Source organism: Cognaticolwellia beringensis, from assembly GCF_002076895.1.
Classification (GTDB): Bacteria; Pseudomonadota; Gammaproteobacteria; order Enterobacterales; family Alteromonadaceae; genus Cognaticolwellia; species Cognaticolwellia beringensis.
Map to the genome: position 1 here is coordinate 865,071 of NZ_CP020465.1, position 461,373 is coordinate 1,326,443.

Below are 461,373 nucleotides of genomic sequence, written 5' to 3' on the forward strand. Positions count from 1 at the left end.
CCAAACCGGTAATGATTTTCGTTTCGAGTGCTTCCATTTCATCTGCTTCATCATCTTCAATATGATCAAAACCGAGTAAATGCAGGCAACCATGTACCGTCATATGTGCCCAGTGCGCGTTTGCGCTTTTGTGTTGAGCAATGGCTTCTTGCTCGACAACATCAACGCAAATGACAAGATCACCCAACAAATCAAGCTCAATACCTTCAGGTACTTCAAAAGGGAATGATAAAACATTGGTCGCCTTGTCTTTACCGCGATACTGATAGTTAAGCTGACGGCTTTCATCACTGCTCACTAACCTAATGGTTAGCTCAAAGGGCTTTTTATAGGGGGTGAGTGCGGCCTCGACCCAACCTTGAAAATCATGTATTTCAGGGACAGGTTTATCACCACAAGCTACTTGTAAATCAACAATAATATTAGCAGTGTTATTCGCCATTTTTGCTTTCGCTTGCTCGTGCTAACGCTTCTGTTTTTTGTTGCTGTTCACGAACTTGCTGTTTCTCTGCTTTTAAGCGATTCTCTTTTTGTTCGTAAGCTTCATAAGCTTCGACTATATGCGCAACAACAGGGTGACGCACGACATCTTTTGATTGAAAAAAGTTAAAACTAACGCCTGGAATATCTACTAATACTTCAATGGCATGACGCAAGCCTGATTTTTGTCCACGTGGTAAATCGACCTGAGTTATGTCACCTGTGATCACCGCGCGCGAATTAAAGCCTATTCGCGTTAAGAACATTTTCATTTGTTCTACAGTCGTATTTTGGCTTTCATCTAGGATAATAAAGGCATCGTTTAACGTTCTACCGCGCATATACGCTAATGGTGCTACCTCGATAACATTGCGTTCGATAAGTTTTTCAACTTTTTCAAAACCCAGCATTTCAAATAGAGCATCGTAAAGCGGACGTAGGTAAGGGTCGACTTTCTGTGATAAATCGCCCGGTAAAAAGCCCAGTTTTTCACCGGCTTCTACCGCGGGGCGAGTCAGTAAAATTCGTCTAATTTCTTGACGCTCTAGCGCATCGACAGCACAAGCTACAGCGAGATAAGTTTTACCGGTACCCGCAACACCCACACCAAAGCTAATGTCATTAGTAATAACGTTTTGCACATAACTTTGCTGATTTTCGTTGCGTGGCTTGATAATCCCGCGTTTGGTTTTAATAGTTACCATGTCGTCGTATTTAGCATCAACTTTACTGGGTTCTGCTTCTAGTGGACCTGCGTCTACGATGGCTAAGTGGAGCATTTTAGCGGTAATAGTGGTGGATTTACCTTTAACTATTTCTGTTTCAAGGTATAGGTCGATTAAAAGCTTTTTAACAGCGGCAGTATTTAAACTTTTACCCGTAACTTTAAACTCATGGCTTCTATAGCTTACTTCAACACCCATACGACGTTCAATTGTCTTAAGATTGTCATCCATTGGGCCACATAAATTTGCCAGGCGATTATTGTCGGCGGGAGATAATTCAAAGTTAATACTGGTATTTTTACTCAATTGATATTCCTGAATACTTGAAAAATTAAGCTAAAATGGCAAATACACGGTATTTGCCATTAATACGGGTTAATGTGCAATGACTTTTAGACGTAAACTATAATAATGAAAGTCTAAGGTGTAAAAGTAGCCACGCCGAGTTCATCAACCGAATTTTTCTCTGCTTGGTGATGACTGTTCGCTAAAATATCAGCAGGTGAATGCGCTATACGTAAGCCCATTTCACTTTCTTGGCGTACTAATTCACCACGAAGTGAATTGGCATAAACATCAGTAATTTTGACATCAACAAATTGGCCTATTACCGTATGAGGTGCAACAAAGTTCACTATGCGGTTGTTTTCAGTGCGACCACGTAACTCCATTGGATTCTTCTTTGAAGGACCTTCAACTAGGATACGTTGTTCGGTATTTAACATCTGACGTGCTATATGAAGCGCTTGTTGACTGATACGGTCTTGCAATATCTGTAAGCGTTGCTTTTTAATGTCATCACTAATGTCATCAACCATATCGGCCGCCGGTGTTCCTGGGCGGGCACTGTAGATAAAGCTGAAACTTAAATCAAAGTCTACGGCTTTAATTAGGTTCATTGTCGCTTCAAAATCGGCATCGGTTTCACCTGGAAAGCCAATAATAAAGTCAGATGACATGCAAATGTCAGGTCGCACTTTTTTCAATTTACGAATTTGAGACTTGTATTCTATAGCAGTATGGCCGCGTTTCATTTGCGTTAAAATACGATCTGAACCACTTTGAACAGGTAAGTGCAAGTGGCTAACAAGCTCAGGCACATCAGCGTATACATCTATTATGTCATCAGTAAATTCGATAGGATGCGATGTGGTATAACGAATACGATCAATACCGTCAATGGTGGCTACTAAGCGTAATAGTTCAGAAAAACGACAAATACTGCCGTCATGTGAATCGCCACGATAACCATTAACGTTTTGGCCTAGTAAATTTACTTCGCGCACACCTTGCTCGGAAAGTTGCGCTATTTCATATAAAACATCGTCTAGAGGACGGCTAACTTCTTCACCACGAGTATAAGGTACAACACAGAAGGTACAATATTTACTACAGCCTTCCATGATAGAGACAAAAGCTGTTGCACCATCGGCTTTTGGTTCAGGTAAACGGTCAAATTTCTCAATTTCAGGAAAGCTCACATCAACAACATGACCTTTATTTCCGGTAACTTGTTGGATCATTTCAGGTAAACGGTGCAAGGTTTGTGGACCAAAAACCATATCTACATAAGGAGCACGTTGACGAATGGCATCGCCTTCTTGTGAAGCAACACAACCACCAACACCAATCACAAGGTCAGGATTTTTTACTTTCAGATTTTTCCAACGACCTAACTGATGAAAGACTTTTTCTTGTGCTTTTTCGCGAATAGAGCAGGTGTTAAGTAAAATAACATCAGCATCTTCAGCTTCTTCGGCTAGAACAAAGCCATGGGTAGAGTCTAAAAGTTCTGCCATTTTCTGCGAGTCATACTCGTTCATTTGACAGCCCCAAGTTTTGATGTATAGCTTTTTACTCATTATTCGCGCCTAATCTTTTCTATGAAATTGATTCTAGTTTTTGCTAGAGAATTTATGGAGGCACATTTTACTCTTTCTTGGCCTATGATGCTAGCTTAGAAATATACTAGCGTTAAATTGTATCGTGCTTTTTCGCATTATGAAATTTTCCTTAAAGGAATTGACAGAATTATTTCACTACCGTGCTTTTGATTATCATAAGTATGGAATGTCGCGTTAAATTTATTGGCAACTTGACGAATATAGTACATAGCCATTTCAAAGTTAATTTTACTGTTAAATTGGGTAAAGCTTTGTTCATTAGAGGTGATTTTCAACCAAATCTTCCCATTACTTACGTTAACGCGAACTTCAAAGACACCACCATTATCACAGTTAATAGCGGCTAATATAGCTTCATAAACAATCCGATAAATAGCACTTTGCAGCGCATACCTTACATCTTGGTCTTCTACATCAAGGTGTAATGTTACTAATACATGAAATTGCCGATGAAAATAATCAGCAAGGTAGGGCAAAGCGACAGTTAATGAGCTCCCAGATAAGCTACTTGGTGCTGCATGACTATTTTGTGTTGAAAGTTCATCTAAACACTCTCGTATCAGAGACTGTACATAAGGAATCTCTTTTTCATTAGAAATTGATTCAGCAGTTGATAGACTTTCGGAGTCTGGAGCAATGAGTGTTTGTATTTTAATTAATTTACGACGAATTACTGATGCTGCTTGGCTTTGGCTGCTGAGTTCATCATTTAATGTTTTGTGTATATTTCTAATGGAGCGAGAACGTAAATACAAAAGCCATAACGTTAATATTATTAAGCTGATACTGATGATGGCATAAAAAATTTGGCTATTCGGATGCCAGTACCATGGGTAGGAAACATTAATATCAGCATAGGCTTTATAATCATTCCATTGACCTAAGCTATTAGTGCCCATAATCTCAATGTGATATGCACCAGATGATAACCCCGTCAATGTTAATTGTGAGCCGTTAATATCATTCCAGTAACCACCATTTATTTGGTATTTAAACTGTTTACCTTGGCCGGGCCTAAAGTCTAAACTGGCAAGTTCAAAGGTCACAATATCATTAGGTGAATCTATATCAATAACATCGCATAATAATTTAGCTTTACCAGAAACAATCGTCTTACTGATAAAGGTTTTAGTGTGCATTTTATCTTCAATACTCAATGGAACTTCTATAACACCGCCATAATGGCTTGCATAAATTTTGTTATCCATTAACACTGGTTTTTTAGCGAAAGTAAATTGCTCAGTATTAGCGACTAAGTTCAGTTGGTAGGTGTCTGGATTAAGTCGATATAGACCTGGCCGGCCTGAAATCCATATTTCATCATTAATCAAACTCATATAACCAAAGGTAATGTTTTTGGCGAAATGTGAGAGTAATTCACCTTGTAAGTTGAATATAAAAAAACCATCGCCTTTAGTTGAGACAAAAACTTTGCCTTTGTATTCAAGCAATGCAATGACCTTATTTTCCCCAAAGCTATTGATTTTAGTTACTGACTTGTCGTTGGTATCAACAATGTTAATGCCTGTTGAGGTAGCAACCCAAAGTTTATTATCTGCCAACGCCAAAGAGTCTATTACTTCTGGCGAACTTAAGGTTTCACCTTGAATGTGATATTCAACACGCTGACTTGCAATATCAAACTTGATCACGCCATTAGCATTCGTTGCTAAATATAACGCACCATCTTTATGTTTCATGGAAAGTAACAACAGATTGTTGCTTGGAAAGTTCACCCGTTCAAGTGTTTGACTAGCACTATTAAACTGCCATAAGCCGTCAAATGTTGCGATGTAAAGGCTGTCGCCGTCAGAATATAGGTCGGTAATGATTTTGGCACTATTACTGAATTTATTATTTATGCCTTTAGGTAAAAATTTATTGAGTTCAGAAAGTGAGTTTAGCCCAGCGCCATAACTGCCTAATACTAAGTTATTTTGATACACAGCTAATGCTATAGCATTAAATCGCACATCAAATATCTTAGGCGTGTTTTTAGCGATTGATTGAGTTATTTTTTTTACGCCGCGGTTAGATAAAATCCATAAAACCCCAGTGTTATCATGAAAAAGCTTTTTGACGAAAGTTGAGACTATATTAGGGTAGTTATGTGCTATTTCAGCTAGGTTATTTAGTTTATATTGGCTTATCTGACCTTTAACGTCAGTGGTAAAAAGGCTAACCCTATCATGTGAAGGAGTAAGTGATGTAATAGCGTTATTAACCAGAATACGTTTTTTTTCTTGGTTGTCTGATAACGATATTAACTCATTACCTTTGGCTATCAATAATATCGTTCCTGTAGCTGACATTGCTGTTATATTACCAGCTTCAACAAGCTCTAACGTATCATCTACAACTTTGAATACCCCGTCAGATTTTGATATATAAAGATGCTTTTGGGTATGCTGCAGATTATCAATTTCGCCGTTATTTGCTATTAATTGTGTTTCCTGTAGAAGAGGATTGAGCTTATAAAGTTTATTCGACACATTGAAATAATACATACCTTGATGTTCAAGTGCTTGATAAATACTACTTGAGTCAACATCAGTAGCTAATGCTGTTGCTGTACCTGTGTTGGTATCAAATAACCATAATTGGTGGGTTTCGGTTGCTATCAGTAGTTTATCATTGTCAATTAAATCAATGTCGTTAATCCAATTAAAAGGTAAAGGCCAATCTTTGTTGTTGCTGTTAAACGTTATGCTACTTTCACTGTCATGGCGAATGAGACCGTTAGCGGTTGCCAACCAAATAAAACCTTTTTTATCTTGAATGATGTCAATGCTATGAAGCGATTGGTTATTTAAATTTTTTGCAGATGAAATAGCGCTAAAAAAACTTGCCATTAGTAGTAAAAATGGTGCTAAAAAGCACCACTGAGTAAAGTTTTTTACCGTACAAATACTAATAGTATTATGTAATGCTATCTGGCGCTTCTTTTGGAGGGTGGCGCTCATCGCCGCAGACGGCAAAGACATTTGGCACTTTGCCTTCAAGTTCAGGCTTTTGCACCAAAAGATAAGTTGGCTTTCTTGGGGAGTTTTCACTGCGTTTAATTGCCCATGCTTTACGCACCTTATCGGCATGCTCTTTTCCATACTTTACTTCAAATGCGGTGGCGATCATTTCAACGCCAAAATCATCCATCACCATGATGGCATTATCATGGTAGCCACTTGTGGTATCAAAATCTATATCAACGGTTAAAATTTTATTATTGGGAAGGACTAAATCTGCTTTAAGTTTTGATATCACGGCACGGTCTTCGTGCGCTTTTAATTGGCTTAAGTTTGGTTTTTCGCTTAAGTCGTAAACGAGATTAATATCTTTGGCTATCCTGTTTTCTTTTCTTATTGCTGACATAACTTATCCCTTTAGTGAGTTTTATTTTTGATTGATCTTTCATCGAGTATTTGAATACTATGCTTAAATACTAATTTGTATTAATGGAATCATCCATCATTATTTTTTTGGGTTAATTTTATGCAGTGGATTCAGGCATTGGACGAAAAAGGGTATTGCCAAATTGATAATTTTTTACCAATACAGCATGCTGAACGATTAAGAAAAAATATCATTGTTAATAATCATTTTAAAAAGTGGAATCTACTCACTACGCCATACCGGCCACTTATGCATGTGAAAGATAAAATCTCAACCAGCGTAATTGATAAACAGCGGCATATTCAAGCAACTAAAGCTTTTAAACGTCGAAAATTTTCCTTTTCTTTTTATCGTTCAAGTAATAAACATGCAAAGCAACATGGTCAAGCATCATTACATCAATATGTTGGTCAGAAAGTTTTGACGTTATTGAAAAATCACTCATTAATTAAAGGAAAATTACAAGATTCGTTTTTTGCAGCTTATAAAAAGGGCCAATTCATCAGTTACCATACTGACGGCAGCGCAGGAAAATATGCCTTTATTTATCAGCTATCGACTGGCTGGCAGCAAAAGTATGGTGGTCAATTAGAGCTTTACCCTCAAAGAATTAAATTCTTTAAACGCACTATAGCCCCTAAATTTAACAGCCTCACTATTTTAAAGTTATCGCATCCTATGCCTCATAGCGTTAAGTTACTAAATAATCCTGCACATAAACATCGAATTACCATATCAGGTTGGGTAGAATAACCTAACGTCGATAAAGTTGTAAAAAAGCATTATGAATCAATTTGATTGTGTAGTTGTAGGTGGTGGCATGGTGGGAGCAGCAAGTGCGTTATCACTGGCTGAATTAGGGTTAAAGGTTGCCATTATTGAAAAAAGTGCGCCTGCTATATTTTCTCCCGAACAAGATTTTGACTTAAGGGTATCTGCAATATCACTAGCTTCAGAACAGCTATTAAAGCAATTAGGTGCTTGGCAACAACTAAAACAATGGCGAATGTGTGCATATAAACGTCTTGGCGTTTGGGAGTTCGAGCAAAGCTATACTGAATTTAATGCTCAAGATATTAACCAAACGCATTTAGGCCATATTGTCGAGAATAGGTTAATACAACTTGCCCTGTGGCAAAAATTGCAACAACACAGCAATATTACATTATTGTGCCCTGAAACCTTAATTAACATTGAACAAAGCCCAACAGACGTTAAATTGACGTTATCGTCTGAAACTATAAACGCTAAAGTTGTAATTGGTGCCGATGGTGCCAATTCTTTTGTGCGAAAACTTGCTAATATTGGTACTACGGGGTGGGATTACGCCCAATCAGCAATGCTGATCAATGTTCAAACAGAAAAACCACAACAAGATATTACCTGGCAACAATTTTATCCAACAGGACCACTTGCCATGTTACCTATGCCAGGGAACTTTGCTTCATTGGTTTGGTATCATGATAAAGATGAAATTAAGCGCTTATCGGCGTTATCTAATGGCAACCTAGCACAAGAAATTTTGCAAAACTTTCCAGCACGCTTAGGAAACGTTGAAGTCATCAATAAAGCGGCATTCCCTTTAACACGACGCCATGCAAATCAATATCAAAAAGGCCGTATCCTGTTAATTGGCGACGCGGCGCACACCATTAACCCAATGGCAGGGCAAGGGGTTAATTTAGGCTTTAAAGATGTTAAAGCGCTGCAGCATGTTATCGCAAAAGCAATAGGCAACGGCGAGTCATGGCATGAGCCCAAGGTTTTAGCGAGTTATCAACAAAAAAGAAGGACAGATAACTTGTTAATGATGACCACAATGGATGCATTGTATTTGTCATTTGGGCACGTGTCGCCTTTGGTGAAACTGGCACGAAATGCAGGTCTAATGATGGTAAATACTGTACCAAGCTTGAAAAACAAAGCCTTAGCTTATGCCTGTGGTATATAAACAATAACGGATAGGTGGAAGGCAACAGGTTGTGAAAATCAGATTAAATTAAGATCAAGCAGTTTGAGTTCTGTGAAGGAGATAACAAGAAAATAGCAATAGATTGAAAATGGTGCGGAAGGAGAGACTTGAACTCTCACATCTTGCGATACTGGAACCTAAATCCAGCGCGTCTACCAATTCCGCCACTCCCGCATTTTCAGGTAGTAATCTCGATGAACCAAGATTATTGAAACAGTACTACATTAACTATAGAACATAAATAAAAGAAAGTGGCTGGGGTATGAGGATTTGAACCTCAGAATGACGGGATCAAAACCCGCTGCCTTACCGCTTGGCTATACCCCAACAGAATACTTCTATTTAATTAAGTTTATAACATTGATGGACTTTCGAATAATACAGAGAGTAAAAGAAAGTGGCTGGGGTATGAGGATTTGAACCTCAGAATGACGGGATCAAAACCCGCTGCCTTACCGCTTGGCTATACCCCAACAATGTTACTTACTTTCTAACAAATATCATGATGATGAATGTTAGTAGAATGGTACGGGTCAAGAGACTTGAACTCTCACATCTTTCGATACTGGAACCTAAATCCAGCGCGTCTACCAATTCCGCCAAACCCGCATTTCTTCTATTACTACTATTACTACTAAGAGTAAAAATGGTGGCTACACCGGGATTTGAACCTGGGACCCCATCATTATGAGTGATGTGCTCTAACCAGCTGAGCTATGTAGCCGTTCCATCTTGCCTCTCAGCAAGTGGCGCGTATTATGCAAATCTGATTGCGATACGTCAACCGTTTTTTATCAATTAAATAAGACTTTTTGCTTGTTTGGCTATTCAATGTGCAATTTGTCGGATATATGTGCAAAACTCACTGTCAAAGACAAACATATTTGCAAATATCACTCATAAGTTTGTTTATTTAAATTAGCGAACTTTATTTTATACGCTCGTTTGCTATTTTTGTCAGGTGTGCTGAATTTTTCTTTATCACAGCCAAATTATTACTCACTGTTTTTACGGGTAACTTACCTATTAAGTATTCACCAATATCTAACGCATTTGAGGTGGCAGCAAACTCGAGTAAGTTTTGACCATTACATTGAACGTTATCAAAAATGGATCTAATGTTAACGTTGTTAGTTTTTAAATATTTACGTAAGCGTTTTTTGTCGTTTATCGATACATATTCACAGATACGCAATGAGATGCTGTCATCAAAAGCTACACTTTGTGGGGTGTAAGAAAATGCGCTAGCAAGTACTAAAGACGCTAAAAGGGTAGTTTTCATATTATTCCTAAATAATTATTCTGTTGCCTAGAAAGTTTATCTGTAAAGTTAAACTTTGCCAGTTTTGTGGGTAAATGATTGAAAGCGTTAAATCATGAGCTTATTCTAATATATTAAAGATTTTCGCAGTGACTTTATCTAATACCATTAATTTGATTAATTAGGTGATCTACTTGGTATCATTTCTAAACAAGTCATCAGACTGAGGTTTAATTAAGTTTAATGCTTAGCAGAGCTCTTCCTTCTTAAAGGGAGGAATGAATGATAAAGGATGGAATAGGGGCTTAAAAATTGAGAAGAAGGGGGAACCTTTGATTTGTTATTCTTTTATCGTCGTACTTCTTCTCTCCCGGTAAACTATGGTATTACTTTTTACAGGAAGAAAAGAAAGAGAAAAGCAGGTGTAGAGGCTTTTCTCTTATTAAGGCAAGTTGTGAATAAAGCGAGTTGCCGAATTATTAAAGGTTAGACATTAAATCTGAAATGAACAACGTCACCATCTTTAACACGATACTCTTTACCTTCTAAACGCCACTTTCCGGCTTCTTTAGCACCAGATTCACCGTTGAACTCGATAAAGTCATCATAGGCTACAACCTCTGCACGGATAAAGCCTTTTTCAAAGTCAGTATGGATAACACCGGCTGCTTGTGGCGCGGTAGCATTTTGTTTTACGGTCCAAGCTCTAACTTCTTTTACACCTGCGGTAAAATAGGTTTGCAAGTGCAATAAAGAGTAACCAGCATTGATAACACGATTTAGGCCAGGTTCTTCTAATCCCATCTCAGCCATAAATTCAACACGGTCTTCATCATCCATTTCAGATAATTCACTTTCGATTTCAGCACAAACAGCAACAACGATTGCACCTTCTTTGTCCGCGATTTCTTGAACTTGGTCAAGGTAAGGGTTATTTTCAAAACCATCATCATTAACATTGGCAATGTACATGGTTGGCTTAATCGTTAAAAAGTTTAAGTAGGCAACGGCAGCTTTCTCTTCTTTAGTCAGCTCTAAAGAACGCACCATTTCACCGTCTTCGACATGTTTTAATATTTTTTGTAGCACCGGCATTTCAAACTTAGCTTCTTGATCTCCGCCTTTAGCTTTCTTGGCTAAACGAAAAATAGCACGTTCTGCTGTATCCATGTCAGATAAAGCTAATTCAGTATTGATGACTTCGATATCATCAATAGGACTAACTTTGTTGGCAACATGAATAATATTGTCGTTTTCAAAACAGCGTACTACGTGGCCAATAGCATCAGTTTCACGAATATTAGCTAAAAATTTATTACCTAAACCTTCACCTTTTGAAGCACCTGCCACTAAACCGGCAATATCAACAAACTCCATAGTTGTTGCCAGAACTCGCTCTGGCTTTACTATGTTTGCTAAAGCATCTAAGCGTGGATCGGGTACAGGAACAACGCCCGTATTAGGCTCAATTGTACAAAAGGGAAAGTTCGCAGCTTCAATACCCGCTTTAGTTAACGCATTGAAAAGTGTTGATTTACCTACGTTGGGCAAGCCAACAATACCACATTTAAAACCCATGATGTTTACCTATTATGTTGACGCAATAATGTTTATTGCGCTTTAAAAGAATGTAGACGATTTTGTGCTTTTTTCACATCGTCTTTTTGCCAAATTTCAAAACAGCGTGCAGCTTCGTCTATCGCTTGGTCTATTAAGTTTTGTTCGATGGCAGGTGCTTTACCAAGTACATGCCCAGTAACGCGGTCGCGATGACCTGGATGATCAATGCCAATGCGTAACCGATAAAATTCTCTGTTATTAGCCATACTTGAAATTATGTCGCGTAAGCCATTGTGGCCACCGTGACCGCCACCCAGTTTGATTTTACAAACGCCTGGTAACATATCTAACTCATCGTGAGCAACGAGTATATTTTCAACGGGAATACGAAAAAAGTTGGCTAATGGTGCTACGGCCTGTCCACTACGATTCATAAAAGTGGTAGGTATTAGAAGATGAACTAATTGCCCAGCAATTAATCCTTTACCGTATAGACCTGAATATTTTTTTTCTGGCTTTAGTGAAATGTTATAACGTGAAGCAAGTTCTTGAACGAACCAATCACCAGCATTATGACGGGTTTTACTGTATTCGGAACCTGGATTTCCTAAGCCGACTACTAACTGAATCGCCATCTAATAGTTTACTCTTGTTGTTGAAACTTATGTTTATAAGCTCAAATACATTTAAAACAAGTACATTTAAAACTAAAAAGCTTAAAGGGCATGTCGTAAAAACACTTCCCTTTAAGCCTATTCATTTTGAATAATGTTAACTATTACTCAGCTGGAGCTTCTGTAGGTGCTTCAGGTGCGCTGTCGTCTTCATCTTCAACTACAACTTTAGCAGCATTTAAAGTAACAACTGCTTGGTCATGGCTTTCGCCTTTAGCTAATTCGTCAGAAGTAACGCCTTTAGGTAAGGTGATATCTGATAAATGTAACGTTTGACCAACTTCTAAGTTAGCAACATCAATTTCGATGTACTCAGGAATGTCAGCAGGTAAACATGTAATTGCGATTTCATTCATATGGTGAGCCATAGTGCCACCAAGTTTCTCTGCTTCTTCTTCATTAAGGAAATGAATTGGAGCATTAACTTGTACAGCATTTTTAGCGTTAATACGTAAAAAATCTAAGTGCATTACAACTTGCTTGAACGGGTGACGTTGCATATCTTTTAAAAGACATTCAACAGGCTTGCCGTCAACGTTAATTGTTAAAACGTGAGAGTAGAATGCTTCTTCTTGTTGTGCACGGAAAACATTTTTGTGCTCTAACGTTAAAGAAACAGGCTCTTTGCCTTCACCGTATATAATTGCTGGAACTTTGTTCGCGTGACGTAGGCGGCGGCTCGCACCTTTCCCTAAATCTGTACGTACTTCAGCATCCAATGTAAATAAATCTGTCATGGTAATATCCATTATTTAATAATTAAAGGTTGTTACTTTTTGCGACCAAAAGCAACCTGTTCCTGTATTAACTTTTTACTTACTAAGCAGTCAACTAAGTAACTTACTCAGCGTAATTAGCTAAAAAAGGCGCAGCATGATAACACCCAAGCGACACGAGATCCATTACTTATCTTTAAATCTTATACCAACTTGGTATTACCTCAAGCGCGGGGCTTATAGCAATTCGAGAGCTGATTGCCATAATAGTAATTTGTAAGTATAAAAAAAGCACCCATAGGTGCTTTTTTAACAATACAATTTTTGCTTAACGCTTACGCATCAAACATTGCAGAGATAGACTCTTCGTTACATACACGACGAATGGCTTCTGACAACATACCACTTAAGGTCAGTTGACGAACATTACCTAGCGCTTTAATTTCATCTGATAATGGAATTGAATCAGTCACAACAACTTCATCAATAACTGAATTTTTTAAATTTTCAGCCGCATTACCAGAAAGTACTGGGTGAGTTGCATAAGCAAATACGCGTTTAGCACCGTGTTCTTTTAATGCTTCTGCTGCTTTTGCAAGTGTTCCGCCAGTGTCGATCATGTCATCTACGATGAAGCAATCACGGCCCTTAACATCACCAATGATATGCATAACTTGTGCAACGTTAGCTTTAGGGCGACGTTTATCAATAATGGCAAGATCTGCATCATCCAATAGTTTAGCCACCGCACGAGCACGAACAACACCACCAATATCAGGAGAAACGACTACTGGGTTTTCAATGTTACGTGCCAGCATATCTTCTAATAAAATCGGTGTACCAAAAACGTTATCCACTGGTACATCAAAAAAGCCTTGGATTTGTTCTGCGTGTAAATCAACCGTTAATACACGGTCAACGCCTACACTTGATAAGAAGTCAGCCACAACTTTTGCCGTGATAGGTACACGAGCACTACGAACGCGACGGTCTTGACGAGCATAGCCAAAATAAGGCATAACGGCAGTAATACGTCCAGCTGATGCACGACGAAGCGCATCAATCATCACGATTAATTCCATTAAGTTATCGTTGGTTGGGGCACATGTTGATTGAATAATAAAAACATCCGCACCACGCACGTTTTCAGTGATTTCAACACTAATTTCACCATCACTAAAACTACCAATCTTGGCTTCGCCTAAGGTGATATATAGACGATTAGCGATTTGTTTGGCCAGTTCAGGGGTGGCGTTACCCGCAAAGATCTTCATGTCAGGCACTGTCAGTTCCTCAGAAACTTTTGACATTTAAATTACGATACTGAATAAAACGGTAAGTTAAATATCAGCAAATTATTTTATTTTTGCCAGTTTTAATGGCATTTATATTAATTTTATCCGAACTTAATTGTCGTTTACTGCCGCAATTGCAGCATGTAAGGGCGATTGATTTAGTCCTTCGGCTACGAATGATTCTATACCAGTAGGTAGTAAAGATTGCACGTAGCACGCGTCATGTTTAGAGCTAAAACGTGAAAATATACACGCGCCAGTTCCTGTCATCTGGGACGGCGCGTATTCTATCAACCAAGCCAGTAGTTTGGCAACCTCGGGGTAGTGTTTTATTACCCAAAATTGGCAATCATTGTGATAATTATCGATATTTTCATCGCTGTAGCGTATAGATGGCGTATCGCGAGTTAAATCTGTTGCGGTAAAAACGCTTTGTGTAGAAATACTGCAATTAGGTTTTGAAATTAAGTACCAATAAGTTTTTGGCGAGGCCGGAGTTAGTTGTTCGCCAATTCCTTGGGCAAACGCGGCAAAGCCATGGATAAATATTGGCACGTCAGCACCCAATTTTAAACCAAGGTCAGCTAGTTGTGCAGTCGTGAGCTTAGTTCGCCAGAGCGCATTAAGCGCGAGCAGCACGGTCGCGGCATTTGATGAACCACCACCTAAGCCACCACCCATAGGTAATCGCTTGTCTAATTTAATGTCGACACCTTGCTGACAGTTGGTATAGCTTTGTAATAACTCGGCTGCTTTTACGATTAAGTTATCGTGATTATCGACGCCTGGGATGGGTGTCAGTAGTGTTATTGTTTTATCAACAGTGACATTAAATGCAATAGTATCGTGATAATCTAGAAACTGAAAAACGGTTTCTAGTTGGTGATAACCGTTGTCCATTCGGCCGACAATATGCAAAAACAAGTTAAGTTTCGCTGGTGAAGGAAATGTAATGAAGGTTTTTTTATTCAAGGTCATCTCGTTAAATTTTCCATGAATGTATGACGATTTTTATGCTTAAATCGCCTTGACGGATGGTTAGCTGTTTAGCCAATTGATAAGGCCCAATATGATGATATTTGCTGTATTTTATCAGCCAGTTTTCGTTATTATAATGACTCGTTAAAGACTCAGGTAGCAATGTTTTTACATGATAAACGACTTGGTCATCTGGCAAGAAGGCTAAGCCTTTTAGCCAATGGTTCATAGCTCTAGTCGGTAGGTTTAAGCCCGTAAGTTCAAAGATTAAACTGTCTAAGTCTTGTGTGTTGTAGTCATTGCCGTCAACTTCCAATGTGAAATTATCTTGCTGTTGATTAAGCTCCAATACTTTAATGCCAAATAACGTCGATAAATTTAACGACTCGGTTTTATCTGCAGCATTTTTTTGCCAATGAAGCGTGGCACTTTGGCGCTTTTGACTATTTATGAAGGCGATCTTTCCGGCTATAGTCCAGCTATTAAGTTGTGATACTTGTTTATTACGGCTATTTATATCTTGGTTTGCTTGATTATTTTCGACTGGAATGTCATTAATGCTACTACAAGCACTTAATATACCAACAAAAAAGAGTGTAATGAGTCGTTTACTATACATAGCATTCCTGTCGTGGTTGAAATGAAAAAGCTTAGCTCCATCAAGTGAAGCAACAACTAATAACAAAAACATATCGCTTACATGCTTTCAATTGAAAGAGATTTTACGTAAAATTATCGCGATTTTTTGTCGCAGATCATAGGTTTTTTTCAAAATCTAGCTGATAATAAGATCAATTAGTCATTTCAAGCTGTTAATTAAACCGCAAAATAGTCATTAAATGCGTATAATATAAGCCGCACGATGGTTAATCATTCGCCGCAGACTTTGCCGGCCATTACTTTTTTGGACTCAATAATTCATATGTCGATAGTTGCAGTAGGTATCAATCATAAAACCGCACCGGTTGCTGTTAGGGAAAAAATATCTTTTAACCCTGATAACCTGAGCTCGGCTTTGCAAGAACTGATCGATTCAGTAGATTGTAAAGAAGCTGCGATTTTATCTACCTGTAATCGAACTGAGTTATACATAGTGCAAGATGGTGATGTAACGCTAACGCAAGAACGTTTAGTGCGTTGGTTAGAACAACATCATAATGTACCTGCATCTACCATCACCCCAAGTTTATATTGGCATCAAGACCAACAGGCTGTTAACCACATGATGCGTGTTGCTTGTGGCTTAGATTCTTTAGTACTCGGTGAGCCGCAAATATTGGGGCAAATGAAACAAGCCTATAAACAAGCCAAAGCTGCAGGCTCGATGGCGTTAGTTATGGACCGCCTTTTTCAACGTACTTTTGGTGTTGCTAAACAAGTTAGAACGGACACCGAAATTGGCGCAAGTGCCGTGTCTGTTGCTTTTGCCGCCGTTAATTTAGCAAAACATATATTTGCTAGTTTAGACAAAACCCGCGTTTTGCTTGTGGGTGCTGGAGAAACAATTGAGTTAGTGGCTAAGCATTTATACGAAAATAATGTTGGTCATATTACGGTAGCTAACCGCACGTTGAGTCGCGCTGAAAATATGGCTAAACAATTTGGTGCCGATGTTATTACACTGGCGCAAATCCCAGAAATGATGGCCAGTGCCGATATCGTGATCAGTTCCACAGCCAGCACTTTACCCATCATTGGTAAAGGCATGGTAGAAAAAGCCTTAACGAAAAGAAAGCACCGTCCAATGTTTATGGTTGATTTAGCGGTGCCTCGTGATATTGAAGAACAAGTATCAGATCTCGAGGACGTATTTCTTTACACCGTTGATGACTTGCAAAATATTATTACAAAAAATTTAGATAATCGTCGTAAAGAAGCGGTAATGGCTGAAGGTATTGTTACGGAGCAGTCATCTAGTTTTATGTCATGGTTGCGGGGCTTAAATACTCAAGATACGGTGATTTCATATCGTAAACAGTGTTTAGATAATCGTGATCAATTGCTTGAAAAAGCCATGCAACAATTAGCGGCGGATAAAAACCCTGAAGCGGTAATTGCCGAACTTGCCACTAAGTTAACCAATAAGTTTATGCATGCACCGACAAGTGCAATACAGTCGGCCGCACAAGGTGGGGAGCTTGATAGACTTATGTACTTGCGTGATATTTTCAACATAGAAGATAAAAAGTAGCCCTTAATTTATTCAATTGCTGAAAATAAGTTATCAATAAATTACCTTTCGCTAACTCCACACCCGTTGTATCTCATAGCTAAGCTCTTTATACTGCTCGATTGCACCCTATTTAGTATAAATTACCCGCTTAGTGGAATATAATGCGCGGGTAATTAATCAATTATTGACTATATAAGATCATTTAATGAATAAATCTGTTTACCAAAAACTTGAGATACTTGTCGAACGCTTTGAAGAAGTTCAAGCGTTATTGTCTGATCCTGAAACTATTTCCAATCAAGAGAAATTCCAAGCTTTATCAAAAGAATTCTCACAATTAGAAGTGGTCACATCTGCTTTTCATGCCTATCAAGAAGCGGAAAATGATTTTGCTACGGCAGAAGAAATGCTTAAAGATGAAGACCCTGATATGCGTGAAATGGCGCAAGAAGAGTTTAAAGCGGCTAAGAAAGCGGTAGAAGAAATGACTGGCGAGCTGCAAGTGTTGTTATTACCTCGTGATCCTAAAGACGATAACAATTGCTTTGTTGAAATTCGCGCCGGTGCAGGTGGCGATGAAGCCGCTATTTTTGTAGGTGACTTATTCCGTATGTACAGCCGTTACGCAGAAAAGCAAGGCTGGAAAATCGAACTAATGAACTCCAATATAAGCGAGCAAGGCGGCTTTAAAGAAATTGTCGTTAAGGTTAATGGTGTTGGCGTTTACGGCCAAATGAAGTATGAATCTGGTGGTCACCGTGTACAACGTGTACCGGAAACAGAATCACAAGGTCGTGTGCATACTTCTGCTTGTACTGTGGTTGTAATGCCTGAAATTCCAGAGTCACAAGCGATTGAAATCAATAAAGCAGATTTGAAAGTAGATACCTTCCGCGCGTCAGGGGCAGGTGGACAACACGTTAACAAAACCGATTCAGCTATTCGTATTACTCACATTCCAAGTGGCGTGGTAGTTGAATGTCAAGACCAACGCTCACAGCATAAAAACCGTGCGCAAGCGATGTCAGTTTTACAAGCGCGCTTGCAGCAAGCCGAAGACGAAAAACGTCGTAGTGCCGAAGAGTCTTCTCGTCGTAACTTAGTGGCGAGTGGCGATCGCTCTGAGCGAATTCGTACTTATAACTTCCCACAAGGCCGTATGAGTGATCACCGTATCAACCTAACGCTTTATCGTTTAAACGAAATTATGGAAGGTAATTTACACTTGATACTTGAGCCAATTATGCAAGAAAGTCAGGCCGACTTATTGGCAGAGCTTTCAGAGCAGCATTAGTGATTGAATCAGCATGTGAGCAAGGGTTATCGGTTGAACATTTGTCCACGATGACCATTGCTAAATTAATTACTTTTGGTGAGCAACTTTTGTTGCCTCATTCAGACAGCGCTAAATTAGATACTGAGCTATTGATTTGCTTTGTAATTGACAAATCACCGAGCTTTTTATTAACGTGGCCTGAGCATAAGTTGTCTATAGAGCAGACTCAACATTTTGCTGATTTACTGTCGCGCAGGTTTCAGGGCGAACCCATCGCCTATATTGTTAAACTGCGCGAGTTTTGGTCATTACCATTGCAAGTGTCTCCCGCTACCTTAATACCTCGTCCAGATACCGAAGTGCTGGTTGAACTTGTTTTGTCTCATCACGATTTCGCAAGCTTAAATTGTTTAGATTTAGGCACAGGTACCGGTGCCATCGCTTTAGCTTTAGCATCGGAGCGACCTCAGTGGATAATAGAGGCTGTTGATTATAGTCATGATGCCGTAGCGCTTGCCATTAGCAACGCCAATAATTTAAATTTATCACAGGTGAATATTTATCAAAGTGATTGGTTTAATGAGGTTTCTAGTGATAAGCGTTTTGATATTATTGTCAGTAATCCACCGTATATCGATGAGCATGACCATCACCTTAATGAAGGCGATGTTAGATATGAGCCTAAAAGCGCTCTAGTTGCAGCGGATAACGGCTTAGCTGATATTAAAATTATTGCTAGCCAAGCATTAAATTTCTTAAAGCCTGGTGGCTTTTTGTATATTGAACACGGCTTTGAGCAAAGTATTGCTGTACAAAAAGTTTTAGCGGATTTAGCTTACAGCGAAATTGAAACAATAAAAGATTACAGTAACAACGACCGAATTACTCGGGCTTGTTACTCAATATAAATAATAAAATATAAACTTAATGGAGTTCATCATGCTTAAACATTTACATATGACCGTTGCCGTGATCAGTATTTTACTGTTTACCTTTCGTTTCGCTTTAACGTTAGCTAATTCAAATAAATTGTCATTGAAATGGCTGAAAATTGCCCCACATATTATCGATACCTTACTGCTGGGTCTTGGTATTGCTTTAGCGATTAAACTGTCGATAAACCCAGGTGAACAATTATGGTTAGCCGAAAAAATATTCGCTGTATTTGCTTATATTTTTACTGGTTACTACACCCTTAAATTAGCGCGCAATCGTACCATGCAAGTTATTGGGTTTTTGGGTGCTATAGGTTGGATAATGCTGATTGTGCGTATCGCCATAAGCAAGGAAACCGTATTTTTAGCTGGCTTATAAGCCGCTAAAATTAAGTATTAAAAATTAATAGAGTATGCATGAACGAATTGTTGTTATCAGAGATTAAATCTGAAAAAAATGAATTATTACAAACTTTTTTATTAGTCGAAGAGTTTATTTTTGGCAAGAAAACTGCTGTTCAAAGTGAATTGGATGAACTGGTGGGTTATTGCCAAGCTGAAACTGATGAAATAAAAGACCCTATTGAACGTGCTGAGGTATTGATTAATGCCTTATTTGTTGATCAACTTTTTATTGATAACCAGCAACAAAATTGGCCAGTAATTTCATATCAGACATCAACAGCGTTAGCGCATAAACTGATCTCACCCATCTTGAAAGCGGTACTTATTGCGTATGTAGCTAATGCCTGTGATTGTAAAACTGACATTGTTTTTGTACCTGAAAAAGCCATGTTGAGAATAATATGCGATGACAATTATGCCATTATATTTGATCCCGTAACCGGTGAGTCGCTAAATTGGCATGAGCTAGATGTGCGCATGAATGAGATTTCAGGCGACCCATTTGAAGTAACACTAGATATAATGAAACAAGAAAGTTTAGTGCTGGAACATATCACGAGTCTTAAAGCTGCGTTTATACGTGAACAGGCTTACGATGATGCGTTAAAGTGTGTTGATATGCTATTAGCACTGAACCCGAATGACCCATTTGAACGCCGTGATCGTGGTTTTTTATTGCACCAGCTAGACTGTTTCAAAGTCGCTTATGATGATTATCAATACTTTGTTGAGCAATGCCCAAAAGATCCAGCTGCACAGCTATTGAAGCTGGAACTAGATAAAATTTCAATTTCAGATACGATATTACACTAATAAAAATTTACCTGTTTAAAAAGTATAACAATTAACAACAGCGTAAATTGTAAAAATTAAAAGGATAAGTAATGCAAGATACAGTCTTGGCTAATGCGCCATTGATCACGAACGATGCCACCGTGCTCGGAATTTTAGCGCTAATTTTAGGTTTTGTTTTTTATACATCAAACAGTCAAAACGCGGCTTGTCGTTCATTCTATAAATATGTTCCAGCACTGTTAATGTGTTATTTACTCCCATCACTATTAAATACCTTTGGCATTGTTAGTGCTGATGTTAGCCAAGTTGATGAAGTAGCAAAATATTTTCTCTTACCTGCATGTTTAGTATTGTTAACACTTAGCATAGATATTAAAGCGATTGCTGGCTTAGGCAGTAAAGCCATTATTATGTTTTTAACCGGTACGGTTGGTGTGATCATCGGTGGACCAATAGCCTTGTTAATTGTTTCAGTGGTATGGCCTGAGTTAATTGGTGTTTCTGGTCCTGATGCTGTTTGGCGCGGTATGGCAGCTCTTGCGGGCAGCTGGATCGGTGGTGGCGCAAATATGCTAGCCATGAAAGAAATATACGGTGCAGACGGTAAAATATTTACCATTATGGTAACGGTTGATATTGTTGTCGCCAATATTTGGATGGCATTTTTACTTTATATGGCAGCGAACCATAAGCGTATTGATGCAAAAAATGGTGCAGATACATCGAGTATCGACCGTTTGATTGAAAAAGTTGAGGCAGAGACTCGAGAGAATTCAAAACAGCCTGAGCTGAAAGATTATATGCTTATTCTAGCCGTTGGTTTTGGCGCAGCTGGTTTAGCACATTTAGCGGCTGATTATTTAGTACCATTTTTTCAAAACAATTATCCTGAACTAAAGAAGTTTAGTTTACACAGCAAATTATTCTGGATTATTGTATTAGTAACCAGCATCGGACTTGCGCTTTCTTTTACGAAAGTGAGAAAGCTAGAATCAGTGGGAGCTTCAAAAGTTGGAAGTAGTTTTCTTTATGTTTTAGTGGCGACTATCGGCTTGCATATGGATATTACACAAATTGTTGAAGCACCTAAATATATGGTCATTGGTTTAATCTGGATGGCAGTACACGTAATATTATTGTTTGCTGTGCGCAAATTTATAAAAGCACCGGTATTTTATTTAGCGGTCGGCAGTAAAGCTAATATTGGTGGTGCAGCATCTGCTCCGGTCATTGCATCGGCATTCCACCCGTCACTTGCACCTGTCGGGGTTTTGTTAGCCGTTTTTGGCTATGCTTTAGGTACTTATATGGCATGGTTATGTGGCCAATTGTTAAGAATTGTTGGCAGCTAAAGCAGCCGCTAATCTATAGATAAATTTGGAAATATTATGACAAAGCAATTAATTTCACTGGGCGATATTGATATCGCAAACGATAAACCTTTTGTATTATTTGGTGGCATGAATGTGCTTGAGTCGCGCGATTTAGCGATGACCATTGCCGAGCATTATGTTGAAGTAACTCAAAAGCTCAATATTCCATATGTGTTTAAAGCTTCGTTTGATAAAGCTAACCGTTCCTCGGTTAGCTCGTATCGTGGTCCAGGCTTGGACGAAGGGTTAAAGATTTTTGAAGAAATTAAATCTACGTTTAATGTGCCAATTATTACCGACGTACATGAAATATATCAGGCTGCACCGGTTGCCGAAGTTGCTGATATTATTCAGCTACCAGCGTTCTTAGCTCGTCAAACTGATTTAGTCGTAGCTATGGCAAAGACTGGTGCGATTATTAACGTGAAAAAACCACAGTTTCTTGCCGCTCATGAAATGCGCCATATCATCAACAAATTTGCTGAGTCGGGTAACGAAGATATTATTCTTTGTGAACGCGGTAGTTGTTTTGGCTACAATAATTTAATTGTTGATATGTTAGCCATGGATGAGATGAAAGACTATGCACCGGTAATTTTTGACGCTACACATGCATTACAACAACCTGGTGGTCGAGCTGATTCTGCTGATGGACGTCGCGCTAAAGCCGCACAGTTAGCCCGTAGTGGTATGGCATTGGGTATTGCAGGCTTATTTATCGAAGCACATCCAGATCCGTTACAAGCCAAATGTGACGGACCTTGTGCATTACCGCTTGATAAACTAGAGCCATATTTAGCACAAATGAAAGGCATAGATGATTTAGTTAAAAGTTTTGAGCCGCTTATTACGGGTTAAATAAAAATCGGTTGAGAGTTTACGTAAAAGAAATGGCGCTAATTAGCGCCATTTTTGATAGAAAAATTAATGAATAATATTAGCTTTTATCTAAATGATGAAAGTCGATATCTTCGATGATTTTGCCGGCATCTGGATCGTTAAATACGGCTTCGTCGAATTGATCCTCAGACTTACCAACAATAACGGTCACCATACTATCTCCAGTAACATTAACCGCAGTTCGCGTCATATCCAATAAGCGGTCGACACCAATAATTAGTGCAATACCTTCAACAGGTAAACCCACTTGCTCCAGCACCATAGCTAACATAATTAAGCCAACGCCTGGCACGCCTGCTGTACCGATTGACGCTAAAGTCGCTGTTAGTATAACCATTAAATAGTCAGTTAAGGTTAAGTCTTGGCTAAATACTTGTGCAATAAATACCGTGGCAACACCTTGCATAATCGCAGTGCCGTCCATGTTAATGGTTGCACCTAATGGTACGGTAAAAGAAGCAATAGAGTTTTTAACACCCATTTTTTTAGTCGTTGTTTCTAACGTAATAGGTAATGTGGCATTACTACTTGAAGTGGAAAAAGCAAAAATGGCGGTATCGCGCATTTTCTTTAAAAAGGTTAATGGGTTTAAGCCAGTAAGTAGTTTGAGCAAAACAGGATAGGTGATAAAGGCATGCAGTAATAATGCAGCAACCACTACCATGAAGTATTCTATTAAATTGCCGAAGGTGCTTAACGATACATCGGTGAATAAACCTGCTAATAAACAAAATACGCCATAAGGTGCAATGTTCATTAATATAGTCACCAGACGCATAACCACAACACTCATATCTTCGAACATTGCCGCAATGCGATCGCCGGCTTTACCGGATAGCGCAATAGCGATACCAAATAATAAGGCAAAAATAATGACTTGCAACATATTGCCTTGAGCAAAAGCAGCAAACGGATTACTTGGGAACATTTGAATCAAAACTTGCGCAAGCGAAGGGGCTTCTCGGCTAGTAAAGGTTGTGCCTGCTACCATGTTAACGCCTTCACCAGGGCTAACCAGTAAAGCTAAGCTCATCGCAAAACTAATGGCAATGGCAGTTGTTAACAAGTATAGGCCAATAGCTTTACCACCAATTCTACCTAGCTTAGTGGTGTCTTTTAGCGAACAGGTGCCACAAATTAAGGATACGAAGACTAAAGGCACCACTAGCATTTGCAGGCTAGAAATAAATATTTGCCCAATAACTTCAAAAACACCATCAACAAAAAAGCCGCGCAGTGAAAAATCAAATAGATATAAAGGAATGACAAGATCTGAGCCGTCAGGCATTAGCCATTGTAAAATTGTGCCAACGAGAATACCTGCAACCATGCCGGTAACAATTCTAGTCGTTAAACTTGCTTGCTTTTTTTCAGCCATATTTTTCTAGTTTTAATGTACGATGCCTTATTATGTTATTGCGACGAACAGAAATCAAATGATAAAACTTTAGGGGGCTTTGATTTTATGAGATTAATTTTATCATTGCTTTGATTGTTACAAAATTTGAGCGCTATAAACTGACGCTCATGGCTGATTGTGTTTATCAGAGCATTAAAACCAAGATGATCTACCAAAAATAAATGTAGGGTCACTCTAATTATTCAATCAATATTCCCCTAAATCGTTATAACATTTTAGCTAAAGCTATTTGGTTGCTGATAAATTGTCTAAATAAATAATGAATTACATTGTTATTCTTAGGGAAACGAACCGATTACTAGTCTTAAAAGCCAATTATTTTCAATAAATTATGTTTTTTTTGTTAATCACTGACCTTTTTATAAAAATTCGGTTAAGATGGGATAAGTTGATAAAAATACCAGGGAGATGCTTTTTATGGCGCTACTTCAACGCTTTAGTTTAATTTTACTGTTTGCAACCTTAGTGGGTTGTGGCGGTAGTAGTGGTGGGTTCACTGAAACCCCAGATGGCAGCGGTGATGGTAGTTCATCAGACGCTATAACGATTTCTTTAGCTATTTCAGATACAACAGTAACAGGCGCAGCGCCAGTAACTGTTTCTGCGACGGTTATGCAAGGCGCGGATCCGGTTGTAGGAAGAGCGGTTACTTTTACCACTGGATTAGGTTCGTTTTCACCGACATCCGGTACTGCATTAACTAGTGATAGTGGTATTGCTACAATAACGCTGACAGCGGGTAGTGTGCGCGGAGCAAGCGAAATATCGGCTTCTGTATCTTCTGGTGAAAGTTCAACAACACCTCTAGGTTTTACCACTCAAGGTGATGATATAAATGTAGTGGGCGATATCAATATTAGTGTTGCTTTAGTTGATTCAAATGGTAATCCGACCGACACAGTGACTTCGTCAAAACCAGGTAAAGCTATCGCGTCTATAAATGGCATAAGTGCTCCAGTTATAGTTAGTTTCACTTCATCTGTTGGTGAAATTCCTATTGCCTCAGCTTTAACAAATAGTAATGGAGAAGCAACTGTTGATGTATTTGCTGGAGAAAGTTTAGGCGCAGGAACTATTATAGCTTCCATTGTTAGCGGAGAAACGGGTCAAGTTTTATTCGTGGTCGGTTCTTCAACAGTTTCCATGGGGAGTGGTACCCCGTTTGTCGAAGGTGTTGCTAATATAAGTTTGCCTGAAATATCAGCGGGCGGAACTAGCGTCCTCTCGGTATCTATAGTTGATGACCAAGGCAATTTATTCACCGAACCTGTTGAAGTTAATTTCTCTTCTGGTTGTGCTGTTCAGTCTACAGCAACGTTAAGTAGCCCAATCACTACTTCAAACGGTGTAGCTACGAGTACTTATTTAGCGCAAGGCTGTGTTGGTAATGACCCAATCAATGTAACAGCAAATGCTGGCGGTATTAATTTATCAGCCAATGCAACAATAAGTGTTCTAGCTGCAGATATTGGCAGTATTGAGTTCGTTTCGGCGACTCCAGAAAACATTGGTATTGTTGGTGCAGGTATTGTTGGGGGTTCAGAGAGCTCAACGGTAGTGTTTAAAGTAAAAGACACTGATGGCAATCCTTATAATAATCGCGAAGTTAACTTTGCGTTAAATACTAATCGCGGTGGTATTAATTTAAGCCAAAATAATGCGACATCTAACGCGCAAGGTATTGTCCAAACGGTGGTTAATTCCGGTACTGTTGGGGCGACTGTTCGTGTAACTGCTTCAACTGAAGCGCTAGATGGTTCAATTGTATTTACGCAGTCGAACCAGTTAGTGGTATCAACGGGTATACCTGATCAAGATAGTTTCAGTTTATCAAGAGGTGTTGCTAACCCTGAAGCATGGAGTGTTGATAATGTAGAAGTACCTGTGACCGTATTGATGGCCGATGCTTTTAACAACCCTGTACCTGATGATACCGCGATATATTTTACTACAGAAGGTGGTGCTATTGAACCATCATGTTTAACGCTTAACGGTAGATGTAGTGTTAATTGGCGTAGTCAAAACCCTAGACCTGCAGGCCAAACGTTAACAAATAGTTTTTGTTCAGTTGCCAATGACGCAGACCCTACAATATTCTGTGCTAGACTTCCGCTCCCTAATGGTAAAAATTACTTAGGGCAAGAATATGGTGGCCGTGCAACGATTTTAGCAACAGCTATAGGAGAGGAGTCTTTTCCTGATAAAAATGGCAATGGTCGTTTTGATGAAAGTGAATATACTTTGTTCCAAGGTTTGGATGTTGGTGATAGGCTTTATGACTTAAAAGAAGCCTTTGTCGATCATAATGAAGATGGTGTCTACAACCCTGCAGAATCTAGCGGTGAAACCGGCGGTGAATTAGAAGAGTTCACTGACTTTAATTCCAATGGTACCTTCGATATTGAAGATGGTGCATATAATGGTATTTTGTGTGGTTTAAATGATGTAACAAACCCTGGTACTGAAATAGCAAATCAATATTGTGCAGATCCTGATGATGAGCCAGACCCAACTAAGAAGTCTGAAAAAGTATCAACTAATGTTCGGGGTTCAGCTATTATCGTAATGTCAGGCAGCTCTCCATTTATTACAGTAACAGCGACAAATGATGCAATTGTTAATACGGATCCAAACTTTAATGCAGCTGATAACACTTTATATATTGCCGGGGAAAGTACAGGAACCGTAAGTATTGTCATTGCTGACTTGCATAATCAACCTATGCCAGCAGAAACAACTGTTACCTTTGTAGCCGGTGTTGGTAGCATACTTGGAAATCCTATCTATAAATGGCCAAGTCATGCCGTTAATGGTGGTAGTGCTTTTAGTGTGGCAGTTAAAGGTGTGGCAGAGCCAACGAGAGGGCCTTTGCAAATACAAGTTGAAACACTAGGCGGAGTAACGACAGTCTTTAGTGGCATTAATATCGTGATTCAATAACGATATGTAGTTTTCATTGATAAAAAAAAACCGCTTTTAAGCGGTTTTTTTATAGTTTAATTAAAAATGGCAGAAGAGTAGCTCTTTTGATAATCGTAAAACTACTTATTCATTTCTTCAATCAAGAATGCTGAAATTTCAGCACCTGCTGCAAGTGTTCTGTCGCGGCTAACTTCGCCTAAACCTGTGCTATCAGTAAATGGGGCTATTTCCATCATGTCAGCGCCAGTAATCGGACATTGTGCCGCTACCGCACGTAATATTTGCATTGACTCGTTGGGTGATAAACCATCAGGCTCTGGTGTGCCTGTTGCTGAGGCAAAGGTTTCGTCTAGTGCATCAATATCAAAACTTACGTAAACCTCATCGACGTTATCATCTTTTAATTGCTTGATGATTTTTGCAATAATGGCTTCAACGCCTTGTTCTTTTACTTCATGCGCCCAATGCTGCTTAACGCCAAAAGTGCTTTCCCAATGTGATTTTGGTTTACCACTTGAGCGAATGCCGATTTGAATTAAATCACGGTGATCAGTTAAGTCATCTAAAATATGGGTACACCATGAGCCAAAACATAAGTCGATACCTAAGCGTTCGACCAACAAATCAGTATGGGCGTCAAAGTGAATAATCGCAGCACGAATACCTTGCTTCTTCTTCGCTTGTAAATACGCTTTTGTTAGTGGGTAACTTACCGAATGATCACCACCAATGCCAAATATGCCTTTCTTTGGGAACTCAGCATAAAAGTCATGCAATACATCTTCAGTGATTGTTAATGGACTAACAGGGAAGGGGCTATTCTCATCTTGATAAAGTGCTTTTCGACAATTGGCAATGGTTGCTTCGTTAAGGTATTTATCATGTAACAAATGTGGAATAACGCGCACATCGCCTAAATCAAAGGCATTTAAATTTGGGTATTGCTCTAATAACGTTGAGCGAACAAATAAAGGTCCCCAGTTTGCGCCACGTAAAATTCCGCCACCACAATCTGAAGCAATGCCGAGAATCACCGCGTTAGTCGACTCAGGCAGTTTTTCAACGCTTTGTTGCCATAGAGACTCTATGTCGTGTGATTGGCCAAATAAGGCGTTGTGCAAACGTTCCTTGCGCTCTTTTGCAGTGTTAACGGTAAAAACGCCGTTACCTGGTGGGCATAAGCAGTGGTTAATTTTATTTTTAAAGGTTGACCATGAAGCTGTCATGTATATTCTCTTCCTATTAATAGGCATTGAAATTCACTAAAATGAACGCAATCTACCTGGAGTGATTGTAAAAATTTGTTATTACTGGTGAAAAACTGAAGTTATTTCTCTCTCAGCCCTTAAGTTTTGCTAAAAAGTCGATTATGATGGCGCCGAAAAATTCGCATCATTATAGCTAAAAGTTGTAAAAAGGCATATATATAAAAATTTTTTGCTTGTCAGCTCGCTAATTTACAGATATATCTAATAGTAATTTCAATCTCAAATTTAATTTTACGTTACAGTTTTATTCATTATTGCAAATTGTCTTAATATTTTGCTCGCGCAATATTAAGACACTCGGTGCAAACAACTGTGACGCAACTGACCTAGTCAGCTTAGTAGGAATATAAAATAATATGGCAAAATCTCTGGTAATTGTGGAATCGCCAGCCAAAGCGAAAACAATTAACAAGTACCTTGGTAAAGATTTTATTGTTAAATCTAGTGTTGGTCATGTTCGTGACCTTCCACATAGCAGTACCGGTAAAAAGGTAGCGGCTAAGTCTCCCGCTGAAGTGCGTAAAATGGCACCTGCAGCGAAGGAAAAATATAAAGCTAAGCGTGATAAACAAGCACTTGTTAATCGTATGGGCATTGATCCTGAAAATGATTGGGAGGCAAATTATCAAATACTGGCAGGTAAAGAAAAAGTTGTTGATGAATTAATTAAGCTGGCCAGTAATGCTGATACCATCTATCTCGCAACCGATTTGGATCGCGAGGGAGAGGCGATTGCTTGGCATTTAAAAGAAATTATTGGTGGCGACGACGATAAATATAAACGTGTTGTTTTTAATGAAATAACTGAAAACGCTATTCAACAAGCCTTTTCTACGCCAGGTGAGTTAAGTATGCCAGGTGTAAACGCGCAACAAGCAAGACGTTTCCTTGATCGCGTGGTTGGCTTTATGGTTAGCCCGCTATTATGGAAAAAAGTGGCTCGTGGTTTATCCGCCGGTCGTGTTCAGTCTGTTGCTGTAAAGTTAGTAGTTGAAAAAGAACGTGAAATTAAAGCCTTTGACCCGAAAGAATTTTGGGAAATTAGCGCTGATACGAAAACAGCTTCAGGGTTAGATTTTCCATTAGACGTGACTCATGAAAATGGCAAAGCATTTAAGCCAACTAATGAAGCGGACACTAATAAAGCGTTAGCGACATTAAAAAGTTCAGCATATACCGTTAATAAACGCGATGACAAACCGTCTAAAAGTACGCCATCAGCGCCTTTTATTACCTCAACCTTGCAACAAGCGGCCAGTACTAAATTAGGTTTTGGTGTTAAACGTACTATGGGCTTAGCTCAACGTTTATATGAAGCGGGTCATATTACTTATATGCGTACCGACTCGACCAATCTAAGTAAAGACGCGGTTGAAATGTGTCGTGGCTATATTAGCGATAACTTTGGTGAGAACTACTTGCCAGAAAAAGCTAAAGTATATAGTAGTAAATCCGGTGCTCAAGAGGCTCATGAAGCGATTCGTCCATCGAACGTAAAAGTTGAGTCTGCCTTTATGGAAGGTATTGAAGCCGATGCTAAGAAGCTGTACGACCTTATTTGGCGTCAGTTCGTTGCTTGTCAAATGACAGCTGCTCGCTATACAGTTAGCACCATTACTGTTGGTGCTTCTGGTTTTGATTTAAAAGCCAAAGGCCGAGTGATGCAATTTGATGGTTGGACTCGTGTTCATCCACAATTATCAAAAGGTGATGATAAGCATTTACCAGACTTATCTGTTGGTGAAGTATTATCACTTGAACAACTAAACCCTACACAGCACTTCACCAAGCCACCAGCACGTTTTGGTGAAGCATCATTGGTAAAAGAGTTAGAAAAACGCTCAATTGGACGTCCTTCGACTTATGCGTCAATTATTTCAACCATTCAAGATCGTGGTTACGTTCGTTTAGAATCAAAACGTTTTTACGCAGAAAAAATGGGTGAAATTGTTACCGATAGCTTGTCTGAAAGCTTTAAAAACTTAATGAGCTACGACTTTACCGCCAACATGGAGCAAGAGCTTGATGAAGTGGCTGAAGGTAAAGCGAATTGGAAAGACGTGCTGAATGGTTTTTATAAAAACTTTACTAAGCAACTTTCTCAAGCCGATATGCCTACCGAAGAAGGTGGCATGCGTAATAACGAACCGGTATTAACCGATATTGACTGCCCAACCTGTGGTCGTAAAATGGGTATTCGTACTGCGCAAACTGGTGTTTTCTTAGGTTGTTCTGGCTATGCTTTACCACCCAAGGAACGTTGTACTAAGACGATGAACCTAACGCCGGGTGAAGAAGCCGTTAGCGTTTTAGCTGAAGATCAAGAAACCGAAGCATTACGTGCTATGCACCGTTGTAAAAAATGTGGCACGGCCATGGACAGTTACCTTATTGACGAAACACGCAAATTGCATGTTTGTGGTAATAATCCTGTTTGTGATGGTATTGAAGTTGAGAAGGGCGAGTTTAAACTTAAAGGCTACGACGGACCTATTTTAGAATGTGATCGTTGTGAAGCTGAAATGGAACTTAAGTCTGGCCGCTTCGGTAAGTATTTTGATTGTACTAACAGCGAATGTAAAAATACCCGTAAGCTATTAGCCAGTGGCGAAGCTGCGCCGCCAAAAGAAGATCCTGTGCAATTACCTGAACTAGAATGTGAAAAGTCTGAAGCACATTTTGTTTTACGTGATGGCGCTGCTGGTATCTTTTTAGCCGCGAATACTTTCCCAAGATCACGTGAAACTCGTGCGCCTAAAGTGGTTGAATTAGCGCGTTTTCGCGATAGAATTTCTGAAAAGTTCTATTACCTTGCTGATGCACCAACGCAAGATCCAGAAGGCAACTTAGCTGTTGTACGTTATAGTCGTAAAACGAAGTCACAATATGTAATGACAGAAGTTGAAGGTAAAGCGACAGGCTGGAATGCCAAGTATGTTGACGGCAAATGGGTTGAAGAACTTGCGAAGAAAAAAGTGGTTAAAGCCAAAGCAAAAGCTAAGCCAAAGCCTAAGGCGAAAAAAACCGCTTAACGTGATTAATGCATTATATAAAAGCGCTCTTGAGCGCTTTTTTTATTTCCAGAATACACAAACGAACTCTACGCATTTTATGTCATAACGTCGACGATAAAATAGTGCCCTAAAATTGTGCTATGTTTATTGATACTCATTCGTTAAGTATTAGCTTATCGCTCGGGCTATTAATTTAGTGATCAGTAGTAAGCTAAAAGTAACAGGCTATTTTAATTCGGCGCATTGTCTTTAGCTCCCTATAGAGTAGCAATGGAAGCAGGTATGGATAGAAAATTTATTTTAACCAGCTTTGGCTATGCCATTATTGGATTAGCGCTTGGTATCGTTATGGCAGCAACTAAAAACCATGGTCACTCGGTAACACATGCGCACATCATGCTCATTGGTTTTGTAATGTCATTTATTTATGGGTTATGTCACAAGTTGTGGCTGAATAATATAATATCAACCTTGTCAAAACTGCAGTTTTATATTCATCAAGCGGGTACTTTTGGCGTTACCATTGGCTTATTTCTTCTTTACGGCAACTTTGTCTCAATAGAGGCTGTTGACCCTGTTCTAGCAATATCTTCAATTGCAGTGCTTGTTGGTATGGTACTAATGAAAGTACTGTTTATTCAGTCGTCTAAAAATTAATAATAAAGCACATGTTCAGTTAAGGGGCTTGGTTGATGAGGCTAGTTTGCCAGTGAGTAGTCGAAAAATGCTGGTCTTAATGATAATTTTTAAATCTCAATAACTTGCTGGCCGAAATACCATACTTTACTAAATTGACCTTTATTTTTATTGGCAATGGCTCTGATATTCTCAATTAAAACATCATCAGAGAGAATCGTTCTGCCGACATTGTAGATAAGTAAATTGATGGGGGCGTTAACGGCGTAACGTTTATTGATTTTTCTCGTGTAGGTTTCAGACGTATAGTCCCTTATCCGCGAAGTCGTGTTGTTACCTAAGTTTTCTTCATTTGCTAGTGCTTTAGCAAGATCTTCTGAGCACGCTTCAGTTAATTCAAAGAAAGTTATTTTACCATCGATTAAGCACTTTAAATCGGGCTTGCCATCTTTGGGGGATTGCTTTTCAACAGCTTGACAATTTAATCCCGCCGCGACCACAAAGCGGTTGAATATGGAAATTTCGACCTTTCCTTTTTCTGCTTCAGACGTCATTATTATCGCTTAACCGTTTATTTTAACATGACTTTAATTATAGCAGTCGGCAAAATTTAGTCTTAATTAGTTCATGAATTTTGCTATGGCGAAATGATTTTTATCACAATTTCCCTGTTTAGCTTGGCGTAGAGTACATTTTCCTTGAGCTTTCGCCAAATAGAGCCCTGTGCTGAACAAAGGTAGAAAATGTTAATGCTCGCTAGGCGCGTAATAATTACAGACGATTGCTAATATTACTTTTTATCTTGGTTTCGGCAGCTTTTCATTTTCATCAGTGATAAAATCTGATTTATTTTCTAAAAGATTTATTATGGCGATTAATTGGTTCCCGGGGCATATGCATAAAGCCCAAAGAGAGATTAAAGAGATTTTACCGCAAATTGATGTGGTGATTGAAGTTTGTGATGCGCGTTTACCTTTTAGTAGCGAAAATCCGATGATCACTGAAATTCGTGGTGATAAACCGTTAATTAAAATTTTAAACAAATCAGATTTAGCGGATCCTGCAATAACACAACTATGGCTAGATTATTTAGAGTCTCAGCACAACGTTAAAGCGATTGCATTAACCACAGAATCGCCTTCTGTTGCGAAAACACTTCCGGCCTTAATTCGAAAATTAGCCGCCAGTAAAGATGAAGCTGGTAAGCAAATAAATGCCGTAATCATGGGTATTCCCAATGTAGGTAAGTCTACCTTATTAAATACACTTGTCGGTAAAGCGAAAGCAAAAGTAGGTAACGAACCAGCAGTAACTAAAGGCCAGCAACGTATTCGTTTAGATGATGGTTTATATTTATATGACACTCCAGGTATGCTTTGGCCTAAGATAGTCAATGAAAATAGTGGTTATCGTTTAGCGATTACAAGTGCCGTTAAAGATACTGCATTCGACCATGAAGAAATTGCTTGTTTTGCTGCCGAGTATTTATTATCTGCTTACCCTGAACGGCTAAAAGAACGCTATAAAATTGAACAGTTACCAGAGCAAGAAGTCGAGTTGATTGAAGCTATTGGTAAACGTCGTGGTTGTGTTAAAAGCGGCGGCCATATTGACTTTCACAAAGCGTCTGAAATATTAATTAATGAAATTCGTGATAAAACGCTAGGCGCTATTTCATTTGAAACACCTGAAATGGTGTTGGCGGAAGTTATTCACTTTGATAAAGTTGAAGAAGATAAAGTAGCTGCCAGAGAAGCGAAAAAAATAGCGCGTGGCAGAGGTCGCCGTAATAAGCGTTAGTATTCTTTAAAGTCAAAAGTCAAAAGTCAAAAGTTAAATATAATAATAAGCTTAAGGATTAAGGTAGCATTATGAGTGAACAATTCCAATTACACCCTCAATTAGCAAATGACTGTTTTGTTATTACAGATTTTCCACTTTCTCGCTTATTGCTATGCAATGACAGTGCGTTTCCATGGTTTATTTTGGTGCCAAAAGTTGCTGATATTCAAGAGATATATCAACTTGATTGGCAACAGCAACAACAGTTATTAAATGAATCAAGCATGCTGAGTGAAGTGCTGATGCAGGAATTTAACGGTGATAAAATGAATGTGGCAGCATTAGGTAATGTCGTATCACAATTACATTTACATCATATAGTACGTTTTGAAAGTGATGTCTGTTGGCCTAAACCTATTTGGGGACAACAAGCATTAACCCCATATAGCGATGAGCAACTTACGAGTATCAAAGATCGTATTTTACCTAAGCTTGAAGCTATCCTATCAAACGACAGCTAAAATAAACCCAAAGCATAATTTTAATCATTTATAAAGGCGACTTCAGTCGCCTTTTTTTGTTTATTTTTACAGGGAGACGAGAATGAGAAGGGCAGGAGTCTTTAAGTAAAAATGCATTTTTGATTTTTTTCTTATACTCCTCAATATTTTCTCCTTGTTAACATTTTTTATTTAATAGGACTATTTGGTGTTAAAACACGGCGATTAAATTCGCTCTACAAGTACTAATCACTTCTCGGTGTAGCGCAAAGCGCGCCTCTGCCGTTCTCGGTGGTAAAAAAATAGCTATAAGCTGTCAGTTTTAAGCTGTCAGTTAACTTCAAAGCCATGCGTGTGGTGTTTGTTTTAACTGAATGCTGACAGCTTTGAACTTAAAACTTTTCTTGCGGCTAAAGCCACACCTACAATGTTAAATCACTGCTCGGTGTAGCGCAAAGCGCGCCTCTGCACTTCTCTGTGGTAAAAAATAGCTATAAGCTGTCAGTTTTTAGCTGTCAGTTAACTTCAAAGCCATGCGTGTGGCGTTTGTTTTAACTGTAAGCTGACAGCTTTGAACTTAAAACTTTTTTGCGGCTAAAGCCACACCTACAATGTTAAATCACTGCTCGGTGTAGCGCAAAGCGCGCCTCTGCACTTCTCGGTGGTAAAAAAATAGCTATAAGCTGTCAGTTTTAAGCTGTCAGTTAACTTCAAAACCATGCGTGTGGTGCTTGTTTTAACTGAAAGCTGACAGCTTTGAACTTAAAACTTTTCTTGCGGCTAAAGCCACACCTACAATTTAAATCACTGCTCGGTGTAGCGCAAAGCGCGCCTCTGTACTTCTCGGTGGTAAAAAAATAGCTATAAGCTGTCAGTTTTAAGCTGTCAGTTAACTTCAAAACCATGCGTGTGGTGCTTGTTTTAACTGAAAGCTGACAGCTTTGAACTTAAAACTTTTTTGCGGCTAAAGCCACACCTACAATTTAAATCACTGCTCGATGGTGAGTAATATTTTAATTTGGGGGGTGTTTAGGCGAGTTAATTCGCCTAAACATGGAGTTTAATTATTTAATCAAAGCTAGCGACTGGCTTAAGTCAGCGATTAAATCATCAACATTTTCAAGCCCAACGGATATTCTAATTAAACTATCGCTGATGCCTGCAGCTAAACGCTCTTCTTGAGTATAAGGCGAATGTGTCATTGAAGCTGGGTGTTGAATAAGAGATTCTGCGTCGCCCAAACTTACCGCAATTGAAAATAATTGCATACGGTTAATAAAGTCACCGCCACCTGCTAAATCACTATTTATTTCAAACGCTATAACACCACCAGCCGCTTTCATTTGAGTACCAATAAATTTATGCCCTGGGTGGCTTTTTAAACCTGGATAATAAACATGACTAACGTTTTCATGGCTTTCTAAAAATTCTGCTATTTTTTCAGCATTGCTGCAGTGGCGCTCCATACGGATCGGCAAAGTTTTAAGGCCGCGCATGATCAACCAAGCGTCATGTGGACTCATCGTTGCGCCAATATCTTTTAAAACGGTCATTTTTATATTCATGATCATTTCATTTGAACCACAAATGATACCGGCAACCACGTCACCATGTCCGTTTAAGTATTTTGTCGCGCTATGTACAACAATATCAATGCCATACTTTTTAGGCTGTTGTAATACAGGTGTTAAAAAGGTGTTGTCGACGACTGAAATAATATTGTGCTTTTGCGCGATTTGACCAATAACTGACAAGTCATATACGGCTAAATTAGGGTTGACCGGTGTTTCTAAAAAGATAACTTTGGTGTTTGGCTTTATAGCCGCTTCAATTTCAGCTGGATTCGCCATATCAACGAAACTGACTTCGATGCCCCATCGTGTAAGTTGATGATTCATCAAGGCGAATGAACAGCCATAGACGGCTTTCGATGAAATTAAATGATCGCCACAAGATAAATTTGCCAGTAAAGCGCCTGATACTGCGCCCATACCAGTAGCAGTAGCCGCAGCGTCATCCATACCTTCCATTGCAGCTACGCGCATTTCGAGTTGACGAGTAGTTGGATTACCTAAGCGACTATAAATGTAGCCTTCAGCTTCTCCTGCGAATCTATCAGCACCTTGTTGTGCGTTATCGAAAATAAATGTAGATGTTTGATAAAGTGGTGTGGCTAGAGAGCCAAACTGCTCGTCATTAATGCGGCCTGAATGAATAGCTTGAGTTTCAATATGTTTACTGTCCGACATGGTATACCTTAATCTATGGGAAAATTATTATTGTTTGCGTTAAGTCACCGACTTATTCTTATTTACATATAGCAATTATACTGCCATGTAACTTATGTTGTTAAATATCAATAACTTACTTTAATATTTCATGTTTACAAATTGAAGTTGTAATATATTTATTACAACTTTATCTGGCATACAGAATAACTTTGTAAAAATTAATAGAGATTCTTTGTTTTATATGGCTTTGGATAACGATATTGCTCTTGTAATATATTTATTACATTGTAATCTGTGTATTACAGGTTAGGATCTGTTGTTGTTGTTGTTGTTGTTGTTGTTGTAATAAGAGGCTTTTGTGCGAATAGAAATAAAATCTGAAGACCGAATGGGCATTAGCCAAGAGATATTGTCAACTTTTACTCGCTTGGCGCTAGATATTCAAGCGATGGAAGTGAGTTCGCAATTTATATTTGTTCATTTGGCAAAGAGCACCATAAGTTTTAATAAAGTAAAACAAGCGCTAATGAATGTTTCAGGTATTATTCATTGCTGTAAAGTTGATTTACTGCCATCAGAAAGCCGTGAGCGGCATCTACGGGCACTAGTTAATCGTTTACCTGACGCTATCATAGATATTGATGAAAATGCCCGTGTGATGGCTTTAAACCAAGCAAGTGAAACACTTTTAGTTAATCACCAGCGCCACAAAGGAGTTTCGCCGTTACAGGGCGAGCAACTAAAGGGAGTACAAGTTAATACGCTGTTAGATATAGAAATAGCACTACCATTATTGGATAACGTTAGCTCACAAAATATCGATATTGCCGGGCAAAGCTACCTAGCCGAAATTAGCCCTATTAGTGAACAAGAAAACAGCTCGGGTGCGGTAATATCGTTAAAGTCGATAACCAGTTTAGGTCGGCAAATTTCAATCATGCAAACACGAGATGAACAAGGTATTGATAATATCATTGGTCGTTCAGCCAGTATTTTATTATTAAAGGAGCAAACCGCTCGATTTGCCGAATTAGAATTACCAGTATTAATTAATGGTGAAACAGGTACCGGTAAGGAGCTTATTGCAAGGGCTTTACACAACGCTAGTAATCGAAAACAAGCACCATTTTTAGCAATAAACTGCGCCGCTTTACCTGAACACTTACTTGAAAGTGAGCTTTTTGGTTATGCAAATGGTGCTTTTACTGGTGCGCAGAAGGGTGGTAAACCCGGTTTACTTGAGTTAGCAGAAGGGGGAACATTATTCTTAGACGAAGTCGCTGAAATGTCACCGTATTTGCAGGCAAAATTATTACGATTTTTACAGGATTTTACTTTTCGGCGCTTAGGTGGCAGTAAAGAATTGCAAGCAAATATTAGAGTGGTGAGTGCTACTCATCAAGATTTATTAGCCATGATAAGTAAGCAAAAGTTTAGGGAAGATTTGTTCTATCGTTTAAATGTTCTCAATTTACATTCGCCACCATTACGTGAACGCGCAGAAGATATTGCCTTAATAGCGCGACATTTCGTAGTTTTAGCGTCAACCCAAATGAACGTGAAACAGACTACAATAGATGAAAATGCCATGAAACTGCTTTGTTCCCACCGTTGGCCAGGCAATATTCGAGAATTACAAAATGTGCTGTTTAGGGCCGTTGCGCTCAATGAACAAAATAATATTTCAGTACAAGATATTAGTGTTGCTCTAGCTCAATTTAAGCAAAAGGAAGTGATTAATACGGTTGATTTTAAAGTGGAAGATGAGTTGGAAGACTGGGCTAGTGCTCAAGCGAAGTTTGAAGAGCAGCTTATCAGCTCTTTATATCCTCATTATCCAACGACACGAAAATTAGCCGAGCGATTAAAGGTCTCTCACAACAAAATCGCCATGAAGTTACGACAATTTCACATTAATCAATAGAGGCTGATAACTTGTCGTTAATGCCGTGTTTTGCTTTCTGGCTCTGAGCTAATCTTCCAATATTTTGTATAAGATTTTTTTCACGTGCTCTGGCTCAAAGGGTTTATCGCACATTGCCGTTACGCCTTCAGTCAGTATATTCGCTAAGTGTGTATCGTTACTTTCACTGGTGACCATAAGTATCGGTATATGTGACTGCTTGCTCTTATTGCGAATATAGCGTGTTAGCGCTTTACCATTAACTTCAGGCATATTGTAGTCAGTAACCACGAGATCAAACATATTATCTTCTAATAACGCTATAGCTTCACTACCGTCAACTGCTTCGGTAATTTTTAATAATCCTAAGTTGTTAAGGACACGTTTAATGTGATTTCTTGCGAGGCGGCTATCATCAACGAGTAAAACGCGCACTTGATGAACATCAAAATATTCAAGTTCTAGTTCGTCGGTTGATAATAAATCGATAGTGGTATTTATCGCTGTTGTTAGGTGGTCTTTAGTAAAGGGTTTGGGTAATAAGGCGATAACACCAGATTGTTTCAATTCTTCTAAATTTTCGCGGCGATGTTCACTGCTTACTAACATAAAAGGAGTGTCGGCAATAGTGGGGGTATTTCTTATTTTATTGAGTAATTCTATTGCGTCGCCATCATCAAAATACATGGCGCTAGTGATTAAATCGCGTGGGTGCATTTTGGCACTTGCATAAGCTTCAACTATGTTTCTAGCTTCTGCTACTTGGGTGATGCCTTGATCTTTTAATCCTTGAATTATGATTTTTCTTTGTAAGTCGGAAGGTTCAACAACCAGTAAAGATAATTCGCTTGGGTTCATAACATCACTTATATTGTAAATTGCTTGCTTAACCACCAATGAACTTGACTTTAAAACCACGTTTTTCAAGTACAGCTTTTATTTCTTCGCGCTTGTCTCCTTGGACTTCAATGACCTCGCCAACCACGCTTCCGCCAGTGCCACAAGTTTGCTTAAGTTTTTTTGCCAGTTCTTTTAAGGCTTTATTGTCTAGACCTAAGCCGGTAATAGTGACAACACCTTTGCCTTTTCTACCTTTAGTTTCTCGGCGTACTTTTGCATAGCCATCGGAAGGCGTAACGCTAACACTTTTAGGCTGAGTTATTCTGCCATCAGCTGTTGAATATACCAAAGATTGATCATTATTCTGCTGTTTATTGGTTGTTTCGTCGGTTTCTTTGCCAAAAGCACTTGCTAAGTCACTTAGGCTGGTAAATTTTTTTGTCATAGTTACTTCTAAAATTTAGATAAAATAAAACCACTACTAGAGTGGTTTTATTATATACCCGTTCAGGTTCAAGATACAGATTTGTGCAAATCAAGCATTAGCGCAGGTTAATTAACTTATACGCTAAAAGTTTAGCTTAAAGTTTGCTTTCTAATTCTGGTAAAGCGTCAAATAAATCAGCCACTAAACCGTAATCGGCTACTTGGAAGATTGGTGCTTCTGCATCTTTGTTAATCGCAACAATAACTTTAGAGTCTTTCATCCCGGCTAAATGTTGAATAGCACCTGAAATACCTACCGCAATGTATAAGTCAGGAGCAACAATTTTACCTGTTTGACCCACTTGCATATCGTTGGGTACAAAGCCAGCATCAACAGCTGCACGAGAAGCGCCAATGGCTGCGCCTAACTTATCAGCAATACCTTCAAGTAATTTGAAGTTTTCACCGTTTTGCATACCACGACCGCCAGAAATAACTACACTTGCTGCACCTAGATCAGGTCGCTCAGAAACAGAAAGTTCATCGCTTACGTGGCTAGAAATACCTGCATCAGTGACTTTGTCTAGAGCAACAATCTCAGCATTGCCATCGGTTGCTACCGCGTCAAAACCTGTAGAACGAACGGTAATAACTTTCTTGCTATCAAGACTTTGTACGGTTGCAATCGCGTTACCAGCGTAGATAGGACGAACAAACGTGTCACTACTTTCTACGGCAATAATGTCAGAAATTTGCGCAACATCTAATAACGCAGCAACGCGAGGCATAAAGTTTTTGCCCGTTGTTAAAGCTGTAGCGATGATATGACTATAATCTGCTGCAAGTTCAGTCACTAATAAAGATACATTTTCAGCTAGTTGATGTTCATAAGCGGCGTTATCAGCCACTAATACTTTCGAAACGCCATTAACTTTACTGGCGGCTTCAGCTACTGCTTGGCAGTTATGGCCCGCTACTAAAAGGTGAATGTCACCACCAATTGCTTGTGCTGCGGCAACTGTTTTTAGTGTGTCGGATTTTAATTCGCTGTTATCGTGCTCTGCAAATACTAAAATGCTCATGATATCACCTTCGCTTCATTCTTTAATTTTTCTACTAATTCATCAATGCTTTCAACAATAATACCGGCCTTACGTTCTGCAGGAGGTGTTACTTTAATTAACTTAGTACGAGCTGTTAAGTCAATACCAAAGTCAGCGGCAGATTTCACATCTAATGGCTTACGCTTTGCTTTCATAATGTTAGGTAATGACGCATAGCGAGGTTCATTCAAGCGTAAGTCAGTGGTGACAATCGCAGGCAAATTTAACGAAATAGTTTGCAAGCCACTATCAACTTCACGCGTAACGTTAACTTTATCGCCATCAATAGTTACAGCAGAGGCAAATGTACCTTGAGCCATACCCGTAAGGGCGGCTAACATTTGACCTGTTTGGTTGTTATCACTATCGATTGATTGTTTACCAAGAATAACCAATTGAGGTTGCTCTTCTTCAACAATTTTTTGTAATAATTTAGCAACGTTAATTGAATCTAAGTTTTCATCAGTATCGATTTGAATAGCACGATCAGCGCCTAATGCTAGTGCTGTGCGTAATTGTTCTTGGCAAGATTTATTACCAATTGATACGGCGATAACTTCAGTTGCTGTTCCCGCTTCTTTTAAACGAACCGCTTCTTCAACTGCTATTTCACAGAACGGATTAATTGCCATTTTTACATTAGCAAGATCGACATTGGAGTTGTCTGCTTTAACACGTACTTTTACGTTATAGTCAATAACGCGTTTGATGGGTACTAATACTTTCATCGTTGCCTCTGATTATGCTTGTTGTATGTTATGTTAAGTTGGTTAAACTAAATTTAATTTAGTTTAACGCTAAAATATTTGTTTGAAAGACTACTTGTAGACTTTGTTTACGTCAACGTCTTTGTAGACTATGTTTTCGTCAACATATTTTGTCAATATGTTCAGTCAAATTGCGTTTAAATAAATAATATCGGTAAATAATGCAATACAAGATAGTATTTAACACGAAAATATCTATAATGTTTGATGTTATCAAACAGGTGTTTGAAAATCAAACGAGTGTTTGATTTATTCAGAATAAACATAAAAATTGAATGATGGGAGATGTTATGGAACGCGAATCAATGGAATTTGACGTTGTAATTGTTGGTGCCGGTCCTGCAGGCCTGTCAACAGCTTGTCAACTCATGAAGTTAGCACAAGAAAAAGAACAAGAACTCATGGTATGCGTAGTTGAGAAGGGCTCTGAGGTTGGCGCACATATTCTTTCTGGCGCCGTTTTTGAACCACGGGCATTAACTGAGCTGTTTCCAGATTGGAAAGAAAAGGGCGCTCCTTTAAATACCGCTGTTACCGGCGATGATATTTATTTATTTAAAGGCGAAGATAGCGCGATTAAATTACCTAATTTTAGTGTTCCTAAAACCATGCATAACGAAGGTAATTATATTGTTAGTATGGGTAATGTTTGCCGTTGGTTAGCTGAACAGGCCGAGCAATTAGGCGTTGAAATATTTCCTGGCTTCCCAGCACAAGACATTATTTATAATGAAGACGGCAGTGTTGGCGGTGTTATTACTGGTGATATGGGGCTCGACAAAGAAGGTAAGCCGAAAGATTCATTTATGCCAGGTATGGAGCTAAAAGCAAAATACACCGTGTTTGCTGAAGGCTGTCGTGGTCATTTAGGCAAAGAACTTATTGCTAAATTTGCGCTAGATGCTGATAAATCTCCACAACATTACGGTTTAGGCTTTAAAGAAATTTGGGATATTGCCCCAGAAAAGCATCAAGAAGGTTTAGTGGTTCATTCTGCTGGTTGGCCGCTGGAAAAAGACACCAATGGTGGTGGTTATTTATATCATGCAGAAAATAACCAAGTATTTGTCGGCTTAATTGTCGATCTTAGTTATAGCAATCCACATTTAAGTCCGTTTGATGAATTCCAACGTTACAAACATCACCCTAAGATTGCTCAATACCTTGAAGGTGGCAAACGTGTGTCTTATGGCGCAAGAGCTATGGCGAAAGGCGGCTTTAACTCATTACCTAAAATGACTATGCCTGGTGCTGTTTTGGTTGGTTGTGACGCAGGTACCATCAACTTTGCTAAAATTAAAGGTAATCATACCGCGATGAAGTCTGGCATGTTGGCGGCTGAAACTATTTTTGAAGCCTTAGCGTCGGGTGATGAAGGCGGTAAAGACCTCATCAGCTTTACAGATAAATATCAAAACTCCTGGTTATATGAAGAACTTTATAATACGCGTAACTTTGGCCCCGCTATGCATAAATTTGGCACCTTTTGGGGCGGCGCTTATAACACCGTAGACCAAAACATTTTTGGTGGTAAGTTACCGTTCAACTTTAAAGATGACAGCTTAGATCATGAGCAATTAAAGCTAGCGGCAGATGCTCCGGTGATTAATTATCCAAAACCTGATAATAAATTGAGTTTTGATAAACTGACATCAGTATTTTTATCGAACACCAACCATGAAGAAGAGCAGCCATGTCACTTAAAACTGGCTGATAGTAGTATTCCTATCGGTGTTAACTTAGTTAAATATGCTGAGCCTGCCCGACTTTATTGTCCTGCTGGTGTCTATGAAGTTGAAAGTACACCTGAGGGTGATAAGTTTGTTATTAACTCGCAAAATTGTGTGCACTGTAAAACTTGTGACATAAAAGATCCGAGCCAAAATATTACTTGGGTTACACCAGAAGGTACCGGTGGCCCGAATTACCCTAACATGTAATATTGTTGGTAATAAACGTAAAAAACCTGCAAAAAGCAGGTTTTTTTATGTTTACTCCGCTGTTAGCCATCCATGGCTTCACTATATTTAGTCGATCTGCACCTCCTTGAATGGTTAAATTTTTTATCGTAAAAATTAAGTGTCTACCCACTATGCAATTTCTCGATGACATGGTCATCTTAGCCATCGCAGATCTTACGAAATTAATGTTTTCTACAGTCTACGTTAAGCCACGAAGTTGATTTGACCTCGTCTGTGACCTTTCGGTAATTTCTTCCTCATTATTTTAATTTTTTTAATACTCCCTAGGTAAACGGTACTTAGTGGCTAGAAATTAGCTTAGACGAATCGAATACCAGGCTTAGTTTTTTATAATATATCAGTCTAATGAAATCGTATAATTGTACTAGGGTTAGTCTGTAGTCATACGAATGAAAGGTATTTTTATTTATCAACGTGTACTAAAAAATTAAGGATTATTTACTATGAACCTGTCTAAAGTTATACCTAAAATAATCGCAGTTCTACTCATTCCAATTTCAGTGTTTTGTGCTGCTGAAGAAAAGCCAGAAATGTTTGTTTATTCGACATATTTTAATTGCGAACCCGAGCAGGAGCCTGCTGTAGATGAACAAATTTTAAATAACTATGCTCCTATTTATAACGCAAGTGTTAAAAGTGGCACTATCGCTAACTGGGGTTGGCTAAAACACCATACAGGAGGACAATGGCGCCGAATTTTGTATCATTCAGCACCGAGCATCGACGCACTATTTGCTGCTCAAGATTCCATGAACGAAAAGTTCTCAGATGTTTTCGGGGATAGTATTGATGCCGTTGGCCGAGGCTGTAAATCCCATGAAGATTATATTTGGCAATATGTTACAGGTAGTCGGCCTGCTTTAGACGGTGCCACTCGCGGTAAAGCTAGTTTATCTGTTTACATGGAATGTAGCTTTTCAGGTGAAGAAGAAGCCGATGAAATTTTTAAAAAACATTTCGCGCCCGTATTTAATGCCGAAGTAGGTAAAGGTAAACTAACATCATGGGGTTGGATGTCTCATGTGCTAGGCGGAAAGTACCGTCGATTACAAACGGCCACAGCAGATAATTATTCTGATTTATTAAAAGCGCAAGAACGTATTCTTGATACGCTTTATGGCAAAAAGAATAAACATAGTGAAGAATTTAGTGAAATCTGTACCAGTCATCAAGATTATCTTTGGGATATAAGTAAAGAGTTGTAATGCTAGAGAGTTAATTACTGGTTTATTTTAATATTATTAGCCAATAATTAACTCTAATTTTTTCTATAACACAGTTTTAAATGTCTATTTTGAAGATTTATTGGGGGTAAATATCTTAGTAAGTTTATCTAACGCGCCTAGGTAAGCCCTAGATAGGTTAATTAGTTTCTATTAAGTTAAAATCGACTAAGGCTGGAATGCCCAGCTGTAGCTCGTTCTCAATCTGATTAAGTTTTATGAGGCTTGCACAAATGATTTCCGCTTTATTTTCCAGAGCGTTAGCTTGGTTACTAATATCAAGCTTTATATCATTTCCCATCATTTCAATGCGCTGGTCAAATGTTTCTACGCGTTGTTCAGTACTTTTTTCTTCTCGGTGAGTCATGGCTTCACCTACAGCAACTAAAATAGTACCGACAGAATCTGTAACAATAGTTTCAATTTCTTTTTCAAATTCCCCTGCAAAAATTTCATCAAAGTCATCAAAGTCTTGTGGCGCAATATAGTAGCTTTCATCACTATGATTAAAACGGGAACGCAATCGCCATTTCATCTCATCAAATTTATCTTGAAACTGTTGATGTGAGGCGCTGTTTTCACCCGTGAGACTGCTAATCACTTTATTGACTGCTTTCAGTCCAAGCTCTACTCCCTCAATGGCAATCGAGACAATAGCGGGTACTTGCGCTCTGATACCTATAGTGTATTCGCTTAACTGTTTTTTTTGTTCGTTACTAAGGGAGATCTCTCTGCCATTGACAAAAAGTTGATGCTGACCGTTTATTTGCACATAGGTTTGGCCCTTATTGATCATACGTATGTGTGCAGGATCAATAATTACGCCATAATTGAAATTAATATCGCATTGTTGAGCATTTACAGTACTCATAAATAAACAGCAAGCTAATAAGCTGCGGGCAAAAAATGCCATAGAAAACTCCGTATTTTCTGAAGGTTGTAGTGGAGGCTTTTATAATCAAACTATTGGATTGATATGAACTTGGCGTTTATTGTATTTGAAGCGACTTGGGCCATATTCACGACGAGTTCTCTCTTGGAAATCACCAACGATTATTTGCACGCCATGATACACTCTTTCGTTTGCTTCAACATAGACACTGTTCATGTATTCTTGAAGTACTTCTTCAAGTGATTCTTTTTCAAAAAGTAAATCAGCTGTTTTTCTCGCATGATGCTTATAGGTAGTGACTACTTTGGCTAACATTTCTGGTTTAGCTTTTTCTTTAGGAAGTTTTTTTAGTTTCAGTGCGGCGACTCTTAATTCTAAAGATTGGTCAGATTCGCTTTTGATAGATAAGTCAATTTCTGCAATTTTATCTAAGTAAGCGTTCATTTTATCTGTAAAGGTAATAACAGTGAACCCGCCGGCTGTTGCACCTATTGTGCCTGCACGCACTGACTCGCCTGCACTGACATAACCCGCAATAAGTTTACCATTCGCTTTATCTTTGTTGCCAACCCAGAGGGTTTTATCAACGATAATGATGTTGTGCATTATTTGATTTTCAATGCGTAAAGAATCACAGCTGATATCGGCATATTGACTGTACTTGGCATAAACCTTCCCTCCAGCTTTTATATTAACGCTCAGGTTTACTTGAGAAGATTCGAGTGCGTCTACTTCTTGTTTCTTACCAATAATGCCAGTGCCAATTGTGATGTCTCTACCAGCATCTAGTGTGGCTGACTCAACAAAACCACCGATTGAAATGTCGCCTGTTGCGGTTACTTTCATACCTTCGCCAACGTCACCGTCAATAATAACACTACCTTTAAACTTAACATGGCCGGTGCTGACATCAACCTTCTTAAGGTGATAAACACTATCAACCTCCATGCCATTTTCAATAATTCGAGGCAGGCCCACTAAGGTAGAAACTAAAATACTAGTGTTTTTTTCGCTTAAAACTGTGCCATCACCAATACGCATTTCAATATCATTGCCTGGTGAGGGCTCTAATACTTCTCCCGTTACGGTATAGCCTGGAATACCATCGGTATGGGGGATTTTTTTCGCGAGAGGATCGCCTATTTTTACGCAGATAATATCGCCAAGATCACGCATATCAACACTGCCATCTTCACGCTCTTTAGGGCGTAATATTCTATCTTGTGCACTTTGAACTAAATGTTTAATGTAAGCGTCTTTACCATCGATAGGCAATTTTCCGCGAGCTATTTCACCTTTAACTATCGAACCTGCGGGTTCTTTAGTTGCTCGCTCAGCAATTTTGACTAATTGATCTTTACTAAAACCTTTACACACATTTGCAGCTTGAGCTGCATCAAGTATTTCTTTTGCGCTAAAGTGTTTGCCTCCAAGTGCGGTAGTAATTTCCGCAGAAGCTGACATGTTGTCACTATCAATCTCAAACGCTACCGTTGCATCCCGTCGCTCAAGTATTTGGTATTTTATTTCACGACCTGTATGGTTTTCTTGTAAAGGCTTTAATACACTTTTAAGTTCAGCAATAGCATTTTTAATATTACCATTGACAACAAATAGGTCACTGTAGACAGAATTTTCAACTAGCTCATGGATATCAGCTTCCGTTAGCGGGGTCTGAGTTTTTACAGGAGACAGCACTAGGTCAATGTTTTTCTTATCGTTACTTTTTAAACTTGCCTTAGTCACACGCGTATAACTCCGTTATATACAAAATTTATCGCTGGTTAAATATAATTTTGTTGATGAACTTTAATAAAATTTATAGTGCCTACTTTCGAATAGTCTAATTTATATTCTTTATTGTCTAATGCTTGAACAAATACTAAGGTTTTTTCTTCGCCAAATACTTCAGCTGTACTCACATCGACAAGCTCTTGGTAGGCTTTTTTCGCCTCAGAGCGTTTAGTTGGCATAACACCATCATATAAATCAATGCCAGCATGGCTCACCATCACTACAGGATGATTACCATTAACCATAAGTAGATCAATTTTTCTATTTTTATGAATAATGGTGTTTCGACCACTGGTTATAAAATTTTTTTCGTTCAAAGTATTCTCCTTTTTGGAAATAAGTTATTAGGTACTTGTTATTTTTAACATTTAAGTACAGTTAACTTTTATCAAATCTACTATTGAAATTTATGGCTTTAAGTATATGTGCTATCAGCAATAATTAAAGACTCCAAATATATAAACATTTAAATTACTAAGCAATATAAAACCTAGCACTTACCTGAATATAGCCTTATAAATCCATACATATCTCACTAATTAGTGGATCATTTCTACTGGTTAAAATAATACACTACTTCGGTTTTAATTATTATCTCTGTATGGATGCAGCTTATTAGGCAGTGCAGGAGATGTATTGTCCGTAACAACTATTTAATGAATTTGTTATAACTCACTTGGTCATAGTGCGGACTTTCTTGGCTATTTATTAATTTTCGACGGACTAAATCTAAACTTCGAGCCGCGACAATTTGCTGGAAATATTGCCTCGCGACAGGGATACAATAATACTTAGCATGCAAAGCTTGTTGGTTGCCCCAAGCGATCCAAACTGAGCCAACAGGTTTATCTTTCGTACCGCCATCGGGCCCTGCTATACCGGAAACAGCGATGACATAATCGGCATTCGACTTTGCCAAAGCACCTTTGGCCATCGCTAACACAGTTTCTTTGCTAACAGCGCCATGGTTAATTAGCGTTGCTGCTGGTACATCAATCATTTTACTTTTCATGTCATTTGAATAGGTGACGAAACCTGCTTCAAACACTGCTGAAGCACCAGGAATTGCGGTAATTTGGCTCGCAATTAAGCCACCAGTACAAGATTCTGCAAGGGTGATTCTTTGCTGTGACTTCATCAGTAAGGGCACAAGGTAATCAGCGATAGTTATATGGTTAGTCTTGCCCGTTGATAGAATATGGTCACCTAATAAGTCACGCAATTTATTCTGCCATTGCGGTAATATTGCCTTCCCTTTCTGGCATTGAGCGCTCAACTTTATTTCAAGCACAGGCATCGCCGCGCGGAATCCAATTTCTATTTCATTTGGCCAGTCAGGGAGGTTGTCATTCACTAAAGCCTGTAAGGTTGATTCACCAAGACCAAAGGTTTGGAAACGAACAAGGCTATGCTTGGTAGGTATCGGAAATAGTTGCTGTAAGTTAGGAATTATTTCATCTTTTAGCATGTGAGTTAATTCACTTGGCACCCCTGGAGTACAAATAATCAGGCATTGGCCTAACTTAATACTAAAGCCAACCGCACTGCCTGTTTCATTAGCAACAATTTCACAACCTAAAGGTAAATAGGCTTGCTTTAAATTAGGTTTATTGAGTTTGGCGTTTCTTCGCTTGGCCCATTTTTGTAAATGCAAATGAGCATCAGGGTTGAGGTGCAGATCTACGCCGCATGCTTGGGCTAATGCTTGTGATGTTAGATCGTCAATAGTTGGGCCTAAGCCACCGTTAATAATCAGTACTTCTGCTGTTTGACTAAGTTGAACTATTTCTGCCTGTAAAAGTAGTAAATCATCAGCAATGGTGACTTTTTTTCTGATAGTTAAGCCAATGTCATTGAGCTGTTGTGCAAACATTACTGAATTTGTATCAATAACATCGCCATTCATCAATTCATTACCGGTTAATAAGATGTTTACTTGAGTAGTCATACGGCTCCAAAGCTCAATTACACTGTGGTTTATGTTAACGAAAAAACTTAATAATTGCGCAGTAAATTTATTTATAATATTTCGCCTATTTTTTACACGGCTAATGATTTGAACTATTCTATTTATAGTAGGTGGAGTGTTGAGTAAATGAGGAGGGGATCAATTGAAGAAAAAAAATAATTTATGGCTATTAAATACGTTACTGATTTCCTTTGTTGTTTTGCCATTATTTGGCCTTAACAACTTACAAGCTAAAGAATATGTGATTGGTGTCGAGGATGTGAGTTATTATCCTTTGTATGATTTTTCTATCGAGGGAGTTGACCGCGATAGCTTTACTAAAGAATTGTTAAGCACATTTTTTCGCCATCAAGGTTATAAATACAAATTTGTCGCACTACCGGTGAAGCGATTCGATAAATGGTATGTTGAAGAAACAATAGATTTTAAATTTCCCGATAATGAACGTTGGCGATCTGGTGAAAGTAAAAAATTAAAGCTGACTTTTAGCCAACCAGTTTTGTATTTAATTGCGGGTACCTTCGTGTTGAAAAAAAATAAAAATAAGCCTCGTGAGGCCATTAAACGTTTGGGAACGATTTTCGGTTTTTTCCCAACACTTTGGTACGACAGAGTAGATAATAATACCATTGAATTAGTTGAAAATTCTTCCTCATATAGTTTAGTTAAGCATTTATTGTATGATAATATTGATGCGGTCAATATTGAAAGAAATGTGATTGATTACAATCTTAAGTTATTAAACAAAGCTCAAGACGCGGTTGTACTGAATAAACATATTCAACATCAGCGTTATGCTTTTCATTTTTCTACTATTTTACACCCCAAAATTATTCAAGAGTTTGATCAGTTTTTGAATGACCATAGCCAGCAAATAGCTGACTTGAAAAATAAATATGGCATTGTTGAAACATCAGCAACCTTTTAGCTTTTATACCCGTGAAATTAATAAGACGTTTTATAAAATGACCCAGAAGATACAGTCGTACAATCGAGCACTTTTGTTTGGTAAGTGGTATCGCAGCGAACGAGACAACGAAGGCTATTTGTTTACCGAGTTTGCCGAAATATCGGCTGATGGCCGCTATGAGTTTACTTTTATTCAACATGACGACCATGGCACAGTTTCAGAGCAATCGGTTGAGTCAGGTGATTGGGGTTTGGTTGGAGATATCCATTTTACAATTAGTAAGAGTGAATTCATCAACGACGAACATTATGCGGCTGATTTAGAACATGATGATAACTACCACGCCTATCGGGTATTGACATTAAATAGCCTAATTTTTGAATATCAACACATCTTGAGCAATGAAGTGTTTATCCTACGTCGAGTTATTGATAATATTGCGCTAAGTTAAACTTATTTAACCAAGGCGCAGAAGAAAACCGCCTCCTTGTCACCAGTTTCCATTAATCACTTTTTTGAGAGTTCGGATGAAGCAATTTAAAGCAGCCAGTTTAATGACGGCAATTAAAACACCATATAATGCCAAAGGCGAGATAGATTTTAATACTTATGATCAACTAGTTGCTGAGCAAATTAAAGCAGGTGTTGATGGTATTGTGGTTGGTGGTACAACTGGTGAAGGACACTTACTTACTTGGGAAGAACATTTAATTCTTATCGCTCATAGTGTTCACAAACATGGTAAAGATTTACTGATTATTGGCAATACCGGAAGCAACAACACTCGAGAAGCTATTAAAGCAACGCAATATGGATTTGCCGCGGGTATGGATGCGACACTGCAAATTAATCCTTATTACGGTCGTAGCTCAACTGCGGGTGTAAGTGCACATTTTCATAAATTGTTTGATATTGGACCGGCCTTTATTTACAACGTGCCAAGTCGCACAGGCCAGGATTTAACACCCGATTTAATTGAGCCGCTATCAAAGCATAAAAACTTTATTGGTGTGAAAGAGTGTACCGGTAATGACCGTATAGCTTATTATGAAGAGCGAGGCATTGCTTGTTGGTCAGGTAACGACGACGAAAGTGCAGCGGGGCGTCATCAGCACGGTTCTCACGGTGTTATTTCTGTAACGTCGAACCTTGTCCCAAGTTTGATGAGACAGTTGATGGATGCACCTAATGATAGCTTACAGCAACGTATGCAACCGTTAATGGAATGGCTTTTTTGCGAACCTAACCCTATTGCTATTAATACCGCACTTATGATGACAGGTGCAGTTGCTCCTATATTCAGAATGCCTTACCAAGCATTAACTAAAATACAGCGTGAACAAGGTTTAGCGCTGCTTGCTGAATTGGCTAAGGATGAGGTAGTTGGCGATAAACTTATGTTAATGGCTGATGATGACTTCAAATATTGTTGCTAATTTAGTTAGCTAGCTTTCGTTGCTTTATGACCGTAAAATTAAAAAACAGTGAGCTTATGCTCACTGTTTTTTTTAGGACTTTTATATTATAAATTAATCAGAGATTGAACTAGTCACGTAATTTTTCTAATTGCGGTCGTAACGCTTCGGGAATAGAAAATGTTTGCTCCACATGTTTTATTGGGCAGGTAAACTTCAGCTGTACAGCGCATAATTGCAGATTTACTTGTTGATTTGTAGCGTTGATTTTACTTAGCGCCGATGCGCTGCCATGCAGTCGATCACCCACTACGGGCAAGCCGATGCTAGCTGCGTGTATGCGTATTTGATGTTTGCGACCGGTTTCAATGTTTACTTGCACTAAAGATAAATGCTTTTCTTGATTATATTCAAGGTTTAGGAAATGGCTACGAGCAGCCTTTTCATCAATCGCCGAGTCAATTGTTTCTGGTTGTGGTCGCTGTTGGTGATCGCCGTGGACAATAATGTGATAGGTTTTTTCTATTTGATGTTGCTCAAACATTAAACTTAACGCCCGTGTTGCGCTTTTACTATGGGCCACTAAAATTAAACCTGTGGCGGCGCGATCAAGGCGATGAACCGGAAAAACCGCACGTTCAGGCAGTAAGTTTTTTTGTGCCCAGCGCGTTATGGTGCAGTGATCACTCCATTTAGATCCTTGAGATAACATACCATAAGGCTTATACCAAACACTGTAATCAGTTAAGTCTGCTATTAAAGTTGCGGGTGTCGGCATTTGCGATAGAACAGTTGCGTCATAATAAAAATGCAGTTTATCGTCTAAATGTAACTTTTTTTTCAGCCGACGACAGCGTTGCGTTGTTTTACCTCTGCTATGCCATAAGGCACCTTTGTCTATCGCTTTTTTTATTTCACCGACCGTTAGGTCACATTGAATTTGCAGCGCTTCCACTATACTTATCGTGCGATCAATATTGATATGGCATTCAAATTTTTTCAAAACAAATCTACTTAATAAACTTATATCAGGTAGTTTAACAAATTTATTGCCTAAATTGGCATATCTGAAGGCAACGGGTAATTTAGCAAAATAAAATAACTGACAAAACTTTAGTATTGGTTTAATTAAATTAAATTAAATTCAGCGTGGTCTTTAACTTCAGACAACGATAAAATACGCGTTAATACAACTTAGGAATATATAAAAATGCAACGTAATGAAGAATTATTTCCACTCGACAATGTCGGTAACGCTTTATGGCAAATGTTAGAAGGTGGTGATGATTTAACACTTGAAAGAGAATTCGAATTTTCGGTTATTTTTTCTGATCAAGAGCAGGCACTAAAGTTTGGTCAATTGTTATTAGAAAATAATCAAAAACTATCATTTTGTCCCTATCAAGGCGATGACGCTTTTCCGTGGGAAATCACAGCCTATCCATTTATGTCAGCAAGCTATGAAAATATTGCGGCTTATCAAGAGTTATTAACCACCAGTGCAACACCGTTTGCAGGTAAGTATGACGGTTGGTACTGTGTTGATAACAGTAATACAAAGTAATACCAAAATAGAGGAATACTATGGATGTTCAACAGTTTGACCGTCTGAAAAATGTTAGCGCTAAGTCATTTAATGATCAAAAAGCTTTAATCAAAAAAGTGCTGGCGGGACGAGACATTGCCTGTAAGCAGTGCGGAACATTTATAAGAGTTACTTTGCCTGAAGATAAAAAAATCACCGGCTTATTTTGTGCAAAAGGCTGCACAAATATCGCTTTAGATTTTGTATTATAAAAAGCTAAAAAGCTACGACTGACAAGTGGTGATATTACTTAGCTTAAAGCTCATCATCTGTTTTACAAAAATGTCGCAATGTCTTCAAGTTTTTTCTTGCTCATGGCGTGATGTGGCACGGTAGCGTTTTCGCTCGGATAACCAGCAATGATTAGCATGTAAGGGCGACTATTTTCATCACGGTCACATACTTTTGTCAAAAATGACATAGGCTTTGGTGTATGGGTTAACGTTACTAAGCCGCTTGAATGCAAAGCATTAATTAAAAAGCCGGTAGCGATCCCCACTGACTCATGTACATAGTAATTGGTGTTTTTATCTTCGACAGCAATGCCGCCTTTTTTCTCACTGAAAACGGCAATTAACCAGGGCGCATGCTCTAAGTACGGTTTATTAGCATCTGTACCTAACGGTTTTAACGCATCTAACCATTCCTCACCACCTCGGCCTTGATAAAAGTTACTTTCGTGAATTTCTGCTTGTTGGCGGATTTGTTTTTTAACGTCGTGACTACTGATGGCGACAAAATGCCATGGTTGATGGTTAGCTCCGCTTGGCGCGGTTCCTGCGGCTTTAATACAGTTTTCAATAATGCGTTTTGCAACAGGGCGGTTACTAAAACTGCGGACACTATGGCGGCGTTTAATATTTTCATAAAAATCAGCAGAACGCTGTAACATTTCGTCACTTGTGTATTCAATATAATCGCTTAAAGGCGATGAGTCATGGGCTTTCATAAGACTTGCTGCTCTTAATATTATTTCTTTCTAGCTTATCGATAAAGTTAGTCATAAAGCAAGTTTATGTAGAAATAATACCATCAAACAATAGTACAAATATCAGTATTAAATACAGTGGGAATACTGACTTAATAATCTTGATGTTTTTGATTAGATAACTGAATGAAGTAGTTATTCAGCCCAGTAAACCGGCGTGTGACCTCTGCTTTATAAACGCCTAGACAAAGAAAAATTGTCATAATTAGGCTAATAACGGGCAAGTTAGTCGCTTGGAGATAGGCAGATATTAGGGTTGTGATAACAGCACCAACCACAAAATAGCTCAACGTGATCCGTAACCATACATAGGCTGCAATCATCATGCTCTGTAAATCGAGAGGTTTTAACGGCGTCGCAGTTTTCATTGCTAATGTTCTTTTAGAGTACGTAAATTATGTGTCACTGAGTATAGTTAACTAAACTGGAATATATAAGTTAATTTTTATTCCTAAATGGTATATGAAAGAGGTTTAGTTTATAAACTTACGAGTGCGATGCAAAGTGAGGAGTTAAAAACATTTTATTTCAATAATTTAAAATTATTTGTGTTGGATTATTTTTGTTCGATTATTGACAAGGTACAAAAAGTTTTAAATTATTTTTAGCTCGCTTACAGCATAATTTCCTACGAAGCGATTTAAATAGACTAAAATTATTGGGCGAACTACTTAGGGATAAATAAGGTTTTAAGATGAAAAACTTTAAAAATATTTTAGTGATTGCTGAAGATATCGGCCTAAACCAAACCTTATTGCTTAAAGCGTTGAGGATTGCACACAGTGCAAAAGCAAATTTAACGATCATAACCAATAAGCATGATAAAGAAATAGAGCAGCATCTCGAGCTGATTTATCAGCAAAAGACTACAAGCTCAGCCATGTTAAACGGATATAATCCAGGAAAATTGGAAATTGATATCAATATAAAATATTGCTCAGCACCATTTTCGCACCAAGATGTCTTGGCTGAAGTGACTAATCATAGTTATGATCTATTGATTAAAGACATACATGCCGCACATTTTCGTTGGGGTTTATCTTGGTCTGATAACCATTATTTATTGCGTGAAGGTAAGACTAATCTTTTGCTCGTTGGTGAAACACAGTGGCCAGAAAGTGGCAATATTTTAGCGGCATTAGAAACAGAAGAGTCGACAGATAAACACCAAAAACTGAACCAGTTTATGATTGATGAAAGTCGTTATTTGGCGGGGCTTTTAAACAGTGAAGTTCATTTAATTAACTGTTATCAAGAACAACCCAGTATTTCATTAGAAGATCGCTTATTTGAGGAAGGTGTTGAAGAGCCTTCACAACAGCACTGGCGTCATTTAAAAAGCTCTGCATCTAACTTTGATGTAGAACAAGATCATATGCACGTTGAACCAGGCTTGCCGGAGTTTGTGATTCCGCATGAAGCGAAAAAATATAATGCTGACATTGTTACTTTAGGTGCTGGTGAACATCATGGTTTAATTGATTTACTTAAAGGGCATTCTACAGATTATGTACTCGAAGGGCTTTCTTGTGATGCACTTATTTTAAAAGCAAATGTATGTAATTAATTATTACGCCATAAGAAAAAAGCGCCAAATGGCGCTTTTTCGTATTATACACAGTAACTTATTTATTATAGCGGTAAGTCTGTGAGCTTAACCTATAAACTTACGTGCGTTTCTAAACATGCGTACCCAAGGCGAATCTTCTTGCCATTCATCAGGGTGCCATGAGTTAGCCACTGTGCGGAATACACGTTCAGGGTGCGGCATCATAATGGTTACTCGACCATCTGTTGTTGTTAGTGCCGTAATACCATCAGGTGAGCCGTTCGGGTTAGCCGGGTAAGTCTCAGTGATATGACCATAGTTATCAACAAAGCGCATAGCTACAGTGCCTGATTCGTTTGCCGTATCAATATCATCATCTGATTTAAACTCTGCACGACCTTCACCGTGTGAAACGGCGATAGGCATACGTGAACCTTCCATACCATCAAAGAAGATAGACGGGGTAGGTTGGATTTCAACTAAGCTAAATCGAGCTTCAAAACGCTCTGACTTGTTTTGTACAAAACGTGGCCAAGCGTCAGAACCAGGGATGATTTCTTTTAGGTTAGACAACATTTGACAGCCGTTACACACACCTAGCGAGAACGTATCTTCACGTTCGAAGAAGGTTTTGAACATGGTTTTGGCATCTTTGTTGAACAATATTGATTTTGCCCAACCTTCACCAGCGCCAAGCACATCACCGTATGAGAAACCGCCACAAGCCACTAAGCCATTAAAGTCAGCTAAATCAGTACGGCCAGATAAAATGTCTGACATATGTACGTCAACGGCAACAAAACCTGCACGATCAAATGCCGCAGCCATTTCTACATGTGAGTTGACGCCTTGTTCACGTAAAATAGCAATGCGAGGGTTAGTTGCATGCTGAGCATCTTTTGCTATTAAACCAGCAACAATATCTTCATTGATATCAAAACTTAAATCAGCACTTAGGCCTGGATCTTCAGTATCAAACTTAACATCATGTTCTTGTTGAGCACATTCTGGATTGTCACGTAACGACTGCATTTTATGGGTGGTTTGTGCCCAGGTAGTGCGGTAATAAGTACGAGAGTTTTCTAGCACAACTTCGTTGTTACGGGTAAAGCGGATAGTATCTTCGTTATTAATTCGGCCAATGTCCGTGCAACAATCTTCAATACCAAATTCAGCAAAAACGGCGTGGATAGCATCAACGTCACTTTCGCGAATTTGAATTACTGCGCCAAGTTCTTCATTAAATAATACATCAACATCGTTGCCTGATGCTGAAGTCAGTTTACTTAAGTCAATATCAACACCGGTATGGCCAGCAAAAGCCATTTCAACCACAGTAGTGAATAAACCGCCATCCGAAATATCATGGTATGCAATCAGTTTTTCATCACGCACGAGTGTTTGCATGGCGTTGAAGAAGCCTTTTAAGGTTTCAGAACAATCTACATCTGGGGTTTCATTGCCAAGGTGTTTATAAACCTGAGCTAAACATGAACCGCCTAAACGCTGTTTACCTTTTGATAAGTCAATGGCAACGATGCGAGTCTCACCTTGATCTATTCTTAATTCAGGTGTTACGGTTTTACGAATGTCTTCAACAACACCAAAAGCGGTGATAATTAACGACATTGGAGACGTTACAGATTTCTCAGCACCATTTTCTTCCCATTTGGTTTTCATCGACATAGAGTCTTTACCAACAGGAATCGTTAAACCAAGTGCTGGGCAAAGTTCTTCACCAATAGCTTTAACCGCTTCGTATAAACCTGCATCTTCACCTGGATGACCCGCAGGAGACATCCAGTTAGCTGAAAGCTTAATACGGTTCAAATCACCAATATCAGTACCGGCAATGTTAGTTAGCGACTCAGCTACTGCCAAACGTGCTGAAGCGCCAAAGTTTAATAAGGCAACGGGTGTGCGCTCACCCAACGACATAGCTTCGCCGTGGTAAGAATCAAGCGCTGAAGCGGTAACACCACAATCGGCTACAGGTACTTGCCAAGGGCCAACCATTTGGTCGCGATTAACCATACCGGTTACCGAGCGATCGCCAATAGTAATTAAGAAAGTTTTTTCTGCAACAGTAGGCAAAGATAAAATACGCTCAGCTGCATCAGCTAACGTGATGTCAGTAACGCTAAAGTTATCGCCAGTGGCTACTTTTGTTTCAACGTCTTTGAAGATTTTAGGCGTTTTACCTAATAAAACTTCAAGTGGTAAATCAATCGGTGTGTCTAACTTATCGTTACCAGCAAAATGTGAGTCAGTAACGATTAAGTGTTCTTCTTCGGTAGCACGACCAACCACAGAAAATGGTGCGCGTTCACGAAGACATATTTGTTCAAATGTGGCTAAGTTTTTATCTGATACAGCGATAACATAACGTTCTTGAGATTCGTTACACCAAATTTCATGAGGTGCCATGCTACGTTCATCATTCGGTACGTTACGCAGTTCAAAAACACCACCACGGCCGCCATCAGAAACTAGCTCAGGAAAGGCATTAGATAAACCACCCGCGCCAACATCATGAATGAAAGCAATAGGGTTTTCTTCGCCTAACTGCCAACACTTATCAATAACTTCTTGGCAACGACGTTCCATTTCAGGGTTTTCACGTTGCACGGAAGCAAAATCTAAACTCTCAGCAGATTGACCTGATGCCATTGAAGAAGCGGCACCGCCACCTAAACCAATGTTCATTGCAGGGCCACCAAGGGCAATTAAATGAGCGCCAACAACTATTTCGCGCTTTTGTACGTGTTCGTCACGAATATTACCTAAGCCACCGGCCAACATAATGGGCTTATGGTAACCACGGACTTCGCTACCGTTAAACGAGTTAACTTGTTCTTCGTAGGTACGGAAATAACCTAAAATAGCTGGGCGACCAAACTCATTATTAAAAGCTGCGCCACCTAATGGGCCTTCCGTCATAATATCTAAGGCTGAAACGATACGATTGGGTTTACCAAAATCAGTTTCCCATGGTTGTTCAAAACCCGGAATACGTAAGTTTGAAACTGAAAACCCCACTAAACCCGCTTTGGGTTTTGAACCAATACCGGTTGCGCCTTCATCACGAATCTCACCACCTGAACCAGTTGCAGCGCCCGGGTAAGGAGAGATAGCAGTAGGGTGGTTGTGAGTTTCAACTTTCATTAAAATTTGGATGTCTTCATGGTGATAGTCATAAACATTCGTTTCAGGATTTGGGAAGAAACGACCGCCTTTGTTACCCACCATAACCGCCGCGTTGTCTTTATAAGCACTTAAAACAAAGTCAGGGTTGACTTCATGGGTATTGCGGATCATTTTGAACAACGATTTCGGCTGTTTTACACCGTCGATAGTCCAGTCGGCGTTAAATATTTTATGACGACAATGCTCTGAGTTTGCTTGGGCAAACATGTAAAGTTCAATGTCGTGCGGATTACGACCAAGTTTGCTGAAGTTTTCAAATAAGTAGTTAACTTCATCTTCGGCTAGGGCTAGACCCAGCTCAATGTTGGCTTGAACTAAAGCGTTTTTGCCGCCGTGTTCGATGTCAATGCTGGTAAGTTCACCTGGCTCTGCACTAGCAAAAAGCGCGCTGGCTTCATTGATGTCAGTGAAAATTGATTCCATCATGCGATCATGAATCAAATTATTTAATGTCGATTGTTGCGCTGGCGTTAATGGCTCGTCGTTTTCGGTGCTGACGTAGTAAGCTAAGCCGCGCTCTAGGCGAATAACCTTACTTAAACCACAGTTGTTTGCAATGTCGGTAGATTTTGATGACCAAGGAGAGATCGTGCCAGGTCGTGGTGTTACTAATAAAAACTGCCCAACGGGGTCATGTTCTTCAATTGTAGGGCCATACTTAAGAAGTTGCTGTAAAACCGAGGCTTCTTCAACGTCTAAATCTGCTGAAACATGAGCGAAATGGGTAAATTCAGCATAGATATCCGTGACCGGCAGTTGCAGCTCAGAACACTGATTTAATAGCTTGTTTACTCTAAAATCAGATAGTGCTGGCGCACCGCGAAAGGTTTTCATCAACATCGACATAGTCTATTTCACCGGGTTATATTAATTAATAAAATTAAGGATAAAAAACGCGCGTATTATAGATGAAACAGGACAATTAGAGAAATGATTTGTCTCCTTTTAGCCGAATTTTCTGAGGGCAAAATGTGTCACTGCGCAAAAATAGCTTTTTAAATAACTCAATAAACGTGACAATAGACATTATGATAAATACACAAATAAAATCATTTGCTATTAAAGTTAGCTTGAATAAGCTGTTGGCCTTGTTTCTAGTGCCATGTATATTCATGTTGTCTGCTTGTGAATCGCACAAAGCGTCTGCAAATTTGCAGCGTATTATTGATCGTGGTTATTTAACCGTAGGCACACTTTATGGTAACACTAGCTATTACCTTGACGCCGAAGGGCCCGCAGGTTTTGAATATGAACTTGCGCAAAAATATGCCGAATATTTAGGTGTCGAATTAAAAATGATGCCTAGTTATAATTTAAATGATTTATTTCAACAGCTTGATAATGGTAGCGTTGATATACTCGCTGCTGGGCTAGCGGTAACTGATGAGCGTCTTAAAAATTATCATTTTTCACCAAGTTATGATGATGTTAGTCAAAAGCTAGTTTTTAAGCAGGGTAATATTAGACCACGCACATTGGCTGATTTAACGGGTACGTTAGAAGTATTAGAACACTCTAGTCACGTAGAAAGTTTATCACAATTAAAATTATCTAATCCGGAACTGACATGGTCGACAACCAGTGAATTAGATAGCGAAGAACTTTTATTGCGTGTACTTTCTGACGAAATTGATTACACCATTGCAGACACGAATACTTTGGCCGTTAGTCGCCGATATTATCCTGAAATCAGTATAGGCTTTACTATTCGTAAAGAAGAATCATTAGCTTGGATGATCAATAAACATAGTGACGATTCTATTTTTGCCAGCGTAATTGAGTTTTTTGGGCAAGTTCATCATAACGGTGTATTGTTGGCTTTGAATGATAAACATTATGGCCATATTGAAGAATTTAATTATGTCGATACACGTATGTTTATTAAGGCTATTGCAAATAAATTACCCGAGTATCAACCACTTTTTGAAAAATATGGACAAGAGGTAGACTGGCGTTTGTTAGCGGCTATAAGCTATCAAGAGTCGCATTGGGAACCTCATGCCCGCTCTTATACCGGTGTGCGAGGTATGATGATGCTAACCTTGCCGACCGCAAAACAAATGGGCATAAAAAGTCGTTTAGATGCTGAACAGAGTATTCGTGGTGGTGCAAAATATTTTAAGCAAATGATTGCACGTATGCCAGCACGAGTTCCCTCTCCAGATCGACTTTGGTTTGCGCTCGCTTCATATAATATCGGCTTAGGGCATTTAAATGATGCTCGTAAAATTACCAAGCAACAAGGCGGAGATCCTGACCGTTGGGTGGAAGTGAAGGAGCGCTTGCCGTTACTAAAACAGAAAAAATATTATAAAAAAACTCGCTATGGTTACGCTCGTGGCGACGAACCGGTTAATTATGTTGAAAATATTCGTCGTTACTATGATACATTAACTTGGATGGATGATCAGGCCAAGCATAGCGCAGTGAAAAGTGAGTTGGCGGTGAATGAAATACATTAGACAATGTTAGGACGCTCCAGAAACATTATCTGCTATTTCATCAAAGTGTCATAAATGCGAGTGATAATAGTAAATATTGTTAGAGTGACATAGTGTTTAGGGAATATTTAAGTAATATATAATACAGGTATATTTAGATATATATATTATGCGCCTACACTTATCTAATGAGTTAAACGTACGCCAAGGAGGTGGATATGAAAATTAAAAAGTGTTTAGTAAGTAACCAAAGAAAAAGAACATTACATCGTAACAAAGTCAGATTAGCTAACCGTCGACATACTCAGTTTGCATCTGAGCAGTTTCATAACGAAACACCATCAGTAAACGAAAATAACGAGTTAGAGAACTCCTAACTCGTAAAATTGAAATGAAATACTGCATTGTTATAAACGTGCTTGCCAAGAACTCAATCCATTTGGCTAAGTGCCTTTTCCCTGCCTAAAATAGACCAGATCATCAGTGGAATTTTTCGTGGTTAAAATTTTTATTAGTTCATTCTACGATATAGAGTTAGCTTATAACTGTGATTTTCTTGCTTGTTTTTCGGCTTTTTTTTCCGCTCTTCTCCGTTTAAAAAAAGCTGAAAGCATAACGCTACATTCGTCGGCTAAAAGGCCTGATTCTGTATTCACTTGATGATTATGCTTTTCATGGTTTACTAATGAAAATGCGCTGCCAGCTGCTCCTGTCTTTAAGTCTTCACTAGCAAAAACTAAACGATTTATACGGCTATGTACCAACAAACCTGCACACATAGGGCAAGGTTCAAGGGTGACATATAGCGTGCAATCGAGCAGACGATAATTGTGTAAGTTTTTGCCTGCATCACGAATTGCCATCATTTCGGCATGTGCTGAGGGGTCATTATTCATGATCGACTGATTAAAGCCTTCGCCCACAATTTCCCCTGCATAAACTACCACTGCACCTACCGGTATTTCATTATGGCTGTCTGCAATGCTAGCCAGTTCAATAGCTCGGCGCATAAACTTAATGTCGAGTTCAGAAAAGCCGTCATCACTTGGTTGACTGATGATTTTAGTGATAAGTTTATCTGTTGAGGTACTTTTCATAAATTATAAAAACATTTCTAATAAATCGTTAAGGTATCTATGCCCAAGCTTGCTAACTGACCATTGTGTGCCATTAAATTCCATTAAGTTTTTATCTTGAGCTTTTAATAATGTAGGTAAAACACTATCGATGCTTAAACCCGTAAAAGCTTGATATTCTTCAAGTGAGAAACCAGAAAACAGGCGCAAACGGTTCATCATGTATTCAAAAGGCAACTCTTCAGCACTCACCGTATGCAGTTTATCAAGTGCTTTTCTGCTGGTATCTAAATACCCTTTTGGATGTTTTACTTTCACCGTCCGGTGAATAGTTTTGTTTGTAACATCAGTAATTTTACCGTGAGCACCGCAGCCAATACCGAGATAATCGCCAAACTTCCAATAGTTAAGATTATGCTGACATTGAAATTCAGGCTTGCTGTAGGCTGAAATTTCATATTGTTGATATCCGGCTTGATTCAATAACGCAATGCCTTGGTCTTGAATATTCCAAAGTACTTCATCTTGCGGGAGTTTTGGTGGCCTAGAATGAAACGCAGTATTGGGCTCAATGGTGAGTTGATACCAAGAAATATGGCTTGGATTTAAACTAATCGCTGTTTTTAAATCATCAAGTGCATGGGCTACCGTTTGTTCAGGTAAGCCATGCATTAAGTCAAGATTGAAGCTTTTTACGCCACATTCGCTGGCTAAGTTTGCTGCTATTTTGGCTTGCTCGCTATCATGAATCCGACCTAGCTTAATTAATTTATCAGAGGCAAAGCTTTGCACCCCGATAGATAATCTTGAAACACCGCCATTAAAAAAGCCAATAAATTTTTCTGCTTCAACGGTGCCAGGGTTCGCTTCTAAGGTAATTTCGATATCGGCTTTATGTTCAAAACGCTGTAATACTTCAGTTAATAGCTGATCGATAGCGGGGGCTGAAAATAAACTTGGCGTACCGCCACCAATAAAAATTGAATGCAAAGGTCTGTTATTCAGACTAAAACGTTCAATGTCACTGTCTAAATCAAGCAGCAATTGTGCAATATAGTCTTGCTCTGGAATCGCGTGTTTTAATGCGTGAGAGTTAAAGTCACAATAAGGGCATTTTTCAACACACCAAGGTATGTGAATATATAACGAGAGTGGCGGCGCAATTAACATCTTACGCTAATACTGCTAAAAGCTGCGGCACAAGTTTCTGCAGTGCTTGGCCACGATGGCTAAGTTGATTTTTTAAATCTCGTGGTAACTGTGCTGATGTCATTTGGTGATCTGCTTGCCAAAATACAGGATCGTAGCCAAAACCTTGCTCACCTACTTTATCTCTAGCGATAGTGCCGTGCCAAACACCATGACAAATGAGTGGGGTTGGATCATTTTCATGACGCATATAAACCAGAACACAGTGAAAACGCGCGGTGCGCTTATCATCAGCAACATTTTCTAGCGCATTTAAAAGCTTGTTAGTATTATCATCATCACTAGCGTTTTCACCAGCATAACGCGCGGAATAAACCCCAGGTGCGCCGTTTAAAGCGTCAACTTCTAAACCAGAATCATCAGCAATAGCGGGTAGACCCGTAATTTTTGCTGCATGACGCGCTTTTATAATCGCGTTTTCAACAAAGGTAGTGCCAGTTTCAGCAACATCAGCAACATTGAATTCGCTTTGTGGCTTAATTTCAATATTTTGTGCTGCCAACAAACTTGCCAGCTCGTTCACTTTACCTTTGTTACCTGTTGCTAATACGATAGTGGTCATGAAAACACCTTATACTTTTACATTACGCGCTTAAATATTTAATCTAAATAAGCCATTTACCAAGTATCGATACCAATTAGTTAGTATGCGATGAGATAAATTAATTAAAACAATGGCGCGCATAATACCTTAATCTGCAGTAAAGGGGGAGCGTCAAACACTGAATTTTGCAGTACACATGAGGAATTATGTTGTTCAGCTAGATATAAAAGCTTAGCGCAAGTAGTGTGGTAATATTGGCTGACGAATAGCCGCTATGTAATCCATTAATGGTCAATAAAAAAGCGGCAAATCAATTGCCGCTTTACTATAATAAATTAGCCTAAAGGCTTTATTTAATTAATCTAAACTTAATCAATCTAAACTTAATCCACATAAAATTTTTGTGTGAACTTTAAGTTATGCTGTTTACCTTTGTCGGTGATATTAATATCAAAGTATATGGTTTCTTTGTTGGTATAACTGACCTGCGCTAGATAATAAATCGCGTCGCCTTCTTTTACTTCCATAAAATCTAGTGATTTAATTTGTCCAACATCATTACGCGCTCTACCGCTTATATTGACCATTTTAGATGGATGACTGGCTTGTGTATTATCAAGCACTGAAATATTAATCAAACCTTTATAACGGCTTCGTTCAATACCATAAGCTTTAGCAATTTCTGGCGTTAAAAAAGTGGAGCCTAAAGCAATATAATGAACATTTATGTCATCCATTTTTTTCATATTTTCAGCATTAACAGACCCCATAAACGCTACGGCTAAAAAAGCTATTATCCCGAGTTTACTGATGAATTTTTTCATGTTTTTGACCTTATAATTTAAGTCGTTCTTGTTAAGTATATACGACGATATTCATTAGGATAAAATAACGTTTATAGCATCGACCAATATGGCACCCAACCGCCAAGTAAAATATTAATTACATTTAATAATAAAAAGGCGATAAGCACTGATAAATCAAGGCCACCAATGCTAGGAATAATACGTCTTATTGGAGATAATATCGGCGCTGTCAATTGACTGAAAATCATTTGAGTTGGGTTGTAACCTTGCACTACCCAGCTCATTAACGCCATTACAAGCATAATAATAAACAGCAATACACCGGTTTGCTTAATGAGATAAATTAATCCTAAATATAAAGCAGAAAGAATATCAATTGGGCCGCCATTGAGTAATGGAATAATGATAAAAGTTAAGGTAGCGAAAATATAAGCTAACACAATAGTCGCTAAATCAACGCCACCTACACCTGGAATAATGCGGCGCAATGGGATAACTAACGGGTTACTCACTTTAACAATAAACTGACTAAGTGGATTGTAAAAATCAGCGCGAACAAGTTGTAGCCAAACTCGCAACACTAAAACCATCAGAAATGTGTCAAAAGCAAATTTAAGCAAGTAATTAATTGCTTCCATCGAAAACTCCAAAATTTTAATTTATAATATAAAAAAACTAAAATAATCAGTATTTTACTGACTATTTAAATATTTAATACTTCAAGTGTGCTGATAGTAATACTATTAAGCCGTTTTCGCCATTTCTTTAGCGCGATCTACGGCACAATTCATGGCATTGGATACCAGCTTTTCTAAACCACCATCAATAAAAGAGGTTAATGCTGCTTGGGTTGTACCGCCTTTAGAGGTAACGTTTTCGCGCAGTTTGCCAATAGGGAGTTTATTTTCAATCACCATTTTAGCGGCACCTAACGCGGTCTGTTGTACTAGCTCTCGACTATCTTGCTCACTAAAACCGTAAGCTATAGCCTGCTTTTGCATCGCTTCCATAAACAAGAAAAAGTAGGCTGGGGCTGAGCCTGACACAGCAATAATATGATCAATTTGTTCTTCAGAAGTTAACCATTTAACGATGCCAACAGACTCCATAAGTGTGGTTGTGAAAGCTTTTTCTTCTTCAGTCGTGTGAGCGTTAGCATATATTCCAGATACCCCACAACCGAGTTGTGCCGGGGTGTTTGGCATAGTTCTGATCACAGTGCAGGGCTTAACTAACGCAAGCTCTATTTGCTTAATGGTGCATCCTGCTGCAACAGAGATAAAACATTTATCGGTAATATCGATATTTTTACCTAAATGTTGGCAAACTTCTTCAATAAGGTAAGGCTTAACGCCAAGCACAATAACGTCAGCAAAAGTTGTGGCTTCAATATTACACTGTGTTTGCTTAATACCATGCGCTGCTTGCAGTGCTAAACGCTTTTCTGCTGAAGGATTTGATACGATAATATGTTCAGGATTAAAACCGCCATTTATCAGTCCCGAAATAATTGCACCGTTCATGTTGCCTGCGCCAATAAAAGCTATTTTTTTCATAATTTTCCTATCAAGTATTGCTGATTCAATGAGTATAATTCTTTGTTCAAATATCAAAATTCTATCTATGTTAAATCCACCACTATTACTAGTAGGAACTTAATTTGTCCTATTGTACTATTTTTTTGGCTGACTTATTTAGCTTCTAGCGCCAAATATTGCTGAACCTATGCGAACCATGGTAGATCCTGCATTAATTGCAAGTTGCAAATCCGCTGACATACCCATTGATAAGGTGTCCATGCTTAGGTATTGCTTTTTAAGTTTCAAAAATAAGTTTTGCATCTCGATAAAGCTTGCTTGAGAAGCATTTTTTTCTGGAATTGCCATTAATCCCCGTAAGCATAAATTGTCACAATTTTCGATAGCAGCAAGTAGTGCAGGAAGCTCTTGAGGTAAAACGCCCGATTTACTTAATTCGCCACTAATATTCACTTGTAAACAAATGTTTAGCACGGTATCTTGACCAGACCTATGCTCGTTAAGGCGTTTTGCAACTTTGATTCTATCTACACTATGTACCCAAGAAAAGTGGCTGGCAATTAACTTGGTTTTATTCGTTTGAATTGGGCCAATAAAATGCCACGTTATATCCGTCTTATTTTGCAATGCGGTAATTTTTTCAACCGCTTCTTGTACATAGCTTTCGCCAAAATTTCGTTGCCCAGCGCTGTAAGCTTGTTCGAGCAATTCAATAGGCTTAGTTTTACTAACGGCAAGCAAAGTAACTTCATTAGCGTTGCGTTTAGCGTGCTGACAAGCAGAAGAAATTTGCAGTTCTACAGCAGCAATATTATCTTTAATAGCAATCATATTGTTTATTTCAGTTCTCAATGACTTATTCAGTTGTTAGTTAATTATTAATTAGACTCAGAGGTTTGTATGGATATTACCGAATTACTCGCATTTAGTGTGGAAAATAATGCTTCAGATTTACATTTATCAACCGGAACACCCCCATCTATACGCGTCGATGGCGACGTGCGTAAGCTAAATATACCAGCATTTGACGAAAAAGATGTCAACGCTTTGGTCTATGATATTATGAATGATCGCCAACGCAAAGAATATGAAGAAAATTTAGAGGTCGATTTCTCTTTTGAAGTGCCAAATTTAGCACGCTTCAGGGTCAATGCCTTCAACCAAAACCGTGGTCCGGCAGCTGTATTTCGTACCATTCCTAGCAAAATATTGTCATTAGACGATTTAGGTTGTCCTGATATATTTCGCGATATTTCAGAATTACCTCGTGGCTTAGTTTTGGTTACTGGCCCTACGGGTTCAGGTAAATCAACCACGCTCGCGGCGATGGTTGATCATATAAATAAAACTAAACACGATCATATTTTAACCATTGAAGACCCAATCGAATTTGTTCATCAAAACCATTCATGTTTAATTAACCAACGTGAAGTACATCGCGATACCTTAAGTTTTAGCGCGGCATTACGTTCAGCGCTACGTGAAGACCCCGATGTTATTTTGGTTGGTGAGATGCGTGATTTAGAAACTATACGTTTAGCGATGACCGCTGCTGAAACCGGCCATTTAGTTTTTGGTACTTTGCATACAACCTCAGCGCCAAAAACTATTGACCGTATTATTGATGTATTTCCAGGTGAAGAAAAAGCCATGGTACGTTCAATGCTTTCAGAATCATTACGTGCGGTAATTTCTCAAACACTGGTTAAAAAAGTAGGCGGTGGTCGTGTAGCTGCGCACGAAATTATGATGGGTGTGCCAGCAATTCGTAACCTTATCCGTGAAGATAAAATTGCGCAAATGTATTCTGTTATTCAAACCGGTATGTCTCATGGCATGCAAACTATGGATCAATGCTTACAAAACCTAGTCAGTCGAGGCATGATCACCAGACAAGATGCTATGGACAAAGCACAAGATAAAAACCAATTTAGCGGTTACTAGTATCGAAAACAGCAAAAGGTAATTAAATGAATTTTCATGACTTATTACAAAAAATGGTGCATCACGAAGCATCAGATATGTTTGTTACGGCTAAATTGCCGGTAAGTGCAAAAGTTAATGGTGAACTTGTTCCTATTGATGATCAGGTTTTATCAGCAGCCGATTCTTTAGGTTTGGTTCACGACGCGATGTCACAGAAGCAAAAGCTTGAATTTGACGAAGAGAAAGAATGTAACTTCGCAATTTCAATTGAGGGTATTGGCCGATTTCGTGTTTCAGCATTTTGGCAACGTGATATGGCTGGCATGGTTATTCGTCGTATTGTGACCGAAATACCAGAAGCGGATGATCTTGGTTTACCTTCGGTACTCAAAGATGTGGTGATGTCAAAGCGTGGCTTAGTCTTGTTTGTTGGTGGCACAGGCACGGGTAAATCAACCTCCATGGCCGCGTTAATTGGCTATCGTAATAAAAATTCTCGTGGCCATATTTTGACCATAGAAGATCCGGTTGAATTTGTACATGAACATGCTAAATGTATGGTCACGCAACGTGAAGTAGGGCTAGATACAGAAAGTTTTGGTGCTGCGCTAAAAAGCTCTTTACGCCAAGCCCCTGACGTTATATTGATTGGTGAAATTCGAAACCAAGAAACCATGGAGCATGCATTGAGTTTCGCAGAAACGGGTCACTTGTGTATCGCTACCCTGCATGCCAACAACGCAAACCAAGCTATCGATCGTATTATGCATTTAGTCCCAGCAGACCAGCATGGTAAGTTACTGTTTGATCTTGCGTTAAACCTACGAGGCATAGTCGCTCAACAATTAATTCCAACACGTGATGGTAATGGTCGTTTAGCCGCGATAGAAATCTTACTAAACTCGCCTTATATTGCTGAGTTAATCAAAAAAGGTGATATCGGTAGTATTAAAGAAGTGATGGAAAAGTCTACTGATCAAGGTATGCAAACATTTGACCAAGCACTTTTTAATTTATATCAACAAGGTCTGATTAATTACGCTGATGCCCTACATCATGCAGATTCACCAAATGATTTACGCTTAATGATCAAACTGCGTAGTAATGATCAAGGTGGAACAGGATCACTGTCTGGTGTAACTATTGATGGTATAGCGCCGAAAGAAGACTAAGGTTTATTGAAGTCAGTAACTACTAAAAAGCATGCTTATTATCGGCATGCTTTTTAGTTTGTAGCTTCTGTGTTCATTGCCTAAGCCAGAGTATTTTACATGGTAATATTGCGCGTATATGACCATTACATGCCATCTTAGTAACTGATAAATATATTACTCTATTGGTTAAAATTAAAGCAATTTCTTTATTGCTAGCAAGTTTCAGTTTATAGAATTATTTACTCACAATAAAAGGACCATCCAATGTTATCAAGAATACGTTTTATCATGATTATTTTTGCTTTAATTACCACTAATATCGCAATGGCGAGTGCGGATAAGTTTTCGGCTGGCCCGGTAATAAAAAACTACGGTAAACATGCGAAAGTTCAGCAAGACCTTAAGCTTGAGAATAATGCCACTTTTAATGTTGCTTTTGATATTGGCGAGCAAGGCGGGGTTGGTAAAGTTAATGGCAAAATTGAAACGCTAGCGCGTTTTATAAATATGCATGTAGCAAATGGCGTACCGTTAGAAAATATCAATTTAGCACTAGTGGTACATGGCAAAGCCGGCTTTGACTTATTAAAAGAGCAGTTGTATCAAGAAAAATTTCAGCAAAAAAATGCTAATAATGCATTGTTGCAAAATTTAATGAAAAACCAGGTAACAATTTACTTATGTGGTCAATCGGCAGCGTACCACAATATTACCAATGAAATGATTATGCCTGGCGTTAAAATGGCATTATCAGCAATGACAGCGCACGCAGTATTACAAAACCAAGGTTATACACTTAATCCATTCTAGTGGACTATCTTACGCTGCTTTATAGGCTGAAAACACTCGACAAGCCCCATATCCATAACGGAATAGAAACGGTAGATATTAACGTGGTAACAACCACTATTCCGGCTATGGTTTCTTGATGTTTTGCATGCTGTTTAGCAATTAAATAGGCATTTACCCCAGCAGGGCTTGCACTTAAAATAACTAAGGTCATGGTGGTTAGCGTTGGAAAATGAAATATATAATGACTAGTTATCAGGATTAAACTTGGTAACAGTAAAAGTTTTAATACACTGGCAGTTATAATAAATCTAACTTCACTACGGATTCTATAAAAAGCTAATGAGGCACCGAGTAAAAAAAGTGCCAATGTAATTGCAGGCTTACCTAATAATAACAAGCTGTTATTAATTATGACTGGTAACTCTATCGCCATTAAATTAATAACAAAACCACCTGTTATGGCAATTAATAATGGGTTGAAAAAGGTTTGTTTTAAAAATATTGGCCAATTAAACTGTGCAATGTTAACCGCCAACACACTTGTTATGCCAATTAACAGCGCACTGTGTAAACTCACCACCAGAAATATTGTCGGTAAAACTTGCTCACCTAATACCATTAAAGCGATAGGCATTCCCACAATAACGTTATTTGAATAACCGGCGCCAAAAGCGTAAACGGCTGAGGCGGGAAGATCATGATTTAAATGTTTATGAAAATAATAGTTTATCGCCAAAGCCAAGCCATAAACCAGTAACAAAGGTAAATAAAAAGCACTATAGATATTTAAATCTATGGTGCTCATATCGGCATTGGCCAGCTGTTGAAATAAAAAGGCCGGAATAGCAACATTAAAGGTAAATCTAGTCAGCGTATTAACTTGGTCTTTATTAAACCAGCCACTTTTAGCCAATAAAAAACCAATAAAGCCAACAATAATTAATGGGCTAATAAGCGTAAAAGTATTCATTAAACGCCTATATTAGAAGGTGATGTTGTAAGCCAAAACCAACAAGGCCAAGGTAATGTTAATGATTGAGTCGTTTTATTTTGCTTGCTAGGATTAATATTGATTTTCAAAGTAACTTTCTATAATTAATTTTGCCGATGCTGCGTCGATGTTATCTTTTTTAAGATTGCGATAACCACCTTCAGCGAATAAGGCTTCTTTAGCGGTAGCTGTGGTTAGCCGTTCATCTTGAAACTCAACTTTAAGTCCAAAACGGCCAGACACCCGGTTACCAAACTTTTTAGCGTCATGGGTCAATTGCTGCTCGCTGCCATCCATATTTAGCGGTAAACCTACCACAATAAAGTCTGGCTGCCACTCCTTGATAAACTTAGTCATGCCATCCCAATCAGGAATGCCATCACGCGCTTTAACTGAGCCCAAAGGCGAAGCTGAGCCAGTTAACTCTTGTCCAACGGCAACACCAATATACTTTTTACCAAAATCAAAACCGAGTATTGTACGTTCACCAACCACTGCTTTACTCGCCATTATGCATGCCCAATCTCACTGGATAAATGTGCCATATCAATACCCATTTTTTCGGTGGCTTTTTTCCAGCGCTGTTCAATGGGCGTATCAAATATAATATCGCCATCGGCAGGCGTTAGCAGCCAAGAGTTAGCTTTTATTTCTTCTTCTAACTGCCCAGGACCCCAACCAGCATAGCCAAGAGTTACCATAAATTTTGCCGGTGCCCCTTCTGTACCAAGCGCCATTAAAATATCTTTTGAGGTAGTGATCATTACATCATCGGTTAAGGCTAAAGAACTATTCCATCCCGTTTGAGTACTGTGTAATACAAAACCTCGATCTTGTGATACTGGACCACCGGTTAATACTTGCTGGTCTAACTCCGGTGCATCAATTTTGTCTTCATCAATTTGAGTCAATAATTCATTCAGGGTGACATTGATTGGAAGGTTTATGATCAAACCCATGGCACCTTCAGCATTATGCTCACAGATATAAGTTACCGTTTTATTGAAATAGGAGTCGTCTAAATTGGGCATAGCAATCAAAAGTTGATTTTCAAAACTATTCATAAATATACCTTAATAATCAAGAAGAAATACGCTAAAAGCCACATGCCTTTAGCATCTAATACTAAACGGATTAAATTAGCGTTTTTTAATGTTCTGCTCGATAGCATCCATTAATTTACCGCTAATATTTATTGGGTATGCTGCTTCAATTTCGCGAATACACGTTGGGCTAGTGACATTGATTTCAGTGACTTTGTCGCCAATAACATCTAAACCAACAAAAAATAAACCGCGTTTTTTCAACTCTGGAGCAATAGTTTCTGCAATAAGTTTATCGCTAGCACTAAGAGGACGTGCTACACCGCGCCCACCAGCGGCCAAATTACCGCGAGTTTCTCCTTGTGCAGGAATACGCGCTAAACAATAAGGCATTGGTTCACCGTTAACGATTAATATACGTTTATCACCGTCAACAATTTCTGGAAGGTACTCTTGAACCATAGCATATTGTGTCGAATGTGCCGTTAAAGTTTCGAGAATTACGCCAACATTAGGATCATTCTCACCTATTCGGAAAATGGATGAGCCGCCCATACCATCCAAAGGTTTGATGATAATATCTTTGTTTTCTTTATGAAATTCTCTGATCTTTTGATTATTTCGCGTTACCAATGTTTTTGGTGTTAACTCTGGGAACCAAGCGGTAAATAGCTTCTCGTTACAATCACGTAAGCTTTGTGGCTTATTAACAATTAACGTACCTGCAACTTCAGCACGCTCTAACATGTAAGTAGCATAAATAAACTCTGTATCAAACGGCGGATCTTTACGCATCAATACGGCGTCTAAGTCAGCAACATTAATGTCTTCGCGTTCGTCTAATTCATACCAATGTTCAGTATCGTCAAATACTTTTACTTTTGCGGCTGTTGCGCGACAAACGCCTTGCTCTAAGTAGAGATCTTGCATCTCCATGTAATAAATTTCATATCCGCGCGCTTGCGCTTCAAGCATCATGGCCATTGAAGAGTCTTTTTTTACTTTGACTTCGGAAATAGGGTCCATAACAACGCCAATTTTTATGCTCATATTTTTTCCTAAATGTTATTCATTATAAATGCTTTACACACTCTAAGTGCAGCAAGCGGTTAAATTCTGTTAATCATTATGCGCGGTCTGTAACTTAACGCTACGTTAATTTAAATCACCGTAACGACATTGTAGTGCCGTAATTGCCGTCAGGGCTGCTGTTTCAGTTCTCAGTACTCTAGGCCCAAGCAAAACATCATGAAACCCTGCCGTGTTGGCACTGGCAATTTCATCATCACTTAAGCCGCCTTCAGGGCCAATTAATAAGCGAACCCTTTGATTTTCTATCGGTAAACTCATAATAGAATGTTCGGCTTTAGGGTGTAAATTTAGTTTTAACGCTGTACTTTCTTGCTGTAACCATTGGTCTAAATAAATCGGTGCTGCCACTATAGGGACCGCACAACGACCACTTTGTTCACAAGCACTGTTGACAATTTTTTGCCATTGCTGGTGTTTTTTCTCTAAACGCTCGCCACTAAGTTTTACACCACAACGTTCAGTGAAAATTGGTGTAATAGTATTAACCCCTAACTCTACAGACTTTTGCAAGGTAAAATCCATGCGATCACCACGTGAAATACCTTGGGCTAAATGTATATTAAGTGGCGATTCATTTGCGACCAATTCTTTAGCTATTATCTCTACATCAGCACTTTTTTTACCCACGTTAACAAGTTTGGCTTGATACTCAAAGTATCCTGCTTGTTCTGCTACGCCATTAAACAACGTAATGTCGTCACCGTTCTTAAGACGTAATACTCGCACAATATGGCCAAAAGCATCGTCATTTAACGCTTGGCTCTGACCTACTTCAAATGCTTGTGCTTGGTAAATACGAGGGTTACGCATAAAGGTTATCCATATCGGCTAATTTATTCTTAGTTTGTTGAGTTTACATTAACTATTGACGCTAAGGCTATTATTGATGAAAGGCTAATGTTTTTTGCAAGGGTTTGTTATTGGCTAAAATTTTAACATAGCCTGTAGATAAGGGCATAGAATACTAAATTCAATTGATAGATAGGAAAATAATAGACTTTATTTATTTTAGTGGTGCCTAAAAGCAAAAACCGCTCAATGAGCGGTTTTTGTTAAACAAACATTGTGATTAAATACCAGCAGATAAACGTAACGCTTCAGCTTTATCTGTTTTTTCCCAGCTAAATGCTGTGAAGGTATCATCGCCAACAGTCATTTCAAATGGTTCGCGACCAAAGTGACCATAAGCAGCTGTTTGCTTATACATCGGGTGTAGCAGGTCTAACATTTTAGTTATACCGTATGGGCGTAAGTCAAAGTGTTCACGTACAATTTCAACTAAACGCTCTTCAGATACTTTACCGGTGCCAAAACTATCAATTGAAATTGAAGTCGGTTCAGCAACACCAATCGCGTATGATATTTGAATCTCACAACGATCAGCCAAGCCCGCGGCAACAATGTTTTTAGCCACATAACGGCCGGCATAAGCCGCACTACGATCGACTTTTGATGGATCTTTACCAGAGAAAGCACCACCACCATGACGTGCCATGCCGCCATAAGTATCAACAATAATTTTACGACCTGTTAAGCCACAATCACCAACTGGGCCACCAATAACAAAACGACCAGTAGGGTTGATATGGTATTTAGTGTCTTTAGTTAATAATTCTGCCGGTAACACATGCTTGATAATGTTTTCCATTACCGCATCGTGTAAATCTTCTTGTTTAATATCAGGGTTGTGTTGTGTAGACAAAACAACCGTATCAATCGCTACCGGTTTGTTATCTTCATATATAAAGGTAACTTGGCTTTTTGCATCTGGACGTAACCAAGGCAATATACCTGACTTACGCGCTTCAGCTTGGCGTTCAACTAAACGGTGAGAATAGTATAACGGCGCAGGCATTAAAGTTTCGGTTTCATTGGTGGCATAACCAAACATTAAACCTTGGTCACCAGCACCTTGGTCTTCAGGCTTTACACGGTCAACACCTTGGGCAATTTCTGGTGATTGTTGACCAATTAAGTTCATAATGCCGCACGTTTCGCCATCAAAGCCAACATCAGAAGATGTGTAACCAATATCTGAAATAACATCACGGGTAATTCTTTCTAAATCTACCCAAGCTGTTGTTGAAACTTCACCAGAAATAATCGCAACACCAGTTTTTACCATAGTTTCACAAGCAACACGTGCATGTTTGTCTTTGGCAATAATAGCATCTAAAACCGCATCAGAAATTTGATCGGCTATTTTATCTGGATGTCCTTCTGACACTGACTCAGAAGTAAAAAGGTGTGTTGACATAAACCCTCTGTAAAATTTAACTGAAAAACAATCTTATACCAATCGAACTCGTTTATTAGTCACTGTGCGATAGCCGCAGAATTAGTATTAGTCTTTAATGGCGATATTCTAACTGTTTAGTTAACTTATTCCTAGAGTTATTTACGCCTAGATGGCTAAACGTCTTTAAATGGTATGTATGTTTGAATAATTTATGTGACAGTTATTTGCCAGCTAATGTTTGTTGAAATGCGAAGATTTCTAGCAAAGGCTTACGTGAGATAACTTTTAAGGCTTAAGGATAACTATTCAATTGCAATGGGCGTTGCCAAATGTGATTAAAGAGTGCTTGCTGAGTTGCGCAGCACTTTGAACTATAAAAGCTAGTTGTACCTAGGTTGTTACTGGTATTAATAAGTTGATGTAACGCTAATTGTCGCTGTAATTGTTCGGTTACTGGTAATGCAGTTTCCATGATCACGACACTGTTGCCACATATTTCGTTAATCAAGTTTTTTACTAACGGATAATGTGTACAACCTAAAACGATAGTATCAACGCCTTTTTCCAGCAAGGGTTGTAGATAACCGGTTAACATTAATTTGCACTCAGACGCGTTTTTCTTATCTTGTTCTATAAGCTCGACTAAGCCAGGACAGGGCTGAACAATTACATCGCTGTTTTGACTATATTGTGCAACTAAGGCTAAAAAACGCGGGTTTTGAGCTGTAGCTTTTGTCACTAATATCGCCACTTTTTTATTTTTGCTTAAGTTTACCGCTGGCTTTATGGCGGGTTCTACACCAATAACAGGAATTAAAATATTTTTACGGAGTTGATCAATCGCATTTACGGTCGCGGTATTACAGGCAACAACAATTGCTTTGGCCTTGCGTTCGATAAACCACTGAGCTATTTCATTAACGCGTTGCTGAATAAACTCAGACGACTTTTCACCATAAGGTGCATATAAAGTATCGGCAACATAGAGTAAGTTTTCATTGGGCAAGTGCTGATTTATGCATTGCGCGATAGATAAACCACCCACGCCGGAGTCGAATATTCCAATAGGCTCCGCATTTATCGTTTGAAGCTCACTTTTTAAGGTTGAAACAGGAGCTTTTATATCAGCTATTTTTTGCGTGGGCATTCAGTAAGTACAGCTTAGATCGAGGTGTAGTTAGTTGTGCTAAGTATATTATCAACAACCAAATGAGATCTATACATATTTAGATAAAGCAACGTGACTTGCTAAATATCGTAATCAAGATTATTTCTGCCTTCTATCAGCGTTTCTAATAATGAACAAATTTGACGGGCTGAAGCCCGACCTACAATTGTAGTGCTGTTGGCAGTGTTAGTGTGCGCAATGATTTACTTTGTAGGTCGGTGTTTACGCCGACAATGGTAAAATGGTAATTAACAGAACATTTTAGTTGTTGATTTTATCAAGGTGTTAGTACCGTTAGTTTTACGGGCTGAAGCCCGACCTACAATTTTAGCGTTGGTGGCAGTGTAAGTGCGCAATGATTTCTCTTGTAGGTCGGTGTTTACGCCGACAATGGTAAAATGGTATTTAACAGAATATTTTAGTTGTTGAATTTATCAAGGTATCGGTACCGATAGTTTGACGGGCTGAAGCCCGACCTACAAATATAGCGTAGGTGGCAGTGTTAGTGTGCGCAATGATTTACTTTGTAGGTCGGTGTTTACGCCGACAATGGTAAATTGGTATTTAACAGAACATTTTAGTTGTTGAATTTATCAAGGTATCGGTACCGTTAGTTTTACGGGCTGAAGCCCGACCTACATTTTAGCGCTGTTGGCAGTGTTAGTGTGCGCAATGATTTACTTTGTAGGTCGGTGTTTACGCCGTCAATGGTAAAATGGTATTTAACAGAACATTTTAGTTGTTGATTTTATCAAGGTGTTAGTACCGTTAGTTTGACGGGCTGAAGCCCGACCTACAATTTTAGTGCTGTTGGCAGTGTTAGTGTGCGCAATGATTTACTTTGTAGGTCGGTGTTTACGCCGTCAATGGTAACTTGGTATTTAACAGAATATTTTAGTTGTTGAATTTATCAAGGTATCGGTACCGTTAGTTTGACGGGCTGAAGCCCGACCTACAATTTTAGCGCGACTGTCTGAGTAATGTGCGCAATGATTTACTTTGTAGGTCGGTGTTTACGCCGTCAATGGTAACTTGGTATTTAACAGAATATTTTAGTTGTCGATTTTATCAAGGTATCAGTACCGATAGTTTGACGGGCTGAAGCCCGACCTACAATTTTAGAGCTGGTGGCAGTGTTAATGTGCGCAATGATTTACTTTGTAGGTCGGTGTTTACGCCGTCAATGGTAAAATGGTAATTAACAGAACATTTTAGTTGTTGAATTTATCAAGGTATCGGTACCGTTAGTTTGACGGGCTGAAGCCCGACCTACAATTTTAGCGCGACTGTCTGAGTAATGTGCGCAATGATTTACTTTGTAGGTCGGTGTTTACGCCGTCAATGGTAACTTGGTATTTAACAGAATATTTTAGTTGTCGATTTTATCAAGGTATCAGTACCGATAGTTTGACGGGCTGAAGCCCGACCTACAATTTTAGAGCTGGTGGCAGTGTTAATGTGCGCAATGATTTACTTTGTAGGTCGGTGTTTACGCCGTCAATGGTAAAATGGTAATTAACAGAACATTTTAGTTGTTGATTTTATCAAGGTATCAGTACCGTTAGTTTGACGGGCTGAAGCCCGACCTACAATTTTAGTGCTGTTGGCAGTGTTAGTGTGCGCAATGATTTCTCTTGTAGGTCGGTGTTTACGCCGACAATGGTAAAATGGTAATTAACAGAAGATTTTAGTTGTTGAATTTATCAAGGTATCAGTACCGTTAGTTTGACGGGCTGAAGCCCGACCTACATTTTAGCGCTGTTGGCAGTGTTAGTGTGTGCAATGATTTACTTTGTAGGTCGGTGTTTACGCCGTCAATGGTAAAATGGTATTTAACAGAACATTTTAGTTGTTGAATTTATCAAGGTATCAGTACCGTTAGTTTGACGGGCTGAAGCCTGACCTACAATTTTAGCGTTGCTGGTTATATTTATTTTTATGGGAATATCGGGGAGAATTTGGAAAGGTGACTTCCAAGGTGCCGCAGTTCACATTTGTCCTGAACACCGGGTGCTTGTTTAGTTCTGCGCGGACATATCATGATATTTACGGTGTTGAAAAATAAACGGAATGAAGGTGGTGATAAATAATGGGAAATATTAAATAAGAGAAAGGTGACTTCCAAGGTGCCGCAGTTCACATTTGTCCTGAACACCGGGTGCTTGTTTAGTGCTGCGCGGACATATCATTGATATTTATGGTGTTGAAAAATAAACGGAATGAGGGTGGTGATAAATAATGGGAAATATTAAATAAGAGAAAGGTGACTTCCAAGGTGCCGCAGTTCACATTTGTCCTGAACACCGGGTGCTTGTTTAGTGCTGCGCGGACATATCATGATATTTACGGTGTTGAAAAATAAACGGAATGAAGGTGGTGATAAATAATGGGAAATATTAAATAAGAGAAAGTGACTTCCAAGGTGCCGCAGTTCACATTTGTCCTGAACACCGGGTGCTTGTTTAGTGCTGCGCGGACATATCATTGATATTTAAGGTGTTGAAAAACAAACGGAATGAGGGTGGTGATAAATAATGGGAAATATTAAATAAGAGAAAGGTGACTTCCAAGGTGCCGCAGTTCACATTTGTCCTGAACACCGGGTGTTCAGGGCGGACGTATCATTCTAACCGTAGGCTTCCCGATACGAGCCGGGCTTGCACAATAGCTAATAATCAACATCCTTAGGTAAAACTTATCGGCTCAGGGACATAGTTCACATACAAACACCCCAGAAGTCGAAACCATTATAGCGAAAATTAGCGGCCGAATTAAGTCTTTTATCACTTGTAAGACCTGATTGCTTAATGCTTGAACAAATTGAAGTTTCTTTGAACGGAAAGAACTTTATTTAAAATCTATAAAACAGTAAATGGGTTAGTTAGGCAGTTTTTGGGCGGTTTACCGCTTGTTCAATAGTCGCTTGTAGCAATTCGATTTTGCTTTGCATTTTTTCACGTTCTTGCTCTAAATCATTACGAGTTTGAAGTAAATCATGGGCAAGGTTTAATGACATCATAACTAAGGCTTGTTCGGGGGATTTTACTGATTGAGATTTCTTGGCGTCTTGCTCTAAACGTTGGTTTATTTCATTCGCCGCTTGCAACAACGCAGACTCATGGCCAGCAGGACAAGCGACTTTTAGTCGTTTGTTGGCAACATTTATAGTAACTGTGTGTTGGCTCATTGCGTTGTTATTCTCAATGCATCATATTAGTTTATTGAGCCGTTAGCTCAAAATATTACGCTACTAGCTTGTAATACCAAGAAAAAAAGTGATAACAAAACTTAGTGCGCCATAAAGGGGAACTATAACGATGAGTGTTACACTATGCAAGTGATCTCTATGGTTTTTTCTGGAATCAAGGCTATGCCAATGTTAAGATAGCTAGCAATATACCCCGATTGAATTTATATTTTATGGCTGATAGCACCTCTTTAGATTTTTCCTCCGTACAAGCGATTTTAACTAGTGAAGGTATCGAAGCACATGCCGCTGAAATTCATGGTGTGCTCACAGGTTTGATTTCTGCTGGCTTTGAGTTTGAAAGTAGTGACTATATCGCTATGGTTAACGACATGCTCAATAATGCTGAAGGATTACCAACAGCAATTAAAAGCTTAGTAAAAGACATTTACAGTGATATTTGGCAGAAAATTCTTGATGACTCGTATGGTTTCCAATTAATGCTACCAGATGACGACGACTCAATTATTGAACGCGGACATGCACTGGGTAAATGGGTACAAGGCTTTAACTTAGGCTTTGGCTTACAACAAACAAAAAATGCGGCTTTGTCTGAAGATGTTAAAGAAGTGCTGGTAGATTTTGGTGAAATTGCTAACTTGTCTGACGAAATGGAAGAAAATGAAGCTACCGAGCAAGCTTATTTTGAAATTGCTGAATATGTCAGAATTTCCGCTTTACTCTGTTTTACCGAATTAGGCGCACCACCAGCGCAACAGGATAAAACAGAAACTTTGCACTAGAACTTTCGACTAAAGTGCTTTTCAATTAAAGCACTTTAGTGATAAAAATTTAGCTATAAAAAGTAAGCTGATAACCATGATCAAAAATACCTTGTTGCCCGTTGCTGAGTTTCTTCAGCGAAGAAACGATTTTATTGCCCAAATGCCAGCCAATAGCCTTGCACTAATTTCTGCCGGCAAAGAAGTCACGCGCAGTAATGATACCGAATATCCGTTTTGCCAAAGTAAGCACTTTTATTATCTCACTGGTTTTAACGAACCAGATGCAATTTTGGTATTAATTAAAGGTGATGAGTCAGCGAAAAGCATTTTATTTTCCCGTGAAAAAGACCCTCTACAAGAAATTTGGCATGGGCGGCGCGTTGGTCAAGTACAAGCTATTGAAATGTACAAGTTTGACAACTGCTTTAGTTTAGACGAAGTTGACGAGCAATTATTGCCGCTATTTATGGGCAAAGCGGCGGTATTAATTTGTCAGCAAGAGCAAAATCAATTTCAGCAACAAGTACTCACATGGTTAGCTGAAATTAGAAAAGCGGCTCGAACTGGTGTTAAAGCGCCAACCACCTTGATTGATTGCAGTGGTTTACTCGATGAGATGCGTTTACATAAATCCAATGCCGAGCTCGACATTATGCGTCAAGTTAATGTCATTAGTGGCGCTGCACATCAACGAGCCATGCAACAAACTCAAGCGGGTAAATTTGAATATCAAATAGAAGCAGAATTACTGCACGAATTTGCCACTAATGGCGCGCGTCATCCTGCATACAATTCAATTGTTGCTGGTGGCGACAATGCCAATATTTTACATTACACCGACAATGACGAAGTGCTCAATGACGGTGACTTATTATTGATTGATGCCGGTGGAGAGTTAGCCGGTTATGCCGCTGATATCACCCGTACATTTCCGGTGAATGGCAAATTTAATACTGAACAAAGCACTCTCTATCAATTAGTGCTTGATAGCCAAGTATTAGCTATTAACGCCATTAAACCTGGCCAAACGCTTGCCGAATTAAACCGCATAGTTTGTGAGTTTCTCACCCAAGGTTTATATGATTTAGGCATTTTAAAGGGTAACGTAAACGTATTATTAGCCCAACGTGCCTGTAAAAAGTATTTTATTCATGGTTTAGGGCACTGGTTAGGTCTTGATGTACATGATGTTGGTGATTACCATGCTAGCCCACAGCGCGAGCAATTACGTCCGTTTGTCGCCGGTATGGTCATGACTATTGAACCGGGTATTTACATCCCAAGCAGTGATAAAACAGTTGATGAAAAATGGCGTGGTATTGGCGTGCGTATCGAAGACAATATATTGGTAACCGCAACCGGTTTTGAAAACATAACGGTTAATGCGCCAAAAACCATCGCTGATATTGAAGCGTTAATGTCGCAGTAAACTCACACTATAGGTTAACAATGGAAAAGAGTGCAGCTAGCTCAAATAATATCCCTGATACCGCCAAGCACTTTGATGTGATCATTTCGGGTGGCGGTTTATCGGGTAGCCTTATGGCGCTGAGCCTATCTGCGCTGCGTGATCATAATCAAAAACCTCTGAAAATAGCTATTATCGAAGCTAACTCTATATTAACAGAATCGACGCCGAGCTTTGATGATCGCGTATTAGCTTTATCACATGGTAGTGCTGACTATTTAGCTTCTGTTGGCGCGTGGCAGTATTTACAAAATCATGCTGAGCCGATCAAAAACATTCATATTTCAGATCGCGGTTATTATGGTAAAGCACGGCTTTATGCCCAGCATCACAGTGTTGATGCGCTTGGCTATGTTGCTGATATGCCGAGCATTGGCGCGGCTTTTTTAAAAGCATTAGCCACCAAAAGTAATGTGACTTGGTTTACCCCTGACAGTATTAACGATATTAAATGGCAAGCTGAGCAAGTTAATGTCGAGTTAAGTTCTGGGATAAAATTATCCGCAGCTTTATTACTGGCATGTGATGGCGCAAAATCGCCATGTCGACAATTTGCTAACATTGCCACTACCTGTCGTGACTATCAGCAGTCGGCGTTAATCGCCAATGTTGCCACCACAGTACATCACAATAATATTGCCTATGAACGCTTTACCGAAACGGGCCCAATTGCCATGCTGCCTTTGTCGAATTCGACAAAGGCTAGTGCTAAATATAGCCCAGCAAAGAAAAATAGTGCAGGGCGCTGCTCTTTGGTGTGGACATTAACCCCTGAGCTTGCGGAAAAAATGCTGAACCTGTCAGATAACGAATTTTCTCAGCAGTTAGAGCAAGCATTTGGGCATTGGCTCGGCAATATAACCCAAGTCGGTAAACGGGTTATTTATCCACTTAAATTAGTACAAGCGAGCGAGCAGGTTTATCATCGTATGGCGCTAATTGGAAATGCTTCACACACTATTCATCCTATTGCCGGACAAGGTTTTAATTTAGGACTACGGGATGTTAGCGAGATGACAGAGGTAGTAAAAAAAGCTTTAGCACAGCAACAAGATATCGGTACTTTTGCGAGTTTAATGCAATATGGCAAGGCGCGTCAGCAAGATCAAAAACAAGTGATCAGCTTAACCGACTCTTTAGTGACGTTGTTTTCGAATCAGTTACCACCGTTAGTAGCAGGGCGCAATATTGGTTTAAAAGTATTAAACTATTTTCCAACGCTTAAAAACGCGCTAGTTAAGAAAACGATGGGTTATTAGTTTTAAGCTATCAGCTATCAGCAATAAGTTATGATTTTTAAGTGAACAATAATAAAAATACCTGTGAGTTATGCAAATTAAAAATGAATGTGAAATATAATGCAAAAATTTGATCTGTTAATTGTTGGCGGCGGCATGGTTGGCTTAACGCTGGCACTGGCTATTCGCCAACAAAGTGAGCTTAGTGTCGCTATTGTTGATAACGCGCCGGTTGGCGAGATTAGTGATGAGCCTGAAGTTCGTGTTAGCGCCATTAATGCTGCCAGTCAGCAAATGTTCAACAACCTTAACGTTTGGCAAGATATTATTGCTCAACGCGCGCAGCCATATCACGATATGCATATTTGGGATAAAGCCGGTTACGGACAACTTGATTTTGCTTTAAAAGATGTTAGCCATTCAGCCGTAGGCAAAGGCCCTGAGCAATTAGGTTTTATTATTGAAAATAAAGTTATACGTAATGCATTGTGGCATAAAACCGCGCAAGACAGTGGTATCGAGTTTTTTACCGAGCATAAACTCCAACAACTAAACCCGAGTGAAAACGAAGTATTTGCCACCTTCGAGTCTAACAGCAGCAGCCAACCTATGCCGATAGTAGCAAAATTAGTGGTTGGCGCAGACGGTGCAAATTCTTGGGTGCGCAAGCAAATGAATGTGCCGTTAACGTTTCGAGATTATGATCATCATGGCATTGTTGCCACGGTTAAATGTCAGCAAGGCCATCAAAATACTGCTTGGCAAGTATTTTTAGACACAGGGCCGTTGGCGCTATTACCCTTATATCAAAATAATTTATGTTCTATTGTATGGTCAACTAGCCCTGAAGAAGCTACTCGATTAACGACTTTGTCAGCAGAAGAGTTTGGAAAGGAAATTACCGCTGCTAGTGACGGGAAACTTGGACAGGTAACATTAGTCAGCGAACGATTTACGTATCCGTTAACTATGCGTTTTGCCCAAGCGTTTGCTAAAGGTCGCATGGTTTTGGTTGGCGATGCCGCACATACTATTCATCCGTTAGCTGGGCAGGGCGTTAACTTAGGTTTACTTGACGCCGCGGCTTTATCACAAACCATCACTGAGCAACTTAATAAAGCACAAGCGAGTGGTTTTGTTGATGATAACGCATGGTGCAGCGATAAATCATTACAACAATTTGCCCGCTGGCGTAAAAGTGAAGCGGCAGAAATGATCGCCGCGATGGAAGCCATTAAACAAGCCTTTACGCCACAGCAAAGCGCGATTAAATTACTGCGTGGATTAGGTATGTCGTTGCTCAACAACTTTAAACCAGCGAAAGCGATAATGATAAATCAAGCGTTAGGTCTTAAAGGCAATTTACCAAAATTAGCCAAAGCACGAACACAACAAGTGCCACAAAATATATCTCAGCATAATAATCAGTCTTAATTTTATCTTAAACACCTCATTTTTATTGACCATTAATAAGTCAAGAAAAACGCTATTTTCTCATCTTACCAATGACAAATTTATTAGTTGGGAAAATAGTTACTTTTATTCTTTTCGCGGATATAAAATTTAAGTTTGCCACAGGCTTGTATTTTATAGGTACAAGGAATTATATTTTTTAATTGTGCCTTTTTGAAAATATAATTTTAAATACTCTCTATAGTCGGTTTAAAATTTCAAATGTGCGTTTTTATCTGTTGAATCAACAGTTACTCAGGGCTATAATCATCGGCACTTTTTGTAAATCTTCCGTCTTTATCCTAGGTTTAGTTATTGTGGTTAATTTAAGCCGCTAAAAAAACTTAGATAAAACAACTAACGTGAGTGAAACGTACGATGACAAATAAAACAGTATTACATGCTAAGCACATAGAAGCTGGCGCCAAAATGGTTGATTTCTTCGGCTGGGAAATGCCTATCAACTATGGTTCTCAAATTGAAGAACATCATGCGGTACGTACAGACGCTGGTATGTTCGACGTTTCACATATGACTATCGTTGATATTAAAGGCGCAGATGCACAAGCATTTTTACGTCGTTTAGTGATTAACGACGTTGCTAAGCTAGATGTTGTTGGTAAGGCACTTTATACCGGTATGTGTAACGTAGAAGGCGGTGTTATTGATGACTTGATCATTTATTTCTTCAGCAATACAGATTATCGCTTAGTTGTTAACTCAGCGACACGCGAAAAAGATTTAACGTGGATCAACGAACAATCTGTAGGTTTTGACGTAGTCGTTACTGAACGTCCAGAATTTGCCATGATCGCCATACAAGGTCCAGAAGCAAAAGCTAAAGTCGCCACGTTACTTAGCGCAGAGCAAATAGCCGCTGTTGATGGTTTGAAGCCATTTTTCTCAGCACAAGCGGGCGACTTATTTATTGCCACAACAGGTTATACAGGCGAAGACGGTTATGAAATTGCCTTACCTGCTGACCAAGCTGCTGACCTTTGGCAACAATTGCTAGATGCTGGTGTTAAACCTTGTGGTTTGGGTGCTCGCGATACCTTACGTTTAGAAGCCGGTATGAACCTTTATGGTTTAGACATGGACGAAAGTGTTTCACCATTAGCCGCTAACATGGCTTGGACCATTAGCTGGGAACCAGAAGATCGTATCTTTATCGGTAGAGCAGCACTAGCGGAGCAACGTGCTGCTGGCGACCAACTTAAATTAGTGGGCTTAGTACTTGAAGAAAAAGGCGTATTACGTCCGGGTCTTAAAGTACTTACAGAAGCTGGCGAAGGTATTATTACCTCTGGTACTTTTTCTCCAACTTTAGGTCACAGTATCGCGATGGCACGTGTGCCACGTGGTGTTGCGCTCGGTAGTACAGTAGAAGTTGAAATGCGTAAAAAGCTAGTGAAAGTGCAAGTTATTAAGCCTAGCTTTGTGCGTAACGGCAAAAAAGTTTTTTAAAGCAATAGGGTCTACGCTAACTTTCATTAGATAGTGATAAAACCTTATTAAAAATGCAAAAAATTTAAGCTATAGTATGATTGTTCGGCGCAAGCAGCTTCATACTATCGACATTTAAACAAAAATCTAAAATACAGATTAGGAACCAAACAATGAGCAACATTCCTTCAGAATTAAAATATGCAACATCACACGAATGGGTACGTAACGAAGGCAACGGTGTAGTTACTGTAGGTATTACAGAACACGCACAAGGCCTTTTAGGTGATATGGTATTTGTTGAATTGCCTGAAGTTGGCGATACAGTAAGTACAGGTGACGACGTTGCCGTAGCTGAATCTGTAAAAGCTGCATCAGACATTTACGCACCGGTAACAGGTGAAGTAATTGAAGTGAATGAAGACCTTGAAGATTCACCAGAGCTAGTAAACTCAGACGCGTTTGGTGACGGTTGGTTATTCAAGTTAAAAATTGAAGACGAAGGTGAGTTAGAGAACTTACTTGATGCTGAAGGGTACGCAAACTCGATCGACGAAGACTAGTTTTCGGGCACACTCTACTTTTATACTGCGTTGCTTTCGTTATTCGTCGTAATCACTTAGTACACTAAGCTCATACGACTCACAACTTCAGCGCCTTGCCTAAAAGCAGATTGTTTACGAAAACGATATTTAAGCCTCCGACTGACTAGTAGTTTGAGGCTTTATTTTTTAAATACTATCAACTTTATAGTGAAGCTGTTTTATGTCTACTCAAAATAATGACTCGTTATCTTTAGCTGAATTAGAGCAAACGCAAAATTTCATTCGTCGTCACATTGGTCCTAATGCCGAGCAAACGCAAGCGATGCTTAGCGATATTGGTGCTGAATCAATTGACGCGCTTATCGATCAAATCGTACCAAGTGATATTCGTTTAGCTGATTTACCCGCTATCGAAGAAAGCAAAACAGAAGTACAAGCTTTAGCTGACTTAAAAAAAGTAGCAAGCTTGAACAAAGTAAACGAGACATATATTGGTTTAGGTTACTACGGCACACTGACACCGAACGTTATTTTACGTAACGTGTTAGAAAATCCAGGCTGGTACACGGCATACACGCCTTACCAACCAGAAATTGCACAAGGGCGTTTAGAATCTTTATTAAACTTCCAACAAATGTGTATCGACCTAACAGGTTTAGACCTAGCGTCAGCGTCATTGCTTGATGAAGGTACAGCCGCTGCTGAAGCCATGGCATTAGCGAAGCGTGTGTCAAAAAACAAGAAATCAAACTTGTTCTTTATTTCAAGCGACGTTTACCCGCAAACTATCGACTTAGTTAAGCAACGTGCTGAAATGTTTGATTTCGACATCGTTGTAGCACCAGCCAACGAAGTGGTTGATCACGACGTATTTGGCGCGTTATTACAATACCCAAGTGCCACAGGTGAAATCACCGACATTAGCGATTTAATTGCTAAAGTGCATGAGAAAAAAGGTATTGTTGCTGTTGCTGCTGACATTATGAGTTTAGTGCTATTAAAAGCGCCAGGCGAATTAGGTGCAGATGCCGTTATCGGCTCAACTCAGCGTTTTGGTGTACCAATGGGCTACGGCGGACCACACGCTGCATTCTTTACAACATCTGAAAAATTCAAACGTTCATTACCAGGTCGTATTATTGGCGTATCAAAAGACACGCGCAATAACCCAGCATTACGTATGGCCATGCAAACGCGCGAGCAACACATTCGCCGTGAAAAAGCCAACTCAAACATTTGTACTGCACAAGTGTTATTAGCGAACATGGCGGCGTTTTACGCGGTTTATCATGGTCCTAAAGGCTTAAAAATTATTGCACAACGTATTCACCGTTTTGCTGATATTTTATGTTTAGGTACAGCGTCTAAAGGCTTAACGGCTTTGCACGCTAACTACTTTGATACCTTAACGTTTAACTTAAGTAATAAAGATGAAATCGTTACACGCGCACTAGCTGCTGGCGTTAACTTCCGCACTGACGTTGAAGGTCAAATCAGCATTTCGTTAGATGAAACTACCACACGTGAAAACGTAAACACTTTGTTTGATATTTTATTAGGCGAAGGGCACGGCTTAGACTTAGCAGCACTTGATCAGCAAATTACTGATAATGGTCATTCGTCAATTCCTGCCACGTTACAACGTGAATCAGCCATTCTAACGCACCCAGTATTTAACTCGTATCACAGTGAAACTGAGATGCTACGTTACATCAAAAAGTTAGAAAACAAAGATTTAGCGCTTAACCATTCAATGATTTCATTGGGCTCTTGTACCATGAAACTTAATGCGACAGCACAAATGATCCCAGTATCATGGCCTGAATTTGCCAACATGCATCCTTTTGCCCCTGTTGACCAAGCGCAAGGCTACAAGCAAATGATTGATGAATTGGGCGATTGGTTAGTAGAGCTTACTGGCTACGACAACATTTCAATGCAGCCAAACTCAGGTGCACAAGGCGAGTACGCTGGCCTTATCGCGATTCACAAATACCATGAAAGCCGTGGCGATGCGCATCGTAATATTTGTTTAATTCCATCATCTGCGCACGGTACTAACCCAGCATCTGCCATGATGGTTGGTATGAAAGTAGTTGTAGTTGCTTGTGATAAATCAGGTAACGTTGACATGGCCGACTTAAAAGCGAAAGCAGAAGAGTTAGCCGACAACTTATCTTGTATCATGATCACATACCCGTCTACGCACGGTGTATATGAAACTACCATTGCTGAAATTTGTAACATAGTGCACGAGCATGGTGGTCAAGTTTATCTTGATGGCGCAAACATGAACGCCCAAGTAGGTGTTACATCACCAGGCTTAATTGGCGCTGATGTTTCACACTTAAACTTACACAAAACTTTCGCTATTCCACACGGTGGTGGCGGTCCGGGTATGGGTCCTATCGGCGTTAAAGCGCATTTAGCCCCATTTTTACCTGACCATGCGTTGATTAACGTTAACGAAAACACCAAAGGTAATGGCGCAGTTTCAGCAGCACCATACGGCAGTGCCGGTATATTATGTATCTCATACCTATACGTTGCCTTACTAGGTAAAAAAGGTGTTACTGACGCGACTAAATACGCGATTACTAACGCCAACTACTTAGCAACAAAACTAAGCAAACATTTCCCAATTTTATACTCTGATAAAAATGGCCGTGTTGCGCACGAATGTATTGTTGATTTACGTCCACTTAAAGCGTCATCTGGAATTACAGAAGTCGATATCGCAAAGCGTTTAAATGACTACGGTTTCCATGCACCAACCATGTCGTTCCCAGTAGCGGGCACGTTCATGATTGAGCCAACAGAATCAGAGTCAAAAGTAGAACTTGACCGTTTCATTGAAGCTATGGTGTCGATTCGTGATGAAGTACGTAAAGTTGAGTCAGGTGAGTGGACAAGCGAAGACAACCCACTACACAACGCGCCACATACACTAGCGGATATTACAGCACCTTGGGATCGTGGTTACACGATTCAAGAAGCCGTATTCCCAGTACCTGCGGCAGCAGCGAACAAATTCTGGCCAACGGTTAACCGTATAGATGATGTATACGGGGATCGTAATTTAATTTGTAGCTGCCCTCCGGTTTCTAGTTATGAAGACTAGTTATTTTTTTGTCATCCATTAATTAAGTTTGTGAAAGTTTAATTAAGTTTGAAAAATTAACTAAGTTTGTGAAATGTTAAAGGCGAACCAGAAATGGTTCGCCTTTTTTATTTGTTAGATATAAACCAATGGATTTTGTATTGCCTTGTTGCTGCAAGGTCTGTTCTCAGGGACAAATTTGGTGTGTTTGTGAACGATTTGTTCGCATTTATGTAGTTGCCATTTTCCCTCTGAAGGCAGAAGTTTGGATGGGTTTAAGGTTCAGACACCCAGTATTATTCCAATCACAACAAGAGTTAAACTGTTGATACAATAATGCTGGGGTTATAAAAGTTAATTTCACCATCTAGCACGTTATAAACGTCGGAACTCACGAAGATAGCGCTTTGCGAATTTATTACATTTTGTATAGTGCTACCGTATTTCTTCCAAGCCTGCCAGTCTTGTTTGAAAGATACGTAAATACTGATAGGGTGACTCTCAAAGCAATTCAATGCTTCTCCTGAAACATGAATTTCATACTCATGGTAACTTTGCGGAAAAGTACTCACATTTCCTTCACGTACACTGTTGGTTTTTCTTAGATATTGATAACAATTTAATGCGGTGGGGCAGCATACTAATTTCATCCGATGATATGCTTGATGCTCAATAAAAACATCATTTAGCGATTTAATATTAATTTTTTTATCATTTATTAACATTATTTTTCTCAGTCTCATGGATTGAAGTAATAGCGTTCTCGGCAATTTTTTTACTCACCCATTCAATAGCAATATCATGTTGTGTTATTTGAATGATGGCGTGGCAGTGTTTAAGTAATATGTGCTGGCTTTTATATTCAACAAAAATACTTAATAAATGCTGCATAAGTTCGAAAAAACCAGACTCTTTGTACTTTTTAAAATCATCATCAGGCGTTGACCATGTAGAGTACTCAGCGTCTTTCGTTATAGTGCCAAAGACAATAGTAAACTCTGCGCATCCATAAAGGCTAAATTGCTCCAATAATTGCAATACTCTGCTGTATTCAAAACTCACATCACTTTTGTTAGTCATAATTCTTAGCTGATTTTTTATCATGAAAGCAGCTTAACTATCTACGCGACAAGTAGTGTCGTAATAAATTATTTTCTTGAGCGACACTGGTTGTCGCGACTGCCATTATTATGTGTTACGGTAAAAATTCTTGTTATCTAAGATATTAAATTTAAATTGATTTCACTTAAATTTTAAAAGGAAGTAACTATTAACGTTGGTATATTTTGGTTTTATAAAAGTAACTTAATCGCTAAAAAAATAGCGATAGAAAAACTGACGCCTGATGAAATAGGTATGGTTGATAGTCCTTTTCAGCATATTACGGAGTGGGAAGATAGGCAGATATATTCACCAAACTTTAAAGAACTGATTGGTAGTGAGTATCAAGAACTTCCAAGAGGAAGGGTAGTTTATTCACCACTTATCAACCGAATGACCATTTATATGGATAGTTCATTATTTGATAACGCATATAAAGCACAATTAAAAAGTTATTTTAATCTGGTAAATTGCAAAATCACTTGGAAAAAAGACAGTCACTACAAAATGTATAGTCACTAAAAAATAAATATTCTAGGTAATCGCTGTTATGTCTAAAAGTACTACATTACGCCATTTAGAAATGTTGAGAAAAATCCCATTATCACCAGGGAACCCCATAACGACGACTGCCTTACATCAACACCTGATGGATGAAGGATTTGATGTTAGCAAACGCACTGTCGAAAGAGATTTAATTAAGCTTACAGATATAGGTGGACTTTATTCAGAAGATACAGCTGAAGGCTACGGTTGGGGTTGTATTCAAAATCACACGAGCAAGTTTAAAGGAATTCAACCGACCGAAGCGCTGATGTTGATTTTATCAGAAAAACTTTTGCTCAAGGTAATGCCGAGTGAGTATGCTACTCGAGCAGAGGTGCGAATAGCTGACGCTAAATGTACACTCAATTCAGATAATGCATATAGCAAATGGCAGGAAAAATTACAGGTTATTTCAGATGGCTATCCATTAATTAACAATAGTAAGTTTATATCTGAAAGTGAGCGTAAAGTTATTTACGATTGCGTACTAAATGAAAACCAAATAAAGATTACTTATCAAGCAAAAGATAAAAATGATGCGCTTCATTATTGCTTAAACCCATTAGGAATAATCATCCGAGGGCAGAGCCATTATCTGGTGGCGACTACAAAGAATAGCCCTGAAAAACCTAGGTTATTCTTATTTCATCGAATTAACACAGCAGTAAATAACTATACCGATGTGGAAGTTCCACGTTCTTTTACTCTGCAAGAGTACTTCGCCAAAAATCCATCTGGCTGGTTATTGAAAACGAATAGCGAAATAGAATTAGTGGAATTAAAAGTAAAGGGATTTGCACTAGATACCCTCATAAACAATCAATTGGCAGATGACCAACAACTTGTGCAGACTTCAGCTGAATGGACGAATGTGAAATTTAGCTGTATCCCAACCTATGACTTGGTTGCATGGATATTGCGATATGGTGCTGACGTCATATGTGTAGCGCCTGTTTATCTTAAACATAAGGTTATAAAAGTTTTACAACAATCACTAGAGCAATATAAATATATAAAATAACAATTAAATGTACTCCAGCTGTAAAAAGGGACCGAAATGACAATATTTACAAAAGAATTATCTTCAATAGCACATTACCAAAAATACCCGAACCTTATTCCCTGGATAGGGGATGGTTATGACGAGGCAAAACACAAGTTGCTCATTTTAGGAGAGAGTCACTATTTAGATAAAGATAGTCAGTACCATCATAATCCAGAAGAATGGTATGCAGGCGTTGATGTCAGTGCTTTTAAAGATTTAGGTTGGATGAAAACAGCAAACATTATACGAAATGGACTAAAAGATGGTTGGAAAAAAAAGTCTAAGCTTATTTATAAAAATCTTTCTAAAGCTTTAATCGAATCTAAAGTTGAGGAGTTTGCTATTGAACAACCTTTTCAGAAGGTATGTTATCTAAATTACTTTCAACGCCCGGCGGAAAAAACAGGTAAATCTATAGAAGTTTCTCCCATGGATTCGAAGGTAAGTGCAGATGTCGTAAGTGAAGTCACGGCTATAGTAAAGCCTGACATCGTTATTTTTTCAAGTACATTGGCTTGGAACCACGCTAAAAAATCTAACTTAATTTCTGAGTTAAAAGAAAGAGGTATAAAGTGTGCTCGTGTTCCTCATGCCGGTATGCCTTGGTGGAATAGAGTATCGAAAAAATACGATAATAAAACAGGAAAGTATTATTTTATAGATTTTATAACGAGTGCTGTTAGCTAATCTCGTTATACGTTTTGAGATACGTAGTGTGAAATCCCCACTTAATTTATAAATGGACATTGATGGAAAAAAAACACGTGGCTGTGTTATACCAGATGTAATTGAGAGACACTTAAGTGCTATTTTCCACTCACAGGTTTCGTTAATACATTTTACGAAATGATATCAGGTCAGATGCTTAACTAGTCACAATCTTTATTAAGATAAATTGATATAGAAAATAGAATTTTATCCAAAAGTCACAAACTTTATTAAATTTAGTAGCTGTAAAATAAAAGCCTTTGAGGGCGATTAGTCACAAACTTTATTACAGCTACACATTTTTGTCATCCATTAATTAAGTTTGTGAAAGTTTAATTAAGTTTGAAAAATTAACTAAGTTTGTGAAATGTTAAAGGCGAACCAGAAATGGTTCGCCTTTTTTATTGAATTTTTGTTATCACTTTTTATCTTCTTAATATTCCGGCACTATACTATGTCCAGTTTACGTACATTTCTACTTTCTAAGAACCCTCAAAAACCAGATGTAAATCACACCATCTAATGTCTTCTTGGTGCGAAAAGCAGACCTTTACTTCCGTCATGCTTATGACAGGAGATCCGGCATTGCGGACATTTCAAAGAACCTGACCCCGCAGTTCTATTACGCTGGTACTATTCAAGCATGATGACTCAGTGCCTTTGGGCACAGTTCAGTTAGTTTAAGACTCAGTTAAGGTGTAAACGCGCTTGTTCATTGCAACTTTTAACGTTAATGCGCACCAATGGCGAGTCTAATCAAGCGAAGTGGCTTGGACTACTCGGCATAATAATCATCAACTTTCAGTTAAACGGACGCGATGATTAATCAGATGCTCTTACTCATCCAGTTAGGTGTTCAGCTCTCGCCATTGTGCGGCTTAACGGTTTAAAAACTTATCTTCATCAAAAACCTGCCTATCTCGAAGCATAAAGTAAACACAGCGACCAATTTTATGTGCTAGTGCAGATAACGCTTTACCTTTACTCATGCGTTTTTGTAATTTAGCTAAATAGCGTTTGGCGTTGTCATTACCGCGAAGGTAAAGCACCGCGGCTTCACTAAAAGCCCATTTCAGATAACCATTACCGATTTTATTACCGCTAGTACCATAGGTTTTCCCTGCAGACTCTGCTTTGCATTTCACTAATCGTGAATAAGAGGCAAACTGTTGAACGCTGGGAAAACGGTTGATGTCGCCAATTTCATATAAAATGGTTAATGCTAGAATTTGACCAATACCCGGGAATGTTCGAACGATATTGAGTAGTGCACCATAATGTTCTTTGGCTTTTCCTTCGATAAATGACTCAACATGCTTTAGCTCTCTGATGTAGCAATCTAGGATGTTCATGTCGAGTGCTATCATCCGTTGTACAACAGGATCATCATAATAATCTCGCAGTCCGTCACGGGCACTGACATTTTTTAAATTAAGTGATTGAGCGGGCAAGTTATATTGGCTGTCGGTGTTTACGACGTGAGCTTTTAATTCACTTCCATGTCGCATAACGTAGGTGCGTCTTCTGAGTAAATCTCTGGTTGCGCGTGTTTCTGCTGGGTAATTGTAGGCAAGTGGGAAATTCCCTCCGCGCATTAGGCTAGCAATTTTATAGGAGTCTATCTTATCGTTTTTAGCTTTTCCGCCATGAATAGCTTTCATATAAAGCGCATGGCCTAAAATAAACTCAACATTTATCTCACGACAAAAGTCACTGACCCAATACCAGCAATGCATGCACTCAACCCCAACCACCACCTGTTCAATATAGGGTTTGAGTAGCTTGTGTAACTGATGAGGATCGGCTTTTATTTTCTGATGAACGAGTTTATTACCATGTTCATCAAGTATGCAAACATATAAAAGTCGTGCATGTAGATCGATTCCGCAATAATATTTATGTAAAGTAGTATAGAATTTCATTGAGCTTTCTCCTTTTGGTTTGGTCGCCTTGAAGTTTAGCTCAGTGCTAGACTTCGGGGAGAAGGCTCAATTAGTATCAAGCAAATCAACAAGGACTAAAAACAGCGGGCTGTTCGCTCCGCTCCATTTTATCCCACTATTTTTAGCCTGTTATTTGGGTGTTATATGTCAAGGAAAGGTTAGGTGTTTAGTTTCAACTCGAAAGACAAAACTGATATAAAGTCCTTTCCACTATTTTGGAGATGGGATCAAAATAGTGATTCTGATTTATCAGATGAAGAGCTAACTTTAATTGAGCCACTTCCTAAATCAAAAGCTTTCGAACTACATGAAAGGCTAATGCTTGAATTTAAAAAACTTCCTGAACGTTCGCCTAACTTAATCAGTTCGGAAAGCCCTGAAGTAAATAAGTGGCTCAGTGAATCATTATTAGATGATAATTTTGTATTCTTGTCATGGGATGACTCAACAGCAATTAGACTACCGACTTCTTTGTTTGTTATCAGATATGATGATTTTTGTTATCCTTCATCAGATGATGTTTTTATTTACCCTGAATCTGAAGCATACTTATTACAATTTCATCACTCTGAAATATTCACATGTGATCAGCTAATTGACATATAACAACACGCCCTGAGGTGGACCGTAAGTCTTAAAACTTACTTTCCACTGCATATTTCAATAAGGGGGAACCCTTACGTTTCAATGCTTCTAGATAGGTTGATTCATCATACGCGGTTTTTGTTTTCCAACACCGAAACAGTATTCGGATCCACTTAAATGCCAACGCTCTGATGATGGTGTTATGTGGTTTTCCTTTCGCCGCCTGCTGCAGGTAATAGGCTTTTGCCCAAAACGAATATCGCACCGATTGACCTGCCCATTCAACAAATGTCTGCCGTAAAAATGAGGTGCATGAGTATCGCCAATGTATCCATTCTTTTTTGCCACTACGTTCGGTTACGGGCGCAATACCTGCGTATTTTTGTACTTCTTCACTCGATTGGTAACGTTCACGATTTGACCCCATTGCCGCTAATAATCGAGGGGCCATTTGAGGGCCTGCGCCAGGTAAACTATCGTAAATAAATCGGTCGTTATGCTTTTTATAGATCGATTTAATGTCATGATCGAAGCGTTCGATTGACAGCATTAAGGGTTTGAGCTGAGCAACTAAACATTCAACCAGCAACAGGTTGGGTTGGATGATAGCATCGTCATTTGTTAGGGCTTCGGCCTGTTTAATGTCATTGAGCCGCTTTTCATTGACGGCGGGATAACGTGAATTATGTTGGTTGAAAAAATCAATGATGGTTTGTTTTCTTGCGCGTTTAACTTGCTCAAGTGATGGCCAGCGCAGGAGGAAATCACATATAAAGTAGGGTCAGATACACATTAAATTTCAAGGATATTATTCTCAAAGTAAACAACCCTCAGATACATATCTTACAAGGTTTTAGGGGATTCTTTTCAAAGAATTAAATGGATAAATGTTGTTAATGTGTACCTGACCCTAATTAATCTGATATACCTTCGAAGTTTGTGGTGAGGCTTAGTCAGCTTATGTCGCTAAAATTTATTATGGGTGGCATAGTTAATATTTTAAGGAAACTTGGTACAATGCTATTTTTTGATTTTAGGTAGCTAATGAATAAAGGTAATGAGCCGCTTCACGGCATAAAACTTGAACAAATCCTCATTGAACTTGAGAAAGAAGTTGGTTGGGATAAGATGGGTGAGTTACTTAATATTCGTTGTTTTACTAATAAACCGCGTCTTAAATCAAGTTTAAAATTTCTCCGTACAACCCCTTGGGCACGCAGTAGAGTTGAAATTTTATACCTGAAAACATTTTGCAGTAAGCATAAAGCAACTGGGAATGTGATCAGGGGCATACTCTCTCAAAAAACAGCCGTAGTAGAAAAGACCTCCAGCAAACCTGCTCCTTTTGTTTGGCCAACATTGGAAGATAAATAAACGTGACAACTAGCATTGAAGTTAATGCTGTTCAATATCACTGTTTGGCTGTTTAAGTCTCAATGTTGTGTTGTTAGATTTAAATTAGCCAAACTTATCAAGCCATCCGTAATAACTTCTTGTTAACTAAAATAATGTCTTGTGTTGTTCAATTGAGTAAATAGGTTTTACTTTTAATTGTCACTAAATCACTTATCATGACATTAGTCGAGTTCAACAGGAATAACGATTATGCCATTACTAAAACAGATAAAATTACTTAAGATCAAGCTACTTAGCATCAAGCTACTTAGCATCAAGCTACTTAGCATTAGGTTACGAAAAAAACTGTTGATGCCATTTTTGGCTTGTGTGTTTATGCCTTTTTTCGTTAATAGCGCTGAAGTAACAAAGACAAAACTTGTCTCGCAGTTGTATTGGGCTGATTCAGGTATTCCTTGGGGCATGGCGTGGATACCCAATGGTGATTTGTTAATTACCTTGCGCAGTGGTGAGTTAAAAGTCGTAAAAAAGGGCAGTGATAGTGCAGAGAGTGTTACGGGTTTGCCAAAGGTAGTCGCTGGAGGTCAAGGCGGTTTACTTGATATTGCTTTACACCCCGACTATGCCAATAACGCTTGGCTGTATTTGTCTTACGTAAAAGCTGACAACAAAGGCAATAAAAGTACCGCCATTATGCGGGCAAAGTTCGATGGTAAAAGCCTAAGCGAACAAGAAGATATTTATATTGCTCAAGCTTACAGTAAAAAAAATTCTCATTTTGGCAGTCGATTAGCGTTTGATAACTTTGGTTATTTGTATTTTTCTATTGGTGATAGAGGCCAAAGAGATATTAACCCTCAGGATATTACACGTGATGCCGGTAAAGTTTATCGGTTATATGATGACGGTCGTATACCCGATGATAATCCCTTTGTTAAAACTAACGGCGCTAAAACTGCAATTTATTCTTATGGCCATCGCAACCCGCAAGGTATGGCCAAGCACCCTATAACAGGCGATATTTTTAGCCATGAGCACGGTCCGCGTGGTGGTGATGAAGTCAATCTTATTGCTAAAGGTAAGAATTATGGTTGGCCAGTTATTAGTTATGGCATTAATTATTCTGGTACTGTCTTTACAGACTTAACGAAAAAGCAGGGTATGGAGCAACCTTTATGGTACTGGGATCCCTCAATAGCACCTTCAGGTATGACGTTTGTAACCAGTGACAAGTACCCTAACTGGCAAGGTAATATTCTGGTTGGTTCATTAAAGTTTGGTCAGGTCTTCATGCTAACACTAGACGGTAACCAAGTTGTTAAGGCGGAAATAGTTAAAGATGATCTAAGCCGTGTGCGTAATATTAAACAGGGACCCGATGGTTATATCTATGTTGCGGTTGATGGTCAGGGGATTTATAGATTAATACTTGAATAGTTAAAAGTCGTAAGCGCGTTTATTGATTTAACTGCAAGCGAAGCGAGGGTGAGCTAAGGGCAAACTCGTCTTTTTTAGTTCGCTGCTTGTTTAGCTCAGTTAACCACAGTTAATAACTAGAAAAAAATCCATCTTACTGCTAAGGTTTTTAACACCCAAACGCTTAAGAGTGCGCTATATGTTATCACTTTATTTAAGAAAAAAATGCCATTCATCTTTCATATTAATAGCCATAATATTACTGACAAGTTGGTCTGCGTCATCAATTTCAATGGAGTTCCCTAATACATTCCCAAAAACATGGATAAATGGTGTTGATTGCGCGGCAGAAGCTAAAGGGCAAGTGCATCAGTACAATGAAAACCTATTTATTATACGCCAGTCAGTGTGTACTAATTTTGAAGCCCCTTTTATTTATTTGCTCTTTGGCAAAAACAAAGTATTAATGCAAGATTCTGGCGCGTCAGACTTTGGGCAACGCCAAATAGTCGATAATATTATCAAAAAGTGGTTAATTGATAACGATCTCAACACCATTGAGCTTATTGTTAGTCATAGCCACGGACATGGTGACCATGTGGCGGGCGATAGCCTATTTATAGACAGACCTAATACGCAAGTAATTGGCAAAGATCTTGACTCGGTTAAGCGTTTCTTTGGTTTTAATCATTGGCCAGATGGCATTTATCAATTAGATTTGGGCGGTCGGCGCATTGATATTTTACCATTGCCAGGACACCAAGATGCGCACCTAGCATTATATGATTATGAAACTCAGATTTTGTTTACCGGAGACTCTTTATATCCCGGACGCATTTACTTTAAACAGGAAAATTTTGTGGCCTTTAGTAAGAGTTTGAAAAAGCTGTACAAATATGCTCAAACAAAAACAGTAAAGCACATTTTAGGTACTCATATTGAGATGACAAAACAACCAGGTGTCGACTATCCATTTACAACCAAAGCGCATAAAAATGAGCGTAAATTACAACTAACAATACAACACCTAGAACAGTTAGTTAACTGGTTACCAAACGCAAAGTTGCCAGTAAAAAAGCAAGTGTTTGATGATTTCATTCTTTATCCAACTAACTAAATGAATAGGCTTGTTAATAACTTGAGTTAGATCCAGATGTTTATACCGAGCTAATTTTCGTAGTTATTAACGCAATTTCAATAGCAGGATTTTTTCTGATTAAAACTACATTACTTGTTAAGTCAGTGTCGGCGACTGTTTACTTTTAGCTGCCAAATAACTAAATTTTGTGTTTTCTGGCTAAGTCGAGCTTTTATTTCTACTATTAAATTACTTTGAGGTGACATAAATAACGCTTTAATAATAACTATTAAAAATAGGACAGCGGATGTGTATTGGGATAAATGTTTGCCGCATACTGACTCTGGTGATATTGAGTGCATGTAGCTCGGTAAATGAAAACAAACATTCAACACAAGCAAACCCTGCTGAATCGGCTGCTGTAAAAGCTGAAAACTTAAATAAGCCAACCATCCCCAATTTGTATGGTATTCCCTCAAATACGTCGCTTAAATTGGTGCATAACAGCGGCAACAATCAAGTAAAGTCGAAAGTAGAAAACCCCCAAGCTGCTTTTTATGCTGATATTGACCACTGCGGTATAGATAACACCACCAAAAAACAAAAATCCTTCGCTTTAAAAGACTTAATGTTGGAAGAAATTCGCTTGTCTAATCATGACTTGTCGAGCATGGCAATGACCTTAAACCTTATGGGATATAAAGTGTTAGACGCTAGCGTCGAAACAGCAAGTCAGTTTAATTGTGATGAACTGCCGGTTATTGTTTTACCTTCTCAAGCGAATAATCTTAAAGTAGCTTTTGGTGAAAATAATAGCGAGGGATATAACATATCAGATGCGGGTGGCACTAAAATTAGCCCGCTTGGCACGTCAAATGTCGCAGAGCTTGATCGCTTACTGGTTTATTATCATCCATCGAAAGCCAATAAATTTGAAAAACTTAAATGGCTAGTTTATGAAAAGCTTGATGTGCCAGCACCACAGGTGTATATCGAAACTATGGTGTTAGAAATTAGAGAAGAAGACAGCCAAGAGTTTGGTATTCAGTACGATAAAGTTGATGGTGATAAATCAATTTCTATTGGTAGTTTGATGCCAGGATTAGACACCTTTAATTATTTAAAAAATTCTATTATCGACCCACTTAATGGTGAAAATGTATATTCCCCTGGTCAGCAAGAGCGGGTGTATTTAAAAGCTATGATTGAAGAGGGCAAAGCTGAAGTGCTGTCGCGACCCAGTGTACTAGCAGTAAGTAACAGGCAGGCTTTTATTCAAATTGTTGATGTTATTCAGTCGCCCGAATTACGCAGTACGCTTAGTCAAACAGGAGGATTGCAAGTTAGTTCTTATGAATTTAGCCCGTTATTGATCGGCATAACCTTAAATTTAAAACCTAGAGTTTCAGCTGACAGAAGATGGTTAACTTTAGAGCTTGATATTACCGTTGAGTCGGAAGATGACGAAAATAATGGTGAAGTTTATGCCCCTACTGAAGAAGGAGGGCGTGTGCTTTTGGCTGAAAAACAAGGGTCATCAAGTAAGAAAGTACGAACATTTGCACGTATTCCTGATAGAACACCGATCATTATTGGTGGTTTAGTCAGTAAAAGCACGGAAGAACGTGAAGGAAAAGTGCCCTTACTTGGCGATATTCCGGTGATAGGTAAGTTATTTACCTCGGTGGATGATGAAATTCAGCGGCGTGAACTTATTATTGTTTTAACACCGTATATTTTGTCTGAAGATTCGCACAGCATTATGTCTAATCGACCTAATGAAAGCGTAACGAAAAAAAATAAAGAGTCAGTTTTATTTAATTAATGGCTGGTGGCGTAAACTCAACTCTGTCCTCTGAATTTATAGCTTTGATTAAAGCTGTAGCTCGTAAAAATAAAGTTCATAAGCATTATTTTCGATATTGTGTTGGCATGATTTAAAAAGGGTATATCTAAGGTTATAGTACTTTTTTGTACGCCGTTATTACCTAAGTATGAGGTTAGCCTAGTCGTTATGAGATTTTATGCTTAGCTCAAAGCGCTTCATCAAGAATAACGACTCTGATGATAGTGATCATTTTTTTTGGTACGGTGGTGTAGCCTAATTGCTCACTGTAACCCACTTCTACTTGTGCGATAGCTTCCAGAACTTCGTAACCTTCGACAACTTCGCCAAAAACCGCATAACCCCATGATCTGCCAGGGTCTAAGTTACTATTGTCGTTTAAGTTAATAAAAAATTGATTTGTTGCTGAATGCGCATCAGTAAGCTGCTTTGCCATTGCAATAGTGCCCGTTTTATTTTTTAAGCCATTACCAGACTCATTAAAAATAGGCTCGTCGTGCTCAACGTCAGTATAGTTAGTCATAAAACCACCTCCTTGAATGAGGTAGCCATCTTCTACACGGTGGATCAGCGTTTTATTATATTGTCCTCGCGTGACATAACCTAAAAAGTTATTAGTCGTAATTTTCGCTCGGTAGCGGTCAAGTTCAATAGTGATATTACCCATATTGGTTTCTACTCGAACTTTCGGGGATAAATTACTCGGTTGAATATATTGTCCTTCTGTATTTGCAGCAAACACCTGTAACGACATAAATAAGCTAAGCAAAACTAGTAAAATTCTGAACACGTGATTACCTTTATATATAATGCGATAGACGAAAAGCGAGGTATTTTAACAGTGATTAATTTCACTAAGCAAAGTTAATCAATTCAACCTAATACAAACCAAACCAAACCAAACCAAACCAAAGCTGGAGTTAGTGTTATTGATATAGTTTTTTTATTTTTGCTAAAGAAAAACACAAAAAAACCGAAGAACTTTATTATAAAGTTTTTCGGTTTTTGATGTCATAACATGTTTCATGACATTTTTTAAAGCTACAAATAATAAAACTCTGCTCAATTAAACTGAAGTAGGTTTTCTTTTCACTCGTTCAGTCGATGGTTTAGTACCAGCTTCTGATGTAGCAACCGGCGCTTTACTGTTTGCTCTTTTTTTCTTTTTTGCATTTTTAGTCGCTGAAACAACGGTATTAATGAACTCTGCTGATTTTTGGGCAGGGTTATAAGCGATTTTAATAGCTTTACCGTTAAGTTCGATAATATCGCCATGGCGAATTTTTTTACGCTTTTGCACGGTAACTTCGTTATTTACTTTAATATGACCTTCACTGATCATGGTTTTAGCTTCGCCGCCACCGCCAACCATATTGGCAATTTTAAGTAATTTATAAAGTTCTATAGGTTCAACACAAATGTCGTAAGTTGAGTGTGCAGACATGAAATACGCCTAATAATTTTCAATTAATAATATGGTTATATTCTAGCATATATAACCGTTATTGAATAAAGCGAAATAACAAAACATCCACTTTTTAGAATACAATAATCAGCTAGGGCAATATGGTTAATTTGAATTTTTTATAGTCTATTGATAAAAGCCGTATTGTTTAAAGAAAAAACGCAGTAGTAAACTGCGTTTTATGTTTGTACAGATACAAGCCAGCGTACCTATAGCGAGGGGAAACTAGCTTAAGCTATTAGCCCGTTAATACTTGGCTGTGTACTTGCTCATTTAATACCACTACTTCAGCACGTTTGAAGAAGTTAAAATCGGTAGCCGTTGCTAGGGTATACGCCCCCATCATTCGGCTGATAATTAAATCACCATTGTTTAGCTTAGGTAACATAATTGACTCGCTAACTACGTCAATGCTGTCGCATGTTGGGCCTGCTAGTACAGAGTCAAAACGCATGCCGTCTTGTTTTGCACTGTCGATTGGGTATGCTGCTTCATCAAACATTAAGCCGCTGAACGAGCCGTAAATACCGTCATCTAAGTAGTACCATGTTTTACCTTCACGCTCGGCTTGACCCATGACAGATGCCACGCTGGTTACACAGCTTGCAACAATAAAGCGACCAGGCTCAGCAAGTATTTGCATGGTTTCTGGCAATTGTGCAAGTGCTACGTTAATTGGCGCACAAAATACATCAATTGGCAGTACATCAGCGCTGTAAGGCACCGGAAAACCGCCACCTATATCTAACGTGCTCAATGCCGGTAAACCAAGTTCACTTACTTGTGCAATCACTTTTGCACAAGTGTTAATCGCGTCAACGTATTTAGTTGGGCTAGCTGTTTGCGAACCAACATGAAACGATAAACCTTTAATACGAATACCTAATTGTTGTGCGTAGGTAATAATCTCGATTGCCATTTCTTGACTGCAACCAAACTTTTTAGATAAATCGGCAAAGGCATCTTTGTTGCGAAAGCTTAAACGTACCAAAATTTCTGCTTGATCTTTGTAAGCAATAAATTTTTCTAGTTCGTTGATGTTATCTACCACAAATACAGTACAGCCATAGGCTAGTGCATCACGAATGTCGCTATCACGCTTGATTGGGTGTGAGTGAATAGTACGCTCGCTCGGTACGCCTTCACTTGCCACTAAATCAATTTCGCCGCTGGTGGCTAAATCAAAGCTCGCGCCTTCTGCTAATAATGTGCGTACAACCGCTGCATGTGGCAAAGGCTTTAATGCAAAGTGCAATGCAACACCGGGTAGTGCATTTTTAAGGGCATGGTATTGGCGACGAATAGCTTCGCAGTCAAGCACCATTAAAGGCGCGCCAAACTGTGCTGCTAGTTGTTCAATTTCTTGATTAGTTGGTTGCGCATAAGCAAAACATTCGCTTTGGTTAGCCGCAACCGCTGCTGCAGGTAGTTTGATTGTGTAATCTTTTAATTGAGTCGATAAAGCCATGGTATTCTCCGAGTATAAGGACGTTTTTATTCCGTCCTAAGCAACCGCTCGGATAAGGTTTATCTACGAGTCAGTTGAGTGATATTAATAGTGCTAATGCACAGTCAAATTCACTCTTGGATAGTTGCTCATTTGCCTTGCTACAAACAGGGTTTGTAATGTACTCGGATTGGCTATCATCAAGAAGCGGCGAGATAATAATGTGTGTTTTAAATTTGTGCAACATTTAATTTTAATAAAATTAAAATAATTTTAATCTTATATAAAACATGCCCTTGCGTGGTGTAAATTAAACATATTATTGATAAGTTAAATTAATCGAAACGCTATTACACATAAAAAAACCAAAAAGTGCTTATTTAACACTAGGCTGTTTAACCATTAATGGGCTCATGGCTATTGAAAGTTGACAGGCAGTAAATTAGCTTTAACGTTAACTTAGTTTACATAGATGAGTGAATAATATGGCAAGACTTCCCGGTTTAATTTTATCTAATATTTAGTCGATCTCGCTCAGCGAAATAATGCTCGAGAGGTATGCTTTTTAAGTACAGGACTTTGTGCGAAGGGCGTTACAGCAAAACATGTATTTCAGGAAAGGAGCCCTTATAGAGTTGCATGCAAAAGTTGCTAGGTTTATGCTGTTTACAATAATAAATAGGTGCCGATTAGTGTTTAATGTTGGCAAAACAGTAGTGTTTAATAAAGGCTGAATATTGGTAATGTCGGTAAAAAACCTAGAGCAAAAGCAGAGTATACTCTCTCGTATTGGTAATGCGCTGGGTGACAAGTTAGCGACGTTTTTGAATAAACCACGCGCTTCTTATACAACCTTCAGTACGCTTTCTACAGAGCAGTTAAAAGAGAGCCTACTACCCGGCGACATACTGTTAATCGAGGGCGATAGCCGCATCAGTACAGCGATTAAGTATTTAACCCAATCGACTTGGTCTCATGTTTGTATGTATATTGGCGATAAACCTCACTTATTACCTTTGTTAGAAGCCGATTTAGTGGAGGGTGTTATTACCGTGCCGTTAGAAAAGTATGCTGGATTTAATATGCGTATTTGCCGGCCAGTGAGCCTTACTGAAGAAGATACTGACGCCTTGCTCGATTTTGTAACTTCACGCATTGGCCTACAATACGACACCAAGAATATAATTGATTTAATGCGTTATTTGTTGCCTACGCCACCGGTGCCTCTGCGTTTTCGTCGTCGGTTACTAGAATTTGGTAGTGGTGACCCAACTAAAGCGATTTGCTCTACCTTAGTTGCTCAGGCTTTTCAGTCTATTCGCTACCCGATTTTACCGCTAAAAATTCCCGATAAAACTAAGTCAGATGCGAGAGAAGTACCTGCACGAGGTATATCACGGCTAAAGCCCCGATTTCTTACTAAAAGTCGTTTAGAAAAAAGGCATTACAGCCACTTTATTCCAAGAGATTTTGATTTATCGCCATATTTTGAAGTTGTAAAACCGACACTAAAAACGGGCTTTAACTATAAAGATATTCAGTGGGTAGACCAAACTGGCGATATTACTCGACATTCTGATACAAAATAACGAGCGTAACTTATGTGTATTGTGGTGGCCGTTAGCAGTAAAAAATATGTGAATGGATTAAATCATTATGATGAATTTACTAATTCCTATTACTTTCAGACCGGTTGTTATAGGAATTAGTCGTCATCGCTGAGCTGATTAAGGCGTATGTTCACTTTTTTTGTTTATAAATCATTCTACATTTATTGCTTTTATATTTTATAGGGTTACAGGAAACTACAATCCAAAATCCTGACTTTTCTTGATGTTCTTTCATATGTTCGCATCTTTCACACGGAATGACTTTATCTGGCATTTCTTAACTCCTCGCTAAATTACAAACTAAATCTTCATGGGTTTTTAATAATAAACTGTGCTCATTAGTAGGGTTTATACCTCCTGCAATAGCTTCTGAATATAGTTGGAGTAATATGACCAAGTCATCGGCCGATTTTGACGAAGAAAACTGCTTTAAAGATGAGGTTAATGAATCATCTAAATCAGAAAATAAATGCGCCGCTATGCCATTATCAATGACACTTTGCCACTGCTCGCTCTTTAAGTTAAAGGCACATCGTGTGATGCCTGAATGATTTTGAACTTGTTTTGAAAAGTTTTCATCGTAAGACCCTAGTGCACTTTTTGCACTGCTTTTAAATGCACCTTTTATATATGGTTGCACAGCGAGTAACTTAGCCGCTTCGCCTGTGGCAAAATATTGTCCGTTTTCAAATTCATTACCATTAACATCTGTCTTTACTGTGGTATCAATACTTGCCAGTACAGAAGAGTATTTGTCTTCAGCCCCATTTACCCCTTTATGTATGGGGATGTAGGATGCTTCTTTTCTTTTATACCCTAACGTAAAGGTAGGATTGGAGTTTGAGACGCCAATTTTAAATCCGAGTGAGGTACTCGTGCCAAATATTAAGGCTTGGCGTTTGCCGGTGAGTTTATCATCATCGCTTTTCGTATAAGTAGTTGCATTATCATCGATAACTAATGTTGCAGCTTCACCCGTAGCATAAAGTTGTTTTATTGTAGGGTTTATTATTTCTCCGCTTGTTCTCATCGAACCCACTACAGGAGGTACAGCTCCATTTTCATAATTAGGGCCAAAGTAGCCCTCAACACGATCATATGCAAAAGACACAGTTCCTGGAGTGCTGTCGACATCAACCACCCCTATAGTGCTTTTGGTGACAAAAACAGCACTGTCTGTTGTGCTGCACCCAGATAGCACGAAACTTAAACATAAGGTGAAAAAAACAAATTTATCCCGTAAGTTCATCTTAAATCTCCATTTTAATTGTCATCTTTAATCATTACAGCCACATCATTTTTCAAAACGGTGGTTGTTTCACTGTAATAGCCAATTGAAATCCCGTTGTGTATTGGGGTATCTGAGTACATAACGCCAATGTTGGTAATTTTAACTTTATCACCTGCAACTAAACTATTGTCGACAGGTTTTTCAAGTGTAAGACTAACGAATCCAACAATTCTCTGGTTACCGTCATTATCCTGATAAGTGACTGCGCAAGAACTAAGAATGAGAAAAAATAATGGCATAAGTTGTTGAAACTTAACTTGCATATAACCTACTTCCTTATATAAAACAAAGAACTTACCCTGAACGGAAGTATAATACAGTATTTAAATTTACGGCTATCAACAACCGACCATTCTACATACTGAAGGTTGCTATCTAAGGTTAATCTAAGTTAATTAAAAGCTTTGGTATTTTTAGAAAATGCAAAAAATTCGTATTGGAGACAAGCCAAGTGTAGCTTTGAAAAAGTAACGAAAATGAACATTCGCTATTTACTGATTATAGTTCCATATATCTATACAGTAGGTGGAAACGTACAAAAAGCAAATATTTATAACTAATGGTTAAAGGTATTAAATTAATGACGAGATCTTTTATAAACGGAAACAGACTCACTTAAAATGCCCTTTAAAATCAAAATTAAAGGCAATCAAGAAAACTGTATTCTGTCACTCTTATGTCTTGGAAATTAAGTGTGACCTTTTGAATGATACTAGCTCAATTAGAAGTGAGTCAGGAGTCAGGAGTAAGAAGTTAATTGTAAAACCCCACCCCCTCTACTAGTGTTAGTAGGCAAATATCAATGGGGAGCAGTTATTGATATACGATTGATATTTGATTGATATTTGATTGGAATTTGATTGAAGTTTTACCTTTTTAAGTCAATAAATAATAGATGGATAATACTTTGAAAAATAAATGGATATTATTATGAAAAAATTATTAGTTAGTGCTGCATTGTTATCTTTGTCTAGTAGTTCTGCTTTCGCTGCAGGAACAACTGAAAACACCATAGTGTATGAGGCTAAAAGTGGTTTTTCAGAAACACTTGCTGTATCCCAGACCGAGCAATTAGGTAGATATAGAATCGTATTAAAACCAATTGTAGGCTCAAAGTTTAAAGCTGGAAATCTAATTGCTGTGGGTATTTCCAGAGGGCTTTTGAATCCTGATTTTACTGCGAATCACACCTTTGTTAACAAAGATCGTACCGGTGTTTTGTATACAGAAAGCGACACGTTTACGGCGATTTACGCTGGCGATCCAACTTGTAATAACGGCGCTGGTACCATACCTTTTGAAGTTGAAGAAACATTAAATTTTGTTGCAGGTACAGGTATTTATGCTGGTATAGAGCCAGGTAGCTTTATTGTAATGAAGGGGGTCATAAATAACTGCCCATCTTTACCTGAATTTGGCCAAAATAATTTTGAAGTAGTATCTGGCACAGTAAGGATAACTCAGTAATTTCAAAAAGGCGCAAATAAGCACAATTATTAAAAGGCGAATCAGTAATGATTCGCTTTTTTAGTGAATTAATTAGACCCCACCGTTAATTTCTCTTGAATGAAAGCCAAGCGCTATTTTTCATCTGTACTATTTCAACATCGCAGTCAAATACTTTATAAGCGCTTACTACTTGTATTCATATTGCCATTTTCAAATTAGATTTACTGCTTGTTTACCAACTGTTTACCTGCTGTTTACTGCCTGTTTTTATTTTAGATGGATGTCCTATCTAATTGCCTTTAAGGTTGGATGTCCTAGTTATTTATTTGTTAGAATTACAGCTCTAAGCATTCTCTCAGTGACTTAGCAAAGTTAACCTTTTTCCAACAACAAAACAGAGATTTGAATGAATAAAACATTAGTTGCAGCATGGCTTTCGACGATAGTTATTGCGCCTACAGTTTCTGCAATAGAAATTTATAAAGATGAGACTAATAGCGTTAATATTGGTGGTTTTATCGATGCCCGTGTCATTAATACTCAAGATGAAACCGAAGTTGTAAATGGTGGTTCTCGTATTAATTTTGCTTTTAGTCGTCAGTTAAAGAATGATTGGCAAGCTAATGCCTTGCTTGAATGGGGTGTAAATCCAGTCGGTAGTACCGATATTGTATACAACAATCGCTTTGAATCGATTCAAGACGAGTTTTTCTATAACCGTCTTGGTTATATCGGCTTGTCTCATGACAAATATGGCAGCATCACCATTGGCAAGCAATGGGGCGCATGGTATGACGTGGTATACCGCACAAACTATGGCTTCGTCTGGGATGGTAACACTGCAGGTGTTTACACTTACAACAAAGATGATGGTGCGGTGAATGGCGTCGGACGTGGTGACAAAACATTACAATACCGCAACAGCTTTGGCGACATAAGTTTTGCTGTTCAAACTCAGCTTAAAAACAGCACTTTTTACACCTGTGATAATGAAAATATTACCCAAGAGGCTTGTGAAGAATTATTGGCAACAGGTTCAGATGCAGCACAACAAGTTGACTATAACTACACTTATGGTGGCGCAGTAACTTATCAAGCAACTGATAAGTTGGTATTAACCGCGGGTGTAAACCGCGGCGAGTTTGATGTGACCTTTGGTAGTGGGAGAACTTCTAAAGCCGTAGACCTTATTTACGGTGTGGGCATCACGTGGGGAAACTTTAAGCACAATGGGCTTTATGCTTCAGTAAACGTCAATAAAAACAAAAATCATGATACCGATAATATCGGCCGTTTGATTGACGAAGCTGTTGGTATGGAATCATTATTTTCATACAAATTCGATAACGATATACGTACTTTGTTCTCGTACAATATTTTAGATGCGGGCACTAACTACGTCATTCAACCTAACTTTAATGCTGACCCAAAAGATAATTTTAAACGTCAATTCTTTGTAGTTGGCCTACATTATGTATTTGACCCAGAGACCGTGATATATCTTGAAGCTCGTCGTGATTATAGTGATTTCACTAGTGCAGACAAAGCGCAACAAGCCAGAATGGAATTATCTGAAGATGACGGCATTGCAATTGGTATTCGTTACTCTCTTTAAGCTAAATTTTCTTACTTAATTACTTATATAAAAGGTTCGGCCGTGTTGTTGAGCCTTTTTTTATTGCGCTATTGTTAGCTAATGGATAAATGACGTATGACAGTAATTGAAAAATAGGCCCATCCAATAGATTTAAACGCTAGTTAGATCTTAGCTAGTTAATCACATTAAGCTTTATTAAACAGTGAAGCATGCCGCCATGAATATAAATAAGGCATTTGTTCATTGCTAAACTAAGTCTCTGAGCTCACCGTCTCATTGTTGTATCGCTTTGAGTCTAAAGCTGAAATTCCCTTTTGATTTTCAATGTTTTCAATATTTTTAATTGCTACAACGTTTAGTCATATTACAGTCTTAAAACTAGATTTCTTAACTAATCTTCCCAATCATTATATATTTTAAGAATAATCATAATTTCTCTCCTATATTCATAAGGTAACTATTAACTTGTGGCACCTGTTCAAGTGAAGTTTTCACCATGAAAAATAAGCAAAAATAAAATAGACAAACAAACGATGCTTTAAGGCTCTTTCTAATTTTTTTACAAATAAATCAGGGATAAAATATGAATACAGAAGAAATTGGTAGTCAAATCACGAGTATGGCAATACTCTATGGTCCTAAATTGATAGGTGCGATCTTAGTTTGGATCATTGGTGGCTGGGTTATAAAAATCATCGGCCGTGTCGTTAAAAATGCCTTAAACAAAGGCGGAACGGACCCATCGTTAAAGCCTTTCTTGAGCGGAATTGTCAGTGGACTGCTCAAAGTTATGTTAGTTATTACGGTGCTTGGTATGTTGGGCATCGAAATGACTTCGTTTATCGCTATCGTTGGTGCGCTCGGATTAGCTATTGGCTTGGCTATGTCGGGTACGTTACAGAATTTTTCTGGCGGTGTGATGATCCTTATTTTTAAACCATTCAAAGTGGGTGATTTTATAGAAGCGCAGGGTTATAGCGGCTCTGTAAATGAAATACAGATCTTTAATACCATTTTGAAGAGCGGAGACAATAAAACTATCATTATTCCAAATGGGGGATTGTCGACCTCATCAATGATTAATTATTCAACTGAGGCGAAAAGACGTGTTGATTGGACCATTGGTGTTGGTTACGGCGATGATTTAGACAAAGCCAAAGAAGTGATTAAACGCTTATGCGATGAGGACGAGCGTATTTTAAAAGATCCCGATGTATTTATAGCCGTGTCAGCTTTGGCAGACAGCTCAGTTAATTTTGTTGTCAGAGCATGGGTAAATGCACCTGATTATTGGGGCGTTTACTTTCAAATGAATGAGAAGGTATATAAAACATTTGCCCAAGAAGGGTTAAATATTCCTTTCCCACAAATGGATGTTCACATTCATAAAAATGACGAATAGCTTTCAGCATGGCTACTGATGAAAGTCGATAGTTTAGATTACTGACTATGCCATTAGTTAACTTTTACGGCGATAGCTACCACTAGGCTAATATGTTTAGTGTAAACGAAAAGAGCTGACCAATTTACTTGGTCAGCTCTTTTATATTTTTAAAAGAAGGGTTGAACCCTTACTAATAGTGATACTTTTTCAAGACTGTTATTTTATATCAATAACTTTGGAAACACCGCGATCGCGCGAGTCTGATGCTGGAATAAGTTGTTCACCGTCCTTCCAGATAACTTGAATATCACCAAACTCCCAGCTGTGAGGTTCAACTCGGTAACCGCGTTTGGTTAAGGCTTCAATTGTACTGTCAGGTAACGGGAGAGAAGGGCTTTGAGTGATTAGGTCAGGTGGTAATAATTGGTGATGAAAACGGCTTGCACTGGCGGCTTGAAGCGGTGTCATTTTAAAATCTATTATATTGACTATCGCTTGGAATACCGAAGTAAAAATGGTTGAGCCACCCGGTGTGCCGATAACCATAACGGCTTTATTGTCTTGCAACAGTATAGTTGGCGACATAGAAGATAACATGCGCTTGCCCGGCTGAATTTCATTAGCGGTATTTCCGACAACACCGAATATATTGGCGACTCCAGGTTTAACACTAAAGTCATCCATTTCGTTGTTTAATAAGAAACCTGCACCTTCAACCACCACGCCAGAGCCATATGCCCAGTTAATAGTATAAGTATTTGAAACGGCGTTGCCGTCGGCATCAACAATGGAGTAATGTGTGGTATTAGGAGACTGAAGTCCTGGATTGACCGACTCTAAACGCGATATTTCATTTGGTTTTACTTCCATGGCGCGTCGTTTGATGTATTCGTCACTGATTAAGTGTGTCATGTCAATATCAACAAAGGCAGGATCGCCCAGATATTCAGCGCGATCAGCAAAGACGCGTTTTTCCATTTCAGCCACTAAATGGACATACTGCTCAGAGTTATGAGTAACGCCTTCAAATTCTTTACTTAAATAGTCTTTCATTTTCAGTAATTGGATCACACCAAAGCCACCAGAGCTTGGCGGTGGAGAAGATAGTATTTGATAGTCGCGCCAATTTGCTTTTAAGGGCTCTCTCCACACGGCTTTGTATTGCGCAAGATCTTGAGCACTGATAATACCGCCGCTTTTCTGCATTTGCTTAACAAGTAACTTTGCTGTTTCGCCATGATAAAATTCTTTACGACCATTTTTTGCAATGCGTTTTAAGGTTTCTGCAAGCTCTGGCTGTTTAAAATTTTTGCCATGTTCAACACTACCAAAATAGGTTTTAAAGTTAGTCAGCCCGTCAAAGCGTTGGTAATGATCTTGTATGTTGTCAACGAGAATATTTGCTGGAATAAAGCCTTCTTCAGCTAGCTTAATCGCGGGTTCTATTAATTTACTCCAAGACAGTTTACCAAAGCGCTGATGCGCTTCCCAAAAGCCGGCAACGGTGCCAGGTACGCCAGGCGCTTTAGCACCAATTAAACTCAAATTTTGTACAACGGCCTTTTCATCATTAAGATACATATCGCGATGTGCGGTTAAGGGTGCAGTTTCACGGTAGTCTAAAAACAAGGCTTTGCCGTCAATGTAGATCAGCATGAATCCACCGCCACCAATATTTCCCGCATCAATATAAGTTACAGCTAATGCAAAACCCGTGGCAATAGCTGCGTCGACCGCATTGCCGCCTGCGAGCAGTATGTCTTCAGCAACTTTAGCTGCATATTTGTCCGGTATCGCTACTGCTGCTTGAGAAACTTGTGGGTTAACTTTGCCCGCAGAATTAGCATAAGAAGAGAAGGTTGAAAAAAGTAAAATAGAAACGAAAATATAAAAACGAGCACCATTTATCATGGGGTATTCCTTGGTTGTTATTCAATGGGTTGCCGGTTTATTTGCCTTAGCAACTCTATATTTTTTGACTATACCACGGATATAAATTACACACCGTGATCAAATAATGAATCTATGACTTTATTGTCTGGATTGAGAAAACACAAATAGCAATTTTATGTAAACAACTCAACTTGTTTATATAACGCTTCAGCTTTTCGTATTGATATAAGTACCCCTTTGTCGAATGTTTATGGTTAAAGTGGTTGATTACTGTATTGTGATTTTTAGCCATATTTGAAGTGTTTTACGCTTAAAATTTCTTATGCGAACTCCTTATATTTTGCTGTTTACAACTATAACTATACTGACAGTTATTTAATTATCATATATAAATCAGATAAATATAAATATTAACCTGTAATTTTTATGATAATTATAGATAAGCTGTTTTACTTGTTTGGAAAGTAATTTTGAGATGAATAATGAACCGACAATTAATAAATATAAGCGATTTAAGTGTGTTAATACATACTTTAAATGTTACTGCTAAAAAAACAATCTCCTTGTTATTACTTTTAACCCTTATCAGTTGTGGCGGGGGAGGAGGCACAGCGTCTGAATCAGAAGAAGTTGTAAACTTAGACAACGACGGGGATGGCGTTTTTGATCAAGTCGATAGTTGTCCTAATACCCCAACAAATAGCCAAGTAGACATTAATGGCTGCATAATTATCGTAAGTGTTGATAGTGATAATGACGGTGTTAATGATGAAATAGACAGCTGTCCTAACACGCCAGAAAACACAGAGGTTGATAGTTTAGGTTGTGAAGTTGCTTCACAAATAGTCGATATTACTATTCAAGCAGAAGATTACGTTGCTTACTTTGACACTTCACCCAGTAATGAAGGTGGCGCAAATTATCGTAACGACCAAGTAGATATAGAAGTTACATCTGATACTGGTGGTGGTTACAATATTGGTTATACACAAGCATCTGAATGGCTTGAATATTCAATAACGTTAAGCGCGGGGACATATGACATAAGTAGCCGCGTGGCTTCCGCTACAGGAGGAGGTAACTATTCCATTGCTATAAATGGTAATAATGTCGGCAGCGACAGTGTTGGTAATACTGGCGGATGGCAAACCTTTCAGGCTCAACGTGTAAATTCATTTTTATCAACCGGCGGTACTTTTACATTACGCTTAACTATAAATACGGGCTCATTCAATATTAATTGGTTACAAATAACCTTGGTTATAGATGATGATTTAGACGGCGTTGGTAACGATTCTGACCTGTGTTTGAATACACCAGTCAATGCAATAATTAATGATGTTGGTTGTTCAGATACTGACAGTGACGGTGTGTTTGATAATCTTGATAACTGCCCAAATACCCCGATTGATACGAATGTTGATGCTTTTGGCTGTGAAGCTATAGAACAGTTAATTGAAGTGGCTTTTGATAATGACATATTGGTGGGCGGCAAAGACAGTACAAATCCCGGCTTTACATTGTATACATTCGATAATGACATTGGCTCTGAAGGTAGCAATTGCAATAACAGTTGTGCAACCAACTGGCCCCCACTTTTAGTTACTGATGGTATCGCATCGGGTGTGCCAAATTTATCTACAATTATCCGTAATGATGGCACAACACAAGCCGCATATCAGAGCAAACCATTATATTTTTTTATTGGCGACAATTCCGCAGGTATGACTGAAGGCAATGAATTAGCCGGGTGGCATAGTCAAGCCTACGGCTTATTTGGAGATACTGTACCGCTTTATACCTCAAGTACAGTGCAAGAGCATGACCTAATTTATGAAACTAATGATGCGGTTATCACTATGTTTGCTGACCGAGGTCGAGACCGTCACGCTAAAGAAGATCAATTTCAACAATACGATCATTATCTTTCTCATTATTGGACTCACAGAACAGCACGTTACAAGTTTACCGATTTTGTTGAAAAAGGAGGTTCATCGATTTTAATTGAGTGGGTTACTGAGTGGCAACTCGAAGCATTAGAGTTTAGGGCGTGGTACTTCGGTATGAATACTGTTGCTCAATATCATGGTAATTATGAGCCTAATGTTATAACTGAAGGGCGTGGCACTTATGATGACGATCTTGTGCAAACCAGTACCACAGGTGAACAATATAAATATTCATTAACTATAAATGAATTTCGTGGACTTAATGGTAGTACTGAACCCCTCAACATTGGCCAACATATGGAAATTGAAATCAGCCAATTTTTACTCGGGGTACCAGAAGGGCGCTCAAACTATTATGGCACTACCTATCTTTATCAAGTGGGTAAGGGCGGTATGGTTCCTTGGAAAACACTCGGTGATTTTGATGATAAATCTTCCCAGCGAGAAAACTCTCACCCTATAGCTAAACAAGGCTGGTTAGGTGGTAACACAACACTTCCTTATCAGTATACCAATGAGCCTAACGATCACTTTATGCAAATGGCGACTAATTTATCTAGCCTAAATGGACAAGCATTTGTTTTGGGGCGCCGTATTCATCACACTTCTTTTGTTGATGGTATGCATGATGAAGACCCTGCAAATGGTATTTTTGCTGAGATGGTTGGTAAGTCAGGTACACATTTTGTTAATAATAGCTGTGCAAGTTGCCATGAGCGTAACGGCAGAGCAGCACCGGCTCCTATAGGCGAAGCATTAGATAAATGGGTATTTAAAATTGCCGATGCTGATGGTAATCCTGATGCCCAGCGCGGTAATGTTTTACAGCCTTCCAATACCGGAAATGTACAAAATGAAGGCACCGTTGCTATTGCTTCATGGACCGAAGTTGATGGTTTACGCTCACCAAATTATCAATTCTCTACCGGAACCCCAGAAAAGTTTTCAGCACGTATAGCGCCACAACTTGTCGGCTTAGGGCTATTAGAAGCTATTCCTGAAGAAACTATTTTAGCGATGGCAGACGAATATGACGAGGTAGCGCCTTTTGGTATTTCAGGCAAAGCACAAAGTACGATAGACCCACAAACACAGCAAATTCGTCTTGGACGTTTTGGTTGGAAAGCTGCAACGGCTAGTATCAAGCATCAAGTTGCGTCAGCATTTAATACTGATATGGGGGTAATGACCGCTGTATTGCCAATGCCAGATTGCGGCTCTGCACAAAAATTAAGGAATGAATGTGGTGACGACCAAATAGAATTAAGCGAGCAGCATATAGACGACCTTGTGAAATATATCGCGCTATTGGGGGTGCGGGCACAACGTAACCTTGACGATACCCAAGTGCAACAAGGAAAAGCTATATTCTCAAACATTGGCTGTGTTGATTGTCATACCCCGACTCTACAAACCAGCATATATCATCCCTTTAGTGAATTAAGAAACCAAACAATTCACCCTTATACTGACTTACTATTGCACGATATGGGTGAGGGCTTGGCTGATAACTTAGGTGAAGGCAACGCTACAGGTGCTGAATGGCGCACAACACCATTATGGGGTATAGGCTTGTCGGCTTGTGTTACTGGTGGCGTAGTAAACACAGTTGGCGGACAAGGTAATGAAGTTTGTACGCCGGAACATAGTTACTTACACGACGGACGTGCCAGAACCATAGATGAAGCTATTCTTTGGCATGGCGGCGAGTCACAAAGTGCTAAAGTTAAGTACGAAGCACTCTCTGATGCTGATGAAGCTGCACTGTTATCCTTTTTACAGTCGTTATAAGTTAATCGCTAATTCAGTGGATTTTAGACAATGTATTGATCAATAAGGCAGAGTTAATTGTTATACCTATGACTTAGCTAGAGTTAGCGTTATTGATCTTTAAAGCTGACTTCTAATTTGATTAGCACACTCTGCCAAGACGATTGCACCTGCGGTTGAAACATTAAGCGAGTTACCCATGCCAAACATAGGGATATGAATGTGTTAATGGCTCAATGTTAATGCGGCTTCACTTACACCTTTGTACTGCTGTGCTATTTGCTTTAACCAGGCCAATGTATGTCAAATTGCACGGCTGCTATGGTTAAAGTTGACATAATATTTCCGCTGCTTTACGTAATGTGTCGTCATTTTTTGCAAAACAAAGTCTGATCACTTTATTATTCTTATGGTAACTCGGTCTTTGTTCAACAGGGTACAGCGGGCTAAGTGGAATGGCAGCAACACCTACTTCTTTAGTTAACCACTGACAAAACTCTCGGTCATTTAGCGTTGAAATTGCCGAGTAATCTAATAATAAGAAATATGTGCCTTTAGATGGCAGCAAGGTAAAGCGTGAGTCTTTTAATGCATTAATCAGAACATCGCGCTTTTGTTGATAAAAACTCGCTAATTCAGTGATATGTGCCGGCTGTTCTTTTAGCATTTGTGCAATAGCAATTTGTGCTGGCGTAAAGGAGCAAAAGGTCACGTATTGATGAATTTTTCTAAACTCGGCCATAAGTTCATTAGGGGCGGCGCAATACCCCATTTTCCAACCCGTACAATGAAAGGTTTTACCAAAACTAGAAACGACAAAGCTGCGGTTAAACAGTTGAGGGTAACGAAGCACACTTTCATGGCGTAAGCCGTCAAAAGTCATGTGTTCGTAAACCTCGTCACTAATAACATATAAGTTATGTTTTTCAACTAAGCTTTGCAGTGTATCAAGATCAGACTCACTCAGTATTGAACCCGTAGGGTTGTGTGGACTGTTAATAATAATGGCGCGGGTTTTTTCATTAATACTTTGCTCTACTCGTGGCCAATTTATTGCGTAGTTAGGTGCATCAAGCGTGATATGGCGACAAATACCGCCTGCAAGTTCAACGGCCGGCTCGTATGAGTCGTAAGCGGGATCAAAAATAATAACTTCATCATTCGGTCGCACCAAAGTTTGTATAGCAACCCATAACGCTTCAGTAGCACCAGAGGTTATTGTTACGTTGTTTAGTCCATTAAGCTTTTGCGCATCGGGTAAATGCGTTTGATATTGTCTATGCACCATTTCAGCAATTTGCGTTAATAGTTCAGGTAAACCGTTTGACGGTGAGTATTGGTTTTTCCCTTCACTGATCGCTTGATTAATTTTATCTTTCAAAAAATTAGGGGTATCAAATTCAGGGAAACCTTGAGATAAATTAATCGCCTGATATTGATTCGCCAAGATCGACATTTCGGTAAAAATGCTGGTTTCTACATTAGGCATTTTGCTGGTAAAAGAAGATGACACAAAAACTCACTTAATTTTTATTAGGCACTCGTTAAAGTGGTTACGGTTTTAGCCGTGATAATTTAGTCAGTAAGAATTAATAGCTACTGTTAATAGTCAAGTTAATCGGTACTGTTACTCGGTATAGCTCAGTGACATTAATTCAAACGCCAGTGAACAGAATAAATAAGATGTTAAGGCTAACGGCGATTGAGTTCAATTATTAATACGAGATTAGCTATCTGTAATGAGCTTTTAGCTTAGTGACGTGTAACTTGAAGCGTTTGCTAGAGTGGTTAAAAGTGCTTTAAATAAAAGCGGCACAGAACCATCGTTGAAGCCTTTTTAACCGGTATTGACGATGGTCTGTTAAGCGTGGTGTTGGTTATCACAGTGTGGGTATGTTAGGCATTGAAATGGTCTAGTGTATTGCCATTATTGGTGCGATTGGTTTCGAAATGTTTTTAATTATCAATTATTTAAACTGATAATTTCTAGTCAATTAATTGCTTAGTTCTTTTTTAAAGTGGCTTGGTGTTGTTTTAGATTAGCTTTCTAATTTGGTTCGCACATTCAGCTAATACAATAGCGCCAGCGGTTGATACATTGAGTGAGTTACCCATGCCAAACATTGGGATATGTATTTGTTGATGACTCATTTCTAATGCGGCTTCACTGACACCTTTACGCTCATTACCTAAAACTAATACGCTCTTAGCTGGGTAAGCAACCGTGGTGTAATCAACAGATGCCTGACAGAGCTCAACACTGTAAACTGAATAACCGTCATCTAGTAACGTTTGTAAGCTTGCAGTAGTGCTGTCGCTATGTTCAACACAAACCCATTTGGCTTCATTTCTTGAGGCTTTTTTCATCTTTTTATCTGAAATACTCAATGCACCAGTGCCACAAACAATCACTTTCTCAATAGCAAAAGCATCAGCCAAGCGAATAAAAGCACCAATATTGTAGCTGTTAGTAACGTTGTCTAACACCACCACTAACGGAATTTTTGGTTTAGTTAAGTATTCGTCTCGCGTTAGTTTGTTTTCTCTAAGTTCTTCTTTACTGAGTTGTATTTTTGAGGGCATTATTTCTACTCTAATTACTTTGCTGCTTGATATAAATATGTGCTGATTCTTTACTAAACGTAGATTACTGAGCTTAAACCCTTGGTTTAGCGCAGCGGAGGATTGTGCGGTTTTATTTAGCGAAGATCAAATTAATGTTTATAAACCGTTTGGTAAATTTAGTTCAACTATTAACGCAGTACTGGTAATAAAAAGAAGAAAATAAGTACAGAGTCAATTATGATTACTTTACACACATGTATTCACATTAAGGGGTTGTAGCTTTGAATAAAGTCAGACAATTTTCTTTCACTAGCATTGCCTTCACGAGTTTAATCGTTTTAGCCGGATGTACATCAAAGGCTCCCATTTTAGGCGTTGAAAATGGGCAACTAACGCCATGCCCGGATAAACCCAATTGCGTTAATAGTTTCTCACAAGGTGAAGCGCACTATATTGAACCTATAATTATTGCGGATACGAAAGTAGCAGTAAAAAATGATATTTTGAAAGTCGTGAATGGTTTTGAAAACTCGAAAGTCACGGTAAGCGAAAGTAGTTATGTTAGAGCTGAGTTCACTTCTAAAATATTTGGTTTTGTTGATGATGTGGAGTTTTATTTCCCAGAGACAATGTCTAGTGATACCACTGTACATGTGCGCTCAGCTTCTAGGCTTGGTTATTCAGACTTTAATGTTAATAGAGAACGAGTTGAAAAAATTAGACTTAAATTTGAAACACTTAAAAGTTATTAAAGCAGAGTTAGCTGTTGCGCTAAGTCGAATAAATACGCTAAATTTTACAGCTTAGCTATGCTTTTCAGTGCTATAAGATAATTTAGCTTTCATAGTGGTTTACTGCTTAGCAGCGTTTGCGGGAATTAATGTTAAAGGCTGTTAGGCTGTTTCAGTTTGGAGTGTTTAGGTTATTTTAAAAGCGACGATGAACTATTTATAGCTGAGCTCGATAAAATAAGCTCAGCCAATTTGGTTAACTTATACTGTTTTCAATTTCAGGAGCTATATCAGTAAACTTAAGCCAAATATCTTTATCGACGGCATGTTCATTTAGTATATTTTCACATTCATCTTCAGAAATTATGCCTTTTACCATCATTAAATATACCTCGCTTAATTGATTGGCTTTATATAGCACCTCTGCCAAAGCTGAACGGGTTGAAGTTCGTTGCTGGCTTAACGCTTCAGCATATATTTTTGGTAGTTTCCACTCTAAAGCTATAAAATAACTGATGTCGATTGACATTTCAGTCATCAATTTTTTGAAAACTTTGGTACCAGGTAGGCTTGATAATTCTTCCGCAAGTGCTTGTGATAGGCAATCAAATACGATGATTTTCCCTAAATCATGAATTAAACCCAAGAAATAAGCGTCAAATCCGTTTTCATCTTGTTTAGTGGCTAATAGTTCGCATAGCGTGGCACACTGTACAGAGTGAACCCAAATTTGTTTACCGAACATTTTGTAATAAATAGGTTTGCATGGAATAACGTTAGCCATTAACAGTGTAGTGGCAATACGTAACAGTCCAGACAACCCTAAAAACGTTATCGCACGATTTAGCGATACGATTTCCTTTTCGCCTCGATGATAAATTGCTGAATTAGCTGTTTTTAATACGGCTATAGCAAATGAGGGATCTTGCTCAATAATTTCAACAAAGCTGAGGACACTTGAATCTGGATCGTCAATTGTATTTAAAAGGCGAACTATCATCGCTGGTAATGCAGGAATATGCTGACTAAGTCTATCGGGGTTATTTAATATAGCTCTGACTTTTTGTAATACTTTGGTTTCGAGCTTGCCCATAGGTATATTAGAATTTATATCGCCAAACATAACGTCATAAAAGCTCGTTGAAATGTTCGTTAGCATTTGAATACCTCCTTATATTCTGTAAGTTGATGCAATTTTTTACTATGTACCAACTATCATAAACTATACCTAATTATACCTAACTATATCATTAGGCTGAGATATGTCGATATTTGATTATAACTTTCCGCGACTTATTGCTGATTATTTTGAACAGCCGAGGCTAATATCTCTCCGCCATTTTCTACCATAAACTTGTGAAATGCGTCTGCGAGTAGGGTCGGTTGTCTTGAGGCGTTTTGCACTAATCGCCATTTACTGCGAATGGGGAAATGCTCTACATTAATGATTTTAATTCCAGGCATTATGCCGAAATCTAAGCTGTGCTTACTTAGAACCGATATGCCTAAACCTGCTGCAACAGCTTGTTTTATTGCTTCGCTGCTAGCGATAGTCATTTTCTCATTTAGGCTGAGGCCATGTTGCTTAAATAATTCAACGGTATATTCGCGTGTGCCAGATCCTGCTTCACGTAAAATAAAGGGGTAATGGCTTAAGCGCGTTAAACTGACTTTAGGAAACTGTGCTAATTCATGATTTTCAGGTACGACGACGACCACTTCATTCTCTAAAAATGGTGTTTCAATGACTTGCACGTTTTGTGGAATATTGCTGAAGATGTAAAAGTCGTCACTATTCTCAAGTAGTCGGCTTTGTATGTTCTCCCGATTACCTATTTCTAACTTGATCTCTACTTTCGGATGTCTTTTGGCAAAAGCAGCGAGCAGCAAAGGTAAAAAGTATTGCGCGGTGGTGACCACTGAGATTAATAAGGTGCCTGTGATCACACCTTGTAAATTATCTATGTCAGTTTTAAGGTTATCTAGACTTTGAAATATGGTATTTGCACTGCGTAATACTGCTTTACCCGCATCGGTAAGGGTAAGTTTTCGACCTTGCATTTGGTACACGGGTAAACCGATTAATTCGCTTAAATTTTTTAATTGAATTGAAACCGAGGGCTGAGATATATGCAGATTTTCGGCGACAACTGACAAATTTTGGTATCGAGCCAATGCTTGAATAAGTTGTAACTGCCTCATGGTTGGCTGTCGGTTTGACTGCAAACTTAATGACATATAGATATTTGTCTATGATAAAGATTAATTTTATATATTAGACTCTATTTGAAATTAATTCTACGCTTATGTTACTTAGCTTAATAAGAGAACAAAGTATGTTAGAAACAATATCACAAAATATTCGTTCACTTGGTTCTGTACTGGGTAAAACCATTGCCAATGATAAAGGCCAACGTTGGCTAGAAAATGTTGAACGTGTGCGTTTACTTGCCAAAGATGGTGTTGCACAAGACGCTCTCGCTATAGATGAGCTACAAACCTTATTTGAATCATGCGATGAACAAGAATTATTGATTTATGGCCGCGCGTTTAGTCAATTTTTGAACTTGGCTAATATTGCTGAACAGCAACATACCACCAGCGAGCAAGGCCTTTCTGAGCTTGATTTACCGCATCCTTTAGCCTCTTTAAAAGAGCAAGTTAGCGGATGTACGCCTGAAGCATTTTTGTCAGCCATTAATAAACTCCATATAGAATTGGTGCTAACCGCGCATCCAACAGAGGTTAATCGTCGGACATTTATTCATAAATACCATGAAGTTGCTGAAGAGTTAGGACAATCAGGTGCTGATTTAAATGGCCGTATTGAAGAGCTAATTGAGCAAGCGTGGCATACCAGTGAAATACGCTCGCAACGTCCGACACCATTAGATGAGTCGCGTTGGGGGTTAGATGCTATTCGGGATAGCTTATGGTTTGCCGTACCTACTTTTGTGCGTGAGCTTGATGAATTATGTCAGGCTGTTACGGGCCAAGCATTACCTTTAGACGCTACGCCGATTACGATGGCAAGTTGGATGGCGGGTGATCGCGATGGTAACCCGTTTGTTACCGCAGAACTGAGTAAACAGGCTATTATTAATGCCAGATTACTGGCGGCTGAACTGTATTTACTCGATTTTCAAAACCTGTATCTTGAACTGTCAATGAACAAAGCCAGTGATGAATTAACCGTTGCAGATACTGATAATATTGGTCCTTATCGTCATATTTTAAAGCAAACCATTGCACAACTAGAGCGCAGTGTTTCACTGTTGAAAGAAAATAAAACTAGTGGCGTTATCGCTAGCCCAGAAGCATTGCTCAAGCCTTTAGTTATTTGTCGTGAGAACTTATTAGATGCAGGACTCGACCGAGCTGCTAATTCAATGTTGCTAGACGTTATTCGTAAAATACATTGTTTTGGGATTTCATTAGTTAAGCTTGATGTTCGCCAACACAGTGAATTTCATGATCAAGCCATTTCAGAAATTACCCAAAGTTTAGGTTTAGGCGATTATTTATCGTGGAATGAGCAAAAACGTTGTGAATTTCTTCAACAAGAACTTAACAACCCAAGACCACTCTTGCCGAAAGTAACATGGAGCGAGCAAACGCAAGAGGTGCTCGATACGTTCAAGTTCATAGCAGAACAACCTAAAGAAGTATTAGGTATCTATATTATTTCGATGGCCAGTGAACAAAGCGATGTACTGACAGTTAATTTATTAATGAAAGCAACCGGTATTGCTTGGGATATGCCAATCGCACCACTGTTTGAAACCCTAGACGATTTAAATAGTGCGGCAGGGGTTATTGATAAGTTATTAACTGATAAAGATTACACAAAACGCACGCATGGCGCGCAACACGTAATGATAGGTTATAGTGATTCCGCGAAAGATGCTGGCGTGCTAGCCGCCGCATGGGCGCAATATCAGGCTCAAGAAGCATTAGTCGCAGCAGCGAAAAGTCATAATATTGTGCTGAAATTATTTCATGGTCGAGGCGGCACTATTGGCCGTGGCGGCGGGCCAGCTCATGCGGCTATTGCATCGCAACCTCCGGGAACTTTAGAAGGTGGATTAAGGGTTACAGAGCAGGGCGAAACCATTCGCTTTAAATTTGGTTTACCTAATTTAGCTGTGCGTAGCTTACACTTATACGCCAGTGCAATATTAGCCAGCTTAGTGAAGCCACAGCCTGCACCTAAAGACACTTGGCGTAATGCGATGGAAGACATGGCAAAAAGTAGCTGTGATATTTACCGTAACTATGTCTGTGAACAAGACGATTTTGTCACTTATTTTCGACAAGCAACGCCTGAGCAAGAGTTGTCATCTTTACCGTTAGGCTCTCGTCCTAGTAAACGTAAGTCTGATGGCGGCATTGAGTCGTTACGCGCCATTCCATGGATATTTGCTTGGAGCCAAAATCGATTAGTGGTGCCAAGCTGGTTAGGCTTTGGTCAAGCGATTGCTGATGCGGGTACAACACACAAAGATGCCATTAAAGACATGCTAGATAACTGGCCATATTTTAGAGCCCGTATCTCATTGACTGAAATGGTGTATTTAAAGTCTGATATTAATATATCTAAATTATATGATGAAAGTTTGGTTGAAAAGGACTTACTACCCATGGGCGAGGTACTAAGAGCACAATTAACGGCGGATAGAAAAACGGTGCTTGAGTTGCTTGGACAAACAGAATCGTTGGAGAGTGACCCTTGGAATTTAACCTCGTTTAATTTACGTCGACCGTATTTACTACCATTGCACTTGTTGCAGATAGAAGCATTAAAACGTTTGCGAAAACAACCTGAACATCCAGTTTGTGAGCAGTTGTTGATGGTAAGTATGACGGGTATCGCAACAGGGATGCGAAATACGGGTTAGCCTTTAAATGAAAGCATTACTTAGACTATGAAGCAGCCATTTTTGGCTGCTTTTTCTTTTTTTTACAGTAATAGATGGCGAGTGAATTTTGATGCTTATTTAAGCGCCGTTACGCTTTGCTTACGGTTTTCTCAGGGGGGACTGCATATTGTGTATTTTTATAACTTGTCTAGACTTAATTATAGATTAACAAGGATGGTGGAATTACCCAATGCGCGATGGCTATCAAAAAGATTTTTTACCTTCATTCAATATTGAGTTACCTAAGCCGAGCTTATCTCTTTCAGGTGATGTGTTACAACCACCGGGCTTACTGGATGGCAATGTAGTCATTCCTTATATTCATTACTCGCTCATTATGAGTAAGTCTACCAAGCAGGCGCTATTTTCCGCTGCCAATGTTGATAACGCCATTGCGCAGACGGTATCGGGTTATAAAGGTCGTAAATGGTTTATTGATGCGCGTGTCGGAAGAAATAATCAAATAACCAATAGTGCTTATATCGGAACCCCGTGGGATAGAGGACATTTAACTAGACGCACCGCTGTTACTTGGGGGGATTACAATACAGCATTGTCTGCTAGCAATGATAGCTGTGCTTATACTAATGCTTCTATGCAACATAAGCGTTTTAATGAAGACGAATGGCGTGTACCAGAAACAGCGGTTTCTAAATTCAGTTTATCAAAAGACAATAAATTAATTGTGATGACAGGGCCAATTTTTACTACCTGCGATCGCTTTTTAACCAAAGGTGTTGGCTTTGAACCCGTTCGTATACCTTCAGGATTTTGGAAAACCCTTACTTATGTAGACCATAGCGATAAGCTCGTTACCTCAGCATATATATTCTTCCAAGACACCGACACGTTAAGAACGACTAAAGCTAAGCAGCGCATTAAGTTAAAAAACTTCCGTGTAACGACAACAGAATTACAATTATGGACAGGGTTAGAGTTCGAAAAACAAATGTTTGATAGTAACCCGCTTTGTTTTTATACCGGCCCAGAAGCCATAAAAGTTAACAGGTTAAAAGATTTATCCAATTCAACAGAAGCTTTGTTAGCTGCAGGGGTTATAGAAACTGACGCTTATAACGAAGCAAAATACACCCTTGAACTGAAAGTGCTTTATGAATTAATTGAAGAGTTGAGTTGGTATTAAGTAAATAATGTTAATTGCTTTAAGTTAATCGCACACTTTACGATTGACGGGCTGAAGCCCGACCTAAAAAAAGCAATAATTCAACGCTATGCTATTCCCCGCAAGCCTTATGTAGGTTGGACTTTAGTCCATCAAACTAAATGAAACATAACACCAGTGGCTATAATAAATGAAAAAAAACAATTACCACTGTATTTTGATTTAGGCTTTCAGGTTCATCGCAGATTTAATCATTGACGGACTTAAGTCTGACCTACAAAAAGCAATAATTCAACGCTATGCTATTCCCCGTAAGCCTTATGTAGGTTGGACTTTAGTCCATCAAACTAAATATTTATTTAACTATATTTAACTATAGTTAACTCTGTTTATCGACATTTGGCATTACTGAATCAGTTTCACTTATGACTAAGTTAATTTTTGTAAACAGTTCTTTATTTGGGTATCCATCAGCAATCAGTTGATGTTTTAGCTGAAATGAGCGAATAGCATCTCGGCTTTTGGGTCCCCAAATACCATCGGGTTTACCTGTTTCAAAACCTAAAGTATTGAGTTGGCTTTGTAGATTTTTCATCTCTGCAAAACTATAACGGTTTACATTAGCTTGCTCTGTTTGCAAAAACTCAAGTCCGTTCGCGCCGACTAATTTATTCGCTAATATACCGACGGATAGTGCATAACTTTTTGAAAGATTCCACGTCATAATGACATTAAAATTAGGGTACAGTAAAAATGCGGGCCCTTTGTGACCAGAAGGGAGATAAAGCTCTGCTTGAATATCATAAGTAGATAATGCTTGTTTGTTGATTTTTTTCACCCCTAACTTTTGAAAATAACTCAGTGGGTAATATTGGTCAAAAGCCACTTTCTCAAAGGCAAAATTTTCCGGTAATTTAACTTCTCTACCCCAGCGTTCTTTTGCTTGCCAACCTATTTGATTTAAGTAATTGGCCGCTGTGGTTAATGCGTCAGCTTCACTTTGCCAAATATCTACTTTGCCATCATTGTCACCATCAACTGCATATTTTAAGAACGCGGTTGGCATAAATTGCATATGCCCCATGGCTCCCGCCCAAGAGCCTTGTAGTTGTTCAACAGATACTTTTTCCGTTTCAATTAAGGTAAACAAGTTTAATAATTCTAGGGTGAAAAACTCGCTACGACGTTGATCACATGCCAGGGTTGCGAGCGAATTAAGTACTGACATTTTACCTTTGTGCTTACCAAATACTGTTTCTAAACCCCAAAACGATACTAGGTATTGGCGTGGAACACCGTATTTTTGTTCTAATTTATCAAATAGCACTTTGTTTTGTTCTAGCTTCTGCTTACCAACTCGCTCATGGTAAGCACTCACTCTGGCCTTAATATATTGTTCAAAGGTCTGGGTGAATTCGGGTTGTTTTTTATCTAATGCGATCACGCGCTCAATAGGGGAGATATTATTAATAACGGTTTCGGTGATATAGCTAGAAAACCCTGCGGTTTTAGCTCGTTCTGCTAAGTTAACTTTGCACTGGTTAAAATTTTCGTCGGCAATTGTTGCGTTGGCAATAATAGGAAGAAATGCGCAGGTGGTGAGAAACTTTCGGTAATTAAAAAAAGTGATTACTTGCTTAACAAGCGGGTTTGACGAGGTCATGAAAAAATTCCTAAGCTAAAACGATATCTGAATTTGAGCAATATAATACGAGTACAATACCATGGCTAAATTTTACTTTGATGACAATCTTTAAATCATTATTTAATTAATATTTCGTATTAAAAAATTCGTATTAAACATATTCGTTAATTGAAACATGCTAATACCAAAACAACAGTACTGTCTAGGCAATAGCTTTTTCAAAAGGTTATAATAGCAATTTTAAAAGTAGTGTAGGGGCAAGGTAGTTAATGTTAGAAAATAAGTGTCAATTGCTGAGTAATTATGACGAGCAAGGTTACTTTGTTATTCGGAATTATTTCAACGACTCTGAAATAGCCCAACTTAGAGCCGTAGTATTAAAGTTTCATCAATTATGGCAACAAGACAATGCAACGTTTTATCAAGAGGAAGCCTTTAACTCTTCTTTAATTACCGGCAGTGAATATTTATCGAGTGATGACCGAGTGAAGTTGTTTAACTTTATTAGCTCGAAAAAAGTCATGAATGTTGTTGAGTCGGTCATCGTCAATAATCCTGCCTTTATGAATACTCAGCTATTTTTTAATCCGGTTAATCCTGCACAGAAAGATTTTTGGCATCGTGATTGCCAGTATGACCATGACATTGAAGGACAGAAGGTTGCTATACAAGAAACACAAGTATTGCATCTGCGAGTACCTTTATTCGATGAATTGGGTATGGAACTTGTGCCTGAAAGCCATAAGCGTTGGGATAGCGAGGAAGAATTTAATGTCCGACAAGAAGAAAAGGGCAAAGTCAGTAGTGATGACTTATCTACCGGTAAAAAAATAAGCTTAGCCGCAGGCGATTTATTAGTGTTTTCAGCCGATATGATTCATCGAGGCTTGTATGGTTTAGACCGATTAGCGTTAGATATTTTAGTATTCGATTCAGCCGGTGATTTTGCAGACTATGTTGATGATGATTGTTTGCCGGATAATGCTATGTTGGCTAAAATAGATGATCCAAGACTATTTATTAATACAATTAACTTGAAGTCGGCAGGCTGATTTTCATATAAGTAATAAGTGCTTAGGTACAGCATCATCTTTCAGACGAAGCTATATCTATGTTACTGAGTTCATAGAGCCAAAGCATAAATAATTATCTGGCTCTATGTAAATTATACTCATTTGATCAATTTTATTCTGTTTCCAGCGCAATAGCCGCCATTTTCATTGTACTTTCAAATGATGCTGCGCCAGCGATAAATAACCCATTGTGGCAGAACATTGCATCGTCAATACCGGTAACTTCTTGCAGTGCTTCGTTCGATAAGCCAGCCCATGGTGCAGGTAGTGACTTTCTATCTTCGAATGAGCCAGGTTCAACCGGGACGGTTTGAATACGCCATGGGCCAGATCCTGATGGGTAAACCATATATAAAGCTTGTTCAGACAGTTTGTGAACGGTTGTTTTCCAAGGCGTATATTTTTCTAAAACAATCACCCGTGGATCTTCAGCATTATCAATCGCTTTAGCGACAATTGATTTCGCACTAATGCCGCCGTTAGCTGAAGCAATAAAACGTGTTAAAACGCGTGATGCAAACTCAACAGCTTCATCAAAACAAGTATCAAAGTGACTTTCTTCTTGCCAAGTAGGATTAAACATAGAGATAGTTTGGCTAAGGCTAATACCTTGAGCAACACCTTCTACATGACCACAGTCGATAGCGTCAATAGTTGAGACTAAACCGGCATCAACTGCTTGGGCAACTTCTTGGTTACCTTGGCAAATTTCTCGGCCGTACTTTTGCCAAATTAAACCAAATGATGAAAAAGGAATACCGTTGTCGCGCGCACCGGCGCCACCGCGTTGATGGTGATCAAAACGACCAGTATCCGCGTCATATTCTCCACCAACATCAATGACAATATCAGCCTTGCCAATGACTTCTAAATCACGGGTACGTACAAGGTTAAAAGTTGGGAAAATGTGCTTAAGTGCAGCGATGCTGAATACATCATCAGCATGAAAATTACCGTTGTGAGTTACTATCGTTATTTCGTTTATTTGAGTCATTTATATAAAGTCATTTTAGAAAGGAATAAGAAGGTGGTGCGAGTTAATTTTACTACAGTAAACTTATTTTTAAGCGTTTCATCCAGTAAAATTACTTGCTGATTCTATACGAAGACAGCGCAAATAAACAGCTGATTTTTATTCACAAATTTATCAAATAAAGACTAAAGCATGTGTCACCAATAGAGTGTTCATCAAAGACAGATATTATTAGTGTGCATAAGTTTAAAGTGAAAAATACAGCTATTAGTTTAATGGCATAGAACATTGTAATAAGAACAATACTTTAACTGCTTGACCAGAAGATGGGGTGTCGATAATATGAGCTAATTAGTAAATAATGGATGAATTTATTTTGGCTATAATGTCTTTTTCAGTTTGTAAAAATTTACATTGATAAGTCTTTAAAGCTTGATTTGCTAGGCGTTGTAATTGGTATGATTGCGTGACTAAACAGCACGCATTTTTAAGTTGTAATTTTACTCACGGAAGGTTGATTATGAAAAAACCATCAAAAAAACAAATGTTAGAAAAAGGCATTCATGAACTTTATCGAGAAAACCCAGAACAAGCAGATAAAGCCATATTTGGCCGCACCACTAATCCAGTTTCTCGTCGAGGCTTTCTAACCGGCTTATCTACCATGGGTGCTGTATTAGGTGCCGAAGTTGTTTTTGGACGATTTATGCCAGGTGGTTTGATCCCCGCAGCATTTGCTGAAACTACTGAAAAGTTTCGTATCGCGGGTAAGCATGCCGGCTTAATTATATTAAATGATCGCCCGGTGAATGCTGAAGTGCCTGCTCATTTATTAAATGACTTAGTCACACCCGCCGATAAATTATTTGTCCGCAATAATGGTCTTCCTCCTGAAAATGTTGACGTTAATAATTGGACATTAACCATTGGCGGAGAATCAGTTAAAACCAGTAAAACCTACACTTTAGCTGAACTGAAAAAGAAATTTACTCATCACACTTATCAATTAACCTTAGAGTGTGGTGGCAATGGTCGTGTTGAATTTGATCCACCAGCGAAAGGTAATCAATGGGGCTTAGGTGCTGTTGGTTGCGCTAAATGGACTGGTGTACGTTTAAGAGATGTACTAAAAGATTGTGGTATTAAAGATGATGCGGTTTATATTGGCTATCATGCCGCCGATGAACATTTAACAAGAAATCCAGATAAAGAAGCTATTTCTCGTGGTGTGCCAATGCATAAGGCTTTAGAAGATGAGTCATTAATCGCTTGGTCATTAAACGATGAAGAAATACCCGCAATGAACGGCCATCCGCTACGTTTAGTTTTTGGTGGCTGGCCTGCTTCCACTTCAGGAAAATGGTTAACGGGTATATCCATACGTAATATTGTTCATGACGGGGCCAAGATGAGTGCGCCAGCCTATCGTATCCCATGTGAGCCAGTAGCGCCGGGCACAAAAGTTGCGGCTGAAGATATGTGTATTATTGAAAGTATGCCGATTAAGTCAATGGTTACTTTTCCAAAGTCAGGCGTTAAGCATGCATTAAAAGATGAGTTTTCCGCCAATGGACATGCTTGGGTTGGTGATAAAACCGTGGAGAAAATGCATGTTTCAATTGATTTTGGTCAAACCTGGCAAGAAGTTAAAATATCGAAGCCTGTAAACCGCAATGCATGGCAACATTGGCAAGCCAAAGTTAAATTCCCACAAGCTGGCTATTATGAGTTATGGGCTAAAGCTACCGATAGTGATGGTGTTTCTCAACCGATGATCTTACCGGGCTGGAACCCTAAAGGTTACTTAAATAACGCTTGTCATAGAATTGCAATTCAGGTGGTTTAATATGATTACTTTTAAAAAATCGATATTGCTCTTAAGCTTGATAGTATTACCTTGCAGCTATGCAATTAGCGAAGATAAGCTCGATAAAGATAGCGGCTTTGTTGTCGATACAGGTTTTGAGTTGGTTAAAGCTAATTGTACCGCTTGTCATTCTGCTGCGTTAGTAACACAAAACAGAATGAACCGTGAAACTTGGTTGGAAACTATTCGCTGGATGCAAAAATCACAAGGTTTATGGCCATTGGGTGAGAGTGAAAAAGTCATACTCGATTATTTAGCTAAACATTACAGCCCAACTAAAACAGGTCGACGTAAAAACCTTCCTGCTCATTTGATGCCTGCGGTAGAAAAATAGCGCTGAATGACGCTATGAATAAGGACTTGCTAGCTTAAAAATGAAATGGTGCTTAAAGCACCATTTCAATAATAGACTGGCTTTTATACCAATTTGATTAATTAACTTAGTATTAGTTAGTTGTCCAAATTTTCCCCACGTATTCAGGGTGGTCAACAAATGGGTTACGGTTACCTTGATGTGAATAAGCCGCTTCATTCCTATCAATTTCTTTTTGACTTACTGGGTCATTTGCGTGCCAACGTAGTAACATATTTAATTGCCACGTTTCGAATACTTTATTACTACTGCCATCTAATATTGCATCGCCATATGTACTATTGGTTTGCCAATTAGCAATAACATTTTGATAGCGAGTTGCCATGTAAAGATGGGCTCTGGCCAAATCGCCTTTAAATTCATCGATAGGTTCAAATACAGTACCGCTGTAGCCTAACGCTGAGGTGGCGGAGCCAACTTTACTGTTGTTGCTTGAGGTGTACGTTGCACTTGCTACTTCACCAAATGGGAAACCGCTGCGCTTTGAGTTAACAAAACCATCTGTAGCAAAAATATGATGTATATCAGAATTCATTGGTTCTATTTTTCCACCAAACCAGCTTTTCGGAAATGAATGTTCTCGGTTATAACAATCGCCTTCTCCGCTGTAAGAGCCACATTGATTAGTGACTTTAGTATAAGAATAACTGTCATTACCAAAAGGTTGTTCAGAATATATATCTAAAATTGACCCGTCATTTTCAAAATAAGTATCTAACGAGTGATTAGCATAAAATGTCCATATAGCCCCATAACCTTGAGCAGTATGATTTTTTATTATGTCGTGTAAGGCTGTTTTAAGGGAGTAACCGGTTTGCGTTGTAATGCTTTGATAATAAGTCCCCGGATTTCCACCTGTACCACCGCCAGAACCTGCACTGCCAAGGGTGAAAGTTTTACTTTCTGTCTGTGTGAACGTACCTCCAGATACGAGAGAAGTACCTGCAAGCGAAATATCGTATGAGCCATTACCATAAGTACAACATATGCCATCACCGTAACTGTCATTAATAGTAAAAGTATAATCACCATCTGTTAGACAAATATTTTCGTTGTAGCTGGTAGAATTACTTAAATTACTGCCACTGGCTTGCGCTATATTATTGCTGTCAGTTATTGACCAGCTGGTTTCATAGCCATATTGATCTGTGGTTAAACTAAAGGTGATATCATTAGTTGAACATGCTGTTCCACCTCCGGTTCCCGCGCTTTGGGTTGGTTCAAAATCATCAATATAAACGGTTTCAGCGCCATCAAATCCTGTCGTATCATAAAAGCGTAATCCGACGGCTATTTCTTTAGTCGTGGCGGCTGCGTATGTGTAGGTAACTTGTTGCCATTGATTCACTAAATTTGGATTTGAATACCCTTGATATCCATCAGCAAAGAGTCTGGCTTTTATACCGCCTTCAGTGTGATACACCCAAACTGAAAAATCATAGTTTTGCCCTGCGGTAACGGCAATGTTTTGTAAAAAATCAGTAGAGCTTTGTGTCGCGGTATTTACTGTTATGGCCGCCGAACTCGCCCCAGTTTTAATCGTAGTGGTGTTTTGGCTAACGCTAATACCTGAATCAACCGTAGTCCAATGGTTTGCACTCGTATTTGACCAAGCCTCGAAGTTACCATTAAGTACATCAGCATTAGCAACAAAGCTTAGGCTGCTGAGTAATGTTAGGAGTAATTTTTTATTATGTTTCAAAGAATGTTCCTTCTTTTTTATAGTTTTTTGTCTACGGTCAAAATTTGACAACCGTTATTTACTAACTTAATTTAACTGTTTGGTTAAGTTTTTAATTTGTTTTTTGTATATCTGTTTTAACTATTTCATCAAGTTTAATTTAAGTGATGTTGCTTTTCATAATCTGGCATAGTGCCTCATAATTTTAGAAAATAAAAGTGATTGTTTACTTATTGAACACTGTGGCTTTAGCTTAGTTGACTAAGTGGTTTGTTTTTTATGTTAATAATGGTTGCTAGTTAAACTAAATTTTTTTTATATTTATAATGACAATAGAAAACAGCGATAGGAAGAAGCTAGGGAGTTTCACTTACATTTTTCTATACGTTAGGAAGCGCTACTTATTTTTCAGTTAAAACTATCACTTCATTTTTGCTAATTAATCAAGCCAGCGCTTAATTATTCACGGTAAAATATGAACATAAAAAAGCCCTTACCTATGACAGGTAAGGGCTTTTTCAATTAGGTGTTGGTATGAATAAATTAAAACCAACTCGTTAACTCTAAAAAATACTATTATAAACCGAAGGTACGTGACACGGATAAAACAATACGTGAATCTGCACTTTCAATATTCATAGTGGTATCTTCAATAGCTAGGTTAAAATCAAACCCTTCATAGTGGGTCATATATTCAAGGCGCATATGATTGAATGATTTTTTACCATCCCACATCCATTTATTTGTATCATTTGACGTCGAACGATCGAAAGTCGCTTTCAGATGATGACCCGATGCTACTTCAAACGTATGAGCAATCATTGTAATATAATGCCCCGATTCTAGGCCAAAATAATCCCAAGTGTACCAGAAGTTTAGTTCGGTCTTACCGACCGATGAGTCGTAGCTAAACTTGGCATAAGTCTCTGGATAATTGTAAGTATCGGAAGCTGAGTCGCCGTGGTAGGTGTAGTAAGCAATACCGGTATCAAGACCTATTTTTTCATCAAGTTGAAAGTATTTGCCTGCGTAAACATCTAATTCTACCTTATTGTTACCAAAATCAACGGTTGATGCCCAGGTACCAGCATAAAAACCATCGGTTCCTGAGTAATCTAAACTTGCTTGTAACGCTGGATCATTTCCAGTCAAGCTTACGCCATTAAAAGTATAATCAGAGGTTAAATTAACCGTTGAAGTTACTTCAGCGAATACCGCTAAAGAGGTTGTTAGTAAAAAACTTGTTGCTAGGGCAATAAGACTGCTTTTCATTAATTGTATACTCATTTAATTATGTCACTCGTTCTAGTTTGGTAAAGTCGATTTTATTTTCTTTTGGTGAGCTTTCTATTGCGGCTACTTCTTTAAATTTTCTGAGCAGAATATAACCAAAGCAAGAGAAGAATAGCCCGATAACTAATGCGCCAACCCATTGGATTGCTAAGAAATCTAATTTGAATAACAAGGTCAGTAAACTCAAGGCAGCAATATTGCCTAAGAAATATTTAACTTTACCTATACGGGATACCCCTATATTCAAATTGTCGGTGTATAAGCGGATCAATGAGTCTAGAGAGTTAACCACAAAAGTAATACCAACAAATGCCATGGCAATATTATAGAAACCTGTAGTTTCTATACCGTTCATGCTGTAGTAATACAATACGCTGAACCATATTGCGATCGGAATAGACGGAAATATCAACATAGCCAGTAGTACTTGATAAGTGCGTAAACCACTGACAAAACGTGAGGTAAACTGGCCAATCATAATGCTCCATGCAAACCACCAGTAAAGATAGAATTCATGATAAGCATTCATTGGGAGAACAAACTCGTGAATGTTACCAAAGTAGCCGCCCAACATAGAAAAGGTATTGGCAAATTGGCCGATGCTTGAGTTTTCACCAAAAAATGCACCGCCCCACATGACCGCAATTAACGCGATAAAAAGCCAAGTGGTTGCTAGGCTTAAAATGCGTACATAACGTATGTTGGTACTTGAATACACGGCAAAGGTAATCACTAATAATACAATTAAGTAGAAACTACCAATAATAGACTCACCATCGCCAAGATCTGGCATATACCAAGGTAAGTTAGACAGTAATAAATAAGCCGTAAATGCACAGGTACCTATAATAACAATGTTATTAATGAATTTAACCAGCGGAATTTCGAAAAATTTTACACGTGGCTCAATAACACAAAAGTAAAAGCAGGTGAGAAAGTAAAAGCTCCAAATAAGAAAGGCCCAAAAACCAAACTCTATAGCTAAGGGGTTAGTAAAACCGTACTCAGGGCTAGTTGCTAAATCGGCGTAACTTGCAAACTCAGTTAATGGGAACATAATAAGTCCGACATCAAGTCCCGAAGTAAATAATATAGCAATAAAGGTAAAAGTTTTAACGGGTGTTACACCAACACAGCGAATATTGCCCCATCGATATAGTACAAATGCGATTGCGCTAAAAGTAAATAACATTCCTGCAGATAACCATGCGGTCATGATAGTTTCCTTATTACGTTTTCAATCAATTTAAAGATAAATTAACTCCTATTTTTTCTTACAGATAGAGTGTTCAGTTTCAGCTTATTAGCGCAATTTGATGAATAGCGTGTGTTACTTTTTTATGAGAAAAAATGGATAAGTACAAAGTATTAAATTTAGTCAGTAATCATGTTACTGATAAACGTTATAACGCTGTCTTTTTTCATTTTACCCTTAAAAATAAGCGGGCAATTAATCAACTTGGTACTCGGCTTAAAACATTAATTGTCGTCGCCATGAAATATGCCATGACGATGATAATTACGGTTTACAAGAACACTTGTGATTAAACATTATTGTGTTGTGCGTTTTGGCATATTTGAACGTTGTTGCGCTTGCCAGTTAGTCGCTAGCGTAACTTCTGCGTTAACTGGCGCTAATAGCGCTCGTCCGCGAATAATATCAGCGGCTCGTTCAGCAACCATAATGGTGGGTGAATTTAGGTTTCCATTGGGAATTGTTGGGAATATTGACGAATCAACAACTCTTAGTCCTTCAATGCCATGCACTCGTGTTTGTGGGTCTACCACTGACATTGCATCTGTACCCATTTTACATGAGCAAGAAGGGTGGTAAGCACTTTCAACAGACTGGCGTACAAAACTGTCAATTTCTTCATCTGTTTGCACTTTGATGCCCGGTTGAATTTCTTCCCCACGAAATGCATCGAGTGCTTGCTGGTTAATAATTTCACGTGTTAGGCGAACACAGGCACGAAACCCTTCACGGTCTGCTTCGTGTTCAAGATAATTAAATCGAATTTCTGGATGCGCCTTAGGATCGTTTGAAATGGCTTTAATCTGCCCACGACTTTTAGGTTTATTATGCCCAACATGCACTTGAAACCCGTGACCTGCAAAAGCTTCTTTACCGTCATATCGCATTGCTGCCGGTAAAAAGTGATATTGAAGATCTGGCCATTCAACACTGGCTTTAGAGCGAATAAAACCACAAGATTCAAAATGGTTGGTTGAACCTAAGCCTTTTTTGCTTAATATCCAGCGAGTGCCTATTAGCAGTTTATTCCACCAATCTAACTTGCCATTGAGTGTAATGGGCTGCTTGCACTTAAATTGAAAATAAAACTCTAGGTGATCTTGCAAGTTTTCACCTACACCAGGTAAATCGTGTTTCACTTCAATATTTGCCGCTTCAAGCACCGCTTTAGGGCCGATACCTGATAATTGTAATATGTGTGGTGAGCCTATAGAACCGGCTGATAAAATAACTTCTTTATTTGCTGCAACATCAATTATTTTACCTTTATGCTCGTACTTAACACCGACAGCTTTTTTACCTTCAAGTATGACCTTATGAACCAACGCATGCGTAATGACAGTTAAGTTATTACGCGGCATTGCGGGTCGTAAATAAGCATTTGCTGTAGAGGCGCGCACACCGTTTTTAACGGTCATGTGCATTGGGCCAAAACCTTCTTGTTGAGCCGCATTATAATCTTGCGTTTCAAAGTAACCGGCTTCAACTCCCGCATTGATAAATGCTTTGTAAAGCGGGTTTTTCATTTTATTGCCGTTGTTTACGCCTAGCGGTCCGCCTTTTGCGCGATACTCATTGGCACTAAATGCCCAGTCTTCAGACTTTTTAAAGTAGGGTAAACAGTGATCGTAATCCCACTCTTCTGCGCCATGTTGCTGCCATTCATCAAAATCCTTTGCATGTCCACGTACATAAACCATGCCGTTAATTGAAGAGGAACCGCCTAATACCTTACCTCTAGGGCAGTGCATACGTCGATTATCAAGAAACGGCTCTGGTTGGCTTTCAAATTGCCAAGCGTATTTTTTTGAATTCATCGGAATAGACAATGCCGTTGGCATTTGAATAAAAATACTTTTATCGCTGCCTCCTGTTTCAATCAGTAATACAGTGTTATTACTGTCTTCACTAAGACGATTTGCTAAGACACAACCCGCAGAACCAGCACCGACAATAATGTAATCAAATTTTTCACTTTTCATTTAAAACCTTTAAAATAATTTAGGACATGAAGACTTTTGTACAGCCTAACTAACGAACATAAATTGAGTTTTTCTGTTCGTTAAAAAGGACTGTCGAGAGGCTGTAGCCCTACATAAACCGCTTTGATTTGAGTGTAATGGTTAAGGGTAGCAAGACCATTTTCTCGACCAATACCTGACTGTTTATAACCACCAACAGGCATTTGGGCTGGTGATGCACCATAGCTATTTATCCAGCAAATACCGGCTTGCATTTGATGCACTACACGGTGTGCACGGGTAATGTCTTGGGTAAATACACCGGCGGCTAAACCAAACTCTGTCGCATTGGCTCGGCTGATCACTTCATCTTCATCGGTAAATGTTAAAACGCTCATTACCGGACCGAAAATTTCTTCACGGCAAATGGTCATTTGGTCAGTACAGTCACCAAAAATAGTAGGCGCAACAAAGTAACCGTTTGGCGCACTGTCTGGTTGTAACGCTTTGCCACCATGAAGAAGCGTTGCGCCTTCTTTAACGCCAATGTCGATATAACTTTGTACTAATTCCATATGTTTAGCTGAAATTAGTGCACCAAAGTTAGTGTGAGGGTCCATAGGATCGCCCACGACAATATTATTTTTAGTGCGCTCGAGTAGTTTCTCAATGAAAGCTGGGTATAGTGATTGTTGAACGAATACGCGAGTACCGTTTGTACAAACTTCGCCTTGGGTATAAAAATTACCTAACATGGCGGCAGAAACGGCATTATCGATATCAGCGTCATCAAAAATAATCAGGGGTGATTTACCGCCGAGTTCCATGGTGACATCTTTAAGTGAACTGGCAGCAGCGGCCATTACTTTTTTACCGGTACCCACTTCACCCGTAAAAGAAACTTTAGCAATTTCTGGATGATGCGTTAACCAAGCACCTACTTCACCCGCGCCTTGCACAACGTTAAATACGCCGTTAGGTAACCCTGCTTCAGTAAAGATCTCTGCTAATTTTAATGCGCCAAGTGGCGTTTCTTCAGAAGGTTTAAAAATCATCACATTACCGCAAGCTAATGCCGGCGCTGCTTTCCAGCAAGCAATTTGTAATGGGTAGTTCCAAGCACCAATGCCTGCGCAAATCCCTAAGGGCTCACGACGGGTATAGTAAAAATCACCATCGACGGCTTGTTGATTACCTTCAATACCAGGAGCTAGCCCGGCAAAAAACTCGATTGAATCAGCACCTGATAATACATCAACTACTGAAGCTTCTTGCCATGGCTTACCAGTATCAAGTACTTCAATTTTGGCTAATTCGTCATTACGTTCGTGTAATAACGCTACAGCTTTAAGTAAAATTCGGCTACGTTCGGTTGCGCTCATTGCTGACCAAGTATCAAAACCAAGCTTCGCGCTGGCTATGGCTTTTTCTTGGACTTGTTCATCGGCCACTTCAACTTGATAGATAACTTTTCCCGTAGCGGGGTTAATTACATCAAATGTTTCACCACTGGCATTATCTATATAAGTACCATCGACATAATTTTTATAACGTATTAATGACAAGTAACATCTCCATATTGGTTAATTTGTTCGTCTATAAAGCTTTTACATAATTGCTCAGCTTTGATGAATTCTTCTTCAGGCGAAGAACTTAAGGCACAGCGTAGCCATAAGCCATCAATCATCGCTGCGGTTTTTTGAGACGCTACTATGGCAACATCTTCTTCTAATAATTGACGATATGAAAAAAGTAGGTTGCTATATAAACGCCTACTATTGATATTTTGTAATCTTTTTAGCTTTGGATCATGCATTGACTCTGCCCAGAAACTAAGCCACGTTTTTATGGTAGGGGTAGAGCGCTGAAATGAGGTGAAATTCGCCTCTATGATCATGTTGAGTCGATCGGCTGCATTAAGTTTCTTTGGCGAAACACGTTCAAGTAATGCTAACTTTAACTGCTCTAAAAGGTGCTTAATGGTTGCTTCTATCAAGCCTTGTTTTCCACCAAAGTAATGACTAATAATTCCTGAGGATAACCCCGCAATTTTACTGATGGTTATAATGGTTGTACTTTGTAAACCATGTTGACCAATCGACTCTAATGTTGCATCAATTAGCTGTTGTTTACGCAGAGGTTTCATTCCAACTTTAGGCATATTATGGGTGCTTTTTTATTAATTGAACGTTCAATTAGTTTCTATTCTAATGGTTTTTTATGGAATTATCAACTCAGCTTTAAAAACTGACCTTAGCGGAAGGTGCCTAAAATCGTGGTTTTCGATGTTTTATATAGGCTATGGACGAGTAATTAGCGCCATTAAATAAATTATAAAAAAGTAGTTAAAGGTTAGGGGTCTAATAATTATTTCTGGATGGGTTGAGGCTGGTGCTGTTATTTTTTCATGTATAAAAAGCCCTAATAAAAAATAGTAGGGGGTGGATAATAGTGTCACATGTGGCGGAATTAATGATTTAATCTTAATAAGTTTTTTCGAAGACGGAACACTTGATAATTAGTGGACAATTACATCAGTTGAGTTACCCAATTACAGCAAAGCTGCTAGTCATTATCATCCAACATTATCAACAAATGACATTTGCTGTAGCCACTGAATTACATTAGGTTTTCCGCTAATAAATTAAGTTCATTTTGTGCATAGCTGTCATTAGGATTTGCGTAATTAATGTCAGCAGATCCGACGCTGCAGACGTTAGGGATTTGTTTAGACTTAGGACAAAAGTTAGCCAATTGCGGTCATTAAGCCTTTGCAAATACAGGAGCATATTTAGGGCAATATTAGCCAGGATTTTCTGCTCACTTGTGGGGCTGGTTTAAGCTCACATTGCTGCCATTGGTATACCATCGATAAATGCTAAAATTTTCAAAAAGCTTTTATTACTTTAAATCAATTTTTATTCAAACCTATTGGCACCTTTGCCCCCATACTCCGAAGCCTACATTTAGACTGATTTACTTATACACATAAAATCTAAGGTCAAATTTTATTATTTGGAAGAAGTACAAGGGTGCAATTAATCAATCGTCCAATTAATTATTGAACGATTAATTTAAAGCTCTACATAAGTGCCAGATACTCGTACTTTATTGCTACTATTCTGCCAGTTCCATTTAACATTCTCAGTTGGCATTTCCAATAAAATAGGAGCTTCATGTCCGTATTTTCCAGAGTTAGTTAACAGAGAATTTAGCCTTTGTATATATTTTAAAGATGCTCCTTTCTCATATAAAAAAGTAATTCTTGCGTCCTTACATCCGTAAGGCAGGGATTTGAATAAAGAGGCTAGGTAAGGCTCTGTGATTTCAGAGCCGTAAGCAATTATTTTATTTTCTTTATCAATGTAAAGCCGTATAGGAAGGATCTTATTACTTCCTGGACATTTATCAGTAAACTGTTGAACCTTTGGTTGAGATACAATAGTAATGTCAGTCGGTATAGACCCCAACACTTGCTGCACCGCTCTTGATACGGCTTTCTCTAACATTTTCATATCAATATTTTGCTGTTCAAATGAACTGAACTTAAATGCTACATTTAATTTTCCATCAACCAAGTTCCACTTTAATGCGGGTATCTCTTTAATGTTTTTGTTGATTAGTAATTGTATTTTTTCAACGTCAGCGTCCGTTAAACTTTCTTTTGTCTCTGCATTCTTCCCAAAAGAATAAAGTATATATAGAATTAATATAAATACAGTGAGTAAATTTTTTCCCTTCATCTAACCATCCATCTTATTATCATCATGACTTAAATCACCATAATGAGTGCTGCCATTGAGAAAAACCGTCAGTAAACTACAAGATATTCATATCAGTAAAACGTACGATTTTTAGCTAATTGTTTTTTTATGTTCTATTGTCTTGTAATTAGTCACTTGATAAACCTGTAAAATTATAATTTGTTGATATTGCTTTGCTTAATAAAACGTTTGGAATGATACAAACAATGACTCGAAAAATTCACCTGTAACAATTACAGGTGAAGAATTAATAATCCTAATATTTAAAGAGTATTGTTCTTATTGGGCAAGTGTTGCATCCTCGATAGAAATACAATTCAAACGACAATGAAGCTGTTTTATTCATCACGTAATATCAATGAAGGTCTTGTACTTGCCGATTTAAAGGCTAGGCTAGCTACCGTTAACCAAATGATAATTGTTATGATAATCGCAGAGGTAAAATAGACCCAAATAGATTGAGTAATACGCTCATTAAAATTAGCTAACCAATCACCAATTAACCAATAACTTAGCGGGAAGGCGATCACAATACTAATCGCAACTAATAACAAAAACTCTTTGGCAAGTAGGTTCACAATGCTTAATCGAGAAGCACCTAATACTTTGCGCATAGCCACTTCTTTTTGTCGACGTAATGTAGCAAAAGACGCTAAACCAAATATACCCAAACAAGTTAAGAAAATTGCTAATAAACTAAAAATAGTGACCATATCTAATGCTCGTTTTTCATCTTTATGGGCATTAGCATAATCATCTGTTAATTGGCTAATTTCTACATCACTTAAATGCAGCTCTTCATTTATTATTTTTTGAATTTTCTTGCTCAGTGCTGCCATATCGACATTTTTTGTTTTTATTACGAGGTCACTTGAAACACTCCCACCAAAAAAACCTAAATTTAATGACATCGGCAAAACTTGTTGCCGCGCTGAACCAATTTTGACATTTTCGACAACACCTACAACTTTGGCTTTCATATTATTAAAGCCTGGTGCTATTAGCGTTAACCCTATAACTGAATCTACGTCTTGATAACCTGCCAATTCAGCCATACGACGACTAACGATTACACTAACGCTGCGATTATTTTCATCATCCCTGAAATACCAATCACCATTAAATTGTGGAGAAAAATCACGTCCTGCAAGTAATTCAAGCCCGAAAGTTTCAACAGGGTAGTAATTTGTTGAAATAGTGGGTTGTGTAACATTCAATACCTCTCCATTGGGCCAGGTGAATTGCAAGGAAAACTCCATATCATCAGTTAAATTGGTATTAGAAGCGGTGATTTGCTCAACACCTGGTAAGTCCTTAATCTTATCGAACAGACTATTGGGCTCTTGTTTATACAAAACATCACTAGGTAGTGACTTAACCACCAGCCTTGATGATTTCTCATAGCCTACTTGTAAATTATTGATCAACTGCATTTGTTGATATAAAGAGACTACGCCGATAATTAAGCCAATAGAGAACGCACCTTGGAAACAGAGGGTTAATTTACGAACTAAAATGGCCGTACCACCACGAATAAGATCGCCACTGAGCACACGTTTTGCGTTAAAGGAAGCGATAAATAGTGCGGGATATAAGCCTGAGAGTAGCCCCACCACCAAAATAATGACAACAGTTATCCATGTAAATGCTGAATCGTAATTTAAACCTAGCTCTCTATCCATAAGCACATTAAATTCGGGTAGCGTTAATTCTACTAGCGCAAATGCCGTCAACCCTGCGAACGCTACCACTACAAATGATTCAGTAAGAAATTGAATAACTAGCTGTATTTTTGTTGCGCCTAATGCTTTACGAACCCCAACTTCTTTGCCACGTTTTGCTGATTGGGCAATAGTTAAATTAATAAAGTTGATACTGGCGATAACGATCAAAATAACACTTAATGAAATGCATATTTGTAGCACTGTTAACGAACCGCCTGCTTTCATTGCCGCTGGGTTATTGCCATTAAGGTGTAAGTCTTCCATATTAACTAATGCCATTTTCACATTATTCTTAACTTGCCAATAAAAAATGGCATTACTTTCTTTATTAAATATCTTAGTAAATGAGGGTATAGCTGTACCTGGCAATAATTTATAATAAACATAACCGTCACCCTCGAGCTTTAATTGTGTTGGCATATGAATCAGGCTATCAAACTTAAAGTGTGTGTTTTCAGGTAAATTTTTAAAGATAGCGCCTATAGTGTATTGCTCTTCATCATGATTCAATGTTCGCCCTATAACTTGGTTATTACCAAAAATTCGAATAGCTTCACGCTCACTTAACACCAAATGATTTGGCTTTGATAACGCTTGTGTAATGTCACCCGCAATAGTAGTTAAGTTAACAAAATCAAGAATATTAGTCGTCGCCATATAAAAGTCATTTAGTCGATGATAATTACCCTCCACCTCAACTAAATTACTCAATGCTCGTCCTATTTCCTGCGTGTTTACAAGTTTAAATACATCTTCTACCTGACTATCATGTTTGATTTTTTCGGCAACCTTAAAGCTACTCAGAGATATTATTTGTAAACCTACCGCAGTAAAATCTGTATGACCAAGATAAACACGTTCACTATCAGGGTGTTGTTTATCATAAGACAATTCATGTTGAGCAAATAACGCCATTAAAATGGCCGCAGCTAAACCGATACTAAAACCGATTAAGTTAAGGAAAAAATGTTGTTTATCTTTTCTTATTGCACGTAATGCGGTGACTAAATAAGTGCTGAACATATTAAGCAACCTCAGCTGACATATCTGAAGGTACAGCGGTCTGGTTTGCCTTATCAACCATAACTTGCCCATCTAAAAGACGTACTATGCGATCAGCATATTTACCTTCTTTTTCGTCATGAGTTACCATGATAACAGTGGTGCCATCTTTATTTAGTTCACGTAACATCGCCATGACTTCATCACCATTTTTCGAATCTAAGTTTCCTGTAGGCTCGTCGGCTAAAATAAGTTTGGGATTACTCACCAATGCCCGTGCTACAGCAACACGCTGTTGTTGACCACCGGAAAGTTGCTGAGGTAAATGATCACCTCGATGATCAATACCTATGCGCTTTAAAATAGCTTCTACACGTTGTTTACGTTCAGCCTTAGAAATTTTATGGTAATGAAGTGGTAATTCAACATTTTGAAATACAGATAATTCATCAATAAGGTTGAAGCTCTGAAAAACAAAACCAATAGAAGATTTTCGCAATCCAGCTAACTTTACTTCGTTATAAGACGATATATCAGCTCCTTCAAATTCAAAGCTACCTGATGTTGGCGAGTCTAGCATCCCCAAAATTGACAATAACGTTGACTTACCACAGCCTGAAGGTCCCATAATAGCGACAAACTCACCTGATTTAACGGTTAAATTAATATGACTAAGTGCAGTTGTTTCTAAATCTTGAGTGCGAAAAACGCGGCTTAAATTGGTTAATGTGATCATGGTAATCCCTTGTATTATTGTAACTTGAGTTGTTGAGCTTGATCGAAGTTGCCATAGCCGGAGGTGATAACTTGCTCTCCTATGCTTAGACCTGACAGCACTTCGAAATAATTTTTATTTTTTTGACCAAGGCTAATTTTACGACGTACTGCATTATCACCGTCTGCCGTTAAAACGAAGACCCAATTACCACCTGAATGGGTAAAAAAAGCACCGCGACTCAGTAGAAGTGCATTATTATTATCACCACCCAACATAAGTTCAGTATCAATACTTTGACCACGTTTAATCCCCTGTGTATTTGTAGGTAAATTGACTTCAATTTGAAATTGAGATTGACTGACTCGACTGTCTATTTTACTAACCGTTGTATTCACTGTTCTGCTTTCTAATTTAACTGCGATAGCCATGCCTTGATGAACTTGATTGAGATAAAATTCATCTAACCGTATTACCAGTTTGTATTCGTTAGGGATGTCAATTTGTCCTAAGCGGGCACCGCGGCTTTTAGATTCGCCAATTTCGACATTGAGTTCACTTAAATAGCCAGAAACAGGCGCTTTAATCAGTAAGTTATCTAGGTTTTTACGGGCAAATTTCAGGTTGTTTTGTAACATTTTTGCACTGTCTTCTAGCTGTTCAACTTGTACCTTGCGTATACTATTTTCTTGATCTTGACGCTCAATTGTCAGAGCTTTGCTTGCTTCGTAATAAGCCAGTTCACTTGTTATTTCTGCCAATATGTCTTTGGCAAGTACTCCTTTGGTTACTAAGGATTCTGATTGCTTTATACGGCGCTTAAGATGAGTGATTTGTAAATCAATTTCCAGTAAATCACGACGTAGATTGAGTCTGCTGGTTTCCATGTTCATTTGGGTATTGCGCAAAAAGTTAAGCTGTTCGGTAACTTGTGCTTCTCGTCCCATCACATCAAGTTGTAAGTTGGTATTACTTAAATGTACTAGTGCTTGGCCTTTTTTAACTAACTGCCCTTGTTCAACTAAGCGTTGCTCTACTTGTCCTCCCGCTGAAGTATCGAGATAAATTGTTGTTTTAGGTACCACCTGACCACGTAAGCTTAAAGCATCAATAAAAGCACCTTTTGTGACAGGACTAATGGTAATTTTACTCACTTCAATATTTTGAACGCGGCCACCGACTGCCGACTGACTCAATCCATAAAAAGAAATAACTATAGCTAAAACTAATGCGCTAATTAAGCTATGTTTAAAGTACTTTTGTAGTGGCGTTCGGACTATTTTTTTATCCATTTGGTAGTTCCTGTCATTTCCTTTTTATCTAAACTTTGTAGTTTTTGTCGTGATTTTTATACTAATATTCGTAATAGGGTTACAAGACTTATGCCAATTAAAATAAATTATTAAAAACAATGAGATAGGGAGTTGTCAATATAAGTAACAAAAACTAACTGTCCGTATATAGAACACTTTAAAGTGAGTTGACTGTCCATTAATGGACGTTTTTTTACTAGACGTCTGATTTAAAAGTAGGATAGACTAAAAATATATTTAAGCAGTGGATTATGGAAATGAAGCAAGCGGGCTCAATTTTAATTGTTGATGATAACCCTGATATTCTAATAGCCGTCCAGTTATTGCTCAAACAGCATTACCAAACAGTTATAACCACAAATAATCCTTTTGATATAGAACAGATACTTAACGAGCAGAAAATAGAAGTGATCTTGCTCGATATGAATTTTAATCATGATGCTATCAGTGGCCAGGAAGGTTTTTATTGGCTAAAGAAAATTCTAGCTCAAGACCCCTCGATTGTTGTGGTACTGATGACCGCTTATGGCGATATTCAGCTAGCCGTTGATGCGATTAAAGCAGGTGCTGCTGATTTTGTTGCCAAACCTTGGAAAAATGAACAGTTATTAGCTTCAATTACCGCTGCTTTTTCTCATGCTAAAGATAAACAACAACTCGGTAAGCTTACACGACAAACGCAAGGTTTGAATCAGGCACTTAGCGGACAAAAGTTCGAATTTTTAGGCAAAAGTTCAGCCATGCAACGGGTATTTGATACCATAGAAAAAGCAGCTAAAACAGATGCTAATATATTGATCACTGGCGAGAGTGGTACAGGTAAAGAATTGGCTGCGCATGCAATACATTTAGCAAGCCATCGAAGTGATCAGGCTTTTATTAGTTTGGACATGGGATCGGTTTCTCAAAATTTATTTGAAAGTGAGCTTTTTGGTCATAAGAAAGGGGCATTTACCGATGCTAAAAATGATCGGGTTGGACGTTTTGAACTCGCGAATAATGGCAGTATTTTTTTAGATGAACTCGGCAATTTACCCTTGAAGCAACAAGCGGCTTTACTTGCCGCATTGCAGAATCGTCAAGTCACCCCCGTTGGTAGCTCCAAGGCTATTAACGTAAACATTCGAATCATTTGCGCCACTAACGAAAACCTAGCACAGGCAGTGCAAGAAGGTCGCTTTCGACAAGATTTGCTTTACCGTATTAATACCGTAGAAATACGCTTACCGCCATTACGCGATCGCCTTGATGATATCCCATTACTTGCACAATATTACCTTGAGCATTTTAGTCATAAATATAAAAGAGTAGTCAGTATTACACCGGATGATATGAAAGCACTTTGCCAGTACCATTGGCCGGGTAATGTGCGTGAACTGGCACATGTTATAGAGCGAGCCGTTATATTAAGTGACAGTGATATATTAGATGTTTGTGCTGTCGTTGGTTTAGATAAAGTAGAATTTGAAGGAACAAATAATGCCTTAGGTGGAAGGCTTTTGACGATTAACGAAGACGATGCCGTGGTGAATAATTCCGAGGTGAAAAACGATGATGATTTTAATTTAGATAGAGTCGAACAACGCACTGTTCGAGCTGCCTTGAAGCATCATCAGGGAAATGTTACTAAAGCGGCTAAGGCGCTCGGTTTAACACGAGGGGCAATGTATCGTCGCTTAGAAAAGTATGACCTTTAGGATGAATACTTTAAATAAGCACTCACACTTATTATTAGGTATTTATTTTATTTCGCTTTTGGCTTCCGTTGTACTGTTGACCTGTGTTTATTTAACCAAAGGCTTGTCAGCAACATCGTTGCTACTGCTTATTATCTCAGCGTTATTTTTAGTCTCGATATTTTCGTTATTTAACCGCCAAGACAAACAGGTTATACAAGTTATAAAAGCACTCGCTAATGGTGATAACACATTAGGCTTTAGTTCACATCATCCTATGCGTGAATATTTTGACGAAGTACAACAGCAAATGCAGACAGCAAGATTTAATTCAGAGCAACAAAGTGAATTTTTTAAAACACTATTAGTACATATAAACCTTGCCGTGATTGTTTGTGATGCCAAAGGGAAAGTTATTGAATCTAATCCTGCCGTTGCCAGGTTATTAGGTAAAAGTGTCAAGGACCTTAATGATTTGAGTCATATTGGCACCATGATCTTAATGACAGATAAACCCCTTCATAGCACTGTGCAATGGCAATATGGCGAACAACAAGATACCTTAACTTTACAAGTGAGTATTGCTGAAATTCAAGGACAAGAACGTAAAATTGTTACCTTACAATCTATCCATGAATTGTTATTAAATAAAGAGCAACAAGCGTATAAACGTTTAACTCAAGTGCTCACTCATGAAGTTGCTAATACGATTACACCATTGGCTTCCCTTGCTCAAACCTGTCAGGGGCTTTTGCCACAAATGTTAAGTTTTAATGATGAAGAACACAAACAAGACTTACAGTTAGGTTTAACTACGTTAGCGACAAGAACAGAGTGTTTAGGCGATTTCATTGCAAGTTTTAGGCAAATAAGCAGCTTACCACTTCCTATGTTAGTGCCAACGCAGGTCACTGATATTGTAGAGCGCATTGGTGTTTTACATCAGCAACAATTAGCAGAAAATAATATTACTTTTGATATTAAGATTAAAAGTCAGCAGTTGGTGATGTTAGATAGTAGCCAAGTTGAACAAGTACTCATTAATTTAATAAAAAATGCTATTGAATCGGTCACTTTAGGCCATGGGCAGCAAAGTGACCGAGCTGAAAAAAACCTTGAACAAGGAATAATTAGTTTAACCGTTGGACAAAATAGCGCTCAACAACTGTATATTGAGATCGCAGATAACGGCGCAGGCATCGCAGGACATGTTATCGAGATGATTTTCGTGCCATTTTTTACGACTAAACAGCAGGGTTCTGGTATTGGGTTAAGCCTATCAAGGCAGATAATGGTCAACCATGGCGGTGACTTAGTGTATCTAAATCGCCCGAAAGGAGCTTGCTTTAGGTGTATCTTCGGTTAATCAGATAGTTGCATTCAAAGTGGTAATCTACACGGTTTTTAAGTATTAAAAGCTATTTTCAATGTAAGAAACATGCTTTGTAGTATTAGTTAGCTTCTTGTATCGAAACAGCTTCCGAAGTTTAAATTTACGACAGCTTTAAGATCAAGTGATGGAAATTCCACGACTGCTTACAGAGCTCGTGGACACCTCATCATAATATTCAGGAGTCGTTATCGATACTAAATCTAATCCTAATCAACTTTAAATTACCTCAGATAAAGGTTTTCTTTCAGCGATTGGTGATGTGGAACCATGAAGAGTCTGCTTTCGCTAATTAGCAATTTGAAGTCATTCCAATAAAATTACGTGACCGACTATATTGGTGGCTTAGCTCACTATCAGGAACAAGAAAGATTGAACACTCTAAACGGCTTGAATATCTATTGATGTTAACTATAATCGTATCTTTGTTAACATTAAGCTAGTGACCATTAGAGACTAGCTAGCCATAAGCGGAAGTAAAGCAATCATCAATATAGTTCAGGTCATGCCATATTAGAGATATTAGCCATTACAGCTAATTGAGCATGGTGGAGCCGAAATTTTTTAGTCTCTACTACATATGGGGTATTAAGAGGAAACTCCAAGTTACTTATCAACAAATAAATCGACATATAACTCATCACAATCAGGGTCGTATTTATACTGTTCAAACTCAGTATAACCACGCTCACGTAACAAAGTTTCATCAATGAAACTCTCACCAGAAACAACTTTACTCTCGCTGGTTAAAATTTCATAAGCGGCATCAGCCATAATTTTTGGTGTACGTGAAACCTTTAAGAGTTCACGGCCAACAGCAAATTCTATTGCGGCGGTAGCAATCGTGGTTTGAGGCCAAAGAGTATTGGACGCAATACCTTCGGCGCGTAGCTCCTCGGCTAACCCAAGCGCCAGTAATGTCATACTATATTTAGTTACAGTATAAGGAATATGTCCGCCCAACCAGTGTTTTCCCATATTAATAGGAGGAGAGAGCGTTAATATGTGTGGGTTGTCAGCCTCCTTTAAATAGGGAATGGCCATTTTTGAACAAGCTAATGTACCGCGAGTGTTGATCGAATGAATCAAGTCAAAGCGCTTCAGCTCGGTGTTTTTTACGTCAGTTAATTGAATGGCGCTGGCATTATTGACTAACACATCAATACCCCCGAAGGTATTAGCAGCCTGCTGCATAGCTTCTTCTATCTGCGCCTCGCTACGCACATCGAGTTTAATGGCCAGTGCTTTACCTCCTGCATCCTCCACTTCTTTAGCGACAGAGTGAATGGTGCCAGGCAGTTTAGGGTGAGGTTCATCTGATTTGGATGCTATAACGATATTGGCACCTTCACGGGCACAACGCAGAGCAATTTCACGACCAATACCTCGACTGGAACCTGTAATGAAAATAGTTTTATTAGCTAATGTTTTCATATTTCTCTCACCTACTCTATTGATAGGATGATTCATTATTAAGCTTTAGTGTAGTCACTTAACAGCTAATTGTGGATACTTTTCAGTAATATCCACTCCTTACTTTTGATTAGTTATGGCTAAATAACCATCAATTTCAACAAATTAGAACGGTTTAATTAATGAAAAACTATTACTAAGTAATCTCAGTAATATGACACGAATAATTCATTAGAAAATATATGGCAAAAAATTACATATTAATGTCAGCAATGCGCACAGAAAAGCCATAAAAACGAAATAGTAAAACTTCCGCTTTCATATCTTTGTTAACATTAAGCTAGTGACCATTAGAGACTTCTTCAACTAGCCAATTGCGGACATTTAACATGTCCGCATATTGATAAAAAATGACACATTTATTTTTGTAAGATACATATGCCGATTTTGTAATTTCAACACTATGGCTTATTAGCCTTAATCGATTTTAATAGATTCAATTGACGAGTTTTGTAGGCGTTATTTTCAACATTTTCGACAATACTTTTTTTAATAACCAATCTTCTCATTTCTAGAGCTTTACCTAAGTCACCATTAGCTTCATAGCCATCAGCTAAACTGTCATAGGCGTCAGCTCTATAAGGGTAATTTTTAACATTTTGCTCAAAAATCGCTATCGCTGTAGTAAAGTCTTTTTCCTTCAGGGCGTTATAAGCTACTCTATTAATAGATCCATAACTTGGCTTTATTTCATAACCATAAATTTCTGATTGCTTTTTGTAGAACTCTTTGATCGCAGGAATACCTTTAGATATAATCTCGTGACTCGGACGTAATGCAGCATATAGCTTTTGAAAAGCTAATGAGTGTCCGGCAAGTGCTGTTGTATTATGAGTTTCGGAGATATCTAAGTCCAAATTAAATTTAAACCTTTTTGGATTATTTGAATTAAGCAATTTTGTATATCGCTCATATGAACTTAGCATATGACCACCTTCGCTCCCCATATTTACGTACAGGTACATATTTAACTCGTCTGGTTGTTTTAAAAAGCTTTCGGCCTCTTTGAATATGATCTGTTTATGCCACCATAAACTGGGGCTAAATGCGAAGTGCGCTTGAAATAGCTCAGGTCTCGACTGCAATGCATAGATAGAAAGCAAGCCTCCTAAGGAGTGACCTGACACTATTTTGAAATTGTTTGCTCGATATTTTTTATTAACATATGGAATAAGCTCCTTCTCAATGAAATCAAGAAAGTCATCTGCACCACCTGAAACTCCCCACTCGTTATAACTTTCATCATAACTAGGAGTGAAGTCCCTCGTGCGATGTGTATTCATTATTGCGATGACAATCATCTCTTGCGCCATATTAGATTGATTAAGTAGATCTAAAGTACCTATGGTATGAGCAAAGTTTCTTTGCCCGTCCAATAAATACAGGACGGGATAATCAAGCACTTTATTTTCTTCATAGTTATTCGGTAAATGTATTAACAAGTCTCGTTGCTCTGATAAAACGGTTGAATACAAGCTGTCAGTTATTGAAGTGCCGCGTACACTGGCATTTACTTCTTCAGAGCTAATTAAAAACACAAAGAGTAGAGTTGCTATCTGTTTAAACATAAAAGTTTCCATTATTTTATTAATATTAGTGAGTTAATGTGACGAATAATCATAGAAAAGTAATGATGATGTTGGGAAAAAAGGTGATGAAAAGGTGAATTTTAAGAATTAGTCGGCATATTAGAGAACTGAAGCTAATTCATTTTTCAATATAACTTTCTGTGTGATATCGTTTGAATGAGGTTGATTAATTTGAGGCTTATTACAGTAGGTTATGATTAAATTTGGCGAGTATATACTCGATGTAGAACATTCACGTTTACTGAATGCTAGCGGTAATTCTGAAATATTTATAGAGCCTAAAATATTTGAGTTACTACTGCTATTCATTGAACGCCCTAATGCTGTTATATCAAGGCAAGATATGCTTGATCAATTATGGGCAGGTTCTGTAGTTACCGATAATGCCATCAATAAATTAATAGGTAACCTTCGCAAGTTACTAGCTGATGATGCGAAAAAACCGAATTACATTCAAACTGTACCTAAACGGGGATATCGTCTAGTTTGTAATGTTGAAACACTAGAAGTCACCGATTCAACCCAAAATGATTCAAACTTAATTAATACAAACATAGCCCAAATGACTTCACTTGGTTTTTTGGAAGAAAAGTGGAAAACTTATACAGGGATTTCTTTCGCTGTTATTTTGATCATTGTCTTAAGCATTTTCATAACACTTAAATCTAGTAACAACAGTTCCTCAAATAATAGCTACTCTGTAGCATTAACACGAGACCAAGGCGCAGAGCTTTCTCCTATAATGCACCCAAACAATACGCACTTATATTATTTAAAAGAAAATGATGAACATACAGGTCTTGAGCTATGGATCAAAAATATTGACACCTCCGTCACTAAACAAGCAAAAGTAATAAGCAATATTAGTCAAATCATTTCTATCATTGAAGACAGTAATTCAAATCAAACTATCATCTTTTACCTTGATATATTGGCGAATGAATGCGGAGTTTATCAAGAAATTTTGCCAGCGCCAGAAGAGCTAAATCAAGTAAGCCAAGCCCCAAAAAAAATATTCGATTGCAGTGATAAGAGAGTGAAAGATATAGATTATCATGTTGGTCAGAATGCCTTTTACTATGCTGCTCAACCTAAGAATTATTGGCCGAATCAAATTTATGCTTTTGATGTTGAAGCTGGAGAGCACAGGATTGTTACCCAATCACAACCCAAGGGTTGGGGACACCATAGTCTTGATATATCCCCTAATGGCGAAAAACTTTTAGTAATGAGTACAGATAGTGATTACAAAACGCAGTTACTGTCGCTAAATTTGTTGGATAACAAAATTACAAAGGGGATCAAGTTTGAAAAGCCTGTGTACGAAGCTATATGGCATCATGACTCAGAGCAAGTGTATTACTTTGCTCCTTCACCTTCTCAGCGAATCATCAAAAGTGACATAAATGGCGAAAATTCTACTGAAGTTATCAATATATCAGAAGAAATATTGCCAAAGCTTTCAAGGTTGCCTGACGGTAAAAATTTACTTTTTAGTACAGAGAACAAAAACTATAACAATCGCTGGTTAATGTCTTTGAAAAACAGTGAACCTATTGATAATTCATCAGTACTTGATGTTTATCCTGCACTATTTCACAACAGCGACCAGTACCTATTCGTTTCAAAACGAAGTGGCCGTATGCAGTTATATTTGGCAAACAACCAATATCAGCAAGCCAAAGTAGTCACTAATTTACTTAACTCTCATTGGCTTAAATACGTTTCAATTTCTGAGGACGATAAACATGTTTTATTAAATGTTGATAACAAGGTTTATCAAGTTCCCATAAGTGAACTAAACCCAAATGAACCTTTGACTGCATTTAAATCAGAACATTTGATTTATGAAAGTAAAAATCCAATCATTTCTTTGGATTGGCTTACGAGCCAGGGTGTGGCTATTACTAGGGTAATTAATGGAAACCCTGAGTTGGTAGTAATCCAAGTTTCTAACAACAAAAAACTAAAATTTGACGGAAGATGGGCTTATGGCTTGATGGACAACGAGCAACTAGAACTTATATATTTTATTGAACAACAAAGTAACCTTTTGTACCAAGTAAGTTATTCGTCTTTCGAAGATAATCTTTCTAATAGTCAGCTAAGTTTTATCAATACGCAAATATCACTACCAACTGATTTTTATCATGTAAAAATAGATTCCAATATCTTATATTACGTTAATGCCGAAAGAGGAAACGAATACCTTTACGCGGTGCCCTTAAATAAAAAACATGAAGGCAGTAAGCTATTATTGAATGACTTCTCAAGTTATGACGTAAGCAAAGGCAATATCATGGTTAGTGATGTTGAGAGCATAGAAGGTGATGTACATCGTACTATGTATTGAACGTCCGCTTTCGTATCTTAGCCGACATAAATTGAGGTGAATATTAGCCACCATTTTTGACCGCTAAAGGCTCCAAATGGCCCTTTCGTATAATCAATCTTATGACTGCTTTATAGAGTTTCTTTATTTGTTAAGTGGCAACGCTGTATGTAATTGTATGGCCGTAGTTGATGCAATTGGGTGGTAAAGTCACACGTTATTTTCCAATTAGCTTTAATTTAGCACAACAAAGAGCACCCTATTAATGTTGAGTTAGCTGTCCTATTTTATTAGCATATTCAGGATGAAGCTAAAATGGGGGACGATTACCTTACTGTGAATAAGTATCTTGATTTCTATCAATCTTTTTTTGTTTGTCTGAGGCATTATCGTAACAACATAGTTGATTACCGTGCGTCGATTATTTTAAGACGAATGCCTTTTTATATTCATTTGTACAATGGTATAGCTCACAAGTTTTTTGGAAATAAAAATGATTATTTACTCATTAAGCACAGTTTTTACTTACTTTTACTTATATTGTTGAGCTATAAAAATATACAACCTCTATCCTAAGTGAAGTATTTAGAGCTTAATATGTTGTGTGAAAGTGTCGAGTAGTTCGTCTGTTCTGTGAGTAACAAACAGTAGGGTGGAGTTACTTTCTTTCATTATCATTTTAATGATCTTCAATATGCGATGACGATTAAATTCATCTAAACCTTGTGTAATTTCATCAAGGATCAATAACAAAGGCGCTTTAATTAATGCTCTTACGATAAGTGCTAATCGTTGTTCACCAAAACTTAAATCGTTAAATAATGTTTTTTCTTTATGATTTAAACCTACCTTTTTTAACCATTGCTCAGCGTATGTTATATGATATTTTTCGGGTTGCTGATACAGCCCAATAGAATCAAAAAAACCTGAAAGTACTACCGTGAGTAAATCTGAGTTTACGCGATACTGGCGATGCAATTCAGGCGTAACTATGCCCATATCTTTTTTTAATTGCCAAATACTTTCTCCGCTACCTCGTTGATGTCCAAATAGTGTTAAATCGTTACTGTAGCATTGTGTACATTCGCCGGTTATTAAATGTAATAACGTTGATTTACCACTACCATTTCGGCCGGTAATTAAGGTATGTTGTTGTGGCTTTACACTTAAATTTAGCCCTTGAAAAACGGTTTTACTTTGATAACGAACGGTGCCATTAACTAATTTCACCAAATAATCATGTGCATTGGACTTAGTCGCATAAAATTGTTCTGGCAGTGTAATTTTGTCATCATCGTTTTTAAAAAAATCATCGAGTTTGGCTTGTGTTTTAGCACAATGTTGAGTCCCAATAACGTTAAAGTCCCCCTGTTTAATTACCGCTAATTGTTCACACCAATCAGGGATGTCGATGCGGTTACCCAATAGAAGAATAAGCGTGATATTGCTGTTTTTAATAATACCTTTAAAAAGTGTCGATAAAGTCTGGCTACTTTCTTGATCTAAACTGTCAAAAGGGTCTTCACAAATAATCATTTTCTTTTCATGCAGAAGCGCTGAAAGTATCAGTAGTTTACGGCTTTCACCTGAACTTAATTGTCGGTAACCTGAGGTTAATAAATGTGCTAATCCTACGAGTTTAATAAGCGGGTCGTTTAATTTATCTTGAGGCAAAAACTCTTTTACGAGCGTGCCAAGATCCTGCTGATCTATAAAGTCGCTATTATCGATTTTTAACTCGTGTTCATAAATTTTTTGTTGTGCTTCAAAGGAAATAATAGCGATGTCATTCGGCGCTGGTAACAGTATTTTTTCTACAGAAATTGGCGTTATTTCTCGCGATAGCAATTGAGCAAGTTCTTGTTTTCCTGAGTCATTAGTGCCTAGAATACACCAAGTGCTCGAATGACCAATTGGCCAACTCTCGACCATTAACTTAGCATGACAATAATTTTTAATTTCAAAGGTATTCAACATAACCAACTTTTTGTAAAACAGCATACGCCATTATTTTCTACCACTTTACGCTTTGCAAGCCTAATCCTTAATATTGCTTGATTTCATGTGTTAGTTATTACTCGTTCAGCCATTACTTAATGCATTTTAAAAAGCTCATGAATCGTCAAAAAGAGCACAATTATAATTGTATGTGATTTACTGAGATTTTATATGCCATAAAAAACCCCTAATAATAAATATTAGGGGTTTGTTTTCAGCTTTTAACTTTCAGCCTTTAACTTATAGCTTCAAGTAGCTTCAAGCTTAACCATTACTGACATCTTCAAACTCAGCATCAATAACATCTTCGTTACTAGCTTCGTCATTGGCAGCATTTCCTTGTGGTTGCTCTGCTTGTTGTGACTGCGCTTGTTGAGCTTGCATCATATTAGTGTAAGCCTCTTGTAATGCTTTTTGTCGCATTTCAATTGCGCCTTTATCATCGCCATTAACCGCCATTTTCAGTTGCTCGATTAAGGTTTTAAGCTCGCCTTGTTGATCATCGCTTAACGTGTTCATCGAGGTTTGTACGGTATGAATTAATTGATCAGCTTGGTTACGTTGCTCCACTAATTCACGCTTTTTCTTGTCTTCAGTCGCGTGCATTTCTGCGTCGTTTACCATGCGATTAACTTCATCTTCCGTTAAACCACTTGATGCGGTAATTTTAATGCTTTGCTCCTTACCGGTTGCTTTGTCTTTCGCGGTAACATTTAAAATACCATCAGCATCGATATCAAAAGTAACATCAACTTGCACTGAACCGCGTGGGCCAGGGTTAATATCCGTTAAGTTAAATTGACCTAACGATTTATTATCTGTTGCCATTTCACGCTGGCCTTGTAACACATGAACCGTAACCGCCGCTTGATTATCTTCAGCCGTAGAGAAAGTTTCAGAAGCACGTGTTGGTATAGTGGTATTTTTATCTATAAGCTTGGTCATTACACCACCTAAGGTTTCAATACCCAGTGATAACGGCGTTACATCAAGTAATAGCACATCACCAACTGTTCCTGACAACACACCCGCTTGAATCGCTGCACCCATGGCAACCGCTTCATCAGGGTTTACATCTTTACGTGGTTCTTTGCCAAAAAAAGCTTTAACGGCTTCTTGCACTTTTGGCATGCGTGATTGACCACCGACTAAAATTACTTCGTTAATATCGCTTTTGCTTAAACCCGCATCTTTTAATGCTTGCTCACAGGGGGCGATGGTGCTCTTTACTAAGTCATCAACTAGTGACTCTAATTTGGCGCGAGTAACTTGTATCTTTAAATGTTTAGGGCCACTAGCGTCAGCAGTAACGTAAGGTAAATTCACGTCGGTTTGTAGTGCTGATGACAACTCGATCTTCGCTTTTTCAGCCGCTTCTTTAATGCGCTGTAGGGCTAAAGGATCTTGTTTGATATCAATACCACTTTCTTTTTTGAATTCATCAGCAAGGTAATTTATTAAGCGTAAATCAAAATCTTCACCACCTAAAAAGGTATCACCATTGGTTGCCAACACTTCAAATTGCTTTTCACCGTCCACATTGGCTATTTCGATAATAGAGACATCGAAAGTACCACCACCTAAGTCATAAACGACCACTTTTTGGTCAGCTTTACTGTTTTTATCAACGCCATAAGCTAATGCTGCGGCTGTTGGCTCGTTAATAATACGTTTAACATTAAGCCCAGCAATTTTACCTGCGTCTTTTGTTGCTTGGCGCTGTGAGTCATTAAAGTAGGCAGGTACGGTAATAACCGCGTCTGTTACTGTTTCACCTAAATAAGCTTCAGCATCTTTTTTCAATTTACGTAAAACTTGTGCTGATACTTCTTGCGGCGATAAAGCTTTGCCGTTTACTTCAACCCAAGCGTCACCGTTACTTGCTTTAACGATTTTATAAGGTGCAAGTTTAATATCTTTTTGTACTTCTTTATCATCAAATTTACGACCAATTAAACGTTTAATCGCAAATAATGTATTTTTAGAGTTTGTCACCGCTTGTCTTTTTGCTGGTTGACCCGCTAATGTTTCATTGTTGGCATATGCAACAATTGATGGTGTGGTACGGCTACCTTCCGCATTTTCAATAATTTTTGCAACGCCGCCTTCCATCACTGCGACACATGAGTTTGTTGTACCTAAATCAATACCAATAGTCTTAGACATAATAATCACCTATTCTTTTAAAACTTCATAAAAAGGTCTGATGCTTTATGGCTATATTCCAGTAAGCAATTTGACCGTATAAACAAACTTGTATTAACGGTTTAACGCAAGCTGTTTGGTTAGTGGGGCTATAATACGGAAGGTGGGGAAATGCTTCTGTCACAAATATGACAGTTGTGATGATTTTTTACTTTTTATTCAACTTAATATATTTTAAATATAAAATTCAATGAATTACTTGAGGTGTTCGCTGACATTAAGCAAATGAAAAATAAGATTAGTTTTTGCTATATTGCAACAACGGGGTAGAATAAAGCCATACACTTAACTATGGTTTAAATCATTGTACTTATGAATAAAGATGTTACCCATTTGCCTAAAAAAGCCAGTCCAGTATTGGTAAAGCAAGCTAATATTTTTGCAGATTTACCGGCAAAATTAATTGAGGATTTTCAACAAGAATTTCAGCTTGATGAATGGCGCAAAGGTGACTACTTTGATTCAAACTTACTAACACAACGTTTTTTTGTGGTACTTGATGGCAGCATAGAAATTAAACAAAGTAATCCCGAAACAGGCAGAGAAGCGACATTAGATATGCTTTATGCAGGTGATTGTTTTGACTTGATGGTGTTATTAGACGATCAACCCCATGACGTGATTGTTTCCCCTTTGACTACGGCTAAATTGCTGTCGGTTAAACTGGCTACCATGCGACACTGGTTGTGGACCTATCCAGAGTTTAACCAACAATTTATGCCTTATTTGGCAAAGAAAATGCGTGAAAAAGAGCAACAGGCAAGTGATTTAGTTTTACATGATGTCACTACACGCTTAAGCCGTATTATTTTAGAACATATTAATAAAATTAAGTTTTATTCCGGTAGTAAAGCCGAAGAACATCAGCATCATTTAGTAAATGGTTTAAACGATGAAACCTTAGCGCGAATGACAGGCTCGGTAAGGCAAGTGATTAATAAACAATTACAGCATTGGAAAAAAGCAGGTACCATCGATAAAAAACGCAATCAATTGATTGTTAAAGACCTAGAAGCATTGGAAAAAGCTGCGAAATATACCGAAAGCTTAGCTAACGTGCCTATGGTTAAACCTTAGTAGAACATCCAGATCTTACTTAACCATTATGTAACGGTTTTGTTACAAAAGGTAAAGTATCCCTTCGCACTTGTACGTACAGCAACCCTATTTTTTAAAATATAAGGATGTTAAATTACACCTAAATATTGCTTTTGGGTGAAATTCTTCATATGAAGAAACAGTCGGGTTTCACGTTAATAGAATTAGTTATTGTTATTATTATTTTGGGGATTTTAGCCGCTACGGCTTTACCCAAATTTATAAATTTACAAGGTGATGCGCGACAAGCCGTAATGAATGGGCTTAAGTCATCGTTAGAAACAGCAGCTACTTTTACTTACACTAAAGCGATTATTGAAGGGGTGGGGAATTCCTTTGATGAAACGCTGTCATCAGGCATTAGAATAAGATATGGCTATCCCTTTGCAACCCAAGAAAACTTAAAGGCAGTACTCAATTTCACTGAAGACGACTTTAAACTTACGGGAACTGATCCCGAGATAATTTTTACCCTTACCAATGATACTGAAGGTTTGACAACAAGTGAAATTGAAAGTGCTGGCGTCTGCAAACTGACTTATACCCGAGCAGATCAAGGCGAACGACCAGCGATCACTATTTCAGGTTGCACCGATTAACTATGAGGCAATGCCTAAGTGCTATTAATGGGCTAAGAGAATTAGCGCCATACTGAAAATCTCAGTATGGCGAATAAATGAAGCATCTACTTTTTCTATGCTTCATCCTCAATATTTTTGTCGCTATTCGTTGCTAGCGCTTTTAAAGACTGATAAAGCGCTTCTTCTTCGGTTGACAAACTTTTTGGAAAAACAATTTTTAATTTCACAAAAAAGTCTCCGGCAACTTTACAAGGCAGTCCTCGGCCTTTTAAACGCATTTTACTGCCACTACTGATTAACTTAGGCAAGCTTAAATCAATATGTCCTGTAGGTGTTGGTACTTTTACTTTTTCACCTAAAGCCGCTTGCCATGGGCTAATACTAAGTTCTGTTGTTATATCAGCACCTTCAATGGTATATAGTGAGTCTGGATTAAATCCTACTTCTAGATATAAATCGCCATTAGGTGCGCCCCCAACGCCTGCTTGTCCTTGCTTTTTCAAACGTATTTTTTGACCCGGCTTAATGCCTTTTGGAATACTGACCTTTAATGTACGATCTTTAGTTTGTGTTCTTCCTTGTTGATCAACCACTTGGTCTTGTAGTGTGAAATTACGGGTTGCGCCGGTATAAGCATCTTGCAAATCAATCAATATTTTTGCGTTGCTATCTTGCCCTTGCATAGACCGACGACCGCGCGCTGCATGTTGACCACCACCGAAGCCGCCCCCAAATAATGATTCAAAAAAATCACTAAAGTCGCCTTGACCGCCAGCACCCGCATTAAAGTTACCGTTGCCTTGTTGGTATTGATCTTGCCAACTAGGTGGTGGTGTAAAGCCTGATTGGCCTGCTTTCCAATTGCTACCCAGTTGATCATAGGCTGCGCGCTTTTCTTTATCACGTAGCACTTCATAGGCTTCGTTTATGTCTTTAAAACGAGTTTCGGCATCTTTTTCTTTACTGACGTCTGGATGAAATTTTCGCGCTAATTTCCGATAAGATGTTTTAATTTCATCTTGGGACGCGGTTTTATCGACGGCCATAATTTTATAATAATCTTTATAATTCACACTGACCTCCTGCACATTTTCTGCAGATAAATTTTTGAACTGAATTTTGCTAGATAAAGCCGATGATGATTAACGCAAGGTAAAAGTCACCAACGAATAATTTTTGGTAATCCTATTTGATAATTCCTAGTATAAATACATAGAAAAATAATCAATGTCAGCAATATGACACTTTACGTTAATTATGACATGTACACTTTGAAATTTCGTGCTATTTTCAGTAGAAATAAAATAAATCAAATTGATCTTAAAGGAAAAATATGTCGCATACACTTATACATAACGTAGCAGCATCTAAATATGAATATCACATCGAAAGTCATATTGCGTATATCACTTACGATGATCAAAATGGCCATATGCATTTAACGCATACTGTCGTTCCTGAAGCACTTGCTGGCAAAGGCTTAGCTAAAACACTTTTAGAGGCGGTACTTGCACAGATTAAAAAAGATAATAAACAAGCCGTCGCACAGTGTTCATATATTGTTAAGTATTTAGAAAAAAATCCAGAAGCAAAGCACTTTTTTGTTTAATTATTTCGTTAGATTAATAATGAAATTATATGTTTCTCAGCAATTTCGATTACAGCGTACATCTGAGCTGCGACGTTATAGTATCCGCCAATACGGTGTTTTCTTATCTGTAAATCTATACTATAGTTACAAGTAAAATGGGAATATATATGAGGGTTTTCTTACTGATTTTTATCGTGTTTTCACTGTGTTCTTGTCAGCCACAGTCTCATGATCATACCTTGAGAATATCGGCAACTAACTGGCTAGGCTACACTCCACTATTCTATGCGAAAGAAAAAGGCTCACTTGATTTAATCGATATTAAGCTTATTAATGTTGTTTCGCTAAGTGAAAATATGTACCTCTTCAAAGCAGGTAATTCTGATGCCTTTTGTGGCACTCAGTACGAACTCTCAATTTTGAAAACTCAGCTGCCAAACGTAGTGCCCATCATGTTATTTGACCGTTCAAATGGTGGCGATATGGTCATGAGTAATCATTCAATTACTGAGTTGCAGAATAGTACCAGTGAAGTTGATGCTTACTTAGAGATGGATTCTATAAACTTCACGGTGTTGAATGACTTTATTCGCAAATTTAACATCGATGAAAGTAGGATTAACTATATTGATAGAGACCAAAGTGCTATTTCCTCGCTGACAAATAATGAACCGAATAAGCAGATATTAATTGTTACTTATATGCCTTACGACTCTAAATTAAAGAATAACGGTTTTAAAGAGATTATATCAACTAAGAATGGTCTTGATTTATTGGTAATAGATGCGCTTTTTACCCGTACAGAAGAGCTTATTGCACACAAAGCACAATTTATTGCCCTTAAAAAGTTAGTTGATGAAGCCATTGCCTCATTACACTCTGATCCTAAAGAGTTTTATGAAACCATAAAACCCTATTTTACTGGCTTGACCTATGAAGATTTTGTAACCGAACTGCATGACATTGAATGGATTAATAAAGAACTTGAAGATGCATTAGAGCTGCGTTTGCAAGAGTCAGATTTTTCAACTAAAGAGCTCATATGAATTTAACGATTAAAAAAGTTGCCTTTGGTTTAATCTTTTTCTTACTTACCGGTATGTATATTATATTTGCATATTATTATTTTTCTCAGCGTGATATTACCGCCAAAATCATTGTGACAAGTATAAAGAACGATCTTTCTGAACTGTCCTATGTTTTATCAAAGCAAATAAAAAAAGAGCCCATTTCTTCTGCTCGACCATTGCTTGATAGAAAAGCGGCTAATAATAAATATTTGAGTGCTATTGCCATTTTTAAAGATGACGAACTCGTCATGACAACCGAACACAAATACTCAAAAATACCAACAGCAAGTGACTTGTATTTTGCTCCGCATAAAAGTGACTTCACGTTTCTGAATGACAAAAGTGCATTACAGGGCAATATTCACTATTACCAGGGGAAGTTAATAAAAAATTACGCACTGGTTTTCTATTTTGATAATGAATATATCAAACATAACTTTACGCAAGCGAAGCGTGATTTTATTCTGTTTTTTATCCTTATACCCATTATTTTTGTGGCTATAATTTGGCTGGTTATTGGCCGACTAGTCGCTCTGCCGCTAGAAACTTTACGCCAATATGCTTACTATCATTCAAATATTCCCAAGCCGTTTATAATTCGGGAAATCGAATATATACGTGCTTCTATGGTGCAAACATTTAGTCGACTAGACCAGGAAAAAAAGGAACTTTATAACTTAGCTAGAACAGATTCACTTAGTGGACTTGCCAACCGAAATTACTTACAGGAAAGAGTGGAACAAATTATAGAGGTGAGTAACAGAGAGCAAAAAGAATTTGCACTATTGTTTCTAGACCTAGATCACTTTAAGTCAGTTAATGACTCTTTAGGGCATGATGTTGGTGATGAATTATTAAAAAGTATTGCTCAAGCAATACAAAAAATTCTACGTATTAATGACGTTGTAGCACGTATCGGTGGTGATGAGTTTGTTATTGTACTAACGCACTATAAAGACGATGTTGAATTATATGAAATCATCGATCGAATTCAAACTCAACTCATGAAAGCATGGTTAATTAATACTTTTACCATTCAAATTACCAGTAGTATCGGGATCACTATTTACCCTAAAGATGGCGATGATCTTGTCTCATTAATGAAGAATGCCGATATTGCCATGTATGAAGCGAAAGCACGCGGCCGGAGAGGGTATCACTTTTTTACAGAGTCGCTTAATGTCAAAACTCAGGAATATATAGCGCTGACAAATGCAATGCGTGAAGCGCTGAAAAACGATCAGTACGAGCTCTATTACCAGCCACAAAATGATGTGAAAACAGGTGTTATAACTGGCGCTGAAGCACTTATTCGCTGGAAAGGTTCTAACGACGTGTTTATTCCTCCTAATATTTTTATTCCTATTGCTGAACAGAATGGCTTTATTATTGAGCTGGGTGATTGGGTACTGGAAACAGCGATTAAACAACTGCACCTTTGGGAAGATAATGATTATCAGCTTAGAATGTCAATTAATGTTGCTGCTCAACAAATTCTACAACGAGGTTTTGTTTCTCATCTCAAGTTTTTATTAGACACCTATAAAGTAAGCGCTAACAAAGTTTTGCTAGAGATTACTGAGTCTGTATTTTTAAATGACAGCAAAGCTATACATAAAACGTTTTCGGCCATTAAAGCCCTAGGCGTTAAAATATCACTCGACGATTTTGGTACAGGCTATTCTTCGTTATCGTATTTAAAAACCTTTCCTATCGATGTGCTCAAAATCGACAAGGCATTTTTGGACGACTACGATACTCAAGAAGGTGCAATATTTATTGAGACCATTGTTAATATGGCTCAAACGCTAAAAATAAGTGTAGTGGCTGAAGGAGTTGAAACACGAGAGCAAGTTAACTACTTATCATCATTAAACTGTGGATATTACCAAGGCTATGTGTGTAGTCCTCCCGTTGAAATCAATGCTTTTGATCGACTGTTTAATGAAGCAGTTGTATTACAAGTGTAGGAGATTTTAGTTAATATTTGCTCGATTCAACTTATATGGCTTGTAGATTGTATTAACTTTGATAATTGGACTTTTAAAGCTATTAATAACTTCTGAATATTGTTGATTAGATATTATAGAGGTGCCGAAATATAGCGGCTTAAACATGAAGCAAGGTTTACGGTTTAAATTTAACTGATTTAAAAATCCGTTTACCTTGATCTAACTCAATTGTATTTTTAAACTCGATTAACATCGAAAAGCTCGTATTACCGGACACATTAGCAATGGTTAGTGCCATTTTATTTTGCTGTATTAATATTCTACCGTGATGGCCGTCAATTATTATAAGCTCAGAGGTGGCACTTGATAATTCACTAAATGTAGAAGCATATCGGCCTAAATCATAAGTTAATATTAAGTTTTTATTTTCTAATTGACCCGCAATTGAATCTATAGCTTGTACGTTGGCCAGGATTAAGCTAACTGGGTGTTCGAAGCAAAATTGATTATTTGGACAATGCTCAAGCCATTTATCAAGCTGCTTTGTATCATGACTATTTACTGGGTTTATAAAAAATAAAGTAAAAAAACCGACGATTAATATAGATTTACCAAGTGGCATAGGTGCTCCATGGACTAAAAGCCTACGATAATTAAGAATAGGTTTTAATTTTTTTATGAATTTTCAAACGTTAGTTTTACTGTTTTTCTAATTAAAAACCCCAAAGGCAGCAGTAATAAAACTAATGTGCTTGGCTCTGGAACAGGTGCACTAGGAGTAGCGACAATCAATACTGGATTAATGTCAATCCAATACTCTTTATCAGTAGCCTGTCCATTATTTTTAACTAAATAGCTGGTATGAATAGTGTTGACTTCAGCCAAAGTCAACGTGGTATTGTTATTTAGAGAACCATTCATTAGGAATTGACCAGATCGGTGAGGTAATCCTAAATTATGACCTAATTCATGGGCTAATAACTCTCCTCCGAAACTGCCCGCAGCGAAAGAAGATTCTACGACAAAGTCATTTCCTGGGAATTCTCCGCAGCCTACTATATTAACGTTTATTATTCCGCATGCGCTGATAGTGTCTATAAAGTAAAAATTTACCACATCAAATGCACCAACAAGTTGGTTAAATAGCTGAAAAATTTCTGCGTCACTTGATATATCTAGCAGGGTTGGGAGAATTAATTCTGTAGCTTTGCCTATACGTATGTCGATTGGTCTGTCGTCAAAACTCGTTTGAGAAAATATACGGTCAAGCTCATTTTCATTTGTGGTAATGAAGCCTGCTTTAGCTTGAGTTACAACTAACAATCCAAGGGCAAAGAGTAGCGAATTTAATACTTTCAAAGAAGTTCCTTAATAATTGTAGAATGGTGAGGCGCTTTTTATCATTCACTTGTAACTTTTAATTATAGGTAATATAAGACATATTGCGCGTGATTTTTGCTGAATTAGAACGATAGACCAGCTTTGGAGAAGGTAAGCTGGTTGAAAATATAATTAAATAAGGTAGTAAGTTGCTAGTTTACCTTCCTGTTGAACTCAAGTTATAAGGTCTTTCTAAGGCAAATTTTAATTTTAGTACACAAGTAGCATCAGCATTAAATCATACAATAATGCACTGTTTATAAAATAATCAATTAAAAGTAAAGTTTCGGTGGGGCTCAGGGCGTTATTGCTGTATAATGCGCGGCTTTATTATGGTGGCTGAGTTGGTGTTAATTGATACATCTGGCTTGGTTACAGCAATCTCAGTATTAACTATCACTTTAAAGCTATCCGTTAGCACTTGTGAGTTTAGTTAACGGAAAATAGGAATACCTCTTTGATCACTACATCGAACATTACCATGCAATTTGGCGCAGAGCCGTTATTTGAAAACATTTCGGCTAAATTTGGCAACGGTCACCGTTATGGTTTGATCGGCGCAAACGGCTGTGGCAAGTCTACATTTATGAAAATACTGAGTGGTGATTTAGTGCCAAGCTCAGGCAATGTATCGGTAAGTACAGGCAACAAAGTCAGTACTTTGGGCCAAGATCAGTTTGCCTTTGAAGCACACAATGTTATTGATACTGTGATCATGGGTGATATGCCGCTATGGAAAGTTAAGCAAGAAAGAGATGCTATTTATGCACAGGCTGAAATGAGTGAAGCCGATGGTATGCGTGTTGGTGACTTAGAAAGCGAATTTGCAGAAATGGACGGCTACACCGCAGAAAGTCGTGCTGGCGAAATATTGCTTGAAGCCGGTATTGATGAATCTTTTCATTACGGTTCAATGCAGCAAGTAGCACCGGGTTGGAAGCTACGTGTTTTACTTGCACAAGCCTTGTTCGCAAACCCAGACATTTTATTACTTGATGAGCCTACCAACAACTTGGATATTCATACCATTAGTTGGTTAGAAGGTGAGTTGAATAAACGTAAATGTACTATGATCATCATTTCGCATGATAGACATTTCCTTAATTCTGTCTGTACTCATATGGCTGATATTGATTACGGTGAACTGCGTATTTATCCTGGTAACTATGAATTTTACCTAGCACAATCTGGGTTGTTACGTGAGCAGTTATTAGCGGGTAACGATAAAAAAGTGGCTGAAATAGCTGAACTGCAAGACTTTGTTAACCGTTTTGGCGCGAATGCTTCAAAAGCGAAACAAGCCAGTTCTCGTGCTAAGAAAATGGATAAAATTAAACTTGATGATGTTAAATCATCGAGCCGTATTACGCCTAAAATTGCTTTTGCTCCAGGTAAGAAAATGCACCGTCAAGCCTTAGAACTTGAAAATTTAAGTCACGGCTTTGATGGCAAAGTATTATTTGAAAAAGGCAACTTATTACTAGAAGCCGGTGCTAAGTTAGCTATTATTGGCGAAAACGGCGTGGGTAAAACTACCTTGTTACGTTGTTTAATGAGCGAATTAGATCACCTTGAAGGTGTTGTTAAGTGGTCTGAAAATGCCTCAGTGGGTTATTGTCCACAAGACAGTGGTTCATTTTTTGATAATGACTTAACGCTAATGGAATGGATGTCACAATGGCGTCGACCTTGTCATAACGATTTAAGTGTACGTGGTATGTTAGGTCGTATGTTATTTACTGATGACGATGCGAACAAAAAAGCCCGTAACTGTTCAGGTGGTGAAAAGAACCGCTTGTTATTTGGTATGTTAATGATGGCTGATATCAATGTATTGATCATGGATGAGCCAACTAATCACATGGATATCGAAGCGATTGACGCACTAAACAACGCGTTAAAAGATTTTGAAGGTACATTAATTTTTGTCAGTCATGACCGTGAGTTTGTTTCAAGCTTAGCGACCCGTATTATTGATATTAAAGATAAAAAATTAATCGATTTTCAAGGCTCGTTAGACGAATACCTTGATAACCAAGAACAAATGAAAAAAATCGCTTAGCTTTAATTAGTTATTAGCGCGTAGCGGGTACAAAATAAACCTACAATGAAATATGTTTCAGTTGAAGAAAGCACTAAACTGTGTGCTATTATGAAGCATATTTCATTTAATTAGATTAACACCACCATGTTAGTTTTCCTCTCTAAGACATTCTTTCGTTGAACATAGCTCAAGCTACTCCTCTGGGTGATGACCCAACATTATTTGAATCACTCTTTGAATTAATAGCAAATGACATTGTCGAGAAGGGTTACAGTATTTGCCCTTATGCTTTACCTGAAAATTTGACTTCACTATTGTTGCAACATATTACTCATCTGCCTGAAGGTAATTTTAAGCGTGCTGGTATTGGTCGAGCAAAAGACCATGTTATTAATGACTTTATTCGTACTGATGAAATTTGTTGGATAACCGGTAATAGTGAGGCCGGTGGTGCTTGGATAAACTGGGCTGGCTTATTGCAAAATTATCTAAATAAGCGCCTGTTTCTAGGTTTGTTTTCTTTTGAGAGTCACTTTTCCCATTATGCCAAGGGCGACTTTTATAAAAAGCACAAAGACGCTTTTAAAGGTGAAGATAACCGTGTGTTATCTGTGGTGGTTTACCTTAATCCTAATTGGTCTGCAGAGGATGGCGGAGAATTGATTATTTATCCTCCACAAGCCGCACAATCAAGCATTATTGATAATGGTAAAATAACGGTAACACCAAATTTTGGCACCATAGTCGTTTTTTTAAGCGAAGAGTTTCCTCATGAAGTATTACCCGCTTTACGCGATCGTTATGCTATTGCAGGTTGGTTTCGATTAAATACCAGTATTGCTAATAATATTGATCCACCACGTTAATGCAAGCTCATGGAATGTAAGGTAAAGGAGAAATATAATTGCCAAAAAAATTAGTTAAAACACCTCACGTTATGAGTGATCTTACTGACATTAACCAAGAGTTAGAGCCACTTAAAGCTCTAGCTGATCGTGAACTTGCTTCTATTTATGGTTTAACGGGGATGGTGTACACCCCTTATATAGATGACTATATGCAGGTGAGCATTAAGAAAGCAGCGATATTAGCTTGCTTAAAAAACCAAGGTTATTTACCTCTGTCGGAGGTCGAAATAATTACGGCAGAATTAGATTGCTTGCATAAAAGAGCCAGAAGCAATGCGGTTTTTGAATATAAAGGTAATGAATATAAGCGTCGATTCTCACCACTCAAGCTAAGTAAGTCGGGTAAAAATGTGCAAAAGTGGGCTAAATTTTGGCTATTACAATTACCTAATGGCAAAGTGGACCCAAATTGGGAGCGGCAAGTACGTGAAATCTGGCCGTCATACTTTCTTATCAGAACCATCAATATGTAGTTAACCCAAGTAATTCATTACCGGTTTATGCTTCCGGGTTGAAAATGGTCAACGGCTGGGTTGTAATATTTATTACTGACAGTTTTGCTAAAAACGCTAGATACAGCAGTATTGGAACTCCATAACTAGCGTTCAGCTTTCTAAGCGTTTACATCAACAACAACACGTCCGGTAACCTCACCATTGAGTAACTTGTCAGCAACGGCTATAGCATCATGAAGGCCAACCGTTGTCGCTATTTGTGATATTTTATCAGCTATTTGCGTCTGTTCTAGCCGGCTCCATGCTTCTAACCTGTCTTGTTGCGGGCGCATAACACTATCAATACCTAGTAACGAAACACCTCTTAAAATGAAAGGTGCTACCGTTGATGGAAAATCCATACCTTGTGCTAAACCACAAGCAGCAACACAACCACCGTAGTTAATGCTAGCGCAAACATTAGCCAGTGTTGTACTACCAACAGAATCAATAGCCGCAGCCCAACGCTCTTTCATTAGCGGTTTACCAGGGGCAGTTAACTCCGCACGATCAATAATCTCTTTTGCACCTAATTTCTTTAAATAAGCTGCTTGTTGTTCGCTGCCTGTTGACGCGGTAATGGTATAGCCGAGTTCAGCCAAAATTCTAATCGCAAAACTGCCAACACCACCGGTTGCACCCGTGACTAAAATATTACCACTTTCAGGAGTAATACCGTGCTTTTCTAATGCCATAACACAAAGCATCGCCGTGTATCCTGCAGTGCCAATGGCCATGGAATTAAATGGTGTTATACCTTCTGGTAAAGGAATGAGAAATTCGCTCTTAATACGCGCTTTTTGCGATAAACCGCCTAGATACTTTTCGCCCACACCGTAACCATTTAACAAAACATGATCGCCAATATTAAATTTATCATTATCACATTGCTCGACAACACCAACTAAATCTATACCCGGTATCATCGGGAAACGCCTGATTACCGGAACCTTACCGGTAATAGCTAAAGCGTCTTTGTAGTTGATGGTGCTGTAAAGGACTTTAATAAGCACGTCGCCATCATTCAAATCTTCTTCACTAAGCTCTTTAATACCGGTGTGATAGCCTTGGCTATCATTTTTATCAATCACTAAACTCTTAAACATATTATTCTCTCCAATTTAGACTGGTCGTCTATAAATAGTTAAAAATTACTTTGCTATTAATTGTAAAAATGTATCGATAAAAATATCGATTGGGGTTAGATCTTTTGTCAATTTACTTTTAGCTATTGCGCCTTCCCATCCCATCCAAAAGAAGCTCGCTAAGGCTTTACAATCAAGTGAAGCTGGAATGGCGTTCTCGTGTTGCGCTAATACTAGACAACGGGCTATTTTTTGTTGCCAATCATCAAGCGTAGCTAATAGTTGCAGCCGATGGCTTTCTGGCAATAGGGTGACTTCTTGTTCGAGATTGCCAATTAAACAACCGCGTTTGAAATTATATCGAGCCATGCCATCTTTAGCGTCATTGGCAAAGTTAGCAATACGCTTGAGGGGCTTATTATTGTCATTGAGCAGGTGTATATCTAATTTTTTAGCAAAGTAACGGCTGTATTCTTCAATAACCGCGATGCCAAAGGCTTCTTTGCTAGCGAAGTAATGATAAAAAGAGCCTTTGGGTACAGATACTTTTTTTAAGATCAGATCAATACCTGAAGAGGCAAAACCAAATTCAGTAAAATGCTCTACACCACTTTGTATTAGTAGTTGCTTAGTTTGGTTGCTGTCTCGGCCTGATTTAGCAGGCCTACCACGCTTTGGTGATATATTATCTTTGGTCATGCTTTTATATTAGACCGATCGTCTATTAAAAAGCAAGTTATAAATAGGATGCCTCTTTTAAGGCACGTGTGCTTTTAAAAGCTACTCTATCTCATTATTGTATCTCTGATGTGTTATCGCAGATATAACTCGTTTTGACTCATTTCTTGCTCGTTGCCTATGATTTGTTATATCTTTAACAATTACAGCGGCTAAAACAGTGACTTGTCTAAAATGGAAATAACAGCGGAAAATCATGAAGAAAGTACACTTGAATTAGGGCCACAAGCTTTTTCTAAGCAAAGCCACCAATTTTGGACTTTACAAATTACCGGTTGGTTAGGTTATGCCGTGGTGGTTTTTTTAGCCATTATTCGTCCACAAATGGCGCTGCAAGGTTTTAATTTTTCAGGTCAAATGCTTAATCTGTTCTTAGAAACATTGAGCGGATTTTTATTATCATACCTACAATGGCAATTGATCCGTAAAATTGTTCATTTACCGCTTAAAAAAACACTGTTGCTAAGTTTTGCGTCCGCCGCCACTTTAGGGCTGGTATTTAATGTGATGAAGTTAAGCTTCTACAAAATGGTGGTTTATCAGCAGCAGTGGAATGAAGCGTGGAACACCTTGGAATTTGGTGGTTGGTTATTGTTCTCATTAACTACTATGTTTGTCTGGACATCAATATATTTTATTATGCTTTATAACACTAAATTGCAGGGTGAGCATGAAATGTTACTGCGTGCGCAAACAGCGACTAAAGACGCCCAGTTACAAATGTTACGATATCAACTTAACCCGCACTTTATGTTTAATACCATGAATGCCATATCAACGCTCATTTATAAAAACGAAAATGATAAAGCTAATGAAATGCTTGATAAACTGTGTGAATTTTTCCGTTATTCATTAGATAAAAATGACAAGAGTAAAACAAGCTTGCAAAAAGAGCTTGAGCTAATTGAGCTTTATTTGTCCATTGAAAAAGTCAGGTTTTCCCATCGCCTAAACGTAGAAATAGATGTTTGTAAAACGGCATTAGCTTGCCAAGTACCTTGTATGTTGTTACAACCTTTAGTGGAAAATGCGATTAAATATGCGATTGAATTAAGAAAGTCTGGCGGTAAAATTAGAATCAGTGCTAAAAAATCGACGGATCGTTTATTGATTCAAGTTATCGATAATGGTCAAGAAAGCCAAGGTAAGGTCACTGATGGTTTTGGTATTGGTTTGAGTAATACAAAAGCTAGACTAAGTGCTATGTTTAATGGTGACTATGAAGTGAATATTACTGATACTGATGAGGGCGGTACTATGGTCTTTATTTCTATTCCTTTTGATAAACAAACTTAACATATGATAAATAAACCGCTAACCGCAATTATTGTTGATGACGAACCTCTTGCTTTAGAGGGCTTACGTCTGAGATTGGAAAAATTGCCAGAAATTGAAGTTATAGCAGAAGCTAGCGATGGTGACCAAGCTATTCATTTATGTCAAACCTTGTGCCCTGATGTATTGTTTTTAGATTTACGCTTACCTGGCCTCAATGGCATAGAAGTAGTGCAAGCATTACAGGCCGATATTTTACCTATGATAGTTTTTGTTAGTGCTTATGGTGAATATGCTTTAGAAGCATTTGAACTAAATGCCATTGATTATGTTTTAAAACCGGCTAATTTAGGGCGTTTACAAAAAACGGTAGAGCGGATAATGCAACGGGTTAAGCCGCTAGATTCAAGTAAAGAAAAATTCAAACTTTTACGTGCCTTGGGCGAAACTTCAGGTATTGCTGTAACGGAGTTAGAAAATTGGTTAGCATCTGATTTACCCTTGCCGACGCTTTTTAATCAGGAATTAGTGATTAAAAATAATGATCACGAAAAAGTATTCTTACCCATAAAAGATATTCGCTGGATTGACGCGGCAGGTGATTATATGTGTGTTCACACGCCCAGTGAAACTCATGTAGTGCGAATAACTATGAAAAAACTGGTTAGTCAGCTCGACCCTAAAATATTTACTCGCATACACAAATCTACTTTAGTTAACGTTAATTGTATTAAAAGTATTAAACCATTACGCAACAGTGAAAGCATTCTTGAATTGGGTGATGACGTACAATTAAAGGTCAGTCGCAATTACAGTTCCACCATACAAAAAATTGTAGAATCTAAACAAATTTAACTACTTGTCGTACTTTTGTAACGCCTTGTCCCATATTTACACTTAAAACCTTCCATAACGCAAGCATTAACCACCATGGCGCATTTCGTTTGTAACTGTTTGTAATTTGAATCAGTATGATTACAGGGGGTAGTCTGTAATTGTTATGCAAATAGCATTATGGCTACCGAGCTATGTTACTAATGAATTCGTATCAGATAATATAATTACAATCATACGAGTTTTTTAGTACAACAAAGTAGTCGGGGAATTGGAAAATTATTATGTTAAAAGCTGCAAAAAATATTACACAGTTGCTTGCTGTACTATCAACCATCACCTTAATAGGGTGTGGCGGTAGTAGTGCTGAAACCGAAACTAAACCGGACAAAATTGATCCGCAACAACCCGTCAGTGATTGGGCTATGGTGTGGAGTGATGAATTTGATGGCGAGGCTATCAATACGCAAAACTGGACACATGAAGTTAACTGTGCCGGTGGTGGTAACCAAGAAAAGCAATGTTACACCGATAGTGCAGAAAACTCATTCATACAAGATGGTATGTTAAACCTTGTCGCTTTACCTGCCGAAGAAGGTGCTGCACTACCTTTTACTTCAGCAAGAATGATCACGCGTTATAAAACAGACTTTAAATATGGTCGAGTTGAAATGCGCGCTAAAGTGCCTTCAGGGCAAGGTAGTTGGCCAGCATTTTGGATGATGCCAACAGATGAAGAGTATGGCGAATGGCCACGTTCTGGCGAAATAGATATTTTTGAATCAGTTAACCTAGGTGTTGCTGGTGCCGATGGTAATGTAGAAAGTAATATTCACGGTACACTTCATTACGGTAAAAGCTGGCCGAACAATTCATCTTCAGGTAAAGCGTATAGCTTAGCTGATGGTGTAAATCCAGCCGATGATTTTCATACTTATGCTATAGAGTGGCAAGAAGGTGAAATTCGTTGGTATATGGATGGCTATTTATATGCCACACAACGTCAATCTAAAGTACGTTATAACAGTAAAGATGAAGCCGTTGGTTTAGCCCACAAAGGTTGGTTTACAGAATATTTTGACCAAGTTTCTGGTGAGCTTGAAACCCATTGGGATACCGCACCTTTTGATAAAGATTTTTATTTAATCCTTAACTTTGCTGTAGGTGGCGACTGGCCTGAAAACGTTAACAATTTAGGTGTCGATGCGACAGCGTTTCATGCTGATAACAAATTCGAAGTTGATTATGTAAGAGTTTACCAATGTCAGTCGAATCCTGAAACTGGTAAAGGTTGTGAAACAGTAAGACCTGGCTACGATAGCTTTGATGATGCTCTTGTTGAAGGTAAAGCACCCGTGCCATTACCACCAAGTGACGGTGTTGCTAAAAATATCGCTATTTTTGATGGCTCTTTAGAGGCTAACTGGACAGCATGGGATTGTTGTGGTGGTACAACACCTGCAATTATTGCTGATGCTGACAAAGGCGACGTAGTTCAATTTAATATCAATGACAATAACGGTACAGTGTTAGGATTTTCAACCAGAGATGGCCATTTTCCTGCTGATTTTACCGGTGTTTCAGCCCCATTCGATGCATCTCCTTTACTCGACTTAAACGGCACATTGTCATTTGAAATGAAAGTCGTGACTGCTCCTACATCTGCTACAACTTGGTTACTTAAAGCAGAATCTGGCGATGGTGGACCTAACACAGGTGATGTTGCTCTTAATACTAGTATTGAAGGACTTGACCCAGTTGTTGGTGAATGGCAAACCTACACTTTTTCATTAGCGACCTTGCAAGAAAAAGGCTTAGACCTAAGTGCGATTGATGTTGTTATGATTTTCCCTGCTTGGGCTACTGGTGAAGGTGCAGAGTATTTAATAACGAACTTGGCCATTGAAGGTGATGTTGGTGCTTCTCCTGAACTTGTGATTTTTGCCGATGACGAAAACCCAAGTTGGCCATTGTGGGATTGTTGTGGTGGTTCAACGCCAACAGTTGAATTAGATGATGATGCCCATGGTAACGTAGCTCAATTCTCAATCGGATCAGAGCCAACAGTTATGGGCTTTATCTCTCGTGATCCTAACACAACTACTCCTGCGCCTTTTGATGCGTCAGCCATACTTTCTAATGGTGTTATTCAATTTGAAATGAAAGTAACGGCAATGCCTGGCGATGCTGCATGGATGTTTAAAGTTGAATCCGATAATAATGCTAGTTTCGCTGAATTGCCTTTAACCGATAGTGTTGAAGGTGTGGCCCCCGCTTCTGGGCAGTGGCAAACATATACCTATAATCTAGCCGATTTAGCTGATGCTGGCTTAGATGTTAGTGCTATTGATGTCTTAATGATATTCCCTGCTTGGGGCGCTGGTGAAGGTGCTATCTACCTTGTTGATAACGTGAAAGTTTACGATCCAACCGCAGTCGCTGGTAATAATGTAATATTTGCCGATGCGCCAGCTACGGGCTGGACAATCTGGGATTGTTGTGGTGGTTCAACGCCAACTCTTGAAAATGATGACACTGCTCATGGTGTGACGGCTGAGTTTGTTATTGGTTCAGAACCTACTGTTATGGGATTACTTGCTGATGATGGTGTATTTGTTGATGCGTCAGCGCTGTTAGCAAACGGTGTGGTGCAATTTGAGCTTAAAGTCATAACGGCACCAAACAATGCCTCAGCTGCGTGGTTATTTAAAATTGAATCTGATAGTGCAGCTACTTCTGCCGAGCTTGCTTTAAATACAAGTCTTGAAGGTGCTGACCCGGTAGTTGGAGAATGGCAAACTTACACTTTCCCATTACAAACATTATTTGATGCTGGTCTAGATATTAGTTTCATTGATGTTTTGATGATATTCCCTGCATGGGGTGCTGGTGAAGGTGCAGTATATCGTTTAGATAACATTATGATTTACGAGCCAACTGAGTAATCGGCACGTAATAGCTAGCAATTAAAAGTTAAGCGGCTGCTAAAAATATAATTAAGCCGCTTTTAACATACTATTTTAAGCAAGTAGGGCAATCATGAAACAATCAATTTTTACGAAAACACGTATAGCATTGACTATATCGTCAATTTTAACCGTAGGTCTGAGCACACAGTTAGCCGCAGCAGAAGAAAATTTAGTAGAAAAAGCCAATGATGAAGTTGAAGTCATTGAAGTGAAAGGCATCAAAGGTAGTTTGATCCGTTCAATGAATGTAAAAAGAGAAATGTCAGGTGTCGTTGATGCGATTTCTGCCGAAGAAATGGGTAAGTTCCCTGATACTAACTTAGCAGAATCTTTACAGCGTATTACTGGGGTTTCGGTTAGTCGCTCTAATGGTGAAGGTAGCCAAATAACCGTGCGTGGTTTTGGTCCTGACTTCAACTTAATTACTTTGAATGGCCGTCAAATGCCAGGTACTGGTAATTCTCGTTCATATAGCTTAGAAAACTTATCATCAGACGGTGTTTCGGCTTTAGAGGTTTACAAAACAGCCCGAGGAGAACACCCAAGTGGTGGTTTAGGAGCAACAGTAAATATTGTTACAGTTAAGCCTTTAAATAGCCCTGGAGAAAAATACTCTTTATCAGCGAAAGCCATTTATGATGAGTCGAATGAAAAAGGTGATGATGTTACACCTGAACTCTCTGCCCTTTATAGCAATACCTTTGCTGACGAAATGTTCGGTTTTGCATTGTCTTTTTCTCATCAACAACGTGATTTTCAGCAACAATCAGCAAATATTCAAGGCTGGCAGTTCCAACCAGACGCTCAATTGCCGACATTAGATGCAGATAAAGTTGTTGATAACCGCTCTGCAAATGCAGCGGCTGGGGCGTTTTTTCCTCGTGATATGAATTATGGTATTGCCGATGTAGAACGTGAAAGAACCAATGCCAATGTTACTTTCCAATACGCGCCGATTGAAAGTGTTGTTATGACACTTGATTACACTATGGGTGAAGCTACAACCGGCAATAATTCAGTGGGTTGGGGTCAATGGCACGATTATGGTGGAAACATTAACGCCTATGAATTAGATACCAATGGTACGGTTTTGTATGCCGACTTATCTGGTAACGATGGTTCTTACACTGCTAATCGCGATACTACTAAAGTTGATGAAAAATCTATAGGCTTCAATGTTGAATGGCAAGCAACCGATGAATTAAGTTTAACTTTTGATTACCATGATTCAGAAAGTAAAGCTGATAATGGTCAAGATACAGGCATGAATGGCACAGGTTCATTAGTTTTCGGTTCAGATCAACTCGTAACTAAAACCTATGACTATCGCAATGGTGACATCCCGCAGGGAACTATTTTTTGGAAAAATGGCACCACAACGTTAGCGCCAAGTGAAATGGATTCGCACTTTAGCCAATTTATTCACAGCCCAGGTCAGTCTGAAGTTGAGCAATTACAAATTGATGGTTCTTGGGACAATACTTATGACATTCCGTTGATGACGGTTAAATTCGGTATTGCTCGCACAGAAACAGCCATGAGTGGTTCAAGTGCGTGGAGTGGTTTAATTGGTGGTTTCTTATTTAATCCAAATTATTCTGCTGCCTTTCCAGATAGCATGTTTAGTTACAACACTACCGACGGCTTTTTAGACCAGTTCTCAAATGGTGAAAATCCAATAGGAGCTGGATATTATTATAGCTTTGATTTCGATGAAGCTGTTGCTCGTTCGCAAGCATACTTAAACCAAGACTTGCTTGGCGATGACTACTTTAGCACTGACCCTTATCGTGAGGGAAGTGTGAAATCAGAAAGCTCAGTTGAAGAAAAGACCAACAGTATTTATGTTTCTTCGTTATGGGACTTTGATGTTGCAGATTTCCCTGTACAAGTTAATGTCGGATTGCGCTATGAAGAAACTGAGGTTGAAAGTAATGTTTTACAAGACGTTCCTACTAATGTTTGGTGGCGAGGTGGTACTGAATGGCACACGCAATATACCCCAGGTGTAAATAATTTTTACGTTGAAGGTGGTGAATACGACATTCTTTTACCTATGATCGATATTCGTGTTGATTTAACCGATGACGTTGTCGCTCGTGCATCTTGGAGCAAAACCATTTCACGTGCCCCTTTAGGTAATCTTGCGGGTGGTTTAGCGTTAAGTCCAAGTCCTGGATTAGATTCACGTACAGGTAGTCAAGGTAATACTGATTTAGACCCATACGAGTCTAAAAACTTAGATTTCAGTGTCGAGTATTACTATGATGAGGCTAGCTATGCTGCAGTGGGTTATTTTAGAAAAGATGTTAAGAACTTTATCAGTAGCCGAAGTACGACAAGTCAATATGACGGCATACGAGATATTTCTAAAGGTCCTCGTTATGCTCAAGCAATAGCTGATCTAACCGCCGATGGTATGGCGACAACTGGCGACAATGTTTTTGCAAAAATGCAGGAAAATGGTGCTACGTTAAATGATCAAGGCTACCTTATCCCAAATGCTGATGATCCACTAATGCAATGGAATATCAGTGAGCCGTATAACTCAGATGAGAAAATGGTTGATGGTTTAGAAGTGGCAATTCAACACGTTTTCGGTGAATCTGGTTTCGGTTTTGGTGCTAATGCAACGTTTGTTGACGGTGATGTAAATTTTGATACTGAAAGTCTTGAACAACAATCTCCACTTGTTGGTTTGAGTGATTCAGCTAACTTTCAAGTGTTTTATGAGAAAGAAGGTTTGTCAGTGAAGGTTTCTTACGCATGGCGTGACGAGTACTTAATTGGTGTCGGTCAATCTCAGGGCTCTAACGATGCTCCTCCGCAGTTTGCTAAAGAGTTTGGTCAAGTCGATATGAGTGTTAACTATGACGTTAATGAAAACCTAACAGTATTCGTTGAAGGGGTTAACTTAAATAACGAAACTGAACAATCTTTCGGTCGTTACGAAGCGCAGTTTTTATCCGCTAGGCAATACGGCTCGAGATATACTTTAGGCGTTCGATATAGCTTTAAATAATCTCAACATAGCGCCTGTTTGATAGGCAGGCGTATTTCTCTTTATTTAGCAATGTTGTCTTCTAAGGGAATTTCAGTTAACTGAATTCAACTGATATCAGTTAACTGAACTCCTCTAAAAGATGATGACATTTCTAATTCCATCGTATAGGAATTTATCTTATGGCTAGTACTTCGGTCGTATTAGACAAACAACATAGCACCGCTGATATTGGTGCACCTAACCAAAATCGTTTTGCGTTGATCTCATTAACATCATTGTTTTTTATGTGGGGCTTTATTACCTGCTTAAATGACATTTTAATCCCTCATTTAAAAGCTATTTTCGATTTAACCTATACCCAATCGATGTTAGTGCAGTTTTGTTTCTTCGGTGCTTATTTTTTAGTGTCGTTGCCAGCTGGCCATCTAGTTAAAAAAGTGGGCTACCAAAAAGGTATTGTTGCTGGACTAGTTGTTGCAGCGTTAGGTTGTTTAATGTTTTACCCTGCGGCGTCAATGCATAGCTATCCAATGTTTTTGTCAGCATTGTTTGTATTAGCCAGTGGTATTACTATCTTACAAGTTTCGGCTAACCCTTACGTTACCTTGCTTGGACCAACAGAGTCAGCTTCTTCACGATTAACTATGACTCAGGCCTTTAATTCTTTAGGTACCACAGTAGCACCATATTTAGGTGGTTTGTTTATCCTAAATGAAGCAGTACATTCAATGGCCACTGAGCCTTCAGCAGACTCAGTTAAAGTGCCATATTTAATTTTAACGGCGGCTTTACTGATATTAGCGGCTATTTTTGCTTGGTTAAAACTACCTCATATTGCCAGTGCAGAAACTAAAGCTGATGAAGTTGTTTCAGGCTCGGCTTGGCAATATCGTCATCTAGTTTTAGGCGCATTGGGTATATTTGTTTATGTTGGCGCTGAAGTCTCTATTGGTAGCTTTTTAATAAACTTTTTTGGTGAAGCTAACATTGCCGGTTTAGAAGAGATGCAAGCAGCTAAATACCTGACCTATTATTGGGGCGGTGCTATGGTTGGTCGCTTTATCGGCGCTGCAGTAATGCAAAAAATTGATGCAGGTAAAACACTTGCCTTTAATGCTTTCTTTGCCGTGATTTTAGTGACTGTTGCTATGTTAACCAGTGGTAGTTTAGCGATGTGGGCTATTCTTTTAGTGGGTTTATGTAATTCTATTATGTTTCCAACCATTTTCAGCTTAGCGCTAAATAGCTTGGGTAAACATACCAGCCAAGGTGCAGGCATTTTGTGCTTAGCTATTGTGGGTGGTGCTATTGTGCCATTACTACAAGGTGTTCTTGCTGACATCGTGGGTGTGCAATTATCCTTCATTCTACCGGTACTTTGTTATATCTACATTGTTTCTTACGGTTTAATTGGCTCGAAACCAACGGCTGTTATTTTAAAGGAACAAGCGTAATGAATAAATTTACTTACCTCTTTGTTTCTACGATTTCAGCATTGGGTTTAGCGGCATGTAATTCTGGCGCTAAAGTTGAATCTAAGCCGAATGATACTGAAATAGCCTCGAAACAGGTCGCTGCTGAAAAATTAGTGTTGGCTAAGAAAAACCTGTCAATTTGGCCGACTATTGCCTCAGAAGTAAAAGCAGATGCTGCACTTGAGCGTCAAGTGCAGCGTTTATTGTCTAATATGACATTAGCGCAAAAAGTAGCGCAAATGATCCAGCCAGAAATTCGTGATATTACGCCAGAAGACATGCGTAAATATGGCTTTGGTTCTTACCTTAATGGTGGTGGCGCTTTTCCAAATAATAATAAACATGCCACGCCACAAGATTGGATCGCCTTAGCCGAAGCTATGTATCAAGCTTCTATTGATGATTCTTTAGATGGCTCAACCATTCCTACTATGTGGGGTACAGACGCGGTTCATGGCCATAACAATGTTATTGGTGCGACACTATTTCCACATAATATTGGCTTAGGTGCGGCAAACAACCCTGAATTGGTTGAGAAAATAGCCAAAATTACTGCGACAGAAGTGATGGTCACAGGCATTGATTGGGTATTTGCGCCAACGGTAGCAACGGTTAGAGATGATCGATGGGGCCGCACTTATGAAGGTTATTCTGAAGATCCAGAAATTGTAAGATCTTATGCTGCATCTGTGGTTAAAGGTTTGCAAGGCCATGCGGGTAATGACTTTTTAGGTGATGATCGTGTGATCAGTACCGTAAAGCATTTTATTGGTGACGGTGGGACAGTTGCCGGTGACGACCAAGGCGATAACCTAGCAACAGAGCAAGATTTATTTGACCTACATGCCCAAGGCTATGTTGGTGGTTTAACCGCTGGGGCGCAATCTGTTATGGCGTCATTTAACAGTTGGCATGGTGATAAAATTCACGGCAATCGTTACCTGTTAACCGATGTGTTGAAAAACAAAATGGGTTTTGATGGTTTTGTTGTTGGCGACTGGAATGGCCACGGACAAATTGTTGGCTGTACTAATGACAACTGTCCACAAGCGGCAAACGCTGGCTTAGATATTTTCATGGTGCCAACCGATGCTTGGAAACCGTTAATGGAAAATACCATAGCGCAAGTCAAGCAAGGCGTTATTCCACAAGCGCGCATCGACGATGCGGTTAGCCGTATTTTACGCGTTAAGTTACGTGCAGGTTTGTTTAATAAACCTAGCCCTGCGAATCGACTGTTTTCTGGTAAAACAGAATTAGTGGGCAGTGAAGCACATCGTGAAGTGGCTCGCCAAGCCGTTAGAGAATCTTTGGTATTATTGAAAAACAACGCTAATTTATTACCGCTTTCACCTAAGTTAAATATTTTGGTTGCTGGTGACGCTGCTCATAACATCGGTAAGCAATCGGGTGGTTGGAGTATTACTTGGCAAGGTACTAATAACAGTAATGAAGACTTTCCAGGCGGTACATCAATCTATGATGGTTTAGCTTCTCAAGTTAGAGCCGCAGGTGGCAAAATCACCTTGAGTGAACATGGTCAGTTTTCACAAAAACCAGATGTTGCCATTGTAGTTTTTGGTGAAGAACCTTACGCAGAAGGCCATGGCGATAAAGATAATTTAGCTTATCAGCGCGGTTTGAAAACTGATTTAGCCTTATTGAAAAAACTTAAAGCTCAAGGCATTCCAGTGGTAAGTATTTTTATCAGCGGTCGCCCTATGTGGGTAAATGCTGAACTTAATGCCAGTGATGCATTTGTTGCTGCTTGGTTACCCGGCTCTGAAGGTAAGGCCGTTGCTGATGTGTTATTAACTGACAAAAATAAAAAGATACAACATGACTTTAAAGGAAAATTGTCTTTTTCTTGGCCGAAAACAGCAAGCCAAACCGTTAACCGATTTGACGAAGTTTACGACCCGTTATTACCTTACGGTTTTGGTTTAACGTACAAAAATAACAAAGAACAAGTACTTTTATCAGATACATTATCTGAAGAAGTGAGCAGTGATGAAGGTCTAGCCAAAAACACCAATATATTCTCTGGTCAAGTAGTTAAGCCATGGCGCATGTTCTTGTCATCTGAGCAGCAATCAATTGAACTACGCTCAAATAGTGGCAAACTACCAGGTATTGCTTATCGTACGGTGGATAAAGTTGTTCAAGAAGATGCATTTCGACTTGATACTACTGGCACTGCAAAAACAGGCGTTGTATTTTCAAGCAGCTTTAGTGAAGATCTTGGTTTTGAACTAGAGCAAAACTCTGCCTTGGTTATTACCGTAAAACGTGACTCAAGCATAACTCAACCAGTAGTTGTTGAAATGCATTGTGAATCAATTGGTGACGCATTGGGTAGCTGTCGAGCGGCTGTTGATATTACTCAGCAGATGCAAACAATAGCGCAAGGACAGTGGCAAGATATTGCGATTAACTTACAATGCTTTGTTAAAAAAGGAATTGCGATGGACAAAATTGTATCACCGTTTGCCCTATATACACATGGCGCTGTTAAGCTTTCAATAAGTGATATTCGCTATCAACCGCAAGCTGAAATTAATACCCTTAAGGCGTTAATAATTCAATGTCCATAGCTAAACCCTAAGACATAATAACCTTATTAAAAAGGCGAGTAGTTTTCTACTCGCCTTTTTTATGTACAGGATGTACGGTATGCTGTGGTGACAGAACGTCAATGAACGGCGATATTTGTTTTTTGATGAATACTTCAACACAAAAAGCAATTCCACAAAAGTTTATTTTCGTCTGATTCCAGAGTTGATATTCATCCTTCAGGAAGGTCAATTCCATCTTTTATGCAATTAACCCAAGACTATTGGGGCAAAAACCCCGATAATTCCCCTCATTAAGACAAATACGTTAATAGCAAAACTTTCAAGCTGAAACTTTTGCTATTACAGCAATCAATTGTGGGGCCCAATTCAATGGAAATTAAAGTTAATTTTCTCGACAACGTAAAAGTTGAAGCTAAGTTTGATGACTTTAGCGTCATCGCCGATCAACCTATTCGTTATAAAGGTGATGGTTCAGCGCCAGGTCCTTTTGACTATTTTCTCGCTTCTTCCGCAATGTGTGCCGCATACTTTGTTAAGGTGTATTGCAGCTCTCGCGATATCCCAACTGAAAACATTCGTTTATCACAAAACAATATTGTTGATCCTGAGGATCGCTATAAACAAATATTTCAAATTCAGGTTGAATTGCCAGAAAGCATTTCAGAAAAAGACCGCTTAGGTATTCGACGTTCAATCGACCGTTGTACGGTAAAAAAAGTAATACAAACCGGTCCTGAATTTAAAGTTGATCTGGTTGACAGTCTAGAAGATGACGCGCAAGCCATGTTGATGTCGGGCTCTGAAGGCGGAGACAGTACCTATATATTAGGCAAAGACTTACCGCTTGAAGAGACCATTAAAAATATGACCGCTATATTAGCGGGCTTAGGCATGAAAATAGAAATTGCCTCATGGCGTAATATTGTGCCTAATGTTTGGTCGTTACATATTCGTGATGCTGCCTCACCTATGTGCTTTACCAATGGTAAAGGGGCCACGAAAGAAAGCGCACTTTGCTCAGCCTTAGGTGAATTTATTGAACGCCTTAATTGTAATTTCTTTTATAACGATCAGTTCTTGGGCCAAGACATTGCTAACAGTGACTTTGTGCATTATCCGAATGAAAAGTGGTTCAAATTAGATGAAAGTGATGATTTACCAAACGGTATTTTAGATGACTATTGCCTTGATATTTATAACCCAGACGATGAACTGCGTGGTTCAAATTTAATTGATACTAACTCAGGAAACGCTGAACGTGGTATTTGTGCAATTCCTTATGTTCGTCAATCTGACGGCGAAACGGTTTATATTCCGTCCAACTTAATTGAAAACTTATTTTTAAGTAATGGCATGAGCGCGGGTAATAACCTAGCTGAAGCGCAAGTACAGTGTTTGTCTGAAATATTCGAGAGAGCAGTAAAAAGACAAATAATAGAACAAGAGATTGTTTTACCTGATGTTCCGAAAAACGTGCTTGAGAAGTATCCGAGCATTTTAGCCGGTATCGAAGCACTTGAAGCACAAGGTTTTCCTGTTGTTGTTAAAGATGCCTCGTTAGGTGGTCAATTCCCAGTGATGTGTGTCACCCTTATGAACCCGAAAACAGGCGGTGTGTTTGCTTCTTTCGGTGCACACCCAAGCTTTGAAGTGGCGTTAGAGCGCAGCTTAACTGAATTGTTACAAGGGCGCAGTTTTGAAGGCCTAAATGATGTACCAAGACCAACATTTAATAGCCTTGCGGTATCTGAGCCTGAAAATGCTGTAGAGCACTTTATTGACTCAACGGGCGTAATTTCGTGGCGCTTCTTCAGCAATAAACAAGACTATGAATTCTGCGAATGGGATTTTTCTGGCACGAGTGCAGAAGAAAACGATCGTTTATTCGCTATTTTAAAAGACTTAGGCAAAGAAGCTTATGTAGCCGTGTTTGATCAACTTGGCGCTACCGCTTGTCGTATTTTAGTTCCTGACTATTCTGAGATTTATCCCGTTGAAGACTTGGTTTGGGATAATACCAATAAGGCGCTAAATTACCGTGAAGATATTCTTAACCTTCATATTTTAGATGATGACGCACTCGAAAGTTTAGTGACTCGTTTAGAAGATAGCCAGCTCGATAACTATATTGATATTAGAACCCTCATAGGTATTGAATTTGATGAAAATACCGTTTGGGGACAACTCACTATTTTAGAGCTTAAAATACTGATTTATTTAGCCTTAGGTGCATTGGAAGACGCACAAGAGTTAGTTGAAGAGTTCTTGCAGTTTAACGACAACACCGTTGATCGCCGTTTGTTTTATCAAGCGATGCAAGCGGTACTTGAGATCATCATTGACGAAGATATGGCGCTTGATGACTTTATTGGTAATCTAAATAGAATGTTCGGTGAAGATATGATGAATAGCGTCATTGGCTCAACAGATGGCACAGTGAAATTCTTTGGTCTGACTAAAACGGGTATGGACTTAGCCGGTTTAGATAAACATCTGAGACTAATCGACAGTTATAAAAAGCTTCATCAAGCGCGTAAAAATATAGCGCTGAGTTAACATTAATATATTCATTATAAAAATAGTTAGCTAGTTAAGAAAGCAGCTAATAATCAATCAATAGAAGCCAATTCCAATTAAGAGGAGTTGGCTTTTTTATTTGTTACTTTTTTATGTATTATTTCTAACACCTACTCTCTCCTCAAGGGGAAATCAATAAAACAGAAGATATCGCCGTTAATTTTTGTTGAATTTTAGACAAAAAAAAGCGTTTACCTAAAAAAGTAAACGCATTATAAAAACATAAAACACAATAAAAACATAAAACACTCAGGGAAGTAAGTATCTTGTATAGTAAGAGCTATTGTTTCGAGATAAGTTCAAATTTATTTAAAGTTTTTTTAGCTATTTATTTTAACTATTTTTTGATGGTTTATTTCAAGGTGGTCAACGCTACTTTTATTTACGGGTAGCGTTAAATATTCCTCAATGAAATGGGTTATCTAATACCAACTTTACTCATTAAGCGTACACTTTTTTATTTTAACGATTAATTAGCTGCGTCGTGAGTACTCGATAAGCTTTTGCTAAATTTTAGACAAAAAAAAGCGTTTACCTAAAAAAGTAAACGCATTATAAAAACATAAAACACAATAAAAACATAAAACACTCAGGGAAGTAAGTATCTTCTATAGTAAGAGCTATTGTTTCGGGATAAGTTCAAATTTATTTCAAATTTTTTATTTTATGTAGAGTTTTGATTTTTTATACATGATTATTAAGAAAATAATTTGATATTTGGCTAATTTGTCCTCACTTTATAATAAAGTTTAATTAGTATAATTGATTATGTTGTCTTACTTATTACCGGTGTTTATTGGTTTATTACTCATAGCTTATGTGGCAGGAAAACCTTATTGGTTAGCATATAAACGTCGATTAATAAAAACTAAGCCCTTCAAAAAACAATGGCGAAAAATAATTCAGCAAAGAATGCCATATTTTAGACAAATGCCAGCAGATTTACAGCTGCAATTAAAAAAACACATTCAGGTGTTTTTGGCAGAAAAAGAATTTGTTGGTTGTAATGGCTTAGTGATCACTGACGAAATAAAAATCACTATAGCGGCGCAAGCCTGTTTGCTCTTACTGAATCGAAAAACTAATTATTACCCGAAGCTACGAACGATATTGGTTTATCCAAGTGCTTTTGTAAAACAACAGCAGACACGAAATGGTGACGGCGTATATTTTACTCAAAAAGTAGTATTAGCTGGAGAGTCTTGGGACTATGGAAAAATAGTCTTATCGTGGCAAGACACCATAGAAGGCGCACAAATTCCTGATGACGGGCGCAATGTGGTGATCCATGAATTTGCACACCAATTAGACCAAGAAGATGGCCGAGCTAATGGAGCTCCAATATTATCAGCAGGGCAAAGTTATCAGTGTTGGTCTGACATTTTTTCTAAGCAATTTGAAATACTACAAAAGCAAGCGAATACCGGCGAACCCTCGCTGTTCGATTATTATGGAGCGACTAACCCTGCAGAATTTTTTGCGGTAGCCAGTGAAGTTTTTTTTGAACAGTCTCGGCAATTTAGTCAACAACATCCTAAGCTTTATCAGCAACTAACTCAGTACTATCATGTTGATCCAATTTACTGGTAAGCCATTTATTAAAGCTAAAAAGCGAGTATGACTGTTTCGTAATACTCGCTAATATAACTGACTATTTACTTTAACTTGAGGTTACTTCAGATCAAAGCGATCTAGCTGCATTACCTTAACCCAAGCTTTTACAAAGTCAGTCACGAACTTATGCTTAGCATCATCAGAAGCATAAACTTCGGCAATAGCGCGTAATTCAGAGCTGACCCAAAAATTAAATCTACTGGTGTTGCTTGCCACTTTAATTTACCTGACATGCGATCATAACCTTGATATACCCCAACTTGAGTACTGTCTTTGCGCCATGTGGTCGACATATCGAGTAAGTTGATAAAAAAGTCGTTGGTTAATTTCCCTGGTGTTTTAGTCAGTACACCTAAAGTTGAACCATCATAATTGGCGTTCAAAGCACGCATTCTGCCAACCAATACCAACGGGACTTGAGATCATCAGAGATTGATTGAAAATGTTGTTTGCATTGTATTGATCTTTTGCGGCCACAGCATGAGAGATAAGTGTAGCGATGCCAATATTGATCATTTGTTTTAAAGTAAAGATTAAAAACATGGCATTGTCAGCTAAGCTCAAACCTGCCAATGCGGTTGCACCTAATTTACCAACAAAGTATAAATCGACAAGAAAGTATAATGTTTGCACAAACATTCCTATCATCATAGACATTGCCATGGTGATTAAGTGTTTTGGAATTAAACTTTGTGTTAAGTTATTTATTTAATTGAAAATAAAAGTAAAAGTATGAACATTAACAAGGCTGATTCTATGCCTTATAGCACTAGATTACTTTACTTGATTAGCTAGGAGCACTCTTGAGCATTATTAATGCCCAAGAAAATTTTATTACAGTTCATTTAGAACTCAATCATCAGATCTAGATATTGAGGGTGATGATAGATTAAACATCGATAAGCATAGGTATTCTTAATGCTTCACGTTTTAAAAGCCGCTCTGCTACCTCTGCAGGTACTTGATAAAATTCGTTAACGTATGCTTTAGCATGTAAATATTGGCGAATTTGTTTTTTAACGTTACAAGGATTTTTACATTGAAGTGAAAATACTAGGGTATAGTCGCCAATTGTATTTGCGGACAAGGTCATTGCGTGCTGAATGGGATCATTAGGCGTGCAGCCTATTTTGATAACATCGCTAAAAAATGAATGTGTCATCACATAAACATTGCCATAGGCAATATCAGCGATGCTGGTTGGTTGCGCAGTATTTACCATAAAATAAATAACCTAAGGTTATGAGCCATATAGTGGTTTCAATAAATTTTAAAAAACTAAATACCAAGCGTTAATTAATCAACTTGGTATAACGCAATTTATAAATAATTATACCAGCAATTTTAACTCGACGTTGACACTTAAAAAATTACATTAAATGAAAGTGAATGTTATAATCGCCGCCAATTTTGAGCGGGCTTGTTGTTAGCCTTCATGCTAACTATAAACCTAAAGAGATTTTTAATGCCATTTTCCCAACTTGGATTGTCAAATCCGATAGTAAATGCGATAGCTGATTTAGATTATCGTCAACCCACTGATATACAAAAACGTGCTATACCGGTTATTTTATCTGGTAAAGATGTAATTGCTGCAGCGCAAACCGGCACAGGAAAAACCGCAAGTTTTGTCTTGCCCTTATTAGAGAAATTACACGCGGCAGAAAGTGATACTGAGCGTAATTTACGTGGCAAACGCATTCGAGTATTAATCGTAACACCAACTCGCGAGTTAGCGGTTCAGGTTGAAGCTAATATTGCTCAATATAGTAAATATTTAAATATAAGTTCTATGGCGATGTATGGCGGCACTGAAATAGAACCGCAAAAGCAGCGCTTAATTTGGGGCATTGATATTTTGGTAGCAACCCCAGGTCGACTGCTCGATATGGCACACCAGCGGGCGGTATATTTTGATCAACTTGAAGCTTTTGTACTTGATGAAGCAGATAGAATGCTCGATATGGGCTTTATTGATGACATTAATAAAATTATTGAGCGCTTGCCAGAACAACGTCAAAATTTATTATTCTCGGCCACTATTTCTGATGATGTCAGGGCATTAGCTAAAAGAACACTGCATCATGCCACGGAAATTTCTATCGCTAAAAATAGTGATTCAAAACCGAAAATATCACAATGGTTAGTTACAGTAGATAAAGGCAACAAATCAGCCTTATTGAGTTACTTGATTAAAGAACAACAATGGCAGCAAGCCCTTATTTTTATTGAAACAAAACATGGTGCGGCAAAGCTTGTTAGTCAACTAGAAAAACGTGGCATTAAAGCTGAATCTATTCACAGTGGCCGAACGCAAGCAATTCGCGAACAAATTTTGAATGACTTTAAAGCCGGTAAAATAGACTTTCTAGTTGCCACGGCCATCGCTGCACGTGGTATAGATATTGGCGAACTGGCGCGCGTGGTCAATTATGACTTACCTGATAAAGTAGACGACTATACTCACCGTATCGGTCGCACGGGTCGTGCAGGTAAAAATGGTGAAGCGGTATCTTTTGTCGCTAAAGACAACTTTAGAAACCTTTGTGCGATTGAAAGTAACTTAGGGCATGTTATTGAACGCCGAGAGTTTGAAGAGTTTCCGGTTAAAAAAGTGGTCCCCGTGTCCATTTTAAATTATGTGCCTAAAAACAAGCGTACTTAGATAAAATATGCTGCTTAATTTCAAAAGCAGAAATCACCTTTTTACATTAAATACAGCAATGATAGAATAACCACAATGCAATCGACGCTAGCAGTTAAGTTGCTAGAACGACGAATTAAGAATCATAAACACGTAAGAGAATAGGAAATTTGATGAACCCAATTATTGCAATTTTAAAAGAACATAACGTGAGTGACGAGCAAACTAAAGCGGTATTTCAAGCGCTAACAGAAAACCCAATAATGGCTATGGCAACAGTACAGCAGTTGGGTATTCCACAAGAAAAATTACAAGCATTGATGATGCTGTTAATATCAAACCCAGGTTTAATTGAAGAAGCGGTTAATGAGTTAGGTTTAGACTTTTCGAAAGTCGAAGCGGCTAAGGCAAGCTTAAATAAAGAAAATCCGTAATAATACCAAGTTGATTAATTATCCATTTTCCCTCATGAAAAAGTAGATCACTTAATTAATCAAATTGGTATAAATAATAAACAGCAGGATAAGCGATATTTTACCCTGCTGTTATTTATAAAAACATTCTCTATTAGATGCTTTATAAATTTAGCGAAGTTATTCTACGCGAATAGTCGCTTTAATAATTTTTACTTCTTTTTGTGTGCGCCCTGAGCGACTGCCTAAACTTTCAATTGCCGGCAATGTGGTGTCTAACCCCTCAACAACCTCACCAAAAATAGTATGCTTGCCATCTAACCAAGGGGTTGCAGCAAAGGTAAGAAAAAACTGACTACCGTCAGTATTTGGTCCTGAATTTGCCATACTTAATAATCCAGGCTTATCGTGACTTAATGCCCCTTCAAATTCGCCTGCATATTTATAACCAGGGTCACCTCTACCATTACCTAACGGATCGCCACCTTGAGCCATAAACTTATAGATAACACGATGAAAAATTAAGTCGTCATAAAAACCAAGTTTGGTTAAATAAAGGGTGCTTGTTGCATGCATTGGTGCGGTTTCTGGGAGTAACTTAACCACTAACTTTCCTTCTGTAGTTTCTAAGTCCCAAAAATATTGTGCTTCAGGATTGAACGTTACTATTTCAGGCTTTTCTAGTTTAGTTTTCCAATCATTTTGTGTTTTATCTATTTTTTGCTTCTCAACATAAGCATTTACCGCTTCTACGGCAGGATCAGAGTTAAAACAACCCGTTAAAACTATTAATAACATTGTTATTAAGTATTTCTTTAGTGATGGAAGGTGACTTTTCAGCATGCGTTTATCATTCCTTTATATTAATTAGCTGACATGGCGTTAGACAGGGCAGTTTGAAGCTTGAACCGATAGGTTAGTTAATTCCTCGATGTTGTTCAACAGTAATTTCAATGATTTATGCTTGTTTCATTTTGAACGTAATTTGCGTTAATAAATGACACAAGCTAAAAAAAATATTTCAGTGAATTAATAATACTCTGTGCTATGGTTTAATGTGGTAAAAGCAACCTGTTAATGAAATCTATTTATATAATTCAAGGAATGAAAATGAAAAAATTAAATTCACTTTATACTGTTATATTTTTACTGTTCACAACATTTAGCCAACTGAGCGCAGCTAAAACGATTAGTGATGCTGATGTAACGCAATATATGACACTTTCTGGTATTGATTCTGCGCTTAATGGTATTCCAGCGCAAATGAGTGCGATGAATCAGCAAATGCAGATGACAGCTAAAGACCCTGCACAATCTCAAAAGGTGATGGAATTGTTATTAAATGCTTGGCAATTTGAGGATGTAAAACTCGTTGTTTCTGAGCATGTAAAAGATAATTTTTCTGCAAATGAAATGCAAAAGTTACTGACTTGGTTAAACAGCGACTTAGCGCGGAGAATAAAAGCGGCTGAATTAAAAGCCTCTGCACCAAGTTTCAATCAAGACTTTATGAGTTATATGGCAACCCTTCAAACTACGCCACCGACTGCAACACGCGTAAAGGTGATTAGAAACTTTGTTGAAGTAACCAATTTGGTGGAGCATTCGTTAAAAATTGTCATGGCAGTAGCAAAAGGTACTATTGAAGGCTTAATGGTAGCAAACCCAGGTCAAGGTGTTGATGAAGCACAAATTCAAACGCAAATGTCACAAATGGAACTTATGATGAGACCGGCTTTAGAGCAACAAATGATCATGGTTTCATATTTTATTTACGACCAATTAACTGAGCAAGAAATTGAACAGTACACGAATTTTTACCAACAACCCTTAGGTAAAAAAGAATTAACGGTAATGTATGATGGTATTGGTCAAGCACTAAACTATTGGTCTACCACAGCCTTTGAAAATATTGCCACAGAGTTTATTGAAGAATAGACTTGTTCATAACATGACGCTTGAAGGTATAAATGAAGAGCTTAGCTCGATATTGATGCCTTCTCTCTAGCAAACTAAGTCATGACATTCTGGCTAAATGTTACGAACTTTATCAGCCATTGAGCAACAAGCAAAATAGGAAGGTAAATGACAGATAGTAAAATGACAATTAATGGCCAATCTGTTCAATATGTGGGTTTTTGGTCTAGGCTCGGTGCAAGTGTTATTGACTCAATTATTATAATACTACTGACATATCCTATTTTATATTTCATTTATGGTGCTCAATATTTTGATTCCGATGTTTCGTCTCAAGGTTGGACTGATTTCATCGTTAGTTACTTACTGCCTGTTGTAGCTGTTATTTTATTCTGGGTTTATAAGTCAGCAACACCAGGTAAAATGGCAGTTTCAGCAAAAATTGTCGATGAAAACACAGGCAATAAACCAAGTACTCAGCAATTTATAATCAGATACCTTGGTTATTATGTTTCTATACTTGCCCTAGGTTTAGGGTTTTTCTGGATTGCATGGGATGAAAAAAAACAGGGCTGGCATGACAAAATGGCCAGCACTGTGGTTATTGTTGACAATAAATCAAGATGATTAATATGCAAGGCAGGCGTAAAAAAATATGCATCGGATTATTTGTATACATTTATTGATTTTTATTTAATCAACTTAGTGTTGCTCATAAATTATGTTTAGGCTTATTAAAAGTGTTCTTTAACGCTTTGATAAATGTCTTGGTATTTTTTGTGTTGCACTCGGTAATATTTTTGCATGACTTTATCGGGGTCGATGATCAATTTGACCTTGCTGCTATTACAAACACTGGAAGCTGATAATTTTTCAACACCTATTCGTGCTAACCGGGCGGCACCAAAAGCAGGACCGACTTCACCCCCTTCTCTGTAGATCAAAGGTCTGTTAAGTACACTGGCTAAAATTTTGCCCCATAATGGGCTTTTTGAACCGCCGCCTATCACGGATACTTCGTCGATTAAGCTACCAGAATTCAAAAGTGCTTGCTGTCCATCTGCAAAAGCAAAAGCGACACCTTCTAAAACAGCGCGACCAAGCGTGGCTGCATTTGTGTTGTGATCTAAGCCGAAAAATAGGCCTTTTGCCGCAGGATTGTTATGTGGTGTACGTTCACCAGATAAGTAGGGTAAGAAAAGCACACTACAGGGTTGAGTAAAGTCGCATTGCTCAATCTCATTTAATAACGCTAGTTCATTTTCAAAACCAGTTAAGCGAGTGACCCAAGCTAGGCAACTAGCGGCGCTTAATACCACCGACATTTGATGCCAGGTATTTTCTATGCAATGACAAAAAGTATGAACTGCACTGTCAGGATTGGACTGGTAGTGATCATTTGCTACAAAGTAGACCCCCGAAGTACCAAGCGATAGAAAAGCTTGGTTCGGCTTTATAACACCAATGCCTGCTGCTCCTGCAGCATTGTCACCCGCACCAGCAACAACAGGAACTTCATCCATTCCCCAAGCATTGGCGACACTAAGTGAAAGGTTACCAGTGACCTCTGTTCCTTCATAAAGCACCGGCATATGCTCTGGTGTTAAATAGGTTGCCGCTAACATGGGAGTTGACCAACAACGATTAGCAACGTCTAGCCATAAGGTGCCAGAGCTATCAGACATGTCTGATGCGAAGTCGCCAGTCATTAAAAAGCGTACATAGTCTTTGGGTAATAACACTTTTGCAATTTTAGAGAAGTTTTCAGGTTCGTTTTCCTTAATCCACAAAAGCTTCGGGGCTGTAAAGCCTGGCATCGCTATATTACCGGTAATTTTACGGCTGTTAGGCTCTGCTGCTTCAAGGGCTTTACATTGCTCTTCACTTCGACCATCGTTCCATAAGATCGCAGGCCTGATCACTTTATTATCGGCATCTAGTAAAGTTGCACCGTGCATCTGTCCTGATAAACCAACAGCTTTAACTGAGGCTAATAACGCAGGATGCTCTAGTTTGATTTGTTGAACGGCTTCACATGTTGCTTGCCACCAATCTTGTGGATCTTGTTCAGCCCATACTGGATGAGGGCGAGACACCGCTAAGCTACAACTCGCTTGAGCTAGTAAAGTATCATGGCAATCTAAAATAATGACCTTTACACCAGACGTGCCTAAATCAATTCCTAAGTACATATTTTTTCACCTAAAGCACTCACTGAGCTGTTGGCGCTAATATTAGCATTGAGTTTGATGGTAACTAAGTAAATTACTGTATTTAATTTTTACGTTCTCGTCAGGAGTAGCCTTTTTCTATATCTACTCAGGCTTTATAGTTAGCTTATCATTATAAACTATTTTTTTTCGGCTTATAATTTGTGGGAAATAGGATCAATAAAAACTGGAATAGTGTCACTAAACTTGGACATGTGTTTTATTCGTTTTCATGGCTAACGTATTCGAGTAAGCTGCTTATAGGTACTTCTTTTATTAAGCTATTTTATGTCAACACAATCCATTTTAATTACTGGCTGTTCGAGCGGTATAGGCTTACATGCTGCATTAACACTTGCTGCGCGAGGTTACCAGGTGTTTGCAACAGCGCGAAGTACACAAGATGTTGCCGACCTACGAGCTAAAGGTTTAACCGCGTATCAGTTAGACCTCACTAAACCTGAAAGTATTACTCAAGCTGTTGTGCAAGTGTTGGAAGAAACCGGTGGAGGTTTAGATTTTCTCTTTAATAATGGTGCTTATGGGCAACCGGGAGCATTAGAAGATTTACCCACTGATGCGCTAAAAGCACAATTTGAAAGTAATGTATTTGGCTGGCACGAACTCACTAAGCAAATAATTCCGGTGATGAGGCGACAAGGCCATGGTCGTATTATTCAATGTAGTTCGGTATTGGGCTTTGTGTCTATGGCTTACCGAGGGGCTTATAATGCTTCAAAGTATGCGATAGAAGGACTAACTGATACCCTACGTTTGGAGTTAAAAACAGCTAATATAGATGTTGTGCTGATAGAGCCAGGTCCTATTAATACACAATTTCGCGCGAATGGTTTAGTGGCACTCCGGGAGAATATTGATATCGATAACAGTGCACACAAGGAGCAATATCAGCAGCAAATTGAACGCTTAGCCAGTGCAAAGTCAAATGCACCTTTCTCATTAGAGCCACTTGATGTCACAAAAGCTTTAATTAACGCGCTAGAAAGTAAACGACCTAAAATACGTTACCGTGTAACGTTGCCAACCAAACTATTTGCTTTTTTGAAGCGGTTGTTACCCGCGCGTTGGTTAGATCAGTTACTTGCTAAAGGTTAAAGCTGGGTTAATATGCTAGACGATTTAACTCAACATCGCCTAGCTAATATATTTATAAAACTAATAGCACGGGTACTGCATGGTTGCCGTGCTATATTTTTTCAATAGAAACCGCGATTGATTTATAAGTCGGAGTACCGCAATCATCAGCGGTACTCTCTAACGGTACAAGCGGATTAGTTTCTGGATAATACGCCGCTACACAGCCAGCAGGAATAGTATATTCAACCACTTTAAAATCGGTGATCGAACGCACTATATTATCGTTTGATACGGTGGTGATTTTAACTTTGTCACCATTGTTTAATTGCTGTTTCGCCATATCATCAGGGTTCACAAATACTACACGACGTTCGCCATATATACCGCGGTAGCTTTCATAGATAATTATTTCTTATCAAAAGATAGAAGTTATTCATTATGGCTTTTCAGTGTAATTTACTATCATGAGGTTATAAGTCAGTGTATATCAACATTTAATAAACATTAATTGAGAGGTCAATATGAATGCGTTAACTAGCCATAAACAGAGTCAGTATGTAACTGAAAATACACCATTAGCCAATATGAAAACGACTAAAAATACGAGTGTTAACCTTAAAGAGCAAATAAAGCCAGAGCGTAAATTACAAGAAGAAATCAATGGCGATGTGGCCACGTCAAGCTATGTAAGAGGGTATAATTAGCGGCCACGTTATAGTGGATGAATATACTTACAAGGTTTGATTACAAGGTTAATATTCTGATGTAGAAAGTAAATCGTATCGCTAATAAAGTTAGTTTATGATGACTTTAAAATAATTAGGCCGGCTACTTACGCGTTAGCACGACTGCCTTCTGAAACAATAATCGGCAAATCCATACAGCCGTAATTGACACCAAATTGGCTTAACACACAGGTCAATTGGCCACGATGGTGTGCTTGGTGATTAAATATGTGTTGTGTTAAATCAGCTATAACCTTAGTTATAGATTCACCTTCTGTTGTTGTATAGCTAATAAATTGTTCACAATTCTCATCAGTCAAATTTGTACAATATTGTATGATAAGCTCGTCAACCTGTGATCTTAAATGCGCAAAGTCTGATAATTTACGGCAATAAATATCTTGTGGAGACTTAGGGGTTGGCAATGCTGATAATGTTTGAGGTGTTAGCCCTGCTATATGGTTTAACGCTAATCGTCGTAGTAAAATTAAATCACCAAACAGAATATGGTTCCAATAGCTCATAATATTTGGAAAAAAAGAATGTGTTTCTTTTTCAAGCAGCTCGTTTGATAACGCTAGGCAGTTAGTCATCAATTGATCGTTAATCCGTTTATTATATAACGCCATCATCCTGAAGTTTTTTACCAAACTCAATTTTTACTCCTTAGCGATAGTCGTATTATTTAGACTTGTAGTCCGGCTAAATAAAAGCGAAAAACGAGACGTTTTCCGCTTGATTGGCCTACAGATGATAATATCAGCATAAGTTGATTTTAAAGTTATTTTATTTTAATTTTCTAATGCCAACTAAAACAGATATAACACCACCAACCATGCCAACCCAAGCTTCAATTGGTGTATCACCATTTACGGCACGAGTAACTTGCGAGCTCGCTGAGTCATAAATATTATATCCCCATAACGTTAAAGCGACACCGACAATAATAAGGACGATACCGATAATTTTATTATTCATTTTTAACTCCAATTATTTTTAAAGATTATTGTTGAATGGATCAAATTGGTATAATACTTAAACAAATACCCGCGAGTATTCAGTTTATATTACCCTTACGTTACGATTTACTTAGGATAATTAATATCTATTTTTATATATTTGCAATTTAAAATTCATAAAGTTTTTCCATACAGTCGAAAAACCACTAAACATAAAGGCCCCTTAGTTAACCTATTGTTCTAAGGGAAAGTGATAAAGTGTAATTTATCCCCAAAAGCATCCTTGTAGGTCTTCATTAACTATATTCAACAAGGGCTCTAAATGTTGATTAATTCCGCCTGGCAGATATTGTTGCCATTTCATATTTTGGCGTAGCCAATATAACTTCCAAACTTTATCTTTTTTAACATACGTGAACTTGGCAATTACGGTTTCTGTTTTTTTAGTAGGGTTATCCCACAAAGGGCGAACCTCAAGCAAAAATAAATTTTGCTGCTCCATTTTATAATCAATAAATAGTAGTTCACGAGGAATGTTTTTATTTTTATTAGCACAGAAGTTTTTTGCTAATTTGGCTACCTTAAATAATTCAAATTCACTGATTGTCACAACAAAACCCTCGAAGTTCGTCATGAGACGAAAAACTTTCGTTAAATTTAAATTATCGCCATAAAAATAAGTGGTGTAAATATATTATTAATAGGGATGTATCTTATACAGTGAAATACAGCAACACACGTGTTTATCTCGACTGGGTGTATAAAGAATTTAACTATTGAGCGGCTGCCATTTTGAATAAAAATAATGTAAACAAAGCAATGAAAATAATGGCAACGATTACCATGATGGTTAAGGTTTTAGATTGTCGCATTGATACAACTAAACCCTTCGCAGGAAGTAGCCCTAATGCCAGTAATATATTGTCGAAAATACCCATTTTATGTCCCTATATTTCAATGTACGTCGAACGATACTTTAGAATAACGCGTTTGTGTAAAATACCTCATAAAGTAGCGGTGATAAATGTAGTTGGCTAGAATATGAGCAGAAAGTGAATATAGAGCCAAATGTACTTTATCCTTATTTTTGACTATACCGATTTTTCATACGCCAATGTTAGCCATTTAATCGTTTCGGCATCAACATCTGAAATATTCTGTAGTTGTATTCTGTGGGTGCACATAGTTCCAAATGGTCCTGAGTTTTCTAGGCGGCCTTGTACTTCTACATCTTTTAATTTTAAACCTAAATCTATCCTTGTTTTAGTTGCAGGTTTTATTAGAGCAAATTGTTTTTTTCTAATTAAACTGACACTTCCTTTTTTGGGCGTTATTACAACATCATTGCCAAAACTTGTGACTGTAGAAATGAGTAATTCATAAATTGGTTTAAGTGATGCTTTTCCAATATATTGAGTTAAAACCAAATCATCCGAAGTTACATTATTCTCTCTTGATAAAGTGACTATGGTATTTGCAAACCCATGTGTTACCCCGTGCTCATCTTTTAAATACTTTACCGCTATTGAATGTTTTTCGAAGCTTTTATCATGCAATATTTGAATCCACTCATCTAGCTTCTTTCCTGTTTTTTCAGGCATATTATTAATCATTGATTGAAGTGCTTTATCCATATCGTTCACCTTTGATTCGAACATAATGAGTCTATAGTATTACTGATTCTTCTATATTTGTAGAGGCAGGGCTGATGAAGAAAATTAAAATTAGATATAGCTGCCAAGCTTACTGACCCTGCGAAAGTATTTATGTTTTACTTATTGAAGAGGCTGAATACAGCCATCTAAAAAAACTGTTAAATGGGTAAAACAATATAAAAATAATGATAATGCGTATTAGTATAGGGGCAATATCAAATGAGCCAATAACAAAACTATCGTTTATTGCAAAGTTATCCATAATGGTTCCAGTAAATACACTAGCAAATATAGCTGAGATATAAGCAGCAAAACTAGAACGGTTTTCCTTAATATTCGATTCAGACATCACTATTTCTATTTATAATAGAAAGTTATCGCTCTTGTAGAATGGCTCGTTTTTATATTATTTTTAATCAAAATACTCTAACTGGATTGTTTTCTTTTAACAATTAAAACGTTTACGTTTTAGACATTTAAATTATTACATTGTTAAGTGTTCGATAATGGTGAAACTTGAGCTAAAGCTTTCTTGTTATGTGATGTGATGTTAGGGTTTTAAGTCCTAACGTAGGCTATTCCTTAACTTTTCAATATGATGAATAATAGAGTGAATTTACCTTTAGGAACTCCAAATGAAACGCCCTGTGCGGAGCCGCATGCAGGTTAGATTGAGACTAAAGGTTAGATGCCTTCTGCTACCAGATTAGCTTACTTTAAGGCTATATGATGATTTACGCATTGCAAAATAGCACATAAGGCCACTGTAAATATCAACAAAAATATGTAGCAGTATCGGGATAATAATATTACCTGTAAAAATGAAAACACCACAAAATACGGCGCCCATAGCACTAGTTCTAATGACTTCCTGCCATCCTAAATATATATGCCAAAGGCCAAAAAGAGCACTACTCAACAATACCGCTGCAATTACACCAATGTGACTATCTATGAGAGTAAAGAGATATGCTCGAAATAGTAGCTCTTCACATATTCCTGCTGAGACAGAAAGTACCAATGTAAATATAAGCATTTCATTTTTAGTTACCGGCAGAATATCTTTATATGATTCGAACTTACTCGTTATTTCCGCTCTTAATTCCTCACTTGATATAATTGTTCTGATTAAAATCAGTAAATAAATAATTCCTATACAAAGTAAGGAAAAAAATAAAATATTTTTCCAGTTATGCTCAATTACAAGGCCAAAGTCGACTACTGAAAGTTCACCCTTAGAAAAGAGATCTATCAATAACAAAGTAGGAATCCAGATAAAAAATGAAATTTTTAAATATTCGACTATTTTATTTTTACTCTGTAATTTATATTTTTCGATGAGTAAATCAACGATAGGATAAAATAATATTATTCCTATGAGAATTATTTCTAAATAGTGCATTGCCCCCCCTTAACAGCTAGACACAAAGACTCCCGACGGGCTGCTAGCATGATAAAACATAACATACTTTTCATTGGCTTATGCTTTGTGGGGCAGGACAGTTGAAAAAAACTCTAAAAACCTTAAGTTAGATAAAGGCATCAAGCGCTCTGAGCGTGCAAGTATACTTTCAAGTCATTGATGGTAACTCATTCAAAAATAAGTCACTATTCATTATGATAAGTATAAAAAAACACCTTCGTTTAATCGTTAAGTCGAGCCAATAAGTCGTCAAAAATATGCGATAGTTTTGCTGATAATTAAACACAAGAGGCAATAAAAAATCTAAAACACAGTTAACAATTATCTCAATAGCGTGTCTTAGCTATATTGCATTGAATATAGCTGTTCTGCACTCAACCGACGACAGCATTTTAGTTAATAGTTGATGGCAATAATCGCGCTATTTAGTCGTTTTCTTCTATCGCGGATTTCTTTAATATAAATGCTAGTAATGCCGCTGCTGCCGGTGATAATGTTTTGTTACTTAGCTGCACAATGCCGATTTTTCTAATGATTTTTGGCGTAGTTAGCGGAATAAATCGTAATTTTTTACTTTCTTTAGGAAAGGCAAACCAAGGCAGTGTAGTCACACCTAAACCCACTTCTAGCATCGCGATTAATGACAACATGTTAGAAATAAGAAACTGTGAATCTTTGAGTAACGGTTCGGCTTCTGTGCCTTCTAGTAATCGTGATGTACCATTTCTAATTAACCGATGTTTTCGTAGTTCTTTCCAATGTATTTCTTCGGCTTCTGCCAGAGGATGATTTACTGGGCAAACTAAGCCTATTTGATCTTGCCAAATGGGGGTGAAATCAATGCCAGAATGTTCATGCTCATTAGGCAAGCTAGCTATGCCAATATCTACTTGCCGTTTTTCAACTTTACGTAACACAGCTTCTGAACTGTCATCGAAAAAACTTATATGTAAATCTGGTGAGTCAGCAACAAACTCAGATAGCAGTTCGGGTAACATATGACAGGCAATTGAAGGGACGGATGCTAGCCTTAAATGCCCGGTTTTATGCTCGCTCATTAAGGCCATGTCTTGAGCAATATTGTCGTGGTGGGCAATTAACTCTTTCGCCTTTGGTAAAAAATAACGGCCAAACGGCGTCAGTGTGGTTAACGCCGTACCGGTGTCATTCGTTTTATTGCCGTCATTGTGGAATGCGCCACAAATCGCTAGAAAAATGGCTGACGAGCAAGGTTTATAACTGATCTTTCAAACTTGATGACATTGACTGCTTTTACATCGCAAAGTTACTGCCTGTTTTAGCATGGTGTCATCGAATTATAATTTAATTTAATAGAGAAAAAGAAAATGAAAACACCGGTAAAAACTGAACTTTTTGCATCTAAAGCCCCTTTAGAGTGGGCAATTATTGCTAACGGCACATTATCAACGGCTCAAATTCCAATTGATGTTGAGGGTAACGTAGTTGCAGGTGGTATAGAAGCACAAGCGCGTCAAACGATGGAAAATTTTAAGCACACTATTGAAGCGGCAAATTTAACTATGGATGATGTGACTCAAGTCCTTATTTATGTGACTGCGAGAGACCAATTGCCGGTATTTAATAAAGTTTATGCTGAATATTTTCAAGCGCCATACCCAAATCGAGCAGCGATGATTGTTGCCGGTTTAGCGCGTGAAGAAATGCTTTGTGAAGTTGTAGCCTATGCTGCAGTGCCGTAATTAAATCTTTATGCTTTGTTATAACGCAAATTAATAAGTGATTTAACTTTCACTAAAATTAAAAAACTGGCATATTGCCAGTTTTTTTTGCTTTAAATAACCAATCATGATGAAAAGGAAAGTTCTGTGCATAAAACGTTTGTATCTCTGTTTTCTCTGTTTTTAAGTTGTTTTATCTTATTGTCAGGTATTGGTCTTATTAATGTTTTACTACCGGTAAGAATGAATTTAGACGGCTTGAGCACAGAAGTCATCGGTATTGTTTTGTCATTATATTATGTCGGTTTGTTGATCGGGGCACTTTACAGCACGAGTTTGATCAAAAGAGCAGGCCATATTCGTATGTTCGCTGGCTGTGTATCCCTAGGCGCAGTCAGTATATTGCTGTGTAGCCTTTATTCAGATGCTGCGCTTTGGGGCGCAATGCGGATAGTTATGGGTTTTTGTATCGCTTGTGCGTTTACCGCGATGGAAAGTTGGTTAAGCGATAGTTCAAGTAAAGAAACTCGTGGTCAAGTATTAGCTATATACAATGCCGTTGTTTTAGCAGGTCTTTTTGGTGGACAATTTTTTATCAACGTTGCTAGCCCGCAAGATAATATGCTTTTTGTCATTGCTGGTATCTTAATGTGTATCGCGGTTATTCCTGTAGTAATGAGTAGCCATCCGGGTCCAGTAATTGAAGAATTTAGTTCGATGTCGTTGCGCTTGTTATATAAACGGTCGCCACTTGGCGTAGTAAGTTGCTTGATATCAGGTATGCTTTATTCAGCTATTTTTAACTTATTGCCGGTATTTGCAAAGGAATTTGATATCACTGGCTTTCAACTTTCGCTTTATATGGGCGCTGCTATCTTCGGCGCTTTTGTTTTACAGTTTCCTGTTGGTTTTTTATCAGACAGGTTTGACCGTCGTACGGTTTTATTTGTGCTGTTATTAATCTCGGCGAGTGCCGGCATCGCCGTAACATTATTAGCTCCTATGGGGATCACATGGGCAGTATTTTTAGCGACCGGTATCACCTGTGGCATCATCGCTTGTACTTATCCATTAAGTATTACTGAAGCGCTTGATAAGCTAAAGCAAAGTGAAATTGTTTCTGCCATGTCATCTATGATTTTAGCGTTTGCCTTAGGTGGTGTTTTAGGGCCGTATTCGGCGTCGCTTGTGATGGATAAATTTGGTGGTTCGGCATTATTTTATTTTCTTGGTTTAGTTCAATTATTATTAGCTTGCTTTGTAGTTTTTCGGATGACAGTGCGCGCGGCCTTACCGATAGAAGAACAAGAGAATTTTGTCATGCAAGGTTCGGTTATTACTTCCGCTGTTGAGCTTGATCCTCGAACCGAGTATCACGAACCTCAACATGAACCTTGCTCAGAAGTTGAAACAACGGTAATGGTAGCGACTACGGATCCAAAACTTGCTGTAGAGTTGGCGCTTGTAATTGCAAAAGTGAATGCTCAGCGCGGAATAGAAGTAGCAGAAGCGCTAGCCGCATTAGCGAATATAAATGTTTTAGATCTATATCAAACAATGAGTAAGATTATACCCGCGCATTCGACAGAATTAAGAGCAGCATTAAAAATAGATTGACCCATATTTTGTTAGTGAAATAGAACATTCAGAATCCACTACTTCTTCGTAAGTTAAGCTCGTCAACACGGTTAAAACTGAAGTAGCAAAGTGCTATCGTCGGTAATACAAATAAAAAGGCCTGTTTATATCCATATTCAGTTTTTTAGCTTAACAATATCGTTATAAAGTACTGATAGTTTTAAACAGAATAAGGCAACATGAACTGATCGACAATAAGGCAATTATTGGTTTTAAATAGGCTTGAATAAAATATTTATCGAGCAATAAAGATAAGCCAAAGCCCACGCATACGGCTGGTACAAGCGGTAAAGTAAGCTGTAGTTGATAATAATTAGTATTCCCCGACAAAAACAATAAAACTAGGGACATTAGTGTGCCTATTAAGAAATAAAGCGATAACTCTGCTCTTGCGATACCTAAGGCACTATTTTGATAAGCTAAAGCAATAGGGGGACCGCCTACGGAAGTCGTGGTTCCCATTAATCCTGAAAAAAATCCTGCCCAAGCTAAGTTTCTAGGGCTGTGAGTAATATTAATATGTTGATAAGTTAACAGCACAGACAACATGATTAATAATGAAAAACTTATCGCGAAAAATGCTGTCGGTAACAAGGTTAACAAAACCACACCAATAATTGAGCCGGGGATCCGAGCCAGTAGTGCTATGCGTATATTACTAAAATGTAGCTGCTGTCGATAACGTATACAATTTAAAAGCGACAATATACAACCCATTGCTAATATAGGCACCGGTAGAAGGGCCGGGTTAATTAATACCAAAATAGGTGCGGCTACCACAGCTAAGCCAAACCCAGCCATACTTTGCAGTGCTGCGCCTGCGGTAACAGCCAATAAAGCCGTAATCAAAAATACTGAATCATACATAGCTAGTGTCATATTTAGATAATGTTTCGGAAAATATTTAGGATAAAATGTCGGAAAAAGTGTCAGATAGCTTCACGGGAAAAGTGTCGGTAACTTATCGAGTAAAGTTTTGGGTAAATAGTCAGCTAACTGTTGCTGGACTTTTCCTTCTAAAATATACACAATTTTTCGCTCTAAAATTATGCATTATTTCTGATTGTTCAAGTGAAGTCTAATTAGAATAAGTTATTATTTGATAAGTAATTTTGGTTAATTATGAAACACTTTTTTTATGATGAAAATATCGTAAAAATGTAGACTTTTTTACCGGTATCTTAGTATTTTATACCGATGCTGAAATGTTCTTTTTTATTTTTAATCTCTTTTTAAACAAAAGCTTAACTTTATTTTAGCTCGCCTGATTTAAAAGCTTATAAGATTCTCTTATTAACTGATTAAGTTAATTGACTTCAATGTTCAATTGCATCTCCTTAATATAATTTTTGCAGAATATACGCATGTGTTTTTTTAAGCGATACAGTCCCAACCCTGTAAGCATTTTAAACATAGGTTCTGAAAACAATAATTATAATTCAATAGTTTAATAAGGGAAAAATGAAATGAAACTGAGCACAGGTTTAGCCTTAGCGGCAACCATGATCGTACCGACTATGGCACAAGCAGATAATAATTTATTTAATTGGTACGGCAGTATTCGCGTACAATTAGAAGATACCAATAAAAGCGAAATTGAATACAAAGATAACTATTCTCGTTTGGGTGCTTATGGCTCGGCTGAAATTCTAGATGGCGTTAAAGCAACTTATAATTTTGAGTTTAGACTTTTTACAGATGATGGTTCATTTGCGGGTAACGACCAACGTGCTCGTCTTGCTAATGTTGGCTTAGAAGGTAACTTTGGCTCTATATTGATTGGTAAACAATATTCACCACAATGGAATTTTACCGATAATGCGATTGATATTTTTTCAGATATAGATGAGTCAGCGGGGTGTACTAATGAATCTGCTGGCGTTATATGTCACACGAGTCGTTATGGATTATATGCCATAGATGCGGCAGGTAATGGTCATTACGTTGAATATTTACGTCCCGACCGTGCTGTAACTTATGTCACCCCAGATATGGACGGATTTCAGCTGGCAATTATGGCGGTGTTAAATAATGGTGATGTTAAAGCCGATATAGCAGGCACAGAGAATGAAAATATTCTTGGTTATAATATTGCTGCTAAATATGTGATAAATGACTTTACCTTGTCGGCATCACGTTACGAATTAACCGCTTTTGAAGGTGAAAATAAAGTTGACTCATTTCAGGTTGCTTATAACCATGGTCAATTAAGTCTTGCCGCCCATTATCAAGACTCTAGCGATTTACGTTTTTATGAAGGCCTAAATCCAAATGGAGAAATTGTTGATGAAAATGTCTATGAGATATACGGCGGTTATAAAATGGGCGATATGCAGTTTCAAGCTAAATACGCTTGGGTTTCTATGGATTCAGCAAGTGGCCTGACCGTTGATAGTAATCAAGTGATATTAGACGCCATTTATAATCATAAATTGGGTAGTTTTTATGTTGAATACAGCGCTTGGGGTGATGAAGCAGAAGCCGTATTTGAAGCCGGTGATAAAATACTGGTTGGCTACAAGCTTAATTTTTAATTGTTTCCATTTCTATAATTAGTTGCTCAGCATAGTTATTAGCAATATTCAGATGATTTTTACTAAAAAAAACACCTAGTGTTGATTCTAATTACTGATATTGCATTGTTTATTAGTAATAATTTCAGTTGCTTCTAGCCAAGGATGGCTTTAGCTGCTGTTATCTGACCACTTTAAAATGTATTTTATATTAAACAGAGAAAACAATGTCCCAAGCTCAAAGAGATATCACACTGAGATTTTTAGCCGAACCACAAGACGTTAACTTCGGTGGTAAAGTCCATGGTGGTGCGGTAATGAAATGGATTGATCTAGCCGCATATGCTTGTTCTGCGGGATGGAGTGGTCGCTATTGTGTCACTGCATACGCCGGTGGTATTCGATTTGTTGCCCCAATCCATGTTGGCAGCTTGGTGGAAGTGGAAGCGAAAGTTATTTATACCGGAAAGTCTTCAATGCATATTGCGTTGGAAGTGAATGCTTGTGATCCTAAATCATTAAATAGACGCTTAACAACACATTGCATTGTTATTATGGTGGCCGTAGATCAAAACGGTCAGCCTGAGCGCGTACCTCAATGGATACCTGAAACTGAGATAGACAAAACGCAGCATGCTACAGCGATAAAATTAATGGAAATACGGAAAAAAATTGGCGAAGAAATGCAAATATTTGTCGAAGATTAACAAGTATATAAAGTTGATTTTTATTTGAATGTATCTGCTTAAAATACTGACCACATAAACCTATCATAATTAAAGTGAAGCTATTTCACCGGCCGTAAAATTTTTATAACTTTGCATTTAACTTTGCACTAGACTTCGCAATATAGCTTTACAATATCTGTCTGCTTTCCTGCTATTTTAGACTCTATTTACCTACCTTGTGCCATATTCTGTAACAACTGTAATCGTTGTTGCTCCTGCTTGGATGGTTGATAAGGCATTTCACTTAAGCTAGATATGGCGAAGTCTTTTATTTCAAATTGATTAATAGCGCTATCGCCATATTTTGTTGGCGAACCGGGTGCTGGCGACATTAACTCGATTGAAAACGTAGATAAATAAAACGGCGCTTGTTTTCCTTGTAATACGCTTTGGTGGGCTTTTAATTCTATAGTACCACTGCCTTTATTGAGTTTTTCTTTACTCACCAAATGGGCAATAGGTTGGTTGTCAGCATCAAATAAGTTAGCGCGTATGCGATAAAGACCTTGCTCTCTGGTAGTCAAGTTAGCTTTTATCACCATGTCAGCGTCTTGATTGTATGCGGGATCGAAACTGTTAAGTGTGGCGACTGAGTCAACATATTTAAGTGCTAAAGCAAGGCTAATATCTTTACCATTAACGCGTGCTTTTACTGTTGCTTGCAGCTGCGTTGGCAAGTTACGTTCGCCATCAAATTGTGCAGTCCAGTTATTATTATTATCCTGATCAAAATCGCGCCTTAATAGTGATTTACCGGTTGTTATATCGACGAGTATCAGTACGGCATTATCAATGTTTTCACCTGAGAGTGTGGCAAAAACCGTTTCAGGGTAGGTATAACGATACTTTGATAACTGCGCCGATATTGTTGTTCCAAGATCATCAACTGGAATAGATTGTGGATTAAAATGATTAGGTGCCAATCGATCAAAATCTTTATTCGTTAGAGGTTGCGAGTAAGGAGGAAAGTTAAGTTCTCCAGCATAGGCTTTTGCCACTAAAGTTGCTGAGTCATTGGAGGTTATTTTTTCTAGTACAGCAATACTCTCTATATTATCTTCAATAGTTATAGGTGCTGATTCTGTAGGTTTTATTTTAGATGAACTCACCGTCGATTGAGTAACAGTAGTTAACTGCTGAGGCACTGTTGGCCAAAAAAGCCAAACCGAGATAACAGCAGTGCTCATTATTGCTATGTGCTTTAAAACCGATTTGTTTTTCATGACGGATTTATTCTACCTATAATTATTTATTTTTCATGCTCAGATAGTGCCAGGGCTGTTTAGCTTTCGTGGTGAAAATTGAAAGATAAACAGCCTTTGTTTACTTCATTTTTAGTTAGGAATAGCGTCATAAATGAGCGTTGACATACTGTCAGAAGCCGAATTCTCTACATATAGGTAATTGCTTTTCCAAATCCACCAGCCAGAAGTTTTAGTGTAAGTATTAAAATGAATACTTTCACCAGACAAGGTGTTTTCTTGATTGCTAACCGCTGTTACTTTACCTGCTTGCCATGGTTCAAGCAGTGAACCGTGACTATATTTTTCACCCATGAGCATCGGATAGTGATACGGCATAAATCCTGAAACAGCATTGCCTTGGTATGAAATTTTACCGTTGAACGCTAATTGCGTACTACAACTGCCAAAGCGTGCTTGGCGATTACCGCCACATGAAGAATGAGTACCAACAACACCGTCATCATTACCTTGAATAAATGGGCTAGTAACGCCTAAGTATTCAGTGGCATCGCCGACGAAACGTAAACGTGGAATACGAGCGTCAGGCAACGGCGCAAGTTGTCTTGCATTATTAACTTTTAAGTCATGAAGTACGCCCATTTCATCGCCTAAGTCACCACCAAGCCAAGCTTCTAAAGCCGCTTCGATGATAAAGGTCCAGCTTTCAGTACCCTGAGCAACGCTTACCGCTAAATCGGCAAGTTCACTGCCGCCGCCCGCACCTGCAATGTCAAATGTTGCAACGATATTAAGTGGTGCTAAGCCAGCGTTTTCTAACCAAGTTTCTTGATTGTCGATAATATATCGCGCGACTAAGTCTCCCGTAGAGTGGGTGACAAATATGCAGCCAGGATCGCAAAAGTTACTTTCAGAGAATGCTTTTAATTTTGGCCAGACATAGTCAGTGGCTATTTTACCTTCTATTCGCTCATACGAAGGCCAGTCAATTCGAGCGTCACTTAGGTCGTTCCAGTATCCTTTCCAGTAATCTTGTCCACTTGCAGTAACATCTCCGTCAGCAATGAGTTGTTGCGGCTGAAAGCCGTGAATAAGTACTATTTTGTGTTCTTTGCTGTATGCCGCAGTCGAACATAGTGTTAAACCGAGTGCTGCAATTGCAGTTACACGTTTGATTATATTCATATATTTCCCCAAATTTTTATCGTTATTTTTATTACGTCATATTTTTTATTATTTATAATTCACTGATCGGACGTTCGACCAGTTGAACTGATAATAGAGTAGTGTTTATTTATAATCCACCCCTCAGGAATTATTTATTTTCTACATTTTAGTTAAGTTGGTTTATTTTTTTCAAAAATTTCTAAAATTACTGCTTTTCAACCATAATAATAAATGGTGATTCAATCGGCGCTTTAATTGCCGATTTTAGTCATGGTTGTAGTATGGTTTACATTCACTCCAAGGAAACTATAATCATCCGTCAGTCATAATGATTGAAATTTTAAACCATGCATTAGAACGTTTATTTAGAGGTGTCTATGTACAACCTACCATTAACAATAAAACAAAAAATAATAATGGGGTTTAGCACAATAGGGATTTTATTAGTTGCAGGAAGCATTTTTTTTTATAACTCATTAACACAAATAAGCCAGGCCAATAGTAATGTTGAGCTATTGGCTGTACCTGTACAAAAACAAAGTAGCGCTTTACAGATCAAATTACTCAATATGATCAAAGTAGGTGCCTTGGGGTTTACGCAAAAAAACACCGCTAACTTGATTAATAGCGAGCAAGAATATGCGAATTTAAATAAAGAGTATCAATCGGCTGTTACAGTTTTAAGCAGCAAGTTAATTGATCAACCTAAAATGCTCGAAGCTCTTAATCAGTCCCAGAATCATTACCAAGAGTACGTAAACCAGAGCGAGAAATTTTATTTAGCGAAAAAAAATGTTGCTTCAGCCAATGAAAAATTTGTGGCCAATTATCAAATTTTCATTGAAAGTCGTGACCAAGCCAGTAATAAAATGCTTGATCTTGAATTACTCCAGCTACCAGATAATGGACAATTGCTAGATGATATTATTGGCAATGGTGCGAGAATTGACGATATGCTGTTTACTCTACAGAGTACGATGTCAGGCTTAAAACAGGTAACAGAACTCGATGTATTGTCACAGCATAAAGAAGACGTAAGCTTTTTAATTGCTAACATCAATAATAACTACGTTTTTATGCAGCGATTATTTGCTAGCGTTGATGATAAGACGCTACTTGAAGAATTCTCCACTGAGTTTGCTATTTTAAATAATTTACTGGTTGAGCCCGGTGAATTATATCAAGACAAGCAACAAGCTCTGGACGATTATATTAATGCCAATATTGCTTATAACCTTTCTGTAAAAAGTTTTAATGCCACATATCAGCAATTAACTTTATTACTGTCTCTGGCTGAAGCACGTTTTGATGAGTTGCAGTTAACGACCAAAGCGAAGGTTGCTACAGGCGTTAATCTGGCAATATATATGGCACTTATCTTTGTCGTTTTAGCTACTTTTATTGCTGTGGTAACAACTCGGACAATGTTAGGTCCTTTAGCGGCAGCTAATAAATCATTAGCTTTGATAGCGCAGGGTGATTTAACCCGAAGGTTAACGATTAAGAACCAAGATGAGTTTGGTGATTTATTTAATAATATTAATAAATTGAGTGATGATTTAACTTCATTGCTAAAAAACATTAGCCAGAATGCCTACTCGCTGGACGAATCGGCAAAAGTGACCAGTGAACAAAGCCACCGCATAGCACAATCAACATCGGCACAAATCAGCCGTGTAACTGACGCTAAACTTATTGCAGAAAAAATGTTTATCAGTTCATCAAGTGTGACAGATGAAGCAAACTTGACCGCTAACAACGTCTCAGAAGCTTCAAAGCACAGTTTTGAAATTCGAACCATTGCAGACGATAACAGCAATCGTATTGAATCTTTATCGACAAGCTTAAGTGATTCTGTTGAAGTTATGGCTCGTTTAAGCAAACATAGCGACAGTATTGGTGGCATTTTAGATACTATCGGTAGCATTGCAGATCAAACCAATTTACTGGCATTAAATGCTGCAATTGAGGCAGCAAGAGCCGGTGAGCATGGTCGAGGGTTTGCGGTTGTAGCTGATGAAGTGAGATCGCTTGCATCTCGCACTCAGGCATCAACTGCTGAAATTCAACTGATGATCAATTCATTGCAAACAGAAACACAAACCGCGGAAATTGCCATTTCTCAAGGGCAGAATCAGGCGGCAGAATGTGTCTCTCAAAGCCAAGAATTAAGTCATGCGATCAAACAAATTGAAAGTGCACTACATACCATTGATGAGATGAGTAAAAGCATTAGCGTTGCATCGAATGAGCAGTTAGGTTTTAGTCAAGAAATTGAGCTTACTATGACCGAAGCTGCAGAAGCGGCAACAAGTAATGCGGCTGAATCACAAGACTTGTCTAATCGCAGTGATGAAGTAAATGAATTAGCGCACTCGTTAACTAATTCTGTAGCCCGATTTAAGCTTTAAGTTTATAAATTAGTTGGTCGCTTACATAACCATAAAAAAGCCCTAAATAGCATTCGTTATTCAGGGCTTTTTATATTGATTACAAAAGTGAATTATCTAGGTGCGTCAGCATAAGGATCAAATGGTTTATTCTCACTTGAGCTGTCATTTGAAGTGTTTTTTGAGCTATGATTTGAACTACGTTCTGTATTATCATAGCTAGACTTATCGCTTGATTTAGCATGATTACTTTCGCGTTTATGCTCAGGCTTATAGGCTTTTTTATGCTCTTTTTTATATTCAGGCTTCGAGCGATGAGTCTCTTTAAAACTATCTTTACTTAACGGTATAATCGCTTCGCCGCGCACTAATACTTTTGGTTTTTTGGGTTTTATATGTAACGGGATCACGCGTTGACGCGGTGGGATTTCAAACTCATCCTCCCCGGCTTCTGGTAGATTTTTAAAGTCATAGAGATAAAAACGTTCAAGCTTTTCTCTTGCCCACTCAGTTTTACGTAAAAACTTTAAGCTTGAAGCCATGCTTGGATTACTTTTAAAGCAATTAATACGGGTATACTCAGCCAAAATATCAAAGCCATAGTGAGTTACTAATTCGTTTAGTAGCGTGTCTAATTTTAATCCATGTAAAGGATTATGTGATTGTTCGTTTTCTTGGCTCATGGTTGACTTAATTTGACTGACATTACTTGATATTATACACCGAAATGCTTAGGTTATAAGCGTTGATTTTATTTCTAGGGCTAACAGTGGGGAAATAAAGCATTACTTACAGCTGAGCTAAATGTTGTACACTTGTTTTCACTCAGTAATCACTTTTAATAATAACGGATCCCTCACATGAAAAAACTGATCGTACTTTTAACTATTTCCACTTTAAGTAGTTCGGCTATAGCACAAGAAACAAGCTGGTTTGAAAGCTTGAAAAGCCTGGTAGGTTTGGGTGACACTACCGAGCAAAGTGTTGAACCAAATACATCTGATATTCAAAGCACTAATGGTTTAGTTGACATGCTAACGAGCTCCTTAGATGTTAATGCGGATCAAGCTGCTGGTGGTATGGGCGCTATTTTCAATTATGTAAAAGACAATGTTTCAACTGAGCAATTTAACCAACTTGCTAATTCAGTACCTGGCGTGGAAGGTCTTGTCAGCCAAATGCCTGATATTAGTAAACTTGGCTCAGGCTCTAGCGCGGGCTTAGGCGGCTTACTTGAAAAAGCATCACAATATAGTGATTCTTTAAAGTCAATTAATGATGTGAAAAAGCAATTTGAAGCTTTAGGATTAAAGCCTGAAATGATCAGCAGCTTTATTTCTACTGCGCAAAGCTACTTAGACACTGAGCAAGGACAGCAAGCTAAGCAAATATTAAGCGATGGCTTAGGTAAACTTTTAGGTTAATAATAATTTAAGATAACTGACTCTTTTTAGCGTCAGTTATCTTCTTTCATAGAATATGAAAACGTTCCGCATATACTCATCCATCACCCGCCACCCATCTTACATAACAGGTCTTAGTTTTTGTCGACGGTAAGCACTTTTGAATGGCTACTCAGCCAAAGAATACAATAGAAAGATAATTTAAGTCTCTAAGTTAAACATTGCTAAACTTTTTGTAAGGCTTAAATTATCGACTTAATGTGATATTAATATTTATACTGAAACACCATCTAAAAGATCGTGAATCAGTAACTACAATACACAAAGCGCTTTTTTTTACCTAACATTACGTTATATTAACTATCTAAACATTTCGGGAAATCGGGCAATATGTCATTTAATATTTTACGCAAATTACAACTTATGGCCGTCGCCATTATTACTTTGTTTACCATTGTTATTCTAACTATTCATTCAAATAGTAATGCAATAGCTGATGATTTTTATAACTTTTATCAAAAAAACTATAAAACATCAGCACAATTCGAACGAGTAAAAGCAGTACAAATTGACACTATGCTGAATATTCGCGGCTTACAAATCAGTTATTTGCTTAAGTTGAACAATCAAACAGATGGTTATTTACAGGTTATTAAAAATAACGAAGCGCTAACTCCAAAATTACTGAACGATATGTCAGGAAGTTTTTCCGGTAAACAAAGTGAACTTGAACAATTAAAAACTTTTAGTGCTGAGTTTCAAAATAAGGCGGCATCTTTTGTATCTGCCATGATTAATTCGCCTGATAATAAAGCGCCTTTTCCTGTATTTAAAGCGTTTATGAGTTCATACAATGATTTAATTGCTTTTTCAGATGACTTTAAAAAACAAGTAGATTTATCGGCCGAAACAACGAAAGACTCGGTTATTGAAAATATAAATTTTAGCGGCACAGTTTTTTATATAGGAATGATCCTCGCGGTACTTATTTCATTAGTGTTAAGCTTTCTTATTGCGAATAGAATTAGCGCAGGTATTAGAACGGTTCGCGATACAGCAGAAAAGCTAGCAGGCGGATCTTTGCAACAAAAAGCGGTAGTTGATAGTAAAGATGAAGTATTTGAGCTGGCTGCAGCATTGAATAATACCATTACCAGCTTACAAGAAACTATAATTGCTATCAGCGAGTCTGGAAAGTTAGTCGATAAAAATAGTAGTAATGTACTGCAGTTAAATGAAGCTATGCTTGCGAGTTCTTTTACAATAACCGATAACACTAATTTAGTCGCGACAGCGATTGAAGAAATGTCGTTAACCAGTGATAGCATTGCTAAAAGTACAACAGAATCAGCTACTTTCGCTTCAGAAATACAAGCATTAACCGTACAAGGTTTACTGTCATCAAATCAATCTGTTAAAGAGATTAATTCGCTTATTAACTCAATTAATATTTCAGCCAATGTAGTACACAAGTTGAAATCGGAAACAAATAACATTGAGCAAATTCTTGATGTTATTAGAGGCATTTCTGATCAAACCAATTTACTTGCGTTAAATGCCGCAATTGAAGCAGCCCGAGCAGGTGAACAAGGTCGAGGCTTTGCTGTCGTAGCCGATGAAGTCCGAGGTCTAGCACAACGCTCTCAAGATTCAGTGAATGAAATTGAAAGTTTACTCGGCAATTTAACGCAGGTAGGCGATGAGGCTGTTAAGAAAATGGTTGAAAGTGCAGATACCGCTAAGTTGTTACAAGAAAAAGTGGACGAAAGTAATCATTTAGTTGAAAAGATTCAAGCTAAAGTTGATTTAGTTAATGATCAATCGCATCAAATTGCCACTGCGGCTGAAGAGCAAAGTGTCGTAGTGTTAGATTTAAGCCAAAATATGCAAGAAATTCAAACATTAGTTGAAGATAATTCGATACTGGTTAATCAGTCAAACGAGCGAAGTATTGAAATGAAAGAAGCGAGTCAGCAAGTTCAAGACCGAGTCAATTATTTCACTTATTAAAAAATAAAATATTAAAAGCCGCTAAAACAGCGGCTTTAATATTTATACGTTTGACAAATAAGGTTTACCTTTGAATTGTGAAGTGGATTTAAATTTCAACTAATAACCTTGAAACTACAGAAGAATAAATAAGCATATGACAGAAAGTAGTTCGGCAGAGAACAAGAAAAATTGCCCAAATGATTTGATTTTAACCATAGATAACGGCACGCAAAGTGTTCGTGCTTTGTTATTTGATTTACGGGGTAACTTAGTGGCTAAAAGCCGTGTAGAACTTGAAGCATATTTTTCAATAAAGCCGGGTTGGGCCGAACAACACTCCGATTATTTTTGGCAAATGTTAGGCAAGTGTTGTCAGCAACTTTGGCAACAAAAAGATGTTATTGAAAATGACTACCGCACAAGAGTTACTGCTGTCACTTTAACCACGCAGCGTGGCACTGTTATTAATTTAGATAAGAATGGGCATGCTTTGCGTCCCGCTATTATTTGGCTTGATCAACGGCTATGCAAGAAAAATGAGCCTATGCCTTGGTATTGGCGAGTCGGATTCTTCCTCATTGGTCAGCATAAAGTAGTTAACTATTTCCGTCGTAAATCTCAAGCAAATTGGCTGGCAGAATATGAACCTGAAATTTGGCAAAAAACCGATAAATTTTTATTATTGTCAGGTTTTCTAACTTATAAACTAACCGGACAATTTAAAGATTCAGTCGGCAGTATTGCCGGTTACTTTCCGCTGAATTACAAAAAGCAAACTTGGGCTAGTGCGTGGCGATGGCAATGGAAAGCATTACCCGTTAAAAGGTCAATGCTGCCTAGCTTAGTTAAACCGGGTGAAAAACTTGGTGAGCTGACCGCAGAAGCAGCAGCTCATATGGGGTTGAAAGTTGCTACAAGGGTCATCGCCTCAGCGTCTGACAAAGCTTGTGAAGTTTTGGGCTCTGGCTGTATTAGTCCAGCTACCGCGAGTTTAAGCTATGGCACTACAGCCACAATAAATACTAATAATGTAAAGTATATTGAGCCGAACAGTTTTATTCCGCCTTATCCTTCCGCTATTCCAGAGCAATATAATAGTGAGGTGATGATCTATCGAGGCTTCTGGATGGTGAATTGGTTCAAGCAAGAGTTTGGCCAAAATGAAATAGAACAAGCTCAAGTTTTAGGTGTTAGCACTGAGAGTTTATTTGACCAGTTGGTTGCGCAAGTACCGCCAGGTTCAATGGGCCTCATGTTACAACCCTATTGGTCGCCAGGATTAAAAAACCTTGAAGCAAAAGGCGCTATTATAGGCTTTGGTGACGTTCATACGCGTGCCCATATTTATCGTTCAATTTTAGAGGGTTTAGCTTACGCGTTGAGAGAGGGTAAAGAGAATTTAGAAAAACGTCAAAAATGTAAAATAACCAAGTTAATGGTTTCAGGTGGAGGATCGCAGTCAGATGCGGCATTGCAACTGACCGCCGATATTTTTAACTTACCCGCGCACAGACCGCATACTTTTGAAGCATCAGGGCTAGGCGCGGCAATTAATGTCGCTGTTGGTTTGGGCTATTTTGACAACTACCAACAAGCAACATTAGCTATGACACACATTGAAAAAACATTTACACCTAATCAGGCAAACGTGGTGCTTTATAACAAATTATATCAGCAGGTATATCTCAAAATGTATGGAAAATTAAAGCCTATTTATCAGAGTATTAAAAAAATAACCGGGTATCCTGAGTAATAAAATCAAGTAGAGCTTAGCTTGGTACCAGTTAAGATCTACTTCAACAGCGCTTTTTTACTGTCAGCTTATAGCTAGCAGAAGCTTTAAGTTTTGAGCTGTCAGCAACTGATGATTAGTTTTGAGTTTGGTGGTTGTTTTGATTTTTACTGATAGCTAGTTAAGGTGTATTGCTATGTAGTGCAATACGGTTGCCTTCAGAGTCATGAATAATGGCGCGAAAGCCATGTCCTCCCATGGATAATTTATCTTCAACCAATCGACCGCCGTGCATTTCTGATTGCTTAATCGCATCGTCAAGTCGGCCATTAACATTAAAATAAATCAGTGGCCCTGAGGTGAATATTTGTTCAGGTGGTGAGGGCACTAAGCAGCCTGAAACATTGGTTTCGGCATGCGGTAGAATGCCAACAGTGAAATGTTCAAACTCTTCCTTTTTAACAATTCCTTTAAGCATTGCGCTATAAAACTCAATAGCGCGCGACAAATTTATAACGGGAATATCAACCCAAACAATTTGATTTTCCATATTGTTTCCTTCGTTGTTGATTTGTTATTTACGGTGTTATTTTTGAACAAAGACAATCTTTATGTTGTTAATAAGTATAGTTGAGTAATTTAATTAGCCATATTTTTAGTGTGGACGTTGAATTTAATTATTGTAATTTTTAAAGGTTTCTTTACTGGTTAGTAGTAAGCTTGCCAGAGAGTCGGTAGAATAATTGCTTTGATTTTTATGACTTTGGCGTGCACGACATTATGCGAATTATTCACACTTCCGACTGGCACTTAGGCCAACATTTCTATGGCAAAAGTCGAGCACGTGAGCATCAAAAGTTTTTAAATTGGTTAATTGCACAATCCCAAAGTCAGCAAATAGACGCCATTATTGTAGCGGGCGATATTTTTGATACCGGCACACCACCAAGTTATGCCCGCGAAATGTACTTTGACTTTATTGCTAAGTTACATCAAACACATTGCCAGTTGGTGGTTTTAGCGGGTAACCACGACTCTGTAGCTATGTTATCAGAGTCGCAAAAGCTACTGCAGCAGTTATCCACACGGGTTGTTTCTGCGGCAAGTGATGATATGGCAGAGCAGGTATTTGTCCTCAAAAGCCTTAAAACTCAACAGCAAGCCGTGATTTGCGCAATTCCATTTATTCGCCCTCGCGATATTGTAAAAAGTTATGCTGGGCAATCAGCTAGTGAAAAACAGCGTTCGCTGCAACAAGCGATTACAGGGCACTACCAAACTTTATTTGAACAAGCTCAGGTGTTATCACAGGATATTCAAGCGGGCGAAGCTCGTTTGCCCATTATTGCCACAGGGCATTTAACGACTATTGGTGCATCTACTAGTGAGTCTGTGCGTGATATTTATATTGGCACTTTAGAAGCATTTCCTGCCAGTGAATTCCCCGCGGCTGATTACATTGCTTTAGGTCATATTCATCGGCCTCAAAAAGTAACCAAGAGTGAACACATTCGCTATAGCGGCTCACCCATCGCATTAAGTTTTGATGAAGCTAATACCCAAAAGAGTATTGTTATTGCACAATTTAACGCCGGAGAGCTTAGCAATGTCGAGTTATGCAAGGTGCCATGCTTTCAGCCTTTGTCGATGGTAAAAACACATTTAGAAACCTTAACTGAAGATATTTCTGCCGTTGTTGAAACTAAAGTCAGAGAATCCAAAACATTAGAATCGGAAAATGCAGAGTCGAGCGCTGCACAATTGGATAATAACAACCTAAAAAATATAGTTTCACAAAATGCTCAGGCTGAACAACAAGAGAAAATTTGGCTTGATATTGAAATTGAAAGTGCAGAATATTTACTAGACTTAAGCGCCAGAATTGAGCAAATAGTACAAGAAATGCCTGTTGAAGTGTTACTCGTTAGGCGTAGTAAAAAAGCCCGCCAACAAATGCCGAGTCATGAGAAGAAAGTCACTTTAAATGAATTAAGTGTTCAGGACGTCTTTGACGCACGCTTGGCGCTAGAGCCTTGGCAAACAGATGAACAGCAACAGCGTAAAACTCGCTTAAATAGTTTGTACCTCGATATTGCAGAGCAAACTCAGCTTGCCAGTTCAGCAAAACGTGCTTTAACAGAGCATAATGAAGCGCAACCTAGCTCAACTATCAAAGCGGAGAAAAAATAATGAAAATATTATCGCTACGCTTTGAAAATATTAATTCTTTAAAGGGCCATTGGAAAATAGACTTTACACAGTCGCCCTTTGATACCAGTGCGCTGTTTGCCATTATCGGCCCAACGGGGGCAGGTAAAACTACCATTCTAGATGCCATGTGTTTGGCGCTATATCATCAAACGCCAAGATTAACGATTTCAGATAAGCAAAACCAGTTAATGACTCGCCATACCGCGAATTGTTTAGCTGAGGTTGAATTTGAAGTTAAAGGCCAAGCCTACCGTGCATTTTGGAGTCAACGTCGAGCAAAAAATAGTATTGAAGGTAATTTACAAAAACCGACCGCAGAGTTAGCCAAGCTAATCACTACAGGTGAAGTTGCCAGTGAGTCAGCCGGTGGAGAAGCTGAAGTTATCGCGACAAAAGTTTCCGATATTCGTACCGAAATAGCACGATTAACTGGCTTAGATTTTTCTCGTTTTAGAAAATCGATGATGTTATCGCAAGGCGAGTTTGCGGCTTTTTTAAATGCACCAGCCAATGATCGCGCCGATTTATTAGAAGAGCTAACGGGTAGTGAAATTTATGGCGAAATTTCTAAAGCGGTTTACGAGCAGCATAAAGAGGCAACTAACGAATTAAAGTTATTACAAGCTAAGAGTACAGGCATGCAATTGCTCTCGCCTGAGCAACAAGAGCAAATTAATGAGCAACTGAATAAGGCTTCTGCTCAGCAGAAGCCTTTTGAAGATCAACTTGCGCATTGGCAGAAAATTCGTAGCTGGTTAATGAATCTGCAAAGCGCTAATAAGCAAAAGTTACAAGCTGAGCAACTACAAACATCAGTACAGCAAACACAACAAGAACATGCTACGCAACTGCAAGCGTTAGCCTTGTCAGAGCCCGCTGAAAACTTACGGGCAGATTATCAGCAACTTAATTATGCTAATCAACAGCTTGTTGAGCTTAATGAACAAGCAAGGTTACTTGCAGATGACGCTAAGCAAAGCAAGTCTCAGGTAGATAATGCCGAACAATCTCTCGCAGAGTTTTTGCTATCACATGCAAAGTTTGTTACCCAGCAACAAGAAACTGAGCAATTAATCGTTGAGCAAGTACTGCCGCTTGATAGTAAAATTTCTCAGTTGAGCGAGCATAAAAATCAGCAACTCACCCGAGTAAATGCAGCGAGCGAAGCATTAGTTCAAGCAACGGCTCAAAGCGAGCAGTTAGCCACACAAAAACAGTTGCAGCTAGATAAAATATCTAACGCGCAAGTTGTTATTCAGCAACAAGGGTATTTGGCTACATTGCCTGAACACCTGCCGTTATGGCGTAATATGCTTGCTCAAATGGTTAATGAAAAGCAGCTCAGCTTTGAGCTGAGTACTCAGAACGACAACCTACAAAAGCAAACAGATTTACTATCGAATGAACTCATCAAATCGCAAGAGCAATTAGTTGCATTAGAAGCAGATTGTCAACAACAGCAAGTAATGCTTAACACGAAAGAAAACGATATTTCCCAGTTGTTGCTGCAAGTCCAGTGTCAAAATGAGCAAGCCCTGAGTCAGCAACTCCAAGGCATGCAATCGACGATAAATGAGCAAGCACAAGCGCTGTATAATGCTGAACGTTATCAAAAATTAAGCGCTGAACTGCATGAAATTGATAAAACATTAGCCGAAGATAATCAGCACTTAGCAAACTTATCTGAGCAATTAACTCCATTGCGTGAGCGTTATAAAAACCAAAAATCTGCGTTTATTGATGTGCAGTTAATTGTTGAACAACAAAAAACAATTATGTCGCTAAGTGCACACAGAGATAACTTAAAAGCAGATGAAGCTTGTCCATTATGTGGCTCTGAGCAGCACCCCGCCATAGCTGATTATCAGGCGCTTGGTGACAATAATTCAACTGAAAGCGAACATCAGCAGCGCCTAAAAGCACTGTCGGTTGAGTTAGAACAACTTGAACTTCAAGGTAAAGCCTTGTCTTCAGAGCAAGATAGACTAAAAGAGAAACTTAATTTCATCATTGAAAATAAAGCAATAAAACAGCAAGAACAGCAAAGTTTAACGCAGCAATGGTTAGCACTGCGTGAGTTATTAAAAATAGATTTTGAGTTATCAGCCTTTGAGCAAATAAAAGCAGACATTCATGCGCGCAGACAACAGTTTGAGCAGCTAAATAATGCTAATAACCAATTACAGCAATTAAAGCAGATCAAGCAACAACAAAGTGAATTAGTTTTAGCGCTAGAAAAACAGTTAGTGAACTTATCAAATCAGCGCGAAAATAAAGCGGTGCAGTTAAGCCAGTTGCAACAACAAATTGAGCAAAACAAGCAAAATCTGAATCACAAGCTTGAGCAAATATCGCAAGAGTGGCAAAAATTAAGCCTGCTTATGCAAGATTGTCAGTTGGTGACGCCTGAATGTTTTAGTGTTTATCAGACTTGTGATACTGACACGCAAGGGAGTAATATTTCGCCTCATGAGTTTGTTAATGTTGTGCAATTACAACAAACCTGGATAAATGATCTTGAACAACAAAGCCATGCTTATCAAGCCGCCCTTAGTGCCGTGGCAACCGATAATGAGCAACTACAGCAAGTGCAACAACAACTTGCGGTCATACAAAGTAAAATTGAACAATTGACTGTATCGGAACAAGCGATAAAAATTGAATTAACGCTCATCGAAAATCAGCATAATGAAGCTAAAACCCAGCGGCAATTATTGTTTGCAGAGCAAGATACTCAACAAGTGCGTCAACAATTAAAGCAACAACAACAAACACAGGAACAACTGCTTGTTAATCTGCAAAATAGCGTTAATGAACAGAAAAACCTTCAACAAAACATTACCGGGAAGTTAAACGGGAATGTTGAGGCGATAAGCCGTTTAACGCCACAACAGCAATCTGCTGAGCAAACTTGGCAAACGCAATTAGCAAATAGTGACTTTGAAACTGAAGCAGACTTTAAAGCCGCATTATTAAGCCAAGAACAACGTATAAGTTTAAAAGCAATACAGCAAAGTATTAACGAAAAAACTCAACAAGCCAATGCACAATATCAGCAAGTGCAGCAGCATTTAATACAACTTGAAGAAGATAAGCACCAGCTTCAAGAACAGACAAAGCAACTTCTTGCTACTATTCACGCGAATGAAGAAAATGCCTGCGATAGCGATGAACTCCTTAACGATTTAATGTTCACCGAAACATTAGCGCTAGATGAGCATGTAGATGTAACTGAACTTGATGATAAAGCCTCTGTTTGTAAAGAAAAATTGAAACAACTGCAAATTCGTCAAGGTCAATTAAGTCAACAAATTACCCAAGACCAGCAGCAGCGTAATGAACAACAAGCATTACTTGATGAAATAGTTAAGCAACAAACTGAACTCGATGATCTTTCACATCTTAATGGCTTAATTGGCGCAGCTGATGGTGCTAAATTCAGACGATTTGCTCAAGGATTAACGCTTTCTCATCTCGTTTATTTAGCGAATCAGCAGCTTAATAAATTACATGGTCGTTACCAGTTGCAACGTCAAGAATCAGACAGCTTAGCATTAGAAGTGCTTGATACTTGGCAAGCTGATAGTGTGCGCGATACGAAAACATTATCGGGTGGTGAAAGCTTTTTAGTCAGTTTAGCGTTAGCACTAGCGTTATCAGATTTAGTCAGCGCAAAAACCAGTATTGACTCGCTATTTCTTGATGAAGGCTTTGGCACTTTAGATAACGATACTTTAGAAATTGCCTTGTCTGCGCTTGATTCCTTAAACGCCAGTGGCAAAATGATTGGTGTTATAAGCCATGTAGATGCGTTAAAAAAACGTATTGATGTACAAATAGAAGTGAAAAAACAAAGTGGACTTGGCGTAAGTGAATTAGCTGACTGTTATCGATATCTTGGTAAATAAGCATTATTCTTTATGTTGCATTGGCTTATCGTGGTTAATTTTCTGTAATAGGCTAACCGCTGAGAACGTTTCTGCGCTTGCTGCTGTAACCTGATATTTGTTGGCGGTATTTTCTAGAAAGCCGTCATCTTTAAGTTGTTTCAGCGAAAGCTCAAGTTTTGGGATTAAATCGGCGTGTTTTTTATTGAGATAAGTAAAGAGATGAAATGAAAGCACTGGTGGACTTTGTATCATTAATTTACTGTTTAATTCGGGAGATTGATTCAGCATGTTTTTTGCAACCGATGCAAACATAATAGCCGAATTTACCCGTTTATTGGCGACCATTTCTAACACTTGTGTGTTCGAAGAGACAGCAACACGATTTTCAATATTGAGATACTTTCTTATCGTTTTAGAACCACGCAGAAATGAGACTTTATCTTGATTGATGGTTTCCCATGTGATCGGTCGGATGATCTCTTTTTTTGCTAATGTGATCATTACAATTTCAGTTAATACGATAGGCTCGTTAACGAGTCGATAGTTTGATGTATCTGCATCAGAAATATCTTTAAAATTGATTACACGTGATAAGTCGCCATCAGCATAGCCACCATTTACTTGGGAAATAACTCTACTGCCTGGCATCTCGATAACTTTTACTTCAATAGCATAAGGTTTTAGAGATTCTTGAATGACTTCCTTTAAATATAAACTCAAAGGAGGTCGGACATGAGTTGCAAAAACAAGTTTGTCTGCTGCTAATACAGGCACAGAAACACAAATCAAAAAAAGAATATTGATATTTCTTAGAATAATCCATATTTTTGACCGTGTCATATATTCCATATCCTTAAATAGTGAAACGCTCTATGGTCTTATTCCCTGTTTTATAAATCTTCTGCTCTGGATAAAAGCTGTCAAATTTATTGGGCTTAAAATTGAAGCGTATAGTCTTGTTATATATGTATAGTGTTCAAAATACAACCAAGTAGAACTTAAATGTTTTTTAGTCATCATATTTTAGGGCCGGTGTATCGACTATAAAAAAGTTTAACAGTAATTAAGTTAGAAAAAATGCTATTTTGAATTCAATTAATGGCCACTTTTAGTTGGCCATTAAAGAATGGGATAATATCAATAGAGGTAATTATTGAGCAGTGTTAGGTTGACTTTTTAGCTGCATCTAAATCATTTGAGTAAGCAAATAACGCTGGTGCGCCGCCAGTGTGCCAAAATAAAACACTGTCTGTTTTCTTGATTTTTCCATTGCGGATCATATCTATCAAGCCCCCCATTGCTCTACCAGTATAAACAGGATCTAATAATATCCCTTCCGTTTGAGCTGTGATTGAAATTGCTTCATTTTCTAAAGCCCCAACAACACCATAACCTTCACCAACATAATCAGAGTTAAGCATTAAGTCTACATCTGAGAACTTAAGGTTTTCACCTATTAATTTTGCCGTACTATTAGCAAGAGAGACAATATATTGATCAAAAGATATTTGATCAGTTTCACCTTTATCAATATTTATGCCCATTATTTTATAAGATGATTTAAATAGTTTATTCCCAAGCATTAAACCCGCATGTGTGCCTCCTGAACTAGAAGCAAATACAATATGGGTGAAGGAAGCGTTTATGTTTTTACGCTGAGACTCTAATTCTTTAAATGCCTCTAAGAATGCTAAAGCCCCTAATTCGTTTGAACCACCATAAGGGACAACATAAGGTTTTTTTCCTGATTTTTTTAAATGCTCAACAATTTCAGGAATATCTTCTCCTTTACGGTTTGTGCCCGACCAATGTATTTTACAGCCAAAAATTTTATCCAGTAAAAGGTTACCATCAAATTTGTCTGGCTCCTGACCTCCTAAAACGAGATGACATTCAAGCCCTAAACTAGCGGCAGCTGCTGCGGTTTGACGACAATGGTTTGATTGTGCTGCACCTGCAGTAACAATAGTATCCGCGCCTTGAGCTAGTGCGTCACCGATAATAAACTCAAGTTTTCTTGTTTTGTTGCCACCCAAGGCAAGTCCAGTATTATCATCTCTTTTCATGTAAATTTTAGGACCATCAAGTTTTTTACTTAATTTAGTCAGTTCAACTAATGGCGTTGGGAAAAAGCCTAAAGGCTCTCTAGGCATGTGTTCATATTTCATACTTCATCCATTCTAAATACAAGAGTAAAGGGCGCTATTAACAAATAGTCTGGCTATAATCTGTGAGATCTTAGATTAAGTGTTCCAGATAAAACCTAAGTATACGATATGTGTTTTTTTAACGTACACAATTGGGCAATAGCTTAATTCAGTTGATGCATATCAATGAATCAAGTAACAACAATATTACGTAATTTTAGCGCATATTAAACCCGAAAATACAGCTATCTATTAATAATTGAATATGGTGCTGGGGTCTTAGCTACTCTAACTCAAGGTAATAGCACTGAGAAATATTTTAGCAGAGTAAACCCTTATTCTATACTGTAAAAGACAAGGGTTTTAAAAGGTAAATATGATATTTTATTTAAGAAAAATTGTACTGGAAATTGAACTGAAAGGCTTCAATTATATATTCTGTCAGGCTTTAATATTTAAGTTAAAATGAGATAAGCATTCAAAATACAGCGTTACTTTAGACTTAACCACTGTCGACTTAAATTGCGCTGTTAGATAAATAGGCTCACTAGCAATAGATTTTTATTAATATAAATGAAAATAAAAGTTTACTTTATTAATTGTTAGCGATATAGTGCTGAGGTTAATTATTCCTATCTAGTTTATTTAGCCGATTGTTTAAAAAATCGTGTTATGCCTTTCCCTTTCACAGTTAGTCATCACTTAATTTATTAAGCTTAAATTATTGTCTGATTTTTCGAGTTTTTTTCGTAAATATTTTTTATTTTTCACACATAAAAAGAACAACTACACAATAATATAGCTTTTGTTCATGCGTATTTACGCACATTAAAAGAGTTTATTATGTCTTATACATACCAAGGGACGATCTATTCGATCGACTCACCCGTTCAATCAATATCTGTTAACAAAAATAATGTTGCAGTGACCGATAAAAACGGCACAAAACTAATTTCATTTACCAACGTAAATGAGTCAAAATCATTTTTAGCTTGGATTTACCAAAGCTAATAAGTCAAACCTTAGCTATTAAATAGCACCCGTTTGAGTTTTGTTTTTACTGAACGCCAATGCGTAACAGGTTTTGTTGGCGACAACGCTATCAACTGTTGCCATTGCTGTTCAGTTAACTCAGCTTTGGCACCATGTGCTAAAAGTACAGACTCAACATTCAAGGCCTTTATTTTTTTCAACGACTCAAGATACCTATTAGGGTAAAAAACCGGGTAGGGTGGTATGAAGGCACCTCTAACTTTAACCATCAAGTCGGCAACATAAATTTGCTTCGTTTCTTTATGATGCAACGATATATCTCGGTCAGTATGACCTTGCGTAAAATGAACACTCCAATCTTCAAAACCAGGCAAAATAGCCTGATCAACTAGATAATAATCAGGTGTTAGTGAGCTAGAGTAATAGATATATTTTTTTACTTTCTTCTGACGACCAGCTACCCATAAAGTTAGTAGCATATCGGTTAAATGCATTAGCTTACCGTCTAAACCTGAATACCATTGTCCAGGTACATTCGCTGCCGCTACCTTACAGCCATACTTTTTACGTAATATATTTGCAGCCCCAGCATGATCAGGGTGCATATGTGTAACCACTATTAAGGCAAGTTCAGACATCGGGCGTTTAAGTTGCTTAACAATAAAATTTTCTATCACTGGAATGTCAGCTCTACAACAGCCATCGAGCAATAAAAGCTTAGTAGCGTACTCGGCCAGATAAATATTTTGAATATAACCATTTAAGCAATGTAGTTTGATCATAAAAGTGACTATAACGAGTTAATTATGATTAAAGTACCTTGTTATTGATGAAACCTCAACAGATTAGACCACTCATTAATAAGCTGTTTTTATTATTGTATTTCTTTAATTCAATAAATAATTTTCAGTTGTTGATATTACTAGGTCATATAAAGTTTAAATAGACTATTTCAATCATGGTTTTTAGATACATCAAACCATACAATAGTAACTATAAAGTATTGATACTTGGATTTTTCTTGGAACTTTGGATTTACTTCACTTTACTTGCCGCTTTTATGCAAGCCATTCGTACAGCGGGCCAAAAACAGCTTACGCAACATCTCAATGCTATGGCAACAACCGGTGTTAGGTATATTTACGCGCTGCCTTTTGCCTGGCTATATTTATGGTGGGTACTCGATTATAGATCCTTGCCCATACCACCATTAAATAAGCAGTTTTTACACTACGCGCTAATCGCATGTGTTATGCAAATTATTGGTACGGTGTGTTTAGTTGCTGCATTCAAATATCGCAACTTTGCTGTTGCCACAAGTTTAGCTAAAACTGAAGCCATACAAGTGGCTGTTGTGGGTGCTTTGTTATTCTCTGCTAGTTTAACGCTTATCGGCTGGTTTTCAGTGGTTATTGGTGTTGTGGGAGTTTTGTTAGTATCTAAAGTTAAATTTACTTTTAAAGATGTTTTTCAAAACCCGGGGGCTGGCTTTGGTTTAGCGTCAGGCTTAGGTTTAGCCATAACAACCTTGCTTATTCGACAATCGAGTCTGGCATTGAATAGTGATTTGTTATTGAGTGCAGCGGTTACTTTAGTTTTTATGATAACGGTGCAGTCAATAATTTCCTTTGTTTACGTTTATTGTCAGGATAAGCAGCAACTTATTACCATGTTTAGTCAATGGCGGTTATGTTTATTTGTTGGTATTACCAGTGTTATTGGCTCAATAGGTTGGTTTACCGCTGCAAGCTTTCAAAATGCCGCATATGTTAAGGCATTAGGGCAAGTAGAGTTCTTTATCACTTTGTTTATCACCTACCGCATTTTTAAAGAAAAAATATCAGCCATTGAGTACTTTGGCATGTTGCTGATAATTATTAGTGTATTGGTTTTATTACTCTGGGCTTAGTTTTAAGCATATTTCGATTAATTCACAACAAGAGTACAATTCTTAATTCAATTGGTATCACTATTTTGTTAAACTCAGGCGCAAAGACTCACGTACAATTTTTTGCCCTAAAAATATGGCACATTAATACTAATTACTAGCTTGGAAATAATATGAAAATTACCGATAAAACCGTTGTTCAGTTTCACTACGTACTTAAAGATGAAGCGGGTGCTGAAATAGAGAACTCGCATGCTGGCGACCCATTAGCCTACCTACACGGTTACAAAAACATGTTAGTTGGCGTAGAAAACGCATTAGCTGGCAAAGAAACCGGTGATAAGTTTTCAGTGACATTACAACCTGAAGACGCTTACGGTGAGCGCCAAGAAGATGCAATACAACGTGTACCTGTAAAACACATGCAAGGCTTACCAACGCCTAGTGCTAAATGGAAAGCGGGCATGACAGCGGTAGTGAATACTGATGGCGGTCAACGCCAAGTGACAGTACTTAAAGCCGGTAAATTTATGGTGACTGTTGATACTAATCCACCACTTGCGGGTAAAGTACTGACCTTTGATTTAGAAGTTGCAGATGTACGAGAAGCAACGACTGAAGAAATTGAACATGGCCATGCCCACGGCGCAGGTGGTCATCACCACTAAGCGAAAAGCAATTCTCGTTAATCAAAAAACCAGCCTAGTGCTGGTTTTTTATGTTCAGGATGAACGGTCAGTTTTTTTGTTCCAGACAAAAACTAAGTACCTGCGTCCATGCAGGCAATGTCGTGATCACATGGATGTGAAAGAACGACGATGTTCAGGATGAACGGTCAGTTTTTTTGTTCCAGACAAAAACTAAGTACCTGCGTCCATGCAGGCAATGTCGTGATCACATGGCCGTTCATAGCCATCTCGGTAATTGCATCTGCATTCCATTAATGACTTATACCCATCTAAGAACATGGCTCCAATGCATTAATACATCGATTTACTTCTATGAGAAAGCGCAGAGATGCTTTTTAATATTTTAAAACGTAAATACTGTTAAGTGTTATTGAACTGAATAAACTTTCCGTTTATCGAATTCAATTTTTATTCTTTTGCCATACTGTTATGGTAAGTCATCGATTTAGTCAGGTTGATTAATACATTCAGGTCATAAAATAACAATAAGGTCCAGAACATGTTCACATTGAAATCATCTATTACAACCATCGCGTTAGTCGTGAGTGCAGCATTGTCTCAGTCAGCATTGGCAGCAACTACCGTTATTCATGCTGGCGAATTATTAGTGACTGCTGGTAAAGCTCCCCTTAAGCAACAAACGTTAGTGATTACCGATGGTAAAATTACCGAGCTTAAATCTGGTTTTGTTGCCTTGAATCGCTTTGAAAAAGATGCAAGATTAATTGATTTATCCTCAAGTTTTGTTATGTCAGGCCTTATGGATATGCATGTACATTTGCAAGGTGAACTGGGCCCTAAAAACGACAGTGAAATGATTAACTTATCAGACGCTGATACGTTGATGAAAAGCGCTTATTTTGCAAATAAAACCTTAATGGCTGGTTTTACTACCGTCAGAGATCTAGGCAGCAGTGCTGAACAAATATTTGCGTTACGTGATGGCGTAAAGCGTGGTTGGATAACTGGACCAAGGATTATTGCTGCTGGAAGTAGTGTTGCCGTAACTGGCGGACATGGTGATGTAGACGGTATGGCGCCTGATTTAATGGAGTTGCATACCGCAAAAACGGTTTGTGATGGCCCTTATGATTGTCGTCGCGCCACTCGTCATGCGATTAAGTTTGGTGCTGATGTGATTAAAATCACCTCAACGGGCGGCGTGCTATCAGACACTGATACTGGTACGGGTCAGCAAATGGCAGATGATGAATTAAAAGAAGTGGTTGATACGGCGCATGCACTGGGTCGTAAAGTGGCCAGTCATGCACATGCCGCTGCCGGTATTAACGCCGCATTACGTGCGGGTGTAGACAGTATTGAACACGGAAGTTACGCCAATAAAGAAAGTATTAAACTCTTTAAAAAAGGTGGTGCTTATTTAGTACCCACATTAATGGCGGGCGATACCGTGGTTAATATGGCTAAAACCACAGACTTTATGTCGCCAGCTATCCGCGCTAAAGCCATTCGTGTCGGTGGTGATATGATCGAAAACTTCAAACGCTCATATAAAGCGGGAGTGAAAATAGCTTACGGTACTGACAGCGGCGTATCAAAACACGGTTATAATGCGCGCGAAGCACAGTTAATGTTTGAAGCGGGTATGTCACCACAAGACATTTTAGTTTCTGCGACAATTAATGGCGCTGACTTAATTGGTAAGTCAAAAAGTTTAGGCACATTAGACGTGGGTAAAGTGGCGGATATTATTGCCATGCATGCTAGCCCATTAAATGATATTAATGAACTACTTGACGTAGACTTTGTAATGAAAGGTGGCAAGGTCGTTAAGCAAAAATAAGTGCATTAGCGATTAAATTACATTGTTTAAATGAAGGCTGTTTTATAACAGCCTTTTTTATGCTCAGGACGAGCGGTATGCTGCGATCACAAGAATATACAAACGTAGCGATATTAGGTTATTTTCTTTGCAGAACGCCAGTTGTTAACGCCACGCCCAACAGGGTAACACTGCCACCAATAAGCATCATTAAGCTGATAGTTTCACCTAAAAATAATGCGCCCCAAAGAATACCAAAAGCGGGTATTAAATAGGTCACTGATATCGCTTTTGCAGGACCAAGTTGAGCGATAAGTCGAAAGAATAAGATATAGGCAACGCCGGTACAGATAACACCAATCAAAAGCACTGACCACATAGCGTTGACACTTGGTAAAGTTTCAGGAATAAAAAATAAACTTAACGGGAGTAACATGGTGGTAGCCGCAATTTGACTTCCGGCAGCTAAGGCTAATGGCTTTATTGTACTGAGGTGCTTTTTAGTATAATTGGCTGCCACTCCATAACACAGCGCGGCTAGCATTGCCGCTAACGTTGGCAGTAATACATGATTTTCGAGCGATTTATCAGTAAGTTCAATGCCAATATTTAAATTGTCTGACACTAATAAATACACGCCGATAAAGCCAATAACTAAGCCAAACATGGCGCTAAGGCTTAACTTATCTTTTAACCATATGTAGGCAACTATAGCGCCAAACATTGGGGCGGTTGCGTTCAGTACTGACGCTGTTCCTGCTGTAAGTGTTAATGTTGCAAAACTAAATAGAGCAAACGGTATCGCGGTATTTAACGCCCCAACCACGAAAACATCTCGCCAACGTCCTTTTAGCGCTTTAGTTTCTTTAAATAAAACTAGGCATATAATCAAAAAAATAGCCGCGATACCGGTTCGTAAGGTAGTAAAAACTATTGGACCAAACTCAGGCGAACCAACTCGCATAAACATAAATGACGCGCCCCAAATTGCGGCTAATAACAGCAACTCAGCATTGGCTTGATTAGGTTGGGAACTGATTAACTTCAACGATGATCCTTAACTGATACTTTACTTATTAGTTTTGCCATGAGTATAAAGCGTTAACTAGCTGATAGTCGCGATAATCGGACAGGTCGTATAAATTAAAGTATTAAACCGTGTTGCTATCGATGTGTTCTATCGCAATTACGTGCAATGTTGAACTGTCGGTCATCTGCCAATTGATATTAAATTTGTACAGGGTCATGCCATAAATTTTATCGTCAGCTTTATTTTGTTTATAGGCAGGGCGAGGATCTTGGCTTAACACTTGTTCGATCAGGCTTTGCAGTGTTGGATAATGCTCGCTATTGTTATCTAAGGTAACTAATGCAGCGTTGGAAAATATCACCTTAATATTGTTGTTCGGTTGTTCTTGAGCATAGCCGCCATGGGCATTTTCGATAATATCGGCATAAGGCACGTAAGGTTTAATATCTAAAATCGGCGTACCATCAAGTAAATCTAATTCACTGATATGCAGAATTACTTGTGAAGGTTGTTGTTCTATTTTACCCAGTTTTACCACAGACATGCCAATAGGATTAGGCCTAAACGTTGAGCGTGTGGCAAATACGCCAAGCTTTTTATTGCCGCCTAAACGTGGCGGGCGAACCATTGGTTTCCAACCTTGTGCTTGTGTGCCATGAAAAACAAACAATAACCAAATATGACTAAATTGCGCTAAACCTCTCACTAACTCGGCATTATTGGCCGAGCCGGTTAGACGCAATTGCCCTTGAGCCGCCGTAACAATGCCGGGCTGTCTGGGGATGGCAAACTTTTCCTTGTAGGGAGAGTCGATAGTTCCAATCACATTTAAGTTAATACTGTCAGACATTATTTTACTTGCTCAACCTTATAAGCTCGACCATAACAAACGGTCGACGCCACACAATACTTCGCGGCTTTATCATCTTCTATCATGACACATTGACTAAAGATGATGGCATTGGCTTCAAGTTTATAAGCGTTACCTCGTGCTTCGGTGCGAGCATCAATTTCATTGGGGGCAGCGTGATGTGCTTTCTCTTGGCAAGACTCGCCTTCAACCAAACCTAGAAACTTATATTTACCGACGAATTCTTTTTCACTAGCGACAATTTTTACTTTGGTCGGTGAAAAATAATTTTTGAAATTTTCCCGGTCTAAGTTTGTTGATATGTCGTTTATTTTTGCACACCCAGTAACGAATAATGCGGCAAGCAACAAGATTGTTGCATTGCATTTAGTTATTACTGGCATCGTTTTAAAATTTTTCATTATGGCCTTTAAATTCTTTATAAGAGTTGTGTAAAAAAGTCGGTTTACTGTTTTTGTTTTGCCAAACTTGTATCGCCTTTAATCCAATAATTAAACAGTTTATCGATGGTTTTACTTTGCTGCTTCATGGTGATCCAATTACGCATAAATAATTCAAAACCGTGATCATTTTTATTAATAGGGAAGGCCATGAAAAGTGGCGCTAATTCAGGCTTAGGCACAACCACTGTATAACTGGGGTTTAGCAACGTCCACGCAGATGAAGCTGCCGCGCCAAAAAGCATGGCATCAATATGGGCAAACTCGGGTTTAAAGAACAACCTCGGTGTCGATATTTCCCAGGCTTTGCCATGAGTAAAGGTTCTAGCAATAGCTTTTTCATAATAAAAGCTCTCAGGAATACCTAAGGTGAGATCGTCTCGCTGTAAAATATTATCCCATTTTGTAAACTCTGCACGCCTTTTATCTTTAACAATAATAGCCAAACTTTGCGCGCTGTAAGGCATTGTTAGGGTAAATTTTGTCATGTTATCTGGAATAACTGGCACACCTGTAGTGATGTCTAAATAGCCTGAGCTTAATAGTGTTTTCGCCTGATTACGAAATATTCTAACGAACTCAATATCGACATTTAAATCAATAGCGAGCTGGTTCATTATTTCAATATCGAAGCCAACAAGTTTACCTTTATTGTTGTGAAATGAATAAGGTAAATCGTCACGAAAGTAACCTACGCGGATGAAACCTCGCTGTTTTATGCGCGTTAAAACGCCAATGAAAGGCTTAACGGTTTCGCTATTTTTCGCGGCACTATCTACATGCTTACTGTTAACGCTTTCCATAAGAAAGTCGCGTTCTATAAATTTAGCGTAGCCTTCATACTGATAACTAATTGAGCTAAATCCAAATTTTAGGCTAACAAAAGCGAAAGCAGATAATGCAGGAATAATAACCAAATATTTAAACAGCGCTTTCTTCTTTAAGGTAAAAGCTTTGGCCATACTCGTCGCAACCAGTATGGGTAAACAACAAGCAAAAGTAACTGAAAGTAATGCCGATAAACGTCCAACAACTAAGTTTTCTGAAACCAGAAAAAAATCAAACATTGAATGTGAAACGTTAAATATCTCTAGCAGGTTTTGCATGGCTAAGGTGCTAGTGCCGAACAACTGAGGGATACCCATTACCACCAATTTTACATAATCTTCGAAGCTTATGTAGGCACCAGAAAACCATGCGGCAAACAAGACAAAAAGTAGCGATAATAATTTACCACCAACCGGTAAACTGTAACTAATAGGGACGATAACATCAGACACTTTATCGGCATTGTCAGTATCAGGGTATTGGCTCGCGATTAACTGTTTGGTTTTCTCGACAATGATAGGGATTACGACAAAGAAGCTACCAGTAGCGAATGCTGTCACCATTGCTTCTCTTGAGGCTTTTAAAATAGCGCGATAGCCAAAAGGGGTAACCGTTGCTAATAATGCAGGAAAGACTAAAAAAGACAGTAAAAGTGTTAAAACGAAAGCACTGGCCACATAGATCATTAAACCATCGAGTTGTGAAGAATCAAGCGTTGCAGCGGCGCGCCAACCAATACAGAAGACACCAATAGGGGCAAAGCGCATAACTAAATGACTTATGTTACTCACCGATTGTTTTAAGTTACTTAACACGGCTAACGTTTGACGTTTATTTTTAATTGGCATTAAGCCAACACCAATAAATACGCTAAAAAATACCACGGAAGGTATCACGGCATTTGCGAAGGCATTAAAAGGATTCGACGGGATAAATAATTCAATGATATTAAATTCTTGGCTAACTTTAATGGTATTAGCACTATAAAACTCGGCAGTTTGCCAATTAGGAAATGATAACGGCGCCATCAATATAAAACATAACATTAGGACTATTAGCAATATGACCAGTATTACACTGCTCTTAAGTGCTGATTTCGCTTTGCTAGCAGACAAGCCGCCAATACCGACCATAAGTGACAGAGAAATATAAGGTAGCGCTGTCATTTGCAATAGCATGACAAAAGCATCGGCAAGGTGGTTTACCGTTGAGTATAAGGTTACGGAAAAGCTACCTATTAGAAGACCCAAAATCATGGCAATGATGATACGGGTAGAGGTAGGGATGTTACTGAGCTTAAATATGGTCATATTGAATAAAATAATTATTTCGATGCTTTATTATTCTACATATTATAATAAAGCGAGTTAATAAAAGATGCGAGATGAAATATTAAAAAAGGCAAACCCATGTTTATCTGAGGGTTTGCCTTAGTTGCTGTTTTTGGATCGGAGCTTACGCTAATATTTATTTAACGCGCATACCTGGTTGAGCACCATCATCCGGATTCAGTATCCACAAGTCTTTGCCACCAGGACCTGCGGCTAAAACCATACCTTCTGACATACCAAAACGCATTTTTCGTGGCGCTAAGTTAGCGACCATCACGGTGAGCTTGCCGATTAAGTCTTCAGGTTGATAAGCTGATTTAATACCAGCGAATACTTGACGAGTTTCACCGCCTTCTTGGTCATCAAGAGATAACGTTAAGCGCAGTAATTTATCTGCTTTTTCAACATGCTCTGCATTAACAATTTTTGCAATACGTAAATCTATTTTAGCAAAATCATCAAACTGAATTTCAGGCGAAATTGGATCATCTATCAACGGCTCACCGGTAAGTTCTTTCACAGGTTCAGACTTTTTAGACTTCTTCTTATCAGCTTTTTTATCTTTTTTTGTCTCAGCTTCTTCAGATGTAACCGACAAATTGTCTTTTGAAGCGTCAGTCATGGCATTAACTTTATCCATATCAACGCGCTGTAATAACGCTTTAAATTTGTTGATTTTATGATCTGTTAATAAGGTTTTATGACCTTCCCAAATAAGTTCGTCATTTAAGAATGTAGCTGTGCTGTCAGCTAAAACCGGTAGTACAGGCTTTAAGTAAATCATTAGCGTGCGGAACATATTAATGCCAAGCGAGCAAATGTCTTGTACTTCTTGCTGTTTCGTTTCGTCTTTCACTAACTGCCATGGTTCTTTAATGGCAATGTACTCATTAACTTTATCAGCCAATGCCATGATCTCACGCATACCACGAGCAAAGTCTCGCGACTCGTAATGCGCAGCAATACTATCACCAGCAGCCATAACTTCGTCTGCTAAGGCCTGGTTATCAATATTAGTTGAAAGCATACCGTCAAAGCGTTTAGTAATAAAACTGGCACAACGTGACGCGATATTAACGACTTTACCAACAAGATCTGAATTCACCCGTTGGGCAAAATCTTCAAGGTTTAAGTCTAAATCGTCAATACGGTGTGTCAGTTTTGCGGCATAGTAATAACGCAGATACTCAGGGTTTAAATGCTCTAAATAAGTACGGCCTTTAATAAAAGTGCCTTTTGATTTAGACATTTTTGCGCCATTAACGGTAACAAAACCGTGCGCATAAACCGAGGTCGGCTTTCTATAACCCGCGCCTTCAAGCATGGCTGGCCAGAATAGGCTATGGAAATAAATAATATCTTTACCAATAAAGTGGTAAAGCTCAGCTTCTGAGTCCAATTGCCAAAAAGCATCAAAGTCGATACCGGTTTTGTCACAAAGGTTTTTAAAACTGCCCATGTAGCCAATCGGTGCATCTAACCAAACGTAAAAGTATTTACCTGGCGCATTAGGAATTTCGAAACCAAAGTAGGGTGCATCACGACTGATATCCCACTGTTTTAAACCTTGTTCAAACCATTCAGCTAACTTGTTGGCCATTTCTTCTTGAAGTGCACCGCTGCGAGTCCACTCTTGTAACATATCGCCAAAAGCAGGTAGGTCAAAGAAATAATGTTCTGAGTCACGTAATACCGGCGTTGCGCCAGAAACTACTGAACGAGGATTTAAAACTTCCATCGGTGAATAGGTTTCACCACAGTTATCACAACTGTCACCGTTTTGGTCTTCACTTTTACATTTAGGACAAGTGCCCTTAACAAAACGATCCGGTAAGAACATGCCTTTTTCAGGATCATATAACTGTGAAATAGTACGGGTTTTTATGTGACCATTCGCATGTAAACGATTATAAATCTCTTCAGCAAACGCTTTGTTTTCATCGCTGTGCGTTGAATGATAATTATCATAGCTGATATGAAAGTCTGCGAAATCTGCCATATGCTCTTCACGAACAGCAGCGATCATTTCTTCAGGCGATATACCAAGCTCTTGTGATTTTAACATGATAGGCGTGCCATGAGCATCGTCAGCACAAACAAAGTAAGTTTCATGACCACGCATACGCTGGAAACGAACCCAAATATCAGTTTGAATATGCTCTAATAAATGGCCTAAATGAATAGAACCATTGGCATAAGGAAGGGCACAAGTGACTAAAATTTTACGCTTATCTGCAGCTGGCACAGATGACTTTGATAAAGACATATAAAGTTTACATATTATTGGTGGTAATTATGCAGGGAATGGTACAGAATTTGTCGTTACTTTTCATTAAGAATTATCGTCTTTATGTCAATAAAGGCTAGATAAAAGCGCGTTTTAATCATGTTATCAAATTTCTTTTCAAAAAATGAAGTCAGTGTCGAAAGCCAAAAAGCGATTAATGCTTTTCTAGACGCTTATCGCTCAGATATTTTTCCTCAAGGGCTGCTGGTTATTGCTCAGGCAGTTACCATGGTGATGGCGAAAAAAAACATCCTGGTCAAAATGGTATTGCCTTTTCCTTGTGATGGGCAATTACATGATATTGCTGAGCAATTAACCGATTTATTGCAACAACAGGTTAATTTTGATGTTGAATATAATGTTCAGCCCGTTAGAGAACACAAGATTAAAGGCATAAAAAATATTATTGCTGTGTCTTCAGGTAAAGGCGGTGTTGGTAAATCTACTACCGCGGTTAACCTAGCGTATGGTTTGATTGCAGAAGGTTGTAACGTGGGTATTTTAGATGCTGACATTTACGGTCCGTCTGTACCGACTATGCTAGGTTTAAAGGGCGCGAAACCGAGTTCAAATGACGGTAAGTTGATCACGCCACTTGAAGCAAATGGCTTAAGTGCTATGTCAATTGGCTTTTTAGTCGATGATGCCAATGCAACCGTATGGCGAGGTCCGATGGCCAGCCGCGCCTTTTCTCAATTACTGAATGAAACTGACTGGCCTGATTTAGATTATTTGATTGTAGATATGCCACCGGGCACCGGCGACATTCAATTAACCTTAGCACAACAAGTGCCGGTTGCAGGAGCTGTGGTGATAACAACACCGCAAGACATTGCTTTAGCAGATGCCATTAAAGGTATGGCGATGTTTGAGCAAGTCAAGCTACCTGTGCTGGGCATTATTGAGAATATGAGTTATCACCAGTGTGAAAACTGTGGTCATCATTCGCATTTATTTGGTGAGGGTGGTGGCAAGCGTATTGCTGAAGAAGCAAAAACACAATTACTCGGACAATTACCCCTTGATATTCGTATTCGCGAAGACGCTGATAGCGGTAGTTGTGCAATAAATGAAAATAGCACTGGAGAAGTTGCGCTGCTGTATCGTAATATAGCGCGTAATGTCGCGGCACAATTATACTATCAACTAGATATGCGTAGCCCAAAAACCGCTGAAGTGGTCGTTAAAGAAAGCAAATAAAGCCTACATAATTTTAAGGCGCAAAAAGAATACAAAGTTCTTTTCGTCGAAATAATACCAACGGGATCAATAAATGAGTTCAATTGGTATAACAACTGAGTCAAAGAAGAATAATCATGAGATTAAGTGACATAGATATAGAAGAATGCCTTCGCAAAGGGCAGATAGAAATTTCGCCAACCCCAGACAGCAGCATGATCTCTGGGGTCAGTGTTGATATCCGCTTAGGCAATGAGTTTCGCGTATTCCAAGATCATACCGCACCTTATATCGACTTAAGTGGCCCAAAAGTTGAAATGCAAAAAGCCATGAATTCAGTCATGAGTGATGAAATTTATATTCCAGACGGCGAAGCGTTTTTTCTTCACCCGGGGGAATTAGCCTTAGCGGTTACCTTAGAATCAGTAACACTGCCTGATAATATCGTCGGTTGGTTAGATGGTCGCTCTTCGTTAGCGCGTTTAGGTTTAATGGTGCACGTTACAGCCCATAGAATTGATCCGGGTTGGTCAGGGCAAATCGTATTGGAGTTTTATAACAGCGGAAAATTACCCTTAGCATTGCGTCCAAAAATGAAAATCGCCGCACTTAACTTCGAAACTATGTCGTCAAGCGCTGCGCGCCCATATAACAAGCGTGAAGATGCTAAATATAAAGGCCAAATGGGCGCTGTTGCTAGCCGAATTAGCCAAGATGAGAGCCATAAATAGTAAAGAGTTTACCTCTTTAAAGCTAACAAAAAGCCAACGAGATAATCGTTGGCTTTTTGGTTTTAAATTCAACAAACCTAAAAATTTTTAAGTCTCTACTCGTCCATGTCTCGTTCTTTGCTGCTTGTAAAATAATTTACAGGGCGCATAGTTAGCAGCCATAGTTAGCAGCAGTAAAAGCGTTATTGGAGATTGGTATAAGTACTTAAAGTGGTCGTTTATTTATTTTAATAGGTATTAGTCAGCGTTAACTTCAACTGAATGCTCTACTTTAATATTGTTACTTGCTTTTGAAATACAAACATTTAATGCGGCGATTAACTTGTCTCGGCTATGATAGTGGCTAACGGTATCACTGCTTAATTCATGATGACAAATATCGATGCGTGTTGAGGTGACATTAGGATCGTGACATATCGCGCTATCAATCGGCAGGCAACCAACGTTCTCTTCGATCCAAGCTAGCTTTTCATCTAACGTTAAATCTGCAGCAGGACTATCTTCAGCGACAATATTATCAATAAACACACGATGAGCATTGGTTTGGCTTAATGCATTACTAATATCCCTTACTAGCAATGGTGGAATAATACTGGTCAGAAAACTGCCGGGGCCTAAAATAATTAAATCGGCTTTTAATATCGCTTCAATACAGCCTGGTAATGTTTTAACTAGCGGTGCTAACATCAAGCTTTTCGGCATCATCGACATTTTATCAACTGATATCTCACCAACACGGCACAGGCCCTCTGGGTAGAATGCCATAAGATCTGTTGGCGTTTCAGACATAGGTAATACCGGTGTTTTAACTCTTAATAATCGTCGTACAAGTTTTATAGAGTCAAGCGGTCGTGAGTGTATTTGACCGAGGCCGTATAAAATTAAATTACCAAGATTATGGCCGCCAAGCTCATCTTCTCCGTCGAAACGAAAATCGAATAATTGGCTGCCAACTGATTTCTTATCCACTAATTGGGTAAGGCAATTACGTAAGTCGCCCCAAGCGATTGAGCTACTGCGTTTTCTTAAACGACCAGTAGAACCGCCATTATCAGTAGTCGTGACAATGCCAGTAAGTTGGTCTCCTAAAAAGGAGAGGGTAGAAAGTACACGTCCTAGACCGTGACCACCACCAATGGCAACAACGTTGAGCTCTTTTAGCTGCATATAACTATTATTTTTTTTAACTGATTATTTACAATAACGCTTTATTAACTATAAATAAAGCAAGTAGTCATAGTTTATGGTGTCGTTAGCGAGATAAATCAACATTTTGAGCAGATATTTTATTTAAAGATGATAGGCACCAATAGTGTTGTGATTTCTACACTCGCTAACGATGACATTATGGCGGTTATAGAGTTAATAAGGCAAAAATTAGTCAACTTGTACTATAAGTAATCAGTTAGATAAAATCTTTCAAAAAAATAGCCTAATATCTAAAATAAGGGTTGACAGTATCTTGGTCGCTGCTTAGAATGCGCCTCGCTTTCAACGAGTAACTCGATTATTTGTTGGGAGAGGATTAAGGTAAGTATTAGGCCACTTATTTTATTTCTATGTGGGGCTATAGCTCAGCTGGGAGAGCGCTTCGCTGGCAGCGAAGAGGTCTGCGGTTCGATCCCGCATAGCTCCACCAATATTATTCACTAGTGCTTATGGCATTAATGGAAGATAGTTAAAAAGATAATGCAATTGGATATACCGCGAGGTTGTCGGATTGCTAAAACAAGATGTAATAAGTTTTGTTTTATCGTTTTAGTGTCCCTATCGTCTAGAGGCCTAGGACACCGCCCTTTCACGGCGGTAACAGGGGTTCGAATCCCCTTAGGGATGCCACTTCTTCGGAAGCTTCTTCGGAAGTAAAATGAAAATGAGTTCGTGTTTTTTGACACAAACAAGAAATATATAATGTAAATCATAAGTTCACTAGGCTAGAGCTTTTTACGATTTTATTATGCTAAGTATTTTGAGTTTATAATGTGTCCCTATCGTCTAGAGGCCTAGGACACCGCCCTTTCACGGCGGTAACAGGGGTTCGAATCCCCTTAGGGATGCCACTCGTTTTTTAGTTAGATAAGTTTATTGGTAAGTGTTTTTTGACACATACTGTAGAATATACAATGTTATTATAAGTTCACTAGGCTAGAGCTTTTTACGATAACAATGTGTTCAGTTTTCTATTGGTATTAATGTGTCCCTATCGTCTAGAGGCCTAGGACACCGCCCTTTCACGGCGGTAACAGGGGTTCGAATCCCCTTAGGGATGCCACCATTAACTTAGATTGATAAATGTTTTTATAATGTTTAACAATCAGATACAAAACATGAAGTAACTTGTTAAGTTATATTCATATTGTTTTAGTGTCCCTATCGTCTAGAGGCCTAGGACACCGCCCTTTCACGGCGGTAACAGGGGTTCGAATCCCCTTAGGGATGCCACTAATTATTTTACTTTAAGTAAATTAAGCAGTGCTTAAAAGTGAAATAAAAAAACCGACTTATGTCGGTTTTTTTATGTCTGAAATTTATTAACTATCCAATATCCAATATCCAATATCCAATATCAAATATCAAGTGTCTGGTGCTAGCGTTATGAGTTTAAGACCAAGTTGATTAATCTACTTGGTATAAGTCTCCACTATTCATCTCAATACCAATCAGGTAAGTGACCACTTGCTTGTTGTGAATACAACAGCTCTCAACATTGTTCAATCAATACTCATTCCTTTCTCATTATTTCCTCCCTGTAAAAGAATAAAGTAATTCACAGGGAGAAAGGAAGGAGAACCGCAGGAGAAGTGAAAGCAGGGAAGTCGACATTGTACATATTTATGGTTCCCGACTCCCGACTATAGGTATGTACCTTAAAACGCGGTAAATATTGAAAATTTAGGCATTTTTTAATAGGCTCATACTTTCTTCAGCAAAACCTACCCCAGCTTCGTTATAGAAGTTAAACACTTTATCTACACCAAAGCTTTCTAGTTTAATACGGTCATCATCATAACGCGCAATAGCCGCTATTTTACCTTGATAATTCGTTCGCTTTATTTGTGTGGTTATATTTTTAATATCTTGCATGGCAGGAAGGGCTAAAAGTATCAGTTCAATTTTACTCAGATCCATATTTTCCCAGAAATCAGCATCTTCTGCGTCACCCTCAAAGGCTTGAACGTTGTTTTCAATTAACCAATTGACTTTATTTTTATCCGTGTCTAAACCCCAAACTTGATTGCCGACTTGAGCGTTTAACGCTTTATAAGCACCAATACCAACTCGACCCATACCAATGATAGCAATAGGTGCGTCGCATGGCTGAACAAAATCATCTTCTACTAAACGCTTCTTACTTTCATAGCGTTTGAATTTTTCTTTATTATTGGCAAAATAATCATGAGCAAAGTTATAAAGAATATTAGTCATAATAAATGATAATGCGACCGCTAATGACAAGATCACTAACCACTCAGAAGATAGCCAACCTGCTTTAGTGCTAAGTGCAGCGATAATCAGGCCAAACTCACTGAAGTTACTTAATGCTAATGCGGATAAGAATGCTGTTCTACCGCGCAGTTTTAGCTTAACGAGAATAAAGAAAAATAGCATAAATTTAATCGGAAGTAACAGCGTTAAAATTGAGGCTATCGCTAACATTTCTAGTGTCGGCAGGGCAGTAAAGCCTATTGATAAGAAAAAACCTATTAAGAATAAATCTTTAAAACTAAGTAATGATTTTGTAATTTCGCTCGCTTTGCTGTGTGAAGCTAAATACATACCAGCTAAAAGTGCGCCCAAGTCGCCTTTAACATGGACTAATTCGAATAATTCATAGGCGCCAAAAGTAATAAAAAAGCCCATTAATGGAATAAGCTCACCATGGCCTGCTTTATCAATTGCTTTGCTAATTAAGGGCTTTAATGGGATAAATAGCAGTAATAATCCAGCCCATGGGCTAGGGATTTTACCTGTAGCGACCACTAAAAATATCACCGCTACAACGTCTTGCATCACTAATATACCAATCGCAAGCTTACCATGGCGAGTACGCATTTCACCGTGCTCTTCCATCAGCTTAACAACGCATACCGTACTACTGAAACTTAACGCAAATACAATTAATGCTGTTGTAGTGATACTTAAACCGCTGACAAACGGAATAGCAATAAGAGCGAAGGTTTTTAACAGAATGAGTCCAATGAATAACCACATAATACTATGGCTTAAACTACCAAACCAAACTTCTGGTTTAAGCAAATCTTTTATATTTAGCTTGAGTCCAATGGTAAATAGCATCAAAGTAATGCCAATATCAGCTAATACCGTGACCATGCTGTCAGCTTGATAACCTAAAAAAAGTAAAATGAATCCGGCGGCCAAATAACCAATAGAGGGTGGCAGAGCCACTAATTTTATTAATAAACCGCAAATAAATGCAAAACCAATCCAGATAAACTCCATTTTTAATTACTGCTCCATTGTCATTATTTTTTTAAGCTGTTGCTCAACATATTCTACGATTATTGGTTGTGCTTGAGCATTAGGGTGAATACCGTCTTTCTGCATTAGTTCTTTGTTTGTTGCAACCGCTTCCATAAAAAACGGCAGTAAGGTTATGTTAGTGACTTTTGCGACATCTTCAAAAACTTGCTCAAACATTTTATTGTATCTTGGGCCATAGTTTGGCGTTATTCTGATCTTAATCATTGAAACTTTGATGTTTTTATCTTGTGCAAGCTTGACCATTTGTAACAAATTATTTTTTATTAATTTAGGTGAATAGCCTCGTAAACCGTCATTTCCACCTAATTCAATCAACAAGTGATCAACTTTTTCATTCGCTAAAATGCTTGCTAGCCGAGATAATCCGCCACTCGTCGTTTCACCACTAACACTGGCATTTATTATTGTGTAAGGTTGCTTTTGCTCGCTAAGCTTTTTATTAAGTAAATGTACCCAACCTTGAGTGGGTTTCATCCCGTAACTTGCGCTGATACTATCACCTAATAATAAAATGTTAGTGACAGGTGTGATACTAATGCTGTTATTAACCGTATTGGTCTGTTTGTCTTGTGCAGTTGCGTTCGCTGTAGTGGTTAAAAGTAAGCTAATAAATAATATAAAGAGTGGATAATTTTTCATGCATGTAAATTCCGAGAGTATTCTAAGCGTTAAAGACCTAACTAAATCAGTGCAAGTTGAAGATAAAACCTTAATTTTACTTCAACCACTAAACTTAGATGTTGCAGGCGGCGAGTCAATTGCCATTGTTGGCTCATCTGGTTCTGGTAAAACCACACTATTATCGATTTTAGCGGGGTTAGATTTACCAAGCTCCGGTCAAGTGTATCTTAAAAAGCAGCCATTACACCAGTTTAATGAAGAGCAGCGGAGCCAAATTCGTGCTCAGCATGTTGGTTTTATTTTTCAACAGTTTCTTTTAATTAACAGTTTAACCGCACTCGAGAATGTCATGTTACCGGCTGAACTAGCAAACGTTCCTGATGCTCAAGCGCGTGGCGAAGCTTTGCTTGAGCAAGTGGGCTTAGCAGACCGACTTGACCATTATCCTTCTCAACTTTCTGGGGGGGAACAGCAGCGGGTAGCTATTGCTCGGGCATTTATCTCTAAACCTGATATTTTATTTGCTGATGAGCCAACGGGCAATTTGGATAGTAAGACCGGGCAACATATTACCGATTTAATATTTGATTTGAATGCTAAAGAAGGCACAACATTAGTATTGGTTACCCATGATGCAAAATTAGCGGCAAGGTGTCAGCGGCAAGTCGAAATGGACAGCGGTGTTTTAACCGAAACGGCTACTGATGCTGTTTCCCAAAATACAAAAAATAATCAGGCTGATAATCAAGCTGCAACCCATGATGTCGATGAAAGTAACACCTTAGCTCCACAAGTAGGTTAATGATGACTATTGCTACCCCAAAAGCCTCAACAATGTGGTTTACCCAGTCGCTGCGTTTATTGCATCATGAGCTTCGCCGTGGTGAATTGACCATTATATTTCTCGCTATTGTGCTTGCCGTTGCTACGGTATTTTCATTAACAGGATTTTCTGGCCAAATTAAACATGCCATAGTCGCTAATAGTACCAATACCATAGGCGCTGATCGTGTACTGCGCATGTCGTCAGAAGTTGATCAGAGTATTATCGAGAAAAGCCAGTCACTAGCGATAAAGTCTGCACGAAAAATTGAAACCGAGTCAATGGCTTTTGCTGGCGACAATATGTTACTCAGCGAGCTTGATGCGGTATCTGAAACTTATCCTTTGCGGGGTGAGCTGAGAGTTAAAACCTCGCTATTACAAACTGAAAGCATGGTGGTTAATGCGCCTAAGCAAGGTAGCGTCTGGGTCGAGCCAAGTGTGCTCAGTCGTTTGGATGTTAATATTGGTGACATAATAGACATTGGTATGGCGCCACTCACCATTGCTGGCATTGTTACTGATATTCCTGATCGTTCTTACCGCGCTTTTATTGCCGGCCCAACGGTTATCTTAAATATTGCAGACATGCCAAAAACTGAGCTTATTCAGCCAGGTAGCCGCATAACCTACAAGTATTTATTTGCTGGTGAATCTGACGCTATAGAAACTTTTGAAACGTGGATCAAACCACAAATTAATGAATCACAGCGTTGGTATGATGCTAAAGCCGCACAAAATCGTTTATCAAGAATATTAGACACCGCCGAAAAATTTCTGTCGTTAGCAAGCATGTTAGGTATTGTACTAGCCGCGGTAGCGGTAGCTGTAGCAAGTCGCCGTTATGGCCAGCGACATCAGTCAACCGTTTCCATATTTAAAGCGCTGGGCGCATCAGTTTCACATGTCAGGAAACTGTATTGTTTGCACTGGACTTTATTAAGTTGTTTAAGTATCGCAACAGGTTTAGTGGTGGGCTATGGTTTATTGTTGCTCGGTGTTAACGCCATTGCGAGCTATTTGTCATTGGCTGATGCGCCGCTGACCTTTGTGCCATTTTTAACCGCGATATTTACCGGTTTATTGTGTGCTATAGCGTTTGCCATTCACCCGATTATGACCTTAGTACAAAGCTCACCTTTAAATGTTATTCGCGGTTTTAGCCAAGATAAAGTGGCGCGCTTTGGTTGGCATCAATTACCGCCTATATTAGCGTTATTTTTATTGCTGTTTATTTTCAGCCAAGATTTAGTCATGAGTGCTGCTTTGTTGCTGGGCGGTGTTGTTGTCTCTTTCATTTTGTTATTGCTCGGACGAGGATTAATGAGTGCAGGGCGAAGTGTTGGTACTAAAGCTGGAAAGTCTTGGCATTTGGCATTAGCGAATTTAAAGCGTCGAGCCAGTGAAAATAGCGTACAACTGGTCAGTTTTACTATCGCGATAAAGCTTTTGTTATTGATCACGGTAATGAAAAGCTCAATATTATCTGAATGGGAACAGCAATTCCCTGAAGATACTCCGAATCATTATTTAATCAATATTACGCAAAATCAAATTGATCCTTTAAAAGCTTTTGTTGAAGATAATAATATTGCCAATCAAGGGTTCTACCACGTTTACCGCGGACGTTTATCTGCGATTAACGGCATAAAAACCGTTGATGAAGATAAAGAAGAAAGACAGGCGTCAAACGATGAAAAAGTAGTTAGCGATAAGAAACAAAAGTCTGATAAATCGAAGCAGCAAGAAAGTAGACAAGGCATGGGGCGTGAGCTTGGTTTAACTTGGCGCGATGAAATACCCGAGGAAAATGACATTATTTCGGGTCATTGGTGGCAAGTAGGCGATGAAAAGCCCCAAGTCTCCGTTGAAAGTAATATAGCCGAACGCTTAGAAATTAACTTAGGTGATGAATTAACCTTTACCCTAGGCTCTGATGAATTTACGGTGCCCGTAACTAGTATTCGTAAGGTTAATTGGCAAAGCCGTCAGTTAAATTTCATCATGGTGTTTAATGAAAGTGTACTCGAGAAGTTTCCAACAACATCAATTTCTGCTTGGTCAATTTTAGATAAAGACCGTGATCTTGTTTATCGCTTCTTGGCAAACTTTCCGACTATTACGGTGATGGACTTTGCCGCTATTATGGCACAGCTCAATAGCATTATTGAGCAAGTGACGGTTGCTATTCAACTGATCCTAATTTTGGTCGTCCTTGCGGGCAGTTTAGTGCTAATAGCGCAAGTACAAGCCAGCATGGAAGAGCGCGAACGTGAACTGGCGATATTAAGAACGCTTGGCGCTAAGGGCAGCCTATTGCGTAATAGTGTGTTATACGAATTTGTCGCACTAGGCGCAATAGCAGGCTTAATGGCAAGTGTTGGTATGGAAATAGCGGTTTATATTTTGCAAAGCCAAGTATTTAACATGCCAGGCAGTTTCCATTTTCAATATTGGCTAGTGGGAATTGGCGCAGGGGCATTTTTTGTTGGGGCTATTGGTATGCTTAGTTGTTGGCGCTTGCTTAAATTATCGAGTGTTACTTTAATTCGACGAACGATGTAATTTTATTACTTTAGCAAATCTATACTGCCTTTAATACTAGCGAGCATGCTATGAAATCGCGTATAGTTTTATGTACTTATGCATATGGGTTTACACAATGGGTTTACAAGGGAAGTCTGAAGGCGCGGTGAAGTTTTTATTGGTGACTGCCGCATTATTTGTGGTACTCGCGGGTATAAAAACCGCGGCGACATTATTAGTGCCATTTTTATTATCGGCGTTTATCGCCATTATTTGTAACCCGTTAGTGGTCATGGCGGCGCGTTATAAAATTCCAAAACCGATAGCCGTTGTCTTTGTTATTGGTATCTTTGTTTCTATTGCGCTTTCACTGGCAGGGCTAGTCGGTAATTCGTTAAATGAATTGTCACAACTTATTCCAGTATATCGTGCTCAACTTCAAGAAGAGTTCATTTGGTTAACGCAACAATTAGACGATTACAACATTATAATATCGTCAGAGCTTTTGATTGAATACTTTGACCCCGCAGCCGCGATGGGACTAGCCGCTAACATGCTCAGTGGTTTGGGCGGCGTTATGGCGAACTTGTTTTTAATCATTATAACGGTAATCTTTATGCTGTTTGAAGCATCATCAATACCGCATAAACTACATTTAGCCCTTGATGATCCGCAAGCGCGATTAAAACAAATTGATCAATTCTTGGCATCGGTAAATAACTATTTAGCGATTAAAACCTTAGTCAGTATCGCTACCGGTGTTGTTGTTTCAATAATGTTATGGGCATTTGGTTTAGACTTTTTCTTACTGTGGGGCGTGTTAGCGTTTCTTCTTAATTACATTCCAAATATTGGCTCTATTATCGCCGCCGTTCCTGCAATGTCGTTAGCTGTTTTACAATTAGGGCCTGCCGCTGCAGGTTTTATTGGCTTAGGCTATTTAACCATAAACACGGTAATGGGCAATGTGGTTGAACCACGTTATTTAGGCCGCGGTCTTGGGCTATCCACCTTAGTGGTATTTCTATCTTTAATCTTTTGGGGCTGGTTGCTAGGCACGGTTGGTATGCTGTTATCAGTACCCTTGACCATGATCATTAAAATAGCGTTAGAAAACTCTGCAGAAGGACGTTGGTTTGCGGTGTTATTATCCAGTGAAGATGCTGAACAGTAAGCGTTCATATTACTGCGATTATTAGCGATAACAAAACTGCACAGACTAAGTTTCAATAGTTAATTATTAAAAAGGGAATATAATACCAAGTTGATTATTTAGCTGCTCATTTTTAATGGTTAAAATGAATAACTACAGCGTTATATAATTTATAAGTAGCATAACTACTGATTAAATTTTATGCCTTGTCATTAGCCATTTTTCCTCATGAAAAAGTAGAACACTTAATTAATCAAATGGGTGTAATTCCCTTTTTTTGTAAGTAAAATAGGCTGACAATATAATTTATATTGGTACAGTGTTGTTGATTTTAAAAGGAATTATTGTACTTTTATGACGTCATTTATGAGTATGTATTGTATTTAAATAAGATCAGCTTAATTCGTTATTGTTACTGACTAGTAAAACTGAATTACAATAATCTAGTATTGTGCATCGGTAATAAGTCCAGATAATGGAGTGACAATAAAATACAGGTTTTATTTAATAAATCATAATAAGACAGATGAATGAAAGTTATTTGGAGAGCGCAATGAAGTTTGAAGACGTTATAAACCTTAAGTCGAATCAGATCACTGACCCAACCTATATAAAAAAATGCAAAGAAACCCTTGAACGTAATGGTGCAATCGTAATTGATAACTTCATCACTCCACAGGCTTTAGAGCAAATTAAACTAGAAGGTGCAGCTAAAAAACATCTAGCATTTTTTACTAATCAGCAGCATAACATTTATATTAGTGATGCCGATCCGAGCTACCCTGAAGATCATATTAGAAATAAACGCGTAATATCAAGTAAAGGTTGTATTACAGATGATCAAATATCCGCTGAATCTGTACTTCGAACTTTATATGACAGTGATGTTTTTCGCTCATTTTTAAAAGTAGTATTAAATGAGCAGGCGCTTTATTCATATGATGATGAATGTTCTTCAATTAATCTTCATTATGCCAGCGAAGGGCAGGAGCTAGGTTGGCATTTTGACAACTCCTCTTTTGCAACTACCCTGATGATCCAAAAACCTGAAGCGGGTGGCGAGTTTCAATATGTCAGAGATGTTAGAGAAGCTGATAAAGGTGAAATGAATTTTTCTGATGCTGAGAGAGTGCTTGCTGGAGACATTACCCCCAATATGCTAGAGATTGAACCGGGTGCATTAGTACTTTTTAGAGGCCGTAATGCTATCCACAGAGTCACTCCTACTATCGGTGATACTACTCGAATGATGGTGGTGCTTGCCTATAACAACAAACCTGGTGTTGCACTTTCCGCATCAGCGCGTAAAACCTTTTACGGAAAATAATAATAAAACACAACGTGACCGTTAACGAAAGGTATTACAATGGAAAATATTAAACTTAAAAACAATAGTTTCATGCAATCAGAGATTAAAGTTGTTATATCAATATTATCGATAGCCATTGCTTATATGACTTTTGAATATATGAGCTCAGGTTCTGCGATGCTAAATTCCGTACTTGTCTCTATTTTACTCATGCTAAGTTTAAGTTTGCTCCGGGTTAACGTAGTGGTAGCGCTGCTTTTATCTGCTATCTTTGCTGGCGTTGTCGGCGGGCTTAATATTACCGAAACTATTGACGCTTTTAATACCGGGATAGGCTCAGGAGGCAGAACAGCATTAAGCTATGCCTTGCTTGGCGCATTCGCAGCAACCATATCTAAGTCTGGTTTACCGGCGATGTTTGCGAGTAAAATTACCAAAAAACTTAATGGTGTAACTACGGAAAGCCAAACCCGAAAAATTAAATACTTTGTACTCACATTTTTATTGTTAGCCGCGTTTTCATCGCAAAACATTGTGCCTATTCATATCGCCTTTATCCCTATTCTTGTGCCGCCTTTATTGTTTATGATGACTAAAATGGGCATCGACCGCAGGTTAGTAGCGTGTATTTTAACTTTTGGTTTAGTTAGCCCTTATATGTTTTTTCCTGTTGGTTTTGGTGCGATTTTCTTAAATGATATTTTACTGGGCAACATCCAACAAAGTGGTCTGCAAACCGAAGGTATTAATGCCGCTGTAGCAATGTTAATTCCTGCATCGGGAATGTTGGTAGGGTTGCTGATTGCGGTGTTTTATAGTTATCGGCATAAACGTAAATACGATCTAGAAAAGTTGGAAAAAGTAGAAGGCATTGAAGAAGGCCATGAAACTCCATATTGTGGCAGAACCGTTGCTGTAGCTGTTATTGCTATTGTATTAGCCTTTAGCATTCAAATTATGACGCACTCAATGATTTATGGCGGGGTGGCAGGATTTTTAGTGTTCTTATTATCAGGCTCTTTAAAGTGGCAAGACTCAGATGATGTGTTCACGCAAGGTATGCGTATGATGGCCATGATTGGCTTTATTATGATCGCCGCCGGTGGTTTTGCTGAAGTATTACGTTCAACAGGTGACATTAACTCATTGGTTGCTGCTTCGGTAAATATTATGGGCGACAGTAAGGCTATTGCCGCTATTTTGATGTTATTAGTCGGACTTTTTATTACCATTGGCATTGGTTCGTCATTTTCAACTATTCCCATTATTGCCGCCATTTATGTTCCTCTTGCCTTGCAATTAAACTTTTCACCACTGGCCATCGTAGCTTTAGTCGGTACGGCGGCAGCACTTGGTGATGCAGGCTCCCCAGCGTCTGATTCAACATTAGGGCCGACTGCAGGGCTTAATATTGACGGACAACATAACCATATTTGGGACAGCGTAGTCCCCACATTTATTCACTATAACTTGCCATTAATTGCCTTCGGTTGGATAGCCGCTATGGTTTTATAATAAATAATGATTTGAACAGAGATTTAAATTTATTTTAAGTTTCTGTTAACGTTATTTCCCTCCCTGCTAGAATATTAAAATAATTCACAGGGAGAAAAGAGGGAGACTGCAAGAGGAAAAAAGAATAACCTAATTAAACGGGGGGTTAATGGGTTTAACTTGGCTTTTTACCTATCTTAAAATAACCGGTTGATAGAAATTGCACGGCTTCATTGCGCTTTTTGCCAATCAAAATTGCCCCATCATCCATAAAGAGAAAGTTTTTCCAACAACGTTGAAATACCGCCCAGGTGGTTTCAATAACATTGTCTCTCGCACTGCAATAATAAACCACGGTATTATTATCCCATTTTAGATGCGTTAAAATCAGCTCAGGTAATAAACTTTCTTCACTATCCCAAGTACTTTCCCATTTACCATTATCTAGCCACGACGCTGCATTTTCAGGCCAATCACCTTTTTTAAAAAAATCAGGATGATCAACTTGTTTACTAATAGCGCCATCCCAAAGTACCTTTGCACGATTACTCGCCATAGGCTTTATTTTTGTTTTGTCGCTATCGCTAATAGGTAAACTATTATGCTTAAAGACCCAAGCATTTTTTAATTCATCAATTGAGGTGTAATTCATGGTGTCTTCTATAAAGTAATTGTTGCCGTATTATAACAAGGCTGAGTGATAACTCATTAATAATTTCGAATGACTATGTAGAGCGACTTATAAATATTTATAAGTCGTTATTAAGTGCAATAGTTTCTATTTTCAGCAAAATTAATTAAGTTTTTGCGCGATAACTTTATATTGCTGGCTGCTTTGCGCTTGTTCATTACAAACACTTAATAAGTCTTCAATAAAAAATGAAAGTGCTCGGTGTTCAATTTTACGGACTAATTTTTGCTGCTCGCCGGTTAGCATGTGATACATAGTCGCTGCGCCAAAGTCGCCAAAAATTATATTAGCGTTTTCATCAAACAGCGTGTTGTGGGCGTATAAATCGCCATGACACACTTTATTTCTATGGATATGCTCAAATACGTTTTCCATTTGCATGACTATTTTACTAATTTGCTCAATGCTGAGCGTAAAGCCGGTCGGGAATGTGTCACGTGTACAGGTTTTAAAACTTGGAGGTAGGCCCAAGTTTATGAAATTATTTGGGATTAAATTCATGATTAATGCTAAATAATCCTCCTCATTCACTTGTGCTAAAGAGCGTACCAAATTTGGATGATTGCCAACTTTTAAACAGGCTTGTAACTCATCTTCAGGGTAACCATCACTGGTCACTTTTCCTTTAAACTTTTTAACCGCAACATCACCTGGAAACTCTTGTTGGCTTGTCGTCCACGTTGCTCTTGAAATAACGCCGGAAGCACCTTGCCCAAGCACATTGTGTAAGGTAAAGCTTGAAGAAGGAAGTGATGGAACTGAGGTCATATTAAGCGTTGAACAACTGAAAGGGTTTCCCGAAAAAGCAAACCAAGCCAGTTTGGGTAAGTTCAATAATTGCTCTGGACACTCCGTCAGATTGTTCGCTGAAATTCGCACTAACTCAAGGTTTTTTGATTGCGCTAACGTTAACGGTAGTTTGGCTAATTTATTCCCGGCTAACGCCAACTTTTGCAGCTTAGGGCGTTCTCCTAAAGCGTCCGGTAAGGTTTCAATGCAGTTATCAGTTAAAATTAACCAACGTAACTTTGCCGGTAAGGACTTAGCCGGCACCTGACTAATTTGGTTTGATTTAAAGCCTACCATTTCTAAGTCTTCGCATTGACCCAATACTTCCGGTAATACTGTAAATAAGTTGTTTGAGGCAAAAATTATTTTAAGATTTTTGAGTTGAGTCAACTCGTTTGGCAATGAGGATAATTGATTGTCAGATAAATCTAGAATTTCTAAGCTATCTGCCAATAACAGAATTTCCATCGGAAATGAGCTTAAATGCTCGGATAATTTTAAACGCGTAATGCCCATGAGTTCGCCAGACTTTAACTGAGCCAGAGTATGCATTTATTAATCCTATTGTTATTTTTAGTCGCGTAAAGTGACGATGCCACAAAATAGAGTAGATATAAAAAAACCCGATAAGCTTAATTAAATGCTTTCGGGCTTTTTTAGTGGGTTATTAAACCCTAATATGGTGCTCGCTACTGGACTCGAACCAGTGACACCTTGCATGTCATGGTGAGTTAGTGCTGTTTTTAGTTGTTTCTGTATGTTGCTCATTGTAATATCATTCTCTTTAGTATCAATGACTTGTTTTGGGTCGTGTTTCTTGTTGTTGCTTCTTATTTTTGCTCTTGTATAATCTTTTGTGTGCACAGTTGTGTGCATACCTCGCTTTATGCGACACCTTTCATTGTCAAAAAGGCATCCAATTATATGGCGCTCACAGTTAAAAAGATAGAAGCAATCAAAGCCATAGGCAAAAGGTTTGAAGTATCCGACAAAGACGGACTGTCGGTTCGAGTCTCTGCTACTGGCAAGTTAACTTTTCAATATCGCTATAGAAAGGATGGTAAACAGCAGCGATTTGACTATGGTGACTTTGGTACTTTAGAAGGGCAGTTAACTTTAGCTAAAGCTCGTGAACTACATCACATCAATAAGAATAAAATCTCACAAGGTTTTTTTCCTAAAAAAGATCAAGAATCTACTAAAGGTGTAGAAACGGTAGCAGACCTTTTTAATAGTTGGTTCAATAAATATTGTGTAAAAAACCGTAAAACAACCGACCATGCCAAGCAATTAATTGATGCTGATATTATCCCTGAAATTGGATCTATAAAAATTGAGAAAATGAAAAAGGCTCATTTTAGGGATTTATTTGATGGCATCATTGAACGTGGTTCTATGACGCAAGCCGAAAAGTGCAGGGCGCTATGTAAACAAGTATTGAACTGGTCAGTTGAACGCGACTATATACAAGTTAATCCGCTCCAAAACTTTAGTGCAAGGGCAATCGGATATAAATATAAACCGAAAGATAGGTTTTTAAATGATGAGGAAATTGGGATTGTTTGGAATGGACTTGATTGCTCCGAAATGGCAACACCAACGATAAACGCAATCAAGATAATGTTTCTAACCGGATTAAGACGTTCAGAGCCATATCTGGCTGAATTAAAGCATATTAATCTTGATAATAGAGTCTGGACTATTCCTAAAGAAAATAACAAAAGTGATCGAGAAAACGAAGTAATGATTTCATCGTTGTTGTTGGAAGTTTTAGAAAATCAACGTGATTATTGCATTCAGTTGGGTGGTAGTAAGTGGCTATTTCCAAGTATAAAAGACCCTTCAATACCAATTACACCACGATCTGTTACTAATGCAGTTAGAAGACATTGTGAGCGTGGACATTGGAAAGGCGAAAATGGTGAACCAATTCCAAAATTCACCCCACACGCTTTACGCCATACGTTTGAAACGAAACTAACCGAGATCGGCATAGAATATATTGTAATGAAACAAATGATTAATCATTCAATTGGAAATATGAGTGATGTTTATAATCATGCAAACTTAAATGAAAAGAAGCTTGAAGCAATGGAAAAGTGGGCTGATAAAATAAGGTCTTGTATAGGTGATAGTGAGTAGTTCAGATATAGTTTATCGTAGGTGGCATGTTTAAAAAACAAGCCAGAATTGGATAACCTTTACCGGCTTTGCACAATGTATTTGTGTCACCTCCTTCATTCATAGTACCAAAAGTTAATATATTTAAAATTATTTTTATAATTTTTTTTAGTAAAAACAACTTTGATTATGCAGTAAAAGAATATCAGATAAATACAATCGTATTTATTATTTACAAAAAATCGTTATAAGTGGTCAATTTTCGAACCATTTAAACATATTTAAATACAGATGTGTTTATTTTTATATAAATATCAGTCACTTGTGATCTTTGTTTCGGTCTGGCAGTATAAAAAACATCAACAATAAGCCACCGCAAAGAGAGCTAAAAACATGAAAACAGAAACAAGGTTATATGCATCACTTCGTCAATTACTAGACGAAAAAGAAGCTTCACTAATAATTGGAGCAGCGCCACCCACCTTAAGAAAATCAAGATGTACAGGGGAACTATTTGGCTTGCCTGCTCCTAAGTACTTAAAGCTCGGTCGAACAATACGTTATCAAGCTTCAGTTTTAAATGACTGGCTTGAATCGCTTGAAGGTTACTCTATTCAGCCAATCGGGAGTAAAGATGATGATTAATAAACAATGCCGTATCAATGCCGAAATTCATGGCCATTTATTACCAAGATTGACCAATTTACTAAACATGAATGATGTTGAATTAATAAAAGAGCAAATTTTCATTCTCGTTGGAGGTTTGGAAGACTTATCAGAGCTCACCATGGAAGTAGGTACTGAAATTAGCGAAAACGTAGAGGAACACTTAAACATTACAGCTCGTGTTGAACTATTAAGAAAAGACGATTGCTGGTTTGATAGATTATTGTTGCCATTATCTGATATCGAAAAGGAGGTTTACGCTCGCGACAACAAAGCAGCCCCAGACTTTAGGTTCTTATTCAAAAAGGCAGATGGTTCTTTCATCAACTACCGGTTTTACGTTGATGATCTTAAGGCTGAATTCAATCAAATATACAAAGGCCTTACAGAAATTGTTTGTAGTCCTTTCCCAACAGAGTATGAAAAAGACGCCTACGTCAAAATAACCAATGCAATTTTTCATATGGATTTCATAGCCGCGGGGATTAAATAATGTTTATTGAAGATGATATAAAAGAAATTGACGTTAATTTACGTAATGGTTCAGTTGTTCAGATTATTGATATCAATAATGTTCGGTTATTAACGGCAGAACAAGTTATTGAGATCATTCCTGTCAGTATTGACGATTTATCGGCTTCAAGAGTAACAGGTGCTTTACTCGGGGTGAGAGCACCATTGTTCAGCTTCATTAATGGACAGGCTTATTACCTCTCAAGCGTTGTTACTGAGTGGGTTTTTAATCTTCCCCAGGCTCATAAGCTTAATGGAAAAAAATTTACTCGGTATCACTTAGGGAATTCTGAGAGAAGTTACGATTGGGACTTAGTTTAGTTACTAATAAAAATAATAAACTCGCAGTATACAGGCAGCTGTATGCTGCAAGGGGTAAAACAAAGTGATTGAACAACAAAGTAAGCAGTCTTATATCTCAACTATTGATGATGATCTTAATGAAGATATTAGCCAACTAAGTGACGAAGCGTTCTTTTCAGGCGAAGCTGCGCCATTAGAGGAAAGACCCTGTAGCATAATAGAAGTTATTGAGAGATATGGAATTACACACCCACTTCTCGATTTAGCGATAAAACAAGCTCACGATGCCCAGTTTCCACCATCAACAGCTATTTTAGTGGCCTTGACTTCATTCAGTGCCACCTTAGGTTTGAGTTATTGCACATCATATCCTGATGGCACAAGAATGCCTTTAGGGCTGTATTTTGTCGGGGAGCAACCGCCTAGTAGTGCAAAGTCGCGGGTACTGAATTTTTTTAACGCACCAGTTCAGGAGGCTGTATCAAACCTGAATCAAAGCCGACTGAAACATAACAAAGAAGCAAGTGAATCAAAGCCATCTGAAAACGACTTGCTCCCAATAATTAAAGTGTTGAGTGGGAATATTACACCAGAAGCCTTAGAGCAAAGACACTGTAATTCAAACGCAGGCTACTTTTCTCTAGCATCAGCAGAACAAGGGCTATTAAATACTTTTTTGGGCTTAACTCGCGGCAATGATCGCAGCAATGACAATGACCTATTATTGAAAGCCTTTAATGGCGAGTGGCACAGTTCAGACAGGATAACTCGCTCTGGGTATAGCGGTATGGTACATGGTAATTTTCTTTGTATTGCTCAAGATGGATCGATCAATACGATTTTGAGCCAGACACAATCAACAGGGATTGCAGAACGATTTATCTTATATGTTGAACCTAATATGTTAGGTGATCGAAACTTCACTTCTCATGAAACTATAACACTCGAAGAAGATGTTTATCTTTATGAAGAAGCCATAGCCAGAATTGTACGTCAAATAGACCAACTTCCAACTAAAGCTCCATCGTTAAAAGAGCTTACTGTATTGAAGCTAAATGTTCGTAGCTGGCTGGAGATTAGAAAATTCCGAGACTCTATGGAACCATTAATAGCTGATGGTGCAAAGTACTCACATAGCATAATGAGAGGTTTTATTGGTAAGCTAGACATACATGTAATGAAGTTATCCGCAACACTTCATGGTTCTTTTCATGCGCTTGATTCTAGTGATGGGAAAATACCTGAAACAATTTCATTTCACTGGGTGAGCTTAGCTTTAAAGATATTTTATGTTTGTATTGAACGTGTTTATAAGTTGCTAAACGATATGAATATCATAGGTTTAACTGCGCAAGAAGAATCTGTACTTCAACTATTCCAAAGTAAAAACCGACCGTTAAACATGCGTGAAATCACTCAAAGCCGAATAAAGGTATGTCCATTTAAAAATATGAGCTCAAATAAAACTGAAGCAGTGAAGCATACTGTTGACGTTCTATTAATTAAAAATGAAATTCATCAAGTTAAGGACATAAGAAACGCTAAAGTTAAGTATAGCATCTAAAAGTGAACCAGATTTATAGGATTGAACCAGAGTTAAACCTCATGGTGTGGTTCAGTTTAAGCTACGTCCTATATGGGCTTGACTATGTTTGAACCAGATATCCATGCAACCCCTTTACATATATAAAAATATCAATAATTATATATATAAAAATAACACAGGGTATATATACGTATATCTGGTTCATTATATATATATCCTATATAGAACGGGGCTTATATTGAACCAGATGATATGGTTCACTTGTGGTTCAATATGGTTCATAACGTAATGATTGTTTATATGAGTATATTTAGGCTTACTTTTATTTATGGGGGAGCAATAATTAGCAAAATCCACTCAAATTAAAGGAAGACCGGGATAGTGACCATTTAATAATCTCGTGATCAATTAGCCCCCATGGCTAATTCTTCATTGTGCGCAAAGCGGAAATCAACTTAAAAATTTTTCCCATATCTTATCTAATAATCCCCAAGTTTTGATCTGAATTTAATATTTGTTGTTTCTAAAACTATGAAATTATGTGATATTAATTTCAATTGAAAATTATAGAATGGACTTCAGTTAGAAGTCTCTTTAATTAACGTTAGAATTTAAAGGACTATCAAATGAAGAAAACTTGGATTTTAATGCTCTTAATATTTTTTGTTTTAGGTTTTTGGCTATTTGTACCGCCATATCAAAAAGATAAAATTATTGGAGTTTTTACCGCTGGCCAATCTGATCGTAAGTGTTTCAACTTCCACAAACAATACTACAAAGATCCTGAAACCGCGTATTTCGTCGATAGTTATGTCTGGTCAAAAGAGAATGAGTTGAGTACAGGTACTAAATATCCGGATCCTGCTTTTGAAAAATACGACACTCTTATCCGTGTTGAAGTACAGGCGAAAAACGGTTTCGGAGCTTATATTAAGGAGTTTATTGAATGTCCTTTAATCGACGGAAAGTTCGATGACTATGAGGCTTTAATTCATCGTATAAATAATTCAAAATGAAATTATAAAAATGCGTTAAAGGCGGACACGCAAAAGTTGGCTTTTGTTCTTTTATCGGCATTTTAACCAACTATTTTGCAGCTTAAAGCGGAGATGTGTTTAGATATTATCAATAAAGCTGGAGCTATAATTTATATGAAAGTATCAGAAATTATTTATCAATTAAAAAACTCAGCGTTTTGTGATTATGAGATTTTTTATAGTCAAAACTCTATAGTGCCTAACGAATTAGCTAGAAGTGTTTTAAATGAGTTACGAGAAACAGCTCCTGAGCTAGTAAAAGAATTTTATAATAGAGTTTATTCTCATTTAGATTAAACAAATACAAGTATTTCAAGCGGGACTGCCTATAGTTTGCTCTGTTTCGCTATACAATTTTGGCAAACAAATATCTGCCCATTTATGGTTTTTGTGGTTCCGATGAAATTAAACCTCTATAAATAATTAGCCTATGATGATGGAGCTAAAACATTATTAGAAAATGGAACAAGTTATCAAATGCACATCTAAAACAATTAATATAAGTAGGGGACTATGGAATTATTTACTGGTGAATTTAGAGTGTTATATCCAATTGCTGTGGTGATTCTTTTTGTCTTTTCCTTAATAGGGTTACTAGGGCGTATAATTTTAATTCTATCGTTAAGTTGGCTTGGTTATCATACGATTGATAGTCTATGGGGTTTAATTGGTTTAATAATGTGGGGGAGCATTGTGTGGCAACACAACCCAGGATGGTTTCCTCCTTTCAAAGAAATATTCTCTATTAATCAGAAAAATAATTAAGCCTAATAACATAAACTTGGTATATTCTTGTAGTTATATCTTACTTTTTAACGCTAAGACAGTTTAAGTGAAATTTGTAAACTTAATCATTTGAAGAACTAGGTTTTTGATTCAACCAAGCCTGCGAATATTCATCACCACCAATACGAACAGGCATGTTTTCAGCTTTTCTAGCATCATTAGGTGACATAATGCCGTTACGAATAGCTACATCATAAGCTGCAAATCTTTCCTCGGTACTAGCCCTTAACAAGTCCTTAGTTTCAAATTCAATAAAGGTAATACCTTGTGTGTTTATTGCTACAAGTCTGCTACTGAAAGCTTGCTGCAAGTTTGTAAGCCAAGGCCGTAAAGTCTGACTAAGAAACGAGCGTTGAGCTTCACTAAAATTACTGTACGTGCCATGAGATAGGTCTTGAAGTAACAAAGGGCTTAACTTAAACATACGAGCAATATCTGCAATGGTAAAAGCTCTGGACTCTAACCACTGTGCATCACTGTTAGTAATACTTAATGGCTTATATTTTAAGCCTTGTTCAAGAAATACAACTTCACCGCTTTTATCTACGCCCTGATATTTTTCTTTGAACTCTTGGCGAATACGCTCGGCAGCTTTTGGATCTTTAAAGGCAGCCTCTGTCTCGAGCACACCCGATGGCATTGCACCTTTCTCGAAAAGTCGCGCCCCATGCAGTTGTTGGGCGATACCTAAACCGATAGTTTCACGCGCTATTTGAATGGGGCTTTTCCCCATAATGCCATCATCAGACATATACTTAATATGAATGATCTCTTCTTGATGAAATGTTGTGATTTTACCGGCATCGAGTGTTACTTGATAACCTAAACGCTTATTGGCTAATTTTTTCACGATGACACTATCAGGGTGCAACCAATGCAAAGCGGCCGGTATACCTGAACGATTATATTCAATCTGAGCAAAGCCATTGCCACGTAATAAAACAGCACGTAACAATGCTATTTTAAAGTCATAAGCTGTTTGGTACTCGTTAGGGCAAGTATTTAATAAAAGCTCGGCATGGTGATTTATATCGCGTTGTTTATCGCCATTTTGATCACGTTGGTAAACATGGATAGGTAAACTAGCTATTGCCTCACTTATAGTTGAAACAGCACATAAAACGGCTGGTAATGATTGAGCATTTTCTGCGTTTACATGTTGTCCGCTACTTGTCAGCGTTCCAGTTGCTAAAAGCTGGTCGAGGGTTTTATTTCGTTCTTCTTTCTTTTTAAATGGCCACATTAAAACAGCTCCATTAATTCGATTTCAGTGCGTAAATGTTGAATGGTTTTGAAGGTTGTTTTAGCAATATCTAAAGTTCGAGCATCAATTTTGTTTGCTGGATAAGCACCAACAGCGCAAACAGTGACTTCATAAAGTCGAGCTTTTAAAATAAACCGAGTTGGTGGTGTTGTGTCGTGATCCCATTCTTCGACATCAGCCACAAAACCAAAACTTAATGAGTCTAGATCGCCTCGTTTGACCTGCTCGTATAGATCAAGGTGCGCTTGTATCTTATTGCTTAAATGAATGGTTACTTCTAATTCTGTAGCGTTTTCTGATAGCTCGAGCGTGTTACTGGTGGTTTTTCCTAAAAGCAAATCATGGTTATGTTCAACTATTGCTTTGACTGGCTCACCACTGGCTAAGCTGTCACTAAAACTAGATGGCTTGATCACTTCGACAAAACCACCTAGATCACGACTAACAGAATTAAAAGCAACCATGCCGACAAGTTTCATGTTATCGGCTTTGATATTGGTTGCTCTAATCTCCATGACTAACCCCTAAGCTGCTTTTTTCTTGAGGACAACTAGCGCTTTGCTGTCAGTAACACCACCACCAAAATACGCAGTATTATGAAGCTTAACGAAGCCTGGAGTTGTGATCATATCCTTAATCATTTTCGTACCAGAGGTATGAGAAACAACCGTATAACCACGGGCAATATCACCAAACAAAATTTCATCATCAGGCATTTGCTCGTCAATATGTACGGGTTTACCGAATAGCGTGTCAGGCTCGCCTGCGGTTACAGCTTCAAGGTAAATATAACGGCCTGTTGTATCTTTAATACCTTGTAAGGCATAGGCAGCATTATCATTCATAATGTATGAGGCGGCTTTGCGGTATGCTTTAGGTAATGCTTTTTTAAGTGCGCGAACATCATCAAGATCAAACACGCCACTAGCAGCAGAAGTAATTTCTTTGATTTCACCGAAAGCAGGCGTTGCCGAACGGGTATAAGTTAAAATGCCTTTTGGTTGACCTGTACCAGTACCAACGAATAGTGCTTTGTTTAGATCTTCGGCAAATTGTGCGCTAGTTTCACTTGCTAACCATTCTTCAATGTTAAAATCATTTTGATCTAAAATTTCGATAGTAGCTTTTGGATAAGCGTATAAAGCATTAACCGCAATAGACACTTTATTCATTTTACTTGTAGCTGTTTCACTGCGAGTTTCGCTTTCAGCAGCCCAACCAGATTGACCACCACCAACACTAACAATTTGCTCATAAGAACTTGAGCTGATTGTTTTAGGCGTGGCTAAGCCCATCAGCGTTACTTGATCACGCATTTGTACGGCAATTACTTTATCCAAGCTTGGCACAACAGCAAAACCACCATCAGCATTAACACCAACACTCAGCGAGCGAATATCACCTGTTTGCACAAAGGTACGCATTTCAGTATTACTTGGCTTATCGCTTGTGCGTTCTTCTGTGCTTTCACCAATAAGAGTGCGTTCTTCATCAGCTAACGCTTGTGCATGTTCAATATGGCTATTAATAGCGGTTAACTGAGAACGTAACTCAGTAAGTTGTGTATTTTCTTCGCCTGTCATTGAACGCTTTTCAGTTTCAACTTTTGACATAATTGAGTTTGCGCTTTTTACTAAAGAGGCTTTGTTTTGACGTAGTTCTAGTAATCGTTTCATTTTATTCACCTGTAATGAGTTAAATCGAATTAAATTCTGTTTACAGGTAGATTCTGGCATATTATTTGTCGCAAACCAAATAAAACACGGTCAAATGGCTTTTTATCAAATTTAATTCTGTCTTGGTTTGATTTAACGATTTAAATACGCTATTTTTACAACTGAGGCTTTATTCACCTCAATCACTTTTTATTGTTAAGTTAATTGGTTTTATTTCTCTGAAAAAAGTAAGCCCCTTGCGACCACCAAGGGGCTTTTTATTGCTTGTTGTTAAATTTCCACTAAACTTAAGCTAATAAATAATTCAAGGATGAATGAACATGGAAAGCTTTATCCCTCCCAAAGTGCTTGTTCGCACATGGTTACAGTTGATCAAAACTGATGACTTACCCCCAGAACATAAAATTTTAATTGAAGAAAATCTAGAGAAAACATTTGGCTCTGTAGAGTTAGCTGAAATGTATGAGGATGATGTGAAAATTAAATAGTAAGTTGTTGAAATTAAATTTAATATTTACTAATCTTAAAGGTGCATTCAAATTTAGAAAGGAATTTAAATAAATGGAATCAATTAACGCTTTAAATAACAACGGAAACACACCATTAATGGAAGCTGCTGCAAGTGGCGATTTAAATGAAGTAAATAATTTACTTAACTTAGGGGCTGATCCTCATATTACTGATAACAGTGGCATGACTGCTAGAAGTAGAGCAAAAAATTTAGGTCATGATGAGGTTTTAGCAATTTTGGATAAGGTTATGGAGTCTACACCTCACATTAAAGTAGAGGAAAGTGTGGATATACCGTCAGAAGTAAATAACGATAATTCAGAAGTGAGTAGTAATAATCAAAAGATAAGCCAAAAGGATAAAAATATAGCGCAAGCTAAGATTGATCTTGAATCAATGAAAGAAAATATAGGCACGATTGGTATCTTAAGTTTCTTTATTTGGCTTTTACATATTGTGGCGCTTTTGGGAGCACAATTAACTTATGTCCCCTCATCTTACTCAACTTCGGTGAATCTTGAGCTGGAGTTTAACCTAGTTTTAACAATATCTGTGCTGTTTAGTTTTAGTATCTGTTTAATGTTATTGTCGATAGCTAAGTCGGTATCTATGACTGCTAAATACGCTATTTATACAAGCCAATCAAAATAAGTAAACATTCTAAAGGTCATAAAAAAGCCGTTGTGTACATAGGTGTGTACATAACGGCCTTAAGTTAGTTACTACTAACTTCGAATTTGGTGCTCGCTACTGGACTCGAACCAGTGACACCTTGCATGTCATGCAAGTACTCTAACCAACTGAGCTAAGCGAGCTTTAGTTTTAAATAAACACGTTGAGTAACTCAACGAGGCGCTATGTTAGCGATCTGTTTTAGCAAGTGCAAGCAGTTTTATATAAAACTCGATTCAACTGCTGTTAAATTCGGCAGTTGCAAAGGTTGTTGTTTGTTTTATCGGCAAATGTTGTTATGAGTATTTCTGATTAATATTCTAATGCGGCTTGCTGATCAAAGCGATTTTGCACCACTTTTAAGCGCCAAGCCATTAACACTGCTGCCACGGTTAAGCCTGAGATAAAGCCTATCCAAAAGCCATAAGGGCCAGTTGCAGGAACTATCCAGTCAGTAATACCTAATATTAAGCCAAAAGATAAACCCACAATCCAATAGGAGAAGAAGGTGATATACAAAATAGACTTAGTGTCTTTATAGCCACGTAATGCGCCCGCGGAGATAACTTGTACCGTATCGGAAAATTGATATAATGCCGCTAAAAACATTAAACCGGCCGCAAGCTCAAGATTTTCAGTATCTATAGTATAAATAGAGGCAATTTGATTGCGGAACAACACGGTTACTGATGCCGTAGCTAGGGCAATCATCAACCCTAAAATAACTGAATATCGGCACAGCTCTTTTGCTTTTTCAAGGTTTTTCTGACCGACTTCAAAGCCTACCTTTATGGTTACTGCAATCGCTAGACTTAATGGCAACATAAATACTAAGCCAGAAAAACTAATGGCTATTTGATGGCTGGCAACAACATTAGCACCAAATGGCAAAAGTATTATGGCTACTACGGCAAACAGGCTTACTTCAAAAAGTAATGAAAATGCTATGGGTGTTCCTAATGCCAAAATAATTTTAATTTCTGACCATTCAGGCCAATAGAATTTGGTAAAAAGCGGCGCTTGCTTTAAATGTTTAGAAAAATAAGCATAGGCAAGCATGCCAAGGAACATTACCCAATAGACAATAGCCGTTGCAATACCACATCCTGCACCACCCAGTGCTGGCATGCCAAACTCACCATAAATGAAAATATAGTTGGCCGGTATATTAATGATTAAGCCAATAATACTGATGATCATGGTGGGGCGAGTGAAAGATAGGCCTTCTGAATAATTGCGCAAGACTAAATAAAGACAATAACCAGGGCCACCCCAAACAATATAACCTAAATAATCAAACATCAGTTGCTTGAGTTTAGGATCAAATGTAAGAGAGTCTATTAGCATGGGGGTTGCAATGTAGTAGAGAATAATAATGATTATTGATAAAAAAACGGCTATCCAAGCTGTTTGGTAGCTGGCTTTTGCTACATCATCAAATTTCTTGGCGCCTGATAATTGTGAAATGATACTAGCGAGTGCCATCACCAGGCCTGAAATTGTTAAAATTAGAGGTAACCAAACACTACTGGCAACCGCAACAGCTGCCATATCAGTAGCGCTTACTCGACCAGCCATAACAGTATCTGCAAAACCCATTAAATTCTGGATCAATTGCGCAATTAAAATTGGATAAGCTAATTTTAATAAATTTTTACTGTTAGAAATAAAACGATTAATGTTCATCAAAGCAATTATATCATTAGGTTATTTTTGCTAAGATAGCAAAAAATAGAGTATTTATCTGGATGATATATGTTTACCGGTATAGTGCAATCACAAGCTAAAGTAATTGCGATGATTAGTAAAAATAATGCGATAAGATTGAAGGTTGCTGTAGAAAAACCATTAATAACTAACCTTGAAATAGGGGCTAGTGTTGCGATAAATGGTGTGTGTTTAACGGCTGTTGAATTTGGCCATTTAGATCAAGTTAACAGCTTTATAAGCTTTGATGTTATTGATGAAACGTTGCGGGTTTCTAACCTTGCTGATATTGAACTGGGTACAAAGGTTAATGTTGAACGTTCGTTAAAAATTGGTGATGAAATTGGCGGACATATGCTCAGCGGCCATGTTCATACTCAAGCCACTGTGGCTAATCGTATTGATAGCCAAGATAATTGCAAGATAAGTTTTACCATAGCGCCTGAATATAAAAAATATATATTTGCCAAAGGCTTTATTAGTATCAATGGCATCAGTTTGACGCTGGGTGCTGAAGTAGCTGAGACATTTTCGGTACATTTAATACCCGAAACTTTGTCGCGAACCAACTTACAACATGTGCTCGTTGGCGATAAAGTTAATATTGAAATTGATCAGCAAACTATGACCATTGTTGAAACCATTGAGCGCATGAAGTTAAACCATTAACCTTGATAGGATAGCGCAGTATATTTAGACCATTTAGCGTCGCGTTAATATTTAATGTATTGTCATTTAATGCATTGTCTAAATAACGACGGGTTTAAAAATACTGCTCATCATCACTAGCCACCGCCAATTGAATTTTTTTATGGTATTCATCAATATGCAAATTCAAATGCATTTCCATGCAGCAGGCGGGGCACTCTTCATAATAATCTTGGTCGCCAGCAGTGGCGTCTAAACTAACATGAATATTGTGGCCACAATGAGGGCATTTAATACGTTGTTCTTTAATCTTGTCGGGCATAGAACCTCCTAGATTTTAACTGAGTGAACTGTAGCTTTTAGTATGGTCAATTTTTGCAAAAGTGCGAGTATTGCCATACCAAAAAATTCAATCACCGTAACACTAAACAAAAGCAGAACTTAGCTTAATGCAGCGCTAAAATTCGGATTAAGTTACTCTTAGATTGCTCTACATAAACGCCACCTAATAAGTTGGCATGATTTAGTATATGGTAAAAATTGTAGATTAATTTACGTGTTTCGTAGCCGTTTTCTAGTGGGTAAGTCTCATGATAGCCTTGATAAAATTCATCCGGCATTTGACCAAATAACTCTGTCATGGCGAGATCAACTTCTCGATCGCCGTAATAACAGGCTGGATCATAAATATACACACTATTATCGCTAAAACCTATATTGCCTTGCCATAAGTCACCATGCACTAAACATGGGGTAACCTGATGATGGAGTAAGGCGTCATGACAAACACGAATAATATGCTCAATGTCACCTAAGATAATTGATTTTTCTGCTAGCAATTGTAACTGCCAGCCAATGCGTTGTTCGGCAAAAAATGTTCGCCAATTGCTTTGCCAATCGTTGGGTTGCAGTGTATTGCCAATGTAATTATCGTGTTGCCAGCCAAATTGACCATGCGATGATTCTTGATGCATGTTTGCGAGCTGTTTGCCAAACAACATCCAGTTTTTAGTGCCAGCATGATTAAAAGGTAGATATTCTAAAACTAAATAGCTTTTGTCTAACGTTGTACCAGTGGTGATAACGTTTGGGCAGGCAATAGTATTAAGCTGTTTAATTTTTTCTAAAGAGTAAGCCTCGGTTTCAAATTGTTGTAGCCTGGACTTATCATTTAATTTTATAAAGTAATTGTGCTGATAATCACTTAACCAATAACATAAATTTAAGTCACCACCGGTGACTAATTGTTTATGCTTAATGTTAAATTCTTCACCTATTACTTGTGATATATCTCGCTCGATATTTTGCCACATGTTCACCTACCCACTCAGGCTTTACTAATAGCAATTATAGTAGAGGATGAGAAATAAACGTACTAATGGCGAAATATTACTTAAGTATGGCTAAATGACGAGAGCTATTGAATTATTCAATATCGATAATTAAATTTTCTATTTTATTGGGTATCCCATCCCATTGCTCTGCATCAGCGGGCGCAGGAATAACTTCTGTAATCACTGGCCATGTTTTTGCCAGTTCAGCGTTTAATTCAATAAAGTCTTTTTGATCTTCAGGTACATCATCTTCTTGGTATATAGCTTCAGCAGGACACTCAACTGGGCATAAGTCGCAATCAATACAAGAGTCAGGGTTAATGACTAAAAAGTTTGGCCCTTGATGAAAAGCATCTGCTGGGCAAACAGCAACGCAATCGGTGTATTTACATTGAATACAATTATCAGTAACGACAAACGCCATTTTATTCTACTTATTTTATCTTGTTAAAGTGGTAAATCGACTAGCGTGGTAGCTAGGAGTGCGCCGATCATACCTAGCTTGTGAACAAATTCAATTATTGTTTTAGCTTTGTATTTGGTATCGCTACGACTATCAGGTAAAATAGCGCCAATTTTTACCCTCGTCTCGCTTTGGAAACAGAATATGTTGCGTTTAACTAACGTCAAATTACCATTAAATCATCAAGCTGAAGAGTTAGAGCAAGTCATTCTTGCCACATTGAAAATCACTGCTGAGCAGTTAACAAGTTTTTCAATCTTTAAACGTGGTTACGATGCGCGTAAAAAGAGCAAGATTATTTTGATGTATACCTTAGATGTAGAGACTACAAAGAATGAACAGCTTCTTGCTGAACATTCAAGTGATCAAAATATTAAAGCCAGCCCAGATACTAGTTATAAGTTTGTTGGACAAGCACCAGAAAACCTAACAGAACGCCCCGTAGTTATTGGTATGGGGCCTTGCGGTTTATTTGCTGGCTTACTGTTAGCACAAATGGGCTTTAACCCCATTATTTTAGAGCGTGGTAGTGAAGTCCGTCAGCGTACTAAAGATACTTTCGGCTTTTGGCGGAAAAAAATACTTAATACTGAATCGAATGTTCAATTTGGTGAAGGGGGGGCGGGTACATTTTCTGACGGTAAGCTTTACAGCCAAGTTAAAGATCCAAAACATTATAGTCGCAAAGTATTACATGAATTTGTTGATGCCGGCGCTCCTGATGAAATTTTATATGTGAGCAAGCCACATATTGGTACCTTTAAATTAGTGACTATGGTTGAACAAATGCGTGCTGAAATACATCGCCTTGGTGGTGAAGTGCGTTTTGACCAGCGTGTTGATGATATCCATTTTACCAAAGCAGATGATAACAGCGACAATATGCAAGTCACTGGCTTAACGTTAGCGACGGGCGAAGTCATAAATACCAAACATATTGCGTTAGCTATTGGACATAGTGCACGTGATACGTTTGAAATGTTGCATAAAAAAGGTGTTTTCATTAAAGCCAAGCCTTTTTCAGTTGGTTTTAGAATTGAACATGAACAATCGGTTATTGACGATGCTCGCTTTGGCGAAAATGCCGGTAACCCGATATTAGGTGCGGCTGACTATAAACTTGTTCACCATTGTAAAAATGGCCGTTCAGTTTACAGTTTTTGTATGTGTCCAGGTGGTACCGTTGTAGCGGCAGCATCTGAAGAAGGGCGTTTGGTTACAAACGGCATGAGCCAATATTCACGCCATGAACGTAATGCCAATAGCGCGATTGTTGTTGGTATTTCGCCAGAAGATTATGATGAAAATGGCAGTAAAGATAATGTACTTGCCGGTATTGAATTTCAACGTCGCCTTGAAGAAACAGCCTTTAAACTCGGTGGCGAGAACTATGATGCACCCGTGCAGCTAGTTGGCGACTTTTTAGCCGGACGTAAAAGTGGCGAACATGGTGTTGTAGAACCTTCATATAAGCCAGGCGTGAAATACTGCGATTTAAGTGAAACGCTTCCTGCTTATGCCATTGAAGCTATTCGTGAAGCATTGCCTGCCTTTGAACGGAAAATTAAAGGATTTTCGATGGCTGATGCAACATTAACCGCGGTTGAAACTCGTACTTCTTCACCTATTAATATAACTCGTGATAAAGAAACGTTTGAAAGTATCAATACTAAAGGTTTGTACCCAGCAGGTGAGGGGGCTGGTTATGCGGGCGGTATTTTGTCTGCAGGTATAGACGGTATAAAGGTGGCTGAGGCGATGGCGCTTTCTATGCTTAAGAATCATTAATAAATAGCGTTAGGAGTTGAATGCTTTAAGCAAACGAAAAAATAATTTTAAAGCATCTTAATTACTTAAACTATTGAGAATAAAGCTCCTATATCAGAAGATATATGTTCAGAATGATTGTTTATGTGGCGTAAATTAACCGTAATGTTATTTTTATTGATACTAGCTAATACAGCTAGTGCTTTGTGATGACGGAACTTTTTAATGATAACCATTTAACACATGAAGTCGCTACGCAAGTGGAGCATATAGAGCAAGTAAATGCTGATTTTGACGTTTTATCCAGCTTGTCCAGAGCAAATGGTGTTAATGCCACACTAGTTTCTGCTGAAATACAAATCACACCTAAATACTTTTTAATCGTCGAATTTTTTAAAATAAAGCTTACTGCTGGCTTATTTAAAAACCTGACGGACCCACCACTCTATGGTTCGAACAATTAAGCCATAATAGTAACTCATCTCGACTTTATAACTTCCTGTATTCATCGCGCACCACTTACCACACTTAATTTATTTCATGACGTTATTGACGTATTGGGTATTTTTGTTTGGTTCGATATACCTTTTAATTCAATTATTGTGGCCAGTAAGCTCGCTATCATAGGCTATTCATTTAATGATTTCTTTATTGTCGGCGACAATATACGAGAAATTATGAAACAGAATCATCAGCAAAGCATAGAAAGTACAGTTAATTTAGCGGTTAAGTTTATTATAGTAAGAACTATGATCACTTCAAATACAACACTTGCAACAATAGTCGCTATATGGGTTTTTGCTGACGAGTCATTGTCGGCCTATGCGATGGTACTTTTCTCAGGAGTTTTAGTTGGCACGTTCTCATCAATTACTCTTCTGCAACAGTACCAGAGTTATTGTGACCTTCTGGTGATTACTATCAGATACAAGAAGAAGAGTTGTGTCAGTTGCCATCATTACTGTTTAATTGGCACTGGCTAGTCGGTAATTGCACTTTAAGGTTAACTAGCGTTGTCCAAATACTGTTAAGCGTTATGGTTTTTTTCAGCCATTGGGGTATGTTGCCTTTAGGGTCAACAATAACCTGATAGCTTATGTTTATATGGCCAAGTTGTGTTGGCACTATTTTCCAGTAGGCACTGACCGCTTGCATGCGGATAGTGTCTTTATTTTTTTTGATACTTTCTCCGGCATCGCTGATAACGATCTCTAGTGATAAGTCAGGGTTTTGCCAATAGCGAGAGTGGACAACAATATCACGAGTTGCAACAGGCCAAAAGCCTTTAAATCGTGTGATAAAAATGCTTTCATTGTTCGATATTTTACTGATCAGCTCAGCTGACTCAGCATTGTCGAGCCAATTTGAGATTTGAGGCAAATCTTCTATAAAGCAGATAAAACCAATAGACGTTGATTGCAGACTGGCATTGGCTTTTACTTCAATTAGATTATTGAACGTATTCACTCGATAACTGACGCTAAGCTTCTCGTCTGTTCGCCATATTACCCAAGGTGTATGCTGTTTTTTTACGATGATATTTTCAACGTTTTCTATCGCTAGGCTCGGCGCTAAATAAAAGTAAAGCAAAGTCGTTAAAGTTAATACTGTTTTTGCTTGAGATTTTTTTTTAGCTTGTTTATTCAATATTCTGCTAGGGCAAGTGGGTAAAAATAATATAGATGTAAAGCCAGCAGTTAGTACTTTCATCATATATGCATCATCCCAATCTGCTTTAAGCGTTTATTTAGACAGCCTAATTTTTTACTTGTATTATTTTTCAATAAGTTAAGCGATATTTTGTTCATCAAAGAATTCTCCGTTGTATAGCTACTTCGTAAACGGTTTTGATCTTATTATGTTGGGTAATGAATGAATATTTTACTTTTTTCTTTGGCAAAGAAGAGCGTTTTTAGTATCTCGGGCTTCATTTCGAGGCGTTTTACGTGTGCTTTTAGATTGCGGGTTTCCTCTTACTCTGGTGTTAATACCAATTGAGTGATTATTTATTTCAATTGGTATGATTTTACGTTGTCTGAAAACGTGATCATCCACATTGTGAGCTTCTTTAATCCAACGATCAAGCATATTGGCGGGACTCCTTCAATATGCTTGTCGTTTTTGCCTGTGAATAATTTTGTTCAACCACTGAAGGAATAGCATCAAGTTTAAGTTCTTTGGAATGTTTTTTACGTTTAATTCCCCGGTTAAGTTCATTATTCCTTAACTGGGGTAGTCGAATCAACTAGGCCTCAAAACGCTCTTTTATGCTTTCTGTGATACCCGCTACACATACATCCAATAACAGTTTACCGCTTTCGGGGGTTGCTTTACGGGCCGAGGATAAGGTGCCACTCTCTATTACCCAAGACTTATCCGAGGGGTACATATCGTAGGGCGGAAAAGTCGCTGGATCATGATCGATGACTTTGTCCATATTCACCAGTTTAGGATGAAGGTGCAGCATAAGAGACGTTTCTAGCACGCCTCCATGCTCTACATCCCAGCCGGTGAAACCATCAGGGAATACTTCCTTAATAGTGTCTGGTGTAACATAGTCCCAGTATGAAAGTAGCATCACGTTTGCGTCGATACCATCACGACGTAAACTTTCTAACGCTAAATCAATTCCCTCGACGATAAACATCGAATTTTCGTAGTGACCATTAACCAAAACGAACTTACGATTGCCATGACGAGCATAGGCAACAACAACATCATGGATCATATCAATCAAGGTTTTACCATTAATACAGGTAGTGCCAGGAAAGAAATTACCGCCACCGGATTTTACTTGTGACTTATACCCATATGAAATTGGGTGTGCAACCAAACCATTCTTTAGTTGCTCTGCCACTCCCTCTGAAATAGCCTGAGGTATCAATACGTCGGGATTCATCGACATATGTGGTCCGTGCTGCTCTATTGCCCCAATAGGAAGTAGTATCACTGCTTCACCACCGGCAATACGCGCCTCATAGGTTTTCCAATCAAGTTCTGCCAATATGACCATTTTTAACAACCTCCTTTAGCCAGCACTGCTGCTGAGCTGTTTTCTTTGCGTGATTCATCCATTACACCTTTTGCCAAAGCAATACACATAAACACCATTAGCAATGAGAATGGTAGGGCTGCTGTAATAGAGGCAGTCTGCAATGTACTAAGCGCGGCGCTGCCACCAGATATCAACAATACGGCAGCTAATAATCCTTGCATAACGCCCCAGAAGATACGATGACGTTTTAGTGGATCTTCATTACCTTCACTCATAATGGTCGTGAGTACTAGAGTACCTGAATCCGATGAGGTGATAAAGTAAGTAGACACAAGTAACGTACCTGCTATCGTCGCCAAGTAACTCATGAAACCTAAATCCATGCCATTAATCGTCGCATACAAGGCATCGGCCACATTATTTTTAACGATATCAGCAATACCACCAGAGCCTGTAAGATCAATATTCATAGCTGTGCCACCATAGGCTGCTAACCAGACGAAAGACAGTAGAGAAGATACACCAACTACAGCGATGATAAACTCACGAATAGTACGACCACGTGAAATTCGAGCAATGAAAACACCAACGAAAGGTGCCCATGATATCCACCAACCCCAATAAAACACACTCCACCAGCCCTGCCACATGCTCTTCCAACTTGCTTCTGCATCAGCTGCAACTTGAGGTGCTGCTTCGATAAAGGTATTCATTGAAAATAGACTTGCAAAATAATCAAACATCGAAGTAACCAGCAATTTCACAATGTAAACAGTGGGTCCTAACAGCAGGAAGAATGCCAATAAAATAGTGGTCAGCCACATATTTCCAATAGACAAGTACTTAATGCCTCGTTTCAATCCAGTCATAACCGATACTAGTGCACAACCACTAATAACAACAATTAAGACTAACTGAACTTGAAGATTTTGAGGGATGTCCCAAATTGAATGGAGACCAGCATTAATCTGCTGTACACCCAAGCCTAGAGATGTCGCTATGCCAAATAAGGTTGCGAAAACGGCGATTACATCAACGGTTACGCCAATCCAACCATTAACCTTTTCTCCCAACAGAGGGTACAAGGTATAACGAATGCTAAGAGGCTTTTTCAACCTATAACAGACAAATGCCATTGACACGCCGACCACACAATAAATTGCCCAGGCATTTAAGCCCCAATGGAAGAACGTTACCTTCATTGATTCTTCTGCTGCCGCCAATGTTTCAGGTGTCGCATCTCCAAAAGGCGTGCCGCTGGAGAAATGGAACATCGGTTCAGCGATAGACCAGAAAATAATACCTATGCCTTGTCCTGCTGCATAAAGCATCGAAAACCAGGCAAAAGTACTAAATTCTGGACGATCATCATTGCTACCTAGACGAAGTTTGCCATGGCGACTGAATGCTAACCATAAACAAAATACTAGGAAGAAAGCACTTAGGCTAACATACCAGCCGTTGGCTGAAACAGTAATGAAAGTTCGAGTTTGATCGATAACTTGGGCTGCTTGCTCAGGCGAAATCAGTGTATAGGATGTAAATAAAATTACTAAAGCAAGTGATATAAAAACTATATAAGGGTTAATACCCTTGATTGGTCCACTATTAATAACCATGAATCTTCCCCTTGGGATTGAAATTTATATTTATATTTATATTTATATTTATATTTTCCCGTTGGTTGAGTCAGGTATGTATTGCTTAATTGCTAACATACCGACTTGCCAGTTCCTTTGACACTAGACATACATCATGTCCAACGGGCTCAATCTAACGTTAGAAACTAACCTTTAACAATGTTGTGTTCTGGTCCAAAAGGGAACTTAGTGATATTTTCAACACTATCTTCGCTCACGACTACGATATCGTGTTCACGGTAACCACCAGAGCCGGCTAATCCCTCAGGAAGCATTAACATTGGTTCCATTGATATAACCATGCCTGGTTCGATTACTGTATCAATATCTTCTCGTAGCTCTAATCCAGCTTCGCGACCATAGTAATGGCTTAAAGTACCGAATGAATGACCATAGCCGAAGGTACGATATTTTAGTACATCGTGTTCCAAGAATATTTCATTTAGTTCAGCAGCAATATCACAACAACGAGCGCCAGGACGAATGAGTTCTAGACCACGACGATGAACTTTACAGTTGATTTCCCATAACTCTAGATGACGGTCAGAAGCAAACTCACTGAATAATGTACGTTCTAGAGCGGTGTAGTAACCAGCGATCATCGGGAAGGTATTAAGGCTTAAGATGTCACCGGCTTCAACTTTACGGCTCGTTACTGGGTTATGAGCACCATCTGTATTGATACCTGATTGGAACCAGACCCAAGTATCCATCAATTCACCATCAGGGAAAGTACCTGCGATTTCGCGTACCATAGCCTGTACACCAGCTAAAGCAATTTCGTATTCAGGAACACCGACAGCAATAGCGTCACGAATAGCAGCACCACCAATATCAGCAACACGGGCGCCGTGCTTAATTACTTCAATTTCTTCAGCAGACTTAATCATGCGCATTTTCATGGTTGGAATACCAATATCTACGAATGTTGAAGCTGGTAATGCAGACTTGATTTTTTCCAAAGTTTGTAATTGGACATGATCAAATTCGATACCAACTTGACCACCATCTTTGATTAGTTGCTTAGCCGCATAGAAGAAGTTATCTTTCTGCCAGTCGGTGTATACCACGTTATCACCAAGTTGATTACGACGGTATGGTTGCCCACCGTCAATATTAGCACTAATAGTAGTATAAGAATCCAGGGTAACTACCAAGCCATAATCACGACCGAAACGACAGTATACAAAATCACTGTAGTAGTTGATGTTATGGTATGAAGTAAACAACACTGCTTCTAAGTTATTTGCAGCCATATAGCGACGTAGTTTATCCAGACGGGAATTTAACTCTGCTTTAGAAAAAGTAGGTTGAACTTTCTCTCCATTTGGAATAGACAATGTTTGTGGCATGTGCATTTTTGGAATCCTTTTATTTTTCTAATTTAATTTAAGTAAAGTATTCATACTTTTAATGTTACAAAAGCAAGCTGAGCTGCTGCTGTTAAATCACACTAGCAGCTGATATTGCATAATAGAAATTAATACAATAAATATGTTCATTAATAATTTAAATGAGTATCGATCGGTAAGATATTGGGGTTAACGAAAGTAAAGCCGTGGAGACTATTATGCCTCTGGCATATCAAGCAAACTATTAACCACCTAAGGAATTTTTTCTGGTGATACAAACGGCAGTATCGGTAACTCTTGAATAATATACTAAAGTGATCTAATTGATTTATGAGGCAGAAGTTGCAAAGGGCAGTTGTTATCTATTTAATAATTAACGACAAAGCCTTATTATACCAATTGAAATAAATAATCACTCATTCTAAGATGGTCTAAATATCTAATATCTGCGTTGCTTTCAATCCCAATAGCATGCTATTGCTCAATCAAGCGCCTTGCTGTTGAATATTTATCTTCATTTATCATTGATCGATGACTAAATTCAACTGGTATTATTTGGGTGATTGGTGCATATTAATTGACACTACACCAAGAAATTTTTAGGTGCATAACAGCTAACTAATTGATAAAGCCTGTTGGCTAAAAATACTTGATTAAAAGCTCAAGCAATATAGCTTTGCCGCTTGACCTGAGTTTTCTAATGGCTGACACAGGGGATCTCGGGGTGAGTTCGATTTTGCCATGATCACCTTTTAGCGTTTTAGTTGAATAGCTATTGCGGCTATTCTCGCTACCAGACACTGTAGTTTGATTTTTGTCGTAACCAAGGTGAAAGTTCATCTCTGGTTATAAAGCGGCCTCAACAGTCATTTTGGTGAGCATTGCACACAGTGGGTTAGAACATTGGGTGTTTTTACTTCTTTAACCCATTCATTGAAACACTCATTATTTAATCCGTTATTAAGATTATAGACAATGAGCATTTACACACTTATTTTTACAGCCTCCTTGGTGGGAATATCGCCTTAATATTTATCTAGCTTTGTGTTACTTGCTTTAAACCAAGCTAGATAATTTGATAAATACTTCGTTACTAAACCGTTCATTCTTCTATTAATCCCTATTCACTTTTTGGATATAATAAACCTTATCTATTAGCCTAATTTTACTATTTAATAGCTACTTATGGTCACCGTTTTTTATTGGGCAATCGTCACTACTGGCCACAAGTCACGTATAGTGAAAATGCTGGCCATCCTCTAGTATTATAGTTAATGTTGCACCATTTTTGGCTTGTCGCTAGCAAGATCACAGCAGCGAGAAACGCCATTCCGCCAATATAGCCAGCAATGTGGTACCTAACAGGTCACCGAGATAATGCCTCGATAAAACATGCTGATCGAATAAACGGTGCATAATACGATTAATCGACGATTTTCAATTCGACTTATCGTATATTCAGGCTAAAAGTTAACATTCAATCGCGTTTACCGCTAAGCCACCGCGGGAAGTTTCCTTATACTTATCCTTCATATCCATACCGGTTTCCCACATGGTCTTAATGACTTTATCCAGTGAGATAAAATGTTCGCCATTACCATGCAAAGATATCTGAGTCGCATTAATAGCTTTCATTGCCGCGATAGCATTACGCTCGATACAAGGCACCTGAACCAGACCGCCCACGGGGTCGCAGGTCAAGCCTAGGTTATGTTCAAGGCCAATCTCGGCGGCATTTTCAACTTGCTCTGGCGTGCCTCCCAACACTTGGCACAATCCAGCTGCGGCCATTGCACAGGCTGAACCAACCTCACCCTGACAGCCTACTTCAGCACCAGAAATAGATGCATTCTTTTTACACAGTGCACCAATAGCTGCGGCAGCCAACATAAAGTCCACTACAGCGTCATCTTGAGATTCATCACTAACATGTTCGGTAAACTCCATGTAATACATCAATACTGCTGGAATTATCCCGGCGGCGCCATTGGTCGGTGCTGTTACCATACGACCACCGGCGGCATTTTCTTCATTAACAGCCAGCGCATAAAGATTAACCCAATCCATCGCTCCCAAGGTGGAAGTGATCACATTAGGATTAACCGTTTCTTTCATTGATAGGTGTAGAGCGGCAGCACGACGCTTTACGTTTAAACCACCAGGTAGAGTGCCTTCCTTACGAAGACCATGAGCAATACAATCCTTCATCGCCTGCCAGATTATCTTCAGTCCGTCACGTATTTCTGCTTCGCTGCGCCAAACCTGCTCGTTTTTCATCATCAACTGACCGATACTCAGGTTATGCTGCTTACAAAGCGCCAATAGCTCAACCGCGTTATTAAACGCATAAGGCAGTTCAACCTGTGGAACTAAGTGTGCATCTGCGGTTGCTTCACTTTCATCGATAACGAAACCGCCACCGATAGAATAATAGGTATTTTCATATAATGGGCTGCCAGCTGAGTCAAAAGCACTCAGGCGCATCGCATTGGGGTGGTAGGGCAGATTATCTTCCAGTAGATTCATATCTCTCGACCAGACAAATTCGATCGGATACTTACCCAGAATTTTTAAATTGTTGCACGCTTTCAGTGCTGCTACTTCAGGCAGGATAGCATCAGGATCGACGTTATGAGGACGCTTACCCATCAGCCCAACTACAATTGAATTATCGGTACCGTGACCAATACCGGTAGCGCTGAGTGACCCATAGAGGTCGACCTGTATCCGCGTCACATCCTCGATAACGGCTATCAACTCCAGGTGGCTAGCAAAATCTGCTGCTGCGATCATAGGACCGACCGTATGGGAACTGGATGGGCCTATGCCTACTTTAAAAAGATCAAAAACACTAATTGACATACAAACTCCATTGCGCACTTGGCGCATCTGGTAAAGCGTTAGAGATCTGGCACGAGCCAATGACCTCATATATTCGTTACTTAATTACCTAAAATAACCGTGCGACTACCACTGAGAAATACCCGTTTTTCGATGTGAAAACGTACCGCATTGAACAAGGTCATCCGTTCGATATCCTGACCTTTCGCAATTAAATCCTCAGGATAGTATGCATGATCAACATGCTGGATACCTTGAGCAATAATGGGACCCTCATCCAAATCGTTATTGACATAGTGTGCCGTAGCTCCGACCATTTTTACGCCTTTTTCCCATGCTTGGTGATAAGGACGAGCGCCTTTGAAACCTGGTAATAAAGAATGATGAATATTAATCGCCCAGCCATCTAAGTGATCACACAGTTTCGGTGACAACACTTGCATATAACGAGCAAGAATCACTAGTTCTGTATTATATTCTTCTACTAGTTTAATAATCTCAGCTTCCTGCTGTGGCTTAGTATCCTTAGTAATAGGTAAATGGTAATAAGGAATATCATGCCATTTAGCCAACGGTTCAAGATCTGGATGATTGGATATGATCACCGCAATATCAATATTAAGTTGTCCGGTACGATGACGATACAATAAGTCATTGAGACAGTGATCGTACTTTGAGACCAGAATAGCTACCCGAGGTCGATGCATTGCCGTCGTCAACTGCCATTGCATATCAAATTCTGTAGCGCGTGATGAGAAGCCTTCGCTAAAGCTTTCGGCATTAAAATTGTCATCTTGTGGTTGAAACTCGATCCGGATGAAGAAACGCTCCGCCGAATGGTCATCAAAAGAATGGATTTCTTCAATATAATTTTTGGTTTCTGCCATATAGCGGGTAACTAAATCAACTGTCCCCAAAACACTTGGACAGCTAGCCGTGAATATCCATGCTTTCTTTTTGTTTTTCATAAAACAACCTCTACGTTTACGAACTGCCATGATCCTGTATAAAACAATCAGGATCATGGTAAGAACAGGAGCTATTAAGCCTTAATGACTAAACCATATTCACTACAGGCGTCTTGCAACCAGAGCCATATGTAGTCAGCAAAACTACGGCGAATAACCAACTCGAAGCTTTGCTCGCCAGTCCGGCGAATTATAGCGCTGCTTTTGGCAAACAATGTAGACACTACTTTACCAATAGGGAACTCGCTAGAATGCAGATCTATCGGCGTACACTTCTTCAGCATTTCTAATACGTTAGCACCAGATACTTCAAGAATGGTGGAACCACCACTACTGTTCACCAGTGAGTAATGACCGCCCATTTCGTCACGGAATTTAGTTTCCACGGCAAAAGTTTCTAGGCCAGGCACTATAATTAGCCATTCGTCTGGAGACATCCAGCGTATAGAATAGCCACCATTTTCAACAGACGTCAGCGGCAGCAATGGTAAAGCCACTCCCAGCACTCGCTCAACAGCCGCTAATTGCTTGGTATTAGCCGCATTGCACCGAAGCGTCAGGTGACCCTGCAATTTGTTTTCACGCAGGTAAATCCCACCGTGCTGCGGCCCCTGTTTAGCCAGCGTATCCAACTGAACATGATGCAGTGGAGACTTACCCAGGATCTCAGCACCAGGTAACTGGTTCATAATCGCCGCTTTAGTCGCTGCGGTTTGTTCTGGTAACATTACATTTATATCAGACATTTTGATGTGTTCCTTTCGGATCGAGGAAGACTGGGCTGCAAATTTCAGCTTCAATTACAGTACCATCGGCGAGTGGGTAATAAACACTTTCACCCATCTTGCTCAGGCCACCTAAAACAAAGCCCATTGCGACGGAATGACCAAGGTTGGCACTCCAATAACTTGAAGTAACATGTCCCACCATCGGCATTGGAATCGGCGCCTTAGGATCGAAGACACCCTGTGCACCTTCCGGAATAACAGTTTTAGGGTCTTTAGTTTTTAGGCCAACCAGTTGCTTACGGTTTTCACGAGTACAGTCTTCACGGCTCATACCACGCTTACCTATGAAGCTGAATGGTTTATTATTCGAAACACACCAACCCATGCCTAGATCGAACGGATGCACCGAACCATCAGTATCCTGACCAGCAATAATAAAGCCTTTCTCGGCACGTAGTACGTGCATAGATTCAGTACCGTACGGTGTTAGATTATACTTCTTACCGTGCTCGAACAGTTTTTCCCATACATGTAGGCCATAGTTGGCTTGCACGTTAATTTCGAAAGACAATTCACCAGTGAAGGAGATCCGGAATACACGCGCAGGAACACCTGCTACAGTAGCTTGTTTCCAATCCATGAACGAGAAGCTCTCGTTGGCCAGATCGCAGTCCGTCAGTTCAGCTAACAACTTGCGACTGTTCGGGCCAGAAATGGTCATCGTTGACCAGTGATCGGTCACTGTATTGAAATAAACATCCAATTCAGGCCATTCTGTTTGGTGATAAATTTCTAACCATTCTAGAACTCGCGCAGCGCCACCGGTAGTCGTGGTCATTAGAAAATGGTTATCTCCCAGACAAGCAGATACCCCATCGTCGAACACCATACCGTCTTCACCACACATCAGGCCGTAACGACATTTGCCAACAGGTAGCTTAGCCCAAGCGTTGCTATAAACGCGGCCAAGGAATTCACGGGCGTCTTTACCCTGAATATCAATCTTACCTAGCGTAGAGGCATCTAGAATACCTACAGATTCTCGAGTTGCGACACACTCACGGTTGAGTGTCTCCTGCATACTTTCACCTTCTTTAGGGAAGTACCAAGGACGTTGCCAGTTCCCAACATCCTCAAACTTAGCACCCTTTTCAAGATGCGACTGATGCATTGCAGAGAAACGTTTCGGATTAAATAACGGGCCACAATTACGACCAGCAATAGCCCCAAAAGTAATCGGTGTATAATTAGGACGAAATATCGTAGTACCCGTTTCTGGGATCGACTTGTTCAGTATTTTTGCGGCAATAGCCATGCCGTTAATGTTACCCAGCTTACCTTGATCAGTACCAAACCCCATCGCAGTGTAACGTTTAATATGTTCGATAGATTGAAACCCTTCGCGACACGCCAGCTCGATACCCGCCGCGGTTACGTCAGTCTGATAATCTACAAATTGTTTCGGTGCCTGAGCAGTTGATTTAACGTGTGGAATATGGAACAAGGACATTGGCGTTCCTTCTTTCACTTGTTCAACACTGGGCACAGCAACTTCAGCAGCAATCAGGCCAACTTCAGCCACCGCTTTTAAACCTGCTTTCAAACCTTCTAACAACGCATCTCCGGTATGATAACTCCCGTTAATACCACCTGCAGTCAGCTGTTTTTGTACCGTCGGACCAGGTACAAAACCAACTACCTTTTCATCCCAGATAGGACGACTGCCAGTGTGGCTAGATAAGTGAACAACCGGACTCCAGCCGCCAGATGTGGCAACCGTATCGGTGTTTATCTTAGTTACAGCACCGGTCAATTTAGTACCGTCTGCATTGATAGGTGCTACAGATACACCGGATACACGTTTACTACCTTGGACTTCAATTACAGCACTGCCAGTAATGATATTTATGCCACGCTGACGAGCCGTAACGATTCGATCACCCTTCGGCATGGCACGTGTGTCAACGATAGCAACAACTTCACGGCCAGCATCATGCCAGTCCAACGCCGCCTGATAACCGTAATCATTGGTGGTCATTACTACCAATTTATCGCCCGGTACTACGCCGTAACGATTGATATAGGTCGAGACAGCATTAGCCACCATGCAACCTGGCACATCATTGTTAGCATAAACTAACGGACGCTCATGGGCACCGGTTGCCAGAATAACCCATTTGGCTCGAACACGATGCATACGCTGACGGACCTGATTAACGGGTGCGATATCTGCTAAGTGATCAGTACAACGTTGATGAATGGTTACAAAGTTGTGATCGTGATAGCCGTTAACAGTAGAACGAGGCAACAAAATCACATTTTCAAAACTGCTTAACTCTTCAACTACCGAATTAATCCAGTCAGAGGCAGGCTTACCATCAAGTGTTTCTTGGGTGCCTAGCAAGCTGCCGCCAAATTCACTTTGCTCATCAGCAATAATTACACGTGCACCACTGCGGGCAGCAGTAAGTGCGGCAACTAAACCGGCAGGACCTGCACCAACAACCAGAACGTCACAGTGCTGATTAAGGGAGTCATAGGTGTCAGGATCATTTACCAGTGGCGAACGACCAAGTCCTGCACCTTTTCGGATCAACGACTCATAGGTAGGCCACATCGACTGTGGGTACATAAAGGTCTTGTAGTAGAAACCAGGAGGCATCATCTTACCACCGATCTTACCAATCAGGCCCATAGCGTCGGTCTCAACACTAGGCCAGCCGTTGGTTGCCTTGCTTACTAGGCCATCAAACAGTTCCTGTTGCGTCGCACGCACGTTAGGTACCTGTGTTGCTTCAGTGGCGCCCAGCTGAAGTACCGCATTGGGCTCTTCTGCGCCACAGGCCACAATACCCCGAGGACGGCTATATTTAAAACTACGGCCAACGACATTAATGCCGTTAGCCAACATGGCAGATGCCAGTGTATCGCCCTTACAGCCCTTATATTGCTTACCATTATAGGTAAACGTCATCGGCTTGGAACGGTCAATACGACCTCCATTATGAAGGCGGTTTTTCTGTGTCATGATTCCGCTCCTATTACTTAGCAACTACAGATGGCTGCTCGCCAATCTTGTAGACTTCTTTAATTTCGTAGGTCTGGGTGTTGCGAGTTATATTGAAGAACTTGCGACAACCACCGGCATGAACCCATAGTTCATGATGTATACCTCGAGGATTTTTTCTAAAAAACATGTACTCACCCCATTCTTTATCACTGCAGGAATCAGGATCTAGCGGGCGCGGAATGTGCGCCTGACCTGAGGCGTGAAACTCTTCTTCTTCACGATATTCCTCGCAATTAGGACAATAGATATGAAACATTGAATTACCTCTCTTAGTGAGCTACGCCAGCGGCGCCGTGCTCGTCAATCAGCGCGCCGTTATGGAATCGAAACATCGAAAATGGTTTAGCTAATGGGTGCATTTCACCTGTAGCCAGCGAAGCTGCAAAGACATTGCCAGAGCCCGGAGTGGCCTTAAAACCACCGGTTCCCCAACCACAATTAAAAAACAGATTCTTAACCGGAGTCTTACTGATTATTGGACATGCATCCGGACAGGTATCTACGACACCGCCCCATTGACGGTTCATGCGTACCCGGCTGAAAATAGGGAACAGCTCCACGATTGCCTGAACAGTATGCTCAATTGTTGGATAAGAACCACGCTGACCATATCCAGTGTAACCATCGATACCAGCACCAATGACCAGATCGCCCTTATCAGACTGGCTGACATAACCGTGAACATGGTTAGACATAACAACCGTATCCAGAACAGGTTTGATTGGCTCGGAAACCAGAGCTTGCAATGGATGTGATTCCAGTGGCAATTCGAAACCAGCCATCTTGGCCACGACACTCGAGTTACCCGCGACAACAGCGCCTACACGGTCAGCTTTAATGTCGCCATAACGATCAGTTTTAACACCAATAATAGTGCCATCTTCGATAATCAGATCAGTCACTTCGGTCTGTTGGATCAAATCAACACCAAATGAATCGGCACCGCGGGCATAGCCCCAAGCAACTGCATCATGGCGAGCAACACCGCCACGTGGCTGCCAAGAAGCACCCAGAATTGGATAACGGCTATCACCTGAACAATCCATATGCGGAACAATCTCTTTGATCTGCTGTGGATCCAGTACTTCACCATCAATGCCATTAAGGCGATTCGCGTTAACTCGACGTTCAATATCACGCATATCCTGTAGCGTGTGACCTAGGTTAAGTACGCCACGCTGCGAGAACATCACGTTGTAGTTCAGATCCTGAGACAAACCTTCCCACAGTTTCATTGCATGTTCATACAGTTGCGCCGACGCATCCCACAGGTAATTAGAGCGTACAATAGTCGTGTTACGCGCAGTGTTACCTCCGCCTAAATAACCTTTCTCTATTACCGCAACGTTAGTTATACCGTGCTTTTTGGCCAAATAGTAAGCTGTAGCTAGGCCGTGCCCACCACCACCAATTATAATTACATCATATTTTTTCTTTGGCGTTGGATTACGCCAAATTTGCTGCCAGTTCTCATGATGAGTAAGACTGTGTTTAAGCAGTCCAAAACCTGAATAACGCTGCATATCATCAGCTCCCATTAGTTACCTGTAACCGGATGATTACAGGGAGTAGCTAAACCAGCAGGGTTGACTGCTGGTAACTATCAAATAATAAATTTAGCCATAAGCCGGGTAATCAGCACACAGTGCTTTCACTTGCTCTTTAACTTCGGATATTTTCTGTTCGAGTTGTTCAGGCTGAGCCAGAACATCCAACAAATCAACAATCCAGCCAGCCAGCTGACGGCACTGCTCTTCACGAAAACCGCGCGTAGTCACAACTGGAGAGCCAATTCGCAAACCAGAAGTTACAAACGGCGATTGTGGATCATTAGGTACGGAGTTTTTGTTAACGGTAATATTGGCACGTCCTAAAGCTGCATCGGCATCTTTACCTGTCAGTCCTTGTTTGATAAGGCTCAACAAGAACAGGTGGTTATCGGTACCGCCGGAAACAACTTCATAACCACGTTCAATAAACACGTCCGACATTGCTTTCGCATTTTTAACAACCTGAGTCTGGTATTCAATGAAACTAGGCTCAGATGCTTCTTTAAACGCCACAGCTTTAGCAGCGATTACGTGCATCAGAGGGCCACCCTGACCAGCAGGGAAGACTGCTGAATTGAATTTTTTCTCAAGTTCAGGATTAGATTTTGCTAAAATAAGACCACCACGTGGGCCACGCAAAGTCTTATGAGTTGTCGTAGTAACGGCATCAGCAAACTGCATTGGGTTAGGATAAAGACCTGCAGCAACTAAACCGGCAACGTGTGCCATATCAACAAACAGATAAGCACCAACCTTGTCAGCGATCTCACGGAAACGAGACCAATCAACGATACGAGAGTACGCAGAGAACCCAGCTACAATCATCTTCGGGTTGTGTTCTAACGCCAGTGCTTCAACTTGATCGTAATCAATCTCGCCGGTTGCTTCGTTTATACCGTACTGAATAGCGTTATAGATCTTGCCCGAGAAGCTTACCTTAGAACCATGAGTCAGATGACCACCATGGGCTAAACTCATACCTAGAATAGTATCGCCAGGCTCACATAACGCCATATACACAGCGGCATTAGCTTGAGAACCGGAATGCGGCTGAACATTGGCGTAATCTGCGCCGAACAACGATTTAGCGCGATCAATTGCTAGTTGTTCAACAACATCAACATACTCACAACCGCCGTAGTAGCGTTTTTGAGGATAACCCTCGGCGTATTTATTAGTTAGTCCACAGCCTTGCGCCTGCATAACACGGGGACTTGTGTAGTTTTCTGATGCAATCAACTCGATATGCTCTTCCTGACGCTTTTCTTCATTTGCAATCGCAGTCCATAAGACATCATCATATCCTTGGATTTTATCATTTTTATTATACATCTACTTCTCCTACTTTTTATTGTTCAGCTATTCCTCATAACTTAGTCGAGGTCGCTTTAGGTTTTATAATTTTTATTTCCAGCCCATTAACCGGACAAGGAAAATAGTCATTTGCAAGGTTATGCTTTGCTTAACATTGAGCAAATCCTATACGGATATTGATCATAATAAAAATTAATAGTTCTTATATGTTCATTTATAATATAAATGCAAAGAGGTAGGCCGAAAAGTTAGACAGTAGTTGCTCTGTAGCGCAAAAGTAGAGAAAGCTTGATCAAAATAGGTATAACAACCAAACATTTATCCACAAGAAAGAATTCCGTAGCAATATGAACGGTTTGTAATGGTAGGGTTAATCACGAAAATGAAACTCATCAAAGCGGTAACACTTATCGTCAAATGTCTTATATTGTAAAATATATGACTAAGAAAACTTAGTTAATAACGTTGAGGTGTGAGTAAAACAATAAAAATTAATACAGTTTTTTTAAAAACAAGAGCTCAATGATAAACGAAAATTAACATTCAGTTACTTTACTTATCGATCACAGTAATGTGTTGGATCGTCCGCTAAGGACGCTTTAAGGATAAAGTTAACACGTTAAGAAACGAGCAGGATGACTAAAATAGGGAGTGTTATTCATGGGTGGCATGTGACTGCATTCCCCTTCATTTAACTATTAAATATGTTTGTTCTAAATACTACGAAAGAGCAATAAGGTACTTTTACAGTACGGCGCTCGGATGAGCCTCTCGCTGCCTCAGTCCAATATACATAACAGTTAGTCATACTATACAAATGACGAGCGCAGCGACGAATATTGTGGAGATTATTGTTTACATAGTTAGCTCAAAACTATTGCCACTATATGGTCCAATTTTGATTGAGCCTGGATACTTTTTGCTTTGTTTTAGGCCTCGTCGTAAATAGTCGAGTAATAATGAAGCCGCAGGCGATAAGTTATTCTGATCGTAATTAAAACCGATAGTTACTTTACCTAGTTTTGGTAAATTACTATCGTTTTGAGCATACTGAAACTGTTCCGGGAGGGTATTAATCACCAGGGCGCTAATACCTAAACCTGCTTTAATAGCAGATTGAATGCCTAAAAGACTTGATGAGCAGTACAGTATCCGCCAGGGGATGTTGGCTTTATTTAAGGCTTCAGTTATGTGCTTACGGTAGATACAACCTTCAGGATAAACCACCAATGGTATTGGTTGGCTTTCATCCAGGGTAAAATTAGGATCTATTACCCAGGAAACATTCTCAACAATGAAGTCATCTTCAGCAAAACTATGCTTTGGGTATTCATCCATAGACATCACAAGATCAAATGAGCTTTTCTTGTAATCTTCGCGCAAGTTGACGCTGACGCCGGATTTTACTTCAAGCGTAACATCTGGATATGCTTGGGAAAACTTAGAAAGCAGTACAGGCAGAAAGGACACCTCGAAATCATTGGGTGTTCCTAGGCATATAGAGCCACTAACCTTCTGGGTAGACAATTGGGATATGATGGCGTCGTTCATGGCTAAAATTTTACATGCTGCATGATAAAGTACTTGACCATCTTCGGTGATTTGAAGTCCACCATTCCGATTGAATAACTGTATATCCAGCATATCTTCCAGACGCTTAACCTGCAAACTGATAGCTGGCTGAGAACGCCCCAGTAATTCACCTGCCTGAGTAAATCCCTTAACGTCATAGATTGTCGTGAAGGTTCGTAATAGATCCATTGGAATGTTTTTCATTGTGGTTCGTCAGAAATAATCATTATTATTTAAACTACATTGATAGCATTAGTATTGCAAATGATTATATAAAGACTATTAATTAGACTAATTAAAATTGAACTTGTAATGTCGAATATGCCGAATATGTAGTTGATTAGGGCATGGAATTAAAACCGAACAAAACGTAAAACGACATAATAATTATAACAAAACAGGATTAATTTGGATGAAATTTTCAAAAAAAACTATTGCAATAATACTATCAAGTTCTTTATCAACGCTAGTCGCTGCCTCAGAATCTGCGGAGCTTACTGAAGTTAAGCAACAGCTAACAAAGATAGAGCAACAACTTTCAGACGACAAAGCGAAGCAAGACTCAGCAATTAAAATTGGCGGCGCCGTGCGCTTCCAATATAGCTATAATGATTATAGTGAAAATAGCAAAGACCGAGGCGGTGAACTGCAATTTGATACGTTCCGTATTAACGTAAATGGTGAAGTTAGCGGCCTTAAAGTCTCTGCTGAGTATCGCTTTTATCAATATATGGATGTAGTTCATCACGCAGATGTTGCTTACGATTTTAACGATAACTGGGAAGGTAAATTTGGTATTACCCAAGTTCCATTCGGTAACCTTCAATATAACTCAAACAGTTTCTTCTATAGTACTGGCTTCTACGCTGGTTTAGAAGAAGATTACGATCTAGGTATCGTATTTAAAGGCGAGTATGAGCATCATGACGTTCACTTAGCATTCTTTAAAAATGATGAACTTGGTGGTGTAGAAGGTTTTGCTAGTGATAAAACCGCTCGTTATTCATATGATGTTATAGGTGTTCGTAACGACTATGATCCTGCCGACTTTTCAAACTGGGACGCAGTTGAAGATGGCGAGGCCATGGGAGAGAATAATACCCTCGCTGCTAGATATGCCTATAAATTCGGTAATTCTGAAATTGGCGCATCAGTACAATTAGGTGATCTCGAAGGAAAAAATGCGGCTGGAATAACTGATTCAGTAGGAGATCGCACTGCTGTCGCTGTCCACGCGAAAACCAAAATAAACAATTTTAATATTGTGTTCCAGTATTCTAATTATGAATATGACTTAGACAATGGCTCAGAAGCCGTTGCTGTAGGAGCTTGGGCTTTTACTGACACCTTGCCTAGTGAAGCGTCACTATATAACTTAAATATAGCCTATAACAAATCGGTATCGCTTGGTCCAATTACCAATTTAACTTTCTATAACGATTATAATCTTACGACTAATAAATCAGGAAACTTTAAAGAAGACACTGTTATGAATGTAACAGGTGTTGCTATTAGTGCTGGCTCTGTTTATACCTGGGTAGATTTTATTGTAGCAAAAAACCAGCCATTTATTGGCGGTAGCTTGGCCGGTGATTCAGACCAGTGGAATAAAAGAATTAATATTCTTGTTGGCTACTACTTCTAATCTTTTTTGAGATAACAATTAGGAGCAACGAAATGTGTTGCCACTGACACCTTTAACTGGCATCGGTAATATTGATGCCAGTTCGCTTTGTTCTGCTAAGAAAAACTTTATGTATATCAATTTATTAACACAGTTTGTATGCCGTTTCTTTAGCCGTAGCTCGTTGCGCCATTTTTAACGCAAGAACCTTTTTATTCTCGTCAGGTAAGTAAAATTGCGGAGTAATTTAATTTAATTTTGGAGTAATCATATGAGTTTGACGAGTGTTGCCGATATTATAAAGGGATCGATTCCCGTTGGCGAAATAGTCGCTGTTAACGGCTGGATACGCACCCGACGTGATTCAAAAGCAGGGATTTCTTTTTTAGCTATTTATGACGGGTCGTGTTTTGATCCCGTACAGGCAGTTATCGAAAATACGCTAGAAAATTATAATGATGACGTGTCGTCATTAACCGCTGGCTGCTCGGTTCGGGTAACAGGTAAAATTGTCGAGTCTATGGGCAAGGACCAGTCATTTGAGCTTCAGGCGACTAAGGTTGAGGTTTATGGTTTTGTGGACGAACCCGATACTTACCCGATGGCAGCAAAAAAGCACAGTCTCGAATATCTACGTGAGGTTGCTCACCTGCGCCCACGCACTAATATTATCGGCGCCGTGGCCCGTATTCGCAATACCTTGTCCCAAGCCGTTCATCGTTTTTACCACGAGCAGGGTTATATCTGGATTAGTACGCCAATTCTGACCGGCAGTGACTGTGAGGGCGCCGGTGAAATGTTCCGTGTTAGTACCCTGGATATGGAAAATATTCCGCGCACCGACGACAATAAAGTCGATTATGATCAAGATTTTTTTGGCAAGGAAACGTTTCTGACCGTCTCAGGACAGCTTAATGCCGAAACTTATGCCTGTGCCCTGAGCAAGGTATACACCTTTGGCCCTACTTTCCGGGCCGAGAACTCCCATACCACTCGCCATTTGGCCGAATTTTGGATGGTTGAGCCAGAGATTGCCTTTGCAGATCTGTCAGATGCCGCGACCCTAGCCGAACAAATGCTTAAGTATGTATTTAAAGCGGTACTGGAAGAACGCCAGGACGATATGGCATTTTTTGCCCAACGTGTCGACAAAGAATGTATTAGCCGCCTTGAAAATATGATTGAAAGTGATTTCGTGCGGATGGATTACACTGATGCGATCGAAATCCTTAAAAAATGTGGAAAAAAATTCGAATTCCCAGTTGAGTGGGGCGTCGATCTACAATCTGAACATGAGCGCTATCTTGCGGAAGTCCATGTTGGCGGACCGGTTATTCTGCAAAACTATCCGAAAGATATTAAGGCATTCTATATGCGCTTAAATGATGATGGTAATACAGTTGCAGCGATGGATGTATTAGCACCAGGCATCGGTGAAATCATCGGTGGCTCGCAACGTGAAGAACGCCTCGATGTATTAGATGCCCGTATGGCGGAAATGGATATTGATGCTAAAGACATGTGGTGGTATCGGGATATACGTCGTTATGGCACAGTACCACACGCCGGATTTGGCTTAGGCTTTGAACGTTTGGTTTTATACGTGACCGGAGTTCAAAATATCCGTGACGTTATTCCATTCCCGCGCGTACCGCGTAGTGCTAATTTCTAGTGGCTTTATAAACTAAAAACGAGCATCAAAGGCGTCCTTTTTTCCAAGCTTTGATTAATACCAAGTTGATTAATTAACTGCTCATTTTTAATGGTTAAAATTAATAATGACGGCGTTATAAAATTTTTAAGGAAGACACTGTCCACAATAAATCATTATTCAGTCCCTCCGGCATTACTTGGCCTACAAGCTGAGTTATCGTTAAAGAGAATAGATATTTGCTGAGCGGAATATTCATTATGAACACTCAATCTTAAATCGTTGGGTGACGAAGTATAGTCTATAACTTGAAGTGCTTTTCTGGAGAAACATTTTCAGCTAGAGGGTCTTTTGTATCAACAGTAGGGGTTGATACAAAATATGGCATGAGAATATATTCACAATAAGAAGAAATGATGATGAACAGTTAAAGTTTGGCATGAAACGCGCCTTGAGCACTTACTTTAGTCCTTAAGGTCTCAGCTAATAAGGCTCCGGCTCTGCCGGAGGTCATTTAACTTTGGTTACTAATTTTGATTAACTTGTAAGGTAATATAGTAAATGAATATTCGTATGAAAATCCAAATAAGTGTGATGCTAGCCGTAATTTTACCTGGAATTTTCATTTCGATAATATTAGATAAGTTTGTAACAGATAAAGCATATGAACAATTTTATGATGTATCTGAGCGAGAAATAAGGCAAGTTGAAAACGCCATGGAATTATTTTTTAATGGGGTTGCTCAGAATGTCAATTCCCTTGCGACTAATCCGAAAATTATTGCAGCAGGGAAAAACATTACAAGTTATAAGAATAACAGTGAAAGTGTTATTATGACTCCCTCTTCGAATGGCGGAGTTGAATCTAATGTCTATGAAATATATGAAAATTTTGCTAATAGCCATGACAGTACAGCTTATGTGTATTTTGGTAATGCCGAAGGGGGATATATTCAGTGGCCTGAAGGAGGTATGGGGGCCAATTATGATCCAAGAAAACGACCATTCTATCAACATGCACTAAAAAACAAAGGAAAAGCCAGCAGGACAGATGCCTATTTTTATGATGGAACTGCCTTAATCAGTACGGTTGCCACAGTCCATGAGAGTGATGGAAATGTAGTAGGTACACAAGCAGTAGATGTAAGTTTAAATGGCTTAACAAAAATTGCAAAAGACATTAAGCTTGGGGGTGATGGCTATATTATGATACTTGATGGCAATGGCACAATATTATTTGACCCGAAAAATCCTGAAAACGCCTCTAAAAATATTGATTCATTAGCTGATGATGTATACAAAGCTATTTCTAAACTCCCTTCAGGACCGCTCAGTGCGTTAGTAAATGATACCGAATATGAAGTGAATATTGTTACTTCAAATGCTTTGGGGTGGAAGTTTGTTGGTTTTGTACCAAAAAATGAAATATTAAAAATGAGTAATTCTATTATTTCAAAGCTGATATATATTGAAGGTTTTATGTTGGTTATTTTTCTCATATTGTCGTGGAAAGTATCAACAATGATCACTTTGCCAATTGTGGAAATTAATGAAAAATTAAAAGAGATAGCGTCGGGAGAAGGAGACTTAACGACTAGAATAAAATTAAGTAGTAAAAGTGATGAAACATTTGATTTAGCGACTTCATTTAATGACTTTGTAGAACAAATTTGTGAGTTGGTAGTCGCGGTAAAAAGCAAGGCCGAAAGTGTAAATAAGTTATCAAATCAGGTAGCAAAAGCAAGTGAATTATTAGCCGAAACAACGGAAGAACAAAATTCTCAATCGTTGACTATGGCCTCTGCATTACATGAAGTGTCGATGACTTCTAAGCTCATTTCAGAAACGGTAAAAGGGACTGAGGCGTTATCAGAAAATTCTAAAGTCGAAGTTAATGCAGGGGGGATTACTATTTCCGAGTCAATCAAGCTAATGAGTAGCGTGGCTGACGATATGAGTTCACTTAAAGATATTCTCAATGAGTTGCAATCATCATCTGAGAAAATTGATGATATTACTAAGTTGATAACGGGTATTGCAGACATGACAAATTTATTAGCTTTAAATGCCGCTATTGAATCAGCAAGGGCAGGTGAAGCTGGACGGGGTTTTTCTGTTGTTGCTGATGAAGTGAGAGAGCTTTCTGGAAGAACTACAGGGGCAGCAACTCAAATTGCGGATCTTATTCAAACAGTACAGTCGCAATCTAACAGCTCTTATGAGCACATCACCGAGTTAAACTTTCGAATTCAAGCGAGTGTAGAAAAAGGAGAAGAATCCTTGAAAATTCTGCAAAGCATAACATTAGCGAGTGAGAAAATGGCTAATGAAACATTATCAGTATCTACTTCAATAGAGGAAGAATCGAAAGCCATTGAAGAAATAAATGAGAACATTCAAGTTATGTCCTCAGCTATTGGAGACAGTGCAAACAATATTGCTAGTATTAAAGAAATTACTGAAGATTTAGATATTCAAGCATCACAATTAAAGGCGTTGGTTGAACAATTTAAAACTTAATGGGTAGGCTATGCTCTCGTAAATTATTGATACACTGTGTATAATATCAGTTATAAAGTGTTTTGTTATGATACTTGCACAATTTAAAAAACTCTTAGTTGTGTTAGAGCACCTAATAGATGAGCAAGTTAAAGATGTAGATAGCTTTTAAAAGGCGATAGCTTATTCAGCCAATCATGACAGAGCTTGAACAGTATATGATTGATACACCAGATTGCCATAGCGGCTTGATTAATCTGCATGGTAAAACAGGAACCACGTAAAGGTATCGTTTTAAAACTGCACATAAGGTTTTAACGCTAGGACTAACGCGCCATTGGCTAGGTTATTTACAGTGTATGTTCAGTGGTAGGGTGTTAATAGAGCGATTGCGATATTATTTTAAAAATATCGTTCAGGGGGCGGCACTGCTTTTATCAACTGCCTTCAACAATGAAAGCTATTCTACTAGAAGGGGTAGTTGATGAGGATGAAATCTTGTTTGCTCGCTCTGCAAAAGGCAGCCGAACACTTGAACATAAGGAAAAAATAAAGGAATGCAAGAAAAAATCGTGGACGTTCTAAAGAAGATTAGGTGCCAGTATTAACCTTACGGAATTAAGGAAAACATAGGTATAAAGTGGTTCTGATCTCAGTGTTTACAGAGCAGCTCAATAAAGCGCTAGAAAGTAAAATAGTAAAGGACAGTGTTTTGTGCAGTGATGGCTTTAAACCTTATAACGTTTGCACAGGGTAATGATTTAATTCACAAACGGTTGGTTGTAGCCGCTGGTGTTCGGTTATAGAAAAGGTATTCCACATTCAAAATGTTAATGCTTATTACAGTCGTTTAAAGGCTTGGATGGCGCGTTTACATGATGTGGTAACCAAGTATTTAGATAATTACTTAGGTTGTTTTTATTAGGATTTTTAGACACAGATAAAAATCCTAATAAAAACAACCTATTCAAAGCCCGAAACAAGTAGCGGGAACGTAGCCAATGGGTAATATAAATGACGTCTAAACAATTCAGTATGGTAGAGCTCAAAAATATAATATTAATTGCACTTGGTTCTTATTTACTGGCCTTTGGTGTGACCTTATTTCTGATACCTGTCAATATTGCTACAGGAGGCACCCCTGGAATGTCGATTATATTGCATTATCTAACCGGTATTCCTACATCATACGCGATGGTGCTAATCAATTTTCCATTGGTGCTCGCAGGTCTTAAATTTATTGATTTACGTTTCGCTGTACGCACTGTCTTTGCCATTATACTGACCGCTTATTTTATTAACCTTTTAGCAAAAGTTAATTCTTTCCCACCCATAGATAGTATGTTGCTATCTACTATCTATGGTGGTGGGTGCATTGGTGCAGGAATCGCAATCGTGATGAAAGGTCAAGCATCAGTAGGCGGTACTACAATCGTCGCGCAAATAGTTGCCCGTTATTCCTCATTTAGATCTGCTCAAATCATTATGTTTTTAGATATCATTATCATTATCGCCGTTGGTATTGTATTTAAAGATATGGAGTTAGCATTATGGAGTTTAATTGGCATATATATCACTACAAAAGTTATCGATAAAATTCTAACCGGTGCGGTAGCAGAAAAGGTAGTTCATATAATTTCAAATAAAACCGATAGCATTGGACTTGCTATTTCAGAGGACTTAGGACGAGATGGCACTATCTTAACGGGTGAAAGCTTAATTGATCAGAATGAGCAAAAAGTTCTGTCGGTGGTCGTTGGTGCTCGTCAAATACCTAAATTACAAACAATCGTATTAAGCCGTGATGAAAGTGCGGTGGTGCTTGTTATGGATGCCTCAGAAATGATTGGCTCAACCGCTCACACAATAACCTAAGCGATAAGGTGTGAATCGACCAGGTTTTCCTAAACACAACGTTTACAACTTTTTTGTGTCTGGGAAAACCTGGTCGAATCAAATAGCATGTTTATCTTTGGCGCACATTCTCAGCAAGATAAAATTACTTTTAGTTCAATTTATTACACGTATTACGATTTAACCAACGAAAGCATTTCTTGTCTCGCGGATGCATTTTTTCTCATTTGGCCTAACATTACTGATGTTGTCATTGATGAGTTTTGCTTTTCAACACCACGCATCATCATGCATAAATGCTGTGCTTCAATGATGACACCTACGCCAATGGAACCGGTAATCTTTTGAATAGATAAAGCTATTTCTCTGGCTAAATTTTCTTGAATTTGTAATCGTCTTGCATACATATCAACAATTCGAGCGAATTTCGATAAGCCTAGTACTTTACCACTAGGTATGTAAGCAATGTGGCATTTCCCTATAAAAGGCAGCATGTGGTGCTCACACATTGAATATAACTCGATATTTTTTACAACAACCATTTCATCTGCATCAGAGTCAAATAAAGCACCATTTACGACATCATCAATGTTTTGCTGATAACCTTGCGTTAAAAACCCCATTGCTTTTGCTGCACGTTTAGGTGTATCTATTAAACCATTACGGTTAATATCTTCCCCAATAGCAGATAGAATTTCTTTGTAGTTATTTTCCATATTTTTCATTTAATTACGACCTAAGTTAATTGTTATGTTTTTAGATTTTCCGTATTCTTCTATTGCACAAAAATCATCACAACCACAGATAACTGACAGATAGATATAGTCAAACTATTAACTAAAGGATGGCGTAAGCACCTATTTGTTATAGGAGCGGGTCGGTTAAGTCACCAAAAGCTTTACAGATAGTAGTCTTTGTTATAATAATCCAAGCAAAGACCATTATATGCCACGAACTAAATAATAGGTCGATGGATCTGTTTTGATTATTTGAGTTGTGAGCTAATTGATGGAATTAACCCCGTTTGCCCTAAATATACTCCCCTTGTCCATTGCAAATTATAGAAAATTACCCTATATTCCTCTGCTCGCTTTATCGCAATCTTTATTATCTTCATGTCATTGTGTTTATAGCCCTCGATATAGTATCGAATTTAGCATTATATAGCGCCATTAATTGTCTAATAATCAATAATGTTGTGAAAAAATTATTAATAATACTCAAGCGGCACTTCGTGCGTGTCGCCACTGAACAAAGGAAAATACATGCCTGTAATTACGCTTCCCGACGGTAGTCAACGCTCTTTTGAACAAGCTGTTTCTGTAATGGACGTTGCCTTAGATATCGGCCCTGGATTGGCAAAAGCCACCATCGCTGGTCGTATTAACGGCGAATTAGTCGATGCTTGTGAATTAATTAAAGAAGATGCAGCGCTGCAACTTATTACCAGTAAAGACAGCGAAGGTCTTGAGATCATCCGTCATTCTTGCGCGCATTTATTAGGCCATGCTATTAAGCAGTTATGGCCTAATACCAAAATGGCCATCGGGCCAACAATCGATAACGGTTTCTATTACGATGTTGACTTAGAAGAGTCAATTACCGAAGACGATTTAGTTAAGCTAGAAAAACGCATGACAGAATTAGCCCGTACCGGCTACGAAGTTGTTAAGAAAACCGGCACATGGCAAGACGCTTACGACGCGTTTACTGAACGTGGCGAAAGTTATAAATTACAAATTCTTGATGAAAATATTGATAAGTCAGATACACCTGCGCTTTATCATCATCAAGAATATATCGATATGTGTCGTGGACCACACGTGCCAAGCATGCGTCATTGTCATCATTTTAAACTGATGAAAGTTGCCGGTGCTTATTGGCGTGGTAATTCAGACAACAAAATGTTGCAACGTGTTTACGGCACCGCTTGGGCTGATAAAAAGCAACTTAAAGCTTATATAGTACGATTAGCTGAAGCTGAAAAACGTGATCACCGTAAAATTGGTAAAACGTTAGATCTTTTCCATTGGCAAGAAGAAGCACCAGGTATGGTGTTTTGGCATAACGATGGTTGGACTATTTATACTGAGTTAGAAAAATTCATTCGTGAAAAATTACACGAATATGATTACGACGAAGTTAAAGCGCCAATGATGATGGATCGCAGTCTTTGGGAAAAGTCAGGTCACTGGGATAAATATGCTGATGGCATGTTTACTACTGAGTCTGAAAAGCGTGAATACGCGATAAAACCGATGAACTGTCCAGGGCATGTACAGATATTTAACCAAGGGTTAAAGTCTTACCGCGATTTACCTCTGCGCATAGCTGAATTTGGCTGTTGTCACCGTAATGAACCTTCAGGCTCTTTACATGGTTTAATGCGCGTACGTGGCTTTACGCAAGATGACGCGCATATTTTCTGTATGGAAGAACAAGTACAGGCCGAAGTGACTAAGTGTATTGAAATGGTATACGATGTTTATGGCTCATTTGGTTTTGAAGATATTATAGTAAAATTGTCAACTCGACCAGAAAATCGCATTGGTAGTGATGAAGTTTGGGATAAAGCCGAAGCGGGTCTTGCAAAAGCATTAACCGATAGTGATATCGCTTTTGAATATTTACCAGGCGAAGGCGCTTTTTACGGTCCTAAAATTGAATTTACCTTAATGGATTGTTTGGGACGTGCTTGGCAATGTGGAACTGTGCAACTCGATTTTGCTTTGCCAGAGCGTTTAGGCGCAACTTATGTTGGTGAAGACAACGAAAGATACATTCCGGTCATGATCCATCGTGCCATTTTAGGTTCACTTGAACGTTTTATCGGAATTTTGATTGAAGAGTACACAGGCAAATTTCCAACTTGGTTATCGCCAATTCAAGCAACTGTGATGAATATTACCGACAAACAGGGTCAATATTGTGAAAAAGTTGTAAAAAAACTAAAAGAAAGTGGATTTAGAGCAAAACTAGACTTGAGAAATGAGAAGATAGGCTTTAAAATCCGCGAGCATACTTTAAAGCGTGTTCCGTATTTGTTAGTCGTCGGTGATAAAGAAATGGAAACTGGCGAAATTGCAGTACGAACTCGAAGTGGTGAAGATTTAGGTACAATGTCGGTAGACGACTTTATTACCAAATTATCGGACGAAGTTAAAAACCGTCGATAAGCACTTTGAATTAAAAAACACGTAATATTATTATTTAACCCAAGTAAGCTAAAAATAGTGCTTACTTGGTCACAACGTTCTTTGGAGGAACATGGCTATTAAAGGTGGACAACGTGGCGGGCAAAAAGAGCCGGCGCATCGCTTAAATGAGTTAATCACAGGTATTCTGGGCAATGAAGTTCGTTTAATTAAATATGACGGCGAACCAGGTGGTATAGTTACATTAGATGAAGCTATGGACCAAGCAGAGGAAGCAGGTGTAGATCTTGTAGAAATCAGCCCAACAGCAAAACCTCCTGTTCTTCGTGTTATGGATTACGGTAAGTTTATCTATGAAAAAGCGAAAGAACAGAAAGAACAGCGTAAAAACCAGAAACAAATACAGGTAAAGGAAATTAAATTCCGACCTGGAACAGATGAAGGCGATTATCAGGTAAAACTACGCAACCTGAAGCGCTTTTTAGAAGGCGGCGATAAGGTCAAGGTAACATTACGTTTCCGTGGCCGTGAAATGGCTCACCAAGAACTTGGTCTTGAAATTTTAACTCGTGTTAAAAACGATTTAGAAGAATTGACCGTAGTTGAGTTTTTCCCTCGTAGAGCGGAAGGGCGTCAAATGGTGATGGTCTTAGCCCCTAAAAAATAGATAATACCCGGTTTGACAAGTAGCTACGTATTTCTCGAAATATTTAGCTCACCGCTATTATCTTTAAGCTGGTAAACAAGGCCTACAAGTAGAGTTCAATATCTTAGCTTAACCGCTAAGCGCTTAGAAATTCTCGCCCTCGTTTACTTTATATTTGGCATAACAATGCGGAGTTATTAACATGCCTAAAATGAAAACCAATAAAGGTGCTGCAAAGCGCTTTAAACAGACAGCCACAGGCTATAAATTTAAACAAGCCGGTCTTCGTCATATTTTGACTAAACGCCGTACTAAAGTTAAGCGTCATCTTCGTGCTAAATGCATGATCGCCGCAGCTGACATTAAGTCAGTTAAAAAACTTTTACGTCACGGTTAATAGGAGAGATAGAAAATGGCAAGAGTAAAACGTGGTGTACAAGCACGTGCACGTCACAAGAAGGTTCTAAAGCAAGCTAAAGGTTACTACGGTGCCCGTAGTCGCGTTTATCGCGTTGCTTTCCAAGCTGTAACTAAAGCTGGCCAATACGCATACCGTGACCGTCGTCAACGTAAGCGTCAATTCCGTCAACTTTGGATTGCTCGTATTAACGCGGCAGCTCGTCAAAATGGTTTATCTTACAGCCGTTTCATTAATGGTCTTAAAAAGGCTTCTATTGAAATCGATCGTAAGATCCTAGCTGACATCGCAGTATACGACAAAGCAGCTTTCACATTCTTAGTTGAAAAAGCGCAAGCTTCTTTAGCATAGTTTGAGATATTAGCTCTGAGATAAGGACGCCTATGGCGTCCTTTTCTTTTTTAGAAATTAAAAAATTGACTAAAAAGTCAAGAAAATGAAACCACAATACAATAATGAACCGTTAACTAAGCTGGTTTATCAAATCTATAATCAAGCCTGTTTATTTAAAAGTTTAATTTAATTATAGGAAGTAAAGGTCTTATTATGAGTCTTGCTGATCAAGTTCTAGCGGTAAATAATGATTTGCCTATCCGTACTGATGTTGCTGTTCATAGCGGTAAAGTGCGTTCTGTTTATTGGTTAACTCAAGCTGACAGTCGTCGCTTAATTCAAGAAAAAAATTATGATGTTGCTCAAGATACACCTTTAGCGATCATGGTGATCAGTGACCGAATTTCAGCGTTTGACTGTATTTGGCACGGTGAGGGGGGCATGAAAGGCGTTCCTGGCAAAGGTGCAGCATTAAATGCCATTTCTAATCATTGGTTTAAATTATTTAAAGAGCAAGGTTTAGCTGATAGCCATATTCTTGATATACCGCACCCATTTGTTTGGATCGTGCAAAAAGCTAAACCTGTCATGATTGAAGCTATATGTCGCCAGTATATTACCGGTTCAATGTGGCGTTCGTATGCTAAAGGCGAACGAGAATTTTGTGGAATCGAACTTAGCGATGGCCTAGAAAAAGACAGTAAGTTACCACAATTGCTGCAAACACCATCGACTAAAGGTATTTTAAAGGATATTCCTGGCGTACCAGCCGTTGATGACGTCAATATTACCCGTAAAAATATCGAAGATAACTATGCCGCGTTCAATTTCAAGTCAACTGAAGATATTGCCTTATACGAAAAGTTATTAACAGAAGGCTTTGAGGTTATTTCAGCAGCATTAGGCAAGCTTGACCAAATTTTTGTTGATACTAAATTTGAGTTTGGTTATGTCAAAGACCGTAACGGCAATGACAAGCTTATATATATGGATGAGGTGGGTACACCTGATTCATCACGTATTTGGGATGGCGAGCAATATCGCGCCGGTAATATTGTTGAAAACTCTAAAGAAGGTTTCCGTCAATTATTACTGAGCCACTTCCCTGACCCTGATATTCTTTTGAATAAAGACCGTATGACAGAACGTGAGGCACTGGCTCGTGAGAATGAGTTACCAGCCTCAGTGTTAATGGATTTGTCTGCAACTTACCTTGCGATAGCAGAAAAAGTTATCGGTAAAAAAATTGTATTATCGCAAAATCCTAAACAAGAAATTATTGATATTTTACGTGATGAATATCAATTGATTGACTAGATTTTAGAGATTAAGCAAAAAATAGCCTCGCAATAGCGGGGCTTTTTTATGCTCAGGACGAGCGGTATGCTGCGATCACATGGCCGTTCCTAGCCATCCATGGCTCCACGGCATTAGTACATCCCTATACGTCGATGTGAAAGAGCAGCGATGCTCAGGACGAGCGATATGCTGCGATCACATTGCCATACATAGCCATCCATGGCTCCACGGTATTAGTATATCTCGGTAATTTTCCTGCATTGCTCTAGTCTTACACCCATGTAAGAACTTGTACGTCGATGTAATGAGCCGTAATACTTAATAACTATATTCTCGCTACCAAAAATGGCATGGCTGAACCTTAAGTACCAGCTATTCCCAAACCTAATGTATTGCCCATTTCTGATGCAAAGCTTACCGACTGCACCAATATTGCACTTTTTTGTTGTTTTTATGCACTGATTTGGTGCCTATTGATTATGGTTAACGTGCTGTTTAGAGTTTAATTTATTGTATTTATTGTATTTTATATTTTGGGTATAAATGGTGCTTAGTGTTACTCAAATAAAGAAGTTTAAAAATCAAATTGAAAGTGAATGCACTTAAGGTGATCAAATGAAACTAATAACAGCAATTATTAAGCCCTTCAAAATGGATGATGTTCGCGAAGCGCTAAACGAAATTGGCCTCGATGGTATGACAGTGACAGAAGTTAAAGGCTTTGGTCGTCAAAAAGGCCATACCGAGCTTTATCGCGGAGCTGAATATTCAGTTGATTTTCTGCCGAAAATAAAATTTGAAATTGCGGTTAAAGATGACTTCGCTGAGCGCGTTGTTGACACTATTGTTAGCTCGGCTCAGACCGGAAAAATCGGTGACGGAAAAATATTTGTCACCAATATTGAAAGCATTACTCGCATTCGTACTGGCGAAACAGATGATGACGCTATTTAAACTTGCCATATCGCGTTGATACATATGGCAATTAAGTATTAAGTATTAAGTCTAAGTAAGAAATAAATAGTGGATGTAAAAATGAATAAAATAATTATCACACTTTTAGCTTTAAGCTTTTCTGTACCAAGCTTTGCGGTTGAGCCAAGCCTTAACGGTGCTAATACCGCGTGGATATTAACTGCGACAGCACTGGTGTTATTGATGACTTTACCGGGATTGGCTTTATTTTATGGCGGTTTAGTGCGCCGTAAAAATATTCTCTCAATTTTAATGCAATGTTTTGCTATTGCAGGTGTTTCATCTATTTTGTGGTTTATTGTCGGTTACAGTATTGCTTTTGGGGAAGGTAATGCCTGGGTTGGTGATTTCAGTAAAGTACTGATGGTTGGTATGACTAAAGAGTCGCTTGCAGGCGATATTCCTGAAAGTTTATTTATGTTATTTCAAATGACCTTTGCTGTGATAACACCGGCGCTAATTATTGGTGCTTATGCTGAAAGAATGAAATTTTCTGCGGTGTTATTGTTTTCAGGATTATGGCTTTTGGTGGTTTATGCTCCGGTTACTCATTGGGTTTGGGGCGGCGGCTGGCTTGCACAAATGGGCGTTTATGACTTTGCTGGTGGCATTGTTGTTCATATAACCGCTGGTGTTGCGGCACTTGTAGCAGCGCTAGTGTTAGGGCCACGTCACGGTTTTCCAAAAACGCCGATGCTACCTCATAACCTTACTATGACAGTGACTGGCGCGGGTATGCTATGGGTTGGTTGGTTTGGTTTTAATGGTGGTAGCGCGTTAGCCGCAAATGGTGATGCGTCTATGGCGATGTTAGTTACTCATCTTTCAGCTTCTGCTGGGGCGCTTACTTGGGCTGCTATTGAGTGGAAAAAATTCGGTAAAGCCAGTGTTCTAGGTGCAGTAACCGGTATGGTTGCAGGTCTGGGTACTATTACACCTGCTTCAGGTTTTGTGGGACCCGGCGGCGCTTTAATTATTGGTGTTTCAGCCGGTATTATTTGTTTTTATTCTACGGTTTATATTAAACATAAGCTTAAAATTGATGACTCGTTAGATGTATTCCCCGTGCATGGTATTGGCGGTATTTTAGGGACATTACTTGCGGGGATTTTTGCCTCAACTGAGCTAGGTGCTTTTAGTGGTTTTGGTTACGCTGAAGGTATTACTACCATGCTAGGGCAAGTAACAGTACAACTTATTGGTATCGGTTCGACTATTCTTTATACCGCTGTTGTATCTTACATTTTGTTTAAATTAGTGGCCTTAATGACGAATGGTTTACGTGTTTCGAAAGAACAGGAGACCACAGGCTTAGATTTAACAGAGCATGACGAAGTTGGCTATAACATGTAATTTATAATTGATTAATCCATCATAGGAAAAGGCGATAAAAAGCCTTTTCCTAATCATTTTACTGCAGTTTATTTCAAATTAAGTCTCATTCCTGTCAAAATATCCCGCTTTTAGAAAATAAAACTTAATCATCACTAACTTTTTCTTGAAAAACGTATATTTACTCTACTCTAACAGTTGTTTTTTGTGTAAAATCATTCACCATTTTATTAATCGAAAAAGTCTAGCTAAAGGCCAAAATTAGGCCGATTTTAATGCCCTATGTTTTGTACTAAAAAACTATCGGCGCTTTAAACACGCTTTAGAGGAACTCATGAATTTAGACGATATTATATTGCAGGCAGAACAAGCAATTGCTGCGGCGACTGATCCTGCAGAACTTGACCAAGTTCGCGTTAACTTCTTAGGAAAAAAAGGTTTGTTCACAGAGCAAATGAAAGGCCTAAGTAAGTTACCAAAAGAAGAAAAGCCCAAAGCGGGTCAAGTGATTAACATCGCTAAACAGCAAGTACAAAAATTGTTAACTGAACGTGGTGAGTTACTACGTGCACAAGTTATCAAGCAGCAACTTGCCGCAGAATCTATTGACGTTACATTACCCGGTCGTGGTGATGAGCTAGGCGGATTACACCCAGTTACGCGCACCATCGAACGTATCGAGAGTTTTTTTGGTGATTTAGGCTTTTCAGTCAAGCAAGGACCAGAAGTTGAAGACGACTTTCATAACTTCGATGCTTTAAACATTCCAGAACATCATCCTGCTCGTCAAGACCACGATACGTTTTACTTTAATCCTAAGTTAGTACTGCGTACGCAAACATCTGGCGTGCAAATTCGTACGATGGAAAAAGAACAACCACCATTGCGAATTATCTCGCCGGGCAAAGTTTATCGTAACGATTATGACCAAACCCATACGCCTATGTTTCATCAAGTAGAAGGCCTAATGGTTGATAAAGACGTCAGTTTTACGCATTTAAAAGGTGTTTTACATGACTTCTTACATCACTTTTTTGAAGAAGAAGTAGAAATACGCTTCCGCCCGTCATATTTCCCATTCACTGAACCGTCTGCAGAAGTCGACATTATGGGTAAAAATGGCAAATGGTTAGAAGTCCTAGGCTGTGGCATGGTGCATCCAAATGTACTGCGCAGTGTTGGCATTGATCCTGAAGTTTATACCGGTTTTGCCTTTGGTATGGGGGTTGAACGTTTAACCATGTTACGTTACGGCGTAAATGACTTACGTTCATTCTTCGAAAATGATCTTCGCTTCTTAAAACAGTTCAAGTAGGAAAGCCATATAATGAAATTTAGTGAATCTTGGTTACGTGAGTGGGTAAACCCTGCTATATCTTCAGATGAATTAGCACATCAAATTACCATGGCTGGCCTTGAAGTTGACGCCGTAGAACCTGTTGCAGGTGAATTTACCGGTGTATTGATTGGTGAAGTAGTTGAATGTGGTCCTCATCCTGATGCGGATAAATTACAAGTAACAAAAATTAATTTAGGACCTGATTACAATGACGGCGAGCTTGCCGATATTGTTTGTGGTGCTAAAAATTGTCGTTTAGGTTTAAAAGTTGCTGTCGCTACTGTCGGTGCTGTTTTACCCGGTGACTTTAAAATTAAGAAAGCGAAACTTCGTGGCGTTCCATCGCATGGCATGCTGTGTAGTGAGTCAGAAATCGGTTTATCTGAAAGTGCTGACGGCATCATGGAATTAGCAAGTGACGCGCCAATTGGTATGTGTGTGCGTGAATATCTTGATCTTAACGATGTAACTATCGACGTTGACCTAACGGCGAACCGTGGCGATTGCCTTGGATTAAAAGGTCTTGCACGTGAAGTTGGTGTGTTAAATAACTTAAGCGTTACTGAGCCTGAAATTACAGTGGTTACACCCACTATTGACGATACTGTTAGCATTTCCTTATCAGCTGAAAAAGCTTGTCCGCGTTACTTAGGTCGGGTGATTAAAAATATTAATATTGCTGCCCAAACGCCTTTATGGATGGTAGAAAAGCTACGCCGTTGTGGTACACGCTCAATTGATCCTGTGGTTGACGTGACTAACTATGTGTTGCTAGAGCAAGGCCATCCAATGCATGCCTTTGACTTATCAGCAATAGAAGGCGGAATTAACGTACGTTTCGCTAATGAAGCTGAACAACTGACGTTACTCGATGGTAATGAAGTGACATTATCAACACAAACCTTAGTGATTGCTGATAAGGAAAAAGCATTGGCTATGGCCGGTATATTTGGCGGTTTGGCATCAGGTGTTACTAGCGAATCAAAAGATATTTTCTTAGAAAGCGCTTTCTTTGCTCCTTTAGCTATCTTAGGCAAAGCCCGTCAATATGGGTTACATACGGACGCATCGCATCGTTATGAGCGTGGTATTGACCCACAACTACAACGTGACGCAATGGAACGTGCGACACAATTACTACTTGAAATTGTTGGCGGTGAAGCCGGTCCAATCGTTGAAGCGGTATCTGAAGAAAATATTCCGGCTGAGCGAACTGTTACCTTACGTCGTGCAAAACTCGATGGTCGTATTGGACATCATATTAAAGATACAACCGTTGCTGAAATATTAACGCGCTTAGGCTTTAATGTTACAGAAACTGGCGCAGACCAAGCTAAAGTTTGGACTGTTGTTGTGCCTGCGTACCGTTTTGATATCAGCATTGAGGTTGATTTAATTGAAGAGGTTGCTCGAATTTTTGGTTACAACAATATTCCTAATGTTTCGCCAAAAGCGACATTAGCAATGCGTGAGCAAAAAGAAGCACAATTACCGTTAAGCAAATTACGTAATGTTTTAGTTAACCGTGGCTATCAAGAAGCTATAACTTACAGTTTTGTTGATCCAAAAGTACAAGCGCAATTGCATCCTGGCCAAGCCACCATGACCTTACCGCATCCAATTTCGTCTGAAATGTCAGAAATGCGCGTCAGTTTATGGACGGGGTTATTACAATCTGTTGCTTATAATCAAAATCGACAACAGAATCGCGTACGCCTATTTGAAACAGGTTTGCGTTTTATCCCTGATGAAAGTGTAGAAAATGGTGTTCGCCAAGATAATATGATCGCCGGTGTTTTGAGTGGTCAACGTAGTGAAGAACATTGGGACATCGAAAAAGCGGCAAGCGATTTTTATGACATTAAATCTGATGTAGAGGCACTACTTGGTTTAACAAATAACGAAAGTGATTTTGTGTTTTCTAAGGCTGAAATTGACGCTTTACACCCAGGTCAAACAGCTGCAATTCACAAAAATGGTGTGCTAGTTGGACATGTTGGAGCCTTACATCCTGAATTAGAACGAAAATTAGGCCTTAATGGTCGCACATTAGTTTTCGAGCTTTTATTGACTGAAATTTGTACACAAAATATCCCGCAAGCACGCGACATATCTCGCTTTCCGGCGAATAGACGTGATATAGCTGTAGTGGTAGAAGAACAAATTAGTGCAAATAAAGTACTACAACTTATTGAAAAGGTTGGCGGAAATTATTTAGTTGATCTAAACTTGTTCGATGTATACCAAGGTAGTGGTATCGAAAGTGGTTTTAAAAGCTTAGCAATAGCACTGACATTGCAAGATAATAATAAAACCCTAGAAGAAAAGGATATCACTGACGTAGTTAACCGAGTGGTTGATACATTAAAAACTGAACTAAATGCATCCTTGAGGGATTAAATAATGGCGCTAACAAAAGCAGAAGTAGCAGAACATTTATTTGAAAAAGTTGGGCTAAGTAAGCGCGACGCTAAAGATATGGTTGAAGTGTTTTTCGAGGAAGTTCGGGAAACTTTAGAAGCTGGTGAACAAGTTAAATTGTCTGGCTTTGGTAACTTTGATCTTCGCGTGAAAAGCGAACGTCCAGGACGTAATCCTAAAACGGGTGAAGATATTCCAATTTCAGCACGTAAAGTGGTGACATTTCGTCCAGGTCAAAAACTTAAAAGTCGCGTTGAAGACGGTAATAGCGAATAAGTTAGCCAGCGAACATTTCAGTGTTAAGATATAAAAAATGATATAAAAAAGGTTGCTTCGGCAACCTTTTTTATTGCTAAGATTTAAGGTTTACTTTCAATAACCATATCTTTTTTATCTTTTTTTGTTTTGAAAGGGCGCTTAACAGTGAAAATTGTTAACTCCTTCAACAGCAGTGCACCAATGGCAAGTGTACCACCAGTAGCAATAGCGTTTAATTCAAGCGGTATCGCCATGGCGAAATGCTCCGCAGTGCCGGTAGCAATTTGTTTATCTAAATGCCAAATTAATTGATAAACACTGTCTAGGTAATCAGTTTGGTTTATTTGCGCTAAATGATTTGCTAAGTAATCAACACGAAATGACAAACGTTCAATCAGCTCACCTGTATTGATAATAGACGATTCACTATTGTCTTTATAACGAGTGATCATGGCGGTAAGGCTGCCATCAAAGTGTTGCTGAGCGATTACCTCAAATTGACCTAATTGCGATGTGGCTTCTGCTAGATGGCCGGCGAGGCGCTGCTGATATTGCTGCATAAATTCAGGCAACTGCACGCCTAATATAAAAGTAACCGTGAAAAAACAACGATCAATAACATTGTTCATTAACGCAAACATAATTGCTAGTTACCTTGTGAATAGAGTAGCATCACGTTAGCACAACTACTGGAAAACTTCATCGCCAATAATACCAACTTCATTAATTAGTCGGTCTACTTTTTGCGGTTCAAAACGGTAAAATATAACGGGGGATTTAAATAATTTCATTACAATATGATCCTGCATTATCGAGTAAATAGTATTGATGTAAAGGTATTGATGTAAAGGTATTGATGTAAAAGTAATGATGCAATAAATCATGCCGTAGTTGGACTTTTAACTAGTAAAGTTTCCACAAGCTATACACTTAGTCTGAAGCTGTTGTATAAATTGTTATAACTCGCAATCATAACTTTTAAAGATAATTTTAATAGATAATTTTTCAGAACTCGTAAAGTATCGATGTTAATATACTTCCCAATATAACAATGACAATTTAAGCGGAAATAACCAGCTATTATGCGCAGATCTTCCCACCAGAGTGAACATGAAGTAACGACCTTTAATTGGCGTGTTGTTAAACTTTTGTTGCCATACTTATTCGAATTTAAAACACGAATATTTTTTGCATTAGCGTGTTTAGTACTGACAAAAATTGCCAGCGTTTATTTACCTTTTATACTGAAAGACATTGTTGATGTATTAGATACACAAAAAGAGAATCGAGTATATTTAGTGCCATTTGCACTGGTTGGTGCTTATGGGTTAGTTCGACTCACCATTGTTATATTTGCTGAAATTCGTGATACCTTATTTGGTCGTGTTACTGAGCGAGCGATTCGTAGAATTGGCTTAAAAGTTTTTCAGCACTTACATAAATTGGATTTAGACTTTCATTTAAATCGCCAAACGGGCGGTTTATCACGAGATATTGATCGCGGTACCTCAGGCATTAATTTTTTGATGCGCTTTATGATTTTTAATATCATCCCAACCTTAATAGAAATTATTATGGTAGTAGGAATTTTATTTTTTAATTACGGCATTTGGTTTGCGTTAATTACGCTTTCATCAATCGTGTTGTATGTTGGTTATTCTGTTTATGCTACTGATTGGCGCACACGCTTTATACGCGAGGCGAATAAGGCTGACTCGTCAAGTAATACCCGAGCTATCGACAGTTTACTTAATTATGAAACAGTAAAGTACTTTACCAACGAAGAATTTGAGGCAAAAGCTTACGATAGCCAATTGGCGACTTGGGAGCAGGCAAAAATGAAGAATCGTTTATCTTTATTTGCTTTAAATGGCGGCCAGGCGCTTATAATATCGTGTTCGATGACGGCAATGTTAGCCTTGGCAGCATATCAAGTTACCTATGAAAAAATGACCTTAGGCGACTTTGTACTGATAAACGCTTTTATGATGCAGCTTTTTATTCCGTTGAACTTCTTAGGCTTTGTTTACCGTGAAATTAAAGGTTCACTGGCTAACATCGAACATATGTTTGACTTGATGTTAAAGAAACCAAAAGTTGAAGACAGTGAAGATGCTGCTGTTTTGACCTTAACTCAGGCTGAAATTAAATTTGAAAGTGTATCGTTCGCATACAACGTAAAACGTCCCATCATCCAAAATATCTCATTTACCATCAAACCCGGGCAAAAGGTTGCGGTGGTTGGAGAAAGCGGCTCAGGAAAATCGACCTTAGTTAAGTTGTTATTTAGGTTTTACGATTGCGACAGTGGCCGAATAACCGTAGATGGGCAAAACATTCGTGAAGTTACACAGCACTCGTTACGAAAAAATATAGGTATTGTGCCGCAAGACACGGTGTTGTTTAACGATAGCCTTTTTGCCAATGTTAATTATGGTGCACCTGAAGCTAATGTCGAAATGGTTAACAACGCGTTTAAACTTGCGCATTTATCAGATTTTATTACCCGATTACCCGAAGGTGTACAAACGATTGTTGGAGAGCGTGGTTTAAAGCTCTCAGGTGGTGAAAAACAGCGGGTTGCTATTGCTCGCACTATTTTGAAAAATCCGCGAATTTTAGTGTTTGATGAAGCAACGTCTTCACTTGATAGCCAGTCAGAGCAAGCGATTTTAAGTGCAATTAAAGAAGTAGCTCAGCATAGAACCAGTTTAGTGATTGCGCACCGTTTATCGACCATAGTCGACGCCGATAATATTATTGTTATGCAACAAGGTGAAATTATTGAGCAGGGCACACACCAAGGCTTATTAGCTGAAAAAGGCCACTACTATAAAATGTGGCAACTGCAACAAAGTGATAACAGTTGATAGCATTCAACATAAATACCCGCAGTGAATTAGAACAAATATTGAGTAAATGGTTATGACCGCAATACATGAAATTGAACAAACCAAGCAATGGCTAGAGCAAGTTATTATTGGGCTAAATTTTTGTCCGTTCGCAAAAAAAGAGTTTGTTAATCAAACTATTCATTATCATGCCAGTGATAAAGGACAGTTAAAGTCAGCGTTAGTTGAATTTTTAGAGCAATGTCATTACTTGCAAGAAAAGCCTGAAATCGAAACCAGTTTGCTCATTTATAATCAGGGCTTTCGCGACTTTAATCGTTTTTTAGATTTGGTCGATGATGCCAATGCACTTATTGTGGAATATGGTTTTGAAGGCATATTTCAAATAGCTACTTTCCACCCTGAATATTGCTTTGCTGACGCTGATTATGATGATGCGGGTAATTTTACCAACCGTTCTCCCTATCCTACTTTGCATTTAATTCGTGAACAAAGCATGGAAAGAGTGTTAAGTGTATATAAAAACCCTGAAGCTATTCCTGAAAATAATATCGCTTTGGCGGAAAAAAAAGGCGCTAACTATTTTCAAACCTTATTGAAGCAGATTAAAAACACCCCTTAGTTCCTCATAAAGTTAATAACTTCTCTCTGCTTATTCACACACCGCTTTGAATTACGATATACTGGCAGCAATTCAGATAAAATAAGCGTTGATGATACGCTTACTCATTAGGTATATTTTTGTGGAAAAACTTCCTGTTGTAAAAGTTGGTGGTAGTGTTGAAGAAGCAGTGAAAGGCGAGTACTCGCTTGATGTGGCTGCTATATTGAAAGAAGCATGGCAAATTACGTTAAAGTCACGCATGGCGATTAATTTGGGACTATTAACCTGTTTAATCATTGGAATGGTAGTTTCAATGTTAGTGAGTAGCCAATTAGGTGGAATTGAAGTCGCAATACAAGACCAACAATCGGCTACTTTACTTAATATTATTGTTACCTTGGTCGTTTATCCATTTATTGTGGGTGTTGAAATGATGGGGATTTTTCACTCTGTAGGTTTAAAAACTCGCCCTAAATTGATTTTTGCTTTTTTAAAGCGTGGTAGCTGGGTTGCGGTTAGTGCGTTACTGACTTCTACTTTAGTGACAATAGGTTTAACGTTATTTTATTTACCTGGAATATTTTTAGCCGTAGCCTTGTCATTAGTCTTACCTTTAGTGGTAGAGAAGAAAATGTCACCGATAAAAGCAATTTCTGTGAGCATTCAAGCTACGCGTTTTCAATGGTTTAAAATCTTCTCAATTTATCTGATATTGGCTCTGGCGGTATTGATATCAGCTTTACCTGTAGCTGCTGCAGGAGCTTCAGAACTTGGTTTTATTGCTATCGCATTTTTTCTTTTTTGTTTAGCCTATTTAGCGCCGTTATTTTATAACGTTAAGGGCATTCTTTACCGTGAAATATTTGGTTTACAGATGCAAACATCTGCAGATCAAAGCAGCACAATAAGTGACACTTTTTCTGCCTAATGGCTAATACTTTGCAGAATATGCACAGTGGATCATACTTAACAAAATTGCATAAGGAGTTATTAGTTTGACAAAAATTAATCAGCAAAATTTTTTAGGACTGATATGTCTAACTTTGCTAGGATTGGGCTTAATTGCACCTTTTACTTTTTTAAAGTTAGAGCAAGCCACTCAGCCTGTCGAACAACCAGTGGTGAAAAAAACGCCTAAAAAAGTCATTAAAATTGCTGAAAAACCATTACATGATGTTAATTTACCTGACTTTGCAAAAATTCGAGATGTAAAAGAGAAAAAACGTCGCTTTTTTTCATTTATAAAGCCAGCGGTATACGCAGAAAATAAAAAAATATTGGCGTCGCGTGCACAGGTTGAGCGTTTAATTGAGCAATTAACCCTAGAGCAACCTTTTAGCGCAGAAGATGACGCCATCGTGGCTAGCCTTATCACTAAATATAAAGTCAGTAAAAAATTCTCTCTTTTAAAACAGTTATATGAGCTACAACTTAAAATTGATGTCATTCCACCTGCACTTGTTTTAGTACAAGCAGCGAATGAATCTGCGTGGGGCACTTCTCGTTTCGCTCGAATTGGTTTGAATTTTTTTGGAGTTTGGTGTTATAGCGAAGGTTGTGGCATGGTGCCTGGCAGTCGTAATACCGGCGCGAAGCATGAAGTAGCGGCTTATAGCTCGCTAAGGGAAGGCGTTGGGCGATATTTACATAATATTAATACCCATAGTGCTTATAAAGTTTTTAGACTTATTCGTAGTCAGTTACGTGAACAAGACCAGCCATTAGCACCAGAAATTCTTGCTACAGGTTTAACGGCATACTCTGAACGCGGTGCTGACTATGTGCTAGAACTTACTGAGATGATCCGACATAATCGACAATACTTCGCTATAAATACAAAGTAGTTATGATTTTGGGAATAGCGGGGGGTTCTAGTAACCTGATCTTTATTAAACAACGTTAGTTATACGCTCAAGTCATAAACTAACGTTGTTTAACTGTCTTATAAATGTACTTTTACCATCGCACTAACGGTATTTTCATTATCTAAGCCATTAATACCAAATTTGTTATGCCAATATGAATACTCAATACCGACTTCAAAAAACTTAGGCTTACCAAAATATTTGCCAACATCTAAGCGAATTTGTGGATTAAAGTGGAAGTCAGCACTATGATCGTCGGCCGCTGATGACCAATCTATATAGCCATCAATAATAATGTCATGGTTGCCCATCGCAATAGGATAGCCCCATGTAAGTGTTAGTTGATAGTCATTATCTGTATCGTCATTATCAGCCAAGTAAACATTACTGTTCAGGTAACTAAAGCCTTGAACATCCCATGATGCACCAACACCCAATAAGTAATTATTAAAGCCAAAACCAAAATTATTGCTATTACCAGTGTCATGTTCGTACATGCCTGCAAGGTATAGATCAGAAATAGCACCAAACGTTAATTTCTCTCCCGTTAAATAACCTAAGCTAAGACGAGCAGATAATTCTCCGTAGGTTTCTTCATAATGACCGTTATTCTGGTCTTGACTTGCGGTGATGCGATCAACGAAAAAGAATACGTCTCCCCAGTTATGTCCTGAGGCGTGTTCAAACGTTATAACATTAATATTGTCATTTTCTAAAAGCTGAAAATCGTTAACATTCTTTAAATAGCTAATGGAGTTGTCACTCCAAAGTGTTTCAGCACTGGCAGCATTTGCTAAGGCTAAACTTGTAAAAATTATAGATTTACAGATTGTTGAGGTGATTGACATTGGTTATTTTCCCGATGAGTTAATATGATAATAAAGATAGTTAAGTGAATACTTCTACCGTTAAAAAGAAGGTAAATTTTGATCAATTTTTGATGAAATATTCATGGCTAAAAATGCTGCAGCAAAAATAATTTCGCGGTTTACGTTGATATTATGTTGTTGCAGCTGAAATAATTTCTAATGTGTTTTACGCGGTTTAAATAAATACCCCGTAAGTAAGCCGCGTTGACTTATATTATTTCTTTAACTTGTAAAAAATCAGCACTATTGAGCTTAAGAGGATTAACTTCCGGTGCCGCTTGGCTGAAGGTTTCTTGATCAAAAGCGGTATCGCCACCAGCAATAATCCCTGAACTTGAGTTGATGTTTTTAAAGTCAAAAAGTTCGCTGTCACATAAATGCGAAGGCACAACATTTTTAATCGCCGTAAACATAGACTCAATACGCCCAGGATAGTTTTTGTCCCAATCTTGTAACATAGCCTTAATGTTTTGACGTTGTAAGTTAGGCTGCGAACCACATAAGTTACAAGGAATAATAGGAAATTGCTTTAGCGCAGCATATTGAATGAGTTCTTGTTCTTTACAAAATGCTAAGGGACGAATAACCACGTGTTCGCCGTTATCAGAGACAAGCTTTGCTGGCATTGATTTGAGCTTGCCACCATAAAACATATTAAGCATTAATGTTTCAACCATATCGTCACGATGATGACCTAAGGCAACTTTAGTGGCACCTAACGCTTTAGCAGCTTTGTAGAGCAATGCTCGGCGTAAACGTGAGCATAAGCTGCAAGTGGTTTTTCCTTCAGGAATTTTCTCTTTAACGATGGCATAAGTGTCTTCTTCAACGATTTGGTATGCAACGCCAATTGATTCAAGGTAATTCGGTAATATATGTTCTGGAAAACCGGGTTGCTTTTGATCAAGGTTAACGGCAATTAAGTCAAAGTGAATAGGCGCAGATTCTTTCAAACGCATTAATATTTCAAGCATGGCATAACTGTCCTTGCCACCAGAAACACACACCATAATTTTATCGCCGTCTTCAATCATATTGTATTGAGCAATTGCTTGGCCAACATGACGTCGTAAGCGTTTTTCAAGCTTTTCTAACTGTGTGTTTTGGCTTGGAGACAAGGCCGATTTTAAAACTGCGCTCATAATATATTCCTAGTAAATATTCGCGCGTAGTATAGCCGAAGTAACTTAATGAACAAAGTTGAACTTTAATAATATATTTAACTCATTAATAGGTAATTGAAAATAGACTTTGAAGGGGGTTTTAACAAATTGTATAGTTTACTTGAATGATAATATTGTAACTAGGGCGCTCCTCATGATGGTTTTAACTTAATTTTGGAATATCAGAAAGTTACATGTATGATGATTTAATGCACTCTTAATTGTAGGGGGTGTGGATTGAACGTTATAATAAAAATAATTATTCCCTTCGTGAAAATGAATTACCTATATTATATATTGGATATACATGATTAAAACTAGCTCTCGTAAAATACTTGTTTTGTCTATATCAGTAACGTTGCTCATCATGACAATTGTTTACTATTCGTTCTACACCGGACGAAATATAGTAGAGCGTTTTACACCTTTAGTCGATGCAGTTAAAGAAGTTAAGCTTGAAGCGACCATTGCACATTTGTGGTTTGAAGAAGCTATTAGTGGCGATCGAACGCTTAATATAGATGACATATGGGCTCACCTTGACCAAGCAGAGTGGTATGCTCGGGCAATGCTTGATGGTGGCACTAACGAAGAAGGCACTATTCTTGCCTTAAACGACCCCAGTTTACGGCTCAAAATTGACGCAACCATTGACGGTATACATCATTTTCGTCAAATTGCAGAAAAACGATGGGCATCTCAGATATCGTCTGGTATTGGATCAAATCTAGACCAAGAATTTGATCAGTCCTTTTTAGAATTTAGTCTTTCTGCTGATGATGTTGAAACCGTCTTACAAAAGATAATATCTGATGACTTAGAAGCGTTTAAATTTACCCAACGACTATTACTTATCCTCATCTTTATATTAGGGACTACCATCGGGGGAGTGTTAATAAGCAACAATATTAAGCACATCAGGAATATAAACGCACTAAAACTGAGCCAAGAAGATGTTCGCCTATCTCAAATTCAACTTCTCAATATAATTAATGGCGCAAAGTTGGGGTATTGGGATTGGTATTATAAAACTGGTGTTCATAAGGTTAATGATGAATGGTTGTCAATGTTAGGACTCTCACAAGATGATATTACCCATAGCATTAGTGACTGGGAAAAGCTTATTCACCCAGACGATAAAGAGATAACACAAAATACGGTACAAACTCATATTCAGTCTGGAACCAATTATGTAGCAGAATTTAGAATGAAGCATGCTGATGGCCGGTGGATATGGATTCAAGGTTCAGGCTCCGTTGTAGAGTACGACAAAGATACCAATGAGCCTCTTCGGCTTTGTGGGACACACCAAGATATTACCGAGCGTAAACAATCAGTAGAAAAACTAGAACGTATTGCCCATTTCGATGTGCTGACAAACTTACCCAATCGTGTATTACTGGCTGACAGATTATCTCAAGCTATGTTGCAATGCAGTCGTCATAAGAAATCACTCGCTGTAGTATTTCTTGATTTAGATGGCTTTAAAGCAGTGAATGATGCCTATGGGCACAATATGGGAGATAAATTACTGATTGCACTATCACATAGTATGAAAGGCGCATTACGTGAAGGTGACAGCTTAGCGCGTATTGGCGGAGATGAATTTGTGGCGGTATTAACAGATTTAACCACAGATAATGAATGTCAGCCGATATTAGAGCGGTTGTTATCGGCTGCATCTGAGCCTGTTACTATCGGTGATAAGGTTTTAAATGTCTCGGCGAGCATTGGTTTCACCATATACCCGCAAGACAATGTAGATACCGATCAACTCATACGTCATGCTGACCAAGCCATGTATGTAGCAAAAGAATCTGGTAAGAATCGTTATCACTTGTTTGATACGGCGCAAGATGATGCTGTAAAAGTGCAACTGGAAAGCCTAGAGGCAATTCGAGGTGCGCTAGATAATCAACAATTTGTGCTTTATTATCAGCCTAAGGTGAATATGAAGACAGGGACGGTAACAGGGGTTGAGGCGTTAATTCGTTGGCAGCATCCAGAACGAGGACTATTAAATCCGATAGAGTTCTTGCCCGCGATTGAAAATAGTCCCATGAATATTGAGATGGGTGAATGGGTTATTGATACTGCATTAAAACAAATTGGCAAATGGCAGGCAATGGGGCTTATTTTTCCTGATTGTACCAGCGTAAATATTTCCGCAGTACAACTACAACAGCCTAACTTTACCAACCGATTAATGGCACTGCTAGCTGCACATCCTGATGTTGAACCCCGCTATTTAGAGCTAGAGGTTTTAGAAACAAGTGCTTTAGATGATGTACATAACGTCTCAAAAATTATGGATAACTGCATCGCGCTGGGTGTAAAATTTGCTCTTGATGATTTTGGCACTGGCTATTCCTCACTCACTTATCTTAGGCGTTTACCCGCAAACTTAATTAAGATAGATCAGAGCTTTGTCAGAGACATGTTACATGACGCGGATGATCTCGCTATCGTTGAAGGTGTAATAGCGCTAGCTAGATCGTTCAAACGTAACGTGATTGCTGAAGGGGTTGAAACGATTGAACATGGTACCACTTTATTGCAACTGGGTTGTGAATTGGCGCAAGGTTATGGCATCGCAAGACCTATGCCTGCCAGTGATATTCCTGCATGGATTAGTGAATGGAAACCTGATGCAAACTGGTAGATGAATAATTGATAACTAATTAATACTGAGAATAAGAGATATTGAGCTTGATGTGAAACTGTAGCGAACGAAATTAAGCGTCACCAAAATGGATGATTTTCTCATTCGGTGACGCGCAGCCTATTATTAAGGCAGCCTACATATCTTATTTAACATCAAGGGGGGAAACGTAACCATCTGGCTTTAACGCTAATACATCACAATTGAGCCTATCGATAACATGCTCTGCGGTATTGCCAATTAATGCTGCTGATAACCCCGTGCGACCAATAGTGCCAAGAATAACTAATTCGGCATCTAATTCGGCCGCTATGCTTTGAATAATATCTTCAGGTAAGCCCTCTTTAATATGAGTGAACTCCTCAGTAATGTTAAAGGCGGTTGCATGCTCAAGCATCGTTTTCTTATGATGCTTTAACATGGCGAGGTTATAATCGCTGGCATTAAATTCTGGAATTTCTATCGCAATATTTACCGGTGTTCCAGGGAAAGAATTGACGAGGTGGAGGTTTGCTTTCATGACCTTAGCGAGCTGTTTTGCTTCTGCGGTAATTTTATCGTTAAGCGCTTTATGCTCTTCCTCTTCGCTGCCAATGTTTAACGCGGCAATAATGTTGCCATTTTCAGGCCATAAATGTTCTTTCACGAGTAAAACAGGGCAAGGACATTTTCTCAAAATATGCCAATCAGTAGGGGTAAATATTACTGATTTAAATTTGTCGTGTTGATGTGTGCCCTTTATAACAATGTCGTATCCGTTATCGATAACTTTGGCAATAATTTGCTCGAAAGGGCGATTATGCCATATAACCTGACAATCAATTGTAATGCCCGTTAAGTCAAGTTCAGCAAGTAAAGATTCCAACCATTGAGTGCGATCATTGATAACAGATTTGCACATAGCTTCACGCTCTTCACCTGACAGCATAGTGGTCATTTCATAAGAAAAATCATATATGGTTAAAAATGCTGTAATGCTAGCACCTGTTTTACGTGCTAATTCTATTGCACGATTTACCGCTTTTTGATCTTCTGTTGTTGGGTCAACAATAGCGAGTATTTTTTGATACTTTTCCATAGCTAATTCCTTTGTCAATTGCCTGCTGGTTACCAAACTGAGAAATAAAATAATCTGTTTGATACTATAACAATAGCTTACTTTGAAACAATAATAGTTGTTTTAAATCAAATTATTATTGTTTTTTTTTAATCATTTCACGCTAAGCATAGCGTGAAATAGCAGAATAAGAAAGCTTAGAGAAATCGCTGAAAAATAACGGAAAAACATAGGTTTAAAGTGCGGCGCACAGGTTTAATTTGTTGATATCTAGAATGGTAATGAGTTTACCATCAACGGTAATTAAACCATTTTTATGAAAGCGATTAAGCAAGCGACTTATTGTTTCAACCGTCAAACCAATATAATTACCAATATCACTACGTGTCATCGATAATCGAAATTCAGACGCGGATAAACCACGGGCATGATATCGAATACTTAAGGTACTGATAAAGGTTGCTAAGCGTTGCTCTGCATTTTTACGGTTGAGTAATGTTAGCATTTCATGATCTTCACGAATTTCAGTGCTCATCATACGCAAAATCTGCTTTTTTAACTTTGGCATGCTATTAGATAAATTATCGAGTGTATTATAAGGGATCTCACAAACCATCGAGGTCTCTAACGCTTTAGCAAAGCTAGGATGTTCAGCATTAGCAATAGCATCAAAGCCAAGTAAATCACCCGCTAAATGAAAACCGGTAATTTGCTCTTCGCCTTGTTTATTAATGGTATAGGTTTTAAAGGTGCCAGATCTAATAGCGTAAAGCGCTTTCATGGGTTGACCGTCGTTAAATATTTGCTCACCTTTTTGGATCGGGAGCTTGCGGTCAATAATGTTATCTAAGGTTTCTAGCTCATGATCATTAAGAGAAAATGGTAAACACAATTCACTGATACTACAGTTTTGGCAGTGAATATGTTGCTGATCTACACACGATTTATTATTCATAATAACCTATAAAAACTTCCATGAAGATCACCATATTAGATACGTTAAAGATATGCAATCAGTATAGTATAAATACCGTATATTACGACCAACATAGCCGCTAGCTTTCTAAACAGTGTATGACTTAATAACGACTTAACACTGATAGTCCCTAAGGAAACTGACAGTAAAGCGGGCAAAGTGCCAAGACCAAAGAAAAACATGATCAAGGCGCCATTAAGTACATCTGCACTTGCTAATGACCAAGTTAACGTAGAGTAAACTAAGCCACAAGGTAACCAACCCCATAGTGCGCCTAACGCGAAAGCACTTTTTATGTTTTTAATCGGAATAAACTTTTTGGTGTGTGGAGAAATATGTCGCCATATGTTTTTACCTAAATGCTCGACTCGGCTTAACCACATTAACCATTGTCCAAGGTATAAACCTAACAAGATAAGAAAAACCCCCGCGATAGTTTTTAATATCGCAACGGGAAAACCAATATTTTTTGCGGCCATTGAACTGGTGAATGCGACTAGGGCGCCAATTAAGCTATAAGAGGCTATGCGGCCAAAGTTATAGGCAAATATAATGGCATATTTTTTATGGCGAGCGGTATCAGATATCGCGGTGGTTAACATGGTACTGATACCACCACACATTACCACACAATGGCCAGAGCCTAGTAAACCGATAACAAAGGCGGAAAAAAAATCAAGATTCATGGCGTTATTTATCGACCGGATTATTGACTTGACCTTTAGGCTTATTGCGCTCATTTTGTTGATTGTCTTTCAACTCATGGTCTTTCAATTGTGTAACTTTAAGCGAAGCACTGTGACTTTTATCCTGACTGATTTTGTCGTTTTCATCATCAAATAAAATGCTCATGCCTTGCTTTTCTAAGTCATCAAATTGCTCGGTTTTTACTGCCCAAAAAAAGAGATAAATACCGATAGAAGTAAGTAAGACTGCAATGGGAATTAACACGTAAATTATGCTCATTTTTTCAAAAGCCTTAATGAATTACTTACCACTAATATTGAACTGGCCGACATACCAATGACCGCCATGTATGGTGCTATATGCCCAGTCACTGCTAACGGTAATACAATAGCATTATAGCCAAAAGCCCAGAGATAGTTTTGCTTTATAATGCGTGCCGTTCGTACCGAAACCTGTCGTAATGTTTGCACGCCTTTAAGCTTGTTGTTCAGTAATATCACATCGGCACCGTTTTTAGCAATATCAGTACCGCTACCCATCGCAATCGATAAATGCGCTGCGCCGAGCACAGGACTATCGTTTACACCGTCACCTATCATAGCGACAGTGTGTGTGGCTTGTTGCTGTTTTATGGCATTTACTTTGTCTTGAGCTGATAAGTTCGCTTGTACACTTTTAAGTTGCAGTATTGATTGTAATTTATTGCAGCCTTGCAGGTTATCGCCAGATAACATGGTGGTTTCAATGTCTTGTTGATGAAGAAACTCTATTAAGGGTTTAGCGTCATTTCGTAAACCATCATGCAAATAGAACTCAGCCACTAATGTCTCACCTTGCATTAATACACATTGCGCACTGTAAGCGGTATTTTGATTATCGTCCAGTAACCACGAACTTTTGCCAATGCGATAGTGTTGGTTGTTAACTTCACCAGAAATACCAGCGCCGGGGGCAACCACAACCTGAGTGGTGGTTTGGTTAAAATCACGATACGGGCTAAACGCTTTTGCCAACGGGTGAGCAGAATGTGCTTCTAATGCTGCTGCAATAGCGAGTACTTGTTGTTGACCTTCTAACGTATTCTCAGCTGAAAAATCACCATAAGTTTTTACCTTAACAAGGGAAAACTCACCGGTGGTTAAGGTGCCGGTTTTATCAAATGCCATCGCATCGATTTCAGGCATAGTTTCCAATACGTGTGCGGACTTAATCATAATGCCTTCACGATTAAGGCGCGTAGTTGCACAGGTAAGTGCCGTAGGTGTAGCTAACGACAAAGCACACGGGCAAGTAACCACCAAAACAGATAAGGTGATCCAAAAGGCTTCAGCAGGGGCATGTTGCATCCAATATATTGCAGTCATAATGGTTACAATTAGAATAAGTGCAACAAAGTATTGGGCAATTTTATCAGACAACTTCGCCAACTTAGGTTTATGGCTTTGCGCATTTTCACTTAGGCGAATTAATTGGCTTAAAAAGGACTCTTGGTTATTGTGTTTAACTTTTGCGGTTAAATTGCTATCACCATTTATGGTGCCGGCAAATATGTTGTCTAACGTTGTTTTCTTTAGTGGCAGTTGCTCACCCGACAACATTGCTTCATTTATTTGACTTGTTCCAGTGATTATTTCACTGTCAGCAGGAATGGTTTCGCCTGGCTTTATCAAAATAATATCGTCGGCTTTTAAATGATTTGCTGAAATAAAACGCTCAACACCTTGTTCAATTTTAGTCGCAGTCATCGGCATGAGTTTTAATAAATTTGCTGAAACATCCGCTGCACGACTACGGGCTCTAAATTCAAGAAACTTACCAATAAGTATGAGAAAGGTAAACATGGATACCGATTCGAAATACACTTCACCTTGTTGCGTAAATGTTGCCCAGCAGCTTGCTAAAAAGGCCAAAATAATCGCAATCGATACCGGTACATCCATCGAAAGTTGGCGAGCTTTTAAAGAAAAAAATGCGCTTTTGTAAAAAGGATAAGCGCCATAGGTAACAATAGGTAAAGTTAAGAAGAAGCTCGCCCAGCGTAAATAAATAACATTATGTTCGGCCATATCTGAGAAAGCGCCAAAATATAAACCAAAGGCGATCATCATGACTTGCATCATTAAGATGCCGGAAATCCCTAAGCGTTTTATAAAGCTTTTTGCTTGTTTTTTATTGATTTTTTCGGCGCTACTGGCCTTAAATGGCAGACCGTGATAGCCAATTTTATCGATTAAACTGAGTATCTCACTCAGTTTTACTTGGCTTTCTTGCCACTGTACGGTCGCTCTTTGTGTTGTAGCATTAACCGTGATCTTATTAATGCCATCGAGTTTGCTAACTTGCATTTCTATTAGCCACGCACAAGCTGAGCAGCTTATACCGTCAATGGTTAAAATTGTTTCTTTGAAGCCATCATGATAATAGGCAAACTCATTTTGTAAGCTTTCATCATCAAGTATTTCATTACGCTGCAGCTGTTCAGGGATTAATACTTCACCTTTTTGTGCTGGCGCACTGCGAAAGCGGTAATAGTCAGTTAAGCCATTATCGACAATAGTTTGTGCTACGGCCTGGCAACCTATGCAGCACATAGGTTGATTAATACTTTCAATATTTGTTAATAAATTAATACCATTGGGGACTGGCTCGCCACAATGAAAACAAGCTTTGCTCATTTATCTTTGCTCACTAATGCAGGCTAATTAATTTGCTGTAGATGGATTCGGTTTCATGCTAATAAATTCAGATTGAGGCAGGGTCATCTCGGTTTGAATCTTCCAGTCATTTTCAAAAGAACTAATGGTCACACGCCACTTACCTGAAACATTTTGGTCCGCTTCAAAGTAATGAGTAAAGTTACCGTTACCATCAGCCGTTAACGCTAAATAAAAGTCTCTCTGCGCTAATGTAGGGTGATAAAAGTTAACATTCAATATGGGAAATTCTTTTTCGATACCTGTTGGTCGAATGACGAGCTGATCATCAACAAGCTTCAAACCAAAACTCATGCCGAGTTTTTGTGCTTGTTTAATTTTGCCCAATTCCAAGTTGATAGCTTTACCTTTTTTATAGTAGTCGCCAACTACCAGTGGGTCGGGATCTGTATTGGCTATAATGAAAGTAGCAATACCGGCAACTACCGCCGTAAAAGGCAATATAAACACAAGCCAAGCCCAAGGCTCTTGATACCAAGATGTTTTCATTAAAATTTCTTCTTTGCTGAGAGAGCAGGCATTATACGACTTTTCTGAGGTAGGAACTATTAAAAAACGGTAATTTTACAAACTTTAACCTAACCATCAGTCAAAAAAAAGCCTTGGCATATTAATATACCAAGGCTTTGTTTTTAAAATGTATTTCTAATGTTTATTCTTGCGATAAGCTATATACATAAGCACTGATCACATGAATTTTTTGTTCACCTAGGATTTTATCCCACGCAGGCATAACACCAGCACGACCATTAGCGATTGAAGATTCTACAGCACGCTGAGAACCACCATATAGCCAAATGTTATCGGTCAAGTTTGGTGCGCCTAAAGCAATGCCCATTTCAGCACTACCTTTACCTTCACTACCATGACAAGCCGCACACATAGCAAATTTAACTTTACCTGCTGCTGCAGCTTTAGGGTCAACTTCACGGCCACTTAAGCTCAACACGAATGCCGCCACTTCTTTAACGCCTTGCTCGCCGCCTAAAGCTGCGCTCCAAGCCATCATGCCATTAGCTTTACGACCATGCATAAGCGTGGCTTTTATCATTTCAGGTGAGCCACCATATAACCAGTCTTGGTCAGCTAAATTAGGAAAGCCAGTCGCGCCACGAGCATCAGAACCATGACATTGTGAACAGTTTTGTAAAAATAACCGTTGGCCTACTTTACGAGCTGCCGTTGCTTCTTCATCGTTAGCAGTGGCTAAATCGATGATTTCACGTTTCGCATACGCGTCAAAAATTGGTCCGTATTTTTCATCAGCAGCAGCTACTTCACGGTCATATTGTACTAACATACCCGTTTCTTTTGCCAAAGCAGACTTTTCTTTAGACTCAGCTAAATTTAAAATACCTTGGTTAGAACTCTGCCAGCCAGAAAAGCCTTTCCAGCCACCCAAGCCATAAACCGCAATATAGAAAAAGCCCCAAAGAATGGTTAATAAAAAGAAATTACTCCACCATTTCGGTAATGGATTATTTAATTCTTCTATACCATCAAAAACGTGACCTGTAGCCTCACCTTCAGGTACGCCTGCAAAGTTCTTTAAACACATACGTAGCAATAGGTAACAACCTATCAATGTGCCAAGGGATAGAACTGATACCCATATAGTCCAGAAACTAGACATTATTATTAGTCTCCTGTTTGTTATTTTTGTCAGAGTGCTTTATTTCGGTTTCAGTTTTTTCTTCAAAAATTGAATTTGCCGCTTCATCAAACGCTGATTTGCGTTTTTTTGAATATGACCAAACCACAATAACAATAAATAATGCCAATATTAATAGGGCAATAAGCCCTCTAAGCGTGCCGTAATCCATCATATTATTTCAACGCATGACCAAGAGACTGTAAATATGCAATTAATGCATCCATTTCTGTTTTACCTTTAACTGCTTTTTTTGCACCTGCAATATCAGTTTCAGAGTAAAGCGGAATAGCATTACCTTGCTCGTCTTTGTGGCTACGATTACGCGTTAAAAAGTTAAATGTAGATAACTTTTTAGCGGTTAATTCGCCGTCAAGCGTATTTTCCGCTAACCACTTAAATGAAGGCATATTCGACTCAGGAACAACTGAACGTGGGTCAAGTAAATGTGCACGATGCCAATCGTCACTATAACGACCACCAACACGAGCTAAATCAGGACCTGTACGTTTTGAACCCCATAGAAATGGATGTTCCCAAACTTGTTCACCTGCCACTGAGTAATGGCCATAGCGTTCAGTTTCCGCACGAAAAGGACGGATCATTTGGCTATGACAAACATTACAACTTTCACGAATATAAATATCACGTCCTTCCATTTCTAGTGGCGTATAGGGGCGTAAATTATCGACTGGCGTATTCGTCGCTTTCTGAAAGAAAAGAGGCGTAATTTCTACTAAACCACCTACGCTTATCGCGAGGATGGTAAAAATAGCAAATAAGCCAACATTTTTTTCAAACTTTTCATGTTTATTTTTCATCGTTGGCTCCTTAAGCTGCTTTAATTGCTTCAAGACTATTGTCTTTAGCATAAATTGTTTTGAACATGTTAAAAGCCATTAGAATAAAGCCAGAAACAATTAATACACCACCAATAAAACGGATGAAGTAGAAAGGATACGAGGCTGTTAAACTTTCAACAAAGCTGTAAGTTAAGGTACCGTCAGTATTAACCGCACGCCACATTAACCCTTGCATTACACCAGAAATCCACATTGCAACAATATATAAAACAACACCAGATGTATGTAGCCAGAAGTGAACGTTGATTAAGCGAACGCTGAACATGCGACCTTGGTTAAATAACACAGGAATTAGGTGGTACATAGCACCAATGGATACCATAGCAACCCAGCCTAGTGCACCAGAGTGAACGTGACCAATAGTCCAGTCAGTATAATGCGAAAGGGCATTTACCGACTTGATTGCCATCATCGGGCCTTCAAATGTCGACATACCGTAGAAAGACAATGAAACAATTAGGAAGCGAAGAATAGGATCATAACGCAGCTTATGCCATGCGCCAGAAAGCGTCATTATACCGTTAATCATTCCGCCCCAAGAGGGTAAGAACAATACGATTGACATAACCATACCCACTGATTGTGCCCAATCAGGCAGTGCAGTGTAATGTAGATGATGAGGGCCTGCCCAAATGTATAATGAAATCAATGCCCAAAAATGAACAATAGATAAACGGTAAGAGTAAACAGGGCGCTCAGCTTGTTTTGGTACGAAATAGTACATCATACCTAAGAAACCAGCGGTTAATAGAAAGCCTACGGCATTATGTCCATACCACCACTGCATCATGGCATCAATAGCACCAGGATATATGGAGTAAGACTTCATCATAGAAACTGGAATCACCATACTGTTGCCAATATGCAATACTGCAACGGTGAGAATAAAGCCACCAAAGAACCAGTTAGCAACATAAATATGAGATGTTTTACGGTTAATCAAGGTACCAAAAAATACAATGGCGTAACTAATCCAAACAACGGCGATTAAAATATCAATTGGCCATTCTAACTCAGCGTATTCTTTACTCGATGTATAACCCATAGGTAAAGTGATTACTGCAAGCACAATAACGGCTTGCCAACCCCAAAAGGTAAAGGCTGCTAATTTGCCACCAAAGAGTGCGGTTTTACAGGTTCGCTGTACCACATAGTATGATGTTGCAAACAGTGCACTGGTACCGAAAGCAAAAATTACCGCATTGGTATGCAGCGGGCGAAGACGAGAATAGGTTAACCAAGGTGTTTCAAAGTTTAGTGCTGGCCAAATTAATTGCGCCGCAATAAGAACACCTACAAGAGTACCAACGATCCCCCAAATAACTGTCATTACGGTGAATTGACGCACCACATTGTAGTTATAGGACGGATGATCAAGCGTTGTTGTCATTTTAATTGTTCCGTTACTAGGTTAGGTTTTGCAATTTTGTATAAAAAAGAGACTTTTTCATGAAAAAATGCTGAGAAGCCGTGATAAATGTTACACCCGCAAACGAGTTGTTTCAGAATCTATGTGATTTTACCTTTCGCCCATGCCATAAATCAACCGCAAAGCTTGATTTAAATCAACAAAAAAATATTTGTGGTCATAATCTTGTTAAATATATTAATTTAACCCACTAAATTAATTGTTGTAGCTATAAAAGGTTAGCTTTAAAAACAGCGTAATTTCATTAGCAAAGTGAGACAGATAGTGAGCTAGAATGTGTTTTAAATTCACACGAAATATTTTAGAACAATTATAAGGTTTATACTATTTAGCGCTCGAACTACCTGCGCTTGCTTATTTATAGAACTTTTTGAGATTATTGTTGTTAAAAATTATAACGCGGATAACCAATCTAAGTTTTTTATAGGTAAACTCTGGTAAAAAATCATAAATTATCAACTTGGTTTGTGTATCATGACCAGCAAATATCTTTCTTTTATCCCATGCAATGAATATTACCGAGAAACTAACCCAACCTATGTTGTTGATACTGTTATTGCCTCTGCTAGCAATAATACTAGTAGCTTGCAGTCCGCAGGATACAAACACTAACATAGCGGGTGATATTACCCCACGTACTGCCCAGTGCATTGCTCAGCAAAGCCAATGCCAATTCGACATAGCTGGTGGGCAGGTTCACGTGTTATTTGATGTCGAAAAAATAGTGGCTGAGCAATCGTTTAATATGGTGCTGAATTACCAGGGGAACGAAACACTAAAAAATATCAGCGGTTATCTTGAAGGTGTTGACATGTTCATGGGGAAAATACCGTTATTTATTGAGCCGCAGATATCTGAGCGTTTGATAGATGACAGCGCAAAGGCGGATTTAAAGGCATCAGCTAATGATATAAGTCAGTCACAACTGGATATTACACAAGGAATTACACAAGGGGTTAAACAAGATGTTAACCACGTAGTTAACCACTTAGTTAGCCAAGTATTTCAAGCCGAAGTATTAGTGGGCAGTTGTTCAGTCGAGCACATGACATGGCGAATTTGGTTAACCTTTACCACTAATAAAAATAAAACATTTACTAAAATGTTCACAGTGCCAAGCTACCGTATTTAAGTATTTAAGTAAGTATAAACCTTACTCTACTGACTCAAGTCCGTAAACTAGACCCTATATTTACACTAGCGAGTGATTATCCTTAATTACTCGCCTGATGCACTTTTTAATCACTATCTTAGTGTATAGCCGCCAGACCAGTCTATTTAGCATTGCTTTTAAATTCGACGTATTAAACTGTAATTTATCAAATAGTTGCTAACCATATAGCGACTAAGATCATTAAGCTTCCTGATATTTTATTGAGCAATTGAACATTATTACGTTTGGTTAATACTTTGCCGATAGTTTTTCCACCTGTGGCATAAATAGTCATGCAGATAAATTCTGACATTAAAATTACCGCAACTAAAATACTCAATTGTGGCATCAGTGGTAATGTTTGGCTGATAAAAGGAGGTAACAACGAAATCATAAACGCCCAACCTTTAGGATTGGCTATAGCGGTAAAAAAACCTTGTTGGAATAAACTGCGCTTCTTAATTGAGTGTAAGTGTTGATTTGAATCAGTAGCAAGTTTGCCTTTAGCTCGCCACATATTAACACCAACATATAATAAATATAACGCACCTAGAATCTTAAAGCCTTGAAACAATTGAGGCCATTTAGTCATTATTGTTGCCACGCCGAGCACCGACGCTACTGCTACGGTAGCGACACCCAATAACTCACCATACATCATCCAAAATGTTTTTCTCACCCCAATAGTGATGCCCAAGCTCATCGCTAAAGTCATACACATACCGGGTGTTATGCTAACAATAAAGAATGTTGGAATAAAAAGACTAAGTAGCGTGAAATCAATCAAGGTGGTAGGTTCCAGAGATAATGAATAAATCGTAGATAATAGCGTAACTTAACTTAGGATTAAAAACTAAAATATAAAATTTTTATTAAACCATAGGTTTTTTTCATAAAAAGCGCATAATGATAGAGTGCTTGAAGAAAAAGTATCCGGAAATAGGAATTCATCAAACTGCCAGTTTTCTATAAAAATAACACCGTGTATGAGGTGGATAAATAGTTTTAATCGACAAAAATTAGAACGGTTATCTACTACAGTCGGAGTAATCTTATGCTAATACATAAAAATTATCATTTAACTATTTATGCCCCGAAATACTGCACTAACATAGTTAAATATGCGTTATTGTCAGCAGCCATATTCCTAGCAAGTGGCTGTGCATCTTTAGGCGTAGAGCCTTGGGAACGAGACTTATTAGCAAAAGACGAAATGGCATTAACATCCTCTCCAATCGATTCAGCCTTAGACGATCACATTTATTTCAGTAAAGAAGCCTCAAGTGGCGGCAAAAGTTTTGGTGGCGGAGGTTGCGGATGCAATTAAAGAAAAAGAAGCCACCGGTCAATCTTAAAGCAGCGTTAACAATTGCAGCATCGGCCTTGTTGGGCACAATACCAAAAACCGTTGTCGCGGCTGAAAATACAACTAAATCTAAAAAAGCACTAAAAGACTCTAGTTGGGATTTTGAAAGTGCACTTTTATTTTATAGTGAAAGTGATCGCGTTTCAGCAGCAGAAGCTATTCTAAATGGTCAAAAAACCTTTGAAAACGACGAAGTATTAAATCTTAAACTTACCGTTGATGTTTTAACGGGAGCATCGGCGAATGGTGCAGCGGCTCAACCTAATGTGCAAACATTTACCCGACCATCAGGTAAGGGGAGTTATCAAACTCAAGTCAATGAAACACCGTTAGATGACACATTTAAAGATACCCGTGTGCAGTTTAATGCTCAATGGACCCAGCCATTAGCCGAAAATTATACCGGTAGCGCCGGCGTTCATATTTCAAAAGAGTATGATTACTTATCTCTCGGCATTAATGGCAACCTGGCGTATGACTTTAATCAGAAGAACTCAACGTTTTCAGTCGGGTTAAGTTACTTTCAAGATACTTTTGAACCAGAAGGTGGAATTCCATTGGCATTTGCATCAATGCCGGCAGCTTTTGGCAGTACTATCGATAATAGTGATAAAAAAGCTGACTTCAATGCTAGCCGTCGCACTGATAGTGACGATAAAAGCACCGCTGATATCATGTTCGGCTTCACACAAGTGATTAACCGCCGAATGATAATGCAGTTTAATTACTCTTACTCGAAGGTTGACGGCTACTTAAACGATCCCTTTAAAGTGTTAAGTTTGGTCGATAGTACCGGTATCGCGCAAGACTACGTTTATGAAAACCGCCCTGACTCGCGTCTTAAACAGAGTTTATACGCACAAACAAAATATCATTTTGAGCAAAACATTATTGACGTGTCGTATCGGTATATGTGGGACGATTGGGAGCTAGACTCCCATACCATTGATTCAAAACTGCGCGTACCTTTATCACGTCAGAGTTATATAGAGCCACATTTCCGTTTTTATAAACAAAGTGCGGCCCAGTTTTATCAACCGTTTTTAGTTGAGTTAAATACCCTACCTGAGTTTGCCAGTGCTGATTACCGTATAGGTGAGATGAGAGCTTACACGCTTGGGATAAAATATGGTACGACACTCAGCGACGGTAATAACTTATCATTTCGGTTGGAATATTATCGACAAGACCCTACAGATGCTGGTCATAAAGCACTTGGTGCGCTATCCGAAGTTGATCTATATGAAAGCGTTAATGCGATTATTGCTCAAGTCACTTATTCGTTTTAGAAAGTGTATTTACGCAGGGAACTGCTATTAAAAGGCTAAGAGAAAGGAAATTTTGTCAATATGCAGTCTGAACGTAATGTTGAATTAACAGTAACTGATGACGGCCATTGTATACATTTTCAGGCCATGGCCAGCCCTTGTGAAGTGTTGATAGCAAATAGCGATGGTAAACTCGCTTTAACGTTAGGGGAACTTGTTGCCAAAGAAGTTTGGCGTATAGAAGATAAATACTCTCGTTATAAACCGACAAGTGTTTGTTCAGTAATCAACGAAAGTCGTGGCAAGGCCATAGCTATCGATCAAGAAACCTACCTGTTATTAAATTTTGCAGATACATGTTATCAACTCAGCGAAGGGGTGTTCGATATTACCTCAGGCGTGTTGAGGCAAGTTTGGCAATTTGATGGCAGTGACAATATCCCTTCCGTTGATGCCGTTAAAAAAGTAATAGCCAATATGGGCTGGCATAAAGTTAGCTTCGATGAGCAGCAAATAGTGATGCCAGAAAACATGGAAATAGACTTTGGCGGTATTGGCAAAGAATACGCGGTTGATAGGGCGATGATTATTGCTAATGAATTTACCGATTTACCGGTATTAGTCAATTTAGGTGGCGACTTAGCGGCAAATAAACCCCGTAAAGACAATGTGCCTTGGCAAGTGGGCATTGAGCATCCAGGTTTCATAGAACGCAAACCTATGGTGGTCAGTTTATTACAAGGCGCACTGGCCACTAGTGGTGACGCCAAGCGCTTCTTGCTAAAAGATCATGTGCGCTATAGCCATATTTTAAATGCTAAAACTGGTTGGCCTATCGAAATGGCTCCTCGTTCAATTACCGTTGTAGCACCGCAATGTATTCAAGCGGGCATATTAGCGACATTAGCGTTAATGCAAGGTGAACAAGCTGAAAGCTTTTTGACTGAACAAGAAATAAAGTTTTGGGCTATACGCTAGCTGATGCCGACGATGTTATTATTCACCATTCACCATTCACTATCCAGAAACTGCCTTTTTAATTACTTACACCTATAAACGTTAAACTTATACAGCAATTTATTATCATGTAAAAAATATTTAGCTGATAGTGAATAAAATAGTTACAAAAGTGTGACTAAATCTTTACTTTACCTGAAAAAATCATCTTGTTGTGACTTGGCTCTTTCTAGCATTTAGTCAGTAATACCGTTAATCTATCCGTGATTAAATTCACCATTAATTTTATGATTTTAAAAACTGGTGAATAAACTTTAGGAGAATTAAGTTGAATTATATTCGAGAAAAACGCCAGCAAATACTTTCTGGTGCTGGTGCATTATTATTGTCGATGAGTGCATGTGCGCATGATAACTTCATTGAAGCATACAAGTCGTTTGATATTGACGCGATAAAAGCTGATGTTAAAACCTTATCATCAGATAAATTTGCTGGTCGTGAACCCTCAACCGAAGGGGAAACATTAACCACCAATATGTTGATTTCGCAATTTAAAAAGCTAGGTTTAGCCCCAGGTAATGGCGACAGCTATCTGCAAGCTGTGCCAATGAATAGCATAGTAAGCGAGCCGGTTAGCCCATTAAAAATTGCAGACATAGCATTTGATTTTCCTAAAAACTATGTGGCAAGCTCACGCCAAACCCGTAAACAAATTAGCCTTGATAACTCTGAGTTAGTTTTTGTTGGCTACGGCATCAATGCTCCCGAGTATCAGTGGAATGATTACAAAAATGTAGATGTAAAAGGCAAAACAGTTGTTGTATTGGTTAATGACCCCGGTTATGCCTCACAAGATCCCGCATTATTCGATGGTAATACCATGACGTATTACGGCCGTTGGACTTATAAATACGAAGAAGCTGCTCGCCAAGGTGCAGCAGGCGCTATTATCGTTCATGAAACCAAACCGGCAAGTTACGGTTGGAATGTCATTGAAAGCAGCTGGACTGGCGCACAATACCATTTACCGGCTAAAGAAGTGAATGAACCGGTGGTTGATGTAGAAATGTGGATCAGCACCGAAAAAGCTCATGAGCTAATGGCGAAAGCCGGTTTTGACTTTACTGCCTTAAAAGCCCAAGCGTTATCGAAAAAGTTTAAAGCCGTACCACTTAAACTTACCGCTGATATCAACGTTAAAAACACCATTACAGACTCAGTATCTAATAATGTTGTCGCCACCATTCCTGGGCGTATCAGCCCAGATGAACATGTTATCTATATGGGGCATTGGGATCACTTAGGCTCTACGATTATTGACGGCAAGAAAGTCTTCTTCAACGGCGCACATGACAACGCAACCGGCACCGCAGGTTTAATGCATATTGCTAAAGCTTATAAAGTGTTAGATAAAACACCAGAACGCTCCATAACATTTATGGCTGCAACCGCAGAAGAACAGGGCCGTTTAGGCTCTCGTTACTTTGCTAATCACCCAACCATGCCGTTAAATAAAGTGGTTGGTTTGATCAACATGGACAGCCTAGATATTTCAGGCTTGAAAAAAGATTTAACCGTGGTGGGTTTTGGTAAGTCTGAATTAGAAGACTATTTAGCAAAAGCCGCTAAACGCCAAGACCGTACATTAACACCAGAGCAGACCCCAGAACGTGGATATTATTATCGTTCAGATCACTTCAGCCTAGCAAAGAAAGGCGTACCAGCATTAAGTGCAGGTGGAGGCTCTACATGGCTTAATGCCGAACAAAAAGCCATTGGTGACCAAGTATCTGCCTTAGTAGCAAAGTGTTATCACCAAACCTGCGACGAATACAACGAAAACTGGGGTTGGCAAGGCATGGTTGCAGAGCTACAAGTTTTCTTTGAAACAGGCTTTATGCTAAGTAACACCAAAGATTGGCCAAACTGGCGCGAAGGCAGTGAATTTAAAGTCGCTCGCGATGCCATGATGAAATAAAGTCAAAGTCAAAGTTAAAGCTAAAGTTAAAATATCCATAAATGGCTAGATGAAAATCTAGCCCTTTTTTTCTCCATTATAAATTGTTTATTTGCAGGTCGTGTAGAAGAAAAAGTAGCGAAAAAAATTATTGCTCTTGTAGATCGGGCTTCAGCCCGTCAACGGTAAAACGATCGATTAAAGTGCAGGCATCTGCAGAGATAGGGGAGGGGTTGTGAACACTTGTGCTAAACACCGTTAAATTTCATTTAACCTGATGGGCTGAAGCCCAACCTACATAACCCTAAAATGATATTGTAACGATGGCGAATAGTTCTTTTGTAGGTCGGCTGAAGCCCAACCTACATAACCCTAAAATGATATTGTAACGATGGCGAATAGTTCTTTTGTAGGTCGGGCTTCAGCCCGTCAACGGTAAAACGATCGATTAAAGTGCAGAACCTGCATACATCTGCAGAGATAGGGGAGGGGTTATGAACACTTGTGCTAAACACCGTTAAATTTCATTTAACCTGATGGGCTGAAGCCCAACCTACATAACCCTAAAATGATATTGTAACGATGGCGAATAGTTCTTTTGTAGGTCGGGCTTCGGCCCGTCAACGGTAAAACGATCGATTAAAGTGCAGAACCTGCATACATCTGCAGTGTAAGGGCTTATTTATGAACACTTGTGCTAAACACCGTTAAATTTCATTTAACCTGATGGGCTGAAGCCCAACCTACATAACCCTAAAATGATATTGTAACGATGGCGAATAGTTCTTTTGTAGGTCGGGCTTCAGCCCGTCAACGGTAAAGCGAGCGATTAAAGCGATGGTTGGAATATAAATACCCAAGCTCATTTCATCTGAGTCCAAAACAATAAACTAAAGCCGTGTGACAATTTTTATCAAATCACAGATAAAGTATCTGACCCCATTTTATTGGGTTGTCTTTGTTTATCAAATTTTAGGCGAAAAAAAAACTGCTAAAAAAGCAGGTTCTTTAATGTGGCTCCTCAACCTGGACTTGAAATAACCAACAGGGACAAACGCCTGTTTATTATAAGAGTACAGTCCGTTGCTCTACCAACTGAGCTATTGAGGAATTGTTCTTTTTACTATAACCGCTAGCAATAAAATTGATAGCCATCACATTTTATTGGGGTGTCTTTGTTTATCAAATTTTAGGCGAAAAAAAAACCTGCTAAATAAGCAGGTTCTTTAATGTGGCTCCTCAACCTGGACTTGAACCAGGGACAAACGGATTAACAGTCCGTTGCTCTACCAACTGAGCTATTGAGGAATTGTTCTTTTACTATTTTTACTATAACCGCTAGCAATAAAATTGATAGCCATCACATTTTAATGTGGCTCCTCAACCTGGACTTGAACCAGGGACAAACGGATTAACAGTCCGTTGCTCTACCAACTGAGCTATTGAGGAATTGTTCTTTTCTATTTTTACTGTAACCGTTTTTACTTTAAAATAAAAACCATCACATCTTTAAGTGGCTCCTCAACCTGGACTTGAAATAACCAACAGGGACAAACGCCTGTTTATTATAAGAGTACAGTCCGTTGCTCTACCAACTGAGCTATTGAGGAATTGTTCTTTTACTATTTTTACTATAACCGCTAGCAATAAAATTGATAGCCATCACATCTTTAATTTGGCTCCTCAACCTGGACTTGAACCAGGGACAAACGGATTAACAGTCCGTTGCTCTACCAACTGAGCTATTGAGGAATTGTTCTGAAAGCCTCTATTGGCTAACGGGGCCGAATATTAAAGGCCACATGTCATACTGTCAACACAAAAATTAGAAAAAAATCATTTTATTGGTTGTTTGCTCAAATAGCAGGCATTGTTGGCAGCATTTCTTCATTTTTTGATGAATAAATGCTCAAGGTGAAATTTTGTTATCAAAAAATATAGTTATCAACATAATCTGTGGATAACTATGTGAGTTAAAGTGTAAGCTTTCGTGTAGTAAACGGTAGAATGCGGCTTACAGCATAGCGAGTCTTTATTGTACTATCTGTTATTTGTCTTTTTTAACAATAAGTTACTTTAGTTACGTTGGGTTTTTACTCATGCTCGTGTGTTTTTTGTTCAAGAGTGATATTTAACTCATTTAGCGTGCATTTATACAATAAGCAAGCTAAGTCGATTTTTCCTTGTTATATTATTTTTTCTTTAACTTGCTATATTTTTATCTGAAATAAAATATATACGTAGCGAGTCCTACCACGATCTTTTACAATGGTAATTGTATTCGAATTATAACTTTTTCTGAAAAATTAATGATCCAAACTAAAAAAAGTCACCAAATAAACCTACTTAAAGATCCTGTAGCGCCAACGTTAAAAACAATGACCATTCCGATGATTTACGGCATGATTTTATTGATGACTTTTAACTTAGTGGATACGTTTTTTGTCGGTTTATTAGGAACACAGCCTTTAGCTGCGATTAGTTTTACTTTTCCCATAACCTTTACCGTCATCAGTTTAACCATTGGCCTAGGCATTGGCACTTCAGCCGTTATTGCTAAAGCGCTAGGCAAAGGCGACAAAGCGTCGGCAAAAAATTTAGCCACCAGTTCATTATATTTAGCAGCAACCATTGTCGGAATTCTTGCTTTTGTTGGCTATTTGCTCATTGACGAAACTTTCTTGCTTTTGGGCGCTAGCGAAGCACTACTCCCCTTAATTCATCAATATATGGACCTTTGGTTTTTAGGTTGTATTTTATTAATAGGCCCGATGATAGGAAACGCTGTTTTACGTGCTGACGGCGACACTAAAACACCCAGCCTAATTATGGGCAGTGCAGGCTTAATAAACGCCATATTAGATCCTATTTTTATCTTCGGTTTTGGCCCAGTACCCGCGATGGGTATTCAAGGCGCTGCAATAGCGACATTAGTCTCTTGGGTTTTTGGTTTAGGCTATGTTTTATATATTTTAGCGGCTAAACGTGGCTTAATTCATACCCATTTAATGTCGATTAAAGACTTTATTTGCGCGTCACGTGATATTTTACATATTGGTTTGCCTGCTGCTGGCGCTAATATGTTAACCCCAGTAGCTTCGGCAGTTTTAACCGCTATTGTTGCTGAATACGGCGTGTCAGCGGTGGCTGCATTTGGGGTAGGTTCAAGAATCGAATCAATCGCTTGTTTAGTTGTGTTAGCGCTTTCAATGACCTTACCGCCATTTATCAGCCAAAATTTTGGAGCGGGAAACATGAAGCGTGTTGAAGATGGCTACAAAACCTCAATAAAATTCGTTATAGCATGGCAGGTATTAATTTATGTCGTGCTAGTGTTAGCCGCGCCATTTATCGCTGATATATTTTCTAAAGAGCAAGCGGTAGCTGATATTATTAAACTCTTCATTTGGATTTTACCCTTAGGTTATGGTTTACAAGGCGTAATTATTCTCACTAATTCATCATTTAACGCACTACATAAGCCGATGGTTGCCTTGGTATTAAGTGTTATTAGATTGTTTATTTGTTATGTGCCGTTAGCCTACCTGGGTAGTGTATGGTTTGGTTTAGAAGGCTTTTTTGTTGGCGCTTTACTTGGCAATGTAGTAATGGCGGCGATTTCATATAATTTATTTAGCAAACAATGTGAAAAAGATCGATTAACGGTAGAGGTTACTGCTTAATGAAAGCGTTAAAAATACATTCAGATTATACGCCAAGTGGTGATCAACCAACCGCAATCGCAAAACTGCTTGATGGTATTGAATCTGGCTTAGCGCATCAAACCTTATTAGGTGTAACTGGCTCAGGTAAAACTTATACCATCGCCAATGTTATTGAAAAGCTCAATCGTCCCACTATGATGCTAGCACCGAATAAAACCTTGGCCGCGCAATTATACGGTGAAATGAAGGATTTTTTTCCTGAGAATGCTGTAGAGTATTTCGTTTCTTATTACGATTACTATCAACCAGAAGCCTACGTACCCACTACAGACACTTTTATCGAGAAAGATGCCTCTGTAAATGAACACATCGAACAAATGCGCCTATCGGCAACTAAGTCACTGTTGGAGCGAAAAGACGTCATTATAATCGCTTCTGTGTCGGCCATTTACGGTTTGGGTGATCCAGACTCTTATTTAAAAATGATGTTGCATATCAGCGTTGGCGATATTATTAATCAACGCGATATTTTAAGACGCCTAGCCGAGTTGCAATACACCCGAAATGACGTGGCATTTCAACGTGCTACATATCGTGTGCGCGGTGATGTCATTGATGTTTTTCCAGCAGAATCAGACCGCATGGCCCTGCGCATTGAGTTATTTGATGAAGAAATTGAGCGCATTAGCGTATTTGACCCATTAACGGGGGCCGTTGAACGCACTGTTGCGCGGGTCACGGTGTATCCTAAAACCCATTACGCGACACCTCGTGAAAAAATATTGGCTGCCGTTGATAAAATAAAAATTGAATTAAAAGACAGATCTGCTCAACTAAAAGAAAACAATAAACTCGTGGAAGAGCAGCGCATAGTGCAACGTACTCAATTCGATATTGAAATGATGACAGAGCTTGGTTATTGCTCAGGTATAGAGAACTACTCTCGCTACTTATCAGGCCGTGGCCCAGGAGAAGCTCCACCGACATTGTTTGATTACTTGCCAAGCGATGGTTTGTTAATTATTGATGAGTCACACGTCACCGTGCCGCAAATTGGCGCTATGTATAAAGGTGACCGTTCACGTAAAGAAAATCTGGTTGAATATGGTTTTAGATTACCTTCAGCACTTGATAACCGACCAATGAAGTTTGAAGAGTTTGAAGCCTTATCGCCGCAAACCATTTATGTATCAGCAACGCCAAGTCATTATGAACTTGAAAAATCAGCCGGTGAAATTGCTGAGCAAGTTGTTCGCCCAACCGGATTACTCGATCCTCAAATAGAAGTACGTCCGGTTGAAACGCAAGTTGATGATCTACTTTCTGAAATTCGCAAACGCGTAAAAATTGATGAAAGGGTATTAGCCACAACATTAACCAAACGTATGGCGGAAGATTTAACCGATTATTTAGACGAACATCAAATAAAAGCGCGCTACTTGCATTCAGATGTGGATACCGTTGAACGCGTAGAAATTATTCGAGATTTTCGTTTAGGCAAGTTCGACGTGCTAGTAGGAATTAACTTGCTGCGCGAAGGCTTAGACATGCCAGAAGTGTCACTTGTGGCGATTTTAGATGCTGATAAAGAAGGTTTCTTGCGCTCAGAACGTTCACTTATTCAAACGATTGGCCGAGCAGCACGTAACATTAACGGCAGAGCAATTCTTTATGCTGGACGCATTACCGGCTCAATGCGAAAAGCGATTGACGAAACTGACAGACGCCGTGCCAAACAGCATCAATACAATCTCGATAACAATATTACCCCACGTGGTGTAAGACGTAATATTTCAGATGTTATGGACCTTGATGGTGGTAAAACTCGCGCGGCAGCAGCTTTAAAAGCGGCAGAGCCAGCGTCAGAGTACGAAACATTAACCACCAAACAAATTGACGTGAAAGTGCAAGAACTAGAAACGCAAATGTTTAACCATGCGCAAAATCTAGAGTTTGAATTAGCCGCATCAGTAAGAGATAAAATTAAACAATTACGCGATTTACAGCTGGTCACGTAAGATCAGAGTAAAGTGATTTAAAGATTGAATAACCAAAAAATCAACCGCAGGCTAATGTAGCTCGATGTCGGCCTATGTAGGTTGGACTTCAGTCCATCAAGTTAAATGAAATTTAACCCGCATTGAAATTTACCCTTAGCCAAATAATGACTAAAAAAAAACACCAAAAATGTTTGTAGACCCATCAGATAATTATCGTGTGTAGCGGTTGACGGACTAAAGTCCGACCTACAAAAAAAACAATCACCTGCAGGCTCAAGTAGCTCGATGTAGGCCTATGTAGGTCTATGTAGGTTGGACTTCAGTCCATCAAGTTAAATGAAATTTAACCCGCATTGAAATTTACCCTTAGCCAAATAATGACTAACAAAAAACACTTGAAATGTTTGTAGATCGATTGGATAATTTGCGTGTTTAGCGGTTGACGGACTAAAGTCTGAGAGATCCCCACAAGTTTCTCAATATAAACTTTCATGAATCAGTGCCTTCATTGCACTGATTATCATCTTATCCGATATATAATACCGCTTATGTTGTAGGATCCTTAGCGCTAAATACCCATAAGATAGCACACGCTTAGTTTTCACCGAGTTTGCTTGGAATTGCCGATGATAGCCTGCTGATTCCGCTGCCTTGCCTACACAATATAGATAAAATTGAACCATCATACTTAACAGTAAAATAACCTGCAGCCTTTCTACTGAACGGCTTAAACTACGAGACAAGCCTAAGCCATAGTATTCATTTTTACAGTCTCTAAAGGATTCTTCAATGGCCATTCTTCGTTTATACATATTCACTAAATGCTGCGGTTTAAATGTATTTCTAGGTAAATTAGATACTAAGAACCAAGGCTCTTTAGCTGACTTTGAACTCTTTATATTGGTTTTACATTTTGTGGTTACGCCCTTTCGATTAAGCTTATGGCGATACATCTTTCGTCCTTTGAATAAGACACCACGACAAACAAATTGATGAGCCTTTGATAAGATTACGCCTTTGAGCTCACTTGCTATAGAGAGCGCAAGATGGTGACATTTGCTCACATAATGCCAATCGCTTTCACCTTGACGTTGGCATTTTACAGTGCCTCTTGTCCTTGCAAGCCAGTACCATTGCTGAGCCTCGATCGCTTTAAACCACGGGATTTTAAAGCCCGCATCCGTGCATATAATAGGCTGAATATCTTCAGGTAATATCTTTTTTAAATTAGCAATGAAGTTCAAGTGTACTTGGTGGTTCGTGTGTTTACTTTCAGGATGAACTTCCTCATAGATCGTAACTGCACGTCCTCCAATAGAAATGGCGGCTCTGAGCATGACGAAGTTATAGTTGTAGACGGTGGACCAGTCCACATGAATAAGTGGGTGGGGTGTCGTAATAAACAGCCGTGCAATGTCCTGGTAAAATGACTGCCTATTCTGATATAAAGGCTGACTCCCAAGCAGTCTATCGATACGTTTTATCGCGTGTTTTTCTGATTTACCCTGCAAGCTAGCAGCGTGTCTTCCCATCGAGGTTAAGGTCAATGCCGCACCATTGATGAGACTATCAGCAGCAGTAAAAAGAGATTTTGTAATTCTAGGATCTAAAGTGTTTGAATCAAAGGTGAATAAGTCTGATAATGAAGGCATAGCGCTTGTATTTGGTATATTTGTTTTTTGTGGTGATTAACATTTTACCAGATATCAAGCGCTTACTTCTTAAACTTGTGGGGATTCCTCAGACTAAAGTCCGACCTACAAAAACAATCACTCGCAGGCAAATTTAGGCTACTGTAGCTCGATGTAGGTTGGACTTCAGTCCATCAAGTTAAATGAAATTTAACCCGCATTGAAATTTAACCCTTAGCCAAATAATGACTAACAAAAAACGCCTGAAATGTTTGTAGAACGATTGGATAATTAGCGTGTTTTGTGGTTGACGGACTAAAGTCCGACTTACAAAAAAAACAATCACTCGCAGGCTCATGTAGCTCGATGTAGGCCTATGTAGGTTGGACTTCAGTCCATCAAGTTAAATGAAATTTAACCCGCATTGAAATTTACCCTTAGCCAAATAATGACTAACAAAAAACGCCTGAAATGTTTGTAGACCCATTAGATTATTAGCTTGTTTAGCGGTTGACGGACTAAAGTCCGACCTACAAAAAATAAAATAGCTTAAACCATTCAATCCACTAAAGTATCGCTGAAATATCACTAGCAATATCGGCTGGTTTGGTCGTTGGGCTATAACGTTTTATCACTTTCCCTTGGCGATTGACCAAAAATTTTGTGAAATTCCATTTAATGCTTTTACTGCCCAAAATGCCTGGAGCTTCACTTTTCAAATGCTCAAATAAAGGGTGGGTGCTTTCGCCATTAACTTCTATTTTACTAAAAAGCTCAAATGAAATATTAAAGTTAAGATCACAAAAATCTTTAATTTCATTGTTGTCACCTTTCTCTTGTTTACCAAATTGATTACAAGGAAAAGCCAGTACTGCTAATCCTTGGTCTTTGAATTGCTTGTATAAGTCTTCTAACCCTGCATATTGTGGGGTAAAACCGCATGCGCTAGCCGTATTAACCACCAGCATTACTTTACCTTGATAAGTAGATAGCGCTACAGGCTCGCCGACATTGTTATTAGCACTAAACTGATAAATGTTGTTATTCATAAAAGCCCTTAAAGCAGGATTAATTGTGCATAAATTTGCGACAATTTAACTCCAAACAAAGTAAGTGTTTTTTACCCTAAATGCAAAAATAAATCAGCGAAAATATATTAAACAAACTTTCACACTAGCATCTATTAAAATATGGCTAATTTTATTAACATAGAGCGCATAAAACGCAATGCGATGCCGCAGGTTAATAAACACTGTTAAGCACGGCCTACAAACAAGAAAATAACAATGGCGACAACTCATTAATTAGCAATTTGGTGTGATATCTGCACAGAATTATTAGCATGATTATGAACAAGCTTAAACTAAAATAATTCAAGCTGAATTAATTTAAAGCAAGTTGAATTAAAAAACTGTAGCAGAATTAAATGCAGAGTTGAGTGTAGAGTTGAATACACAGTTTAATGCAGACTTTCCCAAAATTTAAATCGTTTAAACAAAATTAAAATAAGGTATATAATTTCCATGAATAATATTGAAAACAGTAGTTTAGATGACTTGCTCACGAGCATTAAACAAGCGAAACACCCGATAGAGTTCCCCCAAGTCATGCAAGTTATTGCCGACAATTATCAATATCAACCTACAACGTTTACCAATGGTGAACTTGTTAATGACAGCGGTACTAATGAAGGCTCTTGTAAAATATTTTACTTTGCCCAGTTAAATAATTTAAACCCACAACAAACGCTCGCTTGTTTCGGGCGCTATTTTCGAGAAGATGTTTTAGATAACCCTACGGGTAATGATCACCAAAACATTCGAAATTTCATGCAAACTGGCTGGCAGGGTATTGAATTTAAATCAGTTGCTTTATCACCGATAAAATAAGTAACAATAGCGCAAGCTATGCTGTACTAACTTCAACTAAATATCAGGTATTAATCAACTTGGTATTACATAAGGATTCGTTCGATGAAAGTAGCATTTATTGGTTTAGGCGTTATGGGATACCCCATGGCAGGGCATTTACAAAAAGCCGGGCACGAGGTTTGTGTTTTTAACCGTAGCCAAGCAAAAGCGGATAAATGGCAGGCCGAATTTTCGGGTACTAGTGCTAAAACACCGGCACTTGCCGCGAAAGATTGTGAAATAGTGTTTTGTTGCGTAGGTAACGATGACGATCTTCGTCAAGTGGTATTAGGTGAAAACGGCATATTAGCAGGTATGCCCAAGGGCAGTATTTTAGTTGATCATACCACCGCATCGGCAGAAGTTGCTGTAGAGCTTGCTGGTATTGCTGCAAGCCAAGAACAATACTTTTTAGACGCCCCCGTTTCTGGTGGACAAGCTGGCGCAGAAAATGGTGTGCTAACAGTCATGGTTGGTGGTGACGAAACTATTTTTAATAAAGCTGAGCCAGTTATGGCTGCATTCGCTAGATTTAGTCAATTAATGGGGCCCGTTGGCTCAGGGCAATTAGCTAAAATGGTAAACCAAATTTGTTTCGTTAATACCGTACAAGGCTTGGCTGAGGGATTAAACTTCGCCCAAAAAGCGGGATTAAACATTGATAAACTGCTAGATACTATCGGCAAAGGCGCTGCAGGCTCTTGGCAAATGGATAACCGTGGTAAAACAATGTGTGCACGAGAATTTGACTTTGGCTTCGCTGTTGACTGGGTAAGAAAAGACCTTGCTATTGCGTTTGCAGAGGCTGAAAAACTAGGTGCAGATTTAACCGTGACTAAACAGCTCGATGGCTACTATAAAGAAATTCAAGAAAATGGTGGCAACCGTTGGGACACTTCAAGCTTAATAAGTCGCTTTAAAAAGTAAAACGTTAACGATGTATTACTTTTCACTTTATCATTTTGTAGCTGAATAGCAGTATCCAAGCTATTGTAAACTAGCCGACTTAATGTAAATAAGTCGGCATTATGTTAATTTTGCACATACTCATATAATGCTTTAAGTACCGACATTTTACTTTGATTTTGTTCATGTTGGTGCGCTAAGTCTTCAATTTTTATCATAAACTCATCAACACTCAATAACCCTTTTTTACCATGCTGAAGACGATTTTGACAATGCGCTTGCCACTTTTGTTGTTCGCTATCATTTAAGGTATAAGGAAAATTACGCGCTCGATAACTAAATAACAGCGTGTTTAATCTCTCATCTTGAAACTGAAAAGGATGCGTACCTAATTGCTCTGGCGCTAGTTGATGCAATATATCCATTTGCGCTTTATCGCTATGCGAGAAGAACTTGCCACCATAAAGTGCAAACTCAGCTTCTACAGGTTCATCACCAAAGTCACTTTCAGCAAAAACATCGGTTAATTTATCTCTAAGCTCAGTATATTGCTTAAGCCTTTTTAAGTTCTCAAGGCAAAGCTCGCGAGGAATAGCCAAACGTTCAGCATTTTCAGGTAACAGTGTTTTTGCTGGCGCGACTATAGGGCATTTATTTAAGTGTATTAACTTAATCGGGATCGGTAATTCGCCTTCGTCTAATTCATCAAAACGGGTATATAAACGCGCTTTAATCTCTTCACTCGAAAGCTCAAATAACGGCGTAGGATCTCGCGCTAAATCGACTGCAATAACGGCATTTTTATTAATCGGATGATAACAAACTGGCGCAAACCAACTTGTGCAGCCATGAACAGAAGACACTTTGCTAGAGGTATGCACAACGGGCGTCATGTTATAAACATCAATTAACTCAGCTACTTGCTTCTTATTTTTCAAATTAAAAATAAAGTCGTATAACTTTGGCTGTTTTTCTTTAATCAGTTTTGCCATCGCAATAGTGGCATAAACATCACTCATGGCGTCATGCGCCGCTTCATGACTAATACCATTAGCTTCTGTCAGCAGTTCTAAACGAAAACTCACCACTTGTTCACCATCGCGCTCAACCGTTGGCCATTCAATACCTTCAGGGCGCAGAGCATAGCAAGCACGCACCATATCAATAATATCCCAACGACTATTACCATTTTGCCATTCGCGCGCATAAGGGTCGTAAAAGTTACGATAAAGTAAATAACGGGTCACTTCATCGTCAAATCGAATACTGTTATAACCTGCAACACAAGTATCAGGCTGAGAAAATAAACCATGAATACGATCAGCAAACTCAGCTTCAGTTAAACCCTCGCGTAAGGCTTTTTGCGGCGTAATACCGGTCACTAAACAGGCTTCTGGTTGTGGTAAATAATCTTGCGGTGGCTGACAATAAAACATCTCCGGCTCACCAATAATGTTTAAATCAAGATCGGTGCGAATGCCAGCAAACTGGGAAGGTTTATCAAATTTTGGTGAAATGCCCCAGGTTTCATAATCGTGCCAGAGAATAGTCGCTTGATGTTCAGTGTTTTGAGCAGAAGAGTTAGGTTTCATTTTATCCATGTAAAACAACTTGTAGTTTTATTTTAAATATAGCTAAAGATTTCAAGCTATTGGTAAGCTAGAAGGTCAAGCTACTTTATTGCTCTGACTTTAGCACAGGCAAGGGATAAAATCCTACAAAAAGGGCGGTTGTTAAAAGCGGTTAAATTGCCTTTCGCACGGGATACCGTCTCTGTCACCATCCATTTTAGTATTGGGGCAATTTTGAAGAAAATACTTCGCCTCATCATAAGATGACATTTGACTACAGTGCTGTCGTCCATCACAAGAAAAACTAGGTTTAGGTTTTGTTACTTGCCGTGGTGGAATAGTTTCTGTTATTGGTGCTTTATATTGCTGTTGTGGCATAGTTTCTTTTATTGGTGCTGTATATTGCCCTGCTGGAATGGCTTCTGTTACTGGAGCTTTATATTGCTGTGTTGGTACCTGCTGGGTTTTTATGTTTAAACGTTGATATGCAAAAGTAGATATCCCTATTACTGCAAATAATAAGAAAATTTTGCTTTTTGACTTAGGTGAGGTTTTATAAACGCGGTGACTTTTTTGTTTTAAGGCTGTAGTTGCAACACCTTCAATACGGCAGTTAACGGCTCTACTTTTGCCATTTGATTGTTGTTCTACCTCAAAGTAAATGTAGTCACCAACCTTAGGCTTTCTACTCATATTATTTAAGCTAGAAATGTGGATAAAGGTGTCTTGTTTTAACTCTGGAGACTCAATAAAGCCAAAACCTTTATTATCAATCCAGTTTTTTAATTGCCCTTTGTGCATCACAGCTCCTTTGTTGATGTCAGCGTAAAAAGTGTTTTAATTCTATGGCAATATTACTTAATAACAAAGCATCACTTGGCATTATATTATTATTTATTCGAGCGATAAAACACAAAAAGGCATTATCAATTGTTGATAATGCCTTTGTTAATATGCACTCTAGTGCTGAAATACAGATATTATTTTTACTTAAACTTGATATCGATACAGTAATAAATCCTATCAATATTTAAAGCGCTAATATCGGTTTATGTTCAGCAAACTTTATTTTTTTTCGCTTTCATGGCTCAACTTAAGCTTTGAAAAACTTACGCTGGTATAATCTCCGTTTGCTTTATCTGTTGGCCAATCTCCCGTGCCAGAACAACCGGCATACCAAATGCCGTCAGCGTCTAATGTTGAACATTGGTTATAAGCGCCGGCTTTGAAATAAAGCCAATCGCCGGCATAGCCAGCAGAGTTATCTTTTTCGTCAACTTTACCGTAAGCGTCGACATTGTTTGAAAGGTCAATGTTATAAACGACCGTTTTTTTATCTTTTTGGGTAAATGTTAAATGCATTACACTGCCAATAACATTTATCGTATAACTAAATTCTTCACCTAATGCGATACCAGAACTTTTAGGATCGTCTGGGTTTTCCCAGGTGTTTCCCCAAATTGGGTAAGCTATGTCAGTTCTATCTGGGTTATCTTTTTCGAGGTTACGCTCATAAGTCCAAAAAACTGAGCCAGTGTCGTGGTTTGGCCATTTTTTGTAATAAATTTTTATCGGTTCATTACCCCAGCCAAAACCATTTCCTTCGGCAATAACTTCTTTGTCTTTTCCTGCATGAATTTGCCCAACTACCACAGAATAAGCGGGTTTTTTCGGATGTTTAGCGTTTTTAGCAACATGGTTTACTTTTAAACTTGCGTCTAATCGACCACCTATTTGATCAAAGTAAGCGGCATCTGAATGCGCAGCAATCGCAAAATTGTTACTGTAAGATTTAGTACCAATTGACGTGTCTAGTCCACGGATCATTTGTCTTAATTCGCTACGCGTATTCGATGATGCTTGTGTTGTTACGGCTTTATTTGGCGAGGTAAAGACCATATCGCCATTTGTATCGATATAGAAAAAGTCAGAATGCTGATAGTTTTGTAATGCCTTAGTGTCGATATCGTCGGCCTTACCATTGTTATCACGATCTAACGGAATGGTAATTTTCCAATGAGTCAGATCAAATTTTCCTGCAGGAGCATCAGATGTGCTCGCACAACCTGTCATTAATAATGCAAGTGAAATAGTAGATAGTGAAATAGTAGATAGTGAAATAGTAGATAAAGCTTTAAACATAAAGCGCTCCTGAATATGAGATTTTAGCGTTCTAAAAGGTATGTTATTAGTATTAGCTGTTATTATTTTAGAGCTATAAGCCCTTAATAAACATTAATTGTTAGAGAAAAAAATAGCGCTATTGAAAGCGCTATTTTTATTGAGCATTTGCCATTAATGTTATTTTGCTTTTTTAGCTACAACCGCTTCAGCCGTACTAGAGTTATAAGGTGATGAAGCATTATCCGTATCGAGTGAATCTCCTTCAGCATAAGCTTCAAAGTCATCCTCATATTGCACTGTAGTACCCGCTTTATCTGAGTAGAGCTTGAAGTCATCAACAAAATAACCCGGGACACCAGTTTCAGAGCCATTATCACCTAATTTAAAGATAACCGTTTCAACGCCCACTGCGACATCACTTAATGATGCAGAAACTGAGTCAAATGGTGCCGTAGTCACACTCGTGCCATCAATAGTCAGGGTTAATAGCGGTGGAACTGTGTCTGAAGCACTCGTAGCATCCCACGTTATTTCGACATCTGTCCACTTATCTTCGGTAAATGGAATGGTAACGGCAACATCATTATTGTCGCGAATAACGTAACCATCACTTTGAATGCGTAAATCGATCAGCGCATTACTGGTGCTAGTTGAAGTACCATACAATCCAATATAAGCATCTTTTGCAATACCCGCTTCTTTTAGGAATGATACGGTTAATTTACCTGCAGCAATAATATCACTTGAAGACAACTTATAACGCAATTCACCCGCGTCATCAGTCATGTTGTCGGTAATTTTTGCCGTCAGGTTATCAGGGTTTACAGTGCCAGAGCCTGAAGCGCTAAGCTGCTTCACAAAAGCTTCTGCAGTACTCGAATTATAAGGAGAGGCTGCGTTATCAGTATCGAGTGAATCACCGTCTGCATAACCTTCAAAGTCATCTTCAAATTGAATTGTAGTGCCATCAATGTCGGCATAAAGTTTGAAGTCATCAACGTAATAAGCGGCGTCGCCTGAAACTGAGCCATTATCACCTAATTTAAATATAACCGTCTCAACACCTACAGCGACATCACTCAATGATGAAGAAACTGAAGCAAATGGTGCTGTAGTCACACTCGTGCCGTCAATAGTCAGGGTTAATAGTGGCGCAACCGTATCTGAAGCACTCGTAGCATCCCAAGTCATTTCAACTGTTGTCCACTTATCTGCGGTAAACGGAATAGTTACGTCAACATCATTATTGTCGCGAATAACATAACCATCAGTTTGAATACGTAAATCGATCATCGCATTACTAGTGCTAGTTGAAGTACCATACAAACCAATGTAAGCGTCTTTTGCAATAGCGGCTTCTTTTAAGAAAGAGACCGTTAATTTGCCTGCTTTAATAATATCGCTCGAAGACAACTTATAACGTAATTCACCCGCGTCATCAGTCATGTTATCGGTAATTTTGGCCGCTTTGGTCGCGGCGAAAACTTTGGCACCTGTAATGGTATAAACTATTTCAGCTACCGTACCATCAGTAGAATTAATGGTAACGGTATCTGTAACAATATCATTCTCATTCGCTAATGAAGCTACCGTTGAGTTTTGCGTATCAAGCGTATATGTCCATTCACCTGTTGCCAAAATAGAGAACATGCCGAATGTTGTTGTTATATCGGTTTGAGCTTCAGCCATATTTTCATTAACGTCATCATCGCTCACAACAACTGTGCCAGTAATAGCACCGTTTACGTCGTTAGCCACTGTTGCCATTAAGTTACCTGAAAATGTGGCGGGTGTATTTGCAGAAGCAGAGGAAATAGCAGCGGTGGCTTCAGAAGTAAGCGATTCGTTATAACCATCTAGATCAAAATAAGTTGCCGTAACAACCACTGTTTTACCTACTTCATTATCGGTTAATGCTAAGGTTGATTCAGTTGCGCCGTCAATGACAACGCTATCGGCAAGCCAGCTATAAACTACGCTTTGTGGAGCAAAGTCATTGTCATCTAGTAAAGTCGACGTGAGTAACTTTCCAGACTCTAAAGTGCCGGTAATATCAATGGTACCAGCAAAGTTAATTAACACATCAGCCGTTGAGTTAGAGGTGATTTTTTCACTGTAATCATCGTTATCGGTATAAGAAACGCTAACCTTGATATTTGCGCCTGTATGTTCTGCAGTTAACATTAAAGAGCTTGATGTTGCACTTGCAATAGCAACGTCGTCTGCCATCCAAGTGTAAGAAACAGCTGATTCATCTAAGCCATTACCATCTGTTAACGTCGTTGTTAGTGTTTCACCAACTTTTGCTTCCCCTACAAGTGCAAGTTGACCAAATGAATTCCCATTTTTATCCGGTAATGTATCTGTTTTACAACCAACCATTGCTAAAGCAATGGTTGATATAGCAATCGTTTTATTCATTAACTTTTTCATTATTATAATCCCACTATTTTTTTGGTAAAAACATTCGCTGCTATTTGGTTTGTTATTTATACTAATTTGTATAGCCACTTTGTCAACCAATATATTTTTATTGATGACATATTCATCAGTTTTTTAGCGATAAGTAGCCAAAAAAACTGTAAAATTTTATTATTAAAAATTTTATTATTAAAAATTTTATTATTAAAAATTTTATTATTAAAAATTTTAATATTAAAAATTTTATTATTAAAAACTTTATAAAGCCTTTAGTTGTATTGAATCCATGCTTTCTCTTGCTAGGTCTAGCCACTTGTTTTTATATTTTTTATCGGTTGTAGTGAATGATATAAGTGTTAACTTTCCGTCAACCGGAAGGGTATAAGTGAGGTTGTACTGGTATTTACCAATCGATTTAATTTCGTACTCAAATACGGCAACTTTAGTGCCTAGGCGGCTATATACCTTGTCTTTTTTCCATCGCGCTTTGTCATTAGCTTTACGCAACATACCGGATAAAGACTTATGAATTTTATTCATGCTTTTCTTCTCTGCCGGTGTTGAATATTGCGTAAAAGTAAAGCTTACACTTTGATCTTTATCGCTAAATGCATAGGCTGGAGGGTTTTTCTGTTCTCCATAGCGTTTGTTTAAATCCGACGCAGATAACGCTCTGAATTCAGTTGACAGCTCAATAACTAAATTCTCATTGAAAAAATGTTGAGTGTTTGTTTCTGCTGCTAAGCTAGTAAAACTGAGCAAAAAAAGTAAAAAATAGAATTTTTTCATCGTTAACCTCTTATCTTATTGTTTTAGTATGGATAGCCGCTGTGACTATTATCGATTTGGTAGAATGTCGCCTGGACATAATCATGCGCATCACCTGAATTATTTTGGTTATATACCCCGGCTTTAAAATACATATATTGGCTACCCACATCATATCCGCTTTGTGTCATGTCAACGGTTTGCTCAAATTCACTACCATCGGCTTTTGTAATCGTCACAGTCAGCGCGTGGCCTACAACCGTTATTGAATAACTAAACTTCTCATTCAAAGCAATACCGTTTGTGGGGTTATCTGCGCTATTAGACCGACTGCCGATAATCTCGTAATAAGTATCATCGCCACCAAGTTCTTCATGGGCAATGTAAATAGCACCGTTTGAATTGTTAGGTAATTTTCGATAATAAAGTCGTACCGGCTCATCGTCATTAGCATGAATTTGGCCAATAATAACGCGGCCTATTTGGTAGTCTTCGCCTGTGGTGGTAACGCTATTGACCGCTAGTTCAGCAGTAAGCTCGCCGTCGATACCTCCGGCATTGTTTAGGTCTATTTGTGGCGCAGTAGAAAACACCCAGTTATTTTTATTAACGCCTTGAGTGCTGTGACTTGTGTTTCCTCTGCGTAACATTTCACGCAACTCTGAACGCACGTAGTTAGTATTGGTAGAGGTTTTATAGCCAGTAACCGAAGTGCTAAATATTAAGCCACCATCTTTTGATAAACTGAAAAAACGCGGATCAAAATAACCATCGGCAAGATCATCTTCCTTAATGCTGTCAGACTTGCCGTTATTGTCTTCATCGGTTGGCACACTTAAATACCAGTCAATTAATTCGATGTTATGACTGACATCGCTTTCGCAGCCTAGGGCTTCAATTTCTAAGAGTTTACTTGGCTCAGAAACCTCATTGCCTAATAGCTCTATCTTTAAATATTTTGCTGTTGCTGTGCTTATTTCGTCTAAGCGAATTACATCAGGTATAAGCGTATTTTTTTCACTTTGGTCTTTGCTATTCAGTAATTGCCAGTTTTCTTGGTCTTTAGAGGCATAAACATTGTAAAGATGTGCGTAGTTTAAATTCTGCCAAGTAATAACCATTTGCTTTATTAGCGCAGGCTCTGCAAGCGTTATGACTAGATTACTGTTGGTTTCAGTGGCCTGCCAACTCGACACATTGGTTTTGTTTTTATCAAAAAGGGTCGGTAGGTTACCTTCTTCAGAATCGCTATTAATCATCGAAATTTGCAGCGGATAACTCACATTACAGCTAATGTCATCTATGTAAGCAGGCGTGGCAGTTTGAACGTCAGCTGGCTTTGGCGCCTCTTGTGGTGTGGTGTTACTTGACGTACTGCCACCACAGCCAGCTAAGCCAAATAGAGTCATAAAGGTTAAAAGTGATTTTTGTATTTGCATAGTTATCCTAACTGCTTACTTAAATTGAATACGTCATTGCCGCTATCAAATTTTGGTTTCTTTTATTTGAGTTTTTATATTTGTTTTTTTGTCAGGTCTTTAATCAGATAAAGCTTGTGCTTAAGGCAAAAAAAACTTCATTTTAATGCTCTGTTAAGGTTTTTTACACTACGTAATACACCTTGGTCAACCAAAATATTATTTTGGTAAATGTCTTTTAGTGTGTTTGAGTGGCTTTAAATATTTTTAATTATTGCGATTATAATTATGTCTGATGCAGGTACTTTGGCTTAGCTGTTGTTGAAAAATAACAGCTGAATACTAGATAATAAACGTATAAATAAAAATATAATTGGTTAATGTTTGTTTTGCCATTGGTAATATAGGTTTGTCTGTTTTTTAATGTTTTGTGTTGCCAAATTGGTTGACAATATCGTTTTATATTGTTTGAATAAACAACAACGAAAATAAAAACTATAATGAATCGGGAATATAAATGGCTACTTTCAATAAGTTAAATAAAATTAGCTGCGTTGTGCGCAAGCAGGCCAGCTACCCTAAACAATTTCTTTGTGCATCAACGCTATTAACTTTACTTGCATTTCCTGCTGTAGCGGCGGAAGAAGAAAGTGAAAAAAAAGTAGACGCTGAAATTGAAGTAATTGAAGTTAGTGGTGGCTTAAGGCGAACGATGACGCGTTCACTGAATGAGAAAAAGAACAGTACGGCAATTGTTGATGCGGTAGCCGCAGCAGACTTTGGCGATTTACCTGGTTTGTCATTATCAGACGTTATCGAAAATATTTCCGGTGCCTCTGGTCACCGTTTAAAAGGTAGTCAAAACGAAATCTCTATCCGTGGTTTGGGTTCATATTGGGGTTACTCAACCTTTAATGGCAGAACCATTACCAATGCCGGCCCAGGTCGTGCAGTAAACTTCAAAAAATTTCCCTCTGAACTTGTCGACAAAGTGGTTATTTATAAATCACAACAAGCTGACCTAGTTGAAGGGGGTACGTCAGGCACTATCGACGTTAATTCTTTACGCGCTGTTGACTATGGTGAGGCGCAAACTACCGTTCAAGCAACGGGTGTTTATAACGACTATTACAGCGACGTTGATGGTGACACTTCGCCTTGGGGTAAAAAGTTTGTTATCTCAACGGTTCAACAATGGGAAACAGAAGATTTAGGCGATATGGGTTTTACCCTAGGCCTTAACCATTCAGACTCTGCAAACCCAGAAGAAAACTTTGGCGGCAGTTCACAAATGGCAGTATGTGCACTGCGCGCTGCTGATGGTTCAAACTTAATTGGTGGCAGTAATTGTGCCACGGGTCAACAAGGTGTTAGCTCAGGTCGCGTGGGTCGCGAGCCAGAATTAGGCATAGACACTGACTTAGCCGACTTTGATCAAAGCAGTATTTTTTATGTACCCAATGACGCCTACTGGCGAACAGGTGAAGATGAAGATGTTCGTACCGGCGCAGTATTTACTTTTCAATGGATACCTCGTGATGATTTAGAAATTAATATAGATTACGAATATTCAGATTTAGAATACACTGAAAAACGTATGGAGCTAGCGCTAGATTCAAGACGAGATGATTTAGCCGACCATATTATTGCAGACGATCACACCTTGCTTTATGCAACAGGTGAAGCACGTCCAACATTGCAAGGTGAAGACCGTAACCAAGTTGATGAATATCGTGGTGGTGGTATAGAAATAGAATATTCACCTACTGAAGATTTAACCCTCGCACTCGACTTGTCTTACTCTGAATCATATCGCTACCGTTTACGCCAACGTACTAAATTTCGTTCAACAGAGCGTTATAACTATGCATTAGATTTTCGTGGACGTAATGTACCTACATTAACTTGGTTAGACGATAATCGCTTAGGTCCTGACGATTCAGGATTTGTTGGTTCAGACGTGTTTGACGCAAGTGATATGGGTAATTTTGTTAACGATGACCATGCTTATGTAGAATATCGTCGTGCCCACGAAGAACGTAACGATGACATATTCGCCATTAACCTTGACGGTGAATATCAATTAGACAATGAATATTTTTCAAGCGTCAAAGTGGGCGTACGTTATTCAAAAGAGCACCTGCTTGACTATGTAACTAATGACGTATCATTAGTGCTTGCCGATGGCACACAAAGATACGGGTCAAGTGACAACGAAGATAATAACTGGGACGGCTTAAACCCAGATGCTAACTCAGCGTTAATTAATGGCATTATTGACAACTGTCAAAATGGTCATTCAAACAACATTCAATTTACTGAAGAACCTGGCAGTGGTGGCGACGCAACACGTTATGCTACTTACGATCATAAATGTTTTATTGGTCAAGTATTGGGGCAATTACCCGGCGCAACTAGTACCGACTATTATGACATAGGTGAGCGTGAAGATGGCCGTGATGGTGCTGACCGTGATGTTACCGAAACCATTACCGCAGGTTACGTAATGGCGAACTTTGATGCCGAAATTGGTGGGATCCCTGTTTACGGTAATGTTGGTGTTCGCGTTGTAACAACCAAAACTGAATCTGAAGGTTGGGGTGACAAAGTCTATATTACTACTGACGAAGAAACCGATACCTATGCCGCTGAAATTAACCCAACAGGTGACATTGAACGCGTAACTTTAGCATCAGAATATACCGAAGTATTACCTAGCTTAAACTTAACATTCCACGTTACTGATGAGTTTTATGTACGTACTGCAGCTTATCGTTCAATGTCTCGTTTTCAATTAAATGCCATGTCAGCAGGTGTTAGTTACGAAACCTGTGAAGATGAAGACGACACCATTTGTGACGCAGCAACCAATAACGATTATTCAGAAGTTATTCGTGGCGGTGAAGCCAATGGTAACCACTTAGACCCATACACAGCGTTAAACTACGACCTATCTTTTGAATATTATCCGTCAGAAGATGCCGCGGTAACCTTAGCGCTTTATCATAAGTCGTTCACTGGTGGTTACGAAACAAATACAGAACAACGTGACATTATTGTTAACCTTGATGGCGTTGATACAACGTACACAGGTGTTAGTCATTTAGTGAAACAAACCTCTACTGACGAATCTGTCATTAAAGGTGTTGAAATAACAGCGCAAAAACATTTTGTTGAATTACCTGCACCGTTTAACGGATTAGGGGCTAAGGTTGCGTGGAACTACGCAAGTTCAGACTTTGTTACCGAAGAGCCTGCCAGTGCGGGTATTGTTCCAGATGCAAACTTATTTGGCTTCTCTAAAAATGTCGCGTCAGCGTCAGTTTACTGGGAAGGTGACAACACCACAGTTCGCTTAATGTGGAAGTATCGTTCTAAATATTTACAACCTAACAGCCTGCCATTTCCAGACCGTTCACACCGATATGTGCAAGACGCTGTCTATATGGACATGTCTGCAAAATACAAAATCAACTCAAATGTTAGTGTTTTCGTCAAAGGGCTTAATTTAACTAATGAGCCACAACTTATGACCCGAGGCAACGATACCACCATCGCCGATTACTCTCGCTCAGGTACAAAATGGGAGTTTGGTGTAAAAGCTAAATTTTAACCGCTGGTTTATCAATATGTTTAAGTGCAGTTTGCGCTGCTCTTAAACAAAACGTCATCAGTGTAGTTGAATTATCACCATGGATATTGTTTAGGCACATGGCGGTAATTCACCGTTAAACCTTAGCGATTTATTAGGAGAACATCATGACAAAACCAACCATTGGTTTTATCGGGCTAGGCCTTATGGGCGCTAACATGGTAGAAAACCTGCAAAATAGAGGCTACCAAGTTACTGTTTTAGACCAAAAGAAAGCATCAGTTTCAGTTTGTGTTGCGCGCGGTGCTAACGTAGCCGCCACACCAAAAGAATTAGCGGCAGCAAGCGATATAGTTATGCTTTGTCTTACCACATCAGCCGTGGTTGAAAGTTTAGTTTATGGCGAAACAGGCATTTTAGCGGGGATTAAAGCCGGCGCAGTATTAGTCGACTTTGGTACTTCAATTCCAGCATCAACTAAAAAAATTGGTGCTGACTTAGCTGCCAAAGGCGCAGGTATGATCGACGCACCACTTGGCCGAACACCAGCACACGCCAAAGATGGTTTATTAAACATTATGGCGGCAGGTGAGCAAGCAACCTTTGAAAAAGTTAAACCGGTATTGCAACACCAAGGCGAAAATGTATTTTACTTAGGCGCGCTAGGTGCAGGGCACACAACGAAACTTATTAATAACTTTATGGGCATGACCACCGTTTGCGCTATGTCACAGGCGTTTGCTGTGGCTGATTTAGCGGGTGTTGACCGCCAACAACTATTCGACATTATGTCAGCAGGACCGTCGAATTCACCGTTTATGCAATTTTGTAAAAACTACGCCGTTGACGGTGTAAGTGACCTTGGCTTTTCTATCGCTAACGCGAATAAAGACTTAGGATATTTTGTAAAAATGTTGGAAGAATTAGGCACAGAATCAAGAATTGCTGAAGGCGCTTCTACTAACTTACAAGCCGCAGTAGACGCTGGCTTGGGTGACGGTAACGTACCTGAAATTTTCGATTACTTTCGTCAACTCGAAAAATAGCATAATCAAATAACGATATTTTAAGGCTTTTTCTTACACGGAGTTGTTAAAGTCTTAATCCTGTCCACTTCAAATAGCAAATAACGAATAACAAAAGTTTAATATAAAAAGCAGTGACAACAACGTTACTAACTTTTACAACGCTCATAAGCTGGAATATTAATAAAGTCATCATCGCCTCGCGCAATAGCCGCTTTTAAACTAGCTTTTCTACCACGGCGCTCGCTAATACTTTCACCAAATACATCAAAGTGCGCTTGCTCCATCACAGCAACAGCCTCTTCATGTGATATAACACCCAATGCTTTACCGGCATGCATAAAGCCCTCAGTTCTACACTTTTGTTTTTCATCTTTTTTGTGTTGGCTTGCAAGCTCAAAAACCTGCACTAATTGTTGATAACAGCTCTGTAAGTATTCTTGTTTGTTCATTGTTTAGAATCGTCATTTCATAAAATGGCTTACACATTAACATTACTAAACTGATAAATGTGAAGTAAGTTAATTACTTAACTTTAAATGCTCGTTGACAATTAATTACATTTCAATCAACCTTTGTGTTACATAATGTATTGTTGATATTGACATCTAGCATGGTATTAATATCTCAAAGTTATTATTTTGAGTAAATGGACGTAGTGCAATTAGGATGATGCAGTGACACCTCAGTATTATAATGAAAATGCAGAAGAGCTTGCCAAACAATACCTTTCAAAGTCATTTGAAGAGGTTCATCAAAGTTGGTCGCAATTTCTGCCAGCCATCATTGAAAACCCTAATGCACGTATTCTTGACTTAGGCGCTGGCGCAGGTCGCGATGCAAAGCATATAGCCGAACTAGCCGAAAAACAGCATAAAACCGATAACAATATTCAAGTTTATGCGGTTGAACCCGCAACTGAGCTTGCCAATTTAGGCGCTGAAGTCACCAAAGACTTAAAAGTAAAATGGCTCAACGATGCTTTACCATCTTTAAGCGTTATCACTAAACAAGAAGTTAGTTTTGACTTAATCTTGTTAAGTGCAGTTTGGATGCATATTCCTCAAAGTGATCGCGCTCGCGCAATTCGTAAACTTGCCAATCTATTAAAACCCGGCGGTAAATTAGTTATATCACTTCGCCACGGCCAAACTGAAGAAGACTTTAAACAGCGTAAAATGCATATCGTGTGCACTGATGAATTAAAGCAGTTAGCGACTGATGTTGGTCTATTTACCAAGTTAGAAACACAAAAAGAAGCAGACAAACTCGGAAGAAGCCACGTTTCTTGGCAAACCCTTGTGTTGCAAATGCCAGACGATGGCACAGGTGCATTTCCATTTATTCGCCATGTTGCAATTAATGATGGTAAAGCAGCCACTCATAAACTGGCTTTGTTACGAGTATTACTAAGAATTGCCGATGGACACCCAGGTGCTGTTTTGCGAAGAGAGTCATCACCCTTTGGTGATCGCGTTATTTTACCTGCGGGTTTAGTCGCACTTTATTGGTGTCACCAATACAAAGACTTAATCGATACGCATCAGTTATTTCAATCACCTAATAAAAGTCCAAACATGGGTTTTATGAAGCCTAATGGTTGGCACAAGTTAACGCACCGTAGTGCTTCAGATTATCGCATCGGTAATTTATTCACCGGTGAAGATGCCATAGCACTTCATAAAACCATTTCAGCGGCAGTCAGTAATATTAAAACCATGCCTTGTCGTTATATTACCTTTCCTAATCAAGAGGCTAATAGCAGTGCAAAGGTATTTGACGTTGCCAGTAAAACCGTTAAAGCCAAAGACAGTATCTTCCTAGATTTGCAAACGCTTGAGCAATGGGGCGAGTTCTCATTACCTGAATCAACATGGTTAGCGTTTAATCGTTATGCATGCTGGATTGAACCCGTACTGGTAAGTGAGTGGGTTAAAACCATGGCGAGTTATTCGGGCAACAGCCAATATTCATCGCCTGAAAAGCAGTTTCATTTATACCAAGCACTGAATTGGTTAGAGCCAAAACGAACAACAACCGAAGTACGAAATCGCTTTGAACAGCTTAAGCAACAGTTACCGAAAAGTGAGCAAATTCAGTGTGTGTGGTCAGCAAAGTCGTTACAACAAAAATACGATATTGATCACAGCATGCCATTTGCTCGTTGGCCAAATAACGATTTATGGAATTTGTTGCCGACTGATAGCCAAATTAATAACCAAAAAAGTGACCGATTGCCGACAGAGCACAAGTTAAAAACAGCTAAAGCAAGAATTCAACAATGGTGGCAAACTGCTTGGTTGAACGATGATATTAGCTCAGCTAGCGCAGAAGAAATAAATAATAAGCATGAAGTAAATGAAGCGCCAATAGGCTACTTGATCAGCAATAAGCTTTTTACACCGCCAAAAACGCTAGAGCAAACATCAAGCGTCACAGCAGAAAGTAAGCGTTTTTTTGCTGAAGCGAATATTGCATTGCCAGGATTAAATTCAGATAACACTTCAATAGATGACTTGTTTGAAGCTCTGGTAATGCAACGCGGGCGATTGAAAGAAATGCAGCAATTGAGAGAGTGGTGATTACTTAAATTAAACGGATAAGTTGATTACTTATTGGTATTGAATATTTTATAGAAGGAATTTTTATGAAAACAGAAACTTTGGATGTAATTGTTAAAATAGCGGCTTGTGTATGCGGTAAAGACGGCATTATTTCTCAAATGGAAGAAGAGAGTATTTACAACACAATCACTTCGAAAAGCTCAAACTATACACTGGAATTTTTTAATAAGGCGATCGATGACTTTTTCGATGAAAACTTACAGCTTGAAGATTACTTAGAAAAGGTAAAAATTTTAGGTATACATGAGTTTGTAATTTATTTGTGTGAGGTTAGTGCTAGTGCCGACGGTTTGGATATTAAAGAAAATATAGCACTCAATAAAGTTAAACTTATTTTAGGTGATAAATTATGAGTCGCTTTACTGATGCATCCCCAGATCCAAAATCCCATATAAAAACATTAATGAGAATTGGTTATACCATGCCTTCAGCTGTGTCAGATATTTTGGATAATTCTATAACAGCCAATGCCAAAAATATTGAAATCCGGTCACTTCCTGGTTTAGAAGAACCCAATATTTCGATAGTTGATGATGGCGATGGGATGTCTCCTGACGAGCTTATTCATAATATGCGAATTGGCTGTAAGGACCCAAGTGACGAAAGATTAAGGGGGGATTTAGGGCGCTTTGGTTCAGGTTTAAAAACAGCCAGCTTTTCTCAAGCTAGAAGGTTGACAGTTATTTCTAAAAAAGTAGGCGGTCCGTTGTGTGCTGCCATTTGGGATATTGACCGTATTGAGAATGAAAATACTTGGTGTTTAGAGATACTTGAAGAAGATGAACTTAAATCGCATCCATTACTTTTACTTGATAGTCAATTGGGGCAGGGCACTCAAGTTATTTGGGAGAAACTGTCTTGCATTAATAAAACAAGTCATTCATTAGACAATGAAACAATTATGTCTGCTAATTTAAGTGATTTATCAGACTATATATCGCTGCACTTTCATAAGTTTATGGAAGGGCAGAATAAACGGCGCTTCTCAATAAATGGAAGGAAGCTAGAACCAATTGATCCCTTTATGTCTCGCTCTCAAGGCTATCAAGAAGGTCGCTCTGAAAAATTAAGATGTAAAGGAGGGTACATTGAAATTAATACGCACGTATTACCGCATTTTAATCGAATGGAATCAAAGCCACTTGAGCGATTAGGTGGTGCTAACGGCATAGTACAAAATCAAGGTTTGTATATATATCGAGAAGGGAGATTGATAAATGCTGGAGGGTGGTTAGGTTTAGCAAAAACAAGTCAACTAGGTGCTTTAGCTAGAGTAGAGGTAAACGTACCTTCATCACTAGATCAGGATTGGTCTACAGATGTTAAAAAGGCAAGCTTACAGCTACCGCCAAGAATTAAAAAAGAACTTCGTAAGTTTTTATCAGATCCAATTAAAAGATCTAAACGTGTTTATAGGTACCGTGGTAAACAGGATGTAGCTAATAAGTATTGGAATATTCAAGAAAATGAAAATGATAAAACGATCAGTTACCAAATATCTGCTGAAAACGATCCATTACTTGAAATATTTAGTGAGCTAACTAAAGAGAAAAAAAACAAGTTAATTAAGTACCTAGGCCAGTTAGCTGAAAATTTACCTTTAAACCATATTTATCAAAAAATGTCTGAATCTCCGCGAGATATAGATCAAGAAAATACAACAGATGCTTTATTGGAAGCGTTAATGAATAGGGTTTTTGAGGAAGAAATAAATGAATAGTTCTTTTTTTAATAAATTAATATCACAAATAGCATCAAAACTAAAAATGATGGAAGAATTAGGTGTTTCAATTACCCCTAGTTTTATTGATGAAACTGTGAAAAAAGTAGTACAAGAGTTTAAACAGATACCTGACTTTCAATTTAGCGGAGAAGATTTCAAATTACTTAAATTTCAACTTGAGAGCATGTTTAACATAAAAATTGGTGAGCGAACTATCAAGATAGCTAACCCCGACTTACCTCTATGGTTCAATAATAAAAAATCTCAAATAGATTGGGCACATTGGAATGCATATAAAGAAATGCTTATATCTCAAGCTAGAGCTATAGATGTCATAAATGAAAATGAAAAAGTGATAGATTCAATTTTAGACTACTCTGGTGACCCTAAAACCCCAGGTACTTGGTCTAGAAAAGGGCTTGTTATGGGAAATGTTCAATCGGGTAAAACTCAAAATTATCTTGGATTAATTAATAAAGCTATCGATTGTGGATATAAAACCATAATTGTTTTAGGAGGTCACTTGAATGATCTACGTAAACAAACCCAAGAAAGAATAGATGAAGGCGTTCTAGGCAAAGAATCAAAACATTTAATTTTAGAAAATAAAGCTACGGCAGCACCAATAGGCGTTGGCATTTTTAATCCTAATAAAATCCATACTGGCACATCAACAATGGGAGATTTTAATAAACCATCTGCTGATAACTTTGGCTTTAAGCTCAATGGTTCTGATCCTGTTATTTTCACTATTAAAAAACATACAGGTGTTCTTGAAGGCTTATATAAATTCATTAAAGAAGAGCATTTTCTTAATCCTGAATCTGGTAAAAGACTAGATGGGCCTTTGTTACTAATAGATGATGAAGCTGATTATGCTTCAATAAATACAAAGCATCATAAGGAAGAAGTAACTAAAACTAATGACTGTATACGGAACTTATTAACTCTATTCAATAGAAATACTTATGTTGGTTATACAGCTACGCCTTTTGCTAATATTTTCATAGACCCCGATAGTAATTCTTATACGGATGAAGATGACCTATTCCCGCGTGACTTTATGATAAAAATCCCAGTCCCTGATAATTATATGGGCCAGGATTTCTTTTTTGGGGATGGGACTCCACAAGAATTAGAAAGTGAAGAGGTAACTAATGAAAAAGACATAATAACACCTGTAATACTTATAAGTGACCACCAGCCAATTTTTGAATTAAAAAAAATACAAAGCGTCCCTTTATTACCTGAAAGCTTAAAAGAAGCTATACGAGCTTTCATTATTGTAGTTGCTATAAGATGTATTAGAGGTGAAAACGCTGCACATAATACGATGCTAGTAAATGTTTCTCATTTAAAAGATCATCAAAACCAATTAGAATTTTTTATCGAGGAATACCATAAAGAAATTAATCAAGCAATTATAGCTTATTCTGGTCTTGATATTGTAGCCGCAAGGTCGAGTAATAGGTTAGCTGAACTTGAATCAACGTTTAACAAAATTTTCAATGTTAAAGAAAACTATGAAAATGTATTTAATCGACTATTAGAGGCTTCTGGTAAAATTGAAACATGGGCTATAAACCAAAGTAACAAAAAATCCGATAATAAAGATTTAGATTATTCTAAGCATAAAGAATATGGGCTTTCAGTAATAGTCATTGGGGGGCACAAGCTTTCTAGAGGGTTAACCTTAGAAGGTTTGTCAATTTCGTATTTTGCAAGAAATTCAAAGGCATATGATACATTAATGCAGATGTGTCGTTGGTTTGGTTATCGTCCTACTTACAAAGATCTATGTAAAGTTTATCTCCCTGAAGAATCTTATGATTGGTATTCATTTATTTCTTCATCGATAAAAGAAATTTATCAAGAATTAGATTTGATGAGTAAAAGAGGTGATAGGCCAAGTGAGTTTGGTTTAAAAGTTAGAGAACACCCCGGCGCTATGATAATCACAGCCAAAAATAAAATAGGGGCAGGTACGTCAGAAGTAATAAGACAAGATCTTTGGGGGCAAATTCAAAGACGTTTTAAGTTTAAGGAAAATAAGGATGTTAATATTAAGAACCTTGCTTACGCAGGGGCATTTATTCAAGCATTGACCGACGGCGGGAAAAAAGACAATACACTTTCAAATAAATATAAAGGAGGCCCTGTTGTTTTTTCTGATGTGAGTTATGAAGATATAATAGCTTTCGTTCAGAATATTGATTTACCTGAAGATGATATCGGAAATCGCGCTGTAATTTCGCACTTGAAAAGTATGAAAAACAAAGGACTAAAAACACCGAAGGTTGCCTTATTTAATCAGAGTAAAAGCCGTAATCCAAAGTGGGTTGATTTACTTGAAAGTAACGATGAGAAGTTCATAAATACGCCATACCCATTCGTTGGGGAAGATATCATATTACCAAAGCGAGCTATGAATTTTAAAGATGGAAATTATTATATCCCAAGTGTACAACTTGGTAATCCAGATGATGAGAAGATATTTTTAGAGAACCCTGAATTAGTTTCAAACTCAATGGATACTAAACCTGTAAATTTTGATTACCTTTGCGCGGAAGAAAGAGACTTTCCAGGTTTAATTATTTATTTATTTGCTGTCGCTCATGTCACACCATTTCCTTATAACAAAAAGCATAACCCTAACCCTAAGATTAAATTAGCTCATGGTAACAAAGCTACTTTGGGTTTTTCTTTATCGTTTCCTCGTATTGATAAATTGAAAGGGCTGACGAGTAAAGAAATCATCGAATTAAATAAAACAACAAAGCATGAATATAAAGTTAATAAGATTCAAAGTAAATTAAGAGAAATTGCAGATTATGATGACTATGACGAAGAGTAATTATCAGAAGCTTTTTAATGATGATCCTTGGGAATCATTAGTTAATGCTTGTTATCCTAGCGGTAGGCGTTTGTATTTGAATGATGAACGCTTTTGGGTTTCAATTGATGGCCTTGGGAAAGTAATGTTTTTTGTTCATGAAGTAGGTGAATTCAATATAATGGCTTTGGAAGGCTTAGCTGCTTTAGACATACAAGTAGATAATGACTTTATTGGAGCGACAAGACTCTGTTGTACTTTAACTGATTTGAATCTTGAATTAAGAACCAAGTTTTCTATAGTTGCAAAAGACATTGCTTACAATTGTAGTCAATTTTCAGGTCATGAATTACTAGATAGAGTACAAGCAAGAATTAAGTCTTGGGCTAATTTTTTAAAGCCTCAAAGAACTGGTTTATCTGAAGCTGAATATATTGGTTTATGGGGGGAATTATTTACTCTTTCAGAGGTTATTTTACCATATCATTCGCCTTTTGAATCAATACGTTTTTGGGTAGGACCCGAAGGTAAAAAACAAGATTTCACTTTAAACAAAATTGCCGTTGAGGTTAAAACTAGTTTCTCAAGTGAAGCTAGAAAAATAACAATTAGTTCATTAGAGCAACTAGATATAATAACTGAAAATTTGTACTTACTGCATATTGTAGCGAACCCCTCTGACTCAAAGTTTGGGTATTCACTAAAAGATTTATACGATAATTGTCTATCTATGATTAGCCAAGATCTTTCAACAGAAATTCTTTTTATACAAAAAGTTTTTGATCTATATGGCAAGGCAAGTGAAAAACAACTTAACAGCAAAAATACTTTAATTTCACAAACGCTTTATCAGATTAGCGACTCTTTTCCATGCTTAAGAAACTCGGATGTACCAAGTTCTATTGCTGGTTTACGTTATGACTTGTTAGTTTCTGCGATTAAAGGATATGAAAGTAAAAAATCAATTGAAGAGGTAATTAAGAATGGATGACCTTTTAGCATATAAAAATGAACTTTATAGTATTTCTAACATTGACGCAGACAAGAATGAGATTTTCCCTGAAGAAAGCTTTTTTGAACATGTAAGCGAACTTTTATCCGAAGCTGGTATTTTAGATGATGTTCAGTATTGTCCGTATCGCAATACCCATAAAGGTATGAAATTAGATGGCTATAGCTGGAATGCACTTGAGAAAACTATTTGTGGAATTGTTGTTAACTTTACAAATGAACCAGATTTTATTGATACCCTTACTAATACCAAAATTAAAGACATAAGCAAAAGGGTTACCAAATTTTTTGAAGGGAGTGTCGATCAAAACTTTATAAAAAACCTTGAAGTTACTGACCCTGGAAGAATGGCGGCAGATGAAATCAGTCATTATCTTGATGATGCTATAAAAATCAGAGTTGTTATATTCACAGATCAGCAATTAAGCACACGAGTAAAGAAACTAACCATCGGTGAAATATTAGAGAAAGATACTTCTATCGAAATCTGGGATATCGAAAGATTAAAAGATTTAACTCAGTCAGATGGTGATTCAGAAGAGTTTACTGTAGATATTAAAGAGTTAGGAGGTGAGCTCAAAGTTTTACCTGCTAATGATTTAGAGAATGGCGTAAGTACGTATTTAGGTATTATGCCAGCCACATTACTTAGTGATATATATGATGAATTTGGTCAACGTCTTCTAGAAAGCAATGTGAGAACTTTTTTAGATTTTAGAGCTGGGACTAATAAAGGAATGCGTAAATCGCTATTAACTGAACCAGAACGTTTCTTTGCTTATAATAATGGCTTAACGGTTACTGCGACAGCAATTAAAACAGAGTTGTTAAATGGTCAAACGTTAGTTACTGAACTGGAAAACATGCAAATTGTGAATGGTGGTCAAACAACAGCTTCAATATATTTTTCACCTCGTGATAAGGGTAAATTAAAAGGAGAAGATAGAGAGTATTCCTATAGTGAAATTGACTTAACTAAAGTGTTTGTTCAGATGAAACTAACAGTTGTTGGAGAAAAAGAAACTGCTGATATTTTAAAAAGTAATATTGCCACTTTTGCTAACTCTCAAAATTCAATTCAGCAATCTGATTTAGTTTCTAATCATCCATTCCATACAAATATTGAAACTCGTTCTAGGAAGCAATTAATGCCACCAGGCGAAACTGGCTTCCCTACTAAATGGTTTTATGAAAGAGCAAGAGGGCAATATTCAACACAATTAAGAGCAATGAGCACAAGTAGACAAAACAAATTCATTGCGGAATATCCCAAAAATCAGGTTTTTACAAAAACTGATATGGCCAAGTATGAAAATACTTGGAGAATGAAGCCACATGAAGTTAAAAAGGGGGCCCAAGCTAATTTAAAATTACTAGGGCAATCGATTCTTAAAGAATTTGAAAAAAATGAAGATGAGTTTGGAGCCGTATTTTTTAATGACCTAGTCGCTAAAATGATTTTATTTAGGGCTGCTGATTATGCTATACCCCGCTCTGATTGGTATAAAGCTGAAAAGGGATTAAAAGCTGAAGTAGTAACATATACATTAGGGCTGTTAAGGTTCTCCTTAAAAAAACACGGGAAAGATATTAATTTAGAGCGTATATATAAGAAGCAATCAGTTTCTGACAGCTTTCTTGATTACATCGTACAGTTAGGTAAATTTGTTCGTAATAAAATAACAGACCCTTCATTTCGAGGTGGTATAGCTAATCCCTCAGAATTTTGTAAATCTGAAAAAGGTTGGCTTAAATTTCAAGAATTAGATATTGATATAAGTACTATTGATCCTAAAGACTTGTTAAATAACAAGCAGCAACTTGAAGTTAAAGTTAAGAAAAAAGAATTAAAACAGACCTCAAAAACAATAAGTGATTTAGAGTATGTTATGAGTATTTCAGCTAAAGAATGGACTTTATTATCTGAATTTTATTCTGAAACGTATCCGCCATTTCATTTGAATGTAGAAATGCCATTAAAATATGTAAATTTAATTAATTATGGGAAAGTACCGACAGATAAGCAATTAAAGTTGGCGGTCAAAATCAGGGAAGGTGCGTATGCTCAAGATTTTGATTTTGCAGGGTGATTTCAAACTTTATTAATATAAAGGAGAGCATACTAAGCTCTCCTTTACTTTAGCTTAGTATATTTGAAACGACCTTAGCTATTTTATTTGCTAGTAATGGTGGTACTGCATTTCCAACTTGTACATATTGTTCTGTGCGATTACCAACAAAAAAATAATTGTCTGGGAATGTTTGAATTCTTGCCGCTTCTCTTACTGTCATGCTTCTACATTGCAGGTAGTCTGGATGAATGTAGGAATGACCATCTTTAGATATATGACAGGTAATAGTGGTAGCAGGCAGATCCCAAGGTTGGACTCTAAACCTGTCGGCGAATTTTCCGCTGTCAAAGTTTTTATGTTTTGGATATAGATATTTTGGATAATCTTTCGATTTTGGGCTGCGAGGGGTCCAATTCAATCGTTTGCTTACGGTACCCCAAACACTACAAAATAAATAGCGTTGTAAGTCAGCAGTTAGGTGGCCTCTAGTCTCATGGTTAGTGATATATTGGCCTAGTTTTTTATCATAAAACCAGTCACTTAATTCTTTGCTTTTGATACTTGATGTGCGCTTTAAAGAAAATACTTGTCCTTGTTTTTCAGTAGGGGCTTTAATAGATTTATATATCAATTCTATTTCATCTGCTATTTCAGGTAGTTTGTTCTCCTTTAATGACTTTATGGTTTTCTTTACATCCTTTTGAATATTATATACCCAATTGTTATCTGTGTTTTCTAGTTTAGATAGTCCACTTCTCAATGCTGGCAAATCAGCTAGAACTTCTTCTATTGAAGTTTGAGTACTAACTTTTTCAAGGCAAACATCTTTGATATTTGGATATATATCTTGCCTTATACCTAATAAAATAACCCTGTGCCTTCTTTGAGGTATACCGTGATTTTCGCTATAAACAATATAATCTTTCGGTTGAACATCCTTCTTGTTAGATTCAGGTACAGTTAAAGATAAAATCTTATAGTTATGTCTTATACGGTTTTTTTGAGGTTTTGTTTTTACTGATTTACAAGGGTTATGTAAATCAGTAAAAATAGTATCATAAATGGATTTGCCATTTATTTTAGTTGAAAGCATACCCTTAACATTTTCCATCACAAAAACAGTCGGTTGGAACTGTGCGATGATTTTTAAATACTCTTTATAAAGAAAGTTTCTAGGATCGGCAGTTGGGTCGTAATCTTTCTTATTTTTCTTGCCTGCATTTGAATATGCTTGGCAAGGCGGACCACCTATTAAAATACATTCATCTTCACCGATAACTTCTAATATTTTTTTATTTATCAGATCATTATCTTTACCAAGCTCTAAATTTTGAGCTTCGAGTTCCGCTGCGGCTACTTGAGCCATATATTTTGGTATTTTATAAAGTTGTTCTTCGGGGGTTTTCCCTAATTTCCCTTTTAAAAAATCGTAATACTCTTCTGGGACACTTCCTTTAAACTGGCGAAAAAAAGCTCTTAATTTAAGTGTACGATGAGCACTTTTTTCTTTTTCAATTGAAATAGCTATTTTGAAAGGGGAGTTACCATCATCATCTTTTAATGCTGCAAAGCCTTCTCCGAGGCCACCGGGGCCTGAAAATAAGTCGATTATTTTAATTGGTTTATTCATTAATTACATGGGATAGTTTTTTATGTGGGTATGATACCAGGTTATGAAAATATAAAAACCTCGTTTTCAATTTTACCTATCAAATAATTTACTTTTGCATTCAAAGTAAGAATAGATAATAACCGAACTAGTCATTCTCTAAAATACGACAAACAACCAAATAACAGATATAAACACTACAACAAAATAGAATGATATAAGTCAGTGATATTTAATTGTATCAAAATGTTTTACAATCGCTAAAGCCTAGATTAGTTCATGGAAGATAACAGCAGTGTTTAGCTTTTAAATTTGCAAGTACATATGAATTTAAAACTGAATTTAACACTTATGATTTCAGTCCAAGCCATTAAAATTTATAATAAAAATTAGGTAACTAATGAAAGCATTAATTCAATTCTTAGCGATAGCTTACATCACCTGCTTTTTGGGTTCCTTGAACGCGTATGCAGCTGAAACTAATCAAGTAAAACAAGCTAAGACTTTAGTTTTTGGTGTGGTTCCTCAGCAGTCTTCTTCTAAATTGGCCCGCAAGTGGCTACCTGTACTTAAATTTATTAGTCAAGAATCGGGTGTCGAACTTCAGTTTGCTACTGCCCCAGATATTCCTACTTTTGAAAAACGCTTAGCTCAAGGTCAGTATGATATTGCTTACATGAACCCTTATCATTACGTGGTACTCAGTAATGAAGTCGGCTTTAAAGCCTTGGTGCATGAACAAGACAAGAAAATTGAAGGTATTATTGTTGCCACTAAAAACAGTAAAATAAATAAACTTGACGATTTATCATCGCAAACTATCGCTTTTCCGGCTCCTGCATCTTTTGCTGCCACACTTATTCCTAAGGCAAACCTCGTTCAACGGGATATTAGTTTTAACAGTGAATATGTTGATTCTCATGACAACGTTTATCGCAATATTGCTGCCGGCCGTTTTGTCGCAGGAGGTGGCATTAAGGCCACTTTTAATGCTTTACCTGATTATTTTAGGGAGCAATTAAAAATTATCTGGACATCGCAAGGCTATACACCACATGCTATTGCTACGCATCCGCGAGTGAATGACGATATTCGTGAAAAATTGCTTAATGGCTTTTTAGCGGTTAAAAAGTCTGCTAAAGGTGAAAAGTTACTTAATGCCTTACAAATGAAGGGGTTTATCGCGGCGAACGACAAAGCTTGGGATGATGTTCGTAATTTAAATATTCAGCTTGTGCTTGGGCAAAATTAAAAGCGTTAATTTTTCTCGGGTTTTTGCTCGGTTATTTACTCGCTTATTTGCTTGGGTATTTACTCGGTAATTTACTCGGTTATTTACTCGGAAGTAGAACAAACATAAGTTGTGAATTGTAGGATTAGACAAATGTTATCACTTTACCCTGATATTGAGCCATTTCATCATGATTACCTCACCGTAGGTAATGACGCATTATCAGTAGAAGACACAGCACAAACACACCAACTTTATATTGAACAATGTGGTAATCCAGCCGGTATACCTGTGGTGTTTTTACATGGTGGCCCAGGCTCAGGTTGCAGGCCTTCGCATCGATGTTTTTTTGATCCTGAGCTTTATCACATTATATTGTTTGATCAGCGTGGTTGTGGCCGTTCTCGTCCTCAGGGGGCGTTAGTTAATAATACTACCGCGCACTTGGTGCAAGACATCGAAGCCATTCGTCGCCATTTATCTATCGACAAGTGGTTGGTTTTTGGCGGCTCTTGGGGCAGTACATTAGCGTTATGTTATGCACAACAATTTTCCGAAAGGGTAACGGGTTTAATTTTACGCGGAATATTTTTGGCTCGCCAACAAGATATAGACTGGTTTTATCGCGAGCAGGGCGCGGCTAAAATTTTTCCCGAGGCTTGGCAACACTTAGTTGAGCAGCTTCCTATTTCGGCACAAGCTCAGCCTTTATCGGCAATATATCAACAACTTTCTAGCGATGAAAAGCAAATATCAAACGCTATGCTGCTTAAAATACAGCACTGGGAAACCAATCTAATTCATTGGAAAAACCTAGTCAGTACTGACGATATTACCCTAAAAGAAGATGACAAAGCTGCAGCTATTATTCAGTTGTATTATTCAATGCATCAATGCTTTATTGAAAATACCCCGTTACTTGAACATATAAATACGATTCGCCATATACCAACAACGATCATTCATGGACGTCAAGACATGGTGTGTCCCGTTGAGCAAGCATGGTTGTTATCGCAAAGCTGGCCAGAAGCACAATTGTTCATTATTGAAATGGCAGGGCATGTCGCCAATGAGCCTAAAATGATTGATGCGCTTGTAAATGCCACTAATGAATTTGCAAAAGGTCAGTAAATACGGGCTAACTTATCTTGTTTATGATGCTGCTATTCGGGTTGAATCTCTTAGCTAAGCCATTAAAAGCAGCATTTTTAACATACATGGTTCGAGCCCTTTTTTTATATCTTTTTTATTATATTTGCCTTTATCCATACATGCGCTTAGGCTTTTCCATCTAAAGTATGATTTTTTATTAAATGGAAATTAAATACAGTAACAAGGTAAGCAATGTTGTAGTTAAATTTTATTAACCAAAGAGGAATAAATTATGTGGATTAAGCCTAATTTTGAAGAAATGCGTTTAGGATTTGAAGTTACTCTTTACATCAGTAATCGCTAATTTTTTAAGTCATTAAGAATAAATTACTTCAGTTATTTTCAATTGACAAAAAACTGAAGTAATTAATTATCTCTCGCTAGATTCTCTTTTCCCACTTGTTTTTATTTCGAGGCACACATGAAAATTTTAGTGCTAGGCTCAGCTGCAGGTGGCGGATTCCCTCAATGGAATTGTCACTGTGCTAATTGTAAAGGTTTACGCGAAGGTACAATTAAAGCAACCCCGCGTACACAATCGTCAATAGCGGTTAGCCCCAATGGCAAAGACTGGGTTTTAATTAACGCCTCGCCTGATATCCGTCAACAAATTAACCAATCTCCACAACTTTGGCCTGAACAGGGCAGTCGTGGCACTAATATTCGTGCCGCAATTTTAACTGACAGCCAAATAGATCACACCACGGGGCTGTTAACCTTGCGTGAAGGGCTGCCACTGGAAGTTTATTGCAGTGATGTAGTTTATGAAGATTTATCAACGGTTTTTCCACTGTTTAACTTGTTAGAACATTGGCATGGTGGACTTAATTTTAATCCTATAGATACAACCAATAGGCCGCCTTTTAGTGTTAAGGGTGTTGAAAGCATCGTATTTGAACCGGTTATTATTGAGTCAAATGCGCCGCCATATTCACGCTATCGCGACAAAGTAGTCGACGGTAATAACATTGGCTTAAAAATTATTGATAAAAGCACGGGCAAATACTTATTCTATTTACCCGGTATTGTTGAAAGTAATGCTGAAGTTGAAGCCATATTGGCAGAAGCCAGTTGTGTACTTATTGACGGTACATTATGGCTAGACGATGAAATGATTGCGCTAGGTGTGGGTAAAAAACTAGGCTCAGAAATGGGCCATATGCCGGTAAATGGTGAGTTTGGCACCGTTGCCTTGTTGAATAAATTCCCGATAGATCGAAAAATTCTTATTCACATTAACAACACTAACCCCATTTTGAATGAAGAATCTGAACAGCATAAGTTTGTTTTAGACAATGGCGTTGAAATTGCCACCGACGGCATGGAAATAACCATTTAACCTCACTTGATAGGATCCATTTTTATGCAAGATTGGACCAAAGCACAGTTTGAAGAAAAACTAAAAGATAAAGGCCAGCTTTACCATATTCATCATCCTTTCCATATCGCCATGCATAAAGGCGAGTGTAGTAAAGCCGAAATAAGAGGCTGGGTCGCTAATCGTTTTTATTATCAAGCTAATATTTCTATTAAAGACGCCGCCATTATGGCCAATTGCCGAGATATAGAAACTAGGCGTTTATGGATACAGCGTATTCTTGATCATGACGGCAGCGTGGGCGACAAAACCTTAGGCGGCATTGAAGCTTGGTTACGTTTAGGTGAAGCGGTTGGGTTAAATCGACAAGACTTATTAGATGAAAAATTTGTGCTGCCAGGGGTGCGTTTTGCCGTTGACGCTTATGTAAACTTTGCCCGTAGAGCAAACTGGCAACAAGCGGCTTGTTCGTCGTTAACTGAAATGTTTGCGCCTGAAATACATCAAAGCCGACTTGACTCTTGGCCCACCAATTACCCGTGGGTAAAGCCTGAAGGATTAAGTTATTTTCAAATGCGTTTATCGCAAGCTCGTCGGGACGTAAATCATGGTTTGCAAATAACATTAGACCATTTTACTAGCCGCGAAGCACAAGAAGAAGCCTTGAATATTCTACAATTTAAGCTAGATATTCTTTGGAGCATGTTAGATTCAATTTCATTAGCTTATCAACAAGGCAAGGCTCCGTATCAAGCTATACTGGGTGAAGATGCCGTATTAAATCCTATTTACCATAAAGGAATTTTTAAGTGAGTACATTAGCCGAAAACAAAATACCCTCACTTAATGCTATGTTTAGATTTCAGTGGGAAAAAGCACAAAACTGTTTTGTACTTTTGTTTCCTGAGGGCATGGTTAAGCTTAACGAGGGCGCTGGCGAAATTATGCAGCTAATTGACGGCAGCAAAAGCGTTAAAGAAATTACCGACACGCTGCAGGAAAAATTTCCTGATGCCGGAGACTTATCGGCTGATGTAAATGAATTTATAAGCACCGCTATTGAAAAGAAGTGGCTCTATTATGAGTAATCAAACCGCGATTGAGCAAACATCAAGCGAAACATCAGCTGTGAGCATAAGCACGGTTGGGCCACCACTGTGGTTACTTGCCGAGTTAACTTACGACTGCCCATTGCATTGTCCTTATTGTTCAAACCCAACACAGTTAACAGAAACCAAAGACGAGCTAAGTACCGAGCAATGGTGTCAGGTATTTACAGAGGCCCGAGATATGGGCGCGGTGCAACTGGGTTTTTCTGGTGGCGAGCCGCTATTACGAAAAGACTTAGAAGTACTGGTAAAACACTCTAGAGATTTAGGTTTTTATACTAACTTAATTACCTCGGGAATTGGCTTAACGGAAAAACGCATTGCTAAGTTAAAAGTGGCGGGGTTAGATCATATTCAAATAAGTTTTCAGGGCGCTGACCCTGAAGTTAACGATGCTATTGCTGGAAAAGGTAACGCTTACAAGCAAAAATTTAAAATGGCTAAATCAGTTAAAGCGCAAGGTTATCCTATGGTGCTTAACTTTGTCATTTCTAAACAAAACATCAGCCAAATTGCTGAAGTTATGCGCTTAAGTTGTGAATTAGAGGCTGATTATGTTGAATTGGCCACCGCGCAATATTACGGTTGGGCATATCAAAATCGTGATCATTTACTTCCTACTCAAGCAGAGTTAGTTGAAGCTGAACGTATTGTTAACGAATTTAGAGATAAGCAACAGGGCAAAGGGCCACACTTTATCTTTGTCACGCCTGACTACTTTGAAACCCGACCAAAAGCCTGCATGAATGGCTGGGGCACTACTTTTTTAACGGTTACGCCCGATGGCTCAGCGTTGCCTTGTCATAGCGCAAAAATGTTACCACTGACTTTCCCTAATGTTAAAGACAAGTCGATTGCTGATATATGGCAACAAGATTTTTCATTTGAATACTTTCGCGGCGACGATTGGATGCCACAACCTTGTAAAGGTTGTGACGAGAAGGAAAAAGACTTCGGCGGATGTCGTTGTCAGGCGTTTATGATGACAGGCGACATGCACAAAACCGATCCGGTTTGCAGCAAATCTGAAGATCATCATTTAATTCAGCAGGCTATAGCAGAGGCAACTAAACCCTCTAAAGCTATTGTTGACCGCATTAACCAAAGTACGGCAATGAAACATGCTAAAAATGCAGAGTTAAACATTGTAACGGTTAAAGTATAAGCTTGGCTGCTTCATTGTCGTCCATGAAAGCAGCCATGTATCGCCATGAAAATGGACTAAAGCATGTCAATATTATTAATAATGACGGCTTTAGCGCGCTGTTTGTGGTGAACACACCAATATTTGATAATAGCGGTGTTGCACATGGCGTCGAACATGGCGTTTTTCGTAGCAGCATTGCTTTTCCTCAGTCTGAAACGTTATTTCAGCTTACCTCACTCACTGACGCAAAAATTAATGCTTCAACCTTTGCTGATAGTACTTATTTTCATTGCCAAAGCCAGTGCGAAAATACCTTCAATTTAGCCATAGAGTATTTATTAAATGGCTTGTTTTCGCCGATATTCGATAAAGAATATTTAAGCTGTGAAGTTTATGATGGCCAAGGTAAGGGTATAGGTACAGGTAAAGCTAAAGGTGTTATTTATCGAGAACTTATTGGTATAGAACAAGCGAATAAAGCCAGCACTAACAGTGATGAAAGCGAGAACAGTAAGAACAGAGAGAAAAGTGAGAAAGGTAGTGAGTTTAGCTATGGGGGGATCAGCAGCACCATTGGTGAACTAACCCTTAACGATTTAAGCGCTTTTCATCAACGCTTCTATCAAGCAAGAAATATGATCTTAGTCACCGCTAATGCCGATATTGAAAAAATATCAGAATTAATTTCTCTCCTACCTTTGCAAATACAACAAGAGCAAGCCTTAAAAGTTGAGCAAAAATCTGAGATAAATGAAGCTGCTAACAATGATGATATTGCTCAACATCAAGCAAAGTATTCTCCAGCAATTAACACGCTTATAAATACTTATTATTTAAGTTTGCAAACGTCTAAGCAACATAGCATAGATAACTACACAGAAATTAAATATACAAGCAAAGCATTAGAAACTATGGCTAAGGCGCAACCTAAAGCAGATAACGCAGGGTTAATCGCGCCTTTAGTATCTTTAACAGATAAATACCTTGAAGCAGCTAATAACGAGCGAAAAATTGATATTAGCGATAAAGCAAAAGCTAAAACAGCAAGTCAGACACTATTGCCTAAATTATTTAACACGCTCTGCCTAGAAGCTAAAGAACAGTTTTTGCTAAATGACATATCAGGAAAAAACTTAAATAGAAATGAGTTATGTAAAGACGAGTTAAGAAAAAGAGAATTAAGAAGTAGAGAGTTGTGTCAAAGTAAGCACGAAGTTAAGACGCTTGAAACCGTTAGCGTTTGTAATCAACATAACGCCTTATGGTTAACAAAAGTTAGCAAAGTTGAACAAGCCATTGCCAATATCACCAGTTATATTGTTAGTGCTTACCCCGCGTTTTTAGCGCGTCGCTGCCAAGGTTTTTGCTACGCAACTCAAGCATTAACGATTGAAAATTCGACTTATTTCGCAATTTATAGCGCTTTCGATATTGCCCCAGATAAACAATTAAACACCATTCCACCGTGTTTGTTGGCCTTAAGCGAAGATAATCACTTTATTAGTGCGAGCCTAGCGCTTGCTAAAGCAAAATACTGCCGAGTTCATCAAGTAGATGGCCGTAATATTAAGGATATAAGCCAAGAAGATATTTCTGGCTACTTGCAAAAAGTGGTCGGAAATTAGAGGGTTAAATAAAGTTAATTAAAGCTAAATAGCTTAGTGATTAGTGATTAGTGATTAGTGATTAGTGATTAGGATTAGTGAATAGTGCTTAGTGAGTTGACTAATACTGGCTACTATCAGTCAACTCCGTGCGAATGTATGTTTAAACTAACTTTTCTGCAAAAAATGCTAAGGTACGATCCCATGCAAGGTCTGCATTTTCTTTATCATAACGTCCTGTAGAGTCGTTATGAAAACCATGATTAGCATTTTTATACATGTGCATTTTGTAAGAGACTCCAGCTTGTTTTAAGTCGCTTTCATACTCTGGCCAAGATTTATTCACTCGTTCATCAAGCTCACCTAGTTGCACAAGTAACGATGCTTTAATATTTTTCCTAAGCTCTTTTGATGCTGGCGTGCCATAAAACGGTACGCCAGCGATAATAAGATCAGACTCAATAGCAGCTAAGTAATTAACCATGTAGCCGCCAAAACAAAAGCCAACAGCCCCGAGTTTACCGTTACTGTTTGGGTGCTGTTTAATAAATTTTGCAGCCGCTACAAAGTCATGTTGAATTTTAGTGTGCTCCATTGTTTTTTGCATGGCTCTGCCTTCATCGTCATTACCTGGGTAGCCACCTAGTGGAAACAGGGCATCGGGTGCAAAGGCAAGATAACCCGCTTTAGCCAACCGGCGCGCTACATCTTTTACGTAAGGATTTAGGCCTCTATTTTCATGAATAACGAGCACTACGGGTAGGGTGCCTGTTTTATTGGTTGGCGTAACTAAATAGCCTGCGCCTTTGCCGTAACCATGTGGAGAATCAAAAGATTCATAAGTGGCTTTTATATCTGCATCATTAAAAGAGACTTGTTCAGCTAAGGCATAATTAGGTAAAAGTGCAGATGTCAGCATTGTCATTGAATAACCTACAGCAACTAAGGTACCGAGTTTTTTCATAAATGTTCTACGATCCATGCCACCGTGTGCATAAGAGTCGTACCAGTCAAACGCTTCTTGCGGGATATCACTGTTTAGTTTTTTTGACATTTTAATCTCACTTATGAATGGGGCAATTTTGAAACACGATAAATGCTTTTACCTAGCTATAAAGTAGAATAATTTGTAGCGCTTCACAACTTAAAAAATCAATATTTAGACCACGTTTAAAGGGAAGCAGCAATTTCGCTAGTAAATTAAATAGCCAATAATTTTAACAGGCAATAACTTAATATTTGGTTATTTAAACAGGCTATTGCTTCATACGTTATTACTTCAATAAGTTATTACTTCAACAAGTACAGCATCGAGGTTTTCAATTTCATCGGCTTAACGGGTTTGTTCAGCAATAGAACATCGTTATTTTTAGCCTCATTTTTTAGCTCTTTACTGTAATTGGCAGTGATCATAATGACAGGCAAAGGGTTGTCTCGCACATTGTTAATGTCGTTAGCCACATCTAAACCGTTTACACCGTCGTCTAGGTGGTAATCAACAATTAATATATCAGCATGCTCTGCCTCTACATCAACCTGTTGTTGTAAATGCGTAAGGCTTGTTGCTGTGGTGACAATAAAATCCCAACCACCTAATAATTCTGCCATGCCTTCGCATACGCTGACATCGTTATCGATAATCCAAATTTTACGTTTAGCTAAAGCCATGTTATCTAGTATGAAATTTTGTGAGTCAACGGTTAAAGGTAAGTCACTCAGTTTGCCTAAAGGTACTTTTACCGAGAACACAGAGCCTTTACCTAAGGTAGAGTTAACCATAATAGGTTGCTTTAATACTTTAGAAATTTTATCAACAATGGCTAAGCCTAAACCTAGGCCATTACGAAATGCTGATTGAGAAGATTTAAGTCTTTTAAACTCTTTGAATATTTCTTGCAGTTGGTCTTGGGCAATGCCCATACCGTTGTCCCACACTTCAATTGAAACATGGTTACCTTGGCGCCTACAACCAAGTAAAACTTTACCATTTCCAGCATATCTAAAGGCATTAGAGAGAAAGTTTCGCAGTATACGCGCTAACAATACGCTGTCAGAATTAACGACTAAATCGCTACTGACATAGCGTAATTCAACTTTAAATTGTCCGCTGGTTTGTTGGTATTCACTTGCGAGGTTGTTCAGTAGCTCTGATAATTTAAATGAGCTTTTATCGGCTTTTACCACACCAGCATCGAGCTTAGAAATATCGACCAGAGTACAAATTAAGTTTTCTAAATCGTCTAATGAATTCGATACCGAACCTAACAGCTTTTTGGTGTTAGTTTCTAAGGTTTTTTCCATTAATGAACTAGTAAATAACTGTGCGGCATTTAATGGCTGTAATAAGTCGTGACTAACAGCGGCCAAAAATTTGGTTTTTGTACTGTTGGCAAATTCTGCTTCGCTTTTCGCTTTGTGTAAGTTAATTTGCGCCTGACTTCGTTCGTCTACTTCAACAATCAGCTTGTCGTTTAAGCTTTGTAATTGCTCGGTTCTTTCTTGTACGCGAATTTCAAGCTGGTCATGCGCTTTTTGCAGGGCTAGGGCATCTTTTCTACGCGCAGTAATATCACGAATGAGTACGAAAAAACCGAGCACATGGCCATTAACATCACGATTAGGCACATAAGATTTTAATAAGTAACTGACATCACCTTTTTTGTTGGTTTCTTCCATTGAAAAACTAACACTTTCGCCTTTTAAAGCTCGGTCTACATAAGACTTTAATTCGGTGAAGTTTGTATGAACCCGACTTTGCTCTAACTCTAAACCGTTAAGGCCACCTTGGGGTAAGCCATACCAGTCAACATACACTTGATTGGTAAATTGATACTTAAGATCTTTACCTATGTAGGCGATCATGGCGGGTACGTTATCAGTGATCAGTCGTAACCAACTCTCACTTTTTCTTAATGATTCAGCATAACGATGACGTTCGGTAATATCGCTGTAGGTTTTAATTATTTTGCCGTTGTTTAGGCGGTGATCTCGTATTTCTAATACGGTGCCGTTCATCAGCGTTTGCGTGTAATAATAATTATCGGTACTTGATTTAGGTGCTAGGTCGAGTTCCGTTAAATTTTGTACGTTGGTGGTGTTGGGCATAGAACGCAGAAGATTAGGCGATAATTGACTGATTTGAGCGAAGCGCATGTTCCATACTTCGATTTTGTTTTGGCTGCTGATCAAAACCACCCCTTGTGAGAGGTTATCAATTAAGTTTTGCAGTAACAGTGATTTTTGCGCCATGCCGCGCTCGTATCGAGCACTTTCTGCATTTTTTATGGCGGTAATATCGGTGTAAAGCATTACCCAACCGCCTTCACTGGTGCGATGCTCGTTTAATTGAAACCAGCGGTCGTCTGACAGTTGATAAACCGGACTAGCAAAGTTATCACCGGGTGCTGCACGGCGAATAATGCCGCGTGTTTTTGCTAACTCTTTTAAGTCATTCAGGTTAGCACCTTCAACAATGGGTAAACCTGAGTCGCTCCAAAAACTCGCAAAATTACTGTTCTGTAAAATAATGCGGCCATCGCTATCAAGTAAAACAAACGCTTCTGTTATGCTTTCTATTGCATCAATAAAGCGCTGTTTGAATAGGTTAGCGGTATCATTTGCTTTTTTTAATGCGCGATTACTGGACTCAAGTTTGGCCAGTGTTTCATTTAACGTTTGGGTTTTTTCTCTTACTTGCTCGGCTAAATGCACGGAATGCTCAAAGGCGGTGTAGGGCGCGTATTGATTCTCACCACTGTCTTCAACACGTTGCATTAGCGCATTGTTAATCTTTTTTAATTTAGCATTTTGATGCTTTAATTGTGCAATCTCTTCTTGTAAAGCTTGTTCACTCATCTATGCCTCCAGCGATATAAACGCCGGTAAATGTTTGATTTAAATGAATACCATTAGTGTGCTCGCCATAAGTATTGAAACCGGCAATATTGTATTTAGTATTTAATTGTCTTACTTTTGACTCTAAGCCTTTTTGTTCAATTTCAAGCCTTCTTAAAAAACAATCACAGGTTAGCACCAGTTCAGGCTCACCGTAGCGTTGTGATATTTCACCTAGCTTTTCAATCACGGGTGAAAATATATCGCCCATTTCTACCGCGGTAAGCACAATACCTACGTCTACAGCGCAATAAAATGTCAGGCTTAAATCGGCTTCATTTACTTTTTGAATTGACCTAATGTAGTAATCGCCGCCTACTTTTACCGCCAACGGATTAAGTGAAAATACTTCCGGGCTTAAATCTTTTAATTCCATGTTTAATAATTTTGCATATTCGAGTGCTGCTGGCTCAGCGTTTAGCTCGTATACCGTTCGAGTAGCGGGATTTGCATCGGTTACCACTAACTTTTCGGTTGGGCGTTTTATATGATGACAAGTAAAAACTTCAAACGGCAATATGGTATTAACCATAATAACAATGGCGGCGTTTTGATGAAATTTCCCACAATAATAAACGTGGGTTTTGGTTAACGATATGTCGTCTCCGGCAGAACCACCAAAATGAGGAATAGCTCTAGCGGCTGAATTGAGGGTAACCAAAAACTGCTCTTCGCTTGAAGAAAGTCCGTCGAGTAAGGTCAGTAAAAAACTGTTGTTTTTAATCACCGTTAACTCTTTCGACTGACATTGTTCTATCAAGCCATTGATAGTCGACTGAGCATTGACCGTGTCGAATTTTTCCATTGACTCGATAAGCGTGGCACAAATAGCGAAATATTGACTAGAGAAACCTATAGCAACAATAGAATGCTGCTCGTAACCGTGATTTGTAACTTCGCCTGCCGTGGTGCAACCGACTATGTCGATGCCTTTGAAAGTGCTTTCCATAGTTTGTGCAAGAGTGTCTAACGCATAAGTTGATGAGCAATAAAAGAGCACAAAACTGATGTTTTCTTTGTGAAGTTGCTGATAAAGCTCTTGGCTTGCAATGAAAGGGTCAGTGGCTTTACTGACTGCTGTTATCGTTTTAATTTCATTCATAACATGGGCTCTTAATTGCGTATCTAACTATCATATAGTTTACTGGTTACAGTTCAATATTTTTATCTGTGAAGGCTTTGTTTTATTTGCATATTTGTTAACAACACACAGTTTTGGACTTTCGATAGTGACTACACATTCTAAACATTGAATACATTCAGCATAGTCAATATCGCCCGTGGGTTTTATTGCGTCTATACCACATTTTTTGTTGCGACAAAGTTGACATGGCGAACCACATTCTTCACGACGCCTTATCCATTTAAAAATTGGGTATCGGCCAATAATAGCGAGTCCAGCACCTAGTGGGCATAAATAACGACAGTAAAATTTATGAATTTTAAGACTGAGTACAAGCAGTAAAACCGCGTATAAAACAAATGGCCAATAACGGACAAAGTTGAGTGTTATGCTAGTTTTAAAGGGTTCAACTTCGGCGAGTTGCTCGGCAAGTGTTAGCGAATAAAATGAGCAAGCAACCAAAAGTATAAGCAGCACATACTTTATTTTTTGCGCCGCTGTATGATATTTTGGCTTAATTTTAATTTGCTTAATTTTTAGTTTAGCGGCGATTAAGGCAACCACTTCTTGCATAGCGCCAAAAGGACATAACCAGCCACAAAATAAACCTCTACCCCATAAAAATAGCGTAATAAAGACAAATACCCATAAAATAAATATTACCGGATCAAGTAAGAATACCTCAATGTTAAAGCCCTGTTTGAGTGACAATAATAAGGTGTAAATATTAACCACGGATAACTGGCCCTGCGAATAAAACCCAATAAAACCGATCACGAATATCAAAGATAAAAAGCGCACTTGGTGGGTAAGCTTTGCATTTTTTGCCAGTGCTTCTTGTTTAATAAATATTATGATTAACGCAATGAGATACATGCTCAAAACTATAATTTCTACGCTGCGTTGTATCCAAAGTTTGAGCCATAGCGGTTGAGCTTTCTCAGGCTTAACTAAAGGCGTTTGGTCGAGAAATAAAACTTCTGGCAATATACTATCAAAGCTAAAGTTGTATTGATTTTTAGATAAAAATGATTGGTTGTAATTAACGGCCAATGACAGCGAAAGGGTTTTATTCAGTTCGAAACCTGACTGCGACTTTATTCGAAATACTTTTATTTCATTATAATCAGGTATTTCAAGTGCAAACCTTGGATTGAAATAGCTATAAAAATCAACATCGCGTATATCAACCGGTAGCGAAGCTTGGGCTGCGCTTAAGCGACTAGGTACGGTTTGTGGAATGAAGTCTTCGCTAACAAAAGCATAGTTACCGCGATTGAATACCATTAAGGCATGCTCACCAGGGATTAAATTCTCTAGTAAGCGTTGATATTCTGTTTCACCTAATAAATTTTTACCAATGATAGGGATATTAACGAAACCAAAGTACAAATTGATAAAGTTATTGGTATCTTCGCTAGCGATGTTTATTGCCTTTGCTAATGCTGCTGATGAACTTTCGGTAATCGCGAGTGCTTCATCACGAGTTAGCTGCCAGTGCTGAATGTATTTTTGTTCAACGAGTTGGTCAAAATCAAGTTTTTGAAAATAATCGGGATTAATCACGAAATTTGATGGTGCAACGAAACCCGATAATTTTTCTCGTGCTACTTTAAGGGCTGAAGCGATAATGGTGTCGTTAACCACTAATACGGAAATAGTGGCGCGGGTAATACCGTCGAAATACGTAGCATCTTGTGCAGATTTATCGCGGGCATTAATAATAAAGCGTTCTTTAACTGAATGGTTTTGATACTGATTAACAAAATTGAATAATGGCGGTTCGCCTAAGCCGTGCAAAAATATCGGTTCATGATGATTTAATATTTTTAGCCCAGTAATAACGCCTTGGGTATCAATACCAATAAGAATATTGATGGTTTGCCCTGAAAAACCAATGAAATTTGTAAAGTCGTCTGATTCAAAAACATAACCGAGTAAATCACCCAGTTGATATACAGGTGTTACGGCAATTTTTTTGTCTACAGGGCCAATGCGCGTGGCGCTGGGGAAAATTTCTGCGATATTATCTGAGATTGATGTGGTGTTTTGAGCCTCAACAGGGGAGAAGGCAAAAGAATAAAAAGAGGGTGCCAGCATAAAAACAAGAATGAAAATCATCCTTGTCATTAGGAAGTTGAGTATTTTTAAATGCATGCTAACCCCCCCATAAATCGTTACAAACTGATTAGTATTCTCAGAATAAAAAGGTGTCTATCTACTTAAAGAAAGACACCCTTATACACATTGAGGGTAAGGTTAAAAGAAACCTAAAGGACTGGTACTATAGCTCACTAATAAGTTTTTAGTTTGCTGATAATGGTCAAGCATCATTTTATGGTTTTCACGACCAATACCTGATTTTTTATAGCCACCAAATGCCGCATGAGCAGGATATAAATGGTAACAGTTAGTCCATACGCGACCCGCTTGAATGCCTCGACCCATACGGTGTGCAAGGTTAGCGTCACGTGTCCATAAACCAGCACCTAAACCATAAACAGAGTCGTTGGCTATTGCTAGCGCTTCCGCTTCGTCTTTGAAGGTAGTTACTGCGACAACGGGTCCAAAAATTTCTTCTTGGAAGATGCGCATTTTGTTATGACCTTTCAAAATGGTGGGTTGAATGTAATAACCAGTTTCGAGTGAATCACCTAAACTCTCTTTATTACCACCGGTTAATAGTTCAGCGCCTTCATCTTTACCAATAGTTAAATAACTCATGATCTTCTCAAATTGTTCTTGAGACGCTTGAGCACCGACCATGGTTTCTGTATCGAGTGGGTTACCGCGAATAATTTTGTTGGCTTTTTCGATAACTTTTTCCATAAATTCATCGAAAATATCTTCTTGAATTAAGGCACGAGATGGACAAGTACAAACCTCACCTTGGTTGAAGAAACCTAAAACAAAACCTTCAGCACATTTATCTAAGTAGTCATCTTCAAACTGTGTAATGTCATTAAAGAATATGTTTGGTGATTTACCACCAAGTTCAACCGTTGAAGGTATAAGGTTTTCGGCTGCACATTTAAGAATATGTCCACCAATAGCAGTAGAACCGGTAAAGGCAATTTTACCAATACGTGTACTTGTTGCTAGGGCTTCACCCGCTTCTTTACCAAAACCATTGACGATGTTTAACACGCCCGGTGGAAGTAAATCGCCAATAATTTCCATTAATACTAAAATACTAACAGGTGTTTGTTCTGCTGGTTTTAATATTACACAGTTACCCGCAGCTAGTGCTGGAGCAAGTTTCCATGCCGCCATTAATATTGGGAAGTTCCACGGTATAATTTGACCTACAACACCAATTGGCTCATGAAAATGATACGCAACTGTGTCGTTGTCTATTTGTGAAAGTGACCCTTCTTGCGAGCGAATACAGCCGGCAAAGTAGCGAAAATGATCAGCACAAAGTGGAATATCAGCTGCAAGCGTTTCGCGAACTGGCTTACCGTTGTCCCATGTTTCAGCGACCGCAATTTTTTCAAGGTTTTCTTCAATACGATCAGCAATTTTTAGTAAGATTCTTGAGCGGTCTTGAACTGATGTTTTGCCCCATGCTTCTTTAGCTCCATGAGCTGCATCAAGCGCTAATTCAATGTCTTCGCTGCTTGAACGAGGAATTTCACAAATGACTTCACCAGTAACGGGTGTGGTATTGGTAAAATAATTTCCCTTAACAGGAGCTACCCATTGACCATTGATAAAGTTTTCATATTTAGGTTTAAAAGAAACGACAGAACCTTCACTGCCTGGGTATGCATAGATCATATATCACCTCGTATCGAGCCCAACCAGAGTAAACTCTTTCCATGGCCCTGTTTAAGTTTGCTTTAATTTGTTATTAAAGCGCTTTGTTCGTGTATCTATAGTAGTTCGCTGCAAGCAAGTGACACTATTACCCATAGGCTTTAAAAACATCATACTTTGGAATGAGTTGATAGATTTCACTTGGGCTGTAAACGAATTATTTAAAATAAAAAATGTAAAAAAAAAGCTTTTGAATAAATTCAAAAGCTTTTTATAAGCAACCAAGTGCTAACTATTTAGGTAGTTTAAATGTCCAAACACTGCCACCTTGGTTGAAGTGTTTAATACGTTCAGCAACGTCACCACCCCATAAAGGAACAGCGCCGCCCCAGCCAGATAATACTGATAGGTATTGCTCGCCATCCATTTCCCAAGTAACAGGTGACCCAACGATGCCAGAACCGGTATTAAATTTATATTTAACTTCACCTGTTTTAGCGTCAAGCCCTAGCAAGTAACCTTCAGGTGTACCTGTAAATACTAAGTTACCACCAGTGGCCAATACACCACCCCACAATGGCGCATAGTTGTTGTAACGCCAAATAACTTTACCCGTTTTAGGATCGATTGCTTTTAATACACCAATATATTTTTCATTAATCGCTTTAATGGTAAAGCCAGCACCTAAGTATGCCGCGCCTTTTTTATAAGCGGTTGGTTCATTCCAAATATCCATTTCCCATTCGTTTGAAGGCACATAGAATAATTCAGTATCTTGGCTGTAAGCCATTGGCATCCAGTTTTTAGCACCCAAGAAGGCTGGCGCTGAAACTACAGTGCTACCTTTATTACCGTCTTTAGATTTACTCGGATCGCTAGGTCTGTTGCTATCAACATAGATCGGGCGACCCTTATCAGTAAGTCCTGAAGCCCAAGTAATTTTATCTACAAATGGGAAACCACGAATAAAGTCACCATTTTCACGATTAAGTACGTAGAAGAAGCCGTTTCTGTCAGCTGTAGCTGCCGCTTTAATCGTTTTACCGTTTTCTTTATAGTCGAAAGAAATGAGCTCGTTTACACCATCAAAATCCCAACCATCATGTGGTGTGGTTTGGAAGTGCCAAACAATTTTACCGGTATCAGGATTGATAGCTAAACGCGATGATGAGAAAAGGTTATCGCCTGGACGTAAATGTGAATTCCATGGTGCTGGGTTACCAGTACCGAAAAATAGTAAATCGGTGTCGGCGTCATAAGTACCGCCTAACCAAGGAGCTGCGCCCCCAGATTTCCAAAGTTCAGCTGGCCATGTTTGTCCTGGTTTGCCACCAGAAATACCATTGTCCATTTTTTTGCCATTTTTCCAGATGTAGCCCATATGGCCTTCAACGGTTGGACGTTCCCAAACTAATTTACCATTGATGGCATCGTAAGCTCTTACTTTACCCACTACACCAAACTCACCACCGGCAACACCTGTGATAACTTTGCCTTTAACAATAATAGGAGCCGCAGTAATTGAGTAACCCGCTTTATAATCTTCTACTTTCTTCTTCCAGACTACTTTACCTGTGTCTTTGTGCAGCGCGACGAGTTTTGCATCTAGCGTACCAAAAATAACTAAGTCATCGAAAAGCGCAACACCACGGTTAATAACATCACAACAAGGCATTATTCCATCAGGTAATCTTGCGTCATATTGCCAAAGCTCGTCACCTGTATTTACATCGATAGCATACACGCGAGAGTATGATCCGGTGATATACATGACGCCATCTTTAATCATAGGTTGAGATTCTTGACCACGTTGTTTTTCGCCACCTAATGAGAATGACCAAACCGGATGCATTTGCTTAACTGTTTCGGTATTTATTTTATCAAGTGGACTGTAACGCTGACCTTTTAGGCCAAGTCCGTAGGTCACTACGTCATTAGTTGTCATTTGGTCATTGGCAATATCTTTTTCGGTTACACCAGCGTTTGCTAGGCCAGTTAACGTTAAAGACATGGCAATGGATAATGACAATATTTTATTTTTACCTGCTGTTATCATTGTTATTTCCTCTTGGGGTTTAAATATACGTAACGATATTTTTGTCTACTTTCCTTCCTGTTAAACGGCACTAGATTGAAACTATTTGGCTATTTGAATCAAAGCATTTTTACAGGCTATAGCCATATTAAAGCCTGGAAATTTTACTGACTATCACTCAGCCGTAGAATTTTTTTCATCACTTAGTATGATTAAAGGGATGATTATTAATCAGCTTACTTTGTTGCAGAATAGAACTCAGGAAGCTGATAAATGGCATGATAATCTTCAAATATATTTTTCATTACGCCTTGTTTTATCATGGCCTCAACGATGTCAGCGATGGCGTAACCTAATTGTCGATAATCACTTTTTACTGCCATGCCTATATCCCATTGTTGCTTGCCTATATTTGGAAAAGCATTAGCGGCTAATTGGTATTTAGGGCTGGCTAGCTGCTGCTGGTAATAACTGACTTGACTTCTAAGCCCCATCACCGCATCAACCTTTTGTTCATTCATTGCTGCAATAGCTAATGCGAGTGAATTAAACTGTTTGGTTTTTTTACTCATACGGCCATTAAAAGCAGAGATGAGGTAAAATTGTGGAATAGAGTCTACTTCTACGCCAATATCGTGATATTGGAAAACTGCCATGGTAGATACCTCTTCAATTTTTGTATTATTGAAAACTATTTTCCATGACTCAGTATGGTAGGGGGCAAACATATGCACTTGCGCATGCACCAACTCACCAATGTCATCTCGTAATTGAGAATATTTTTTATCGTAGGGAACGCGCAGCATTAGGTCAGCAACTGTGCGTTTTAGGAAATGTCCTTTCCAGAGGTTATTGCGTAAATCGTCTTCTACGTTTTCATCTGCGGTAACCCAGCGCAAGCGAAGTTCAACACCCAATTTTTTGGCAATATATTTTGCTACTTCGACATCAATACCCTTAGCCTCGCCATTTACTTGGAATGAGAAGGGGGTAAAGTCACTATAGACTGCAACAGTAATTTCATTGCTTTCTATTATGTCGTCATACGAGCGTGCAAAAGTTGTTGTGGCAAATATGCCACAACAACTTAGCCAAAAAATGAGAACGCTAAAGTTATTCTTTTTCACTGACTGACTCTAACCAAGTACGGATAGACCAAAGTGCTTCTTGGTTTAAGTGTTCTGTCATTTTCGGCATATAAACCGCACCGTTACGAACAGCACCGTTTTGCACTCGGTAGACATACCACTCATCACCGTCATAATCGTTGGCTAATTCACGCAAATCAGGCGCAATACCACCTGATATACCTTCTAAACCATGGCAGCGAGCACAATTTTGGTTATAAGCTGAAGCACCAACGCGTAAAATCTCTTTACGTGTATCACCTTCTGATTCACGGTAAGGGTTCGTTTCACTCCATTCTTCACCTAAAGTCGGCAGTGTTGAGGTGTCGATAGATTGCGGCGTTACTGGACCATGAGCCGCTATGCCGAATGAGCAAATTAATATTAATGCAATTAAATAGTTGCGACCTGAATTAAGCTTTAGCATTGCTGAGTACCTCGGTTTCTATGTAAATTATTCGTGGAGTTTAATTTTGATAACTCATCATAAGGATGTCAGCAGGGTTCAAGAATTATACTTTAGCGCGTTAGGCATCATCCTTTAGTATGACTTTATTGTCTAAAAAGCTAGTTAATCATTACTATCTAAATAAATAACAATGACTTATGTTTTTTCGTGGGCGATATATTAGACTTTTAACTTTAGGTGTTTCTTCTATATGCTAAGACCTGGTATATCAAGTTGATTGTTTAGTCTTAGGTCTTTACTTATGTTCGAGTTTGCTATGTTTATTGTGCCCCTATTTATTGTGATCATGTTTTTCCTGACTAAGGCTAGGCTGGCTATATTTAGGGCCAAAAAGGTAAGGATTAAAAAATATCTATTGGCTGGCATTATGTCCATTATGTCGATAGCTTCTTTAACGGCAACTTCTCAATCAATAACAATTGATATCAGCTACTTAAATTTAGATCAGCAACGACCAACCAACGTACTTAATATTTTTAATACCCCGAAAAATAGCGGTTATATGGGCGCTAAACTTGCTATTGATGATTCAAATACCACGGGTAAATTTTTACAACAACACTTTAATCTACACTATTTTACAACGCCGAAAAGCCAGGAATTTTTAACTTATTTAGATAGCGAATATCAGCAAGGGCGACGGATTTTTATTCTCGATGCGCCATTATCAGACTTAGTTAAAGTTGATTTTTGGGCGAAAAACAAGCCCGTGCTGTTATTTAATGTCAGCGAGTCGGCTGATGAACTTCGTACAACTCAGTGTTTAGCACAGGTATTTCATACAATTCCTAGTAACGCGATGAAATCTGACGCACTAGCGCAGTGGTTATTATATCGTCGGATGAACAAAGTATTATTAGTTCATGGCAGTAAACCAGAAGATATAGCTTTAGCCACATCATTTAAACGTTCCGCGAAACGGTTTGGCTTAAAGCTTATTGACGAAAAACAGTGGGATTTTAATACCGACCTTAGGCGAAGTACCCAACAAGAAATTCCGTTATTTACCCAAACCGTGCAAGATTACGATGTGGTGTATGTGGCTGATAAAAGTAAAACCTTTGCCGAATTTTTACCGTTTAATACTTATTTACCGCGTCCTGTTATTGGCTCAGCTGGCTTGGAAGCTTTAGCATGGCACGGTGTTATTGAACAGTGGGGCGCAACGCAATTGCAAAACCGTTTTAATGACTTAGCTGATAGAGCGATGAATGAAATGGACTTTGCAGCTTATATAGCGGTGCGTAGTGTTGCTCAATCGGTGCATAAACTTCATTCAAACGACAGTAGTAAACTCCAAGACTTTATAAACTCAGAAAAATTTGAATTAGCGGCATATAAGGGGCGTAAACTCGGTTTTAGGTCTTGGAACCGACAATTAAGAATGCCGTTAGCTTTGGTGCATCCTCATGCTTTGGTGTCGCAATCACCACAGCCGGGTATGCTACACCCGATAACCGAACTTGATACGCTTGGCTTCGACGTTCAAGAATCACATTGTAAATAAGGCTCATCATACTTATGAAATATACAAAACTTGTTAGATTATTATGCTTAGCTGCTGCTCTTAATATGACTTCTGGCTTTGCTGCTGAGTTTGCTTATGTCACAAATGAAAAAGACGATAATATTTCTGTGATTGATTTAAACGAAAATAAAGTCATTAAAACCATAGCGGTGGGTGAGCGGCCACGTGGCATTATTTTCAACAAACAACATTCACTTGCTTATATTTGTGCCAGTGAGTCAGACAGAATTCAAATTTTAGATCTTAATACCGAACAAATTGTTGGTGAGCTACCTTCTGGCGAAGACCCTGAAACCATAGCCTTACATCCTAATGGTAAAATTATTTATACCTCGAATGAAGACGATGCCTTATTGACGGTGATCGATATTGATACCGCAACCGTTATTGCGCAAATTGATGTTGGCGTTGAGCCTGAAGGCTTAGCTGTAAGCCCCGATGGAAAGATTGTTGTGGTGACTTCTGAGACCACCAATATGGTGCATTGGATAGACACACAAACCAATAAAAACTTTGCCAACACCTTAGTTGGCGCTAGACCTAGATCGGCTAAATTTACCGATGATGGTAAATATTTATGGGTAAGCTCTGAAATTGGTGGTGCAGTGGTAGTGCTTGACGTGAGTACGCAAGAAATTGTTCATGAGTTTACTTTTGCTATTCGTGGTATTCATCGTGATCGCGTACAACCTGTCGGGGTAGAGTTATCAAGCGATGGACGTTACGCCTTTGTCGCATTAGGGCCGGCTAATCATGTTGCAGTTATTGATCGCAATAATATGAAAGTAGAAAAATATTTATTAGTCGGTCGCCGCGTATGGCAGCTTGCTTTTAATGATGATCAAAGCCAGTTATTAACCACTAATGGCATAAGTGGTGATGTGTCGGTAATTGATGTTGAGCAGATGAAAGTCACAAAATCTATTAAAGTTGGCCGATATCCGTGGGGCGTAGTAATACGAAAAGTGCCATGAGTATAGTCACTGAGCAGCTGAGCTTCCATTATGGTAAAAAAACGGTAATTGATAATCTAAGCCTGAAAATTAACAGCGGTTTTAACGTGTTACTTGGGCCAAATGGGGCCGGGAAAAGTACCTTGTTTTCAATGTTAACAGGCCTTTCTCAGGCGTCTATTGGTAACGTTCACATTAATGGTTATGACCTTAAAGAAAATCGCCCTAAAATCATGCGTTCGATGGGCGTGGTTTTTCAGCAAAGTACACTAGATTTTGATTTATCTGTAAAACAAAATTTAGTTTATTATGCCGCGTTGCATGGCATTTCAGCATCGAAAGCCCTGAGTAATATCAGCGATATATTATCGCAATTACAATTAACGCAGCGACTTAATGACAAAGTCAGATCGTTAAATGGTGGGCATCGTCGCCGAGTTGAAATTGCCCGCGCGTTAATTCATCAACCCAAAGTATTGTTGTTAGATGAAGCCACGGTAGGTTTAGATATTGATAGCCGAAAAATGATCACTGATTATGTAGGGAAACTCTGCATAGATTTAGATATTTGCGTGTTATGGGCTACACATTTAATTGATGAAATAGCAGAGAATGATCAACTTATACTGATCAACGAAGGAAAAATCACTGCACAGGGCTTAAGCCGTGAACTATGTAAGAAGCACAACGTTGACGATATATATCAACTGTATCGCCGATTAACCACTAGTACGGAGCTTGTCTAATGAGCAGCCAATATCTGTATTGTTTTAATGGCATTGTTAAACGTGAAGTTTTACGCTTTTTTCAACAACGTTCTCGTTTACTTAGCGCGCTCGTTAGGCCTTTATTGTGGTTGGTAGTATTTGCAGCAGGCTTCAGGGCGGCTTTAGGGGTGTCAATAATGGAACCTTACGGCACTTATATTACTTATCAGCAATATATTACTCCTGGCCTTTGTTGCATGATTATTTTATTTAATGGCATGCAAAGTTCCCTTTCTATGGTTTATGACCGTGAAATGGGCAGTATGAAAGTGCTTTTAATGAGCCCATTACCGCGCCCCTATTTATTGTGCTGTAAGTTAATTGCCAGTGCCTTGTTGTCGCTTTTACAAGTGGTTATTTTTTTACTCTTTGCCCAGTTAGTCGATGTAGATATTCCACTGCTAGGTTATTTAAGTGCAATACCCGCTATTTTCTTGATTGCGTTTTTTCTAGGCGCGCTAGGCTTGATGTTGTCTAATTTGATTAAGCAATTAGAGAACTTTGCTGGCGTGATGAATTTTGTTATTTTCCCTATGTTCTTTCTATCTAGCGCCTTGTATCCGCTTTGGAAAATGAAAGAAGCGAGCATTTGGCTATATTGGATTTGCCAGTTTAACCCTTTTACGGCCTGTGTTGAGTTATTACGATTTGCACTTTATGGACAATTGAATTATTCGGCATTATTAACGGTATTAATTGCCACCAGCATTGCATCATTTTTTGCGTTAATGAGTTTTAAGCCACAACTTGGGCGTAAGTAAATATTATACCAATTTGATTAATCAAAATTACTCTCTTTTAGCTTAAGTTTGAACAGATGAGTAGAGTAGATCTATAAATTGAATGACCGCTATGTCGAAATAAGTGTCACTTTGATGTAATGTTTAAATGACCGCCATGGTGGCGCAAAAGTAGACCATGGCGACTAATAATCAGAGTGACTAGTCTATGTTTTCTGCAAGCTTAAAACTGCCGCTGAACTTCCATTATTTAATGTTAGCTTTGAGCCTATTATTGAGACTATAAAAACTATAAATTGGATGCAAATTAGCTAAACCACTACACTTCAAAGCGATAATCTCAAACGATGCCTACATACTATAGGATTGATGCTACTTGTCTTTTAGTCATACGACTCTTTATTATAAATACGCGTAGATGGTCATAACTCAAGTTAAAAATGAACGCATAAATAGTAATGAAAATTGTTACCCCTAAATCCATTATAAAAGCATCCCAAAAACTCAAATCTAGAATAAAAGCCATAACTGGAATAGTAAAAAACAATAATCCCGCTTCAAATAAAAATACATGCACGATACGAATCAACAATGACCGCTTAGTTTTTTCGCCTTTAACGTAGAGATCAAACACATAATTAAAACTGTAATTCCAGAACATTGCCATACTAGCGATAACTATCATTGTTTCTGATAGTGCGCTGATGTCATGCTGCGTGAATATTACTAAACCTGTAATTGACATAATTAAGGCTAACACTTCAAATGTTACTGAATGAAAGACTCTCTCTATTTTTCCCATTGTTTTTTACCTAAAAAATATGATTAACTTACTTTAGAAGTTGTTATTATGTCAGGAATAAAATAGATAAAAAGTTAACAACCATCACGCTTGGTGATGGTTGGCTTGAAATCATTCACCATGAGACTTGTTAATGTACAGCTTTGAACAACTAAAAGTATTTATCACAGTGTGCGAGATGGGATCGTTCTCAGCGGCTGCACGTAAACTAAAACGTGCCCAATCAGGGGTTAGCCAAGCGATCGCGAATCTTGAAATATCTATTAACCAGGAGTTATTTAATCGAGAAAAGAATACGCCTGTATTAACAGCAAATGGTAAAACGCTGTTACCCATTGCAAAATCAATTATTCACCAACAAAGATACTTCGATCAAAAATTAGAATCTTTAAGCAATAAATATGAAAATGAGTTAGTGATTGCCATAGATGAAAGTTTAGTGAGTAGTGATTTGTTAAACATTTTCACTCCTCTTTCAGAGCAATTTCCTATCACTCATATTGAAATTATAAGCACTTCAACTTTTGAAGTTGAGGAGTTAGTACGAACAGGTAAAGCACAAGCAGGTTTAATATACGCGGATAGTGAATTAAAAGTAGATATGGATTTCTTCTTGCTAGGGCAAGCTAGATTTTTAACTATCTGTGCACCTGAGCATCCATTAGTTGCACTTAATACAGTGGAAGATAATGATTTAAAAAGATATCGTCAATGTGTACACCGTTGTATTAAGCAAAGAGAGCTGTGGTTTAGCTATGCAATAAGCACAAAAGTTTGGTATGCCAATACGCACAAGACCTTAATCGATTTGGTTCTCCAAGGTACGGGGTGGGCTAGCGTACCTGAGCAGTTAATAAAGCAATACCTAGACCAAGGGAGTCTTATTGCTTTACCTGTTGCACATGAATACAGCGGATGGCTAACACCTGTGGGTTGTTTAATTTCCAGAAGTCATCCAACGGGCCCTGTATTAACCAGCCTGATAGAAAGCTTACAGGAATACCACTTTAGTAATGATCATTGGGAAATTAGAAATAAATAACTGGGTCTATTTAATTCTAATATAGTGATTTAATAACATAAAAGGTTTATGCTGGAAAATATCTCTTACCTGTGCCATCTAATAACATTTAACTGTACCACTCAATTACATTCAGCTGCACCATCATTAATTCATATTCAGTTAGCATTAGTTAAACTCTGAAGTGATGAAAATATAATTCTTTGAGTATCAAAAAAAGAACTATTCTTTTAAAATAAAATTTATAAAATTCTGATAAGAGGTATTTTAATATGTGTAAAGCAGATCCAATCCCTGATATTCAATTTTCTGCAGGTATGGAAACTCAAACGGGGAAAGTATTAAAAGGTACTTTTAGGAATCAGTTTATAGATGCTCAGAATGTCATTGAACAACGTAACCTTATAGGTAACTTTTATTATCGTGATGACAACTCATTCCAACGTGAAATTGCTGTTGCTACTGCATGGCTAGCTCATGCGGTTCGTCTAGAGTGTCGGAAAAATATGAATAGTAAATTAACAGCTAGAGTAATCAGTGACTTAATGACAGCCTGGGGAGTTAAGCAGTTTGGAGAAATAGATAAAATGCCTGTGCAGGTCAGCTCATTTACTGCAGTAGTAGCTTTAGTCTTGTTTGAAAGTGCGGGGGTTCGTATTTCATTTAAAAAAGAAAACCACTATCCTTATACGAACTTAACTAATTTAAGTTCAAAGATTCTTGATAATAAATGGCTCAAAGGAGAATCAGGGATAATGCACCGAGAATTACAAATATTATAATCCGTTGATTTTCTTTTTTACAATCAACTCTTCGCCAAAACTATATGGATGCTAATTGTCATAACGGTAATGTAAACACTTTTATTAAACTTAAGTTAGCTTACAAATACCTACTACATCACATTTATTGAGAAATAAGTTCGGATTGATGTAGTAGATAGAATTACAGATATTTCCTGCTAAACAGTTATTTAGCTTTTGCCTTAGCTCTTCTCATTGATGGTCCTTTTAATAATACATCATGAGAGTTATGAACAATTCGGTCTATTATTGCATCGGCAATAGTTTCATCTTTAAATGATTCAAACCATTGAGGAATAGGATATTGTGTCGTTAATACTAATGAACCATTCATGCTTCTCTTATCTATAATTTCTAATAAGTGAGGGCAAAACCGGTTATCAATTCCACCTAAACACCAGTCATCGAGTACTAATATTTTATATCTAGCTAACTGGTTTTTTAACTTACGAAGAGATCCATCCGCAACCGATTAAGTGTGCCACTCATAATAACTCCCTTTGCAAATTATCTATCTTGATTACGATTAACTATGCCACCCATAATAACTCCCTTTGCAAATTATCTATCTTGATGATTTGTCGATGTTCTCTATAACCTTAGCCGCAGCCTTGGCTGTCCGTTATAGCGGTAGACTGTACAAAAATTCAAATCCCTGAACACCAGCAGAGCGGTTTAAACAAGATGTTGCGTTGAACAATTGAACTCACATGGCAAAGCGGTCTATTTATTGTGGTAAATTCAAGGAAAGATTAGGTCGGCTTTTTGGAATAATTAGTGTGAATAGTAATGATCGTTATGACCGTAATGTCGGATAAAACGACAAAAATCGCTATGTCGAATTGAAGCTCAAAGCTGACGGTGAAGGATTAAGTATGCCACCCATAATAACTCCCTTTGCAGATTATCTATCTTGATGATTTGTCGATGTTCTCTACAAGGATTAAGTATGCCACCCATAATAACTCCCTTTGCAGATTATCTATCTTGATGATTTGTCGATGTTCTCTACAACCTTAGCCGCAGCCTTGGCTGTCCGTTATAGCGGTAGACTGTACGATTAACTATGCCACCCATAATAACTCCCTTTGCAAATTATCTATCTTGATGATTTGTCGATGTTCTCTATAACCTTAGCCGCAGCCTTGGCTGTCCGTTATAGCGGTAGACTGTACAAAAATTCAAATCCCTGAACACCAGCAGAGCGGTTTAAACAAGATGTTGCGTTGAACAATTGAACTCACATGGCAAAGCGGTCTATTTATTGTGGTAAATTCAAGGAAAGATTAGGTCGGCTTTTTGGAATAATTAGTGTGAATAGTAATGATCGTTATGACCGTAATGTCGGATAAAACGACAAAAATCGTTATGTCGAATTGAAGCTCAAAGCTGACGGTGAAGTTCAAGTTTTATATGTTAACTATGAGCCTAAAGTTACTGTTTTAAATCAAAGTTCGCTTTACCAATATCCAACTAACATTAACAACGGATAATTCTCCGGGGGCAAGTTATTATGACTGGCTTAAAAAACCTTTTATTTACAAGGTCTTATCTAAGCGAATATTCTGTTCTCGATACACTAGCCTTTGTCATATCCTTTGTCGCTCATACAGCTTTGAATGGTTGAGTCAAAGACTTGTTGCCAATCTTCTTGTGCTTTCTTATTTTGTTCTTTAATTTTCTTTTGGGAAAAAGAACAAGAGGGATCGAATCTAGTCGAACATTTAAGTAATGGTTGACTCATCGGAGCTTCACCTGCTTTTGTGGTTGCCAAAACCTTGCAATCATCTAACGCTACTTTTTGTTTATTTTTTTCACTGGTGGCTTGCTTTACCCACTTTGTTTCGTTCTCGGTGGCAACACATCCAGCCAGCATTAAGACCAAACTACAAAAGATAAGTTTTTTCATAAAGGTTCCTTACTCTATTGAGTGTTATTTATAGGTTAGAAAATTGAGTTTAACTAGCATAAACCACCAGCACGCCTGACACAACAAGCTATGATTAACTATGCCACCCAATGATAACTCCGCAAAGATAACGCTCTGAAACACCGCTATCCTAGGGTCAATCAACAATGCATGTATTTCATATTATAAGCTTTTGTATGTCGATTTTTATCGATTTTGATTAAATTAGGGAGTTTCAGGCATGCTTTGGTTGCTACCTAAAGGTAACTATATTTTTATTGCTGTCTAAGAATGTAGTTAAGTTTAAGCGCTATTTAAACAAGCTTCAGCATTGCTGATACCATGTGCTCGTTTTAAGCCGACATGCTCGGTAAATTCACATAAATGCTCTACGGTGCCAACTGCGCCAGTGAATATACCTTCGAAGTTTGTTGTGAGTTTTAGCCAGCTTTCGTCGCTAATGTGCAGCCTCAACAGTATATTTGCTGTATTAGCACTGATAGCTCCGTGTTTGTCTGCTCTTATTACGCGACCTGTTTCATCTACAAGGGCTAAGTAATCTTTCAAGCTAAAAGAAATACCTGTAGTTTGTGCTTGCTTTTCATTGCCGGTGAAAGGTAGTAATTTCTTCGGTTGTTCGCCATTTAATGCGGCTTTGATACGTAGTTGAATACTAGTAAAACTCGATTTTTCAGGTGTTGGCGCAATACCTGCGCGTACAGGATTTAAATCTACATAAGCCATGCAAGCGAGTAATGCTCCTTCATCTAATAAAGCTTGTGATTTAAAGCGTCCTTCCCAAAAGTGGCCTGTACACTTATCTTCTTTATTTGCTTGCCTGGCAATTGGCTCGTTTAATGCGCGCATAAACCAACTGATATCGATTAAGCGTTGTTTATAGACTAGTGCTGTTTCTTCAACCATGTCCATTTCAAATTTAGTTAGCGATTGCTCTGCTTGATACTTTCTGGTCAAAATGGTGCCTTTAAACAACTTATGCCAACGGGTAAGTACATCTAGGGTAGACCATTTTTTCACTTGTGCACTATCAACGTGAAGCACTAAATGTAAGTGATTATGCATTACAGCATGGGCGCAAATATCAATAGAAAAAACTCGAGATAGTTGAAAAATACGTTGCTCAATCCAGCTGCGCCTATGCTCATAACTCACCCCGGTTTCTTTATCAATGCCACATAAAAATGCCTTGCGGACAGTTCGGCTGCAAACATGATAATACGGAGTATCAGATAAACTAATCTGTTGTGAACGAGGTTTAGGCATAATAATCACCACACTTAAAAGAGTAAATTAAGTGTAGTATATTGGTGAAAATAAGAGCAAATTATTATGGGTGGCTTAAAAGGAAAAGGAAAAGGAAAAGGAAAATTTTGTTAACTTTACCAATGTACAGCCGACCATTCAGATAAGTGAAATTAGAATTTAGTAATACTACAATCAAATAAAATGCATAAGTGGACATTTTTCATCGTGATAAAGGTATAAACACAGGGGAGTAAATTAGTCATACTTTAGCAGGAGGATATTTGAGTTTGTTTTATGTAAATATCTGATTTTATATGTTTTATTTTATTTTTATGTTTCATTGTTCTTGTAGGTGATATTGATTAATTTAGCCATCAGGTTACATTGTCAGCTCTTCATTTTATTTTGAGAGTTGTTATGAAACGGACGTTAACTTTTTTATTTATTTGTGCTTCACTCCCTACTTTAGGGGACGATATGAATGGTGTTGAGAATATTAGTATTTATGGACAAACACCACTTTCCACTAATGACCTTGCTGAAGAAAGCACCTTTGGTAGTGTTCAAACAATTAATGCCGAGTCGATAGCACAATCTCAAGCTATTTCGTTAGCTGAGCACATGAAAAATAAGCTAACAAGTCTACATATTAATGACATACAAAATAATCCCTTTCAGCCTGATGTGCAATACCGTGGCTTTACCGCTTCGCCTTTATTAGGTTTACCTCAGGGGATTTCTGTTTATCTTAACGGGGTGCGATTCAATGAACCTTTTGGCGATACGGTAAACTGGGATTTAATTCCGCTTGCAGCGCTTGATAAAGTAGCGTTATTTTCTGGATCAAACCCTGCTTTTGGGCAAAATACTTTAGGAGGGGCGCTGGCACTTACCACTAAAAATGGTTTTAGTTATACCAAGCATGAGCTTGAAGGACGTTTTGGTAGTTTTGGACAACAGCAATTTACTGTGCAATCAGGCGGTAATAAAGGTAACTGGGGCTATTATATTATTGCTAATCGTTATAAAGAAGATGGTTGGCGAGATTATTCAGAAAGTGAATTAAAGCAATTTTTAGCAACATTAAGTTATGCAGATGAAGATCGTACCGTTGATTTTACTTACTCTGCTAATAATAACCAATTGCTGGGAAACGGTGCTGTGCCTGAAATATTGGCCGAATTAGCGGGCAGAAGTGCCATTTACACCCAACCTGATAAAACTCATACAAGATTTCAGCAATTTAGTATTAAGTCTGACAGTGTTATTAACGAGCAAATGTCGTGGCAAGGTAATGTTTATTATCGTAAGAATAAAATTAACAGTATTAATGGCGACGACAGCGATTATGAAGAGTGTGAGTCTGGTGCACTATATAGTTTGTGTGAAGAAGATGAAAATGATGAGTTAGAACGTGTTCATTTTGTTGGCTTTGATGAAGACACTTGGTTAAGTGAGCTAAGAGATATTGATGCGGACGACGTTGATGGTACTTATAATACCGGTTTTACTGATAACGAAAGTTACGGTGTCGCGTTGCAATGGGTACGCTTAAGCCATTTTGACGCAACCGATACTCATGCGGCATTAGATAACGAATTTATTTTCGGGCTAGGAATTGATAAGGCGGATATCAGCTTTAGAAGTGATACCGAGTTCGCGGTGCTGCATAACGATACAATTTCTGATGATCGTTCAGTCACGGGCATTGGTTTATACGATATGGAGTCGCGTGTTAAATTAGAGGTCAGTAATAAACAGCAATATTTTTACTTCTTAAATACGTTATCAATAGGGGAGGATCTTACGCTTAATCTTGCTGGACGGTATAATCATACTCACATAAGTATGCAAGATCAGATTGAAAGCGGGCCAGGTTCACTTAATGGCGAGCACTATTTCAACCGCTTTAACCCTGCTATTTCAGTGAATTACCTATTAACGCCTGAATATACAGTGAAACTAAGTTACAGCGAATCATCACGCGCCCCTAGCCCTGCTGAACTTAGTTGTGCAGATGAAGAAGACCCTTGTAAATTACCCAATGCGTTTGTTGCTGATCCGCCGCTTGAGCAAGTTGTGGCGAAAACAGTCGAAGCTGCTTTAGAGTTTAAAAACGATAATTTTTCTGCTTTAGCGACCGTGTTTTCAACCATGAGCTATCAGGACATTATATTTCAACAAGCGGGTAATAAATCAAACCAAGGGTACTTTATTAACCTTGATAAAACGCAACGCCAAGGCATTGAGTTGGCAGCTTCTACCCAAATTAACTCGGTTGATTTAGGGGCGAGTTATAACTATTTAAATGCCACTTTTGAATCGTCTTTTGTTTCTTTTAGCCCGGTAAACCCTTTAGGTGCAAACAGGCAAGTTGAAGTGGGTGACAACATTCCAGGCCAACCGCAACATCAATTAAAATTTCATGCGAATTGGCAGTTTAATGATGCACTAAATATGGGTACCGAGATGTTGTATGCGTCTTCATCATATTATCGTGGCGATGAAGCGAATGAGAATAAAAAAATTCCATCTTATGCGGTGACTAATATTTATTTTAATTACCAGATAACTCAACAACTGCGTTTGTCAGCTAAAGTCGATAATCTGTTTGATCGCCAATTTGACACTTTTGGTACATACGGTGAAGCAGATGAAGTGTTAGAAGAAATTTATCCGGATACTGTATTTGATGAATACTTTGTTGGTCCGTCTAGACCGCGCTCTGCAAGCATCAGTATTAATTATCAATTTTAACTACTCATTTTAACTATAAATTTTAGCCATCAATTTTAGCAAATGAATAGTGATTAATAGTCTCAACAGTACGGTTCTAGTTTGGCCGTACTGTTTTATTATTTATGCGCGGCGTATTGCCATGCACCAACGAGCTTTTAGTTTGCTGGTTGAACGAATTGTTTAAATTTTTTGGAGAAACTCAGTGCACACGAACTTATTAACAACAAACGCTAGCGCTGTGAATTATGAGCGGGCAAGTATTGCTGTATCGCCACTACGACAACAAATTGCACAAGAGTTGCATAATAGACCGTCACCGCAAGTCCATGTGCCAACCTCTATTACCCACATGGCGGTGCGTTTGACAGAGCAAGAGCGTGAACAAGAATATCAGCAGATATATAGTTTTTGTCAGCGATATAATGTTAATCCACCTACCCGTGAAGCCAGTTGTTACTATCAGGACTTTGGCAGTTTTGAACTAAGATGGGAACGCCATCTTGAGTTTTCTAGTTATAGCTTTATTCGCAAAGGGCTAGGGCAGTCACTATTTGATGGCTATGCCACTGAGTATGTACCGCAAGAGTGGTTTGACAATATCGTTGGCGAACTCGTTAGTGCGGTTAATTTGGTTGTAAACCAAGCTGAATTATCGGAGCAAGAGCTCTGTCATGCTTTTGAAAATCATCAAGTACTAGGTAGCAATGTTGCGGATAATCGGGCCAATGTTTATACCTCGTTCAAGCTGCATAGTGACGGTTTTGGACGTATTATAATCCAGAGCAAGTTACTCAATAGTTATCAAGCTGGTCGTTTAATTCAGCGAATGTTAGAAATAGAAACTTATCAAATGATGGCACTGTTGAGTTTGCCTATTGCTCGTTCGTTATCACCTAAAGTAGCAAAAATGGAAAGTGATTTAGTTGCTATTAATCAGCAAATGGCAGATAGCGACAAAACTAATGATGGAGAGATGCTAGATAAACTTTCTGAATTAGCAGGAAAAACTGAGCAACTTATTGCCGATATTAGTTATCGTTTTAGTGCCACCAATGCTTATTATGAATTAGTGTGTTCTCGACTAAGACAGTTAAAAGAGACTGATATCGCCGGTACTGAACGCATTAACGAATTCGTTACTCGAAGGCTCAGCCCTGGTATACGAACGTGTCAGGCGCTATCTGTTCGACTAGAAGACCTAACTCGTCGAATAGCTCGGGCAAGTAGCCTGCTTAGAACTCGTGTTGACCTAACGATTGAGCAGCAAAATCAACAATTATTGTCGGCGATTAATAAACGCGGTGAAGTGCAATTGCGCTTACAGCAAATGGTTGAAGGGGTTTCAGTGGCTGCGATGGCTTACTATTTAATGGGGTTGTTAGATTATGTATTGAACGCAGTTAATGTTTCAGGTTTTTCCGTCAATAAAGTGATGGTAAAAGGCTTTGCAGTACCCATTATTTTACTTTCTACTTGGTTATTAGTTAGGTTTGCCATTGGTTATATTAATAAAGGCAAAGATTAATAGCCGAAATAATCGTTCACTAAATGTTTAAAAAATATTTTAAAAAGTGTTTGAAATATTGTCTTGAGTAGCAGGAACTTAAGCTGCTTAAGGCATCAGCTTTACTTTATCCTCCTTGCTCCTCCTAAAGCATTAGGCCTTTAGCTTACGACTAAAGAGCCGTTTATTTGGTTAAGTTGACTCATTTTATTTACTCAGGGATTTTTTATTATAAGTACACATTTATAATAAAAAACCGGAAGCATAAAATGACTAAACGATTTAAAGTAAGCTTGATCACCGCTACATTAGCTATGGCCGCATTTAACAGCAGCGCCGCTGTTGAAATTTATGAAAATGACGGTATGTCATTTAGTGCCGACGGTCTAGTGAATGTATTCTATGTAAACAGCTCTGTTGAAGCTACAGACGCTAGCGGCAACGTTAGTGACCGAGACCAGTCTCGTGTTCGCATGGGGTTCTTACCTAATAATATTGGTTTTAATTTTTCTAACCAATTATCAGATCTAAAAATTGGTATGCGCTCTTCATTTTGGGTTTCAATTAATGACACAGATCAAAGTCGTGACGCAACACCAGGCGATTTAGGTACCGGCTCATTGATTGACGTTCGACAGTTTTACGGCACGGTGAGTGGCGATTGGGGCGAAGTTTTATTGGGTAAAGACTTTGGCTTATTTAACCGAGCGAATATTTTAGGCGACGAATTGTTATTAGGTTACGGCCAAACATCTGATTTTTTTGGTTTAGTTGATGGTGGTAACGTCTCTTTCGGTAATATTAGTACTGGTTATACCTACCCATTTCCAAAATCACAAATTACATACCGTTCGCCAGATATGAATGGCTTTAAATTAGCGGTTGGTATTATGGACCCTAATAAAACGGGTTCTGATTCATCGGAAGACTTACCACGTTTTGAAGCTGAATTAATGTACACAACAACCATTGATGAAACATCGATTAAAGCATGGGTCAGCGGTGTTTCGCAGTCGAGTGAAGCTAATGGTGTTGAACAAGACCAGTCGGGTATAGGCTATGGTGCTAACGTTAAGTTTGGTGGTTTATCACTTACTGCTTCAGGGTTTAGTTCAGAAGGTTTAGGACATGTTGCTGGCCTAGATAATATTGTCGGTGATGATGCAATTGAATCAGATGGTTACTTAGTGCAAGCGTCTTACACAATGGAAGACAACCGTTTTGTTGTGACATATGGGGAAACTGAGGTTAAAAACACCGGTAGTGTATTAGATGCAACACATACCAATACGGGGGTTGCATACTTTAGAACAATACGCCCTGGTTTAACGCTAGTGTTAGAATATAACAATACCGAAGCGGACGTGTCTGATTCATTGATGGCTGAAGATAATAATACCTTTGCAATCGGTTCTGTTATCACTTTTTAATTAATAATTATGCACTTGTATTATGGATAATTAATCCCCTTTAAATAATGAATACCAGTTCAATTAACCGAATTGGTATTTATTATTTTGAATTAGTGCACCCTAAAAGATGAGCTTTCTACAACTTTAGGAGGGTTAAATAATTTCTCATAACCTGCTATGGTTATCTCGCTCATTCATTTTACGGTAATTCGCCTTATGTATAAAATTTTGGTTGCAGATGATCATCCGTTATTTAGAGATGCAATCGTTAATATTATAGGCATTAAATTTCCTGGTTCCACTACCTATGAAACTGAAGATGTTGAATCTACATTGGCGTTTGTTCAAGACAATGATGATATAGATTTAATACTCTTAGACTTGAATATGCCAGGTATGTCCAGCCTTAACGGTTTGTTAGATATTCGTAATCAATGTCCGACAACGCCGGTAGTTATTGTTTCTGCCGAACAAGAAAAGCAGAAAATTTTGCAAACACTTTCGTATGGAGCTGTTGGTTTTATTTCTAAGTCTTCCTCAAAAGATGTTATTGGTGAAGCGATAGAAAGTGTCTTTCAGGGCAATGTTTACTTACCTTCAGATATTATGCGATCGCAGGTTGATGCAACGACAACTAAAAAAGAATTTCAAGTAGCACCAGAGAATATATCTTTACTGACACGCCGTGAACTCATCGTGTTAAAGCACTTAACCAAAGGTGAAGCCAATAAGCAAATAGGCTTTAATTTACATATTTCAGAAACCACGGTTAAGTCGCATGTTTCATCTATTTTAAAGAAACTAGGTGCCTCTAACCGCGTGAAAGTGGTATTGGGCTGTAGTGATGTTGATTTTAATCAGTACTTAAAGCGCTAGAAATACTTACTTAACGAGTTAGCCTTGTCGATGCTCAAAAGACAAGGCCGAATGTTAACACCAAGCTACTTTTTCGTATCTTAATTAGCTTAAACTACCGTTCATGTTTTCTGCTAGAGTTTGACAAGCTATTAGTGCTTAACGGTAGGGAGTATTTAGGTTTTTTCTAGAACTCAAAAGTTATTCGCTCAATATAATGAGTGTTCAATTAAGCGCCTACCTTGATTTATCCTTCTTTCTGCAAGATGAAAAAATTTAATAAACTGACTATAAAATCCACTGCTATAAACGCGATTTTAGCTTAGCAAAAAAATAGTTAGTATGATTTTTAATTGATGTTAACTATCATTTAATCCGTTCATTGTGCTGTTATACCAAGTTGATTAATTAACTGCTCATTTTTAATGGTTAAAATTAATAATGACGGCTTATAACATTTATAAGTAAAATAACTACTGACTAAATTTTATGCCTTGTAATTATCCATTTTCCCTCATGAAAAAGTAGAACACTTAATTAATCAAATTGGTATTAAATTCCATTATGGAACAGCCTGTTTCGAAACAAGCGACTGCACCAAAGTGGTGCTAGTGCATCAGTTTTAAGCATTATGTGATATTTTGATAAATATAAATGTTTTTTATATTGTATTGTTTTATTTAATTTATTGATTTTTATGTGTTATTTATTGATGCTGTAATGTTTTTAGTATGCTGTTAGTGGTCTGTAATGTGCATGTAACTTATCAGTTGTATTTTATTACTGATGTAAATATCAGGTTGTTTTAAGGGAACAAATGGACTCCATACTTGTTATTATTGCTATATCGTTAGCACTTGCTAGCGTAATAAATATAGTGTTAACGAAATTTTCTATTTCTCATATTATTGGTTACATAATTACTGGCACCATCGTCAGTAATTTTTTCGACTTTAACGGCAGCACCACACCGCATTCTCTTGAACTTATTGGTGAGTTTGGTATTGTTTTTCTTATGTTTACTATAGGTTTGGAAATGTCTTTTTCTAAACTAGGTAAAATGAAAGAGCTGATATTTTTTAATGGCTTTGTGCAGGTCGCGTTAAGCTCTTTAGTTATTTATGTTATGAGCTTTTATGTTTTTAATGTTGCCCCTATTCCATCATTAATTATTGCCCTGGCTTTTAGCTTGTCTTCAACGGCTATCGTTTTGCCGTATTTAAAAAAATCAAAAGATATTGTTACCCCTTACGGTAAAAAATCAGTCGCTATATTAGTTTTTCAAGACTTGGCGGTTATCCCTATTTTATTACTGATGGGTTTTTTATCTAATAATGAATTATCAATGACAGATATTTTATTAAAAACGGTATTGTATGCAGGCGTCATTATTCTTTTCATGTTTACCATTGGCAAAAAAATTATTGCTTGGCTACTGCACTTCTCGGCAAGTGCGCGTATGGAAGAGCTCTTTTTAAGTTCAGTGTTTACTATTGTGGTAGGTGCATCTTTAATCGCGCATGAAATGGGTTTTACTTATTCTTTAGGCGCATTTATCGCAGGCATGATCATCGCCGAAACTAAATTCCATATAAAAGTAGAGTCAGATATAGCTTCATATAAAGACTTATTATTAGGGGCGTTTTTCTTTGCTATTGGCACAAAAATAGATGTATTTTATTTTATCAGCAACCTGCATTGGGTACTGGGTGTATTAGCACTAGTGATGATTATTAAGGCCGTTATCATTTATTTACTGATAAAAATTAAGTCTAACAAAAGTGAATCTATAAAATCTGCCGTGGCATTATGCCAAGTTGGCGAGTTCTCTTTTGCTATTTTTGCTATGGCTATAAATTATGAATTGTTATCAGAAAGTTTAGGCAGCTTTCTGATATTGATCACTGTGTTGTCGATGATTTTAACGCCTTTTATGGTAGGCAATATATACAAATTAGCCGCCATTTTTGTTGTTGAATTTTTTGAATCAGACAAAATAACAACCGTAAAGGCAACTAATCACACCATAGTGTGTGGTTTTGCTATTTTAGGGAGAATTGTTGCCAAAGAACTCAGCAATAAAGGGGTTAGTTTCTTAATTATTTCTGATAATTTACAGCATGTAATATTGGCAAGAAAGCGTGGTTATGATGCTTATTTTGGCCACTTAGATAAAGCACCGGTATTGGAAGCATTAAGAGTAGATCAAACTAACAGTATTATTGTCACGGTTAACTCTTTGGTAAACAAACAAATTATTTGTTCAGCGGTACTCGCTCATTATCCAAATGCAAAATTAGTTGTCAAAGTTAACACCTTGGAAGAAAAAGCCGCATTAGCCGATATCAAAATTAGCTCGTTTGTTCATGCTCAGCATGAAACAGCGGCGCTTTTAGTTAAACAAAGTATGGTTTGAAATTAAGGGGTCGATTACTTTTACATCTGCTGTTTGGTTTTAATATCAAGTTTGTTGAGTTTATTTTAATGAACAAAGGTGGTTAACTAATTTAGGCCACTAATTTTTAATTAATCAGTATTTTTGTTTCATTAGGAAGTGAGATGCTAGATATAAACTAATGTTTTGGCTATTTTTACATTGGTAATAAAAATGCCTTGAATTGTACTGAATCAATTCAAGGCATTTTTATGAGGTATTACTAATTAACGCGTTATAAAGATGCAAAACGTTTGGTATGAGTATCAGTACTACCAAACAAAAATTGAATGGTGGTTAAACGTTTGAACAGATGTCCTACATCAAGTTCATCAGTCATACCTATAGCGCCATGCAGTTGTACTGCTTCACGGCCGACTAAATTCGCCGCTTTACCAATACGACTTTTCGCTGCTGATAATGCTTTGGCATCTTGGCCATTATTGCTATCCATTTTTAATACAGCCATTAACAGTATCGATTTAGCTTGCTGATGCTCGATAAACATATTGACTAGTCGATGTTGCAGTGCTTGGAAAGTGCCAATAGTACGACCAAACTGTTTACGTGTTTTTGCATACTCTACTGTGCGTTCATTGGCTATTTGCATGGCACCAACGGCTTCGGCACAAACGGCGAGTGTGGCTTTGTCGATAATATTGTTAATGGCTGGCAAGGCATTGTCTTGCTCACCTAACAATCCTAGGGCCGGGGTGTTATCAAACCAAATGTCAGCGGCTTGGTGTCCGTCAACATTGGCATAACCTTCACGTTTAACGCTTGGGTGATTAGCATCAACAAGGAATAAACTGATGCCATTGTTGTCATTTGTTGCACCTGAAGTGCGCGCGGCAACGATTAAAGTATCGGCATGGTTACCGTTTAACACGACAGACTTATGGCCTGTAATAACAAATTCACCATTGCTTTCGCTAGCGCTACATTTCACGTTGTTTAAATGATAACGACTTTGTGGCTCAGCATAGGCAAAAGCCATTTGTAGTTCACCTGCCATTATTCTAGGTAGGTAATCGTCTTTTTGCGTTTGATTACCCGCCATGGCAATTAAGCCACCCGACATAACGGCAGTTGCCAGAAATGGTTCTACTACCATGCCTTTACCAAACTCTTCCATGACCAGCATAAGGTCGACCATAGAACCACCTAAACCACCGTCTTCTTCGGTAAATGGCAGCATTAACCAGCCAAGTTCAGCAAATAAGCGCCAATTTTCTTGACTAAAACCTGTGGTTGATTCCATTATTTTTCGACGTGTTTCAAAATCGTAATCGTTGAGAATAAACTTCGATACACTATCTTGAATCATTTGTTGTTCGCTATTTAACGAAAAGTCCATTGTAAACTCCTAATGCTAATTTAAAGGCCTAAAACGGCTTTGCTGATAATGTTAGTTTGAATTTCGTTACTGCCACCGTAAATGGATGCTTTTCGGTTATTAAAGTAACGTAATGAACTATTCGTTGCCATATCAGGACCAATATTTTGCCCGTTAAAGTCATCATTGAATTGATCAGGAACGAACGGCATTGAATAGTACCCAGCGGCTTCAACATATAACTCGTCTATCGCTTGAATAACTTGGGTGCCAACAATTTTTAATATTGAAGATTCTGGTCCCGGTGCTTGGCCTGTACTGATCGCTGAAAGGGTGCGTAATTCAGTATATTCCAAAGCTAATAAGTCTATTTCTACTTGTGCGACTTTTTGCGCAAAAATAGTGTCATCAATCAGTTTGTCATCTCCATCAGGAGATGTTTGCGCCAAAGCTTTTAATTGCACTAGGCGATCTTTGGAAATAGCGACTCGAGCAATACCGGTGCGTTCATGTGTTAATAGGACTTTAGCGTATGTCCAGCCTTTACCTTCCACGCCAATAAGATTTTCTGTAGGTACTCGCGCATTGTCAAAATGAACTTCATTAACTTCATGTCGACCATCAATAGTAATAATGGGTGATACAGTAATTTTAGGGTCGTTCATGTTGATTAACAGGAAACTGATCGCTTCTTGATTTTTCGCGCTAGGCTCTCCTGTTCTAACTAAGCAGAATATCCAATCAGCATGTTGCCCGAGTGTCGTCCATGTTTTGGTGCCGTTAACAACATATTCATCGCCTTCTTTTACCGCTGTTGTTCTAACCGACGCAAGATCAGAACCTGCGCCAGGTTCCGAATAACCCTGACACCACCAAACATTACTGGCTAATATATCAGGCAAAAAATGTTGTTTTTGTGCTTCATTACCAAAGGTATAAATGACAGGTGCAACCATTTTTAATCCAAAAGGGATCACATCTGGGCCACCGGCTTTAGCGCATTCATTGGCAAAAATATACTTTTGCGTTGGTGTCCAACCGGTTCCGCCGTGCTCAACTGGCCAATTAATACCGGCCCAGCCTTGTTTATATAGTATTTTTTGCCACTCGATACATTCATCTTTTGATAAATGTATCGAGTTTTTGGTTTTTTGAGCGATGTTTTTTGGCAATTTATCTTGCAAAAATTGCTGCACTTCTTGTTGAAAGTCTTTTTCTTGGGCGGTAAAATTTAAATTCATTGTGCAAATCCTTCGTTGGTCTTAATTTATTAAATGTCTCTGATCATATTTTTGGCAATAATCATTTGTTGAATTTGTGTCGTACCTTCGTATAACCTGAATAACCTAACGTCACGATAAAGTCTTTCTACTGCGTATTCTGAAATATAACCTGCACCACCATGAATTTGAACAGCTTTGTCAGCTACTCGTCCAACCATTTCAGTTGCAAACAACTTGCAACAAGATGCTTCAGTGCTTATCTTCTTGCCTAAATCTTTTTGTCTTGCAGCATCAAGTACCATGCATTTCGCGGCGTAAGCTTCAGCTTTACTGTCTGCTAACATGACTTGAATCATTTGGTGCTCGGCAATGGGTTTACCAAATTGCTTTCTTTCTATTGCGTACCTTAATGCATCGTCAATTAAACGTTCAGCAATGCCAACACTTAAGGCTGAAATATGCAGTCGGCCCCTATCTAATACTTTCATTGACGTTATAAAGCCTTTGCCTTCAACACCACCAATAATATTTTGGGCTGGAACATGACAGTTTTCAAAAATAACATCGCAGGTATGAGAGCCTTGCTGACCCATTTTTTTATCTTTAGCACCCAGTGTAATACCAGGCGTAGAAGCATCTACTATAAAGGCCGATATACCTTTAGCACCTTTAATCGATAAATCTGTTCGAGCCATCACGGTAAAAGTGCCTGCTCTTGGTGCATTAGTAATAAAGCGCTTAGTACCATTAATAATATACTCATTGCCTTTTTTTATTGCCGTAGTTTTTACTGCTGAGGCGTCAGAGCCAACGTCTGGCTCTGTTAAGCAAAAAGAACCGATAAGTTCACCTGAAGCATATTTTGGTAAGTATTTTTGCTTTTGTTCCTCTGTACCGTCAAATACAATTGCGGCAGAGCCAATGCCATTGTTAGTTCCAATGAGGGAGCGAAAAGCAGGTGATGTTCTACCTAACTCAATGGCGACGAACGCTTCCTCCTCCATTGTCAGACCTAAGCCATCATATTCTTCAGGGATTGTCATACCAAACAAGCCCATAGCTTTCATTTCTTGCACAATATCATCTGGAATAGCATCGTTTTCTGCTACTTCATTTTCCGCAGGGACTAAACGTTCTCTAACGAATTTAGAAATACTGCTGAGAAATTGATCCAACATTTCTTTATCTCGAATCATTAATAACCCCTGGATAAAACCTTTACATTCCGCACAGTGGAACACATGATTAATATAATATCAAGATGTAATTATAACTAATAGCTCGATAGTCACTGAGTAAACAATAAATTTAGATTTAATTTTAACTCTAAATAAATTTTATTAATGTTAAGTCAAATTTAAATTAGTGGAATGATTGGTTAAATAAAGTACTTGCATATTCCGCTAGGCAGAACTAGTATCAGTGCAAATTATTTATTAGTGTGAAGATTTATTATTATATTTTTAATTTGAACAGCGTAGGAATTAACCTTATTGCGGTCGGATTAATAAGTGATTCTTTAACGCAGAGTATGCTCTAGATACAAGACTGCATGTGCAGTTTTCTGAGCCTTTATAAATATTTGATGTGCGAATTTATTATTACTTTGCAACTAAGACGCTGGCGGAGATTTATCGTAGTTAACAAAATAATTAACGGCTATTGGCAGTTACCAAATAGCCGTTAATTGAAAATATTAAAACCATAATAAAACAAAGTGAATAACGGGGAAGCAGATGAAAAATACCAGATTAAAACAAAACGCTATAACAATCGCCATCAGTGCGGTGCTTGGGTTAATGGGCAGCAGTGCTATATATGCCGAAGAAGTAAAAGAAACTGATGCAAAAGATATTGAGAAAATTCAAATTATTGGTTCTCATTTAAAAGGTTCAGCACTTGAAACCTCAGCGCCTGTACAAACGATTAGCCGAGCCGATTTAGAAAAAATTGGCTCTCCATCTATCGTTGAAATGACACAAAAATTGTCAATTAGCTCTGGTATTCAAGGTAATTCCAATCAATACGGCTCTAATGGCACCGAAGGTACTTCCAACATTAATTTAAGAGGACTCGGGGCAGGTCGTACATTAGTGCTAATTAATGGTAAAAGACACACCTTCAATCCTTACGCTATTGTTGACCAACAAATGCTTTATGTTAACACTCAAGACATACCTTCAATGGCGGTTAAGCGCGTTGACATGTTAAAAGAAGGTGCAGCGGCGATATATGGTTCTGATGCAATAGCAGGTGTCGTTAACTTTACAACCCGAGGTGATTTTGAAGGCTTAGAAGTAAAAGCGGACTATAAAAACTTACAAGATAGTGATGGCGATTACGGCTTAGGTTTAATCTTTGGGCTAGGTAATGATGATACCCACTGGGTAACTTCTGTGAGCTATGATAAAACCAATACCATAAGCACAGCAGATAAAGATTGGGCGGTACAAGATTATGCGACTAACCCGCAAGGTGGCTGGTCATCAATAGGAAATCCGCCATCGATATTTAATGCAGCTTGGCTGGGTGATGATTCACAACCTAAATATTTATTAGATCCTGGCTGTGAACTATTAGGGGGCACAAGTGCCGGCTTATGTCGGCTTCAATATACACCATTCTCAGCATTAAATGATGGTGATACACATTTAAAAGTTTTTAGTGAATTAAATCATGATTTTAAAAATGATGTTAATTTACATGTTGAAGTGTTGTATTCAGAAACTGAGGTACCCACTACTTATGGCTCGCCGTCTTATCCTCCACAAAAGTTGGTCGATTTTTCAGATCGTTATGTACCGACTTATCATCCGGCATGGCAAGACTTAGTGGCTAGCAATCCAGAATTTGCCAGTGCTCCTCATCCTTCGTTAAATCGTGTCGCTTATATTGGCCGCACCGTAGGTGTTACGGGGCCGTCAAGTGAAGGTGGTTTAGATTATAAAACTTATCGTATTGCAGCTGACCTTGAAGGTAAATTTGATAATGGCTATAACTGGGAAACAGGTTTTGCTTATTCAAATTCAAAACTTGATTATAGAAGCAATCCCGACACCTTAATCGTGCCATTGAAGAATGCCTTGTTAGGCTATGGTGGCGATAACTGTGATATGGATGCAGGTGTACCAGGTGCAAATGGCTGTTTATTCTTTAATCCGTTTTCTAATGGCATTGAAACATCGGCTTCTAATGGCGCGACTAATCCAAACTATAAAGCTGAACTAGCTAACACTCAAGAGGTGTTAGATTATGTTTCGGGTACAAGAACTTCACAAAAAGAAACTGAATTACTTGTGCTTGATGGCTTACTTTCAGGTGACTTAGATATTGAATTAGATGGTGGTATTGTTGAGTTTGCTGTTGGCGCTCAGTATCGTTATGAAACTTTTTCAAATGAAGTTAATGACCTCGGAAATTTAGCGATAAATCCATGCCCAGAGCTTGGTGCAACAGATTGTGCAAACCCAACGGGTGTTTTTCATTTTCGTAGTGGTGAGCTAAATCAAGATTCATCACAAAGTATCTATGCTTTATTTAGTGAATTAGCCTTACCCGTAACAGATGATTTGAAAATGCAAATTGCTTTACGTTATGAGGATTATGGCGGAGATGTTGGTGATACCTTAGATCCAAAAGTATCAGCGCAATACACCATTAATGATAACTTTTCATTACGAGGCTCTGCCAGTACCACCTTTAGAGGACCAACACTTAATCAACTAGAAGGTAGTAATACAACGCTTTCTTATGTTGGAGCTCCTGCCGCCTTTAAAGCTGTTGATACTCAAGGGAATGGTGCCTTAGCACCTGAATCTGCCGTTGCACTAAACTTTGGTGTTATTGGTGAGTTTTGGGGTGATCGCTTATTCGCAACCGTTGATTTTTGGTCATTTGATCTCAGTGATCCAATCATTGTTGAGAACTATAATGCAGTATTAGCTGCTGCAGTTGCCGGTAAACAACCTTATGTTGATCAAGTGCAATGGACAGAGCCTGGTAACGCAAACACAGTTGAACGTATTGAAACTAAAATAATCAATGGCGCTGATGTTAAAACGAGTGGTATTGATGTTCAATTACGCTTAAATGTTACCGATTATTGGACCTTGGACATGAATGGAACGTATACCGCTGAATATAAAGTGGCTGGCGATGATTTATCAGAAGCTTTTGATGCAGCTGGTTTCCTAAATAATACTAATTCTAATCGTCCAATACCTAAGTATAAAGCTACCATGATCAATAGCTTCGATTTCGACAATCACAATGTTAGTTTATCTGCTTATTATGTTAGTGATTATAAAGATGAGCGAGATTCGTTATTTACCACTAACACTAGAGGTCAAGTCATTGATAGCCAAGTACAGCTTGATTTAAGTTATAACTATATCTTTAACGAAGACCTAACCAAGGTTAACTTAACGGTAAGTAATTTAACGGATGAAGAGCCTCCTTTTGCTCGTTTAGATTTAAACTATGACCCATTTACACATAACCCTTTAGGTCGTACATTTAAAATAAGCGTTGTGCATAAATTTGGTGAATAATCACTAAAATAAGACAAAGCAGTTAAGCCATTTGCTAATGCAGATAAGGTGTTAATGCTAGCTTTGTTGACTGATGAGAGAAAAATCCGATGGCTAAAATCATCGGATTTTTTATGTACAGGAAGTACGGTATGTTGCGGACACCGGAATGTGTTAGAGCGAAGAGCGCCTATTAATGGCGTTTATGATTAAATAATATAAAAATAAATAAAGGTCATTATGCTTATTAAACTTAAACTTAAACTTAAACTACTTTTAGTTTTATCACTCAGCGTATCTGTATCGGTATTTTCAGCACCGCTAACATTAACAAGTCAGGATATTACACAAGGCGAATTTATGTCTAAAATACATGAATTCAATGGCTATAATTGTTCAGGAGGTGACTTGTCGCCACACCTTAAATGGTCTGACGCACCTAAAGGCACCAAAAGCTTTGCCATTACAGCTTATGATCCCGATACGCATTCAGGCAGCGGTTGGTGGCATTGGCAGATAATAAACATACCAATTACCGTGATGGAAATACCAACCGGAGCAGGAAGTAAAAAAAACAATAGTACGCCAATCGGGAGTACTCAAATAGAAAATGATTTCAGTATCCCAGCTTTTAGTGGCGCTTGTCCGCCTAAAGGCGATGGTTTGCATCACTATCGTTTTACAATTCATGCATTGGCTGTCGAAAAAATTGAATTGCCAGAAAACGCCTCTGGTGCATTAGCAGGTTACATGATAAATCTACACTCTATAGAATCAAGTACTATTGAGTCTTTGTATCAGCGCGATTAGTCTGAATATATAACTTGTGATTGTATTAAGCTTACTTGGCTTACTATATATTTAGTCGGTGAACTGAACTTTAACGGTATTGCATACGTGCTATATTTGCAGTTAAAAGTAAGCAGAATTAAATGGAAAATAAATGATTTTTGATGTTTCTAAATTAGAAAACCAAGAAAAATATCGTCTCTTAAATGGAGGTGTAACCCCTAGACCCATCGCATGGATCAGCACCCGTTCAGGCGGTAATATTGATAATTTAGCACCTTATTCATTTTTTACCGTCGCAAGCTGTAATCCTCCTGTGCTGCTATATACACAAGTAACACAGAGAAGTGGCATTGATAAAGATACCCTACAGAACTTAATTGAAACGGGAGAATGTGTAGTCAATATCGTTAATTCCGCTTTATTAGAAAAAATGAACCTAACCAGTGCAAGCCTGACGAATGATGAGAGTGAATTCGATTTCGCTGATGTGGAAAGTTGTGCAAGTTATAAAGTGCAACCTCGTTCAGTTAAAGAGGCTCCAATTCGTTACGAGTGCAGCTTAAGAGAAGTAATTCCTGTGAGTGATTTACCCACAGGAGGTACGGTTATTCTTTTGGATGTAAAGTTTGTCTATGTCAGAGATGACTTGTATAACAACGGCAATATCAATCAAGGTTTAATTGATTCTGTTGGGAAGATGGGCGGGGATCACTTCAGCTTTACGTCTAAAAATGTAGAACTTAAACGCCCTTAATATTGCTACTTTCACTTTTGTGTTAAAACTAATAAGTGCCCGATGCACACAAACCTTTAGTGTGTGCTAATGATGTTTAACGACCACAATAAACGGTTGAAAAGTGGCTTTAACCTCTTTACTAATTACACAAATAATATAAGAAAAAGGTCTAAAGCCAATAGTACTATTATGCTGTATAAGCCATTCCACTTTACCCCCATTTCAAAGGGAGAAATTTCAGTTATTCTAGCGCTAATACGAACAGAGGTAGTAGAAGGAGAGCTACCCGCTACTACCGCCCAAGTCATCATCATTACTAACGCAATCGTCACAGGCATATTTTCGACACTGGGTAATTGAGACAAGGCGCCTGCCATCAAAGTGACAGAAATCATCGGACTGACAAATAACATTGCTGCTATGTATATTAGCCATGAAGATGCAATTAATATCTGCGCGGCAGATATGTTCAAATGGGCTAATTGTTGTGCAAACCAGTCAAGATCTAACACCGCCAATAACAAACGTCCAATGAGAACCGATCCTGCAAAAAAAACGATTTCTGAGCGCTGTAACGGTAATCTAAAAAATATGTCGGTTCTAAAACGTTGAACCGTTAATCGCACTGCGCTGAATTTATTATATGATCGACGATACTGCGAATATATCCAAGCAATGCTGACCATCGGCGCACTGACTAACACGGCAGAAATCGGGCGTAATGGAGTAGTAAGGATCAATAGCCCAGATATTAATGCTAACGTGAGGACAACAATAATAATGGGGTAACTCACCTTCAAGTCTGATAAATTGTTGGAAATTTTTGGCACAAGATGTCTAAGATGTTTAGGCGCCTGAACATGATCGAGCCAAATGCCAAATAAAAGTAGTGCTAGGGTGAGGTATAAACCAAAGGGAATAATATCTATCCACTGTAAATTAGGGATGGTGGTTACTAACAGCGTAATGGTGATTGAGGTAGGAGCCCATAGAGGTATGCTACAAAACCCTCTTAGTACCGCTAACATCATACGCTGCTGCCTTGCACTGCTGATTCGTGTATCAACGGTGTCTTTATTTTCAAGTAAACTTCTCTGGATCATCGTGCCTAGTAAATTAATGGCGCCAACACTCATCAAGATGCCCAAAATATGGCTGGCAAAGCTGATCAGCGCATAGCGTCTGACAGGGTGTTGCTGTAAAAGCACATGGCCGGTTAGGTTTACTGAATTTGATCTTAAAGCTGCTTCTTTTAATAGACCAAGGGCAATTAAAAAGAAGGCAAAAAAAACTACGCTGCGACTTAACATGCCTAACTGGTGTAAAGATATTTGAGACAATAATAACAATGAAATTGTTAAGCCAATAGCAACCAAGGTGATGATTTTTGTTGATAAGTCTAGAGATTTCCATTCAACAATAATAAATATTATCAGCATGAATACAGCCAAAAGTGCTGTTGGCTGGTATCCCGTCCACTCTGTTATCAAGGTCGCGAAAAAAATAATCACTAGGCATAAAGGCGACAGCCAATAAGCTGACGGGTTTAAGTTGTTATTGCGCTTTATGTCACTCGTGTTATTCATCAGTGTTTTTCTTTTACATGGATGGTTGATGTTAAAAATAGCATTACAAAGCTTTCGTTTTTAGACGTTGCCATTTTATCCTTTAACGAGAGTTTTTGTTCAAGTAACATGGATGCTGAAGGAGATATTTAATTTTATTCATCCATGGATTGCTTAGTGCAGTATCAAATTACTGACTATAGGTATTGAATAAATAATACCATGGATTACCGCATTGCGGAATTTCATTTTGCAATTTAGCTGTTTTCTCTTCTTATCAACTTGATGAGTTCAATCAAGTTTTTGAGCTTATCTGCTCTTTATTTCTTAAAGTTAACTGTTATTATTTAATGACTTTACAAAGAACATGAAATAGCTTTTTGAAAAACACTTGCAAAATACAGTTCCGCATTGCAGAATGCGTAAGCTGTTTTACTGCGTAATTAGTCTTGTAGTAAGAATAAAAAAATAAAATTGTATTAGAGTGAGCACTTAATGTCCAAACCAACAGAATTAGAGTTACTTGCTGATTTAGAAAAAATAAGTTACCAAGACCGATATCATTGTAAAACAACTTACGATATTTTTTGCCATGCTGCAGATGAGTATCCAGCTGATGTTGCAATAGCTGAGCATGTTACTGCAACTCGAGATGAAGTTGCTAAAGAAATAACGTTTGCCACTTTATTTAATAAACTTAATCAAACAGCAAATCTATATAAAAAATTTGGCGTCGGTCGTACTGATGTTGTCTCTATTTTACTGCCCAATTTGACAGAAACTCATCTTAGTATGTGGGCAGCACAAGCAGTTGGAATTGCCAATCCGGTTAACTATCTTCTGCAAGTTGATCACATAATAGAAATACTCAATGAGGTAAAAACTAAGGTATTAGTTACTGTTTCTATTGATGAAGGAACAGAATTAGGGAAAAAAGTGCATGAAATTATTGCACGGGTGCCTTCACTTGAACATATTCTTATACTCGATAATAACCATGGTGAAACCAGTAATAAAAACTTAACCATCACTGATTTTAATGAGGGTATATCTACTCAATCGGGTGAGAAACTGGCGCAAAGTCTACAACCTAAAGGTGATGATATTGCGATGTATTTTCATACTGGGGGCACAACGGGCCGTCCTAAAATAGCCAAATTATCTCATGACAATATCAGTTTTGTTGTGCAAGTTTATGCAGGGTTTAATGCTTATCATGGGAAATCTGCGGTTTTAAATGCATTACCATTATTTCATGTCTTTGGTGTTATTGCCGCTAGTTTAGCTATGTTCTTTGTGGGCCGTACCGTTGTTATTATGACCCCTGAAGGTTTTAGAAACCCTAATACAGTGAAGAACTGGTGGTATTTTGTTAATAAATATCAAGTATGTTGGTTTCCTACCGTACCGACAATCATTTCTGTTTTGTTACAGCAGCCAGATGAAAACATCGATTTAAAATGCTTTGAACATGCCGCTTGCGGTTCAGCACCTTTACCACTTGAATTGAAATTATCTTTTCAGCAACGTTTTAATTGTAATGTTACCAATGGCTACGGTATGACAGAATCTTCTTGTGTGGTTGCTAGGGTACTCCCAGGCTTCGATGTTGCTGGGGTTGCCGTCGGAAACGCTATACCTTATAGCCGTGTGATTGCTGCTGAATTAATTGATAATAAAATTAGCCGCACATGTGCAGTTAATGAACCTGGCATTATTTTGGTGAAAGGACCTAATGTTTTTCAAGGCTATTTGAACGAAATTGATAATGATGGTGCTTGGGTAGAAGGAGATTGGTTCAATACCGGTGATTTAGGTGTGATTAATGCGTTAGGACATATTCAGCTCACAGGTCGAGCAAAAGATTTAATTATTCGTGGTGGTCATAATATTGATCCTCAAATTATTGAAGATGCATTATTAGCCCATGCCAATGTCATTCAGTCAGTAGCTATTGGTCAACCTGATGCACATTCAGGTGAAATACCTGTTGCTTATGTAGTGGTAAAAGACAAACAGCATACAACTGAAGCTGAATTATTACTACATTGCCAAGAACACATTAGTGAAAGAGCGGCAATTCCTAAACGAGTCGAAATACTTGATGGCTTTCCATTAACGGCTGTTGGTAAAGTTTTTAAACCGATATTACGTAATAAAGCCACTGAGTTTAGCGTTAATGCCTTGTTGAAAAAAAATGATATTACCGCGCAAGTTAAATCAGAATTTGATCCAGAAAAAGGTCAGATTGTTGATATTCAGTTATCAAACCTACAAGACAAACAAAAAGTCGCTAAATTATTAATAGCCTTTCCTGTCTTAGTTAATTACACCCGTTTCATTAATTAGGTGAGCTATTTTAACCGTTAGAACACCATAAAGTTTAATACAAAGTTATAAGGACAAATTATGAAAGATGCATATATATACGATGCCGCACGAACTGCCTTTGGACGTCATGGGGGGATTTTATCCTCAGTTCGACCAGATAATATGCTCGCACACCTTATAAAAACTTTAGTGCAACGCAACGAGTTTGATTTAAGCCTTTATGAAGATGTTATTGCTGGCAGTACTAATCAAGCTGGTGAAGACAGCCGCAATGTGGCTCGTTTTGCCGGGCTATTAGCCGGTTTACCGATTGAAACAGGTGGCTTAACAGTTAACCGTTTATGTGGTTCAAGTTTGTCGGCGGCCCTAGATGCTGCACGATGTGTAAAAGCCAATGAAGGTGAGCTATTTATTGCTTGTGGTGTTGAGTCGATGAGTCGTGCGCCATTTGTTTTAGCTAAAGCCACTTCAGCCTTTGCTCGCCAGCAAGAAATGTTTGACACCACCATGGGAGCTCGTTTTACTAACCCCGAAATTATTAAAGCCTATGGCGGTCACTCGATGCCTGAAACCGCTGACAACATTGCCAATGATTTAAATATTAGTAGAGAAGACTGCGATGTATTTGCTGCCAACTCACAAGCCAAGTATGAAGCAGCAAAAGTAGCAGGGTACTTTATTGGTGAAATTATTCCTGTTGAAGTGCCGCAAGGCCGTAAGTTGCCGCCAATTTCTGTTGTAACTGATGAGCATCCACGCCCAGCTTCAACGGTAGAAGCGCTTGGTAAATTAAGACCATTATTTGATGGCGTAGTAACCGCAGGTAATGCTTCAGGCATTAACGACGGGGCTTCTGCCATGATTATTGGCAGTAAAGAAGTGGGTGAAAAAGCGGGTATAAAACCTCGCGGTAGAATTATAGCGGGTGCAATTGCCGGCGTACCACCACGTGTTATGGGCTTAGGGCCAGTTCCTGCTTCACAAAAAGCCTTAGCAAGAACGGGTTTAACATTAGCAGATATGGATGTTTTAGAATTCAATGAAGCTTTTGCAGTACAAGCGTTAGGTTGCATGAAACAACTAGGCATTGCCTTTGATGACCCCCGTGTGAACCAAAATGGTGGCGCGATTGCGATTGGACATCCTTTGGGGGCGAGTGGTACGCGTATTATGCTGACGGCATTGCGCCAATTAGAAAAAACTGGTGGTCGATACGCATTAGCAACCATGTGTATTGGTATTGGTCAAGGTATCGCTGTCGTTATTGAGCGTGTTTAACTTTCTAAAAGTAAGGAATTAAGTTTATGTCAGTTGTTAGTTATCAATTAGAAGGTGATATCGGTGTTATTCGTTTAAATAACCCGCCAGTTAACGCGCTTTCTCATGCATTACGGTCAGGAATTAAAGAGGCGTTAGCACAAGCACAAGATGATGCTTCATTAGCCTTAGTTTTGATTTGTGAAGGGCGCACTTTTATCGCAGGGGCAGACATTTCTGAGTTCGGCAAACCCCCTATGTTACCTTCGCTACCTGAGCTGCTTAATGTTGTAGAAGCATTTACAAAGCCTATTATTGCTGCCATTCATGGCACCGCATTAGGCGGTGGTTTAGAAACTGCAATGGCTTGTCATTATCGTTGTGCATTGGCTACTGCTAATGTTGGCTTGCCTGAAGTTAAATTAGGTTTGTTGCCTGGTGCTGGTGGAACACAAAGAGCACCTAGGTTGGTTGGTGTTAAAGCAGCAATGGACTTAATTACGACCGGTGTACCAATTTCGGCAGATAAAGCACTGAGTATCGGTTTAATTGATAAAGTAGTTGAAGGTGATTTACTGACCTCAGCGATTAAGTTTGCCCAAGAAGTTATTGCACAAGGCGATGTAATTAGAAGAGTAAGAGATATAGAGGTTGATAAAGAAAGCGCATTAGATGATTTTTTCGCTGATTGTAGAGCTAAATTAAGTCAACGATATCGGCTTCAAGAAGCGCCTCAACGTATCGTTGAATGTATTGAAGCGTCAATGAATAAATCTTTTGAAGAAGGTCTTAAAGTTGAAAGGCGTTTATTTATAGAGTGCATGAACTCATCACAGTCTGCAGCATTACGCCATATGTTTTTTGCCGAAAGAATGTCCTCAAAAATTAAAGATTTACCAAAAGAGACTCAGTTAAAAGATATTAAACGCGTAGGTATTATTGGTGGCGGTACCATGGGAGGAGGCATTGCAATGAATTTTGTTAATGCGGGTATCCCTGTGACACTACTGGAAATTAACGATGTAGCATTGCAGCGTGGTAAAGATATTATCGCTAAAAATTACGCGATGACCGTTAAAAAAGGTAAATTGACTAATCAGCTCGCCACACAACGCCAAGCGCTGATCACCGGCACCACTGATTATAACGATTTAGCTGATATGGATTTGGTAATTGAAGCTGTTTTTGAAAATCTAGACATCAAAAAGCAAGTCTTTGCTAAGCTCGATAACGTGTGTAAACCCGGTGCTATTTTAGCCAGTAACACCTCTTATCAAGACGTAAATTTAATTGCAGAGTCAACTTCTCGCCCGCAGGATGTTATTGGTCTGCATTTCTTTAGTCCTGCTAATGTCATGAAATTACTTGAAATTGTACGCGGTGATAAAACGTCTGATCAAGTGTTAGCAACATCGATGGCAATGGCTAAAACCATTAAAAAAGTGCCGGCATTATCTCGCGTTTGTTATGGCTTTATTGGTAACCGTATGTTGCGCCAATATGCGCGTGAAGCCCAATTATGTTTACTTGAAGGCTCCACACCTCAAGGTATAGACACCGTCATGCAAAACTTTGGTATGGCAATGGGGCCGCTTGCTGTAGGTGATTTAGCAGGAATAGACATTGGCTATAAAGCGCGTGAGGGTTTAACTGATGAAGAAAAGGGTGATGTTAGAACCTACTGCATTGCTGATGCTTTATATGACATGGGCCGTTTAGGTCAAAAAACTGGTGCAGGTTATTACCAATATGATCCCGACACAAGACAGCGTATGGCTGACCCGGTAGTACTTGAAGTTATTGAAGCACAAGCCAAACAAAGAGGGGTTGAGCGCAAAGCAATTGATGACGAGACTATTTTACAGCGTTTAACTTTTGCTTTGATTAATGAGGGTTTCAAAATACTTGAAGAAGGTATCGCACAACGTCCGAGTGATATTGATGTGGTTTACGTCTTCGGTTATGGATTTCCAGCTTATCGAGGTGGTCCAATGTTTTATGCCGAGAGCATAGGTTTAGAAAAAATCTATCAAACAATATGTGAATTCGGCGCCATTTACGGTGAAGAGTTCTGGCAACCAGCCGCATTATTAAAACAACTCGTCGAGGAAGGTAAAACCTTGACTCAGTGGGCAAATAGCCAATAGCCAAAGAGTGACAAAATTAGCGATACCATTTTTTTTGGTATGGCTAATTTTTTATCACAGTAAATATGTTCTAGGGGATCAAAATGTCAATGCCGAAAACCTTACAAAATAAATTATCTTTACCTGTCATCAGTGCCCCTATGTTCATCATCTCGGGACCAGAATTAGTTATCGCAGAGTGTAAAGCCGGTATTGTTGGCTCTTTTCCTGCTCTCAATGCGCGCCCACAGTCATTACTCGCTGAATGGCTGACCACCATTACAACAGAATTATCGCAGTATCAGGAAGCTAATCCGAGCGCTATTGTTGCGCCATATGCGGTTAATTTAATTGTTCACAAAAGTAATGACCGATTAGAGGATGATGTAAATACTTGTATTGAATATAAAGTGCCGATCATTATCACCAGTTTACGCGCGTTAGATCCTAAGTTAGTTGAACGTATTCATGCCTATGGCGGCATTATTTTTCACGATATTATCAATGTTCGTCATGCCGAAAAAGCCATAGAAGCAGGTGTAGATGGTTTAGTTTTGGTGTGCGCTGGCGCAGGTGGTCATGCTGGAACCTTAAGTCCTTTTGCTTTAGTTAGTGAAATTAAGCAATTTTTTGATGGTCCTATTGCGTTGTCTGGCTCGATTGCTAATGGCGCGTCAATACTATCAGCACAAGCTTTAGGTGCTGACTTTGCCTATATAGGTACGTGCTTTATTGCCACCGAAGAAGCTAATGCTGATCCAGAATATAAAAACATGTTGGTTGAATATAGCGCGAAAGATATTGTTTATAGTTCACTATTTACCGGGGTTCATGGGAATTACCTTAAGCCAAGTATCTCTAATGCTGGTTTAGATCCTGATAACCTTGAAGAGGGTGATAAAAACAAAATGAAATTTGGTTCATCAGGTGGCAGTAAAACTAAAGCTTGGAAAGACATTTGGGGGGCCGGCCAAGGGTTAGGCAGTATAAGGGAGATCACGAATGTGTCTTCTATCGTTGAACGCTTCAAAACAGAATACGATCAAGCGCTATCTCGTTTAAATCGACTGAACAACCAATAGGCAGAACAAAATGACATCTCAAGAAAATATATTAATTCACAAAGACAGTGGTGTTTTACACATAGGTATTCATCGTCCAGAAAAAAAAAATGCTTTAACTAGTTTAATGTATTTGGCTATGGCTAAAGCACTTAAAGATAGTGTTTCAGATGACAGTATTAATGTCGTACTTATTCACGGCACAGCTGATGCGTTTTCTGCAGGGAATGATTTAAACGATTTCAATAATCGTGATGCCAATAAACCTTCACCGGCATCGTCCTTATTATATGAGCTACATAACTACCCTAAACCGATAGTTGGAGCCGTATCGGGTGTTGCCGTTGGTATTGGCGTAACCATGCTACTACATTTTGATTTTGTTTATGCATCTGAAACTTATTTTAAAATGCCTTTCGTCGATTTAGGTGTATGCCCTGAAGGAGGTTCAAGCTTGCTTATTCCTCAATTAGCGGGTCATCGTAAAGCGGCTGAAATATTAATGTTGGGCGATGCTTTTAATACCCAAACTGCGATTGATATCGGTATAGTCAATCAGCAAGTAGATAAAACTGAAGTATTTGACTTTGCTTTGAGTAAAGCGAAAGCATTAGCCCTGAAACCACAAAATGCTTTACGTACCACTAAAAAACTTCTTAAAGCACCCCAGCAAGCAATACTTACCGATATTATTAACAAGGAGTTAGTGATTTTTGCACAGTTACTTCAAAGTGAAGAATCTCAAGCGGTAAGAAACAGAAAATAAGAGACTAAAATGAAACCTTGGGCAAATAAAGAAATGCCGCCATTTAATGATCATTTAGGCTTTGTGATTGAGGAATGGCGAGAAAATCATATTAAAATAAGTGCTGAACTTAAACCTGAGCATTTAAATCGTTCAGGCATCCCACATGGCGGCTTTATTTCAGCCTTATTAGATGCAGCAACTGCACTGACTGGTGCCTATAGTGATGATCCACATGACTATAGAAAAGCGTTAACTTTATCGTTAAACATAAACTATTTAGGGCAAGCTCAATCAAACAAAATTTATGCTATTGGAAGAGTTACTGCCTCCGGTCGAAATATTTATTATGGCGCTGCCGATGTATACGACACTTTTGATAATATCATTGCTTCAGGTCAGGGCGTTTTTCGGTATAGGAAAGAGTAACTTAATACTAAGATGAATCAACTAGTTTGAAATGGTTTAGGTACAGTTGGGCAGTTAGCATATAGCCTTAGAAGTGGAGAATATTTTGAAAGATCAATTAAATCACTATCCTTATCAATTAAAACATCCCGTAAGGTGGGGAGATATTGATATGTTAGGACATGTGAATAACAGCAATTACTTTCGTTATTGTGAAGAAGGTAGAGTGAAGTTTTTCACTGACAGTAATATCAGAGCAGCCCTTGGGGGCGATAAGTTAGGATTTGTCGTTGCCTATATCGATTGCAAGTTTAAATTTCCGGTGACATATCCCGATAATCTGATTATTGCCACCAAAGTTGAGAAAATAAGTAGCGATAGGCTCACTTTAAGCCAAGTTATCTTTAGCGAAACATATCAAAAGATTGCCGCTAAAAGTGAAAGCATTATTGTTTCATATAGCCATGAAATGCAAAGCAAGATTAATCTGCCTAAAGCGGCATTATCTTTGTTAGAAAAAGAATTAAACCGTCAATTTGAATAAATTAAAAATATAACGAAGCAAATTTTATCAGGTCCCCATTGAGGTAAAGAAAATTTATGAAAGTATTAGTCCCAATTAAACGAGTCATCGATTATAACGTCAAAGTACGTGTTAAACCGGATAACTCAAACGTTGATTTAGCTAACGTTAAAATGGCCATTAACCCTTTTTGTGAAATCGCCGTAGAAGAAGCTGTTCGCCTTAAAGAGGCTGGCACAGCAACTGAAGTTGTTGCTATTTCTATTGGTAATAAAAGCTGTCAAGAGCAGCTTCGGACTGCACTTGCTCTAGGCGCTGATCGTGCAATTCATATCGATACAGAGTTAACGCTCGACGCGTTAAATATTGCTAAGCTACTACAAAAAATTGTCGAAGAAGAACAACCGCAGCTAGTTATCTTAGGTAAACAATCAATTGATAGCGATAACAACCAAACCGGCCAAATGCTTGCTGCATTAACTGGTTTATCACAAGGTACTTTCGCCTCTGAAGTTAAGGTTGAAGGCGACAGAATTAATGTAACACGAGAAGTTGATGCTGGATTACAAACGGTTGCACTAAATTTACCCGCAATTGTGACAACTGACTTACGTTTAAATGAGCCCCGTTACGCCTCTTTACCGAACATCATGAAAGCTAAACGTAAACCACTAGTGGTAATGTTGGCTGCTGATTTTGGTATTGATTTAACCCCACGTAGCAACTTATTAAAAGTGACACCACCTAAAGAACGACAAGCGGGTATTATTGTTGAATCGATTGATGAGTTAGTTGAAAAGTTAAGAAATGAAGCGAAGGTGATCTCATGAGCATTTTAGTCTATGCAGAACACGACAACAGCACGTTAAAAGCTGATACCTTAAAAACGGTTGCTGCGGCACAGCAAATGGGTGGCGATATTACCATTTTAGTTGCCGGTTATAACTGTCAAAGCGTTGCTGAACAAGCCGCTAAAGTGAATGGTGTTACCAAGGTACTAGTTGCAGATAATCTAGTGTACGAGCATCAACTGGCAGAAAATATCAGTTTATTAGTCACCGAATTAGCGGCGGATTACCACGTGGTTCTGGCTACAGCATTAACCACCGGCAAAAACTTTATGCCTCGCGTTGCCGCTTTATTAGATGTCGCTCAAATTTCAGATATTACGGCGGTAGTGAATGCTGATACTTTTGTGCGTCCAATCTATGCCGGTAATGCTATTGCTACCGTGCAAAGTGTAGATATTAAAAAAGTAATCACAGTGCGTTCAACTGGATTTGATGCAGTTGCCACTGATGGCGCTGCAGAGATCACAATGCTAGATAAGGTTACAGATGCAGGTGTTTCAAGCCATGTCCGTGATGAGTTAACGGTTTCTAAGCGCCCAGACTTAGGTGCAGCAAGCATCGTTATTTCAGGTGGTCGCGGTATGCAAAATGGTGATAACTTCAAGTTATTAGACGGTATTGCTGACAAGTTAGGTGCTGCCATTGGCGCATCACGCGCGGCTGTAGATGCTGGCTTTGTTCCTAATGACATGCAAGTAGGCCAAACAGGTAAAATTGTTGCGCCAGACTTATACATTGCGGTAGGTATTTCAGGCGCAATTCAACATCTTGCGGGTATGAAAGATTCGAAAGTGATTGTGGCGATAAATAAAGATCCAGAAGCACCTATTTTCCAAGTAGCTGACTACGGCCTTGTGGCCGATCTATTTGAAGCGTTACCTGAATTAGAAAGCGCCTTGTAAAGCGATTGGATGATTTGTTTCAATTACTATAGGTGCTGACTTTACTATTGTGACCTGATGCTCATCATACGATATTGACACTAAAATTTAGAATTAATCTTGGTGCTAACCTTAACTTTTAATCATGGTTAGTCGTGTTGATGAGTAACAATAATAAGGACTTATTTCAGCGATTTTATTTGTTGGTGTAAGTTCTCGACAATTATATTTAGTAATATAAAAGTTATAAATAGTCTTCGATAACTTTACATTTTCCGCTCAGAAAGAAACACTACAAGAAAAAATAACAGATTGTTATCGATAATAAATTAGCTATATTCCAGCACAAATAACCAGGTAGAATGTTATAAAATTTTTAAATTATGTGCTTTTTTCTTCTTTAGAGAAGAGGCTGTAATACATTTGGAATATTCGATAATCTCGTTTTTGGTCAATTTACCGTAAAAAAGCTCAGTAACTAAAAAATCAAGTAACTTATCATAGTCTATTTTAATGCTATTCCTCTAATTTGCGGCTAATAATCTATAAACCTCATCTTTAAAGCTATCTATAATCTTTATTTTCAGGGTAAATAATGAGATTATAACTACCATAATTTGAAAAACGTTTTGACAGCTAAAACAAGTCAATGCGCCTAGTATCAAAACAATTGAGTAGTCCAAAATGAATACACCAACGGGTATGCCAAGAGATACAAATGGGGAAGTCGATCGTAAATTCGTCGAAGCGCTTGCTAGAGGATTAGATATATTACGGGCATTTAACCCGGGAGATGGATTTCTTGGCAATCAGGAGATAGCTCAACGTACAGGTTTGCCTAAGTCGAGTATATCAAGGTTAACCTATACCTTGACAAATTTGGGCTACCTGACTTATTCAAAACGCTTAGAAAAGTATCAGCTTGGCGCTGGTGTATTGGCTTTGGGTTACGCATTTGTGTCAAACCTAGCAATTCGTCAAGTGGCGAATCCCCAGATGAAAGAACTTTCCATTGAAACTGGTACATCAATAGGTTTGGCAGACAGAGATCGACTTGACATGATTTATGTGGATCATTGTGCTCCAAAAGATATTGTTACCTTTAAAAAAGATATTGGCGACAAAATACCGATGGCAACTACGGCAGCAGGGCGAGCTTATTTAGTGGCTTTGTCAGAAGAAGAGCGTGACTTTTTTATGAGACATTTTAAAGAAAAACTGGGTGATAAGTTCGAGGCTGTCAAATCTGGCGTTGATCAAGCAGTGGAAAGCTATAAAGAATTTGGCTTTTGTCACTCTTGGGGCGATTGGGAACGAGATACCAATGCCATAGCTGTACCACTGAAACTCACGCAAGGGCAAATTTATGTATTCAATGCCGGTGGCCCAGCATTTAGGTTGTCGAAAGAGTTTTTGAGCGGAGAAGTCGCGCCACAATTAAAAAGTATGGTACGTAATATCGAAGCAACGTTAATTCGATTTTAATACCTTTTCTTAGTTTATTATTTCACTGATTGCTAAAAGGCCCTTGTTTATTGCAAAGGCCTTTTTTGCAATTGGCAGATGATTATATTTTATTGATTTGGCGCTAAGTGAAGGAGAATATAAAATACTTATACCGAAGTTTGGCACATAAAGCCTTACTTTGGTTATTATTTTATCGAGGTTAAGTGGAGTTGAAAATATAGAATGATCGCAATGTATGACTTGAACAGTTATTGCTGTTGGCGGTAGGCCATGTGCTGGCCAAACCGCTAATAATAATGGCTACATCATAAGATTAGGCAATAGCAGCGATAGTATCGGGAAGGCGATAATCGCAATCAATACTAAGACATCCATGACCAGAAAACGTGTAACGCCCATAAAAATGTCATATACCGCTACCGAAGGTTTAGTGACACTGGAGATAACAAAAACGTTTAATCCTACCGGCGGGGTGATCAAGCTTATTTCAAGCAATTTTATTACAACCACGCCAAACCAAATTAAGTCTAAGCCATAACCTTCTACCATAGGAATTAAAAAAGGTAGAGTAAGTACCATAATACCTAGTGGGTCAAGAAACATACCTAGTAGGAAATATACACCAGCGATCATTACCAGGAGTAGCCATAGCGATACGTCGGCAGATTCGATCAGCCCAACCAGTGCTGGTGCCATACCTGTTAGCGCAACAAAGCCAACAAAAATTTTTGCTCCGGCCGCAATAAAGAAGATAGTCGTGGTCTGCGTACAAGTTTCCTTAACTGATTGGATAAACTGTTGCCAATTAAGTCGTTTTTGTAAAGCGCCAATAATGATTACCGAAAATGCACTGATCGCTGCTGCCTCGGTAGCGGTAAATATGCCACCATAAATTCCGCCAATAATAATAGTAAAAAGCAACATAGCAGGCCAACATCTTATAGCGGCTTTTCGGCGATCTCCTTTAACAAGTAAGGTGGTATCAGCCGGTGCATCACTGGGATTACGTTTCACCCATATGTAGATCACCACTAAAAAACCCAGCAAAGATATCAGACCAGGGATAATACCTGCCAAAAATAGGCGGCTAACTGACATTTCGGTAAAAATACCGTAAACAATAAACAGAACACTCGGTGGAATAAGCGAACCAAGCGTGCCACCAACGGCGACGGTAGATGTAGCTAATCGCTTATTGTAACCCATGCGTAGCATTTCAGGCACACAGATTTTACCCATCGCTGAAGCACAAGCGATGCTCGAACCTGTAATAGCGGAGAAGCCCCCACAGCCAAAAACAGAGGCCATAGCTACCCCGCCAGGTAAGCGTTTTAACCAAACTCGTGCCGCATGATAAATGTCAGTAGTGATACCCGTATGGTAGGCAATATGACCTAAAAGCACGAATAGCGGTATCATACTTAGATCATAAGAATGGACTAAGTCGAAGGCATTAGATGAGATCATGGTCAGAGCGGGTGCCACCGCTGTGTCAATGTCAAAGCCACCGTTTCGCATAGCAAAAAATAAAAATATAAATACCGATGACACGCCAGCCAAGCTAAAAGCGATTGGTACACGGAACATAAGTAAAAGCAACGTACAGGCAAAGCCGACGAGCCCAAGCATCAATGGATCCACAGATTAACCCTCTTCAATTGTATCGTATGCCGCGTCTGAGCGCTGCGCGAGATAGTCAGTATTACCACAGATTGCTGCTCGAAAATCAGCAACGAAAATTATCGTTAAACGTATAATAAATAGTGCTGCCCCAGCAAAAAAAGCAAATCTTCCAGGCCACTCAGGCAGGTCTAATTGGCTAAAGAAATAAGCGCCACTGCTTGCTGCGTGGAAAAATCCTTTCCATGCAGCGAATACAAGTGGTAGTAATATTAATAGGCTGATGAGAGAGCCAATGGCAAGCATCCATAATTTGGTATGCTTACCCAAGCGTTTAAATAAGAACTCTATGGTGATGTGGCTGTAATCTGCGGTAACATAAGCTAACGGTAGAAAAACGGCTCCTACCATGAGTTCTCGAACGATAACAACATCGTCAGTTACTCCCCATCCAAAAAGGTTACGTGTAACAACCGTTAGCGTGATCATTAGCCCGAGCGTGATAATACACACACCTGCTACAATCAATGCCCCTTGTTCCATTTTTTTCAACATAATATTAAACTCTATGTGATACCAATTTGACTAACGTTATGATCATTTTACTGGTTAAAATAAACCGCTCTTGGGTTATTTTTATGCCTATAAAGTAGAACACCTCATTAATTAAACGGGTGTATTTAAGTTAACGTGCCCAAGGGTAGCCATTGAGGTCCCGCTCTTGGCTGTATTTTTTAAGAGAAGCTTTGTAGTTTTCCACCATGGTTTTCCCAGCTAGGCCACTTTTATTGGCTTCTTTTTCCCATTTCGTAATGTGATATTGACTCGCGGCATATAATTGAGCTGAACCTGAAGAAGGCAGAGTAATCATTTCCAACTTGCGACCCTCAATTCCTTGTGTCAGTAGGTCTTCTGCTCTTTTGTCAGCTTCCATTATATTTTCACCAAGGTAATTGATAAAGTCAGCGCCAACTTCATTTATTATATTTTTCTGAGAAGGACTCAATTTCGTTAGCGCATCTTTATTTATAAATATTCCCAAACCGGTATAAGTGCCCCAATTGAGCTTGGTTAGGCTGTCAGACGCCTCATGCTGTTTCAAGGCAATTGTGGCGCTCATGTAACCTAGACTGCAATCGAGCAAACCGTTACCTAGCCCCTGATAAGCCTTATAAATGCTCATGCTGACCAAATTGGCTCCTAGGTCGCCAAATATTTTACCGAAGGTACCAACACCACGAATTTTTTTACCTTTAATATCTTCAAGTGTTCGAACAGCACCCCCTTTACATAGCACGATAACGTTGGAGAGCATGTATGAAGTGACGAAGGATAAGTTTTGCTTGGCTAAATTACTGGTAACTTCAGGGGATTGCATATGATCAAAATTAGCTTTTAAACCAACCCAAGGATCGAGGTTTTCAAAAGGTAAGTTAGTCAGTGAAAAAGACACCATCTCTTTTGGAAAGTAATCGGGGATAATAGTTCCCATATCGACCACGCCCGCAGCAATAGACTGTCTTGAGGCATTAGCCTTAAATAAGGCGCCACCCCACTTAATTTCAATTTTTAAATCGCCACCAGAGCGCTTTTCAACTTCCTGTGCAAACCATTTGGTAGCTCCAGCACGAGCGCCTCTATTTGGCCCAGGTTCACCATAAGTGAGAACCGTTTCAGCTAAAGCAGGGATTGCACTCAAAGCAGCAACTGTTAATGTGGCTACTTTGAAAAACTTGCTAATGATATTCATTTTTGGACTCATCAAAAAATACCTTATGTTTCGCTTGGCGGAACTTGGGTGCCACTAAAGTTCATTACTGTACAATAACAAACATGGCGCCGCAAGCATAAAAATAGCTATAAATTAAAGATATGAAAAATATAATAACTATATATTGTTTTTATTTTTGTTTTGAGGATAGAGTGAAGCGATAAATTAAAAATTACTGTAAAACAGTATTTAAAAAGAGCAATACTATGAGCCAAAAATTAACCCCATTTAATTAGCAATATCAGATGTTTCTTGATAATCAACTCACCGAAGAAGTGCGTATGGTCCGTGATTCTGCTCATGGTTATTGCCAAGAAAGGCTGCTGCAGCGTGTACTTGAAGCCAACAGACATGAACATTTTGATCGCGAAATGATGCGTGAATTAGGTCAATTAGGTTTATTGGGTGCTACTTTGCCTGCTAAATATGGCGGCAGTGAAGTCAATTATGTCCGTTATGGTTTATTTCGCGTGAAGTAGAGCGTGTAGACAGTGGTTATCAAAGCGCAATGAGTGTGAAGTACTTATTGTTATTTAAAACTGTGAAGTCCCAATCAGCTTCATCATAATGAAGTAGATCAAATAGTTTTTTTATTTTGTAATGATTTACGCTCTACAACGCTAGGGTGCTTATCAATATGCTGCTGTATGAAAGCGACTTGCGACATTGATAAATAAAGTCCTCTTTTCGTTCGTCGCCATATGATGTCTTCAACATTAATAGCCCATTCATGTTCGATTAAAAAGTTGATTTCCAGCTCATATAAATCAGCACCAAAACAAAATCCCATGGCTTCAATACTATCTATATTATTTAATAAAGCGAAAATTATTGTACCGTAGCTACGGATCAATCGAGTACGCAGTGCTGAAGGCAACCATGGAAACTCTTTTTTAATTCCTTGAGTTAATAAGTCTATATTATCGAAATTTCCACCAGGCAGCGGGGTGTCTGCTGTCCATGTAGGCCCAATGTTTGGGAAGTAAGGACTAAGTTTATCAACTGCAGCTTCTGCTAGTTTACGGTAAGTAGTTATTTTACCACCAAAAACTGAAAGAATAGGCGTTTTGTCTGCTAAGTCTTCTAGCTCTAATGTGTAGTCGCGGGTAACCGCTTGGGCATTAACTGACTCGTCATCTAATAAAGGTCTAACGCCAGAATAGGTCGTTATAATATCTGCTCGTGATATTTTTTTCTTAAAATACGCATTAGTACTGTCTAACAAGTAGTCAATTTCATCATCCGATATTTCAACATCCGATGGTTCACCTTTATATTCAACATCAGTAGTGCCAATTAACGAAAAATCATCCTCAAAAGGGGTGACAAATATAATGCGCTGATCAGCATTTTGTAGCATATACGCTTCTGGTTGAGCATGAATACGTGGCACCACGATATGGCTGCCTTTAACTAGTCTAATATTTTGAGGAGATTTAAGGCTGAAAGCATCTGAAAACAATTGAGCTACCCAAGGTCCTGCAGCATTAACGATACTGCGAGCACGGATAAAACTGATGACGCCAGTTAAACTATCTTTTAACGTAATAACCCAAACCTTATCTTCGCGTATCGCTTTTATACATTGGGTTTGCGTTTTTATTATGGCGCCATTGTCTTGTGCTGAAAGCGCGTTTAGGATGACTAATCTTGCATCGTCTACCCAAGCATCTGAGTATTCAAAGCCTTTAGTTATATTACTCACTAAAGGACTGTCATGTGAAAACTTAATACCTTTAGAAGCCGGCAAACTTACACGCCTTGCTAGGTTGTTGTAAAGAAATAGCCCAATGCGGATCAGCCAAGCGGGCCTTAAATGAGGCTGATGAGGTAAGCGAAATTGTAGAGGTTTAATAATATGAGGGGCATTTTTTAGTAAAATTTCACGTTCTGCTAACGCTTGTCTAACGAGCTTAAATTCATAATGCTCCAAATACCGCAATCCACCATGAATAAGCTTACTGCTTTTAGAAGAAGTAGCAGAGGCAAGATCGTTTTGTTCACACAGGACAACATTTAGTCCTCTGCCAGCAGCATCTGCCGCGATACCAGCGCCATTTATACCACCGCCAATAACAGCAAGGTCAAATACTTCATTTATTGCATTCATATAGCGTACCTTGCTATTTTATATGATAAATATAATCTTCGTTAAACAACTGTAATGTTCATTTAAGGTTGCTAGAGCGCCATTAAGGCTACCACTGTTAGGTAGCTTAAAACAAATGAAAACTATCTACACTTTAGTTGTTTTTCAACATTAATTGTTCAATCACATTTTCGAATATGGTTATAGTTGTTGTAAGCTCTATTTGGTATCGGCATTATTGGGTAAGATTTAATTATTAAATAAAATAAATAGGAAAGATGTTGAAATACTTATTGGCCATCGATCAAGGAACGACAAGCTCTAGAGCAATGCTTTTTACTAAGTTCGGAAAAGTGCATGCCTCAGCTCAAGAAGAGTTTGAACAACACTTCCCTAAAGATGGCTGGGTTGAACATGACCCTAGCGATATATGGCAAACAACTTTGCGTACTTGTCGAAAAGTACTGTCAGACAATAACGTGCTAGCGACGGAGGTTATTGCCATAGGTATTACAAATCAAAGAGAAACGACTTTGGTATGGGATCGCAAGTCAGGTGAGCCTATATATAACGCTATTGTTTGGCAAGACCGACGCACGGCAGAGTATTGTCAGTCAATATCTACTCCTGAAACAGAAGCTCTAATTAATGATAAAACTGGCTTATTACTCGACCCGTATTTCTCGGCAACTAAAATTAGATGGATACTTGATAATGTCGAAGGAGCACAAGAAAAAGCCGAAAACGGAGAGCTAGCGTTTGGTACCGTTGATAGCTTTTTGTTATGGCACCTTACGAGCGGAAAAGTGCATAAAACGGACGCGACTAATGCCTCGCGCACCATGATTTTTAATATTCACCAGCAAGTATGGGATGAAGAATTACTCGCGTTATTCAATATTCCTGCCGCTATGTTACCTGAAGTCATGGATTCATCAGATAACTTTGGCTATGTCGATAGTGCATTACTTGGCAGTGAAATTCCCATTTTAGCTATGGCAGGTGATCAACAAGCAGCTTTATTTGGACAAGCGTGTTTCGAAGAAGGAATGGCGAAAAGTACTTATGGTACAGGTTGCTTCTTAATGTTAAATACCGGCAGTAAAGCACTTAAGTCTAAAAATAAACTATTAACCACCGTTGCCTATCGACTAAATGGTAAGCCAACTTATGCTATCGAAGGCAGTATCTTTATGGCGGGGGCGACCATACAGTGGATTCGAGACGGGTTAAAGTTAATAGGCTCGGCATGTGAAACTGAATCCATCGCAGAAAAAGTGCCGTTGGACCATGGTGTTTTTCTTGTACCAGCATTTACCGGTTTAGGGGCACCTTATTGGGATCCCAATGCGCGAGGGGCTATATTAGGACTTACGCGCGACTCAGGCATTAAAGAAATTGTTACGGCCGGCCTGCAATCTGTCTGCTATCAAACAAAAGACTTACAAAAAGCAATGGAAAGTGATGGTCTTAGGCCGAGTTTAATTCGTGTTGATGGAGGCATGGTCGCTAACAACTGGTTGCTCAGCTTCTTATCCAATATCTTAGGGGCAACAATAGATCGACCTGAAATCATCGAAACCACCGCATTAGGTGCTGCATATCTAGCCGGGCTTAAAGCGGGTGTTTATAGCTCAACTGATGAGTTGGCAAATATGTGGCATTGTGAAAAACGATTTACCCCCACAATTGATAACGAACAACGAAATAATTTGTACGGAAAATGGTTAGCAGCGGTTCAAAGAGTGAAAAGTTAATTAGCTGTTTGTTAAGTTACTTATAGCTTGATTAATACAAGGTATAAAAATGCCACTTTCATGGCATTTTTAATGTTGATTAATTCATTTCTTCACTTTAATCACTAATAGGTGATCTGAGCTATTTTTTCGTAATCTAGTTAATTTTTTAATCATTTTGGCCTAGCGATATTCATCGCTTGGGTTATTTCCTGCACTGAATTTGTTTCAGAAAAATCTTCCAGCGACACCGGTAATTTTTGTAACCAATTGGGGTGTTCATCGATAGTGCCTGGAATATTGACTTGCTCTGATATCTCAAGGACATCTTCCAACGGTATTAGTTGTATATGGCTAGGTGACAACGCTAAATACTTTTGTACGCTAATACTGAGTTCGGTATTCATTTGTGCGGGTGCTATTTGTGGCGCTTTGCTCATGTCGATAACCTGTAAATCTTCTAAAGCGGCAATGAGGTTTTCTCGTTCACTCGTTCGTGCATTTCTATCAGCTTGTCCTGCTTCATCATTTGGATAAAGATTAAGTTGCTCACGCCATTGTAGATCTCTGCCTTGCCACCAACCCGATAATGTTGCGGTATCATGCGTGGCAATAGTGACGATTGATTGTGGAGGGAAGTTGTCAGGGCGTTTGAATAAACCTGATTCCCATCGTTCAAAAAATAAAACTTTGAAAGATAAAAGACCGGCATTTTGAATGGTTTCACTGAAGCCTTCAGGCACATTACCTAAGTCTTCACCAATAACAACACAGTTATTTCGACGGGATTCTAAGGCGATAATCCGCAAGATATCATCCCAAGGAAAACTTATATAAACCCCTTCATTTGCTTCCATACCGGGGGCGACCCAATATTGACGCATTAAGCCTAAAATATGATCAATGCGCAAAGCCCCAGCATATTGCATACTGCTACGTAGAGCTTTGACTAATGGTTGATAGCCTTGTTTTTGTAATGCCACAGGATTCATTGGCGTTAATCCCCAATTTTGTCCTAATGGGTTCATGCCATCAGGTGGAGCGCCGATTGACGCACCGGCAACATAAACTTCTTTATCAGACCAAACATCAAAACCTGAGCCATCACAACCTACCGCTAAGTCAAGATATAGGCCAATGGCCATATCTTTATCAATTGTCTGTTGAGATACCGCGCTTAACTGTTGATGTGCTAGCCATTGTAAGAAACAAAAATAATCAATGCGTTTAGCATGCGATAGTTTAAATTTGTGAACTTCTTCACTATCGGGATCTTGAAAGTTTGTTGGCCAATCGGGCCAACCATAAGAATTTTCATCAGCTAAGTGAAAATACTCATATAAAGCATCAAAAGTTGCAAAACGTTGTAAGTCAGTGCCATTGGCTTGTTTAAAATGCTCAAACTCATCCGACATATTCTTATAACATTCATTTTTACTAGTAGAAGTCATGTTTTGATAAAAATCTTCAAACAACAACTCAGTAATTTCAAATTTAAGTTTTGCGACTGCAGGATAATCAACCAAATTGCTTGCTTTAGCATTTGCAATACCCTGCTGGAAGATGTCACTGTTTACTTTTTCTTGTGCAAGAGTACAACGTTGAAAGTTTTGTACTTTAGTTACATCTATATAGAGTGGGTTTAAAAAGCAACGACTTGAAGGCGAATAAGGGCTTCGGTGCGCGGGATTATGTTGATAAAGCGGATGCAATGGATTTAATCCAATAGTCGCGGCCTGTTGTTGTGCTGACTTTTCAACAAGATTGCTTAAATCTGTGAAATCGCCCATTCCCCAATTGTTTTCACTGCGCAATGAATATAATTGTGCTGTGTAACCCCATACTTTATTTACCGAAGCTTCTTGAGCGCTAAAGCAGGTTTTTGGCGCATAGATCAGCGAGCAACTTGCATGAGCCTCACCAAAGCTGATCGTAAATTGATAATAGCCTTGCTCCAATACAGGTAAATGTAATAAATATTGGCAATATTGAGTTTCATCTATTGTGGTTTCTGCAATAGCTTGCATGTCTGCAATATTAAAGACACCAACGACTTCGTGACCTACTTTACTGCCAACTTCAGGAGTGACTTTCCAGTTAAGTAATAAACTACCAATTTTGGGTAAGCTTATTTTAATCGCATGTTGTTGCTCTTCGAGTTTGGCAATATGTACAACAGGTAAAATATCTATCCACTGGCTATTATTTAAATAAGATATTGATTTAATGAGGGACTCTTCATCTAATTCGAAACCCATTGCTTGTAACAGGGCCCTTTTAGCAGGGTCTTTAGCGTGCACTTTATCGCCAAATGTGCCTGTGTAACTTGTATGGAAACCTACTAAATTAGCTAATTGTTCGATAAGACTCATATTAAACTCTTCTTATTATGAAATAAAATTACACTTTAATGTAACTTTAACAAGTTATAGGTTATAATTACAGCAAATAAAGCTTTGATTGTTACTTATTTTAGCTGTATATTCATTAAATGTAATTTATTTACATGAAATAGCAACGGAAAAATAATTAGCATTACAATCAAATATGAAATTACTTTAAAGGATTGTTGCTTTTTTTATATATTCGGCTCGATTTATGCTTTTTCATCATGCCGACATATAAATTGGCTATTTTAAATTGAATACGCACATTATTGGGGCTTAGTAGTAAAATTTAGCACTTAAATAAAGCAAAATCAGTAATGTTAAATTAATTAGTGCATGATTAATGGAGAATAACAATGCTAACTAAGAAGTTTTTTAAAACTAAAGATGAAACAGAAGTAACCTTTGAATTTAATAGAAGTGATGTAACCACAGCCGCATTGGTTGGTGATTTTAATGACTGGCAAGCTATTGAAATGAAGTTTAATAAAAACTCAAAGAGTTTTAAAACTAAGGTGAGATTGCCTAAAAACGGTGTTTTTCATTTTCGCTACCTATTAAATGATAGTGAGTGGGAAAACGACGACCAGGCTGATCAATACTTAGCTAATGAATTTGGCAGTGAAAATAGTGTGGTACTGACTACACCGTAAACGTAACCGAAGATGTATTTATGATGAGCAAAGTCTTGAATTAAGACTTTGCTCTTACTTCATAATATAAATACTTATTTAAATGAACTAAAGTTAAAAACGACTGTTTAATTTATATAAAAGTTCTTCCCTGTATTACTTTAAGCAAAATGGCATGTTGTAATAATTCAAACAATGGTCATCATTTTTTCTTAACTGGAGAAGCATGGAACAATATAGAATGGAGCCCGGAAGAGTACATCCAATAGGCACAACTGTTGATGATACCGGGGTAAATTTTGCTATTTTTTCAGCACATGCTGAAAAAATTGAATTGTGTATCTTTGATGAACAGGGTGACAAAGAGCTAAAGCGCTTTGTTTTACCTGAGTGTGAACACAATATTTGGCATGGTTTTCTTAAAGGCGCTAAAGCAGGTTTAGTTTATGGTTATAGAGTCTACGGGCCTTATAGACCAGAATTCGGTCATCGCTTTAATCATCATAAATTATTGTTAGACCCTTATGCTAAAGCATTAAAGGGCAATTTTTCATGGTCAGAACGTCACTTCGCTTATAATATTCATGATGCTAAGACAGATTTGTCTTTTGACGATAGAGATAATGCAGATGTCATGCTTAAAGCGGTTGTCATGGATGCCTCAGCTCCTCTTATTCCAAGAAAACCCTTTGCTTGGAAAAACACTGTAATTTACGAAGGTCACGTTAAAGGCTTAACTGCACTTAACCCAAAAGTGCCTGAAGCATTACGTGGTTCATTTCTAGGTATAAGCCACCCGGCGATGATCGCTCATTATCGCGCTATTGGTATTACCACCATTGAATTATTACCGGTACAGCAATTTGTTTCTGAACAATTTCTTACCGACAAAAAGCTCTCAAACTATTGGGGCTATAACTCATTGGCGTTTTTTGTTCCTCATAAAGATTATTTAAACCAACATCAAATTCGCGACTTTCAGCGTATGGTCGATGAACTTCATCAAGCCGGATTTGAAGTACTTATTGATGTGGTATACAACCACACTTGTGAAGGCAACCGTTTAGGACCGACACTAAGTTTTAGAGGCATTGATAACCATTCTTACTACCGATTAAATCCTGCAGAACCACGTTATTATATTAATGATACTGGTTGCGGAAATACCATCAACATTAGCCATCCGCGGGTCTTACAAATGGTAATGGACAGCCTACGTTACTGGGTTCAAGTGATGGGAGTTGACGGTTTTAGATTTGATTTAGCGACTATTTTAGGCCGTGAATTACATGGTTTTGATAAAAGTAACGGCTTTTTAGATGCGGTATTACAAGACCCCATTTTAAGTAGTGTAAAAGTTATCGCAGAGCCTTGGGATATTGGCCCAGGTGGCTACCAATTAGGTGGGTTTCCATCGCCGTGGTCTGAATGGAACGATCGGTATCGAGACACCATGAGACGCTATTGGCGCGGAGATAAAGGTTTATTACCCGAATTTGCTCGCAGAATTCACGGTTCAAGTGATATTTTTGAGCACAGTGGACGTCAACCGTTTGCGAGTATCAATTTCCTATGTAGCCATGATGGTAATACATTACGTGATTTAGTGAGTTTTCAAGAACGTCATAATGAAGCTAATGGTGAAAACAACCGTGATGGTCATTCTGATAACTTTGCGCATAATCACGGAATAGAAGGTGAAACTACCGATAGCGCCATTTTGTCTGTTCGATTACGTCAAATCAAAAATATGATGGCAACGCTTATGTTATCTCAAGGCGTTCCTATGATACTTGCGGGTGATGAAATAGGTCGTACACAAAAGGGCAATAATAATGCTTACTGCCAAGACAATGAAATAAATTGGTTAAATTGGGATGAAGACGCGTTATACGCAAAAGAGCTTAAATTGTTTACTGCCAGTTTAAGTGAGCTGAGAAAACGTTTTTCTATGTTAACCCATGATCGATTTATACATAAAGATGATAAGAAATCTGCGGTTGATATTATCTGGTATCACCCCTCCGGCTTTGAGATGCAAAAAGATCATTGGCATTCACACCATGCGGCGACTTTAGGTTACTTGATTCATGAAAAAGCGCCTGATAGCCCATCACTTTTATGTCTTTTCCATGCTGGTAGCGAGCCGATAGAATTTCAATTGCCGGAGATTGACACCATACAACATTGGCAAGTGATGATAGATACCACGGCTAGTGCAGAATCAAAAGAAGTGCAGAATATACCTGCAGAACGAAAAATTACCATGGCTCCATTTTCAACAATTGTTTTATTAAATAATTGTTTATAAATAATAAATAGGATGTACTGATTGTGAATAAAGAAAATAATCAATGTGAAGTTACTTCATCAGATGGCAATGTTTTGATGAACGAACACACTTTTTCCGAAGATTTAGCACGACACTTCCATTTTTCACTCGGCCGAGATACGGTTCAAGACTCACACTTATATCTCTATAACGCACTTGCTATCACCATTCGAGATCGGTTAGTTGCACAATGGCGAGAAACGCGTGAATCTCGAGGACACCAGCGCCGAGTTGGATATATTTCATTAGAATTTTTAATGGGGCGAACTCTTAATAACGCTATTTTAAATTTAGATTTAGATGACACGGTTCGTGATGCGTTAAAAGGTTATTGCTGTGGGTTAGAAGATGTAGAACAAGCAGAGCATGACGCTGGTTTAGGTAACGGTGGTTTAGGTCGATTAGCCGCTTGTTTTTTAGATAGTTGTGCCAGTTTAGCTCTACCGGTTATTGGCTATGGTATTCGTTATGAATACGGCATGTTCAATCAACAGATTAAAAATGGCGCGCAAATCGAGCATCCTGATAATTGGTTACGTAATGGTAATCCTTGGGAAATTGCAGCACCTGAAAAAGCCATAAGAGTGAAGTTTTTTGGTCATGTTGATGTGATTAAAAAGCGCAGTGGTCAGCAGTATCGTCAATGGAATAATACCCAAGACGTACTCGCTGTTCCTTATGATATGCCAATTCCTGGTTATCAAAATGGAATTGTGAATACTTTAAGATTATGGAAGTCTGAAGCGACTGATGAATTTGACCTTGGTGAATTTAACGCGGGTAGCTATACCGAGTCAGTGGCTAAAAAGAATTTAGCTGAACAAATCACTATGGTGCTGTATCCAAATGACACCAGTGAAAACGGTAAAGAACTTCGTCTACGCCAACAGTACTTTTTATCTTCAGCATCTTTGCAAGACACTATAAATAGTTATGTCGAAAACTGTGGCAATAATTTTGATGAGTTTATTGCTCTGAATAGTTTTCAACTTAACGACACGCATCCAAGTATTGCAGTGCCTGAGTTAATGCGAATTTTGATGGATGACTATGCAATATCGTGGGATGACGCGTGGAATATCACCACTAAAACTATGGCCTATACCAACCATACTTTATTACCTGAAGCATTGGAAAAGTGGCCAGTAAGTTTATTCGCAAATTTATTACCGCGTATTTTAGAAATTATTTACGAAATAAACGCTCGTTTTCTGCTGCAAGTGGCTGTTGCATGGCCTGGCGATTCAAGTAAGCAGCAAGCCTTGTCATTAATTGATGAAGGCCATGAGCCCCAAGTGCGTATGGCACACTTAGCTATTGTTGGTAGTTATTCTGTTAATGGAGTGGCGGCTTTACATACCAAGCTTTTAAAAGCTGGATTGTTTAATGACTTTTATCAACTTTGGCCTGAAAAATTCAATAACAAAACTAACGGCGTTACGCCACGTCGCTGGTTATCGCATTGCAACACCAGTTTAGCTGAGCTTATTTCAAGTAAAATTGATAAAAACTGGGTTGCTGATTTTTCCCATGTTGATCAACTCGCTAAATTTGCTGAAGATCATGCCTTCCAAAAACAATGGCGTGAAAGTAAGAAAGCCAACAAAGTTGTTTTAGCTGACTTTGTTGAGAAAGCCACAGGTGTAAAGTTTGACGTAGACATGATGTTTGATGTGCAAGTTAAGCGAATTCATGAATACAAACGTCAATTATTAAACATTTTACATGTTATTGGCTTATATGACCGAATTCGCAAAGGCGATACTGCAGATATTACACCACGCTGTGTGTTAATTGGTGGTAAAGCGGCACCGGGTTATGTGATGGCAAAAGAGATTATTAAACTCATTAATAATGTTGCCGACACGATTAATTTAGACCCGAAAGCGGCTAAGTTTTTAAAGGTTGCTTTCGTACCAAATTACAATGTTTCTGCTATGGAACTTATTTGCCCAGCGACAGATTTATCTGAACAAATATCAACTGCAGGTAAAGAAGCATCTGGTACAGGTAACATGAAGTTTATGATGAATGGTGCACTAACTATTGGTACATTAGATGGTGCAAACATTGAAATTAGAGATGCCGTAGGCGAAGATAACTTTTTCCTTTTTGGCGCACAAGCTCATGAAATTTCAGATATTAGAGAAAATTATCAACCTAATGAGATCATAGCCAACTCTGAAACATTATCAGCAGTTATGCACTTGTTAGAAAGCGGTCACTTTAATTTATTTGAACCTAAGATATTTGATTCAATTATTAAAACTATACGTGACCCAGATGATATGTGGTTAACAGCTTACGATTTTGATAGTTATTTTCAAGCTCAACGAAGTGTTGATAAAACTTATCAAGATCAAACGTTGTGGACCAAAATGAGTATTTTAAACACTGCAGCGAGTGGTGTGTTTTCGAGCGATCATACGATCAGGCAGTATCGAGATGAAATATGGAAGCTTTAGTAATTTACTGATATACCAAGTGATTAATTAAATTGGTACTAAAAAAGTAAAACGCTATTTATTGAACGTTAATTAATGTTTGTGAAGGAAAGGATACGTTATGCCCAATTATGTAGAAAGAAGAATAAGTAGTCTAACAAAAGAAACTTATGCGTTAGTTTTGGCGGGAGGCCGAGGTTCACGACTTTATGAATTAACCGATAGAAGAGCTAAGCCAGCGACCTTTTTTGGTGGTAAGTTTAGGATTATCGACTTTCCTTTATCAAACTGTATTAACTCAGGTATTAGACGTGTAGGCATTGCGACTCAATATAAATCACACTCGCTTATTCGTCACGTTAATCGTGGTTGGGGACACTTTAAAAAAGAGCTTGGAGAATCAATTGAGATTTTGCCAGCATCGCAGCAAACCGGTGATGGTTGGTATTTAGGTACGGCTAATGCGGTTTTTCAAAACATCGATATCATCAGACATGAATTACCAAAATACGTCATGATTTTATCAGGCGACCATGTTTATCGTATGGATTACGGCCCATTATTGGCTCAGCACGTTGCTAGTGAAGCTGATATGACAGTATGTTGTATAGAAACTTCTGTGGAAGAGGCGGCTGGGCAGTTTGGTGTTATGACGGTTGATGAAGATAGTCGTGTTTGTCGTTTTGATGAAAAGCCGGCTAATCCTTCTGAAGTTCCCGGCAAACCTGGTGTTACATTAGCTTCAATGGGTAACTATGTATTTAATACAGAGTTCTTATTTGAGCAGCTAGAAAAAGATGCCGCTCAAGAAGGTTCGAGTGGTGATTTTGGTAATGACATTATTCCTAAAATAATTGAATCACATCGCGTTTTCGCCTTCCCATTTAAAGATCCAGATAGTGAAAAACAACCTTACTGGCGTGATGTGGGTACTCTAGATTCATTCTGGGAAGCTAACATGGAATTAGTTGCGCCAGAGCCTCAACTTAATATGTATGATGAAAGTTGGCCTATTTGGACTTATCAAGAACAAACCGCACCCGCTAAATTTGTATTTGACCAAGACGAACGACGCGGAATTGCAATTGATTCTACTGTTTCTGGTGGTGTTGTTGTTTCTGGTTCTACGGTGAAAAGATCTTTATTATTTTCAAAAGTAAGAGTTAATTCTTATTGTGATATTGATGAATCGGTTATTTTACCTGGTGTTATTATTAATCGTAACTGTTCAATCAAAAAAGCCATTATCGATCGAGGTAGTGTTATTCCAGAAGGCATGGAAATTGGCATAAATCATGATAATGATCGTGCAAATGGCTTTAGAGTTACCGATAAAGGTGTTGTTTTAGTCACCATAGGTATGCTTGATAAACTTAAAAGTAAAAATAGCTAGCTGTCGATAATCAATTATTAACGTTATGGGTAATTTCGAATGGAATGAAATTACCCTTGTTAGATCAATGGTATTGGAATTTATTTTAAATATTTAAATAAGCTATAAAATATAATCACACAAAAGTAATCGTATAAAAAGTTAACGGTATACTAGGAAAACGCAATGAAAAACCTAGCAAAAAGCTTGTTAGATAACGAAGAAGTTTCAGCAATAGTTAATGTAAAGCATAGAGATATTTTTTCTGTTTTAGGCATACATAAACATCCAACGGCAGGCGGTTTGATTGTTAGAGCCTTTTTACCTGAAGCGTTAAGTGTTGAGGTGATTGAAACGAAAACTAATGCTTTGGTTGCTGAACTTAGCCAAGTCAATCAAGCTGGATTATTCGAAGGTAAACTAGGCCGAAAACGGAACGTTTTTGACTACCGCTTACGTGTTGTATATAAAAATGAAACTGTCATTGTTGATGATCCTTACCGTTATCCTTCTTTACTAAAAAGTGAAGATCTCTATCTTTTCTGTGAGGGAACTCATGAACAAACCTATCAATGGATGGGCTCTCATGAAAAAGCCGTAGATAATGTCAAAGGGACACATTTTGTTGTATGGGCGCCTGATGCTTCTCGTGTTTCTGTTGTAGGAGACTTTAATTTTTGGGATGGTCGGCATCATGTAATGCGAAAACACCCTGGCTCAGGCGTTTGGGAAATTTTCCTGCCTAATGTTTCAGCTGATGCTAGTTATAAATATGAAATTTCTGATAAACATGAACAAATTCAGCCATTAAAAGCTGATCCATATACATTTTCTATGCAACTCGCCCCAGAAACAGCCTCTAAAGTTATTCAAAATAGTGCATACCAGTGGCAAGATGCTAAATGGATGAGTGAACGCGACTCATCTTCAAATCATTATCATGGCGCGGTTTCTATTTACGAAGTGCATTTAGGCTCTTGGAAAAGAAACGCAGATAATCGTGCGGACAATTCACATTCACCAAGTTATTTAACTTACCGTGAATTAGCTGAACAATTAGTGCCCTATGTTGTTGAAATGGGGTTTACTCATCTTCAACTTATGCCAGTAAGCGAGTACCCTTTTGACGGTTCTTGGGGTTATCAGCCTATTGGACTTTTTGCGCCTACTGCCCGTTTTGGTAGTGCGGAAGACTTTAAATATTTTGTCGATTGTTGTCATAGTGCAGGCATTGGTTTACTGCTTGATTGGGTGCCTGGGCATTTTCCAACTGATGAACATGGTACGGGTAAGTTCGACGGTTCATGTCTGTATGAACATGAAGATCTACGTAAAGGTTTCCACCCAGATTGGAAAACCCTTATCTATAACTACGGACGCTCAGAAGTACAAAGTTATTTGCTCAGCAATGCTATTTACTGGCTAGATCAATACCACATCGATGGTTTACGTGTTGATGCCGTTGCTTCTATGTTGTATTTAGATTACAGCCGCGAAGCTGGAGAGTGGCTACCTAATGTTCATGGTGGCAGAGAAAACTTAGAAGCGATTGATGTATTACAAAAGGTCAATACACGATCTTATGCAAAACATCCCGGCGTTATGATGATTGCTGAAGAATCAACCGCTTGGCCTGGTGTATCTAAACCCGTTGACGGCGGAGGTTTAGGCTTTGGTTTTAAATGGAACATGGGTTGGATGAATGACACGTTAAAATATATGGAACGTGATCCTATTTATCGCCAACATCATCATAGTGAAATGACCTTCGGCTTAGTTTACTCCTTTAGTGAAAACTTTGTTTTACCTATAAGTCACGATGAAGTTGTGCATGGTAAAGGTTCATTACTGAATAAAATGCCCGGCGATGATTGGCAAAAATTTGCTAACTTACGCGCTTATTACGGTTTTATGTGGACTCATCCCGGTAAAAAATTACTGTTTATGGGCTGTGAGTTTGCTCAACGTGCTGAGTGGAATCATGACCAAAGCTTAGATTGGCATTTACTTGAACATGACAGCCATAAAGGCATGCAAACACTGATAAAAGATCTAAATCATACGTATCGAAATATTCCTGCATTACATGAACTTGATTGTGATGGCAGTGGTTTTGAGTGGTTAGACTCTCAAAACAGTGCGCAATCTATTTTGGTTTATTTGCGAAAAGGTCAAGCAGGCACAGCACCGGCGTTAGTTGTTGTTAACCTTACGCCAACAAGTTACGAAAACTTTTCTGTCGGTGTTCCGCAACCGGGTTTTTATCGAGAATGTTTAAATACAGACAGCAGTATTTATGGTGGCAGTAATGTTGGTAATAGTGGCGGTGTAAACTCAGTGAATGAGGCTTACGCTGGACAAGCGAATAAAGTTTCCTTGTCAGTACCTCCGCTTGCGACCATGATTTTTGAATTACAGCAAAACGATTAATTCGAAGCGTATTGGGCAAGTTTTTTGTAGGTCAAACTTCAGTCCGTCAAACGCTTAGCAGACAATTAATGCGATAGTTTGAATAATGCTTGCAGCGGGTTTTATTTTTTAACGCGCAATTAATAAAGTCATCCATTAAATCGGGATTAAATTGGGATTAAAGCTGATGGACTAAAGTCCAACCTACAAGTGCTTACGAGCGATAAAACAGAGTTAGCAGGTGTTTTGTAGGTCGGACTTCAGTCCGTCAAACGAATAGCAGACAATTAATGCGATGGATTGAATAAAGCTTGCAGCGGGTTTTATTTTTTAGCGCGCTAGCTATTAATACAGATAACGAATAAATCAGGATTAAGCTGATGGACTAAAGTCCAACCTACAAGTGCTTACGAGCGGTAAAACAGTGTTGGCAGGTGTTTTGTAGGTCGGACTTCAGTCCGTCAAACGCATAGCAGACAATTAATGCGATGGCTTGAATAATGCTTGCAGTGGTTTTTATTTTTTAGCGCGTTATTAATACAGTCATCCGTTAAATCGGGATTAAATCGGGATTAAATCGGGATTAAACCTGATGGACTAAAGTCCAACCTACAAGTGCTTACGGGCGATAAAACAGAGTTGGCAGGTGTTTTGTAGGTCGGACTTCAGTCCGTCAAACGCTTAGCAGGCGATTAATTCGATGGATTGAATAATGCTTTCAGCGGGTTTTATTTTTTAGCGCGTAATTAATACAGTCATCCGTTAAACCGGGACTAAACCGGAACTAAACCGGGATTAAACCTGATGGACTAAAGTCCAACCTACAAGTGCTTACGGGCGATAAAACAGAGTTGGCAGGTGTTTTGTAGGTCGGACTTCAGTCCGTCAAACGCATAGCAGGCGATTAATTCAATAAATTGAATACAACTTGCAGTGGTTTTATTTTTTAGCGCGCAATTAATACAGTCATCCGTTAAATTGGGATTAAATTGGGATTAAAGCTGATGGACTAAAGTCCAACCTACACAGGAACTACACGTTATTTAAGCGCATAAATACATTATTTTTAAGGGTAAGTTATGACAACTGAACATGTGAAAAAAGCTAAGCACGTAAAGACTCAAGCATTTACAGATCAAAAGCCCGGTACTTCAGGCCTTAGAAAAAAAGTTAAGCAATTCCAACAGCCCGGTTATTTAGAAAACTTTGTCCAAGCTGTGTTTAATACCATCGCGCCTTGTAAAGGCAAAAAATTGGTTGTCGGTGGTGATGGTAGATTTTATAACCGTGAAGCGATACAAGTGATTATTCGTATGGCGGTTGCCAATGGTTTTTCACATATTTTGGTGGGTCAGGGCGGTATTTTGTCGACACCTGCAGCCTCTTGTGTGATCAGAAAGAATCAAGCCTGTGGTGGTATTATTTTATCAGCTAGTCATAACCCTGGTGGTCCAGATGAAGACTTTGGTATTAAATTCAACGGTGAAAATGGCGGACCAGCACCAGAAAAGTTAACCGATGCAATATTCCAACAAACCTTATCGATGGAGCAATACCTGAGTATTGACGCCGACGATATTGAATTAGATCAATTAGCTACTTTACAAATTGAGCAATGCCAAATCGATATTATTGATCCCGTTAGTGATTATGCTGATTTAATGGAGTCGATGTTTGATTTTTCTGCCATGAAGTCATTGCTTGCTAAAGGTGACTTTCGTTTATGTTTTGACGCCATGCATGCGGTTAATGGGCCTTATGCAAAAGAAATTCTTGAAAAACGCTTAGGTGCACCTGCCGGCGCTGTTATTAATGGCGTGCCATTAACCGATTTTGGTGGCGGGCATCCTGATCCTAACTTAGTGCATGCGCATGAGTTAGTTGATTTAGTTTATGGTGAAGATGGCTTTGATTTTGGCGCGGCTTCAGATGGCGATGGCGATCGAAATATGGTGCTTGGTAAAGCGTTTTATATTAACCCTTGCGACAGTTTAGCGATATTAACCGCCAACGCTAATTTAATACCTGCTTACGCAAAAGGCATTGCCGGTGTTGCGCGTTCAATGCCAACAAGTCGAGCGGTTGATCGTGTGGCCGAAGCGTTGAACATACCCTGCTTTGAAACACCAACAGGTTGGAAATTTTTCGGTAATTTATTAGATGCAGGTAAGATAACCTTATGTGGCGAAGAAAGCTTCGGTACTGGCTCAGACCATATTAGAGAAAAAGATGGTTTATGGGCGGTGTTGTTTTGGCTGAATTTAATTGCTGTCAAAAAACAACCGGTCAGTGAAATTGTGAGAAACCACTGGATGCAATATGGCCGAGACTATTTCACTCGCCATGATTATGAAGCCGTAGACAGTGCTAATGCGCATGAAATGATCAATCAATTAAAAGCTAAAATTGCTACCTTATCTGGCCAAGAGTTTGCGGGAGTTAAAGTAACATCAGCAGATGATTTTCAATATATAGATCCTGTTGATAATAGTAAAACGACCGCGCAAGGTGTTCGCATTTATCTAGAAAACGGCGGACGCATTGTATTTAGACTTTCAGGTACAGGTACCCAAGGCGCAACGTTAAGAGTTTATTTAGACTGTTATCAGAAAGACCCCGCTTTGTTAGAGCAAGAAACACAACAAGCGCTTGGTGAATTAATACAAGTGGCAGAATCTGTCGCGGGCATTAAACAATTTACCGGCAGAACAAAGCCTGATGTGATCACATAATAGGTAAGTTTTTATAGTTGACTCTACAAGTTAACCCTTAAGATAAGTATCGAATAGTTAAGATATAAGATAGGTATAAAATGAAAATATTAATGGCTGCCGCTGAAAATGATGCATTACCGCGCGGAAAAGTAGGTGGTATTGGTGATGTTGTACGAGATATTCCAATTGCTTTGGGGAAAATTGACCAAGAAGTCGATGTGGTTATACCTGGGTATGGAAGTTTTTCTAAATTAGAAGGGGCTCAGCACGTTACTTCATTAGAGGTGACGTTTGGCGGACAACAAGAAAAAATTGATATTTTTAAAGTAGCGTTGAAACCATCTGCAGAAAACTCCTCTAAAAATGTCACTCAGTGGGTAATTGAGCATCCTTTATTTGCCATAGGCGGAGAAGGAAAGATTTACTGTGATGACCCAAGCAATCGACCTTTTGCGTCTGATGCCAGTAAGTTTGCATTATTTAGTGCTGCTGTTGCTAAAGCAGTAATTAGCGATGTTTTTGGTAAAATAGACGTATTGCATTTACATGACTGGCATACCGCTATGGTGTCAGTACTACGTGCCTTTGATCCTGAATACCAGCAACTAAAAACGATTAAAACCGTTTTCACCATTCATAATATTGCATTGCAAGGTATTAGACCTTTCGATGGTGATGAATCATCGTTAAAGGCTTGGTTTCCGTATTTAGCGTTCGATTATAGTAAAATTAACGATCCTCGTTATCATGATTGCTATAACCCTATGCGTGCCGGTATTACGCTGTCAGATAAAGTGCATGCGGTTTCTCCTACTTATGCAAAAGAAATATTACTGCCTAGCAATATTGAAGAAGGGCACTTTGGTGGTGAAGGTTTAGAGCATGATTTACGTTATGCCGCTGAAACAGGCAGACTGCATGGTATATTGAATGGTTGTGAGTACCCTGACAGTGCCGTTGCACCTCTTAAACTAAAAGCATTATTAAAGTTGTGCGCAAAAGAAGTGATTAAATGGCTAGGAGATAAGCCTTTAGTTGATCAAGCACACTTAATTGCAGCAACCCGTTTAGAACAAATTGCAAATATAAAGCATAAAAAACAACCCTTAGTATTAACTTCAGTTGGGCGTATTACCGATCAAAAAGTTCGCCTTTTTCAAGAAGTAATGTCCAATGGTAAAACCGCCTTAGAGCACTTATTAACGATATTAGCTGATGATGGCGTTTTTATCTTATTAGGTAGTGGTGACAAAAAATTAGAAGAGTTTCTAGCTAAAATAGCGGTAAATAATAGTAATTTTATTTTTCTCAAAGGCTATTCAGAAGCGCTATCGATTAACATGTATAACTCTGGCGATTTATTTTTAATGCCAAGTTCATTTGAACCTTGTGGTATTAGCCAAATGTTAGCAATGCGAGCAGGACAGCCTTGTTTAGCGCATAGTGTTGGTGGCTTAAGTGACACAATAACCCATAACGTAAACGGCTTTACGTTTAATGGTGACACCCCTCAGCAGCAAGCCGAAAATATGCTCAGTTGTTTCCATTCAGTCTTAGCACTTAAACAGCATAGTCCAACAGAATGGGCAACAATCTCTGACAATGCGTTAAAGTCACGATATTTATGGCGTGACGTCGCACATGATTATATTAAACACTTATATAGTCATTAAAATAATCATTAAACTTAAGATAAAACATACAGATTGGGCAACACGTCATTGTAAAAGGTAGGGCGTTCAACTGATATATTATAAATTTCATCGATAAATTGAGTACTTAGACAGTTTTTGTCGTAGTATTTTAGTGAAGTAATACCAATTTCAATAATTAGGTGATCCATTTTATACGTAGGAAAAATGGCCAAATACAAGTCATTTATTTTAATAACTAGTTGTTCTAATTATTAAATAAATAACGCATTAGTTGGCCGTTTTAACCAGTATGTATGATCAGATAATAAATGAGATTGGTATAATACCCATTGCTATATTCACTAAAACCCTGATGCTAATTCAGGGCTCATGACCGAGAAATAATATGCTAAAAAAATACGCCCATTTACTGTCTTCACTAATTATCAGCTTTGTTTACTTATTTTCGCTATCAGCCAATAGTACAGAGCAAATGTGGCCTGGCAGTGAGTATTCCCCTTCAATTCCTACTTTTAAAGCTGTGCTCGGTTACGATGTTGGAGAAAGAATCACTAACTATGGTGACATGCTACGTTACTTTGAAGCACTAGAGCGCGCGGCGCCAAAGCAGATTAGACTCTTTGAATACGGGCGCACCTGGGAAGGTCGTAAGCTTATATATGCAGCCATTGGTAACCGTGATGTCATCGCAAACCTTGATGGCTTTGCCGATAAAATGCAAAAACTGTCTGATCCACGCATCACCGATAAAAGTGCGGCTAAAGCGTTAATTGACCAACTGCCATCTTCTGTCTGGTTAGGTTATGGCGTGCATGGCAATGAAATTAGTAGTACCGATGCGGCAATGATGACGGCATATCATTTACTCGCCGCACCGAATGAAACAACCAACCAAAAAATCTTAAAAAATACGCTTGTTTTTATTGACCCTTTGCAAAACCCTGATGGCCGTAGCCGATTTACCAGTCGTTATTACGCTACTGTTGGCATGCAACACAGTGATGATAGATTAAGCGCCGAGCATAATGAGCCCTGGCCAAGTGGTCGTTCTAATCACTACCTGTTTGATATGAATAGAGATTGGTTAGCGATAACACAACCTGAAACCGCTGGTCGTATTCGTGCAATGAATCATTATCGTCCTCTAGTGGTGATTGATTTACATGAAATGGGCGGTGACAGCAGTTACTACTTTTCGCCTGCGGCACAACCTTTTAATCCGCATATGACCAAAACCCAAATTGATAATATGACCGCGATTGGCAAAAATCATGGCAAACATTTTGACCGCCACGGTTTTGATTATTTTACCCGTGAAGTTTTCGATGCTTTTTATCCGGGCTATGGTGATAGTTGGCCGATATTCTATGGTGCGTCTGCGTCAACCTATGAAGTTTCTTCTTCAAGAGGGGAGATTTTTAAGAAAAAAACGGGTGAAATGTTAACTTATAGAGATACCGTTCAACGACATTTTGTCGCATCAATTTCTACCGCTGAAGGCGTAGCCGACAATCATAATAAATTACTTAATGACTATTACAATTATCAAACAAGTGCGATTAAAGTCGGTAAAAACAACAAAGAGCGGGTTTATATATTACCCAATAAGCGCAATGTCGCAGGCAGTCATCGCCTTGCAATATTAATGGCACAACACGGTGTTGAAGTTAAACAAGCAGACCGCGACTTTAAACAGTGTGGTAAAAGCTATCAAGCGGGGGCCTATTTTATCGATACTGCCCAGCCTAAAGGACGCTTTGTTAAAACAACCTTTACCCAGCAAGTTGATATGTCATCAGCCTTTGTTAAAGAGCAAGAGCGCCGTCGTGCTAGAAAATTGGATGATGAAATCTATGATGTCACGGGTTGGTCATTGCCGTTAATGTTCGATGTTGATGTTGACGCCTGTTCAAAAGCGGTAAAAGTCGCTAGTCATTTAGTTGAAAGCAATGACAAACTTGTTGGCAAGGTCATTAATCCTGATGCTACTGTTGCCTATTTAGTCCCTTGGGGTGATATGGCGGCAGGTCGATTTTTAACGGCTGCACTGCAACAAAATATTACGCTTAAAAGTGCCGATAAAGCGTTTACGCTAGAAGATAATCAACAGTTTACTGCGGGTACACTCATCATAGAAAAGCGCAGTAATAATGATGACTTAGCGGCTAAAATTATCGAAATAGCCAAAAATACAGGCGCACAAGTTCAAGGGGTTAATTCGAGTTGGGTGACTCAAGGGCCAAGTTTTGGCAGTAGCCATACCGTGACGATGACTGCGCCGAAAATAGCTATGGCATGGGATAACCCTGTTAGCTCGCTAAGTGCTGGTAACACGCGTTTTGTTATTGAACGTCAGTTTAATTACCCTGTTACCGCAATACGCACGCTTACCCTCAAAAGTGCGGACTTATCAAATTACCAAGTGCTTATTTTACCTTCTGGCGACTATAAAGAACTGTTGGGCATCAGTGGCGCTGATAATATTAAGCAATGGGTAAAACGTGGTGGGGTATTGATCACGCTAGGTCGTGCTACGCAATTTGCAGCCGAGCATGATATTGCCTTGCTCGATGTAAAAAGAGAACGTGCGTTTAAAGGCAAAGAAGACGATAAATCAAAAACAGCAGAAGAGCCTGAAGGTGAATCCATGGTGGATGGGCAACTATTCGCCAATAAAAGTGAATTAGTTTCAGCCAGCGAGAATGCCAAAGAGAGCCCAGACTTTGTTGCTGGAGTATTGGCAAATATTGAAGTCGATCAAGAACACTGGTTAACCGCCGGGGTGCATAAAAATCTAACGGCTATTGCTTATGGCAACGATATTTACACGCCAATAAAGTTAGCGTCAGGTAAAAATTTGGCATGGTTTAGCGATGCTGAAAACGTTTTGGCCAGTGGGTATTTATGGGCAGAAAATAAAAAACAATTAGCTTATAAACCTTATCTTATTCATCAACCAATGGGCCGTGGCATGGTTATCGCTTTTACCCAAGAGCCAACCACAAGAGCTTATTTAGATGGTTTAAATGTTATGCTGATGAATACTGTTTTTAGATCGGCAGCGCATGCAACACCGCTAAAATAATCGTTAATAGTATACGGATGGGTATAATATGGGCTTGCAGAGACAAAGCAGCCCATAGCTAAATTTTCAAAAATCGATTAACGTCGCTTTTATCTCCAAGGACTTTATAAGGCGCTCAAGATATGTTACTGACCGAAATTCACCATGATTTTATGCAATTACCGAACGGCATTAGACTAGCCTACCGCGCTTGGATGCCAACGAATGCCGAACAACAGCCAGTACCGGCTATATTAGAGTACTTACCTTATCGTAAAAATGATGGCACGATTGTGCGCGATGAACTGACCATGCCCGCAACCGCAAAGCATGGCTACGCTTGTATTCGTGTTGATATTGGCGGCACTGGAGAGTCAAAGGGATTGTTTGATGATGAGTAAAGTGAACAAGAACTGTCAGATGGCGATTAGTCATAGATTGTATCAGCAAGCAAAAATAGTGTAATGGCAATCTCGGTATTTCTTGGGGGGATTTAACTCCTTACAACTGGCATGTCTTTTTCGTTACCTCGCCCTTGACGGCATAAATGCCGACCTACCAGGTAATGCTACTTTTATTTTGAATGGACTCAATTATAGATTAACGATTAACTGTATTAGTGGATATTTTATCGTGTACGAAAAGTAAAATTAGCCCCTGTAAAATAATTAGCTACAGGGACTAAAGTTTTAAATTTTTTCTTATCTCTTTAACTTATAGTGCGTCTTTTTCGGCATATGTCAATCAAGCCTTTGGTTGAACCGTCCATATCTAAAGGCATTTCAATATTAGTAAGCTTATTGAATATTTCATTACCGAGTGCTTTACCTAATTCTACACCCCATTGGTCAAACGAGTTTATTTGCCAGATTACGCCTTGCACAAATACTTTATGCTCATAGAGTGCAATAAGGCTACCTAAAGCCTTAGGCGTTAATTTAGGCATTAATAAAGTGTTACTGGGTTTATTGCCTTTCATGACTTTATGAGATGACAAATAACTTATTTCATCGGTACTACATTTTGCTTTGGTCATGGCGGCAATCACTTGTTTTTGAGATTGACCTTCCATTAACGCTTGGCTTTGACCTAAACAGTTCGCAATTAACATGTCATGATGATCTGAAATATCAACATGCGGGTTAAGCGGTAGAATAAAGTCGACAGGTATTGGGGTTTTACTTTGATGGATTAACTGATGAAATGAATGTTGTCCATTGGTACCTTCACTACCCCAAATAATAGGGCCAGTATCATAGTTAGTTTCTTGGTTATCTAAATTCACCGATTTACCGTTACTTTCCATATCAAGTTGCTGTATGTAAGCGGGTAAACCACGTAAATAATGATAATAGGGCAACAATACTTGCGACTGAGCACCATGGAAGTTTCTATACCAAACGCCAAGCAATGCCATAATTACCGGCATATTTTCTTCAAATGGTGCTTGTCTAAAATGTTCGTCCATTTCAAAAGCGCCATTTAAAAACGCTAAGTAATTATCATAGCCAATACCAATGGCAAGCGGTAAACCAATTGCAGACCAAATAGAGTAACGACCACCGACCCAATCCCACATTGGAAATATATTTTTTTCACTGATACCAAAGCTTTTAGCCGCTTCAATATTACTCGAAACACAGGCAAAGTTATGTTGAATGTCTGCAACTTCGGCTTGATTTAAGAACCATTCTTTAGCCGACTCGGTGTTTCTAAGGGTTTCTTGCGTGGTTAATGTTTTTGATGAGGTGATCACTAAAGTAGTTTCAGGATCTAAACCTGACAACACATCATGGATATGACAACCATCAACATTGGCAACGTAATGTACATTCAAGTGTTTTTGACGGTAAGGCTTTAAGGCTTCAGACATTATTTTAGGCCCTAAAAATGAGCCCCCAATGCCAATAGCGACAATATCTGTAAAAGCCTTGCCGCTATAACCTTTTGTAACACCTGACGAAACGTCATTCACAAATACTTTGATTTTCTCTAAAGTGCTTTTGACCAATGGCATAATATTTTCGCCATCTACATAGACAGGCTCATCAGAAAAATTACGCAGGGCGGTATGTAGAACGGGGCGGTTTTCAGTGGTGTTAATTGGCGCACCTGAAAACATTTGCTCTATTTTGTCTTTAACACCACATTGCTGTGCTAAATCAACCAGCAATTTTTTTGTTTCAGGTACTAAATGATTTTTTGAGTAATCTAAAGTTAGCCCTGATGCTGATATGGTGAATTTATCAAAGCGTTCAGGGTCAATTCGAAACAAAGATTGTAAGTGTATTGTTTTACTGTCTAAATAATGAATTTGTAAGTTTTGCCATGCCAGTGAATTAGTTAACATGTTTAATAAGCCTTAATAATAAAATTTATGTTTGTTTCAACAAGTAGATTAGTTAGCCAAAATGACTATTTGAATAAACAGTTCAATGCTGTTTATTCAATGTTAGTGCTAGTAATTTAAACACTCGCAGGGCCAGCTAATTGACTTAACACTTCTTCATGGGTCGGTGGTTGACAACCAATTTTTGATACGTTGATAGAAGCCGCTAAAGAGCCAAATTTTAAGGCATAAGCTAAGTCTGCTTTCTTAGCTGAAGGTGTTAGCGCATTATCACGAAGTAGTTGAGCCAGCATTGCTGAAAAGAAAGTATCGCCCGCACCCACAGTATCACCCATCGGAACCGCTTTAAATACATCTTGCTGAATATTAATGTTTTCGGTAATAAAATGAGCGCCGTTTTCACCTAATGTTAATACGACCATTCCATTAGTCATGTTCTCAAGCATCGCGGTTGCAAGCTCTTGAGGATCACCAATCAAATCTTGCAATAGTAAGTCTTCGTCACTCACTTTTACGATATCTGCATAGGTAATTAATTGTGCAATGGTGGCAATATATTTAGCGTGATTAATTTCAACGCCTTTACGAACATTGACATCGATACTAATTTTTACGCCTCTAGATTTAAGCTCTGTCATCACCGGAATTAATACCTCGACCATTTCTGGTACTAGTGTTAAAGAACCGGTATGAAAAAGATCTAAATCTTTCGGCAACATATCTAAAAGCGTCTGTGCGCTAATATCTAGGTCAGCAACTGACTTACGATATAGCCTATACTCTGGGTTACCTTGTGAATTTTTATAAACTAATGCTAATGAGGTGGTTTGAAAAGACCGGTTATTAGCCGGTATCTTAATACCTTCGTCAACAGCTGACTGGTAGATTTTATCGCCGAATAGATCATTCGAAATAGGTGATAAGTAACTACATTCGAGCCCTTGCT

General features: G+C 38.5%; 371 protein-coding genes, 16 tRNA genes, 1 other RNA gene and 7 pseudogenes (2 of these 395 running past the window's edge). 202 read left to right on the top strand and 193 right to left on the bottom strand.

Going from position 1 to position 461,373, the window contains the following annotated elements; all coding sequences use genetic code 11:
• The 5 genes from ybeY to B5D82_RS03625 form a co-directional block, all read right to left on the bottom strand.
• Positions 1 to 442, bottom strand: partial view of an rRNA maturation RNase YbeY gene (gene ybeY, locus B5D82_RS03605; protein WP_081149311.1) — the 5' portion only. It extends 29 nt beyond the left edge of the window; 442 of the gene's 471 nt are visible here — the first part of the coding sequence; the start codon lies at positions 440 to 442; its stop codon lies beyond the left edge, outside the window.
• Positions 432 to 1,511: a PhoH family protein gene (locus B5D82_RS03610; RefSeq protein ID WP_245807549.1), complete on the bottom strand. Its 1,080-nt coding sequence runs from the start codon at positions 1,509 to 1,511 to the stop codon at positions 432 to 434. The genes ybeY and B5D82_RS03610 overlap by 11 nt, the downstream gene beginning before the upstream one ends.
• Positions 1,512 to 1,624: 113 nt before the next feature.
• Positions 1,625 to 3,067: a tRNA (N6-isopentenyl adenosine(37)-C2)-methylthiotransferase MiaB gene (gene miaB / locus B5D82_RS03615; protein WP_081149313.1), complete on the bottom strand. Its 1,443-nt coding sequence runs from the start codon at positions 3,065 to 3,067 to the stop codon at positions 1,625 to 1,627.
• Between the two features lie 137 nt (positions 3,068 to 3,204).
• Positions 3,205 to 6,093: a ligand-binding sensor domain-containing protein gene (locus tag B5D82_RS03620; RefSeq protein WP_157673833.1), complete on the bottom strand. Its 2,889-nt coding sequence runs from the start codon at positions 6,091 to 6,093 to the stop codon at positions 3,205 to 3,207.
• Positions 6,029 to 6,478, bottom strand: a complete 450-nt coding sequence (locus tag B5D82_RS03625; RefSeq protein WP_081149316.1) for a hypothetical protein — start codon at positions 6,476 to 6,478, stop codon at positions 6,029 to 6,031. Before B5D82_RS03625 ends, B5D82_RS03620 begins: the two co-directional genes overlap by 65 nt.
• A 120-nt stretch (positions 6,479 to 6,598) precedes the next feature.
• On the opposite strand from B5D82_RS03625, the gene B5D82_RS03630 reads away from it, so the two are divergent.
• A complete protein-coding gene (locus B5D82_RS03630; protein ID WP_081149318.1) occupies positions 6,599 to 7,252 on the top strand; it encodes a 2OG-Fe(II) oxygenase in 654 nt (217 codons plus the stop codon).
• A 31-nt stretch (positions 7,253 to 7,283) separates the two neighbouring features.
• Positions 7,284 to 8,450, top strand: a complete 1,167-nt coding sequence (locus tag B5D82_RS03635; protein WP_081149319.1) for an FAD-dependent oxidoreductase — start codon at positions 7,284 to 7,286, stop codon at positions 8,448 to 8,450.
• A 110-nt stretch (positions 8,451 to 8,560) separates the two neighbouring features.
• Here B5D82_RS03635 and B5D82_RS03640 read toward each other — a convergent pair.
• The 12 genes from B5D82_RS03640 to lolB form a co-directional block, all read right to left on the bottom strand.
• Positions 8,561 to 8,645, bottom strand: a tRNA-Leu gene (locus tag B5D82_RS03640).
• A gap of 78 nt (positions 8,646 to 8,723) precedes the next feature.
• Positions 8,724 to 8,798 (bottom strand) — tRNA-Gln (locus tag B5D82_RS03645).
• A 71-nt stretch (positions 8,799 to 8,869) separates the two neighbouring features.
• Positions 8,870 to 8,944: transfer RNA gene (locus tag B5D82_RS03650), tRNA-Gln, on the bottom strand.
• Positions 8,945 to 8,995: 51 nt separating this feature from the next.
• Positions 8,996 to 9,080, bottom strand: a tRNA-Leu gene (locus B5D82_RS03655).
• 38 nt (positions 9,081 to 9,118) lie between these two features.
• Positions 9,119 to 9,195: transfer RNA gene (locus tag B5D82_RS03660), tRNA-Met, on the bottom strand.
• 204 nt (positions 9,196 to 9,399) lie between these two features.
• The gene (locus B5D82_RS03665) at positions 9,400 to 9,753 is read right to left on the bottom strand and encodes a DUF3718 domain-containing protein (protein ID WP_081149327.1); all 354 of its coding nucleotides are present in this window, start codon (positions 9,751 to 9,753) and stop codon (positions 9,400 to 9,402) included.
• Between the two features lie 465 nt (positions 9,754 to 10,218).
• A complete protein-coding gene (gene ychF / locus B5D82_RS03670) occupies positions 10,219 to 11,310 on the bottom strand; it encodes a redox-regulated ATPase YchF (RefSeq protein ID WP_081149328.1) in 1,092 nt (363 codons plus the stop codon).
• A gap of 32 nt (positions 11,311 to 11,342) precedes the next feature.
• Positions 11,343 to 11,927: an aminoacyl-tRNA hydrolase gene (gene pth / locus B5D82_RS03675; RefSeq protein WP_081149330.1), complete on the bottom strand. Its 585-nt coding sequence runs from the start codon at positions 11,925 to 11,927 to the stop codon at positions 11,343 to 11,345.
• A gap of 143 nt (positions 11,928 to 12,070) precedes the next feature.
• Positions 12,071 to 12,703 carry a 50S ribosomal protein L25/general stress protein Ctc gene (locus tag B5D82_RS03680; RefSeq protein ID WP_081149332.1) on the bottom strand — a complete coding sequence of 211 codons (633 nt, stop codon included), beginning with the start codon at positions 12,701 to 12,703 and terminating at the stop codon, positions 12,071 to 12,073.
• 314 nt (positions 12,704 to 13,017) lie between these two features.
• On the bottom strand, positions 13,018 to 13,965 hold the full coding sequence (locus B5D82_RS03685; protein ID WP_081149333.1) for a ribose-phosphate pyrophosphokinase: 948 nt from the start codon (positions 13,963 to 13,965) through the stop codon (positions 13,018 to 13,020).
• A gap of 123 nt (positions 13,966 to 14,088) precedes the next feature.
• Entirely contained in the window at positions 14,089 to 14,955 is an 867-nt protein-coding gene (gene ispE / locus B5D82_RS03690) for a 4-(cytidine 5'-diphospho)-2-C-methyl-D-erythritol kinase (protein WP_081149335.1), read from the bottom strand.
• A gap of 4 nt (positions 14,956 to 14,959) precedes the next feature.
• Positions 14,960 to 15,574 carry a lipoprotein insertase outer membrane protein LolB gene (gene lolB / locus B5D82_RS03695; RefSeq protein WP_157673834.1) on the bottom strand — a complete coding sequence of 205 codons (615 nt, stop codon included), beginning with the start codon at positions 15,572 to 15,574 and terminating at the stop codon, positions 14,960 to 14,962.
• 303 nt (positions 15,575 to 15,877) lie between these two features.
• On the opposite strand from lolB, the gene hemA reads away from it, so the two are divergent.
• The 7 genes from hemA to kdsA all read left to right on the top strand — a co-directional run bounded on the left by hemA (position 15,878) and on the right by kdsA (position 22,770).
• Complete coding sequence (hemA, locus tag B5D82_RS03700) at positions 15,878 to 17,146, top strand: glutamyl-tRNA reductase (RefSeq protein ID WP_081154281.1); 1,269 nt, start codon at positions 15,878 to 15,880, stop codon at positions 17,144 to 17,146.
• A gap of 187 nt (positions 17,147 to 17,333) precedes the next feature.
• Positions 17,334 to 18,422, top strand: a complete 1,089-nt coding sequence (gene prfA / locus B5D82_RS03705) for a peptide chain release factor 1 (protein ID WP_081149338.1) — start codon at positions 17,334 to 17,336, stop codon at positions 18,420 to 18,422.
• A gap of 50 nt (positions 18,423 to 18,472) precedes the next feature.
• Complete coding sequence (gene prmC, locus B5D82_RS03710; RefSeq protein WP_081154283.1) at positions 18,473 to 19,312, top strand: peptide chain release factor N(5)-glutamine methyltransferase; 840 nt, start codon at positions 18,473 to 18,475, stop codon at positions 19,310 to 19,312.
• Positions 19,313 to 19,343: 31 nt separating this feature from the next.
• On the top strand, positions 19,344 to 19,718 hold the full coding sequence (locus B5D82_RS03715) for a SirB2 family protein (RefSeq protein WP_081149340.1): 375 nt from the start codon (positions 19,344 to 19,346) through the stop codon (positions 19,716 to 19,718).
• Between the two features lie 38 nt (positions 19,719 to 19,756).
• On the top strand, positions 19,757 to 20,557 hold the full coding sequence (locus B5D82_RS03720) for a SirB1 family protein (protein ID WP_081149341.1): 801 nt from the start codon (positions 19,757 to 19,759) through the stop codon (positions 20,555 to 20,557).
• Positions 20,558 to 20,628: 71 nt separating this feature from the next.
• Positions 20,629 to 21,891: a DUF819 family protein gene (locus B5D82_RS03725; RefSeq protein WP_081149343.1), complete on the top strand. Its 1,263-nt coding sequence runs from the start codon at positions 20,629 to 20,631 to the stop codon at positions 21,889 to 21,891.
• Between the two features lie 36 nt (positions 21,892 to 21,927).
• Positions 21,928 to 22,770, top strand: coding sequence for a 3-deoxy-8-phosphooctulonate synthase (gene kdsA / locus B5D82_RS03730; RefSeq protein WP_081149344.1), 843 nt, complete (start codon positions 21,928 to 21,930; stop codon positions 22,768 to 22,770).
• Between the two features lie 79 nt (positions 22,771 to 22,849).
• Here the strand turns inward: kdsA and B5D82_RS03735 are convergent, their stop codons facing one another.
• Positions 22,850 to 24,190, bottom strand: a complete 1,341-nt coding sequence (locus tag B5D82_RS03735; RefSeq protein WP_081149346.1) for a dicarboxylate/amino acid:cation symporter — start codon at positions 24,188 to 24,190, stop codon at positions 22,850 to 22,852.
• Between the two features lie 459 nt (positions 24,191 to 24,649).
• On the opposite strand from B5D82_RS03735, the gene B5D82_RS03740 reads away from it, so the two are divergent.
• Positions 24,650 to 27,172 carry an Ig-like domain-containing protein gene (locus B5D82_RS03740; RefSeq protein WP_081149348.1) on the top strand — a complete coding sequence of 841 codons (2,523 nt, stop codon included), beginning with the start codon at positions 24,650 to 24,652 and terminating at the stop codon, positions 27,170 to 27,172.
• Positions 27,173 to 27,273: 101 nt separating this feature from the next.
• Here the strand turns inward: B5D82_RS03740 and B5D82_RS03745 are convergent, their stop codons facing one another.
• On the bottom strand, positions 27,274 to 28,380 hold the full coding sequence (locus B5D82_RS03745) for an arginase family protein (protein ID WP_081149349.1): 1,107 nt from the start codon (positions 28,378 to 28,380) through the stop codon (positions 27,274 to 27,276).
• A gap of 398 nt (positions 28,381 to 28,778) precedes the next feature.
• Between B5D82_RS03745 and topA the strand changes: the two genes are divergently transcribed.
• Both topA and B5D82_RS03755 read left to right on the top strand, forming a co-directional pair.
• Entirely contained in the window at positions 28,779 to 31,454 is a 2,676-nt protein-coding gene (gene topA, locus B5D82_RS03750) for a type I DNA topoisomerase (RefSeq protein WP_081149351.1), read from the top strand.
• Positions 31,455 to 31,718: 264 nt separating this feature from the next.
• On the top strand, positions 31,719 to 32,093 hold the full coding sequence (locus B5D82_RS03755) for a TonB-dependent receptor (RefSeq protein WP_081154285.1): 375 nt from the start codon (positions 31,719 to 31,721) through the stop codon (positions 32,091 to 32,093).
• An 89-nt stretch (positions 32,094 to 32,182) separates the two neighbouring features.
• On the opposite strand, the gene B5D82_RS03760 is transcribed toward B5D82_RS03755, so the two are convergent.
• Entirely contained in the window at positions 32,183 to 32,626 is a 444-nt protein-coding gene (locus B5D82_RS03760) for a hypothetical protein (RefSeq protein WP_081149353.1), read from the bottom strand.
• A 313-nt stretch (positions 32,627 to 32,939) separates the two neighbouring features.
• On the opposite strand from B5D82_RS03760, the gene ylqF reads away from it, so the two are divergent.
• Both ylqF and B5D82_RS03770 read left to right on the top strand, forming a co-directional pair.
• Positions 32,940 to 33,872, top strand: coding sequence for a ribosome biogenesis GTPase YlqF (gene ylqF / locus B5D82_RS03765; RefSeq protein ID WP_081149354.1), 933 nt, complete (start codon positions 32,940 to 32,942; stop codon positions 33,870 to 33,872).
• 71 nt (positions 33,873 to 33,943) lie between these two features.
• Positions 33,944 to 34,375 (top strand): HIT domain-containing protein, encoded by a 432-nt coding sequence (locus tag B5D82_RS03770; protein WP_081149356.1) that lies wholly within the window; start codon positions 33,944 to 33,946, stop codon positions 34,373 to 34,375.
• Positions 34,376 to 35,418: 1,043 nt separating this feature from the next.
• Here B5D82_RS03770 and megL read toward each other — a convergent pair.
• On the bottom strand, positions 35,419 to 36,603 hold the full coding sequence (gene megL, locus B5D82_RS03780; protein WP_081149359.1) for a methionine gamma-lyase: 1,185 nt from the start codon (positions 36,601 to 36,603) through the stop codon (positions 35,419 to 35,421).
• A gap of 340 nt (positions 36,604 to 36,943) precedes the next feature.
• On the opposite strand from megL, the gene B5D82_RS03785 reads away from it, so the two are divergent.
• A complete protein-coding gene (locus tag B5D82_RS03785; RefSeq protein WP_081149361.1) occupies positions 36,944 to 38,509 on the top strand; it encodes a sigma 54-interacting transcriptional regulator in 1,566 nt (521 codons plus the stop codon).
• Between the two features lie 48 nt (positions 38,510 to 38,557).
• Here the strand turns inward: B5D82_RS03785 and B5D82_RS03790 are convergent, their stop codons facing one another.
• The 4 genes from B5D82_RS03790 to B5D82_RS03805 all read right to left on the bottom strand — a co-directional run bounded on the left by B5D82_RS03790 (position 38,558) and on the right by B5D82_RS03805 (position 41,585).
• On the bottom strand, positions 38,558 to 39,346 hold the full coding sequence (locus B5D82_RS03790; protein ID WP_081154286.1) for a response regulator: 789 nt from the start codon (positions 39,344 to 39,346) through the stop codon (positions 38,558 to 38,560).
• Between the two features lie 28 nt (positions 39,347 to 39,374).
• Positions 39,375 to 39,773 carry a translation initiation factor gene (locus B5D82_RS03795; protein WP_081149363.1) on the bottom strand — a complete coding sequence of 133 codons (399 nt, stop codon included), beginning with the start codon at positions 39,771 to 39,773 and terminating at the stop codon, positions 39,375 to 39,377.
• Positions 39,774 to 39,909: 136 nt separating this feature from the next.
• Positions 39,910 to 40,836, bottom strand: a complete 927-nt coding sequence (locus B5D82_RS03800; RefSeq protein WP_081149364.1) for an electron transfer flavoprotein subunit alpha/FixB family protein — start codon at positions 40,834 to 40,836, stop codon at positions 39,910 to 39,912.
• Positions 40,833 to 41,585, bottom strand: coding sequence for an electron transfer flavoprotein subunit beta/FixA family protein (locus B5D82_RS03805; RefSeq protein ID WP_081149366.1), 753 nt, complete (start codon positions 41,583 to 41,585; stop codon positions 40,833 to 40,835). Before B5D82_RS03805 ends, B5D82_RS03800 begins: the two co-directional genes overlap by 4 nt.
• 329 nt (positions 41,586 to 41,914) lie before the next feature.
• On the opposite strand from B5D82_RS03805, the gene B5D82_RS03810 reads away from it, so the two are divergent.
• Together B5D82_RS03810 and B5D82_RS03815 are read left to right on the top strand one after the other, a co-directional pair.
• Entirely contained in the window at positions 41,915 to 43,564 is a 1,650-nt protein-coding gene (locus tag B5D82_RS03810) for an electron transfer flavoprotein-ubiquinone oxidoreductase (protein WP_081149367.1), read from the top strand.
• 485 nt (positions 43,565 to 44,049) lie between these two features.
• Positions 44,050 to 44,811: a hypothetical protein gene (locus B5D82_RS03815; protein WP_081149369.1), complete on the top strand. Its 762-nt coding sequence runs from the start codon at positions 44,050 to 44,052 to the stop codon at positions 44,809 to 44,811.
• A gap of 157 nt (positions 44,812 to 44,968) precedes the next feature.
• Here B5D82_RS03815 and B5D82_RS03820 read toward each other — a convergent pair whose 3' ends face one another.
• From B5D82_RS03820 to B5D82_RS03835, 4 genes are all read right to left on the bottom strand, one after another.
• Complete coding sequence (locus B5D82_RS03820; protein ID WP_081149371.1) at positions 44,969 to 45,742, bottom strand: DUF2884 family protein; 774 nt, start codon at positions 45,740 to 45,742, stop codon at positions 44,969 to 44,971.
• Between the two features lie 45 nt (positions 45,743 to 45,787).
• On the bottom strand, positions 45,788 to 47,467 hold the full coding sequence (locus B5D82_RS03825; RefSeq protein WP_081149372.1) for a flagellar assembly protein A: 1,680 nt from the start codon (positions 47,465 to 47,467) through the stop codon (positions 45,788 to 45,790).
• 38 nt (positions 47,468 to 47,505) lie between these two features.
• Positions 47,506 to 47,832 carry a hypothetical protein gene (locus B5D82_RS03830; RefSeq protein ID WP_081149374.1) on the bottom strand — a complete coding sequence of 109 codons (327 nt, stop codon included), beginning with the start codon at positions 47,830 to 47,832 and terminating at the stop codon, positions 47,506 to 47,508.
• A gap of 332 nt (positions 47,833 to 48,164) precedes the next feature.
• Positions 48,165 to 49,463 (bottom strand): CinA family nicotinamide mononucleotide deamidase-related protein, encoded by a 1,299-nt coding sequence (locus B5D82_RS03835; RefSeq protein ID WP_081149376.1) that lies wholly within the window; start codon positions 49,461 to 49,463, stop codon positions 48,165 to 48,167.
• A 163-nt stretch (positions 49,464 to 49,626) separates the two neighbouring features.
• Here B5D82_RS03835 and B5D82_RS03840 point away from each other — a divergent pair, with 163 nt between their 5' ends.
• The 3 genes from B5D82_RS03840 (at position 49,627) to dapA (ending at position 51,830) form a co-directional block, all read left to right on the top strand.
• Entirely contained in the window at positions 49,627 to 50,412 is a 786-nt protein-coding gene (locus B5D82_RS03840; RefSeq protein WP_081149377.1) for a hypothetical protein, read from the top strand.
• Between the two features lie 37 nt (positions 50,413 to 50,449).
• On the top strand, positions 50,450 to 50,845 hold the full coding sequence (locus B5D82_RS03845; RefSeq protein ID WP_081154288.1) for a hypothetical protein: 396 nt from the start codon (positions 50,450 to 50,452) through the stop codon (positions 50,843 to 50,845).
• A gap of 76 nt (positions 50,846 to 50,921) precedes the next feature.
• Complete coding sequence (gene dapA, locus B5D82_RS03850) at positions 50,922 to 51,830, top strand: 4-hydroxy-tetrahydrodipicolinate synthase (RefSeq protein WP_425429876.1); 909 nt, start codon at positions 50,922 to 50,924, stop codon at positions 51,828 to 51,830.
• A gap of 109 nt (positions 51,831 to 51,939) precedes the next feature.
• On the opposite strand, the gene B5D82_RS03855 is transcribed toward dapA, so the two are convergent.
• Complete coding sequence (locus B5D82_RS03855) at positions 51,940 to 52,812, bottom strand: RluA family pseudouridine synthase (protein WP_094122760.1); 873 nt, start codon at positions 52,810 to 52,812, stop codon at positions 51,940 to 51,942.
• 207 nt (positions 52,813 to 53,019) lie between these two features.
• Here B5D82_RS03855 and B5D82_RS03860 point away from each other — a divergent pair, with 207 nt between their 5' ends.
• Together B5D82_RS03860 and B5D82_RS03865 are read left to right on the top strand one after the other, a co-directional pair.
• Positions 53,020 to 53,373 carry a ribonuclease E inhibitor RraB gene (locus B5D82_RS03860; protein ID WP_081149382.1) on the top strand — a complete coding sequence of 118 codons (354 nt, stop codon included), beginning with the start codon at positions 53,020 to 53,022 and terminating at the stop codon, positions 53,371 to 53,373.
• Between the two features lie 20 nt (positions 53,374 to 53,393).
• Positions 53,394 to 53,606: a hypothetical protein gene (locus B5D82_RS03865; protein ID WP_081149384.1), complete on the top strand. Its 213-nt coding sequence runs from the start codon at positions 53,394 to 53,396 to the stop codon at positions 53,604 to 53,606.
• 62 nt (positions 53,607 to 53,668) lie between these two features.
• Here the strand turns inward: B5D82_RS03865 and B5D82_RS03870 are convergent, their stop codons facing one another.
• Positions 53,669 to 54,343 (bottom strand): nitroreductase family protein, encoded by a 675-nt coding sequence (locus B5D82_RS03870; RefSeq protein WP_081149386.1) that lies wholly within the window; start codon positions 54,341 to 54,343, stop codon positions 53,669 to 53,671.
• A 131-nt stretch (positions 54,344 to 54,474) separates the two neighbouring features.
• On the bottom strand, positions 54,475 to 54,750 hold the full coding sequence (locus B5D82_RS03875) for a hypothetical protein (RefSeq protein WP_081149387.1): 276 nt from the start codon (positions 54,748 to 54,750) through the stop codon (positions 54,475 to 54,477).
• Between the two features lie 326 nt (positions 54,751 to 55,076).
• On the opposite strand from B5D82_RS03875, the gene B5D82_RS03880 reads away from it, so the two are divergent.
• Positions 55,077 to 55,949 (top strand): universal stress protein, encoded by an 873-nt coding sequence (locus tag B5D82_RS03880; protein WP_081149389.1) that lies wholly within the window; start codon positions 55,077 to 55,079, stop codon positions 55,947 to 55,949.
• A gap of 87 nt (positions 55,950 to 56,036) precedes the next feature.
• On the opposite strand, the gene purL is transcribed toward B5D82_RS03880, so the two are convergent.
• A complete protein-coding gene (purL, locus tag B5D82_RS03885; protein ID WP_081154289.1) occupies positions 56,037 to 59,972 on the bottom strand; it encodes a phosphoribosylformylglycinamidine synthase in 3,936 nt (1,311 codons plus the stop codon).
• A 194-nt stretch (positions 59,973 to 60,166) separates the two neighbouring features.
• On the opposite strand from purL, the gene mltF reads away from it, so the two are divergent.
• Together mltF and B5D82_RS19835 are read left to right on the top strand one after the other, a co-directional pair.
• Positions 60,167 to 61,600, top strand: coding sequence for a membrane-bound lytic murein transglycosylase MltF (gene mltF, locus B5D82_RS03890; protein WP_081154291.1), 1,434 nt, complete (start codon positions 60,167 to 60,169; stop codon positions 61,598 to 61,600).
• A 197-nt stretch (positions 61,601 to 61,797) separates the two neighbouring features.
• Complete coding sequence (locus B5D82_RS19835; RefSeq protein WP_157673835.1) at positions 61,798 to 61,956, top strand: hypothetical protein; 159 nt, start codon at positions 61,798 to 61,800, stop codon at positions 61,954 to 61,956.
• 162 nt (positions 61,957 to 62,118) lie between these two features.
• Here B5D82_RS19835 and tadA read toward each other — a convergent pair whose 3' ends face one another.
• From tadA to B5D82_RS03925, 7 genes are all read right to left on the bottom strand, one after another.
• On the bottom strand, positions 62,119 to 62,676 hold the full coding sequence (gene tadA, locus B5D82_RS03895) for a tRNA adenosine(34) deaminase TadA (RefSeq protein ID WP_216629017.1): 558 nt from the start codon (positions 62,674 to 62,676) through the stop codon (positions 62,119 to 62,121).
• 3 nt (positions 62,677 to 62,679) lie between these two features.
• On the bottom strand, positions 62,680 to 63,825 hold the full coding sequence (gene hemW, locus B5D82_RS03900) for a radical SAM family heme chaperone HemW (RefSeq protein ID WP_081149390.1): 1,146 nt from the start codon (positions 63,823 to 63,825) through the stop codon (positions 62,680 to 62,682).
• Position 63,826: 1 nt separating this feature from the next.
• Positions 63,827 to 64,426, bottom strand: a complete 600-nt coding sequence (locus B5D82_RS03905; RefSeq protein ID WP_081149392.1) for an XTP/dITP diphosphatase — start codon at positions 64,424 to 64,426, stop codon at positions 63,827 to 63,829.
• Between the two features lie 365 nt (positions 64,427 to 64,791).
• Complete coding sequence (locus B5D82_RS03910; RefSeq protein ID WP_081149393.1) at positions 64,792 to 65,232, bottom strand: DUF4426 domain-containing protein; 441 nt, start codon at positions 65,230 to 65,232, stop codon at positions 64,792 to 64,794.
• A 71-nt stretch (positions 65,233 to 65,303) separates the two neighbouring features.
• Positions 65,304 to 65,852 (bottom strand): YggT family protein, encoded by a 549-nt coding sequence (locus B5D82_RS03915; RefSeq protein ID WP_081149395.1) that lies wholly within the window; start codon positions 65,850 to 65,852, stop codon positions 65,304 to 65,306.
• A gap of 105 nt (positions 65,853 to 65,957) precedes the next feature.
• Complete coding sequence (gene proC / locus B5D82_RS03920) at positions 65,958 to 66,770, bottom strand: pyrroline-5-carboxylate reductase (RefSeq protein WP_081149397.1); 813 nt, start codon at positions 66,768 to 66,770, stop codon at positions 65,958 to 65,960.
• A 138-nt stretch (positions 66,771 to 66,908) separates the two neighbouring features.
• Positions 66,909 to 67,583, bottom strand: coding sequence for a YggS family pyridoxal phosphate-dependent enzyme (locus B5D82_RS03925; protein ID WP_081149398.1), 675 nt, complete (start codon positions 67,581 to 67,583; stop codon positions 66,909 to 66,911).
• A gap of 69 nt (positions 67,584 to 67,652) precedes the next feature.
• On the opposite strand from B5D82_RS03925, the gene B5D82_RS03930 reads away from it, so the two are divergent.
• The 3 genes from B5D82_RS03930 (at position 67,653) to B5D82_RS03940 (ending at position 70,642) form a co-directional block, all read left to right on the top strand.
• A complete protein-coding gene (locus tag B5D82_RS03930; RefSeq protein WP_081149400.1) occupies positions 67,653 to 68,696 on the top strand; it encodes a type IV pilus twitching motility protein PilT in 1,044 nt (347 codons plus the stop codon).
• 26 nt (positions 68,697 to 68,722) lie between these two features.
• Entirely contained in the window at positions 68,723 to 69,850 is a 1,128-nt protein-coding gene (locus tag B5D82_RS03935) for a PilT/PilU family type 4a pilus ATPase (RefSeq protein ID WP_081149402.1), read from the top strand.
• Positions 69,851 to 70,096: 246 nt separating this feature from the next.
• Positions 70,097 to 70,642: a DsrE family protein gene (locus tag B5D82_RS03940; protein ID WP_081149403.1), complete on the top strand. Its 546-nt coding sequence runs from the start codon at positions 70,097 to 70,099 to the stop codon at positions 70,640 to 70,642.
• A gap of 19 nt (positions 70,643 to 70,661) precedes the next feature.
• On the opposite strand, the gene B5D82_RS03945 is transcribed toward B5D82_RS03940, so the two are convergent.
• The 9 genes from B5D82_RS03945 to B5D82_RS03985 all read right to left on the bottom strand — a co-directional run bounded on the left by B5D82_RS03945 (position 70,662) and on the right by B5D82_RS03985 (position 80,344).
• A complete protein-coding gene (locus B5D82_RS03945; RefSeq protein WP_081149405.1) occupies positions 70,662 to 71,594 on the bottom strand; it encodes an AEC family transporter in 933 nt (310 codons plus the stop codon).
• A 93-nt stretch (positions 71,595 to 71,687) separates the two neighbouring features.
• A complete protein-coding gene (gene ruvX / locus B5D82_RS03950) occupies positions 71,688 to 72,125 on the bottom strand; it encodes a Holliday junction resolvase RuvX (RefSeq protein ID WP_081149408.1) in 438 nt (145 codons plus the stop codon).
• Positions 72,125 to 72,679, bottom strand: coding sequence for a YqgE/AlgH family protein (locus B5D82_RS03955; protein ID WP_081149410.1), 555 nt, complete (start codon positions 72,677 to 72,679; stop codon positions 72,125 to 72,127). Before B5D82_RS03955 ends, ruvX begins: the two co-directional genes overlap by 1 nt.
• A gap of 75 nt (positions 72,680 to 72,754) precedes the next feature.
• On the bottom strand, positions 72,755 to 73,708 hold the full coding sequence (gshB, locus tag B5D82_RS03960; RefSeq protein ID WP_081149412.1) for a glutathione synthase: 954 nt from the start codon (positions 73,706 to 73,708) through the stop codon (positions 72,755 to 72,757).
• Positions 73,709 to 73,813: 105 nt separating this feature from the next.
• Positions 73,814 to 74,560: a 16S rRNA (uracil(1498)-N(3))-methyltransferase gene (rsmE, locus tag B5D82_RS03965; protein WP_081149413.1), complete on the bottom strand. Its 747-nt coding sequence runs from the start codon at positions 74,558 to 74,560 to the stop codon at positions 73,814 to 73,816.
• Between the two features lie 259 nt (positions 74,561 to 74,819).
• A complete protein-coding gene (metK, locus tag B5D82_RS03970; protein WP_081149415.1) occupies positions 74,820 to 76,007 on the bottom strand; it encodes a methionine adenosyltransferase in 1,188 nt (395 codons plus the stop codon).
• A gap of 274 nt (positions 76,008 to 76,281) precedes the next feature.
• Positions 76,282 to 77,136 carry a glutamate racemase gene (gene murI / locus B5D82_RS03975; RefSeq protein ID WP_216629018.1) on the bottom strand — a complete coding sequence of 285 codons (855 nt, stop codon included), beginning with the start codon at positions 77,134 to 77,136 and terminating at the stop codon, positions 76,282 to 76,284.
• Positions 77,137 to 79,716: 2,580 nt separating this feature from the next.
• Positions 79,717 to 79,898, bottom strand: a non-coding RNA gene (ssrS, locus tag B5D82_RS03980) — 6S RNA.
• Positions 79,899 to 80,038: 140 nt separating this feature from the next.
• Positions 80,039 to 80,344, bottom strand: coding sequence for a cell division protein ZapA (locus B5D82_RS03985; protein WP_081149417.1), 306 nt, complete (start codon positions 80,342 to 80,344; stop codon positions 80,039 to 80,041).
• Positions 80,345 to 80,577: 233 nt separating this feature from the next.
• On the opposite strand from B5D82_RS03985, the gene B5D82_RS03990 reads away from it, so the two are divergent.
• From B5D82_RS03990 to gcvP, 7 genes are all read left to right on the top strand, one after another.
• Positions 80,578 to 81,147 carry a UPF0149 family protein gene (locus tag B5D82_RS03990; protein WP_081149419.1) on the top strand — a complete coding sequence of 190 codons (570 nt, stop codon included), beginning with the start codon at positions 80,578 to 80,580 and terminating at the stop codon, positions 81,145 to 81,147.
• Positions 81,148 to 81,223: 76 nt separating this feature from the next.
• Complete coding sequence (pepP, locus tag B5D82_RS03995) at positions 81,224 to 82,558, top strand: Xaa-Pro aminopeptidase (protein WP_081149421.1); 1,335 nt, start codon at positions 81,224 to 81,226, stop codon at positions 82,556 to 82,558.
• 20 nt (positions 82,559 to 82,578) lie between these two features.
• On the top strand, positions 82,579 to 83,856 hold the full coding sequence (gene ubiH / locus B5D82_RS04000) for a 2-octaprenyl-6-methoxyphenyl hydroxylase (RefSeq protein WP_245807550.1): 1,278 nt from the start codon (positions 82,579 to 82,581) through the stop codon (positions 83,854 to 83,856).
• Positions 83,857 to 83,955: 99 nt separating this feature from the next.
• Positions 83,956 to 85,269 (top strand): UbiH/UbiF/VisC/COQ6 family ubiquinone biosynthesis hydroxylase, encoded by a 1,314-nt coding sequence (locus B5D82_RS04005; protein ID WP_081149422.1) that lies wholly within the window; start codon positions 83,956 to 83,958, stop codon positions 85,267 to 85,269.
• A 396-nt stretch (positions 85,270 to 85,665) separates the two neighbouring features.
• A complete protein-coding gene (gene gcvT, locus B5D82_RS04010) occupies positions 85,666 to 86,754 on the top strand; it encodes a glycine cleavage system aminomethyltransferase GcvT (protein ID WP_081149424.1) in 1,089 nt (362 codons plus the stop codon).
• Between the two features lie 152 nt (positions 86,755 to 86,906).
• The gene (gcvH, locus tag B5D82_RS04015) at positions 86,907 to 87,296 is read left to right on the top strand and encodes a glycine cleavage system protein GcvH (protein ID WP_081149426.1); all 390 of its coding nucleotides are present in this window, start codon (positions 86,907 to 86,909) and stop codon (positions 87,294 to 87,296) included.
• 202 nt (positions 87,297 to 87,498) lie between these two features.
• Positions 87,499 to 90,399: an aminomethyl-transferring glycine dehydrogenase gene (gene gcvP / locus B5D82_RS04020; protein ID WP_081149427.1), complete on the top strand. Its 2,901-nt coding sequence runs from the start codon at positions 87,499 to 87,501 to the stop codon at positions 90,397 to 90,399.
• Between the two features lie 296 nt (positions 90,400 to 90,695).
• Here the strand turns inward: gcvP and B5D82_RS04025 are convergent, their stop codons facing one another.
• Positions 90,696 to 91,103 carry a hypothetical protein gene (locus tag B5D82_RS04025; RefSeq protein WP_081149429.1) on the bottom strand — a complete coding sequence of 136 codons (408 nt, stop codon included), beginning with the start codon at positions 91,101 to 91,103 and terminating at the stop codon, positions 90,696 to 90,698.
• Entirely contained in the window at positions 91,090 to 91,458 is a 369-nt protein-coding gene (locus tag B5D82_RS04030; protein WP_081149431.1) for a hypothetical protein, read from the bottom strand. The genes B5D82_RS04025 and B5D82_RS04030 overlap by 14 nt, the downstream gene beginning before the upstream one ends.
• A 276-nt stretch (positions 91,459 to 91,734) precedes the next feature.
• On the opposite strand from B5D82_RS04030, the gene B5D82_RS04035 reads away from it, so the two are divergent.
• From B5D82_RS04035 to B5D82_RS04045, 3 genes are read left to right on the top strand one after another with little or no spacing between them, the layout of a single operon-like run.
• Complete coding sequence (locus B5D82_RS04035) at positions 91,735 to 92,001, top strand: hypothetical protein (protein ID WP_081149433.1); 267 nt, start codon at positions 91,735 to 91,737, stop codon at positions 91,999 to 92,001.
• Between the two features lie 28 nt (positions 92,002 to 92,029).
• Positions 92,030 to 93,046 carry a helix-turn-helix transcriptional regulator gene (locus B5D82_RS04040; protein WP_081149435.1) on the top strand — a complete coding sequence of 339 codons (1,017 nt, stop codon included), beginning with the start codon at positions 92,030 to 92,032 and terminating at the stop codon, positions 93,044 to 93,046.
• A 36-nt stretch (positions 93,047 to 93,082) separates the two neighbouring features.
• Positions 93,083 to 93,757 (top strand): hypothetical protein, encoded by a 675-nt coding sequence (locus tag B5D82_RS04045; protein ID WP_081149437.1) that lies wholly within the window; start codon positions 93,083 to 93,085, stop codon positions 93,755 to 93,757.
• Between the two features lie 899 nt (positions 93,758 to 94,656).
• On the opposite strand, the gene B5D82_RS04050 is transcribed toward B5D82_RS04045, so the two are convergent.
• Positions 94,657 to 95,700 carry an IS110 family RNA-guided transposase gene (locus B5D82_RS04050; RefSeq protein ID WP_081149438.1) on the bottom strand — a complete coding sequence of 348 codons (1,044 nt, stop codon included), beginning with the start codon at positions 95,698 to 95,700 and terminating at the stop codon, positions 94,657 to 94,659.
• 183 nt (positions 95,701 to 95,883) lie between these two features.
• Here B5D82_RS04050 and B5D82_RS04055 point away from each other — a divergent pair, with 183 nt between their 5' ends.
• Positions 95,884 to 96,327, top strand: a complete 444-nt coding sequence (locus tag B5D82_RS04055) for a hypothetical protein (RefSeq protein ID WP_081149440.1) — start codon at positions 95,884 to 95,886, stop codon at positions 96,325 to 96,327.
• Positions 96,328 to 96,355: 28 nt separating this feature from the next.
• On the opposite strand, the gene B5D82_RS04060 is transcribed toward B5D82_RS04055, so the two are convergent.
• Positions 96,356 to 96,856: an IS110 family transposase gene (locus tag B5D82_RS04060; protein ID WP_245807551.1), complete on the bottom strand. Its 501-nt coding sequence runs from the start codon at positions 96,854 to 96,856 to the stop codon at positions 96,356 to 96,358.
• A gap of 494 nt (positions 96,857 to 97,350) precedes the next feature.
• On the opposite strand from B5D82_RS04060, the gene B5D82_RS04065 reads away from it, so the two are divergent.
• From B5D82_RS04065 to B5D82_RS04080, 4 genes are all read left to right on the top strand, one after another.
• Positions 97,351 to 97,680 (top strand): VF530 family protein, encoded by a 330-nt coding sequence (locus tag B5D82_RS04065; protein ID WP_081149442.1) that lies wholly within the window; start codon positions 97,351 to 97,353, stop codon positions 97,678 to 97,680.
• A gap of 357 nt (positions 97,681 to 98,037) precedes the next feature.
• Positions 98,038 to 99,099, top strand: coding sequence for a PQQ-dependent sugar dehydrogenase (locus B5D82_RS04070; protein ID WP_245807552.1), 1,062 nt, complete (start codon positions 98,038 to 98,040; stop codon positions 99,097 to 99,099).
• A gap of 178 nt (positions 99,100 to 99,277) precedes the next feature.
• Positions 99,278 to 100,195 (top strand): MBL fold metallo-hydrolase, encoded by a 918-nt coding sequence (locus B5D82_RS04075; RefSeq protein WP_081149445.1) that lies wholly within the window; start codon positions 99,278 to 99,280, stop codon positions 100,193 to 100,195.
• A gap of 268 nt (positions 100,196 to 100,463) precedes the next feature.
• The gene (locus B5D82_RS04080) at positions 100,464 to 101,981 is read left to right on the top strand and encodes a type II secretion system protein GspD (protein ID WP_081149447.1); all 1,518 of its coding nucleotides are present in this window, start codon (positions 100,464 to 100,466) and stop codon (positions 101,979 to 101,981) included.
• Positions 101,982 to 102,189: 208 nt separating this feature from the next.
• On the opposite strand, the gene B5D82_RS04085 is transcribed toward B5D82_RS04080, so the two are convergent.
• From B5D82_RS04085 to B5D82_RS04095, 3 genes are all read right to left on the bottom strand, one after another.
• The gene (locus B5D82_RS04085; RefSeq protein ID WP_172820617.1) at positions 102,190 to 102,792 is read right to left on the bottom strand and encodes a peptidylprolyl isomerase; all 603 of its coding nucleotides are present in this window, start codon (positions 102,790 to 102,792) and stop codon (positions 102,190 to 102,192) included.
• 276 nt (positions 102,793 to 103,068) lie between these two features.
• Complete coding sequence (locus B5D82_RS04090; RefSeq protein ID WP_081149449.1) at positions 103,069 to 103,446, bottom strand: RNA-binding S4 domain-containing protein; 378 nt, start codon at positions 103,444 to 103,446, stop codon at positions 103,069 to 103,071.
• Between the two features lie 259 nt (positions 103,447 to 103,705).
• Positions 103,706 to 104,935 carry a type III PLP-dependent enzyme gene (locus B5D82_RS04095; protein ID WP_081149451.1) on the bottom strand — a complete coding sequence of 410 codons (1,230 nt, stop codon included), beginning with the start codon at positions 104,933 to 104,935 and terminating at the stop codon, positions 103,706 to 103,708.
• A gap of 722 nt (positions 104,936 to 105,657) precedes the next feature.
• On the opposite strand from B5D82_RS04095, the gene B5D82_RS04100 reads away from it, so the two are divergent.
• Positions 105,658 to 106,503: a YiiX/YebB-like N1pC/P60 family cysteine hydrolase gene (locus B5D82_RS04100; RefSeq protein WP_081149453.1), complete on the top strand. Its 846-nt coding sequence runs from the start codon at positions 105,658 to 105,660 to the stop codon at positions 106,501 to 106,503.
• A 298-nt stretch (positions 106,504 to 106,801) separates the two neighbouring features.
• Here B5D82_RS04100 and B5D82_RS04105 read toward each other — a convergent pair whose 3' ends face one another.
• Both B5D82_RS04105 and B5D82_RS04110 read right to left on the bottom strand, forming a co-directional pair.
• On the bottom strand, positions 106,802 to 107,773 hold the full coding sequence (locus tag B5D82_RS04105) for a hypothetical protein (RefSeq protein ID WP_081149455.1): 972 nt from the start codon (positions 107,771 to 107,773) through the stop codon (positions 106,802 to 106,804).
• Between the two features lie 14 nt (positions 107,774 to 107,787).
• Positions 107,788 to 108,078 (bottom strand): hypothetical protein, encoded by a 291-nt coding sequence (locus B5D82_RS04110; RefSeq protein ID WP_081149456.1) that lies wholly within the window; start codon positions 108,076 to 108,078, stop codon positions 107,788 to 107,790.
• Positions 108,079 to 108,745: 667 nt separating this feature from the next.
• On the opposite strand from B5D82_RS04110, the gene B5D82_RS04115 reads away from it, so the two are divergent.
• From B5D82_RS04115 to B5D82_RS04125, 3 genes are all read left to right on the top strand, one after another.
• Positions 108,746 to 109,282, top strand: a complete 537-nt coding sequence (locus B5D82_RS04115; RefSeq protein WP_081149458.1) for a hypothetical protein — start codon at positions 108,746 to 108,748, stop codon at positions 109,280 to 109,282.
• A 388-nt stretch (positions 109,283 to 109,670) separates the two neighbouring features.
• Entirely contained in the window at positions 109,671 to 110,879 is a 1,209-nt protein-coding gene (locus B5D82_RS04120) for a porin (RefSeq protein WP_081149460.1), read from the top strand.
• A gap of 565 nt (positions 110,880 to 111,444) precedes the next feature.
• Positions 111,445 to 112,263: a mechanosensitive ion channel family protein gene (locus B5D82_RS04125; RefSeq protein ID WP_081149462.1), complete on the top strand. Its 819-nt coding sequence runs from the start codon at positions 111,445 to 111,447 to the stop codon at positions 112,261 to 112,263.
• Between the two features lie 198 nt (positions 112,264 to 112,461).
• On the opposite strand, the gene ggt is transcribed toward B5D82_RS04125, so the two are convergent.
• A complete protein-coding gene (ggt, locus tag B5D82_RS04130; RefSeq protein ID WP_081149464.1) occupies positions 112,462 to 114,156 on the bottom strand; it encodes a gamma-glutamyltransferase in 1,695 nt (564 codons plus the stop codon).
• 464 nt (positions 114,157 to 114,620) lie between these two features.
• Between ggt and B5D82_RS04135 the strand changes: the two genes are divergently transcribed.
• Positions 114,621 to 117,878: a di-heme oxidoredictase family protein gene (locus tag B5D82_RS04135; RefSeq protein WP_081149466.1), complete on the top strand. Its 3,258-nt coding sequence runs from the start codon at positions 114,621 to 114,623 to the stop codon at positions 117,876 to 117,878.
• A gap of 99 nt (positions 117,879 to 117,977) precedes the next feature.
• Here B5D82_RS04135 and B5D82_RS20275 read toward each other — a convergent pair.
• The 3 genes and pseudogenes from B5D82_RS20275 to B5D82_RS04145 form a co-directional block, all read right to left on the bottom strand.
• Positions 117,978 to 118,124, bottom strand: a pseudogene (locus tag B5D82_RS20275) (TrmH family RNA methyltransferase); the annotation flags it as partial.
• A 58-nt stretch (positions 118,125 to 118,182) separates the two neighbouring features.
• Positions 118,183 to 119,370, bottom strand: a complete 1,188-nt coding sequence (locus B5D82_RS04140) for a methionine aminotransferase (protein WP_281255941.1) — start codon at positions 119,368 to 119,370, stop codon at positions 118,183 to 118,185.
• A 521-nt stretch (positions 119,371 to 119,891) separates the two neighbouring features.
• Positions 119,892 to 120,440, bottom strand: coding sequence for a TrmH family RNA methyltransferase (locus tag B5D82_RS04145; RefSeq protein WP_081149468.1), 549 nt, complete (start codon positions 120,438 to 120,440; stop codon positions 119,892 to 119,894).
• Positions 120,441 to 120,703: 263 nt separating this feature from the next.
• On the opposite strand from B5D82_RS04145, the gene B5D82_RS04150 reads away from it, so the two are divergent.
• Positions 120,704 to 121,174 carry a DUF1499 domain-containing protein gene (locus B5D82_RS04150; RefSeq protein ID WP_245807553.1) on the top strand — a complete coding sequence of 157 codons (471 nt, stop codon included), beginning with the start codon at positions 120,704 to 120,706 and terminating at the stop codon, positions 121,172 to 121,174.
• A gap of 235 nt (positions 121,175 to 121,409) precedes the next feature.
• On the opposite strand, the gene B5D82_RS04155 is transcribed toward B5D82_RS04150, so the two are convergent.
• Together B5D82_RS04155 and B5D82_RS04160 are read right to left on the bottom strand one after the other, a co-directional pair.
• Positions 121,410 to 122,312 (bottom strand): HDOD domain-containing protein, encoded by a 903-nt coding sequence (locus tag B5D82_RS04155; protein WP_081149469.1) that lies wholly within the window; start codon positions 122,310 to 122,312, stop codon positions 121,410 to 121,412.
• A gap of 134 nt (positions 122,313 to 122,446) precedes the next feature.
• Positions 122,447 to 123,391, bottom strand: coding sequence for a LysR family transcriptional regulator (locus tag B5D82_RS04160; RefSeq protein ID WP_081149471.1), 945 nt, complete (start codon positions 123,389 to 123,391; stop codon positions 122,447 to 122,449).
• Between the two features lie 98 nt (positions 123,392 to 123,489).
• Here B5D82_RS04160 and ppc point away from each other — a divergent pair, with 98 nt between their 5' ends.
• On the top strand, positions 123,490 to 126,051 hold the full coding sequence (gene ppc, locus B5D82_RS04165; RefSeq protein ID WP_081149473.1) for a phosphoenolpyruvate carboxylase: 2,562 nt from the start codon (positions 123,490 to 123,492) through the stop codon (positions 126,049 to 126,051).
• A 211-nt stretch (positions 126,052 to 126,262) separates the two neighbouring features.
• Positions 126,263 to 127,216 (top strand): DNA/RNA non-specific endonuclease, encoded by a 954-nt coding sequence (locus tag B5D82_RS04170; RefSeq protein ID WP_081149474.1) that lies wholly within the window; start codon positions 126,263 to 126,265, stop codon positions 127,214 to 127,216.
• A 358-nt stretch (positions 127,217 to 127,574) separates the two neighbouring features.
• Here the strand turns inward: B5D82_RS04170 and B5D82_RS04175 are convergent, their stop codons facing one another.
• Entirely contained in the window at positions 127,575 to 128,858 is a 1,284-nt protein-coding gene (locus tag B5D82_RS04175; RefSeq protein ID WP_081149476.1) for a lytic murein transglycosylase, read from the bottom strand.
• A gap of 251 nt (positions 128,859 to 129,109) precedes the next feature.
• On the opposite strand from B5D82_RS04175, the gene B5D82_RS04180 reads away from it, so the two are divergent.
• On the top strand, positions 129,110 to 129,892 hold the full coding sequence (locus B5D82_RS04180) for a phytanoyl-CoA dioxygenase family protein (RefSeq protein WP_081149478.1): 783 nt from the start codon (positions 129,110 to 129,112) through the stop codon (positions 129,890 to 129,892).
• A gap of 133 nt (positions 129,893 to 130,025) precedes the next feature.
• Here B5D82_RS04180 and B5D82_RS04185 read toward each other — a convergent pair whose 3' ends face one another.
• Positions 130,026 to 130,898: an MYG1 family protein gene (locus tag B5D82_RS04185; protein ID WP_081154302.1), complete on the bottom strand. Its 873-nt coding sequence runs from the start codon at positions 130,896 to 130,898 to the stop codon at positions 130,026 to 130,028.
• 652 nt (positions 130,899 to 131,550) lie between these two features.
• Between B5D82_RS04185 and B5D82_RS04190 the strand changes: the two genes are divergently transcribed.
• Together B5D82_RS04190 and B5D82_RS04195 are read left to right on the top strand one after the other, a co-directional pair.
• The gene (locus B5D82_RS04190) at positions 131,551 to 132,732 is read left to right on the top strand and encodes a sulfite oxidase (protein ID WP_245807609.1); all 1,182 of its coding nucleotides are present in this window, start codon (positions 131,551 to 131,553) and stop codon (positions 132,730 to 132,732) included.
• Between the two features lies 1 nt (position 132,733).
• On the top strand, positions 132,734 to 133,087 hold the full coding sequence (locus tag B5D82_RS04195) for a hypothetical protein (protein ID WP_081149481.1): 354 nt from the start codon (positions 132,734 to 132,736) through the stop codon (positions 133,085 to 133,087).
• 112 nt (positions 133,088 to 133,199) lie between these two features.
• Here the strand turns inward: B5D82_RS04195 and B5D82_RS04200 are convergent, their stop codons facing one another.
• From B5D82_RS04200 to B5D82_RS04210, 3 genes are all read right to left on the bottom strand, one after another.
• A complete protein-coding gene (locus tag B5D82_RS04200) occupies positions 133,200 to 134,828 on the bottom strand; it encodes an endonuclease (RefSeq protein WP_081149483.1) in 1,629 nt (542 codons plus the stop codon).
• 555 nt (positions 134,829 to 135,383) lie between these two features.
• The gene (locus B5D82_RS04205; protein WP_081154304.1) at positions 135,384 to 136,079 is read right to left on the bottom strand and encodes a TorF family putative porin; all 696 of its coding nucleotides are present in this window, start codon (positions 136,077 to 136,079) and stop codon (positions 135,384 to 135,386) included.
• A gap of 19 nt (positions 136,080 to 136,098) precedes the next feature.
• Positions 136,099 to 137,316, bottom strand: coding sequence for a choline transporter (locus B5D82_RS04210; protein ID WP_081149485.1), 1,218 nt, complete (start codon positions 137,314 to 137,316; stop codon positions 136,099 to 136,101).
• Between the two features lie 134 nt (positions 137,317 to 137,450).
• Between B5D82_RS04210 and B5D82_RS19845 the strand changes: the two genes are divergently transcribed.
• Complete coding sequence (locus B5D82_RS19845; protein WP_157673836.1) at positions 137,451 to 137,648, top strand: hypothetical protein; 198 nt, start codon at positions 137,451 to 137,453, stop codon at positions 137,646 to 137,648.
• 3 nt (positions 137,649 to 137,651) lie between these two features.
• Here the strand turns inward: B5D82_RS19845 and betA are convergent, their stop codons facing one another.
• The 7 genes from betA to B5D82_RS04245 all read right to left on the bottom strand — a co-directional run bounded on the left by betA (position 137,652) and on the right by B5D82_RS04245 (position 147,813).
• The gene (gene betA, locus B5D82_RS04215; protein ID WP_081149486.1) at positions 137,652 to 139,337 is read right to left on the bottom strand and encodes a choline dehydrogenase; all 1,686 of its coding nucleotides are present in this window, start codon (positions 139,335 to 139,337) and stop codon (positions 137,652 to 137,654) included.
• 80 nt (positions 139,338 to 139,417) lie between these two features.
• Positions 139,418 to 140,881, bottom strand: coding sequence for a betaine-aldehyde dehydrogenase (gene betB / locus B5D82_RS04220; RefSeq protein WP_081149488.1), 1,464 nt, complete (start codon positions 140,879 to 140,881; stop codon positions 139,418 to 139,420).
• Positions 140,872 to 141,477 carry a transcriptional regulator BetI gene (betI, locus tag B5D82_RS04225; protein ID WP_081149489.1) on the bottom strand — a complete coding sequence of 202 codons (606 nt, stop codon included), beginning with the start codon at positions 141,475 to 141,477 and terminating at the stop codon, positions 140,872 to 140,874. Before betI ends, betB begins: the two co-directional genes overlap by 10 nt.
• Positions 141,478 to 142,390: 913 nt before the next feature.
• Positions 142,391 to 143,059, bottom strand: coding sequence for a hypothetical protein (locus B5D82_RS04230; RefSeq protein WP_081149491.1), 669 nt, complete (start codon positions 143,057 to 143,059; stop codon positions 142,391 to 142,393).
• 359 nt (positions 143,060 to 143,418) lie between these two features.
• Positions 143,419 to 145,827 (bottom strand): ABC transporter permease, encoded by a 2,409-nt coding sequence (locus B5D82_RS04235; protein WP_081149492.1) that lies wholly within the window; start codon positions 145,825 to 145,827, stop codon positions 143,419 to 143,421.
• Position 145,828: 1 nt separating this feature from the next.
• The gene (locus B5D82_RS04240; protein WP_081149494.1) at positions 145,829 to 146,542 is read right to left on the bottom strand and encodes an ABC transporter ATP-binding protein; all 714 of its coding nucleotides are present in this window, start codon (positions 146,540 to 146,542) and stop codon (positions 145,829 to 145,831) included.
• Positions 146,543 to 146,556: 14 nt separating this feature from the next.
• The gene (locus B5D82_RS04245) at positions 146,557 to 147,813 is read right to left on the bottom strand and encodes an efflux RND transporter periplasmic adaptor subunit (protein ID WP_081149495.1); all 1,257 of its coding nucleotides are present in this window, start codon (positions 147,811 to 147,813) and stop codon (positions 146,557 to 146,559) included.
• A gap of 278 nt (positions 147,814 to 148,091) precedes the next feature.
• Between B5D82_RS04245 and B5D82_RS04250 the strand changes: the two genes are divergently transcribed.
• Positions 148,092 to 149,531, top strand: a complete 1,440-nt coding sequence (locus B5D82_RS04250; protein WP_081154305.1) for a sigma-54-dependent transcriptional regulator — start codon at positions 148,092 to 148,094, stop codon at positions 149,529 to 149,531.
• Between the two features lies 1 nt (position 149,532).
• Entirely contained in the window at positions 149,533 to 150,876 is a 1,344-nt protein-coding gene (locus tag B5D82_RS04255; protein WP_081149497.1) for a sensor histidine kinase, read from the top strand.
• Positions 150,877 to 151,506: 630 nt separating this feature from the next.
• Here the strand turns inward: B5D82_RS04255 and B5D82_RS04260 are convergent.
• Both B5D82_RS04260 and B5D82_RS04265 read right to left on the bottom strand, forming a co-directional pair.
• Positions 151,507 to 152,334, bottom strand: coding sequence for an SDR family oxidoreductase (locus tag B5D82_RS04260; protein WP_081149498.1), 828 nt, complete (start codon positions 152,332 to 152,334; stop codon positions 151,507 to 151,509).
• A gap of 440 nt (positions 152,335 to 152,774) precedes the next feature.
• Positions 152,775 to 153,941 (bottom strand): alpha/beta hydrolase-fold protein, encoded by a 1,167-nt coding sequence (locus B5D82_RS04265; RefSeq protein ID WP_081149500.1) that lies wholly within the window; start codon positions 153,939 to 153,941, stop codon positions 152,775 to 152,777.
• A 214-nt stretch (positions 153,942 to 154,155) separates the two neighbouring features.
• Here B5D82_RS04265 and B5D82_RS04270 point away from each other — a divergent pair, with 214 nt between their 5' ends.
• The gene (locus B5D82_RS04270; RefSeq protein WP_081149502.1) at positions 154,156 to 156,315 is read left to right on the top strand and encodes a winged helix-turn-helix domain-containing protein; all 2,160 of its coding nucleotides are present in this window, start codon (positions 154,156 to 154,158) and stop codon (positions 156,313 to 156,315) included.
• Positions 156,316 to 156,879: 564 nt separating this feature from the next.
• Here the strand turns inward: B5D82_RS04270 and B5D82_RS04275 are convergent.
• Together B5D82_RS04275 and dnaK are read right to left on the bottom strand one after the other, a co-directional pair.
• On the bottom strand, positions 156,880 to 158,271 hold the full coding sequence (locus B5D82_RS04275) for an ATP-binding cassette domain-containing protein (RefSeq protein WP_081154307.1): 1,392 nt from the start codon (positions 158,269 to 158,271) through the stop codon (positions 156,880 to 156,882).
• Positions 158,272 to 158,556: 285 nt separating this feature from the next.
• Positions 158,557 to 160,458 carry a molecular chaperone DnaK gene (gene dnaK, locus B5D82_RS04280; protein ID WP_081149503.1) on the bottom strand — a complete coding sequence of 634 codons (1,902 nt, stop codon included), beginning with the start codon at positions 160,456 to 160,458 and terminating at the stop codon, positions 158,557 to 158,559.
• Positions 160,459 to 160,809: 351 nt separating this feature from the next.
• On the opposite strand from dnaK, the gene B5D82_RS04285 reads away from it, so the two are divergent.
• Positions 160,810 to 161,574, top strand: a complete 765-nt coding sequence (locus B5D82_RS04285; protein ID WP_081149505.1) for a Crp/Fnr family transcriptional regulator — start codon at positions 160,810 to 160,812, stop codon at positions 161,572 to 161,574.
• 152 nt (positions 161,575 to 161,726) lie between these two features.
• The gene (locus B5D82_RS20230) at positions 161,727 to 162,194 is read left to right on the top strand and encodes a prepilin-type N-terminal cleavage/methylation domain-containing protein (RefSeq protein WP_081149506.1); all 468 of its coding nucleotides are present in this window, start codon (positions 161,727 to 161,729) and stop codon (positions 162,192 to 162,194) included.
• Between the two features lie 95 nt (positions 162,195 to 162,289).
• On the opposite strand, the gene B5D82_RS04295 is transcribed toward B5D82_RS20230, so the two are convergent.
• On the bottom strand, positions 162,290 to 163,249 hold the full coding sequence (locus B5D82_RS04295) for a DnaJ C-terminal domain-containing protein (RefSeq protein ID WP_081149508.1): 960 nt from the start codon (positions 163,247 to 163,249) through the stop codon (positions 162,290 to 162,292).
• 260 nt (positions 163,250 to 163,509) lie between these two features.
• Here B5D82_RS04295 and B5D82_RS04300 point away from each other — a divergent pair, with 260 nt between their 5' ends.
• From B5D82_RS04300 to B5D82_RS04310, 3 genes are all read left to right on the top strand, one after another.
• Positions 163,510 to 163,785 carry a GNAT family N-acetyltransferase gene (locus B5D82_RS04300; RefSeq protein ID WP_081149510.1) on the top strand — a complete coding sequence of 92 codons (276 nt, stop codon included), beginning with the start codon at positions 163,510 to 163,512 and terminating at the stop codon, positions 163,783 to 163,785.
• Between the two features lie 149 nt (positions 163,786 to 163,934).
• Entirely contained in the window at positions 163,935 to 164,813 is an 879-nt protein-coding gene (locus tag B5D82_RS04305; RefSeq protein ID WP_081149511.1) for a type 2 periplasmic-binding domain-containing protein, read from the top strand.
• The gene (locus B5D82_RS04310; protein ID WP_081149513.1) at positions 164,810 to 166,807 is read left to right on the top strand and encodes a putative bifunctional diguanylate cyclase/phosphodiesterase; all 1,998 of its coding nucleotides are present in this window, start codon (positions 164,810 to 164,812) and stop codon (positions 166,805 to 166,807) included. The genes B5D82_RS04305 and B5D82_RS04310 overlap by 4 nt, the downstream gene beginning before the upstream one ends.
• Positions 166,808 to 166,964: 157 nt before the next feature.
• On the opposite strand, the gene B5D82_RS04315 is transcribed toward B5D82_RS04310, so the two are convergent.
• Together B5D82_RS04315 and B5D82_RS04320 are read right to left on the bottom strand one after the other, a co-directional pair.
• On the bottom strand, positions 166,965 to 167,411 hold the full coding sequence (locus B5D82_RS04315) for a hypothetical protein (protein WP_081149514.1): 447 nt from the start codon (positions 167,409 to 167,411) through the stop codon (positions 166,965 to 166,967).
• 53 nt (positions 167,412 to 167,464) lie between these two features.
• Positions 167,465 to 168,148, bottom strand: coding sequence for a PEP-CTERM sorting domain-containing protein (locus tag B5D82_RS04320; protein ID WP_081149515.1), 684 nt, complete (start codon positions 168,146 to 168,148; stop codon positions 167,465 to 167,467).
• A gap of 478 nt (positions 168,149 to 168,626) precedes the next feature.
• Here B5D82_RS04320 and B5D82_RS04325 point away from each other — a divergent pair, with 478 nt between their 5' ends.
• From B5D82_RS04325 to B5D82_RS04335, 3 genes are all read left to right on the top strand, one after another.
• Positions 168,627 to 170,231 (top strand): ABC-F family ATPase, encoded by a 1,605-nt coding sequence (locus B5D82_RS04325; protein ID WP_081149516.1) that lies wholly within the window; start codon positions 168,627 to 168,629, stop codon positions 170,229 to 170,231.
• Between the two features lie 158 nt (positions 170,232 to 170,389).
• Positions 170,390 to 171,079, top strand: coding sequence for a 2OG-Fe(II) oxygenase (locus tag B5D82_RS04330; protein WP_081149518.1), 690 nt, complete (start codon positions 170,390 to 170,392; stop codon positions 171,077 to 171,079).
• A gap of 38 nt (positions 171,080 to 171,117) precedes the next feature.
• On the top strand, positions 171,118 to 171,594 hold the full coding sequence (locus B5D82_RS04335) for a hypothetical protein (RefSeq protein WP_245807554.1): 477 nt from the start codon (positions 171,118 to 171,120) through the stop codon (positions 171,592 to 171,594).
• A 140-nt stretch (positions 171,595 to 171,734) separates the two neighbouring features.
• Here B5D82_RS04335 and acuI read toward each other — a convergent pair whose 3' ends face one another.
• Positions 171,735 to 172,721, bottom strand: coding sequence for an acrylyl-CoA reductase (NADPH) (gene acuI, locus B5D82_RS04340; protein ID WP_081149520.1), 987 nt, complete (start codon positions 172,719 to 172,721; stop codon positions 171,735 to 171,737).
• Between the two features lie 45 nt (positions 172,722 to 172,766).
• A complete protein-coding gene (acuR, locus tag B5D82_RS04345) occupies positions 172,767 to 173,399 on the bottom strand; it encodes an acrylate utilization transcriptional regulator AcuR (protein WP_081149521.1) in 633 nt (210 codons plus the stop codon).
• A 213-nt stretch (positions 173,400 to 173,612) separates the two neighbouring features.
• Between acuR and B5D82_RS04350 the strand changes: the two genes are divergently transcribed.
• The 8 genes from B5D82_RS04350 (at position 173,613) to B5D82_RS04385 (ending at position 189,738) form a co-directional block, all read left to right on the top strand.
• The gene (locus B5D82_RS04350; RefSeq protein ID WP_081149523.1) at positions 173,613 to 174,734 is read left to right on the top strand and encodes a sensor histidine kinase; all 1,122 of its coding nucleotides are present in this window, start codon (positions 173,613 to 173,615) and stop codon (positions 174,732 to 174,734) included.
• Between the two features lie 3 nt (positions 174,735 to 174,737).
• Entirely contained in the window at positions 174,738 to 175,568 is an 831-nt protein-coding gene (locus tag B5D82_RS04355) for a LytR/AlgR family response regulator transcription factor (RefSeq protein WP_081149525.1), read from the top strand.
• A gap of 263 nt (positions 175,569 to 175,831) precedes the next feature.
• The gene (locus B5D82_RS04360; RefSeq protein WP_081149526.1) at positions 175,832 to 178,492 is read left to right on the top strand and encodes a glycoside hydrolase family 16 protein; all 2,661 of its coding nucleotides are present in this window, start codon (positions 175,832 to 175,834) and stop codon (positions 178,490 to 178,492) included.
• Positions 178,493 to 178,586: 94 nt separating this feature from the next.
• Positions 178,587 to 181,538, top strand: a complete 2,952-nt coding sequence (locus B5D82_RS04365) for a TonB-dependent receptor (protein WP_081149528.1) — start codon at positions 178,587 to 178,589, stop codon at positions 181,536 to 181,538.
• A 161-nt stretch (positions 181,539 to 181,699) separates the two neighbouring features.
• Positions 181,700 to 182,974 carry a sugar MFS transporter gene (locus tag B5D82_RS04370; protein WP_081149529.1) on the top strand — a complete coding sequence of 425 codons (1,275 nt, stop codon included), beginning with the start codon at positions 181,700 to 181,702 and terminating at the stop codon, positions 182,972 to 182,974.
• Entirely contained in the window at positions 182,974 to 185,589 is a 2,616-nt protein-coding gene (locus B5D82_RS04375) for a glycoside hydrolase family 3 protein (RefSeq protein WP_081149531.1), read from the top strand. Before B5D82_RS04370 ends, B5D82_RS04375 begins: the two co-directional genes overlap by 1 nt.
• Before the next feature lie 351 nt (positions 185,590 to 185,940).
• Positions 185,941 to 188,127: an OsmC domain/YcaO domain-containing protein gene (locus tag B5D82_RS04380; RefSeq protein ID WP_081149533.1), complete on the top strand. Its 2,187-nt coding sequence runs from the start codon at positions 185,941 to 185,943 to the stop codon at positions 188,125 to 188,127.
• Positions 188,128 to 188,916: 789 nt separating this feature from the next.
• The gene (locus B5D82_RS04385) at positions 188,917 to 189,738 is read left to right on the top strand and encodes a M90 family metallopeptidase (protein WP_081149534.1); all 822 of its coding nucleotides are present in this window, start codon (positions 188,917 to 188,919) and stop codon (positions 189,736 to 189,738) included.
• Between the two features lie 81 nt (positions 189,739 to 189,819).
• Here B5D82_RS04385 and B5D82_RS04390 read toward each other — a convergent pair.
• The 3 genes and pseudogenes from B5D82_RS04390 to B5D82_RS04400 form a co-directional block, all read right to left on the bottom strand.
• Positions 189,820 to 190,169: pseudogene (locus tag B5D82_RS04390) on the bottom strand (catalase-peroxidase); the annotation flags it as partial.
• A complete protein-coding gene (locus tag B5D82_RS04395; protein WP_081149536.1) occupies positions 190,129 to 190,425 on the bottom strand; it encodes an MATE family efflux transporter in 297 nt (98 codons plus the stop codon). The gene B5D82_RS04395 and the pseudogene B5D82_RS04390, both read right to left, overlap by 41 nt.
• A gap of 226 nt (positions 190,426 to 190,651) precedes the next feature.
• Positions 190,652 to 190,984, bottom strand: a complete 333-nt coding sequence (locus tag B5D82_RS04400; RefSeq protein WP_081149537.1) for a GIY-YIG nuclease family protein — start codon at positions 190,982 to 190,984, stop codon at positions 190,652 to 190,654.
• A gap of 243 nt (positions 190,985 to 191,227) precedes the next feature.
• On the opposite strand from B5D82_RS04400, the gene B5D82_RS04405 reads away from it, so the two are divergent.
• Together B5D82_RS04405 and B5D82_RS04410 are read left to right on the top strand one after the other, a co-directional pair.
• The gene (locus B5D82_RS04405) at positions 191,228 to 192,427 is read left to right on the top strand and encodes a DEAD/DEAH box helicase (protein WP_081149539.1); all 1,200 of its coding nucleotides are present in this window, start codon (positions 191,228 to 191,230) and stop codon (positions 192,425 to 192,427) included.
• Positions 192,428 to 192,579: 152 nt separating this feature from the next.
• Positions 192,580 to 192,840 (top strand): DUF2999 family protein, encoded by a 261-nt coding sequence (locus tag B5D82_RS04410; RefSeq protein ID WP_081149540.1) that lies wholly within the window; start codon positions 192,580 to 192,582, stop codon positions 192,838 to 192,840.
• 159 nt (positions 192,841 to 192,999) lie between these two features.
• Here the strand turns inward: B5D82_RS04410 and B5D82_RS04415 are convergent, their stop codons facing one another.
• Positions 193,000 to 193,617, bottom strand: coding sequence for a peptidylprolyl isomerase (locus tag B5D82_RS04415; protein ID WP_172820618.1), 618 nt, complete (start codon positions 193,615 to 193,617; stop codon positions 193,000 to 193,002).
• Between the two features lie 312 nt (positions 193,618 to 193,929).
• On the opposite strand from B5D82_RS04415, the gene B5D82_RS04420 reads away from it, so the two are divergent.
• A complete protein-coding gene (locus B5D82_RS04420; RefSeq protein ID WP_081149542.1) occupies positions 193,930 to 194,757 on the top strand; it encodes a DUF2059 domain-containing protein in 828 nt (275 codons plus the stop codon).
• Between the two features lie 147 nt (positions 194,758 to 194,904).
• The gene (locus B5D82_RS04425) at positions 194,905 to 195,363 is read left to right on the top strand and encodes an RDD family protein (protein ID WP_081149543.1); all 459 of its coding nucleotides are present in this window, start codon (positions 194,905 to 194,907) and stop codon (positions 195,361 to 195,363) included.
• 107 nt (positions 195,364 to 195,470) lie between these two features.
• Here the strand turns inward: B5D82_RS04425 and xylB are convergent, their stop codons facing one another.
• Entirely contained in the window at positions 195,471 to 196,928 is a 1,458-nt protein-coding gene (gene xylB, locus B5D82_RS04430) for a xylulokinase (protein ID WP_081149545.1), read from the bottom strand.
• 306 nt (positions 196,929 to 197,234) lie between these two features.
• Here xylB and B5D82_RS04435 point away from each other — a divergent pair, with 306 nt between their 5' ends.
• Positions 197,235 to 198,062, top strand: coding sequence for an SDR family oxidoreductase (locus tag B5D82_RS04435; protein WP_081149546.1), 828 nt, complete (start codon positions 197,235 to 197,237; stop codon positions 198,060 to 198,062).
• 91 nt (positions 198,063 to 198,153) lie between these two features.
• Here B5D82_RS04435 and B5D82_RS04440 read toward each other — a convergent pair whose 3' ends face one another.
• Positions 198,154 to 198,453: a molybdopterin dinucleotide binding domain-containing protein gene (locus B5D82_RS04440; protein ID WP_342743801.1), complete on the bottom strand. Its 300-nt coding sequence runs from the start codon at positions 198,451 to 198,453 to the stop codon at positions 198,154 to 198,156.
• 112 nt (positions 198,454 to 198,565) lie between these two features.
• On the opposite strand from B5D82_RS04440, the gene B5D82_RS04445 reads away from it, so the two are divergent.
• Positions 198,566 to 198,748 carry a hypothetical protein gene (locus B5D82_RS04445; protein WP_081149548.1) on the top strand — a complete coding sequence of 61 codons (183 nt, stop codon included), beginning with the start codon at positions 198,566 to 198,568 and terminating at the stop codon, positions 198,746 to 198,748.
• 128 nt (positions 198,749 to 198,876) lie between these two features.
• Here the strand turns inward: B5D82_RS04445 and B5D82_RS04450 are convergent, their stop codons facing one another.
• From B5D82_RS04450 to B5D82_RS04480, 8 genes are all read right to left on the bottom strand, one after another.
• Positions 198,877 to 199,425, bottom strand: coding sequence for a DinB family protein (locus B5D82_RS04450; protein ID WP_172820619.1), 549 nt, complete (start codon positions 199,423 to 199,425; stop codon positions 198,877 to 198,879).
• 130 nt (positions 199,426 to 199,555) lie between these two features.
• Positions 199,556 to 199,747 carry a DUF3185 family protein gene (locus tag B5D82_RS04455; protein ID WP_081149549.1) on the bottom strand — a complete coding sequence of 64 codons (192 nt, stop codon included), beginning with the start codon at positions 199,745 to 199,747 and terminating at the stop codon, positions 199,556 to 199,558.
• Between the two features lie 246 nt (positions 199,748 to 199,993).
• The gene (locus B5D82_RS04460) at positions 199,994 to 200,338 is read right to left on the bottom strand and encodes a DUF3024 domain-containing protein (protein ID WP_157673837.1); all 345 of its coding nucleotides are present in this window, start codon (positions 200,336 to 200,338) and stop codon (positions 199,994 to 199,996) included.
• 163 nt (positions 200,339 to 200,501) lie between these two features.
• Complete coding sequence (locus B5D82_RS19985; protein ID WP_172820620.1) at positions 200,502 to 200,666, bottom strand: hypothetical protein; 165 nt, start codon at positions 200,664 to 200,666, stop codon at positions 200,502 to 200,504.
• Between the two features lie 153 nt (positions 200,667 to 200,819).
• The gene (locus tag B5D82_RS04465) at positions 200,820 to 201,362 is read right to left on the bottom strand and encodes a DUF4287 domain-containing protein (protein WP_081149553.1); all 543 of its coding nucleotides are present in this window, start codon (positions 201,360 to 201,362) and stop codon (positions 200,820 to 200,822) included.
• Between the two features lie 130 nt (positions 201,363 to 201,492).
• Positions 201,493 to 201,732, bottom strand: a complete 240-nt coding sequence (locus tag B5D82_RS04470; protein ID WP_081149554.1) for a hypothetical protein — start codon at positions 201,730 to 201,732, stop codon at positions 201,493 to 201,495.
• 357 nt (positions 201,733 to 202,089) lie between these two features.
• A complete protein-coding gene (locus tag B5D82_RS04475; RefSeq protein ID WP_081149556.1) occupies positions 202,090 to 202,785 on the bottom strand; it encodes a CPBP family intramembrane glutamic endopeptidase in 696 nt (231 codons plus the stop codon).
• A gap of 446 nt (positions 202,786 to 203,231) precedes the next feature.
• Positions 203,232 to 203,864 (bottom strand): LysR substrate-binding domain-containing protein, encoded by a 633-nt coding sequence (locus B5D82_RS04480; protein WP_245807556.1) that lies wholly within the window; start codon positions 203,862 to 203,864, stop codon positions 203,232 to 203,234.
• Between the two features lie 288 nt (positions 203,865 to 204,152).
• Here B5D82_RS04480 and B5D82_RS04485 point away from each other — a divergent pair, with 288 nt between their 5' ends.
• Positions 204,153 to 204,527: a RidA family protein gene (locus B5D82_RS04485; RefSeq protein WP_081149559.1), complete on the top strand. Its 375-nt coding sequence runs from the start codon at positions 204,153 to 204,155 to the stop codon at positions 204,525 to 204,527.
• A 126-nt stretch (positions 204,528 to 204,653) separates the two neighbouring features.
• Complete coding sequence (locus B5D82_RS04490; protein ID WP_081149560.1) at positions 204,654 to 206,123, top strand: MFS transporter; 1,470 nt, start codon at positions 204,654 to 204,656, stop codon at positions 206,121 to 206,123.
• Between the two features lie 162 nt (positions 206,124 to 206,285).
• Here the strand turns inward: B5D82_RS04490 and B5D82_RS04495 are convergent, their stop codons facing one another.
• On the bottom strand, positions 206,286 to 207,011 hold the full coding sequence (locus tag B5D82_RS04495; protein WP_094122849.1) for a sulfite exporter TauE/SafE family protein: 726 nt from the start codon (positions 207,009 to 207,011) through the stop codon (positions 206,286 to 206,288).
• A 599-nt stretch (positions 207,012 to 207,610) separates the two neighbouring features.
• On the opposite strand from B5D82_RS04495, the gene B5D82_RS04500 reads away from it, so the two are divergent.
• Together B5D82_RS04500 and B5D82_RS04505 are read left to right on the top strand one after the other, a co-directional pair.
• Positions 207,611 to 208,678, top strand: a complete 1,068-nt coding sequence (locus B5D82_RS04500; RefSeq protein WP_081149564.1) for a porin — start codon at positions 207,611 to 207,613, stop codon at positions 208,676 to 208,678.
• Between the two features lie 206 nt (positions 208,679 to 208,884).
• A complete protein-coding gene (locus tag B5D82_RS04505) occupies positions 208,885 to 209,364 on the top strand; it encodes an acyl-CoA thioesterase (RefSeq protein ID WP_081149565.1) in 480 nt (159 codons plus the stop codon).
• A 188-nt stretch (positions 209,365 to 209,552) separates the two neighbouring features.
• On the opposite strand, the gene B5D82_RS04510 is transcribed toward B5D82_RS04505, so the two are convergent.
• Together B5D82_RS04510 and B5D82_RS04515 are read right to left on the bottom strand one after the other, a co-directional pair.
• The gene (locus B5D82_RS04510) at positions 209,553 to 210,608 is read right to left on the bottom strand and encodes a hypothetical protein (protein ID WP_081149567.1); all 1,056 of its coding nucleotides are present in this window, start codon (positions 210,606 to 210,608) and stop codon (positions 209,553 to 209,555) included.
• A 111-nt stretch (positions 210,609 to 210,719) separates the two neighbouring features.
• Positions 210,720 to 211,772, bottom strand: coding sequence for a hypothetical protein (locus B5D82_RS04515; RefSeq protein WP_081149568.1), 1,053 nt, complete (start codon positions 211,770 to 211,772; stop codon positions 210,720 to 210,722).
• 398 nt (positions 211,773 to 212,170) lie between these two features.
• On the opposite strand from B5D82_RS04515, the gene B5D82_RS04520 reads away from it, so the two are divergent.
• Entirely contained in the window at positions 212,171 to 214,165 is a 1,995-nt protein-coding gene (locus B5D82_RS04520; RefSeq protein WP_245807557.1) for a methyl-accepting chemotaxis protein, read from the top strand.
• Between the two features lie 92 nt (positions 214,166 to 214,257).
• On the opposite strand, the gene B5D82_RS04525 is transcribed toward B5D82_RS04520, so the two are convergent.
• Positions 214,258 to 214,827 (bottom strand): VF530 family protein, encoded by a 570-nt coding sequence (locus B5D82_RS04525; RefSeq protein WP_081149571.1) that lies wholly within the window; start codon positions 214,825 to 214,827, stop codon positions 214,258 to 214,260.
• A gap of 177 nt (positions 214,828 to 215,004) precedes the next feature.
• On the opposite strand from B5D82_RS04525, the gene B5D82_RS04530 reads away from it, so the two are divergent.
• The 3 genes from B5D82_RS04530 (at position 215,005) to B5D82_RS04540 (ending at position 219,292) form a co-directional block, all read left to right on the top strand.
• Complete coding sequence (locus B5D82_RS04530; RefSeq protein WP_081149573.1) at positions 215,005 to 215,568, top strand: DUF2780 domain-containing protein; 564 nt, start codon at positions 215,005 to 215,007, stop codon at positions 215,566 to 215,568.
• 369 nt (positions 215,569 to 215,937) lie between these two features.
• Positions 215,938 to 217,557 carry a methyl-accepting chemotaxis protein gene (locus B5D82_RS04535; protein WP_081149574.1) on the top strand — a complete coding sequence of 540 codons (1,620 nt, stop codon included), beginning with the start codon at positions 215,938 to 215,940 and terminating at the stop codon, positions 217,555 to 217,557.
• Between the two features lie 136 nt (positions 217,558 to 217,693).
• Positions 217,694 to 219,292, top strand: coding sequence for an FGGY-family carbohydrate kinase (locus B5D82_RS04540; protein ID WP_081149576.1), 1,599 nt, complete (start codon positions 217,694 to 217,696; stop codon positions 219,290 to 219,292).
• A gap of 160 nt (positions 219,293 to 219,452) precedes the next feature.
• Here the strand turns inward: B5D82_RS04540 and B5D82_RS04545 are convergent, their stop codons facing one another.
• Entirely contained in the window at positions 219,453 to 219,821 is a 369-nt protein-coding gene (locus B5D82_RS04545) for a VOC family protein (protein WP_081149577.1), read from the bottom strand.
• 230 nt (positions 219,822 to 220,051) lie between these two features.
• Between B5D82_RS04545 and sbcD the strand changes: the two genes are divergently transcribed.
• Both sbcD and B5D82_RS04555 read left to right on the top strand, forming a co-directional pair.
• A complete protein-coding gene (gene sbcD, locus B5D82_RS04550; protein WP_081149579.1) occupies positions 220,052 to 221,461 on the top strand; it encodes an exonuclease subunit SbcD in 1,410 nt (469 codons plus the stop codon).
• On the top strand, positions 221,461 to 225,390 hold the full coding sequence (locus B5D82_RS04555) for an AAA family ATPase (protein ID WP_081149580.1): 3,930 nt from the start codon (positions 221,461 to 221,463) through the stop codon (positions 225,388 to 225,390). The genes sbcD and B5D82_RS04555 overlap by 1 nt, the downstream gene beginning before the upstream one ends.
• A gap of 3 nt (positions 225,391 to 225,393) precedes the next feature.
• On the opposite strand, the gene B5D82_RS04560 is transcribed toward B5D82_RS04555, so the two are convergent.
• Entirely contained in the window at positions 225,394 to 226,212 is an 819-nt protein-coding gene (locus B5D82_RS04560) for a substrate-binding periplasmic protein (protein WP_157673838.1), read from the bottom strand.
• A gap of 323 nt (positions 226,213 to 226,535) precedes the next feature.
• A complete protein-coding gene (locus B5D82_RS04565; protein WP_081149584.1) occupies positions 226,536 to 227,540 on the bottom strand; it encodes a D-cysteine desulfhydrase family protein in 1,005 nt (334 codons plus the stop codon).
• Positions 227,541 to 228,362: 822 nt separating this feature from the next.
• On the opposite strand from B5D82_RS04565, the gene B5D82_RS19990 reads away from it, so the two are divergent.
• Positions 228,363 to 228,530: a hypothetical protein gene (locus B5D82_RS19990; RefSeq protein WP_172820621.1), complete on the top strand. Its 168-nt coding sequence runs from the start codon at positions 228,363 to 228,365 to the stop codon at positions 228,528 to 228,530.
• A gap of 11 nt (positions 228,531 to 228,541) precedes the next feature.
• Here the strand turns inward: B5D82_RS19990 and B5D82_RS04570 are convergent, their stop codons facing one another.
• Positions 228,542 to 229,291 carry an MBL fold metallo-hydrolase gene (locus tag B5D82_RS04570; protein ID WP_081154314.1) on the bottom strand — a complete coding sequence of 250 codons (750 nt, stop codon included), beginning with the start codon at positions 229,289 to 229,291 and terminating at the stop codon, positions 228,542 to 228,544.
• Between the two features lie 242 nt (positions 229,292 to 229,533).
• Between B5D82_RS04570 and B5D82_RS04575 the strand changes: the two genes are divergently transcribed.
• From B5D82_RS04575 to B5D82_RS04585, 3 genes are all read left to right on the top strand, one after another.
• A complete protein-coding gene (locus tag B5D82_RS04575) occupies positions 229,534 to 230,421 on the top strand; it encodes a DMT family transporter (protein ID WP_081149585.1) in 888 nt (295 codons plus the stop codon).
• Between the two features lie 152 nt (positions 230,422 to 230,573).
• The gene (locus tag B5D82_RS04580; protein WP_081149587.1) at positions 230,574 to 231,068 is read left to right on the top strand and encodes an FKBP-type peptidyl-prolyl cis-trans isomerase; all 495 of its coding nucleotides are present in this window, start codon (positions 230,574 to 230,576) and stop codon (positions 231,066 to 231,068) included.
• A 520-nt stretch (positions 231,069 to 231,588) separates the two neighbouring features.
• Positions 231,589 to 232,893, top strand: a complete 1,305-nt coding sequence (locus tag B5D82_RS04585) for a metal-dependent hydrolase family protein (RefSeq protein WP_081149588.1) — start codon at positions 231,589 to 231,591, stop codon at positions 232,891 to 232,893.
• 118 nt (positions 232,894 to 233,011) lie between these two features.
• On the opposite strand, the gene B5D82_RS04590 is transcribed toward B5D82_RS04585, so the two are convergent.
• From B5D82_RS04590 to metG, 5 genes are all read right to left on the bottom strand, one after another.
• Positions 233,012 to 233,920 carry a DMT family transporter gene (locus B5D82_RS04590; protein ID WP_245807558.1) on the bottom strand — a complete coding sequence of 303 codons (909 nt, stop codon included), beginning with the start codon at positions 233,918 to 233,920 and terminating at the stop codon, positions 233,012 to 233,014.
• 103 nt (positions 233,921 to 234,023) lie between these two features.
• Entirely contained in the window at positions 234,024 to 234,752 is a 729-nt protein-coding gene (gene tsaA, locus B5D82_RS04595; RefSeq protein ID WP_081149590.1) for a tRNA (N6-threonylcarbamoyladenosine(37)-N6)-methyltransferase TrmO, read from the bottom strand.
• Positions 234,752 to 235,174 (bottom strand): Rcs stress response system protein RcsF, encoded by a 423-nt coding sequence (gene rcsF / locus B5D82_RS04600; RefSeq protein WP_081149591.1) that lies wholly within the window; start codon positions 235,172 to 235,174, stop codon positions 234,752 to 234,754. The genes tsaA and rcsF overlap by 1 nt, the downstream gene beginning before the upstream one ends.
• Positions 235,175 to 235,218: 44 nt before the next feature.
• Positions 235,219 to 237,351 carry a cation:dicarboxylate symporter family transporter gene (locus B5D82_RS04605; RefSeq protein ID WP_081149593.1) on the bottom strand — a complete coding sequence of 711 codons (2,133 nt, stop codon included), beginning with the start codon at positions 237,349 to 237,351 and terminating at the stop codon, positions 235,219 to 235,221.
• Between the two features lie 157 nt (positions 237,352 to 237,508).
• On the bottom strand, positions 237,509 to 239,638 hold the full coding sequence (gene metG / locus B5D82_RS04610) for a methionine--tRNA ligase (protein ID WP_081149595.1): 2,130 nt from the start codon (positions 239,636 to 239,638) through the stop codon (positions 237,509 to 237,511).
• A 120-nt stretch (positions 239,639 to 239,758) separates the two neighbouring features.
• Here metG and apbC point away from each other — a divergent pair, with 120 nt between their 5' ends.
• Both apbC and dcd read left to right on the top strand, forming a co-directional pair.
• On the top strand, positions 239,759 to 240,859 hold the full coding sequence (gene apbC, locus B5D82_RS04615) for an iron-sulfur cluster carrier protein ApbC (RefSeq protein WP_081149597.1): 1,101 nt from the start codon (positions 239,759 to 239,761) through the stop codon (positions 240,857 to 240,859).
• A gap of 116 nt (positions 240,860 to 240,975) precedes the next feature.
• The gene (gene dcd, locus B5D82_RS04620) at positions 240,976 to 241,569 is read left to right on the top strand and encodes a dCTP deaminase (protein WP_081149598.1); all 594 of its coding nucleotides are present in this window, start codon (positions 240,976 to 240,978) and stop codon (positions 241,567 to 241,569) included.
• A gap of 237 nt (positions 241,570 to 241,806) precedes the next feature.
• On the opposite strand, the gene B5D82_RS04625 is transcribed toward dcd, so the two are convergent.
• Positions 241,807 to 242,736, bottom strand: a complete 930-nt coding sequence (locus B5D82_RS04625; protein ID WP_081149600.1) for a gluconeogenesis factor YvcK family protein — start codon at positions 242,734 to 242,736, stop codon at positions 241,807 to 241,809.
• A 396-nt stretch (positions 242,737 to 243,132) separates the two neighbouring features.
• Between B5D82_RS04625 and B5D82_RS04630 the strand changes: the two genes are divergently transcribed.
• The 5 genes from B5D82_RS04630 (at position 243,133) to B5D82_RS04650 (ending at position 244,011) form a co-directional block, all read left to right on the top strand.
• A tRNA-Ala gene (locus B5D82_RS04630) sits at positions 243,133 to 243,208 on the top strand.
• A gap of 124 nt (positions 243,209 to 243,332) precedes the next feature.
• A tRNA-Glu gene (locus tag B5D82_RS04635) sits at positions 243,333 to 243,408 on the top strand.
• Between the two features lie 145 nt (positions 243,409 to 243,553).
• A tRNA-Glu gene (locus B5D82_RS04640) sits at positions 243,554 to 243,629 on the top strand.
• Positions 243,630 to 243,765: 136 nt separating this feature from the next.
• Positions 243,766 to 243,841 (top strand) — tRNA-Glu (locus tag B5D82_RS04645).
• Between the two features lie 94 nt (positions 243,842 to 243,935).
• Positions 243,936 to 244,011, top strand: a tRNA-Glu gene (locus B5D82_RS04650).
• 450 nt (positions 244,012 to 244,461) lie between these two features.
• Here the strand turns inward: B5D82_RS04650 and B5D82_RS04655 are convergent.
• Both B5D82_RS04655 and B5D82_RS04660 read right to left on the bottom strand, forming a co-directional pair.
• Positions 244,462 to 246,030 carry a cation:proton antiporter family protein gene (locus B5D82_RS04655; protein ID WP_081149602.1) on the bottom strand — a complete coding sequence of 523 codons (1,569 nt, stop codon included), beginning with the start codon at positions 246,028 to 246,030 and terminating at the stop codon, positions 244,462 to 244,464.
• A gap of 6 nt (positions 246,031 to 246,036) precedes the next feature.
• Positions 246,037 to 246,711, bottom strand: coding sequence for an arylesterase (locus B5D82_RS04660; RefSeq protein WP_081149603.1), 675 nt, complete (start codon positions 246,709 to 246,711; stop codon positions 246,037 to 246,039).
• Between B5D82_RS04660 and B5D82_RS04665 the strand changes: the two genes are divergently transcribed.
• From B5D82_RS04665 to B5D82_RS04685, 5 genes are all read left to right on the top strand, one after another.
• Entirely contained in the window at positions 246,710 to 247,495 is a 786-nt protein-coding gene (locus tag B5D82_RS04665) for an ABC transporter ATP-binding protein (RefSeq protein ID WP_081149605.1), read from the top strand. The two genes, B5D82_RS04660 and B5D82_RS04665, sit on opposite strands and share 2 nt — an antisense overlap.
• Positions 247,495 to 250,080: an ABC transporter permease gene (locus tag B5D82_RS04670; protein WP_245807559.1), complete on the top strand. Its 2,586-nt coding sequence runs from the start codon at positions 247,495 to 247,497 to the stop codon at positions 250,078 to 250,080. Before B5D82_RS04665 ends, B5D82_RS04670 begins: the two co-directional genes overlap by 1 nt.
• 97 nt (positions 250,081 to 250,177) lie before the next feature.
• Positions 250,178 to 251,215: an AI-2E family transporter gene (locus tag B5D82_RS04675; protein ID WP_081149607.1), complete on the top strand. Its 1,038-nt coding sequence runs from the start codon at positions 250,178 to 250,180 to the stop codon at positions 251,213 to 251,215.
• Between the two features lie 532 nt (positions 251,216 to 251,747).
• Positions 251,748 to 252,521, top strand: coding sequence for a HalD/BesD family halogenase (locus B5D82_RS04680; RefSeq protein WP_081149608.1), 774 nt, complete (start codon positions 251,748 to 251,750; stop codon positions 252,519 to 252,521).
• 159 nt (positions 252,522 to 252,680) lie between these two features.
• Positions 252,681 to 254,018: a Na+/H+ antiporter family protein gene (locus tag B5D82_RS04685; RefSeq protein WP_081154319.1), complete on the top strand. Its 1,338-nt coding sequence runs from the start codon at positions 252,681 to 252,683 to the stop codon at positions 254,016 to 254,018.
• A gap of 154 nt (positions 254,019 to 254,172) precedes the next feature.
• Here B5D82_RS04685 and B5D82_RS04690 read toward each other — a convergent pair whose 3' ends face one another.
• The 3 genes from B5D82_RS04690 to B5D82_RS04700 form a co-directional block, all read right to left on the bottom strand.
• On the bottom strand, positions 254,173 to 254,649 hold the full coding sequence (locus B5D82_RS04690) for a DUF2947 family protein (RefSeq protein ID WP_081149610.1): 477 nt from the start codon (positions 254,647 to 254,649) through the stop codon (positions 254,173 to 254,175).
• Between the two features lie 141 nt (positions 254,650 to 254,790).
• Positions 254,791 to 256,029, bottom strand: a complete 1,239-nt coding sequence (locus B5D82_RS04695; RefSeq protein ID WP_081149611.1) for a leucine-rich repeat-containing protein kinase family protein — start codon at positions 256,027 to 256,029, stop codon at positions 254,791 to 254,793.
• 84 nt (positions 256,030 to 256,113) lie between these two features.
• The gene (locus B5D82_RS04700) at positions 256,114 to 256,341 is read right to left on the bottom strand and encodes a hypothetical protein (protein ID WP_157673839.1); all 228 of its coding nucleotides are present in this window, start codon (positions 256,339 to 256,341) and stop codon (positions 256,114 to 256,116) included.
• A 60-nt stretch (positions 256,342 to 256,401) separates the two neighbouring features.
• On the opposite strand from B5D82_RS04700, the gene B5D82_RS04705 reads away from it, so the two are divergent.
• The 8 genes from B5D82_RS04705 to B5D82_RS04740 all read left to right on the top strand — a co-directional run bounded on the left by B5D82_RS04705 (position 256,402) and on the right by B5D82_RS04740 (position 262,428).
• The gene (locus tag B5D82_RS04705) at positions 256,402 to 257,619 is read left to right on the top strand and encodes a tyrosine-type recombinase/integrase (protein ID WP_081149614.1); all 1,218 of its coding nucleotides are present in this window, start codon (positions 256,402 to 256,404) and stop codon (positions 257,617 to 257,619) included.
• Positions 257,620 to 257,991: 372 nt separating this feature from the next.
• A complete protein-coding gene (locus tag B5D82_RS04710) occupies positions 257,992 to 258,243 on the top strand; it encodes a MerR family transcriptional regulator (RefSeq protein ID WP_081149616.1) in 252 nt (83 codons plus the stop codon).
• Positions 258,233 to 258,757, top strand: a complete 525-nt coding sequence (locus tag B5D82_RS04715) for a hypothetical protein (protein ID WP_081149618.1) — start codon at positions 258,233 to 258,235, stop codon at positions 258,755 to 258,757. Before B5D82_RS04710 ends, B5D82_RS04715 begins: the two co-directional genes overlap by 11 nt.
• Positions 258,757 to 259,098, top strand: coding sequence for a hypothetical protein (locus tag B5D82_RS04720; RefSeq protein WP_081149619.1), 342 nt, complete (start codon positions 258,757 to 258,759; stop codon positions 259,096 to 259,098). The genes B5D82_RS04715 and B5D82_RS04720 overlap by 1 nt, the downstream gene beginning before the upstream one ends.
• Before the next feature lie 64 nt (positions 259,099 to 259,162).
• Positions 259,163 to 260,644, top strand: a complete 1,482-nt coding sequence (locus B5D82_RS04725; RefSeq protein WP_081149621.1) for a DUF3987 domain-containing protein — start codon at positions 259,163 to 259,165, stop codon at positions 260,642 to 260,644.
• Positions 260,645 to 261,252: 608 nt separating this feature from the next.
• The gene (locus B5D82_RS04730; RefSeq protein WP_081149622.1) at positions 261,253 to 261,642 is read left to right on the top strand and encodes a hypothetical protein; all 390 of its coding nucleotides are present in this window, start codon (positions 261,253 to 261,255) and stop codon (positions 261,640 to 261,642) included.
• A 135-nt stretch (positions 261,643 to 261,777) separates the two neighbouring features.
• On the top strand, positions 261,778 to 261,960 hold the full coding sequence (locus B5D82_RS04735) for a hypothetical protein (RefSeq protein ID WP_157673840.1): 183 nt from the start codon (positions 261,778 to 261,780) through the stop codon (positions 261,958 to 261,960).
• Positions 261,961 to 262,176: 216 nt separating this feature from the next.
• Positions 262,177 to 262,428: a hypothetical protein gene (locus tag B5D82_RS04740; protein WP_081149625.1), complete on the top strand. Its 252-nt coding sequence runs from the start codon at positions 262,177 to 262,179 to the stop codon at positions 262,426 to 262,428.
• An 82-nt stretch (positions 262,429 to 262,510) separates the two neighbouring features.
• On the opposite strand, the gene B5D82_RS04745 is transcribed toward B5D82_RS04740, so the two are convergent.
• The 3 genes from B5D82_RS04745 to B5D82_RS04755 are packed head-to-tail and all read right to left on the bottom strand — an operon-like array spanning position 262,511 to position 265,389.
• Positions 262,511 to 263,692, bottom strand: coding sequence for a phage portal protein (locus B5D82_RS04745; protein WP_081149627.1), 1,182 nt, complete (start codon positions 263,690 to 263,692; stop codon positions 262,511 to 262,513).
• A complete protein-coding gene (locus B5D82_RS04750) occupies positions 263,692 to 264,228 on the bottom strand; it encodes an HK97 family phage prohead protease (RefSeq protein ID WP_081149628.1) in 537 nt (178 codons plus the stop codon). Before B5D82_RS04750 ends, B5D82_RS04745 begins: the two co-directional genes overlap by 1 nt.
• Positions 264,229 to 264,237: 9 nt before the next feature.
• Complete coding sequence (locus B5D82_RS04755; protein WP_157673841.1) at positions 264,238 to 265,389, bottom strand: phage major capsid protein; 1,152 nt, start codon at positions 265,387 to 265,389, stop codon at positions 264,238 to 264,240.
• 320 nt (positions 265,390 to 265,709) lie between these two features.
• Here B5D82_RS04755 and B5D82_RS19850 point away from each other — a divergent pair, with 320 nt between their 5' ends.
• Both B5D82_RS19850 and B5D82_RS04760 read left to right on the top strand, forming a co-directional pair.
• Positions 265,710 to 265,877, top strand: coding sequence for a hypothetical protein (locus tag B5D82_RS19850; protein ID WP_157673842.1), 168 nt, complete (start codon positions 265,710 to 265,712; stop codon positions 265,875 to 265,877).
• 73 nt (positions 265,878 to 265,950) lie between these two features.
• Complete coding sequence (locus tag B5D82_RS04760; protein ID WP_081149631.1) at positions 265,951 to 266,550, top strand: ankyrin repeat domain-containing protein; 600 nt, start codon at positions 265,951 to 265,953, stop codon at positions 266,548 to 266,550.
• Between the two features lie 87 nt (positions 266,551 to 266,637).
• Here the strand turns inward: B5D82_RS04760 and B5D82_RS04765 are convergent.
• Together B5D82_RS04765 and B5D82_RS04770 are read right to left on the bottom strand one after the other, a co-directional pair.
• Positions 266,638 to 266,714 (bottom strand) — tRNA-Val (locus B5D82_RS04765).
• 169 nt (positions 266,715 to 266,883) lie between these two features.
• Positions 266,884 to 268,257, bottom strand: coding sequence for an MATE family efflux transporter (locus tag B5D82_RS04770; RefSeq protein WP_094122763.1), 1,374 nt, complete (start codon positions 268,255 to 268,257; stop codon positions 266,884 to 266,886).
• A 69-nt stretch (positions 268,258 to 268,326) separates the two neighbouring features.
• Between B5D82_RS04770 and B5D82_RS04775 the strand changes: the two genes are divergently transcribed.
• Positions 268,327 to 268,947 (top strand): riboflavin synthase subunit alpha, encoded by a 621-nt coding sequence (locus B5D82_RS04775; protein ID WP_081149633.1) that lies wholly within the window; start codon positions 268,327 to 268,329, stop codon positions 268,945 to 268,947.
• A 94-nt stretch (positions 268,948 to 269,041) separates the two neighbouring features.
• On the opposite strand, the gene B5D82_RS04780 is transcribed toward B5D82_RS04775, so the two are convergent.
• From B5D82_RS04780 to fdxA, 3 genes are all read right to left on the bottom strand, one after another.
• Positions 269,042 to 269,248, bottom strand: a complete 207-nt coding sequence (locus B5D82_RS04780; protein WP_081149634.1) for a CPXCG motif-containing cysteine-rich protein — start codon at positions 269,246 to 269,248, stop codon at positions 269,042 to 269,044.
• Positions 269,249 to 269,372: 124 nt separating this feature from the next.
• Positions 269,373 to 270,239 carry a fructosamine kinase family protein gene (locus B5D82_RS04785; protein WP_081149636.1) on the bottom strand — a complete coding sequence of 289 codons (867 nt, stop codon included), beginning with the start codon at positions 270,237 to 270,239 and terminating at the stop codon, positions 269,373 to 269,375.
• Between the two features lie 112 nt (positions 270,240 to 270,351).
• On the bottom strand, positions 270,352 to 270,684 hold the full coding sequence (gene fdxA / locus B5D82_RS04790) for a ferredoxin FdxA (RefSeq protein ID WP_081149637.1): 333 nt from the start codon (positions 270,682 to 270,684) through the stop codon (positions 270,352 to 270,354).
• Between the two features lie 183 nt (positions 270,685 to 270,867).
• Here fdxA and B5D82_RS04795 point away from each other — a divergent pair, with 183 nt between their 5' ends.
• The 3 genes from B5D82_RS04795 (at position 270,868) to B5D82_RS04805 (ending at position 273,473) form a co-directional block, all read left to right on the top strand.
• On the top strand, positions 270,868 to 272,511 hold the full coding sequence (locus B5D82_RS04795) for an NAD(P)/FAD-dependent oxidoreductase (protein ID WP_081149639.1): 1,644 nt from the start codon (positions 270,868 to 270,870) through the stop codon (positions 272,509 to 272,511).
• Between the two features lie 188 nt (positions 272,512 to 272,699).
• Positions 272,700 to 272,954, top strand: coding sequence for a hypothetical protein (locus B5D82_RS04800; RefSeq protein ID WP_081149640.1), 255 nt, complete (start codon positions 272,700 to 272,702; stop codon positions 272,952 to 272,954).
• Between the two features lie 93 nt (positions 272,955 to 273,047).
• Entirely contained in the window at positions 273,048 to 273,473 is a 426-nt protein-coding gene (locus B5D82_RS04805) for a protein translocase subunit SecF (protein WP_157673843.1), read from the top strand.
• On the opposite strand, the gene B5D82_RS04810 is transcribed toward B5D82_RS04805, so the two are convergent.
• The 14 genes and pseudogenes from B5D82_RS04810 to B5D82_RS04870 all read right to left on the bottom strand — a co-directional run bounded on the left by B5D82_RS04810 (position 273,436) and on the right by B5D82_RS04870 (position 290,724).
• Entirely contained in the window at positions 273,436 to 274,203 is a 768-nt protein-coding gene (locus B5D82_RS04810; protein ID WP_081149643.1) for an START domain-containing protein, read from the bottom strand. The two genes, B5D82_RS04805 and B5D82_RS04810, sit on opposite strands and share 38 nt — an antisense overlap.
• Positions 274,204 to 274,371: 168 nt before the next feature.
• Complete coding sequence (locus B5D82_RS04815; protein ID WP_081149645.1) at positions 274,372 to 274,578, bottom strand: hypothetical protein; 207 nt, start codon at positions 274,576 to 274,578, stop codon at positions 274,372 to 274,374.
• 157 nt (positions 274,579 to 274,735) lie between these two features.
• On the bottom strand, positions 274,736 to 275,503 hold the full coding sequence (locus tag B5D82_RS04820) for a creatininase (RefSeq protein WP_081149646.1): 768 nt from the start codon (positions 275,501 to 275,503) through the stop codon (positions 274,736 to 274,738).
• Positions 275,504 to 275,505: 2 nt separating this feature from the next.
• Positions 275,506 to 277,104 carry a BCCT family transporter gene (locus B5D82_RS04825; RefSeq protein ID WP_081149647.1) on the bottom strand — a complete coding sequence of 533 codons (1,599 nt, stop codon included), beginning with the start codon at positions 277,102 to 277,104 and terminating at the stop codon, positions 275,506 to 275,508.
• Positions 277,105 to 277,271: 167 nt separating this feature from the next.
• Positions 277,272 to 278,483: a M24 family metallopeptidase gene (locus B5D82_RS04830; protein WP_081149648.1), complete on the bottom strand. Its 1,212-nt coding sequence runs from the start codon at positions 278,481 to 278,483 to the stop codon at positions 277,272 to 277,274.
• A gap of 711 nt (positions 278,484 to 279,194) precedes the next feature.
• A pseudogene (locus tag B5D82_RS20300) lies at positions 279,195 to 279,374 on the bottom strand (transposase); the annotation flags it as partial.
• A gap of 573 nt (positions 279,375 to 279,947) precedes the next feature.
• Positions 279,948 to 281,339, bottom strand: coding sequence for an L-serine ammonia-lyase (locus tag B5D82_RS04835; protein WP_081149650.1), 1,392 nt, complete (start codon positions 281,337 to 281,339; stop codon positions 279,948 to 279,950).
• 80 nt (positions 281,340 to 281,419) lie between these two features.
• Entirely contained in the window at positions 281,420 to 282,286 is an 867-nt protein-coding gene (gene purU, locus B5D82_RS04840) for a formyltetrahydrofolate deformylase (RefSeq protein WP_081149651.1), read from the bottom strand.
• A gap of 74 nt (positions 282,287 to 282,360) precedes the next feature.
• Entirely contained in the window at positions 282,361 to 283,032 is a 672-nt protein-coding gene (locus tag B5D82_RS04845; RefSeq protein ID WP_081149653.1) for a sarcosine oxidase subunit gamma, read from the bottom strand.
• Positions 283,025 to 286,042 (bottom strand): sarcosine oxidase subunit alpha, encoded by a 3,018-nt coding sequence (locus B5D82_RS04850; RefSeq protein ID WP_081149654.1) that lies wholly within the window; start codon positions 286,040 to 286,042, stop codon positions 283,025 to 283,027. Before B5D82_RS04850 ends, B5D82_RS04845 begins: the two co-directional genes overlap by 8 nt.
• Positions 286,043 to 286,055: 13 nt before the next feature.
• A complete protein-coding gene (locus B5D82_RS04855; RefSeq protein WP_081149656.1) occupies positions 286,056 to 286,340 on the bottom strand; it encodes a sarcosine oxidase subunit delta family protein in 285 nt (94 codons plus the stop codon).
• A 13-nt stretch (positions 286,341 to 286,353) separates the two neighbouring features.
• Positions 286,354 to 287,607 (bottom strand): sarcosine oxidase subunit beta family protein, encoded by a 1,254-nt coding sequence (locus tag B5D82_RS04860; RefSeq protein WP_081154322.1) that lies wholly within the window; start codon positions 287,605 to 287,607, stop codon positions 286,354 to 286,356.
• Positions 287,608 to 287,700: 93 nt separating this feature from the next.
• Entirely contained in the window at positions 287,701 to 288,966 is a 1,266-nt protein-coding gene (gene glyA / locus B5D82_RS04865) for a serine hydroxymethyltransferase (RefSeq protein ID WP_081149657.1), read from the bottom strand.
• A gap of 837 nt (positions 288,967 to 289,803) precedes the next feature.
• Positions 289,804 to 290,724, bottom strand: coding sequence for a LysR substrate-binding domain-containing protein (locus B5D82_RS04870; protein ID WP_081149658.1), 921 nt, complete (start codon positions 290,722 to 290,724; stop codon positions 289,804 to 289,806).
• A 208-nt stretch (positions 290,725 to 290,932) separates the two neighbouring features.
• Between B5D82_RS04870 and B5D82_RS04875 the strand changes: the two genes are divergently transcribed.
• The 6 genes and pseudogenes from B5D82_RS04875 to B5D82_RS04900 all read left to right on the top strand — a co-directional run bounded on the left by B5D82_RS04875 (position 290,933) and on the right by B5D82_RS04900 (position 298,169).
• Complete coding sequence (locus tag B5D82_RS04875; RefSeq protein ID WP_081149659.1) at positions 290,933 to 292,165, top strand: hypothetical protein; 1,233 nt, start codon at positions 290,933 to 290,935, stop codon at positions 292,163 to 292,165.
• Positions 292,166 to 292,415: 250 nt separating this feature from the next.
• The gene (gene asnS, locus B5D82_RS04880; RefSeq protein ID WP_081149660.1) at positions 292,416 to 293,816 is read left to right on the top strand and encodes an asparagine--tRNA ligase; all 1,401 of its coding nucleotides are present in this window, start codon (positions 292,416 to 292,418) and stop codon (positions 293,814 to 293,816) included.
• Positions 293,817 to 293,967: 151 nt separating this feature from the next.
• Positions 293,968 to 294,096 (top strand): annotated as a pseudogene (locus B5D82_RS20135) (IS6 family transposase); the annotation flags it as partial.
• A 260-nt stretch (positions 294,097 to 294,356) separates the two neighbouring features.
• Positions 294,357 to 296,315, top strand: a complete 1,959-nt coding sequence (locus B5D82_RS04890) for a methyl-accepting chemotaxis protein (RefSeq protein ID WP_081149661.1) — start codon at positions 294,357 to 294,359, stop codon at positions 296,313 to 296,315.
• Positions 296,316 to 296,382: 67 nt separating this feature from the next.
• A pseudogene (locus tag B5D82_RS20305) lies at positions 296,383 to 297,281 on the top strand (IS1595 family transposase).
• 27 nt (positions 297,282 to 297,308) lie between these two features.
• Entirely contained in the window at positions 297,309 to 298,169 is an 861-nt protein-coding gene (locus B5D82_RS04900; RefSeq protein ID WP_081149662.1) for a YitT family protein, read from the top strand.
• Positions 298,170 to 298,321: 152 nt separating this feature from the next.
• Here the strand turns inward: B5D82_RS04900 and folE are convergent, their stop codons facing one another.
• A complete protein-coding gene (gene folE / locus B5D82_RS04905) occupies positions 298,322 to 298,873 on the bottom strand; it encodes a GTP cyclohydrolase I FolE (RefSeq protein ID WP_081149664.1) in 552 nt (183 codons plus the stop codon).
• 540 nt (positions 298,874 to 299,413) lie between these two features.
• On the opposite strand from folE, the gene thrS reads away from it, so the two are divergent.
• The 10 genes from thrS (at position 299,414) to B5D82_RS04955 (ending at position 310,342) form a co-directional block, all read left to right on the top strand.
• Positions 299,414 to 301,324, top strand: a complete 1,911-nt coding sequence (gene thrS / locus B5D82_RS04910) for a threonine--tRNA ligase (protein WP_081149665.1) — start codon at positions 299,414 to 299,416, stop codon at positions 301,322 to 301,324.
• Between the two features lie 91 nt (positions 301,325 to 301,415).
• Positions 301,416 to 301,970: a translation initiation factor IF-3 gene (gene infC / locus B5D82_RS04915; protein ID WP_081149667.1), complete on the top strand. Its 555-nt coding sequence runs from the start codon at positions 301,416 to 301,418 to the stop codon at positions 301,968 to 301,970.
• Positions 301,971 to 302,151: 181 nt separating this feature from the next.
• Positions 302,152 to 302,346 carry a 50S ribosomal protein L35 gene (rpmI, locus tag B5D82_RS04920; protein ID WP_081149668.1) on the top strand — a complete coding sequence of 65 codons (195 nt, stop codon included), beginning with the start codon at positions 302,152 to 302,154 and terminating at the stop codon, positions 302,344 to 302,346.
• 15 nt (positions 302,347 to 302,361) lie between these two features.
• Positions 302,362 to 302,718, top strand: a complete 357-nt coding sequence (gene rplT / locus B5D82_RS04925) for a 50S ribosomal protein L20 (protein ID WP_077284679.1) — start codon at positions 302,362 to 302,364, stop codon at positions 302,716 to 302,718.
• Between the two features lie 195 nt (positions 302,719 to 302,913).
• A complete protein-coding gene (locus B5D82_RS04930; RefSeq protein ID WP_081149670.1) occupies positions 302,914 to 304,017 on the top strand; it encodes a phosphoribosylaminoimidazolesuccinocarboxamide synthase in 1,104 nt (367 codons plus the stop codon).
• A gap of 597 nt (positions 304,018 to 304,614) precedes the next feature.
• A complete protein-coding gene (locus B5D82_RS04935) occupies positions 304,615 to 304,953 on the top strand; it encodes a P-II family nitrogen regulator (protein ID WP_081149671.1) in 339 nt (112 codons plus the stop codon).
• Positions 304,954 to 305,034: 81 nt separating this feature from the next.
• On the top strand, positions 305,035 to 306,327 hold the full coding sequence (locus tag B5D82_RS04940) for an ammonium transporter (RefSeq protein ID WP_081154323.1): 1,293 nt from the start codon (positions 305,035 to 305,037) through the stop codon (positions 306,325 to 306,327).
• A gap of 313 nt (positions 306,328 to 306,640) precedes the next feature.
• Positions 306,641 to 307,621 carry a phenylalanine--tRNA ligase subunit alpha gene (pheS, locus tag B5D82_RS04945; protein WP_081149673.1) on the top strand — a complete coding sequence of 327 codons (981 nt, stop codon included), beginning with the start codon at positions 306,641 to 306,643 and terminating at the stop codon, positions 307,619 to 307,621.
• A gap of 12 nt (positions 307,622 to 307,633) precedes the next feature.
• Positions 307,634 to 310,045 carry a phenylalanine--tRNA ligase subunit beta gene (pheT, locus tag B5D82_RS04950; protein ID WP_081149675.1) on the top strand — a complete coding sequence of 804 codons (2,412 nt, stop codon included), beginning with the start codon at positions 307,634 to 307,636 and terminating at the stop codon, positions 310,043 to 310,045.
• 3 nt (positions 310,046 to 310,048) lie between these two features.
• Positions 310,049 to 310,342 (top strand): integration host factor subunit alpha, encoded by a 294-nt coding sequence (locus tag B5D82_RS04955; RefSeq protein WP_081149676.1) that lies wholly within the window; start codon positions 310,049 to 310,051, stop codon positions 310,340 to 310,342.
• Positions 310,343 to 310,425: 83 nt separating this feature from the next.
• Here the strand turns inward: B5D82_RS04955 and B5D82_RS04960 are convergent, their stop codons facing one another.
• Entirely contained in the window at positions 310,426 to 310,965 is a 540-nt protein-coding gene (locus B5D82_RS04960) for a DUF2937 family protein (RefSeq protein ID WP_081149678.1), read from the bottom strand.
• Positions 310,966 to 311,406: 441 nt separating this feature from the next.
• On the opposite strand from B5D82_RS04960, the gene B5D82_RS04965 reads away from it, so the two are divergent.
• The 4 genes from B5D82_RS04965 to B5D82_RS04980 all read left to right on the top strand — a co-directional run bounded on the left by B5D82_RS04965 (position 311,407) and on the right by B5D82_RS04980 (position 315,624).
• On the top strand, positions 311,407 to 313,194 hold the full coding sequence (locus tag B5D82_RS04965) for an ABCB family ABC transporter ATP-binding protein/permease (protein ID WP_081149679.1): 1,788 nt from the start codon (positions 311,407 to 311,409) through the stop codon (positions 313,192 to 313,194).
• Positions 313,195 to 313,249: 55 nt separating this feature from the next.
• A complete protein-coding gene (locus B5D82_RS04970) occupies positions 313,250 to 313,798 on the top strand; it encodes a DUF1415 domain-containing protein (protein ID WP_081154325.1) in 549 nt (182 codons plus the stop codon).
• Between the two features lie 121 nt (positions 313,799 to 313,919).
• Positions 313,920 to 314,708: a hypothetical protein gene (locus B5D82_RS04975; protein ID WP_094122764.1), complete on the top strand. Its 789-nt coding sequence runs from the start codon at positions 313,920 to 313,922 to the stop codon at positions 314,706 to 314,708.
• Positions 314,709 to 314,775: 67 nt separating this feature from the next.
• Positions 314,776 to 315,624, top strand: coding sequence for a glucosaminidase domain-containing protein (locus B5D82_RS04980; protein WP_245807560.1), 849 nt, complete (start codon positions 314,776 to 314,778; stop codon positions 315,622 to 315,624).
• A 98-nt stretch (positions 315,625 to 315,722) separates the two neighbouring features.
• Here the strand turns inward: B5D82_RS04980 and B5D82_RS04985 are convergent, their stop codons facing one another.
• Positions 315,723 to 316,493, bottom strand: coding sequence for an outer membrane protein OmpK (locus B5D82_RS04985; protein WP_081149682.1), 771 nt, complete (start codon positions 316,491 to 316,493; stop codon positions 315,723 to 315,725).
• Between the two features lie 230 nt (positions 316,494 to 316,723).
• Positions 316,724 to 317,656 (bottom strand): tRNA 2-thiocytidine(32) synthetase TtcA, encoded by a 933-nt coding sequence (gene ttcA / locus B5D82_RS04990; protein WP_081149684.1) that lies wholly within the window; start codon positions 317,654 to 317,656, stop codon positions 316,724 to 316,726.
• 328 nt (positions 317,657 to 317,984) lie between these two features.
• On the opposite strand from ttcA, the gene B5D82_RS04995 reads away from it, so the two are divergent.
• Positions 317,985 to 320,339 carry a sensor domain-containing protein gene (locus tag B5D82_RS04995; RefSeq protein ID WP_094122765.1) on the top strand — a complete coding sequence of 785 codons (2,355 nt, stop codon included), beginning with the start codon at positions 317,985 to 317,987 and terminating at the stop codon, positions 320,337 to 320,339.
• A 145-nt stretch (positions 320,340 to 320,484) separates the two neighbouring features.
• Here the strand turns inward: B5D82_RS04995 and uspE are convergent, their stop codons facing one another.
• The 10 genes from uspE to ccoN form a co-directional block, all read right to left on the bottom strand.
• On the bottom strand, positions 320,485 to 321,417 hold the full coding sequence (gene uspE, locus B5D82_RS05000) for a universal stress protein UspE (RefSeq protein WP_081149685.1): 933 nt from the start codon (positions 321,415 to 321,417) through the stop codon (positions 320,485 to 320,487).
• A gap of 214 nt (positions 321,418 to 321,631) precedes the next feature.
• On the bottom strand, positions 321,632 to 322,351 hold the full coding sequence (fnr, locus tag B5D82_RS05005; RefSeq protein WP_081149687.1) for a fumarate/nitrate reduction transcriptional regulator Fnr: 720 nt from the start codon (positions 322,349 to 322,351) through the stop codon (positions 321,632 to 321,634).
• Between the two features lie 44 nt (positions 322,352 to 322,395).
• Positions 322,396 to 323,058, bottom strand: a complete 663-nt coding sequence (locus B5D82_RS05010; RefSeq protein ID WP_081149689.1) for a sulfite exporter TauE/SafE family protein — start codon at positions 323,056 to 323,058, stop codon at positions 322,396 to 322,398.
• A 4-nt stretch (positions 323,059 to 323,062) separates the two neighbouring features.
• Entirely contained in the window at positions 323,063 to 323,338 is a 276-nt protein-coding gene (gene ccoS, locus B5D82_RS05015) for a cbb3-type cytochrome oxidase assembly protein CcoS (RefSeq protein WP_081149690.1), read from the bottom strand.
• Entirely contained in the window at positions 323,335 to 325,734 is a 2,400-nt protein-coding gene (locus B5D82_RS05020) for a heavy metal translocating P-type ATPase (RefSeq protein WP_081149692.1), read from the bottom strand. Before B5D82_RS05020 ends, ccoS begins: the two co-directional genes overlap by 4 nt.
• Positions 325,735 to 325,761: 27 nt before the next feature.
• Positions 325,762 to 326,262 carry a FixH family protein gene (locus tag B5D82_RS05025; protein ID WP_081149693.1) on the bottom strand — a complete coding sequence of 167 codons (501 nt, stop codon included), beginning with the start codon at positions 326,260 to 326,262 and terminating at the stop codon, positions 325,762 to 325,764.
• Positions 326,263 to 326,425: 163 nt separating this feature from the next.
• Positions 326,426 to 327,406 carry a cytochrome-c oxidase, cbb3-type subunit III gene (gene ccoP, locus B5D82_RS05030; protein WP_081149695.1) on the bottom strand — a complete coding sequence of 327 codons (981 nt, stop codon included), beginning with the start codon at positions 327,404 to 327,406 and terminating at the stop codon, positions 326,426 to 326,428.
• Positions 327,399 to 327,599 (bottom strand): cbb3-type cytochrome oxidase subunit 3, encoded by a 201-nt coding sequence (locus B5D82_RS05035; protein WP_425429877.1) that lies wholly within the window; start codon positions 327,597 to 327,599, stop codon positions 327,399 to 327,401. Before B5D82_RS05035 ends, ccoP begins: the two co-directional genes overlap by 8 nt.
• A 1-nt stretch (position 327,600) precedes the next feature.
• On the bottom strand, positions 327,601 to 328,245 hold the full coding sequence (ccoO, locus tag B5D82_RS05040; protein ID WP_081149697.1) for a cytochrome-c oxidase, cbb3-type subunit II: 645 nt from the start codon (positions 328,243 to 328,245) through the stop codon (positions 327,601 to 327,603).
• A 10-nt stretch (positions 328,246 to 328,255) separates the two neighbouring features.
• Complete coding sequence (gene ccoN / locus B5D82_RS05045; RefSeq protein ID WP_081149699.1) at positions 328,256 to 329,677, bottom strand: cytochrome-c oxidase, cbb3-type subunit I; 1,422 nt, start codon at positions 329,675 to 329,677, stop codon at positions 328,256 to 328,258.
• Positions 329,678 to 330,224: 547 nt separating this feature from the next.
• Here ccoN and B5D82_RS05050 point away from each other — a divergent pair.
• Positions 330,225 to 330,848, top strand: coding sequence for a hypothetical protein (locus B5D82_RS05050; protein ID WP_081149700.1), 624 nt, complete (start codon positions 330,225 to 330,227; stop codon positions 330,846 to 330,848).
• Positions 330,849 to 331,035: 187 nt separating this feature from the next.
• On the opposite strand, the gene B5D82_RS05055 is transcribed toward B5D82_RS05050, so the two are convergent.
• The gene (locus B5D82_RS05055) at positions 331,036 to 331,656 is read right to left on the bottom strand and encodes a LysE family translocator (RefSeq protein WP_081149702.1); all 621 of its coding nucleotides are present in this window, start codon (positions 331,654 to 331,656) and stop codon (positions 331,036 to 331,038) included.
• Positions 331,657 to 331,923: 267 nt separating this feature from the next.
• Here B5D82_RS05055 and B5D82_RS05060 point away from each other — a divergent pair, with 267 nt between their 5' ends.
• The 4 genes from B5D82_RS05060 (at position 331,924) to B5D82_RS05075 (ending at position 336,438) form a co-directional block, all read left to right on the top strand.
• Entirely contained in the window at positions 331,924 to 332,196 is a 273-nt protein-coding gene (locus tag B5D82_RS05060) for a DUF4266 domain-containing protein (protein ID WP_081149704.1), read from the top strand.
• On the top strand, positions 332,187 to 333,524 hold the full coding sequence (locus tag B5D82_RS05065; RefSeq protein ID WP_081149705.1) for a DUF3570 domain-containing protein: 1,338 nt from the start codon (positions 332,187 to 332,189) through the stop codon (positions 333,522 to 333,524). The genes B5D82_RS05060 and B5D82_RS05065 overlap by 10 nt, the downstream gene beginning before the upstream one ends.
• A 60-nt stretch (positions 333,525 to 333,584) precedes the next feature.
• Entirely contained in the window at positions 333,585 to 334,481 is an 897-nt protein-coding gene (locus B5D82_RS05070) for an FAD:protein FMN transferase (protein WP_081149707.1), read from the top strand.
• 307 nt (positions 334,482 to 334,788) lie between these two features.
• Positions 334,789 to 336,438: a M28 family metallopeptidase gene (locus tag B5D82_RS05075; protein WP_094122766.1), complete on the top strand. Its 1,650-nt coding sequence runs from the start codon at positions 334,789 to 334,791 to the stop codon at positions 336,436 to 336,438.
• Between the two features lie 993 nt (positions 336,439 to 337,431).
• On the opposite strand, the gene B5D82_RS05080 is transcribed toward B5D82_RS05075, so the two are convergent.
• The 5 genes from B5D82_RS05080 to B5D82_RS05100 form a co-directional block, all read right to left on the bottom strand.
• Positions 337,432 to 337,527, bottom strand: a tRNA-OTHER gene (locus B5D82_RS05080).
• A 122-nt stretch (positions 337,528 to 337,649) separates the two neighbouring features.
• Positions 337,650 to 337,725, bottom strand: a tRNA-Asn gene (locus tag B5D82_RS05085).
• Between the two features lie 65 nt (positions 337,726 to 337,790).
• A tRNA-Asn gene (locus B5D82_RS05090) sits at positions 337,791 to 337,866 on the bottom strand.
• A gap of 65 nt (positions 337,867 to 337,931) precedes the next feature.
• A tRNA-OTHER gene (locus B5D82_RS05095) sits at positions 337,932 to 338,027 on the bottom strand.
• A 66-nt stretch (positions 338,028 to 338,093) separates the two neighbouring features.
• A tRNA-Asn gene (locus tag B5D82_RS05100) sits at positions 338,094 to 338,169 on the bottom strand.
• Positions 338,170 to 338,726: 557 nt separating this feature from the next.
• On the opposite strand from B5D82_RS05100, the gene B5D82_RS05105 reads away from it, so the two are divergent.
• Both B5D82_RS05105 and uvrB read left to right on the top strand, forming a co-directional pair.
• Entirely contained in the window at positions 338,727 to 340,100 is a 1,374-nt protein-coding gene (locus B5D82_RS05105; protein ID WP_081149709.1) for an MATE family efflux transporter, read from the top strand.
• Positions 340,100 to 342,100, top strand: a complete 2,001-nt coding sequence (gene uvrB / locus B5D82_RS05110; RefSeq protein WP_081149710.1) for an excinuclease ABC subunit UvrB — start codon at positions 340,100 to 340,102, stop codon at positions 342,098 to 342,100. Before B5D82_RS05105 ends, uvrB begins: the two co-directional genes overlap by 1 nt.
• Positions 342,101 to 342,558: 458 nt before the next feature.
• Here the strand turns inward: uvrB and B5D82_RS05115 are convergent, their stop codons facing one another.
• The gene (locus tag B5D82_RS05115; RefSeq protein WP_081148330.1) at positions 342,559 to 343,734 is read right to left on the bottom strand and encodes an IS4 family transposase; all 1,176 of its coding nucleotides are present in this window, start codon (positions 343,732 to 343,734) and stop codon (positions 342,559 to 342,561) included.
• A gap of 545 nt (positions 343,735 to 344,279) precedes the next feature.
• The gene (locus B5D82_RS05120) at positions 344,280 to 344,762 is read right to left on the bottom strand and encodes a glutathione peroxidase (RefSeq protein ID WP_081149712.1); all 483 of its coding nucleotides are present in this window, start codon (positions 344,760 to 344,762) and stop codon (positions 344,280 to 344,282) included.
• Positions 344,763 to 345,236: 474 nt separating this feature from the next.
• On the opposite strand from B5D82_RS05120, the gene B5D82_RS05125 reads away from it, so the two are divergent.
• Both B5D82_RS05125 and B5D82_RS05130 read left to right on the top strand, forming a co-directional pair.
• Positions 345,237 to 345,602, top strand: a complete 366-nt coding sequence (locus B5D82_RS05125) for a HopJ type III effector protein (protein ID WP_081149714.1) — start codon at positions 345,237 to 345,239, stop codon at positions 345,600 to 345,602.
• A gap of 69 nt (positions 345,603 to 345,671) precedes the next feature.
• Positions 345,672 to 346,550, top strand: a complete 879-nt coding sequence (locus tag B5D82_RS05130) for an NAD(P)-dependent oxidoreductase (RefSeq protein WP_342743802.1) — start codon at positions 345,672 to 345,674, stop codon at positions 346,548 to 346,550.
• Positions 346,551 to 346,654: 104 nt separating this feature from the next.
• Here the strand turns inward: B5D82_RS05130 and sbcB are convergent, their stop codons facing one another.
• Positions 346,655 to 348,130: an exodeoxyribonuclease I gene (sbcB, locus tag B5D82_RS05135; protein ID WP_081149717.1), complete on the bottom strand. Its 1,476-nt coding sequence runs from the start codon at positions 348,128 to 348,130 to the stop codon at positions 346,655 to 346,657.
• Positions 348,131 to 348,262: 132 nt separating this feature from the next.
• Positions 348,263 to 348,901, bottom strand: a complete 639-nt coding sequence (locus B5D82_RS05140; protein WP_081149718.1) for an excalibur calcium-binding domain-containing protein — start codon at positions 348,899 to 348,901, stop codon at positions 348,263 to 348,265.
• 44 nt (positions 348,902 to 348,945) lie between these two features.
• On the opposite strand from B5D82_RS05140, the gene B5D82_RS05145 reads away from it, so the two are divergent.
• On the top strand, positions 348,946 to 349,134 hold the full coding sequence (locus tag B5D82_RS05145; RefSeq protein WP_081149720.1) for a hypothetical protein: 189 nt from the start codon (positions 348,946 to 348,948) through the stop codon (positions 349,132 to 349,134).
• 31 nt (positions 349,135 to 349,165) lie between these two features.
• On the opposite strand, the gene B5D82_RS05150 is transcribed toward B5D82_RS05145, so the two are convergent.
• The 4 genes from B5D82_RS05150 to B5D82_RS05170 all read right to left on the bottom strand — a co-directional run bounded on the left by B5D82_RS05150 (position 349,166) and on the right by B5D82_RS05170 (position 354,852).
• Positions 349,166 to 350,242 (bottom strand): polysaccharide lyase family 7 protein, encoded by a 1,077-nt coding sequence (locus B5D82_RS05150; RefSeq protein ID WP_081149722.1) that lies wholly within the window; start codon positions 350,240 to 350,242, stop codon positions 349,166 to 349,168.
• A 159-nt stretch (positions 350,243 to 350,401) separates the two neighbouring features.
• Positions 350,402 to 352,657, bottom strand: coding sequence for a VCBS domain-containing protein (locus tag B5D82_RS05155; RefSeq protein WP_081149723.1), 2,256 nt, complete (start codon positions 352,655 to 352,657; stop codon positions 350,402 to 350,404).
• Between the two features lie 246 nt (positions 352,658 to 352,903).
• On the bottom strand, positions 352,904 to 353,434 hold the full coding sequence (locus B5D82_RS05165; protein ID WP_081149727.1) for a hypothetical protein: 531 nt from the start codon (positions 353,432 to 353,434) through the stop codon (positions 352,904 to 352,906).
• A 23-nt stretch (positions 353,435 to 353,457) separates the two neighbouring features.
• Positions 353,458 to 354,852: a polysaccharide lyase family 7 protein gene (locus B5D82_RS05170; protein ID WP_081149728.1), complete on the bottom strand. Its 1,395-nt coding sequence runs from the start codon at positions 354,850 to 354,852 to the stop codon at positions 353,458 to 353,460.
• 496 nt (positions 354,853 to 355,348) lie between these two features.
• Between B5D82_RS05170 and B5D82_RS05175 the strand changes: the two genes are divergently transcribed.
• Both B5D82_RS05175 and B5D82_RS05180 read left to right on the top strand, forming a co-directional pair.
• Positions 355,349 to 358,444, top strand: a complete 3,096-nt coding sequence (locus B5D82_RS05175; protein WP_081149730.1) for a TonB-dependent receptor — start codon at positions 355,349 to 355,351, stop codon at positions 358,442 to 358,444.
• A 146-nt stretch (positions 358,445 to 358,590) separates the two neighbouring features.
• Positions 358,591 to 359,469, top strand: a complete 879-nt coding sequence (locus tag B5D82_RS05180) for an NAD(P)-dependent oxidoreductase (RefSeq protein WP_081149732.1) — start codon at positions 358,591 to 358,593, stop codon at positions 359,467 to 359,469.
• Between the two features lie 128 nt (positions 359,470 to 359,597).
• On the opposite strand, the gene B5D82_RS05185 is transcribed toward B5D82_RS05180, so the two are convergent.
• Positions 359,598 to 359,900, bottom strand: coding sequence for a hypothetical protein (locus tag B5D82_RS05185; RefSeq protein WP_081149733.1), 303 nt, complete (start codon positions 359,898 to 359,900; stop codon positions 359,598 to 359,600).
• Between the two features lie 225 nt (positions 359,901 to 360,125).
• Here B5D82_RS05185 and B5D82_RS05190 point away from each other — a divergent pair, with 225 nt between their 5' ends.
• The 6 genes from B5D82_RS05190 (at position 360,126) to B5D82_RS05215 (ending at position 369,729) form a co-directional block, all read left to right on the top strand.
• Positions 360,126 to 362,030 (top strand): class I SAM-dependent methyltransferase, encoded by a 1,905-nt coding sequence (locus B5D82_RS05190; RefSeq protein ID WP_081149735.1) that lies wholly within the window; start codon positions 360,126 to 360,128, stop codon positions 362,028 to 362,030.
• A gap of 65 nt (positions 362,031 to 362,095) precedes the next feature.
• Positions 362,096 to 362,425 (top strand): hypothetical protein, encoded by a 330-nt coding sequence (locus B5D82_RS05195; protein ID WP_081149736.1) that lies wholly within the window; start codon positions 362,096 to 362,098, stop codon positions 362,423 to 362,425.
• Entirely contained in the window at positions 362,422 to 363,792 is a 1,371-nt protein-coding gene (locus tag B5D82_RS05200) for an ATP-binding protein (protein WP_081149738.1), read from the top strand. Before B5D82_RS05195 ends, B5D82_RS05200 begins: the two co-directional genes overlap by 4 nt.
• Positions 363,785 to 366,649, top strand: coding sequence for a Z1 domain-containing protein (locus tag B5D82_RS05205; RefSeq protein WP_081149740.1), 2,865 nt, complete (start codon positions 363,785 to 363,787; stop codon positions 366,647 to 366,649). The genes B5D82_RS05200 and B5D82_RS05205 overlap by 8 nt, the downstream gene beginning before the upstream one ends.
• On the top strand, positions 366,636 to 367,619 hold the full coding sequence (locus B5D82_RS05210) for a PD-(D/E)XK motif protein (protein ID WP_172820622.1): 984 nt from the start codon (positions 366,636 to 366,638) through the stop codon (positions 367,617 to 367,619). Before B5D82_RS05205 ends, B5D82_RS05210 begins: the two co-directional genes overlap by 14 nt.
• The gene (locus B5D82_RS05215; protein WP_081149743.1) at positions 367,612 to 369,729 is read left to right on the top strand and encodes an AIPR family protein; all 2,118 of its coding nucleotides are present in this window, start codon (positions 367,612 to 367,614) and stop codon (positions 369,727 to 369,729) included. The genes B5D82_RS05210 and B5D82_RS05215 overlap by 8 nt, the downstream gene beginning before the upstream one ends.
• Before the next feature lie 49 nt (positions 369,730 to 369,778).
• On the opposite strand, the gene B5D82_RS05220 is transcribed toward B5D82_RS05215, so the two are convergent.
• Positions 369,779 to 371,341, bottom strand: coding sequence for a DNA cytosine methyltransferase (locus B5D82_RS05220; RefSeq protein ID WP_081149745.1), 1,563 nt, complete (start codon positions 371,339 to 371,341; stop codon positions 369,779 to 369,781).
• 379 nt (positions 371,342 to 371,720) lie between these two features.
• Between B5D82_RS05220 and B5D82_RS05225 the strand changes: the two genes are divergently transcribed.
• From B5D82_RS05225 to B5D82_RS05260, 8 genes are all read left to right on the top strand, one after another.
• Entirely contained in the window at positions 371,721 to 372,572 is an 852-nt protein-coding gene (locus B5D82_RS05225; protein ID WP_081149747.1) for a phosphate/phosphite/phosphonate ABC transporter substrate-binding protein, read from the top strand.
• A 132-nt stretch (positions 372,573 to 372,704) separates the two neighbouring features.
• Positions 372,705 to 373,682 carry a prolyl aminopeptidase gene (gene pip, locus B5D82_RS05230; RefSeq protein WP_081149749.1) on the top strand — a complete coding sequence of 326 codons (978 nt, stop codon included), beginning with the start codon at positions 372,705 to 372,707 and terminating at the stop codon, positions 373,680 to 373,682.
• 253 nt (positions 373,683 to 373,935) lie between these two features.
• Positions 373,936 to 374,007, top strand: a complete 72-nt coding sequence (gene pqqA / locus B5D82_RS05235; protein ID WP_081154332.1) for a pyrroloquinoline quinone precursor peptide PqqA — start codon at positions 373,936 to 373,938, stop codon at positions 374,005 to 374,007.
• Between the two features lie 117 nt (positions 374,008 to 374,124).
• Positions 374,125 to 375,042 carry a pyrroloquinoline quinone biosynthesis protein PqqB gene (gene pqqB, locus B5D82_RS05240; RefSeq protein WP_081149750.1) on the top strand — a complete coding sequence of 306 codons (918 nt, stop codon included), beginning with the start codon at positions 374,125 to 374,127 and terminating at the stop codon, positions 375,040 to 375,042.
• A gap of 24 nt (positions 375,043 to 375,066) precedes the next feature.
• Positions 375,067 to 375,834: a pyrroloquinoline-quinone synthase PqqC gene (pqqC, locus tag B5D82_RS05245; RefSeq protein WP_081149752.1), complete on the top strand. Its 768-nt coding sequence runs from the start codon at positions 375,067 to 375,069 to the stop codon at positions 375,832 to 375,834.
• Positions 375,831 to 376,109, top strand: coding sequence for a pyrroloquinoline quinone biosynthesis peptide chaperone PqqD (gene pqqD / locus B5D82_RS05250; protein ID WP_081149754.1), 279 nt, complete (start codon positions 375,831 to 375,833; stop codon positions 376,107 to 376,109). The genes pqqC and pqqD overlap by 4 nt, the downstream gene beginning before the upstream one ends.
• Positions 376,102 to 377,295 (top strand): pyrroloquinoline quinone biosynthesis protein PqqE, encoded by a 1,194-nt coding sequence (pqqE, locus tag B5D82_RS05255; protein WP_081149756.1) that lies wholly within the window; start codon positions 376,102 to 376,104, stop codon positions 377,293 to 377,295. Before pqqD ends, pqqE begins: the two co-directional genes overlap by 8 nt.
• Before the next feature lie 23 nt (positions 377,296 to 377,318).
• The gene (locus tag B5D82_RS05260) at positions 377,319 to 378,902 is read left to right on the top strand and encodes an insulinase family protein (RefSeq protein ID WP_081149757.1); all 1,584 of its coding nucleotides are present in this window, start codon (positions 377,319 to 377,321) and stop codon (positions 378,900 to 378,902) included.
• A 142-nt stretch (positions 378,903 to 379,044) separates the two neighbouring features.
• Here the strand turns inward: B5D82_RS05260 and B5D82_RS05265 are convergent, their stop codons facing one another.
• The 8 genes from B5D82_RS05265 to pedF form a co-directional block, all read right to left on the bottom strand.
• Positions 379,045 to 379,935: a dienelactone hydrolase family protein gene (locus B5D82_RS05265; RefSeq protein ID WP_081149759.1), complete on the bottom strand. Its 891-nt coding sequence runs from the start codon at positions 379,933 to 379,935 to the stop codon at positions 379,045 to 379,047.
• Positions 379,936 to 380,171: 236 nt separating this feature from the next.
• On the bottom strand, positions 380,172 to 382,736 hold the full coding sequence (locus B5D82_RS05270) for a hybrid sensor histidine kinase/response regulator (RefSeq protein ID WP_081149761.1): 2,565 nt from the start codon (positions 382,734 to 382,736) through the stop codon (positions 380,172 to 380,174).
• The gene (nosP, locus tag B5D82_RS05275) at positions 382,729 to 383,877 is read right to left on the bottom strand and encodes a nitric oxide-sensing protein NosP (RefSeq protein ID WP_081149763.1); all 1,149 of its coding nucleotides are present in this window, start codon (positions 383,875 to 383,877) and stop codon (positions 382,729 to 382,731) included. The genes B5D82_RS05270 and nosP overlap by 8 nt, the downstream gene beginning before the upstream one ends.
• Before the next feature lie 39 nt (positions 383,878 to 383,916).
• The gene (locus B5D82_RS05280; protein WP_245807611.1) at positions 383,917 to 385,998 is read right to left on the bottom strand and encodes a 4Fe-4S binding protein; all 2,082 of its coding nucleotides are present in this window, start codon (positions 385,996 to 385,998) and stop codon (positions 383,917 to 383,919) included.
• 159 nt (positions 385,999 to 386,157) lie between these two features.
• The gene (gene exaC / locus B5D82_RS05285) at positions 386,158 to 387,678 is read right to left on the bottom strand and encodes an acetaldehyde dehydrogenase ExaC (protein ID WP_081149765.1); all 1,521 of its coding nucleotides are present in this window, start codon (positions 387,676 to 387,678) and stop codon (positions 386,158 to 386,160) included.
• 271 nt (positions 387,679 to 387,949) lie between these two features.
• The gene (locus tag B5D82_RS05295) at positions 387,950 to 389,713 is read right to left on the bottom strand and encodes a PQQ-dependent methanol/ethanol family dehydrogenase (protein ID WP_081149768.1); all 1,764 of its coding nucleotides are present in this window, start codon (positions 389,711 to 389,713) and stop codon (positions 387,950 to 387,952) included.
• A 215-nt stretch (positions 389,714 to 389,928) separates the two neighbouring features.
• Entirely contained in the window at positions 389,929 to 390,819 is an 891-nt protein-coding gene (locus B5D82_RS05300; protein ID WP_081149769.1) for a substrate-binding periplasmic protein, read from the bottom strand.
• Positions 390,806 to 391,246, bottom strand: a complete 441-nt coding sequence (gene pedF / locus B5D82_RS05305) for a cytochrome c-550 PedF (protein WP_081149771.1) — start codon at positions 391,244 to 391,246, stop codon at positions 390,806 to 390,808. Before pedF ends, B5D82_RS05300 begins: the two co-directional genes overlap by 14 nt.
• Before the next feature lie 418 nt (positions 391,247 to 391,664).
• Between pedF and B5D82_RS05310 the strand changes: the two genes are divergently transcribed.
• The 4 genes from B5D82_RS05310 (at position 391,665) to B5D82_RS05325 (ending at position 395,297) form a co-directional block, all read left to right on the top strand.
• Positions 391,665 to 392,795 (top strand): ABC transporter substrate-binding protein, encoded by a 1,131-nt coding sequence (locus tag B5D82_RS05310; RefSeq protein ID WP_245807561.1) that lies wholly within the window; start codon positions 391,665 to 391,667, stop codon positions 392,793 to 392,795.
• Positions 392,796 to 392,860: 65 nt separating this feature from the next.
• Positions 392,861 to 393,790, top strand: coding sequence for a YVTN family beta-propeller repeat protein (locus B5D82_RS05315; protein WP_245807613.1), 930 nt, complete (start codon positions 392,861 to 392,863; stop codon positions 393,788 to 393,790).
• Positions 393,787 to 394,515 (top strand): ABC transporter ATP-binding protein, encoded by a 729-nt coding sequence (locus B5D82_RS05320; RefSeq protein WP_081149774.1) that lies wholly within the window; start codon positions 393,787 to 393,789, stop codon positions 394,513 to 394,515. The genes B5D82_RS05315 and B5D82_RS05320 overlap by 4 nt, the downstream gene beginning before the upstream one ends.
• Positions 394,515 to 395,297, top strand: a complete 783-nt coding sequence (locus B5D82_RS05325; RefSeq protein ID WP_081149775.1) for an ABC transporter permease — start codon at positions 394,515 to 394,517, stop codon at positions 395,295 to 395,297. The genes B5D82_RS05320 and B5D82_RS05325 overlap by 1 nt, the downstream gene beginning before the upstream one ends.
• A 337-nt stretch (positions 395,298 to 395,634) precedes the next feature.
• Here the strand turns inward: B5D82_RS05325 and B5D82_RS05330 are convergent, their stop codons facing one another.
• Positions 395,635 to 396,078 (bottom strand): PACE efflux transporter, encoded by a 444-nt coding sequence (locus tag B5D82_RS05330; RefSeq protein WP_081149777.1) that lies wholly within the window; start codon positions 396,076 to 396,078, stop codon positions 395,635 to 395,637.
• 133 nt (positions 396,079 to 396,211) lie between these two features.
• Between B5D82_RS05330 and B5D82_RS05335 the strand changes: the two genes are divergently transcribed.
• Positions 396,212 to 397,120, top strand: a complete 909-nt coding sequence (locus tag B5D82_RS05335; protein ID WP_081149779.1) for a LysR family transcriptional regulator — start codon at positions 396,212 to 396,214, stop codon at positions 397,118 to 397,120.
• 251 nt (positions 397,121 to 397,371) lie between these two features.
• Complete coding sequence (locus B5D82_RS05340) at positions 397,372 to 397,881, top strand: hypothetical protein (RefSeq protein ID WP_081149780.1); 510 nt, start codon at positions 397,372 to 397,374, stop codon at positions 397,879 to 397,881.
• A gap of 187 nt (positions 397,882 to 398,068) precedes the next feature.
• Here the strand turns inward: B5D82_RS05340 and B5D82_RS19855 are convergent.
• The 3 genes and pseudogenes from B5D82_RS19855 to B5D82_RS05355 form a co-directional block, all read right to left on the bottom strand.
• A pseudogene (locus B5D82_RS19855) lies at positions 398,069 to 398,356 on the bottom strand (ATP-binding protein); the annotation flags it as partial.
• A gap of 1,125 nt (positions 398,357 to 399,481) precedes the next feature.
• Positions 399,482 to 399,811 (bottom strand): hypothetical protein, encoded by a 330-nt coding sequence (locus B5D82_RS05350; protein WP_081149783.1) that lies wholly within the window; start codon positions 399,809 to 399,811, stop codon positions 399,482 to 399,484.
• Between the two features lie 303 nt (positions 399,812 to 400,114).
• Complete coding sequence (locus B5D82_RS05355) at positions 400,115 to 401,095, bottom strand: transposase (protein ID WP_081149785.1); 981 nt, start codon at positions 401,093 to 401,095, stop codon at positions 400,115 to 400,117.
• Between the two features lie 399 nt (positions 401,096 to 401,494).
• Here B5D82_RS05355 and B5D82_RS05360 point away from each other — a divergent pair, with 399 nt between their 5' ends.
• The 5 genes from B5D82_RS05360 (at position 401,495) to B5D82_RS05380 (ending at position 410,003) form a co-directional block, all read left to right on the top strand.
• The gene (locus tag B5D82_RS05360) at positions 401,495 to 403,834 is read left to right on the top strand and encodes a TonB-dependent receptor (protein WP_081149786.1); all 2,340 of its coding nucleotides are present in this window, start codon (positions 401,495 to 401,497) and stop codon (positions 403,832 to 403,834) included.
• Positions 403,835 to 404,018: 184 nt separating this feature from the next.
• On the top strand, positions 404,019 to 405,341 hold the full coding sequence (locus B5D82_RS05365; RefSeq protein ID WP_081149788.1) for a DUF3422 family protein: 1,323 nt from the start codon (positions 404,019 to 404,021) through the stop codon (positions 405,339 to 405,341).
• Positions 405,342 to 405,589: 248 nt separating this feature from the next.
• Positions 405,590 to 406,750, top strand: a complete 1,161-nt coding sequence (locus B5D82_RS05370; protein WP_081149789.1) for a porin — start codon at positions 405,590 to 405,592, stop codon at positions 406,748 to 406,750.
• A 198-nt stretch (positions 406,751 to 406,948) separates the two neighbouring features.
• Positions 406,949 to 407,608 carry a response regulator gene (locus B5D82_RS05375; RefSeq protein WP_081149791.1) on the top strand — a complete coding sequence of 220 codons (660 nt, stop codon included), beginning with the start codon at positions 406,949 to 406,951 and terminating at the stop codon, positions 407,606 to 407,608.
• Positions 407,609 to 408,404: 796 nt separating this feature from the next.
• The gene (locus tag B5D82_RS05380) at positions 408,405 to 410,003 is read left to right on the top strand and encodes a cation:proton antiporter domain-containing protein (RefSeq protein ID WP_081149792.1); all 1,599 of its coding nucleotides are present in this window, start codon (positions 408,405 to 408,407) and stop codon (positions 410,001 to 410,003) included.
• 253 nt (positions 410,004 to 410,256) lie between these two features.
• Here B5D82_RS05380 and B5D82_RS05385 read toward each other — a convergent pair whose 3' ends face one another.
• Genes B5D82_RS05385 through B5D82_RS05395 form a run of 3 tightly spaced genes read right to left on the bottom strand, consistent with a single transcriptional unit; the run spans position 410,257 to position 413,776 of the window.
• Positions 410,257 to 411,378: an acyl-CoA dehydrogenase family protein gene (locus B5D82_RS05385; protein WP_081149794.1), complete on the bottom strand. Its 1,122-nt coding sequence runs from the start codon at positions 411,376 to 411,378 to the stop codon at positions 410,257 to 410,259.
• Positions 411,379 to 411,398: 20 nt separating this feature from the next.
• Entirely contained in the window at positions 411,399 to 412,598 is a 1,200-nt protein-coding gene (locus B5D82_RS05390; protein WP_081149795.1) for an acyl-CoA dehydrogenase family protein, read from the bottom strand.
• Positions 412,599 to 412,627: 29 nt separating this feature from the next.
• Positions 412,628 to 413,776: an acyl-CoA dehydrogenase family protein gene (locus tag B5D82_RS05395; protein WP_081149797.1), complete on the bottom strand. Its 1,149-nt coding sequence runs from the start codon at positions 413,774 to 413,776 to the stop codon at positions 412,628 to 412,630.
• 540 nt (positions 413,777 to 414,316) lie between these two features.
• Between B5D82_RS05395 and B5D82_RS05400 the strand changes: the two genes are divergently transcribed.
• The 3 genes from B5D82_RS05400 to B5D82_RS05410 all read left to right on the top strand — a co-directional run bounded on the left by B5D82_RS05400 (position 414,317) and on the right by B5D82_RS05410 (position 418,655).
• Complete coding sequence (locus B5D82_RS05400; RefSeq protein WP_081149798.1) at positions 414,317 to 417,130, top strand: TonB-dependent receptor domain-containing protein; 2,814 nt, start codon at positions 414,317 to 414,319, stop codon at positions 417,128 to 417,130.
• Between the two features lie 219 nt (positions 417,131 to 417,349).
• The gene (locus tag B5D82_RS05405; protein ID WP_081149800.1) at positions 417,350 to 417,919 is read left to right on the top strand and encodes a YbhB/YbcL family Raf kinase inhibitor-like protein; all 570 of its coding nucleotides are present in this window, start codon (positions 417,350 to 417,352) and stop codon (positions 417,917 to 417,919) included.
• A 133-nt stretch (positions 417,920 to 418,052) separates the two neighbouring features.
• Positions 418,053 to 418,655, top strand: coding sequence for a flavin reductase family protein (locus B5D82_RS05410; protein WP_081149801.1), 603 nt, complete (start codon positions 418,053 to 418,055; stop codon positions 418,653 to 418,655).
• 125 nt (positions 418,656 to 418,780) lie between these two features.
• Here B5D82_RS05410 and B5D82_RS05415 read toward each other — a convergent pair whose 3' ends face one another.
• Positions 418,781 to 420,223, bottom strand: coding sequence for a hypothetical protein (locus B5D82_RS05415; protein ID WP_081149803.1), 1,443 nt, complete (start codon positions 420,221 to 420,223; stop codon positions 418,781 to 418,783).
• A gap of 474 nt (positions 420,224 to 420,697) precedes the next feature.
• Between B5D82_RS05415 and B5D82_RS05420 the strand changes: the two genes are divergently transcribed.
• The 10 genes from B5D82_RS05420 (at position 420,698) to B5D82_RS05465 (ending at position 431,870) form a co-directional block, all read left to right on the top strand.
• Positions 420,698 to 422,551: an acyl-CoA synthetase gene (locus B5D82_RS05420; protein ID WP_081149804.1), complete on the top strand. Its 1,854-nt coding sequence runs from the start codon at positions 420,698 to 420,700 to the stop codon at positions 422,549 to 422,551.
• 60 nt (positions 422,552 to 422,611) lie between these two features.
• A complete protein-coding gene (locus B5D82_RS05425; protein ID WP_081149806.1) occupies positions 422,612 to 423,811 on the top strand; it encodes a 3-oxoadipyl-CoA thiolase in 1,200 nt (399 codons plus the stop codon).
• 26 nt (positions 423,812 to 423,837) lie between these two features.
• The gene (locus B5D82_RS05430) at positions 423,838 to 425,937 is read left to right on the top strand and encodes a 3-hydroxyacyl-CoA dehydrogenase NAD-binding domain-containing protein (RefSeq protein ID WP_081149807.1); all 2,100 of its coding nucleotides are present in this window, start codon (positions 423,838 to 423,840) and stop codon (positions 425,935 to 425,937) included.
• 83 nt (positions 425,938 to 426,020) lie between these two features.
• Positions 426,021 to 426,998: an NAD(P)H-dependent flavin oxidoreductase gene (locus B5D82_RS05435; protein ID WP_081149809.1), complete on the top strand. Its 978-nt coding sequence runs from the start codon at positions 426,021 to 426,023 to the stop codon at positions 426,996 to 426,998.
• Between the two features lie 10 nt (positions 426,999 to 427,008).
• Positions 427,009 to 427,743 (top strand): enoyl-CoA hydratase-related protein, encoded by a 735-nt coding sequence (locus tag B5D82_RS05440; RefSeq protein ID WP_081149810.1) that lies wholly within the window; start codon positions 427,009 to 427,011, stop codon positions 427,741 to 427,743.
• Positions 427,744 to 427,752: 9 nt separating this feature from the next.
• Positions 427,753 to 428,151, top strand: a complete 399-nt coding sequence (locus B5D82_RS05445; protein WP_081149812.1) for a PaaI family thioesterase — start codon at positions 427,753 to 427,755, stop codon at positions 428,149 to 428,151.
• An 85-nt stretch (positions 428,152 to 428,236) separates the two neighbouring features.
• A complete protein-coding gene (locus tag B5D82_RS05450) occupies positions 428,237 to 428,674 on the top strand; it encodes an acyl-CoA thioesterase (RefSeq protein ID WP_081149813.1) in 438 nt (145 codons plus the stop codon).
• Positions 428,675 to 428,730: 56 nt separating this feature from the next.
• Positions 428,731 to 429,483: an electron transfer flavoprotein subunit beta/FixA family protein gene (locus B5D82_RS05455; protein ID WP_081149815.1), complete on the top strand. Its 753-nt coding sequence runs from the start codon at positions 428,731 to 428,733 to the stop codon at positions 429,481 to 429,483.
• Positions 429,480 to 430,406, top strand: coding sequence for an electron transfer flavoprotein subunit alpha/FixB family protein (locus tag B5D82_RS05460; protein ID WP_081149816.1), 927 nt, complete (start codon positions 429,480 to 429,482; stop codon positions 430,404 to 430,406). The genes B5D82_RS05455 and B5D82_RS05460 overlap by 4 nt, the downstream gene beginning before the upstream one ends.
• Before the next feature lie 663 nt (positions 430,407 to 431,069).
• Complete coding sequence (locus B5D82_RS05465) at positions 431,070 to 431,870, top strand: IclR family transcriptional regulator (protein ID WP_081149818.1); 801 nt, start codon at positions 431,070 to 431,072, stop codon at positions 431,868 to 431,870.
• A 282-nt stretch (positions 431,871 to 432,152) separates the two neighbouring features.
• On the opposite strand, the gene B5D82_RS05470 is transcribed toward B5D82_RS05465, so the two are convergent.
• From B5D82_RS05470 to B5D82_RS05480, 3 genes are all read right to left on the bottom strand, one after another.
• Positions 432,153 to 433,493: a TRAP transporter large permease gene (locus B5D82_RS05470; RefSeq protein ID WP_081149819.1), complete on the bottom strand. Its 1,341-nt coding sequence runs from the start codon at positions 433,491 to 433,493 to the stop codon at positions 432,153 to 432,155.
• 3 nt (positions 433,494 to 433,496) lie between these two features.
• Positions 433,497 to 434,027, bottom strand: coding sequence for a TRAP transporter small permease (locus tag B5D82_RS05475; protein WP_081149821.1), 531 nt, complete (start codon positions 434,025 to 434,027; stop codon positions 433,497 to 433,499).
• Positions 434,028 to 434,157: 130 nt separating this feature from the next.
• Positions 434,158 to 435,234, bottom strand: coding sequence for a C4-dicarboxylate TRAP transporter substrate-binding protein (locus B5D82_RS05480; RefSeq protein WP_245807562.1), 1,077 nt, complete (start codon positions 435,232 to 435,234; stop codon positions 434,158 to 434,160).
• Positions 435,235 to 435,488: 254 nt separating this feature from the next.
• Here B5D82_RS05480 and B5D82_RS05485 point away from each other — a divergent pair.
• Positions 435,489 to 435,787 (top strand): annotated as a pseudogene (locus B5D82_RS05485) (acyl-CoA dehydrogenase family protein); the annotation flags it as partial.
• A 33-nt stretch (positions 435,788 to 435,820) separates the two neighbouring features.
• Here B5D82_RS05485 and glpD read toward each other — a convergent pair.
• A complete protein-coding gene (gene glpD / locus B5D82_RS05490; protein WP_081149822.1) occupies positions 435,821 to 437,353 on the bottom strand; it encodes a glycerol-3-phosphate dehydrogenase in 1,533 nt (510 codons plus the stop codon).
• Positions 437,354 to 437,610: 257 nt separating this feature from the next.
• On the opposite strand from glpD, the gene glpK reads away from it, so the two are divergent.
• The gene (gene glpK, locus B5D82_RS05495) at positions 437,611 to 439,089 is read left to right on the top strand and encodes a glycerol kinase GlpK (RefSeq protein WP_081149824.1); all 1,479 of its coding nucleotides are present in this window, start codon (positions 437,611 to 437,613) and stop codon (positions 439,087 to 439,089) included.
• A 152-nt stretch (positions 439,090 to 439,241) separates the two neighbouring features.
• Here the strand turns inward: glpK and malQ are convergent, their stop codons facing one another.
• Positions 439,242 to 441,440, bottom strand: a complete 2,199-nt coding sequence (gene malQ / locus B5D82_RS05500) for a 4-alpha-glucanotransferase (RefSeq protein WP_081149825.1) — start codon at positions 441,438 to 441,440, stop codon at positions 439,242 to 439,244.
• Between the two features lie 371 nt (positions 441,441 to 441,811).
• Here malQ and B5D82_RS05505 point away from each other — a divergent pair, with 371 nt between their 5' ends.
• From B5D82_RS05505 to B5D82_RS20050, 9 genes are all read left to right on the top strand, one after another.
• Positions 441,812 to 442,108, top strand: coding sequence for an isoamylase early set domain-containing protein (locus B5D82_RS05505; protein ID WP_081149827.1), 297 nt, complete (start codon positions 441,812 to 441,814; stop codon positions 442,106 to 442,108).
• A gap of 205 nt (positions 442,109 to 442,313) precedes the next feature.
• Entirely contained in the window at positions 442,314 to 444,398 is a 2,085-nt protein-coding gene (gene glgX / locus B5D82_RS05510) for a glycogen debranching protein GlgX (protein ID WP_081149828.1), read from the top strand.
• Between the two features lie 20 nt (positions 444,399 to 444,418).
• Entirely contained in the window at positions 444,419 to 446,884 is a 2,466-nt protein-coding gene (locus tag B5D82_RS05515) for a glycogen/starch/alpha-glucan phosphorylase (protein WP_425429885.1), read from the top strand.
• 100 nt (positions 446,885 to 446,984) lie between these two features.
• The gene (glgC, locus tag B5D82_RS05520) at positions 446,985 to 448,256 is read left to right on the top strand and encodes a glucose-1-phosphate adenylyltransferase (protein WP_081149830.1); all 1,272 of its coding nucleotides are present in this window, start codon (positions 446,985 to 446,987) and stop codon (positions 448,254 to 448,256) included.
• Positions 448,257 to 448,421: 165 nt separating this feature from the next.
• Complete coding sequence (glgB, locus tag B5D82_RS05525) at positions 448,422 to 450,665, top strand: 1,4-alpha-glucan branching protein GlgB (RefSeq protein WP_081149831.1); 2,244 nt, start codon at positions 448,422 to 448,424, stop codon at positions 450,663 to 450,665.
• 1,058 nt (positions 450,666 to 451,723) lie between these two features.
• Complete coding sequence (locus tag B5D82_RS05530) at positions 451,724 to 453,376, top strand: alpha-D-glucose phosphate-specific phosphoglucomutase (protein WP_081149833.1); 1,653 nt, start codon at positions 451,724 to 451,726, stop codon at positions 453,374 to 453,376.
• Positions 453,377 to 453,456: 80 nt separating this feature from the next.
• On the top strand, positions 453,457 to 455,031 hold the full coding sequence (locus tag B5D82_RS05535) for a glycogen synthase (protein WP_081149835.1): 1,575 nt from the start codon (positions 453,457 to 453,459) through the stop codon (positions 455,029 to 455,031).
• A 367-nt stretch (positions 455,032 to 455,398) separates the two neighbouring features.
• Positions 455,399 to 458,098, top strand: coding sequence for a M14 family metallopeptidase (locus tag B5D82_RS05540; protein WP_081149836.1), 2,700 nt, complete (start codon positions 455,399 to 455,401; stop codon positions 458,096 to 458,098).
• Between the two features lie 122 nt (positions 458,099 to 458,220).
• Positions 458,221 to 458,478, top strand: coding sequence for a CocE/NonD family hydrolase (locus B5D82_RS20050; protein WP_216629020.1), 258 nt, complete (start codon positions 458,221 to 458,223; stop codon positions 458,476 to 458,478).
• A 308-nt stretch (positions 458,479 to 458,786) separates the two neighbouring features.
• Here the strand turns inward: B5D82_RS20050 and pgi are convergent, their stop codons facing one another.
• Together pgi and B5D82_RS05555 are read right to left on the bottom strand one after the other, a co-directional pair.
• Positions 458,787 to 460,427, bottom strand: coding sequence for a glucose-6-phosphate isomerase (gene pgi, locus B5D82_RS05550; RefSeq protein ID WP_081149838.1), 1,641 nt, complete (start codon positions 460,425 to 460,427; stop codon positions 458,787 to 458,789).
• A gap of 116 nt (positions 460,428 to 460,543) precedes the next feature.
• Positions 460,544 to 461,373: the 3' portion of a carbohydrate kinase family protein gene (locus B5D82_RS05555; RefSeq protein ID WP_081149839.1), read on the bottom strand. 118 nt of this gene lie beyond the right edge of the window; the window shows 830 of its 948 coding nt (coding positions 119–948); its start codon lies beyond the right edge, outside the window; the stop codon is at positions 460,544 to 460,546.

What these genes read in the sequence shown, in the direction of transcription:
- miaB (WP_081149313.1), bottom strand. Translation starts at nt 3,067, where the DNA reads ATGAGTAAAAAGCTATACATCAAAACTTGGGGCTGTCAAATGAACGAG.
- B5D82_RS03620 (WP_157673833.1), bottom strand. Translation starts at nt 6,093, where the DNA reads ATGTCTTTGCCGTCTGCGGCGATGAGCGCCACCCTCCAAAAGAAGCGC.
- B5D82_RS03625 (WP_081149316.1), bottom strand. Translation starts at nt 6,478, where the DNA reads ATGTCAGCAATAAGAAAAGAAAACAGGATAGCCAAAGATATTAATCTC.
- B5D82_RS03630 (WP_081149318.1), top strand. Translation starts at nt 6,599, where the DNA reads ATGCAGTGGATTCAGGCATTGGACGAAAAAGGGTATTGCCAAATTGAT.
- B5D82_RS03635 (WP_081149319.1), top strand. Translation starts at nt 7,284, where the DNA reads ATGAATCAATTTGATTGTGTAGTTGTAGGTGGTGGCATGGTGGGAGCA.
- B5D82_RS03665 (WP_081149327.1), bottom strand. Translation starts at nt 9,753, where the DNA reads ATGAAAACTACCCTTTTAGCGTCTTTAGTACTTGCTAGCGCATTTTCT.
- ychF (WP_081149328.1), bottom strand. Translation starts at nt 11,310, where the DNA reads ATGGGTTTTAAATGTGGTATTGTTGGCTTGCCCAACGTAGGTAAATCA.
- pth (WP_081149330.1), bottom strand. Translation starts at nt 11,927, where the DNA reads ATGGCGATTCAGTTAGTAGTCGGCTTAGGAAATCCAGGTTCCGAATAC.
- B5D82_RS03680 (WP_081149332.1), bottom strand. Translation starts at nt 12,703, where the DNA reads ATGACAGATTTATTTACATTGGATGCTGAAGTACGTACAGATTTAGGG.
- ispE (WP_081149335.1), bottom strand. Translation starts at nt 14,955, where the DNA reads ATGACCTTGAATAAAAAAACCTTCATTACATTTCCTTCACCAGCGAAA.
- lolB (WP_157673834.1), bottom strand. Translation starts at nt 15,574, where the DNA reads ATGTATAGTAAACGACTCATTACACTCTTTTTTGTTGGTATATTAAGT.
- hemA (WP_081154281.1), top strand. Translation starts at nt 15,878, where the DNA reads ATGTCGATAGTTGCAGTAGGTATCAATCATAAAACCGCACCGGTTGCT.
- prfA (WP_081149338.1), top strand. Translation starts at nt 17,334, where the DNA reads ATGAATAAATCTGTTTACCAAAAACTTGAGATACTTGTCGAACGCTTT.
- prmC (WP_081154283.1), top strand. Translation starts at nt 18,473, where the DNA reads ATGACCATTGCTAAATTAATTACTTTTGGTGAGCAACTTTTGTTGCCT.
- B5D82_RS03715 (WP_081149340.1), top strand. Translation starts at nt 19,344, where the DNA reads ATGCTTAAACATTTACATATGACCGTTGCCGTGATCAGTATTTTACTG.
- B5D82_RS03720 (WP_081149341.1), top strand. Translation starts at nt 19,757, where the DNA reads ATGAACGAATTGTTGTTATCAGAGATTAAATCTGAAAAAAATGAATTA.
- B5D82_RS03725 (WP_081149343.1), top strand. Translation starts at nt 20,629, where the DNA reads ATGCAAGATACAGTCTTGGCTAATGCGCCATTGATCACGAACGATGCC.
- kdsA (WP_081149344.1), top strand. Translation starts at nt 21,928, where the DNA reads ATGACAAAGCAATTAATTTCACTGGGCGATATTGATATCGCAAACGAT.
- B5D82_RS03735 (WP_081149346.1), bottom strand. Translation starts at nt 24,190, where the DNA reads ATGGCTGAAAAAAAGCAAGCAAGTTTAACGACTAGAATTGTTACCGGC.
- B5D82_RS03740 (WP_081149348.1), top strand. Translation starts at nt 24,650, where the DNA reads ATGGCGCTACTTCAACGCTTTAGTTTAATTTTACTGTTTGCAACCTTA.
- B5D82_RS03745 (WP_081149349.1), bottom strand. Translation starts at nt 28,380, where the DNA reads ATGACAGCTTCATGGTCAACCTTTAAAAATAAAATTAACCACTGCTTA.
- topA (WP_081149351.1), top strand. Translation starts at nt 28,779, where the DNA reads ATGGCAAAATCTCTGGTAATTGTGGAATCGCCAGCCAAAGCGAAAACA.
- B5D82_RS03755 (WP_081154285.1), top strand. Translation starts at nt 31,719, where the DNA reads ATGGATAGAAAATTTATTTTAACCAGCTTTGGCTATGCCATTATTGGA.
- B5D82_RS03760 (WP_081149353.1), bottom strand. Translation starts at nt 32,626, where the DNA reads ATGACGTCTGAAGCAGAAAAAGGAAAGGTCGAAATTTCCATATTCAAC.
- ylqF (WP_081149354.1), top strand. Translation starts at nt 32,940, where the DNA reads ATGGCGATTAATTGGTTCCCGGGGCATATGCATAAAGCCCAAAGAGAG.
- B5D82_RS03770 (WP_081149356.1), top strand. Translation starts at nt 33,944, where the DNA reads ATGAGTGAACAATTCCAATTACACCCTCAATTAGCAAATGACTGTTTT.
- megL (WP_081149359.1), bottom strand. Translation starts at nt 36,603, where the DNA reads ATGTCGGACAGTAAACATATTGAAACTCAAGCTATTCATTCAGGCCGC.
- B5D82_RS03790 (WP_081154286.1), bottom strand. Translation starts at nt 39,346, where the DNA reads ATGAACCCAAGCGAATTATCTTTACTGGTTGTTGAACCTTCCGACTTA.
- B5D82_RS03795 (WP_081149363.1), bottom strand. Translation starts at nt 39,773, where the DNA reads ATGACAAAAAAATTTACCAGCCTAAGTGACTTAGCAAGTGCTTTTGGC.
- B5D82_RS03800 (WP_081149364.1), bottom strand. Translation starts at nt 40,836, where the DNA reads ATGAGCATTTTAGTATTTGCAGAGCACGATAACAGCGAATTAAAATCC.
- B5D82_RS03805 (WP_081149366.1), bottom strand. Translation starts at nt 41,585, where the DNA reads ATGAAAGTATTAGTACCCATCAAACGCGTTATTGACTATAACGTAAAA.
- B5D82_RS03810 (WP_081149367.1), top strand. Translation starts at nt 41,915, where the DNA reads ATGGAACGCGAATCAATGGAATTTGACGTTGTAATTGTTGGTGCCGGT.
- B5D82_RS03815 (WP_081149369.1), top strand. Translation starts at nt 44,050, where the DNA reads ATGAACCTGTCTAAAGTTATACCTAAAATAATCGCAGTTCTACTCATT.
- B5D82_RS03820 (WP_081149371.1), bottom strand. Translation starts at nt 45,742, where the DNA reads ATGGCATTTTTTGCCCGCAGCTTATTAGCTTGCTGTTTATTTATGAGT.
- B5D82_RS03835 (WP_081149376.1), bottom strand. Translation starts at nt 49,463, where the DNA reads ATGACTACTCAAGTAAACATCTTATTAACCGGTAATGAATTGATGAAT.
- B5D82_RS03845 (WP_081154288.1), top strand. Translation starts at nt 50,450, where the DNA reads ATGACCCAGAAGATACAGTCGTACAATCGAGCACTTTTGTTTGGTAAG.
- dapA (WP_425429876.1), top strand. Translation starts at nt 50,922, where the DNA reads ATGAAGCAATTTAAAGCAGCCAGTTTAATGACGGCAATTAAAACACCA.
- B5D82_RS03860 (WP_081149382.1), top strand. Translation starts at nt 53,020, where the DNA reads ATGCAACGTAATGAAGAATTATTTCCACTCGACAATGTCGGTAACGCT.
- B5D82_RS03865 (WP_081149384.1), top strand. Translation starts at nt 53,394, where the DNA reads ATGGATGTTCAACAGTTTGACCGTCTGAAAAATGTTAGCGCTAAGTCA.
- B5D82_RS03870 (WP_081149386.1), bottom strand. Translation starts at nt 54,343, where the DNA reads ATGAAAGCCCATGACTCATCGCCTTTAAGCGATTATATTGAATACACA.
- B5D82_RS03875 (WP_081149387.1), bottom strand. Translation starts at nt 54,750, where the DNA reads ATGAAAACTGCGACGCCGTTAAAACCTCTCGATTTACAGAGCATGATG.
- B5D82_RS03880 (WP_081149389.1), top strand. Translation starts at nt 55,077, where the DNA reads ATGAAAAACTTTAAAAATATTTTAGTGATTGCTGAAGATATCGGCCTA.
- purL (WP_081154289.1), bottom strand. Translation starts at nt 59,972, where the DNA reads ATGAAAACCTTTCGCGGTGCGCCAGCACTATCTGATTTTAGAGTAAAC.
- mltF (WP_081154291.1), top strand. Translation starts at nt 60,167, where the DNA reads ATGATAAATACACAAATAAAATCATTTGCTATTAAAGTTAGCTTGAAT.
- B5D82_RS19835 (WP_157673835.1), top strand. Translation starts at nt 61,798, where the DNA reads ATGAAAATTAAAAAGTGTTTAGTAAGTAACCAAAGAAAAAGAACATTA.
- tadA (WP_216629017.1), bottom strand. Translation starts at nt 62,676, where the DNA reads ATGAAAAGTACCTCAACAGATAAACTTATCACTAAAATCATCAGTCAA.
- hemW (WP_081149390.1), bottom strand. Translation starts at nt 63,825, where the DNA reads ATGTTAATTGCGCCGCCACTCTCGTTATATATTCACATACCTTGGTGT.
- B5D82_RS03905 (WP_081149392.1), bottom strand. Translation starts at nt 64,426, where the DNA reads ATGACCACTATCGTATTAGCAACAGGTAACAAAGGTAAAGTGAACGAG.
- B5D82_RS03910 (WP_081149393.1), bottom strand. Translation starts at nt 65,232, where the DNA reads ATGAAAAAATTCATCAGTAAACTCGGGATAATAGCTTTTTTAGCCGTA.
- B5D82_RS03915 (WP_081149395.1), bottom strand. Translation starts at nt 65,852, where the DNA reads ATGGAAGCAATTAATTACTTGCTTAAATTTGCTTTTGACACATTTCTG.
- proC (WP_081149397.1), bottom strand. Translation starts at nt 66,770, where the DNA reads ATGAAAAAAATAGCTTTTATTGGCGCAGGCAACATGAACGGTGCAATT.
- B5D82_RS03925 (WP_081149398.1), bottom strand. Translation starts at nt 67,583, where the DNA reads ATGATTGCTATTAAAGATAATATTGCTGCTGTAGAACTGCAAATTTCT.
- B5D82_RS03930 (WP_081149400.1), top strand. Translation starts at nt 67,653, where the DNA reads ATGGATATTACCGAATTACTCGCATTTAGTGTGGAAAATAATGCTTCA.
- B5D82_RS03935 (WP_081149402.1), top strand. Translation starts at nt 68,723, where the DNA reads ATGAATTTTCATGACTTATTACAAAAAATGGTGCATCACGAAGCATCA.
- B5D82_RS03940 (WP_081149403.1), top strand. Translation starts at nt 70,097, where the DNA reads ATGTTATCAAGAATACGTTTTATCATGATTATTTTTGCTTTAATTACC.
- B5D82_RS03945 (WP_081149405.1), bottom strand. Translation starts at nt 71,594, where the DNA reads ATGAATACTTTTACGCTTATTAGCCCATTAATTATTGTTGGCTTTATT.
- ruvX (WP_081149408.1), bottom strand. Translation starts at nt 72,125, where the DNA reads ATGGCGAGTAAAGCAGTGGTTGGTGAACGTACAATACTCGGTTTTGAT.
- B5D82_RS03955 (WP_081149410.1), bottom strand. Translation starts at nt 72,679, where the DNA reads ATGAATAGTTTTGAAAATCAACTTTTGATTGCTATGCCCAATTTAGAC.
- gshB (WP_081149412.1), bottom strand. Translation starts at nt 73,708, where the DNA reads ATGAGCATAAAAATTGGCGTTGTTATGGACCCTATTTCCGAAGTCAAA.
- rsmE (WP_081149413.1), bottom strand. Translation starts at nt 74,560, where the DNA reads ATGCGTAACCCTCGTATTTACCAAGCACAAGCATTTGAAGTAGGTCAG.
- metK (WP_081149415.1), bottom strand. Translation starts at nt 76,007, where the DNA reads ATGTCAACACACCTTTTTACTTCTGAGTCAGTGTCAGAAGGACATCCA.
- murI (WP_216629018.1), bottom strand. Translation starts at nt 77,136, where the DNA reads ATGCCCACGCAAAAAATAGCTGATATAAAAGCTCCTGTTTCAACCTTA.
- B5D82_RS03985 (WP_081149417.1), bottom strand. Translation starts at nt 80,344, where the DNA reads ATGAGCCAACACACAGTTACTATAAATGTTGCCAACAAACGACTAAAA.
- B5D82_RS03990 (WP_081149419.1), top strand. Translation starts at nt 80,578, where the DNA reads ATGGCTGATAGCACCTCTTTAGATTTTTCCTCCGTACAAGCGATTTTA.
- pepP (WP_081149421.1), top strand. Translation starts at nt 81,224, where the DNA reads ATGATCAAAAATACCTTGTTGCCCGTTGCTGAGTTTCTTCAGCGAAGA.
- ubiH (WP_245807550.1), top strand. Translation starts at nt 82,579, where the DNA reads ATGGAAAAGAGTGCAGCTAGCTCAAATAATATCCCTGATACCGCCAAG.
- B5D82_RS04005 (WP_081149422.1), top strand. Translation starts at nt 83,956, where the DNA reads ATGCAAAAATTTGATCTGTTAATTGTTGGCGGCGGCATGGTTGGCTTA.
- gcvT (WP_081149424.1), top strand. Translation starts at nt 85,666, where the DNA reads ATGACAAATAAAACAGTATTACATGCTAAGCACATAGAAGCTGGCGCC.
- gcvH (WP_081149426.1), top strand. Translation starts at nt 86,907, where the DNA reads ATGAGCAACATTCCTTCAGAATTAAAATATGCAACATCACACGAATGG.
- gcvP (WP_081149427.1), top strand. Translation starts at nt 87,499, where the DNA reads ATGTCTACTCAAAATAATGACTCGTTATCTTTAGCTGAATTAGAGCAA.
- B5D82_RS04025 (WP_081149429.1), bottom strand. Translation starts at nt 91,103, where the DNA reads ATGTTAATAAATGATAAAAAAATTAATATTAAATCGCTAAATGATGTT.
- B5D82_RS04030 (WP_081149431.1), bottom strand. Translation starts at nt 91,458, where the DNA reads ATGACTAACAAAAGTGATGTGAGTTTTGAATACAGCAGAGTATTGCAA.
- B5D82_RS04035 (WP_081149433.1), top strand. Translation starts at nt 91,735, where the DNA reads ATGGTTGATAGTCCTTTTCAGCATATTACGGAGTGGGAAGATAGGCAG.
- B5D82_RS04040 (WP_081149435.1), top strand. Translation starts at nt 92,030, where the DNA reads ATGTCTAAAAGTACTACATTACGCCATTTAGAAATGTTGAGAAAAATC.
- B5D82_RS04045 (WP_081149437.1), top strand. Translation starts at nt 93,083, where the DNA reads ATGACAATATTTACAAAAGAATTATCTTCAATAGCACATTACCAAAAA.
- B5D82_RS04050 (WP_081149438.1), bottom strand. Translation starts at nt 95,700, where the DNA reads ATGAAATTCTATACTACTTTACATAAATATTATTGCGGAATCGATCTA.
- B5D82_RS04060 (WP_245807551.1), bottom strand. Translation starts at nt 96,856, where the DNA reads ATGCTGTCAATCGAACGCTTCGATCATGACATTAAATCGATCTATAAA.
- B5D82_RS04065 (WP_081149442.1), top strand. Translation starts at nt 97,351, where the DNA reads ATGAATAAAGGTAATGAGCCGCTTCACGGCATAAAACTTGAACAAATC.
- B5D82_RS04070 (WP_245807552.1), top strand. Translation starts at nt 98,038, where the DNA reads ATGCCTTTTTTCGTTAATAGCGCTGAAGTAACAAAGACAAAACTTGTC.
- B5D82_RS04075 (WP_081149445.1), top strand. Translation starts at nt 99,278, where the DNA reads ATGTTATCACTTTATTTAAGAAAAAAATGCCATTCATCTTTCATATTA.
- B5D82_RS04080 (WP_081149447.1), top strand. Translation starts at nt 100,464, where the DNA reads ATGTGTATTGGGATAAATGTTTGCCGCATACTGACTCTGGTGATATTG.
- B5D82_RS04090 (WP_081149449.1), bottom strand. Translation starts at nt 103,446, where the DNA reads ATGTCTGCACACTCAACTTACGACATTTGTGTTGAACCTATAGAACTT.
- B5D82_RS04095 (WP_081149451.1), bottom strand. Translation starts at nt 104,935, where the DNA reads ATGGCTTTATCGACTCAATTAAAAGATTACACAATCAAACTACCTGCA.
- B5D82_RS04100 (WP_081149453.1), top strand. Translation starts at nt 105,658, where the DNA reads ATGTCGGTAAAAAACCTAGAGCAAAAGCAGAGTATACTCTCTCGTATT.
- B5D82_RS04105 (WP_081149455.1), bottom strand. Translation starts at nt 107,773, where the DNA reads ATGAACTTACGGGATAAATTTGTTTTTTTCACCTTATGTTTAAGTTTC.
- B5D82_RS04110 (WP_081149456.1), bottom strand. Translation starts at nt 108,078, where the DNA reads ATGCAAGTTAAGTTTCAACAACTTATGCCATTATTTTTTCTCATTCTT.
- B5D82_RS04115 (WP_081149458.1), top strand. Translation starts at nt 108,746, where the DNA reads ATGAAAAAATTATTAGTTAGTGCTGCATTGTTATCTTTGTCTAGTAGT.
- B5D82_RS04120 (WP_081149460.1), top strand. Translation starts at nt 109,671, where the DNA reads ATGAATAAAACATTAGTTGCAGCATGGCTTTCGACGATAGTTATTGCG.
- B5D82_RS04125 (WP_081149462.1), top strand. Translation starts at nt 111,445, where the DNA reads ATGAATACAGAAGAAATTGGTAGTCAAATCACGAGTATGGCAATACTC.
- ggt (WP_081149464.1), bottom strand. Translation starts at nt 114,156, where the DNA reads ATGATAAATGGTGCTCGTTTTTATATTTTCGTTTCTATTTTACTTTTT.
- B5D82_RS04135 (WP_081149466.1), top strand. Translation starts at nt 114,621, where the DNA reads ATGAACCGACAATTAATAAATATAAGCGATTTAAGTGTGTTAATACAT.
- B5D82_RS04145 (WP_081149468.1), bottom strand. Translation starts at nt 120,440, where the DNA reads ATGCCCTCAAAAATACAACTCAGTAAAGAAGAACTTAGAGAAAACAAA.
- B5D82_RS04155 (WP_081149469.1), bottom strand. Translation starts at nt 122,312, where the DNA reads ATGCTAACGAACATTTCAACGAGCTTTTATGACGTTATGTTTGGCGAT.
- B5D82_RS04160 (WP_081149471.1), bottom strand. Translation starts at nt 123,391, where the DNA reads ATGTCATTAAGTTTGCAGTCAAACCGACAGCCAACCATGAGGCAGTTA.
- ppc (WP_081149473.1), top strand. Translation starts at nt 123,490, where the DNA reads ATGTTAGAAACAATATCACAAAATATTCGTTCACTTGGTTCTGTACTG.
- B5D82_RS04170 (WP_081149474.1), top strand. Translation starts at nt 126,263, where the DNA reads ATGCGCGATGGCTATCAAAAAGATTTTTTACCTTCATTCAATATTGAG.
- B5D82_RS04175 (WP_081149476.1), bottom strand. Translation starts at nt 128,858, where the DNA reads ATGACCTCGTCAAACCCGCTTGTTAAGCAAGTAATCACTTTTTTTAAT.
- B5D82_RS04180 (WP_081149478.1), top strand. Translation starts at nt 129,110, where the DNA reads ATGTTAGAAAATAAGTGTCAATTGCTGAGTAATTATGACGAGCAAGGT.
- B5D82_RS04190 (WP_245807609.1), top strand. Translation starts at nt 131,551, where the DNA reads ATGGGTGCTGTATTAGGTGCCGAAGTTGTTTTTGGACGATTTATGCCA.
- B5D82_RS04195 (WP_081149481.1), top strand. Translation starts at nt 132,734, where the DNA reads ATGATTACTTTTAAAAAATCGATATTGCTCTTAAGCTTGATAGTATTA.
- B5D82_RS04205 (WP_081154304.1), bottom strand. Translation starts at nt 136,079, where the DNA reads ATGAAAAGCAGTCTTATTGCCCTAGCAACAAGTTTTTTACTAACAACC.
- B5D82_RS04210 (WP_081149485.1), bottom strand. Translation starts at nt 137,316, where the DNA reads ATGACCGCATGGTTATCTGCAGGAATGTTATTTACTTTTAGCGCAATC.
- B5D82_RS19845 (WP_157673836.1), top strand. Translation starts at nt 137,451, where the DNA reads ATGGATAAGTACAAAGTATTAAATTTAGTCAGTAATCATGTTACTGAT.
- betA (WP_081149486.1), bottom strand. Translation starts at nt 139,337, where the DNA reads ATGAAAAGTGAAAAATTTGATTACATTATTGTCGGTGCTGGTTCTGCG.
- betI (WP_081149489.1), bottom strand. Translation starts at nt 141,477, where the DNA reads ATGCCTAAAGTTGGAATGAAACCTCTGCGTAAACAACAGCTAATTGAT.
- B5D82_RS04230 (WP_081149491.1), bottom strand. Translation starts at nt 143,059, where the DNA reads ATGAAGGGAAAAAATTTACTCACTGTATTTATATTAATTCTATATATA.
- B5D82_RS04235 (WP_081149492.1), bottom strand. Translation starts at nt 145,827, where the DNA reads ATGTTCAGCACTTATTTAGTCACCGCATTACGTGCAATAAGAAAAGAT.
- B5D82_RS04240 (WP_081149494.1), bottom strand. Translation starts at nt 146,542, where the DNA reads ATGATCACATTAACCAATTTAAGCCGCGTTTTTCGCACTCAAGATTTA.
- B5D82_RS04245 (WP_081149495.1), bottom strand. Translation starts at nt 147,813, where the DNA reads ATGGATAAAAAAATAGTCCGAACGCCACTACAAAAGTACTTTAAACAT.
- B5D82_RS04250 (WP_081154305.1), top strand. Translation starts at nt 148,092, where the DNA reads ATGAAGCAAGCGGGCTCAATTTTAATTGTTGATGATAACCCTGATATT.
- B5D82_RS04255 (WP_081149497.1), top strand. Translation starts at nt 149,533, where the DNA reads ATGAATACTTTAAATAAGCACTCACACTTATTATTAGGTATTTATTTT.
- B5D82_RS04260 (WP_081149498.1), bottom strand. Translation starts at nt 152,334, where the DNA reads ATGAAAACATTAGCTAATAAAACTATTTTCATTACAGGTTCCAGTCGA.
- B5D82_RS04265 (WP_081149500.1), bottom strand. Translation starts at nt 153,941, where the DNA reads ATGTTTAAACAGATAGCAACTCTACTCTTTGTGTTTTTAATTAGCTCT.
- B5D82_RS04270 (WP_081149502.1), top strand. Translation starts at nt 154,156, where the DNA reads ATGATTAAATTTGGCGAGTATATACTCGATGTAGAACATTCACGTTTA.
- B5D82_RS04275 (WP_081154307.1), bottom strand. Translation starts at nt 158,271, where the DNA reads ATGTTGAATACCTTTGAAATTAAAAATTATTGTCATGCTAAGTTAATG.
- dnaK (WP_081149503.1), bottom strand. Translation starts at nt 160,458, where the DNA reads ATGTCTAAGACTATTGGTATTGATTTAGGTACAACAAACTCATGTGTC.
- B5D82_RS04285 (WP_081149505.1), top strand. Translation starts at nt 160,810, where the DNA reads ATGAATAAAGATGTTACCCATTTGCCTAAAAAAGCCAGTCCAGTATTG.
- B5D82_RS20230 (WP_081149506.1), top strand. Translation starts at nt 161,727, where the DNA reads ATGAAGAAACAGTCGGGTTTCACGTTAATAGAATTAGTTATTGTTATT.
- B5D82_RS04300 (WP_081149510.1), top strand. Translation starts at nt 163,510, where the DNA reads ATGTCGCATACACTTATACATAACGTAGCAGCATCTAAATATGAATAT.
- B5D82_RS04305 (WP_081149511.1), top strand. Translation starts at nt 163,935, where the DNA reads ATGAGGGTTTTCTTACTGATTTTTATCGTGTTTTCACTGTGTTCTTGT.
- B5D82_RS04310 (WP_081149513.1), top strand. Translation starts at nt 164,810, where the DNA reads ATGAATTTAACGATTAAAAAAGTTGCCTTTGGTTTAATCTTTTTCTTA.
- B5D82_RS04315 (WP_081149514.1), bottom strand. Translation starts at nt 167,411, where the DNA reads ATGCCACTTGGTAAATCTATATTAATCGTCGGTTTTTTTACTTTATTT.
- acuI (WP_081149520.1), bottom strand. Translation starts at nt 172,721, where the DNA reads ATGTTTAAGAGTTTAGTGATTGATAAAAATGATAGCCAAGGCTATCAC.
- acuR (WP_081149521.1), bottom strand. Translation starts at nt 173,399, where the DNA reads ATGACCAAAGATAATATATCACCAAAGCGTGGTAGGCCTGCTAAATCA.
- B5D82_RS04350 (WP_081149523.1), top strand. Translation starts at nt 173,613, where the DNA reads ATGGAAATAACAGCGGAAAATCATGAAGAAAGTACACTTGAATTAGGG.
- B5D82_RS04355 (WP_081149525.1), top strand. Translation starts at nt 174,738, where the DNA reads ATGATAAATAAACCGCTAACCGCAATTATTGTTGATGACGAACCTCTT.
- B5D82_RS04360 (WP_081149526.1), top strand. Translation starts at nt 175,832, where the DNA reads ATGTTAAAAGCTGCAAAAAATATTACACAGTTGCTTGCTGTACTATCA.
- B5D82_RS04365 (WP_081149528.1), top strand. Translation starts at nt 178,587, where the DNA reads ATGAAACAATCAATTTTTACGAAAACACGTATAGCATTGACTATATCG.
- B5D82_RS04370 (WP_081149529.1), top strand. Translation starts at nt 181,700, where the DNA reads ATGGCTAGTACTTCGGTCGTATTAGACAAACAACATAGCACCGCTGAT.
- B5D82_RS04375 (WP_081149531.1), top strand. Translation starts at nt 182,974, where the DNA reads ATGAATAAATTTACTTACCTCTTTGTTTCTACGATTTCAGCATTGGGT.
- B5D82_RS04380 (WP_081149533.1), top strand. Translation starts at nt 185,941, where the DNA reads ATGGAAATTAAAGTTAATTTTCTCGACAACGTAAAAGTTGAAGCTAAG.
- B5D82_RS04385 (WP_081149534.1), top strand. Translation starts at nt 188,917, where the DNA reads ATGTTGTCTTACTTATTACCGGTGTTTATTGGTTTATTACTCATAGCT.
- B5D82_RS04395 (WP_081149536.1), bottom strand. Translation starts at nt 190,425, where the DNA reads ATGGCAATGTCTATGATGATAGGAATGTTTGTGCAAACATTATACTTT.
- B5D82_RS04400 (WP_081149537.1), bottom strand. Translation starts at nt 190,984, where the DNA reads ATGGTAAATACTGCGCAACCAACCAGCATCGCTGATATTGCCTATGGC.
- B5D82_RS04405 (WP_081149539.1), top strand. Translation starts at nt 191,228, where the DNA reads ATGCCATTTTCCCAACTTGGATTGTCAAATCCGATAGTAAATGCGATA.
- B5D82_RS04410 (WP_081149540.1), top strand. Translation starts at nt 192,580, where the DNA reads ATGAACCCAATTATTGCAATTTTAAAAGAACATAACGTGAGTGACGAG.
- B5D82_RS04415 (WP_172820618.1), bottom strand. Translation starts at nt 193,617, where the DNA reads ATGTTATTAATAGTTTTAACGGGTTGTTTTAACTCTGATCCTGCCGTA.
- B5D82_RS04420 (WP_081149542.1), top strand. Translation starts at nt 193,930, where the DNA reads ATGAAAAAATTAAATTCACTTTATACTGTTATATTTTTACTGTTCACA.
- B5D82_RS04425 (WP_081149543.1), top strand. Translation starts at nt 194,905, where the DNA reads ATGACAGATAGTAAAATGACAATTAATGGCCAATCTGTTCAATATGTG.
- xylB (WP_081149545.1), bottom strand. Translation starts at nt 196,928, where the DNA reads ATGTACTTAGGAATTGATTTAGGCACGTCTGGTGTAAAGGTCATTATT.
- B5D82_RS04435 (WP_081149546.1), top strand. Translation starts at nt 197,235, where the DNA reads ATGTCAACACAATCCATTTTAATTACTGGCTGTTCGAGCGGTATAGGC.
- B5D82_RS04445 (WP_081149548.1), top strand. Translation starts at nt 198,566, where the DNA reads ATGAATGCGTTAACTAGCCATAAACAGAGTCAGTATGTAACTGAAAAT.
- B5D82_RS04455 (WP_081149549.1), bottom strand. Translation starts at nt 199,747, where the DNA reads ATGAATAATAAAATTATCGGTATCGTCCTTATTATTGTCGGTGTCGCT.
- B5D82_RS19985 (WP_172820620.1), bottom strand. Translation starts at nt 200,666, where the DNA reads ATGGGTATTTTCGACAATATATTACTGGCATTAGGGCTACTTCCTGCG.
- B5D82_RS04465 (WP_081149553.1), bottom strand. Translation starts at nt 201,362, where the DNA reads ATGGATAAAGCACTTCAATCAATGATTAATAATATGCCTGAAAAAACA.
- B5D82_RS04470 (WP_081149554.1), bottom strand. Translation starts at nt 201,732, where the DNA reads ATGTCTGAATCGAATATTAAGGAAAACCGTTCTAGTTTTGCTGCTTAT.
- B5D82_RS04475 (WP_081149556.1), bottom strand. Translation starts at nt 202,785, where the DNA reads ATGCACTATTTAGAAATAATTCTCATAGGAATAATATTATTTTATCCT.
- B5D82_RS04480 (WP_245807556.1), bottom strand. Translation starts at nt 203,864, where the DNA reads ATGAGCGAGCATAAAACCGGGCATTTAAGGCTAGCATCCGTCCCTTCA.
- B5D82_RS04485 (WP_081149559.1), top strand. Translation starts at nt 204,153, where the DNA reads ATGAAAACACCGGTAAAAACTGAACTTTTTGCATCTAAAGCCCCTTTA.
- B5D82_RS04495 (WP_094122849.1), bottom strand. Translation starts at nt 207,011, where the DNA reads ATGTATGATTCAGTATTTTTGATTACGGCTTTATTGGCTGTTACCGCA.
- B5D82_RS04500 (WP_081149564.1), top strand. Translation starts at nt 207,611, where the DNA reads ATGAAACTGAGCACAGGTTTAGCCTTAGCGGCAACCATGATCGTACCG.
- B5D82_RS04505 (WP_081149565.1), top strand. Translation starts at nt 208,885, where the DNA reads ATGTCCCAAGCTCAAAGAGATATCACACTGAGATTTTTAGCCGAACCA.
- B5D82_RS04510 (WP_081149567.1), bottom strand. Translation starts at nt 210,608, where the DNA reads ATGAAAAACAAATCGGTTTTAAAGCACATAGCAATAATGAGCACTGCT.
- B5D82_RS04515 (WP_081149568.1), bottom strand. Translation starts at nt 211,772, where the DNA reads ATGAATATAATCAAACGTGTAACTGCAATTGCAGCACTCGGTTTAACA.
- B5D82_RS04520 (WP_245807557.1), top strand. Translation starts at nt 212,171, where the DNA reads ATGGGGTTTAGCACAATAGGGATTTTATTAGTTGCAGGAAGCATTTTT.
- B5D82_RS04525 (WP_081149571.1), bottom strand. Translation starts at nt 214,827, where the DNA reads ATGAGCCAAGAAAACGAACAATCACATAATCCTTTACATGGATTAAAA.
- B5D82_RS04530 (WP_081149573.1), top strand. Translation starts at nt 215,005, where the DNA reads ATGAAAAAACTGATCGTACTTTTAACTATTTCCACTTTAAGTAGTTCG.
- B5D82_RS04535 (WP_081149574.1), top strand. Translation starts at nt 215,938, where the DNA reads ATGTCATTTAATATTTTACGCAAATTACAACTTATGGCCGTCGCCATT.
- B5D82_RS04540 (WP_081149576.1), top strand. Translation starts at nt 217,694, where the DNA reads ATGACAGAAAGTAGTTCGGCAGAGAACAAGAAAAATTGCCCAAATGAT.
- B5D82_RS04545 (WP_081149577.1), bottom strand. Translation starts at nt 219,821, where the DNA reads ATGGAAAATCAAATTGTTTGGGTTGATATTCCCGTTATAAATTTGTCG.
- sbcD (WP_081149579.1), top strand. Translation starts at nt 220,052, where the DNA reads ATGCGAATTATTCACACTTCCGACTGGCACTTAGGCCAACATTTCTAT.
- B5D82_RS04555 (WP_081149580.1), top strand. Translation starts at nt 221,461, where the DNA reads ATGAAAATATTATCGCTACGCTTTGAAAATATTAATTCTTTAAAGGGC.
- B5D82_RS04560 (WP_157673838.1), bottom strand. Translation starts at nt 226,212, where the DNA reads ATGACACGGTCAAAAATATGGATTATTCTAAGAAATATCAATATTCTT.
- B5D82_RS04565 (WP_081149584.1), bottom strand. Translation starts at nt 227,540, where the DNA reads ATGAAATATGAACACATGCCTAGAGAGCCTTTAGGCTTTTTCCCAACG.
- B5D82_RS19990 (WP_172820621.1), top strand. Translation starts at nt 228,363, where the DNA reads ATGTCTTATACATACCAAGGGACGATCTATTCGATCGACTCACCCGTT.
- B5D82_RS04580 (WP_081149587.1), top strand. Translation starts at nt 230,574, where the DNA reads ATGAAAATTACCGATAAAACCGTTGTTCAGTTTCACTACGTACTTAAA.
- B5D82_RS04585 (WP_081149588.1), top strand. Translation starts at nt 231,589, where the DNA reads ATGTTCACATTGAAATCATCTATTACAACCATCGCGTTAGTCGTGAGT.
- tsaA (WP_081149590.1), bottom strand. Translation starts at nt 234,752, where the DNA reads ATGTCTGACAGTATTAACTTAAATGTGATTGGAACTATCGACTCTCCC.
- rcsF (WP_081149591.1), bottom strand. Translation starts at nt 235,174, where the DNA reads ATGAAAAATTTTAAAACGATGCCAGTAATAACTAAATGCAATGCAACA.
- B5D82_RS04605 (WP_081149593.1), bottom strand. Translation starts at nt 237,351, where the DNA reads ATGACCATATTTAAGCTCAGTAACATCCCTACCTCTACCCGTATCATC.
- metG (WP_081149595.1), bottom strand. Translation starts at nt 239,638, where the DNA reads ATGTCTTTATCAAAGTCATCTGTGCCAGCTGCAGATAAGCGTAAAATT.
- apbC (WP_081149597.1), top strand. Translation starts at nt 239,759, where the DNA reads ATGTTATCAAATTTCTTTTCAAAAAATGAAGTCAGTGTCGAAAGCCAA.
- dcd (WP_081149598.1), top strand. Translation starts at nt 240,976, where the DNA reads ATGAGATTAAGTGACATAGATATAGAAGAATGCCTTCGCAAAGGGCAG.
- B5D82_RS04625 (WP_081149600.1), bottom strand. Translation starts at nt 242,736, where the DNA reads ATGCAGCTAAAAGAGCTCAACGTTGTTGCCATTGGTGGTGGTCACGGT.
- B5D82_RS04655 (WP_081149602.1), bottom strand. Translation starts at nt 246,030, where the DNA reads ATGGAGTTTATCTGGATTGGTTTTGCATTTATTTGCGGTTTATTAATA.
- B5D82_RS04665 (WP_081149605.1), top strand. Translation starts at nt 246,710, where the DNA reads ATGCATGTAAATTCCGAGAGTATTCTAAGCGTTAAAGACCTAACTAAA.
- B5D82_RS04660 (WP_081149603.1), bottom strand. Translation starts at nt 246,711, where the DNA reads ATGAAAAATTATCCACTCTTTATATTATTTATTAGCTTACTTTTAACC.
- B5D82_RS04670 (WP_245807559.1), top strand. Translation starts at nt 247,495, where the DNA reads ATGATGACTATTGCTACCCCAAAAGCCTCAACAATGTGGTTTACCCAG.
- B5D82_RS04675 (WP_081149607.1), top strand. Translation starts at nt 250,178, where the DNA reads ATGGGTTTACAAGGGAAGTCTGAAGGCGCGGTGAAGTTTTTATTGGTG.
- B5D82_RS04680 (WP_081149608.1), top strand. Translation starts at nt 251,748, where the DNA reads ATGAAGTTTGAAGACGTTATAAACCTTAAGTCGAATCAGATCACTGAC.
- B5D82_RS04685 (WP_081154319.1), top strand. Translation starts at nt 252,681, where the DNA reads ATGCTAAATTCCGTACTTGTCTCTATTTTACTCATGCTAAGTTTAAGT.
- B5D82_RS04690 (WP_081149610.1), bottom strand. Translation starts at nt 254,649, where the DNA reads ATGAATTACACCTCAATTGATGAATTAAAAAATGCTTGGGTCTTTAAG.
- B5D82_RS04695 (WP_081149611.1), bottom strand. Translation starts at nt 256,029, where the DNA reads ATGCATACTCTGGCTCAGTTAAAGTCTGGCGAACTCATGGGCATTACG.
- B5D82_RS04705 (WP_081149614.1), top strand. Translation starts at nt 256,402, where the DNA reads ATGGCGCTCACAGTTAAAAAGATAGAAGCAATCAAAGCCATAGGCAAA.
- B5D82_RS04710 (WP_081149616.1), top strand. Translation starts at nt 257,992, where the DNA reads ATGAAAACAGAAACAAGGTTATATGCATCACTTCGTCAATTACTAGAC.
- B5D82_RS04715 (WP_081149618.1), top strand. Translation starts at nt 258,233, where the DNA reads ATGATGATTAATAAACAATGCCGTATCAATGCCGAAATTCATGGCCAT.
- B5D82_RS04720 (WP_081149619.1), top strand. Translation starts at nt 258,757, where the DNA reads ATGTTTATTGAAGATGATATAAAAGAAATTGACGTTAATTTACGTAAT.
- B5D82_RS04730 (WP_081149622.1), top strand. Translation starts at nt 261,253, where the DNA reads ATGAAGAAAACTTGGATTTTAATGCTCTTAATATTTTTTGTTTTAGGT.
- B5D82_RS04735 (WP_157673840.1), top strand. Translation starts at nt 261,778, where the DNA reads ATGAAAGTATCAGAAATTATTTATCAATTAAAAAACTCAGCGTTTTGT.
- B5D82_RS04740 (WP_081149625.1), top strand. Translation starts at nt 262,177, where the DNA reads ATGGAATTATTTACTGGTGAATTTAGAGTGTTATATCCAATTGCTGTG.
- B5D82_RS04745 (WP_081149627.1), bottom strand. Translation starts at nt 263,692, where the DNA reads ATGTGGCCATTTAAAAAGAAAGAAGAACGAAATAAAACCCTCGACCAG.
- B5D82_RS04750 (WP_081149628.1), bottom strand. Translation starts at nt 264,228, where the DNA reads ATGGAGATTAGAGCAACCAATATCAAAGCCGATAACATGAAACTTGTC.
- B5D82_RS04755 (WP_157673841.1), bottom strand. Translation starts at nt 265,389, where the DNA reads ATGAAACGATTACTAGAACTACGTCAAAACAAAGCCTCTTTAGTAAAA.
- B5D82_RS19850 (WP_157673842.1), top strand. Translation starts at nt 265,710, where the DNA reads ATGGAAAGCTTTATCCCTCCCAAAGTGCTTGTTCGCACATGGTTACAG.
- B5D82_RS04760 (WP_081149631.1), top strand. Translation starts at nt 265,951, where the DNA reads ATGGAATCAATTAACGCTTTAAATAACAACGGAAACACACCATTAATG.
- B5D82_RS04770 (WP_094122763.1), bottom strand. Translation starts at nt 268,257, where the DNA reads ATGAACATTAATCGTTTTATTTCTAACAGTAAAAATTTATTAAAATTA.
- B5D82_RS04775 (WP_081149633.1), top strand. Translation starts at nt 268,327, where the DNA reads ATGTTTACCGGTATAGTGCAATCACAAGCTAAAGTAATTGCGATGATT.
- B5D82_RS04780 (WP_081149634.1), bottom strand. Translation starts at nt 269,248, where the DNA reads ATGCCCGACAAGATTAAAGAACAACGTATTAAATGCCCTCATTGTGGC.
- B5D82_RS04785 (WP_081149636.1), bottom strand. Translation starts at nt 270,239, where the DNA reads ATGTGGCAAAATATCGAGCGAGATATATCACAAGTAATAGGTGAAGAA.
- fdxA (WP_081149637.1), bottom strand. Translation starts at nt 270,684, where the DNA reads ATGGCGTTTGTCGTTACTGATAATTGTATTCAATGTAAATACACCGAT.
- B5D82_RS04795 (WP_081149639.1), top strand. Translation starts at nt 270,868, where the DNA reads ATGTTGCGTTTAACTAACGTCAAATTACCATTAAATCATCAAGCTGAA.
- B5D82_RS04800 (WP_081149640.1), top strand. Translation starts at nt 272,700, where the DNA reads ATGACGGAACTTTTTAATGATAACCATTTAACACATGAAGTCGCTACG.
- B5D82_RS04810 (WP_081149643.1), bottom strand. Translation starts at nt 274,203, where the DNA reads ATGATGAAAGTACTAACTGCTGGCTTTACATCTATATTATTTTTACCC.
- B5D82_RS04815 (WP_081149645.1), bottom strand. Translation starts at nt 274,578, where the DNA reads ATGCTTGATCGTTGGATTAAAGAAGCTCACAATGTGGATGATCACGTT.
- B5D82_RS04820 (WP_081149646.1), bottom strand. Translation starts at nt 275,503, where the DNA reads ATGGTCATATTGGCAGAACTTGATTGGAAAACCTATGAGGCGCGTATT.
- B5D82_RS04825 (WP_081149647.1), bottom strand. Translation starts at nt 277,104, where the DNA reads ATGGTTATTAATAGTGGACCAATCAAGGGTATTAACCCTTATATAGTT.
- B5D82_RS04830 (WP_081149648.1), bottom strand. Translation starts at nt 278,483, where the DNA reads ATGCACATGCCACAAACATTGTCTATTCCAAATGGAGAGAAAGTTCAA.
- B5D82_RS04835 (WP_081149650.1), bottom strand. Translation starts at nt 281,339, where the DNA reads ATGTCAATTAGTGTTTTTGATCTTTTTAAAGTAGGCATAGGCCCATCC.
- purU (WP_081149651.1), bottom strand. Translation starts at nt 282,286, where the DNA reads ATGAAAAACAAAAAGAAAGCATGGATATTCACGGCTAGCTGTCCAAGT.
- B5D82_RS04845 (WP_081149653.1), bottom strand. Translation starts at nt 283,032, where the DNA reads ATGTCTGATATAAATGTAATGTTACCAGAACAAACCGCAGCGACTAAA.
- B5D82_RS04850 (WP_081149654.1), bottom strand. Translation starts at nt 286,042, where the DNA reads ATGACACAGAAAAACCGCCTTCATAATGGAGGTCGTATTGACCGTTCC.
- B5D82_RS04855 (WP_081149656.1), bottom strand. Translation starts at nt 286,340, where the DNA reads ATGTTTCATATCTATTGTCCTAATTGCGAGGAATATCGTGAAGAAGAA.
- B5D82_RS04860 (WP_081154322.1), bottom strand. Translation starts at nt 287,607, where the DNA reads ATGCAGCGTTATTCAGGTTTTGGACTGCTTAAACACAGTCTTACTCAT.
- glyA (WP_081149657.1), bottom strand. Translation starts at nt 288,966, where the DNA reads ATGTATAATAAAAATGATAAAATCCAAGGATATGATGATGTCTTATGG.
- B5D82_RS04870 (WP_081149658.1), bottom strand. Translation starts at nt 290,724, where the DNA reads ATGAAAAACATTCCAATGGATCTATTACGAACCTTCACGACAATCTAT.
- B5D82_RS04875 (WP_081149659.1), top strand. Translation starts at nt 290,933, where the DNA reads ATGAAATTTTCAAAAAAAACTATTGCAATAATACTATCAAGTTCTTTA.
- asnS (WP_081149660.1), top strand. Translation starts at nt 292,416, where the DNA reads ATGAGTTTGACGAGTGTTGCCGATATTATAAAGGGATCGATTCCCGTT.
- B5D82_RS04890 (WP_081149661.1), top strand. Translation starts at nt 294,357, where the DNA reads ATGAATATTCGTATGAAAATCCAAATAAGTGTGATGCTAGCCGTAATT.
- B5D82_RS04900 (WP_081149662.1), top strand. Translation starts at nt 297,309, where the DNA reads ATGACGTCTAAACAATTCAGTATGGTAGAGCTCAAAAATATAATATTA.
- folE (WP_081149664.1), bottom strand. Translation starts at nt 298,873, where the DNA reads ATGAAAAATATGGAAAATAACTACAAAGAAATTCTATCTGCTATTGGG.
- thrS (WP_081149665.1), top strand. Translation starts at nt 299,414, where the DNA reads ATGCCTGTAATTACGCTTCCCGACGGTAGTCAACGCTCTTTTGAACAA.
- infC (WP_081149667.1), top strand. Translation starts at nt 301,416, where the DNA reads ATGGCTATTAAAGGTGGACAACGTGGCGGGCAAAAAGAGCCGGCGCAT.
- rpmI (WP_081149668.1), top strand. Translation starts at nt 302,152, where the DNA reads ATGCCTAAAATGAAAACCAATAAAGGTGCTGCAAAGCGCTTTAAACAG.
- rplT (WP_077284679.1), top strand. Translation starts at nt 302,362, where the DNA reads ATGGCAAGAGTAAAACGTGGTGTACAAGCACGTGCACGTCACAAGAAG.
- B5D82_RS04930 (WP_081149670.1), top strand. Translation starts at nt 302,914, where the DNA reads ATGAGTCTTGCTGATCAAGTTCTAGCGGTAAATAATGATTTGCCTATC.
- B5D82_RS04935 (WP_081149671.1), top strand. Translation starts at nt 304,615, where the DNA reads ATGAAACTAATAACAGCAATTATTAAGCCCTTCAAAATGGATGATGTT.
- B5D82_RS04940 (WP_081154323.1), top strand. Translation starts at nt 305,035, where the DNA reads ATGAATAAAATAATTATCACACTTTTAGCTTTAAGCTTTTCTGTACCA.
- pheS (WP_081149673.1), top strand. Translation starts at nt 306,641, where the DNA reads ATGAATTTAGACGATATTATATTGCAGGCAGAACAAGCAATTGCTGCG.
- pheT (WP_081149675.1), top strand. Translation starts at nt 307,634, where the DNA reads ATGAAATTTAGTGAATCTTGGTTACGTGAGTGGGTAAACCCTGCTATA.
- B5D82_RS04955 (WP_081149676.1), top strand. Translation starts at nt 310,049, where the DNA reads ATGGCGCTAACAAAAGCAGAAGTAGCAGAACATTTATTTGAAAAAGTT.
- B5D82_RS04960 (WP_081149678.1), bottom strand. Translation starts at nt 310,965, where the DNA reads ATGTTTGCGTTAATGAACAATGTTATTGATCGTTGTTTTTTCACGGTT.
- B5D82_RS04965 (WP_081149679.1), top strand. Translation starts at nt 311,407, where the DNA reads ATGCGCAGATCTTCCCACCAGAGTGAACATGAAGTAACGACCTTTAAT.
- B5D82_RS04970 (WP_081154325.1), top strand. Translation starts at nt 313,250, where the DNA reads ATGACCGCAATACATGAAATTGAACAAACCAAGCAATGGCTAGAGCAA.
- B5D82_RS04985 (WP_081149682.1), bottom strand. Translation starts at nt 316,493, where the DNA reads ATGTCAATCACCTCAACAATCTGTAAATCTATAATTTTTACAAGTTTA.
- ttcA (WP_081149684.1), bottom strand. Translation starts at nt 317,656, where the DNA reads ATGAGCGCAGTTTTAAAATCGGCCTTGTCTCCAAGCCAAAACACACAG.
- B5D82_RS04995 (WP_094122765.1), top strand. Translation starts at nt 317,985, where the DNA reads ATGATTAAAACTAGCTCTCGTAAAATACTTGTTTTGTCTATATCAGTA.
- uspE (WP_081149685.1), bottom strand. Translation starts at nt 321,417, where the DNA reads ATGGAAAAGTATCAAAAAATACTCGCTATTGTTGACCCAACAACAGAA.
- fnr (WP_081149687.1), bottom strand. Translation starts at nt 322,351, where the DNA reads ATGAATAATAAATCGTGTGTAGATCAGCAACATATTCACTGCCAAAAC.
- B5D82_RS05010 (WP_081149689.1), bottom strand. Translation starts at nt 323,058, where the DNA reads ATGAATCTTGATTTTTTTTCCGCCTTTGTTATCGGTTTACTAGGCTCT.
- ccoS (WP_081149690.1), bottom strand. Translation starts at nt 323,338, where the DNA reads ATGAGCATAATTTACGTGTTAATTCCCATTGCAGTCTTACTTACTTCT.
- B5D82_RS05020 (WP_081149692.1), bottom strand. Translation starts at nt 325,734, where the DNA reads ATGAGCAAAGCTTGTTTTCATTGTGGCGAGCCAGTCCCCAATGGTATT.
- B5D82_RS05025 (WP_081149693.1), bottom strand. Translation starts at nt 326,262, where the DNA reads ATGAAAACATCTTGGTATCAAGAGCCTTGGGCTTGGCTTGTGTTTATA.
- ccoP (WP_081149695.1), bottom strand. Translation starts at nt 327,406, where the DNA reads ATGTCTAGTTTCTGGACTATATGGGTATCAGTTCTATCCCTTGGCACA.
- B5D82_RS05035 (WP_425429877.1), bottom strand. Translation starts at nt 327,599, where the DNA reads ATGATGGATTACGGCACGCTTAGAGGGCTTATTGCCCTATTAATATTG.
- ccoO (WP_081149697.1), bottom strand. Translation starts at nt 328,245, where the DNA reads ATGAAAAATAAACATGAAAAGTTTGAAAAAAATGTTGGCTTATTTGCT.
- ccoN (WP_081149699.1), bottom strand. Translation starts at nt 329,677, where the DNA reads ATGACAACAACGCTTGATCATCCGTCCTATAACTACAATGTGGTGCGT.
- B5D82_RS05050 (WP_081149700.1), top strand. Translation starts at nt 330,225, where the DNA reads ATGAATATTACCGAGAAACTAACCCAACCTATGTTGTTGATACTGTTA.
- B5D82_RS05060 (WP_081149704.1), top strand. Translation starts at nt 331,924, where the DNA reads ATGCTAATACATAAAAATTATCATTTAACTATTTATGCCCCGAAATAC.
- B5D82_RS05065 (WP_081149705.1), top strand. Translation starts at nt 332,187, where the DNA reads ATGCAATTAAAGAAAAAGAAGCCACCGGTCAATCTTAAAGCAGCGTTA.
- B5D82_RS05070 (WP_081149707.1), top strand. Translation starts at nt 333,585, where the DNA reads ATGCAGTCTGAACGTAATGTTGAATTAACAGTAACTGATGACGGCCAT.
- B5D82_RS05105 (WP_081149709.1), top strand. Translation starts at nt 338,727, where the DNA reads ATGATCCAAACTAAAAAAAGTCACCAAATAAACCTACTTAAAGATCCT.
- uvrB (WP_081149710.1), top strand. Translation starts at nt 340,100, where the DNA reads ATGAAAGCGTTAAAAATACATTCAGATTATACGCCAAGTGGTGATCAA.
- B5D82_RS05115 (WP_081148330.1), bottom strand. Translation starts at nt 343,734, where the DNA reads ATGCCTTCATTATCAGACTTATTCACCTTTGATTCAAACACTTTAGAT.
- B5D82_RS05120 (WP_081149712.1), bottom strand. Translation starts at nt 344,762, where the DNA reads ATGAATAACAACATTTATCAGTTTAGTGCTAATAACAATGTCGGCGAG.
- B5D82_RS05125 (WP_081149714.1), top strand. Translation starts at nt 345,237, where the DNA reads ATGAATAATATTGAAAACAGTAGTTTAGATGACTTGCTCACGAGCATT.
- sbcB (WP_081149717.1), bottom strand. Translation starts at nt 348,130, where the DNA reads ATGGATAAAATGAAACCTAACTCTTCTGCTCAAAACACTGAACATCAA.
- B5D82_RS05140 (WP_081149718.1), bottom strand. Translation starts at nt 348,901, where the DNA reads ATGCACAAAGGGCAATTAAAAAACTGGATTGATAATAAAGGTTTTGGC.
- B5D82_RS05145 (WP_081149720.1), top strand. Translation starts at nt 348,946, where the DNA reads ATGGCAATATTACTTAATAACAAAGCATCACTTGGCATTATATTATTA.
- B5D82_RS05150 (WP_081149722.1), bottom strand. Translation starts at nt 350,242, where the DNA reads ATGTTTAAAGCTTTATCTACTATTTCACTATCTACTATTTCACTATCT.
- B5D82_RS05155 (WP_081149723.1), bottom strand. Translation starts at nt 352,657, where the DNA reads ATGAAAAAGTTAATGAATAAAACGATTGCTATATCAACCATTGCTTTA.
- B5D82_RS05165 (WP_081149727.1), bottom strand. Translation starts at nt 353,434, where the DNA reads ATGAAAAAATTCTATTTTTTACTTTTTTTGCTCAGTTTTACTAGCTTA.
- B5D82_RS05170 (WP_081149728.1), bottom strand. Translation starts at nt 354,852, where the DNA reads ATGCAAATACAAAAATCACTTTTAACCTTTATGACTCTATTTGGCTTA.
- B5D82_RS05175 (WP_081149730.1), top strand. Translation starts at nt 355,349, where the DNA reads ATGGCTACTTTCAATAAGTTAAATAAAATTAGCTGCGTTGTGCGCAAG.
- B5D82_RS05180 (WP_081149732.1), top strand. Translation starts at nt 358,591, where the DNA reads ATGACAAAACCAACCATTGGTTTTATCGGGCTAGGCCTTATGGGCGCT.
- B5D82_RS05185 (WP_081149733.1), bottom strand. Translation starts at nt 359,900, where the DNA reads ATGAACAAACAAGAATACTTACAGAGCTGTTATCAACAATTAGTGCAG.
- B5D82_RS05195 (WP_081149736.1), top strand. Translation starts at nt 362,096, where the DNA reads ATGAAAACAGAAACTTTGGATGTAATTGTTAAAATAGCGGCTTGTGTA.
- B5D82_RS05200 (WP_081149738.1), top strand. Translation starts at nt 362,422, where the DNA reads ATGAGTCGCTTTACTGATGCATCCCCAGATCCAAAATCCCATATAAAA.
- B5D82_RS05205 (WP_081149740.1), top strand. Translation starts at nt 363,785, where the DNA reads ATGAATAGTTCTTTTTTTAATAAATTAATATCACAAATAGCATCAAAA.
- B5D82_RS05210 (WP_172820622.1), top strand. Translation starts at nt 366,636, where the DNA reads ATGACGAAGAGTAATTATCAGAAGCTTTTTAATGATGATCCTTGGGAA.
- B5D82_RS05215 (WP_081149743.1), top strand. Translation starts at nt 367,612, where the DNA reads ATGGATGACCTTTTAGCATATAAAAATGAACTTTATAGTATTTCTAAC.
- B5D82_RS05220 (WP_081149745.1), bottom strand. Translation starts at nt 371,341, where the DNA reads ATGAATAAACCAATTAAAATAATCGACTTATTTTCAGGCCCCGGTGGC.
- B5D82_RS05225 (WP_081149747.1), top strand. Translation starts at nt 371,721, where the DNA reads ATGAAAGCATTAATTCAATTCTTAGCGATAGCTTACATCACCTGCTTT.
- pip (WP_081149749.1), top strand. Translation starts at nt 372,705, where the DNA reads ATGTTATCACTTTACCCTGATATTGAGCCATTTCATCATGATTACCTC.
- pqqB (WP_081149750.1), top strand. Translation starts at nt 374,125, where the DNA reads ATGAAAATTTTAGTGCTAGGCTCAGCTGCAGGTGGCGGATTCCCTCAA.
- pqqC (WP_081149752.1), top strand. Translation starts at nt 375,067, where the DNA reads ATGCAAGATTGGACCAAAGCACAGTTTGAAGAAAAACTAAAAGATAAA.
- pqqE (WP_081149756.1), top strand. Translation starts at nt 376,102, where the DNA reads ATGAGTAATCAAACCGCGATTGAGCAAACATCAAGCGAAACATCAGCT.
- B5D82_RS05260 (WP_081149757.1), top strand. Translation starts at nt 377,319, where the DNA reads ATGAAAGCAGCCATGTATCGCCATGAAAATGGACTAAAGCATGTCAAT.
- B5D82_RS05265 (WP_081149759.1), bottom strand. Translation starts at nt 379,935, where the DNA reads ATGTCAAAAAAACTAAACAGTGATATCCCGCAAGAAGCGTTTGACTGG.
- B5D82_RS05270 (WP_081149761.1), bottom strand. Translation starts at nt 382,736, where the DNA reads ATGAGTGAACAAGCTTTACAAGAAGAGATTGCACAATTAAAGCATCAA.
- nosP (WP_081149763.1), bottom strand. Translation starts at nt 383,877, where the DNA reads ATGAATGAAATTAAAACGATAACAGCAGTCAGTAAAGCCACTGACCCT.
- B5D82_RS05280 (WP_245807611.1), bottom strand. Translation starts at nt 385,998, where the DNA reads ATGCTGGCACCCTCTTTTTATTCTTTTGCCTTCTCCCCTGTTGAGGCT.
- exaC (WP_081149765.1), bottom strand. Translation starts at nt 387,678, where the DNA reads ATGATCTATGCATACCCAGGCAGTGAAGGTTCTGTCGTTTCTTTTAAA.
- B5D82_RS05295 (WP_081149768.1), bottom strand. Translation starts at nt 389,713, where the DNA reads ATGATAACAGCAGGTAAAAATAAAATATTGTCATTATCCATTGCCATG.
- pedF (WP_081149771.1), bottom strand. Translation starts at nt 391,246, where the DNA reads ATGCTAAAGCTTAATTCAGGTCGCAACTATTTAATTGCATTAATATTA.
- B5D82_RS05310 (WP_245807561.1), top strand. Translation starts at nt 391,665, where the DNA reads ATGTCGATAGCTTCTTTAACGGCAACTTCTCAATCAATAACAATTGAT.
- B5D82_RS05315 (WP_245807613.1), top strand. Translation starts at nt 392,861, where the DNA reads ATGACTTCTGGCTTTGCTGCTGAGTTTGCTTATGTCACAAATGAAAAA.
- B5D82_RS05320 (WP_081149774.1), top strand. Translation starts at nt 393,787, where the DNA reads ATGAGTATAGTCACTGAGCAGCTGAGCTTCCATTATGGTAAAAAAACG.
- B5D82_RS05325 (WP_081149775.1), top strand. Translation starts at nt 394,515, where the DNA reads ATGAGCAGCCAATATCTGTATTGTTTTAATGGCATTGTTAAACGTGAA.
- B5D82_RS05330 (WP_081149777.1), bottom strand. Translation starts at nt 396,078, where the DNA reads ATGGGAAAAATAGAGAGAGTCTTTCATTCAGTAACATTTGAAGTGTTA.
- B5D82_RS05335 (WP_081149779.1), top strand. Translation starts at nt 396,212, where the DNA reads ATGTACAGCTTTGAACAACTAAAAGTATTTATCACAGTGTGCGAGATG.
- B5D82_RS05340 (WP_081149780.1), top strand. Translation starts at nt 397,372, where the DNA reads ATGTGTAAAGCAGATCCAATCCCTGATATTCAATTTTCTGCAGGTATG.
- B5D82_RS05350 (WP_081149783.1), bottom strand. Translation starts at nt 399,811, where the DNA reads ATGAAAAAACTTATCTTTTGTAGTTTGGTCTTAATGCTGGCTGGATGT.
- B5D82_RS05355 (WP_081149785.1), bottom strand. Translation starts at nt 401,095, where the DNA reads ATGCCTAAACCTCGTTCACAACAGATTAGTTTATCTGATACTCCGTAT.
- B5D82_RS05360 (WP_081149786.1), top strand. Translation starts at nt 401,495, where the DNA reads ATGAAACGGACGTTAACTTTTTTATTTATTTGTGCTTCACTCCCTACT.
- B5D82_RS05370 (WP_081149789.1), top strand. Translation starts at nt 405,590, where the DNA reads ATGACTAAACGATTTAAAGTAAGCTTGATCACCGCTACATTAGCTATG.
- B5D82_RS05375 (WP_081149791.1), top strand. Translation starts at nt 406,949, where the DNA reads ATGTATAAAATTTTGGTTGCAGATGATCATCCGTTATTTAGAGATGCA.
- B5D82_RS05380 (WP_081149792.1), top strand. Translation starts at nt 408,405, where the DNA reads ATGGACTCCATACTTGTTATTATTGCTATATCGTTAGCACTTGCTAGC.
- B5D82_RS05385 (WP_081149794.1), bottom strand. Translation starts at nt 411,378, where the DNA reads ATGGACTTTTCGTTAAATAGCGAACAACAAATGATTCAAGATAGTGTA.
- B5D82_RS05390 (WP_081149795.1), bottom strand. Translation starts at nt 412,598, where the DNA reads ATGAATTTAAATTTTACCGCCCAAGAAAAAGACTTTCAACAAGAAGTG.
- B5D82_RS05395 (WP_081149797.1), bottom strand. Translation starts at nt 413,776, where the DNA reads ATGATTCGAGATAAAGAAATGTTGGATCAATTTCTCAGCAGTATTTCT.
- B5D82_RS05400 (WP_081149798.1), top strand. Translation starts at nt 414,317, where the DNA reads ATGAAAAATACCAGATTAAAACAAAACGCTATAACAATCGCCATCAGT.
- B5D82_RS05405 (WP_081149800.1), top strand. Translation starts at nt 417,350, where the DNA reads ATGCTTATTAAACTTAAACTTAAACTTAAACTACTTTTAGTTTTATCA.
- B5D82_RS05410 (WP_081149801.1), top strand. Translation starts at nt 418,053, where the DNA reads ATGATTTTTGATGTTTCTAAATTAGAAAACCAAGAAAAATATCGTCTC.
- B5D82_RS05415 (WP_081149803.1), bottom strand. Translation starts at nt 420,223, where the DNA reads ATGAATAACACGAGTGACATAAAGCGCAATAACAACTTAAACCCGTCA.
- B5D82_RS05420 (WP_081149804.1), top strand. Translation starts at nt 420,698, where the DNA reads ATGTCCAAACCAACAGAATTAGAGTTACTTGCTGATTTAGAAAAAATA.
- B5D82_RS05425 (WP_081149806.1), top strand. Translation starts at nt 422,612, where the DNA reads ATGAAAGATGCATATATATACGATGCCGCACGAACTGCCTTTGGACGT.
- B5D82_RS05430 (WP_081149807.1), top strand. Translation starts at nt 423,838, where the DNA reads ATGTCAGTTGTTAGTTATCAATTAGAAGGTGATATCGGTGTTATTCGT.
- B5D82_RS05435 (WP_081149809.1), top strand. Translation starts at nt 426,021, where the DNA reads ATGTCAATGCCGAAAACCTTACAAAATAAATTATCTTTACCTGTCATC.
- B5D82_RS05440 (WP_081149810.1), top strand. Translation starts at nt 427,009, where the DNA reads ATGACATCTCAAGAAAATATATTAATTCACAAAGACAGTGGTGTTTTA.
- B5D82_RS05445 (WP_081149812.1), top strand. Translation starts at nt 427,753, where the DNA reads ATGAAACCTTGGGCAAATAAAGAAATGCCGCCATTTAATGATCATTTA.
- B5D82_RS05455 (WP_081149815.1), top strand. Translation starts at nt 428,731, where the DNA reads ATGAAAGTATTAGTCCCAATTAAACGAGTCATCGATTATAACGTCAAA.
- B5D82_RS05460 (WP_081149816.1), top strand. Translation starts at nt 429,480, where the DNA reads ATGAGCATTTTAGTCTATGCAGAACACGACAACAGCACGTTAAAAGCT.
- B5D82_RS05465 (WP_081149818.1), top strand. Translation starts at nt 431,070, where the DNA reads ATGAATACACCAACGGGTATGCCAAGAGATACAAATGGGGAAGTCGAT.
- B5D82_RS05475 (WP_081149821.1), bottom strand. Translation starts at nt 434,027, where the DNA reads ATGTTGAAAAAAATGGAACAAGGGGCATTGATTGTAGCAGGTGTGTGT.
- B5D82_RS05480 (WP_245807562.1), bottom strand. Translation starts at nt 435,234, where the DNA reads ATGAGTCCAAAAATGAATATCATTAGCAAGTTTTTCAAAGTAGCCACA.
- glpD (WP_081149822.1), bottom strand. Translation starts at nt 437,353, where the DNA reads ATGAATGCAATAAATGAAGTATTTGACCTTGCTGTTATTGGCGGTGGT.
- glpK (WP_081149824.1), top strand. Translation starts at nt 437,611, where the DNA reads ATGTTGAAATACTTATTGGCCATCGATCAAGGAACGACAAGCTCTAGA.
- malQ (WP_081149825.1), bottom strand. Translation starts at nt 441,440, where the DNA reads ATGAGTCTTATCGAACAATTAGCTAATTTAGTAGGTTTCCATACAAGT.
- B5D82_RS05505 (WP_081149827.1), top strand. Translation starts at nt 441,812, where the DNA reads ATGCTAACTAAGAAGTTTTTTAAAACTAAAGATGAAACAGAAGTAACC.
- glgX (WP_081149828.1), top strand. Translation starts at nt 442,314, where the DNA reads ATGGAACAATATAGAATGGAGCCCGGAAGAGTACATCCAATAGGCACA.
- glgC (WP_081149830.1), top strand. Translation starts at nt 446,985, where the DNA reads ATGCCCAATTATGTAGAAAGAAGAATAAGTAGTCTAACAAAAGAAACT.
- glgB (WP_081149831.1), top strand. Translation starts at nt 448,422, where the DNA reads ATGAAAAACCTAGCAAAAAGCTTGTTAGATAACGAAGAAGTTTCAGCA.
- B5D82_RS05530 (WP_081149833.1), top strand. Translation starts at nt 451,724, where the DNA reads ATGACAACTGAACATGTGAAAAAAGCTAAGCACGTAAAGACTCAAGCA.
- B5D82_RS05535 (WP_081149835.1), top strand. Translation starts at nt 453,457, where the DNA reads ATGAAAATATTAATGGCTGCCGCTGAAAATGATGCATTACCGCGCGGA.
- B5D82_RS05540 (WP_081149836.1), top strand. Translation starts at nt 455,399, where the DNA reads ATGCTAAAAAAATACGCCCATTTACTGTCTTCACTAATTATCAGCTTT.
- B5D82_RS20050 (WP_216629020.1), top strand. Translation starts at nt 458,221, where the DNA reads ATGTTACTGACCGAAATTCACCATGATTTTATGCAATTACCGAACGGC.
- pgi (WP_081149838.1), bottom strand. Translation starts at nt 460,427, where the DNA reads ATGTTAACTAATTCACTGGCATGGCAAAACTTACAAATTCATTATTTA.